Annotated in this window: 398 protein-coding genes, 1 tRNA gene and 3 riboswitches (2 of these 402 cut by a window edge); of the genes, 221 read left to right on the forward strand and 178 right to left on the reverse strand. The window is 71.8% G+C overall.

Going from position 1 to position 461,373, the window contains the following annotated elements; all coding sequences use genetic code 11:
• The 5 genes from F4556_RS27065 to F4556_RS27085 form a co-directional block, all read left to right on the forward strand.
• Nucleotides 1–35, forward strand: partial view of a cytochrome P450 gene (locus F4556_RS27065; protein WP_184920499.1) — the end only. The gene continues 1,183 nt to the left of window position 1, outside the view; 35 of the gene's 1,218 nt are visible here — the last part of the coding sequence; its start codon lies off the left edge, out of view; its stop codon occupies nt 33–35.
• 90 nt (nt 36–125) lie between these two features.
• Entirely contained in the window at nt 126–1,238 is a 1,113-nt protein-coding gene (locus F4556_RS27070; RefSeq protein ID WP_184920501.1) for a PP2C family protein-serine/threonine phosphatase, read from the forward strand.
• Between the two features lie 4 nt (nt 1,239–1,242).
• Nucleotides 1,243–1,428, forward strand: coding sequence for a DUF6011 domain-containing protein (locus F4556_RS27075; protein WP_184920503.1), 186 nt, complete (start codon nt 1,243–1,245; stop codon nt 1,426–1,428).
• 262 nt (nt 1,429–1,690) lie between these two features.
• On the forward strand, nt 1,691–1,921 hold the full coding sequence (locus tag F4556_RS27080) for a hypothetical protein (protein ID WP_184920505.1): 231 nt from the start codon (nt 1,691–1,693) through the stop codon (nt 1,919–1,921).
• Nucleotides 1,922–2,020: 99 nt separating this feature from the next.
• The gene (locus tag F4556_RS27085; protein WP_184920507.1) at nt 2,021–3,706 is read left to right on the forward strand and encodes a SpoIIE family protein phosphatase; all 1,686 of its coding nucleotides are present in this window, start codon (nt 2,021–2,023) and stop codon (nt 3,704–3,706) included.
• On the opposite strand, the gene F4556_RS27090 is transcribed toward F4556_RS27085, so the two are convergent.
• The 4 genes from F4556_RS27090 to F4556_RS27105 all read right to left on the reverse strand — a co-directional run bounded on the left by F4556_RS27090 (nt 3,703) and on the right by F4556_RS27105 (nt 8,922).
• Entirely contained in the window at nt 3,703–5,619 is a 1,917-nt protein-coding gene (locus tag F4556_RS27090) for a serine/threonine protein kinase (RefSeq protein WP_184920509.1), read from the reverse strand. The two genes, F4556_RS27085 and F4556_RS27090, sit on opposite strands and share 4 nt — an antisense overlap.
• A complete protein-coding gene (locus F4556_RS27095; RefSeq protein ID WP_184920511.1) occupies nt 5,616–6,308 on the reverse strand; it encodes a hypothetical protein in 693 nt (230 codons plus the stop codon). Before F4556_RS27095 ends, F4556_RS27090 begins: the two co-directional genes overlap by 4 nt.
• Before the next feature lie 105 nt (nt 6,309–6,413).
• Nucleotides 6,414–7,394 carry a cytochrome d ubiquinol oxidase subunit II gene (gene cydB / locus F4556_RS27100; protein ID WP_184920513.1) on the reverse strand — a complete coding sequence of 327 codons (981 nt, stop codon included), beginning with the start codon at nt 7,392–7,394 and terminating at the stop codon, nt 6,414–6,416.
• Nucleotides 7,395–7,416: 22 nt separating this feature from the next.
• Nucleotides 7,417–8,922, reverse strand: coding sequence for a cytochrome ubiquinol oxidase subunit I (locus F4556_RS27105; RefSeq protein WP_184920515.1), 1,506 nt, complete (start codon nt 8,920–8,922; stop codon nt 7,417–7,419).
• 96 nt (nt 8,923–9,018) lie between these two features.
• On the opposite strand from F4556_RS27105, the gene F4556_RS27110 reads away from it, so the two are divergent.
• The 3 genes from F4556_RS27110 to F4556_RS27120 all read left to right on the forward strand — a co-directional run bounded on the left by F4556_RS27110 (nt 9,019) and on the right by F4556_RS27120 (nt 10,852).
• Entirely contained in the window at nt 9,019–9,936 is a 918-nt protein-coding gene (locus tag F4556_RS27110) for a LysR family transcriptional regulator (RefSeq protein WP_184920516.1), read from the forward strand.
• Nucleotides 9,937–10,053: 117 nt separating this feature from the next.
• Nucleotides 10,054–10,212 (forward strand): DUF5993 family protein, encoded by a 159-nt coding sequence (locus F4556_RS27115; protein WP_184920518.1) that lies wholly within the window; start codon nt 10,054–10,056, stop codon nt 10,210–10,212.
• A gap of 13 nt (nt 10,213–10,225) precedes the next feature.
• On the forward strand, nt 10,226–10,852 hold the full coding sequence (locus F4556_RS27120) for a disulfide bond formation protein B (protein ID WP_184920520.1): 627 nt from the start codon (nt 10,226–10,228) through the stop codon (nt 10,850–10,852).
• A 43-nt stretch (nt 10,853–10,895) separates the two neighbouring features.
• On the opposite strand, the gene F4556_RS27125 is transcribed toward F4556_RS27120, so the two are convergent.
• Together F4556_RS27125 and F4556_RS27130 are read right to left on the reverse strand one after the other, a co-directional pair.
• The gene (locus F4556_RS27125) at nt 10,896–12,023 is read right to left on the reverse strand and encodes a TDT family transporter (protein WP_184920522.1); all 1,128 of its coding nucleotides are present in this window, start codon (nt 12,021–12,023) and stop codon (nt 10,896–10,898) included.
• Between the two features lie 54 nt (nt 12,024–12,077).
• Entirely contained in the window at nt 12,078–12,701 is a 624-nt protein-coding gene (locus tag F4556_RS27130) for a TetR/AcrR family transcriptional regulator (RefSeq protein WP_184920524.1), read from the reverse strand.
• Nucleotides 12,702–12,974: 273 nt separating this feature from the next.
• Here F4556_RS27130 and F4556_RS27135 point away from each other — a divergent pair, with 273 nt between their 5' ends.
• Both F4556_RS27135 and F4556_RS27140 read left to right on the forward strand, forming a co-directional pair.
• Complete coding sequence (locus tag F4556_RS27135) at nt 12,975–14,444, forward strand: hypothetical protein (RefSeq protein ID WP_184920526.1); 1,470 nt, start codon at nt 12,975–12,977, stop codon at nt 14,442–14,444.
• A gap of 36 nt (nt 14,445–14,480) precedes the next feature.
• A complete protein-coding gene (locus F4556_RS27140) occupies nt 14,481–15,089 on the forward strand; it encodes an HAD family acid phosphatase (protein ID WP_184920528.1) in 609 nt (202 codons plus the stop codon).
• Nucleotides 15,090–15,141: 52 nt separating this feature from the next.
• Here the strand turns inward: F4556_RS27140 and F4556_RS27145 are convergent, their stop codons facing one another.
• From F4556_RS27145 to zapE, 4 genes are all read right to left on the reverse strand, one after another.
• Nucleotides 15,142–16,941: a DUF2334 domain-containing protein gene (locus tag F4556_RS27145; RefSeq protein ID WP_313068680.1), complete on the reverse strand. Its 1,800-nt coding sequence runs from the start codon at nt 16,939–16,941 to the stop codon at nt 15,142–15,144.
• Nucleotides 16,942–17,334: 393 nt separating this feature from the next.
• Nucleotides 17,335–19,332, reverse strand: coding sequence for an RICIN domain-containing protein (locus F4556_RS27150; RefSeq protein ID WP_184920532.1), 1,998 nt, complete (start codon nt 19,330–19,332; stop codon nt 17,335–17,337).
• A 119-nt stretch (nt 19,333–19,451) separates the two neighbouring features.
• Nucleotides 19,452–20,873 carry a glycoside hydrolase family 10 protein gene (locus F4556_RS27155; RefSeq protein ID WP_184920533.1) on the reverse strand — a complete coding sequence of 474 codons (1,422 nt, stop codon included), beginning with the start codon at nt 20,871–20,873 and terminating at the stop codon, nt 19,452–19,454.
• A gap of 460 nt (nt 20,874–21,333) precedes the next feature.
• Nucleotides 21,334–22,413, reverse strand: coding sequence for a cell division protein ZapE (zapE, locus tag F4556_RS27160; RefSeq protein ID WP_313068682.1), 1,080 nt, complete (start codon nt 22,411–22,413; stop codon nt 21,334–21,336).
• Nucleotides 22,414–22,572: 159 nt separating this feature from the next.
• Here zapE and F4556_RS27165 point away from each other — a divergent pair, with 159 nt between their 5' ends.
• From F4556_RS27165 to F4556_RS27185, 5 genes are all read left to right on the forward strand, one after another.
• Nucleotides 22,573–23,220, forward strand: a complete 648-nt coding sequence (locus F4556_RS27165) for a hypothetical protein (RefSeq protein ID WP_184920535.1) — start codon at nt 22,573–22,575, stop codon at nt 23,218–23,220.
• Nucleotides 23,217–23,603 carry a winged helix-turn-helix domain-containing protein gene (locus tag F4556_RS27170; protein WP_184920537.1) on the forward strand — a complete coding sequence of 129 codons (387 nt, stop codon included), beginning with the start codon at nt 23,217–23,219 and terminating at the stop codon, nt 23,601–23,603. The genes F4556_RS27165 and F4556_RS27170 overlap by 4 nt, the downstream gene beginning before the upstream one ends.
• Before the next feature lie 120 nt (nt 23,604–23,723).
• Nucleotides 23,724–24,767 (forward strand): alpha/beta hydrolase, encoded by a 1,044-nt coding sequence (locus F4556_RS27175; protein ID WP_313068684.1) that lies wholly within the window; start codon nt 23,724–23,726, stop codon nt 24,765–24,767.
• Nucleotides 24,768–24,873: 106 nt separating this feature from the next.
• A complete protein-coding gene (locus tag F4556_RS27180; RefSeq protein WP_184920540.1) occupies nt 24,874–25,422 on the forward strand; it encodes a SigE family RNA polymerase sigma factor in 549 nt (182 codons plus the stop codon).
• A complete protein-coding gene (locus F4556_RS27185; protein WP_184920542.1) occupies nt 25,419–26,495 on the forward strand; it encodes an alpha/beta hydrolase in 1,077 nt (358 codons plus the stop codon). The genes F4556_RS27180 and F4556_RS27185 overlap by 4 nt, the downstream gene beginning before the upstream one ends.
• Before the next feature lie 435 nt (nt 26,496–26,930).
• Here the strand turns inward: F4556_RS27185 and F4556_RS27190 are convergent, their stop codons facing one another.
• A complete protein-coding gene (locus F4556_RS27190) occupies nt 26,931–27,443 on the reverse strand; it encodes a hypothetical protein (RefSeq protein WP_184920544.1) in 513 nt (170 codons plus the stop codon).
• On the opposite strand from F4556_RS27190, the gene F4556_RS38505 reads away from it, so the two are divergent.
• Nucleotides 27,436–28,284 carry a hypothetical protein gene (locus F4556_RS38505; protein ID WP_246511093.1) on the forward strand — a complete coding sequence of 283 codons (849 nt, stop codon included), beginning with the start codon at nt 27,436–27,438 and terminating at the stop codon, nt 28,282–28,284. The two genes, F4556_RS27190 and F4556_RS38505, sit on opposite strands and share 8 nt — an antisense overlap.
• A gap of 202 nt (nt 28,285–28,486) precedes the next feature.
• Here F4556_RS38505 and F4556_RS27200 read toward each other — a convergent pair whose 3' ends face one another.
• Nucleotides 28,487–29,536 carry a hypothetical protein gene (locus F4556_RS27200; RefSeq protein WP_184920546.1) on the reverse strand — a complete coding sequence of 350 codons (1,050 nt, stop codon included), beginning with the start codon at nt 29,534–29,536 and terminating at the stop codon, nt 28,487–28,489.
• Between the two features lie 339 nt (nt 29,537–29,875).
• On the opposite strand from F4556_RS27200, the gene F4556_RS27205 reads away from it, so the two are divergent.
• Nucleotides 29,876–30,406, forward strand: a complete 531-nt coding sequence (locus tag F4556_RS27205) for a hypothetical protein (protein ID WP_184920548.1) — start codon at nt 29,876–29,878, stop codon at nt 30,404–30,406.
• Between the two features lie 164 nt (nt 30,407–30,570).
• Here F4556_RS27205 and F4556_RS38510 read toward each other — a convergent pair whose 3' ends face one another.
• Nucleotides 30,571–31,779, reverse strand: coding sequence for a hypothetical protein (locus tag F4556_RS38510; RefSeq protein WP_246511094.1), 1,209 nt, complete (start codon nt 31,777–31,779; stop codon nt 30,571–30,573).
• Between the two features lie 231 nt (nt 31,780–32,010).
• Between F4556_RS38510 and F4556_RS27215 the strand changes: the two genes are divergently transcribed.
• The 3 genes from F4556_RS27215 to F4556_RS27225 all read left to right on the forward strand — a co-directional run bounded on the left by F4556_RS27215 (nt 32,011) and on the right by F4556_RS27225 (nt 38,518).
• Nucleotides 32,011–34,260, forward strand: a complete 2,250-nt coding sequence (locus tag F4556_RS27215; RefSeq protein ID WP_184920550.1) for a DUF11 domain-containing protein — start codon at nt 32,011–32,013, stop codon at nt 34,258–34,260.
• An 80-nt stretch (nt 34,261–34,340) separates the two neighbouring features.
• Nucleotides 34,341–36,404 carry a lectin-like domain-containing protein gene (locus F4556_RS27220; protein ID WP_246511095.1) on the forward strand — a complete coding sequence of 688 codons (2,064 nt, stop codon included), beginning with the start codon at nt 34,341–34,343 and terminating at the stop codon, nt 36,402–36,404.
• Between the two features lie 50 nt (nt 36,405–36,454).
• On the forward strand, nt 36,455–38,518 hold the full coding sequence (locus F4556_RS27225) for a DUF11 domain-containing protein (protein WP_184920553.1): 2,064 nt from the start codon (nt 36,455–36,457) through the stop codon (nt 38,516–38,518).
• Between the two features lie 318 nt (nt 38,519–38,836).
• Here the strand turns inward: F4556_RS27225 and glnA are convergent, their stop codons facing one another.
• Complete coding sequence (gene glnA, locus F4556_RS27230; protein ID WP_184920555.1) at nt 38,837–40,249, reverse strand: type I glutamate--ammonia ligase; 1,413 nt, start codon at nt 40,247–40,249, stop codon at nt 38,837–38,839.
• A gap of 258 nt (nt 40,250–40,507) precedes the next feature.
• On the opposite strand from glnA, the gene F4556_RS27235 reads away from it, so the two are divergent.
• Nucleotides 40,508–40,975, forward strand: a complete 468-nt coding sequence (locus F4556_RS27235) for an RDD family protein (RefSeq protein ID WP_184920557.1) — start codon at nt 40,508–40,510, stop codon at nt 40,973–40,975.
• A 76-nt stretch (nt 40,976–41,051) separates the two neighbouring features.
• Here F4556_RS27235 and F4556_RS27240 read toward each other — a convergent pair whose 3' ends face one another.
• From F4556_RS27240 to F4556_RS27270, 7 genes are all read right to left on the reverse strand, one after another.
• On the reverse strand, nt 41,052–41,741 hold the full coding sequence (locus tag F4556_RS27240) for a DUF4191 domain-containing protein (protein WP_184920559.1): 690 nt from the start codon (nt 41,739–41,741) through the stop codon (nt 41,052–41,054).
• Nucleotides 41,742–41,827: 86 nt separating this feature from the next.
• Entirely contained in the window at nt 41,828–42,007 is a 180-nt protein-coding gene (locus tag F4556_RS27245) for a hypothetical protein (protein WP_184920561.1), read from the reverse strand.
• 125 nt (nt 42,008–42,132) lie between these two features.
• Nucleotides 42,133–43,086: a lipoyl synthase gene (gene lipA, locus F4556_RS27250; protein ID WP_184920563.1), complete on the reverse strand. Its 954-nt coding sequence runs from the start codon at nt 43,084–43,086 to the stop codon at nt 42,133–42,135.
• Nucleotides 43,087–43,208: 122 nt separating this feature from the next.
• Nucleotides 43,209–43,979, reverse strand: coding sequence for a lipoyl(octanoyl) transferase LipB (lipB, locus tag F4556_RS27255; protein WP_184925235.1), 771 nt, complete (start codon nt 43,977–43,979; stop codon nt 43,209–43,211).
• Nucleotides 43,980–44,206: 227 nt separating this feature from the next.
• Nucleotides 44,207–46,120, reverse strand: coding sequence for a helix-turn-helix domain-containing protein (locus tag F4556_RS27260; RefSeq protein WP_376775749.1), 1,914 nt, complete (start codon nt 46,118–46,120; stop codon nt 44,207–44,209).
• A 76-nt stretch (nt 46,121–46,196) separates the two neighbouring features.
• Entirely contained in the window at nt 46,197–47,561 is a 1,365-nt protein-coding gene (locus F4556_RS27265; protein WP_184920565.1) for an MFS transporter, read from the reverse strand.
• A gap of 61 nt (nt 47,562–47,622) precedes the next feature.
• Nucleotides 47,623–48,384: a 3-hydroxybutyrate dehydrogenase gene (locus tag F4556_RS27270; protein WP_184920567.1), complete on the reverse strand. Its 762-nt coding sequence runs from the start codon at nt 48,382–48,384 to the stop codon at nt 47,623–47,625.
• Between the two features lie 298 nt (nt 48,385–48,682).
• Between F4556_RS27270 and F4556_RS27275 the strand changes: the two genes are divergently transcribed.
• Complete coding sequence (locus F4556_RS27275) at nt 48,683–50,413, forward strand: NsdA family TPR-like regulatory protein (RefSeq protein ID WP_246511096.1); 1,731 nt, start codon at nt 48,683–48,685, stop codon at nt 50,411–50,413.
• A 13-nt stretch (nt 50,414–50,426) separates the two neighbouring features.
• Here F4556_RS27275 and F4556_RS27280 read toward each other — a convergent pair whose 3' ends face one another.
• The 3 genes from F4556_RS27280 to F4556_RS27290 form a co-directional block, all read right to left on the reverse strand.
• Entirely contained in the window at nt 50,427–51,650 is a 1,224-nt protein-coding gene (locus F4556_RS27280) for a cation:proton antiporter (RefSeq protein WP_184920569.1), read from the reverse strand.
• A 213-nt stretch (nt 51,651–51,863) separates the two neighbouring features.
• Nucleotides 51,864–53,189, reverse strand: coding sequence for an NAD(P)/FAD-dependent oxidoreductase (locus F4556_RS27285; RefSeq protein WP_313068690.1), 1,326 nt, complete (start codon nt 53,187–53,189; stop codon nt 51,864–51,866).
• A 274-nt stretch (nt 53,190–53,463) separates the two neighbouring features.
• The gene (locus F4556_RS27290; protein WP_184920573.1) at nt 53,464–54,369 is read right to left on the reverse strand and encodes a TIGR01777 family oxidoreductase; all 906 of its coding nucleotides are present in this window, start codon (nt 54,367–54,369) and stop codon (nt 53,464–53,466) included.
• 107 nt (nt 54,370–54,476) lie between these two features.
• Between F4556_RS27290 and F4556_RS27295 the strand changes: the two genes are divergently transcribed.
• Both F4556_RS27295 and F4556_RS27300 read left to right on the forward strand, forming a co-directional pair.
• Nucleotides 54,477–54,977, forward strand: a complete 501-nt coding sequence (locus F4556_RS27295) for a GNAT family N-acetyltransferase (protein ID WP_246511097.1) — start codon at nt 54,477–54,479, stop codon at nt 54,975–54,977.
• 58 nt (nt 54,978–55,035) lie between these two features.
• Complete coding sequence (locus F4556_RS27300; protein ID WP_184920577.1) at nt 55,036–55,926, forward strand: DUF2510 domain-containing protein; 891 nt, start codon at nt 55,036–55,038, stop codon at nt 55,924–55,926.
• Here the strand turns inward: F4556_RS27300 and F4556_RS27305 are convergent.
• From F4556_RS27305 to cobU, 8 genes are all read right to left on the reverse strand, one after another.
• On the reverse strand, nt 55,923–56,525 hold the full coding sequence (locus F4556_RS27305) for a phosphoribosylanthranilate isomerase (RefSeq protein WP_184920579.1): 603 nt from the start codon (nt 56,523–56,525) through the stop codon (nt 55,923–55,925). The genes F4556_RS27300 and F4556_RS27305 overlap by 4 nt on opposite strands.
• Nucleotides 56,526–56,659: 134 nt before the next feature.
• Nucleotides 56,660–57,175, reverse strand: coding sequence for a DUF4240 domain-containing protein (locus tag F4556_RS27310; protein ID WP_184920581.1), 516 nt, complete (start codon nt 57,173–57,175; stop codon nt 56,660–56,662).
• Between the two features lie 113 nt (nt 57,176–57,288).
• Nucleotides 57,289–59,037 carry a 2-oxoglutarate dehydrogenase, E2 component, dihydrolipoamide succinyltransferase gene (gene sucB / locus F4556_RS27315; RefSeq protein ID WP_184920583.1) on the reverse strand — a complete coding sequence of 583 codons (1,749 nt, stop codon included), beginning with the start codon at nt 59,035–59,037 and terminating at the stop codon, nt 57,289–57,291.
• A 63-nt stretch (nt 59,038–59,100) separates the two neighbouring features.
• Nucleotides 59,101–60,489, reverse strand: coding sequence for a dihydrolipoyl dehydrogenase (gene lpdA / locus F4556_RS27320; RefSeq protein WP_184920585.1), 1,389 nt, complete (start codon nt 60,487–60,489; stop codon nt 59,101–59,103).
• Between the two features lie 398 nt (nt 60,490–60,887).
• Nucleotides 60,888–62,387, reverse strand: coding sequence for a leucyl aminopeptidase (locus tag F4556_RS27325; RefSeq protein ID WP_184920587.1), 1,500 nt, complete (start codon nt 62,385–62,387; stop codon nt 60,888–60,890).
• 221 nt (nt 62,388–62,608) lie between these two features.
• Entirely contained in the window at nt 62,609–63,367 is a 759-nt protein-coding gene (locus F4556_RS27330; protein ID WP_184925244.1) for an adenosylcobinamide-GDP ribazoletransferase, read from the reverse strand.
• 145 nt (nt 63,368–63,512) lie between these two features.
• Entirely contained in the window at nt 63,513–64,637 is a 1,125-nt protein-coding gene (locus F4556_RS27335) for a nicotinate-nucleotide--dimethylbenzimidazole phosphoribosyltransferase (RefSeq protein WP_184920589.1), read from the reverse strand.
• A gap of 11 nt (nt 64,638–64,648) precedes the next feature.
• Nucleotides 64,649–65,209 (reverse strand): bifunctional adenosylcobinamide kinase/adenosylcobinamide-phosphate guanylyltransferase, encoded by a 561-nt coding sequence (gene cobU / locus F4556_RS27340; RefSeq protein ID WP_184920591.1) that lies wholly within the window; start codon nt 65,207–65,209, stop codon nt 64,649–64,651.
• An 87-nt stretch (nt 65,210–65,296) separates the two neighbouring features.
• Here cobU and F4556_RS27345 point away from each other — a divergent pair, with 87 nt between their 5' ends.
• Nucleotides 65,297–65,497: a hypothetical protein gene (locus F4556_RS27345; protein WP_184920593.1), complete on the forward strand. Its 201-nt coding sequence runs from the start codon at nt 65,297–65,299 to the stop codon at nt 65,495–65,497.
• Between the two features lie 168 nt (nt 65,498–65,665).
• Here the strand turns inward: F4556_RS27345 and F4556_RS27350 are convergent, their stop codons facing one another.
• Nucleotides 65,666–66,454: a class I SAM-dependent methyltransferase gene (locus tag F4556_RS27350; RefSeq protein WP_184925247.1), complete on the reverse strand. Its 789-nt coding sequence runs from the start codon at nt 66,452–66,454 to the stop codon at nt 65,666–65,668.
• 92 nt (nt 66,455–66,546) lie between these two features.
• A complete protein-coding gene (locus tag F4556_RS27355) occupies nt 66,547–67,143 on the reverse strand; it encodes a DUF3043 domain-containing protein (RefSeq protein WP_184920596.1) in 597 nt (198 codons plus the stop codon).
• Nucleotides 67,144–67,417: 274 nt separating this feature from the next.
• On the opposite strand from F4556_RS27355, the gene F4556_RS27360 reads away from it, so the two are divergent.
• Complete coding sequence (locus F4556_RS27360) at nt 67,418–68,200, forward strand: PspA/IM30 family protein (protein WP_184920598.1); 783 nt, start codon at nt 67,418–67,420, stop codon at nt 68,198–68,200.
• A 25-nt stretch (nt 68,201–68,225) separates the two neighbouring features.
• Nucleotides 68,226–68,519, forward strand: coding sequence for a PspA-associated protein PspAA (gene pspAA, locus F4556_RS27365; RefSeq protein ID WP_184920600.1), 294 nt, complete (start codon nt 68,226–68,228; stop codon nt 68,517–68,519).
• 60 nt (nt 68,520–68,579) lie between these two features.
• Here the strand turns inward: pspAA and nadA are convergent, their stop codons facing one another.
• Nucleotides 68,580–69,761 carry a quinolinate synthase NadA gene (nadA, locus tag F4556_RS27370; RefSeq protein ID WP_184920602.1) on the reverse strand — a complete coding sequence of 394 codons (1,182 nt, stop codon included), beginning with the start codon at nt 69,759–69,761 and terminating at the stop codon, nt 68,580–68,582.
• 175 nt (nt 69,762–69,936) lie between these two features.
• Between nadA and F4556_RS27375 the strand changes: the two genes are divergently transcribed.
• From F4556_RS27375 to F4556_RS27385, 3 genes are all read left to right on the forward strand, one after another.
• Nucleotides 69,937–70,863 (forward strand): NADP-dependent oxidoreductase, encoded by a 927-nt coding sequence (locus F4556_RS27375; RefSeq protein ID WP_184920604.1) that lies wholly within the window; start codon nt 69,937–69,939, stop codon nt 70,861–70,863.
• A 103-nt stretch (nt 70,864–70,966) separates the two neighbouring features.
• Nucleotides 70,967–71,431, forward strand: a complete 465-nt coding sequence (locus tag F4556_RS27380) for an Lrp/AsnC family transcriptional regulator (protein ID WP_184920606.1) — start codon at nt 70,967–70,969, stop codon at nt 71,429–71,431.
• A gap of 188 nt (nt 71,432–71,619) precedes the next feature.
• Nucleotides 71,620–72,981 carry a pyridoxal phosphate-dependent decarboxylase family protein gene (locus tag F4556_RS27385; protein WP_184920614.1) on the forward strand — a complete coding sequence of 454 codons (1,362 nt, stop codon included), beginning with the start codon at nt 71,620–71,622 and terminating at the stop codon, nt 72,979–72,981.
• Here the strand turns inward: F4556_RS27385 and F4556_RS27390 are convergent.
• Together F4556_RS27390 and F4556_RS27395 are read right to left on the reverse strand one after the other, a co-directional pair.
• Complete coding sequence (locus tag F4556_RS27390) at nt 72,978–73,625, reverse strand: (2Fe-2S)-binding protein (RefSeq protein WP_184920616.1); 648 nt, start codon at nt 73,623–73,625, stop codon at nt 72,978–72,980. The two genes, F4556_RS27385 and F4556_RS27390, sit on opposite strands and share 4 nt — an antisense overlap.
• Nucleotides 73,622–74,494 (reverse strand): GNAT family N-acetyltransferase, encoded by an 873-nt coding sequence (locus F4556_RS27395; protein ID WP_184920618.1) that lies wholly within the window; start codon nt 74,492–74,494, stop codon nt 73,622–73,624. Before F4556_RS27395 ends, F4556_RS27390 begins: the two co-directional genes overlap by 4 nt.
• Before the next feature lie 212 nt (nt 74,495–74,706).
• Here F4556_RS27395 and erpA point away from each other — a divergent pair, with 212 nt between their 5' ends.
• Entirely contained in the window at nt 74,707–75,060 is a 354-nt protein-coding gene (erpA, locus tag F4556_RS27400; RefSeq protein ID WP_057232998.1) for an iron-sulfur cluster insertion protein ErpA, read from the forward strand.
• A gap of 53 nt (nt 75,061–75,113) precedes the next feature.
• Here erpA and F4556_RS27405 read toward each other — a convergent pair whose 3' ends face one another.
• Nucleotides 75,114–75,674 carry a hypothetical protein gene (locus tag F4556_RS27405; RefSeq protein WP_184920621.1) on the reverse strand — a complete coding sequence of 187 codons (561 nt, stop codon included), beginning with the start codon at nt 75,672–75,674 and terminating at the stop codon, nt 75,114–75,116.
• An 86-nt stretch (nt 75,675–75,760) separates the two neighbouring features.
• Nucleotides 75,761–75,979, reverse strand: coding sequence for a hypothetical protein (locus tag F4556_RS27410; protein ID WP_184920622.1), 219 nt, complete (start codon nt 75,977–75,979; stop codon nt 75,761–75,763).
• Nucleotides 75,980–76,221: 242 nt separating this feature from the next.
• Here F4556_RS27410 and F4556_RS27415 point away from each other — a divergent pair, with 242 nt between their 5' ends.
• The gene (locus F4556_RS27415; RefSeq protein ID WP_184920624.1) at nt 76,222–77,199 is read left to right on the forward strand and encodes a carbohydrate kinase family protein; all 978 of its coding nucleotides are present in this window, start codon (nt 76,222–76,224) and stop codon (nt 77,197–77,199) included.
• Between the two features lie 160 nt (nt 77,200–77,359).
• Here F4556_RS27415 and F4556_RS27420 read toward each other — a convergent pair whose 3' ends face one another.
• Nucleotides 77,360–78,745: a cysteine desulfurase/sulfurtransferase TusA family protein gene (locus F4556_RS27420; protein WP_184920626.1), complete on the reverse strand. Its 1,386-nt coding sequence runs from the start codon at nt 78,743–78,745 to the stop codon at nt 77,360–77,362.
• Nucleotides 78,746–79,087: 342 nt separating this feature from the next.
• On the opposite strand from F4556_RS27420, the gene ctaC reads away from it, so the two are divergent.
• The 4 genes from ctaC (at nt 79,088) to F4556_RS27440 (ending at nt 83,563) form a co-directional block, all read left to right on the forward strand.
• Nucleotides 79,088–79,939 (forward strand): aa3-type cytochrome oxidase subunit II, encoded by an 852-nt coding sequence (ctaC, locus tag F4556_RS27425; protein WP_184920628.1) that lies wholly within the window; start codon nt 79,088–79,090, stop codon nt 79,937–79,939.
• Entirely contained in the window at nt 79,936–81,717 is a 1,782-nt protein-coding gene (gene ctaD / locus F4556_RS27430) for an aa3-type cytochrome oxidase subunit I (protein WP_184920630.1), read from the forward strand. The genes ctaC and ctaD overlap by 4 nt, the downstream gene beginning before the upstream one ends.
• Nucleotides 81,717–82,133: a cytochrome c oxidase subunit 4 gene (locus F4556_RS27435; protein ID WP_184920632.1), complete on the forward strand. Its 417-nt coding sequence runs from the start codon at nt 81,717–81,719 to the stop codon at nt 82,131–82,133. Before ctaD ends, F4556_RS27435 begins: the two co-directional genes overlap by 1 nt.
• 182 nt (nt 82,134–82,315) lie before the next feature.
• Entirely contained in the window at nt 82,316–83,563 is a 1,248-nt protein-coding gene (locus tag F4556_RS27440; protein WP_313068699.1) for a L,D-transpeptidase, read from the forward strand.
• A gap of 7 nt (nt 83,564–83,570) precedes the next feature.
• On the opposite strand, the gene F4556_RS27445 is transcribed toward F4556_RS27440, so the two are convergent.
• The 5 genes from F4556_RS27445 to ctaE form a co-directional block, all read right to left on the reverse strand.
• Nucleotides 83,571–83,966 (reverse strand): GntR family transcriptional regulator, encoded by a 396-nt coding sequence (locus F4556_RS27445; RefSeq protein WP_184920634.1) that lies wholly within the window; start codon nt 83,964–83,966, stop codon nt 83,571–83,573.
• 71 nt (nt 83,967–84,037) lie between these two features.
• The gene (gene qcrB, locus F4556_RS27450) at nt 84,038–85,690 is read right to left on the reverse strand and encodes a cytochrome bc1 complex cytochrome b subunit (RefSeq protein WP_184920636.1); all 1,653 of its coding nucleotides are present in this window, start codon (nt 85,688–85,690) and stop codon (nt 84,038–84,040) included.
• Entirely contained in the window at nt 85,687–86,742 is a 1,056-nt protein-coding gene (qcrA, locus tag F4556_RS27455) for a cytochrome bc1 complex Rieske iron-sulfur subunit (RefSeq protein ID WP_376775804.1), read from the reverse strand. Before qcrA ends, qcrB begins: the two co-directional genes overlap by 4 nt.
• 11 nt (nt 86,743–86,753) lie before the next feature.
• Nucleotides 86,754–87,563, reverse strand: a complete 810-nt coding sequence (qcrC, locus tag F4556_RS27460) for a cytochrome bc1 complex diheme cytochrome c subunit (protein WP_184920645.1) — start codon at nt 87,561–87,563, stop codon at nt 86,754–86,756.
• Between the two features lie 139 nt (nt 87,564–87,702).
• A complete protein-coding gene (ctaE, locus tag F4556_RS27465; protein ID WP_184920647.1) occupies nt 87,703–88,323 on the reverse strand; it encodes an aa3-type cytochrome oxidase subunit III in 621 nt (206 codons plus the stop codon).
• Between the two features lie 411 nt (nt 88,324–88,734).
• Here ctaE and F4556_RS27470 point away from each other — a divergent pair, with 411 nt between their 5' ends.
• The 3 genes from F4556_RS27470 (at nt 88,735) to F4556_RS27480 (ending at nt 91,975) form a co-directional block, all read left to right on the forward strand.
• Nucleotides 88,735–89,160: a DNA-binding transcriptional response regulator gene (locus F4556_RS27470; RefSeq protein ID WP_184920649.1), complete on the forward strand. Its 426-nt coding sequence runs from the start codon at nt 88,735–88,737 to the stop codon at nt 89,158–89,160.
• Between the two features lie 104 nt (nt 89,161–89,264).
• Complete coding sequence (trpD, locus tag F4556_RS27475; protein ID WP_184920650.1) at nt 89,265–90,341, forward strand: anthranilate phosphoribosyltransferase; 1,077 nt, start codon at nt 89,265–89,267, stop codon at nt 90,339–90,341.
• Nucleotides 90,342–90,445: 104 nt separating this feature from the next.
• Nucleotides 90,446–90,563, forward strand: a riboswitch (SAM riboswitch).
• A 53-nt stretch (nt 90,564–90,616) separates the two neighbouring features.
• Complete coding sequence (locus F4556_RS27480; protein WP_184920652.1) at nt 90,617–91,975, forward strand: aminotransferase class V-fold PLP-dependent enzyme; 1,359 nt, start codon at nt 90,617–90,619, stop codon at nt 91,973–91,975.
• Between the two features lie 150 nt (nt 91,976–92,125).
• Here F4556_RS27480 and F4556_RS27485 read toward each other — a convergent pair whose 3' ends face one another.
• Both F4556_RS27485 and F4556_RS27490 read right to left on the reverse strand, forming a co-directional pair.
• Nucleotides 92,126–92,407 carry an Lrp/AsnC family transcriptional regulator gene (locus F4556_RS27485; RefSeq protein WP_184920654.1) on the reverse strand — a complete coding sequence of 94 codons (282 nt, stop codon included), beginning with the start codon at nt 92,405–92,407 and terminating at the stop codon, nt 92,126–92,128.
• Nucleotides 92,404–93,198, reverse strand: a complete 795-nt coding sequence (locus F4556_RS27490; protein WP_246511099.1) for a rhomboid family intramembrane serine protease — start codon at nt 93,196–93,198, stop codon at nt 92,404–92,406. Before F4556_RS27490 ends, F4556_RS27485 begins: the two co-directional genes overlap by 4 nt.
• 330 nt (nt 93,199–93,528) lie before the next feature.
• Here F4556_RS27490 and F4556_RS27495 point away from each other — a divergent pair, with 330 nt between their 5' ends.
• The 6 genes from F4556_RS27495 (at nt 93,529) to F4556_RS27520 (ending at nt 100,817) form a co-directional block, all read left to right on the forward strand.
• Nucleotides 93,529–93,792, forward strand: a complete 264-nt coding sequence (locus F4556_RS27495) for a hypothetical protein (RefSeq protein ID WP_184920658.1) — start codon at nt 93,529–93,531, stop codon at nt 93,790–93,792.
• A 267-nt stretch (nt 93,793–94,059) separates the two neighbouring features.
• Nucleotides 94,060–95,379, forward strand: a complete 1,320-nt coding sequence (locus tag F4556_RS27500) for an NYN domain-containing protein (RefSeq protein ID WP_313069266.1) — start codon at nt 94,060–94,062, stop codon at nt 95,377–95,379.
• Nucleotides 95,380–95,576: 197 nt separating this feature from the next.
• Complete coding sequence (locus F4556_RS27505) at nt 95,577–96,605, forward strand: C40 family peptidase (RefSeq protein WP_184920661.1); 1,029 nt, start codon at nt 95,577–95,579, stop codon at nt 96,603–96,605.
• A 366-nt stretch (nt 96,606–96,971) separates the two neighbouring features.
• Nucleotides 96,972–97,136, forward strand: a riboswitch (cyclic di-AMP (ydaO/yuaA leader).
• A gap of 10 nt (nt 97,137–97,146) precedes the next feature.
• A complete protein-coding gene (locus tag F4556_RS27510; protein WP_184920662.1) occupies nt 97,147–98,229 on the forward strand; it encodes a C40 family peptidase in 1,083 nt (360 codons plus the stop codon).
• A gap of 222 nt (nt 98,230–98,451) precedes the next feature.
• A complete protein-coding gene (locus F4556_RS27515) occupies nt 98,452–99,516 on the forward strand; it encodes a C40 family peptidase (RefSeq protein ID WP_184920663.1) in 1,065 nt (354 codons plus the stop codon).
• Between the two features lie 62 nt (nt 99,517–99,578).
• Nucleotides 99,579–100,817: a hypothetical protein gene (locus F4556_RS27520; protein WP_184920664.1), complete on the forward strand. Its 1,239-nt coding sequence runs from the start codon at nt 99,579–99,581 to the stop codon at nt 100,815–100,817.
• 9 nt (nt 100,818–100,826) lie between these two features.
• Here F4556_RS27520 and F4556_RS27525 read toward each other — a convergent pair whose 3' ends face one another.
• Nucleotides 100,827–102,269 carry a glycosyltransferase 87 family protein gene (locus tag F4556_RS27525; protein ID WP_313068702.1) on the reverse strand — a complete coding sequence of 481 codons (1,443 nt, stop codon included), beginning with the start codon at nt 102,267–102,269 and terminating at the stop codon, nt 100,827–100,829.
• A gap of 158 nt (nt 102,270–102,427) precedes the next feature.
• Between F4556_RS27525 and F4556_RS27530 the strand changes: the two genes are divergently transcribed.
• Nucleotides 102,428–103,567, forward strand: a complete 1,140-nt coding sequence (locus F4556_RS27530) for a glycosyltransferase family 4 protein (RefSeq protein WP_184920665.1) — start codon at nt 102,428–102,430, stop codon at nt 103,565–103,567.
• A gap of 172 nt (nt 103,568–103,739) precedes the next feature.
• Here F4556_RS27530 and F4556_RS27535 read toward each other — a convergent pair whose 3' ends face one another.
• Nucleotides 103,740–105,533, reverse strand: a complete 1,794-nt coding sequence (locus tag F4556_RS27535) for an AMP-dependent synthetase/ligase (protein ID WP_184920666.1) — start codon at nt 105,531–105,533, stop codon at nt 103,740–103,742.
• A 270-nt stretch (nt 105,534–105,803) separates the two neighbouring features.
• Here F4556_RS27535 and F4556_RS27540 point away from each other — a divergent pair, with 270 nt between their 5' ends.
• From F4556_RS27540 to pknB, 5 genes are all read left to right on the forward strand, one after another.
• Nucleotides 105,804–106,235: an SRPBCC family protein gene (locus F4556_RS27540; RefSeq protein WP_184920668.1), complete on the forward strand. Its 432-nt coding sequence runs from the start codon at nt 105,804–105,806 to the stop codon at nt 106,233–106,235.
• An 8-nt stretch (nt 106,236–106,243) separates the two neighbouring features.
• Nucleotides 106,244–107,419, forward strand: a complete 1,176-nt coding sequence (locus F4556_RS27545; RefSeq protein ID WP_184920670.1) for an ArsA family ATPase — start codon at nt 106,244–106,246, stop codon at nt 107,417–107,419.
• Nucleotides 107,420–107,455: 36 nt separating this feature from the next.
• Nucleotides 107,456–107,722: a DUF5304 family protein gene (locus F4556_RS38515; RefSeq protein WP_184920672.1), complete on the forward strand. Its 267-nt coding sequence runs from the start codon at nt 107,456–107,458 to the stop codon at nt 107,720–107,722.
• A gap of 196 nt (nt 107,723–107,918) precedes the next feature.
• On the forward strand, nt 107,919–108,860 hold the full coding sequence (locus tag F4556_RS27555; RefSeq protein WP_184920679.1) for an ROK family glucokinase: 942 nt from the start codon (nt 107,919–107,921) through the stop codon (nt 108,858–108,860).
• A gap of 76 nt (nt 108,861–108,936) precedes the next feature.
• Nucleotides 108,937–110,658, forward strand: a complete 1,722-nt coding sequence (gene pknB / locus F4556_RS27560; RefSeq protein WP_184920681.1) for a Stk1 family PASTA domain-containing Ser/Thr kinase — start codon at nt 108,937–108,939, stop codon at nt 110,656–110,658.
• A gap of 19 nt (nt 110,659–110,677) precedes the next feature.
• Here pknB and F4556_RS27565 read toward each other — a convergent pair whose 3' ends face one another.
• The gene (locus F4556_RS27565; protein WP_184920683.1) at nt 110,678–111,307 is read right to left on the reverse strand and encodes a sulfite oxidase-like oxidoreductase; all 630 of its coding nucleotides are present in this window, start codon (nt 111,305–111,307) and stop codon (nt 110,678–110,680) included.
• A gap of 197 nt (nt 111,308–111,504) precedes the next feature.
• Here F4556_RS27565 and bfr point away from each other — a divergent pair, with 197 nt between their 5' ends.
• Complete coding sequence (bfr, locus tag F4556_RS27570) at nt 111,505–111,984, forward strand: bacterioferritin (protein WP_057233031.1); 480 nt, start codon at nt 111,505–111,507, stop codon at nt 111,982–111,984.
• 15 nt (nt 111,985–111,999) lie between these two features.
• Here the strand turns inward: bfr and F4556_RS27575 are convergent, their stop codons facing one another.
• On the reverse strand, nt 112,000–112,239 hold the full coding sequence (locus F4556_RS27575) for a (2Fe-2S)-binding protein (RefSeq protein ID WP_184920685.1): 240 nt from the start codon (nt 112,237–112,239) through the stop codon (nt 112,000–112,002).
• Nucleotides 112,240–112,367: 128 nt separating this feature from the next.
• Nucleotides 112,368–113,702, reverse strand: coding sequence for a class II 3-deoxy-7-phosphoheptulonate synthase (locus tag F4556_RS27580; protein ID WP_184920687.1), 1,335 nt, complete (start codon nt 113,700–113,702; stop codon nt 112,368–112,370).
• 230 nt (nt 113,703–113,932) lie between these two features.
• Here F4556_RS27580 and F4556_RS27585 point away from each other — a divergent pair, with 230 nt between their 5' ends.
• Nucleotides 113,933–115,939: an anthranilate synthase family protein gene (locus F4556_RS27585; RefSeq protein ID WP_184920689.1), complete on the forward strand. Its 2,007-nt coding sequence runs from the start codon at nt 113,933–113,935 to the stop codon at nt 115,937–115,939.
• Nucleotides 115,940–116,001: 62 nt separating this feature from the next.
• Here the strand turns inward: F4556_RS27585 and F4556_RS27590 are convergent, their stop codons facing one another.
• Both F4556_RS27590 and F4556_RS39200 read right to left on the reverse strand, forming a co-directional pair.
• Complete coding sequence (locus F4556_RS27590) at nt 116,002–117,360, reverse strand: FG-GAP repeat domain-containing protein (RefSeq protein WP_184920690.1); 1,359 nt, start codon at nt 117,358–117,360, stop codon at nt 116,002–116,004.
• A 211-nt stretch (nt 117,361–117,571) separates the two neighbouring features.
• Nucleotides 117,572–118,567 carry a helix-turn-helix domain-containing protein gene (locus F4556_RS39200; protein WP_184920692.1) on the reverse strand — a complete coding sequence of 332 codons (996 nt, stop codon included), beginning with the start codon at nt 118,565–118,567 and terminating at the stop codon, nt 117,572–117,574.
• Nucleotides 118,568–118,716: 149 nt separating this feature from the next.
• Here F4556_RS39200 and F4556_RS27600 point away from each other — a divergent pair, with 149 nt between their 5' ends.
• The 4 genes from F4556_RS27600 (at nt 118,717) to F4556_RS39205 (ending at nt 121,827) form a co-directional block, all read left to right on the forward strand.
• Nucleotides 118,717–119,073 (forward strand): hypothetical protein, encoded by a 357-nt coding sequence (locus tag F4556_RS27600; RefSeq protein WP_184920694.1) that lies wholly within the window; start codon nt 118,717–118,719, stop codon nt 119,071–119,073.
• A 141-nt stretch (nt 119,074–119,214) separates the two neighbouring features.
• A complete protein-coding gene (locus F4556_RS27605) occupies nt 119,215–119,367 on the forward strand; it encodes a hypothetical protein (protein WP_184920696.1) in 153 nt (50 codons plus the stop codon).
• Between the two features lie 123 nt (nt 119,368–119,490).
• Complete coding sequence (locus F4556_RS38530) at nt 119,491–120,708, forward strand: NlpC/P60 family protein (RefSeq protein ID WP_246511100.1); 1,218 nt, start codon at nt 119,491–119,493, stop codon at nt 120,706–120,708.
• 78 nt (nt 120,709–120,786) lie between these two features.
• On the forward strand, nt 120,787–121,827 hold the full coding sequence (locus F4556_RS39205) for a transglycosylase family protein (protein WP_221503713.1): 1,041 nt from the start codon (nt 120,787–120,789) through the stop codon (nt 121,825–121,827).
• Between the two features lie 12 nt (nt 121,828–121,839).
• Here F4556_RS39205 and F4556_RS27620 read toward each other — a convergent pair whose 3' ends face one another.
• From F4556_RS27620 to F4556_RS27630, 3 genes are all read right to left on the reverse strand, one after another.
• The gene (locus F4556_RS27620; RefSeq protein WP_184920698.1) at nt 121,840–122,493 is read right to left on the reverse strand and encodes a response regulator; all 654 of its coding nucleotides are present in this window, start codon (nt 122,491–122,493) and stop codon (nt 121,840–121,842) included.
• A gap of 63 nt (nt 122,494–122,556) precedes the next feature.
• Entirely contained in the window at nt 122,557–123,714 is a 1,158-nt protein-coding gene (gene macS / locus F4556_RS27625; RefSeq protein ID WP_246511101.1) for a MacS family sensor histidine kinase, read from the reverse strand.
• Between the two features lie 17 nt (nt 123,715–123,731).
• On the reverse strand, nt 123,732–124,547 hold the full coding sequence (locus F4556_RS27630; RefSeq protein ID WP_376775750.1) for a lysophospholipid acyltransferase family protein: 816 nt from the start codon (nt 124,545–124,547) through the stop codon (nt 123,732–123,734).
• Between the two features lie 190 nt (nt 124,548–124,737).
• Between F4556_RS27630 and F4556_RS27635 the strand changes: the two genes are divergently transcribed.
• Complete coding sequence (locus F4556_RS27635) at nt 124,738–125,538, forward strand: alpha/beta hydrolase (RefSeq protein ID WP_184920700.1); 801 nt, start codon at nt 124,738–124,740, stop codon at nt 125,536–125,538.
• Between the two features lie 16 nt (nt 125,539–125,554).
• Complete coding sequence (locus F4556_RS27640) at nt 125,555–126,136, forward strand: hypothetical protein (protein WP_246511102.1); 582 nt, start codon at nt 125,555–125,557, stop codon at nt 126,134–126,136.
• Nucleotides 126,137–126,143: 7 nt separating this feature from the next.
• Here F4556_RS27640 and F4556_RS27645 read toward each other — a convergent pair whose 3' ends face one another.
• The 5 genes from F4556_RS27645 to thiO form a co-directional block, all read right to left on the reverse strand.
• Nucleotides 126,144–127,319 (reverse strand): low temperature requirement protein A, encoded by a 1,176-nt coding sequence (locus F4556_RS27645; RefSeq protein WP_184920703.1) that lies wholly within the window; start codon nt 127,317–127,319, stop codon nt 126,144–126,146.
• A 72-nt stretch (nt 127,320–127,391) separates the two neighbouring features.
• A complete protein-coding gene (locus F4556_RS27650) occupies nt 127,392–128,135 on the reverse strand; it encodes an endonuclease/exonuclease/phosphatase family protein (RefSeq protein ID WP_184925264.1) in 744 nt (247 codons plus the stop codon).
• Between the two features lie 28 nt (nt 128,136–128,163).
• Nucleotides 128,164–128,961 (reverse strand): thiazole synthase, encoded by a 798-nt coding sequence (locus tag F4556_RS27655; protein ID WP_184920705.1) that lies wholly within the window; start codon nt 128,959–128,961, stop codon nt 128,164–128,166.
• A 5-nt stretch (nt 128,962–128,966) separates the two neighbouring features.
• Nucleotides 128,967–129,185, reverse strand: a complete 219-nt coding sequence (thiS, locus tag F4556_RS27660; RefSeq protein WP_184920707.1) for a sulfur carrier protein ThiS — start codon at nt 129,183–129,185, stop codon at nt 128,967–128,969.
• The gene (gene thiO, locus F4556_RS27665) at nt 129,182–130,333 is read right to left on the reverse strand and encodes a glycine oxidase ThiO (protein ID WP_184920709.1); all 1,152 of its coding nucleotides are present in this window, start codon (nt 130,331–130,333) and stop codon (nt 129,182–129,184) included. Before thiO ends, thiS begins: the two co-directional genes overlap by 4 nt.
• A riboswitch (TPP riboswitch) is annotated at nt 130,330–130,441 on the reverse strand. (Overlaps the previous gene by 4 nt.)
• Nucleotides 130,442–130,542: 101 nt before the next feature.
• Between thiO and F4556_RS27670 the strand changes: the two genes are divergently transcribed.
• From F4556_RS27670 to F4556_RS27690, 5 genes are all read left to right on the forward strand, one after another.
• Nucleotides 130,543–131,706, forward strand: coding sequence for an NAD(P)/FAD-dependent oxidoreductase (locus F4556_RS27670; protein ID WP_184925266.1), 1,164 nt, complete (start codon nt 130,543–130,545; stop codon nt 131,704–131,706).
• A 21-nt stretch (nt 131,707–131,727) separates the two neighbouring features.
• A complete protein-coding gene (locus F4556_RS27675) occupies nt 131,728–132,087 on the forward strand; it encodes an Rv2175c family DNA-binding protein (RefSeq protein ID WP_184920711.1) in 360 nt (119 codons plus the stop codon).
• Nucleotides 132,087–132,728 (forward strand): thiamine phosphate synthase, encoded by a 642-nt coding sequence (thiE, locus tag F4556_RS27680; protein ID WP_184920713.1) that lies wholly within the window; start codon nt 132,087–132,089, stop codon nt 132,726–132,728. The genes F4556_RS27675 and thiE overlap by 1 nt, the downstream gene beginning before the upstream one ends.
• Nucleotides 132,729–132,832: 104 nt before the next feature.
• On the forward strand, nt 132,833–133,684 hold the full coding sequence (locus F4556_RS27685) for a DUF6454 family protein (protein ID WP_184920715.1): 852 nt from the start codon (nt 132,833–132,835) through the stop codon (nt 133,682–133,684).
• Nucleotides 133,681–134,445: a class I SAM-dependent methyltransferase gene (locus tag F4556_RS27690; RefSeq protein ID WP_184920717.1), complete on the forward strand. Its 765-nt coding sequence runs from the start codon at nt 133,681–133,683 to the stop codon at nt 134,443–134,445. Before F4556_RS27685 ends, F4556_RS27690 begins: the two co-directional genes overlap by 4 nt.
• On the opposite strand, the gene F4556_RS27695 is transcribed toward F4556_RS27690, so the two are convergent.
• Nucleotides 134,442–135,548 (reverse strand): polyprenyl synthetase family protein, encoded by a 1,107-nt coding sequence (locus F4556_RS27695; protein WP_313068707.1) that lies wholly within the window; start codon nt 135,546–135,548, stop codon nt 134,442–134,444. The two genes, F4556_RS27690 and F4556_RS27695, sit on opposite strands and share 4 nt — an antisense overlap.
• Nucleotides 135,549–135,699: 151 nt before the next feature.
• On the opposite strand from F4556_RS27695, the gene metF reads away from it, so the two are divergent.
• Entirely contained in the window at nt 135,700–136,614 is a 915-nt protein-coding gene (gene metF / locus F4556_RS27700) for a methylenetetrahydrofolate reductase [NAD(P)H] (protein ID WP_184920719.1), read from the forward strand.
• A gap of 87 nt (nt 136,615–136,701) precedes the next feature.
• Entirely contained in the window at nt 136,702–137,403 is a 702-nt protein-coding gene (locus tag F4556_RS27705; protein ID WP_184920721.1) for a hypothetical protein, read from the forward strand.
• Between the two features lie 7 nt (nt 137,404–137,410).
• On the opposite strand, the gene F4556_RS27710 is transcribed toward F4556_RS27705, so the two are convergent.
• A complete protein-coding gene (locus F4556_RS27710; protein WP_184920723.1) occupies nt 137,411–137,665 on the reverse strand; it encodes a DUF2630 family protein in 255 nt (84 codons plus the stop codon).
• 126 nt (nt 137,666–137,791) lie between these two features.
• On the opposite strand from F4556_RS27710, the gene F4556_RS27715 reads away from it, so the two are divergent.
• Nucleotides 137,792–138,148: a tetratricopeptide repeat protein gene (locus F4556_RS27715; RefSeq protein WP_184920725.1), complete on the forward strand. Its 357-nt coding sequence runs from the start codon at nt 137,792–137,794 to the stop codon at nt 138,146–138,148.
• Between the two features lie 7 nt (nt 138,149–138,155).
• On the opposite strand, the gene F4556_RS27720 is transcribed toward F4556_RS27715, so the two are convergent.
• Complete coding sequence (locus F4556_RS27720) at nt 138,156–139,541, reverse strand: phytoene desaturase family protein (protein WP_184920727.1); 1,386 nt, start codon at nt 139,539–139,541, stop codon at nt 138,156–138,158.
• A 143-nt stretch (nt 139,542–139,684) separates the two neighbouring features.
• Here F4556_RS27720 and sigJ point away from each other — a divergent pair, with 143 nt between their 5' ends.
• The gene (gene sigJ / locus F4556_RS27725) at nt 139,685–140,569 is read left to right on the forward strand and encodes an RNA polymerase sigma factor SigJ (protein WP_184920729.1); all 885 of its coding nucleotides are present in this window, start codon (nt 139,685–139,687) and stop codon (nt 140,567–140,569) included.
• Nucleotides 140,570–140,576: 7 nt separating this feature from the next.
• On the opposite strand, the gene F4556_RS27730 is transcribed toward sigJ, so the two are convergent.
• A complete protein-coding gene (locus F4556_RS27730; RefSeq protein ID WP_184920731.1) occupies nt 140,577–141,224 on the reverse strand; it encodes a DUF4126 domain-containing protein in 648 nt (215 codons plus the stop codon).
• Nucleotides 141,225–141,763: 539 nt separating this feature from the next.
• On the opposite strand from F4556_RS27730, the gene F4556_RS27735 reads away from it, so the two are divergent.
• From F4556_RS27735 to F4556_RS27745, 3 genes are all read left to right on the forward strand, one after another.
• Complete coding sequence (locus F4556_RS27735; RefSeq protein ID WP_184920733.1) at nt 141,764–142,267, forward strand: SAV_6107 family HEPN domain-containing protein; 504 nt, start codon at nt 141,764–141,766, stop codon at nt 142,265–142,267.
• 71 nt (nt 142,268–142,338) lie between these two features.
• A complete protein-coding gene (locus F4556_RS27740; protein WP_313068710.1) occupies nt 142,339–143,091 on the forward strand; it encodes a methyltransferase domain-containing protein in 753 nt (250 codons plus the stop codon).
• A gap of 272 nt (nt 143,092–143,363) precedes the next feature.
• A complete protein-coding gene (locus tag F4556_RS27745) occupies nt 143,364–143,747 on the forward strand; it encodes an SCO2097 family morphological protein (RefSeq protein WP_184920735.1) in 384 nt (127 codons plus the stop codon).
• A 77-nt stretch (nt 143,748–143,824) separates the two neighbouring features.
• Here F4556_RS27745 and F4556_RS27750 read toward each other — a convergent pair whose 3' ends face one another.
• The 4 genes from F4556_RS27750 to F4556_RS27765 all read right to left on the reverse strand — a co-directional run bounded on the left by F4556_RS27750 (nt 143,825) and on the right by F4556_RS27765 (nt 149,361).
• Nucleotides 143,825–146,233 carry a transglutaminase TgpA family protein gene (locus F4556_RS27750; protein ID WP_184920737.1) on the reverse strand — a complete coding sequence of 803 codons (2,409 nt, stop codon included), beginning with the start codon at nt 146,231–146,233 and terminating at the stop codon, nt 143,825–143,827.
• Nucleotides 146,234–146,270: 37 nt separating this feature from the next.
• Complete coding sequence (locus F4556_RS27755) at nt 146,271–147,593, reverse strand: DUF58 domain-containing protein (RefSeq protein WP_313068712.1); 1,323 nt, start codon at nt 147,591–147,593, stop codon at nt 146,271–146,273.
• Nucleotide 147,594: 1 nt separating this feature from the next.
• Nucleotides 147,595–148,587: an AAA family ATPase gene (locus tag F4556_RS27760; RefSeq protein ID WP_184920740.1), complete on the reverse strand. Its 993-nt coding sequence runs from the start codon at nt 148,585–148,587 to the stop codon at nt 147,595–147,597.
• 240 nt (nt 148,588–148,827) lie between these two features.
• Nucleotides 148,828–149,361: a beta-class carbonic anhydrase gene (locus F4556_RS27765; protein ID WP_184920742.1), complete on the reverse strand. Its 534-nt coding sequence runs from the start codon at nt 149,359–149,361 to the stop codon at nt 148,828–148,830.
• A gap of 461 nt (nt 149,362–149,822) precedes the next feature.
• On the opposite strand from F4556_RS27765, the gene rsmH reads away from it, so the two are divergent.
• The 15 genes from rsmH (at nt 149,823) to F4556_RS27840 (ending at nt 167,352) form a co-directional block, all read left to right on the forward strand.
• Nucleotides 149,823–150,794 (forward strand): 16S rRNA (cytosine(1402)-N(4))-methyltransferase RsmH, encoded by a 972-nt coding sequence (gene rsmH, locus F4556_RS27770; RefSeq protein ID WP_184920744.1) that lies wholly within the window; start codon nt 149,823–149,825, stop codon nt 150,792–150,794.
• Nucleotides 150,795–150,833: 39 nt separating this feature from the next.
• Nucleotides 150,834–151,409: a cell division protein FtsL gene (gene ftsL / locus F4556_RS27775; protein WP_313068714.1), complete on the forward strand. Its 576-nt coding sequence runs from the start codon at nt 150,834–150,836 to the stop codon at nt 151,407–151,409.
• Entirely contained in the window at nt 151,406–153,478 is a 2,073-nt protein-coding gene (locus tag F4556_RS27780) for a peptidoglycan D,D-transpeptidase FtsI family protein (RefSeq protein WP_184920746.1), read from the forward strand. Before ftsL ends, F4556_RS27780 begins: the two co-directional genes overlap by 4 nt.
• Nucleotides 153,479–153,621: 143 nt before the next feature.
• Entirely contained in the window at nt 153,622–155,178 is a 1,557-nt protein-coding gene (locus tag F4556_RS27785; protein ID WP_313068715.1) for a UDP-N-acetylmuramoyl-L-alanyl-D-glutamate--2,6-diaminopimelate ligase, read from the forward strand.
• The gene (locus F4556_RS27790) at nt 155,175–156,575 is read left to right on the forward strand and encodes a UDP-N-acetylmuramoyl-tripeptide--D-alanyl-D-alanine ligase (RefSeq protein WP_184920750.1); all 1,401 of its coding nucleotides are present in this window, start codon (nt 155,175–155,177) and stop codon (nt 156,573–156,575) included. Before F4556_RS27785 ends, F4556_RS27790 begins: the two co-directional genes overlap by 4 nt.
• Nucleotides 156,572–157,633 carry a phospho-N-acetylmuramoyl-pentapeptide-transferase gene (gene mraY / locus F4556_RS27795; RefSeq protein ID WP_184920752.1) on the forward strand — a complete coding sequence of 354 codons (1,062 nt, stop codon included), beginning with the start codon at nt 156,572–156,574 and terminating at the stop codon, nt 157,631–157,633. Before F4556_RS27790 ends, mraY begins: the two co-directional genes overlap by 4 nt.
• Nucleotides 157,630–159,057, forward strand: coding sequence for a UDP-N-acetylmuramoyl-L-alanine--D-glutamate ligase (gene murD / locus F4556_RS27800; protein WP_184920754.1), 1,428 nt, complete (start codon nt 157,630–157,632; stop codon nt 159,055–159,057). Before mraY ends, murD begins: the two co-directional genes overlap by 4 nt.
• 24 nt (nt 159,058–159,081) lie before the next feature.
• Nucleotides 159,082–160,437, forward strand: a complete 1,356-nt coding sequence (ftsW, locus tag F4556_RS27805) for a putative lipid II flippase FtsW (RefSeq protein ID WP_184920756.1) — start codon at nt 159,082–159,084, stop codon at nt 160,435–160,437.
• A 6-nt stretch (nt 160,438–160,443) separates the two neighbouring features.
• Nucleotides 160,444–161,550, forward strand: a complete 1,107-nt coding sequence (gene murG, locus F4556_RS27810; RefSeq protein WP_184920758.1) for an undecaprenyldiphospho-muramoylpentapeptide beta-N-acetylglucosaminyltransferase — start codon at nt 160,444–160,446, stop codon at nt 161,548–161,550.
• Nucleotides 161,543–162,325 carry a cell division protein FtsQ/DivIB gene (locus F4556_RS27815; RefSeq protein WP_184920760.1) on the forward strand — a complete coding sequence of 261 codons (783 nt, stop codon included), beginning with the start codon at nt 161,543–161,545 and terminating at the stop codon, nt 162,323–162,325. The genes murG and F4556_RS27815 overlap by 8 nt, the downstream gene beginning before the upstream one ends.
• A gap of 387 nt (nt 162,326–162,712) precedes the next feature.
• Nucleotides 162,713–163,903 carry a cell division protein FtsZ gene (gene ftsZ, locus F4556_RS27820; protein WP_184920762.1) on the forward strand — a complete coding sequence of 397 codons (1,191 nt, stop codon included), beginning with the start codon at nt 162,713–162,715 and terminating at the stop codon, nt 163,901–163,903.
• A gap of 169 nt (nt 163,904–164,072) precedes the next feature.
• Nucleotides 164,073–164,816, forward strand: a complete 744-nt coding sequence (locus F4556_RS27825; RefSeq protein ID WP_376775805.1) for a YggS family pyridoxal phosphate-dependent enzyme — start codon at nt 164,073–164,075, stop codon at nt 164,814–164,816.
• A gap of 195 nt (nt 164,817–165,011) precedes the next feature.
• Complete coding sequence (locus tag F4556_RS27830; RefSeq protein ID WP_057233070.1) at nt 165,012–165,620, forward strand: cell division protein SepF; 609 nt, start codon at nt 165,012–165,014, stop codon at nt 165,618–165,620.
• A gap of 87 nt (nt 165,621–165,707) precedes the next feature.
• Complete coding sequence (locus tag F4556_RS27835; protein ID WP_057233071.1) at nt 165,708–165,998, forward strand: YggT family protein; 291 nt, start codon at nt 165,708–165,710, stop codon at nt 165,996–165,998.
• A gap of 49 nt (nt 165,999–166,047) precedes the next feature.
• The gene (locus tag F4556_RS27840) at nt 166,048–167,352 is read left to right on the forward strand and encodes a DivIVA domain-containing protein (protein ID WP_184920764.1); all 1,305 of its coding nucleotides are present in this window, start codon (nt 166,048–166,050) and stop codon (nt 167,350–167,352) included.
• A gap of 258 nt (nt 167,353–167,610) precedes the next feature.
• Here F4556_RS27840 and ileS read toward each other — a convergent pair whose 3' ends face one another.
• Nucleotides 167,611–170,739, reverse strand: a complete 3,129-nt coding sequence (gene ileS / locus F4556_RS27845) for an isoleucine--tRNA ligase (protein WP_184920766.1) — start codon at nt 170,737–170,739, stop codon at nt 167,611–167,613.
• 579 nt (nt 170,740–171,318) lie between these two features.
• On the opposite strand from ileS, the gene F4556_RS27850 reads away from it, so the two are divergent.
• The 10 genes from F4556_RS27850 (at nt 171,319) to F4556_RS27895 (ending at nt 194,760) form a co-directional block, all read left to right on the forward strand.
• On the forward strand, nt 171,319–171,822 hold the full coding sequence (locus F4556_RS27850) for a TraR/DksA family transcriptional regulator (protein WP_313068718.1): 504 nt from the start codon (nt 171,319–171,321) through the stop codon (nt 171,820–171,822).
• A gap of 151 nt (nt 171,823–171,973) precedes the next feature.
• Nucleotides 171,974–172,579, forward strand: coding sequence for a signal peptidase II (gene lspA / locus F4556_RS27855; RefSeq protein WP_313068719.1), 606 nt, complete (start codon nt 171,974–171,976; stop codon nt 172,577–172,579).
• A 91-nt stretch (nt 172,580–172,670) separates the two neighbouring features.
• Nucleotides 172,671–173,609 (forward strand): RluA family pseudouridine synthase, encoded by a 939-nt coding sequence (locus tag F4556_RS27860; protein ID WP_184920770.1) that lies wholly within the window; start codon nt 172,671–172,673, stop codon nt 173,607–173,609.
• On the forward strand, nt 173,609–174,064 hold the full coding sequence (locus F4556_RS27865) for a GNAT family N-acetyltransferase (RefSeq protein ID WP_184920778.1): 456 nt from the start codon (nt 173,609–173,611) through the stop codon (nt 174,062–174,064). The genes F4556_RS27860 and F4556_RS27865 overlap by 1 nt, the downstream gene beginning before the upstream one ends.
• 252 nt (nt 174,065–174,316) lie before the next feature.
• A complete protein-coding gene (locus F4556_RS27870) occupies nt 174,317–174,835 on the forward strand; it encodes a GNAT family N-acetyltransferase (RefSeq protein WP_184920780.1) in 519 nt (172 codons plus the stop codon).
• Between the two features lie 66 nt (nt 174,836–174,901).
• Nucleotides 174,902–177,106, forward strand: coding sequence for a WD40 repeat domain-containing protein (locus tag F4556_RS39210; RefSeq protein WP_184920782.1), 2,205 nt, complete (start codon nt 174,902–174,904; stop codon nt 177,104–177,106).
• Nucleotides 177,107–177,169: 63 nt separating this feature from the next.
• Nucleotides 177,170–177,655, forward strand: a complete 486-nt coding sequence (locus F4556_RS27880) for a hypothetical protein (RefSeq protein WP_184920785.1) — start codon at nt 177,170–177,172, stop codon at nt 177,653–177,655.
• A gap of 64 nt (nt 177,656–177,719) precedes the next feature.
• A complete protein-coding gene (locus F4556_RS27885) occupies nt 177,720–179,528 on the forward strand; it encodes a WXG100-like domain-containing protein (protein ID WP_184920786.1) in 1,809 nt (602 codons plus the stop codon).
• Between the two features lie 106 nt (nt 179,529–179,634).
• A complete protein-coding gene (locus F4556_RS27890) occupies nt 179,635–180,666 on the forward strand; it encodes a hypothetical protein (RefSeq protein WP_184920788.1) in 1,032 nt (343 codons plus the stop codon).
• Between the two features lie 6 nt (nt 180,667–180,672).
• Nucleotides 180,673–194,760: a WXG100-like domain-containing protein gene (locus tag F4556_RS27895; RefSeq protein WP_184920795.1), complete on the forward strand. Its 14,088-nt coding sequence runs from the start codon at nt 180,673–180,675 to the stop codon at nt 194,758–194,760.
• 13 nt (nt 194,761–194,773) lie between these two features.
• On the opposite strand, the gene F4556_RS27900 is transcribed toward F4556_RS27895, so the two are convergent.
• Nucleotides 194,774–195,790, reverse strand: a complete 1,017-nt coding sequence (locus F4556_RS27900) for a mechanosensitive ion channel family protein (protein WP_313068721.1) — start codon at nt 195,788–195,790, stop codon at nt 194,774–194,776.
• 141 nt (nt 195,791–195,931) lie between these two features.
• Between F4556_RS27900 and F4556_RS27905 the strand changes: the two genes are divergently transcribed.
• Nucleotides 195,932–196,441 carry a GNAT family N-acetyltransferase gene (locus F4556_RS27905; protein WP_184920805.1) on the forward strand — a complete coding sequence of 170 codons (510 nt, stop codon included), beginning with the start codon at nt 195,932–195,934 and terminating at the stop codon, nt 196,439–196,441.
• Nucleotides 196,442–196,481: 40 nt separating this feature from the next.
• Here the strand turns inward: F4556_RS27905 and F4556_RS27910 are convergent, their stop codons facing one another.
• Nucleotides 196,482–197,726, reverse strand: a complete 1,245-nt coding sequence (locus F4556_RS27910) for an SUKH-4 family immunity protein (RefSeq protein ID WP_184920807.1) — start codon at nt 197,724–197,726, stop codon at nt 196,482–196,484.
• Nucleotides 197,727–197,973: 247 nt separating this feature from the next.
• Between F4556_RS27910 and F4556_RS27915 the strand changes: the two genes are divergently transcribed.
• The 5 genes from F4556_RS27915 to F4556_RS27935 all read left to right on the forward strand — a co-directional run bounded on the left by F4556_RS27915 (nt 197,974) and on the right by F4556_RS27935 (nt 204,588).
• Nucleotides 197,974–198,348 (forward strand): hypothetical protein, encoded by a 375-nt coding sequence (locus F4556_RS27915; RefSeq protein WP_184920809.1) that lies wholly within the window; start codon nt 197,974–197,976, stop codon nt 198,346–198,348.
• 113 nt (nt 198,349–198,461) lie between these two features.
• Complete coding sequence (locus F4556_RS27920; protein WP_246511840.1) at nt 198,462–202,742, forward strand: toxin glutamine deamidase domain-containing protein; 4,281 nt, start codon at nt 198,462–198,464, stop codon at nt 202,740–202,742.
• 25 nt (nt 202,743–202,767) lie between these two features.
• Nucleotides 202,768–203,577 (forward strand): immunity 49 family protein, encoded by an 810-nt coding sequence (locus F4556_RS27925; RefSeq protein WP_184920813.1) that lies wholly within the window; start codon nt 202,768–202,770, stop codon nt 203,575–203,577.
• Between the two features lie 36 nt (nt 203,578–203,613).
• The gene (locus F4556_RS27930; RefSeq protein WP_184920815.1) at nt 203,614–203,970 is read left to right on the forward strand and encodes a toxin-antitoxin system YwqK family antitoxin; all 357 of its coding nucleotides are present in this window, start codon (nt 203,614–203,616) and stop codon (nt 203,968–203,970) included.
• A 282-nt stretch (nt 203,971–204,252) separates the two neighbouring features.
• Nucleotides 204,253–204,588, forward strand: coding sequence for a nuclear transport factor 2 family protein (locus F4556_RS27935; RefSeq protein WP_184920818.1), 336 nt, complete (start codon nt 204,253–204,255; stop codon nt 204,586–204,588).
• A 60-nt stretch (nt 204,589–204,648) separates the two neighbouring features.
• On the opposite strand, the gene F4556_RS39215 is transcribed toward F4556_RS27935, so the two are convergent.
• On the reverse strand, nt 204,649–204,996 hold the full coding sequence (locus F4556_RS39215) for a winged helix-turn-helix domain-containing protein (protein WP_184920820.1): 348 nt from the start codon (nt 204,994–204,996) through the stop codon (nt 204,649–204,651).
• Nucleotides 204,993–205,676, reverse strand: coding sequence for a hypothetical protein (locus F4556_RS27945; RefSeq protein ID WP_184920822.1), 684 nt, complete (start codon nt 205,674–205,676; stop codon nt 204,993–204,995). Before F4556_RS27945 ends, F4556_RS39215 begins: the two co-directional genes overlap by 4 nt.
• Nucleotides 205,677–205,891: 215 nt before the next feature.
• On the opposite strand from F4556_RS27945, the gene F4556_RS27950 reads away from it, so the two are divergent.
• Together F4556_RS27950 and F4556_RS27955 are read left to right on the forward strand one after the other, a co-directional pair.
• Entirely contained in the window at nt 205,892–206,296 is a 405-nt protein-coding gene (locus F4556_RS27950; protein ID WP_184920831.1) for an SgcJ/EcaC family oxidoreductase, read from the forward strand.
• A gap of 251 nt (nt 206,297–206,547) precedes the next feature.
• Nucleotides 206,548–207,765 carry a glycoside hydrolase family 64 protein gene (locus F4556_RS27955; RefSeq protein WP_184920833.1) on the forward strand — a complete coding sequence of 406 codons (1,218 nt, stop codon included), beginning with the start codon at nt 206,548–206,550 and terminating at the stop codon, nt 207,763–207,765.
• A gap of 54 nt (nt 207,766–207,819) precedes the next feature.
• On the opposite strand, the gene F4556_RS27960 is transcribed toward F4556_RS27955, so the two are convergent.
• Both F4556_RS27960 and F4556_RS27965 read right to left on the reverse strand, forming a co-directional pair.
• Complete coding sequence (locus tag F4556_RS27960; RefSeq protein ID WP_184920835.1) at nt 207,820–208,176, reverse strand: DUF488 domain-containing protein; 357 nt, start codon at nt 208,174–208,176, stop codon at nt 207,820–207,822.
• 60 nt (nt 208,177–208,236) lie between these two features.
• Nucleotides 208,237–208,614 carry a VOC family protein gene (locus F4556_RS27965; protein WP_184920837.1) on the reverse strand — a complete coding sequence of 126 codons (378 nt, stop codon included), beginning with the start codon at nt 208,612–208,614 and terminating at the stop codon, nt 208,237–208,239.
• 120 nt (nt 208,615–208,734) lie between these two features.
• On the opposite strand from F4556_RS27965, the gene F4556_RS27970 reads away from it, so the two are divergent.
• Both F4556_RS27970 and F4556_RS27975 read left to right on the forward strand, forming a co-directional pair.
• Nucleotides 208,735–211,461 (forward strand): alpha/beta fold hydrolase, encoded by a 2,727-nt coding sequence (locus F4556_RS27970; RefSeq protein WP_184920839.1) that lies wholly within the window; start codon nt 208,735–208,737, stop codon nt 211,459–211,461.
• Nucleotides 211,458–212,312, forward strand: coding sequence for an ABC transporter permease (locus F4556_RS27975; protein WP_184920841.1), 855 nt, complete (start codon nt 211,458–211,460; stop codon nt 212,310–212,312). The genes F4556_RS27970 and F4556_RS27975 overlap by 4 nt, the downstream gene beginning before the upstream one ends.
• A 149-nt stretch (nt 212,313–212,461) precedes the next feature.
• On the opposite strand, the gene F4556_RS27980 is transcribed toward F4556_RS27975, so the two are convergent.
• Nucleotides 212,462–214,114 (reverse strand): alkaline phosphatase D family protein, encoded by a 1,653-nt coding sequence (locus F4556_RS27980; RefSeq protein ID WP_184920843.1) that lies wholly within the window; start codon nt 214,112–214,114, stop codon nt 212,462–212,464.
• Nucleotides 214,115–214,234: 120 nt separating this feature from the next.
• Between F4556_RS27980 and F4556_RS27985 the strand changes: the two genes are divergently transcribed.
• From F4556_RS27985 to F4556_RS28020, 8 genes are all read left to right on the forward strand, one after another.
• On the forward strand, nt 214,235–214,861 hold the full coding sequence (locus F4556_RS27985; RefSeq protein ID WP_184925287.1) for a dienelactone hydrolase family protein: 627 nt from the start codon (nt 214,235–214,237) through the stop codon (nt 214,859–214,861).
• 278 nt (nt 214,862–215,139) lie between these two features.
• On the forward strand, nt 215,140–216,051 hold the full coding sequence (locus F4556_RS27990) for an ABC transporter substrate-binding protein (RefSeq protein WP_184920845.1): 912 nt from the start codon (nt 215,140–215,142) through the stop codon (nt 216,049–216,051).
• A gap of 411 nt (nt 216,052–216,462) precedes the next feature.
• The gene (locus F4556_RS27995) at nt 216,463–217,365 is read left to right on the forward strand and encodes an esterase/lipase family protein (protein WP_246511104.1); all 903 of its coding nucleotides are present in this window, start codon (nt 216,463–216,465) and stop codon (nt 217,363–217,365) included.
• An 88-nt stretch (nt 217,366–217,453) separates the two neighbouring features.
• The gene (locus tag F4556_RS28000) at nt 217,454–218,257 is read left to right on the forward strand and encodes an ABC transporter ATP-binding protein (RefSeq protein WP_184920849.1); all 804 of its coding nucleotides are present in this window, start codon (nt 217,454–217,456) and stop codon (nt 218,255–218,257) included.
• Nucleotides 218,254–219,036, forward strand: coding sequence for an ABC transporter ATP-binding protein (locus tag F4556_RS28005; protein WP_184920851.1), 783 nt, complete (start codon nt 218,254–218,256; stop codon nt 219,034–219,036). The genes F4556_RS28000 and F4556_RS28005 overlap by 4 nt, the downstream gene beginning before the upstream one ends.
• Nucleotides 219,033–219,923: a branched-chain amino acid ABC transporter permease gene (locus tag F4556_RS28010; protein ID WP_184920852.1), complete on the forward strand. Its 891-nt coding sequence runs from the start codon at nt 219,033–219,035 to the stop codon at nt 219,921–219,923. Before F4556_RS28005 ends, F4556_RS28010 begins: the two co-directional genes overlap by 4 nt.
• A complete protein-coding gene (locus F4556_RS28015) occupies nt 219,916–220,992 on the forward strand; it encodes a branched-chain amino acid ABC transporter permease (RefSeq protein ID WP_313068726.1) in 1,077 nt (358 codons plus the stop codon). Before F4556_RS28010 ends, F4556_RS28015 begins: the two co-directional genes overlap by 8 nt.
• Nucleotides 220,989–222,209 (forward strand): ABC transporter substrate-binding protein, encoded by a 1,221-nt coding sequence (locus tag F4556_RS28020; protein WP_184920854.1) that lies wholly within the window; start codon nt 220,989–220,991, stop codon nt 222,207–222,209. Before F4556_RS28015 ends, F4556_RS28020 begins: the two co-directional genes overlap by 4 nt.
• A 142-nt stretch (nt 222,210–222,351) precedes the next feature.
• Here the strand turns inward: F4556_RS28020 and F4556_RS28025 are convergent, their stop codons facing one another.
• A complete protein-coding gene (locus F4556_RS28025; protein ID WP_184920856.1) occupies nt 222,352–223,689 on the reverse strand; it encodes a DUF2252 domain-containing protein in 1,338 nt (445 codons plus the stop codon).
• A gap of 79 nt (nt 223,690–223,768) precedes the next feature.
• Nucleotides 223,769–224,770, reverse strand: coding sequence for an asparaginase (locus tag F4556_RS28030; RefSeq protein ID WP_184920858.1), 1,002 nt, complete (start codon nt 224,768–224,770; stop codon nt 223,769–223,771).
• A gap of 171 nt (nt 224,771–224,941) precedes the next feature.
• Between F4556_RS28030 and F4556_RS28035 the strand changes: the two genes are divergently transcribed.
• Nucleotides 224,942–225,397, forward strand: a complete 456-nt coding sequence (locus tag F4556_RS28035; RefSeq protein WP_184920860.1) for an Lrp/AsnC family transcriptional regulator — start codon at nt 224,942–224,944, stop codon at nt 225,395–225,397.
• A 120-nt stretch (nt 225,398–225,517) separates the two neighbouring features.
• Here the strand turns inward: F4556_RS28035 and F4556_RS28040 are convergent, their stop codons facing one another.
• The 3 genes from F4556_RS28040 to F4556_RS28050 form a co-directional block, all read right to left on the reverse strand.
• Nucleotides 225,518–226,447 (reverse strand): phosphotriesterase family protein, encoded by a 930-nt coding sequence (locus F4556_RS28040; RefSeq protein ID WP_313068728.1) that lies wholly within the window; start codon nt 226,445–226,447, stop codon nt 225,518–225,520.
• Nucleotides 226,444–229,998, reverse strand: a complete 3,555-nt coding sequence (gene dnaE, locus F4556_RS28045) for a DNA polymerase III subunit alpha (protein WP_184920861.1) — start codon at nt 229,996–229,998, stop codon at nt 226,444–226,446. The genes F4556_RS28040 and dnaE overlap by 4 nt, the downstream gene beginning before the upstream one ends.
• 61 nt (nt 229,999–230,059) lie before the next feature.
• Nucleotides 230,060–230,938: a LysR family transcriptional regulator gene (locus tag F4556_RS28050; RefSeq protein WP_184920864.1), complete on the reverse strand. Its 879-nt coding sequence runs from the start codon at nt 230,936–230,938 to the stop codon at nt 230,060–230,062.
• A gap of 72 nt (nt 230,939–231,010) precedes the next feature.
• On the opposite strand from F4556_RS28050, the gene F4556_RS28055 reads away from it, so the two are divergent.
• The gene (locus F4556_RS28055; protein ID WP_184920866.1) at nt 231,011–231,874 is read left to right on the forward strand and encodes a dihydrodipicolinate synthase family protein; all 864 of its coding nucleotides are present in this window, start codon (nt 231,011–231,013) and stop codon (nt 231,872–231,874) included.
• 219 nt (nt 231,875–232,093) lie between these two features.
• On the forward strand, nt 232,094–233,128 hold the full coding sequence (locus tag F4556_RS28060; protein WP_184920873.1) for an aspartate-semialdehyde dehydrogenase: 1,035 nt from the start codon (nt 232,094–232,096) through the stop codon (nt 233,126–233,128).
• A 21-nt stretch (nt 233,129–233,149) separates the two neighbouring features.
• Here the strand turns inward: F4556_RS28060 and F4556_RS28065 are convergent, their stop codons facing one another.
• Nucleotides 233,150–233,911, reverse strand: a complete 762-nt coding sequence (locus tag F4556_RS28065) for a hypothetical protein (RefSeq protein ID WP_184920875.1) — start codon at nt 233,909–233,911, stop codon at nt 233,150–233,152.
• A 182-nt stretch (nt 233,912–234,093) separates the two neighbouring features.
• Between F4556_RS28065 and F4556_RS28070 the strand changes: the two genes are divergently transcribed.
• From F4556_RS28070 to F4556_RS28090, 5 genes are all read left to right on the forward strand, one after another.
• Complete coding sequence (locus tag F4556_RS28070; RefSeq protein ID WP_184920877.1) at nt 234,094–235,128, forward strand: NYN domain-containing protein; 1,035 nt, start codon at nt 234,094–234,096, stop codon at nt 235,126–235,128.
• Between the two features lie 201 nt (nt 235,129–235,329).
• Nucleotides 235,330–236,223, forward strand: coding sequence for an ABC transporter ATP-binding protein (locus F4556_RS28075; RefSeq protein WP_313069268.1), 894 nt, complete (start codon nt 235,330–235,332; stop codon nt 236,221–236,223).
• Nucleotides 236,220–237,062, forward strand: a complete 843-nt coding sequence (locus tag F4556_RS28080; RefSeq protein ID WP_184920881.1) for an ABC transporter permease — start codon at nt 236,220–236,222, stop codon at nt 237,060–237,062. The genes F4556_RS28075 and F4556_RS28080 overlap by 4 nt, the downstream gene beginning before the upstream one ends.
• A gap of 50 nt (nt 237,063–237,112) precedes the next feature.
• Nucleotides 237,113–237,775 (forward strand): DUF2567 domain-containing protein, encoded by a 663-nt coding sequence (locus F4556_RS28085; RefSeq protein WP_184920883.1) that lies wholly within the window; start codon nt 237,113–237,115, stop codon nt 237,773–237,775.
• A gap of 269 nt (nt 237,776–238,044) precedes the next feature.
• Nucleotides 238,045–238,836 (forward strand): VOC family protein, encoded by a 792-nt coding sequence (locus F4556_RS28090; protein ID WP_184920885.1) that lies wholly within the window; start codon nt 238,045–238,047, stop codon nt 238,834–238,836.
• Between the two features lie 3 nt (nt 238,837–238,839).
• Here the strand turns inward: F4556_RS28090 and ybaK are convergent, their stop codons facing one another.
• From ybaK to F4556_RS28105, 3 genes are all read right to left on the reverse strand, one after another.
• Nucleotides 238,840–239,331 (reverse strand): Cys-tRNA(Pro) deacylase, encoded by a 492-nt coding sequence (ybaK, locus tag F4556_RS28095; RefSeq protein ID WP_184920892.1) that lies wholly within the window; start codon nt 239,329–239,331, stop codon nt 238,840–238,842.
• A gap of 15 nt (nt 239,332–239,346) precedes the next feature.
• Nucleotides 239,347–240,075, reverse strand: a complete 729-nt coding sequence (locus F4556_RS28100; RefSeq protein ID WP_184920894.1) for an LON peptidase substrate-binding domain-containing protein — start codon at nt 240,073–240,075, stop codon at nt 239,347–239,349.
• A 73-nt stretch (nt 240,076–240,148) separates the two neighbouring features.
• Complete coding sequence (locus F4556_RS28105) at nt 240,149–241,726, reverse strand: oxidoreductase (RefSeq protein WP_184920896.1); 1,578 nt, start codon at nt 241,724–241,726, stop codon at nt 240,149–240,151.
• 95 nt (nt 241,727–241,821) lie between these two features.
• Here F4556_RS28105 and hisD point away from each other — a divergent pair, with 95 nt between their 5' ends.
• The 8 genes from hisD to hisF are packed head-to-tail and all read left to right on the forward strand — an operon-like array spanning nt 241,822 to nt 247,592.
• On the forward strand, nt 241,822–243,129 hold the full coding sequence (gene hisD, locus F4556_RS28110) for a histidinol dehydrogenase (protein ID WP_184920898.1): 1,308 nt from the start codon (nt 241,822–241,824) through the stop codon (nt 243,127–243,129).
• The gene (locus tag F4556_RS28115) at nt 243,126–244,223 is read left to right on the forward strand and encodes a histidinol-phosphate transaminase (protein ID WP_184920900.1); all 1,098 of its coding nucleotides are present in this window, start codon (nt 243,126–243,128) and stop codon (nt 244,221–244,223) included. The genes hisD and F4556_RS28115 overlap by 4 nt, the downstream gene beginning before the upstream one ends.
• Before the next feature lie 6 nt (nt 244,224–244,229).
• Nucleotides 244,230–244,823: an imidazoleglycerol-phosphate dehydratase HisB gene (gene hisB, locus F4556_RS28120; RefSeq protein ID WP_184920902.1), complete on the forward strand. Its 594-nt coding sequence runs from the start codon at nt 244,230–244,232 to the stop codon at nt 244,821–244,823.
• A complete protein-coding gene (locus F4556_RS28125; RefSeq protein WP_184920904.1) occupies nt 244,820–244,972 on the forward strand; it encodes a CG2302 family histidine operon protein in 153 nt (50 codons plus the stop codon). Before hisB ends, F4556_RS28125 begins: the two co-directional genes overlap by 4 nt.
• A 19-nt stretch (nt 244,973–244,991) precedes the next feature.
• Nucleotides 244,992–245,627, forward strand: coding sequence for an imidazole glycerol phosphate synthase subunit HisH (gene hisH, locus F4556_RS28130; protein WP_184920906.1), 636 nt, complete (start codon nt 244,992–244,994; stop codon nt 245,625–245,627).
• A gap of 47 nt (nt 245,628–245,674) precedes the next feature.
• On the forward strand, nt 245,675–246,397 hold the full coding sequence (gene priA / locus F4556_RS28135; protein ID WP_184920909.1) for a bifunctional 1-(5-phosphoribosyl)-5-((5-phosphoribosylamino)methylideneamino)imidazole-4-carboxamide isomerase/phosphoribosylanthranilate isomerase PriA: 723 nt from the start codon (nt 245,675–245,677) through the stop codon (nt 246,395–246,397).
• Nucleotides 246,394–246,825, forward strand: coding sequence for a RidA family protein (locus F4556_RS28140; protein ID WP_184920911.1), 432 nt, complete (start codon nt 246,394–246,396; stop codon nt 246,823–246,825). Before priA ends, F4556_RS28140 begins: the two co-directional genes overlap by 4 nt.
• Nucleotides 246,822–247,592, forward strand: coding sequence for an imidazole glycerol phosphate synthase subunit HisF (gene hisF, locus F4556_RS28145; RefSeq protein ID WP_184920913.1), 771 nt, complete (start codon nt 246,822–246,824; stop codon nt 247,590–247,592). The genes F4556_RS28140 and hisF overlap by 4 nt, the downstream gene beginning before the upstream one ends.
• A gap of 166 nt (nt 247,593–247,758) precedes the next feature.
• Here the strand turns inward: hisF and F4556_RS28150 are convergent, their stop codons facing one another.
• From F4556_RS28150 to F4556_RS28160, 3 genes are all read right to left on the reverse strand, one after another.
• Nucleotides 247,759–248,526 carry a VOC family protein gene (locus F4556_RS28150; protein ID WP_184920915.1) on the reverse strand — a complete coding sequence of 256 codons (768 nt, stop codon included), beginning with the start codon at nt 248,524–248,526 and terminating at the stop codon, nt 247,759–247,761.
• Between the two features lie 88 nt (nt 248,527–248,614).
• On the reverse strand, nt 248,615–249,253 hold the full coding sequence (locus F4556_RS28155) for a TIGR03085 family metal-binding protein (protein WP_184920917.1): 639 nt from the start codon (nt 249,251–249,253) through the stop codon (nt 248,615–248,617).
• Between the two features lie 33 nt (nt 249,254–249,286).
• Nucleotides 249,287–249,820: a hypothetical protein gene (locus F4556_RS28160; protein ID WP_184920919.1), complete on the reverse strand. Its 534-nt coding sequence runs from the start codon at nt 249,818–249,820 to the stop codon at nt 249,287–249,289.
• Nucleotides 249,821–249,956: 136 nt separating this feature from the next.
• Here F4556_RS28160 and F4556_RS28165 point away from each other — a divergent pair, with 136 nt between their 5' ends.
• The 27 genes from F4556_RS28165 (at nt 249,957) to F4556_RS28290 (ending at nt 290,926) form a co-directional block, all read left to right on the forward strand.
• A complete protein-coding gene (locus F4556_RS28165; RefSeq protein ID WP_184920921.1) occupies nt 249,957–250,427 on the forward strand; it encodes a hypothetical protein in 471 nt (156 codons plus the stop codon).
• Nucleotides 250,428–250,488: 61 nt separating this feature from the next.
• A complete protein-coding gene (gene hisI / locus F4556_RS28170; protein WP_184920924.1) occupies nt 250,489–250,863 on the forward strand; it encodes a phosphoribosyl-AMP cyclohydrolase in 375 nt (124 codons plus the stop codon).
• Between the two features lie 44 nt (nt 250,864–250,907).
• Entirely contained in the window at nt 250,908–252,419 is a 1,512-nt protein-coding gene (locus F4556_RS28175; RefSeq protein WP_184920926.1) for an anthranilate synthase component I, read from the forward strand.
• A gap of 43 nt (nt 252,420–252,462) precedes the next feature.
• Complete coding sequence (locus F4556_RS28180) at nt 252,463–253,071, forward strand: TIGR02234 family membrane protein (RefSeq protein WP_184920929.1); 609 nt, start codon at nt 252,463–252,465, stop codon at nt 253,069–253,071.
• 111 nt (nt 253,072–253,182) lie between these two features.
• A complete protein-coding gene (locus tag F4556_RS28185) occupies nt 253,183–253,437 on the forward strand; it encodes an HGxxPAAW family protein (protein ID WP_184920931.1) in 255 nt (84 codons plus the stop codon).
• A gap of 117 nt (nt 253,438–253,554) precedes the next feature.
• Nucleotides 253,555–254,004 (forward strand): DUF2752 domain-containing protein, encoded by a 450-nt coding sequence (locus F4556_RS28190; protein WP_313068732.1) that lies wholly within the window; start codon nt 253,555–253,557, stop codon nt 254,002–254,004.
• Nucleotides 254,005–254,202: 198 nt separating this feature from the next.
• Nucleotides 254,203–255,015 carry an indole-3-glycerol phosphate synthase TrpC gene (gene trpC / locus F4556_RS28195; RefSeq protein ID WP_184920933.1) on the forward strand — a complete coding sequence of 271 codons (813 nt, stop codon included), beginning with the start codon at nt 254,203–254,205 and terminating at the stop codon, nt 255,013–255,015.
• An 8-nt stretch (nt 255,016–255,023) separates the two neighbouring features.
• Nucleotides 255,024–255,167, forward strand: a complete 144-nt coding sequence (gene trpM, locus F4556_RS39780) for a tryptophan biosynthesis modulator TrpM (RefSeq protein WP_369824173.1) — start codon at nt 255,024–255,026, stop codon at nt 255,165–255,167.
• A gap of 55 nt (nt 255,168–255,222) precedes the next feature.
• Nucleotides 255,223–256,458, forward strand: coding sequence for a tryptophan synthase subunit beta (gene trpB, locus F4556_RS28200; RefSeq protein WP_184920935.1), 1,236 nt, complete (start codon nt 255,223–255,225; stop codon nt 256,456–256,458).
• A 2-nt stretch (nt 256,459–256,460) separates the two neighbouring features.
• Nucleotides 256,461–257,267, forward strand: coding sequence for a tryptophan synthase subunit alpha (trpA, locus tag F4556_RS28205; RefSeq protein ID WP_184920937.1), 807 nt, complete (start codon nt 256,461–256,463; stop codon nt 257,265–257,267).
• 346 nt (nt 257,268–257,613) lie between these two features.
• Complete coding sequence (locus tag F4556_RS28210) at nt 257,614–257,865, forward strand: hypothetical protein (RefSeq protein WP_184920939.1); 252 nt, start codon at nt 257,614–257,616, stop codon at nt 257,863–257,865.
• A 159-nt stretch (nt 257,866–258,024) separates the two neighbouring features.
• A complete protein-coding gene (locus F4556_RS28215) occupies nt 258,025–258,543 on the forward strand; it encodes a MauE/DoxX family redox-associated membrane protein (RefSeq protein WP_184920941.1) in 519 nt (172 codons plus the stop codon).
• Between the two features lie 54 nt (nt 258,544–258,597).
• Nucleotides 258,598–259,398 carry a DsbA family protein gene (locus F4556_RS28220; protein WP_184920943.1) on the forward strand — a complete coding sequence of 267 codons (801 nt, stop codon included), beginning with the start codon at nt 258,598–258,600 and terminating at the stop codon, nt 259,396–259,398.
• Between the two features lie 75 nt (nt 259,399–259,473).
• Nucleotides 259,474–260,403: a prolipoprotein diacylglyceryl transferase gene (gene lgt, locus F4556_RS28225; RefSeq protein ID WP_184920945.1), complete on the forward strand. Its 930-nt coding sequence runs from the start codon at nt 259,474–259,476 to the stop codon at nt 260,401–260,403.
• 201 nt (nt 260,404–260,604) lie between these two features.
• A complete protein-coding gene (locus F4556_RS28230) occupies nt 260,605–261,306 on the forward strand; it encodes a VIT1/CCC1 transporter family protein (RefSeq protein WP_184925299.1) in 702 nt (233 codons plus the stop codon).
• Between the two features lie 419 nt (nt 261,307–261,725).
• Nucleotides 261,726–266,309 carry a glutamate synthase large subunit gene (gene gltB, locus F4556_RS28235; RefSeq protein WP_376775806.1) on the forward strand — a complete coding sequence of 1,528 codons (4,584 nt, stop codon included), beginning with the start codon at nt 261,726–261,728 and terminating at the stop codon, nt 266,307–266,309.
• Nucleotides 266,302–267,762 carry a glutamate synthase subunit beta gene (locus F4556_RS28240; protein ID WP_184920947.1) on the forward strand — a complete coding sequence of 487 codons (1,461 nt, stop codon included), beginning with the start codon at nt 266,302–266,304 and terminating at the stop codon, nt 267,760–267,762. The genes gltB and F4556_RS28240 overlap by 8 nt, the downstream gene beginning before the upstream one ends.
• Nucleotides 267,763–268,289: 527 nt before the next feature.
• Entirely contained in the window at nt 268,290–268,544 is a 255-nt protein-coding gene (locus F4556_RS28245; protein WP_313068733.1) for an acyl carrier protein, read from the forward strand.
• Between the two features lie 64 nt (nt 268,545–268,608).
• Nucleotides 268,609–269,379 (forward strand): alpha/beta fold hydrolase, encoded by a 771-nt coding sequence (locus F4556_RS28250; protein ID WP_313068734.1) that lies wholly within the window; start codon nt 268,609–268,611, stop codon nt 269,377–269,379.
• 86 nt (nt 269,380–269,465) lie between these two features.
• Nucleotides 269,466–276,215 (forward strand): type I polyketide synthase, encoded by a 6,750-nt coding sequence (locus F4556_RS28255; RefSeq protein WP_184920960.1) that lies wholly within the window; start codon nt 269,466–269,468, stop codon nt 276,213–276,215.
• Nucleotides 276,216–276,306: 91 nt separating this feature from the next.
• Complete coding sequence (locus F4556_RS28260) at nt 276,307–283,497, forward strand: beta-ketoacyl synthase N-terminal-like domain-containing protein (protein ID WP_184920962.1); 7,191 nt, start codon at nt 276,307–276,309, stop codon at nt 283,495–283,497.
• A 35-nt stretch (nt 283,498–283,532) separates the two neighbouring features.
• Nucleotides 283,533–285,143 (forward strand): PfaD family polyunsaturated fatty acid/polyketide biosynthesis protein, encoded by a 1,611-nt coding sequence (locus F4556_RS28265; protein ID WP_184920964.1) that lies wholly within the window; start codon nt 283,533–283,535, stop codon nt 285,141–285,143.
• Nucleotides 285,140–286,780, forward strand: coding sequence for an acyl-CoA dehydrogenase family protein (locus F4556_RS28270; protein ID WP_184920966.1), 1,641 nt, complete (start codon nt 285,140–285,142; stop codon nt 286,778–286,780). Before F4556_RS28265 ends, F4556_RS28270 begins: the two co-directional genes overlap by 4 nt.
• Nucleotides 286,781–286,809: 29 nt before the next feature.
• On the forward strand, nt 286,810–288,597 hold the full coding sequence (locus tag F4556_RS28275; RefSeq protein WP_313068735.1) for an acyl-CoA dehydrogenase family protein: 1,788 nt from the start codon (nt 286,810–286,812) through the stop codon (nt 288,595–288,597).
• Nucleotides 288,584–288,835 (forward strand): hypothetical protein, encoded by a 252-nt coding sequence (locus F4556_RS28280; protein ID WP_184920967.1) that lies wholly within the window; start codon nt 288,584–288,586, stop codon nt 288,833–288,835. The genes F4556_RS28275 and F4556_RS28280 overlap by 14 nt, the downstream gene beginning before the upstream one ends.
• Entirely contained in the window at nt 288,832–289,545 is a 714-nt protein-coding gene (locus F4556_RS28285; protein ID WP_313068736.1) for a 4'-phosphopantetheinyl transferase family protein, read from the forward strand. The genes F4556_RS28280 and F4556_RS28285 overlap by 4 nt, the downstream gene beginning before the upstream one ends.
• 55 nt (nt 289,546–289,600) lie before the next feature.
• Nucleotides 289,601–290,926 carry an NAD(P)/FAD-dependent oxidoreductase gene (locus F4556_RS28290; RefSeq protein WP_184920969.1) on the forward strand — a complete coding sequence of 442 codons (1,326 nt, stop codon included), beginning with the start codon at nt 289,601–289,603 and terminating at the stop codon, nt 290,924–290,926.
• A gap of 7 nt (nt 290,927–290,933) precedes the next feature.
• Here the strand turns inward: F4556_RS28290 and F4556_RS28295 are convergent, their stop codons facing one another.
• The gene (locus F4556_RS28295) at nt 290,934–291,560 is read right to left on the reverse strand and encodes a MerR family transcriptional regulator (protein WP_184920971.1); all 627 of its coding nucleotides are present in this window, start codon (nt 291,558–291,560) and stop codon (nt 290,934–290,936) included.
• A gap of 123 nt (nt 291,561–291,683) precedes the next feature.
• Here F4556_RS28295 and F4556_RS28300 point away from each other — a divergent pair, with 123 nt between their 5' ends.
• Nucleotides 291,684–292,094: a DUF3291 domain-containing protein gene (locus F4556_RS28300; protein WP_184920973.1), complete on the forward strand. Its 411-nt coding sequence runs from the start codon at nt 291,684–291,686 to the stop codon at nt 292,092–292,094.
• 62 nt (nt 292,095–292,156) lie between these two features.
• Complete coding sequence (locus F4556_RS28305; protein ID WP_184920974.1) at nt 292,157–293,620, forward strand: MFS transporter; 1,464 nt, start codon at nt 292,157–292,159, stop codon at nt 293,618–293,620.
• Between the two features lie 7 nt (nt 293,621–293,627).
• On the opposite strand, the gene F4556_RS28310 is transcribed toward F4556_RS28305, so the two are convergent.
• The 3 genes from F4556_RS28310 to F4556_RS28320 form a co-directional block, all read right to left on the reverse strand.
• Complete coding sequence (locus F4556_RS28310; RefSeq protein WP_184920977.1) at nt 293,628–294,173, reverse strand: hypothetical protein; 546 nt, start codon at nt 294,171–294,173, stop codon at nt 293,628–293,630.
• A gap of 81 nt (nt 294,174–294,254) precedes the next feature.
• On the reverse strand, nt 294,255–296,069 hold the full coding sequence (locus tag F4556_RS28315; RefSeq protein WP_184920978.1) for a bifunctional metallophosphatase/5'-nucleotidase: 1,815 nt from the start codon (nt 296,067–296,069) through the stop codon (nt 294,255–294,257).
• Between the two features lie 151 nt (nt 296,070–296,220).
• Nucleotides 296,221–296,880, reverse strand: a complete 660-nt coding sequence (locus F4556_RS28320; protein ID WP_376775751.1) for a response regulator transcription factor — start codon at nt 296,878–296,880, stop codon at nt 296,221–296,223.
• Nucleotides 296,881–297,106: 226 nt separating this feature from the next.
• Between F4556_RS28320 and F4556_RS28325 the strand changes: the two genes are divergently transcribed.
• Nucleotides 297,107–299,875, forward strand: coding sequence for a LuxR C-terminal-related transcriptional regulator (locus F4556_RS28325; RefSeq protein WP_184920980.1), 2,769 nt, complete (start codon nt 297,107–297,109; stop codon nt 299,873–299,875).
• A 17-nt stretch (nt 299,876–299,892) separates the two neighbouring features.
• Here F4556_RS28325 and F4556_RS28330 read toward each other — a convergent pair whose 3' ends face one another.
• The 3 genes from F4556_RS28330 to F4556_RS28340 are packed head-to-tail and all read right to left on the reverse strand — an operon-like array spanning nt 299,893 to nt 303,017.
• Nucleotides 299,893–300,330, reverse strand: a complete 438-nt coding sequence (locus F4556_RS28330; protein ID WP_184920982.1) for a hypothetical protein — start codon at nt 300,328–300,330, stop codon at nt 299,893–299,895.
• Nucleotides 300,317–301,936: an extracellular solute-binding protein gene (locus F4556_RS28335; RefSeq protein WP_246511105.1), complete on the reverse strand. Its 1,620-nt coding sequence runs from the start codon at nt 301,934–301,936 to the stop codon at nt 300,317–300,319. The genes F4556_RS28330 and F4556_RS28335 overlap by 14 nt, the downstream gene beginning before the upstream one ends.
• Before the next feature lies 1 nt (nt 301,937).
• On the reverse strand, nt 301,938–303,017 hold the full coding sequence (locus F4556_RS28340) for a hypothetical protein (RefSeq protein WP_184920990.1): 1,080 nt from the start codon (nt 303,015–303,017) through the stop codon (nt 301,938–301,940).
• Between the two features lie 248 nt (nt 303,018–303,265).
• Here F4556_RS28340 and pyk point away from each other — a divergent pair, with 248 nt between their 5' ends.
• Nucleotides 303,266–304,696 carry a pyruvate kinase gene (gene pyk, locus F4556_RS28345; protein ID WP_184920992.1) on the forward strand — a complete coding sequence of 477 codons (1,431 nt, stop codon included), beginning with the start codon at nt 303,266–303,268 and terminating at the stop codon, nt 304,694–304,696.
• Nucleotides 304,697–304,796: 100 nt separating this feature from the next.
• Here pyk and F4556_RS28350 read toward each other — a convergent pair.
• Nucleotides 304,797–304,869, reverse strand: a tRNA-Leu gene (locus tag F4556_RS28350).
• A 98-nt stretch (nt 304,870–304,967) separates the two neighbouring features.
• On the opposite strand from F4556_RS28350, the gene F4556_RS28355 reads away from it, so the two are divergent.
• Nucleotides 304,968–305,621 carry an ANTAR domain-containing response regulator gene (locus F4556_RS28355; protein WP_184920994.1) on the forward strand — a complete coding sequence of 218 codons (654 nt, stop codon included), beginning with the start codon at nt 304,968–304,970 and terminating at the stop codon, nt 305,619–305,621.
• A gap of 56 nt (nt 305,622–305,677) precedes the next feature.
• Here the strand turns inward: F4556_RS28355 and F4556_RS28360 are convergent, their stop codons facing one another.
• From F4556_RS28360 to F4556_RS28390, 7 genes are all read right to left on the reverse strand, one after another.
• Nucleotides 305,678–306,394 (reverse strand): ABC transporter ATP-binding protein, encoded by a 717-nt coding sequence (locus F4556_RS28360; protein WP_184920996.1) that lies wholly within the window; start codon nt 306,392–306,394, stop codon nt 305,678–305,680.
• Entirely contained in the window at nt 306,391–307,227 is an 837-nt protein-coding gene (locus F4556_RS28365) for an ABC transporter ATP-binding protein (RefSeq protein WP_184920998.1), read from the reverse strand. Before F4556_RS28365 ends, F4556_RS28360 begins: the two co-directional genes overlap by 4 nt.
• An 8-nt stretch (nt 307,228–307,235) precedes the next feature.
• Nucleotides 307,236–308,987, reverse strand: a complete 1,752-nt coding sequence (locus F4556_RS28370) for a branched-chain amino acid ABC transporter permease (protein WP_184921000.1) — start codon at nt 308,985–308,987, stop codon at nt 307,236–307,238.
• A gap of 5 nt (nt 308,988–308,992) precedes the next feature.
• The gene (locus F4556_RS28375; RefSeq protein WP_184921002.1) at nt 308,993–309,922 is read right to left on the reverse strand and encodes a branched-chain amino acid ABC transporter permease; all 930 of its coding nucleotides are present in this window, start codon (nt 309,920–309,922) and stop codon (nt 308,993–308,995) included.
• Nucleotides 309,923–310,053: 131 nt separating this feature from the next.
• Nucleotides 310,054–311,283 (reverse strand): branched-chain amino acid ABC transporter substrate-binding protein, encoded by a 1,230-nt coding sequence (locus F4556_RS28380; protein ID WP_184921004.1) that lies wholly within the window; start codon nt 311,281–311,283, stop codon nt 310,054–310,056.
• A gap of 289 nt (nt 311,284–311,572) precedes the next feature.
• The gene (locus F4556_RS28385) at nt 311,573–312,226 is read right to left on the reverse strand and encodes a Tat pathway signal sequence domain protein (RefSeq protein ID WP_184921006.1); all 654 of its coding nucleotides are present in this window, start codon (nt 312,224–312,226) and stop codon (nt 311,573–311,575) included.
• A gap of 75 nt (nt 312,227–312,301) precedes the next feature.
• Complete coding sequence (locus F4556_RS28390; RefSeq protein WP_184921008.1) at nt 312,302–312,754, reverse strand: PaaI family thioesterase; 453 nt, start codon at nt 312,752–312,754, stop codon at nt 312,302–312,304.
• A 201-nt stretch (nt 312,755–312,955) separates the two neighbouring features.
• On the opposite strand from F4556_RS28390, the gene polA reads away from it, so the two are divergent.
• A complete protein-coding gene (gene polA / locus F4556_RS28395) occupies nt 312,956–315,646 on the forward strand; it encodes a DNA polymerase I (RefSeq protein WP_184925310.1) in 2,691 nt (896 codons plus the stop codon).
• A 165-nt stretch (nt 315,647–315,811) separates the two neighbouring features.
• Here polA and hrpB read toward each other — a convergent pair whose 3' ends face one another.
• Together hrpB and F4556_RS28405 are read right to left on the reverse strand one after the other, a co-directional pair.
• Complete coding sequence (hrpB, locus tag F4556_RS28400; protein WP_184921010.1) at nt 315,812–318,307, reverse strand: ATP-dependent helicase HrpB; 2,496 nt, start codon at nt 318,305–318,307, stop codon at nt 315,812–315,814.
• Between the two features lie 3 nt (nt 318,308–318,310).
• Complete coding sequence (locus tag F4556_RS28405) at nt 318,311–319,183, reverse strand: class I SAM-dependent methyltransferase (protein ID WP_184921012.1); 873 nt, start codon at nt 319,181–319,183, stop codon at nt 318,311–318,313.
• 415 nt (nt 319,184–319,598) lie between these two features.
• Between F4556_RS28405 and rpsA the strand changes: the two genes are divergently transcribed.
• Complete coding sequence (gene rpsA / locus F4556_RS28410; protein ID WP_184921014.1) at nt 319,599–321,089, forward strand: 30S ribosomal protein S1; 1,491 nt, start codon at nt 319,599–319,601, stop codon at nt 321,087–321,089.
• Between the two features lie 160 nt (nt 321,090–321,249).
• Nucleotides 321,250–323,481: an MMPL family transporter gene (locus F4556_RS28415; protein WP_184921016.1), complete on the forward strand. Its 2,232-nt coding sequence runs from the start codon at nt 321,250–321,252 to the stop codon at nt 323,479–323,481.
• On the opposite strand, the gene F4556_RS28420 is transcribed toward F4556_RS28415, so the two are convergent.
• On the reverse strand, nt 323,471–323,623 hold the full coding sequence (locus tag F4556_RS28420; RefSeq protein ID WP_184921018.1) for a hypothetical protein: 153 nt from the start codon (nt 323,621–323,623) through the stop codon (nt 323,471–323,473). The two genes, F4556_RS28415 and F4556_RS28420, sit on opposite strands and share 11 nt — an antisense overlap.
• Before the next feature lie 87 nt (nt 323,624–323,710).
• A complete protein-coding gene (locus F4556_RS28425; RefSeq protein WP_184921020.1) occupies nt 323,711–324,127 on the reverse strand; it encodes a MarR family winged helix-turn-helix transcriptional regulator in 417 nt (138 codons plus the stop codon).
• A gap of 62 nt (nt 324,128–324,189) precedes the next feature.
• Here F4556_RS28425 and F4556_RS28430 point away from each other — a divergent pair, with 62 nt between their 5' ends.
• Both F4556_RS28430 and coaE read left to right on the forward strand, forming a co-directional pair.
• Nucleotides 324,190–324,834: an MBL fold metallo-hydrolase gene (locus tag F4556_RS28430; RefSeq protein WP_184921022.1), complete on the forward strand. Its 645-nt coding sequence runs from the start codon at nt 324,190–324,192 to the stop codon at nt 324,832–324,834.
• 4 nt (nt 324,835–324,838) lie between these two features.
• Nucleotides 324,839–325,432: a dephospho-CoA kinase gene (gene coaE / locus F4556_RS28435; protein WP_184921024.1), complete on the forward strand. Its 594-nt coding sequence runs from the start codon at nt 324,839–324,841 to the stop codon at nt 325,430–325,432.
• Here coaE and F4556_RS28440 read toward each other — a convergent pair.
• The 4 genes from F4556_RS28440 to soxR form a co-directional block, all read right to left on the reverse strand.
• Complete coding sequence (locus tag F4556_RS28440) at nt 325,429–325,815, reverse strand: DUF5955 family protein (protein WP_184921026.1); 387 nt, start codon at nt 325,813–325,815, stop codon at nt 325,429–325,431. The genes coaE and F4556_RS28440 overlap by 4 nt on opposite strands.
• Before the next feature lie 14 nt (nt 325,816–325,829).
• Entirely contained in the window at nt 325,830–328,088 is a 2,259-nt protein-coding gene (locus F4556_RS28445) for an AbeC-like domain-containing protein (protein ID WP_184921028.1), read from the reverse strand.
• A gap of 100 nt (nt 328,089–328,188) precedes the next feature.
• On the reverse strand, nt 328,189–329,043 hold the full coding sequence (locus F4556_RS28450; RefSeq protein ID WP_184921030.1) for an SAM-dependent methyltransferase: 855 nt from the start codon (nt 329,041–329,043) through the stop codon (nt 328,189–328,191).
• 69 nt (nt 329,044–329,112) lie between these two features.
• On the reverse strand, nt 329,113–329,601 hold the full coding sequence (gene soxR, locus F4556_RS28455) for a redox-sensitive transcriptional activator SoxR (protein WP_313068740.1): 489 nt from the start codon (nt 329,599–329,601) through the stop codon (nt 329,113–329,115).
• A 58-nt stretch (nt 329,602–329,659) separates the two neighbouring features.
• On the opposite strand from soxR, the gene F4556_RS28460 reads away from it, so the two are divergent.
• Complete coding sequence (locus F4556_RS28460) at nt 329,660–330,364, forward strand: thiamine pyrophosphate-binding protein (protein WP_184921033.1); 705 nt, start codon at nt 329,660–329,662, stop codon at nt 330,362–330,364.
• 20 nt (nt 330,365–330,384) lie between these two features.
• Nucleotides 330,385–331,281: a transketolase family protein gene (locus F4556_RS28465; protein WP_184921035.1), complete on the forward strand. Its 897-nt coding sequence runs from the start codon at nt 330,385–330,387 to the stop codon at nt 331,279–331,281.
• Nucleotides 331,282–331,359: 78 nt separating this feature from the next.
• On the opposite strand, the gene F4556_RS28470 is transcribed toward F4556_RS28465, so the two are convergent.
• The 7 genes from F4556_RS28470 to glgX form a co-directional block, all read right to left on the reverse strand.
• Nucleotides 331,360–331,659, reverse strand: a complete 300-nt coding sequence (locus F4556_RS28470; protein WP_184921037.1) for a hypothetical protein — start codon at nt 331,657–331,659, stop codon at nt 331,360–331,362.
• Between the two features lie 3 nt (nt 331,660–331,662).
• Entirely contained in the window at nt 331,663–335,478 is a 3,816-nt protein-coding gene (locus F4556_RS28475; RefSeq protein ID WP_184921046.1) for a DUF6531 domain-containing protein, read from the reverse strand.
• The gene (locus F4556_RS28480) at nt 335,475–336,200 is read right to left on the reverse strand and encodes a WXG100-like domain-containing protein (RefSeq protein WP_184921053.1); all 726 of its coding nucleotides are present in this window, start codon (nt 336,198–336,200) and stop codon (nt 335,475–335,477) included. Before F4556_RS28480 ends, F4556_RS28475 begins: the two co-directional genes overlap by 4 nt.
• A 108-nt stretch (nt 336,201–336,308) precedes the next feature.
• The gene (locus tag F4556_RS28485; RefSeq protein ID WP_184921055.1) at nt 336,309–336,857 is read right to left on the reverse strand and encodes a DUF6939 family protein; all 549 of its coding nucleotides are present in this window, start codon (nt 336,855–336,857) and stop codon (nt 336,309–336,311) included.
• Nucleotides 336,858–336,929: 72 nt separating this feature from the next.
• Complete coding sequence (gene treZ, locus F4556_RS28490) at nt 336,930–338,651, reverse strand: malto-oligosyltrehalose trehalohydrolase (protein WP_184921057.1); 1,722 nt, start codon at nt 338,649–338,651, stop codon at nt 336,930–336,932.
• A gap of 16 nt (nt 338,652–338,667) precedes the next feature.
• Nucleotides 338,668–341,085 carry a malto-oligosyltrehalose synthase gene (gene treY, locus F4556_RS28495; protein ID WP_184921059.1) on the reverse strand — a complete coding sequence of 806 codons (2,418 nt, stop codon included), beginning with the start codon at nt 341,083–341,085 and terminating at the stop codon, nt 338,668–338,670.
• Between the two features lie 97 nt (nt 341,086–341,182).
• On the reverse strand, nt 341,183–343,300 hold the full coding sequence (gene glgX, locus F4556_RS28500; protein WP_184921062.1) for a glycogen debranching protein GlgX: 2,118 nt from the start codon (nt 343,298–343,300) through the stop codon (nt 341,183–341,185).
• Between the two features lie 386 nt (nt 343,301–343,686).
• Between glgX and F4556_RS28505 the strand changes: the two genes are divergently transcribed.
• From F4556_RS28505 to F4556_RS28515, 3 genes are all read left to right on the forward strand, one after another.
• Complete coding sequence (locus tag F4556_RS28505) at nt 343,687–344,934, forward strand: DUF5919 domain-containing protein (RefSeq protein ID WP_184921064.1); 1,248 nt, start codon at nt 343,687–343,689, stop codon at nt 344,932–344,934.
• Nucleotides 344,935–345,155: 221 nt separating this feature from the next.
• Nucleotides 345,156–346,388, forward strand: a complete 1,233-nt coding sequence (locus F4556_RS28510) for a Dyp-type peroxidase (protein WP_184921066.1) — start codon at nt 345,156–345,158, stop codon at nt 346,386–346,388.
• A 104-nt stretch (nt 346,389–346,492) separates the two neighbouring features.
• Complete coding sequence (locus F4556_RS28515; protein WP_184921068.1) at nt 346,493–347,194, forward strand: exonuclease domain-containing protein; 702 nt, start codon at nt 346,493–346,495, stop codon at nt 347,192–347,194.
• A 10-nt stretch (nt 347,195–347,204) separates the two neighbouring features.
• Here the strand turns inward: F4556_RS28515 and F4556_RS28520 are convergent, their stop codons facing one another.
• Together F4556_RS28520 and F4556_RS28525 are read right to left on the reverse strand one after the other, a co-directional pair.
• On the reverse strand, nt 347,205–348,083 hold the full coding sequence (locus tag F4556_RS28520; RefSeq protein ID WP_184921070.1) for a polysaccharide deacetylase family protein: 879 nt from the start codon (nt 348,081–348,083) through the stop codon (nt 347,205–347,207).
• A 107-nt stretch (nt 348,084–348,190) separates the two neighbouring features.
• Complete coding sequence (locus F4556_RS28525) at nt 348,191–349,072, reverse strand: aminoglycoside phosphotransferase family protein (protein WP_184921072.1); 882 nt, start codon at nt 349,070–349,072, stop codon at nt 348,191–348,193.
• Between the two features lie 318 nt (nt 349,073–349,390).
• On the opposite strand from F4556_RS28525, the gene F4556_RS28530 reads away from it, so the two are divergent.
• From F4556_RS28530 to F4556_RS28555, 6 genes are all read left to right on the forward strand, one after another.
• Nucleotides 349,391–351,550: an MMPL family transporter gene (locus F4556_RS28530; RefSeq protein WP_184921074.1), complete on the forward strand. Its 2,160-nt coding sequence runs from the start codon at nt 349,391–349,393 to the stop codon at nt 351,548–351,550.
• 301 nt (nt 351,551–351,851) lie between these two features.
• A complete protein-coding gene (locus tag F4556_RS28535) occupies nt 351,852–352,058 on the forward strand; it encodes a cold-shock protein (protein WP_184921076.1) in 207 nt (68 codons plus the stop codon).
• A gap of 186 nt (nt 352,059–352,244) precedes the next feature.
• A complete protein-coding gene (locus F4556_RS28540; protein WP_184921078.1) occupies nt 352,245–353,915 on the forward strand; it encodes a DEAD/DEAH box helicase in 1,671 nt (556 codons plus the stop codon).
• A gap of 185 nt (nt 353,916–354,100) precedes the next feature.
• Complete coding sequence (locus F4556_RS28545; protein WP_184921080.1) at nt 354,101–354,427, forward strand: hypothetical protein; 327 nt, start codon at nt 354,101–354,103, stop codon at nt 354,425–354,427.
• On the forward strand, nt 354,424–355,296 hold the full coding sequence (locus F4556_RS28550; RefSeq protein WP_184921088.1) for a WXG100 family type VII secretion target: 873 nt from the start codon (nt 354,424–354,426) through the stop codon (nt 355,294–355,296). The genes F4556_RS28545 and F4556_RS28550 overlap by 4 nt, the downstream gene beginning before the upstream one ends.
• Nucleotides 355,297–355,308: 12 nt before the next feature.
• The gene (locus F4556_RS28555) at nt 355,309–355,908 is read left to right on the forward strand and encodes a hypothetical protein (RefSeq protein ID WP_184921090.1); all 600 of its coding nucleotides are present in this window, start codon (nt 355,309–355,311) and stop codon (nt 355,906–355,908) included.
• On the opposite strand, the gene F4556_RS28560 is transcribed toward F4556_RS28555, so the two are convergent.
• Nucleotides 355,898–356,722 carry a helix-turn-helix transcriptional regulator gene (locus F4556_RS28560; protein WP_184921091.1) on the reverse strand — a complete coding sequence of 275 codons (825 nt, stop codon included), beginning with the start codon at nt 356,720–356,722 and terminating at the stop codon, nt 355,898–355,900. The genes F4556_RS28555 and F4556_RS28560 overlap by 11 nt on opposite strands.
• 164 nt (nt 356,723–356,886) lie before the next feature.
• On the opposite strand from F4556_RS28560, the gene F4556_RS28565 reads away from it, so the two are divergent.
• Nucleotides 356,887–357,876: a hypothetical protein gene (locus tag F4556_RS28565; protein ID WP_184921093.1), complete on the forward strand. Its 990-nt coding sequence runs from the start codon at nt 356,887–356,889 to the stop codon at nt 357,874–357,876.
• Nucleotides 357,877–357,879: 3 nt separating this feature from the next.
• Nucleotides 357,880–358,254 carry a hypothetical protein gene (locus F4556_RS28570; RefSeq protein ID WP_184921095.1) on the forward strand — a complete coding sequence of 125 codons (375 nt, stop codon included), beginning with the start codon at nt 357,880–357,882 and terminating at the stop codon, nt 358,252–358,254.
• A 7-nt stretch (nt 358,255–358,261) separates the two neighbouring features.
• Here F4556_RS28570 and F4556_RS28575 read toward each other — a convergent pair whose 3' ends face one another.
• The 11 genes from F4556_RS28575 to F4556_RS39545 form a co-directional block, all read right to left on the reverse strand.
• Entirely contained in the window at nt 358,262–359,023 is a 762-nt protein-coding gene (locus F4556_RS28575) for a sirohydrochlorin chelatase (protein WP_184921097.1), read from the reverse strand.
• A 10-nt stretch (nt 359,024–359,033) separates the two neighbouring features.
• A complete protein-coding gene (locus tag F4556_RS28580) occupies nt 359,034–359,924 on the reverse strand; it encodes an ABC transporter permease (protein ID WP_184921099.1) in 891 nt (296 codons plus the stop codon).
• Entirely contained in the window at nt 359,911–360,714 is an 804-nt protein-coding gene (locus F4556_RS28585) for an ABC transporter ATP-binding protein (protein ID WP_184921101.1), read from the reverse strand. Before F4556_RS28585 ends, F4556_RS28580 begins: the two co-directional genes overlap by 14 nt.
• Nucleotides 360,715–360,847: 133 nt before the next feature.
• Nucleotides 360,848–361,972: an aliphatic sulfonate ABC transporter substrate-binding protein gene (locus F4556_RS28590; RefSeq protein WP_184921103.1), complete on the reverse strand. Its 1,125-nt coding sequence runs from the start codon at nt 361,970–361,972 to the stop codon at nt 360,848–360,850.
• Between the two features lie 229 nt (nt 361,973–362,201).
• Nucleotides 362,202–363,530, reverse strand: coding sequence for a sulfate adenylyltransferase subunit 1 (locus F4556_RS28595; protein WP_184921110.1), 1,329 nt, complete (start codon nt 363,528–363,530; stop codon nt 362,202–362,204).
• A 2-nt stretch (nt 363,531–363,532) separates the two neighbouring features.
• Nucleotides 363,533–364,468: a sulfate adenylyltransferase subunit CysD gene (cysD, locus tag F4556_RS28600; RefSeq protein ID WP_184921112.1), complete on the reverse strand. Its 936-nt coding sequence runs from the start codon at nt 364,466–364,468 to the stop codon at nt 363,533–363,535.
• Complete coding sequence (cysC, locus tag F4556_RS28605) at nt 364,465–365,046, reverse strand: adenylyl-sulfate kinase (RefSeq protein ID WP_184925312.1); 582 nt, start codon at nt 365,044–365,046, stop codon at nt 364,465–364,467. The genes cysD and cysC overlap by 4 nt, the downstream gene beginning before the upstream one ends.
• A gap of 55 nt (nt 365,047–365,101) precedes the next feature.
• Complete coding sequence (locus F4556_RS28610; protein ID WP_184921114.1) at nt 365,102–365,800, reverse strand: phosphoadenylyl-sulfate reductase; 699 nt, start codon at nt 365,798–365,800, stop codon at nt 365,102–365,104.
• On the reverse strand, nt 365,784–365,960 hold the full coding sequence (locus F4556_RS28615; protein WP_184921116.1) for an IS1 family transposase: 177 nt from the start codon (nt 365,958–365,960) through the stop codon (nt 365,784–365,786). The genes F4556_RS28610 and F4556_RS28615 overlap by 17 nt, the downstream gene beginning before the upstream one ends.
• Entirely contained in the window at nt 365,957–367,681 is a 1,725-nt protein-coding gene (locus tag F4556_RS28620) for a nitrite/sulfite reductase (protein WP_184921118.1), read from the reverse strand. The genes F4556_RS28615 and F4556_RS28620 overlap by 4 nt, the downstream gene beginning before the upstream one ends.
• Nucleotides 367,682–367,864: 183 nt before the next feature.
• Nucleotides 367,865–367,948: a putative leader peptide gene (locus F4556_RS39545; RefSeq protein WP_310593185.1), complete on the reverse strand. Its 84-nt coding sequence runs from the start codon at nt 367,946–367,948 to the stop codon at nt 367,865–367,867.
• 168 nt (nt 367,949–368,116) lie between these two features.
• Between F4556_RS39545 and F4556_RS28625 the strand changes: the two genes are divergently transcribed.
• Both F4556_RS28625 and rsgA read left to right on the forward strand, forming a co-directional pair.
• A complete protein-coding gene (locus tag F4556_RS28625; RefSeq protein WP_184921119.1) occupies nt 368,117–369,367 on the forward strand; it encodes a YihY/virulence factor BrkB family protein in 1,251 nt (416 codons plus the stop codon).
• Nucleotides 369,368–369,673: 306 nt separating this feature from the next.
• Nucleotides 369,674–370,774, forward strand: coding sequence for a ribosome small subunit-dependent GTPase A (gene rsgA / locus F4556_RS28630; protein ID WP_246511106.1), 1,101 nt, complete (start codon nt 369,674–369,676; stop codon nt 370,772–370,774).
• Between the two features lie 76 nt (nt 370,775–370,850).
• On the opposite strand, the gene F4556_RS28635 is transcribed toward rsgA, so the two are convergent.
• The 4 genes from F4556_RS28635 to F4556_RS28650 all read right to left on the reverse strand — a co-directional run bounded on the left by F4556_RS28635 (nt 370,851) and on the right by F4556_RS28650 (nt 375,440).
• Nucleotides 370,851–372,287, reverse strand: coding sequence for a GH1 family beta-glucosidase (locus tag F4556_RS28635; protein ID WP_246511107.1), 1,437 nt, complete (start codon nt 372,285–372,287; stop codon nt 370,851–370,853).
• Between the two features lie 32 nt (nt 372,288–372,319).
• A complete protein-coding gene (locus tag F4556_RS28640; protein WP_313068751.1) occupies nt 372,320–373,150 on the reverse strand; it encodes a carbohydrate ABC transporter permease in 831 nt (276 codons plus the stop codon).
• 5 nt (nt 373,151–373,155) lie between these two features.
• Entirely contained in the window at nt 373,156–374,082 is a 927-nt protein-coding gene (locus F4556_RS28645) for a carbohydrate ABC transporter permease (protein ID WP_184921123.1), read from the reverse strand.
• A 62-nt stretch (nt 374,083–374,144) separates the two neighbouring features.
• Nucleotides 374,145–375,440, reverse strand: coding sequence for an ABC transporter substrate-binding protein (locus F4556_RS28650; protein WP_184921125.1), 1,296 nt, complete (start codon nt 375,438–375,440; stop codon nt 374,145–374,147).
• Between the two features lie 256 nt (nt 375,441–375,696).
• Here F4556_RS28650 and F4556_RS28655 point away from each other — a divergent pair, with 256 nt between their 5' ends.
• The 3 genes from F4556_RS28655 to F4556_RS28665 all read left to right on the forward strand — a co-directional run bounded on the left by F4556_RS28655 (nt 375,697) and on the right by F4556_RS28665 (nt 380,045).
• On the forward strand, nt 375,697–378,582 hold the full coding sequence (locus tag F4556_RS28655) for a glycosyl hydrolase (protein WP_184921127.1): 2,886 nt from the start codon (nt 375,697–375,699) through the stop codon (nt 378,580–378,582).
• Nucleotides 378,583–378,751: 169 nt separating this feature from the next.
• Nucleotides 378,752–379,321 carry an NADPH-dependent FMN reductase gene (locus tag F4556_RS28660; RefSeq protein ID WP_184921129.1) on the forward strand — a complete coding sequence of 190 codons (570 nt, stop codon included), beginning with the start codon at nt 378,752–378,754 and terminating at the stop codon, nt 379,319–379,321.
• Nucleotides 379,322–379,346: 25 nt separating this feature from the next.
• Nucleotides 379,347–380,045 (forward strand): RraA family protein, encoded by a 699-nt coding sequence (locus F4556_RS28665; protein WP_184921130.1) that lies wholly within the window; start codon nt 379,347–379,349, stop codon nt 380,043–380,045.
• Nucleotides 380,046–380,056: 11 nt separating this feature from the next.
• On the opposite strand, the gene F4556_RS28670 is transcribed toward F4556_RS28665, so the two are convergent.
• Entirely contained in the window at nt 380,057–381,112 is a 1,056-nt protein-coding gene (locus tag F4556_RS28670) for a LacI family DNA-binding transcriptional regulator (RefSeq protein WP_184921132.1), read from the reverse strand.
• A gap of 200 nt (nt 381,113–381,312) precedes the next feature.
• Between F4556_RS28670 and F4556_RS28675 the strand changes: the two genes are divergently transcribed.
• Nucleotides 381,313–382,857, forward strand: a complete 1,545-nt coding sequence (locus F4556_RS28675; protein WP_184921134.1) for a DNA-3-methyladenine glycosylase 2 family protein — start codon at nt 381,313–381,315, stop codon at nt 382,855–382,857.
• Nucleotides 382,854–383,357 carry a methylated-DNA--[protein]-cysteine S-methyltransferase gene (locus F4556_RS28680; RefSeq protein ID WP_184921136.1) on the forward strand — a complete coding sequence of 168 codons (504 nt, stop codon included), beginning with the start codon at nt 382,854–382,856 and terminating at the stop codon, nt 383,355–383,357. The genes F4556_RS28675 and F4556_RS28680 overlap by 4 nt, the downstream gene beginning before the upstream one ends.
• Here the strand turns inward: F4556_RS28680 and F4556_RS28685 are convergent.
• Nucleotides 383,354–384,325, reverse strand: a complete 972-nt coding sequence (locus tag F4556_RS28685; protein WP_184921138.1) for a helix-turn-helix transcriptional regulator — start codon at nt 384,323–384,325, stop codon at nt 383,354–383,356. The two genes, F4556_RS28680 and F4556_RS28685, sit on opposite strands and share 4 nt — an antisense overlap.
• A gap of 129 nt (nt 384,326–384,454) precedes the next feature.
• Between F4556_RS28685 and F4556_RS28690 the strand changes: the two genes are divergently transcribed.
• Nucleotides 384,455–385,291, forward strand: a complete 837-nt coding sequence (locus F4556_RS28690; RefSeq protein WP_184921140.1) for an NAD(P)H-binding protein — start codon at nt 384,455–384,457, stop codon at nt 385,289–385,291.
• A 7-nt stretch (nt 385,292–385,298) separates the two neighbouring features.
• On the opposite strand, the gene F4556_RS28695 is transcribed toward F4556_RS28690, so the two are convergent.
• Complete coding sequence (locus F4556_RS28695) at nt 385,299–385,859, reverse strand: MarR family winged helix-turn-helix transcriptional regulator (protein WP_184921142.1); 561 nt, start codon at nt 385,857–385,859, stop codon at nt 385,299–385,301.
• Between the two features lie 138 nt (nt 385,860–385,997).
• On the opposite strand from F4556_RS28695, the gene F4556_RS28700 reads away from it, so the two are divergent.
• On the forward strand, nt 385,998–387,431 hold the full coding sequence (locus F4556_RS28700; RefSeq protein ID WP_313068754.1) for an MFS transporter: 1,434 nt from the start codon (nt 385,998–386,000) through the stop codon (nt 387,429–387,431).
• A gap of 57 nt (nt 387,432–387,488) precedes the next feature.
• Here F4556_RS28700 and F4556_RS28705 read toward each other — a convergent pair whose 3' ends face one another.
• The 3 genes from F4556_RS28705 to F4556_RS28715 all read right to left on the reverse strand — a co-directional run bounded on the left by F4556_RS28705 (nt 387,489) and on the right by F4556_RS28715 (nt 389,488).
• A complete protein-coding gene (locus F4556_RS28705; protein ID WP_184925321.1) occupies nt 387,489–388,148 on the reverse strand; it encodes a DUF305 domain-containing protein in 660 nt (219 codons plus the stop codon).
• A gap of 32 nt (nt 388,149–388,180) precedes the next feature.
• Entirely contained in the window at nt 388,181–388,864 is a 684-nt protein-coding gene (locus tag F4556_RS28710; protein ID WP_184921146.1) for a thioredoxin-like domain-containing protein, read from the reverse strand.
• Nucleotides 388,865–388,996: 132 nt separating this feature from the next.
• Entirely contained in the window at nt 388,997–389,488 is a 492-nt protein-coding gene (locus F4556_RS28715; protein WP_184921148.1) for a hypothetical protein, read from the reverse strand.
• A 252-nt stretch (nt 389,489–389,740) separates the two neighbouring features.
• Here F4556_RS28715 and F4556_RS28720 point away from each other — a divergent pair, with 252 nt between their 5' ends.
• Together F4556_RS28720 and F4556_RS28725 are read left to right on the forward strand one after the other, a co-directional pair.
• Nucleotides 389,741–391,138, forward strand: a complete 1,398-nt coding sequence (locus F4556_RS28720; RefSeq protein WP_184921151.1) for a protein phosphatase 2C domain-containing protein — start codon at nt 389,741–389,743, stop codon at nt 391,136–391,138.
• A 48-nt stretch (nt 391,139–391,186) separates the two neighbouring features.
• The gene (locus F4556_RS28725; protein WP_184921153.1) at nt 391,187–391,516 is read left to right on the forward strand and encodes a deoxyxylulose-5-phosphate synthase; all 330 of its coding nucleotides are present in this window, start codon (nt 391,187–391,189) and stop codon (nt 391,514–391,516) included.
• Nucleotides 391,517–391,543: 27 nt separating this feature from the next.
• Here F4556_RS28725 and F4556_RS28730 read toward each other — a convergent pair whose 3' ends face one another.
• The 3 genes from F4556_RS28730 to F4556_RS28740 form a co-directional block, all read right to left on the reverse strand.
• Complete coding sequence (locus tag F4556_RS28730) at nt 391,544–392,605, reverse strand: CU044_5270 family protein (protein WP_184921155.1); 1,062 nt, start codon at nt 392,603–392,605, stop codon at nt 391,544–391,546.
• Entirely contained in the window at nt 392,602–393,231 is a 630-nt protein-coding gene (locus F4556_RS28735; RefSeq protein WP_184921157.1) for an RNA polymerase sigma factor, read from the reverse strand. The genes F4556_RS28730 and F4556_RS28735 overlap by 4 nt, the downstream gene beginning before the upstream one ends.
• A gap of 92 nt (nt 393,232–393,323) precedes the next feature.
• Nucleotides 393,324–393,923 carry a TetR family transcriptional regulator C-terminal domain-containing protein gene (locus F4556_RS28740; protein ID WP_184921159.1) on the reverse strand — a complete coding sequence of 200 codons (600 nt, stop codon included), beginning with the start codon at nt 393,921–393,923 and terminating at the stop codon, nt 393,324–393,326.
• Nucleotides 393,924–394,055: 132 nt separating this feature from the next.
• Between F4556_RS28740 and F4556_RS28745 the strand changes: the two genes are divergently transcribed.
• The gene (locus tag F4556_RS28745) at nt 394,056–394,502 is read left to right on the forward strand and encodes a DNA-binding protein (RefSeq protein ID WP_221503721.1); all 447 of its coding nucleotides are present in this window, start codon (nt 394,056–394,058) and stop codon (nt 394,500–394,502) included.
• 36 nt (nt 394,503–394,538) lie between these two features.
• On the opposite strand, the gene F4556_RS28750 is transcribed toward F4556_RS28745, so the two are convergent.
• The gene (locus tag F4556_RS28750) at nt 394,539–394,889 is read right to left on the reverse strand and encodes an HGxxPAAW family protein (RefSeq protein WP_184925326.1); all 351 of its coding nucleotides are present in this window, start codon (nt 394,887–394,889) and stop codon (nt 394,539–394,541) included.
• A gap of 100 nt (nt 394,890–394,989) precedes the next feature.
• On the opposite strand from F4556_RS28750, the gene F4556_RS28755 reads away from it, so the two are divergent.
• Nucleotides 394,990–395,475, forward strand: a complete 486-nt coding sequence (locus F4556_RS28755; protein WP_184921161.1) for a MarR family transcriptional regulator — start codon at nt 394,990–394,992, stop codon at nt 395,473–395,475.
• A gap of 34 nt (nt 395,476–395,509) precedes the next feature.
• Here the strand turns inward: F4556_RS28755 and F4556_RS28760 are convergent, their stop codons facing one another.
• Entirely contained in the window at nt 395,510–395,998 is a 489-nt protein-coding gene (locus tag F4556_RS28760) for a hypothetical protein (protein ID WP_184921163.1), read from the reverse strand.
• Nucleotides 395,999–396,091: 93 nt separating this feature from the next.
• Here F4556_RS28760 and F4556_RS28765 point away from each other — a divergent pair, with 93 nt between their 5' ends.
• On the forward strand, nt 396,092–396,991 hold the full coding sequence (locus F4556_RS28765; protein ID WP_184921165.1) for an aminoglycoside phosphotransferase family protein: 900 nt from the start codon (nt 396,092–396,094) through the stop codon (nt 396,989–396,991).
• A 115-nt stretch (nt 396,992–397,106) separates the two neighbouring features.
• A complete protein-coding gene (locus F4556_RS28770) occupies nt 397,107–397,991 on the forward strand; it encodes a spherulation-specific family 4 protein (RefSeq protein ID WP_184921167.1) in 885 nt (294 codons plus the stop codon).
• A 4-nt stretch (nt 397,992–397,995) separates the two neighbouring features.
• On the opposite strand, the gene F4556_RS28775 is transcribed toward F4556_RS28770, so the two are convergent.
• A complete protein-coding gene (locus F4556_RS28775; RefSeq protein ID WP_184921169.1) occupies nt 397,996–398,739 on the reverse strand; it encodes a hypothetical protein in 744 nt (247 codons plus the stop codon).
• A gap of 257 nt (nt 398,740–398,996) precedes the next feature.
• Nucleotides 398,997–399,974 carry a helix-turn-helix domain-containing protein gene (locus F4556_RS28780; RefSeq protein WP_184921171.1) on the reverse strand — a complete coding sequence of 326 codons (978 nt, stop codon included), beginning with the start codon at nt 399,972–399,974 and terminating at the stop codon, nt 398,997–398,999.
• Between the two features lie 82 nt (nt 399,975–400,056).
• Here F4556_RS28780 and F4556_RS28785 point away from each other — a divergent pair, with 82 nt between their 5' ends.
• Complete coding sequence (locus F4556_RS28785; RefSeq protein ID WP_184921173.1) at nt 400,057–400,263, forward strand: hypothetical protein; 207 nt, start codon at nt 400,057–400,059, stop codon at nt 400,261–400,263.
• A 514-nt stretch (nt 400,264–400,777) separates the two neighbouring features.
• Nucleotides 400,778–401,941: an ATP-binding protein gene (locus tag F4556_RS28790; RefSeq protein WP_184921174.1), complete on the forward strand. Its 1,164-nt coding sequence runs from the start codon at nt 400,778–400,780 to the stop codon at nt 401,939–401,941.
• A 96-nt stretch (nt 401,942–402,037) separates the two neighbouring features.
• On the opposite strand, the gene F4556_RS28795 is transcribed toward F4556_RS28790, so the two are convergent.
• The 3 genes from F4556_RS28795 to ureA form a co-directional block, all read right to left on the reverse strand.
• Nucleotides 402,038–403,078: an agmatine deiminase family protein gene (locus F4556_RS28795; RefSeq protein ID WP_184921176.1), complete on the reverse strand. Its 1,041-nt coding sequence runs from the start codon at nt 403,076–403,078 to the stop codon at nt 402,038–402,040.
• A gap of 50 nt (nt 403,079–403,128) precedes the next feature.
• Nucleotides 403,129–404,847, reverse strand: a complete 1,719-nt coding sequence (locus F4556_RS28800) for an urease subunit alpha (RefSeq protein WP_184921179.1) — start codon at nt 404,845–404,847, stop codon at nt 403,129–403,131.
• Between the two features lie 123 nt (nt 404,848–404,970).
• On the reverse strand, nt 404,971–405,681 hold the full coding sequence (gene ureA, locus F4556_RS28805; protein WP_184921181.1) for an urease subunit gamma: 711 nt from the start codon (nt 405,679–405,681) through the stop codon (nt 404,971–404,973).
• Between the two features lie 235 nt (nt 405,682–405,916).
• Between ureA and F4556_RS28810 the strand changes: the two genes are divergently transcribed.
• From F4556_RS28810 to F4556_RS28825, 4 genes are all read left to right on the forward strand, one after another.
• Nucleotides 405,917–406,882 (forward strand): quinone oxidoreductase family protein, encoded by a 966-nt coding sequence (locus F4556_RS28810; protein WP_184921182.1) that lies wholly within the window; start codon nt 405,917–405,919, stop codon nt 406,880–406,882.
• A gap of 47 nt (nt 406,883–406,929) precedes the next feature.
• On the forward strand, nt 406,930–407,397 hold the full coding sequence (locus F4556_RS28815; protein ID WP_184921185.1) for a MarR family winged helix-turn-helix transcriptional regulator: 468 nt from the start codon (nt 406,930–406,932) through the stop codon (nt 407,395–407,397).
• A 285-nt stretch (nt 407,398–407,682) separates the two neighbouring features.
• On the forward strand, nt 407,683–408,084 hold the full coding sequence (locus F4556_RS28820) for an ATP-binding protein (RefSeq protein ID WP_313068761.1): 402 nt from the start codon (nt 407,683–407,685) through the stop codon (nt 408,082–408,084).
• 292 nt (nt 408,085–408,376) lie between these two features.
• Nucleotides 408,377–410,599, forward strand: coding sequence for a SpoIIE family protein phosphatase (locus F4556_RS28825; RefSeq protein ID WP_184921189.1), 2,223 nt, complete (start codon nt 408,377–408,379; stop codon nt 410,597–410,599).
• Between the two features lie 8 nt (nt 410,600–410,607).
• On the opposite strand, the gene F4556_RS28830 is transcribed toward F4556_RS28825, so the two are convergent.
• From F4556_RS28830 to F4556_RS28850, 5 genes are all read right to left on the reverse strand, one after another.
• Nucleotides 410,608–411,633 (reverse strand): DUF2637 domain-containing protein, encoded by a 1,026-nt coding sequence (locus tag F4556_RS28830; RefSeq protein WP_184921191.1) that lies wholly within the window; start codon nt 411,631–411,633, stop codon nt 410,608–410,610.
• A gap of 171 nt (nt 411,634–411,804) precedes the next feature.
• Nucleotides 411,805–412,623 carry a (2Fe-2S)-binding protein gene (locus tag F4556_RS28835; RefSeq protein ID WP_184921193.1) on the reverse strand — a complete coding sequence of 273 codons (819 nt, stop codon included), beginning with the start codon at nt 412,621–412,623 and terminating at the stop codon, nt 411,805–411,807.
• 119 nt (nt 412,624–412,742) lie between these two features.
• Entirely contained in the window at nt 412,743–413,528 is a 786-nt protein-coding gene (locus tag F4556_RS28840) for a hypothetical protein (RefSeq protein WP_184921195.1), read from the reverse strand.
• Nucleotides 413,529–413,679: 151 nt separating this feature from the next.
• Entirely contained in the window at nt 413,680–414,540 is an 861-nt protein-coding gene (locus F4556_RS28845) for a hypothetical protein (protein WP_246511110.1), read from the reverse strand.
• An 89-nt stretch (nt 414,541–414,629) separates the two neighbouring features.
• Nucleotides 414,630–415,274: a nucleotidyltransferase family protein gene (locus tag F4556_RS28850; protein WP_184921197.1), complete on the reverse strand. Its 645-nt coding sequence runs from the start codon at nt 415,272–415,274 to the stop codon at nt 414,630–414,632.
• A 130-nt stretch (nt 415,275–415,404) separates the two neighbouring features.
• On the opposite strand from F4556_RS28850, the gene moaA reads away from it, so the two are divergent.
• Nucleotides 415,405–416,400, forward strand: coding sequence for a GTP 3',8-cyclase MoaA (gene moaA / locus F4556_RS28855; protein WP_184921200.1), 996 nt, complete (start codon nt 415,405–415,407; stop codon nt 416,398–416,400).
• On the opposite strand, the gene F4556_RS28860 is transcribed toward moaA, so the two are convergent.
• From F4556_RS28860 to F4556_RS28880, 5 genes are all read right to left on the reverse strand, one after another.
• Nucleotides 416,345–417,697: an MFS transporter gene (locus F4556_RS28860; protein WP_184921202.1), complete on the reverse strand. Its 1,353-nt coding sequence runs from the start codon at nt 417,695–417,697 to the stop codon at nt 416,345–416,347. The genes moaA and F4556_RS28860 overlap by 56 nt on opposite strands.
• The gene (locus F4556_RS28865) at nt 417,694–418,302 is read right to left on the reverse strand and encodes an ArsR/SmtB family transcription factor (protein ID WP_184921204.1); all 609 of its coding nucleotides are present in this window, start codon (nt 418,300–418,302) and stop codon (nt 417,694–417,696) included. Before F4556_RS28865 ends, F4556_RS28860 begins: the two co-directional genes overlap by 4 nt.
• 70 nt (nt 418,303–418,372) lie before the next feature.
• The gene (locus F4556_RS28870) at nt 418,373–419,119 is read right to left on the reverse strand and encodes an HNH endonuclease family protein (RefSeq protein WP_184921206.1); all 747 of its coding nucleotides are present in this window, start codon (nt 419,117–419,119) and stop codon (nt 418,373–418,375) included.
• Nucleotides 419,120–419,281: 162 nt separating this feature from the next.
• On the reverse strand, nt 419,282–421,573 hold the full coding sequence (locus tag F4556_RS28875) for an ArnT family glycosyltransferase (protein ID WP_184921208.1): 2,292 nt from the start codon (nt 421,571–421,573) through the stop codon (nt 419,282–419,284).
• Nucleotides 421,574–421,653: 80 nt separating this feature from the next.
• Nucleotides 421,654–422,772, reverse strand: a complete 1,119-nt coding sequence (locus tag F4556_RS28880) for an alpha/beta hydrolase (RefSeq protein WP_313068766.1) — start codon at nt 422,770–422,772, stop codon at nt 421,654–421,656.
• Nucleotides 422,773–422,908: 136 nt separating this feature from the next.
• Here F4556_RS28880 and F4556_RS28885 point away from each other — a divergent pair, with 136 nt between their 5' ends.
• The 3 genes from F4556_RS28885 to F4556_RS28895 are packed head-to-tail and all read left to right on the forward strand — an operon-like array spanning nt 422,909 to nt 426,219.
• Nucleotides 422,909–423,937, forward strand: coding sequence for a LacI family DNA-binding transcriptional regulator (locus F4556_RS28885; protein ID WP_184921212.1), 1,029 nt, complete (start codon nt 422,909–422,911; stop codon nt 423,935–423,937).
• 47 nt (nt 423,938–423,984) lie between these two features.
• Nucleotides 423,985–424,833 (forward strand): polysaccharide deacetylase family protein, encoded by an 849-nt coding sequence (locus tag F4556_RS28890; RefSeq protein ID WP_184921214.1) that lies wholly within the window; start codon nt 423,985–423,987, stop codon nt 424,831–424,833.
• Nucleotides 424,834–424,878: 45 nt separating this feature from the next.
• On the forward strand, nt 424,879–426,219 hold the full coding sequence (locus F4556_RS28895; protein WP_184921215.1) for an acyltransferase: 1,341 nt from the start codon (nt 424,879–424,881) through the stop codon (nt 426,217–426,219).
• 42 nt (nt 426,220–426,261) lie between these two features.
• Here F4556_RS28895 and F4556_RS28900 read toward each other — a convergent pair whose 3' ends face one another.
• Nucleotides 426,262–428,826 (reverse strand): pectate lyase-like domain-containing protein, encoded by a 2,565-nt coding sequence (locus F4556_RS28900; RefSeq protein ID WP_184921217.1) that lies wholly within the window; start codon nt 428,824–428,826, stop codon nt 426,262–426,264.
• A 312-nt stretch (nt 428,827–429,138) separates the two neighbouring features.
• Entirely contained in the window at nt 429,139–430,350 is a 1,212-nt protein-coding gene (locus tag F4556_RS28905; RefSeq protein ID WP_184921219.1) for an ROK family transcriptional regulator, read from the reverse strand.
• A 144-nt stretch (nt 430,351–430,494) separates the two neighbouring features.
• Here F4556_RS28905 and F4556_RS28910 point away from each other — a divergent pair, with 144 nt between their 5' ends.
• The 4 genes from F4556_RS28910 to F4556_RS28925 are packed head-to-tail and all read left to right on the forward strand — an operon-like array spanning nt 430,495 to nt 434,911.
• Entirely contained in the window at nt 430,495–431,808 is a 1,314-nt protein-coding gene (locus F4556_RS28910; protein ID WP_184921221.1) for an ABC transporter substrate-binding protein, read from the forward strand.
• A 1-nt stretch (nt 431,809) separates the two neighbouring features.
• Complete coding sequence (locus F4556_RS28915) at nt 431,810–432,718, forward strand: carbohydrate ABC transporter permease (protein WP_184921223.1); 909 nt, start codon at nt 431,810–431,812, stop codon at nt 432,716–432,718.
• Entirely contained in the window at nt 432,711–433,553 is an 843-nt protein-coding gene (locus F4556_RS28920; RefSeq protein ID WP_184921225.1) for a carbohydrate ABC transporter permease, read from the forward strand. Before F4556_RS28915 ends, F4556_RS28920 begins: the two co-directional genes overlap by 8 nt.
• A gap of 17 nt (nt 433,554–433,570) precedes the next feature.
• Nucleotides 433,571–434,911 carry a GH1 family beta-glucosidase gene (locus tag F4556_RS28925; protein WP_184921227.1) on the forward strand — a complete coding sequence of 447 codons (1,341 nt, stop codon included), beginning with the start codon at nt 433,571–433,573 and terminating at the stop codon, nt 434,909–434,911.
• A gap of 12 nt (nt 434,912–434,923) precedes the next feature.
• Here the strand turns inward: F4556_RS28925 and F4556_RS28930 are convergent, their stop codons facing one another.
• Nucleotides 434,924–435,910 carry a helix-turn-helix domain-containing protein gene (locus tag F4556_RS28930; protein WP_184921229.1) on the reverse strand — a complete coding sequence of 329 codons (987 nt, stop codon included), beginning with the start codon at nt 435,908–435,910 and terminating at the stop codon, nt 434,924–434,926.
• Nucleotides 435,911–436,106: 196 nt separating this feature from the next.
• On the opposite strand from F4556_RS28930, the gene F4556_RS28935 reads away from it, so the two are divergent.
• Together F4556_RS28935 and F4556_RS28940 are read left to right on the forward strand one after the other, a co-directional pair.
• Nucleotides 436,107–436,517 (forward strand): hypothetical protein, encoded by a 411-nt coding sequence (locus F4556_RS28935; protein WP_184921231.1) that lies wholly within the window; start codon nt 436,107–436,109, stop codon nt 436,515–436,517.
• A 99-nt stretch (nt 436,518–436,616) separates the two neighbouring features.
• Nucleotides 436,617–437,543, forward strand: a complete 927-nt coding sequence (locus F4556_RS28940) for a hypothetical protein (protein ID WP_184921233.1) — start codon at nt 436,617–436,619, stop codon at nt 437,541–437,543.
• Between the two features lie 66 nt (nt 437,544–437,609).
• On the opposite strand, the gene F4556_RS28945 is transcribed toward F4556_RS28940, so the two are convergent.
• The 5 genes from F4556_RS28945 to F4556_RS28965 all read right to left on the reverse strand — a co-directional run bounded on the left by F4556_RS28945 (nt 437,610) and on the right by F4556_RS28965 (nt 444,238).
• Nucleotides 437,610–438,209 (reverse strand): hypothetical protein, encoded by a 600-nt coding sequence (locus F4556_RS28945; protein ID WP_184921235.1) that lies wholly within the window; start codon nt 438,207–438,209, stop codon nt 437,610–437,612.
• A 129-nt stretch (nt 438,210–438,338) separates the two neighbouring features.
• Nucleotides 438,339–439,292 (reverse strand): hypothetical protein, encoded by a 954-nt coding sequence (locus F4556_RS28950; protein WP_246511111.1) that lies wholly within the window; start codon nt 439,290–439,292, stop codon nt 438,339–438,341.
• 247 nt (nt 439,293–439,539) lie between these two features.
• Nucleotides 439,540–440,589, reverse strand: coding sequence for a M4 family metallopeptidase (locus F4556_RS28955; protein ID WP_246511112.1), 1,050 nt, complete (start codon nt 440,587–440,589; stop codon nt 439,540–439,542).
• Nucleotides 440,590–440,707: 118 nt separating this feature from the next.
• A complete protein-coding gene (locus F4556_RS28960; protein WP_184921240.1) occupies nt 440,708–442,738 on the reverse strand; it encodes a CocE/NonD family hydrolase in 2,031 nt (676 codons plus the stop codon).
• 12 nt (nt 442,739–442,750) lie between these two features.
• Complete coding sequence (locus tag F4556_RS28965; RefSeq protein ID WP_184921243.1) at nt 442,751–444,238, reverse strand: peptide MFS transporter; 1,488 nt, start codon at nt 444,236–444,238, stop codon at nt 442,751–442,753.
• A gap of 227 nt (nt 444,239–444,465) precedes the next feature.
• Here F4556_RS28965 and nicT point away from each other — a divergent pair, with 227 nt between their 5' ends.
• Nucleotides 444,466–445,569: a Nickel transporter NicT gene (gene nicT / locus F4556_RS28970; RefSeq protein ID WP_184925332.1), complete on the forward strand. Its 1,104-nt coding sequence runs from the start codon at nt 444,466–444,468 to the stop codon at nt 445,567–445,569.
• A 283-nt stretch (nt 445,570–445,852) separates the two neighbouring features.
• Nucleotides 445,853–448,276 (forward strand): DUF8508 domain-containing protein, encoded by a 2,424-nt coding sequence (locus F4556_RS28975; RefSeq protein WP_313068771.1) that lies wholly within the window; start codon nt 445,853–445,855, stop codon nt 448,274–448,276.
• Nucleotides 448,277–448,372: 96 nt separating this feature from the next.
• On the opposite strand, the gene F4556_RS28980 is transcribed toward F4556_RS28975, so the two are convergent.
• Complete coding sequence (locus F4556_RS28980) at nt 448,373–449,293, reverse strand: SGNH/GDSL hydrolase family protein (RefSeq protein ID WP_184921245.1); 921 nt, start codon at nt 449,291–449,293, stop codon at nt 448,373–448,375.
• A gap of 331 nt (nt 449,294–449,624) precedes the next feature.
• Here F4556_RS28980 and F4556_RS28985 point away from each other — a divergent pair, with 331 nt between their 5' ends.
• Nucleotides 449,625–451,280, forward strand: a complete 1,656-nt coding sequence (locus F4556_RS28985; RefSeq protein WP_184921246.1) for an FAD-binding dehydrogenase — start codon at nt 449,625–449,627, stop codon at nt 451,278–451,280.
• Between the two features lie 116 nt (nt 451,281–451,396).
• On the opposite strand, the gene F4556_RS28990 is transcribed toward F4556_RS28985, so the two are convergent.
• A complete protein-coding gene (locus F4556_RS28990) occupies nt 451,397–451,831 on the reverse strand; it encodes a CBS domain-containing protein (protein WP_184921248.1) in 435 nt (144 codons plus the stop codon).
• A 162-nt stretch (nt 451,832–451,993) separates the two neighbouring features.
• Here F4556_RS28990 and F4556_RS28995 point away from each other — a divergent pair, with 162 nt between their 5' ends.
• Together F4556_RS28995 and F4556_RS29000 are read left to right on the forward strand one after the other, a co-directional pair.
• Nucleotides 451,994–452,392, forward strand: coding sequence for a (2Fe-2S) ferredoxin domain-containing protein (locus F4556_RS28995; protein ID WP_184921250.1), 399 nt, complete (start codon nt 451,994–451,996; stop codon nt 452,390–452,392).
• Between the two features lie 42 nt (nt 452,393–452,434).
• Entirely contained in the window at nt 452,435–453,211 is a 777-nt protein-coding gene (locus tag F4556_RS29000) for an aminotransferase class IV (protein ID WP_184921252.1), read from the forward strand.
• 2 nt (nt 453,212–453,213) lie between these two features.
• On the opposite strand, the gene F4556_RS29005 is transcribed toward F4556_RS29000, so the two are convergent.
• Nucleotides 453,214–453,933: an MAB_1171c family putative transporter gene (locus F4556_RS29005; RefSeq protein WP_313069271.1), complete on the reverse strand. Its 720-nt coding sequence runs from the start codon at nt 453,931–453,933 to the stop codon at nt 453,214–453,216.
• A gap of 354 nt (nt 453,934–454,287) precedes the next feature.
• Entirely contained in the window at nt 454,288–454,710 is a 423-nt protein-coding gene (locus F4556_RS29015; RefSeq protein ID WP_184921257.1) for a helix-turn-helix domain-containing protein, read from the reverse strand.
• Between the two features lie 263 nt (nt 454,711–454,973).
• Between F4556_RS29015 and F4556_RS29020 the strand changes: the two genes are divergently transcribed.
• The 4 genes from F4556_RS29020 to F4556_RS29035 all read left to right on the forward strand — a co-directional run bounded on the left by F4556_RS29020 (nt 454,974) and on the right by F4556_RS29035 (nt 459,197).
• On the forward strand, nt 454,974–455,486 hold the full coding sequence (locus F4556_RS29020; RefSeq protein WP_184921259.1) for a flavin reductase family protein: 513 nt from the start codon (nt 454,974–454,976) through the stop codon (nt 455,484–455,486).
• 20 nt (nt 455,487–455,506) lie between these two features.
• Complete coding sequence (locus F4556_RS29025; RefSeq protein WP_184921261.1) at nt 455,507–455,686, forward strand: hypothetical protein; 180 nt, start codon at nt 455,507–455,509, stop codon at nt 455,684–455,686.
• An 89-nt stretch (nt 455,687–455,775) separates the two neighbouring features.
• Nucleotides 455,776–456,996, forward strand: coding sequence for a hypothetical protein (locus F4556_RS29030; RefSeq protein WP_184921263.1), 1,221 nt, complete (start codon nt 455,776–455,778; stop codon nt 456,994–456,996).
• Nucleotides 456,997–457,013: 17 nt separating this feature from the next.
• Complete coding sequence (locus tag F4556_RS29035; protein WP_184921265.1) at nt 457,014–459,197, forward strand: tetratricopeptide repeat protein; 2,184 nt, start codon at nt 457,014–457,016, stop codon at nt 459,195–459,197.
• A 54-nt stretch (nt 459,198–459,251) separates the two neighbouring features.
• On the opposite strand, the gene F4556_RS29040 is transcribed toward F4556_RS29035, so the two are convergent.
• Both F4556_RS29040 and F4556_RS29045 read right to left on the reverse strand, forming a co-directional pair.
• Nucleotides 459,252–460,247, reverse strand: coding sequence for a lysozyme family protein (locus F4556_RS29040; protein WP_184921274.1), 996 nt, complete (start codon nt 460,245–460,247; stop codon nt 459,252–459,254).
• A 142-nt stretch (nt 460,248–460,389) separates the two neighbouring features.
• On the reverse strand, nt 460,390–460,863 hold the full coding sequence (locus F4556_RS29045) for a Dps family protein (RefSeq protein WP_184921276.1): 474 nt from the start codon (nt 460,861–460,863) through the stop codon (nt 460,390–460,392).
• 431 nt (nt 460,864–461,294) lie between these two features.
• Here F4556_RS29045 and F4556_RS29050 point away from each other — a divergent pair, with 431 nt between their 5' ends.
• Nucleotides 461,295–461,373 carry the beginning of a glycoside hydrolase family 95 protein gene (locus tag F4556_RS29050; RefSeq protein WP_184921278.1) on the forward strand. It continues 2,255 nt past the right edge of the window, so 79 of the gene's 2,334 nt are visible here — the first part of the coding sequence; it begins with the start codon at nt 461,295–461,297; its stop codon lies beyond the right edge, outside the window.

Consider the following 461,373-nt stretch of genomic DNA (forward strand, 5'->3'; position numbering starts at 1 on the left):
GCGGCTACCGGACCCTGCCGGTCACCCTCCGCTGAGCCCCGTTCTGACCCGGGTACGGGACTTTCGTCCGGTGCGCCGTGGCCCTCCGTCGGCAACCATGGAGCGGTATGCCCCCGGAGGTTCCCTTGTCCACGTCCCAGCAGCAGACCGGTGCGCTCAGCGGGGCCCGGACCCCGCAGTGGGTCCGGGCGCTGCCGATGCTGCTGGTGGTCGTCGACCTGACCGCCGAGTACGCCTTCTCCGCCCACATCGCGGCCGGTTTCCCGCTCGCCGTGCTCCCGGTCCTGGTCGCCTTCGGGTACGGCCCCGGCGCGGTCGCCCTGAGCACCGTCGGCGCCGTGGCCCTGCAGGGCCTGATGGCCGAACGGGTCGGCCACCTCACCGAGCAGCACCACCTGTGGATCTACCTCGCCACCGCGCTGGCCGGCGTCCTCGGCGCCGTGCTGGCCTGGCAGCGGATCAGACAGGCACACGACCTGGTCCAGGTCCGCTCAGTCGCCGAGGCCCTGCAGCGCACCGTGCTGCACCCCGTACCGCCCACCAGCGGCGGCCTGCGCACCGCCGGTCTCTACCGGGCGGCCCAGGCCGAGGTCCCGATCGGCGGCGACCTCTACTCGATCTGCGAGACCAGGTACGGCACCCGGGTGCTGCTCGGCGACGTCCGCGGCAAGGGGCTGGACGCCGTCCGCACCGTCGCCGACCTGCTCGGCGCCTTCCGGGCCGTCGCCGACGAGACCGCGCACCTCAACGACCTGGCCGACCTGCTGGACCGTCAGCTCCAACGGGTCGCGGGCGACCGCGACGACCAGGAGCTCTTCGCCACCGCCACCCTGCTCCAGCACGACCCCGCGACCGGGCACTGCCTGCTGGTCAACCGGGGCCACCACGCCCCACTGCTGCTCGGCCCCGCCGGGGTCCGGGCCGTGGACGCCCCCGAGCAGCTCCCGCTCGGCCTGGGCGGTCTCAGCGCCGCAGCTCCCGCCGCCCCGGCCGACTTCACCCTGGAGCCCGGCCACACCCTGCTGCTCTTCACCGATGGCCTCAGCGAGGCCCGCGACCCGTCCGGCGCCTTCTACCCCGTCGCCGAGCGCCTCGCCACCCTCCCCGGCACCGACCCGGACCGCCTGGTCGCCGCCCTCGACGAGGACGTCCGCACCCGCTGCGGCCTGCTCACCGACGACCTCGCCATCCTGGCCCTGACCCCCCTTGGCCCCGCCCCCGACGCTCCGTCAGACTGACCCGGTGCAACCCGAAGACCCCGCCCTGATCCCACCGATCCCCACGGACCGGCCGACCCTGCTGCGCTGCCGCCGCTGCGGTCGTCCGCTGCACGACCCGGAGTCCCGGATCCTCCGCCTCGGCCCCGGCTGCCGGGGCCCCGAGGACGCCACACACGTCCTCCCCGGCGAGCAGGACCCGCTGTTCTGAGACTCCACCCCCGGCCGTCACTCCCGGCTGTACGCGGCGGCAACCAGGCCGACCACTCCGACGGTGAGCACGGTGGCGATGAGGAACTTCCAAGTCTTCGTCATGCCCTACCCAACGCCCGCCCCCACCAGGGGAAACGTCCTTTCACTCGGGCGGCCGCTCGGTTCGTGTACCGCCTGGACCGAGGGCCACGCCGTCCCGGGAAGCCACGTGCGGGGGAGCGGTCGTACCGTGGACGGGGGCCCACCGAGAGGAGGCCGTGATGCCCGGTTCGATGGCGATCAGCCACACCGACGCGCTCGTGATGCTCAGCCACGCCGATGCCGAACAGCTGACGGCCGTGCTGCGGCAGATGTCCGCCCTGCTGGAGCAGCCGGGCGGGGACCGGCTGTCCGACGCGCAGGCCGAGGCGCTGTGCGAGGGGAAGCTCCGCCGGGACGAACTGGCCGAGTGGTCGCGGAAGCTCTCCGACTACCTCAAGGACCATCTCTGACGACGGCCCCCCGACACGCCGCTGCGGCTGCGGCCACGGCCGCGGCGCCGCATGATGGGCGGTGACCGCAGGCGGAGCGCGAGGAAATGAGGGCGCAGGGTGCTGGACGACGCCTCCTCGCGCCGGACCCAGGACCTGCTGCGGCAGCTGCTGGACGGCACCGAGGCGGGGGTGGTGGTCTTCGACCCCGAGCTCTGCTTCCGCTACGTGAACCCCACCCTGGCCCGGATGAACGGCCTGCCCGCCGCCGAGCACTTAGGACGCCCCGTCAGCGAGGTGCTGCCCGGGCTCGACGCGCGCGAGGACACGCTGCGGCAGATCCTGGCCGACGGCATCCCCCGCGAGATCACCTCCAGCGGCCACACCCTGGCCGGCTCCGACCGGCAGCGCCGGTACTGGCACGCCGCCTACCACCGGATCGAGGAGGAGGGCCGGGTGGTCGGCCTGGTGGGCATCCTGGTGGAGGTCACGGACGCCCACGAGCAACAGCGCAACCTGGAGCGCGCGCGGGCCCGGCTGGCCGTGCTCGACCAGGCGGCCACCGTCATCGGCACCACCCTCGACATGGACACCACCTGCCAGGAACTGGCGGCCTTCCTGGCGCCCGGCCTCGCGGACGCCGCGACCGTCGAGGTCATCCCGCACGAGGCCGACCCGGGTGCCCGCCCCGTACCGCCCGGCACCCTGCGGCTGCGGCGGGCCGGGATGGCCGCCACCCCCGGGCTGCTGGAGCGGGTGCGCGGGTTCGGCGAGCCAGGCGAGTACGTCGACTACCAGCCGGGGTCGTCGATCCAGCGGTGCCTGGAGTCGGGCCGCCCGATGGTCGACAACGTCTTCACGGACGCCGAACTCAGCCGGTCCGCCCCCAACCCGGACCGGGTCGCCGCCTACCGGGCCAGCGGCCTGCACTCCGCCCTGGTGGTGCCGCTGTCCTGCCGGGACGAGCCGGTCGGCACCGTCACCCTGCTGCGGGCCGACAGTTCGCCCGCCTTCGACGCCGAGGACGTCGCCACCGCCCAGGACCTGGCCCGCCGGGCCGCGATCGCGCTCGACAACGCCCGCCGCTACACCGCCGAACACCACATCGCCCTGGAGCTCCAGCAGGCGCTGCTCGCCGCGCCGGGACGGCCGCACCCCGGCCTGGAGATCGCCACCCGCTACCTGCCCTCGGGGGCCAGCGCGTTGGTCGGCGGGGACTGGTTCGACGCGATCGCGCTGCCGGAGGGCCGGACGCTGCTGGTGATCGGCGACGTCATGGGCCACGGTGTGCAGGCCGCCGTCGACATGAGCCACTACAGCTCGATGCTCAAGGTGATCGCCCGTCAGCAGCCGGCCCCGCACCTGATCCTGGACGCCCTCGACGCGCTGATGACCGAGGCCGCCGCCGAACGCCCGGCGACCTGTCTGCTGGTCCTCGCCGACCCCGTCCGCGGCGAGTGCACGTACGCCAGCGCCGGTCACCTGCCGCCCGTCGTGATCGAGGCCGACGGCAGCACCCGCCTGCTCATGCTGCCCACCGGGCCGCCGCTGGGTGTCGGTCTCGGCGGACACACCTCCCTCACGGTGCCCTGCGGGCCCGGCCGCACCCTGCTGCTGTACACCGACGGCCTGATCGAACGGCGGGTCGAGGACATCGACGTCTCCCTGCACCGCCTCACCACCCTCCGGCCGGTCCCGGGCATGCCGCTGACGGAGATCGTCGACCACGTCCTGCACAGCCTCGGCACCCCGGGCGCCGCCGAGGACGACATCGCCGTCCTCGCAGCCCGCTTCCGGCGGGACTAGCTCTGGCCGAGGGCGAGGGCCTCGAGTGCGGCCCGGACCTGCTGGTTGGCCGGCAGGCGGAGCTCCGGCCGGGCGAGGGCCACCGTGGCGCAGCGGCGGGCGTAGTCGAGGTCGCCACGCTGGTGGGCGGCTTCGGCCAGGTAGCGGAGCACCTGAACCGAGGCCGTGCTGCTCACCGTCCTGAAGTGCCCGCGCAGCGCGGGCCACGGGGGCTCGGCCCGGACCGGCCCGCGTCGGCCCGCAGCCACCAGGCGGACCAGTTCGACGACGTCGATGCCGGGCTGGATCCGGTCCAGCGCGGCGTCCAGCGCGTCGTACTCGGCGGCTTCCAGCAGGTCCACCACGGCGAGCAGCAGCCAGCGCAGCGCGAGCGGGCCGTCCGCCGTCCCGAGGGCCCGCATCGAGACCTTGGCCGCCATGGCGTGGTCGCCGGCGACGACGTAGTACAGCCGCAGCGCGGCGAGTGCCGACGGGGCGTCAGGGCCGGCCGCGTAGCCGCGCCGTACGTACGGCAGGGCGCGGTCGGTCGCGCCGAGGGTCAGCCAGGCCTGGGCGAGGAGGGCGGTGTCCGCCTCGGCCGCGAACTCCCCGATCGAGTCCCAGGCTTCGGCCACGGCCCGGAGTTGCTCGAGGTCGCTGTCGGCCCCGGTCGCTTCGACGAGTTCGACCAGGGCGGTGGTCAGGAGCCGTACGAAGGTCAGCGCGACCTGCCGGGGCAGCTGACCAACTCCCGCTCCGGACGGGCCCGTTGTGCCGTCCATGGTCACGGTGATGGCGCCGTCGCCGCTGATCGGGAACGCCGGGAGGGCGGGGCGGTGGTGGAACGCCCGCCAGACGGCGGCGGGATCGGCCGGATCGCCGAGGGCACGGGTGCCCAGCTCCGCCAGCCGGGTGAGGGCCGGGACGGTGTTGAGGCCGTACAGGCGCTCGCACTCCGGCAGCCAGGCGGCCCAGCCGAACGAGGCGCGGACCGAGTGGACCCGGCTGCCGGTGCTGGTCCACGGGTCGGCGAAGGGCGGCATCGAGGCGAGCGGGTACCAGGCGGTGGCGGTCGGAGCTCCCAGCAGAGGCCGCCGGTGGTCGCCGAACCCGATCTGCCGGGCATACGTGTCGATGAGCTGCACGGCGGTCGGACGGTCCGTCGGTTCGGCCGAGGTCGCCCGTTCGGCCAGCTCGGTCAGCCAGCGCCAATCGGCGGGCAGCGGGCCGGTGTTGGCGAGGCTGTCCCGGAGGGTGGTGCCCCAGGCCCAGATGTCCATCGCCGGGTCGGGCGGGGCTCCCGCCTGCTGCTCGGGTGCGGCGTACTCCGGGGTCATCCGCCAGTACGTCGGCCCGCCCACCCGGGCCGGTGACTCCAGATCCGACAGCCAGGTGTGCCACCTGGCCGGCTCTCCGGTCAGCCCGTCGTCGCCGTGGTGGAAGAGCAGGTTCTCCGGTTTGACGTCGCCGTGGATCAGGCCCTGCCGGTGCAGTCGTTGCAGCGAGGCGGCCAACGCCAGGCCGTGGTAGGCGAGTTCCGCCACGTCGAGCTGACCCGCCGTCAGTCGGTCCCGCAGGCTGCCGCCCTGGCAGTAGGGCATGCAGAGGTAGGTCACCGGCCCGCCCGAAATCAGGCTCAGCGTCTCCTCCAGCGGGACGACGCCGCCGAAGCCGAAGCGCATCATCCGCAGCGCCTCACTCTCCCGGGTCGCCAGCGACCCCGGGCTCACCGGCCGGTCCGGCGCGAAGCCTTTGAGCGCCAGGAGTTCACCGTCGGGCCGACGTCCCACCAGGACCGTCGCGTGCGGGCCGTCGAGCTGCCGGACGATCTCGTAGTGGGCGACGGTGCCGTGTGCCCTGGCCCGCTTCAACGCGGCTGCGGCGCGCAGCGCGTCCGCGAAGTACGGGTCGGCGTACGGGTCGGCGAGGCTCACCGGGCCGCACCGCCGTCGAGCTGCAGGACCGCGTAGGCCCGGCACACCTCGGACCAGCCGCGGCGGTGGAAATCCAGCGTCCCCTGCACCAATGTGCCCAGCTCCTGGCCGAGTTCACCGTCCAGCGCCCGGTAGAGCTGGTCGAGTACGGCCGTCCCCGAGGTGCGCCACCGGCCGGTCGCCTCGTCGTCCTGCAGCTCACCGGTCGGGAAGTACCCGAGCACCGCCTCGACGAACACCCGCTCCGGCGCCGCGACAGCCGCTCCCCGAAGCGCCTCCGCCGTCGCGTGCACCCGTACCCGTACCGGCTCGTACGCCAGCCGGAGCTGCCGCAACTGCCCGGCCACCGCCCGTACTTGATCGTCGAAGCCCGGCGACCCCTGCTCCCAGGAGGACGGTGTCCGCTCGAGAATGGACTCGAACATCACCAGGTAGTCGCCGTGCACCGCCTCCAGATCCGTCAGCAGCTGCTCCAGCATCCGCCGCCGGACCCCGTCCGCCGAGGAGGTGAGCGCACTGTGCAGCAGCGCTGCCACGTCCGCCGTCGACTGCGCCGCCGCGGTGGCGTTCAGATGGAGGTGCACATCGCCATGTACCTCACCGGCCTGGACGGTTGACCCCAGCACCACCGCACCGGAGAGCGAGTTCCGCACCTCCAGCCGTCCACCGGGCACATCCCCGATACCCATCCCGTCCCCACCTTCGCCGCGCCTGACGCCACGTCCGGTATCCGATGTTAGGTGACGGGTCAACTCCGGTGCGCCCGGCGGTGCTTGGCCTTGCGGACCGGTGGCTCAGCCGACCCGGCGGCGGAAGACCCAGTAGGTCCAGGTCTGGTAGCCCAGCACGACCGGGGTCATGAAGCCGGCCACCCAGGTCAGGATCGTCAGGGTGTAGGGCCCGGCGGCCGAGTCGGCGACGGTCAGGCTGAGGGCGGGGTCGGTGGAGGAGGGCATGACGTCGGGGAACAGGGCGAGGAAGAGCGTGGCCACCGTGGCGGCGACGGCCAGTGCGGACACGGCGAAGGCGCGACCGTCGCGGCGTGTGGTGCCCGGCGCCGCGGTCGCGGCCAGGGCCAGGACGGCGGTGGCGGACACCAGGCAGCCGCTCGCCGAACCGCCGTCGTGGAGTTGGGTCCAGAGCAGGAAGGCGCCGACGAGTGCGGTGGTGAGGGCGGCGAGCGGACGTACCCGGGCCCGGGCCCGGTCGCGGACGACTCCGGTCGTCTTCAGTGCGGCGAACAGCGCGCCGTGCAGGGTGAAGAGGCTCAGGGTGGCCAGAGCGCCGAGCAGGGCGTAGGGCTGGAGGAGGCCGAGGAGGCTGCCGGTGACGTTCTTGTCCGGGCCGATCGGTACGCCGTGGACCATGTCGGCGAAGATCAGGCCCCACAGGGCGGGGCAGCACAGCGACGTCCAGAAGACGCAGCGATCGCAGGTGCGCTTCCACCGTTCGTCCTCGCGCTTGTGCCGGTACTCGAGGGCGACGCCGCGGATGATGAGGCAGCAGAGGACGGCGAGGATCGGCAGGTAGAAGCCGCTGCAGAGGGTGGCGTACCAGTCTGGGAAGGCGGCGAAGGTCGCGCCGACGGCGGTCAGCATCCACACCTCGTTGCCGTCCCAGACCGGGCCGATGGTGGCGAGGAGTACGCCGCGCTCCCGGGTGTCGCGGGCGAGCAGTCCGGTGAGGACGCCGACGCCGAAGTCGAAGCCTTCGAGGAAGAAGTAGCCGGTCCACAGGAAGGCGATCAGCACGAACCAGAGGTCGGGGAGCTGCATGGTGGTTGTCCCGAGGTGGAGGTCAGTAGGTGAGGGCGGGTGGGCGCTCGGCGGAGGCTGGTGATGTCTCCTCGGTCGGTGGACCGGCCTTGGCGAACCGGGTCAGCAACCTGACCTCGACGACGGCGAGGGTGGCGTAGAGCAGGGTGAAGACGGTGAGGGAGACGGCGGCCGTGGTGGTGGAGACGCCGGGGGAGACCGCGTCCCTGGTCCGCAACAGACCGTAGACGGCCCAGGGTTGACGGCCCATCTCGGTGAAGATCCAGCCGAAGGAGTTGGCGACCAACGGGAAACCCATGGTCAGGATCGCGATCCGCCAGGACCAGGTGGTGAGCAGCGGCCCGAGTTCGCGGTTCCGGGTGAGCAGCAGGCGGGGGACTTCGTCCTCGCGGGTGCGCAGCTGTGGGGCGACCCAGCGCCTGCGCCGGGTGAGCCACAGGCCGGCCGCGCCGGCGGCGAAGGAGGTCATCCCGAAGCCGATCATGAGCCGGAAGCCCCAGAAGGTCATGAAGATGTTCGGGACGTAGTCCTCCGGCCGCCCGCCGTACGCGGCGGCTTCGGCGGCGGCGGTGTCGTTGATGCCGGGCACCGCGTCGGTGAGGTTGTGGTGCGCCAGGAAGGAGAGGACGCCGGGGACCTCGACCGCGACGGAGTTGCGGCCCTCGCCCACGTCGCCGACCGCGAACACGGAGAACGGCGCGGGTGCCTGGGTGTCCCAGAGCGCCTCGGCCGCGGCCATCTTCATCGGCTGCTGCTCGAACATGACCTGCCCGAGGCGGTCGCCGCTCACGGCGGTGGCCAGGCCCGCGGCCACCGCCAGGGAGAGGCCGAGACGGAGCGAGGTGCGCATCGTGGCGGTCTTCCGGGGGTTGGCTTCTTCGGCGCGCTTGCCCTTCCACAGGTGGAAGGCGGAGATGCCGACCATGAAGGCGGCCCCGGTCAGGAACGAGGCGGACAGCGTGTGCCCGGCCTGGACGAGGGTGGTGTGCTGGGTCAACACCTCGACGAAGTCGGTGAGTCGGGCCCGTCCGGTGGCCCGGTCGATCGAGTAGCCGACCGGGTGCTGCATCCAGGAGTTGGCGGCCAGGATGAAGTACGAGGACAGCACGGTGCCGATCGAGACCAGCCACATGCAGGCGCAGTGGACCTTCCTCGGCAGCCGGTCCCAGCCGAAGATCCACAGACCGATGAAGGTGGACTCCAGGAAGAAGGCGACCAGCGCCTCCATCGCCAGCGGCGCGCCGAAGACGTCGCCGACGAAGCGGGAGTAGTCGGACCAGTTCATCCCGAACTGGAACTCCTGCACGATGCCCGTGACGACACCGAGCGCGATGTTGATCAGGAAGAGCTTGCCCCAGAACTTGGTGGCATGCAGGTACTTCTCCTTGCCGGTCCGCACCCAGGCCGTCTCCAGGCCCGCCACCAGGGCCGCCAGACTGATCGTCAGCGGCACGAAGAGGAAGTGGTAGACGGTGGTGACGCCGAACTGCCAGCGCGCGATGGTCTCCGGTGCCAGTGCCAGGTTCACGACGCGGCCCTCGGTACGGTGTTCATGCCCTCACCCTCGGCCGCGTCAGCGCCCTGCGGTAGCGGCAACGGATCGATGCGTCCATAGACTGGTTCTATGCACCTCTCGCCGCGTGTCCCGGACCTTCCCGCCCTTGAGCTGCTGCTCAGCGTCATCGAACTGGGCAGTCTCGGGCGAGCGGCCGAGTCGCACGGCATCAGCCAGCCCTCGGCCAGCTCCCGGATCCGCTATCTGGAGAAGCTGGTCGGCGTGCCCGTACTGGAGCGGTCCACCCGGGGCTCCCGGGCCACCCCGGCCGGTGCGCTGATCGCAGAGTGGGCCCGGACGGTGCTCGACGCGGCGCACCAGCTGGACGCCGGCATCTCCGCCCTGCGCGAGGAGCGCAACTCCCACCTGCGGCTGGCGGCCAGTCAGACCGTCGCCGAGTACCTGGTCCCCAAGTGGCTGATCGGGCTGCGGACGCACAACCCGACCACCAGCGTCGCCCTCGAGTCCGGCAACTCGGCCGACGTCGCCAGGGCCGTCCTGGACGGCCGTGCCGAGATCGGTTTCATCGAGAGCCCGCGCGCGCCCAAGGGGCTGGAGAGCCGTCCGGTGGCCAGGGACCACCTGGTCGTGGTGGTGGCCCCCGACCACGCCTGGGCCCGGCGGAAGGCCATCACCCTCGACGAGCTCACCGCGACACCGCTGATCCAGCGGGAGACCGGCTCCGGCACCCGGACCGCCTTCGAACTCGCGGTGGCCGCGCACCTGCCGGACTGGCGCCCGTCCGCCCTGCTGGAACTCTCCTCCACCACCGCCATCAAGACCGCCGTGGCCGGCGGTGGCGGCCCCGCCGTGCTCAGCTCGCTCGCCGTCGCCGACGAACTGGCGGCCGGCACCCTGCGCTCACCCGCGGTGACCGACCTCGATCTCGGGCGCACCCTGCGCGCCGTCTGGCCCACCGGCCGGCGCCCGACCGGCCCGGCCCGCGACCTGTACGCCATCGCCCACCGGTCACTCACCGCCGCCTGACCCCGCTTCAGGGTCGTCATAGAACCGGGCTATGGACGCATTGATCCGTTGCCGCTACCGGGCCGAAAACCCCTGCCGGAGGATGAAGTCGCAACCTCCCGATGAAGCAGGGACACCATGTACACCCTCCTCTTTCTCCTGATCTCCCTCTGCGTGCTGGCCGTACTCCGCGGCCGGCCGCGCAGGTCGCAACTGCTGCTGTGGGCGGGAACGCTGAGCCTCACCGTGCTCGCGTTCCTCCCCCACCTCGACCGCGCCTTCCACCTGAGTTTCTGAGGAGAAGCAGGACATGCTCACCGTCGCCACCACCGCTCCCGCCACCGCCCGGCTCTCCCACCGCCTCGGCCTCTGGTTCGCCCACGCCTACGTCCTGGGCATGTGCGCCACCATCGGCGGCGCCTACATCTTCCAGTTCGGCCTGTGGGAGTACCCCTGCCCGATGTGCCTGCTGCAGCGGATGTTCATGCTGCTCAGCGCCGTCGGGCCGGCCATGATCATCGCCCGTTCGCGCAAGGGCGCCGTGACCACCGGGGAGTTCGCCACCGGCTGGGGCGTCGCGATCGTCTCCGCCCTGATCGGCGGCACCGTCTCCGGCGCTCAGGTGCTGATGCACATCGTGCCCCCGGACCCCGGGTACGCCGGTGCCCTGTTCGGCCTCCACCTGTACACCTGGGCCGCGATCACCTTCTTCCTGGCCGCCCTCGCCGGGGGCGTCAACCTGGTGCTGACCGACCAGGCCCGGCCACTGGACGCCGCCACCGGCTCGCCCGCCCTGCGCCGCGCCGCCGTCGTCACCCTGGCGGTGCTCGCCTTCTTTGCCGTCAGCAACCTGGTCGCCTGCTTCTTCCTCCAGGGCTTCCACTGGCAGATGCCCGGCGACCCCACCGGCTACCGGTTCTTCACCGATCTCTTCTGAGCCCCCGTCAAGTGCGTGCCCGGCCATGGCGCCGGGCCCGCACTCAACGGCGTGCGGCCCCAACCGGCAGCAGGGTCCCGGCGGCCAGCCCCCGCAGCGTGTGGAAGGCCACCACCAGCCAGGCCGCCACCAGGAACGCGTACAGCCCGACGGCCAGCCAGACGTAGGCGTCCAGGCCGGTGTGCCGCGCCAGCCCCTCCGCGCCGGTGACGCAGGTGCCGACCGGGAAGGTGAAGGCCCACCAGGTCATCGCGAAGCCCATACCCGCCCGCAGGGCCCGTACGATCACCGCGCCCGCGAGCACGAACCAGGCCAGCGCGAAGCCCGTCACCGGCACCCCGTACAGCACCGCGAGCATCCGGAAGCCCTCGGCGTACGGGGCCGGGATCACCGCCGGGGCGACGTCGGCGAAGTTGTTCGCCGCCGTGGTGGACTGCCCCAGCGGGCCGAGCACCAGGAACAGCGTCGGCAGCAGGGCAACCGGCAGCCGGGGACCGGCCAGCAGCCGGGCGAAGATGATCGGCAGCAGCGACAGGGTGGCCAGCAGACTCAGGCCGAACATCGTGTAGCAGCCGAGGAACAGCGCCTGCTGCCACTGACCGGTCGGCAGATGCGGGATCAGCAGCGGCCCGAGCGCGGCGGAGACCATCGGCGCGACCACCGGCAGCAGCCAGACGGGTGAGGCGCTGCCCGGTTTGAGCTGGTGCCGACTCGCCATCAGATACGGGATGAGGACGGCGGCCAGCAGCCCGACGGCGGTGCCGACGGTGAACAGCACCGCGTCCACGGCGACGGCCGCGTCCGGGCCGATCCAGTCCTTGCCGACCAGTACGGTGCCGCCGCCCACCGCCAGCAGGGCCATCGAGAGGCAGCCGTAGAACGGGGCCACCGTCGGGTCGAGCAGGTGGGCGCGGGCCTGGTCGCCGTGGCGGACCCAGTGGGCCGTCCGGGCGACGAGCAGGACCGCCAGCATCAGCGCGGACAGCGCCCAGACCAGGCGGCACGCGGTGTGCAGTCCCGGGACGTCCCGGGGGAGGGCGACGCCGGCGTTGGCCACGATGGCCGTCCCCATCACGGCGGCGTACCAGTTGGGGCCGAGCTGCCGCACCCACGAGTCCCGGGCGCCGACGGCGGGACGAACCGGAGTACGGGGCAGGGCGGGCGTCGTCATGTGTCCACCGTGACCCGGGGCGGCCACTCCCACCAGCGGACTCGCGCCCAGCGGTCAGTCGCTGCGCCGGGCCTGAAGGTCGTTCAGGGATTCCTGGAAGCTGCGGATCAGCGCGGCGAGGCCGGTCTCGAAGGCCCGCTCGCGGAAGTCGGGCGGGGCGTTCCGCAGCGGTTCGAGCCCGGCCGGGAGCGCCTCGTCCGTCCAGGCCGTTTCGTGCGGGCGGTTGAGGTGGAGCGCGGAGCCGATCAGCAGGTACTCGATCGACTGGACCACCGAGAGCACGTGCTCCTCCGGCCAGCCGGCCTGCCGCAGCATGGCGAACGCGCAGGCGTAGCCCTGGAGGGCCGCCAGGGACCGGGTCGGCCGGGAGGCGAGCAGCGGCACCATGTTCGGGTGGCGGGCGAGGGCGGCACGGTACGAGCGGGCCCAGGCGTCCAGGGCGGCGGTCCACGGCTGGACGGTCGGGTCGAGGTCCATCTCGGCGACGATCAGGTCGCTGATCCCGGTGATGATCTCGTCGCGGCTGGCGACGTAGTTGTAGAGCGAGGGCCCCTTGACGCCCAGTCGGGCCGCGATCCGGGTGGTCGAGAGCGCCTCGGTGCCCTCCTCGTCGACCAGGGCGAGGGCGGCCCGCATGATTCCGTCCCGGGTCAGCAGCGGCCGTGACGGCCTGCCCATCTGTCGGTCCTCTCGTCCACTGGTGGTTACCCCCGGGTATTGGCTCGCGCCGCGGACTAGTGTACGTTCTCGCCCAGGTAAAACTACAGGCTCTAGTTTTAGGGGCTTCCGTGGATGCGCCTGGCGTCCCTCCGGTGGCGCCGGGCCAAGGCTGCGAAGGGCAACTCGCCTTCGCGGCCCCGGCCGACGGCGGAATTCGGCCGCATCTCGCGCAGCCCCTTCGACGTGCCGTTCCTGCCATCCGCCCGCCTTACGCCGAAGGTGACCCTCCGCATGTCCAAGCGCACCCTCGCGCTGCCGGCGCTCGTCCTCTCCGTGCTGCTCTCCGTCAGCGCCTGCGATCCGACGAGCCCGACAGCCCGGCCCACCGACCACGGCGCCGCCGCCCAGGTCGTGGCTGTTCCGTCCGACGTTCCCTCCGACGGCAACCCGCCGGTGCTCCCGGCGCCCGGCGGCACCCCCTCGGTGACCCTGGTCTCCCCGGCCACCGACCGCGCGCCGTCCGCCAGGCCGGTGCCCGTCGCTCCGTCAGCTGTCACCCCGTCAGCTGCCGCCCCGTCCCCGTCCGGGACACCGGCCGTGGTGGCCGGGGCGGCCGACCTCCAGCTGACCTCGTACGACCAGCGGACCGGGACAGCCGTGCTCGCCGTCGCCAACGACCGCACGGGCGCGCCGAGTCCGTCCGCCTCGGCCGCCACCGGTGCCGTGCGGACCGGCCAGCTGATCGCCAGTCCGCCGTCGGCCGCCGTCCCGCAGGGCGCGCTGCTGGCGATCACGGCCGTCGAGCCGGCCGGGGCCGGGAAGGTGCGGGTCGAAACCCGGCCGGCCGCCATCTCCGAGCTGCTCGGCCAGACCCGGGCGGACATCAGGTCCGCGCTGGACCCGCACCGGATCCAGGTCACCCCCAAGGTCAAGGACCTCAAGGTCTCCTACGTCCCGAAGCCCGGTGGCGGCGACGGCGCGGCCTCGGCCGAGCTGCGGCTGGACGTGAACGACTCCGTCCCGCTGCCCGGCGGATCCAAGGCCGCGCTGACCGGCTCGCTCGCCCTCGACCCGAGCGTCGTCTTCTCCTACCAGGGTTCCCACGGCATCCTCGCTCCCGAGCAGGCCAAGGTCGGTTTCGACCTGGGCGCGCACGCCGACTGGCACCTCACCGCGAACCTCACCGGCTCCACCGGCCCGGTCCGGATCCCGGTCGCGACGCTCACCGCCACCCCCACCGTGATGGTCGGCGTGCTGCCGGTCGTGATCACCCTCAACCTGTCGGTCTACGCCGAGGTCAGCGCCGACGGCAGCGTCAGCGTCGACATCGGGCAGGCCGTCGACGGGAACTGGGCTATCCACGCCGAGTACACCAAGGCGGCCGGCTGGCACAGCGTCACCGACCCGGCCGACACCACCGTCACCCCGGTCAAGGCCACCTTCACCGGCGCCGCCACCGTGCGCAGCGCCTTGGTCGCGGAGGGGTCGGTCGCCCTGTACGGCGCGCTGGGCGTGAAGGCGACCGTCAAGCCGTACCTGCGGGCCCAGGTGCAGGGCACGGTCACGATCACCGTCGACGGCAGCGGCGTCAAGCCGGTCGTCGACGGCAGCGCCGGCCTCTACGGCGGGATCGACGTGGACGGGGCCGTGCTGGTGCGGATCGCCGTGCTCGGCACCCCGCTGTTCCAGAAGGACGTGCCGTTTCAGCTCTACCACCGCGAATGGCCGATCACGACCCTCAGCGCCACACCGACCAGCTGACTGACCATCCCTCAAGTCGAAAGCGGAGTCCCAGACATGACCATCAAGGCAAAGCTCGTCGCCACCGCGACCCTGACCGCCGCGATCACCGCCGGTCTCGCCACCACCCCCGCCGTCGCCGCAGCCCCCGCCGCCCCGGCGGCGAGCAGCGGCAGCACCGTGACCGAGCAGCAGTGGCTCGCCGACGTCACCGCCGCGATCGCGCCCGCCCGCGCCTACATCGAGCAGCGCACGGCCGAGCCGACGGACGAGACCCCCGCGATCGTCTTCGACATCGACAACACCACCCTCGCGACGCACTTCCACCCGTTCACCATGCCGGGCATCGCGCCGGTCGTGGAGCTGGCGCGGTACGCCCACTCGCGCGGGGTCGCGGTCATCTTCGTCACCGCGCGGGTGGACTTCATCGAACCGGTCACCCGGTACAGCCTGGAGAAGGCGGGCTACACCGTGGACCAGCTGCACGGGCGTGACCTGTGCGATCTCTTCAAGTCGGTGCAGCAGTACAAGACGGACGAGCGGATCGAGATCGAGAACGAGGGCTACACGATCATCGGCAGCGTCGGCAACAACTGGACGGACCTGAACGGCGGCCACGCCGAGCGGACCTTCAAGCTGCCGGACTACAACGGCCTGCTCTCCTGACGCGAAGGGCTGCTGCCGGACGTTCCGGCAGCAGCCTGTCCGCGTCGGTCGGTCAGGGAGCGAGCGCCGAGGCGGGGGAGACGAAGGTGTAGCCGAGGGCCTTGATGCCGTTGACGGTCTGCTGCAGTGCGCTCAGGCCGTACGAGGGGTGGTAGAAGAAGCTGGCGAAGCCGTCCCGGACCGCCAGGTTCAGCTGGGCCTCGTGGATCATGTCCGCGGGCAGTCGTGGCGGGTTGTTGTTGGACACCACCGGCTCGTAGTTGCCGAGGTTCTCCGGCAGCACGGTCATCCCGTAGACGTCACGCACGGGGTACGGGAAGAACTGACCGATCATCAGGCCGTAGTCGACCGGGCCGCCGGCGAGCTGTCCGCCGAAGTACAGCGAGCGCTCGTAGCGGGTGCCGAAGTTCTGGCCCACCACGGTGTAGTCGGTGGCCGAGCCCGCGTAGTGCGGGAACTCGAAGATCGACGGCGGGGTGAGACCGGCGGCCGTGAACTCGTTGAGACCGGCCGTGATCCGGCCCTGCGCCCAGGCAGCCGAGTCCTCCGCGACCGGCCCCTGGTGGATGACCCAGTCGGTGTTCTGGCAGGGAGCCTCGAACTGGTACGGCGGGGTCTGCGTGGTGGAGCACTGCGATCGGTAGAACTCGAAGTCGTCGCCGCTGACCCCGTCGTACGGGTTGGCGACGCCGGTGTACTGGTGCGTGTAGCCGTGCATGATCATCGTGCCGCCGTCGGCGATCAGCGACTTGAGCGCGTTGACCAGTTGGGGCGCCTGCGCGAGCGTGATCGTCTGCGGGGTGCCGCCGTTGTACGTGCCGTTGGGATCGGTGTACACGGGGATCACGCCGAAGCTGAACGGGACGTTCTGGCTCTTCAGCCAGTGGCCGATGTTGATCAGCTGGTTCGGGTTGTCGGCCGGGCTGACGTCCTCCAGGCGGACCATCGCGCGGTGCCGGTCCGGCGCCGCCGGGGCGAGGGCGTCGAAGAGCAGGTCGCTGAGGATCATCACCCGGTCGGTCTCGCTCACGTACGAGAACGGGATGTCGCCGATGTACGTCAGGTTGTTCGAACGGACCGCCCAGGGCACGGAGACCCCGGTGCTGTCGGTGGCCGAGGCGAGCACGGTGACCTTGGACGGGTCGGTGATGTAGTCGCCCAGCACCCCACCCCCGTTGAGGCTGTTGCGGGTCAGGTTCTGGCCCTTGTACGCGACCGAGGTGATGGAGTTGAAGTTGAACCAGGAGTTGGTCGGGTCCCAGCCGTAGGCGGCCGAGAACTGCGCCGGGCCGGTCTGGTTGGCGAGGTTCCAGATGTTGTCGTACAGCCAGATCACCGGATGCGTGGTGGTCGTCACGTCGCTGTAGAACGAGTTCGGGATCGCGTCGGGGATCGAGCCGCCGTAGTAGGTGGAACCGAAGTAGACGGTCGAGGTGAAGTCGTTGACCTGCCCGGCCTGGTACGAGGACACCGGCTGGGTCGTCACCTGGCCGAAGTGGCCGGCGAGGTTGGCGGTGACCATCGCGTACAGCTCGCCCAGATACCCGTACGGGCCGGCGTTGTCGTACAGCACCAGCGTGGTCGGGTCGGTCGCCGCTGACACCGCGTCAGGGACCGCGGTGGCGGACATCGACCGTACGGCCGTCGAGGCGGCCTTCGGCAGCTTCTTCTGCGGGTCCTTCTTGCGCTCCTTCTCGGCCGCCTTCTGCTTGGCGCCGAGCTTGGCGTCGATGTCGCCCGCGTGCCGCTGCTTGACGACCTCGCTGTGAGCGGTCTTGTCCGGGGGCGATTTCGCGGACGTGGCCGCGGGAGCGGACAGCCCCACGGCGAAGGCCAGGACGAGCGCTGCCACGGATCTCGACGGGCGGCCCCGCCGCCAGATTTTCGAAGGGAAAGGCATGACGGCCCCTCGTGCGAACAACGGATTCACGACACGGATGCAAGATGTGCGGGAGAAAGCGCCCGACAGCACGGTCCTTCAGGCGAATCCCCGCCCGTTATCCCCACCCCTGGTCCCTGCGCCCACCCGTGGACCGGGCCTCTGCGGTCTCCGAGGTCTCACACACTCGGGCGCAGCGTCAACGCTGCCATGTGACCGCACAACACAGGCCTATTTACGAAGGTCCCACCAAGCACGGCGGGATGTCAATCGCTGCCCCGCGCGCCGGGCGCGGGCAACCGGTGGTTCCGGCTGCCCGCGCCCGGGGTCGTGCTGTTCTCGGTGTCAACCCGACTGCAGAGGGCGTCAGTTGAGCGTCCACCGCTGGTTGTTCTGGCCGTTGCAGCTCCACAGGATCATCCTGGTGCCGTTGGCGACCGCACCGCCCTCGGCGTCGAGGCACAGGCCCGAGGCGTTGTTGGTGATGCTGCCGTTGGAGTTGACGGTCCACTTCTGGTTTGTGGCGTTGCCGCAGTCCCACAGGACGACCTTGGTGCCGTTCGCCGTGCCGCCTCCCGAGGCGTCCAGACACTTGGTGCCGTACACGACGAGCTCGTTGCGCGAGGTCTGGGTGAAGGTCTCGTTCCGGCCACCGGAGCAGTCCCACAGGACGGCCTGGCTGCCGTTGGCGACGGTGTTCATCGCGAAGTCGACGCAGCGGTTGGCAGTGGCGGTGACGAGGGCGACACCGTTGGTGCCGGGGATGCTCTGGACGCGGACGGCGTCGACGTCGGGCGCGGTGCTGCCCGGGACGGCGGCGAAGCGGACGGTGTTCGTGCCCTTGGCCAGGTGGGCCAGGATCGACACGGTCCGGTAGGTGGTGGCGGAGCCGGTGGGCGGGAAGGCCAGCTGGTACGCGTACTGGCCGTTGACCTGGACGGTGGCCTTGCGGACGGTGCTTCCGCCGTTGGCGTAGGTGACGTCCACCAGCTTGGTGCCCGCCGCACCCGCGGTGACGCCGGTGAAGGTGGGCGTGGCGGCGGCCGTGGTGTCCTCGTACGTGTCGCCGGCCGCCTCGGTGCCGGACACGGTCAGCAGCACCGCGTCGTTCGCCGGGACGGAGGTGGTGTAGCCGGTGCCGGACGATCCGACATCGGCCCGCGACCAGACGTTGCGCACCGAGGCGGAAGCGGTGGTCAGGCCGAGGTCGGCCCAGCGGACGGTCATCTGGGCGGCGGATCCCGTGCGGTTGAGCAGCAGGACGGCACGCTTGCCCGTACCGGCGAGCACCTTGGAGTACACCTGCAGGTTCCTGGTGTCCTCGGCGACCTTGACGCCCTGCAGCCCGCGCCGGTCCTGGTCGATGGCGAGGACCTCGGGCTGGGTGAGGATGTCGCGGGTGGTGCTGCTCATGGTGGCCAGGTTGTTGCCGGCCAGCAGCGGGGCCCCGGAGATCGCCCACAGGCTCATGTGCAGCCGGTTCTGGGCCGCGTTCAGGCCGTTCATCCCGACCATCAGCATGTCGAGGTCGTTGGTGTAGCCGGTGTGCTGCGCCGCCGGGTGGATGCCCTGGTCGAAGTTGGTGAGCATCTTCGTGGTGTCCGCGGTCTGGCCGTAGAAGATGATGTCGTTGCTGGTCCGCCACAGGTCACCGGTACCAGGTGCCCAGTTCCAGGTCAGGCCGGTTCCCCACTCGCAGACCGACAGGACGAGCCGGCGGCCGGTGACGGCGCTCGCGGCTTCGTGGGCGGCGGCGATCGCCTTGTACGTCGCCTCCTGGTTCAGCTTCTCCTCGCGACCGCCACAGAAGTCGATCTTGACGTAGTCGAAGCCCCAGCGCTGGAAGCTCTCCAGGTCCTGCTGATAGTGGCCCTCCATACCGGAGTTGGGGGTGGCGGGCCGGGTGGTCGGGTAGTAGAAGCCGCAGCCCTGCTTGCCCGCGTCGGTGTAGATACCGGCCTTGAGACCCCTGCCGTGCAGGTAGTCGGCGACGGCCTTCATGCCGCCCGGCCACAGGCTCTCGTTGACGGCGATGTTGCCGTTGGCGTCGCGCGCGCCCTGCCACCAGCCGTCGTCGAGGTTGATGTGGTCGTACCCGGCGGCGGCCATGCCGGAGGAGACCAGGGCGTCGGCCTGCTGCTTGATGACGTTGAAGTCGATGCTGCTGGCGAAGGTGTTCCAGGACGCCCAGCCGAGCGGTGGCGGAGTGACGCCGATCTGGGTGGTGCTGACGGCAGCCGGCTCGGCGTTCAGGGGTACCGTCGGCGGTCGGCCGCCGGTGGCGGCCAGCCCGGCCAGGGCGAGTACCAGGGTGAGGACCGGGGCGGCGATCAGATGGATCCAGCTCGGTCGGGTGTGCGGCATGCGACTCTCCGGGACGAATGAAACGCTTCTCAGCGAACGGAATCGCTGACTGTCAACGCGCACATGACGGGCGAGCGGGCGGGTCCGACGACCCGCCCGCTCGCCTGCGCCACGTACGGTCAGGTGCGGGTCCAGCGCTGGTTGGTGCCGCCGTTGCAGGTCCAGATCGCGAGCTTGGTGCCGTTCGCGGTCGCCTTGGCGGGCACGTCCAGGCACTTGCCCGCGCCGACCGCGGTGACGGTGCCGTCGGCGTTGAGCCGCCACTGCTGGTTGGGCTGTCCGCCGCAGTCCCAGACGGCCACGCTCGTGCCGTCCGCGGTGCCCCCGCCGCTCACGTCCAGGCACTTGTTCCCGTAGACCCGCAGCTCACCGGCGGAGGTCACCGTCCACTGCTGGTTGGGCTGGCCGTTGCAGTCCCAGATCTGCGCCTGCGCCCCGTTGCTCTGCGAGGCACCGGCGACGTCCAGGCACCTGCCCGAACCCACGCCCTTGAACGCACTCCCGCCGGTCGGGGCGGTGGCGTTCAGCGTGTCCAGGACGGCGTAGTAGGCGGCCTTCTTCCCGTAGTTGCCGTCGAGGAGCAGGGGCGTGTCGGAGGCGCGCCAGGAGTACTTGTCGGTCACGCCCCAGGTGGTGATGCCGGTGCAGCGGGCGACGGCCAGGCAGGCCCGGGTGACGCTGCGGTAGGCGTCGGCCTGGGCGGTGCCGGAGCCGGAGATGTCGAGTTCGGTGATCTGCACGTCCACGCCGAGCGCGGCGAACTGGGCGATGTTCTGCTGGTAGTTGCCCGGCACCTGGCCGAAGTGCGACTGGAGACCGACGCAGTCGATCGGGACGCCGCGGTTCTTGAAGTCGCGGACCATGTTGTAGACGCCCTGGGTCTTGGCCGCATTGGCGTCGTCGATGTTGTAGTCGTTGTAGCAGAGCTTGGCGCCGGGGTCGGCCACCCGGGCGGCGCGGAACGCCTCCTCGATGAAGCCGTTGCCGAGCTTCTGCTGGAAGACCGAGCTGCGCAGGGTGCCCACTGGGCCGCCGTCGGCGAACGCCTCGTTGACCACGTCCCAGGCGAAGACCTTGCCCTTGTAATGGCCCGCCACGTTGGCGATGTGGTTGTCCATCACGGACCGGACCTCGGTGGCGGATCCCAAGTTCTGTACCCAGCCGGGCAGTTGGGAGTGCCATACCAGGGTGTGGCCGCGCACCTTCATGCCCTTGGCCACGGCATGGTTGACGATCTGGTCGGCGCCGCCGTAGCTGAAGGCGTTGCGGGACGGCTCGGTGGCGTCCCACTTCATCTCGTTCTCCGGCGTCACGGCGCTGAACTCCTGGTCCAGAGCCGCGACATAGGCCGCCTCGCCGAGCCTGCCCGCCGCCACGGCGGCGCCGTAGTACCGGCCGCCCTGCGCGGCTGCGCCGCCCAGGTTGCCGACCGCCGCAGCGGCGACGGGCGCGGTGGTCGCGGTGACGGTGACTGCGAGGCCCAGGACGCCGGCGGCGAACAGGGCACCGATCCTGCGGGAGGGTACGGGTGGTACGCGCATGGCTGCGCCTCCGTTGTTCGGATCACGGGGTGGGGGACCACGAAAAAGGAACACTCGTGGATTCGAGATCACGATCCGCCGCCAGATCGCCGTGGGGCGCAGGGTGGCCTGCCGCCGTCACCACCGGGCCCGGCAGGGGCGCCTCCGGACCATAGAGTGGAGAGCAGTTGAGGGCACGTCAAGACGTTCCCGCCTGGCCACAAGCGGCCACCGCGCCGGTCGTTGAACTTTTTACCGAGGCTGCCCCAGGTCAGAGCCGCGCGGGTCCGGTGGGCGGGTTTTCCGACGGCGACGGCTCTCTTGACGGGGGTTCAGGCGCCGTGCTTTTCTCCGAAGCGTCACCACCGATCTCCCCGAGCCGCCGGGGAGTTGTTCGACTTGTATTGTTAGCGCTAACACTTCAGGTACTTGTTTCCGGACTTTGCTTTTGTGTCGTCAGTCCAGATTTGCCGTGCCGCCATCAACGGCCGGGGAGTGTGGCCGGAGGTCGGAGGAGGGCGAGACGGCTGGCGGTGCGATCGAGGTCGCGCATGAGGCCGGAGCCGGCGGGAAGGCCGGCGAGCGGGTCGGCGCCGATCAAGGTCAGCGGGACGTCGCGATCGCAGCAGACGTCGACCAGGTTGGCGAAGCGCCGACGGCCGTCGGGGGATGCCTCGGTGAGCGCCGGGACGCCGTCGAGAACGATGGCGGGGAAGCGTTCGGCGAGTGCGAGGTAGTCGGCGACGCTGGTGAGGCCCTCGCACAGCTCCGCGAAGCCGAACCAGACCAGGTCGTCGCGGACCGCCCGGGCCGGCAGGTCACGGTGGTGGGCGGTCACCAGGGTCGTTTCCTCGGGGCGAGGCGGAGTGAGGCCGGCCCCGGCCTCGTCGCCGGGATGGAGACGCGCTCCGAGACCGAACCCGTGAGCGCCGTCCGACCGGGGCTGCTGACGCCGGAAGTCCACCGGCCCCGAGACGTCGAGCACGTCCATCCGTTCCTCGATCAGCTTGATCGTCGGCTCGAACAGGTGATGGTAGAGCGGGTCGGGCATCAGCCCGGCGGGCGGGTAGTTGGACGTGGTGACGAGGGTGATCCGCCGGTCCAGCAGGGTGTGGAAGAGCCGGGCGACCAGCATCGCGTCACCCGCGTCGTGGGCGTGGAACTCGTCGAAGACGAGGATCCGGCAGTCGCCGAGCAACTCGTCCACGGCCCGGTCCACCGCCGAGCCGTCCGCGGTCCGGCTCCCGGCATGGTGGGCGACGCCGTCGTGCAGTCGGCGGAAGAAGCTGTGGAAGTGCAGCCGCCGCTTGCGCGGGGTCGGCAGACCGTCCAGGAAGGTGTCCACCAGCCAGCTCTTGCCGCGTCCGACCGGGCCCCAGAGGTAGAGATGGCGCGGCGGGCGGTGCAGCCGCCAGGCCGGGTGGGCCAGCTCGCCGGCCAGTCGGCTGAGCCGCTCGACCGGGGGCTGCTGCGCCGGGTCGAGCGTGAATCCGCGCTGCTCGGCGGCCCGGTGGAAGTGGTCACGCATCGCCTCGTACTGCTTCTGCACCCTGTCCGTCACGGCTTCGGACCCTAGCAGGGCGTCAGAACCGGGTGGATCACCGGGAGTTGACCGTGGCTCCTCCGTGGGGTCGTCCCTCGATCGTGTGCGGCCAGGGTTGGTTCGGCATCGCAAATGGATCTCTGGACACAATCGGTTTGTCATGCAAACCTTTCCCGCATGACGACTCAGCCTGTCCCGGCCCCGAACGACCCCCGCCACCTCCTGGCCATGAAGCGGGCCTTGGTCGACCAAGTCCGTCGCGAGCAGCGCGGTGCCTGGTTCCCGCTCCTGGTCTTCGCCGCCGTGCGGTTCGGTGCGGCGCCGGTGGTCCGCTACGGCCAAGGCGACCACGTCAGGCTGGCGTTCTGGTACTACCCGATGGCGCTGGTGCTCGCCTATGTGGCGATCACCTGGTTCTACCTGCGCCGTTCCAACCGGCTCGGCCTGGGGACCCGGGTCGGACCGTACGTGGCACTGGGTATCGCCCTCGCCCTGCCCATCTCCGCCAACGAGATGTGGAGGTCCATGGGCTCGGGGTTCTATCCCGACTTCCAGGAACCGACGCCCCTCTCCCTGTTCTTCGACCACGTGCTGAGCCCGGCCGGCACGATCGGCCTGGCGCTGCTGCTGCTCGCCCGGATCGAGCGCAGCTGGCCGCTCCTCGGCATCACCTGTGCCTACCTGGCCGTCATGCTCAGTCCCAGTGACCTTCCCCGTACGTCGGCGTGGGGCTTCCCGGGCATCCTGTTCGAAGGAGGCGTGCTGCTGCTCGGCGGCGTCGGCCTCGCCCTGCTGCAACGGGTCCAGGGACGGTCCGCCGCATGAACGAACACCCCACCAACAGCCTCGACGACATCGTGCACCAACGCGTCCGCCTGGGCATCCTCGCGGTGTCCAAGGAAGCCCGGCGGGTGGAGTTCACCTTCCTCCGCAGCACGCTCGGTCTCACCGCCGGCAATCTCTCCCAGCACCTCGGCGTCCTGGAGAAGGCGGGCCTGGTCACGATCGACAAGGGGTACGAGGGCAAACGCGCCCGCACCTGGATCCAGCTCACCAAGGCGGGCAAGGAGGCCCTGAACGACGAGATCGCGACGCTCAAGGCCCTGATCCACCAGCTCGAAGGCCCCGAAGGGCACGCAGGGCACGACGGCGAAGTCGACCTCGGTTCCGCGGCCGGGCAACCTCCGGCGGCTGAGGCAACGTCATAGATCGAGGACGACGCACCCGCTCCACCCGGGGTGGGTGCGTCGTCCTGAGGTCGGGCGAAGTGATCCCCGACAGCCCGGTTCCGTCCGGCCGGGCGAGACACCGATCGGAGCCCTTCCGCCGTGCAGCAGCCGCAGTCACAGCCCATCCGTACCCGTGCGGTCCTGGCCGGTATCACCGCGCTCGCACTGTCCACCGCCCTGACGGCCTGCGGCAGTGGCGGTACCCCGGCCGCCGACGCCAAGGCGGGCGGCAGCGCGGGCGCCAGTGCGGCAGCGGCCGCCCCGTCCGCCGCCGCGAGCAGTGCGCCGCCGAAGGAGACCAAGGTCGTGATGCCGACCGGGCCGGCCGCCGACCTGAAGAAGTCCCGTGACACCAAGGCCGGCCCGATCATGATGACCACCCTGGCGGGCCCGAAGTCCGGCGTCTCCGCCAATGTCTGGGTCTGGCTGCCGCCGCAGTACAACGACCCGAAGTACGCCAGGTTCGGCTTCCCGGTGCTCACCCTCTACGCGGGCGGTCAGAGCAACGGCTACAACACCTGGACGGACAACCAGTTGCCGATCCAGGAGATCGACGCCCAGCTGGTCCAGGAGCAGAAGGCCCACCCCTTCATCATGATCATGCCGGTGCAGAACCTGACGGCCGACGAGCACCGATCCCTGGACTGCTCCGACATCCCCGGCCAGCCCAAGATGGGTACCTGGCTGTCCCAGGACGTCCCGGACTTCGTCCGCGCCAACTTCCGCACCCTCAAGGGCCCTGCCAGCTGGGGCCTGATGGGCGCCTCCAGCGGAGCCGACTGCAGCGCCAAGCTGGCCATGCAGCACCCCGACCTCTACCGGGCCGCCGTGCCGATCGACGGTGGCTTCAAGGCGGACTCCCTCCTCTGGAAGGGCCACAAGGCCGAGCAGGACGCCAACAGCCCCGACAAGCTGATCTCCACCGGCAAGGCCGACGTCAGGATGCTCGCCACCGCCGGCGGCGCCAGCGCCTACGAGGTCAACCTGGTCAAGGAGTGGGTCGCGAAGGCCGTCCCGCCGACCACCGTCGAGTACTACGAGCAGCCCGGCGGCAAGCACAAGACCGTGGACTTCGACAAGTTGATCCCGATGAGCCTGCAGTGGCTCACCAAGAACCTCGCCGGACCGGAGAGCGACGGCTGACGACCCGTCCGACGGCTCCAGCTCCCCGAGCCCGAGGGCAACCTGCCCGGCCGGGCAACCTGATCCAGGGAGAACGTGGTCTGGACATATGAGGGGGGTGGTGCCGATGGGCAGCTACGACGACGAAGCGGAGTTCAGCAGCTTCGTACAGGGCAGGTGGAACGGGCTGGTCCGGACGGCGTACCTGCTGACCGGGAACCGGCACGACGCCGAGGACCTCGCCCAGACCACGCTGACCAAGGTGTACGCGTCCTGGCGACGGGTCCGCAGCAGCAACAGTCCGGACGCGTACGTGCGCCGCATCCTGGTGACGAGCAACATCGACCGCTTCCGCAAACGCCGCCTGGCGGAGTACCCGACGGACGAACTGCCGGAGCCGGGCGGCCCGCACGCACCGGACGCCAACGCGCAGACGGACCAGCGCCAGGTGCTCTTCGCGGCGCTCGCCACCCTGCCGGCCCGGCAACGGGCCGTGGTGGTGCTGCGCTACTGGGAGGACCTCTCCGAGGCCCAGGTCGCCGCAGCGCTCGACTGCTCCACCGGCACGGTCAAGAGCCAGGCCGCCAAGGGGCTGGCCAAGCTGCGCACCCACCTCGGACCCACCGGCCTCAGCACGCCGGCCACGACCGACTTCCGACCCGAGGTGCTCGCATGACCCGGCCCGACGAGAGCCACACCCCCGCCGACGAACCAGGGCTGCGCCACGCCCTCGCTCACGGCACCGCCGACCTCGCCATCTCCCCGGCGCCGTACGCCGCGATCGTCCGCGACGGCCGCGGGCTGCGGCGGCGCCGGACGGCGGTCCGGACCGCGCTCGCCGTGACGGCCGTCGTGGTGCCCGCCCTCACCCTCGCGCTGCTCCCGGGCCGCAACCCGGCGCCCCCACCGGGCCCGGCCACCGACCCGGTCGTGGTTACGGCAGTCCCGCAGGCCGAGTTCACCGCCTCCGCCGACGCGGCCGTCCCCAGGGACGTCAAGGTGACGCAGCTCAAAGGACGGCTCTCGGGCGTCGACGCCGAGGTGTTGGTCTGGCTCCCACCGCAGTACGACGACCCCGCGTACCGGCACCGCAGCTTCCCGGTCCTGGAGGTGCTCTCCAACTACCCGGGCTCCAGCAGCGCCTGGTTCAGCCTGCTGAAGGCGTCGGAGCAGCTCAAACCGATGATCGCGGACGGCACGGCCCTGCCGTTCATCCTGGTCTCGCCGCGAGCTTTCGGCCTCGCCGGCAGTTCGGACGCCGGCTGCGCGGACCTGCCCGGCCGGCCGCAGGCCGAGACCTGGATCACCGGCGACGTCCCTCAACTCGTCCTCGACAACTTCCGAGCCGAACGCGACCCCCGCAACTGGGCGTTGGCGGGCTACTCGGCCGGCGGCCACTGCGCGACCCGGCTGGCCCTCGCCCACCCCGACCGCTACAGCGCGGCGGTGAGCCTCAGCGGCTTCAACGACCCGGGCATGGAGCCGAGTTCACCCGAAGCACAGGACCCGGCGCTGCGCGAGAAGTACAACCCGCTGCACATGCTGCGCACGGCAGCCCCGCCACCGCGCGTCGACATCTACGCGAGCAGCACCGAGGAGGACACCCTCGCGGACGCCCAGGCCCTCGCCCAGGCGGCGAAAGCCCCGACCACCGTCACCGTCACCGAACTCAGCGGCCGACGCCTCACCCCGCTCTGGCGCGACGCCCTGCCGGACGTCTTCCGCTGGCTCTCCCAGCGACTGAAGTGAGCCGGCGGATCCGCAAGTGGACAACTCCCCGCAGAGAGTCGCCCGCCGCCCGCGCACGTCGCCAGCACCGAGGACGTCCGGCTGCGCCTCGCCTGCACCACACTGCTCGAAGCGGTCTCCCGTTGCTACCTTGGCGGTCCTCTGCCACCCGGTGACCATGCTGCGGCTCACTGGCCTGCGGCGGGGCTCAGCCGGTCAGGACGGACCGTGCGCCTTCGTGGCGGCGGCCGCGATCCCGGTCACTTCCCGTCTCCGCGCGCCAGCACCGGGCGAAGCGGGCCGGCGCCGCGTGCCGCCACCAGGCGCTCTGTGATGTCGGCTCCGCCCGCCGACGCACCCCCGCCCAACCCCGGCCACCATCCGACCCGCCGGCCCGCCGGCCCGTCTCCCCGAGGCTCGTACCCTCCCCGCTCGACAGGGCCAGGCATGCAGCGCCTACTGGCTGTGGGCGTCTGGGATGCGCCAGGTGATCAGGAAACGCTCCGATGGGGGCTGGCCGGGCCGCCCAACCGGGATCATGCTTTTCACGAGGTAGCCGAAGACCTGGTGCTGGGCCTCCTCGGAGATCTCGTCCCAGGTGTCCGGAGTCAGGGTCATCACCTCACGTACCAAGCTGTGGTCGGCCTCGGCGCGCAGCATCTCAATGCGGTCCTCGCGGTCCATCGTGTCGTCGGCGTGCATGGCCCGGATCGAGGCCGGGAGCAGGTTCGGCTCCGCGCGCAGACGCCGGACGATCTCCTGGCAGCCGTAGCGGAAGCCGAGATGCATCTCCAGCGCCTCGCAGTCCGGGTCCCGGTAGCCATAGGGCGAGCCGCTCTCGGCCCCTATGTAGTCGCCTTTTGAGCTGGAACGCCCTGACGACCTCCCGCCGCCGCGGCGCAGACCGCCGGTCGAGGAGGAGCCGCCACTCACCGGCTTCGACGGCGACCCGGACGGATTGGTGGACAAGTACGGACAGGTGCTGGCGTACTTCGGGCTCAACCACGAGAACACCGAGGTCCTCGTTGACGCAGCCGCGGTCGGACTGGTGGCCGACGTCTGGCGAGACGGCCCGTTGGACGCGATTCACGCGGCCGGTACGGGGCCGTCCAACGGCGAGATCTTCGCCCAGAGCGTTGACCTCTACCGGACGGCCCGCGCGGCTTTGCTCGCCGCCCGGGACGGCGGCCCGGAGGAGCTGTTCGTGTTCCAGACGATTGCGTCCGACGTGCGGCTGCGGTGGGCGGGCGGTTCCTCCTTCACCCTGATGGCCTGTGGAGAGCCCACCGAGGAGTTCTGCCAGTATGTCGACAGTGGGATCTGGTTCACCGGCAAGCAGATGAAGGAACTGGGCTGGCGGACCGCGTTGATGCACCGGGCGGTGTCGGCCGCGGTCAAGACCCCGGGCCACTTCGGCATGCCGGGCTGGCCCGCCGTCGCGGCCACCGCCCTGCGGAGATTCGGCGCGCTGGACCGGGCGGGCGCGCCCGGGACGCTGCACGACCTCCGCAGCCGTCGGAGCCGCGCTCCGAGAAGCACCGGACCGACTGGGTGCGGACGCGCTCGACTGGCTCTGCCGCCGGGGCGTGTTCGCCCCGGAAGCGGACGTGCCGCAGTGAACTGGGACGGCATCACCATCGGTGTCCTCGCGGCCTTCGGATGCGTCATGCTCGTGCTCACCCAGATCCGGGAGGTACTGGCCAAGCTGCCCGAACTCATCCGGGCCTGGCGCCGAGTGCGCCAGGAACTCGCGGCCCCGCTGCCGGACCCGGACGGGCACGACAGCGAGCCTGACACCGGCACCGGATGAGTTCGCCCGGTCGCACCTGGTGCTCGCGGCTCTCCACCGGATCCGTCGGGAACTCGGCGTATCGCTGCTGCGCGAGCGCTGGATCACCACCGACGTCCGAAGCGCGCCGATTGGGTGGTCGGAGGACCCTTACCGCCCGGCCATGGCGGAAGGTGACGTTCACCGGCGTCCGTTCCGCCCGGCTCCGGTGACCGCCCCACCACTACCGTTCCGGGCAGTCCAGTCCCTGAGGCACCTCCGAGAGGTCGACCCCATCAAGGAGCCCCGCTGCATAAGCCGCCCCGTTCTCCACGTCGTCCGGATGGATGAGGGAGTCGGGGATGTTCAACCCGCGCATGAGGGCCCGCACCGAAATGCTGTACGTCCGCCCCATGGTGGTCACGGGGCAGGGGAATGATCCGTCCCCGATCGCCCGCCGGGCAGCGGCCTCGGTGATCCCCATCGCTGCCGCAGCCTCTTGGACCCCGATGAACGCGGGCAGGAGGTCCGAAACCCGGTAACAGCGGTTCCGGTCCGAGGTGATCCCGCGGGCCGCCGCCTCTTCGCCCGGCGCCGAAAAGAGCCCTCCGGAGAAGTGACCGGACCGGACACTTTCGTGGAGGGCCATTGTGCGGTCCATGTAATTGTGCTCGTAGAACCAGGACCCGTACTGCTCACCCCGGATGACCGCCGCCATCTCAGGTGACTGTGCATCAGTAACCCTGATGAAAGGCACCCCGCCCCGCGCCGAGAGCTTGCTCGGAGCAGCCGGCAGGCGGAGTGATTCCATATCGAACCGGGAAGTCTCGCGCATAGTGACCTTCGCTCGGTCGTAGGCGGCGGAGAAGGCAGATTTCACCATGGCGCCCCTGACTGTTTTGGGGGGAAATCCTTGTGCGGTCTCTGTCCACGTGATGATCGCCGCTTCCGCCATGTCCGACTGGACTTCTTCTCGGTCGGTGTGGAAGTCCCGAGAGATCTTCCAGGATTTTGCCCGAAGAACGGGGGAGATGCAGTCCAGAACCACCATGCTCCACCTGTCGTCATTGTCCATGTCGCAGAGCCTTCCTAGTGCAACCATGGATTCCCAGAGATGGGATCGGGTTCCCGATGTCAATTTGATGCCGGATGGCACGGCAGATTTTCGGAATGTTCTGTAGTCCGGATGCTGCTTCACCGAGCAATCCTGAATATCCTGGGCATGGACGCAGACCGGCTCGTTCCCCAGAACCTTTTCGACGTAACGATGGATCCGGTCGAAGACGTCAGGCATTCACTGCACCCCATTTCGGAACCACTGTCCCGGGGAGAGCATGGCGGCTGGGGTCGGAGAACACTCGGCCCCTGCCTCCAGTTGGTCCGATCGAGTGAACGGTGTTTGCTGTGAATTTTCTGACGGACGAGATCACCGGGGCGTTCGCGGAGCCCGCGCTCGACTTTTTTGCTGAGACGTTTCTCCTGGAACATCGCCCCGGTCCGGAACGGCCTGTTGGGGAGATCGGCGAGCGTGGCGGGCGTATCGGTGCACGGGTGGGAGCCGTGCGGCTGCCTACTGTGGAGGGACGTTCGCACACCGATGAGGTGACGTCCCGTTCTGTGGGGAGTGGGTCCGATGGCTCGCAAGTTGGCGACGGTGGCAGCCGTCTGCTGTGTGCTGGTGGCGGTGGTCGCGGCGGCGCCGGCCGCCCCGGCGGCCGGCAGGCCGGGGGCCGGGGTCCGCCCGGGCCTGCACCTCCCGGCACCGCCGGTGGACCGGGCCAGGGCCGGTCAGTTGAAGGTTATGCCGCAGGACACCGACCCCGTGCCGGCGGGTGAGTTGGCGACCGTCCGCGCCCTGGTGGTCAACGACGGGTCCGACCGGAGCCAGGCCTTCACCGTGGTGGTGACCCTTCCTCAGGGCACCACGCCGGAGGAACCGTTCTTCCCCGAGAACTGCGCGGTCGACGGGCTCACGGTGACCTGCCACTACCGCAAGGGCTTGCCCGCCGGGAACAGCGCCATTGCGATCATCCCGGCCCGGCTCGCCGCCGACGCCACCGGCGTGCTCAACGGCGGCTCGGCCACGGTGAGCGAGGACACCGCTCCGGACGCGGCCGACACCGGCTATTACGACGTCCCGGTGGCCGACGCCGTGCTGAGCTGAGCTGGCCGGGCCGGGCCGTCGGTTAGGCCCGGTGGCACGCGCCGCCGGGGCGGCGGCACGGCAGTCGATGCCGCGTCACCGCGCCGTCGGCCTGGGCTCAGCGGTACACCCGGACGAAGTCCGAGGCGAAGCTGACCGTGCCGCCCTTCGGGGAGGGGTGGTAGTCACCGGAGCAGAGCGAGAGGTTGAGGATCAGGTAGGCGGACCAGTGTGCGCCGACGCCCTTCTTGTCCTCGAAGACCTTGACGTCGTTGACGTACCAGTCGACCGAGCCGGCGCGGTAGTGGGCGCCGATGGTGACCCACTCGCCGGGCTTCACGGCGGTGTCGTCGGTCCAGTACTTCTGAGCCGGAATGACGTGGTTGGTCAGTTCGAGCAGCGCCGGGTTGTCCGGGTGGTACTCGAAGGAGTCGATCTCGTTGCCGCCCTGGTGCCAGGTCCACAGCGCCGGCCAGGCCCCCCATCTCCTTGGGCGTCCGGATCCGGGTCTCGGCGTAGTCGCCGGTCTTCACCATGAACCGCTCGGAGATGTACTCGGTGGTGATCAGACCGGTGTCCCAGGCCTTGTGGCCGTTGGGAAGGGTGAAGTTGCTGGGGGTGGCGCTGAAGACCGCCGTGCCGTCGGTCACCGTGACTTTGTCGGGGTCGATCCGGTCGAGCTTGTCGTCATCCGGGTTGTAGTTGCCGTAGCGGTAGGCGCTGCTGGTCGCCTTGTTCCACTTGGCCGCGGAGATCGGGCCGTCGAACTCCTCCCGCCAGATCAGCTTCTTGCCGGCCACCGGCGCAGACGGGTCGGCGTTGGAGGAACCCGTGACGGTGAACACCTGCTCCGGGAGGTTGTACCAGGCGCCGGCCTGGTCCTGGTAGTACCCGAACATCCGGTACGTGCCCGCCGGGAACGACCGCGCGCCGGTCTTCACGGTCACGTCCTCGGTGCAGACCTGCTGGTTCGCCACCGCCCCGGGGAAGTCCAGGTTGTTGCCGGCGGCGTCCCGGACCCCGACGCCCACCACCGCCGCGGTGAAGCACTTCGACGCGTGCAGGGTCAGTTGACCCGTCACCGGGGTCTCGGCGGTCGCGTCGTCCGGGGCCACCCGGTCCGCGGTCACCACGAGAGGGGCCGGGGCGACGGTGAAGGTCTGCTCCGGCAGGTTCTTCCAGGCACCGCTCTGCTCCTGGTAGTACCCGAACATCCGGTACGTCCCCGCCGCGAACGACCGCGCCCCGGTCTTCACGGTCAGCCCCTTCGGGCAGATCTGCTGGTTCGTCAGACCGCCGGGAAAGTCCAGGTTGTTGCCCGTCGCGTCCCGGATGCCCACCCCCAGCGAGGCCACCGTGAAGCAGGCGGAGGACTTGACCTCCGGTCGGTACATGAATGCCGTTTGGGTGAGCAGCGCTCTGACTCTCCCTCAACAAGGTGATCTGGCGGAGCCGCCCGGCCTCGGCGGTCAGGCGGCGGTGTGCGGGGGCGGGCAACGGAGTGCAGGGACGCACCCAACCCGGTGACAGAGTGAGCATTAGTCATATTTCCATGCTGGCCGAGGGTATCGAGGGAGCGCCGGGTTCGGCCCTCTGGCTGGAGATGACGTGTGAAGGCAGCAAGCGTGCCGAGCTCCGCTCGGTGGTCCGCACTGGTGCGCCGGGTCCGTTGGTTGGCACCCACCGTGCTGGCCCTGACCGTGCTCTGCTTCGGCACGGGCGGGCCGGCCGCCGCCGGGAGCGCCGAGTGTGCCGAGGGCGGAGGCGGGCTGACCGGGCGTCAGAGCCGGGTGACGGAGGTTGACGGGCCGCTGCTGCTCTCGCTGGCGAACGGCAGTGCCGGCCCGCGCTCCGAGCTGTCGGTCGCGACCGGGCCGGGTGCCCCCGCCTGGCTGGGGGACCTCCCGGCAGGCCGGGAGGTGACGATCACCAGGGCCACCCCGGCCGGGGACGGCGTGGCGGAGCCCGAGCTGTTGGTCCGCACCCCCCGCTGTCCCGCTCCCTCGACCGTCCCCTTCGCCGACGACCCCGCCTCCGATGGTGCGCCGCACGCCCGGCTGCAGTCCTGGGGCCGGACCCCGGCCGCACGGGTGGCTCCGGGTGAGACCTTCCGCTACACCATCACGGTGGTCAACCACGGCCCCTCGGCGGCCCGGGACGTGGTGGTGACGGACAACCTCCCCCGCCCACTGCTCTTCGTCTCCTCCGAGGACGGCTGCACGGCCCGAGGGCAGAAGGTCACCTGCGGGCCGAGACCGCTGGTGGTCCCGGGCACCACCGCCTCCTGGGTGATCCTGGTCCGCCTGGACCCGGCGTACACCGGCACCGGCGACGAGATCGCCAACCAGGGCAGCGTCGCCTCCAGCACCCCCGACCCGCGCCCCGTGAACAACACCGGACCCCGCCCCGGCGCCGGGCTCCCCGGCGGATCGGTGACGGGGCCGACGGCGGACCTGGCGATCGCCAAGAGACCGTCAGGAACCGGTCCCGTCACACCCGGTGAGACCTTCGAGTACCTGCTCACGGTGGTCAACCACGGCCCCTCCGAGGCTGCGGCCGTGACCGTCACGGACCAACTGCCGTCCGCCCTCGCCTTCGTGTCCTCCGCCGACGGCTGCACCGGCCCGGCCGACACCTACGGCGCGATGCTGACCTGCCCCGTCCTGGACCGCCTCGCACCCGCCGCCACGAAGAGCCGCTCCGTCACCGTGCGGCTCGACCCGGCCTACGACGGCGACGGCTCGGACGTGCTGAACCGGGCCACGGTGAGCTCGACCACCCCGGACCCGGAGGTGGCGAACAACACCGTCGCGGTGACCGGCCTGCCGAATCCCGACAGCACCCTCCGGCCCGGCCCACCGGCCGCGGACCACACCGTCACCGTCGGTCCCGCCCCGGCCGTCCACTCCGGCCGGCAGAGCACCGCCCGGCTCACCGTCAGCAGCCTCGGCCCGTCCACGAGGCGGCAGCCCGGCGTCGTCACCGTGACGATGCCCGAGCGGACCACCGTGCCGAGCACGGGACTTCCGCCGGGCTGCACGGCGGAGGCGAGCGGCCGTCAGCTGCGCTGCACCGTCACCCCCGGCCGACGCCGATCCGCCGACATGCCGTTCGCGGTGGACTTCCCGGTCGACGTCGCGCCGTCCGCGCCTCCGAACACCACACTGACCGGCGGCACCGCCGTCGTCCAGAGTCCAGAAGACCGCAACTCCGCCAACGACAAGGCGAGTTGGACCGTTGCCACGTTGGGCGGGAGTGCCGACCTGGAGACCACCAAACGGGCCGTGCTCCCCGCCGGGCGGCAGGCGGTTTCTCCCGGGGACGTCTTCGCCTACCGGATCGCCGTGCGCAACCACGGCCCCTCCGACGCACGCGGCCTGACGGTCACGGACCCGCTGCCCGCTCCGCTCACCTTCGTCTCCGCACCGGACGGCTGCGCCGCGACCGGACAGACCGTCAGCTGCCGCTCCACCGGCCCGCTCCAGGCCGGGGAGACGGCCGTGTTCGACCTCACGGTGCGGCTGGCGGCCGGCTTCCGGGGCAGCGGCTCGGCCGTCGACAACATCGCCACCGCCACCTCGGACACCCCGGACCCGGACCGCGCCAACAACACCAACCGGGCGGGCACCACCGGCCCCGACGGCGGGCCGCTGCCCGTCACGATCCCGCCGACTCCCGGCCCGGAATCCACCCCCACTCCGAAGCCCGCTCCCACCCCCACCTTCGGCCCGAAGCCGCTCCCGGACACCGGCAGCCACCTGCCGGCCGCGCTGCCGGTGACCGCATCGGTCGCGCTCCTCGCCGGAGCGGGCCTGCTGGCACTCTCCCGCCGGTGGCGCCGCCTGGACGGGGCCCGGCGCTGGCCCCGGTCATGACCCGTCCCAACGAAAGGGCAGGATCCGTGCAGGCATCCCCGCACCCCCACCGGTGCCGATGGCCACGCCCGCTCCAGGCCTTGGCCGCCGCCGTCCTCGGCCTCGGCCTGATCGCCGCCGTGGCCGCCGGCACTCCCGGTCACGCCGATCCGCTGGGCCGGACGGCCCACCGCGCCACAGTGACGTTCCCCGTCCACGAGGCCTTCGACTCCGCCACCAACAGCGGGACCACCTCCGGCACGGTGACCTTCGACAACGGCTGGATGCGCCTCACCAGCGCCAGCGCCAGCCAGGCCGGCGCCTGGCAGACGAACGACTCCTTCCCGGCCGACCTGGGCATCATCGCCGAGTTCCAGTACGCCAGTTGGGGCGGCAGCACCTGGGACGGCAAGCGTGGCGACGGCATGGCCTTCTTCCTCGCCGACGGTGCGGCCACCCGTGGCACGGGCGCGCTCGGCGGAGCCCTGGGTTACGCGTGCGCCGGGACGACCAGCACGTGCAACACCAACGGCCTACCCGGGGCGTTCCTGGGCGTGGGCATCGACGAGTTCGGCAACTTCTCCTCCAACCTCATCGGCAACGGCGGACCGGGCGCGGCCACGAACAAGATCGTGGTGCGCGGCGGCGGCGACAAGAACACCGGCTACCGCTTCGGCACCAGCGCCAACGGTCCCGGCGGGTCGGTCGAGACCGGCAGCCGGGCCAAGCTGCGCACCATCCGGATCTCGCTGCTCCCCAAGGACAAGAAGCTGCTGCTGTCGCTCTGGTCCGACAGTGGACCGGGTACCACCCTGACGCAGCTGATCACCGACTTCGACATCAACACCATCACCGACCAGCCGAAGCTGCCCAGCACCCTGAGGGTGGGATTCTCGGCCAGCACCGGCGGGGCCACCAACAACCACGAGATCGCCGACCTCACCATCAACGCACCAGCCAACCTCTCGATCGCCAAGACCGGCACCCCGGCCTCCGCCAAGGCCGGGGCCGACAGGGTGACCTACACCGTCACCGTCTCCAACGACGCGACCAACGACGTCACCGGTGCCCGCGTCCAGGACACCGTGCCCGGTCTGACCTCGGTCTCCTGGACCTGCACCGCCTCCAGCGGCAGCACCTGCGGGCAGGCATCCGGCACCGGCAACACCATCGACACCACCGCCGACCTCAAACGCGGCGGCACCGCCACGTACACCGTGACCGGCACCGCCCCGACCTCGCCGACCACCCTGCGCAACACCGCCACCGTCACGGCGCCCAAGGACCGGACCGACCTCAACCCCGCCGACAACACCGCCACCGCCGTCACCGAGATCACGGCCGGCCCGGCCGACATCACCACCGGCAAGGAGGCCCTCGGCAAGGGCCCGGTCATCCCCGGGCAGACCTTCGACTACCGGATCACCACCACCAACCTCGGCCCGGCCGACACCACCAGGGCCGTCATGACGGACGTGCTGCCCAGCCCGCTGCTGTACGTCTCCGCCTCCCCGGGGTGCACCGCCGACGGGCGGAGGATCAGCTGCGGTCCGGTCGCCAACCTGGCGGCGGGGGCGGCGACCTCATGGACCGTCACCGTGCGGCTCGACCCGGCCTACGCGGGTGACGGCAGCGACGCCCGCAACACCGCGACCTCCGCCTCGGACGCCGTCGACCCGAAGGCCGACAACAACACGAGTGCCGCCACCGGGCCGCCGGGCGGCGTGGCGGCCGCCCAGGCGGACCTGGCGGCGGCCAAGAGCGCCGTCGGCACCACCCCAGTGGCCCCCGGCGAGACCTTCGACTACCGGGTGACGGTCACCAACACCGGCCCTTCCCAGGCAGTCGGCGTCCGGGCGCTCGACCCGCTCCCGGTCACGCTGGCGTTCGTCTCATCCACCGACAAGTGCGGCTCCACGGGGCAGTCGGTGACCTGCACGAGCACCGACCCGCTCGCCCCCGGCGCCTCCAGGTCCTGGACGTTCACCGTGCGCCTGGACCCCGGCTACAAGGGCGACGGCACGGACGTCCGCAACACCGCCACGGCCGCCGCGACCACCGCCGACCCGGTGGCCGCGAACAACACCAGCCCGTCCGCCGGGCCGCCCGGCGGGACCGTCCGTTCCCCGGAGGCGGACCTGGACTTCGGCAAGACCACTCCCTGACGACCCGTCACCGGCCGTCGGCCGCTGACCCACCCGTGGAACAGGAACCGATGCACACCACCACACCCACCTCACGCCGACGGTCGACCCGCCGGCTGACGGCCGGCGCGCTCACCGTGCTGCTGGCCCTGGGGCCGGCTGCCGCCGCGACCGCAGCACGGCCGGCCGTGGCGCCCGGCGAGACCTTCACCTACACCCTGAGCACCAAGAACAAGGGCCCCTCGGTGGCCAAGAACGTCACCGCCAAGGACACCCTGCCGGACGGCATCACCTTCGTCTCCTCCGACGACGGCTGCACGGCGGTGGGGCAGAAGGTCACCTGCGGGCCGGCGGCGGAGCTGGCGGTCGGCGCCACCAAGAGCTGGAGCATGGTGGTGCGGCTGAGCCCCTCGTACGAGGGCGACGGTTCGGACCTGGGCAACGTCGCCACCACCGCCTCGGACGCCCACGACCCGGCCACGGGGAACAACACCAACCCACCGGTGCGGCCCGACGGTCCGTTCGACCGCAAGTCCGACCTCTCCACCACCAAGGCCGGGGTGGGCGCCGGGCCGGTCGTCCCGGGCACCGAGTTCGAGTACCTGATCACCACCACCAACCACGGGCCCTCGGACGCCCCGAACGCGATGGTCACCGACAAGCTGCCCGCCGGACTCACCTTCGTCTCCTCCGCGGACGGCTGCACCGCAACCAGCCAGGACGTGACCTGCGGGCCCGTCACGAAGCTGGCCGCCGGCGCCTCCACGGCCTGGAAGATCAAGGTCCTGCTGGCCGCCTCCTACCGGGGCGACGGCACCGACCTGAAGAACACCGCCACCTCCAAGTCCGACGCGGCGGACCCCGTCCCCGGGAACAACACCAGCAAGCCCGCCGACCTGCCCGGCGGACTCGGCGGCGCCGAGGCGGACCTCTCGGCCGTCAAGAAGGCCGGCTCCGACACCCCGGTGGCCCCCGGCGAGACCTTCGACTACCGGATCACGGCCACCAACAAGGGCCCCTCCGACGCCACCGTGGTGACCTCGACCGACAAGCTCCCGGCCATGCTGAGTTTCGTCTCCTCACCGAACGGGTGCACCGCCAACGGACAGACCGTCAGCTGCGGCCCGCAGCCGACCCTGGTCGCGGGCGACTCGCTGACCTGGACCCTCAAGGTGCGGATCGACCCCGGCTACAAGGGGGACGGCTCCGACATCCTCAACACCGCCACGGTGGCCTCCGCCACCAAGGACCCCGTCCCGGCCAACAACACCAGCAACGCGGCCGGCCCGCCCGGCTCCAAGGTCAACCCCCCGACCGCGGACCTCGGCGTCACCAAGAAGGCGGTCGGCACCTCGGCGCCGACCCCCGGGGCGACCTTCGACTACCTGATCACCGTCGTCAACAACGGCCCCTCCGCCGACGCGTACGGCGTGACCCTCGCCGACAAGCTCCCCAAGGAGCTGATCTACGTCTCCTCCACCCCGGCCGGCTGCACCGAGACCGGCACGGTGGTGACCTGCAAGCGGCCCACCCCGCTGAAGGTCGGCGAGAGCGAGCAGTACGTGCTGACCGTCAAGCTCGACCCCGCCTACCGGGGCGACGGCAGCGCGATCAAGAACAGCGCCAAGGTCACCGCCGACAACATCGACCCCAAGACCGACAACGACAGCTCCACCACCGGCCTGCCCGACGGCAAGGCCGGCGACCCCCGGGCGGACGTCTCCACCGCGAAGGAGACCGTCACGACCACGCCGATCGCCCCCGGCGAGACGTTCCAGTACGCGGTGACCGCCACCGACAACGGCCCCTCCGACGCCCTCGGCGTGACGATCAGCGACACCCTCCCCGCCCAACTGCTCTTCGTCTCCTCGGCGGACGGCTGCACCGCCTCCGGACAGGTCGTCAGCTGCGGACCGGCCGCCATCGCCTCCGGCACCTCGCACCGCTGGGTGTTCACCGTCCGACTCGACCCGGCCTACAGCGGCAACGGCTCCGACATCCGCAACATCGCCAAGGCCACGGCCACCACCGAGGACCCCGTCCCCGACAACAACACCAGCAACGCGGCCGGCCCGCCCGGCAACCTCGTCAGGGGCCCGGAAGCCGACCTGGAGATCGACAAGGTGCCCTCCTGACGGCCCCGGCTCCCTGGGCCGACCTCGGCCCAGGGATAGCGCTGCGGCTTTGGGGGTACAGCTCGAACTCGGCGCGGCGCAACAAGATCCTCGGTACCGGCTTCCCTTCTGGCGAGGGTCACCTGTCGGCCAGGCACAAAAGAAGCTGATGGGCTCGGTCGCTCTGCGGGTCCGTTCTCCGTTTCACTCTCATTTCACATCGCGAGCCGTTGGACGGTCGACGGCGGGTTCGAAGACAGCGTTTCCGCAGGCCAGGAGGGTGCTGACCTGCGGAAACGATGAGAGATCAACCTGCATTTCCGCAGGTCAGAGGGGGTCCTACAGGTCGTAGTACAGCTCGAACTCGTGCGGGTGCGGCCGGAGCGCGATCGGGGCGATCTCGTTGGTGCGCTTGAAGTCGATCCAGGTCTCGATCAGGTCCGGGGTGAAGACGCCGCCCGCGAGGAGGTACTCGTGGTCGGCCTCCAGGGCTTCCAGGACGGCGCCGAGGGAGGCGGGGACCTGGGGGACGGAGGCGTGCTCGTCGGGGGCGAGCTCGTAGAGGTCCTTGTCGACCGGCTCGAGGGGCTCGATCTTGTTCTTGATGCCGTCGAGGCCGGCCATCAGCATGGCGGCGAAGGCGAGGTAGGGGTTGGAGGAGGGGTCGGGCGCGCGGAACTCGATGCGCTTGGCCTTGGCGTTGGAGCCGGTGATCGGGATCCGGATCGCGGCGGAGCGGTTGCGCTGGGAGTAGACCAGGTTGACCGGGGCCTCGAAGCCGGGGACCAGGCGGTGGTACGAGTTCACCGAGGGGTTGGTGAAGGCGAGCAGCGAGGGGGCGTGCTTGAGCAGGCCGCCGATGTAGTAGCGGGCGGTGTCGGAGAGGCCCGCGTAGCCCTGCTCGTCGTAGAAGAGCGGGGAGCCCTCGGTCCACAGCGACTGGTGGACGTGCATGCCCGAGCCGTTGTCGCCGAAGATCGGCTTCGGCATGAAGGTGGCGGTCTTGCCGTTCCGCCAGGCGACGTTCTTGATGATGTACTTGAACAGCATCAGGTCGTCGGCGGCGTGCAGCAGGGTGTTGAACTTGTAGTTGATCTCGGCCTGCCCGGCGGTGCCCACCTCGTGGTGCTGGCGCTCGACCTCGAGGCCGGCGGCGGAGAGCTCGAGGGACATCTCGGCGCGCAGGTCGGCGAAGTGGTCGACCGGCGGGATCGGGAAGTAGCCGCCCTTGTACTTGACCTTGTAGCCACGGGCGTCGCCCTCGGCGGAGCCGGAGTTCCAGGCGCCGGCCTCGGAGTCGATGTGGTAGTACGAGGCGTTCGCGCTGGTCTCGAAGCGGACCGAGTCGAAGACGTAGAACTCGGCCTCGGGCCCGAAGTAGGCGGTGTCGGCGATGCCGGAGGAGGCGAGGTAGGCCTCGGCCTTCTTGGCGACGTTGCGCGGGTCGCGGCTGTAGGCCTCGCCGGTGATCGGGTCCTGGATGAAGAAGTTGATGTTGAGGTGCTTCTCCTTCCGGAACGGGTCGAGCCTGGCGGTGGTCAGGTCCGGGACGAGCGCCATGTCGGACTCGTGGATGGCCTGGAAACCGCGGATCGACGAGCCGTCGAACATCAGGGTCTCGGACGGGTCGAAGGTCGCCGCAGGCACTGAGAAGTGCTGCATGACGCCCGGCAGGTCGCAGAACCTCACGTCGACGAACTTGATGTCGTTGTCCGCGATGTACTGCTTGACCTCGGCGGCGTTGTTGAACATCCATCCTCCTCAGCGGGCCGTGTGGTGGCTCACCCTAGGAATGTGCCGTTTCCGGTTGGTGACTCCACCGTTTCCTGAATGTTAACCACCCTGCTCCGGCGGGCGGCAAACGCATACGGTTCCGGGCAAAACGCCACCCCTGCGGAGGGGGTGTCCGAGAAGTGGTCTGGACCACTCCGGAAGCCCGCTCGGAGCGGAATCACCCGTACGGGGGGAGGGGCCCGAAGATCGTCCGCACTGCCCGGATAGTGTGGATTCGTGGACACCAGAGATGCGTTGGGATCGTGGATCGACGGCCCTAAGACCGCCGCCGAGCGGATGGGTGCCGACTTCGGCTACCGCGGCGAGCGCCTCGGCCTGCCCAAGGAGGGCCCCGGTGCGCTGGCCGGCCCCGGGCGGCGGATCGGTGCACTGTTCGTCGACGGCTGGCTGTGCAGCCTGGTGGCGTACGGGCTGGTGAGCCAGGGCGTCGCGGCGAGCGCCAACATGTGGTCCACGCCGCTGTTCTACGTCATCACGGTGCTGCTGCTGGCCACCACCGGCACCACGGTCGGCAAGCGGCTGTTCGGGCTGCGGGTGGTCCGGCTGGACGGCGGCCGGGCGTCCATCCCGCAGGTGCTGCTGCGCACCCTGCTGCTCTGCCTGGTGGTCCCGGCCGTGGTCTGGGACCGGGACACCCGGGGTCTGCACGACAAGGCGGTCGGCACCGTCGAGGTCCGGATCTAATCCTGGTGCCGGACAGTCGAACGGCCCCGCCGCGAGAGTCTCGCGGCGGGGCCGTGGTGTGTCGGTGGGGGAGCGGTCAGCGGACCTGGCCGCCCTTGGGCATCCGGGCGCCCTTGGGCATCGGGCCCTTGGGGATCGGCGCCTTGGAGAGCAGGTCGCCCAGGGCGCGCAGCCGGTCGTTGGTCTCGGTGACCTGGCCCGGGGTGATCGCGCGCGGCAGGCGCATCAGGTGCACCTGGAGCTTCTTCAGCGGCACCTCGCCCTCGCCGTTGCCCACCACGATGTCGTGCACCGGGATGTCGCCGACCACGCGGGCCATCTTCTTCTTTTCCGCCGCCAGCAGGCCGCGGACCCGGTTCGGGTTGCCCTCGCCGATCAGCGCGATGCCGGGACGGCCGATCGCACGGTAGACCGCGTCCTGGTTACGGGTGACCGCGACCGGGGTCGGGTTGGCGCTCCAGCCGCGGCGGATGTTGTTCAGCACGGCCGCGACGGCGCCCGGCTGACCCTCCATCTGACCGAAGGCCGCCTTCTCGGCGCGCCGCCCGAAGACGATCGCCATGGCCAGGAAGCCCACGATGAAGCCGAGAACACCCAGGTAGATCGGGTGGTCGATCACAAAGCCGATGGCGAGGAACACGCCGAAGGTGATGAGGCCGACGGCCGCGATGATCAGGCCGATCTTGGTGTCGACCTTCTTGGTCATTGTGTACGCCTGGCGGATCTGACTGAGCCGCCCAGGGGTATCCGATTTTTGCCTCGCCATAACGCTCATGGTACGTGGCGGGGGCACGGGATATCCAAGGGCGCCCCCAAACTGCAACCCGGACGCGCCCCGGGGCCGGCGGTAGCTCAGGCCCGGCGCAGCGCACCCGGCTGCTCGGCCGGGAAGAGCGCGGCGGCCTCGGACCGGTCGGCGGCGTGTCGGCGGTTCTCGCAGACGGCCGACCAGGCGTTCCGGCGGGCCCGCTGCTGACCACCCGCCAGGAGCAGCCGCTCGGTGCGCCGCAGGGCGTGGACCAGGATCGACATGTGCCCAGCCTCCCCCGGAGGTGTTACCGGGCGGTGACCTGCCGGTCAAAGCCGGATGAAAGGTAGCCGGATGACAGACCGGGGCCGGGACCTGAGATCCACGTCCCGGCCCCGGCTCAAGCAGGTCAGACGCCCGCGCGCTCGCGGTGCTCCAGCGCCTGGCGGTACAGCCGCCCGGCCCGGTACGAGGAGCGGACCAGCGGGCCCGACATGACGCCGGCGAAGCCCAGCTCCTCGGCCTCCTGCTGGAGCTCGACGAACTCGTGCGGCTTCACCCAGCGCTCGACGGGGTGGTGCCGCACCGACGGCCGCAGGTACTGGGTGATGGTGATCAGCTCGCAGCCCGCACCCACCAGGTCGGCCAGCGCCTGGCTGACCTCCTCGCGGGTCTCGCCCATACCCAGGATCAGGTTGGACTTGGTCACCAGACCGGCCGCGCGGGCCTGGGTGATGACGTCCAGCGAGCGCTCGTAGCGGAACGCCGGGCGGATCCGCTTGAAGATCCGCGGCACCGTCTCGACGTTGTGCGCCAGCACCTCGGGGCGGGACGAGAAGACCTCGGCCAGCTGCTCGGGCACCGCGTTGAAGTCCGGGATCAGCAGCTCGACGCCGGTACGGCCGGTCTCCCGGCCCGCCGTCAGCGCGTGCACCTGGCGGACCGTCTCGGCGTACAGCCAGGCCCCGCCGTCCGGCAGGTCGTCACGGGCGACACCGGTGATGGTGGCGTAGTTCAGGTCCATCGTGACGATCGACTCGGCGACCCGGCGCGGCTCGTCCCGGTCGAAGTCGGCGGGCTTGCCGGTGTCGATCTGGCAGAAGTCGCAGCGGCGGGTGCACTGGTCACCGCCGATCAGGAAGGTCGCCTCGCGGTCCTCCCAGCACTCGAAGATGTTGGGGCAGCCGGCCTCCTGACAGACCGTGTGCAGCCCCTCCTTCTTCACCAGGGCGTGAAGCGAGTTGTACTCGGGGCCCATCTTGGCCCGGGTCTTGATCCACTCGGGCTTCCGCTCGATGGGGGTCTCGCTGTTGCGGACCTCCAGGCGGAGGAGCTTCCTGCCGTCGGGCGCGACAGCGGACACGTGCGACTCCTAGAACTAGACGGGGTACCCCCAGGGTACGCCTGTGCTTATGGGGCTTGTACCGGGCCTGCACCCTGCATTCGCAGGGGGCACAGCGCCCCGGTGGCGCTGCACATTCCCGCTCAGCGGGTCAGTGCGGGCTCCGGCAGTTCGGCCAGCACCTCGCGGAGGTGACGTTCCACCACCGGCAGGGCCTCGCCGACCCCGAAATCACGGCCCAGCTCGGAGCTGACCGAGCCGACCCCGGCGTCCCGGATGCCACAGGGGACGATCCGGTCGAACCACGTCATGTCGGGGTCGCAGTTCAGCGCGAACCCGTGCATCGTCACACCACGGGCGACCCGCACGCCGATCGCCGCCAGTTTGCGGTCGTCGCCGCGCTGGCCCGCGTTGGACGCCGCGTACTCCGGACCGGCCAGCCGGGGGTCGATCCCCAGCGGCAACCCCATCCGAAGGGTGAGTTTGCCGATCTCGACCACCTGGGACGGGTCCACCACCGCGTCCGGGATCTCCGCACCGAGCACCCAGACCCCGCTTCGGCCCTCGATCCGGGTGGTGCCCACCCCGAACTCGCCGCAGGCCCGGATCAGCGCCTCCTCCAGCCGACGGACGTACGCGACCACGTCGATCGGGTCCGGCAGCTTCACGATCGGGTACCCGACCAGCTGGCCGGGGCCGTGCCAGGTGATCTCGCCGCCCCGGTTCACCTGCACGACGGGGGTGCCGTCGAGCGGGAAGTCCTCGGGGTTGGTCCGCTTGCCCGCCGTGTACACCGGCGGGTGCTCCAGCAGCAGCACGGTGTCCGGGATCTCGTCCGCGACCCGCAGCGCGTGCAGCCGCTGCTGCTCCGCCCAGGCCTCCTCGTACGGCACCGACCGCTCGCCTATGCCCATCCGTACGAAACGTACCTGCTCGCTCACCGCTGCTCCTTGCCATGGCGTTCGAGACCAACCCGGCAACTGTACGCCCCACGCTTCGCGCCCCCGCGAGGCCTGTCACTGCGCTCCGGGCATCAGCCACCAGGGGCTCGGGGAACTGCGACGCCGACCTCGTACAAGGTGATCCGTACGTAAATGGTCAGGCACTTTCGCAGTGTTGCCCGCCAGCCACGAACCGTCACCTACCCCTCGGCGAGAAGTTGCAGCCGCAGCGCCAACTGGAGTTCCAGCGACCGTTCCGGGTGGTTCCAGTCGTGGCCGAGCAGGATCTCGACCCGGTCGAGGCGCTGGACCACCGTGTTCACGTGGACGTGCAGCTCGTCCTTGGCCCGGGTCAGGCTGCCGCCGCAGTCGAAGTAGGCGCGCAGGGTGCGGACCAGTTCGGTGCCCCGGCGGGTGTCGTAGTCCAGCAGCGGGCCGAGGGTGGCGCCGACGAACGCGGCCACGTCGTGGCCGTCGCCGAGCAGCACGCCGAGGAAGCCGAGGTCGGCCGCCGACGCCCCGTCACCTTCGCGGCCGAGCACCCCCAACGCCCGTACGCAGCGCAGCCCTTCGGTGTACGCCGCGGCGAGCGCCACCGGCCCGGCGGCGACCCGGCCGGCGCCGACCGTGACCGGGAACCCGGCCAGCCGGGCCAGCCGGTCGGCGGCCAGTTCGGCCGCGTCGCCCGGGGTGCTGCCGCCGTCCTCGGGCAGCAGCAGGACGACGGCCTCGCCGTGCTCGGCGCTGATCCCGCGCGAGCCGAACAGGTAGCGGGAGGCCGCGCCCGCCAGCCGGGCCCGGTCGGCGGCGGGGACCATCGCGACCAGCACCAGGTGCGGGCGGCCCAGGTCGACGCCGAGCCGGCGGCCCCGGGCGGTCAGCCCGGCCGGGTCGCGGTCGGGGGAGCTGAGCAGGTCGGCCAGCAGCTCGCCGCGGACCCGGTTCTCGGTCTCGGCGACCGAGCGGCGGAGCAGCAGCAGGAGCGCGGTGACCACCCCGGCGCGCTCGAACAGGCGGCGGTCGGCGTCGTCCAGGTCGGGCCGGTCGTGCAGCACGATGCTGCCCAGCGGTTCCTGGCCGGCCAGCACCGCGCAGACCCAGCTGTCGCCGGCCCGGACGGCGCGGCCCTCGGCGCGCGAGGCCGCGACCGCGTCCGACAGTCCGTCAGCTCCCGGCGTGCGCCCGGCCAGTGCGAGCCCCTCGGCGTCGCGTACGCCCACCTCGCCGCCGAGCAGCGCGGCCACCGCGGCCGCCACGTCGGGGACTTCGGCACCGCGCAGCACCAGGTCGGTGAGCCGGTCGTGGGCCCGCTCGGCGCGCTGGACGGCGGCGGAGTGGGCCTGGATCACCGCGTTCGCGGTGTTCAGCTCGGCGAGTGCGGCCCGGGTGTCGGCCAGCGCCTTGGCGGTGTCCAGCGCGATCGCGGCGTGCGCGGCCAGCGTGCAGAGCAGCGCGACCTCGTCGGGGGAGAACGCCCGGGGCGAGCGGTCGGCGGCGAACAGCACGCCGATCACCTGGCCGCCGAGCAGCAGCGGGACGCCGATGATCGCCACCAGGCCCTCGTCCAGCACCCCGGCGTCGATCTTGCCGGTGTGGTGGAACCGCTCGTCGGTGCGGTAGTCCGGCGTCGCGTACGGCCGGGCGGTCTGCGCCACCAGGCCGCCGAGACCGTCGCCGAGGCTGAGCCGCAGGGTCTGGAACAGCACCGAGACCGAGCCGTCGGTGACTCGCATGTAGGTGTCCCCGGCGGCCTGGTCCGGCAGGGTCAGGTACGCGGTGTCGGTGCCGAGCAGCATCCGGGCCCGGCGGACGATCGCCTGCAGCACCGCGTCCAGGTCGCGGGAGGCGGCCAGGTCACCCGCGGTGTCGAAGAGCGCGGTCAGCTCGGCCTCCCGGCGCCGGTGCTGACGCATCGTCCGGTGCACCCGCAGGGCCAGCCAGGTGGCGTCGTCGATCTCGGCCAGCACGGCCGCGGGCGCGCCCTGGCGCCGGGCCTCGGCGAGCACCTCCGCGAAGTCCTCGGTGGCGGCGCCGGAGGCGAGCAGGTCGAGCAGCCGCCGTAGGGCGGGGGCGGCGCTGGAGTGGGGGTGCGGGTCGTCCATGGTGCGGGCCATCGTGCCAGTTCTGCGGGGGTGGAGGAACGTCCGGTACCGAACCGGTACCGGACGTTCCGGGGGGATCGACGGGGGATCAGACGCCGACGGGCTGCCCGGCCGGAGCCGGTGCGTCCTCGCCGACCTCGGCCAGGTCACGGCCCCGGGTCTCCCGGGCGCAGAGCACCGCGACCACCGTGATCACCGCGGCGATCGCCACGTAGACCGCGATCGGGGTCGAGCTGCCGTAGTCCTTGAGCAGCGCGGTGGCGATCAGCGGAGCCGGGGCGCCGGCCGCCACCGAGGCGAACTGGGAGCCGATCGAGGCGCCCGAGTACCGCATCCGGGTGGCGAACAGCTCGGAGAAGAAGGCCGCCTGCGGCGCGTACATCGCGCTGTGGAAGAACAGCCCGACGCTCACCGCGAGCAGCATCGAGCCGAAGCTCTTGGTGTCCACCAGACCGAAGAAGACGAACGCCCAGATCCCGACCCCGACCGCGCCGAACAGGTAGACCGGCTTGCGGCCGATCCGGTCCGAGAGCGCCCCGAACAGCGGGATCAGCGCGAACTGGATCGCCGAGGCGATCAGCACCGCGTTCAGCGCGGTCTGCTTCGGCAGGTGCACGTGACCGACCGCGTAGGCCAGCACGAAGGTGGTCATCACGTAGTACGAGATGTTCTCCGCCATCCGTGCGCCCATCGCCGTCAGCACCTCGCGCCAGTGGTGGCGCAGCACCGCGACCAGCGGCGGCTGCTCCGGCGCCTGCGCCTTGCGGGCCTCCGAGGCGGCGAGGGCCTGCTTGAACAGCGGCGACTCGTCCACCGCGAGCCGGATCCACAGACCGACCATCACCAGCAGCGCGGACAGCAGGAACGGCACCCGCCAGCCCCAGGCGATGAAGTCCGCGTCGGACTGAACGGCCGTCATCAGCGAGAGCACGCCCGCCGCCAGCAGGTTCCCGGCCGGCGCGCCGCCCTGCGGCCAGGAGGCCCAGAAGCCGCGCCGCTTGGCGTCCCCGTGCTCGGAGACCAGCAGCACCGCGCCGCCCCACTCGCCGCCGAGCGCGAAGCCCTGCACCAGCCGCAGCACGGTGAGCAACACCGGTGCCGCGATGCCGGCCTGATGGTACGTCGGCAGACAGCCGATCAGGGTGGTCGAACCGCCCATCAGCAGCAGGCTCAGCACCAGCAGCTTCTTGCGGCCTATCCGGTCGCCGAAGTGACCGAAGACCAGCGCGCCGAGCGGCCGGGCGGCGAAGCCGATCGCATAGGTGAGGAAGGAGAGCAGGGTGCCGGTCAGCGGGTCGGTGTTGGGGAAGAACACCTTGTTGAAGACCAGCGCGGCGGCGGTGCCGTAGAGGAAGTAGTCGTACCACTCGATGGTGGTGCCGATCAGGCTGGCGCCGACCACCTTGCGGAGCGAAGCGCCTTGGGTTCTCGCTGCGTCGGGAGAACTGGCCATGGGTCACCTGTCTGGGGTTGCGGGGGGACGGGGCGGGGGCGGGACGGGTGAGCGGGGGAGATCAGTGTGCGGTCCAGCCGCCGTCGACCGGCAGGCTGGCCCCCGTGATGTAGGAGGCGTGCGGGGAGCAGAGCCAGAGGGCGAGCTGGGCCACCTCGTCGGCCTCGATCAGCCGCTTGACGGCGGTCCGGTCGAGCATGATCTGCTCCACCACCTCGTCCTCCCGGATGCCGTGCGCCAGGGCCTGGGCGGCGATCTGCTTCTCCACCAGGGCGGTGCGCACGTAGGCCGGGTTGATGCAGTTGCTGGTGACGCCGTACGGGGCGCCCTCCAGCGCGACGGTCTTGCTCAGCCCCTCGAGACCGTGCTTGGCGGTCACGTACGCGGACTTGAAGGCGCTGGCCCGCAGCCCGTGCACGGACGAGATGTTGACGACCCGTCCCCAGTCCTGCTCGTACATGTGCGGCAGGGTGCGGCGCAGGATGCGGAACGGGGCCTCCACCATCACCCGCTGGATCAGCGCGAACCGGTCCGGCGGGAACTCGTGCACCGGCGCGACGTGCTGGAGGCCCGCGTTGTTGACGACGATGTCGGCGTCGTCCGGCAGCGCGTCCACGGCAGCCGGGTCGGAGAGGTCCGCGACGACCGCCTCACCGCCGATCCGGGCGGCGAGTTCCTTGGCCGGCTCGGCCGCGAGGTCGACGACGTAGACCCGGGCGCCGGCGGCGGCGAAGACCTCGGCGCAGGCCCGGCCGATCCCCGAGGCGGCGCCGGTGACCAGCGCCGTGCGGCCGGCCAGCGAGCGGGCTGAAGTGGTGTCCATGGCCGAGAACGGTAGAAACCGACGGCGCTCACTCCTATGTGCCGGGCAGCCACAGGTCCGGGCGGCTTCATGGCGACCGGCGCCATGCGGGCGATCGGGCAGCGGAGGGCCGTCCGGCCAAACACCCGCCGCGACACCTTCCCTACAACGGGCGCCATTGCGTCACCCGTTCGGAGGATTGCCCGCCCAGATCCACCCATAGCGGCGAAATGCTCGCTACATTCACGCCGATTCCCGACAGGGGGCGCCGCTCCATGCACCGGGGGGACTGGTGAGGCGCTCGAGAGGTGTGACTGATATGCCCCAACGGCCTGCAACCGACAGCCCGGCGTACGGACCGCTCGACCCGCTCGACCCGCACCTCGATCCGCGCGAGGGGCCGTCCGGGGCAACACCCGGCGGGTCGCCGCAGGCCGCCGAGCCGGCGGCCCCTGTCGGGCCTGCCGCTCCGTCAGGTCCGCCCGGCCCGTCCGGTCTGGACAAGACCCAGAACCCCCGGCTCGCCGCGCTGATCGAGGAGGCCGGCTTCTCGCACGCCGGGCTGGCCCGCCGGGTCGACCAACTCGGCCTGGAGCACGGCCTCGACCTCCGCTACGACAAGACCTCGGTGACCCGCTGGCTGCGCGGCCAGCAGCCCCGCGGCGCCACCCCCGCGCTGATCGCGGAGGTCTTCACCCGCCGGCTCGGGCGCCGGCTGACCGCGCTGGACATCGGCCTGGAGGCCTGCGCCCCGGTCTACGCGGGCCTGGAGTTCGCCGAGAGCCCGCAGGAGGCCGTCGACATCGTCGCCAGCATGTGGCACAAGGACACCGGCCAGCAGTCCGAGCTGCGCCGGATCGCCTTCACCCCGGCCGGCCTGGTGGTGCCCAGCCGGGACTGGCTGATCGGCCGCACCGACGAGCGGGTGGCCAGGGACGGTTCCGTCCCCGGCCTGCCCCCGGGGCTTCCTGACGCCTCGTCAGGCCGCCCGCAGCTGCCCGGCTCCCGTCCCGGCCTGCCCGCCGCCCGGAGCGCCGTACGGGCCCCTCAGCCGGCTCTGGGCCGGGTGCCGACCCAGAGTCGCGGTGCGCTGCCGCAGACCGCCCTGGAGGCCGCCGAGGCCCGGGAGCAGCGCCCGCCGCTCCGGGTCGGCCGGGGTGACATCGCCGCCATCCGGGCCGTCGGCGACCTGTTCCGCGCGCTGGACCACGCGTACGGCGGCGGCCACGCCCGCCAGGCGCTGGTCAGGTACCTGGAGAGCGAGGCCGAGCCGATGCTGCGCGGCCGGTACGGCGAGCAGATCGGCCGGGCGCTGTTCGGCGCGGTCGCCGACCTGACCCGGCTGGCGGGCTGGACGTCCTTCGACATCGCCGCACACGGCCTGGCCCAGCGGTACTTCGTCCAGGCGCTGCGGCTCTCCCAGGCCGCGGGGGACAGAGTGCTCGGCGGCTACGTGCTCACCACGATGAGCCAGCAGGCCGTCCACCTCGGCCACGGCCGGGAGGCGATCCAGCTGGCCCGGGTCGCCCAGCAGGGCGTCGGCGCGGCCGCCGCGCCCACCGTGCAGTCCCTGATGCACGCGGCCGAGGCCCGCGGCCACGCCCTGCTCGGCGACGTACGCTCCTGCACCACCGCTCTGGTCCGCTGCGAGCGAGCCCTCGGCATCGCCCGCCCCAACGACGAACTGCCCTCCTGGGCCCGCTACTTCGACGAGGCCCAGCTCGCCGACGAGTTCGCGCACTGCTACCGCGACCTCCAGCAGTGGCGCCCGGCCGCCCAGCACGCCGAGAAGTCGCTCCGGCTGCGGGCCCCGGCCTACGCCCGCAGCCGGATCCTCTGCCGCCTGGTGCTGGCCGGCTCCCGCCTCGGCCTCGGCGAGATCGACGACGCCTGCACCCTGGCCACCGAGGCCCTCCGGGCGGCCGGCGAGATGCGCTCCGCCCGCACGGTCGAGTACCTGCGGGACTTCCACCGCCGGCTGACCCCCTACCGCGCCAACCAGTCGGCCCGCGCCTTCGACGAGGCCGCCCGGCAGTCGGGGGTGATCTGAGGGTCAGGGGCTTTCACCAGCTCTCCGCGGTGACCCGGGGGCGGCCCTCCCGGGGTGGCGGCTGGGTCTGCCCGCGCAGGCGTTGGGCGAGCAGCGGGAAGAGCAGGACGGAGAGCATGCCCGCGCCGACCAGGGCCGCGGCGGTGGAGGACGGCAGGCGCTCGGCCTCCACCTCGATGGTGGTGATGACCACCACCAGCGGCAGCGCGGTGGCGCCGAACAGGCCGAGCGCCACCCGGTCCCGGCCGCCCAGTTCGGGCGGGGCCAGCAGGGCGGCCGGGACTCCGCGCAGTGCGGCCAGCAGCAGCAGGAAGACCGGGACGAGCAGCAGGGTGCCGGGGTCGGAGAGGAGCGCGTCGAGGTCGAAGTTCATCCCGCTGACCACGAAGAAGATCGGCACCAGGAAGCCGAAACCGATGCCTTCGAGCTTGGCCTCGATCACCTCCTCCTCCGCCTCGGGTACCCCGGACAGCAGCAGCCGGGAGACGATCCCGGCAGTGAAGGCGCCCAGCAGCATGTCCAGGCTGAGCCAGATCGCGGCGCCGACCATCACGGCCAGCACCAGGATCACGGTCCGGACGGCGAACTGCCCGGAGGTGCGCAGGGTGCGCCGGATCAGCCGGGTCACGAAGTCCGGCCGCGGGCGCCGGGCGTAGCTGACCGCGACGGCGGTGATCACCGCGAAGGCGCCCAGGATGACGGCCGACCTGACCGGGGTGTTGCCGCTCAGCAGCACGGCGATCGCGATGATCGGGCCGAACTCGCCGACCGCGCCGGTGGCCATCGTCATCGAGCCGAACGGCGTGGGCAGCGTGCCCGAGTCGCGCAGGATCGGCAGGATGGTGCCGAGCGCGGTGGTGGTCAGCGCCAGCCCCGCGAAGGCGCCGCTCAGCGCGTCCCGGTTGATCAGGGCACCCGCGCCGAGCGCGACCGTCAGGGTGACCAGCCAGGCGCCGACGGCCCGCTTGAGCGGACCGCCGCGCAGCCGGGCGAAGTCGATCTCGTAGCCCGCCAGGAACATCAGCATCGCCAGCCCGAACTGGGAGAGCGCGTCGACCAGATCGCCGACCTCCGCCCAGCCGAGCACGTCCGGTCCGATCAGCACCCCGAGCACGATCTCGAACACCACGGTCGGGACCGCCAGCCAGCGCTGCAGACGGTCGGCGAGCAACGGCGCGGCCACCGCACACGCCGGGATGAGGACGAGCGCGACCGCGTCCACGTCGTCCGCCGTCATCGGCAGAATGTCCGACTATGAGTCATATCGGCATACTGGCACGACGGCTTGGCCGGACCGCAGAGGCCCGCCGTGCACCGTCAGGGGCTCGGGGAACTGCGACGCCAGCCTCGAAAAAGGTGATCCGTCCGTAAATGGTCAGGCACTTTCGCAGTGATACCCACCAGCCACGAACCGTCGCCGTTCCCCGAGCCCCTGACGGGGCTCGTCTCGCTACGCCGCCTCGGCAGCCGGAGTCGCGACCGGCACCCGGAGGTCACGCAGCACCGCCTGCGCAGCCCGCCGCCCGGAGACCAGGGCCCCCTGGACGGTGCTGGTGTCCCGGTGGTCGCCGCAGACGTACAGGCCGGCCAGCAGTCGCACCGGCCGCCGGAAGTTGTGCGGCGGCGGCATCGCCGGCACCGCGTCCGGGACGTGCCGGACCGTCAGGAACTCCCACTGGGCCGCGGCGGAGCCGTACAGGTGCACCAGGCGCCGCCGCAGCAGCGGCTCGTACCCGGCCGGCCCGCCCTGGTCGAACCGGCGCCGGCCCAGCACGGTGGTGGCGATCAGCGCGCGCCCGGGCGGCGCGTACGAGGGGTGCAGGTCGCTGAGCACCAGCGAGTGCGAGAGCACCGGGCGGCCCTGCGGCCGGTCGGCGTCGAGCAGCAGCACCGGCTCGTCCAGCGGTGAGCGGTCGGCGGCGTGGAAGTACGTGGTGACGGGGTGGAAGTCCGGCACCCGCAGCCCGGGGAGCAGCTGTGCGGCCGACTGTGCGTCGGTGGCCAGCACGACGGCCCGGGCGGTGATCCGGCCGTGCGCGGCGGTGTGCACGCCGTCGGCGGCCACCGAGGTGACCCGGACCCCGAGCCGGAGCGTCCCGGCGGGCAGGCCCTCGGCCAACTGACTGGGTACGGCGGCCAGTCCGGCCGCCGGGAGACAGAGTCGCCCGCGGGCGTACGAGCGCAGCACCAGGTCGGCGACCCGGCTGCTGGTGCCGAGCGTCGGGTCGCTGAGCAGCGCGCCGAGCAGCGGGCGGAGCAGGCCGTCCACCGTCCGCGGCGGCAGGCCGCGGTCGGCCAGCGAGCGGGCGGCGGTGGTCTCCGGGCGGGTCAGCAGCCGGGGCACCGGGGTGGTGGCGAGCCGCCCGAAGGCCGAGGCGAGCCTGGCCCGGTCCAGCGGACTGCCCAGCGGGCCCCGGGCGGTGGCCTGCCGGGCCGGGGTCTGCTGCGGATCGCCGAACCGGTGGCGGCGCCCGGCACTGTGCACCAGGACGCCGGGGGCGAGCGGGCTGAGCTCCAGCGGGTCCAGGTCGAGCACCCGGCCGAGCTCGGGGAAGTCGGTGTTCAGCAGCTGGCCGCCGTGGTCGAGCCGGAAGCCGTCCAGCTCCCGTCCGGCCGCCCGGCCGCCGATCCGTTCCGTGGCCTCCAGGACCTGGACGGTGAGGCCACGGCCGGTCAGCGCGCGGGCGGTGGCCAGCCCGGCGAGGCCGGCGCCGACCACCACGACGTCCGGGTCGGACGGGCGGCGGGTGCGACGGGTGAAGTCATGTGCGGGCACGAGTGTGCTCCCTCCCTGGTCCCGGGGCTGCGGCCGGGCAGGCCGCAGGGTGCCGGGACACGGTCCTCGCATGTGATGCCCCGTCAATCGGCGAATCAGGCCGGGAGTTCCGTTCCAATCAGGGGGAGTGGCGACAGGAGGCGGGGCACGGTCACGGACTGTGCGCCGGAAGGGAGCGTTCGACCGTCAGGTGGGCGCGCACGGTCACCGGAGGCGCGCGGTGCGCCGGACACCTGCTGCCGTGCGCCCCCCTGCGCCGCCGCCTCCGAACGGGTCAGACCGCCGCCCGCACCGCCTCCGCGGCCGTCGGGTGCCGGAACCGGAACCCGGCCGCCAACAGCCGTGCGGGGATGGCCCGGTGACTGCCCACCACCTCCACCGCCATCTCGCCGAGCACCGCCTTGAGCGCGAACTCCGGCACCGCGAACAGCGTCGGCCGGCCGAGCGCGCGGCCGATCAGCTCGGTCAGCTCCCCGTTGGTCACCGGCTCCGGGCCCGCCAGGTTGAACGGCCCCGACAGCTCCGGCGTGTCGATCAGATACCGCAGCGCGGCCACCTCGTCGGCGAGCGAGATCACGCTCCAGTACTGCTTGCCGTCCCCCAGCCGCCCGCCGAGACCCAGCCGGAACAGCGGGAACAGCCGGGCGCCCGCGCCGCCGTCGGCCGAGAGCACCAGCCCGGTACGGGCGTGCGCCACCCGGACGCCCGCCTGCTCGGCCGGGCGGGTGGCGGCCTCCCACTCCACGCAGACCCGGGCCAGGAAGTCGTCGCCGGGCGGCGCCTCCTCGTCGATCACCCGGTCCCCGGTCTGGCCGTAGAAGCCCACCGCCGAACCGCTGACCAGCACCCGGGGCGGCTCCTTCAGGTCGGCCAGCGCGGCGGCCAGCGTCTCGGTGCCGAGCACCCGGCTGTCCCGGATCTCCTGCCGGTACGCCTCGGTCCAGCGCCGGTCACCGACCCCGGCACCCGCCAGGTGCACCACCGCCTCCACCCCGTGCAGCCCGGCCCGGTCGATCTGCATCAGCTGCGGGTGCCAGCCCACCCCGACGCTGCCGTCCGGCTGCACCCCGGTCCTGGACCGCTGCCGCACCAACCGCACTACCTCGTGCCCGTCCGCCAACAGCGAGCGGACAAGCGCCGAACCGATCAGACCCGTGGACCCAGTCACCGCGATACGCATGGCCCCATCCTGGCAGCCGGACCCGCCCGGAGGCCGGTCGGGCCCGCCGAAAGAACCCGCCGAAAAGGCCCGGCAGCGCCACCGGACGGTCGCCTACCATGGCGGCCATGGGAGCGAACGGCGCAGCTGACCTGACGATACGTACGGCACGGCAGCAGGACGGGCCGGAGCTCGCCCGCCTCGACCGGGTCTCCTGGTCCTGGCTCAGCGACGTGGTCCCGCAGCCGGGCCCGGACGCCGAACTCTTCGACGAGCGCCGCCCGCCCGAGCACTTCCTGGTGGCGGAGTCGGCGGGCCGGATCGTCGGCTACGTCCACCAGGGCCCCGCCACCCCGTTGGCCAGCAACCGCCACATCCGGCAGATCCAGGGCTTCGTGGTCGACCCCGAGGCCCGCGGCCGGGGCATCGGCAAGGCCCTGATCGAAGCCGCCTGCGACCGGGCCCGGGCCGACGGCATCCGCCGGATGACCCTCCGGGTGCTCGCCCACAACGCCCCCGCCCGGCGCCTGTACGAGCGCTGCGGCTTCGAGGTGGCCGGCGTGCTGCCGGAGGAGTTCTGGCTGGACGGCGCGTACGTGGACGACGTCTGGATGGGCCGCTGGCTCTGACGGACCGTCAAGTGCCAAGCGGCTGACGGGGCGAACGCCTGAACGGTACGGTACCGCCGTGACCTACTCGACGCCGCCCGGCTGGTATCCCGTGCTCGACCCGGGGCCGGACGGGGCTGCCCAGGAGCGCTGGTGGGACGGCGAGGCGTGGACCGCTGAGGTCCGCCCGGTGGGTGCCGAGCCGGTCGCCGCCGCGAAGCGCGGGGCCAGAACCTGGCTGGTGCTCGCGCTGGTACTGGTCGTGCTGGCCGCGGGAGCGGGCGGGCTGTTCTGGGCCACCCGGGCCGACGCTCCGGTGCACGAGCCGCTGGCCGCGCCGCCGGCGGTGACGGGCAGCCCGAGCCCCACCCGGACGCCCAGCCCGAGTGCGACCCCGACCCCGAGTCCGACCCCGACGCCCACCCCGGCGGCGCCCAGCCGCGCCCCGCTGCCGTCGACCCGCTCGGTGCAGGACCTGTCGCGCGGCTGGGAGGTGCCCGTCCCGGCCGGCTGGAAGATCGACGACCACGACGGCAAGGTGACCCTGCAGTTCTCCACCAAGCCGTACTCCTGCGACGTCGGCAGCGGCAACTGCGTACGGGCGAACTTCGCCGTGGTGGCCGAACGGTCCGAGGGCGCCTCCGCCCAGGCGGTGGCCCGGGCCGAGATGGCCACCTACGCGCCGATCCTGTACGGCGACCTCACCTCGACCAAAGTGGTGGTCTCGGCCCCGGTGACCGTGGCCGGCGTGACCGGGCACGCCGAGCGCTGGCGGGTGGACCCGGTGAAGGGCGTCCCCGGCCACGTCCTGGTGGTGGCGGTCCGGGCACCCGGCGGCGGCTTCACCGTGCTGGTCGGTTCGGCGGACGAACACCCGGACGCCCCCTCGCCCGAGCTGCTCGACCAACTGGTCGCCGCCATCCGCCCGCTCCCCGGCAGCCAGGGCGGCGGCACCGGAGTCTCGGTCTAGCCCGCAGCCTTCGCCCGCTGGACGAACTCCGTGATCAGCGCCGGGTCCTTGACCCCGCGCCGTACCTCGACCCCGCTGGAGACGTCCACGCCCCAAGGCCGGGCGGCCGCGATCGCCTCGGCCACGTTGGCCGGACTGAGGCCGCCGGCCAGCATCCACGACCCGCTCGGCGGGTTGGCGCCCAGCTCGGACCAGTCCCAGGGCTCGCCCGATCCGGGCACCGGCGAGTCCAGGATCAGCAGGTCCTCGCCGAAGTCGCCGCAGGCCGCCCCCGCCCCGGCCGCCGCCGAGGTGGCCCGGACCAGCCGCAGCCCGAGGTCCCGCAGCTCGGCGAAGGCGGCGGGCGGGTGGTCACCGTGCAGCTGGACGGCACCCACCCCGGCCGCCGTCGCGGCCCGCCGGACCTCCGCCGACGGCTCCCGGCCGAACACCGCCACCGTCAGCACCCCGGCCGGCACCTGCTCGGCCAGCCGCCGGGCGGCCGCCGGCTCGATCCGGCGGGGGCTCTCGGTGAGCACGAAGCCGATCGCGTCGGCCCCGGCCGCGATGGCGGCGGCGACGTCCTGTGCGGTGCTCAGACCGCAGATCTTGACGAACACTGTCCCGAAGTCTCCCGCTCCGCTGGGCCAGGGGCCGGGGCGCTCCCCGTGCCCCTCCGACCCGAGTACGGTACGCGCCCGGCGCCCCGCAGGCACCACCCACTACTCGGCCAACCCAGCCGCCTGAGCCGCCGTCAGCCGCCGTACAGCTCCCAGAGCCGGGGGAACCGCTTCGCCATCTGCTCGGCGTCCTCGAAGTCGAAGCTGTCACCCTCCGGCCGCCGGGGCTGCGAGGTCCCCAGGTCGGGCAGCGGCAGGCCGGTCAGCTGCTCGTGCGCCTCGTCGGCGGCGTAGCCGAGGTCCTCGGCATCGCCGTCCTCCTCCTCGTCGAAGTCCGGCAGCAGCTCCGCCAGGTCGTCCGGCTGGTGCAGCGCGCCCTCGAAGACCTCCCGGCCCTGGCCGATCAGCCAGCACCGGAAGAAGTCGAAGGTGTCCTCCGAAGCACCGTCCAGCATCAGGTACGCCGCCCCCCACAGGTCGTACCGGTAGGCGCGCTGGAACCGTGCCTCGAACAGCCGGGCGAAGTCCACCACGTCGTCCGGCGTCAGCTGGGCCAGCCGGTCCACCAGCGCCTCGGCCTGCTCGTCCGGATCGCCCTCGGCCGCGTCCCTGGTCTCGTCGATGAGTTGCCAGAAGTCCGTCTCGTACATCACCGCTCCAGCATCGCCGCTCGGCCGGTCTCCCGCACGCGAGGCGGCCCGCGAAACGCGGAACCCCGCGCCGTCCGGGTGGACGACGCGGGGTTCCGGCGGATCTGACGCCCTTACAGGCCGAGCTCGACCTCGAACTCGCCGGCCTCGAGGATCTCCTTGACCGCGACCAGGAAGCGGGCGGCGTCGGCGCCGTCCACCAGGCGGTGGTCGTAGGAGAGCGAGAGGTAGGTCATGTCACGGACGCCGATGACGGTGCTGCCGTCGACCTCGATGACGACCGGGCGCTTGACGGTGGCGCCGATGCCGAGGATCGCGGCCTGGTTCGGCGGCACGATCACGGTGTCGAACAGCGCACCGCGCGAGCCGGTGTTGCTGATGGTGAAGGTCGCGCCGGACAGCTCGTCCGGGCTGATCTTGTTGCCGCGGACCTTGCCGGCCAGCTCGGCGGTCTTCTTCGAGATACCGGCGATGTTGAGGTCGCCCGCACCCTTGATGACCGGGGTCATCAGACCCTTCTCCGAGTCCACCGCGATACCGATGTTCTCGGAGTCGAAGTAGGTGATGGTGCCCTCGTCGCCGTTGATCCGGGCGTTGATCACCGGGTGGCTCTTCAGCGCCTGGGCGGCGGCCTTGACGAAGAACGGCATCGGGGACAGCTTCACGCCCTCACGGGCGAGGAAGGAGTCCTTGGCCTTGCCGCGCAGCTTCATGATCTTGGTGATGTCCACCTCGACCACGCTGGTCAGCTGCGCCTGCTCGTGCAGGGCCTTCATCATGTTGTCGCCGATGACCTTGCGCATCCGGGTCATCTTGACGGTCTGACCGCGCAGCGGGGACGCCGCGGCGGCGGCCTTCGGCGCGGCGGCCGGGGCGGCCACCGGAGCCGGGACGGCCTTCGCGGCCTCGGCGGCGGCGATGACGTCCTGCTTGCGGATGCGCCCGCCGACACCGGTGCCGGTGACCGCGGAGAGCGCGATGCCCTGCTCGGCCGCGAGCTTGCGGACCAGCGGGGTGACGTAGGCGTCCGAGCCGTCGGCGGCCGGAGCCACCGGGGCGGCGGCGACCGGAGCCGGCGCGGCCACGGGGGCCGGGGCCGGAGCAGCGACCGGAGCGGGAGCGGCGACCGGGGCAGCGGCCACGGGGGCCGGCGCGGCCACGGGGGCCGGGGCCGGGGCGGCGACCGGAGCCGGAGCCTCGACAACCGGGGCAGGAGCCGGGGCGGCGGCGGCCGGAGCCGCACCCGCCGCACCGATCAGCGCGAGCTGGGCGCCGACCAGGGCGGTCTCGTCCTCGCCGACCAGGATCTTCACCAGCACACCGGCGACCGGCGACGGGATCTCGGTGTCGACCTTGTCCGTGGAGACCTCGAGCAGCGGCTCGTCGACCTCGACGGTGTCGCCCTCGGCCTTGAGCCAGCGGGTGATGGTGCCCTCGGCGACCGACTCGCCCAGAGCGGGGAGCAGCACCGGGGTGGCGTCGGCGGCGGGCGCGGCAGCGGCCGGGGCGGCAGCCGGAGCCTCGGCCACGGGGGCCGGAGCGGCGACGGGCGCCTCGACGACCGGGGCGGGGGCGGCCGGAGCAGCCTCCGCGACCGGGGCCGCGGCGGCGACCGGCGCACCGGAGCCGTCGTCGATGATGGCCAGCTCGGCGCCGACCTCGACCGTCTCGTCCTCGCCGACCTTGATCGAGGCCAGGATGCCGGAGGCGGGCGCCGGGATCTCGGTGTCGACCTTGTCGGTCGAGACCTCGAGCAGCGGCTCGTCGACCTCGACGCGGTCACCCTCGGCCTTCAGCCAACGGGTGACGGTGCCTTCGGAAACGCTCTCGCCCAGCGCGGGCAGTGTTACTGAGACCGCCATGGTTTCAGCGACTCCTATCAAGTCTTGCGTACAGGAATGGATGGACTGCCGGGACGAGCGCGATCAGTCGTGCGCGTGCAGAGCCTTGCCGGCCAGCGCCAGGTGCGCCTCGCCGAGCGCCTCGGACTGCGACGGGTGCGCGTGGATGAGCTGCGCGACCTCGGCGGGCAGCGCCTCCCAGTTGTAGATCAGCTGGGCTTCGCCGACCTGCTCACCCATGCGGGCGCCGACCATGTGGACACCCACCACGGCGCCGTCCTTGACCTGGACGAGCTTGATCTCGCCGGCGGTCTTGAGGATCTTGCTCTTGCCGTTGCCGGCCAGGTTGTACTTGAGCGTGACGACCTTGTCCTTGCCGTACAGCTCGACGGCCTTGGCCTCGGTGATGCCGACGGAGGCCACCTCCGGGTTGCAGTAGGTCACCCGCGGCACGCCGTCGTAGTCGATCGGCACGGCCTTGAGGCCGGCCAGCCGCTCGGCGACCAGGATGCCCTCGGCGAAGCCGACGTGGGCCAGCTGCAGGGTCGGGACCAGGTCACCGACGGCCGAGATGGTCGGCACGTTGGTGCGCATGTACTCGTCGACCAGGACGTAGCCGCGGTCCATCGCGACCCCGGCCTCCTCGTAGCCGAGACCGGCCGAGACCGGGCCGCGGCCGATGGCGACCAGCAGCAGGTCGGCGTCGATCTGCTTGCCGTTCTCGGTGGAGACCCGGACGCCGTCGGCGGTGTACTCGACACCGGAGAAGCGGGCCTTCAGCTCGAACTTGATGCCACGCTTGCGGAAGGCGCGCTCCAGCAGCTTGGAGGAGTTCTCGTCCTCCAGCGGGGCCAGGTGCGGCAGGGCCTCGACGATGGTGACGTCGACGCCGAAGGACTTCCAGACCGAGGCGAACTCGACACCGATCACGCCGCCGCCGAGGATGACGGCCGACTTCGGGATGCGGTCGAGCTTGAGCGCGTGGTCCGAGGAGATCACGCGGTCGCCGTCGATGTTCAGGCCGGGGATCGACTTCGGCACCGAGCCGGTCGCGAGGACGATGTGACGCCCCTCGACCCGCTGGCCGTTGACGTCCACCGAGGTCTGCGAGGAGAGCAGGCCCTCGCCCTGGATGAAGGTGACCTTGCGGGAGGCCACCAGGCCCTGCAGGCCCTTGTACAGGCCGGCGATCACGTCGTCCTTGTACTTGTGGACGCCGTTGATGTCGATGCCCTGGAACGTGGCCAGGACGCCGAACTCGGCGGCTTCCTTGGTCTCGTCGGCGATCTCGGCCGCGTGCAGCAGGGCCTTGGTCGGGATGCAGCCGCGGTGCAGGCAGGTGCCGCCCAGCTCACCCTTCTCGATCAGCGCAACGCTCAGACCCAGCTGCGCTGCACGGAGCGCCGCGGCGTAACCGCCGCTTCCGCCTCCGAGAATGACTACGTCGAAAACGGTGCTGGCGTCGTTCGCCACGTCACGTCCTCCATGCAAAGGGGTGCGGTTCGCCGGGCCGGTCGCGGTCCGGTGGGGCAGGGCGCCCTCGTAAGGCGCCCAGTCGTCCGGGAGTACATCCTCGCACTTGTTCGCGGCGGCTGGTGGCCGGGGCTGCCCCGGACAGCTCGGCCGGTTGCCAGGAGGGCTCTCGGATGTCCCGTACGTCAGGGTATATCCGCAGCTCACAGCCGTGTGACCACGCGGGAGAGGGTGGGCCGGCCGGGCCGGTGGGGTGGGCTGTTCCACCGTACGGAACAAAGTTTCGCCCGCGGCGAACACGCGTTGTCAGAAACGGTCGGATCCACTACCGGCCGGTAACCGAAAAAAGCGGGGCCCCGCGCCGAGTGGCGCCGGGCCCCGCCGGGGGCTCAGAGAGCTCAGGCCGCGCCGTTGGCGGCGGTCTCCTCGGCGAACCGGAGCAGCGTGCGGATCGCGCTGCCGGTGCCGCCGCGGGGGGTGTAGCCGAACGGGGCGCCCTCGTGGAAGGCAGGGCCCGCGATGTCTAGGTGCGCCCAGTCGATGCCCTCGGCGACGAACTCCTTCAGGAACAGACCGGCCACCAGGCCGCCACCCATCCGCTCACCCATGTTGGCGAGGTCGGCGATGGTGGTCTCGGTCATGCCCTTGCGCAGCTCGACCGGCAGCGGCATCGGCCAGGACTGCTCGCCGGCCGCCTCGGCGGTGGCGTGCAGGCGGTCGCGCAGCTCGTCGGAGTTGGCCATCACACCGAAGATCCGGTTGCCCAGGGCCAGCACCATCGCGCCGGTCAGGGTGGCGACGTCGACGATCACGTCGGGCTGCTCCTCGCCGGCCCGGACGATCGCGTCGGCCAGCACCAGGCGGCCCTCGGCGTCGGTGTTCAGCACCTCGACGGTCTTGCCGCCGTACATCCGCAGCACGTCACCGGGGCGGGTGGCGGTGCCGGACGGCATGTTCTCCGCCAGCGCCAGCCAGGCGGTGACGTTGACCTGCAGGCCGAGGCGCTTGGCCGCGACCACGGTGGCGAACACGGCGGCGGCGCCGGCCATGTCGCACTTCATGGTCTCGTTGTGCCCGGCCGGCTTCAGCGAGATGCCGCCGGAGTCGTAGGTGATGCCCTTGCCGACGAAGGCGAGGGTGGCCTTGGCCTTGGGGTGGGTGTACGCCACCTTCACCAGCCGGGGCGGGTTGGCCGAGCCGGTGCCGACGCCGAGCAGGCCGCCGAAGCCGCCCTTGGTCAGCGCCTTCTCGTCCAGCACCTCGAACTTGAGGCCGTGGTCCTTGGCGGCGGCCTGGGCGATCGCGGCGAAGGACTTCGGGTTGAGGTCGTTCGGCGCCGCGTTGATCAGGTCGCGGGCGCGGTTGATCTCCTCGCCGACGGCGGTGGCGCGCTCGATGGCGGCCTTGGCGTCCTTGCTGCCCTTGCGCTCGGTGAGCACGGTCAGCTCGCCGACCGGGGCCTTGCCGTCACCGTTGCGGTAGGTGCTGTAGGAGTACGCGCCTAGCAGCGCGCCGAGCGCGACCGCCTCGATCTCCTCGGCGGAGACGGCGGGCAGCGCCAGCGCGGCCTTCTTGGCGCCCGCGAGGGTACGGGCGGCGACGCCGGCCGCCTTGCGGAGGGTCTCCAGCGAGTGGCCCTGCTCGGCCTCGCCGAGGCCGACCGCGAGCACGAGCGGAGCCTTGACACCTGCGGGAGCGGGAAGCTTGACCGCCTCGCCCTCGGCACCCGTCGCGCCCAGGGTGGCGAGCAGCTCGGCCAGCTTGCCGTCGAACGCCTCGGCCACGGCCTCCGCGCCGGACGCGAGCAGCAGGCCCTTCGGGCCCTTGGCCACGCCGATCACCAGGGCGTCCGCGCGCAGCGAGGCGGCGGAGGAGGTGCTCACAGACAGTGCAGTCACTAAACGATCCTGTTCTTTCGCGGTCCAAGCCGGGTGCGGCGCCGGTGCCGCACCGGCAACGACCCCGGGCGTGCTCCGCTGGAACAGGGCGCAGGGGTCACGGTGCTCACCGCATGGTAGTCCGCATGCTGGGATGGTGCCGCCCCGGATACCCATCTGATTCGGTCACGATGCGTGAGTGGTGACCAGCGACCCTCGGGCGCACGGCGGTTGAGGGGGTGTCAGGAGAGGGCGAGCGCGAGCAGCGCCCCGGTCGCGGCCGTCTCCGCCGTCGCCCCCAGGACGTCGCCGGTGATCCCGCCGAACCGCCGGACGCAGCGGCGCAGCAGCAGCCACCCGCAGCCGAGCCCGACGGCCAGGGCGAGCGGGTGCCACGGCGAGATCCAGCCCAGCCCGAACGCCATCAGCGCCGAGACCCCCAGCGCGGCGGGCCAGCGCACCGTGGCGGCGACCATCGCGCCGAGCCCGCCCGGCCGGGCGGCCGGGACGGAGCGCAGGCAGCCCCAGGTCAGTGCGCACCGGGCGGCCAGCGCGGCGGTCAGTACGGCGAAGGCGCCGCGCCAGAGCGAGACCGCGAACTCCCCGGCCAGTGCGGCGATCTGAGCCAGCAGCACCAGCAGCAGCGTCAGTACGCCGAACGGGCCGATGTCCGACTGCTTCATGATCCGCAGCGCGTCCTCGGCCGGTTTCCCGCTGCCGAGCCCGTCCGCGACGTCCGCCAGGCCGTCCAGGTGCAGCCCGCGGGTCAGCCCGGCCAGGACGGCCACCGCCGCCACCGCCCCGAGCAGCGGCCCACCGCGCCAGGCGAGCAGCGCACCCGCGCCGGCCGCGACCGCCCCGAGCACCAGCCCGACCACCGGGGCGGCCAGCATCGCCCGCCCACCGGTCTCCCGGTCCCAGCGGTCGACCCGGACCCGCAGCACCGAGAGCGTGCCGAAGGCGAACCGCAGCCCGTCCAGCAAATCAGCCCCTCCGGCCATTGGTGGGCGGCGTCGCGTCGCCGGGGCACGCACCTCGCCGGCTTCTCGTCGGTCGCCGATGCTCCGCATGGACTTCCTCCTCGGCGCCGCCGAGGCACGCACCCCAACGCCGCTCCTTCATCCGCCCACCAATGGCCGGAGGGGCTCAGCCCCGGTTGAGCAGTTCGGCGGCGGTCGGCAGCCGGGGCGGCTCGACCGGGCCGCGCTCGGCCACGGTCATCGCCGGTACGTCCGAGGGCTCGGCCAGGGTGTCGGCGGCGGCCTGCAGCAGCGGCAGCGCGAGCAGGGCGCCGACGCCCTCGCCCATCGAGATGGCCAGGCCCTGAACGGGCGTCAGGGTCAGCCGGTCGTACGCCTTCGCCTGGGCGGGTTCGCCGGTGGACTGCCCGGCCCGCCACCACTCGGGGGCCCGGAAGGCGATCCGCTGGGCGACCAGCGCGCAGGCGGCCGAGACCACGCCGTCCAGCACCACCGGCAGCTTGCGGGCGGCGGACTGGAGCAGGAAGCCGGTGATGGCGGCGAAGTCCGCGCCGCCGACGGCGGCGAGCAGCGCGAGCTGGTCGCCGAGCACCGGGCGGGCCCGGCGCAGCGAGTCACGGACGGCCGCGCACTTGACCATCCAGGTGCGGTCGTCGATGCCCGAACCCCGGCCGGTGACGGCCGCGGCGTCGGTCCCGCAGAGCGCGCCGACCAGGACGGCGGCCACGGTAGTGGAGCCGACCCCGAGGTCGCCCAGCACCACCAGGTCGGTCCCGGCGTCGGCCTCCTCGTCGGCCACCGCCATCCCGGCCCGGAACGCCTTGATCGCCTCGGCCTCGGTGAGCGCGTCCGCCAGGTCGATCCGGCCGGAGCCGCGGCGCACCCGGAAGCGGCTGACCTCGGCCGGGAACTCGTGGGGGTCGGCGTCCACCCCGACGTCCACCACCCGCAGCCCGGCGCCGTACCGGCGGGCCAGCACGGCCACCGGGGCGGTGCCGTCCAGCACCGCGTGCACCCGGCGGGCGGTGCCGCCCTGGGCGGGCAGCTCGGAGACGCCGACCGCGGCGATCCCGTGGTCCGCCGCGAACAGCACCACCTTGGCGGCGGTCAGCGGCCGGACCGGCGAGCTGCCCTGCACCGAGGCGAGCCAGCTGCCCAGTTCCTCCAGCTGCCCGAGGCCGCCGCGCGGCTTGTCGAGCTGCTGCCAGCGCTCCTCGCCGGCCCGGCGAGCGCTCTCGTCAGGGCGCTCCACGAGCGAGGAGAAAGTGTCGAGATCCACGGTGGTGTCCATCGTCTGGAAGGCTACACGCCAGTGGGTTTGACGGTCAGCACCTGCCCCGCGACCACCAGCAGGACCTGCTCGGAGGCGTCCGCGACCGCCATGTTCAGCCGCCCCAGGGTGTCCCGGAACCGCCGTCCGGCGGCGGTGGCCGGGACCACGCCCATCCCCACCTCGTTGCTCACCGCGATCACCTGACGGCCGGTCACCCGCCAGGCCGCCGCCAGCGCGTCGCAGCGCTGCTGCACCGCCGTCTCCGCGCCCTCGTACCAGGCGGAGTCGTCCCAGGCCCCGCACTCGTCCAGCACGGCGGTCAGCCAGAGCGCCAGGCAGTCGATCAGCACCGGCGCCGGGTCGGTCCGGTCCGCCAGCACCGCCTCCAGGTCGCAGGTCTCCGCGGTGCGCCAGGTCACCGGCCGCCGCTCCCGGTGCAGTTCGACCCGCCGGGCCCAGTCCTGGTCGCCGTCCCGGGTGCCGCTGGTGGCCACGTACAGGACGTCCTCGTACGGGACGAGCAGCTGCTCGGCCCGGGTGGACTTGCCCGAGCGGGCGCCGCCGAGGATCAGGGTGCGGGGGAGTGCCATGCCGCCCATCCTCCCCCACGAGGCATGGGGCGCTCCGGGGCGGGCACGCTAACCTGCGCAGCAGAACCGAGAAGCGAGGAGCCGGGCATGGTCTGGACGTGGCGGTACGAGAAGGCGGACGGCACCCTCGTCCAGCAGCCGGGCGAGCAGGAGGAGTTCCCCGGGCAGGGGGACGCCGAGTCCTGGATCGGCGAGGAGTGGAAGGACCTGCTGGCCAAGGGCATCGAGCAGGTCGTCCTGCTGGACGACGGCAAGGTGATCTACACGATGAGCCTGCAGGAGGGCTGAGCTGGGCCCTCCGGGGGTTGGGGGGCGGCGTCGCGACGCTGGGGCACGCACCTCACCGGCTTCTCGTCGGTCGCCGATGCGCTGTATCAGGCTCCCTCCTCGGCACCGCCGAGGCACGCACCCCAACGCCGCTCCTTCTTCCACCCCCCAACCCCCGGAGGGCCCGCGTTACTTCGCGCCGACCAGGTGCAGCAGGGCCGCGACCTGACGGTACGGATCCTGCTGACCGGCGCGCTCCTCGGCGTCCAGCAGCTGGGCCAGCTGGCGGCCGTCCACCGGGGCCTCGTGGTCCGGGGTGGTGTCGGTGAAGACCCGCACCCCGTACCAGCAGCGCAGCGGGACGGCGATCTCGGCCAGCGTGGTGGTCAGGTCGGCCAGCCGGTCGGCGCGGGCGGTCAGGCCGAGCCGGTTGGTGTACCGGGTGGTGTCGAAGGCGTCCAGGGTGGTGCGCCAGTCGCCGTTCAGCCCGGGGCGCATGGCCAGCGCGTCGGCGTTGCGGACCACCAGCGAGAGCACGCCGCCCGGCGCCAGCAGGCGGGCCAGCGAGGCGAGCATCGGGTCCGGGTCGGAGAGGTACATCAGCACCCCGTGGCAGAGCACCACGTCGAAGCTGCGCGGGCCGAACCAGCGCCCGACCTGGTGGCAGTCGCCGCCCAGCAGCTGGACCCGCTCGCGGACCTGCTGCGGTTCGGCGGCCAGCGCGGCCTGCGCGGCGCCGAGCGTCACCGGGTCCGGGTCGAGGCCGGTGACCAGGTGGCCGGCCCGGGCCAGCCGGAGCGCCTGGGTGCCCTGGCCGCAGCCGACGTCCAGCACCCGCAGCCCGGTCAGCCCGGCGAGCTGCCCGGCGAGCTGACGGGCCACCAGCTCCTGCCGGACCAGCGTGCGGAGCCCGCCCTGCCGCTCCAGCCAGGTGGCCGCGGTGGGCAGTGAACCCCGGGTGGGCAGCCGGTCGTGCATCCCGGCGCCCTGTCCGGGCAGGCCGTGGCCCCCGGACCAGCCCTCAGCCGTCCAGGGCTGGGCCCAGGGCGGCTGCTGCACGGGCTCGGCGGTCAGGGCTTCTCGCCCCGCTTGACCTGGGGCTTCGGCAGCCGCAGGCGGCGCATCTGGAGCGTGCGCATCAGGCCGTACGGCACCGCGCCCTTGGCGTTCTGCCCCGGGAAGTTGGTCGCGAGCGCCTTGCGCAGGCCGAAGCCGAGGCGCAGGAAGTCGGCGATCACCAGCACGAAGAACAGCAGGAAGAGCAGCGTGGAGGCCAGCTTCAGCAGGTTCGACGGGACCACGCTGAGGACCAGCACGAGCACCGCGTACGGCAGGAAGAACTCGGCCAGCGACCAGCGGGAGTCCACGTAGTCACGGGCGAAGCGGCGCACCGGGCCCTTGTCACGGGCCGGGAGGTAGCGCTCGTCGCCCTCCAGCAGCGCGGTGCGCTGCTTCTCCCGCTCGGAGCGCATCCGCTCGCGGGACTGCTTGGCGGCCTCCTTGCGGTCCTTGGGGACCGTCACCCGGGTGCGGCGGTGGGCCTCGGCCTCGCTGCGCTTGGGGGTGGGCCGGCCCTTGGGGGCCTGCGGGTCACGGGGCAGGTTGTCGTCCTGCTCGGCCAGCGCGGTGGCGGAGGAGGAGGCATCGTCTGAGCGGCGTCGGAACACACCACCAGCGTACGTGGTCACTCCCGGCAAATCGGTGTGCCCTAGGACCCAAACACATATCGAATGCCCTCGGAGTGTCCCCTAGGCGTTCACCGGGGCTTCGGTGGATCATGGTCAGGGGTCGTCTCCACCCAGGGGATGAGGCCGGGGCGTTTCGGCTGTAGCAGGCTTGTTGCAGGCAGGAGCACTGCGGCGAGGACGCCGCCGCGCATAGACTCGATCCTGTCCAGTACGAGTCGGAACCGCAGGCCCGAGAAGGGGGCACCCGAGGCCCATGAGCGACGGAATCATGAAGCGTATGGGGCTGATTTTCCGCTCCAAGGCGAACAAGGCCCTGGACCGCGCGGAGGACCCCCGCGAGACGCTCGACTACTCCTACCAGAAGCAGCTCGAACTGCTGCAGAAGGTGCGCAGGGGCGTCGCCGACGTGGCCACCTCGCGCAAGCGGCTGGAGCTCCAGCTCACCCAGCTGCAGCAGCAGTCCGCCAAGTACGAGGACCAGGGCCGCAAGGCGCTCTCGCTCGGCCGCGAGGACCTGGCCCGGGAGGCGCTGACCCGCAAGGCCAACATGCAGTCCCAGATCACCGATCTGGAGGTGCAGTACCAGCAGCTCCAGGCCGAGGAGGAGAAGCTCACGCTCGCCTCCCAGCGGCTGCAGGCCAAGGTGGACGCCTTCCGCACCAAGAAGGAGACCATCAAGGCCACCTACACCGCGGCCCAGGCGCAGACCCGGATCGCGGAGTCCTTCTCGGGGATCTCCGAGGAGATGGGCGACGTCGGCCTGGCGATCCAGCGGGCCGAGGACAAGACCGCGCAGATGCAGGCCAGGGCCGGCGCGATCGACGAGCTGCTGGCCTCCGGCGCGCTCGACGACGCCAGCGGTCTCGGCCGCAAGGACGACATCGAGGCCGAGCTGGAGCGGGTGGCCGGCGGCAGCGACGTCGAGCTGGAGCTGGCCCGGATGAAGGCCGAGCTGACCGGCGGTTCGCCGGCGCCCCAGCAGGCGATCGAGCAGGGCAAGCAGGACACTCCTCCCACGATCAACTACAACAAGTAACCCCCGACGCAGGGAGACCACCGGCATGATCATGCGGGTCATGGGCGAGGGCCAGTTCCAGGTGGCCGAGAGCCACCTCAACCGGCTCAACCAGCTGGACGACGAACTCCTCGCCGCACTCGAGTCGGGGGACGAGCAGCACTTCCGGGCGGCGCTCGGCAGTCTGCTCGACGCGGTCAAGGAGTACGGCACACCACTGCCGGACGACTCCCTGGAGCCGTCCGACCTGATCCTGCCGGATCCGGAGGCGACGCTGGACGAGGTCCGGGCACTGCTGCGGGACGAGGGCGACGGGCTGATCCCCGGTCTGCCGGAGTGACTGACGACGAAGGGCGGGCCCCCACCAGGGGGCCCGCCCTTCGTCGTGTTCCGTGCGGGGTTACGGCAGGGCCAGCATTCGGTCCAGCGCGGCCTTGGAGTACTTGGCGACCTCCGGGTCCACGGTGATCACGTTCGGCACCCGGCCGTCGACCAGCGACTCCAGTGCCCAGACCAGGTGCGGCAGGTCGATCCGGTTCATGGTGGAGCAGAAGCAGACGGCCCGGTCCAGGAAGACGACCTCCTTGTCCGGGTGCGCCTTGGCCAGCCGGCGGACCAGGTTGAGCTCGGTGCCGATGGCCCACTTGGAGCCGGGCTCGGCCGCGTCCAGCGCCTTGATGATGTACTCGGTCGAGCCGACCAGGTCGGCCGCGTCGACCACCTCGTACTTGCACTCCGGGTGCACCAGCACGTTCACGCCGGGGATCCGGGCCCGGACGTCGTTCACCGAGTCGATGGTGAACCGGCCGTGCACCGAGCAGTGGCCGCGCCAGAGGATCATCTTGGCGTTCCGCAGCTGCTCGACGGTCAGGCCGCCGTTCGGCTTGTGCGGGTTGTAGAGCACGCAGTCGTCCAGCGAGAGGCCCAGGTCGCGGACGGCGGTGTTCCGGCCGAGGTGCTGGTCCGGCAGGAAGAGCACCTTCTCGCCCTGCTCGTACGCCCAGGTGAGCGCGCGCTCGGCGTTCGAGGAGGTGCAGATGGTGCCGCCGTGCTTGCCGGTGAAGGCCTTGATGTCGGCGGAGGAGTTCATGTACGAGACCGGGACGGTCACGTCGGCTATGCCGGCCTCGGTGAGCACGTCCCAGCACTCGGCGACCTGCTCGGCGGTGGCCATGTCGGCCATCGAACAGCCGGCCGCCAGGTCCGGCAGGATGACCTGCTGGGCGCTGCTGGTGAGGATGTCGGCCGACTCGGCCATGAAGTGCACGCCGCAGAAGACGATGTACTCGGCCTCGGGCTTGTTGGCGGCGTCGCGGGCCAGCTTGAACGAGTCGCCGGTCACGTCGGCGAACTCGATCACCTCGTCGCGCTGGTAGTGGTGACCGAGGATGAAGACCCGGTCTCCCAGGGCGGCCTTGGCCGCGCGGGCGCGCTCGACCAGGTCGGGGTCGGAGGCGGGCGGCAGGTCGCCGGGGCACTCGACGCCGCGCTCGCTGTTCGGGTCGGCCTCGCGGCCGAGCAGCAGCAGAGCGAGCGGCGTCGGGGTGGGGTCGACGCCGTAGGTCTCGGTGGTGGTGGTCACGGGCGGGTGCCCTCCTGTGCGGCGGAGCTCTGAGCTGGGGCCATGCCTTTTCGTCTATCTGACGCTATCTATGATAACCCGTTCGCGTCACTCTGACGATGGCCAACGTGTCGATGTGACGAGAACCGCGTGCCGCTGCGGTGTGTTCCCGGCCCCTTCGGGTTTGCTACCGGCCATGAAGGCAATCGCGATCAGGCAGTACGGCGGCCCCGAGGTCGTCGAGTACACCGAGCTCCCCGACCCCAAGGTGGGACCCGACTCCGTCCTGGTCCGGGTGAAGGCCGCCGGGGTCAACCCGGTCGACTGGAAGATCCGGCAGGGGTACCTGGACGGCATCATCGACGCGCACTTCCCGCTGATCATGGGCTGGGACATGGCCGGCGTGGTGCAGGCCGTCGGCGGCGGGGTGACCGAGTTCCGCCCCGGCGACGAGGTGATCGGCTACGTCCGCAAGGACGCCGTCGAACACGGCACGTACGCCGAACTGGTCGCCGCCCCGATCCGCACGCTGGCCCTAAAGCCCGCCGCCCTCGACTGGGCCCAGGCCGGCGGGCTGCCGCTGGCCGGACTGACGGCCTATCAGTCGCTGGTCAAGGCGCTCGCGGTGAAAGCCGGCGAGACCGTGCTGGTGCACGCCGCCGCCGGGGGAGTGGGGGTGCTCGCGGTCCAGCTCGCCCGCGCCCTCGGCGCCCGGGTGATCGGCACCGCGAGCGAACGCAACCACGCCTTCCTACGGTCCCTCGGCGCCGAACCGGTCGCGTACGGGGACGGGCTGGCCGACCGGGTCAGGGCGCTCGTCCCCGAAGGGGTGGACGCCGCACTCGACCTGGTCGGCGGCGACGCGGTCGAGGTCTCCGCCGGCCTGGTCAGGCACCCCGACCGGATCGCCTCCGTCGCCGACTACGGCGTCGTCGCCAGGGGCGGCCACTACGTCTGGGTCCGCCCCGACGCCGCCGACCTCACCGAACTGGCCCGCCTCGCCGACGCCGGTCTGCTGACCGTCCCGGTCGCCTCCACCTTCCCGCTCTCCCAGGCGGCCAGCGCCCAGGCGTTGAACGCGGAGGGGCGGACCAGGGGAAAGATCGTTCTACTGGTCGACTGACACCGCGTGAGCCCCTGGGCAGTGCAACCGCGGGATCTGCCCAGGGCCTCGGAGGGTGCAAAATGGTGCGGCGTTTCGTTTCTTCCAGTGGAGAGCCTCCCCCATGAGCACCAACAGACCGTCAGAACCGGGCGGGGCATCCCTGGACGAGACCGACCGCCTGCTGCTGGCCCACCTGAGCCGGGACGGGCGGGCCTCGTACGCCGAGATCGGGCTGCTCGCCAACCTCTCCGCGACCGCCGTCCGGCGCCGGATCGACCGGCTCCGGGCCCGGGGGGTGGTCCGGGGGTTCACCGTCGTGCTGGACCCCGACGTGCTGGGCTGGCAGACCGAGGCGTTCGTCGAGGTGTACTGCCGGGAGCGGACCGCGCCCGAGGAGATCCTGGCCAGCCTGCGGCAGTTCCCCGAGGTGGTGGCGGCCTGGACGGTGACCGGTGACCCGGACGCGCTGGTGCACCTGCGCGCCGTCGACACCCGGCACCTGGAGGCGGTCATCGAACGGATCCGCAAGGAGCCCGGCGTCCAGCGCAGCCGCAGCTCCGTGGTGCTCTCCCGGCTGATCGGCTGACCCGTCCGGAGCAGTCGGCCGGGTGACGCAGGAAAGCTGCGCCGACCCGCTCGAACACGCTCGAATCGGACCCGTACCGCCGCGTTCCGACGCGCGCGGGCGCGCTCCCGCTGCCTAGGCTGATCATGTCCGGCCGGCCCCACCAGCCCCGGGCCTCCCATGACACCCACTCAGTGAGAGGGACAGCCATGTCCGCAGCCCCCGACCGCATGCACCGGCCCGACAACGAGCTGGTCGACCTGGTGTTCAACTACATGCGGGAGCGGCTGCAGTACGACCCCGTGCCGCTGGACCACCCCGGGGACGGCGAGCACCTGAAGGCCCAGCTGGCCGGTCTGCTGAACGCGAACGGCAACGACCCGGCCGACGTGCTCAAGCTGTACGACCACGAGCTGTCCCGCGCGGTGATCTCCGCCGACAGCCCGCGCTACCTGTCCTTCATCCCGTGCGCCCCCACCAAGGCCGCGCTGCTCTTCGACATGGTGGTCTCCTGCGCCTCGCTGCAGGGCATCTCCTGGCTGGAGGCGGCCGGCGCGATCGCCGCCGAGAACCAGGTGCTGCGCCTGATAGCGGACCGGGCCGGCCTGCCCGAGACGGCGGGCGGCACCTTCGTCTCCGGTGGCTCGGCGGGCAACCTGTCCGCGCTGGTGGTCGCCCGGGACACCGCCCGGCGGCGGCTCGGCCCGGACGCCAAGCTGCGGATCGCGGTCTGCGACCAGGTGCACTCCTCGGTCAAGAACACCTTCAACATCATCGGCGTCGAGGCCTTCAAGGTCCCCGCGGTCGACCGCCGCTTCACCGGCGAGGCCCTGCGCGCGGCGCTGGCCGCCGACCCGAACCCCGAGACCGTGATCGCCGCCGTCGGCACCGCGGGCACCACCAACGAGGGCATCGTCGACGACCTGGCGGGCATCTCCGAGGTCACCCGCGAGCGCGGCATGTGGTTCCATGTGGACGGCGCGTACGGCGGGGCCGGGCTGTTCGCCCCGTCCGTCCGGGAGCGCTACAACGGCATCGAGCACGCCGACTCGTTCGTGGTGGACCCGCACAAGTGGCTGTTCGCGCCGTTCGACTGCGCCGCGCTGATCTACCGCAACCCGCAGCTGGCCCGCGCCGTGCACACCCAGGACGCCTCCTACCTGGACGTGCTGCACACCGAGGGCGACGAGTGGAACCCCACCGACTACGCCTACCACCTGACCCGCCGGGCCCGGGGCCTGCCGCTCTGGTTCTCGCTGGCCGTGCACGGCACCCAGGCGTACACCGACGCGATCGAGACCGGCCTGACGCTGGCCAGGGACACCGCCGCGCTGATCGAGCGCACCGAGCACCTGGAGCTCCTGATGGAGCCTCAGCTCTCCGCGGTCTGTTTCCGCCGCACCGGCTGGACCCAGCAGGACTACTACCGCTGGTCCCAGCAGCTGCTGGCCGACCAGATCGGCTTCGTCACCCCGACCGGCTGGGACGGGGAGACGGTGGCCCGGTTCGCCTTCCTGCACCCCGGCACGACGATGGAGATGGTCGAGGAGATCCTCGCCACGATGGCCTAGAGCCGCCGGGGCGGGCGGTCGAAGACGCAGTCTCCGCACAGGCCCGCCCCCGGCGCCCGGTAGTACAGACAGCAGCTGGTCCGGCGTCCCGTCGCGGTGAGCGCGCCCCGCAGCGGGGGCCGGTCCAGCAGCTCGGCGGCCAGCTCCCGCCCGGCGCCCAGCACCCGTACCGCGCCCGCCAGTGCCGAGGCCGCGTTGCCCCGGAGCAGGCCCTCGGCGACGGGCGTCACCGCGCGGATCCCCGCCGCCAGCGGCGTCAGCCGGCGCTCCACCACCGTCCGGTGCAGCGCCGCCGCCAACGGGCCGTCGGGAACCACCGCCCCCGGCACCCAGAGCTCCAGCGAACCGCCCTCCGGCAGCCGCCAGTACGAGCGGTCGAAGTCCGGTACCGCCCCGCCCAGGACGGCCGTACCCAGCGCCACCGACCAGAGCCGGGCGGCCACCCCGAGCTGCGCCACCGAGGCGGCCACCCGGGGCTCGGCCGTACCGAGGCGTTCGCCGACCTCGGCGATCCGGCGCCGCCAGAACTCCGGCGCGGACAGCTCGGCGATCGGCCGGAAGCCGTCCGGCAGCGGGCCCTCGACGGTGGCGAAGAACGGACCGACGGCGGCCGCCCGGCGCAGCGCCTCACCGCCGCCCGTCACAAGAACGCCGGGTTGGGGATGTACGGGGCGGGCGGCCGCATCCCGCGTACCGCGAGGTAGCCCTCGGTGGAGAGCGAGAGGCCGACCTCCAGGCCGACGTCCACCGCCCACTCCTGCTCGGCGGTCAGGCAGTCGATCACCACCTCCGCCCCGTCCGGTGTACGGGCCAGCGCCTCGCGCAGCAGCCGGGTGGCGATCCGCTTGGAGGTGGCGGCCAGCAGCTTCACCGCGCCGCCGGTGCGGTAGCAGTAGCCGCTGCCCGCCAGGGTGTCGGCGATCAGCAGTTCGTCGTAGTGGGCCAGCATGAAGTCATGGTCCACCCCGTGGGCCGAGCCCCGGACCCGGCGGTCGACCGAGTCCAGCAGATGACGGTGGGTCGGATTGCCCGGGTGCACCGGGATGTCACCCGGGTCGATCAGCCCCGCCCGGTCCACCGTCCCGGTCAGCCGGATGGTCGGGTGCAGGGTGAAACCGGCCCGCCGGTAGCGGCGGGCGGCGGCGGGGGACGGCGAGGCACAGAGCATCCCGCGCAGGCACCCCCGGCCGTACGTGCCGGCCTGCTCCAGCAGCAGCCGGCCGACGCCCTGGTTCTGGGCGCTCGGCAGCACGGCGAAAAGTGACAGCAGCCACAGCCCCTCCCGCCGCATCGAGAGGGCCACCCCGACCGCCTCGCCGTCCTGCTCGGCGATCCAGCAGCCCGGCTGGTCGTGTTGGATCGCGTGCACCGTCCTGGCCAGCTCCCGGACCAGCTGGGCGGGGGCGGGCGGCGGGCCGTCGCCCCCGTCGGCCGGATCGCGGAAGGCCGCCCGGCTGACCGATTCGACGGCCGCGGCGTCGGCAGGGGTGTCCTGGAGCTGACGAATGATCACCCCTTCATCCTGCCGTCGCGGCGGGTCCCGGACGGCCGGTTTGGCAGGATCGGACGATGACCACGCTCTCCCGGTGTGCGAGCATGGGTGCGTGGGGGAGTGGGTACCACGCCCCGCAGAGAACCTCAGAAGAACACCGCCCGGGAAATGAATCCGGGTGGCCGCTGGTTGGTACTGGCGGCAGATCGTCGTCACAGACCGGGAGTACACAGATGAGCGTCCAGGACGAGACCACCGTCGAGAGTGGTCTGCTCCTCTCCGATGCCGCCGCGGCCAAGGTCAAGGGGCTGCTGGACCAGGAAGGCCGCGACGACCTCGCGCTGCGCGTCGCCGTGCAGCCCGGTGGCTGCTCGGGCCTGCGCTACCAGCTCTTCTTCGACGAGCGTTCGCTCGACGGCGACGTCGTGAAGGACTTCAACGGCGTCAAGGTCGTGACCGACCGGATGAGCGCCCCCTACCTCGGCGGCGCGACCGTCGACTTCGTCGACACCATCGAGAAGCAGGGCTTCACGATCGACAACCCGAACGCCACCGGCTCCTGCGCCTGCGGCGACTCGTTCAGCTAAGCGGTACCGCGAAAGGCCCCCGCCACGGCGGGGGCCTTTCGCATGCCCGGTGCTCAGTGCTGGGGGCCGCCGACCGGGTCGGGGCCCTGGGAGCGGGGGATCTCCTGCTTGGTGTTCTGGTCGAAGACCGTCCGGCCGCCCAACTGGCTCTTCAGGTCGGCCGACACCTCCTGCTGCTTGGCCAGCGCGGCGCACTCCATGCCGGCCTTCTGCGGCTCGGTCACGACGACCTTGGCCAGCACGGTGCCGGGCTTGGACTCGTCCAGCTTGAGGCCGTACTTCTCGCAGATCCCGCCGTAGAAGGTCACGGACAGCCGCAGGCCGTCCACCCGGTACTGGCTGCCCGCCAGCCTGCCGGACGGGTCGGGCTCGCCGACCGCGATGCCCGGCCTGGTCTCGGCCGGGGTCGGTTCGGCGGACGGCTTCGGCGGGTCGGCCGGCAGGGGGGCCAGGTTGGACGGGCTCGCGGACGGGCTCGCGGCCGAGGCGCTCGGCGAGGCGGCGGCCGGGCCGGAGGTCGCGGACCCGCAGGCGGTGGCGGTGCCGAGGGCGAGCAGCAACACGGCGGCGCCGACGGCCCGCCGGAGTGGGGTGGCTGCGGTCTTCTGGTCCATGGTGCGTGTTCCTCCCGAGGGCTCAGCACTCCGCCACCGCAGCGGCGCTGTGCGGATCTGACGTGTCCGGGAGGAATCCGGTTCCGTCAGGCGCCGTACTCCGACATCCCGGCCACCAGGCGGCGCGTCCGGGAGGGCACCGAGACGCCGGCGGGGGCGGCGTGGGCCGGCTCGGCCGGGACGGCGTGGGTGGGCCAGAAGACCTCCATCCGCCGGGACGAACTCACCAGTGCGTCAAGGGAGTCGGCGTCCACTTCACCCTTGAGGGCGGCAGGGACGCGCAGGGTCGGCCGGTTCGGCATCATCGGTCTTCGCTCCGATCGGCGGGCCGTGACGACAACGTCACGGACCAGGACGGGGCGGCTGTTCCGGCCCCGGTATCCCCGACCCTAGATCGGGCCCCGGCCTCCGGCCAGAGCTACCGCGCGGTAGTACTCCGCGGGGTGAATCCGGAGGCACGGTGGGCGGGCCGCGGCCGGGCCGGTACCGTGGGAGCGTCAATTTCACCGTTGTTCCGGCCCCTCGCCCGGCCACCTGAGGAGACCCAGTGCGCATCGCCGTCGCCGGCTCGATCGCCACCGACCACCTGACGACCTTCCCGGGCCGTTTCGCCGACCAGTTGGTCGCCGAGCAGCTGCACACGGTCTCGCTCTCGTTCCTGGTGGACACCCTCGACATCCGCCGCGGCGGGGTCGCCCCGAACATCGCCTTCGGCATGGGCGTGCTCGGCCTGCGCCCGATCCTGGTCGGCGCGGCCGGCGCGGACTTCGAGGAGTACCGCAGTTGGCTGGAGCGCAACGGTGTCGACACCGGCTCCGTGCACATCTCGGAGACCGCGCACACCGCGCGCTTCATGTGCACCACGGACCTGGACCACAACCAGATCGCCTCGTTCTACACCGGTGCGATGTCCGAGGCCCGCAACATCGAGCTCAAGCCGATCCACGACCGGGTCGGCGGCCTCGACCTGGTGCTGATCGGTGCGGACGACCCGCAGGCGATGGTCCGGCACACCCAGGAGTGCCGCACCCGTGGCTACGCCTTCGCGGCCGACCCCTCGCAGCAGCTCGCCCGGCTCGAGGGCGAGGACATCCGGGAGATCGTGGACGGCGCCACGTACCTGTTCACCAACGAGTACGAGGCCGCACTGATCGAGAGCAAGACCGGCTGGAGCGGCGAGGAGATCCTCGGCCGGGTCGGCACCCGGGTCACCACCCTCGGCGCCAAGGGTGTCCGGATCCAGCGGGCCGGCGAGCCCGACGTCACGGTCGGCTGCCCGGTCGAGGAGCGCAAGGCCGACCCGACGGGCGTGGGCGACGGCTTCCGGGCCGGCTTCCTGGCGGGTATCTCGTGGGGGCTCGGGCTGGAGCGGTCGGCGCAGATCGGCTGCATGCTGGCCACGCTGGTGATCGAGACCGTCGGCACGCAGGAGTACGAGCTGCGGCACGGGGCGTTCCTGGAGCGGTTCGCGGTGGCGTACGGGGATGAAGCGGCGGCCGAGGTCCGCAGCAAGCTGACCGCGTAACCATTTACGGTCCAGGGGCTCGGGGCTCTGCTGATGTGCGGCTCCGCCGCGTGGGCGACGAGATCTGGCGTGCGGGTCACTGCGAAAGTGCCTGGCCCGCTACGCACGGATCACCTTTTACGAGGTCGGCGTCGCAGTTCCCCGAGCCCCTGGCGTGTGCCTATGCAGTGCGAGTGATCAAGTACGCCGTGCCGTGGGTGAAGCCGTAGTCGGTCGGGAGAGCTTCGCCGGCGTAGGTCTGCGACCGCATGTCGCACCAGGCGGGGATGTCGAGGCGGGCGGCTGCGTCGTCGGCGAGGACCACGACGGTGCCGCCGATCGGGACTTCGGTGATGCGCTTGGCGAGTTCGATGACCGGCAGGGGGCAGCGTTTGCCGAGCATGTCGAGGACCAGGGTGTCCGTGGTGCCGGCCGGGGCGGGGAGGTCGAGGCCGAGGGGGGCCCGGACGTCGGCGACCAGGCGGGGGAGCAGGTCGAGGAAGCGGGTGATGTCCGCTTCGGGGGTGCCGGGGGGCAGCGAGATCCGGATGTTTCCCTCGGTCAGTACGCCCATCGCGGCCAGCACGTGGCTGGGTGTCAGGGTGCTGGACGTGCAGGAGGAGCCGGAGGAGACCGCGAAGCCTTCCCGGTCGAGTTCGGTGAGCAGGACCTCGCCGTCGACGTAGAGGCAGGAGAAGGTGACCAGGTGGGGGAGCCGGTGGACGGGGTCGCCGACCACCTCCACCTCGGGGACCAGCTGCGGCACCTGACGGCGGATCCGGTCCACCAGGGCGTGCAGCCGGGCGTTCTCGGTCTCGGCCTCGGCCCGGACGGCGCGCAGTGAGGCGGCGGCCGCGACGATGGCGGGGACGTTGACGTAGCCCGGGACCCGGCCGCTCTCCCGTTCGTCGGCGGGCAGCGGCGAGGCGTACCGGACGCCCTTGCGGACGGCGAGGACGCCGACCCCGGCGGGGCCGCCCCACTTGTGGGCGCTGGCGGTGAGCAGGGACCAGCCGGCGGGGACCGGGAGCCGACCGGCCGACTGGGCGGCGTCCACCAGGAGCGGGACGTCGCCGAGCAGGGCGGCGGTCTCCTCGACCGGCTGGAGGGTGCCGACCTCGTGGTTGGCGGACTGCAGCACGGCCAGCGCGGTGTCGTCCCGGAGCAGGGCGGCGAACTCCGGGGCGGTGACCCGCCCCTGGCGGTCCACCGGGGCGACCGAGACGCTGCCGCCGTCCGCCGCCACCCGTTCGGCGGTGTGCAGCACGCTGGAGTGCTCGACGGCCGAATGGACCAGGTGACGGCCCGTCCGGCGGCGGCCGGTCAGTGCACCGAGCATCCCCAACTGGACGGCCTGGGTGCCGCTCGCGGTGAAGGAGACCTCGTCGGCGCGGCAGCCGAGCACCTCGGCGACGGTCTCCCGGGCGGCGTCGAGCAGCATCCGGGCCTGCCGCCCGGAGCGGTACAGCCGGGCGGGGTCGGCCCAGCCCTCGTCCAGGGCGGCGGTCAGCGCCTGCCGGGCGACGGGGTGCAGCGGTGCAGTGGAGGCCACGTCGAAGTAGGACACGAACCACAGCCTACTGACCGTCAGGCGGCACCCCTTTTGTGAGGGTTCGTGGGCACCCGGCCGGCTGCCCGACGGTCCGTCACCCGCGTGTCCAGGGGCCGTCGTCCGGGGGTTCGTGCGAACCTCGAACGGCTGCATTGACCTGCGACTCCACTCCTTCGGGGGCTGATCGGGTAGCCGGGCGGCGCGTTACCGGGGGCTGCTCGTGAGTGCCGCATAAGGATGCAGTAGCGTTTGGCCCGCATAAGCATTCAAACCGTGCCCGTGGCCGGGTCGCCGGGGAGGCGCACAGCGACTCCCGGGGGCGACGCGATCCCGGGCGAGACTTCGGGAAGGCGCTACGTGAGTCCCAACGGCTCCGACCGCTCGCCGCGGCGCACGATGCGGCGGAAGCTGCCTCAGGCGCTGGCACTGGGCCTCGTCATCGCGACCGCCACCGGCTGCTCGGCCAATAAGCTTCCCAGGCTTGGCCTCCCCAGCCCCGTCACCGCCGAGGGCCCGATGGTCCTCCGGATGTGGCAGGGCTCGTGGATCGCGGCTCTGGTGGTCGGCGCACTGATGTGGGGTCTGATCATCTGGAGTGTGATCTTCCACCGCCGCAGCCGCACCAAGGTGGAGGTCCCCCCGCAGACCCGGTACAACCTGCCGATCGAGGCGTTGTACACCGCGGTCCCCCTCGTCATCGTCTCGGTGCTCTTCTACTTCGTCGCACGTGACGAGGCCCGGTTGACCCAGACCTCCGCCAAGCCGGACCACATGATCAACGTGGTCGGCTTCCAGTGGAGCTGGGCGTTCAACTACGAGAACACCGAGAACCCGGACCCGGCCAACACCCAGGCCGCGTACGAGGTCGGCACCCCGGCCGAGCCGCCGACGCTCTACCTGCCGATCAACGAGACGGTGCAGTTCCGCCTCACCTCGCGGGACGTCATCCACGACTTCTGGCCGGTCAACTTCCTGATGAAGCAGGACGTCGTCCCGGGCGTGGTGAACAAGTTCGAGGTCACCCCGACCTCGTACGGCACCTTCCGCGGTAAGTGCGCGGAGCTCTGTGGTGTGGACCACTCGCGGATGCTGTTCAACGTCAAGGTCGTGGACCGGGCGGAGTACGACAAGCACCTGGCGGAGCTTCGGGCCAAGGGCCAGAAGGGCGCGGTGCCCTCGGGCATCACCACCATGGGAAGTGAGAAGTGACTATCCTCAACGAGCCCGCCGCCGCCGGCGGGGCTGCCGGGGCCACGGTCACGGCCGGTGCTGAGTCGACCCGGAAGCCCGGGTCCACCATCATCAAGTGGCTGACCACCACCGACCACAAGACGATCGGCACCCTGTACCTGGGGACGTCGTTCGCGTTCTTCCTGATCGGTGGTGTGCTCGCGCTGGTGATGCGCGCCGAGCTGGCTCGTCCGGGGACGCAGATCCTCTCGAACGAGCAGTTCAACCAGGCGTTCACCATGCACGGCACGATCATGCTGCTGATGTTCGCGACGCCGCTCTTCGCCGGTTTCGCGAACTGGATCATGCCGCTCCAGATCGGCGCACCCGACGTCGCCTTCCCGCGACTGAACATGTTCGCCTACTGGCTGTACCTGTTCGGCTCGATCATCGCGGTGGCCGGCTTCCTCACCCCGCAGGGTGCGGCCGACTTCGGCTGGTTCGCCTACTCCCCGCTGTCGGACGCGGTCCGTTCGCCGGGCATCGGCGCCGACATGTGGATCATGGGTCTGGCCTTCTCCGGCTTCGGCACGATCCTCGGTTCGGTCAACTTCATCACCACCATCATCTGCATGCGCGCCCCCGGCATGACGATGTTCCGGATGTCGATCTTCGTCTGGAACGTCCTGCTGACCGCCGTGCTGGTGCTGCTGGCCTTCCCGGTCCTCGCGGCCGCGCTGTTCGCCCTCGAGGCGGACCGGAAGTTCGGGGCGCACGTCTTCGACCCGGCCAACGGCGGGGCGCTGCTCTGGCAGCACCTGTTCTGGTTCTTCGGTCACCCCGAGGTGTACATCATCGCGCTGCCGTTCTTCGGCATCGTCTCGGAGATCATCCCGGTCTTCAGCCGCAAGCCGATGTTCGGCTACTCCGGCCTGATCGCGGCCACCATCGCGATCGCCGGTCTGTCGGTCACGGTGTGGGCGCACCACATGTACGTCACGGGACAGGTCCTGCTGCCGTTCTTCTCGTTCATGACCTTCCTGATCGCGGTCCCGACCGGGGTGAAGTTCTTCAACTGGGTCGGCACCATGTGGAAGGGCTCGCTGAGCTTCGAGACCCCGATGCTCTGGACGGTCGGCTTCCTGGTGACCTTCCTGTTCGGTGGTCTGACGGGTGTTCTGCTCGCCTCCCCGCCGATCGACTTCCACGTCTCGGACTCCTACTTCGTGGTGGCGCACTTCCACTACGTGGTGTTCGGCACCGTGGTGTTCGCGATGTTCGCCGGCTTCCACTTCTGGTGGCCGAAGATGACCGGCAAGATGCTCGACGAGCGCCTTGGCAAGATCACCTTCTGGACGCTGTTCATCGGCTTCCACGGCACCTTCCTGGTCCAGCACTGGCTCGGCGCGGAGGGCATGCCCCGCCGCTACGCCGACTACCTGGCCTCGGACGGCTTCACCACGCTGAACACCATCTCGACCATCGCGTCGTTCCTGCTCGGTCTGTCGATCCTGCCGTTCCTCTACAACGTCTGGAAGACCGCGAAGTACGGCGAGAAGATCGAGGTCGACGACCCGTGGGGCTACGGCCGTTCGCTGGAGTGGGCGACCGCCTGCCCGCCGCCGCGGCACAACTTCCTCACCCTGCCCCGGATCCGTTCGGAATCCCCGGCGTTCGACCTGCACCACCCGGACATCGCCGCGCTCGACTACCTCGAGTACCACGGTGAGCCGGCGAAGCACTTCGAGGGTGTCACCCCGGCGAAGTACGACGCTCCGCAGCTGGGCAAGGGCCCGAAGAAGGACGGGGACGCCTGATGAAGGAACAGGGCAAGATCTTCCTGGGCTTCGCCGTCTTCATCCTGGCGATGGCCATCACCTACGGGGTGTGGACCAACCACTCCGAGCACGGTGTGGAGGCCGCCGGCACCACGGCGCTCTTCCTCGCCTTCGGCCTGTGCGCGATGGTCGGTTACTACCTGGCCTACACCGCCAAGCGGGTCGACACCGGCGCGGGTGACAACCCCGAGGCCGAGGTCGCGGACGACGCCGGCGAGCTGGGCTTCTTCGCCCCGCACAGCTGGCAGCCGCTCTCGCTGGCGATCGGTGGCGCGCTCGCGTTCATGGGCGTCATCTTCGGCTGGTGGCTGCTGTACTGGTCGATCCCGATCATCCTGATCGGCCTGTTCGGCTGGGTCTTCGAGTTCTACCGCGGTGAGGACCAGAACCAGTAGGTTCCCCCGCACCCGCCGTACCGAGCGGCCGGGCATCCCTGACGGGGTGTCCGGCCGCTCGCGTTTTGCGGCCCTCCGGGTGGCCCGCTCACCCGCTCGGGTCAACCGGGACTGCGGGCGCGGGCCGCTCGGGGCTGACTGTTCTTACGATCTGATAGGTCGTCGGAACCAGGGAGGCAGCCGTGAGGACCAGGCACGGAGTCGCGCTGACGGCTGCACTGCTGCTGTTGGGGCCGGTGGTCGGCTGCTCCTCCGGGAGCGCCCCGGCCGCTGTGGAGACCGTCGAACCGGCGGACGTGAGCGGGCTGGTGCACACCTCGGCCAGTGGCGAGGTGGACCCGGCGAAGCCGCTCACCGTCACCGCCGACCAGGGCGGCCACCTCACCGACGTCACCGTCACCGGGGCGGACGGCCGGGTGGTGGCCGGGCAGCTGGCCGCGGACCTGAAGAGCTGGCGGAGCACGGGCCGGCTCAAGGCGGGCACCCGGTACGCGGTGCGGGTCGCCGCGGACGACGGCCGGGGCGGCCGGGGGGAGACCAGCAGCTCGTTCGGCACGGTGGCCGCCCAGCACCTGCTCACCGCCGAGCTCGGCCCCGACTCCTCCGGCAGCGGCGTCTACGGCGTGGGCCAGCCGCTCACCGTACAGCTCTCCGAGGCGGTCAAGGACCCTGCGGGGCGTCAGGAGGTCGAACGGGGCCTGACGGTGGCCTCCGAGCCCGCCGTGACCGGCGCCTGGTACTGGGTGGACGACAAGAACCTGCACTTCCGGCCGAAGGAGTACTGGCCGGCCAACGCGAAGATCCGGCTGGCCTACGACCTGCAGGGCGTACCGGTCGCCGACGGCCTGTACGGCGGCGAGGCGGTCAGCCGCTCACTGCGGACCGGCGACCGGGTCGAGGTGGTGGTGGACGCCGCCTCGCACCACCTGACGTACCGTCGCAACGGCGAGGAGGTCAGGTCCATCCCGGTCACCACCGGCAAGCCCGGCTTCGCCACCCGCAACGGCATCAAGGTGGTGCTGGGCCAGGAGTCCCAGGTCCGGATGAACGGCGAGTCGATCGGCATCCGGGAGGGCAGCACCGAGGCGTACGACCTCGAGGTGAAGTGGGCCACCCGGGTGACCTGGAGCGGCGAGTACGTGCACGCCGCCCCGTGGTCGGTCGGCTCCCAGGGCGTCGAGAACGTCAGCCACGGCTGCACCGGGATGAGCACCGAGAACGCCAAGTGGTTCTACGACCAGACCCGGATCGGCGACCTGGTCCAGGTGGTCAACAGCAAGGGCGCCGGCATGGAGCACTTCGGCAACGGCTTCGGCGACTGGAACATCCCCTGGGCCGAGTGGCTCCAGCACTCCGCGCTGGGCCAACCGGTCTCCACGGCGGGCGCCTTGGGGATGCAGGCGACCGGGAACGCTCCGCTGCTTGATTGACGAACCCTCAGCGGTACGCGACACCCAGGGCCGTGGTGACCGCGGCCAGGGCGTCGGCGTGGCTGAGGCCGAGGCGGGCGGCGCGTTCCGCGTAGTCGGTGGCGGCCGCGGCGGCGAGGCGGTGGGCGGTGTCGCCGGTGGCGGCGATCAGGGTGCCGCGGCGGCCGTGGGTCTCGACCACGCCGTCGGCCTCGAGTTCGCGGTAGGCGCGGGCCACCGTGTTGGCGGCCAGGCCGAGTTCCTCGGCGAGGGCCCGGACGGTGGGGAGCTTGAGTCCGGCGGGCAGTGCCCCGCTCCGCGCCTGGTCGGCGATCTGGGCCCGGACCTGCTCGTACGGGGGAGTGGCGGCGTCGTGGTCGACGGACAGCTGCACGGGATCTCCTGACGGTTCGTTACCCGTCATTCTGCCGCAGGAAGGCCGATGGCCCCCCACCGTGAACGGTGGGGGGCCATCGGCTGTGGCGGGTACGAGAATCAGTGGTGGCCGTGGCCGCTGGTGATCTCGTGGTGCTCCTCGGCGGTGGGCTTGGGGATCTGGTTCCCCTCGCCGTAGAAGCCCTGGGAGAGCTTCGCGCGGGTCTTGGCGAGGACGCCGACCTTGCGCTTGACGCCGTTCTCGTCGACCTCGTCCGGCAGCTCGATCGGCTTGGGCTGCTCGTGCGCGGTGATGGTGTGCAGCTTGCCCGCGGGCAGCTGGGCGTGCACCTCGACGAACTCACCGTGCGGCAGGCGCTTGATGACGCCGGTCTCGCGACCGTGCAGCACCTTGTCCTTGTCGCGGCGCTGGAGGCCGAGGCACCAGCGCTTGGTGACGAAGAAGGTGATCACCGGCACCACGAAGAACCCGACCCGCACGAAGTACGTGATGTCGTTCAGCGAGAGGTGCAGGTGGGTGGCGAACAGGTCGTTGCCACCGCCGACCAGCAGGACCAGGTAGAGGCTGATCCAGGCCGCGCCGAGACCGGTGCGGACCGGGGCGTTGCGCGGGCGGTCCAGGATGTGGTGCTCGCGCTTGTCGCCGGTCACCCAGCTCTCGATGAACGGGTAGACCGCGATGGCCACCAGCACCAGCGGGAAGATCATCAGCGGGATGAACACACCCAGGTTCAGGGTGTGGCCCCAGAGGCCGATCTCCCAGCCCGGCATGATGCGGATCAGACCCTCGGAGAAGCCCATGTACCAGTCGGGCTGCGCGTCGGTGGAGACCTGGTCGGGGCGGTACGGACCGTACGCCCAGATCGGGTTGATGGTCGCGATCGCCGAGACGGCCGAGATGATGCCGAAGACCAGGAAGAAGAAGCCACCGGCCTTGGCCATGTAGACCGGCATCAGCGGCATGCCGACGACGTTCTTCTCGGTCTTGCCCGGGCCCGCCCACTGGGTGTGCTTGTGGTAGAAGACCAGGATCAGGTGGGCCACCAGCAGGCCCAGCATGACGCCCGGGATCAGCAGCACGTGGATGGTGAAGAACCGCGGCACGATGTCGGTGCCGGGGAACTCCCCGCCGAACAGGAACATCTGCAGGTAGGTGCCGACCAGCGGCACGGCCAGGACCGCGCCCTCCATGAAGCGGATACCCGTACCGGAGAGCAGGTCGTCCGGGAGCGAGTAGCCCATGAAGCCGTCGAACATGCCCAGGAACAGCAGCAGGAAGCCGAACAGCCAGTTGACCTCGCGCGGCTTGCGGAACGCGCCGGTGAAGAACACGCGCATCATGTGCACGAGCATCGCGGCGACGAACACCAGCGCGGCCCAGTGGTGGATCTGACGGATCAGCAGACCGCCGCGGACCTCGAACGAGATGTCCAGCGTGGAGGCGTACGCCTCCGACATCCTGATGCCCTGGAGCGGGGCGTACGAGCCGTGGTACACGGTCTCGCCCATGCTCGGGGTGAAGAACAGCGTCAGGTAGACGCCGGTCAGGATGATGATGATGAAGGTGTAGAGGCAGATCTCACCGAGCATGAAGGACCAGTGGTCCGGGAAGATCTTCCGCAGGTTGGCCTTGGCCAGGGTGTAGAGGCCGAGACGGCCGTCCACCCAGTCCGCGGCCGACTCCGCCTTGTTGGCGGGCTTGGCACGGGTGCTGGCCGGCTTTGCGGCACCCTTGGTGCTGCTCGCGGTCATCGGCTGCGCTCCCAGTAACTCGGGCCAACGGGCTCGTCGAAGTCGCCGGTGGCGACCAGGTAGCCCTTTTCGTCAACAGTGATCTTCAGCTGCGGCAGCGGGTGACCGGCCGGGCCGAAGATGACGCGGGCGCCGTCCGCCAGGTCGAAGGTCGACTGGTGGCAGGGGCAGAGCGCGTGGTGGGTCTGCTGCTCGTAGAGGCTGATCGGGCAGCCGACGTGGGTGCAGATCTTCGAGTAGGCGAGGATGCCCTCGAAGCCCTTGTCCCGGGACTCCTTGTCCTTGATGTCCTCCGGAGCGATCCGGATCAGCATCAGGGCGTCCTTGGCGATCTGGACCTGGAACTCGTGCGAGTCCTCCTCCAGACCCTCGGGCTTCGCGAAGCTCAGCGAGCCGACCACGATGTCCTCGGGCTTCATCGGCTCGTTGGTGTTCATGTTGATCAGCTGGATCGGCTTGGCCTTGGTGGCCTCCTTCCAGCCGGTGTGCTCCAGCTTGTCCTCGGGCAGCGGCCCGAGGTCGCGGAGCAGCACCACACCGGAGAGCGGCACCAGGGCCATCGACCCGATCAGGGTGTTGCGGATCATCTTGCGGCGGCCGAAGCCGGACTCGGCGGCGCCGGTCTTGAACTGCTCGATGACGTCCGCGCGGACCTCGTCGTCGGCCTCGATCGCGTGGCGCTCGGCCGGCAGCTCGTGGTCCGACATCAGGGTGCGGGCCCAGTGGACCGCGCCCGCGCCGATGCAGAAGAGCGCCACCCCGAGGGTCAGGCCGAGCGAGAAGTTCAGCGCGCTGACGTGACCGATCGGGAAGATGTAGACGATCTTGTCGATCGGGAAGATCACGAAGGACGCGATGAACCCGACCGTCGACAGCATCGACAGGATGAAGAGCAGCGAGACCTGACGCTCGGCCCGCTTGGCGGCCCGCTCGTCGATGTCGGTGCGACGCGGCTCGTGGGCCGGCAGGCCCGGGTCGGCGAACGGGTCACCGTGTGCGGCGACCTCGGTGCCGTGGGAGTCGTGCGACTCCGGCAGGGTGTCCTTGGACATGTTGTCGTGGCTCATGACTTCTTGGCCTTGGTGGTGTGGGCGGCGACCCAGATCGCGATCGCGATCAGGCTGCCGAGTCCGAAGATCCAACCGAACAGACCCTCGGTCACCGGGCCGAGGCTGCCCAGGCTCAGACCGCCGGGGTTGGGCTCGTCATTGGTGGTGTGGCGGACGAAGGCCACGATCTGACGCTTCTGCTCCTCGGGCATGATGCCGTCGGGGAAGGAGGGCATGTTCTGCGGGCCGGTCTGCATGGCCTCGTAGATGTGCTTGGGGTCCACGCCGTCCAGCGCGGGAGCGTACTTGCCCTGCGACAGGGCACCGCCCTGGCCCGCGAAGTTGTGGCACTGGGAGCAGTTGGTGCGGAACAGCTCGCCGCCCTTGGCGACGTCGTCCGGGTTGGTCGAGGTGTACTGCTCCTTGGCCGGAGCGACCGGGCCGGGGCCGAGCGAGGCCACGAAGGCGGCCATCTGGTCGATCTCGGCCTGGGAGTAGATGTTCTTCTTCTTCGGCACCTGGGCGCCGGGCTGCTGAGCCGGCATCCGGCCGGTGGCAACCTGGAAGTCCACCGCTGCGGAACCGACGCCGACCAGGCTCGGACCGTCCGAGCTGCCCTGCCCGTTCAGACCGTGGCAGGAGGAGCAGCCCACGGCGAAGAGCTTCTTGCCCTCGTCGATCGCGAGCGACTGCACCGAGCTGTCGGCCTGCGCCTTCTCGGCGGGCAGGAACGCGGCGTACAGCCCCCCGGTGGCCGCCAGGGCGAAGAGTAGGACGACCAGCGCCGCCAGTGGATGGCGCCGTCGTGCGGAGAGCTTTTTCACGGATTAACCCCGGGGTCAGGATCTGGTCGGCTGGTGGGCGTGCCTCGCGGCCCGGTCTGCCCGGGCCGGCTGCGGGGACGCGCGCGGTCGGTCGGTGCGGGTACGGCTCCGGCCGTCGGCCAGCGACCTGATCAGCTGGTTACTTGATCAGGTAGATGGTCGCGAACAGGGCGATCCACACGACGTCGACGAAGTGCCAGTAGTACGACACCACGATCGCGGCGGTGGCCTGCTCGTGCGTGAACCGCTTGGCTGCGTACGTCCGTGCCAGGACCAGCAGGAACGCGATCAGACCACCCGTCACGTGCATGCCGTGGAAGCCGGTGGTCAGGTAGAACACCGTGCCGTACGGGTCCGAGGACAGCGAGAGGCCGTCCTTCTTGACCAGCTCGGTGTACTCGAAGATCTGGCCGCCGATGAAGATCGCGCCCATCACGAAGGTGATGATGAACCACGAGCGGAGCTTCTTCACGTCACCGCGCTCGGCGGCGAAGACGCCGAGCTGGCAGGTGAGGGAGGAGAGCACCAGGATCGTGGTGTTCACCGAGGAGAAGGGCACGTTGAGCGCGTGGGCCTTCTCAGACCAGAACTCCGCGCCCTTGACCGAGCGGAGCGTGAAGTACATCGCGAACAGGGCCGCGAAGAACATCAGCTCCGAGCTCAGCCAGACGATGGTTCCGACGCTGACCAGGTTCGGCCTGTTGACCGCTCCGTGCGCGTGTCCGGTTTCTGTTGCTGTTGCTGTCGCCACGACGGACATTATGTCGGTCCCTTATTCCGTCTTCACGCCGGGGGGTGTACCTCGGAGTGTCCGGTGCGTGCGGTATGCCCCGTTGGCAGCCGACGGGGCGTCGGACGAGGGCTCCGAGGAGGTGGCGTCCCATTTCTGACGGTTCATTGACGGCAGGAGTACCCGTTCGCCCCGCGTGTCCTTGCGGGGCGCGAGGGGGTCGGTCGGCTAGCGGGTCCGCCGTACGAGTGGAACAGCTCTTCTGGGGTGACGATCCGTCGCCCGTGTGCGCGACGGGCGTGGCGGCTCGTCCGAGGGAGATCGCGCCAGAGGGTCACCACGAGGGGTGTGCGGGAGTAGCATCCGGAAGTGAACGTGGTCCGGGTCACACCGGGCCGGAGCACAGCCATATAAGAGGACGAGTACCCGGGAGCAGGGCCCATGGCGCACACGACCGACGAGACGCTCACCGTCCTCGTCTACAGCGACGACCGGAACACCCGTGAGCAGGTCACCCTCGCGCTGGGCCGCCGCCCCGCCGCCGACCTCCCCGAGGTCGACGTGCTGGAGTGCGCCACGGTGCCCGCCGTGCTCCGCGCCCTGGAGAAGGGCGGGATCGACCTCTGCGTGCTGGACGGCGAGGCCGTCCCGGCCGGCGGCCTCGGGGTGGCCCGGCAGATCAAGGACGAGATCTACGGCTGCCCGCCGGTGCTGGTGCTGATCGGCCGGCCGCAGGACTCCTGGCTGGCCGCCTGGAGCCGGGCCGAGGCCGCGATCTCCCACCCGGTGGACCCGGTGGCGCTGGCGGAGGCCGCCGCCACCCTGCTCCGGGCCCGGGCGGCCAAGCGGACGCCCGCCCACCGCTGAGGCCCCGTCAGGCCGCGTCTCACCTGTAGAGAAGGACCCCGCGTCCGGGCACCCCGGATCGCTAGGCTGGCTCCAGCATCCCCGATCGAGAGCTGGAGTCAGCCATGGTGAACGCGCAACCTGCGAACGGCGGTAGCGACCCCGCGCAGGTGGTCCGCACCTGGCCGGACCTGCTGAGCACGCTGCTGGCCGGGCAGGACCTCGGTCAGGCCGACACCGCCTGGGCGATGGACCGGATCATGGGCGGCGAGGCCACCCCCGTCCAGGTGGCCGGCTTCGTGGTCGCGCTGCGGGCCAAGGGCGAGACCGTGGACGAGATCGCCGGCCTGGTCGACTCGATGTACGCGCACGCCCAGCAACTGCACATCCCGGGCCCGGCGGTGGACATCGTGGGCACCGGCGGCGACCGGGCCAAGACGGTGAACATCTCCACCATGTCGGCGATCGTCGCGGCGGCCGCCGGGGCCAAGGTGGTCAAGCACGGCAACCGGGCCGCCTCCTCCGCCAGCGGCGCCACCGACGTACTCGAGAAGCTCGGCATCAGCCCGGACGTGACGCCCGCCCGGGTGGCCGAGATCGCCGAGGAGGTCGGCCTGACCTTCTGTCCGGCGCCGATGTTCCACCCGGCGATGCGGCACGCCGCCCCGGCCCGCCGCGACCTCGGGGTGCCGACCGCCTTCAACATCCTCGGCCCGCTGACCAACCCGGCCCGGGTCACCGCGCACGCGATCGGCTGCTTCGACACCCGGCTGGCCGGGCTGATCGCCGGCGTGCTGGCCCGGCGCGGTGCCACCGCGCTGGTCTTCCGGGGCGACGACGGTCTGGACGAGCTGACCATCTCCACCACCTCGCACGTCTGGCTGGTGAAGGACGGTCAGGTCACCGAGACCACCTTCGACCCGCGTGACGTCGGCATCGAGCCGGTCGGCATCGAGGCGCTGCGCGGCGGCGACCCGCAGTTCAACGCCGACGTGGCCCGCCGGATGCTGGCGGGGGAGCGCGGCCCGGTCCGGGACGCCGTCCTGCTGAACAGCGCCGCCGCGCTGACCGCGCTGGAGCTGACCGACGCCCCGCTGGCCGAGCAGCTCGCGGCCGGCATGGCGCGGGCTGCCGCCGCCATCGACTCGGGCGCGGCGGAGGCCCTGCTGAAGGACTGGGCGGCGGCCACCACCCGTACCTGAACGGTGAGTTGAAGGCCCGGCAGGCTGCCTGCCGGGCCTTCGCGCTGTCCGGATGGCGGACGGGTGTTTGACCACTTTCGGAGGCTCGCCTAGAGTCCTCGGCAGGTCATGAGTGACAGCGACAAGCCCCAGCTTGCTGTCCGGCAACCCTCCGTCCGTGGCGGGGTGCCCTGGGTGAGGACCGGGCTCCGCGGCGAACCGTCCGCGTGGCAAGCGCGGACGTCGGCGGCACAGCTGCACCCCGAGGTCCCGGACCTTCCGAGGAGTGCACTCCCATGTCTGTTTCCACCGAAATCTGCGCCCCGCTCGCCGTCCTCGGCCACGACGTCCAGGTCCCGCTGGTCACCGGCGAGAAGGTCAGCTACGCCGCCCTGGACTACGCCGCCAGCTCCCCGGCGCTTCAGCGGGTCTGGGACGACGTCGCCGCCTACGCCCCGTACTACGGCAGCGTGCACCGCGGCGCCGGGTACCTCTCGCAGCTCTCCACCGACCTGTTCGAGCAGAGCCGCCGCACCGTCGAGGAGTTCCTCGACCTGCGCGAGGGCGACCAGGTGGTCTTCACCCGGGCCACCACCGACTCGCTCAACCTGCTGGCCGGCGTGCTGCCCGCCGGCACCCGGGTGTTCGCCTTCGAGACCGAGCACCACGCCTCGCTGCTGCCCTGGCGCCGGGACGGCCTGACCGTCAGTTACCTGCGCGCCCCGCGCTCGCACGCCGAGGCGGTCGCCGCCCTGGACGCCGCGCTGGCCGAGCAGCCCGCCGAGCACCGGCTGTTCTGCGTCACCGGCGCCTCCAACGTCACCGGCGAGCTCTGGCCGGTCGCCGAGCTCACCGAGGTCGCCCACCGGCACGGCGCCCGGGTGGTGCTGGACGCCGCCCAGCTGGCGCCCCACCACCGGGTCTCGGTGCGGGAGTTGGGCGTGGACTGGATCGCCTTCTCCGGCCACAAGCTGTACGCCCCGTTCGGCGCCGGGGTGCTGGCCGGGCGCAGCGACTGGCTGGACGCGGCCGAGCCGTACCTGGCCGGCGGCGGCGCCAGCCGGACCGTCGCCCGCGAGCTGGACGGCTCGGTCGCGGTCGAGTGGCAGACCGGCCCGGCCCGGCACGAGGCCGGCTCCCCGAACGTGATCGGCGCCTACGCGGTGGCCTCCGCCTGCCGGGCGCTCACCGAGGCCGGGTTCGACGCGCTGGAGGCGCGCGAGCAGCAGCTGATCGACCGGCTGCAGGCCGGGCTGGCCGAGATCCCGGAGGTCCGGGTGCTCAGCCTGTTCGGTACCGATGCCGCCCGGGTCGGGGTGCTGTCCTTCGTGGTGCAGGGCTGGAACAGCTCGCACTTCTCGGCGGCGCTGTCCGCCGAGTACGGGATCGGCGTGCGGGACGGGCTGTTCTGCGCCCACCCGCTGGTGCGGACCCTGCTCGGCGGCGAGGAGGCCGCACCGTCCGAGTGCGGCGCGCCGGAGCCGTCGCTGCCCGGCGAGCGCAGCCTGAACGCGATCCGGGTGAGCTTCGGGGCGGGGACGCCGGACGAGCACCTGGAGCGGTTCCTGGGGGCCGTCCGCGAGCTCGTCTCCGACGGGGCGGCTTGGAGCTACCGCAGCGAGGGCGGGCGCTGCGTGGCCGACACTCGGCGGTGAAAGGGCAACCACCAGGGGCTCGGGGAACTGCGACGCCGACCTCGGGAGCGTTCAACGTGCGTGGGTGGTCAGGCACTTTCGCAGTGATGCCCGCCAGCCACGAACCGTCGCCGTTCCCCGAGCCCCTGGGTGGTGCAACTTGCCGTCTGCTTATTCGTCCAGGCCCAGGGCGAAGGCTGCTTCGAGGTCGTGCTTGGAGTAGGTGCGGAAGGCGATCTGGGTCTCGGTGTGTTCGACGCCCGGGATCTTGTTGAGGCGGCCGGGGATCACGGTGGCGAGGTCGTCGTGGTGGCGGACCCGGACCATCGCGACCAGGTCGTAGCCACCCGTCACGGAGTAGACCTCGCTGACGCCCTCGATCGAGGCGATCGCCTCGGCGATCTCGGGAATCCGGTCGACGCTGGTCCTGATGAGCACGATCGCGGTGATCACTCTGTCGCTCCTGTCCGTGGGTTCCGGGTCAGCGTAACGGTGAGCCAGGTGGCCAGGTACCCGGCGGCGAAGCCGATGACGTGCACCGGGTACGCCACCCCGGGGCCGTCCTGGCGGACCGAGAGCCACTGCAGCAGGAACCACAGGCCGAGCACCAGCCAGGCCGGGAAGCGCAGCGGCAGGAAGAGCAGCAGCGGCACCAGCGTGGTCACCCGGGCCTGGGGGTACAGCCGGAGGTAGCACCCGAGCACCCCGGCGATCGCGCCGGAGGCGCCGACCAGCGCCCGGACCGACTCCGTCCCGTGCGCCTCGGTCACCGCCCAGCCGTAGGTGGCCAGGTAACCGACCGTCAGGTAGCCGAGCAGGAACCGTACCCGGCCGAACCGCTGCTCGACCCCGGGGCCGAAGACGAACAGGAACAGCATGTTCCCGAGCAGGTGCAGCCACCCCGCGTGCACGAACAGCGAGCTGAGCACCGAGAGCACCGGGATCTTCCGGGGCGTCACCCGGGGCGGGCAGTCCGCGGTGGCCGGGGGCAGCCGGTCCAGCTGAGCGGTCGTCAGCGGACGGTTCGACAGCAGCTCGGCGGGCACCGCGCCCCAGCGCTGCTCGTACCGCTGCTCGGCGCAGACCCGGCCCTGGCCGGTGCCGTAGCGGGGGTTGAGCCCGAAGCTCGGGCCGATCAGCAGGGTCAGCACGCTCAGCCCGATCAGCGTGAAGGTGACGATCGGGGGGCGCTCCGGTGTCCTGCCGCCCGGGGCGTCGAGGTGGTCCAGGACGGGGATGGCCATAGCGGAGAGCATTCCTCCGGACGGCTCCGGCGACACCGCCGGGTACTGCGGGTGGCCTAGGGGCTGTCTCCCGACTCGCGCCGGGCGGTCGCCGCCGGGGCACGCACCTCGCCGGCTTCTCGTCGGTCGCCGATGCGCTGCATCAGGCTCCCTCCTCGGCGCCGCCGAGGCACGCACCCCAACGCCGCCCACTATCCGACGCGAGTCGGGAGACAGCCCCTGCCCGCATCACGGACCAGGTGGACCCGGTCCTACCGGCAGGCAATAGGCTTGGCCCTCCGGACCCTGGGTGACCGCCGCGAGGCAGCACCAACGAGAGGACTTGGCAGAATGACGATCGCCGCCCCGACCGCTGAGACCCGCTGGCGCTGCACGCTCTGTGGCAACCTGACCCGCTTCGACGTGACCCGGTCCTCCCGGGTGGTGGAGTTCCTGCACTTCGACCTGGCCGGTGACTCCAAGGTGGAGGAGACCGAGGTGCTGACCGAGACGCTGGAGTCGGTCCGCTGCCGCTGGTGCAACGCGGTCGACCAGGTCGAGTTGGTGGCACGTCCGGACGCCGAGCAGGCGGCGGAGGAGCAGCAGCAGTCCTGACCCTGGGGACCGGCCCGGGCCCGCGCGGAGTGTGGCGCGGGTCGGGCCGGGGCAGGTAACCGCGACAATTGCAGAGAGCGGTGTGTTTGAGGGCAGCGGCAACCAGCCGTACGGACCCCGCGGAGCAGGATCGGAGCCGAGGACGTGGTGGACGCAGCAAGGGGGGCGGCCGAGTCGCAGGAGCAGCCTCCCGCGGCCACGACCCCGGCCGCTCCTGGGCCGGCCGATGCCCCGTCGCCCGCTCCCGCCGACGGCCCTGACCCCACCGTGGACAGCCCGGAGCAGCTCGGCCGGCCGCTCCCCGAGGGCGTCCGGCACCGGGTGGTGGGGATCGCCGCCGACGCGCTCGGCGGCCTGCCGGCGGCCGAACTGCCGGTCTCACTGCGCCAGTACGCGAAGTTCACCCCGGCCCGGCGGGCCAAGTACGCGGCCACCGCGCTGGCCGCCGCGCTGGAGGCGGACCCGGCCTTCCGGCTGCGGATAGCCGATCGGCTCCGGCTCGGGCAGCCGGATCTGGTGCAGGCGCTGGAGGCGGGCAGCGTGCCGGGCGCCGCCGACCCGATGGACGTGGCGGCGGCCGCCTACCTGCTCCGGCCGGCGGGCTGGGCCCGGCTGGTCAGCGAGGCGGGCGAGCAGGTCGAGCGGGCCGGCGCCGAGGGCGCGGCGGCCGAGGCGGCCCGGCTGGTCGAGAAGCTCCAGGAGGAGCTGGCCGAGCTGCGCGCCCAGTCCAGGGCCGACCTGGACCGGCAGCGGGCCGACTCCGAGGGCGTCCGACGCGAGGCCGAGTCGCTCCGGAAGAAGGTCCGCACGCTGGAGAGCGACACCCGGCGGGCGCAGGCCGAGGCTCGCAAGGCGCAGTCCGAGCTGGCCGAGGCGCGGGCCGCGGCGGCCACCGAGCACAGTGCGGCGGAGGCCGAGGCCCGTCGGCTCCGGCACCGGATCACCGAGTTGGAGACCGCGTTGGAGACCGGCCGCCGCTCGGCCCGGGAGGGCCGCAGCGTCGAGGACATGCGGCTGCGGCTGCTGCTGGACACCGTGCTGCAGTCCGCCCAGGGCCTCCAGCGGGAGCTGGCGCTGCCGGTGGCGCAGATCCACCCGGCCGATCTGGTGGACGCGGTGGCCCCGGCCTCGGCCTCGCCGCACGACGTGGCCCGGCGGGCGCTGGCCGAGGACGACCCGGCGCTGCTGGACCAGCTGCTGGCGATCCCTCAGGTCCACCTGGTGGTGGACGGCTACAACGTGACCAAGACCGGGTACCCGACGCTGCCGCTGGAGCAGCAGCGGATCCGGCTGCTCGGCGGTCTGGCGATGCTGGCCCAGCGCACCCAGGCCGAGGTGACCTGTGTCTTCGACGGCCAGGACCTGGACGTGCCGGTGATCCTGGCGCCGCCGCGCGGGGTCAGGGTCCGGTTCAGCCGGACCGGCGAGACCGCGGACGAGCTGATCCGGCGGCTGGTCAGGGCCGAGCCGCAGGGACGTCCGGTGGTGGTGGTCTCCACCGACAAGGAGGTCGCCGACGGCGTGAAGAAGGCCGGTGCGCGCCCGGTGGCCTCGCTGCTCCTGCTGAAGCGGCTGGCCAGGCCGTAAGCCTGACTGACGGCTGGTCAGGGCGGGTGACCGGGTTGTGTCGGTCCGGTGAATTCCGGTCTGTGGGCGGAAGTTCGTAGGGGTAGGGGAGTGGCGCACCCGTGACAACTTCACTAGGGTCGGGCGTCAAACCTATATTCTGGACAAGCACCCGAACGGGTGAGGTCGCGTCCAGGAGTGATGAAGGAGCTAGTCCTTTGGCTTCCCACCGCCGCCCCAAGCAGCCGAGCCGTGCACGGGTCTCCGTGCTGACCGCTGCCGCAGCGACCGCGGTCGCCCTGTCGGCCCAGGCGGGTGCCCACGCGGCGCCGGCCAAGCCGAGCAAGGACGAGGTGAAGGTCCAGGTCGACCAGCTCTTCACCGAGCAGGAGCAGGCCGCCGAGCGCTACAACGGCGCCAAGGAGCGGACCGACCAGCTGCGCAAGCAGGCCGACCAGCTCCAGGACCAGGTGGCCCGCGGCCAGGAGCAGATGACGCAGCTTCAGGGCGGCCTGGCGGCCGTGGCGGCGCAGGAGTACCGCGACGGCGGGGTGGACCCCTCGGTCGCGCTGATGCTCTCCTCCGACCCGGAGAACTACCTGAGCAAGGCGTCCAGCGTCGACCAGGTGAACCAGACCCAGTCGCAGACCCTGAAGTCGCTGCAGGACCAGCAGCGCCGGCTGGACCAGCAGAAGGTCGAGGCCGCGGAGACGCTGGCCGAGCTGGACCGCAACACCAAGGTGCTGAACGACGCCAAGGCCGAGGTGCAGAAGAAGCTGGCCGAGGCGCAGAAGCTGCTCAACCAGCTGAGCTCGGCCGACCGGAACGCCGTCCTGGGCGACCGCGCCTCGCGCGGCGGGGAGCGGATCGACGTCGGCTCGCTGCCGGCCGTCGGCGGCTACGCCGGTGTGGCGGTCAACGCCGCGATGGGCAAGCAGGGCAAGCCGTACGTCTGGGGTGCCACCGGACCGAACTCCTTCGACTGCTCCGGCCTGGTGGTCTGGGCGTACCAGCAGGCGGGCGTCTCGCTGCCGCGCACCTCGCAGGAGCAGGCCACCGTCGGCACCAACGTCGGCAAGGACTACGCCAACGCGCAGCCGGGCGACCTGGTGGTCTACCACTCGGACGCGCACCACATCGGGATCTACATCGGCAACGGCTACGTGGTGCACGCGCCGCACACCGGTGACGTCGTGAAGATCATGAAGGCCGACGCGATGCCGATCAAGACCATCCGCCGGGTCTGATCCACCGTCAGCCTGACACGGCATAACGGACATCTCCCCCTCAAGGCGCACAACTGACGCCCTGTGACACGCGCGGGCCCGCCAGAACCTCCCTGTGATCTGGGACACCTCTGGTGGGCCTCGCTGTGACCGCATCCTGAGAATCCATCGGCACAGCGTGCATTTCCGGTCACACTCAGTCGTATTCTCCAAAGAATCACGACTTCATTACGACTTTTTTCTTACAAGGATTTGAACCGATCACGGTTGGGTTACTAGGGTCCATCTCGAACCACCGCACTGTCGATCACCCAGCCTGGGTGGCGGCGGGGGTTACCGCCGAGTCCGAGACACAGCGAGGCAGTCCGACTGCCTTACGGGGAAGCCCGAGTGAGGGCGCTGTCGATCGGAGCCGGGGAACCATGTTCCTCGGGGTGAATCGGCGCCAGGTCGACGGACCGTCGTGAGACGGCTCGGCGGTGAGGCGTCGTAGGGCATCTCTTCCAGCCCGAACCCGTCAGCTCACCCGGTAGGCGGACGTAGGAAGAAGGAGCCCGCCTTCGTGGCGTCCCATCGTCGTCCCAAGCCTGCCAGCCGCACCCGCGTGTCGATCATCACGGCTGCCGCCGCCGCTGCGGTGGCACTGTCCGCCCAGACCGGTGCGCATGCCGACCCGACTCCCACCAAGGACGAGGTCAAGACCCAGGTCGACCAGCTGAACGAGCAGGCCGAGGTCGCGACCGAGAAGTTCAACGCGGCGACGGAGAAGCAGCAGACCCTGCAGAAGCAGGTCAGCGGCCTCCAGGACCAGGTGGCCCGGCAGCAGGCCGAGGTGACCACCCTTCAGAGCACCCTGGGTGAGATCGCCGCCGAGCAGTACCGGACCGGCGGGATATCGCCGACCGTCCAGCTGATGCTCTCCAGCAGCCCGGACGCCTTCCTAGGCCAGGCCGACTCGCTGAGCCAGCTCGGCACCTCCCAGGCGGACACCCTCAAGACGCTGAAGGGCGAGCAGAGCAAGCTCGACCAGCAGAAGTCCGAGGCGCAGAACAAGCTCGCCGACCTGGAGAAGACCACCCAGGAGCTCAAGACGGGCAAGGACGAGATCCAGGCCAAGCTGGCGAGCGCGCAGGCGCTGCTCGACACGCTCAGCCGCAAGGAGCAGGACGAGCTGCGGGCCGCCGAGGCCAAGGCCGCCGCCGAGTCGGCCACCAAGGCCGCCGCCGCCACCCCGAAGGCCGACGACCGCGCCTCGCGCTCGGAGACCCGGACCGACCTGAGCGGCCTGCCGGCCGGCTCGTACGCCGCCACCGTGATCGCCGCCGCCGAGGCGCAGATCGGCAAGCCGTACGGCTGGGGTGCCACCGGCCCGAACTCCTTCGACTGCTCCGGCCTGATGGTCTGGGCCTTCGACAAGGCCGGGATCTCGCTGCCGCGCACCTCGCAGTCGCAGATGGGGGCCGGCCAGAACATCGGCACCAACATCGCCGACGCCAAGCCCGGTGACCTGATCATCTACAGCGGGGGCGGCCACGTCGGCCTCTACGTGGGCAACGGCCAGATCGTGCACGCCCCGCACACCGGAGCCCTGGTCCGGCACGAGTCGGCCACGGTCATGTCGATCACCCGCATCGTCCGGGTCTGACCACCCGTCCGAAGCAACTCCCGCAGGCCCGGCCCCGTGCCGGGCCTGCGGCGTTTCCGGACGATCGGTCAGATGTCCGATTAATGGTCAAATATTCGGTGCTGTAGGGGTTTGGACTAGATCGCCGCGACTCGCTAACGTCTGCCCCCGGACCTTCGCTCGGAGGCCGCCCGACCCCGGGCGGCGGCGGTGGCCCGGCGCAGGAATGGAGCCGCCGCCGGTATGTCGACGTACAGTCGTTCTCCCCTGCCAGGCGCCCGCCGGTTCACCCGGGCGCTGGTGTTCACCGCCGCGGCCACCACGGTGCTCGGGATGGCCGCCACCGGCGCCGCCGGGGCCGCGCCCGGGGCCCCGGCCGAGCCGCCCACCCGCAAGGACGTCAAGGCCCAGGTCGATCAGCTCTACGAGGAAGCCGAGCAGGCCTCGGAGAAGTTCAACGCGGCGCTGGAGGAGCAGCGTCAGCTGCAGTCCGACACCGGCTCGCTGCAGAACCAGGTGGCGGTCGGCCAGGACGAGCTGAACCGGCTGCGCGCCGGGCTCGGCTCGGTGGCCGCCGCCCAGTACCGGGCGGGCGGCATCGACCCGGCGGTGCAGCTGATGCTGGACTCCGACCCGGCCGGCTACCTGTACCGGGCCCGCACCCTGGACCAGTCGGCGGAGCGGCAGAACGACACCCTGCGGCAGGTGATCGACAGTCAGCGCCGGCTCGACCAGCGGCGGGCCGAGACCACCGCCAAGCTGGCCGAGCTGGAGTCCGTCCGGCGCACCCTGAACGAGAGCAAGCAGGAGATCCGGCAGCGGCTGACCAAGGCTCAGCGGCTGCTGAACACGCTGGGCGCGGGGGAGCGGGCCAGGATGGCCGACGACGACGCCAGGGACGCCGCCAAGCGGGCCGCCCGGGGCGCCGAACGGCTCGACCTCGGCAACCTGCCCGCCGCCTCCAGTCAGGCCGCCGCCGCGCTGGCCGCCGCCAGCAGCAAGATCGGCTCCCCCTACGTCTACGGATCGACCGGGCCCCGTACGTTCGACTGTTCGGGTCTGATGTACTGGGCCTGGCGGCAGGCCGGAGTGACCCTGCCGCGCACCTCGCAGCAGCAGGCAAGCGCGGGGCAGCGGATCAGCCTCGCCGAGGCCCGGCCGGGAGACCTGGTGATCTTCTACAGGGACATGCACCACGTCGGGATGTACGCCGGCGGCGGTGTGGTCGTGCACGCGCCCTACCCCGGCGCCCGGGTCCGCTACGAGAGCGTCAGCGCGATGCCCGTCTCCGGGGTGGTGCGGGTCTGAGCGGTGCCCTGCCGTCGGCGGCCGGCCCGACCCCGGACGCCGGGGCGCGGGCCGGCGGCGCCGTGCTGTCCCGCCGGGCCGCGCTGCTGCTCGCGGCGGCCGGTCTGGTGCAGCTCTCGCCGCCGCCGGCCCGTCCGGTCCGGGTGCCGCCGGTGGCCCCGGCCACCCCGGCCGGGGCCGAGGCGGTCCCGGTCCGGCCCCGGATCGAGGCGCTGCTCGCCGACCGGGCCAGGGCGCTGCTCCGGTTGGACCGCACCGCGCTGGTGGCTGGGGTGGCCCCGGCCCACCGGGCCGCCGAGCTGACCGTACTGACCCGGCTGGCGCAGCTCCCGCTGGCCGAACTCTCCTACCGGATCACCGACTTCACCGAACCGGCCGGCGCCGCCCTGACCCTGACCGCCGAACTCGGCTGGCGGGTGGCCGACTTCGACGACCACCCGGCCGTCCTGACCCGGCGGATCGGCTGTGAGCTGGTGGACGGCGAGTGGCTGCTGACCACCGACCAGCCGGTCGGCGCCGCCGCGCTCTGGGACCTCGGCGAGGTCCGGGCGGTCCGCGGCGGGCACAGCATCGCGCTGGGCCAGGCCGAACCGGCCGTGCTGGCCGAGACGGTGGCCACCGCCGACCGGGCCGTACCGCTGGTGACCGAGGTCTGGGGCGGCGACTGGCCGGGCCGGCTGCTGCTCTGTCACCCGGCCACCGGCGAGCAGTTCGCCCAGCTGCTCGGGGTCTCCGCCGCCGGGTACCAGGGCATAGCCGCCGTCACCACGGCCGCCGCCGGGGCACCGCTGCACAGCCCGGCCGACCGGGTGCTGATCAACCCGCAGGCGTACGCCGGGCTCAGCGAGCTCGGCCGCCGGGTGGTCACCGTGCACGAGGCCACCCACGTGGCGACCCGGGCCGACACCCGGCCCTGGACGCCGCTCTGGCTCTCCGAGGGCGTCGCCGACTACACCGGCTACCGGGGCACCGGCCGCAGCCCGAAGCAGATCGCGCCGGAGCTGGCCAGGGCGGCCGCGGCCCAGGGCTTCACGGCGGCGCTGCCCGCCGACGCCGACTTCGCGGCCGGCTCGGCCGGCATCGGCCTGGCGTACGAACTCGCCTGGTCCGCCTGCGACCTGATCGCCCGCCGGTTCGGCGAGCAGCGCCTGGTCGGCTTCTACCGGGCCGTCGGGGCCACCGAGCCCGCCGGAGGCCGGGAGGAGTGGCTGGACGGGCTCTGCCGGGCCCGGCTGGGCCTCGGGCTGGCCGACCTCACCCGGCAGTGGGGCGAGGACCTGCACCAGCGCTACGCGCACTGAGCGCGGAGATCACTGCCGGACGGAGTTCGCGCTGTCGATGCCGTCCAACAGGTCCTGCTCGTAGGCGATCCCCGGCCGGACCGGGTACCCGGCCGGCACCGGCGCCTCCAGCGCGGGCGGCAGCACCAGCGTCCGGACCGGCTCGGGGGCCCGGGTGGAGCGCCAGAGCCGGACGCAGGACAGGATCGCGGCGGCCAGCAGCAGCAGGTTACGCACCGTCAGCACCGCCACGCCCCACGGCTGACTGTTCACCACCTGGTTGAACAGCACCGGGAACTCCAGCGTGGTGAACAGCGTCGCGGCCAGCACCAGCAGCGCCACCGGACGCTGGCTGGTGCCACGCACCGTCAGGCAGACCGCCGTCAGGCCGACCACCCAGATCAGGTACTGCGGGCTGATCACCCGGCTGGTCACCGTGAAGACCAGCAGTGCGGCCAGCGCCGCGTCGAAGGTGGTCGCGGTCTGCCAGCGCTTGGCCCGCAGCCGCCAGAGCAGCAGCCAGGCGAAGCCGGCCAGGCTGGCCCCGACCGAGACCTTGGAGATCACCGTGACCCAGGGCCCGAGCATCTCCACCGAGCCGTAGTTCATCTTCACCTCGCCGTGCCAGCCGCCGGCCAGCCGGGCGAAGTGGATCGGCAGCGCGCCGAGCGACTCCACCTCGGTGCCCCGGTCCCGCTGGAACTTGAGGAACTCGAAGGCGCCGTTCATCCCGGCCGCGAGCAGGAAGCCCAGCGCGCTGAACGAGGCCACCGCCGCCGTCCAGGACCGCCTGGTCCGCCGCCCCTTCGGGGTGCCGAGCAGGGCCAGCACCGGCCAGACCTTGACCAGCCCGCCGAGCCCGAGCAGCGCACCGCCGAGCGCGGGCCGCCGCAGCACCACCAGCAGCCCGGCGATCGCCAGCGCGGTCACCATGATGTCGTACCGGCAGTAGACCGTCGGCCCGAGCAGCGGCACTCCCGCCACCCAGAACCAGGCACCGGTGAAGCTCCGGCCGCGCCGCGTCCCGGCCCGCATCAGCAGGCCCATGGCGAACGCGTCCAGCAGGCCGCAGAAGACCCAGAACGAGACCAGGTACGACCAGGGCAGCAGCCCGGGCAGCAGGATCACCAGCGCGGCGCCCGGCGGGTACTGCCAGGTCACGTCGTCCAGCGGGAAGGTGCCGGTCTGCAGCACCTGGTACCAGCCGTGGTAGATCACCGAGACGTCGGCGGTCACGTCGGCGCCGGTGATCCGGACCAGGCCGAGCACCATCAGGACGATCAGCACCCGGGTGGCCAGCCAGCCGCCCGCCAGGCCCCAGAGCGCTCCGCCGGCCGGTGACGATGCCGCGGTACGGTCGGCACCGCCCGCGCTGATGCCGCTACTCCCGGCCGGGGCCAACTCCACCGCACTCCCTCGTTCGACTTGGTCCGCGCCGCGCAGATCCACCCCCGAGCCCCCGTCCGTTCTCACCGTGCCGTCTCCGCATGCGTCGACCGGCACGGGCTGCCCACTGTAATCACAAGCGTGCTCGCACCCGCCGGCCGCGTTCCCGGCACACCGGGGCGTTGACCTATGGTACGGATCAGCGACCGGTACACCGAGCACCCCCCGACCGAGCGAGCCGTGGCATGCACAAGACCCTGATCGTCACCAACGACTTCCCGCCCCGGCCCGGCGGTATCCAGGCCTTCGTCCACAACATGGCGGTGCGCCAGCCCGCCGGCAGCATCGTCGTCTACGCCTCGACCTGGCGGGACGGCAGCGAGGTGGCGAAGTTCGACGCCGAGCAGCCGTTCCCGGTGATCCGGGACCGGACCAAGATGATGGTGCCGACCCCCCGGGTCACCCGGCGGGCCGCCGAGATCCTCCGGGCCGAGGGCTGCGACTCGGTCTGGTTCGGCGCCGCCGCACCGCTCGGCCTGATGGCCCCCGCGCTGCGCCGGGCCGGCGCGGGCCGGCTGCTCGGCATGACGCACGGTCACGAGGCCGCCTGGGCCCAGCTGCCGGTCTCCCGGCAGCTGCTCCGCCGGATCGGCGCGGGCACCGACACCCTGACCTACCTCGGCGAGTACACCCGCTCCCGGATCGCCGCCGCGGTCGGCCCCGAGGCGGCCGCCCGGATGGTCCAGCTGCCGCCGGGCGTGGACGAGCAGACCTTCCGCCCCGACTCCGGCGGCGCCGAGATCCGGGCCCGGCTCGGCCTGACGGACCGTCCGGTGGTGGTCTGCGTCTCGCGGCTGGTGCCGCGCAAGGGCCAGGACACCCTGATCGCCGCGCTGCCGCAGATCCTCCGGGACGTGCCGGACGCGGTGCTGCTGATCGTCGGCGGCGGCCCCTACCAGGGCGAGCTCGAGAAGCTCGCCGAGGCCAACGGCGTCAGCGCCTCGGTCCGCTTCACCGGGGCGGTGCCCTGGTCGGAGCTGCCCGCCCACTACGGCGCGGGCGACGTCTTCGCGATGCCCTGCCGCACCCGCCGGGGCGGCCTGGACGTGGAGGGCCTGGGCATCGTCTACCTGGAGGCCAGCGCGACCGGGCTGCCGGTGATCGCCGGTGACTCCGGGGGCGCCCCCGACGCCGTCCTGGAGGGCGAGACCGGCTACGTCGTCCCCGGCGGCTCGCCGGAGGCGGTCGCCGAACGGATCGTCCGGCTGCTGCACGACCCCGAACTCCGCCGCACCATGGGCGAAGCCGGGCGCCGCTGGGTCGAACGCTCCTGGCGCTGGGACCTCCTGGCGGGGCGGCTGACCAGCCTTCTCGCTGCTGAGTGAGGCTCCGCCTTTTGCAGGGCGCTCGGTTGCACTATCCAGGGGCTCGGGGAACTGCGAGGAGATCTGGCGCCGGGGTCACATGCGAAAGTGCCTGACCACGCACGGACGGATCACCTTGTACGAGGTCGGCGTCGCAGTTCCCCGAGCCCCTGGTGGCTGAGGCCCGGAGGGACTAGCGGCGGTAGAGGCCCTCTACCTCGGCGGCGAAGTCCTTCATGACGACGTTGCGCTTGAGCTTGAGTGAGGGCGTCAGGTGGCCGCTCTCCTCGGAGAAGACGGTGTCGAGGATGTGGAACTTCTTCACCGCCTCGGCGTGCGAGACCGCCTGGTTGCCCTCGTCGATCGCGGCCTGAACGGCCGTCAGCAGGTCGGGGTCCTCGCGGAGTTCGGCGAGGGTGGCGTCGGCGGGCTTGCCGGTGAGCTCCTTCCACTTCGGGAAGAAGTCCTCGTCGATGGTGACCAGGCAGGCGATGAACGGCTTGCGGTCGCCGACCACCATCACCTCGCCGATCAGCGCGTGGGCCCGGATCCGGTCCTCGATCACGGCGGGGGCGACGTTCTTGCCGCCCGCGGTGACCAGGATCTCCTTCTTCCGGCCGGTGATGGTCAGGTAGCCGTCGGCGTCCAGGCTGCCCAGGTCGCCGGTGGCGAACCAGCCGTCGCGCAGGGCGTCCGCCGTGGCGGCCGGGTTGTTCCAGTAGCCGGTGAAGATCTGCGGGCCCTGGAGCAGCACCTCGCCGTCCTCGGCGATCCGTACGGCGGAGCCGGGGAGCGGCTGGCCGACGGTGCCGATCTTCGGCCGGTCGTGCGGGTTGAAGGCGGTGGCCGCGCAGGTCTCGGTCAGGCCGTAGCCCTCCAGGACGGTGAAGCCGATGCCCCGGTAGAAGTGGCCGAGCCGCTCGCCGAGCGGGGCGCCGCCGGAGATCGCGTGGGTGGCCCGGCCGCCGAGGGCGGCGCGCAGCTTGCTGTAGACCAGCTTGTCGAAGACCGCGTGCTTGATCCGCAGGCCCAGGCCGGGGCCGCCGTGGTCGAGGGCGCGGCTGTACGCGATGGCGGTGTCGGCCGCCTTGTCGAAGATCTTGCCCTTGCCGTCGGCCTGCGCCTTGGCCCGGGCGGTGTTGTAGACCTTCTCGAAGACCCGGGGCACGCCGAGGATCAGGGTGGGCCGGAACGAGGCCAGCTCGGCCGTGACGTCCTTGATCTCGGAGACGTGGCCGAGCTTGATCGGGGCGATCACGGCGGCGATCTCGGCGATCCGGCCGAGCACGTGGGCCAGCGGCAGGAAGAGCAGCACCGAGCTGTGGCCGGTGCGGAACAGCGGCTCCAGACGGGCCGTCACATTGCCCAGCTCGGCCAGGAAATTGCCGTGGGTGAGCTGACAGCCCTTCGGGCGTCCGGTGGTGCCCGAGGTGTAGACGATGGTGGCGATCGAGTCGGCGGTCGGCACCGAGCGGCGCTCGGTGACCGTGCTGTCGGTGACCTTGGCGCCGGCCGTGGCCAGTTCGGCCAGGGCGCCGCGCTCGATCTGCCAGGTGTGGGCCAGCTCCGGCAGCCGGTCGCGCAGCCCGGCCACCACGGCGGCGTGGGTGTCGGTCTCGGTGACCACCGCGACGGCGCCGGAGTCGCCGAGGATCCAGGCGACCTGCTCGGCGGAGGAGGTCTCGTACACCGGCACGGTGATCGCGCCCGCGCACCAGATGGCGAAGTCCAGCACGGTCCACTCGTACCGGGTACGGGACATCACGCCGACCCGGTCGCCGGGGGCCACGCCCGCCGCGATCAGGCCCTTGGCGGTGCCGCGCACCTCGGCGAGGAACTGGGACGCCGTCAGATCCACCCACTGTCCGTCCAGCTTGCGGCTGAGAACCGCCACGTCCGAGTGCTGCTCGGCGTTCTGGTGGACCAGGTCGGAGAGGTTACCGCCGCTCGGTACCTGGTAGCGGGCCGGAAGGCTGAACTCGAGCAAGACTGCTCCTCGTCTGCGACGCTGCGGGACGGCAGGACGTTACTGCCCGGTAGGTGGAATGGCCAGAGTTGTCCGGCCCGGTGTTCGAAGAGTCACACCGGCGACCTGGTCCGGTGCTCCCGACTGGCACCTTACGACAGCACCCGGGTGACCCGCCGGTAGCCCGGACGGCCGTGACCTGGACCGATGCCCCGGCGGGAAGGGGAGCGGCGGCAGCGCGATAGCCTTCCCTGGGCGCAACACCTGTAACAGGACAGCGGAGGCCGTGTCATGGCGGAACACACCAGGTCGAGCATCACCATCGACGCCACCCCGGCCGAAGTCATGGCGGTGATCGCGGACTTCGCCGCGTACCCGGCCTGGACCGGCGAGGTCAAGGAGATCGAGGTCCTGGAGACCGCCGAGAACGGCCGGGCCGCGCAGGTGCGCCTGCTGCTGGACGCCGGGGCGATCCGCGACGAGCACGTGCTCGCCTACACCTGGGACGGCGACCGCGAGGTCAGCTGGACCCTGGTGAAGAGTCAGATGCTGCGCTCGCTGGACGGCTCGTACGCGCTGGCCCCGGCCAAGAACGGCACCGAGGTCACCTACCAGCTGGCCGTGGACGTCAAGATCCCGATGCTCGGCATGATCAAGCGCAAGGCGGAGAAGGTCATCATCGACCGCGCGCTGGCCGGGCTGAAGAAGCGCGTCGAGAGCTGATACCCGCGATGCGGACCATCCTGGTCAGCGGCGACGGGGCCGAGGAGGTCGCCGCCGCCACCGCCCTGCACCACGCGCGGCAGGGGCTGACCACCCATCTGCTGGCCGCCGACGACCCGCACCGGGTGCTGGACGACGTGCTCGGCACCCGGCTGACCGACCAGGCCGTCCGGTACGCCGACGCCCTGACGGTGGCCAGGACCGACGGACCGTCAGCCTTCCGGGCGGCGATCGACGGACTCTCCGGTGTCCTGGGCCCCGCCTTCGACCTGCTCGGCGCCACCCCGCTGGACCCGGAGGAGCTCACCCCGCTGCCCGGCACCGGTCAGCTCGCCCTGCTCCGCTCGCTGCGCACCGTCCGGGACCAGGTGCTGGTGGTGGCCGCCCCGCGCCCCGCCGAGCTGATCGCCGCGCTCGCGCTGCCCGAGCAGCTCGACCGCTACCTGGCCCGGCTGCTGCCCGAGCAGCGGCAGGCCGCCCGGGCGCTCCGCCCGCTGCTGGCCGCCGTCGCCGGGGTGCCGATGCCCGCCGAGTGGCTGTTCGAGGCCCGGACCCGGGCCGCCGCCGCGCTGGCCGAGGCCCGGGCGGTGATCGAGGCGCCCGGCACCACCGTCCGCCTGGTGGTGCAGGCGGCCGCCCCCCGCGCGGCCGAGCTGCGCCGGATCCGGGCCGGTCTCGCCCTGCACCGCCTGCGGCTGGACGCGGTGGTCGCCCACCGGGCGCTGCCCGCCGCCGCGACCGGCTCCGCCGACCCCTGGCTGGCCGCACACGCCGTCCGCGAGCGGGACACCCTGGCCGAGCTGGCGGCCGAACTGGACGTCCCGCTGCTGACCAGCCGTCAGCCCGGGCCCGCCCTGGAGGCGGTGGCCGAGCAGCTGTACGGCGGCGCCGCCGCCCCGCAGGCGGCCGAGCACCCCTGGTGGGTGGAGGACCGGCTGGCCGAGGACGGTCTGCTGCTCTGGCACCTGGCGCTGCCGGGCGCCGACCGGGCCGAGCTGGAGCTGGTCCGGCGCGGCGACGAACTGGTGGTCGGCCTGGGCGGCTACCGCCGGCTGCTGCCGCTGCCCGCCGCGCTGCGCCGCTGCACGGTGAGCGGGGCCGCCCTCACGGACGGCACCCTGACCGTCCGCTTCACCCCCGACCGGGACCTCTGGCCCCGGGGCCTGACCGAGGGCATCGGGTAGCGTCGGCAACCGCACGCCGTACCGAGGGAGGGCCCGATGGCCGACGAACAGTCAGACCGCGCAGCCGGAGCCGACCTGGTGGAGGAGGTGCGCCGGTTCGCCGCGGTGGTGGGGGAGAAGGCCCAGGAGATCGGCGGCAAACTGCGCGAGCAGAACCCGGAGGTGTACGGCCATCTGGCCGCGGCCGGGGGCGAACTGCTGGCCGCCTACCGCGCGGCCGTGAGCGGCCACGAGCGGAGTTGGTCCGCGCCGGGACACGCCGACGCCGAGCACATCGACCTTGACGGAGCGTCGGACAAGTAGTGAAGTCGCTGGTCAGAGCTGGTGACCGGCCGCCCGTAGGGGGTCACCGAACGAGGCAAATCGTACGACTTCTGAATACGATTCGGCCGCTTCCATAAAATTGTCTTCGAATAATGTATGCAGCGGTGTGTACGGGAGACCCCTCGGACCGGTACCGTTTCCGCTCAGCGGGAACGAGTGAATAGCTGAGGGACACATGGCTCTGACCATCGGCGTCGATGTCGGCGGTACGAAGATCGCGGCCGGCGTGGTCGACGAGAACGGCGAGATCCTCGCCCGGACCCGGGTACCCACCCCGGCCGACCCCCAGTGGGCGGTCGACGCCATCGCGCAGGCCGTGCGCGAGCTCAAGGAGCAGCACCCGGAGGTCGCGGCCGTCGGCGTCGGGGCCCCCGGCTTCGTCGACCGGGACCGCTCCACGGTGATCTTCGCGCCGAACATCGCGTGGGAGAACGAGCCGCTCAAGGCCCGGATCGAGGAGCTCACCGGCCTCACCACCGTGGTCGAGAACGACGCCAACTGCGCGGCCTGGGCCGAGTTCAGGTTCGGCGCGGCGGCCGCCCACGAGGACGCCGTGCTGATCACCGTCGGCACCGGCATCGGTGGCGGCATCGTGCTGGACGGGCGGCTGCACCGCGGCCGGTTCGGCGTCGCGGGCGAGATCGGCCACCTCAACATGGTGCCGGACGGCCTGCTCTGCGGCTGCGGCGGCAAGGGCTGCTGGGAGCAGTACGGCTCCGGCCGCGCGCTGCGCCGCTACGGCCGGGAGAAGGCCGCCGCCGACCCGATCGCGGGCAAGCGGATGCTGGAGCTGAACGACGGCCTCGCCGACACCATCCGGGGCATCCACATCACCGAAGCCGCCGCCGAGGGCGACCCGCTCGCGCTGGAGTGCTACGCCGAGCTGGCCGACTGGCTCGGCCGCGGCATGGCCGACCTGGCCGCGCTCTTCGACCCGGCCGTCTTCGTGCTCGGCGGCGGCGTCTCCGACTCCGGTGACCTGCTGCTCGACCCGGTCGCGGCCGCCTTCGAGACGTACATCACCGGCGGTGCGCACCGCCCTCGCGCCGAGGTGGTGCTCGCCACCATGGGCTCCGCCGCCGGCATCGCGGGCGCGGCCGACCTGGCCCGGATCTGACCCACGGTCACCCCGGTGGGCACGGCGTGCCCGCCCACCGGGGTGTTCCGCACCGGGCGGCCCATAGACTCGTCGGATGGACACCACCCCCGACCCGCTGATCGGTACCCTGCTGGACGCCCGGTACCGGGTGGAGCAGCGGATCGCGGTCGGCGGGATGGCCACCGTCTACCGGGCCACCGACACCCGGCTCGACCGGGTGGTGGCGGTGAAGGTGATGCACCCTTCGCTGGCCCAGGACGCCGAGTTCACCGGCCGGTTCATCCGCGAGGCCAAGGCGGTGGCCCGGCTCGCCCACCCCAACGTGGTGAACGTCTTCGACCAGGGCGCGGACGGCCGCTCGGTCTTCCTGGCGATGGAGTACGTGCCCGGGCGCACCCTGCGGGACCTGCTCAGGGACCGCGGCGCGCTCAGCGTCCGGGGCGCGCTGGACGTGCTGGAGCCGGTGCTCGCCGCGCTCGGCGCCGCGCACCGCGCGGGCCTGGTGCACCGCGACGTGAAGCCTGAGAACGTGCTGATCACCGACGGCGGCCTGGTCAAGGTCGCCGACTTCGGCCTGGTCCGGCTGCTCAGCGGCGCGGACGGGGTCACCGAGACCACCTCGGCCGGCACCGTGCTCGGCACCGTCTCCTACCTCGCCCCGGAGCAGATCCAGCCCGGCCTGCCGACCGACCAGCGGGTGGACGTCTACGCGGCGGGCATCCTGCTGTACGAGATGCTCACCGGCTCCAAGCCCTACCAGGGCGAGAACCCGATGCAGGTGATCTACCGTCACCTGCACGAGGACGTCCCGCCGCCCTCCCTGGTCGCCCCCGGCGCCGGTGCCGAGCTGGACGCGATAGTCGCCGCCGCGACCTCCCGCGACCCCGCCGCCAGGCCGTACGACGCGGTGGAGCTGCTGGCCGCGCTGCAGCGGGTCCGGCGCCGCCTGACGCCGGCTCAGCTGGACGCCGAGCCGCCCGCCTCCGCGCGGCGCAGCCCGCTGCACCCGACCACCGAGGCCACCTCGGTGCTGAATCAGGTGGAGCGCACCAGCGTGCTGGACGTGCCCACCATGATGCTCACCCGGCCCCGCCCGTACGACGAGCCGGCCCCGGCCAGGCGGGCCAGGCCGCGCCGTTCGCGCAAGCCGCTGATCTGGGCGGCGGTGCTGACCGCCGTCCTGCTGCTGGTCGGCGGGACGACGTACACGCTGTCCGGCGCGCTGTACGCGGAGGTGCCCGCGATCGTCGCGCAGACCCAGGCGGAGGCGGTCCGGACGCTGGACGCGGCCGGGCTGCAGGGCAGCTTCACGCAGCAGTTCAGCGAGACCGTCCCGGCCGGCCAGGTGATGGCGACCGATCCCGGGGTGGGCGCGCGGGCGCGGAAGAGCGACCCCGTACGGGTGACGCTGTCGAAGGGCCCTGAGCGGGTGGCGGTGCCCGCGCTGGCGGGCAAGTCGCTGGAGGACGCCCGGAAGTCGCTGACCACCGCCCGGCTGACGCCGGGCACGGTCACCGAGGAGTACAGCGACACGGTGGCGCAGGGCGCGGTGATCGGCAGCGCCCCCGGGGCCGAAACCCAGCTGGCGGTGGACGCGCCGGTGGCGCTGACGGTCAGCAAGGGCATGCGCCCGGTGCCGAACGTGGTCGGGATGACCAAGGACGAGGCCGAGAAGGCGCTCAAGGACGCCGGGTTCAAGTCGCAGACCGCGGGGCTGAACCTGTTCGGCACCGGCAAGGTGACCAGCCAGACCCCGGTGGCCGGTCAGCCGGCCAAGCAGGGCTCGACGGTGACCGTCACCTTCCCGTTCATCTGACCGGGAGGCTGACCCAAGGTCAGCGCAGCGGGCCGTCGCCCGGCTCCTCCTGGTAGGAGTAGCGCTGCTCGGCCCACGGGTCGGCCAGGTTGTGGTAGCCGCGCTCCTCCCAGAAGCCCCGGCGGTCGGCCCGCATGTACTCGACCGCGCGGACCCACTTCGGGCCCTTCCAGGCGTACCGTCCGGGGACCACCAGCCGGACCGGGAAGCCGTGCTCCACGGTGAGCGGCCGGCCGTCGTGGTGGGTGGCGAAGACGGTCGAGGGGTCGGCGAACTCGGCCAGCGGGAGGTTGGCGCTGTAGCCGTACTCGGCCCAGATCATCACATGGGTGACGTGGTCGGCGGGCGGCACCTGCTCGAGCACGGTGGCGGCGGCGACCCCGCTCCACTCGTTGTCGAGCATCGAGAACCGGGTCACGCAGTGGAAGTCGGCGCGCACGGTGACCCGGGGGAGGGCGTGGAAGCCCTCGAAGTCCCAACTGTGCTTCTCCGCCGAGGCGGTGGCCCCGAACACCTGGAAGTCCCAGGTCAGTGGCTTGAAGCGGGGGACCGGGCCGTAGTGCAGCACCGGCCAGCCGCGCTGCAGGCGCTGGCCGGGAGGGAGTCTCGGGTCAGGCGGCTGGAGCTCTTCGCGTTCTGACTGACCCATGCCTCCATGGTGACAGACGGCGGACGCCCTGCCGCGCGCGCCCCTCGGCGCACTGTCACCCGAACGGGATAAATCGGATATTCCGACACATGTTCCAGTAAGTGTGAACTTACTGGAAATTACGCCCAGGGCAGTGCCACGATGCGGTCAGCCGTGGTTCCGCGTGTGTTGTAGACGAAGAGCAGGAGGGCACCGCCATGAAGGGCGACGCCGAGGTCATCGAATTCCTCAACGAGCAGCTCACCGCCGAGCTGACCGCCATCAACCAGTACTTCCTGCACGCCAAGATGCAGGAGAACTTCGGCTGGACCAAGCTCGCCAAGTACACCCGGCACGAGTCCATCGACGAGATGCGGCACGCCGAGACGCTGACCGACCGGATCCTCTTCCTGGACGGGCTGCCGAACTACCAGCGGCTGTTCCACGTCCGGGTCGGGCAGACCGTCAAGGAGATGTTCGAGGCGGACCGCCAGGTCGAGGTCGAGGCGATCGACCGGCTCAAGCGCGGCATCGTGGTGATGCGGGCCAAGAACGACGTGACCTCGGCCAATATCTTCGAGTCGATCCTGGCGGACGAGGAGCACCACATCGACTACCTGGACACCCAGCTCGAACTGCTGGAGAAGCTCGGCGAGGCGCTCTACCTGGCGCAGCTCATCGAGCAGCCGGAGAGCTGACCCGAGGGGCGGCGGTCAGGCGGCCTGGGCGGCCGGCTGCTCGGGCTCGGCCAGACCGAGCTTCGCGGCCAGCCTGGCTGTCGGGCACGGGCGGGCCCCGTGCTCCCCGAGCAGGGCCTGGATCCGGCGGACGCACGAGCCGCAGTCCGTACCGGCCTTGCAGCCCTTGGCTATCTCGCGCGGGGTCTGCGCGCCGTCGTCGATCTGCTGCTTGACCTGGGCCTCGGTGACCGCATGGCACATGCACACGTACATCGCGGTGACTCCCGGGGACTAGTGCGGCGCGTTGAGCTAAGGCTTACCTTACCCAATAATGCGGGCACGAAAAAGCCCCTCCGCGTTCCGTCATCCGGAAAGCGGAGGGGCCTTCGTCACATCGGGGGTCAGTGACCCCGGTACAGCTCGGCCACCTGGAAGGCCAGGTCCAGCGACTGGCTCCGGTTCAGCCGCGGGTCGCAGGCCGTCTCGTAGCGCTGGTGCAGGTCGTCGACCAGCACCTCGTCGCCGCCGCCGACGCACTCGGTGACGTCGTCACCGGTGAGCTCGACGTGGATGCCGCCCGGGTGGGTGCCGAGGCCGCGGTGCACCTCGAAGAAGCCCTGGACCTCGTCGAGCACGTCGTCGAAGCTGCGGGTCTTGTGACCGCTGGAGGCCTCGAAGGTGTTGCCGTGCATCGGGTCGCAGATCCACACCGGCTGGGCGCCGGAGGCGGTGACCTTCTCCACCAGGGTGGGCAGGTGCTCGCGGATCTTGCCCGCGCCCATCCGGGTGATGAAGGTGAGCCGGCCGGGCTCGCGCTCGGGGTCGAGCTTCTCGATCAGGGTGAGCGCCTCGTCGACCGAGGTGGTCGGGCCGAGCTTCACGCCGATCGGGTTGCGGATCTTCGAGGCGAACTCGATGTGCGCGTGGTCGAGCTGACGGGTGCGCTCACCGATCCAGACCATGTGGCCCGAGACGTCGTACAGGTCACCGGTGCGCGAGTCGACGCGGGTCAGCGCCGTCTCGTAGTCCAGCACCAGGGCCTCGTGCGAGGAGTAGAACTCGACCGTCCGGAACTCCTCCGGGGCGACCCCGCAGGCGTTCATGAAGGCGAGCGCGTTGTCGATCTCGCGCGCCAGCTGCTCGTAGCGCTGCCCGGCCGGGGAGTTGCGCACGAAGTCCTGGTTCCAGGCGTGTACCTGGCGCAGGTCGGCGTAACCACCGGTGGTGAAGGCCCGGACCAGGTTGAGCGTCGCCGCGGAGGCGTTGTACATCCGCTTGAGGCGCTCCGGGTCCGGGATCCGGGACTCGGGAGTGAAGTCGAAGCCGTTGACCGAGTCGCCCCGGTAGACCGGCAGGGTCACGCCATCCCGGGTCTCGGTCGACTTGGAACGCGGCTTGGAGTACTGGCCCGCGATCCGGCCGACCTTCACGACCGGCACCGAGGCCGCGTACGTGAGTACGGCGGCCATCTGGAGCAGGGTCTTCAACTTGTTGCGGATGTGGTCGGCGGAGACGCCGTCGAATGCCTCGGCGCAGTCGCCGCCCTGTAGCAGGAACGCCTCACCACGCGCGACGGCACCGAGCCGGGCGCGCAGCTGGTCGCACTCGCCGGCGAAGACGAGCGGCGGATACGAAGCGAGGTCCGCAAGAGCCTTGCGCAGCGCCTCTTGATCCGGCCATTCAGGCTGCTGCGCCGCGGGCAGGGACTGCCAGGAGTGCTGATTTGTCACGGTCACAGGGTCAAGGCTACGGGTTGCCACCGAAAAAAAGGGCGCACCGCCCGATGGGTGAGACACCTGATGGACAATCCGCCGGACAGCCTCACCTCCCCCTCCCATCCGCTAGGCTCAGGCCCATGAACGCACCGCACACCTTCTCGTGGTGGTGGACCAACCCCGTGGGTGGTCCACAAGTCGCGCGTTCCTAGACGCACACGACGGCCGCCCCTCGGGGCGGCCGTCGGCGTATGGACAGTCGGACGGCCCTCCCCGGAAGCGGAATCCCATCCCGCACGCCTCCCGGAAGGACCAGTCGAACCGTGACCAGCCTCACTTCGCTGCTGCACCGCCTCTCTGCCGCCGACGCACCGGCGTACGCCCTGCTGCACCGCCGCGCCCCCCGGCACGCGCCGGACACCGTGGAGATCCTGATCGGCACCGCGGGCGTCCACGAGGAGCTGGCCGACCTGCCGGTGCCGCTCGGTGTGCCGGACGGCGGCGGGCGGCACGACCTGCTCGCCCTGGTCCCGTACCGGCAGATCCGCGAGCGCGGCTTCGAGGCGCACGACGACGGCACCCCGTTGCAGGGGATCCGGGTCGAGGAGCAGTACGCCTTCCCGCTCGCCGAGGTGCTGGCCGCGTTGCCGCAGCTGCCGATCTCGCTCACCGGCGGCTCCTTCGACATCGACGACCGGGCCTATGCCGAGATCGTCCGGACCGTGATCGCGGACGAGATCGGCCGGGGCGAGGGCGCCAACTTCGTGATCCGGCGGGACTTCACCGCCCGGCTGGACGACTTCGGCCCGGCCACCCCGCTCAGCCTCTTCCACCGCCTGCTGGACCAGGAGCGCGGGGCGTACTGGACCTTCCTGGTGCACACCGGCGAGCGCTATCTGGTCGGTGCCTCGCCGGAGGTCCACGTCCGGCAGAGCGCCGGCACCGTGGTGATGAACCCGATCTCCGGGACGTACCGCTACCCGGCCACGGGCCCCGGCATCGACTCGCTGCTGGACTTCCTGAACGACCCCAAGGAGCTGGAGGAGCTCACCATGGTGGTCGACGAGGAACTCAAGATGATGTGCACCGTCGGCGACCTCGGCGGCCAGGTGCTCGGCCCCCGGCTCAAGGAGATGGCCCACCTCGCGCACACCGAGTACGAGCTGCGCGGCCGGACCTCACTGGACGTCAGGGAGGTGCTCAAGGAGACCATGTTCGCCGCCACCGTGACCGGCAGCCCGGTGCAGAACGCCACCCGGGTGATCAAGCGTTACGAGCGCACCGGCCGCGGCTACTACTCCGGCGCGCTGGCCCTGATCGGCCGCACCGCCAGCGGCGGGCAGCAGCTCGACTCGCCGATCTGCATCCGTACCGTCGACATCGACCTCACCGGCGGCCTGGTGGTCCGGGCCGGCGCGACGCTGGTCCGGCACTCCGACCCCGACTCCGAGGTGGCCGAGACGCACGCCAAGGCCGCCGGGGTGCTCACCGCGATCGGCGCCCGCCCGGCGCCCGCCCACCGCACCGCCCGTCGCGGTGGTCCGGTGCTGGCCGACGACCACCGGGTGCAGGCCGCGCTGGACTCCCGGCGTACCCGGCTCGCGCCGTTCTGGCTGCGGATGCAGCAGCCCGCCACCGTCACCGCCGAGCTGGAGACCCTGGTGGTGGACGGCGAGGACACCTTCACCTCGATGCTGTCCCACCTGCTCACCTCGCTCGGCCACCGGGTGCGGGTGCTGCGCTTCGACACCCCCGGCCTGCGCGAGCTGGTGGCGGCCCATCAGGGGCCGCTGGTGCTCGGCCCCGGCCCCGGCGACCCGGCCGACCCGGCGGACCCCAAGATGGCGATCCTGCGGCCGATCGTGGCCGAGGCACTGGCCGCCGCCCGCAGCGGCGCCCGGACCGCCCCGCTGCTCGCGGTCTGCCTCAGCCACCAGCTGGTCTCGGCCGAGCTCGGCCTGCCGCTGGCCCGCAAGGACGTCCCCTACCAGGGCGCCCAGGAGAACATCGACCTGTTCGGCACCCGCCGGACGGTCGGCTTCTACAACACCTTCACCTCCCGCTGCACCGACGCCGACGCCGCCCGGCTGGCCGTCGAGGGCATCGAGGTGGCCCGGGCCGACGACTCCACCGACGTGCACGCGCTGCGCGGGCCCGGCTTCGTCACGCTGCAGTTCCACCCCGAGTCGGTGCTGACCCGGGAGGGCGTGGTGCTGGTCGCCGAACTGCTGGAGGGCATGGGCGCCGTGACGGTGTGAAGGTATGACGCACTGCGGCGCCGGGCGGATTGTCCGCTCGGCGCCGCAGGGATGGGCATCGGTCAGAGCAGGCCGCTGACCGCGCCGAAGCTGCCGCTCGAGAGCATGGAGTAGCCGCTGCTGCTGACGGTGCCGTTGCCGTTGCCCGCCCACTGGAGCAGCTGACCGTCCGACAGCTTGCCGGCGATGTCCACCTTGCCGTCGTTGTTGAAGTCCCCGGCGACCAGGTCGCTGACCGCGCCGAAGCTGCCGCTCGTCAGCATGGAGTAGCCGCTGCTGCTGACGGTGCCGTTGCCGTTGCCCGCCCACTGGAGCAGCTGACCGTCCGACAGCTTGCCGGCGATGTCCACCTTGCCGTCGTTGTTGAAGTCTCCGGCCACCATGTCGCTGACCGAGCCGAAGTTGCCGCTGGAGACCATGGAGTTGCCGGCGGCACCGTTGATCGTGCCGTTGCCGTTGCCCGGCCACATCAGCAGCTGGCCGTCGGTGAGCTTGCCGGCGATGTCCACCTTGCCGTCACCGTTGAAGTCGGCCGCGAGCAGGCCGCTCACCGAGCCGAAGCTGCCGCTCGTCAGCATGGAGTAGCCGCTGGCGCTCACGGTGCCGTTGCCGTTGCCCGCCCACATCAGCAGCTGGCCGTCGGAGAGCTTGCCCGCCACGTCGGTCTTGCCGTCGTTGTTGAAGTCGGCGGCCACCAGGTCACTGACCGCGCCGAAGTTGCCGCTGGGGACCAGGGAGTAGCCGCTGCTGCTGATGGTGCCGTTGCCGTTGCCCGCCCACTGGAGCAGCTGGCCGTCGGTGAGCTTGCCGGCGATGTCGGTCTTGCCGTCACCGTTGAAGTCGACCCGGGAGGCGGTGGGGGCGACCACGTCGTCGATGACCTTGTTGTAGCGCAGGGCCTTGTAGTCGCTGTTCGGGTGCGAGTCGAACAAGGGGGCGTTGATGGAGATGCCGGTCTTGTGCTTCACCGGGTTGGAGCCGAAGGAGTAGTAGGAGAACGTGGTGTGCGCGGCGTCGTCCCACTTGTCGAAGAGGATGACGTGGTCGACGAGGCTGTTGAGGATGTCGCCGGGCTTGAGCTGGCTGCGGGGGATCTCGGTAGCAACGTTGGGCAGGCGGGTGGTGTCCAGGCTGTCGCTCAGGTGCCAGGCCATCGAGACGTAGCCGGAGCAGTCCTTGCGGTAGCCCCGACCCGAGGAGTCGGGGTAGGTCTCACCGGTCGTGGTGTAGGTGATGGGCGCCCCGATCTGGTACCAGTAGTCCGCCCGGGCGATGATCTCGCTGCGGGTGATCTGCCCGTCCACCGTGGAGGTCGCGGCCTGGGCGACGGTGGTGGTGAACGCGGTGGTGGCGATCGCGCCGGAGGCGGCGATCGAGGCGGCGAGGGCGATCCGGACGAGCTTGGAGACCTTCGAAGACATGGCGATACCCCTGAGTGGCGAAGACGGGTGAGTGAGGCCGACACGGCTGTCCTGCAGGAACAGCCGGGTCCGGCGGCCGCCGGGGGCTTTCGGCCGGTGTTCCCGGCCTGCCTCCCTGGCGGCGATCACCAGCTTCGTCGCAGCTCAACGGGGTTGGAAGAGCTTCCGGTTGGACGGAACGGGCCCTGGACCGTTCCGTCCACCAGGGCGGCTACCGAGTGCTCGGGAGCCAGCCGCTCTGCACGGCGCGGACGCCGGCCTCGAAGCGGCTGCGGGCGCCGAGGCGCTCCATCAGGTCGGTGGCCAGGCGGCGGGCGGTGCGGGGGGAGACGCCGAGGCGCTTGGCGATCGCGTCGTCGGTGTGGCCCTCGGCGAGCAGCCGGATGATGGCCGACTCCTGGGCGCTGAGCCCGAGTTCGCTGGGGGCCGAGCCCTCGCCGAGCGGCTGGGCCCCGGCCCAGACCGACTCGAACAGGGCGCACAGGACGGTGATGGTGCCCTGGCCGGTCAGCACCACGGCGCCCGCCGCGGTGTCGTCGCTGCTCACCGGGATGACCGCGGTGCTGCGGTCGGCGATGATCATCCGGGTCGGCAGGGTGGGTACCGTCCGGACCTGACCGCCGCGCTCGGTCAGCCAGTTGACGTACTCGACGGTGTGCGGGCTGTTGCGGACGCTGTCCAGGTAGATGGTGCGCATCCGGACCCCGCGGTCCAGCAGGTCCTGGTTGAGCGGGCGGGCGCTCTCGATGTGCTCGGGCTTCTGGGCACCCTCCGGGGCGAAGGTCATCACCTCCTCGCGCAGCTCACGGCCGATCCGGGCCAGCCGGTCACGGATCTGGTCGATCCCGACCAGCTGCTCCACACCAGGGTGGCTGGTGGCGGGCCGCAGATCGGCGTACTCGGCGATGAGCTGGGCGGCGGCGGCGCGGGACGCCTCGATGCGGAGCTGCTGGGCGGCCAGTTCGGCCTGCTGACGGGCCATCAGGATCTCCATCCCGATGTCCGGGGAGACCGCGCGCAGGGCGCCGGCCCGCTCGCCGGAGGGGCGCAGCAGGGCCAGTTCACTGAGGGTGTCCAGCGAGCGTCGGATCTCGTCCTCGGGCCGGCGCAGGCGCTCGGACAGCGCCGTCACGCCGTCCTGTGGGTGGGCGAGCATCGCCCGGTAGACCGCTTCGGACGTGCTGTCCAGGCCGAGTGTGGTGAGCACGTTTTCATCCCCCGGTAGTGAACCTGCGTTCGATGCGCACGCGATCATTACACAGGAGAGTGACGAACGGCTGGCCGTTTCGGGCCTGGGCCGGAACCGTCCAGGTTGATCCCCTTCACGACGTTTGCCCAGTTCGGGACCCTCGGTGCATGTATCTCGTGCACACCGCTCTCCTGCCCGCTCCCAGCGGCAGCCCGCTGCCGGACGGGGTCCGCGAGCTCTTCCAGGCCGCGCTCCGGCCCGAGGACCGCATCGAGCACCTCGTGTTCCACCCCCGCGCCGAGCCCGCCCCGGTGCTGGGGGTGTATCTGCTGGCCGACAGCCTGGCGGAGGCGGAGCGCAGGGTCGCCCTGTTCTGCCACCGCGCCCTGGGCGCCGTACCGCAGTTCGCCGGGTGGCGGGCGGAACCGTCCACGGCACCGATGGTGGTGCCCTTCTACGAGCAACTGCTGGCCTCTTCCGGCCTCGCTGGACGGAACGGTCCAAGGACGTTTCCGTCCACCTGAAAGCCCTTCCACCCAGGCTGAGCTGCGACGAAGCTGGTACTCGCCAGCAGGGAACACCACCCGGACGGCAACCGGACGAAGCGTCACCGCGGACCGCTGAGCCCGAATCCACCGACTCGCACGCACTCCTGAGGATTCATCATGCTTCGCACCGTCATCGCCAAGACCGCCGCGGTTGCCACCATCGCCCTCGCCGTCCTGCTGCCGCTCAACGCCGGGACCGCCACCGCCGCCACGACCGCCGCCCAGCCGGCCCCCGTCGTGGTCACGGCCAACGACCTCATCTGGGGCTGACCAAGCCGCCCCACCCGCTCCACCCGCTACGCCGCGCCGACCGCTGCTCCTGCAGGGCAGCCGTCCGACGCGCGGCCGGCCCACTCACTTGCCTGAACCTCGTACTCCAAGGGGAGTTCCGCCATGCCTTCTCGCGCGTCCAAGCTCGTCCGGATCGCTCTCGCCGCCTCCATCGCCGCCTCCGGCGCGATCGCCACCACCGCGTTCACCAGCAGCGTGGCCCAGGCCGCGACCTCCACGGTGGACGGTCAGATCACCCGTAGCGAGATCATCGCCCGGGCCCAGTACTGGCTGGGCAAGCCCATCACGTACGACCAGGGCGGCAGCTACCCCGACTCCTCGGGCCGCAACTACCGCACCGACTGCTCGGGTTACGTCTCGATGGCCTGGCACCTCGGCGCCAACCCCAACCCCAGCACCCGGGACCTGCCCGGCTACTCGCACGAGATCTCCCGTGCTGACCTGAAGCCCGGCGATATTCTCAACAGCTTCTACGACCACGTCATCCTGTTCGACCAGTGGGATGACGCCGCGCACACCAAGTTCTCCTACTACGCCTTCGGTTCCACTCCGGTGAAGCACGTCACCGGGATGTCCATCAACGCCGCCACCTTCGACTCGCACCCCAACGGCGACTACAAGGCCCTGCGCTACAACAAGGTCATCGAGGACACCGCGACCCGCACCGGTGTGTACCACCCGCAGACGCAGGTGTTCTACGAGGGCAACAACGCCGGTGGGACTGTTGGGTCGGCGATGTTCGGGAACCCTGGGTGGAAGCCGTTGACGGGCAACTGGGACGGTGTCGGCTCGGCGAGCATCGGGGCGTACGACGCGGCGACGGGGACGTTCTACCTCTCCAACGACAATGCGTCGGCGGCTGTTTCGGTGAAGTTCGGCAACCCCAACTGGGTGCCCATCGCCGGCGACTGGAACAAGGACGGCAAGGACACCATCGGGGCGTATGACCCGTCGACGTCGAAGTTCTACCTGTCCAACGACAACAGCACGCTGGCGACCAGCTTCGTCTACGGCAGCCCGAACGACGTTCCGGTGGCCGGTGACTGGAACGGCGACGGTGCCGACGAGGTCGGTGTCTACCACCCCGGCAACCAGACCTTCTACCTCGGTGACATCTCCGGCGGCACCTACGCCGTGACGGCCTTCGGCAACCCGGGCTGGCTGCCGATCACCGGCGACTGGGACGCCAACGGCACCTCCACCGTGGGTGCGTACGACCCGGCCACGTCGAAGTTCTACCTGTCCAACGACAACCTGAACGCCGCGACCAGCTTCGTCTACGGCAGCCCGGGCGACGTCCCGATCACCGGCGCCTGGTAGTCCGTTCCCCCTTCCTTCCCCGCTGCCGGGTGGCTGACGTGCCGCCACCCGGCAGCTCCTTGCGAGGAGTCAGTACCGATGTCCCGTACCGCCAATGCCGTCACCGCCCTGTCCCGTCCGCTCGCCGTCGCCGCGGTGGCGGGTCTGATGCTGGCGGCCCAGTCCCCGGCGCAGGCCGCCTCGGTCGCGACCTGGGACAAGGTGGCCCAGTGCGAGAGCGGTGGCGTCTGGAACATCAACACCAACAACACCTACTACGGCGGCTTGCAGATCAGTCTGCACAACTGGCAGTACTACGGGGGCACCAGCTACGCCGCCCGCCCCGACCTGGCGACCAAGCAGCAGCAGATCCTGATAGCCGAGAAGATCCTCGCCGACCAGGGCGCGGGTGCCTGGAGCTGCGCCCCGGGCACCGGACTGGCGACCGATCATGCCGACCCGTACCCCACCGCGGTGACCCGCGTCGGTGTGTACCACCCGCAGACGCAGGCGTTCTACCTGGGCAACAACGCCGGTGGGACGGTCGCTTCGGCGGTGTTCGGGAACCCGGGCTGGAAGCCGTTGACCGGTAACTGGGACGGTGTCAACGGGGCGAGCATCGGTGCGTACGACGCGGCGACGGGGACGTTCTACCTGTCGAACGACAATGCGTCGGCAGCCGTTTCGGTGAAGTTCGGCAACCCCAACTGGGTGCCCATTGCCGGGGACTGGAACGGTGACGGCAAGGACAGCATCGGTGCCTTCGACCCATCGACGTCCAAGTTCTACCTGACCAACGACAACAGCACGCTCGCCACCAGCTTCGTCTACGGCAGCCCGGGCGATCTCCCGGTCACCGGCGACTGGAACGGGGACAACAAGGACGAGGTCGGCGTCTACCACCCGGACAACCAGACCTTCTACCAGGGCGACCTCTCCGGCGGCACCTACAAGGTCTCGAAGTTCGGCAACCCGGGCTGGCTGCCGATCACCGGTGACTGGGACGCCAACGGCACCTCCACCGTGGGTGCTTACGACCCCGCCACGTCGAAGTTCTACCTGTCCAACGACAACGTCAACGCCGCGACCAGCTTCGTGTACGGCAGCCCGGGCGACGCCCCGATCACCGGCGCCTGGTGACCTGACCAGGGGTCAGAGCGTGTCGTCCAGGCCCTGTTCGATCGCGTAGCGGACCAGTTCGACGCGGTTGTGGAGCTGGAGTTTGCCGAGGGTGTTCTGTACGTGGTTCTGGACCGTGCGGTGGGAGAGCACCAGGCGGTCGGCGATCTGACGGTACGACAGTCCCTTGGCGACCAGGCGCAGGACCTCGGTCTCCCGGGTGGTGAGCTGGGGGGCCGAGGGGGCGGACGGGCCGGTGGCCAGACGGCGGAACTCGCCGAGCACCAGGCCGGCCAGGCCGGGGGTGAAGACCGCTTCGCCGAGGGCGGTGCGGCGGACGGCGTCGATCAGTTCGTCCCGGTGCGCGGATTTGAGCAGGTAGCCGGTGGCGCCGGACTTCACCGCCTCCAGGACGTCGGCGTGCTCGCCGCTGGCGGAGAGCACCAGGACCCGGACGGTCGGGTCCTGGGCGACGGCCTGGCGGCAGACCTCCACGCCGGGCAGGGTGGGCAGGTTGAGGTCGAGCACGATCACCTGGGGGGTGCTGGCCCGGGCCCGGCGGACCGCCTCCTCGCCGTCCCCGGCGGTGGCGACCACGTCGAAGCCGGCCTCGGCCAGGTCCCGGGAGACCGCCTCGCGCCACATCGGGTGGTCGTCGACCACCATGATCCGTACCTGACCGTCCATCAGGCCTCCCGGTCTCTCGAAGGTTGCCGCTCGGACCCTCCGGGGGAGGCGGCGGGCGCGAGCCTATCCGGCCAGGTGGGCGCGGGGTACCCGGAGTTCGATCTCGACGCCCTCGCCCGGGGCGGAGTAGAGCTCGGCGGTGCCGCCCAGGTCCAGCAGCCGGCCCCGGATGGACTGCGAGACGCCGAGCCGGCCGGCCCGCTCCGCCTCGGCCAGCCGTCCGGCCGGGTAGCCGGGGCCGTCGTCCCGGATGCTCACGGTGACCGCCTCCGGTTCGTCCTCGACCAGGATCCAGGCCCGGGCCGAACCGCCCGCGTGGCGGCGGACGTTGTCCACGGCGGCGCCGACGGCGGCGGAGAGTTCGGTGGCCGCCTGGCCCGGCAGCCGGACGGGGGTGGCCGGGGCGGAGAGGGTGATCCGGTCGTCGGTGTAGCGGCCGAGGAGGGGGAGCAGATCCTGTTCACCGTCCGGGGCGGCGGTGGCCGGCTGACCGCCCGTCATCAGGGTGCGCAGGGCGCGTTCCTGTTCGCCCGCCAGCCGGCCCAGCTCGCCGAGGTCGCCCTCCCGGCGCTGGACCAGCGCGAGCACCTGGAGCACCCCGTCGTGGATGTCCCGGGAGAGCCGCTCGCGCTCCCGGGTGGCGGCCTCGACCTGGAGCGCCCGGGTGAGTGCGGCCTCGCTGGCCCGGGCCAGTTCGATCACGTAGCCGATGGCGCAGCCCGCGAGCATCAGCAGCACGATGTTGTGCAGGTTGTCCGGGGTGATCCCGCCGTGCCCGGCGATGTTGGCCACCCCGACCACCGCCCCGGCGAAGGCCGCCCAGCGCCAGCCGCCCTTGCCGGCGAAGCCGAGGACGCTGCCCGCCGCCCAGATGGTCGGCAGGGTGGGGGCGCCGGCGTGGATCCGGGCGGCGGTGTCGATCAGGCCGCTCATCACGATGCCGGTCACCGCGAAGGCCAGGTCGGTGGCCAGCACGTACCAGGTGCAGCGCTGCGGACCGGCGAAGGACCGGGAACTGGCCAGCGTCCAGAGGGTCAGCGCGCCGAAGAAGATCCAGCCGGAGACCGGGTGCAGGAAGTCGTGGAACGAGCCGAAGTACCGGAGGATCGCGTACGCCAGGGCCATCACCCGGAAGAAGGAGATGGCCCGCCAGAGCGGCAGCTCGACCGACATGCCGCCGGCGGCCAGTGTGCCGCCGTACCCCGGCCGGTGATCGGCCATCGTTCCCCCAGTCACTGCTACTGCTCGGTCGAGGCGTCCTTCTCGGCCTGGGCGGCGGCCTCGGCCTCGGCGGCCTTCTTCTCGGCCTCCTGCTGCGCCTTGATCGCCTTCTGCTCGGCCTTGCGCTCGGCGTCGGTGCGCTTCTTGTCCTCGGCGATCTGCCGCTTGGCGGCGGTCGCGTAGATGTCGACGTACTCCTGGCCGGACAGCCGCATGATCTCGTACATCACCTCGTCCGTCACTGAACGGAGGATGAAGCGGTCGTTCTCCATGCCGTGGTAGCGGGAGAAGTCGAGCGGGCGGCCGATCCGGATGCCGGGGCGGACGCCGAAGTTCGGCACCACCTGGCCGGGCGGCTGGACCTTCTCGGTGTCGATCATCGCGACCGGGATCACCGGCGCGCCGGTGGCCAGCGCGACCCGGGCCAGGCCGCCGACCTTGCCCCGGTAGAGCTTGCCGTCGGGGGAGCGGGTGCCCTCGGGGTAGACCCCGAACAGCTCGCCCCGCTCGATCACGGCGACGGCGCTGCGGATCGCGGCCTCACCGGCGCCCCGGACGCCCGAACGGTCCACCGGAAGCTGCCCGACGCCCTTGAAGAAGGCGGCGGTCAGCTTGCCCTTGAGGCCCGGGGTGTTGAAGTACTCCGCCTTGGCGATGAAGGTCACCCGACGCTTCATCAGGGCAGGCAGGAAGAACGAGTCGGAGAACGACAGGTGGTTGCTCGCGATGATCGCGGGGCCGTCGTCGGGGATGTTGTCGGCACCCTCGATCCAAGGCCGGAAGAAGATCCGCAGCAGCGGTGCGACGATCATCTTCATCAGTCGGTAGAACAACCGGGGCCTCCTGTTGTGCGGACCGGTCGATCCTAATGCTTCCCGCCGGTCCCGTACGCACCGGCGGGGCTGTACGAGTCGCCGCCGACCATGGGACGATTCGCCTGCCAGTGCCAGAAGTCGCCGCTGGAGCCCGCCGCCGACGTCCCGTCAGGGTCCGGGCGGCTCCGCACCGCGAAGGAGTCCGCTGATGCCGTTGCTGCCCGGAGCCGAGCCGTTCCGCCACCAAGGGGGCCGGGTCGGCGTGCTGTTCGTGCACGGCTTCACCGGGTCGCCGCAGTCGCTCCGGCCCTGGGCCGACGAGTTCGTCGCGGCCGGGTACTCGGTCTCGGTGCCGCTGCTCCCGGGCCACGGCACCCGCTGGCAGGACATGCAGCTGACCCGCTGGGAGGACTGGTACGCCGAGGCCGAGCGAGCGTTCAAGGAGCTGGCCGCCGAGTGCGACCAGGTCTTCGTCTGCGCCCTCTCGATGGGTGGCGCGCTCGCCCTGCGGCTGACCGCCCGGCAGGGCGCGGCGGTGGCCGGACTGGTGCTCGTCAACCCGTCCGTGCGTTCCGACAACCCCGCAAGTGTGCTGTTGCCGGTGCTCCGGCACCTCGTCCCGAGCCTGCCCGGGGTGGCGAACGACATCGCCAAGCCCGGCTCGCACGAGCTCGGCTACGACCGGACGCCGCTGCATGCCGCCTGGTCACTGGCCCGACTGTGGAAGACGGTGCAGGCCGAGCTGCCCGATGTACGGCGGCCGGTCCTGCTGCTGCACAGCCCGCAGGACCATGTGGTGTCCCCGGCCAACTCCGAGTTGGTGCTGGCCCGGATATCCTCGACCGATGTGACCGAGCTGCTCTGCGAGCGCAGCTACCACGTGGCCACGCTGGACCACGACGCCGGACTGATCGTCGAGGCAAGCCTCGACTTCGTCCGGCGGCTGACCCCGGCCGTCCACGCGGAGGCGAGCGCCGCGGACGCGAGCGCCGAGGACCACCTGGGCTGAAGGGCCGGCAGTGCAGATGAACAACACCGCGGGCGACGACGAGGAACTGCCCCTGGACGGCCGGGCCAAGCCCGAGCCGACAGGGGAGTCCGACGCGCCCGCGCGCCGCCCGGTGGGGGGCAGCCAGGCCGAGCAGGACGCGATCTTCGCCGCCCTGGTGGCGCAGTTCGACGACCCGGTCGACCTCAACAACCCGGAGTGGCCGGAGATCGAGAACCTGCGGGCCAAGGAGGTCCGGCGCGCCCCGAAGGAGGAGCTGGACGACTTCGCCCCGCAGCCCCGCCCGCGCCCGGCCGCCGGTGCGGCCGCCGACCCGCGGAACTACGTGGCCGCCGAGGACCCGGACGAGGGCCACTTCATCCCGCCCGAGCCGCCGCCGCTGCCGCCGATGGACACCACCGCCAGGTTCGCCTGGCTCGCGGTGCTCGGCGGCCCGGCCCTGCTGTTGTTCGACGTGCTGGTCTGGCGCGAGGTCTCCGGCTGGCCGGCCTGGGTCGGCGTCAGCGCCTTCCTCGGCGGCTTCGTCACGCTGGTGGCCCGGATGAAGGATCGCGACGAGGACGAGCCGGAGGACCCGCACGGCGGTGCGGTGGTCTGACGGGTGGTCAGGCGATGGGGGTCCGGTCGTGGTCCCGGCCTCGGCTGAGCTTGGAGAGCTTGGCCAGCAGCAGGACCAGCCCCGCCGCACAGCCCACCGCGCCCCAGGCCGGCAGGCTCAGCGTGGCGGGCAGCAACAGCCCGGGCGTCAGCACCAGGCAGGGCACGTACCAGCGCAGCACGGTGCCCAGGTGGTCGCCGTAGCGCAGTGAGATGGCGGCGTTGGCGGTGTAGAAGGCCAGCACCCCGCCGCAGAGCGCCCAGCGGGCGCCCGGGGGCAGGTGGTGGTCCGGCTCGGCGACGGCGGTGCCGAGCGCGGCGGCGATCACCGTGATGCCGGAGACCAGCACGAACGGCAGGTACATCACGGTGTCCCGGATCGCCCGGGTGGCGTGGCCGCTCTTGGCCCGGGTCAGGCCCCGGGCGGCGTTGCCGGTGCCCCAGGTGAAGAAGATCAGGGCGAGCTCGGCGGCCACCAGGAAACCGAACAGAGCGGCCGCCGCCGAGGGCCCGGTGAAGTGCTCGGCGAGCGCGGACACCGTGGTGAAGACGCTCTCGCCGAGCACGATGACCACGAACAGGCCGATCCGCTCGACCAGGTGCTCGACCGTCATCCGGTCGTAGAAGCCCACGGTCATCCCGCTCTGCACCACCAGCAGGACGACCTCCATGGCCACCGCCACGCCCCAGAGCACGAACCGCCAGGGGTTGGGCACCGCCGCCGACACCGCCCAGAGCAGCGCGGGCACCAGGCAGTAGAGCACCGGCCGCCAGTACGGCAGCGAGCTGCCCGGCTCCCGGGCCCGGGCGAACCAGATCCCGAAGAACAGCAGCCGGATCCAGGCGGCGCCGAGCGCGTACGCCCAGGCCCGGTCGCCCAGGCCCTCGGGCGAGGCCGCCGCCATCAGGCCGAGGGCGGGCATCGCGGCCAGCAGGACGGTCCGGATCCGGCCGCTGCCGGAGCCGAAGACGTTCACGGTCACCATCAGGTTGGCCCAGGCCCACCAGGCGGGGAAGAACAGCACCAGGAAGGTCAGGAAGTCCTTCGCCGTCGGATCGCCGTGCAGGCCGTGCGCCAGCACACTGACCGTCACCACGAAGACCAGGTCGAAGAAGAGCTCGAACCAGCCGGCCCGGTGTTCGTCCTCGTCCGCTGCGTCCGAGGCTGCGGCTGCTTCGCTCATCCGCCCACTGTGCGGAGCACCGGCCCGGTCGGCCTGGCAGGCGCACGGGCGGCGCCGCCGGGATTGACCCGTCTAGCCGGGTGGCAGCCTGAGCACCGCGAGCAGCGGCAGGTGGTCGGTCGCCGTCAGCAGGTCGGCCGGGTCGACGTCCGGGAGTTCGTGCGGGACGCCGCAGGCCAGCACGGTGACCCCGGGGGAGGCGAAGACGGCGTCGATCCGCTGGTACGGGTTGGACGGTACCGAGGTGTTGGTGCCGCCCCAGGGGGCCACCACGTGGCCGTCCTGGTAGGCCGCCGCGAGGTGCTGCCAGCCGGGGCCGTCCGGGTGCTCGTTGAAGTCGCCCGCGACCACGGCGAGTTCGCCCTGCTCGGCCTGGCCGGGGAGCAGCGCGAACTGCCGCAGCCGCTCGTCCTGGTCCAGGCTCAGGTGACAGCTCGTCACCACGAACGGTGCCGAGTGCCCGATCCGGACCTTCGCGGTGGCGAAGCCGCGGGCGTGCAGGCCCCGGGTCTTCGGCAGCAGCCGGTCCCGCACCGCCAGGACGTCCACCGCCAGCCGCCCGAGCAGCAGCGGTCCGGCGGCGACCCGGCCGCCGCCGGACAGGATCACCGTGCCGGTCCGCCGGGCCAGCCAGGCGGCCTGGCCCTCGGGCCGCCAGTACCGGGGCGACTCCTGAACGCAGATCAGGTCGGGACGGCAGGCCCGGATCACCCGGACCAGCGCCTCGCGGTCGTCCCGCAGCGAACGGACGTTGTAACTGAGCAGCCGGACCACCTGCGCCCCGTCGGGCTCGGTTCCGGACGCGGGGAGCTGCATCACGTGATCGATGCTAGGTGACCAGGCGTCAGAAAGCGGGGCGTTCGCGGGTGTCGAGGTCGGCGCGGCCGGCCATCGCCGAGGAGGCCTCGGCGTGGAAGCGGCGCGGGATGCGGCCGGCCCGGAAGGCGAGTCGGCCGGCCTCGGTGGCGCGGCGCATCGCGTCGGCCATCAGGACCGGCTCCTGGGCCCGGGTCACGGCGGAGGCCAGCATCACCGCCGAACAGCCCAGCTCCATCGCCAGCGCCACGTCGGAGGCGGTGCCCGCGCCCGCGTCCAGGATCACCGGGACGCCCGCGCTCGCCACGATCAGCTGGAAGTTGTGCGGGTTGCGGATGCCCAGGCCGGAGCCGATCGGCGAACCGAGCGGCATGATCGCCGCGCAGCCGACGTCCTCCAGCTTGCGGGCCAGCACCGGGTCGTCGTTGGTGTACGGGAGCACCGTGAAGCCGTCGTCGACCAGGGTCTCGGCGGCGTCCAGCAGCTCGATCGGGTCGGGCAGCAGGGTCCGCTCGTCGGCGATCACCTCCAGCTTCACCCAGTCGGTGCCGAGTGCCTCGCGGGCCAGCCGGGCGGTCAGCACGGCCTCCCCGGCGGTGTAGCAGCCGGCCGTGTTGGGAAGCACCCGGATGTTGTTGCGGGTCAGCACGTCCAGCACCGAGCCCTGGGTGCCGGGGTCGACCCGGCGCATCGCGACGGTGGTGAGCTCGGTGCCGGAGACCCGGAGCGCCTGCTCCAGGACCTCCAGGCTGGGGGCACCGCCGGTGCCCATGATCAGCCGGGAGTGGAAGGTGACCCCGGCGATGGTGAGGGTGTCGTCGGCCATGGCGGTCAGCCTCCCTGGACTGCGGTGAGGATCTCGACCCGGTCGCCCGCGTCGAGTGCGGTGGTCCCCCAGGCGGAGCGCGGCACGACGGCCTCGTTCAGCGCGGCGGCCACCCCGGTCGGGGCGGTGCTCAGGGTGGCGACCAGCTCGGCCAGGGTGGTGCTCGGCGGCACCTGGCGGGGGGCGCCGTTGACGGTCAGCGTCAGCTCGGTCATGTCGTTCATGCGGCGGCCTTCGGGGCGAAGCGGCTGGGGGAGAAGGGGGCGGCCAGGGCCGGGACGGCGCCGGTGGCCAGGTGCTCGGCGATCAGGTCGGCGGTCACCGGGGTGAGCAGCACGCCGTTGCGGTAGTGACCGGTGGCGGCCACCAGCCCTGGCAGCGAGGTCGGGCCGAGCAGCGGGGCGTTGTCCGGCGATCCCGGCCGCAGGCCCGCGCCGGTCTCCACCAGCGGCAGTTCGGTCAGTCCGGGGACCAGCTCGTGCGCGTCCCGGAGCAGTTCGTAGACCCCGCCCGCCGTGACGGTGGTGTCGTAGCCCAGCTCCTCGCTGGTCGCGCCGATCACCAGCTCGCCGTCGGCCCGCGGCACCAGGTAGATGTGCTGCCCGCGCACCACGGCCCGGACGTTGCGGGACAGGAACGGCGCGTACCGCTCCGGGATCCGCAGCCGCAGCACCTGCCCCTTCACCGGCCGGACCGGCGGCAGCACCCCGGCGGGCAGGCCGGGCAGCAGGTGGCTCTGCGGACCCGCCGCCAGCACCAGCTGAGCGGCCGTCAGCCGCTCCCCGGAGCTCAGCCGGACGCCGGTGGCCCGGTCGCCGGTCAGCAGCAGCTCGGTGACGGAGGCCCGGTGCAGGGTGACGCCGGAGCGTTCGCAGGCCAGCACCAGGGCGGCGGCCAGCCGGCGGCCGTCCACCTGGTGGTCGCCGGTCACGTGCAGGCCGCCCCGGACGCCCGGGGCCAGCATCGGTTCGAGCTTGCGGCACTCGCGGCCGGTCAGCCAGTGCGACTCCAGGCCCAGCCGCTGCTGGAACCCGTGCAGCTCGCGCAGCTCGGCCCGGTCGTCGGAGTCCAGCGCGACGGCCAGCGTGCCGGTCTCGCGGTAGCCGGTGTCCAGCTCGGTCAGGTCGGCGAGCTCGGCGACGAAGTCGCGGTAGCGGTCGTTGGAGGCCATGCCCAGCCGGAGCAGCGGCTCCTCGCCGTACTGCAGCTCGGTGACCGGGGCCAGCATGCCGGCCGCGACCTGGGCCGCGCCCCGCCCGGGCTCCGGATCCACCACGGTGACCCGGAGGCCGCGCTGGGCGGTCCGCCAGGCGACCGCGAGGCCGATGATGCCGCCGCCGATGACCAGGACGTCGCTTTCGGTGCGTGTCAAAGTACTTCGCTCTCCCTTCGCCGGTATGACCCGGATCAGGTTCGGACGGTCGCAGGCTGTCTCGGCCCGCCTCTCAGCCCGGTGCACCGGGCTCCCGTGTAACGGCACCCACCATATCCCCGTGTTCAGGCAGCCCGGAGGTCGCTGTTCGAGGGCTGGACGACTCCGGTGGGTAGGGTGGCCGTGTGGCAGAGCTGACGGGGGACCAGATGATCGTGGTCGGCAGCGGCATGGCGGGCGCGCAGGCCGCGCTGGCCCTGCGGCAGGGGGGTTGGGCCGGGCCGATCAGGCTGCTCGGCGCGGAGCGGGAGCTGCCGTACGACCGGCCGCCGCTCTCCAAGGACGTGCTGCTCGGGCAGCGCGACAGCACCACGCTGGACATCGACTGGGCCGGTGTCGACCTGATGCCGGGCCGTCGGGCCACCGGCCTCGAGCCCGGCCTGCTGCACACCGACCGGGGCTCGCTGCCGTACGACGCGCTGGTGATCGCCACCGGCGCCAAGCCGGTCACCCTGCCCGGCGCCCGGACGCTGCGCACCCTCGACGACGCGCTGGCGCTGCGCGCGAGCCTGCGGCCCGGGCGGCACCTGGTGCTGGTCGGCGCGGGCTGGATCGGCGCCGAGACCGCGACGGTGGCCCGGCAGCTCGGCTGCCGGGTGACGGTGGTCGAGGCCGCCGCGACGCCGTTGGCCGGAGCGCTGCCCGCCGAGCTGGGCGGGCTGATGACGCAGTGGTACGCCGACGCCGGGGTGGAGCTGCGCTGCGGTGTCGGGGTGGCGGCGGTGGAGCCGGGTGCGGTGCTGCTGGCCGACGGCACCGAGCTGGCCGCCGACGAGGTGGTGGTCGGCATCGGTGCCCGCCCCGCGACCGGCTGGCTGGCCGGCTCCCCGGTGGAGCTGGACCGGGCCGGGGCGATCCTGACGGACGATCAGCTGCGGACCTCGCTGCCCGGGGTCTGGGCGGCGGGCGACTGCGTCTCGTACCCGTCGGCCCGGCTGGGCACCCGGGTGAACGTGCAGCACTGGGACCACGCGCTGCAGTCCGGCCGGGCGGTGGCCGCCTCGGTGCTCGGGGCGGGCACGCCGTACGACCCGGTGCCGTACTTCTGGTCGGAGCAGTTCGGGCGGATGGTGCAGTACGCCGGGCGGCACGCCGGGGGCGACCTGATGCTCTGGCGCGGCTCGGCCGAGGACCCGGCCTGGACGGTGCTCTGGCTCCGGGACGGGCGGCTGACCGGGCTGCTCTCGGTGGACCGGCCGCGCGACGTCAACCAGGCCAAGAAGCTGATCGAGCGCGGGGTGCCGCTGGACCCGGTGGCGGCCGCGGACCCGTCCGTGCAGCTGAAGGCGGCGATCGGCCCGAATCCGCTGTGAGATTCTGGTGCCGTGAGCGAGATGACGTCAGAGAAGATCGAAGCCCTGGTCCCCGCGTGGATGTACCTGCCCGACATCAGTGAGCAGTGGGGTGTCCCCGTCACCGAGGTCCGCGACATGGTGAAGTCCGGAAAGCTGATCGCGGTCCGCCGCGGCCCGAACAAGTCCCTCCAGGTGCCCGCCGCCTTCATCGACGGCCCGGGCCTGGTCAAGCACCTCTCCGGCACGCTGACCCTGCTGCGGGACGCCAAGTTCACCGACGCCGAGATCATCGACTGGCTGTTCACCGAGCAGCCCTCGCTGCCCGGCAGCCCGATCGAGGCCCTGGTCGAGAACCGCGGCACCGAGGTCAAGCGCCGTGCCCAGGCGGAGCTGATCTGATGACGGACGCCCGCACGCGGCTGGCCGACGCCCGGCTGTACCTGTGCACCGACGCCCGCCGCGAGCAGGGCGACCTGCCGGAGTTCCTCGACGCCGTGCTGGCCAACGGGGTGGACATCGTCCAGCTCCGGGACAAGGGCCTGGAGGCCAAGCAGGAGCTCGAGTACCTGGAGGTCTTCGCCGACGCCGCCCGCCGGCACGGCAAGCTCTTCTCGGTGAACGACCGGGCGGACGTCGCGCACGCGGCCCGCCCCGACGTCCTGCACCTCGGCCAGGACGACCTGCCGGTGCCCGCCGCGCGGGCGATCCTCGGCCCGGACGTGATCTTCGGCCGGTCCTGCCACGCCGAATCCGAGGTCGACGCGGCGATCGCCGAGCCGGGCGTCGACTACTTCTGCACCGGCCCGGTCTGGCCGACCCCGACGAAGCCGGGTCGGTACGCGCCCGGCCTCGGGCTGGTCTCGTACGCGGCCAAGGCCGTGACGGACCGTCCGTGGTTCGCGATCGGCGGCATCGACCTGGGCAACCTGGACGAGGTCCTGGCGGCCGGTGCCACCCGCGTCGTCGTGGTCCGCGCGATCACCGCCGCCGAGGACCCGGGCGCGGCCGCCGCGGAGCTGGCCCGCCGGATCCGGCGGTAGCACCCGGCTTCACCCGACCGGCCGCCGGTGGAGACGCTCCGCAGGCGGCCGATCACGCTCCGCTGTTAGCTTCCCGGGAGGGGGCTACCCGGAAGGTGAACTCCATGGCGCTCGGCGTGAACGCGGCGATCGGACGGCTGACCAGGGCGAACAGCTGGGACGTGGTGGCGAAGATCCCGATCGGCTTCACCTGCCACCACCCGCAGGGCCTGGACCGGGTCGGCGAGACCTTCTACCTGAGCGGCGTGCAGATCCTGGAGCCGACCACCCGGCTGGACCCGCCGGTCGACGGCCTGGACCGGACCGCCGGGAGGGGCCGGGGCTTCCTGTTCGAGCTGACGCCGGACGGGCAGCTGCTCCGCGAGTGGGAGCTCGGCGAGGGCGACATGTACCACGTCGGCGGGATCGCCTGGGACGGCGAGGCGCTCTGGGTGCCGGTTGCCGAGTACCGGCCCGGCTCGCACTCCGTCATGTACCGGGTGGACCCGGTGAGTTCGACCGTCACCGAGATGTTCCGCTACCCCGAGCACCTGGGCGGGGTCTCCCGCGATCCGGCCACCGGGCTGCTGCACGCGATCACCTGGGGCGGCCGCCGGGTGCTGGTCCTCACCGAACGGGGCGAGCTGGTCCGGGAGATGCCGATGCGCTCGCACTACGTGGACTTCCAGGACTGCGTGGAGGTCGAGGACGGCCTGGTCTCCTGGACCGGGGTGGCCGAGTACCCCGACGGCGCGGGCCGGGTGTTCGGCCTCGGCGGGATCGCGCTGCTGGACCTGGCCACCGGCGACGTCCGGCACGAGGTGCCGGTCACCACGCTCTCGCCGACCGGCCGGGTGGTCACCTACAACGCCACCCACCTGGAGATGGCCGGGGACCGGCTGCGGATGTACGCCGTCCCGGACGACTCCGACGAGCCGGGCGAGTCCACCCTGCTGGTGCTGGAGACGGTGCTGTGACGGTCGGCGCGGCCGAGCGGGAGGTGGCCGACCTGCTGCCGGTCGGGGCCGCGCCGGCCGAGTGCGAGCGGGTGCTGCGCGAAGTCCCGCTCTGGTTCCACACCTTCGCGCTGAACCGGGCGGCCGGGATCTACACGCCCGGGGTGGCCAGGGACCACCGGTACCGACTGCCGTACCTGCCCGCCGACTTCGGCGGTCTGCGGGTGCTGGACGTCGGCACCTGCGACGGGTTCTACGCCTTCCTGGCCGAACACCGGGGCGCCGCGCGGGTGCTGGCGGTCGACAACGAGCAGTTCGAGCAGCTGGCCCGGGAGCGCTTCGAGGTCGAGCTGACCGGGGGAGCGGCGTTCCGCGCGGTGCACGGACTGCTCGGCTCCAAGGTCGAGTACCGGCAGGCGGACGCGCTGGACCTGGCGGGCGAGCGGGAGCGCTTCGACTTCGTGTACTGCTGCGGGATGCTGCACCGGGTGGAGAACCCGCTCGGCGTGCTCCGGGTGCTCGGCGGGCTGCTCGCCCCGGGCGGGCGGCTGCTGGTGGAGACGTACGGGATGCCGGGGGCGACCTCCGAGGCGGCCGACGTCAGGGTGCTGGCCCCCGGCGAGGCGACCCAGGGCGACGACGTCCACCTCTGGGGGTTCAGCCCGGCGGGGCTCGGGCGGCTGGCCGGCTGGGCCGGGCTCCGGGAGAGCGGCGACACCGCGCAGTTGACGGTCGACGGCCACCCGCGGCTGATCGCCACCCTGCTCGGCGACGCTGCTTAGTACTTGCGGACCGTGGCCGCCTCGGCGAGGGCGAGCAGGGTGGCCCGGGCCGGGCCCGCTGCCAGCGGGGCCGCGTCGAGGGCGGCGAGGGACTGGGCCATCAGTTCGTCGATCCGGTGTTCGACGGTCTCGGCGGCCCCGCTCTTCTCCACCAGGCCCCGCAGCACCGGCACCTCCTCGGCCGTCAGGTCCGGCGCGCCGAGCCGCTCGTCCAGCTGGTGGGCGTCCGCCTTGGAGAGGCCGCGCATGGCGTGGGCGATCAGCAGGGTGCGCTTGCCCTCGCGGAGGTCGTCGCCGGCGGGCTTCCCGGTGACGGCGGGGTCGCCGAAGACGCCGAGCAGGTCGTCGCGGAGCTGGAACGCCTCGCCCAGCGGGAGGCCGAACGCCGAGTAGGCGGCGACCAGTTCGGGGCTCGCCCCGGCCAGCAGGGCGCCGACCTGGAGCGGGCGCTCGATGGTGTACTTCGCCGACTTGTAGTGCAGGACGGTCTGCGCCCGCTCCAGCGCACCCTCGTCCGCGGAGTCCCCGGCGACCGGCTCCAGCACGTCCAGGTACTGACCGACCATCACCTCGGTGCGCATCAGGTCGAAGGCGGGCTTGGCGGCCAGCACCCGCTCGGCGGGCAGGCCGGAGCGCAGGAAGAGTTCGTCGCACCAGATCAGCAGCAGGTCGCCGAGCAGCACCGCCGCCGAGGCGCCGTACTGCTCCCGGTCGCCGCGCCAGCCGCGCTCGCGGTGCAGGGCCTCGAACCTGCGGTGGATCGAGGGCAGTCCGCGCCGGGTGTCGCTGCGGTCCATCAGGTCGTCGTGCACCAAGGCGCTGGCCTGGAGCAGCTCCAGCGCGGCGGCGGCCCGGGGGATGCCCGCGGAGCCGGCGGCGCCGCCCGCCCCGCGCCAGCCCCAGTAGCAGAACGCGGGCCGCAGCCGCTTGCCGCCGTCCAGCAGGAACTCGCGCAGCGCGTCGGCGGCGGGCGTCAGCTGCGCGGAGACCGTGGCGAGCAGCTCGGTCTGCTCGGCCATGAAGACCGCCAGCGCCGCGTTGACGCGCTCGCGGACGTCCTCCACGTCGATGGGGCTGACCGGCCGGGCGGTGGGCGAGGACACGATGGACTCCGGGGTCGAGGAGGGGGTGACGGTCAGCCTAACCGGGCCGGGTCAACACCAGGTGTGTGCCCGTCCGCCGAACGGGGCAGCGGTGTCTCAACAAGTGGACCGCGATTGTCAGGCCCTTTGTGCACCCGGCTAGTCTGCCAACATGGCACTCGGTATCCCCTCCACCAGAACAGACCGGGCGGAGACCGTCCGCGACCTGCTGGCGGCAGGCGACCGCTCCTTCTCCTTCGAGTTCATGCCGCCGCGGACCGAGGCCGGTGAGGCGAAGCTCTGGGACGCCATCCGCCGCGTCGAGTCGCTGGACCCGAACTTCGTCTGCATGACGTACGGCGCGGGCGGCTCCTCGCGCGGACGGACCGTCAACCTGGTCGGCCGGATCGCCACCGAGACCACGCTGACGCCGGTCGCGCACCTGACCGCGGTCGACCACTCGATCGCCGAGCTGCGCAACATCATCGGCCAGTACGCGGACGAGGGCGTCCGCAACGTGCTGGCGGTCCGCGGCGACCCGCCCGGCGACCCCGAGGGCGAGTGGGTCCGGCACCCGCAGGGCGTGGAGTACGCGTACGAGCTGGTCGAGCTGATCAAGAGCATCGGCGACTTCTGCGTCGGGGTGGCGGCCTTCCCGTCGATGCACCCGCGCTCGGAGAGCTGGGACGACGACATCCGGCACTTCGTGGCCAAGTGCCGGGCCGGCGCCGACTACGCGATCACCCAGATGTTCTTCGAGGTCGAAGACTACCTGCGGCTGCGCGACCGGGTCGAGGCGGCGGGCTGCTCGACGCCGATCATCCCGGAGATCATGCCGGTCACCAACATCCGGCAGCTCACCCGCTTCCCGCAGCTCTCGGGTTCGGCCTTCCCGGTCGAGCTGCAGCGCCGGTTCGAGGCGGTCGCCGAGGACCCGGAGGCGGTCCGCGCGATCGGCATCGAGCACGCCACCGCGATGGCCGAGCGGCTGCTCGCCGAGGGCGCGCCCGGCCTGCACTTCATCACGCTCAACCACTCCACCGCGACCCTGGAGATCTACCAGAACCTCGGTCTGCACCAGCGCTGAGATCGGGCAGGGGATGTGGGCCCAGGACCGCCGAGCCTGTACAGTCGCCCGCAACGCGCGGGGATCGGTGACGTCGGAGGTCACGGTATGGGCATCGGGTTCCTGTTGCTGTACGCCGCGCTCGCGGTGGTCGCGCTCTGGCTGATCGCCGAGCTGCTGCTGCAGAGCCGCGCCCCGCTGCACTGGCGCGCGGTGGCCCTCGGCGGCTTCCTCGCCGTGGTCGCCGGGATGGCGCTCTCCTCGGTGCTGGTGATCGGCGCCGGGGCCGCCCTGTTCGCGGCCGGCCAGCTGCTGGTCACCCTCTCGGTCAAGCGCGGCTATGTCGACGGCTGGTCGCTGCGCCGCGCCGACGGTGAACTGCCGGGCCCGCTGGCCAAGGTGCCGCTGCTCAGCGCGGCCACCGGCGGCGAGCCCGAGGCGGCCGCCGAGGTGGTCCAGCAGGTCGGTGAGGTCGGCCCGATCGAGCCCGAACAGGCGCCGGTGGCGTACGAGTTCGAGCAGATGCAGGAACTGGCCGCCGAGCCCGTCGCGGATCCGGCCGCAGAGGAGAGCGTCTACGCCGCCGCGTACTACCAGCAGCCCTACTACGACCAGGGCTACCAGCAGCCGCAGTACGGCTACGAGCAGTACCAGGACCAGTACGCCCAGCCGCAGCAGCAACAGCCGTACTACGACCAGGGTTACCCCCAGCAGCAGGAGTGGCAGCAGCCGGCCGTCCCACAGCAGTACCAGCCCGAGCAGCAGCAGCCGGAGCAGCAGCAGAACTGGAACTACCAGCAGCAGATCTGACCGCCCGTCAGGACTCGTAGCCCTCGACCTCGGCGGCCGGGCGGACCCGTGCGGTGCCCGGGTCCTCGCCGAACTCGGTCCTGGCCCGGCGCTGGCGCAGCAGGTCCCAGCACTGGTCGAGCTTGATCTCCAGCGCCGCCAGGTCCTCCCGGGCGGACGCCTCGTCGGCGGTGCCGTCCGCGATGCGGGCGCGCAGCTGCTTCTCGGCGTCCACCAGCTTGCCGATCGAGCCGAGGATGTCGGCGTTCTCCTGGCCGGTCATGGGGGCCTCCTTGGGTACGGGCTGGACACCGCTCATCCTCGGTCCGCGCCCGGCCCCGCGCATGCCGGGAACACCCGGACGGCCGCTTCGGTTGACGTCGCCGGAAGCGGAAGGAGACCCACCCCCATGAGCTACCAGGAGTTCCAGCGGGCCACCCTGTTCTTCGACTCGAAGGACTACGCCGGGGCGGCCGAGATCCTCACCCCGATCGTCGAGGCCGACCCTTCGAGCCGGGCCGCGGCCGAGCTGCTCGCCCGGTCCTACTTCCACAGCGCCCAGCTCGGCCGGGCGGAGCAGGCGTTCCGGCGGCTGATCGAGCTGGACCCGGGCAACGGCTGGGCGTACGAGGTGCTCGCCCGCACCCTGGAGCGCCGGGGCGAGGCCGACCAGGCGGCCCGCTACCGCAAGCTGGCCCGGGCGATGGGCGAGGGCGGCGCCGAGGGCGCGGTGTACGTGGTGCAGGCCGCCAACCTGGCGGACTGAGGGTCCGTCAGGCCGGGCCGACCAGGCCCGCCACGATCGAGGCCGACATCCCGGCGCGGGCCAGCCCGCCGCCGGGGTGGGCGGCCGCGCCGATCCGGTACAGGCCGGTGAGCCCGGTCGCGTTCGGCGGGCTGAGGAAGCCGCCGCCGGCACCCGCCAGCGAGGGCAGCGGCTGAGGCCGTCCGGGGGCGAGCGGTTCGCTCCAGTGGACCCGGTCGCGCAGGTCGAGCCCGGCCGCCGCGAGGTGGTCGAGCAGGTGCTCGGGGTAGCCCTCGGGCGCCGCCCCCGGGGGGACGGTGACGGTCAGGGTGACCGCCTCGTGGCCCGCCGGGGCGAGCGCCGGGTCGTCCGGCCGGTGCACCTGGACGGTCGGGTTACGGGGGAACTCGGCGGCGTCGAAGAGCGAACGGAGCTCGGCGGCGCTGTCCCCGGCGTGCACCACGGTGCGGACGGCCGTGCCCGGCGGCCGCTCGCCGCGCAGCGCCAGCAGCACGGTCAGCCGGGCCGGGCCCGGCCGGGTGGCGGGGAGGTCCTCGGCGCGGGCGGACAGCACGGCGTCGGCCTCGAACCGGCGCTCCCCGGCGGCCACCCCGGTGACCCGGCCGTCGGCGTCGAGCACCTCGGTGACGGCGGTGCCGAAGTGGAACTCCACCCCGCGCTGCTCGCACCGGCGGAACACCGCGTCGGCCAGCGCGCGCATCCCGCCGCCGACGTACCAGACGCCGAAGGACTGCTCCATGTACGCCAGCACGGTCGCCCCGGCCGGGGCGGTGCGCGGGTCGAGGCCGAAGCGCAGCGCGTACTCGTACAGCAGCGCGGTCGGTCCTGCGCCGCCGAGCTCGGTGGCCGCCACCCCGGCCACCGTGTGCGGGGGTGTCCGGCGCAGCCGGGCCAGGCCGCGGCGGGGGGCGGTGGGGTAGGGGTCGGTGTGCAGCGGGGTGGGATCGGCCGGGAGGGGCTCCTCCAGCAGCGGGCGGCGGGTGGCCTCCCAGACCGTACGGGCCCGGTTCATCACCTCGCTCCAGCGCTCGCCGGAGCCGGGGCCGAAGGCGGTGTCCAGGGCCTGGGCCACGCCGCCCCGGGAGGCGTTCGGCAGCACCAGGTCGGTGCCGTCCGGGAACAGGTGGCGGCTCTCCGGCTCGACCGGGGTGAGCGCGACCAGCTGTTCGAGCGGCTCCTTGCCGGTCTTCAGCGCGAGGTCGCGGTAGACGGCGGGCAGCGCGAGCAGGGTGGGCCCGGTGTCGAACGCGTAGCCGTCCCGCTCGTACCGGCCGACCTCCCCGCCGTACGTCGGCCCGGCCTCACAGACCGTCACCCGGTGCCCCAGGGTGGCCAGCCGTGCGGCGGCGGCCAAACCGCTCATTCCAGCGCCGATGATGACGATCCGTGCCATGGTGCCCGATCCTATGCGGTCGGCGGCCTCGGTCGGGCGGGTGGTCCGGACTGTCGAAAACCACCCTGCTGCGCCTTTTGTTGTCATATCGTCAGTTCGGTCCGTACACAGCACCGACGGATCCCGACGAGCGGATGTGACCGATGAGCGACCTGGACCAGCTGGCCGAGCGGTTCGAGGCGGAGCGGGCCCAACTCAGGGCCGTGGCCTACCGGATGCTGGGCTCGCTGAACGAGGCCGAGGATGCCGTCCAGGAGGCCTGGTTCCGGCTGGAGCGGTCCGACGTGACCGAGGTGCGGAACCTCCCGGCCTGGCTGACCACCGTGGTCGGGCGGGTCTGCCTGGACCAGCTGCGGGCCCGCAAGTCCCGTCGGGAGGACGCTCTGGAGTGCCACGTGCCGGACCCGGTGGTCGGCGAGCTGGGTGTGGTGGACCCGGAGCAGCAGGCGCTGCTCGCCGACTCGGTCGGGCTGGCGATGCTGGTGGTGCTGGACACCCTGCCGCCCGCCGAGCGGGTGGCCTTCGTGCTGCACGACATGTTCGCGGTGCCGTTCGAGTCGATCGCCCCGATCGTCGACCGGGAGCCCGCCGCCACCCGGCAGCTGGCCAGCCGGGCCCGCCGCAAGGTGCAGGGCGCGGCCGTCCCGGAGACCGACCTCGGGCGGCAGCGGGTGGTGGTCGAGGCGTTCATGGCCGCCTCCAGGGCCGGGGACTTCGAGTCGCTGCTCGCGGTGCTCGACCCGGACGTGGTGCTCCGCGCCGACACCGGGGCGGGCGGCCTGGCGGGCGCGTCCAGGCTGATCCGCGGGGCGCAGGCGGTGGCGAGCCAGGCGCTGATGTTCTCCGCGATGGCCCCGTACTCCCGGCTGGCGCTGGTCAACGGCGCGGTCGGCCTGATCGGCCTGCCGGCGGACAAGGCGTACTCGGTGATGGGCGTGACCGTCCGGGACGGTCGGATCACCGAGATCAACCTGCTGGTCGATCCCGACCGGCTGGCCGGGATCGACGTGTCCTTCCTGACCGGCTGAGGCTCCGTCAGTACGGGACGCGGGTCGCTCCGCTGCCGTCGCCTGCCGCCGGGACCGGCTGGTGGGCGGCGGCGCGGTCGGCCTTGCGCTCGCGGCGGCGGACCAGGAAGCGGCGGATCCGGGAGACCGCGAACCAGACCAGCAGGGCGCCGACCAGTATCAGGACGGCGGCGGCCGAGGCGGCCAGCCAGGGGTGGAAGATCGCCAGGGTGACCAGCCCGGCCACCGAGAGGTCCTCGGTGATGCTGGCGATGATGTTGCTGGCCGGCTCGGGCGAGGTGTTGATCGCCATCCGGAGTGAGGCCTTGATGCCGTGGCTGATCAGCGCGGTGGTGCCGCCCATCGCGCCGGCCGCCACCTCGCCGAGCGAACCCGGGTCCTGGCCGGCCAGCAGCGCGCCGATGGTGGCACCGGCGATCGGCCGGATCACGGTGTGGATCACGTCCCAGACCGAGTCCACGTACGGGATCTTGTCGGCCACCGCCTCGCACAGGAAGAGCACGGCGGCGGCGATCAGCACGTCGGTGCGCTCCAGCGTCGGCGGCACCGAGTCCGCGCCGCCGAACCGGCCCAGCAGCCCGAGCAGCAGCACCACCGCGTACGCGTTGATCCCGCTCGCCCAGCCGCTGGTGAAGACCAACGGGACGACGCTCATCCGTTCCCCCTCCGTGGAGTCTGTCGATGTCCGGGGGTCACCGTATCCGGTAGCTCTCCCGGCGGGTCAGGACGTCGTGGGGGCGGGCGCGGTTCCGGGTCGCCGAAAGGTGAGTACGGATACTCAGATCATCACTTGAGTACTTCAGCGGATGGCCCCCGACCTGCGGAAACGGCAGAGTTGGGGGCACCCGGGACGACGGACCGTCAGCTCCGCTCCCGGCAGCGGCCCGACCCGCCCACGGACTGTGGGGGACCGGCGGGCACCTCGGGCCGCGACACCGAAGCCGGACACCGGCCACGGACCGCCGACACGGGGCGGCGGACCGGGGTCACGGGGGGAATGTCCGGCGGAGGGGTGGCACGGGGGAACACGGGGGTCACCACGGGGGAAACGGGGGGACCACGTGCGAGGCGCCTCCGCCCGGCCGGGCGGGGGCGCCTTTGCACGCTCGCGCCCGGATTGTCAGTGCCGCGGTTCACGATGGAGGGGCTCGGGTCAAGCCGGCCCGGGTCAACCGCCGTGGACCGGGGGATCGTATGACCATCAGTCAGCCCGAGACCGCCCCACTGCTGCCCGCGCCCGCCCGGCCGATCCGGGGCGCCGACATCCACCCCGTCCCGCGACGGGCCGCCGCACCGCCCGCCGCACTGGACCTGCTCCGGCACGCCGAACTGACCCTGATCCAGTCCCGCCACTACGAGGACCCGCTCCAGCGCTACGCCACCGCGCACCTGGCCGCGCTGCGCACCACCGCCGCCGTGCTGGCCGTCCGGGGGCGCCCGGAGAAGCGCACCCGGCGGCGGCAGGCGATCCGCAGCGCCTGGGAGGTGCTGCCCGAAGTCGCACCCGAACTGGCCGAGTGGGCCGCCTACTTCGCCGCCGGGGCCCGCCGCCGGGCGGCCGCCGAGGCGGGCATCCGGCACGCCGCCAGCGCCCGCGACGCGGACGACCTGATCCGGAACACGGCCCTCTACCTCCGCCTGGTCCAGCGCCTGCTCGACCTCCACCCCGACCAGCCGCTACCACTCGACGCGAGCTGAGCGGGGTACCCCGGGCGGAGGGCCTAAGGTGGTGGCGTTCAGTGACATCGCTGTGGTGAGGAGCCTCCACCGTGTACCCGACCCGTCCTCGCAGTGCCCTGCGTACCGCCGTGGTGTGGGAGGTGGTGCGAGCCGCCCTGGAGCAGCGGGCCGGGGATCTGGGCCGGCCCGTGCTCGAGGTGCTCGACACCGGCGGGGGCACGGGCAACTTCGCCGTGCCGGTCGCCCGGCTCGGTCACCGGGTGACGGTGGTCGACCCGAGTCCGGACGCGCTGTTCGCGCTGGAGCGCCGGGCCGCCGAGGCCGGGGTCACCGAGCTGGTCCGGGCCGTCCAGGGCGACACCCAGACCCTGCCGGAGCTGGTCGAGCCCGGCACGGTGGACGCGGTGCTCTGCCACGGCGTGCTGGAGATGGTGGACGACCCGGCCGAGGCGCTGGGCAGCCTGACCGGGACGCTGGCCAAGGGCGGCCTGGTCAGCCTGCTGGCCGCGAACCGGAACGGCGCCGTCCTGGCCCGCGCGCTGGCGGGTCACTTCAACGACGCCCGGGCCGTACTGGACGCCCCCGACGGCCGCTGGGGCCCGCAGGACCCGATGCCCCGCCGGTTCAGCGTCGAGGAGCTGGGCGAGCTGGCCGTCGCGGCCGGTCTCGCCGTCACCTCGGTGCACGGCGTCCGGGTTTTCGCGGACCTGGTCCCCGGTGTCCTGGTGGACACCGAGCCCGGCGCGATGGAGGCGCTGCTCAAGCTGGAGCAGGCCGCCGCCGAGCAGCCCGCGTTCCACGCCGTGGCCACTCAGCTGCACGTTCTGGCCGCGCTGGTCTGACCGGCCCCGCCCGGCTCACCCGCCCGGTTCAAGTCATTCCGACGATCCGGGCACTTGTCGGGGGGCTCCAGCGTTGGTCAGCTTCGAGTCGGGTGAACGAACGTGGCCGGAGCCACGGACGCGTGACCATCCCGATCCGGCCGCTCGGACCGTATGATCTGGGTAAAGCCGGAAAGCATGACAGCCAGGCGCATGGGGCATATGGACGACACAGGCCCAGCCAGGGGTGGCGGACCGGTCGCCCCGCGACCGACGAGTAGTAGGAGGACTCCGTGCCGCTCTCGGAGCACGAGCAGCGACTGCTCGAGCAGATGGAGCGAGCGCTGTACGCCGAAGATCCCAAGTTCGCGTCAGCGCTTGAGGGAACCGGGCTGCGCACCTACACCCGTCGGAGGGTCTACCAGGCCGCCGCAGGGTTCGTGGTGGGTATCGCTCTCCTGATGGGCGGCATGGTCGCCCAGCAAATCTGGGTGAGCGTCGTCGGGTTCCTGGTGATGCTGGGCTGCGCGGTCCTCGCCGTTACCGGCTGGAAGCGTGGTCCGGCCGGGCAGGGAGCGGGACCCAAGGCGTCCCCTGCTCCGCGCCGGAAGGCCGGTGTGATGGACCGGATGGAGCAGCGCTGGCAACGCCGTCGGGACGAACACGACGGAATGTGAGCCGGCCGGAAGTACGGAGCTGGAGAGGGCGGGCAGTCGATTCGACTGCCCGCCCTCGGCTTTGTCCGCAAGCCCGGTCAGGACCCGCCCCGCCGGCCTCGCCCGATCCGGCGCAGCCCGGGCAGCCGGCGGACGGCCGCGACGGCCCGTCCGGTCCGGTCCCGGACGGCGTCCTGGACGGACAGCAGCCGGTCGGAGATCCGCCAGCGCAGCCGCGCCGCGGAGGCGGGCAGCAGGACCGCCCTGGCCCGGCCGCGCCGCCCGGCGGCGGCCCGCAGGCCCTCGGTGGCGGTCCGGACGTCCGGACCGAGCGGCAGCTCCGGGGCGGCCGCGCGGGCGTACAGCACCCGCTCGGTGGCCAGCGCCACCCGGCCGGCCGCCGCGGTGGCCGGGGCGTCCAGCCCGCCGGCCTCGGCGATCCGGTGCGCGGTGCCGCGCGGGGTGCGCGAGTCGTCCGGTGGGATGCCCAGGTCCCAGGCGGTGTCGATCAGTTCCTCCCAGGCGGCCAGCACCTGGTGGTCCGTCAGCTCGGGGGCGCCGGCCAGATGGCGGCCGGCCCCCAGTCGGCGGCGGCGTTGGCCGATCCGCCAGAGCATCGGGGTGGCCAGCAGGGCCAGTACCACCAGGACGGCCAGCAGCCCGGTCAGCGCGGGCCAGGAGAGCCACCAGGGCAGCGGCTCCTCGGGCTTGTACGCGACCGCGTTCTCGTCCGCGCAGGCGTCCTGGCGCTGCTGCTGCCCGGTGCAGGTGCTGCTGGCACTGGGGGCGGCGGAGGCACCGGGGTCGGCCGTGACGCTGGGCTGGGCGCTCGGGGCGGCGGTCGGCTGGGTGACCTTCTCCGAGGTGTAGCCGGGGCTGCTGCCCCGGGTGGGGGTCGGCTCGAAGCGCAGCCAGCCGGAGCCAGGGAAGTACAGCTCGGGCCAGGCGTGGTAGTCCTGGCTGCGCACGATGAAGGTGCTCTGGCCCTGGTCGGAGCCGGGGGCGAAGCCGATCGCGACCCGGGCCGGGATGCCCAGGGTGCGGGCCATCGCCGCCATGCTGGCGGCGAAGTGCACGCAGAAGCCGGTCTTGTTCTGCAGGAACTTGGTGATCGCCTCGTTGCCGGTGCCCGCGTCCACCTTGAGGCTGTACGTGAACTCCTTGGAGGTGAACCAGTTCTGCAGGGCCACCGCCTGGTCGTACGGGTTGTTCTTGCCCGCGACCACCCGGCGGGCGGTCTCGGCGACCACCGGCGGCAGGGTGTCGGGCAGGGCGGTGTACCGCTTCGCCAGATCGGCCTGGGCGGGCCCGGCGGCGCGCAGCTGGGACGCGCCGGGCTCGACCGCCAGGCTGGTCACGTCGTAGTTGACGCCGCCGCTCTTCTGGCCCCGGTCACCGACCACCGAGCGGGTGCTCGGCTCGTACCGCCAGTCGCCCTTGAGGCTGACCGACTGGGCCGGGTACGGCATCGGCAGCCACTCGGTGCTGAGCTTGTCGGAGATCCGGATGTTGGTGTCGAAGGTGTCGGCCGCGGTGTCCTGGCCGAGGCCCTGGACGGGCGGCATCGGGTTCGGGATCGGCTGCAGGTGCTGCTCGGAGAACTTCCACTGGACACCGTCGAAGCTGTCCAGGGCGCCGATCCGCAGGTACAGCTGGCTGCCCAGCGGGGAGTCGGTGCGGTAGCGGAGCATCTCCACGTTGTCCTGGCGGTTCAGATTGGCCGTCAGGGCCACCACCGGGTTGAGCGAGGTGACCTGTCGGCCCGACCCGTTGCCGGGGCCGTCGCCGCCCCGGTCGATCAGGCCGAGGTCCGTGTAGGGCACCAGCAGCGGCAGTGCCACGGCCGTCGCCAGGGCCAGCAGACCGATCCGGTGGCCGCTCTGCGAGATGCCGCCGGAGCCGTCCTGCGAGCTGCCGTGGAAGACCCGGCCCCAGCGGGACAGCCGGTCCTGGCCCTCGGCGTTGAGCAGCAGCAGGTAGCCCAGCGCGGCCAGCAGGAACCAGAGCCAGGCGGCGTCCGTGGCGCCGATGCCGGTGCCGACCGAGTACAGCGTGAGCAGCGGCAGCCCGGCCAGCGCGGCCTTGCGGAAGGTTACCGCGAGGGTGTCCACCAGGACGGCGATCAGGGTGACCGAGCCGACCAGGATCAGCGTGATGCCGGCCGAGTCGGGGGCCGGGATGGTGTACTGCTGGACGTCCTTCATCCCGGTGGAGATCAGGGTGCCGAGGGCGTCCAGCGCGCGCGGCCCCGGCAGCACCGAGTAGTCCATCGCGGACTGCACGGTCAGCAGGAGCAGCACGTAGAGGCTGACCAGCAGCTGGAGCGAGGCCTGCAGGGCGCGGGCGACCGAGAGCCTGCGCAGGGCGGCGCCGGCCGCGCCGACGGCCGCGATCATGACGAAGGCCTCGCCGATCCAGCCGCTCGGCCGCACCAGCGGGAGCAGACAGAACGTCACCAGCGAGGTGGCCAGCGCCGAGTAGAGCGTCAACTTCGCCCGGGTGGTCACGTGCGGGGCTCCTCGGGGCGGGTGGTGCGGAGGCCGGTCATGAGCCGGCCCCGCTCTGGTACGGGGCGGGGCCCGCGGTGCGCTCGGCCAGCCGCCAGAGGGCGGGGACGGAGTCGCCGGCCCGGGCGGGCAGGACGGTCCAGCCGGCCTCGCGCAGCCGCAGGATCTGGTCGGTGGCGTCCTGGTCGGGCGCGTCCGGCAGGATGTGCCGCAGCCCGGCCCAGGTGGCGGTGTCCAGCAGGATGGCGACGGCGCCGCCCGCCCGGCGGCGGAGCCGGCCGAGCCGGGCCACCTGCTCGTCGTCCAGCGAGCCGAGGACCGCCACGATGACGCCCTCGCCGCCGAGCCTGAGCACCTCCTCGGCGCGGCCGAGACCGCCGCCGTCGGACTGCTCGACCACGGCCAGGGTGTCCAGCAGCAGCCCGGCGGCCTCGCCGACCGAGGCGATCACGCCGCTCTCCGGGCCCGGCACGGCCAGGCCGGTGTCGGTGAGCAGCCTGGTCCGGTAGCCGCGCTCCATCAGGTGCACGCCGACCGAGGCCGCGCAGCTGACGGCCCATTCGAAGGAGGAGGCGGGGCCGCTGCCCCGGTGCCCGATCTCCCGGGTGTCCAGCAGGACGGTGGCGCGGGCCTTGAGCGGCTGCTCCTCCCGACGGACCATCAGCTCGCCGTACCTGGCGGTGGACTTCCAGTGCACCCGGCGCAGGTCGTCCCCGTGCCGGTACTCGCGCGGGATCACGTCGTCGTCCCCGGCCAGCGCCAGGGTGCGGGTGTTCGAGTCGCCGTGCCCGGACGCCTCGCCGGCCAGCCGGACCGCGGGCAGGCTCTGCACCTGCGGCACCACGGTCAGCACGTCGGAGGCGGCGAACGACCTGGTCAGCTCGCACATCCCGAACGGGTCGGCGACCCGGAGCTGGAGCGGCCCGAGCGGGTAGCGCCCGCGCAGGTCGGAGCGGACCCGGTAGGAGACCTCGCGGAAGCCGCGCGGCTCGACCCGGTCCAGCACGAAGCGCGGGCGCGGCCCGAGCACGTACGGGACCTTGTCCTCCAGCAGCAGCAGGCCGGTGGGCACCCGGGAGACGTTGTCGAGGCGCAGGTGCACCCGGGCCTCCTGCCCGGCCGCCACCCGGTACGGGCTGAGCCGGCGGCCGCCCGCGACCCGGTAGCGGGTGCGGACCAGCAGCACGGCGGCGGCCAGCGGGAGGGCGGCGAGCAGCACGCCGATCTGGAGCAGCGCGTCCTGCCCGAAGACGTAGGCGCAGAGCACGGCGGTGAAACCGGCGGCCAGGAAGGAACGGCCCCGGGTGGTCAGCCCGCGCAGGCCGGTGCGCAGGCCGGACGGACTGTCGGGCTGGGGCACCTCAGACCCGGCCCTGCGGACGCGGGATCGGCAGCCGGGCCACCAGGTCGGCGACGATCTGCTCGGTGGAGCGGCGGCTCAGCTGGGTCTCGGCGGTCGGGATCAGACGGTGGGCCAGCACCGGGACGGCGAGCGCCTGGATGTCGTCGGGGAGCACGTACTCGCGGCCGTCCAGGGCGGCGGCGGCGCGGGCGGCCCTGATCAGGTGCAGGGTGGCGCGCGGCGAGGCGCCGAGGCGCAGCTCCTGGTGGTGGCGGGTGGCGCCGACCAGCTCGACCGCGTAGCGGCGGACGGTGTCCGCGACGTGCACGGTGCGGACCACGTCGACCAGCTTGAGGATGTCGTGGGCGTGCGCGACCGGCGTGATGTCGTCCAGCGGGTTGGCCCCGCCGTGCACGTCCAGCATCGCCAGCTCGGCCTCGGCGCTCGGGTAGCCGATCGAGATCCGGGCCATGAAGCGGTCGCGCTGGGCTTCGGGCAGCGGGTAGGTGCCCTCCATCTCGACCGGGTTCTGGGTGGCGATCACCATGAACGGCGAGGGCAGCTCGTAGCTGGTGCCGTCGATGGTGACCTGGCGCTCCTCCATCGACTCCAGCAGCGCGGACTGGGTCTTCGGCGAGGCCCGGTTGATCTCGTCGCCGACCACGATCTGGGCGAAGATCGCGCCCGGCCGGAACTCGAAGTCCCGGCGGTTCTGGTCGAAGACGTTGGTGCCGGTCACGTCGGAGGGCAGCAGGTCGGGGGTGAACTGGATCCGGCGGACGGTGCAGTCCACCGACTTGGCGAGGGTCTTGGCCAGCATGGTCTTGCCGACGCCGGGGACGTCCTCCAGCAGCAAGTGGCCCTCGGCCAGCAGGACGGTCAGCGCGATCCGGACGGCCTCGGGCTTGCCCTCGATGACACTCTCCACCGAGGCCCGGATCCGCTCGGCCACCGCGCCGAGCTCATGCAGGCTCGAACTGCCCGCGCCGGTCTGTCCGTTGTAGGTCGTCACCCGATTGCTCCCATGCCCCGAAAACACCTGGCCGCCACACTGCCGGGTCGGCCCGCAGGCGCATTCTTCCCTGTCAGGCGGCCAGTCGTCACCCGCCCGGGCGACACGCGGCACACTGTCCCGGTTCGTCCGGTGGACGCCGGGCGGGGCGTTTCGGTTCCCGTTCGGCATTCCGATGGTGTCCGAACAGCGGAACGGGCCCGGACGGCGCTGGCCGGGCCCGACGGGCGGAGCGTCGGATCAGTGGATCTCGCGGAGCAGACCGGTGTGCACGTCGAAGACGAATCCGCGCACGTCGTCGCGGTGCGGGATGAACGGGGAGGTGCGGACCCGCTGCATCGACTGCCGGACGTCGCCGTCCAGGTCCACGAAGGACTCCACCGCCCAGGTCGGCCGCTGGCCGACCTCCTGCTCGAGCTCCCGGCGGAAGTCCTCGGTCAGCCCGAGCAGGCCGCAGCCGGTGTGGTGGATCAGCGCGATCGAGCGGGTGCCCAGGGCGCGCTGGCTGATGGTCAGCGAGCGGATGGTGTCGTCGGTGACGACCCCGCCGGCGTTCCGGATCAGGTGGGCGTCGCCGAGCTCCAGGCCGAGCGCGGCGAACAGGTCGAGCCGGGCGTCCATACAGGCCACCACGGTGACCTTCTGGACCGGCCGGGCGTCCATCCCGCCGTCACGGAAGGTGACGGCGTAGGCGCGGTTGGCCTCGACGAAACGGTCGATGATGGCGGGTTCGGCAGCGGCGGTCGGCGTGGGCCGGTCGGGGGTCACTGTCATGCGGAAGACGGTAATGGGATTTCGGCTCCCGTGGTGGGGTGGAGGGCACTGGTTGTGGCCGGTGTGACGGAGCGCATAGCCACCGGCCGCCCCGCCCGTCTGGTTCGCCCCACTCTGTCCCGGCGCACGCGGAGCCCAGTGCGCGGTACCGCCGAGTGGGCGACGGGCCTGCCCGAACCGTCCCGACCTGCGGTGATTCATGACTCCAGCCGGGTGGTGCGCCGTCGCGGACGATTGACTGCGCGGACCCGGGCGGTAGAGTTCGGCGCAGTGGAGCACGGACCGTACGGTCCGTCAACTCCCCTGCCGGGCACGGCCGTACGCAGCCCGCGGCCTCCTCCCGCTCCGTGCCACCTGGCGCACCTTCCCCGGTGCCGGGCGGTCACTCCTTCCCCAGGCGAGCGGGCGGGGACCACGGGCGGCGTACGGCGGGAGCGGCCCGATGGACCAGAATGGTCCACATGAGCACCGACAGCCCGGCCCCCAAGCACGTCCCGGTGATGCTCCAGCGCTGTGTCGACGCGCTGGCCCCGGCGATCACCGCCCCTGGTTCGGTGGTGGTGGACGCCACGCTGGGCCTCGGCGGGCACAGTGAGGCGCTGCTCACCCAGTTCCCCGAGATCCGGCTGGTCGCGGTGGACCGCGACCCGGCCGCGCTGAAGCTCTCCGGCGAGCGGCTGGCCAGGTTCGGCGACCGGGCCACCCTGGTGCACGCGGTCTACGACGAGATCCCGCAGGTGCTGGCCGACCTCGGGATCCCGAAGGCGCAGGGCATCCTGTTCGACCTCGGGGTCTCCTCGATGCAGCTGGACGAGGCCGAGCGGGGCTTCGCGTACGCCCAGGACGCGCCGCTGGACATGCGGATGGACCAGACCCGGGGCCTGAGCGCGGCCGAGGTGCTGAACACCTACACGCACGGCCAGCTCGCCCGGATCCTCAAGGTCTACGGCGAGGAGCGGTTCGCCGGGAAGATCGCCTCGGTGATCCTGCGCGAGCGCGAGAAGGAACCGTTCAGCAACAGCGCGCGTCTGGTCGATTTGGTGCGCAACGCCATCCCGGCCGCCACCCGGCGCACCGGCGGCAACCCGGCCAAGCGGACCTTCCAGGCGCTCCGGATCGAGGTCAACGGCGAGCTGGAGGTGCTGGACCGGGCCATCCCCGGCGCGCTGGACTCGCTCGCGCTGGGCGGCCGGATCGTGGTGATGTCCTACCAGTCGCTGGAGGACCGCCTGGTGAAGCAGTACTTCGCCGCGGCGGCCACCAACACCGCACCGCCCGGCCTGCCGATCATCCCGGAGGAGCACCAGCCCTGGCTGAAGCTGCTCACCCGCGGTGCCGAGCTGGCCACCGAGCAGGAGATCGAGGAGAACCGGCGCGCCGCGCCCGTACGGCTGCGCGTGGCGGAGAGGATCAGGGAGCCCCGCGGTCAGTAGGACCGGCGGGGGAGCGAGGACGGGCGAGGGAGAGACGCGGTGCCGGTGGCCGGTGGTGGCCTGACGGGTCGGAGCCAGCGGGAGCGCGGCGCGCTCCCCGGCCAGGGCGGGAGGGCGAGGATCACGGTACGGCCGGGCCGCGGGTCCTCCCGGGGCCGGACGCCGTTCGCGGTCCTGGTGGTGGCGCTGCTCTCGGGCGGGCTGTTCGGGCTGCTGATGCTGAACACCGCGCTGAATGAGGGCTCCTTCGAGCTCAGCCGGCTGGAGCGGCAGTCCACCGAGCTGACCGACCTTCAGCAGACCCTGCAGGCCCAGATCGACCAGCAGTCCGGGCCGGACGCGCTGGAGCGCAGGCTCCGCGAGCTGGGCATGGTGCCCGGCGGCGACCCGGCCTTCCTGGAGGCCGCCGACGGTTCGGTCAAGGGCAAGCCCGCCGAGGCCAAGGACAGCCCGCCGGTCAAGCGCTCGGCCGAGGAGCTCTGGCCGCAGCCCAGCCCGAGCGCCCAGTCCGCGCCGCCCGCTCAGCCGGGCGGTGACCCCGGCGTCCAGATCAACCCGGCCCCGCCCGCCGCTCCGTCAGCTCCCGCCCCGTCCGCCGGAGGTACGCCGCGATGAGTACGCCCCGTCAGCCCCCGCGCGGCGGCCCAGGGCCGCGCCGTCCGGCCCGGCCGCAGAGCGGCCGACCGCAACCGGGGCGGCCGTCCCGCCCGGTCGACCGGCCGCGCGCCCCGCGCCAGCGCACCGGCGAGCCGGTCCGCCGACCCGCCCAGCGCCGCCCCCGTCCAGGACCGCCGCCGGTGCGCACCATCAAGCTCGGCGACCAGCGCCGCCGGCTGCGGCTGGTCACCGTCGCGCTGGCGCTGGTGTTCTCGGTCTTCGCGGGCCGGCTGATCCAGCTCCAGCTGCTCGACTCCGACGCGCTGGCCGCCTCCGCCGGGGCGAACAACTACCAGGAGGCCATCCTCTCCGCCGACCGGGGCTCGATAACGTCCTCCGACGGCGTCGCGCTGGCCACCACGGTGGACGCGTACGACATCACCGGCGACCCCTCGCTGTACCCGGCCGAGAAGTCCTTCGTGCCGGATGCGCCGGAGCAGGCGGCCGCGCTGCTGGCCCCGATCCTGAACCGGAGCAAGGAGCAGCTCACCGCCGCGCTGCGCACCCCGAAGACCAAGTGGGTGATGCTGGCGCCCCGGCAGAGCCCGGAGACCAAGAAGCAGATCACCGACCTGAAGGCGACGCTGGCCAAGCAGGCCGACACCGCCGCCTGCCGGGCCCAGCGCAAGCTGGTCGGCAAGCCCGCCGACCAGGGCGGCCGGCAGTACGTGGACAACGTCTGCGCCAACCCGCTGGTCGGGATCATCAACCAGGACAGCAAGCGCCGGGTCTACCCGGCGGGCGGCCTGGCGGCCAACCTGCTCGGCTACGTGAACGTGGACGGGATCGGCACCGGCGGCCTGGAGAAGCAGTTCCAGGAGGAGCTCGCGGGCAAGCCGGGCCGGAGCACGTACGCCCAGGTGAACGGCCGGATGGTGCCGACCGCGGGCGGCAGCCAGCAGTCCCCGGTGGAGGGCACCGACCTGCGGCTGACGATCAACCGGGACATCCAGTGGGCGGCCCAGCGGGCGATCACCGACCAGGTGGCCAACGCCGGGGCGGAGAAGGGCTACGTGATCGTCCAGGACGTGAAGACCGGTCAGATCCTGGCGATGGCCGCCTCCCCGGGCTTCAACCCGAACGACCTGAGCAAGGCCAAGCCCGAGCAGCTCGGCAACGCGGCGGTCGGCGACGCCTTCGAGCCAGGATCGACCGCGAAGCTGATGACCATGGCGGCGGTGCTGGACACCGGGACGGCCGCCTGGGACACCCACGTCACGGTGCCCAACACGCTGCAGCGCTCGGACCGGGTCTTCCACGACGACATCGACCACCCGACCTGGTACCTGACCCTGGCGGGCGTGCTGGCCAAGTCCTCCAACATCGGCACCATCCTGGCCGCCGAGCAGCTGGCGAAGAGTCAGCCCGAGGCCAACAAGGTGCTGTCCGACTACCTCGGCCGGTTCGGCATCGGCAAGCCCACCGGCCTCGGCTTCCCCGGCGAGACCAAGGGCATCCTGGCCAAGCCGGAGGACTGGAACGGCTCGCAGCAGTACACCATCCCGTTCGGCCAGGGCCTGTCGGTGAACGCGCTGCAGGCCGCCTCGGTGTTCTCCACCATCGCCAACGGGGGCGTCCGGGTGACGCCCAGCCTGCTGGCGGGCACCACCGGACCGGACGGCCGGTTCGTGCCGGCCGCGCCGGGCCAGGAGACCCGGGTGGTGAAGCCGGAGACCGCGAAGACCCTGACCGAGATGCTGGAGTCGGTGGTCTCGGACGAGCAGGGCACCGGAGCCAAGGCCAAGATCGAGGGCTACCGGGTGGCCGGGAAGACCGGCACGGCCAACCGGGTGGACCCGAAGACCGGCAAGTACAACGGCTACACCGCCTCCTTCATCGGCTTCGCCCCGGCCGAGCAGCCCCGGGTCACCGTCTCCTGCGTGATCCAGGACCCGAAGAACGGTCACTTCGGCGGCCAGCTCTGCGGGCCGGTGTTCAAGCAGGTGATGGAGTTCACCCTGAAGACCCTGCGCGTCGCCCCCAGCGGCAGCGAGGCGCCCAACCTCCCCGTCGACTGGAAGCCCTGATGAACAGCCAGCCCCCCGCTCAGCCCGTACCCGGTGCCAGTTCGCGTGGCGGTTCCGGGGAGATTCCGGACGGGTCCGGTGCAGATGCCGGGTCAGGGGCCGCGTTTGGCTCATCGGGGGGTGTGGCGGATAGCCTTCCGGCCGTGCCGAAACCCGATCAAATCTCCGCGAGCCCGCCCCGGCCCACCGGCGTGCGCCCCACCCCGCTGGCCGAGGTGGCCCGTCTGCTCGGCTTGCCGCCGGTCGAGGGGGCGCCGGTCAGCGGCGTCACCCACGACTCCCGGGCGGTCCGGCCCGGCGACGTGTACGTCGCGTTCCCCGGGGCCAACCACCACGGCGCCAAGTTCGCCGCGCAGGCGGTGCGGCAGGGCGCGGTCGCGGTGCTGACCGACCGGGACGGCGCCGCCCAGGCCGTCGACTGCGGCGCGCCGCTGCTGGTGGTGGCGAGCCCGCGGGCCCGGATGGGCGAGCTGGCCGCCGAGGTCTACGGCCGCCCCAGCGCGGGCCTGCGGATGATCGGTCTGACCGGCACCAACGGGAAGACCACCACCGCGTACCTGGTCGAGGGCGGCCTCAAGGGCGCGGGCCTCACCCCCGGCGTGATCGGCACCGTGGAGATGCGGGTCGGCACCGACCGGATCAAGAGCGAGCGGACCACCCCCGAGTCCACCGATCTGCACGCGATCCTCGCGGTGATGCGCGAGCGCGGGGCCGAGGCCGTGGTGATGGAGGTCTCCAGCCACGCGCTCAGCTACGGCCGGGTGGACGGCGTGGTCTACGACGTCGCGCTGTTCAACAACCTGACGCCGGAGCACCTGGACTTCCACCCGGACATGGAGGACTACTTCCGGGCCAAGGCCAGGCTGTTCCAGCCGGACAAGGCCAGGCTCGGGGTGGTCAACCTGGACGACGCGTACGGCCGCCGGCTGCTCGCCGAGGCGCCGATCCCGATGACCGGCTTCTCCGCCAAGGGCGACCCGGCCGCGCAGTGGCGGGCGCTGGACGTGCAGCTCGGGCCGCTCGGCTCGACCTTCACCGTGGTCGGACCTGACGGGCAGTCGGCCGAGGCGAGCGTGCCGCTGCCGGGTCCGTTCAACGTGGCCAACGCGCTCGGCGCGATCACCGCGCTGGTCACCGCCGGGGTCGAGCTGGAGCAGGCGGTGGCCGGGCTGGCCGCCGTCCCCGGCGTGCCGGGCCGGCTGGAGCGGGTGGACGCCGGGCAGCCGTACGTGGCCGTGGTCGACTACGCGCACAAGCCGGACGCCCTGCAGGCCGTCCTGGAGTCGCTGCGCGAGGTCACCAAGGGCCGGCTGCACGTGGTGGTCGGCTGCGGCGGTGACCGGGACCCGTACAAGCGCGGACCGATGGGCGCGATCGCCGCCCGGCTGGCCGACACCGCGGTGCTGACCAGCGACAACCCGCGCTCCGAGGACGCCCTGGCGATCCTCGCCACCATGCTGACCGGCGCCACCGAGGTGCCGGAGGCCGAGCGCGGCGAGGTGCTGGTGGTGCCGGACCGGGCCGAGGCGATCGCCGACGCCGTGAAGCACGCGCACGCCGGGGACACCGTGCTGGTCGCGGGCAAGGGCCATGAGTTGGGCCAGTACGTCCGGGGTGAGGTCCGCCCCTTCGACGACCGGCAGGTACTGCGCGAGGCCATCGAGCACCGTGTTGGCAGTCGAGGAGTGGAGCAGCCGTGATCGCACTGACCCTTGCCGAGGTGGCCGAGGCCGTCGGCGGCACCCTGCACAACGCCGACCCGGCGACCGTGGTCACCGGCTCGGTGGAGCACGACTCGCGGAAGGTGGCGGCGGGCGGCCTGTACGTGGCCATCGTCGGAGAGCGGGTGGACGGACACGACTTCGCCGGGCAGGCGCTGGCCGCCGGGGCGGTCGCCGTGCTGGCGACCCGTCAGCTGGACGTGCCCACCGTGCTGGTGGACGACGTGCAGACCGCGCTCGGGCAGCTGGCCCGGGCCGTGGTCCGGCGCTCCGACGCCGAGGTGGTGGCGCTCACCGGCTCGGCCGGCAAGACCAGCACCAAGGACCTGATCGCCCAACTGCTGGCCAGGCGTGGGGAGACGGTCTTCCCGCCCGGCTCGATGAACAACGAGATCGGCCACCCGATGACCGCGCTGCGGGTCGAGCCGAGCACGAAGCACCTGGTGATGGAGATGGGCGCCCGGCACAAGGGCGACATCGCGTACCTGGCCGAGATCACCCCGCCCACCGTCGGCGTGGTGCTCAACATCGGCACCGCGCACGTCGGCGAGTTCGGCTCCAAGGCCGGGATCGCCGAGGCCAAGGGCGAGTTGGTGGAGGCGCTGACCAGCGACGGGATCGCGATCCTGAACGCCGACGACCCGCTGGTGCGGGCGATGGCCTCGCGCACCAAGGCCCGGGTGCTGTACTTCGGCGAGAGCCCGGGCGCCGACGTCCGGGCCACCGGAGTTCGCCTGGACGACGCCGGACGGCCACAGTTCACACTCACCACCCCGGCCGGTTCCGCACCGGTACGGCTGCGCCTGTACGGTGAGCACCACGTTTCGAACGCCCTCGCCGCCGCCGCGGTGGCGGTGGCGCTCGGTATGTCCGTCGATGACACCGCCGCCGCGCTCGGCGAGGCGGAAGCGCTGTCCCGCTGGCGCATGGAGGTCGTCGAACGGGCCGACGGCGTCACCGTGGTCAACGACGCCTACAACGCGAACCCGGAGTCCATGCGGGCCGCGCTGCGGGCGCTGGTGTCGATGGGGGGCCGGGGCCCGGAGCGCCGTCGCACCTTCGCGGTGCTCGGTGAGATGCGGGAGCTCGGCGAGGACAGCCTCACCGAGCACGACGCCATCGGGCGGCTCGCGGTCCGACTGGACGTCACCAGGCTGGTGGCGGTCGGCGGACGCGACGCGGCCTGTATGGAACTGGGCGCGAGGAACGAAGGTTCGTGGGGTGAGGAGTCGGTGCTGGTGTCCGACGCGGACGCGGCGGTCGAGCTGCTGCGGGGTCAGCTGCGGCCAGGGGACGTGGTGTTGGTGAAGGCGTCCCGTTCGGTTGGTCTGGAGCGCGTGGCCGAGGCCCTGCTGGCTGATGGAGCCGCGAAGTGAAGCAGATTCTCTTCTCCGGGATGATCGGCCTGGTGCTATCGCTGCTCGGCACCCCGGCGCTGATCCGGCTGCTGGCCAAGCACGGCTACGGCCAGATGATCCGCGACGACGGCCCGAAGGCGCACGCCAGCAAGCGCGGTACGCCCACCATGGGTGGCATCGCCTTCATCCTGGCCACCCTGATCGCCTACGCCGCGACCAAGGTGATAACGGGCGAGAAGCCCACCGCCTCGGGTCTGTTGGTGCTCTTCCTGACCACCGGCCTGGGCCTGGTCGGCTTCCTGGACGACTACATCAAGGTGGTCAAGCAGCGCTCCCTCGGCCTGCGGGCCAAGGCCAAGCTGCTCGGCCAGTCGCTGGTCGGTCTGACCTTCGCGATCCTGTCGCTCCAGTTCAAGGACGAGGCCGGGCGCACCCCGGCCTCCACCAGCCTCTCCTTCGTCCAGGACTTCAGCTGGTCGATCGGGCCCGTGCTGTTCGTGATCTGGGCGTACTTCATGATCGCCGCGATGTCGAACGGCGTGAACCTCACCGACGGCCTGGACGGCCTGGCCACCGGCGCCTCGGTGATGGTCTTCGGCGCCTACGTCTTCATCGGCGTCTGGCAGTACGGCCAGACCTGCGCCGCGATGGTCACCGCCACCTCGACCTGTTACGACGTCAGGGACCCGCTGGACCTGGCGGTGGTCGCCTCGGCGCTGATGGGCTCCTGCTTCGGCTTCCTGTGGTGGAACACCTCGCCCGCCAAGATCTTCATGGGCGACACCGGCTCGCTCGCGCTGGGCGGCGCGCTGGCCGGTCTGGCGATCTGCTCGCAGACCGAGCTGCTGCTCGCGCTGCTCGGCGGCCTCTTCGTGATCATCACGCTGTCGGTGATCATCCAGGTCGGTTCGTTCCGGATGACCGGCAAGCGGGTCTTCAAGATGGCGCCGCTCCAGCACCACTTCGAGCTCAAGGGCTGGAGCGAAGTGCTGATCGTGGTCCGGTTCTGGATCATCCAGGGCCTGTGCGTCGCGGTCGGCCTCGGCCTGTTCTACGCGGGCTGGGTGACCGGATGACCGCCGTCGACTTCAAGGACCTGCCGGTCGTCGTCGCGGGCCTGGGCATCTCCGGCATCTCGGCCGCCCGGGTGCTCCGTGACCTCGGCGCGCGGGTCACCGTGGTGGACGGCGGCGACGGCGAGGGCCTGCGGGCCCGGGCCGCCTCGCTCGGCGCGGACCTCACCGTCCGGCTCGGCGACGGCGACACGCTGCCCGAGGGCACCCGACTGATCGTCACCTCGCCCGGCTGGCCGCCGAACAGCCCGCTGTTCCTGGCCGCCGAGCAGGCCGGGGTACCGGTCTGGGGCGACGTCGAACTCGCCTGGCAGCTCCGCAGGCCGCTGCCGGAGACCGGCGAGCCGGCCCCCTGGCTGGCCGTCACCGGCACCAACGGCAAGACCACCACCGTCCAGATGCTCGCCTCGATCCTGACCGCGGCCGGCAGGCGCACCGCCGCCGTCGGCAACGTCGGCGTCTCGGTGCTGGACGCGGTGCTCGCCGAGCAGCCGTACGAGGTGCTCGCGGTCGAGCTCTCCAGCTACCAGCTGCACTGGGCGCCCTCGCTGCGCCCGCACTCGGCCGCCGTGCTCAACCTGGCGCCGGACCACCTGGACTGGCACGGCTCGATGGCGGCGTACGCCGCCGACAAGGGCCGGATCTACCAGGGCAACCAGGTCGCCTGCGTGTACAACCTGGCCGACCCGGCCACCGAGGAGCTGGTCATCGAGGCCGACGTCGAGGAGGGCTGCCGGGCGATCGGCTTCGGCCTCGGCGCCCCCGGCCTGTCCCAGTTCGGCGTGGTGGACGGCCTGTTGGTGGACCGCGCGTTCGTCCCGGACCGGCAGAAGAACGCCGCCGAGATCGGCGCGGTCGAGGACGTCAACCCGCCGGCCCCGCACAACATCGCCAACGCCCTGGCGGCGGCGGCGCTGGCCCGGGCGTACGGGGTGGACACCAAGGCCGTCCGGGAGGGCCTGCGGGCCTTCCGCCCGGACGCGCACCGGATCGCCGAGGTCGCGGTGGTCGGCGAGGTCACGTACATCGACGACTCCAAGGCCACCAACACCCATGCCGCGGCGGCCTCGTTGGCCGCGTACGAGCCGGTGGTCTGGATCGCCGGCGGCCTGGCCAAGGGCGCGACCTTCGACGAGCTGGTGCGGGGCGCGGCGAAGCGGCTGCGGGCCGCCGTGCTGATCGGCGCCGACCGGGCGCTGATCAAGGAGGCGCTGGCGCGACACGCCCCGGATGTTCCGGTGATCGAGGCCGCCCAGGGTGAGACTGGCGCGGTGGCGATGACCGAGGTGGTCCGCGCGGCCGCCGGACTCGCCCGACCGGGCGACACCGTCCTGCTGGCCCCGGCCTGTGCCTCGATGGACATGTTCACCAACTACGGCCAGCGCGGCGACTTCTTCGCCGAGGCGGTCCGGGCGCTTCAGGACTGAGAAGGACGAGGGGGGAGCTGTGTGATGGCCGGTCAGGGAACGGCTGGGCCGGAGCGCAGCTCCTCCAAGTTCCAGGTGATCTCGGCGAGTACCGCCACCTTCAAGGCGGCCGATCCGGTCACCAGGCTGCGGGCGTTCCGGGGCCGGGTCCGGTATCTGCTGGACCGTCCGCTGACGCCCTATTACCTGATCCTCGGCGCCGTGCTGCTGCTGCTGGTGCTCGGCCTCGGGATGGTCTTCTCCTCCTCGCAGATCCTGGCCAAGCGCTGGGAACTGCCGATGACCTTCTTCTTCCGCAAGCAGTTGATCGCCGTGCTGCTCGGGCTCGGCCTGATGGTGCTGTTCGCCCGGACGCCGCTCCGGTTGATGCGGGCGATGGTCTACCCGGTGCTGTTCGGTGTGCTCGGCGCCCTGGTGCTGGTCGCCGTGCCGGGCATCGGCACCAACGTCGGCGGCAACCAGAACTGGCTGGATCTGGGCTCCTTCCAGATCCAGCCGTCCGAGTTCGCCAAGCTGGCGCTGGTGCTCTGGGCGGCCGACCTGCTGGCCCGCAAGCAGAAGACCAGGACCCTGGACCAGTGGAAGCACCTGCTGGTGCCGCTGGTGCCGGGCACCCTGCTGCTGGTGCTGCTGATCATGATCGGCGGCGACATGGGCACCACGATGATCCTGATCGCGATGCTGTTCGGCCTGCTCTGGCTGGTCGGCGCCCCGCTCCGGCTGTTCGCCGCGACCATGGGCATCGCGGTGGTGGCCTGTACGGCGCTGATCATCACGGTTCCGCACCGGCTGGACCGGCTGGCCTGCATCGGCGTCACCAAGCCGGACCCGAACGTCAACTGCTTCCAGGCCCTGCACGGCCTCTACGCCTTCGCGGCGGGCGGCCCGTTCGGCTCCGGCTTCGGCGCGGGCGTCGAGAAATGGGGCCAACTTCCGGAGGCGCACACCGACTTCATCTTCGCCGCACTGGGCGAGGAACTGGGTCTGGTGGGGACGCTGTCGGTGCTCGGCCTCTTCGCGGCACTAGGCTACGCGGGTATCCGCGTGGCCAGCAGTACGAAGGACCCCTTCGTCAGGTACGCCGCGGGAGCTGCCACCACCTGGATCATGGCGCAGGCCATGGTCAACCTGGGGTCGGCGCTGGGACTTCTGCCGATCGCGGGCGTCCCGCTCCCGCTGTTCTCCTACGGGGGGTCGGCGATGCTGTCGGCCATGTCCGCCGTCGGGGTGCTGCTGTGCTTCGCACGCAGCTCGCCGGGGGCGAAGGCGGCGCTTGCCGCACGGAGCTCCAACAGCCGGTTCAGATCTGTCCTGATCCGGGTGCTGCCACGACGAACCACAGCGCGCCAGGCTGCGAAGCCGAAGCGCAGGGAGCGGTGAATTTCGGTGCATGTCGTACTCGCAGGCGGCGGAACCGCCGGGCACATCGAGCCGGCCATGGCGCTCGCGGACGCGCTCCGCAGGCACGACCCGTCCATCGGGATCACCGCCCTCGGCACCGAGCGGGGTCTGGAGACCCGGCTGGTGCCCGAGCGCGGCTACCAGCTGGAGCTGATCCCGGCCGTGCCGCTGCCCCGTAAGCCCACCCCGGAACTGATCACGGTGCCGGGCCGGCTGCGCGGCACCGTCCGGGCCGCCCAGGAGATCATCGAGCGGGTCAAGGCGGACGCCGTGGTCGGCTTCGGCGGCTACGTCGCGATGCCGGCCTACCTGGCCGCCAAGCGCGCCGGGGTGCCGATCGTGGTGCACGAGGCGAACGCCCGTCCCGGCCTGGCCAACAAGATCGGCGCGCGCTACAGCGACTTCGTCGCGGTCTCCACGCCCGACTCCAAGCTGCGCGACTCCCGGTACATCGGCATCCCGCTGCGCCGGACCATCGCCACCCTGGACCGGAACGCGGTCCGCCCGGAGGCCCGGCACTACTTCGGGCTCGACCAGCGGCTGCCCACCCTGCTGGTCTCCGGCGGCTCGCAGGGCGCCCGGCGGCTGAACGAGGTCGTGCAGGCCATCGCGCCCCGGCTCCAGCAGTACGGCGTGCAGATCCTGCACGCGGTCGGGCCGAAGAACGAGCTGCCGGTGATCGACGACATCCCCGGGATGCCGCCGTACCGCGCGGTGCCGTACGTGGACCGGATGGACCTCGCGTACGCCGCCGCCGACCTGATGCTCTGCCGGGCCGGCGCGATGACGGTGGCCGAGCTGGCCGCGGTCGGCCTGCCCGCCGCCTTCGTGCCGCTGCCGATCGGCAACGGCGAGCAGCGGCTGAACGCCCAGCCGATGGTCAAGGCGGGCGGCGGCCTGCTGGTGGACGACGCCGAGCTGACCCCGGACTGGGTGCTGCAGAACGTGCTGCCGGTGCTCACCAGCCCGCAGAAGCTGTGGGACATGAGCCGGGCCGCGGCCGAGTTCGGCCGCCGGGACGCCGACGACCTGCTGGTCGGGATGGTGTACGAGGCGATCGAGGCGGCCAGAGGTGGTCGCCGCCGTGGCTGAGACGCCCGTCCTCACTGATCCCCTGGAGGACGAGGAGGAGGCCGAGGAGGAGTACGCTCCCCGGCTCCGGCTCTCCCGGCGGGGGATCGTGGTGCTGAGCGCGCTCGGGGCACTGCTCCTGGGCGCGCTCGGCTGGCTGGTGTTCTTCTCCTCGGTGCTGGACGTCCGGGTGGTCGCCGTCCAGGGGCTGACCGGTGACAAGTTGACGGCGCACCAGGTCCGCGAGGTGCTGGGCGGCGGGCAGCACGGCCCGCTGGCCCGGGTCGACCTGGCCGAGGCCGAGCGGCGGGTGGCCGAGCTGCCCCGGGTCGCCAAGGTCGAGGTCTGGCGCGGCTGGCCGCACACCCTGCGGATCAAGGTGGTCGAGCGGCGCCCGGTGGCGGCGGTGAGGACTGAGGACGGGAAGTTCACCCAGGTGGATTCGGCCGGCTTCGGGTTCGCCACCGAGGACGCGCCGCCGGCCGGGGTGCCGGTGGTGGAGCTGGCACTCAGTCAGCAGGCGAACGACGCCCTCGCGGTGTTCGGCAAGCCGGAGCTGGTGCGGGCCGCGGTGACGGTGGCGGCGGGGCTGCCGCCGGAGGTGGCCAAGCTGGCCGGGGCGGTCCGGGTGCACAGCTACGACGACATCCAACTGCAGCTCGCCGACGGGGCGGTGGTGCGCTGGGGGAGTGCGGAGCGCACCGCGCGCAAGGCCCAGGTACTGGCCGCGCTGCTGCCCCGGAAAGCGAAGATCTACGACGTGAGTGCGCCCGAGGCGCCCGGTATCGGGGGATGATGGCCCGGCGATTCCGGAAGATCCGGTAAGTTCTCTTCCCGAGGGCGGTGTTGACGGAGTAACGGCTCCGCCCCGAATCTAGGTGGTCACCCCGGTTTCACCGGGTGATGGATGATCACATAGGCTCAAAAGAAAAACGGGAAGCTCGGCGTGTTCGTTGAACACAGATGAGTTGCCACCTAGTGTCCTGTGTCACCAGGCTGTGTCCCACGGTGATGTGACGCAGGCACAGCCACAACCCTAAAGGTCAAGTTTAGGGTTCGGGTCGGTGGTCGGAATTTCGGACATACAGTCAGGAAATACCCGGGCTCCCCACCCATCGACATCCGTCGGCCCTCACAAACGGGGGGAAGCCGACCCGGAATCTCGAGGCGAGAGGCCTTCGACGTGGCAGCACCGCAGAACTACCTCGCAGTCATCAAGGTCGTCGGTATCGGCGGCGGTGGTGTCAACGCCATCAACCGGATGATCGAGGTCGGTCTCAAGGGCGTCGAGTTCATCGCGATCAACACCGATGCGCAGGCCCTCCTGATGAGCGACGCCGACGTCAAGCTCGACGTGGGCCGTGAACTCACCCGGGGCCTCGGCGCCGGGGCCAACCCCGAGGTCGGCCGGAAGGCCGCCGAGGACCACCGCGAGGAGATCGAGGAGGTCCTCAAGGGGGCCGACATGGTCTTCGTGACGGCCGGCGAGGGCGGCGGCACCGGCACCGGTGGCGCCCCCGTGGTGGCGAACATCGCCCGCTCGCTCGGCGCGCTCACCATCGGCGTGGTCACCCGGCCGTTCACCTTCGAGGGCCGCCGTCGGGCGAACCAGGCCGAGGACGGCATCGCCGGGCTGCGCGAGGAGGTCGACACCCTCATCGTGATCCCGAACGACCGGCTGCTCTCCATCTCCGACCGCCAGGTCAGCGTGCTGGACGCGTTCCGCTCCGCCGACCAGGTGCTGCTCTCGGGCGTGCAGGGCATCACCGACCTGATCACCACCCCCGGTCTGATCAACCTCGACTTCGCCGACGTCAAGTCGGTCATGTCGGACGCCGGTTCGGCCCTGATGGGGATCGGCTCGGCACGCGGCGAGGACCGGGCCAAGGCGGCCGCCATCATGGCGATCTCCTCCCCGCTGCTCGAGGCGTCCATCGACGGCGCCCGCGGCGTGCTGCTCTCCATCTCCGGCGGCTCCGACCTCGGTCTCTTCGAGATCAACGAGTCGGCCCAGCTGGTCAGCGAGGCGGCGCACCCCGAGGCGAACATCATCTTCGGCGCGGTGATCGACGACGCGCTCGGCGACGAGGTCCGGGTCACCGTGATCGCGGCCGGGTTCGACGGCGGCCAGCCGCCCGCCATCGTGCGCGACCCGGTGGTCAAGTCCACCCCGGCCGCCGGTGGTTCGACCCCGGAGCGCCCGGCGGGCCGCCCGTCCTACGGCAGCATCGGTTCGGTGACGGACCGTCCGAAGGACGCCGAGCAGGGCACCACCACCACGGCCCCGCCGGTCCCCCCGCAGGTGCAGCCGGTCCGGCAGCCACTGCTGGAGAGCCCGGCCGAGGAGCTCGACGTACCGGACTTCCTGAAGTAACCGACGGCACCGATGCCCACCGTGCCCCGTACCGATACGGGGAACACGGTGGGCATCGTGCGGTCCGGGGTGCGATCATCTGCTGTGTTTCAGGCCGGAGGGCTCAGGCGAGCTGTGTGGGGCGACTGTGACTGACTTGTACGGACCGGAGCCGGGTGGCCCGGAGTTCCTGGCGGGGCTGACCGAGGGTCAGCGGGCCAGGTACGAGGAGCTGGGCGCCAACCTCGAAGTGGTGGAGCGCCGGATCGCGGACGCCTGTGCGGCGGCCGGACGGGCCAGGGACGAGGTCAGGCTGGTGGTGGTCACCAAGACCTACCCGGCCGAGGACACCGCCCTGCTGGCCGCCCTGGGGGTCACCGACGTGGCGGAGAACCGCGACCAGGACGCGGCCCCCAAGGCCGAGCTCTGCCGCGAACTGCCGCTGGACTGGCACTTCGTGGGCCAGCTGCAGACCAACAAGGTCCGCTCGGTGGTCCGCTACGCCAACCACGTGCACTCGGTGGACCGGCTCCGGCTGGTCCAGTCGCTGGCCGCCGCGGTGGCCAACGCCGGGCGCCCGCCGCTGGGTTGCCTGGTCCAGGTGGCACTCGACAAGGAGGCCGGCGAGGGCGAGGGCCGGGCCGGAGCGGCCCCCGGCGAGGTCGCCGCACTGGCCGACGCGATCGCCGACACGCCCGGGCTGCGACTGTCCGGTGTGATGACCGTCGCTCCGCTGGCCGGCCCGCTGGCGGGCGATCCGGCGAAGGCCTTCGAGCGGCTGGCGGAAATCGCAACTGCCCTACGGTCGAGCCATCCTGCTGCCACGATGGTCTCGGCGGGTATGAGCGGGGACCTGGAGCAGGCGGTGGCCGCCGGAGCGACACATGTGCGCGTCGGTACGGCGGTGCTCGGAGTGCGGTCGACGCTCCGGTAACGTCACCGGGTAGTAGATCAGACTGCAGGACAAAACAGGACAGAACCTAGCAGCTGGCTACAGCGCTAGTGAACCGTGGATCGATCGCAAACCCGCAGCCACTCCCACTCTATGACGGAGCGTCGGGTGGTGTGCGGAATCCCGCAGGCGAAGGCCGCCGGTGACGATCCACCACAGAGCGGAGGAGACAGGAGCATGGCCGGCGCAATGCGCAAGATGGCGGTCTACCTCGGCCTCGTGGAGGACGAGACGTACGACGGCCAGGGTTACGACCCCGACGACGACTACGACACGGACCCCGAGCCGATCCGAACCGGACGGACCGAGGGCCTGGAGCGCCCCGCCGCGGCACCCGCCGCGCCGGCGCCGGTCGCCCACATCGCGCCTCAGCCCGTCCCGGCCGCCGTGCCGATCCGGCAGGAGCAGCCGCGGATGGCCCCAGTGTCGTCCATCACACCCGACCGCCGCCAAAACCTGGAGAAGAGCACCCCGGTGATCATGCCCAAGGTCGTCAACGAACGAGAGCCCTACCGCATCACCACGCTGCACCCGAGGACCTACAACGAGGCCCGTACGATCGGGGAACAGTTCCGTGGCGGCACCCCGGTGATCATGAATTTGACCGAGATGGACGACACGGATGCGAAGCGGCTCGTAGACTTCGCCGCTGGACTCGTCTTCGGTCTGCACGGCAGTATCGAGCGAGTGACACAGAAGGTGTTCCTGCTGTCGCCTGCTAACGTCGATGTAACGGCGGAGGACAAGGCTCGGATCGCCGAGGGTGGGTTCTTCAACCAGAGCTGACCCGACCACGACTTCTCGGTGGATCTCGTGGCAGTGGTACGTGACTGACGGATCGTCCGGTATGCCGGATTTGAACAGGGAGACGCGATGGGGATCGTGCGGGGAGTGCTCTTCTATGCGCTGAGCGCTTTCCTGTTGGTCCTGCTCTTCCGTCTGGTCATGGACTGGGTCTTCCAGTTCGCCCGCTCGTGGCGTCCCGGGAAGGCCATGGTCGTGGTGCTGGAGGCCACGTACACTGTCACCGATCCGCCGCTCAAGCTTCTTCGGCGATTCATCCCGCCGTTGCGTTTCGGGGGCGTGGCGCTCGACCTGTCCTTCTTCGTACTGATGATCATTGTGTTTGTCCTGAGATCGCTCGTGCTGACTCTGCCGTCTTGAGCGCTGCGACAGGATGCCGGTGTGCCGACGATCACGTTGAGGTGAAGAGATGTCACTGTCCCCCGAGGACGTTCGGAACAAGCAGTTCACGACCGTCCGGCTGCGTGAAGGCTATGACGAGGACGAGGTCGATGCCTTCCTCGACGAGGTCGAAGCTGAGCTGACCCGCCTGCTCCGCGAGAACGAGGACCTGCGGGCCAAGCTCGCCGCGGCCACTCGTGCCGCCGCGCAGAACCAGGCCAACATGCGCAAGGAGCAGCAGCCGCAGGACGCCCGCCAGGGCGGTCCCGTCCCCGCTGCCATATCCGGCCCGCCGGTGCCCGGCCAGGGTCAGATGCAGCAGGGCCCCAACCAGCAGCAGCAGATGCAGCAGATGGGCAACCAGCCGCTGGGCCTGCCGTCCGGTGCGCCGCAGCTCCCCTCCGGTCAGGGCGGCCCGATGGGCCAGCCCAACCAGCAGCAGCAGCTGCAGCCGATGGGCCAGCAGCAGATGCAGCAGCCGATGGGTCAGCAGCAGATGGGCCAGACCATGGGCGGCCAGCAGCAGCTGGTGCAGCCGATGGGTGGTCAGATGCTGCAGCCGATGGGTCAGCAGCAGATGGGCCAGACCATGGGCGGCCAGCAGCTGCAGCCGATGGGCGGCCCGATGGGCCAGCAGCTCGGCGGCCCGATGGGTGCCCCGATGCAGCAGCAGGCTCCCGGTGGCGACAGCGCCGCCCGGGTGCTCGCGCTCGCCCAGCAGACCGCCGACCAGGCGATCTCCGAGGCCCGTTCCGAGGCCAACAAGATCGTCGGCGAGGCGCGCAGCCGGGCCGAGGGCCTGGAGCGGGACGCCCGCGCCAAGGCCGACGCCCTGGAGCGGGACGCGCAGGAGAAGCACCGGGTCGCGATGGGCTCGCTGGAGTCCGCCCGCGCCACCCTGGAGCGCAAGGTCGAGGACCTGCGTGCCTTCGAGCGTGAGTACCGCACCCGCCTGAAGTCCTACCTGGAGACCCAGCTGCGCCAGCTGGAGTCGCAGGCGGACGACTCGCTCGCCCCGCCGCGGATCCCGGCCACCGCCTCGCTGCCGCCGGCCGGTGCCTCGGCCATGAGCAGCCAGCCGTCCTTCGGCGGCCAGTCCTCCTTCACCGGTGCGGGCCAGCCGTCCTTCGGCGGCCAGTCCTCCTTCGGTGGCGGCAACGGTCAGCCCTCCTTCGGCGGCCAGCCGAACGGTGCCCCCAGCGGCGCCGCACAGATGGCCCCCGCCGGGATGACCCAGCCGATGGCGGCCGTCCGGCCGCAGCCCCCGCAGCCGATGCAGCAGGCGCCCGCTCCGATGCGCGGCTTCCTGATCGACGAGGACGGCGACAACTAAAGCGGTAACCATCGAGGGCGCCCCCGCCGTGACGAATCGTCACCGTGGGGGCGCCCTCGTTTTTGCACGTGCGTCAGCATCTACGGTCAGGGGCTCGGGGCTCTGCTGATGTGCGGCTCCGCCGCGTGGGCGACGCCGACCTCGAAAGAGGTGATCCGTCCGTGGCTGGTCAGGCACCTTTGCAGTGATACCCGCCAGCCACGAACCGTCGCCCCGGTGGCGGAGCCGCCCGTCAGCAGAGCCCCGAGCCCCTGAGCGTTACGCCTTGCGCAGCTGGAAGCTCAGGCCGAGGCCCTCGTCCGTGAAGGTCTCCGAGGTCCACTCCGCCGCGCCCGCGAGGAAGTCGGTGGCGAGCACCTCGTCGGCGACCAGCTGGCCGTGTTCGGCGATCGCCTCGGCGGTCTCCTCGGTGGCGGCCCGCCAGCGCAGCACGATGCGGTCGGCGACGTCGAGGCCGGAGTTCTTCCGGGCCTCCTGGATCTGCCGGATGGCGTCCCGGGCGATGCCGAGCCGCTTGAGCTCCGGGGTGATGTGGAGGTCCAGCGCGACCGTGGCGCCGGACTCGTTGGCCACCGCCCAGCCCTCGCGCGGGGTCTCGGTGATGATCACCTCGTCCGGACCGAGCTCGACGGTCTCGCCGTTCAGCTCGACCGAGGCGGTGCCGGAGGAACGCAGCGAGGCGGCCAGCGCAGCGGCGTCCGCGGCGGCCACTACCTTGGCGACGTCCTGCACGCCCTTGCCGAAGCGCTTGCCCAGCGCCCGGAAGTTGGCCTTGGCCGAGGTGTCGACCAGCGAACCGCCGACCTCCGCGAGCGACTCCAGCACCGAGACGTTCAGCTCCTCGGCGATCTGCGCCCGCAGGTCACCGGGCAGCTCGTCCCAGCCCTGGGCCGCGATCAGCGCCCGGGACAGCGGCTGACGGGTCTTCACACCCGACTCGGCGCGGGTGGCCCGGCCGAGCTCGACCAGGCGTCGCACCAGTGCCATGTTCCGGGACAGCTCGGTGTCGATCAGCGCCTCGTCGGCGACCGGCCAGGACGACAGGTGCACCGAGGCCGGGGCGTCCGCGACCACCGGGACCACCAGGTCCTGCCAGACCCGCTCGCTGATGAACGGGGTCAGCGGGGCCATCAGCCGGGTCACGGTCTCCAGCGCCTCGTGCAGGGTGGCCAGCGCGGCCGCGTCACCCTGCCAGAACCGCCGACGCCCGCGCCGGACGTACCAGTTGGAGAGGTCGTCGACGAAGCCGGAGAGCAGCTTGCCGGCCCGGTGGGTGTCGTACGACTCCAGCGCCGCGTCCACGTCGCGGACCAGGGTGTTGAGCTCGGAGAGCACCCACTTGTCCAGCTGCGGCCGGTCGGCCGGCGCCGGGTCCGAGGCGGACGGGGCCCAGTCGGCGGTGCGGGCGTACAGGGCCTGGAAGGCCACGGTGTTCCAGTACGTCAGCAGCGTCTTGCGGACCACCTCCTGGATCGCCCCGTGCCCGACCCGGCGGGCCGACCACGGCGAGCCGCCGGCCGCCATGAACCAGCGCACCGCGTCGGCGCCGTGCTGGTCCATCAGCGGGATCGGGTCGAGGGTGTTGCCCAGGTGCTTGGACATCTTCCGGCCGTCCTCGGCCAGGATGTGGCCGAGGCAGACCACGTTCTCGTAGCTGTTCTTGTCGAACACCAGGGTGCCGACCGCCATCAGCGTGTAGAACCAGCCGCGGGTCTGGTCGATCGCCTCGGAGATGAACTGGGCCGGGTACCGGCGCTCGAACAGCTCCTTGTTCTGGTACGGGTAGCCGTACTGGGCGAACGGCATCGAGCCTGAGTCGTACCAGGCGTCGATCACCTCGGGCACCCGGGTCGCCGTCGCCGAGCAGGTCGGGCAGGCGAAGGTGACCTCGTCGATGAACGGGCGGTGCGGGTCCAGCGCGCTCTGGTCGGTGCCGGTCAGCTCGGAGAGCTGGGCCAGCGAGCCGACGCAGGTGAGGTGGTTGTCCTCGCAGCGCCAGATCGGCAGCGGGGTGCCCCAGTACCGGTTGCGGGAGAGCGCCCAGTCGATGTTGTTGTTCAGCCAGTCACCGAAGCGGCCGTGCTTGACGTTCTCGGGGAACCAGTTGGTGGCCTCGTTCTCCCGGATCAGCGCGTCCTTGACGGCGGTGGTGCGGATGTACCAGGACGGCTGCGCGTAGTAGAGCAGCGCGGTGTGGCAGCGCCAGCAGTGCGGGTAGCTGTGCTCGTACGGCAGGTGCCGGAACAGCAGGCCGCGGGCCTGCAGGTCGGCCACCAGGGCCTCGTCGGCCTTCTTGAAGAAGACGCCGCCGACCAGCGGGACGTCGGCCGCGAAGGTACCGTCCGCCTCGACCGGGTTGACCACCGGCAGGCCGTACTTGCGGCAGGTGGCGAGGTCGTCCGCGCCGAAGGCGGGGGACTGGTGGACGATGCCGGTGCCGTCCTCGGTGGTGACGTAGTCGGCGTTCAGGACGTAGTGCGCGTCCTCGATCTCGACCAGGTCGAACGGGCGCCGGTAGGCCCAGCGCTCCATCTCGGCGCCGGTGAAGGACTCGCCGGTGGCCTCCCAGCCCTCGCCCAGCGCCTTGGCCAGCAGCGGCTCGGCGACCACGAGCCGCTCGGTGCCGTCGGTGGCCACCACGTAGGTGACGTCCGGGTGCACGGCGGCGGCGGTGTTGGAGACCAGGGTCCACGGGGTGGTGGTCCACACCAGCAGCGCGGCGGTGCCGGCCAGCGGGCCCGAGGTGAGCGGGAAGCGGACGAAGACCGAGGGGTCGACCACGGTCTCGTAGCCCTGGGCCAGCTCGTGGTCGGAGAGGCCGGTGCCGCAGCGCGGGCACCAGGGGGCGACCCGGTGGTCCTGGACCAGCAGGCCCTTGTCGAAGATCTGCTGGAGCGACCACCAGACCGACTCGATGTAGGACGGGTCCATGGTGCGGTAGGCCTCGTCGAGGTCGACCCAGTAGCCCATGCGCGTGGTGAGCTCGGTGAAGGCGTCGGTGTGCCGGGTCACCGAGTCACGGCACTTGTCGTTGAACTCGGCGATGCCGTACTTCTCGATGTCCTGCTTGCCGGAGAAGCCGAGCTCCTTCTCGACGGCGAGCTCGACCGGCAGGCCGTGACAGTCCCAGCCGGCCTTGCGGGCGACGTGGTAGCCCTTCATGGTCCGGTAGCGCGGGAAGACGTCCTTGAAGACCCGGGCCTCGATGTGGTGCGCGCCCGGCATGCCGTTGGCGGTCGGCGGGCCCTCGTAGAACACCCACTCGGGGCGGCCCTCGGACTGCTCCAGGCTGCGCTGGAAGATCTTGTTGTCCTGCCAGAAGGACAGGATCTGGTGCTCCAGGACCGGCAGGTCCACCTGAGCGGGTACGGGGTTGTACGTGGTCATCGCGGGGTCTACCTCCGACGGATGCGTGGACAGCCTTCCGACGGAGGGACGAGACGGCAGGCCGTCCCGCGGTACCACCCTCCTTGGCCGCGATGGGGACTGCGGCCCTCTTGTTTGGGCTTGCTACCGGGTCTAATGGGCCGTCAGGCCGTTCTTCCGGCGGCTCCGGGGTGATCTTCCCGCCGCGCACACCCCCGGGCTCACACCATCCCCGGGTCGCTCCTGGCTGCGTACGTCGGTACTCGTCCCATCAGCGCCTTGCAGGCTCAGTGTATCGGGCCCGGCAACTCGTTATGCGCGCCCACGCGCGTGGTTAGCGGATGACGATCTGGGCACAACACGGACAGCACTCGGGCGGGCGGCTGCCCGGGTGGGAACCCAGGGCCTCATCGGTATGTCCCGTTGTGGGTGGATTCGATGGGGATTATCGTTCCGGCACCGGAGGCCGCCGGGAACCGGCGGTCCGTTTCGTTCGTAGATGAGGTCGAAGCCATGGCTGAGAAGGCAAGTGGTGCTACCGCCACTACCGTCACCAAGCGGACGCGCAAGGCCGTGGCAGGCGACTCAGGGGAGGGGACCGTGAGCACTACACGGCGGAAGACCAGCACCAGCACCGGACGGGTGGCCGCGACCAGCCGCAAGCACGCTCCGGCGGGGAGCGGGGCACGCGGGGCCGAGTCGGTGGACCCGGCGGAGCTGCCGGTCCGCCCCGGTGAGGACGCGTGGACCACGGCCGAGGTGGCCGAGCTGCACCAGGAACTGAACGAGGACGCCGACCGGCTGCGCACCGAGATCGCCGCCGCCGAGCTGGCGCTGAACGGTCTGATGCGGGACTCCAACGACGGCGCGGGCGACGACCAGGTCGACGCCGGCACCAAGAACATCAGCCGGGAGAGCGAGCTCGCGCTCGCCAACAACGCCCGGGACAGCCTGGCCCAGACCGAGCGGGCGCTGACCCGGCTCGAGGGCGTGGGCTTCGGGGTCTGCGAGTCCTGCGGGCAGGCGGTCGGCAAGGCGAGGCTGCAGGCCTTCCCGCGGGCGACGCTGTGCGTCACCTGCAAGGCCAAGCAGGAGCGCAGGTAACGAGTCGGCCACAGGGGTCGGGCGGTACCGTACGCTCGACCCCAGTACTCGTTCACTCTCGGCAGCGGAGCGGATCATCAGCACTCCAGGCTCTCCCCAGACCCAGGACGACTCCGTCCAGCCCGCATCCGTCGAGCTCGCGGAGGACGTGGTGAGCATCCCCGAGGAGTCGTCGGACGGCGTGGCCGAGCCGGCCGGATCGGCCGAGCCGGTCCGTACGCCGGAGGAGCTGGCCGCGCGGGAGGTGCTCCGCCGCCGCCGGGTCGTGCTGCTGCTCGGGGTGGCCCTGCTCGCCTACCTGATCGACCTGGGCAGCAAGCTGCTGGTGGTGGCCCGGCTGGAGGGGCACCAGCCGATCGACGTGATCGGCGACATCGTCACCTTCCAGGTGATCAGGAACGGCGGCGCCGCCTTCGGGATGGGCCAGGCGATGACGGTGGTCTTCACCGCGATCGCCACCTCGGTGATCGTGGTGATCTGGCGGATCGCCCGCAAGCTCTACAGCCTGCCGTGGGCGATCGCGCTCGGCCTGCTGCTCGGCGGCGCGCTGGGGAACCTGACCGACCGGCTGTTCCGCTCGCCCGAGGTGTTCCGCGGGCACGTGGTCGACTTCATCTCGGTCCAGCACTTCGCGGTCTTCAACCTGGCCGACTCGGCCATCGTCTGCGGCGGCATCCTGGTCGTCCTGCTCTCCTTCCGGGGCAGCAACCCGGACGGCACCGTGCACCAGGTGACCAAGGAAGACAAGAGCGCGTAGCGGCGGGATCGCGCCCGGCGTGGAGGCCGTACGGCCCGGCGCGGAGGCCGTGCGGTCCGCTGGTGGCGCCGGGTCCGGCATACTCGTACGGGTGAGTACCGCAGCGCAGACCCGCAGCCTCCCCGTTCCCGACGGCCTGGAGGGTGAGCGCCTCGACGCCGCCCTGGCCCGGATGTTCGGCTTCTCCCGGACCAAGGCCGCCGAGCTGGCCGCCGACGGGAAGGTCACCATCGACGGCGTGACCGCCGGCAAGTCGGACCGGGTGATGGCCGGTGCCTGGCTGGAGGTCGAGATCCCGGCCCCCGCCGCCCCGGTCCGGGTGATCGCCGAGCACGTCGAGGGCATGCGGATCGTCCACGACGACGCGGACATCGTGCTGGTCGACAAGCCGGTCGGCGTCGCCGCTCACCCCAGCCCCGGCTGGACCGGCCCGACCGTGATCGGCGGCCTGGCCGCGGCCGGCTACCGGATCTCCACCTCCGGCGCGGCCGAGCGCCAGGGCGTCGTGCACCGCCTGGACGTCGGCACCTCGGGCCTGATGGTGGTCGCCAAGTCCGAGCGCGCGTACACCGACCTCAAGCGCCAGTTCCACGACCGGATCGTGGAGAAGAAGTACAACACCCTGGTGCAGGGCCACCCGGACCCGATGAGCGGCACCGTGGACGCGCCGATCGGCCGCCACCCCAGCTCGGACTGGAAGTGGGCCGTCACCAAGGACGGCAAGCACTCGATCACCCACTACGACCTGATCGAGGCCTACCGGGCCGCCTCGCTGCTCGACATCAAGCTGGAGACCGGCCGCACCCACCAGATCCGGGTGCACATGTCGGCGCTGCGGCACCCCTGCGTCGGCGACATCACCTACGGCGCCGACCCGACGCTGGCCAAGCGGCTCGGCCTGACCCGGCAGTGGCTGCACGCGGTCTCGCTCGGCTTCGAGCACCCCGGCGACGGCGAGTGGGTGCAGTTCGACAGCGAGTACCCCGAGGACCTGCGCCGGGCGCTCGACATCATCTCCGCGGAGAGCTGATGGCGGCCGAGCTGCGGGTCGCCGCCGGGGAGGTCGACCTGGCGCTGGTCCGGCTGATCCGGCACGAGGTCTTCGTGGTCGAGCAGGGCGTCCCGGCGGAGCTGGAGTACGACGAGTACGACGCCACCTCGGTGCACGTGCTGGCCCTCGCCGACGGGATGGCGCTGGGCACCGGCCGGCTGATCCACGGCGCGGAGGCGCTCGGGAAGACCGGTGTCGAGGGCCGGGTGCTGCTCGGCCGGCTCGCGGTCCGCAAGGCCGCCCGGGGCACCGGGCTCGGCGCCGAGCTGGTCCGGGCACTGGAGCAGGCCGGGCGGGAGCGCGGCGGCACCGAGCTGGAGCTGCACGCGCAGGTGCAGGCCCTGGGCTTCTACGAGCGGCTCGGCTACGCCGCCGAGGGCCCGGTCTACGACGACGCCGGGATTCCGCACCGGACGATGACGCGGAAGCTCTGACGCACCGAGAGCTGTGAAACACCGGGATCCGGGTGGCCTGCGGGCTGCCCGGATCCCTTTTTCTGCCCTTCCTGCTCCCTGTCCGGTGTACGCGCGGGCAGTGTTTCCGCAGAACCCCCGGGGACGACCGTCGTGGCTTGAGAGTCGCAGGTTTGAAGTGCTTCGATGACGGCTCACACGCGCGATATGGCTGGGGGTCAGGTGCGCCGGTTGAGTTCGTCGGGCACCGTTCCGGCACTTCAGGACGGTCGGGTGGAGCTGCGCCGCCCGATTGAGGAGGACGCGGACACGCTGCTGGCCGGCTCGCGCGATCCGCTGGTCCGGGAGTTCATGCAGGGCGTGTTCGCGCACCGGGACCGGGCGTCGGCGGTGCGCTGGATCACCGAGGTCGCCCCCGGACTCTGGGACGCCGACCGGGCCGCGCACTTCGCCGTACTGGACGGCCCGGGGCCCGCCGTCGGCTGGGCCGAACTCACCGACCTGCGGGCGGACGAAGGCGCGGCCGAGGTCGCGGTCTGGCTACTGCCGGCCGCCCGCAGTCTGCGGGTGGCCGCCTCGGCGCTCCGGCTGGTCTGCCGATTCGGCTTCGAGCAGCTGGAGTTGCAGCGGATCGACGCCTACGCGGCGGCGGACAACATGCCCGTCCAGGTGGTCGGGGCCTTCATCGGCTTCCGCCGGGCGGGCTTCCGCCCACAGCTCTTCCGCAGCTCCAGCACCCACACGCTGCACGACGCCGTGTACGCCACCGTGGTGCCCGGCGAGCTCTGCTGACCTCCGGGGCCCCGGCTCGCGGGCTCCGCTGCTGATCCTTCTGACCCGTACGTTCTTGGGGGCATTGTGTCGGGCACCATTCGCTTCACCGCTGGATCGCGTCAACTGGCCGTCGGCCGGATGGAGTTGACGATCGACGAGGACGGCTCGCTGCAGGTCGAGCGGCAGCTGCCCGAGGGTGACACGGTGCGGTACGGCCGGCTGGACCAGGCGGTCCCGCAGCGGCTGCTGACCGCGCTGCGGGCCACCCCCGGAGCGTCGGCGGCAGACCCGGTCGCGGACCAGGCGGCCCGGCGGCTGACGGTCGGTGACACCGCCTGGGCGGACGCCACCGAGCACCCGGTGCCCCCGGTGGCCCGGCTGCTGGAGGCGCTCGCCGTCCAGCTGCTCCAGCCGCTGGAGTACGGCCAACTCCCGCTGGCCGTGGTCGAGTCGGCGGCTGCCGAGGCGGCCGTCGAGACGGTGCTGCCGGCCGCCGCGATCGGCACGGTGGACGGCAAGCCCGCCTACGCGCTGGCCGAGGGCGGTCAGGGCTTCGACCTCGGCCGGCTGCCCGACGGCGGCTCGCTGGGCGGCTCCGACGGCGAGGCGGGTCTGCTGCCGAGCGCCGTCGCGCTCGGCGTGGTGGACGACCGGGAGCTGTTCGCGGTCGGTGCGGCCGACGGCGCGGTGCAGGTCTGGGACGCCGCCAACGGTGCGCTGGTGCACGGCACTTCGGGCGGCGAGGGCGCGCAGGTGGTGGCCGCCGGGCTGGTGCAGGGCGTCCCGCTGGTGTTCTCCGGCGGCCGCCGCGGTGAGGTCCGGGCCTGGCGGGCCGAGGACGGCAAGGGGCTCGGCCTGCTGGACATCGGTGGCGAGGGTGCCCGGGCGCTGCTGCACGCCGAGTGCGCCGGGATCGGCCTGGTGGTGGCGGCCGCTCCGGACGGCACCGTCCGGGTCTGGGACGCCGGCATTGGTGCCCAACTCCACCTGCTGGTCGGCCACTCCGAGCCGGTCACCGCGCTCGCGGTGCTCCCGCTCGGCGAGCAGGCACTGCTCGCCACCGGCGGGCAGGACCGGGACATCCGGCTCTGGGACCTGGCCACCGGCCGCGAGGTCGCCCTCCTCACCGGCCACTCGGCCACCGTCACCGGTCTGACCTTCACCGAGCTGGACGGCCGCCCCGTGCTGGCCTCCTGCGCGCTCGACAACACGCTGCGCACCTGGGACGTGCACGCGGCCACCGCGCTCGGCGGCCGCCCGGCCGGCGGCAGCTGGCTGACCGCGCTGGTGACCGTCACGGTCGGCGGCCAGGAGCTGCTGGCCAGCGGTGACGAGCACGGCCGGATCCGCCTCTGGGAGACCAAGGGCGGTAAGCCGGTGGGCAGTTACGAGCCCGAGCGGGCGGACGGCACCGGCCCGGTGCCGGTCAACGCGCTCGCGGTCGGCGACCTGTACGGGCGCCCGGTGCTGGTGGCCGGCTACGGCGACGGCAAGGTCCGGCTCTGGGACGCGGCGGCCCGGACCGAGCTGTACGTCCTGGCGTCCGACGGCGGCCCGGTCGGCTCGGTGGCGGTGCTCCCGGTCGAGGGCGAACCGGTGCTGGTCTGCGGCACGGTGGCCGGCGCGGTGCGCTGCCACCGGCTGAGCGACGGCGTCGCGCTCTCGGTGCCGACGCCGCACACCGGACCGGTCACCGCGCTGGCCTTCGGCGAGCCGGTGCCCGGTACGGCGGCCGTGCTGGTCTCGGGCGGGGCGGACGGCACCGTACGGATCCGGAGCGCCCAGGACGGCGCCCCGCTCCGGCAGTTGACGGCGCATCAGGACGGCGTGACCGCGCTGGCGCTCGGCGAGGTGAGCGGGCGTCGGGTGCTGGCCACGGCGGGCCGGGACCGTACCGTCCGGCTCTGGGACGTCGACGGCGGCCAGGCCGGGCCGGTGCTGACGGGCCTTCGGGAGTCGGCCGAGAAGCTGACCGTCGGCGCCCTGGACGGCCGGGCCGTGGTGCTGGCCGGCTGCTCGGACGGCTCCGTGCTGGGCTGGGACGTGCTGGGCGGGCACACCATCGCCGACCTGCCCGGTGGCACCGCCGGGGTCCGCTCGCTGGTCTGCCAGGACCTGGACGGCGAGGTGCTGGTGGCGGCCGGTGACGCCGGTTCGACGCTGCGGCTCTGGCACCTGGCCAGCGGCCAGCTGCTCAACGAGGCGCCGCTGGACCGTACGCCGCTGGCGATCGCCTTCGGTGCGGCCGGTCTGTACGTGGTCGGTCCTGGTGGCGCGCTGACGCTCTGACGCTTTGAGCGTCGCCGTTCGTCTCTGTTCGTTCTTTCTGAAATCGCTTGGGGGTTGGGATACATGGCAGCGAATTCGTTCAGCATCGACGTGGAAGAGGTCGAGGCGGCCGCCACGATGATCCAGCGGATGCACGACGACCTGGAAGAGGCTTACATCAAGCTCTCCACGTACGTGAAGACGGTGAGCCCGGACATCTACGGCACCGATCTGGTGGGGAAGTCGCTGGGTGGGGCCACCGCGTCGGTGATCGGGCTGGGCAAGCAGCAGGAGAACACCCTCGCGGGGTTCAAGGCCTTCCTCGAGAACACGGCCAAGATCGCGGGCAACCTGAAGATGATGACCGGCGGTCACCGGGAGACCGACTCCGAGCACGCGGACAAGCTGAAGAAGATCGCGACGGACATCCCGCTGCCGCCCGCGCCTTCGGCCGGCACCGGGCCCGGCTACGTCTCGCCGACCAAGGGTCCTGACCTCAAGTACAACCACGCGGGCGACCGTCCCGAGCCCAAGCCCGCGCCCACCTACGGGCGCCCACAGGTGATGTGACGTCCCGTCAGTTCCAGCGCCACCTTCCCAGCAACAGCGTCGACCAGGAATCGAGTGACCAACGGTGAAGAAAGAGCTGCCTCCTGAGCTCGCGGACGTGCTCAAGACCTTGCAGGGCAACGAGCAGGGCAAGGACGTCCAATTCCCCGACGGCAACGAGGGACGGATCAACGATCTGGCGGCGGCCTGGAAAACGTTCAACGACGTCGCCGACATCGGGATCCGGACCATCTGGGCGCACGCCCAGCGGGCCTGTGAGCACATGTCCGGTGAGGCGTCGGACAGTTACGAGCGCTACCTGGAGAAGTACGGGGTCGGCGAGGGCTCGCACGCCGGGACGATCCTGACGGCCGGGAAGATGGTGGAGGCGCACCTGCGGGGGGCGGCCGCGGCGATCACCGACACCAAGACCACGATGATCAACCAGCTCGAGTACGCGAAGAAGTACATCGAGCAGAACCCGGCCGGCAAGAAGGACGACATCGCCAAGTCCGAGGGCATCAAGTCCGCGGTCGAGGCGTACCACACGTACGTGAAGGACGTCACCGGCAGCGTCGACACGATGCTGAAGGCCGGTGCCGACCACGGCGCGGCGACGGACGCGGCGACCGAGATCGCCAACCTCGCGGGCTCGAAGACGCCGCCGCCGGGTGGGCCCACGCCGCCGGGAACGAAGATCGACTCGGCGCCGCCGCCCGGCGCGGGCGGTGGCGGGTCCGGTGGGGGCTCAGGCGGTGGCTCCGGTGGTGGCGGTGCGGGCTCCGGCGGTGGCGGTGGCGGCGGGGGTGGTGGCGGCCCGAAGCCGTACACGCCGCCCAAGGTGCAGCCGTACAAGCCGCCGGCGACCAAGAACCCGTACCTCGGGGGCAACGGTCTCGGCCCGGATGGCAAGCCGCTGTTCAAGCCCGCGGTCCAGCCGCCCGGCCTGAACCTGGCCGGCCACGCGGGCTACAAGGGCGTCGGCGACGGTTCGACCCTCACGCCGTACTCGGGCTCCGGTGGCGGCGGTGCGGGTGGCGGTGTCGGTGGTGGCGCGGGCGGCGGCAGCGCCTTCGGCGGCGGCGTCCCGGGCGCCGGGGCGTACGGCCGCGGTGGCGGGCTGGCCGGCGCCGGTGGCGCGGGCGCCCGGGGTGCCGGTGGTGCGGCCGGTGGTGGCCGCGGTGGCATGGCGGGCGGCGCGGCCGGGGCCGCGTCGGGCCGTGGCACAGCCGGTGCGCCCGGTGCCGGTGCGATGGGCGGCGGCGCGGGTGGCGGCAAGGGTGGCGGTGCCGGTGGCGGCAACCGCTTCCTGCGGCCGACCCGGCTCGGCTCCGAGGAGGAGAAGAAGCGTCGGCGCGACCGGGGCATCGTCGGCGGCGAGCAGGTCGACCACGAGACGGGTGACCCGCACTTCGAGCGGATGCGGCGTCAGTGGCTGGACGAGGCCCGTGGGGGCTCGACCAGCGAGGCCGCCGACGCGGCCGCGGCCGCGGCAGCGGCCCAGCCCGCGGTGGGCGGGAGCGGCGACCTGATGGCGCAGTTGGCCGGTGCCCTGCTGGGCACCGAGCCGACTGTGGAGGCGGGCGAGGCTGTGACCACCGCCGACTCCTCGACCGAGTCGACCGGTACGGCGGTGGACCGGGAGGGGACCGCGGTCGCACCGGCGGTGCCCGCGCAGGACGAGGAGTACCTCGACCGGGCGCGCTCGGTGGCCGAACGGCGGGGACGTCCCGACGAGGAGGGCGCCGTCACCGAGGCCCCACCGGCCGTGGTGGAGCCGACGCCGATCCGGCAGGAGGGCGGGTACGACGTGCCCAGCCCGTTCCTGCGTGCAGCGCTGACCCGGATCGCCGCCGCCGGTGGCGCCGAGGGCGGCGGTACGCCCAGGCCGTGACCACGGCCGGGCTCCCCTGAGACCGGGCGGCGGAGGTCCCCCCAGCCCTCCGCCGCCCTTCCTTTTCCCCAGCACTCCCACCTTGCAGACTCGATGAGGGACCGTCATGGACGAACAGCCGAAGTTCCGACCGGCCGAACAGGTGGAGACACCTCTACGACGAGCCGTCATGGAGCCGCAGGCTGCGCCGCTCTGGGGTGGTGGCGATGACGTGATCCCGGTGGAGCACGCGTCGTTCGAGCGGGTGATGCCCAAGCAGGGTGGGGCTGAGCCGTTCTTCAGTCCGGTGGAGCAGGTGTCGGAGCGGGTGATGCCCAAGCAGGGTGGGGCTGAGCCGTTCTTCAGTCCGGTGGAGCAGGTGTCGGAGCGGGTGATGCCCAAGCAGGGTGGGGCTGAGCCGTTCTTCACTCCGGCCGAGCAGTCCTCCGAACGCCTGATGCCCAGGCAGATGCACACCATGGCGGGGGAGGACCCGTTCGGGACGGTCTCGAAGGCACAGCCGACTGTGGCCGGCGTACCTGCCGGGACCGTCGCTGCGATGCAGGCGGGTGTTCCTGCGGGTGAGGGGGTGACTGCCGCGCTGAAGACGAGCGGGGACGCTCCGGTCGGGACCATTCCGGCGATGCCGATGAGGGCTCCCGCGGGGGAGGGGGTTACTGCCGCGCTGAAGACCGGCGCGGACCCGGGGATGGTCTCCAAGCAGGCCCTGTCGGCCAGTTCGACGAGCGGCGCTGCGGGCGCCGGGTTCGTCGCGATCCCCGAGCAGTACCGAGCGGCTGCCGGGCCGGTGCTCGGCGTGGCCGACCAGCTCAAGGAGCTGTACACGGGCCTGAGCGGCTACATGCACGGCATGCACGGCAACTCGCCCTGGGGCAACGACAGTAGCGGCAAGGGATTCGCCAACGGCGAGGACGGCGAACCGGGTTACCTGGACAACGCGCTCGACATCCTGGAGGCCCTGAAGTCGCTGCCCGAGGTCGTCGAGCGGATCGGCAAGAACCTCAAGGGCATGGGCGACGGCTACGACAACGCCGAACAGGTCAGCCACTCCGGCATCCGTCAGTACGACCCGGCGCTTCCTCCGCCCGAGCTCAGGACCGTGACCGCCCCCAGCACCATTCGCCCCGGAAGGCACTGATCCACCATGGCTGTTGAGCTGCCCGAGCCCCTGCAGTGGGTCCTGATGCTGCTGGCCGGTTCCCGTTGGCCCGAGGGCGACGAGGACCTGATGCGCGACATGGCCCGCCGCTGGCGATCCAGTGCCGAGACGATCGAGGAGGCGGGCCGGGCAGCCGACTCGGCGGTCAAGCGCGCGTTGGACGGCCAACAGGGCTCCGCCGCCGAGAAGGTGGAGAAGGACTGGGGCAAGCTGATGCTGCCGGTCGAGGGCGACAACCCCGGTTTCTTCCCGGGCATGGTCAAGTCGTGCAACGCGATGGCCGACGCCCTGGAGGCGATGGCCAACTCCACCGAGACCGCGAAGATCTCCATCGTCGCCCAACTCGGCATCCTGGCCTTCGAGATCGCCACCGCCGAGGCGGCCGCTCCGGCGACGGGCGGCGCCTCGATGGCGGCGATCCCGATCGCGGTCGAGACGAGCAAGCAGACCGTCAGGCAGATCCTCACGCGCCTGGCGAAGGAAGCCGTCATGGTCGCGTTGAAGCAGGCCTTCCAGGGGCTCGCCATCAACCTGCTGGCGCAGACCATCCAGGTCGCCGCGGGCAACCGCAAGTCGCTGGACGGCAAGGAGCTCGGCATGAGCGCGGCCGGCGGCGCAGCCGGTGGCGTCGGCGGCCACCTGGTCGGCAAGGGCCTCGGCAAGGCCGGTACCAAGCTCATCGGCGAGCGCATGCAGAGCCTGCCCGCCCAGATGGTGCACGGCGCGGTCGTCGGCGTGGCCGGTGACGTGATCGGGCAGCTCGCCACCACCGGCAAGGTCGACGCAAGCAGCCTCGGCGGTTCCGCCCTCAACGGCGGCGCCAGCCCGGGCATCATGCGCGGCGCCTCCGCCTTCAAGGGGAAGTTCAACGCGGGAAACATCCCGCACGCCTCCGACTTCTCGGGTGGTTCGGACAGCCCGGGGTCGAGCGGCTCCGGCTCCTCCGGTTCCAGCAGCTCCAACAGCTCCTCCGGCTCCTCCAACTCCTCCGGCTCCAACAGTTCGAACGGGTCCGGCTCGGCTGCCTCCAGCGGTTCGAACGCCTCAAGCGGTGCCAACTCCTCGAACGACTCCGGAAGTTCGAGCAAGCCCGATTCCCACGGGGACTCCACGTCGGGTAACCACGGCAAGCCCGATTCCCACGAGGACACCACGTCGGGTAACCAGGGCAAGCCCGATTCCCACGAGGACACCACGTCGGGTAACCAGGGCAAGCTGTCCGACATCGGGAGCGACGGGCACCACATCCGGCAGAACTACCCCGAGGGCGCCAACCCCGACGCGCCCGTCAGGCATGACGAGGGCACCGTCCCGCGCAGCTCCACCCCGGATCACGGCAACGCCGACACTCCCCCCGCGCGCAACCACACCGACGACGCCCCGCGGCCCTTCTCCACCGGCCGCGACAGCGTCACGCCGACCCCCGACTCCAGTCCGTACCAGGGCCCGACCGCCAACCACGCCGACAGCTCCGCCCCGCGCAACACCATCGCCCCGTACGAGGCACCTGCTGCCCGGACGCCGGACGCCGCCCCCTCCCCGATCTGGGGCGACAACTCCAACTCCCGGTCCCCGGAGCCGACTCCGGCGCAGGACCGCAGCCGTGACACCACGTCACACAGCGAGACGCCCACCCCGCGTGCCGAGGTGCCGACGCCGCGCGCCGAGGCCCCGGCCCCGGCTCCGACGCCGCAGCACTCCGGTCCGGCCCCGGACACCCAGTCGGCCCCTCAGGAGGGCGTCCGGCTCGCCTCCGGCCCGGGCAACTTCCGTACGCCGACGGCGACTCAGACCTCAGCAGGCCCAGAGTCGGGCCCGACCCTGCCGCCCGTCACCCCCGACCCGGTGACACCGCCTCCGGCTGCCGCTCCGGTGACGCCCGCCCCGGTGACGCCCGGACCGGTGTCCAGCGGCCCGGCGTCGCGTGGCGGCGGATCGACTCCGCCTGCCGGGGGCGCACCGGCCCCGCAGCCTCGGATGGAGACCCGCACCGAGCAGGGCGGCGGCAGCCGCCCCCACACGCAGGAGCAGCGCCGGCGCGAGCAGGAGCGCGAGCAGCGCCGGCACGAGTTCAACACCCGGGAGCACACCACCCCCGAGGCCCCGGTCGAGCCGAAGCGCGATGTGCCGACGATGGGTCAGCAGGAGCGGCTGGACACCCTCGGCAACCTCAAGCCCGAGGAGCGACGGAGGCTGGCGCAGGACAAGGAGTTCGTCGCCGAGCTGCGCAAGTCCTCGACGCCGGACGAGTTCGCCGAGTCGGCCGCACACCTGCTGGTCGAGGTCGACCCCCGTACGGTGCAGGGCGGTGCGGCGCGGCACGAGGCCCAGCAGCAGCTGGCGCGCCTGCTGCGTAACCCCGATGTGGCCGAGCGGTTGCTCACCAACGGTGTCGAGGTGGTGGTCGTCCCGAGGGACGTCCGGCTGACCGACGTGCCGGCCTTCGAGCACCTCAGCGGTCAGGGCGCGAAGGGCGAGTCCGGTCAGGGCCGTGGCTGGGACGACATCCGCGGCGTGAGCGACCGGAAGAGGGTGGCCATCACCGAGGAGAACCTGCTCGGCGAGAAGACCACCATCGGCAGGACCTCCAACTACGCCGACGGGTACTCGAGTACGACGCACGAGCTGGCCCACGCCGTCCACAAGAACGGGCTCTCGCCCGCCGAGAAGCAGCTCATCACCAAGTCGTTCCAGGAGAAGCTGGCCGCCGACTCCGAACGCACCGCCCAGTGGCCCGACGGCCCGCGCCAGGACACCAAGGGTGGGAAGAAGGAGAACTACAGCTCGGTCGACGAGCGGGAGTACTTCGCCCAGGCCACCAACTCCTACCTGTCGACCAACCACGGCAGGGACCCGCTGACCGGCCAGGCCCGCAACAACGGCTCCCACTGGGCCGGGCAGCACGAGCAGACCCTCCACCCGCTGCTGGAGCAGCTGTACGGCAAGACCCCGCTCGCCGCCCACACCGGCGGCCGCGCCAACCCGGTCGACCACACCGACGCGGTCTCCGCCGTCGGTGACTTCTTCCGGATGGCCGAGGGCCGGCCCGAGACGCACGACACGCCGTCCCCGCACGAGGACCGCACGCCGCCGCAGCACGAGAACGAGTCGCACGAGAACCGGCCGCACGAGGACACGGACACCGTCGAGGAGCCGTCGCCCGCGCCGCCGGTGCGCAACTCCCGGCCGCCGCTCAGTGAGGTCCCGCCCGAGAAGCGCGCCCAGATGCTCGAGTGGGCCTTCAAGGAGCAGGCCAGGAAGGACGCTTGGGGGAACACCGAGGAGCTGGATTCGCCCACGGTGAAGATTCCGCTGGAGGGCGGCGGCCACCTGACCGTCGGGCCGCGTGACAGTGACGGGCGCTACCCGGTGACGGAGCACACGCCCAAGCTCGAACCGAAGCCGCTGACCAAGAGCGACGGTACGCCGCTGCTCGACAAGCAGAAAAAGCAGAAGTTCGGGGATCCCGAACCGGTTTTTGAGAACGGCAAACCGGTGTTCGTGGAGCGACCGCTGGAGGCCAAGACCCTCAACGAGCTGTTCGAAGGCAAGCAGCGGCCGGAGACCGCGAATCCGACCGACGTGAAGCTGCAGCGCCCCGACAACAAGCTGGTCAGTCAGATCGAGCACGGTGGCAAGAACGGTGTGCCTGCCAAGAAGCTCGACATGCACTTCGACCAGGACGAGCACTCCTTCGCCCACTACTCCTTCACCAAGGGGACGAAGCCGGGTGAGGAGATCGACCCCCACCTGACGGTGGACAACGCCATGGCCACCTTGTTCGCGAAGATGGCGCCGCCGGACGGGGTGCCGGGGCGTTCCCACGACAACGCGTCGCAGTTCCTCGACGCGCGGGCCAACTCGCAGAACACGACCGATCCGATGACGAAGCTTCAGTACAACCAGATACTGAAGAACGAGCACCAGCTGGCGGAAGTCGACAACCTGCACTTCAACTTGGCCGATCCCAAGGGCAAGAAGGTCGACCCCAACCCGCCCGTGAATCTCAAGGAGTTCACCGACTTCATCGACAGTTCCCTGGAGCACCTGGGCGCGGGCAAGGACCTCCGGGACGTCATCACCGGGTCGACCGAGCGGCTGGCCGAGGGCAAATCGGTCCAGGGCCCTGATCCCAAGAACCCTCCCCGGCCGTCGCACGTGAAGCGCGAGCTGACCTCGATGATCATGGACGAGGGCGCCAAGCCCGACTTCGCGAGGTTCGTCACCCTGGTGACCAACCGGAACGGCGTGCACGAGGTGCCGCCGCTGCTGGACAAGCTGATGCGGGACCACAACGACACCATCGGCCTCACCCGCGCGGAAATCGACCAGCTCAGGAACTCGGACAAGCTGTCCGCAGAGCTCGTGAACAGGATCGACGCGCACTTCCCGGCGGCCGACGAGCGGCTGAGGACCGCCCAGGCGGAGGTCGACGACATCAAGAAGCGGGGCAAGAGCGCCCTGGCGGCGGGCAACAAGACCTTGGCCAGGGAGATCCTCGCGGAGATGGGGCCGGCCCAGGAGAAGCTGGCCCGGGCCCAGGCCGACGCCAACGAGTACCGGTCGTCGCCAGGCGCCGGTGGCGCGGGCGCCATTCACGAGGCCATCGCCGACCACCACTGGAACACCATCAAGGAGTGGGTCCGCGACCCGCTGAGCGCCACGCCCGAACAGAGCTCCTCATCCTCGGCGCCGCCCGAGCAGAGCTCCTCGGCCTCACCCGCGCCGCCCGGCGATGCGGACCTGCCGTCCCCGGCTCCGCCCGCCGATGGGGACCTGCCGTCCCCGCGGGCCGCGAACGAGGGCGGCACCTCGCGGAGAGGCGAGCAGGACGCGCTGGAGGAGGCCGCCCTCGACCTGCGCGGGGATCCCCAGGCGGTGCTCGACCGGTTGGAGGCGAAGTTCGGCACGCCTGACGCCGGCTCCGCCGACCGGGTGCGCCAGGTGCTCGACAACGGTGGCAGCTTCGACCAGGTGCTCGGCGCGCACCTCGGGCACGCGCTGGACTCGGGCGGCTCCGGCAATCTGGTGTACGCGATGCAGAACGGTGCCTCGGCCGACACGGTCAAGTACCTGTTCGGCAGCGGTGAGCGCACACCCGACGTGGTCGGCCAGCTCGGCACGCACCCGGAGTGGGTGGACCCGAAGCAGATGGGCCGCTGGCTCATGGGCAGCACCATGCAGGGCCGCAACGAGCCGCTGGTCCGGCTGAACGAGGGCTTGGCGCAGAGCGGGCACGGCGGCGGTTCGCTGCTCTACCTCGGTGGTGACGCCGACATCGAGCACGCGCTCTTCACCACCGGCACCAAGGACCTGACCATCGTCTCGACCGACCCGAGTGTGGCGGACCGGACGCAGTTCCTGGCGACCAACAGCGACTCCATCAAGGCGAAGCTGGAGAAGTTCGGGCCGGACCACACCGTGACCGCCGTGCCGATCGGGACGCAGGGGACGCACTTCACCGTCACGGACGCCAGCGGCAACACCGTCGCCGATGTGCGCTACCACTCCATGACGTACGACGAGTTCCTGAAGGGTGACGGGCCGGGCGCCGGCCAGAAGTTCGACTTCGTGATGGAGAAGGACTCCTGGTTCAGCGACTGGAAGGACCAGTCGGGTGCCTCGTTGAACCACGCCGACATCGTCGGCCGGGTCGGTGACTCGCTGAACAACGGCGGACACTGGATCGGTGGTTTCGAGCCCGGCGTGAGCGCGGGTACGGACCAGCTCTTCCACGACCGGACGAGCGAACTCACCACACACGCGAACACCCACTGGGGCGGCCAGGAGCAGCTGCACGTCCGTCAGCGGCAGGACCAGGTCGAGCTGCCGCCGCAGCAGCATTCGCCGAGTGTCCTCAAAACCTTCGAGATCGCGGATTCCGTCCTGCAGGGGCACCCGGTCGTCGAGGGCATGAGCGTGGCCGACTTCCACGAGCACATCGTGACGTCGGTCGCCGAGTACGCCCTCGCCTACCGGGATGAGGGTGACCGGCACACCGGCCTGGTCTCGGAGCGCCTGGCCGACTGGTTCCGGGACGGTGGCAACGAGCGTCCCGACCCGGTCGCCATCCGCGCGACCCTCGACGAGGCTCTCGCCAGGGCCGATGCGGACGAACCCTCGCCCGCGCCGCCGGGGTCCCCCGAGGAGATCCACCTCGACGCCGCCCGCTCGGGCGGAGCCGACCTGCCCACGCCCGCGCCGCCGAGCCACCCGGGAGAGAGCCGTCCGGAGCAGAACCGCCCCCGGACGGAGGACCAGCCCGCGCCTCCGCCGCCGAGCCAGGAACTGCGGTTCGGCCCGGTGTCGCGTGGCGCCGGATCGACTCCGCCTGCTGCGGGTGCTCCGGCCCCACAGCCTCGGACGGATACCCGCACTGAGCCCAGTAGCCGCCCCCACACCCAGGAGCAGCGCCAGCGCGAGCAGGAGCGCGAGCAGCGCCGGCACGAGTTCGACACCCGCGAGCACACCACCCCGGAGACTCCGGTCGAGCCGAAGCGCGATGTGCCGACGATGGGTCAGCAGGAGCGGCTGCACACCCTCGACAACCTCAAGCCCGAGGAGCGACGGGCACTGGCCACGGACCAGAAGTTCGTCGCCGAGCTGCGCAAGTCCTCGACGCCGGACGAGTTCGCCGAGTCGGCCGCGCACCTGCTGGTCGAGGTCGACCCCCGTACGGTGCAGGGCGGCGCGGCGCGGCACGAGGCCCAGCAGCAGTTGGCCCGGATGCTGGGTAACCCCGATGTCGCCGAGCGGATGCTCACCAACGGTGTCGAGGTGGTGGTCGTCCCGAAGGACGTCCGGATGACCGACGTGCCGGCCTTCGCGGATCTCAACGGCCGGCGCCCGGAGGGCGAATCCGGCCAGGGCCGTGGCTGGGACGACGTCCGGGGCTCTGCCTTGAAGAAGGTGGCCATCACCGAGGAGAACCTGCTCGGCGAGAAGACCTCCATCGGTGACACCCCCCACTACGCGGACGGGTACTCGAGCACCACGCACGAATTCGCCCACGCCATCCACGAGTTCGGGCTCTCGAAGGACCAGAAGCTGGCTGTCACCGAGATCTTCGAACAGAAGAAGGCGAGCGACGGTACGTCCGACCGGCCGGTCCAGTGGCCAGACGGTCCGCGCCAGGACACGGACGGAAAGGCGATGGAGAACTACAGCTCCATCGACCAGCACGAGTACTTCGCCCAGGCCACCAACTCCTACCTGTCGACCAACCACGGCAAGGACCCGCTGACCGGCCAGGCCCGCAACAACGGCCCCCACTGGGCCGGCCGGCACGAACCGGCGCTGCACTCGATATTGGAAAACCTCTACGGCAAGGACCCGCTCGCCGCTCACCCGGGCGGCCGGGCCAACCCGGTCAACCACACCGAGGCCATGTCCGGCGTCGGCGACTTCTTCCGGATGGCCGAAGGACGGCCGGACGAGACCCCGGCTCCGCACGAGGAGCAGCCGCACCCGGCCGCGCCGCACGACCCGGCGTCCATGCGCCCTGACGCACCGTCCGACGACGACGGGTCGCGGCCCGCGCCTCCGGGCTCGACCGCGCCCCCGGCCTCCGGTGGGTACGAGCACAAGATCGACGGCAAGAAGGCCGTCGACGCGATCGAGAAGTTCCTCGGCGACTCGAAGGAGTTCGCGCAGGTCCGCCATAAGGTCGCGAAGTACGAGCGGGCGGATCTGGTGGACGCTGACACCACCGCGATGCTGGCCCAGTACCGGCAGCAGAAGCACCTGCACGTGGACATGCTCTCCCGCAACGCGGAGGAGCTCTCCCAGACGATCGCGCGGTTGGAGGGGCAGGTCGATAAGTCGGCCGCTGATCTCGGTGCGCTGAGCCGCGCCCGGGAGCAGCAGGACCGGATGGCGATCTTCGAGCACGAGCGGCTGAAGGATACGCTGAAGGATCCGCTGAACGCACCGGAGCTGGCAGCCCGGACGTGGGCGCGGCGGGACGCGGAGGCCCGCGTCCTGCCGGGCAGCATTGAGCGCATCAAGCTCGAGCAGGCCCGTAACAATGAGCTCCTGGCCACGGCTAAGGAGCACAAGAAGAACGCCAACAAGGACACCATCGGCGTCTACACCGACCGGGTCACGGACCTTGATCGTCGCCGCACCGAGCTGGAGGGGGACCTCAAGCAGCGCGAGAAGGATTTGGCCGACGCGAGGAAGGCGCCGCAGTCTCCCGCTCCCGCTCTGCCGCCGGGCTTCCCGCCGAAGGGCGGGGTGCCCGAACCGACGACGAAGCAGGACTGGCAGAAGCTGGACAACAGCTACCGCACGGCGTTCGGCTATTCCGACCACGGTGTGCTGGGGCAGGAACCGCACGCCGAGAAGGTCGTGGTCCGGAGCGGCAAGAGGACCGAACTGGCCCCGGCGAAGGTCAACCGCAACCATGTGATCGCCGACTACATGGTGCACAAGTACGTGGCGGCGGCCGTGTTCAAGGCACGCTCGCTCGACCCGGATTCCCACCGGGCGGCGTCGGAGGCGTTCGGCGACTTCGTCACCGACATGGCGCCCGACCGGCACCGGATCTACGACAAGTACGGCAACGACGCCGCAGGCCGCCTCGCCACGGGCGGTCTGGAGGAGGCGGTGCTGGTCCGCCGCGACCTCGAGGCCAATGAGCACACCGTGGACCTGGGAGCCACGTACGGCAGCGCCTTCGGCAAGGCGTTCGACCTGGCCGGTGTCGGTGACCACCAGAGTGCTCTCAAGGCCCGAGCGGAGCTGGAGCACAGGCTCGGCCGGTCGGGCCTGGACGTGGTGGCGCGGCCGGAGCTGGACTCGCTCGCCAAGGCGGTCGACGGTGTCCACCCCGGCCGGCCCACCCCGGAGCAGCTCAAGGCGGTACACGACGCCGTGGGGCAGGTGCAGCAGAAGGTCAAGCAGCAGGCGGTCGAGGACCTGGCCCTGATCAACGGCGTCACCGGCCCCCGATTGCTGGACGACACGGCGGCGGCGCTGCGTACCTCGGCCGGCAGCGGTCGCCCGCTCACGCCCGCGAGCCGGGAGCGGCTGGCCGGGCAGCTGGACGACCTGGCCGCCCGCTACACGAAGGCCGGCGGGAATCCGCAGGCGCTGAAGGACCTCGCCGGCGATCTGCGGACCGACCCTTCCAAGGCCGGCCCGGACCAGCTCAGGAAGCTCGCGGACCAACTGCCGAACGACCGTGCCGCGCTGCGGCAGGGAGAGGTCACGCAGCGGCTGGGCGAGCTGGACGACTCGCAGCAGTCCAAGCTGACGCTGGACGACGCCCGTAGCCAGCTCAAAGCTGCGGAGGAGGAGCGTGACAGTCGTCAGACGGCTCGGGACAAGGCCGACCAGCTGATGAAGGACGCCGAGGCAGCCGAGGCCAAAGCCAAGGGCGACGCCGCAGCGGAGAAGAAGGCGGCGAACGCGCTGAAGAAAGTCCAGAAGAAGCAGGAGGAAGCGCACGAGAAGCTGGCAGCCGCCGAACGGAACGTCACCACCGCCACCGCCGTGCGCGACTGGGTGCACGAGGTGTACTACAAGCAGGGCCTGGTGACCCCGAAGGAGCAGCAGGACGCTGCCCGGGTGGCATGGGCCGTTGCCGACCAGGAGCTGGTCGGTAAGCAGTACGGCGGCGCGTTCGCCCGCGCCGGGGCCGGCGAGAACCACCCGGCCGGGATGTTCGACCAGGCGCTGACCGCCAGGGTCGAGGACGTCCCGGGGCTGATCGAGGAGATCACCGCCGGGCTGTCCAACAGTGCCTCGAACCTGCGCTTCGGCGACGAGACGGTCAACAAGTGGATCCAGAACTTCCTGGACCCGCACGTCATCCGGGATCCCGACGTGCTGACCGCTGTCGCCCACGGGCAGTTGCCGGCCGAGTCGCTCTACTCGCCGCACACGGCAGACCTGCTCCAGGCCGTGTACAGCCTGGAGGCCAACGGCCTGGCGCCGAAGGAACTGCGCGCCCTCATGGCCCCCAAGACGCAGGCCGACATGGAGAACGTGCTCACCTCGGGGAAGAAGGTCCCGAGCCCCAGCGCCGTCAACATCGGTGACGATCTGCACATCCTGGACGACAAGGCCAAGCCGGTACCGGTCTCCTCCTCCGGTGACTTCGCCAACCGTCCCGGCCAGCGGCCGGGCCCGCTCCCGGCCGGGGCCGAGGCGCTGCCCAAGCCTCCCCGGGACACTCAGGGCGTCGCGGCCGGCGGGGCGGCGAAGCATGGCCGCGACAGCGACGCGGACCAGCTCGCGGACCACCTCGCGGAGCTGAAGGTGCAGCGGCGCAACTCGGACGGCGACACGGAGATGAGGTCGCCGGCGCCTCCGGGATCCGGCCGCCAGTCGCCGTCGCCGGCGCCTCCGGGCTCGGACCCCGCCGCAACGCCGCGCGGCTTCGGCTCTGTGCATCAGGAACACGAGCAGCAGACCGCACACGAGCAGCACGACGACCAGCAGACCCCGCACGAGCCGGAGCCCCAGCACCACGAGGAGCAGCAGGCCCCGCACGAGCAGCAGGACGACCAGCCGCCCGCCGCCGCCGACGACGACCAACCGGCCGCCGAGCCGCTGCTCCCGCCGGTGGGCACGGTGGAGCGGTGGATGGTCGAGGATCCGGCGAGCCTGTTTGATCGCGTCTCGGTCTCGGTGGACTTCCCCCAGGGCGTGATGCAGCGGATGCCGGGAGTGGACCCGCACCGGGCGAACGCCTTCATCGCCGCGGTGGAGAACAGTGGTCAGCACTGGTTCACCATGGTGCCGGACCGGAAGAACGTCGTCGCCGGCAAGAATGGCTTCGTGCTGACCCCGGCGTGGGAGAAGTACGCCGAGCACGACCCCACCTTCCCCAAGCCGCCGAAGGGCGTGGAGCTGCCCCCCGTAAAGCCCGACCACTACTACGTCTCGGGCTCGTACGTGCCGTACAAGACCGGTCACCCGGACCCGCGCGTCGAGGGCGCGATCGGCAGGACCGTCGTCCCGCTGCACCCCGACCCCTCGCGGCCCGGCGAAGGACTGGTGATGACCGGCGGCATGAACGGCTGTGCCTATGCCATCACCGACGTGAACCAGGACAGCTTCACGGTGTGGCACTTCCAGTCGTACTCGTCCAAGTCGTACCTCGGCCACACCGCCGAGTTCCGAGCGACGAAGCCCGTCAGCGACTGGTTCGGTCTGGACGAGTACATGACGCCCGGTCAGCCGCAGCCCTACCGGGTGACCAACATCCTCAAGCATGGCCCGGCCGGCTGGGAGGTGATCAGCCACGAGGTGGTCGAAGAGACGGGTAACCATCACCGAGGGCGGCAGAACCGCCGTCCGCTGAACCTGGAGGCGCCGACCGAGGCGGACCGGGTCAGGATGACGACCGGGACCTACCACGTCACCGCCCGCGAGCAGTTGGAGCATTTCGACCGGTCGGCCGAGATATTGACCCAGAAGCTGGACCGCAACAGCCCGACCTTCGCCATGCTGGACGGGGAGATCACCGGCCTGCGCGACAAGCTGGTCGGCCAGCTGGACACCGTCAGCCGACTCCAGCAGCCCGGGCACACTCTCCAGGAGGTCCACGACACCGCGAACGCGCTGGCTGAGGCCGCGCCTGGACACGCGAGGGCGGCGGAGGAGAGCAGGGTGCTCATGGAGGCCTTGCTGCGGATGCTGCAGAACGAGCCCGCAGGTCCGAACAACGGGTCGTTCACCGGGCAGTCGACGCTCGACAACCTGCTCGGCGGGTTCGACCCGCAGAAGGGCGGCCACTGGATCGACCGGATGCGCAGCGACAGCGAGCGGCAGCTCGGCGTCCTGAACGCCGGGCAGACGCAGCCGGCGGGGGAGGGAACGGGCTTCGGCTCGGCCCACCCGGCTCCGCCCACGCACGAGCAGCCGTCGCACGAGCGGCCGTCGCAGGACGGTCCCGAGCCGATGGACATCGACCACCCGTCCGAGCGGGCGATGGAGCCTCCGAAGGACTCCGACGGGGACATCGTGATGGGCGGGGAGCGGAGCGACCGCAAGCGCTCCCGTGACGAGGACGACGAGGAGGAGGTCGGCCGGCAGCCCGACGACAAGCGTCGTCGTACGCCGTCGTACGAGAACACCTCGGGGGTGATGAACGACCGCGGGTACGAGTCGTTCGGGCCGGAGCACCCGCTGACCCAGCAGGTGAACGACTATGTCGGGGGCCCGGGGAAGGTCCACCCGCCGATGAGCAACTCGCTGCTGCAGAAGGTGAACCCGCACTCCGCGCCGGTGCATCCGGCGGAGGGGTTCCGCCCGGGCGCGGACCTGAACGCGTGCCTGGAGAACGTGGAGGCGTACCGGGACACGCACTTCGGGCGTCCCCGGGTGTCGGGTCAGACGATGCACGGCACCGTGGAGCCGATCCCCGGTAACACGCTGTGGAAGCGGCACGACGGGCCCGCGCTGTTCGGCGACGGCCCGGACGGCGTGCAGAAGCTGATGGACAAGGTGAAGGCCGGCGGGCCGGGTACGTTCGCCACCGTGCTGGGCACGGGCAAGCACGGCGACGGCCACGCGGTCGCGCTGGTCCACGACCGCGACGGCACGCTGCGCTGGGCCGATCTGACGGACCGCAAGGTCACCACGGCCAACGGGGCGATGCCGGATAACTTCGGCAAGGACTGGACGGTCTGGGCCTCCGTCGCCGGCCCGGGGGAGAACAACATCTCCGGGCCGCACGACCCGGACTTCATGGCGAGGTACAGCACCTACACCGGGCCCCGGACCGACCACGGGTCCGAGCCGATGGACGTGGACGGTTTCGGCACCTCGCACACCAACCCGGACGGCCACTCCACCACCGGCACCTTCCCGCCGGTCACCGACCCGCCGAAGCCCGCCAAGTCATGGGCCGCGCACCTGCCGCTCACCTCGGCCGCGAAGGACCGGGACGACGAGAAGGGCGCCCGCCGGCAGGCCAACGCCGACCGGGACAAGGCCGCGAACGACCTGGCGAGGTGGATGAGTATCCACGCCGGGCAGAGGCTGGGCAGGCAGGACGCGGCGGGTGTCTGGCACCTGGGCAGCGACACCGCCAACCCCGAGGTCAGCTACGACCCGGCCACCGGCCGGTTCACCTCCAGGCTCGACCCGACAACTCTCAACGACCGCTACAGCGGGGTCGTCGGCGCGGCGCGGGACCTGATCCGGAACGGTCTGCGCCGCGACGGCAACACCGACATGGACGCGCACTCGACGCTCTCCGGCGGCGACTTCCTGGTGGAGTACGGGCGCCAGAACCCGGAGACCAAGGAGTACTGGGCGACGCAGGACACCCGGGTGAACGAGATCGACGCCTTCGCCGACACGCTGGCGGCCGAGCACCGGCCGCTGCTGGACGCGCAGCAGGTGAACGACCTGCTGCCGGAACACCAAGAGGCCCGTCAGCATGCCGCCAATCTGCTGGAGCAGCACGACGGCTTCGTCCTCGGCGAGAACCACCGCGACGCGTCGACCTGGTCGTTCCTCAAGGAGCAGATGCCCGCATTGAGCGCCTCCGGCGTGCGGACGGTGTATCTGGAGCACTTCCGGGACGACGCCTTGCAAGCCGAGGTGACCGCGTTCATGGGCGGCGGCGCCCCGTCCCTCGTGCTCGACAAGGGCATCACCCGGCACGAGCAGCACTACGCGCTCCCGGCGGGCTCGGTTCTGGGCACGCTCACCGCCGCTCGGGAGCACAACGTCGACGTCCAGCTGGTCGACGGCTACCCCGCCCGTCGGCCGCAGCCGCCCGTGGGCGGTTCTGCCACCGAGGCCGGCGCCGTGATCCCGGAGAACTACCAGCGCGCCAGGCGGATGAACGCCTACACGGTGGAGGCGATCCGGGAGCACCGGGCGACTCCCGGCGTCGACGGCAAGTACGTGGTGGTCCTGGGCGCCGCGCACGTCGGCCTGCACCAGGCGCCGCCGGGTCTGCCGGTCGCGCCCGGTGTCTCCGAGTCACTCGGCGTGCCGGGCGTCGCCTTCCGCCGTCCGGAGCAGGCCGCGGAGGGCGCGGGCACGTATGTTCCTGTGGCAGACCCGCTGAAGTTCCGTCAGATCCCGCAGCGTCCGGTGGTCGCGTAGCGGCGGTGTGCCGTCACTCGCCTTCCCCCGTGCGCACGCGGGGGAGGGCGGTCGGGTGGGTGTCGCGCAGGTAGGCGACCAGGTGTTCCCGGACGGCGAAGCGCAGCAGCGCGACGTCGTCCGGGGTGCGGGCGGTCATGGTGGCTCGGATGACGATGGTGCTCGGGGTGGTGTCGGTGACCTGGAGGGACCACTCGAGGGTGTCCCAGAGCGGGGTGGTGGGGAGGAAGTCGCCCAGGGCGGTGCGGAGTTCGCCGACCGGGGTGGTGTGGTCGAGGTGGAGCAGGACGGAACCGAGCAGGCCGGGGTCCTTGCGGGTCCAGTTCTCGAACGGCTTGCTGACGAAGTAGGAGGTCGGGACGATCAGGCGGCGGTAGTCCCAGAGGCGGATCACCAGGTAGGAGAGGGTGATCTCCTCGACGGTGCCCTGCTGGCCCTCGACGAAGACGGTGTCGCCGATCCGGACGGTGTCGCCGAAGGCGATCTGGAGCCCGGCGAAGAAGTTGCCCAGGGCGCTCTGGGCGGCGATGCCGGCCACGATGCCGATGATGCCCGCCGAGGCGAGCAGGCTGGCCCCGATGGTGCGCATGGCCTGGAAGGTCAGCAGCATCACGGCGACCGTGACGACGGCGATCAGGGCGCTGACGACCCGTCGGGTCAGCCCCAGCTGGGTCCGGACCCGCTGCACCCGGGCCGGGTCGGCGACCGCCTCGTACCGGGTGAAGAACGCCTCCAGCAGGGCGGCCACGATCCGGATGGCCAGCCAGCCGATACTGGCGAACAGCGCCAGCAGGAGCACGTGGTGGGTGTCGTCGCCCTCCAGGTCGAAGAGCCGTTCGATCGGCTGGGTGCCGATCAGCAGGCTGCTGCAGACCACCAGTTGGAGCGGGACGCGGCAGCGCCGCAGCAGCGCCCAGACCGGTGCCTCGGGGTGCCGGCCGGCCACCCGCTGGAGCACCTGGTCCGCCACCCAGCCGACCGCCAGCGTGACCAGGACGACGGCGAGCAGCGAGACGAGCGGCCAGAGCACGGGTACACCTCCACGAGGGCGGGGGCGATTTGCGCCCTGCTGTGACGGTATGTCGGCGGGCGTGCCGTGGCGCGGAGGCCCGGCGGCGGGGCCGGAAATCGGGATGCGCCCGGGGGTGCCGACGTGATGGGGTCGTCGGCCATGGACGATCTGATGACTGCCCGCTTGATGCTCCATCCGATGACCGTCGCCGAGGTCGAGCAGGTGCTGACCGGCGAGCGCGGGGAGGCCCGCTGGGCACCCGGATATCCCGGCGTGGGTGACGTCAACGCAGCCCGCCGTTTCCTCGACACCTGTGCGGAGAACGGCGATCCGCAGCCGCTCGGCTCGTACGAGATCCGGCGTCGCGAGGACGGCTGGGTGATCGGCGGCCTGGGTTTCCACGGCGTCCCGGACCGGACCGGCACGGTGACGATCGGCTACGGCCTGGTCCCGTCGGTGCGGGGGCAGGGGTACGCGTCCGAGGCGGTTCGCGCGCTGCTGGCCTTCGCGCGCTCGCGTGGCGTCGCCGCGGTGGAGGGGGACACCGACCTGGGGAACGTCGGGTCGCAGCGGGTCATGGTGGCGGCGGGCATGCGGCTGGTGAGGGAGGACGAGCAGCTGAAGTACTACCGGATCAGCTGGGACGGCCTCGACGGGCTGGGCGGCTGAGCCGGACGCCGTGGGGTCGGCGTCCGGCTCCCGGCTGGGGTCAGAGCAGGCCGTGCCACATCTGTTCGGTGACGACGGTCCACCAGGTGGTGTCCTTGCGGAAGGCATCGGGGTCGATCTCGGCGAGGCCGGTCTGCAGGGTGGCCAGGGCGGCTCCGGCGGCGTGCGGGTCGAGGCCGCTGAGCTGCGGGCGTTCGGTGGCGAGGAGGGCGAGGCTGCGGAGATAGGTGGAGACGGAGCTGTTGACGTAGCGTCCGCTGCCGGTGCGCGGGTGGACGGCCCAGACGGAGCCGGTCTCGTCGCCGGTGGTCTGGACGGCGATGGCGCACAGGCCGTCCGAGCCGATCCGGGTCCAGCCCGCGAGGATGTCGAGGGTCTGCGCCTCGACGGGGGAGCCGGCCGCGGTCAGGTGGGTGCTCAGGTCGGCGAAGAGGCCGCCGGGGGGTGGGGTGTCGGGGCGGTCGGCGGTGAAGAACAGCGGGAGTTCGGTGGGCAGTCCGGCCCAGGCGAGGGTGGAGCGGGTGGCCTCGGGCAGGGCGCTGGCGGCGAGGTCGTCGGCGTCGTAGCGGATCACCTGGCCGAAGGCGGCGGGGAGTTGGCGGCCCAGTGCCACGTCGCGGACCGGCTCGGCGGGGGTGACCTCGGTCGGCTGGGGCGCGGGCAGCGGGTTGGGCCTGGTGGCGGGCCGGGTGCTGCCGGTGAGCGCGGCGATGCCTTCGGCGCGTTCGGTGGCGGTGATGCCGTAGGGGTGGTCGAAGGTCACGGCGGCGGTGGGGAAGTGCCGCTCCAGCAGGGCGGCGCCGTAGCCGCCGGGCAGGGTGGCGGGGCGCAGCGCGGTGTGGATGGTGCGGACGGCGTCGGCAGGTACGCCACGGCGGGCCAGTTCGGCCACCAGTTGGTGTTCGACCGGGGGCCGTCCGGGGCCGGCGGTGAGTTCGAGGACGGTGTCCTCGCCGGTGGTGGGGTGCGGGTAGCCGGCGGTGAGGGTGTTGCCGGGGCCGGTGGCGGGGCGGCTGCGCTCGCGGTACGCCTCGATCACCTCATCGACGGGGACGGAGGACCACACGCTCAGCGCGCCGCTCTGACGGTCGATCACGCCGCACGCGTCACCGAGGTCGGCGGGCGGGCGCCGCTGCCCGGTGACCGGGTCACGCTCCAGCGGCGCCGGAGCCGCCCACACCACCCAGCCCAGGTCGAACTCCCGGAAGCGGACCTCACGCCGCGCGCTGCCGCTGCCGTTCAGCCAGGCGTCAGCCGTGCCGAGCGCAAGCTCCTGGGTGATCACGAAAACTCCTCGCTGTGCTGTGCTGTGTGAATGCTGTGCCGCCCGTACGGTTCTGCCGTTCGGCTGCTGGGCCGCTGTCATGCTGCCTTTGGCGCGCAGCGGGCCGGACTCGGTGAGGCTACCTGTTGCAAGGTCGAGACTGAACGAGGACAGCCCTAGCCGTAAACATTATGATCTTATGAGCAATGCTGTTCGCCGTGGGCCCAGTTGGTTCCACGGTGTGGGGAGCCGGGATCCAGGGGGAGAGATGGCTGCAGACCGGGAAGTTCCGGAGATCTCGGACGACGAACTGCTCGACGTGGCCGACAACCCGTCCCAGGCCAGGGAGCTGCGCCGCGCGCTGCGCACCCTCGCCGACTCGGACGCCGTCGGCGACCAGCTCCAGCGGATGGCCAGGGACGTGCTGGCCGGCCGGATCGGGATGCGCGAGGTCGTCCAGTCCGACACCTACCTCGGCGCGATCGGCGACCGGCTGGGCCAGATTCGTACGGCCGCCGAGAACCTGTCGCCGGCCGAGCAGGAGGCCTCCGAGGGCCGCGCCGAGAAGCTGCGCGAGGAGACCGAGGCCGAGTACGGGCCGGACGAGCCCGAGGAGTGGGAACTCGACCGGCACCGTCCCTGACGGTTTTTCCGGAGCGGGCGTCCCGTGGGTTCGTGAGGCGGACCGGCGGGGCGCCGTTCTTCGTGTTGTCGTGAAGTGCTCGTCATTACTGGGGGTTTGACGAAGTGTCGCTGATGTTGCCGGACAGTGTTGAGTGGGTCCTGGAGATGCTCGGCTTCGATTGGCCGAAGGCTGACGAGGACAAGCTCATGGAGTCCGCGCAGGTGTGGCGGGATTTCGCGGACACGGTCGATGAGTTGCACTATCGGGCGGCGGGTGCGGCGAACAATGTGCGTTCGGCGAACTCGGGTGATTCGATCGAGGCGTTCGGCAAGGCGTGGGAGAAGTTCTCGGCCGGGGGCAGTGACGGGTATCTGGCGGATGCGGCGACGGCGTCGCGGTTGATCGCGGCGGCGTTCGATGCGGCGGCGATGATCGTGATCGCGTGCAAGATCGCGGTGATTGCGCAGTTGGTGGTGCTGGCGGTGGAGATCATCGCTGCTCAGGCGGCTGCGCCGTTCACGCTGGGGTTGTCGGAGCTGGGTGCGGCTGGTGCGGTGCAGGCGACGAAGATGATTGTTCGTCGGTTGTTGAAGGAGCTTCGGGACGCTTTGGTGGAGGCGATCCTGGAGACGTTGAAGGAGCCGGTGGTTTCGGCGGTTCAGGCGATGATCAGTGATCTGATCGCGCAGACGGTGAATCAGGGTTTCGGTGCGCAGGACGGGTATGACCTGGGGCGGACGGGGAAGGCGGGCGCGGAGGAGTTCGTGACCGCGGTCAAGAACTCGGGTCAGACGTTCACGGAGGCGTTGCGGGACGGGGTGGGTTCGCGGGCTGGTGGTCATGCGCGTGGTGGGTTGGACAGTGCGGCGGGGCACGGCAACAACGCGGACTCGTCGGGGAGCAACCACGGCTCGGATGCGTCGAACAGCAACGACAGTTCGTCGCGGAGCAACGACAGTTCACCGTCGAGCAGTAGCAACCCCTCGTCGAGCAGCAGCCCTTCCGGTAACTCCCCCTCCTCGGCCAGCCCTTCGGGCAGCAGCCCCTCCTCCAGTTCCCCGTCCGGCAGCAGCCCGTCGTCGAGCAGCCCGTCGTCGAGCAGCACCACTCCGGACAGCACGCCGAGCCGGGACACCTCGCCGGGCAGTGACGGGCCGCGTTCGACGCAGCAGAGCCCGTCGCCGACCGCGAACGACCGCGGTTCCACGCCGCTGGACCCGTTCGGCACCCGGGTCGGCCCCGAGGCCAACACGCCGCAGGGGGACGCGGGTTCGACGCGGCCACCTGCCGGTGACAGCAGCACGCCGAGTCGCTCCGACGACAACGGCCGCACCAACACCCCGTCTCCGGAACCACGGTCAACCCCGGACAGCAACGGCCCGTCCCGTACGCCGGACGGTGACCCCGGCACGCGCCCGAACTCCGGCCCGTCCGAGGCCGGCCCCACTCGTACGCCCGACGGTGACTCCGGCACGCGTCCGAACTCGTCGTCTCCGGACGGGCCTTCGCGCACCCCTGACCACGAACCGGGCAGCCGTCCGGCCGCAACTGACGGTCCGTCGCGTACGCCGGACAGTGGTGACAGTCGTCCTCACCCGGGTCCGTCGGAGAGTGCGCACCCGACCCGTACGCCCGACCACGATCCCGGCAGCCGTCCCGCTCCCGCCGAGAGCACGTCGCCCGCGCGGGCTGACGACAGTCGTCCCAGCTACGGTCCGGTGCGTCCAGCCGAGCCGACCCCGAGCCACCAGCCCGCCCCGGCGGACATACCCGCGCCCCGGCACGAGAGCACTCCGGCCCAGACCCGCCCCGACGCTGCCCCACAGCCCGTCGCCACGACGCCGGACGCGCGAACCCCCGTGCACAGCACCACCCCTGACCACGCCACACCGGAGGCGCCTTCGTCCCGGGTCGACCCGCGGACCGCCTTCGCGGATCCGGCCGGTGCCACCACCTCGGACGGTTCCGGCACCTCGGCCCCGCGGCTGAACACCGCCGGCCTGGGCGCCACCGCCACCGCACCGCCGTCGGCGGGCCCGGACCACCGCCCCACCCCGCAGCCGACACCGGACACGCCCACCCCGGCCGCCACTCCCGGTGGTGTGCCCGGCGGTGTGCCGCACACGGCCAACCCGACGGCGTCGAACCCGACCACACCGGGGGCGAACCGGCCGACCGCGCCATCCACCCCGGCCACGGCACCCACCGTCCAGCCGCAGCGCCGCCCCGACCGCGACGGCCCCACCTTCACTCCGCGCCCGGCCGCCGACCGCGGCCCCGCGACGAACCGCCCCGACCCCCGCACCACGTACGCCAACCCCCGACCCGACATCCCGTCACGCCTGGACCCGACCGGTTCGAACAACAGCCGCCCCGACGCGACACGCCCCGATGGCACCCGGCCTGACCTCGGCTCTCGGCTGGACCCGACGGGTTCGAGCACCGCCCGTCCCGACGCGAAGCGCCCGGACAGCACCCGCCCTGACGTCGGTTCGCGTCTGGACCCCACCGGTTCCAACGCCACCCGTCCCGACAGCACTCGACCGGACGGCACCCGCCCGGACCTCGGGTCGCGTCTGGACCCGACCGGTTCGAACTCCACGCGCCCGGACACCACCCGTCCGGACGGCACTCGCCCTGACATCCCGTCACGCCTGGACCCCACCGGCTCGAACAACACCCGCCCCGACACGGCTCGTCCGGACAGCACCAGCCCTGACATCGGCTCACGCCTGGACCCCACCGGCCAGGACTCGGCGCGCCCCGACGACGCCACCGCCAAGGAGCCGCACCGTCCCGCCACCGCCGACCGTCCCGCCGGCAGTCCGGGCGGCATCCTCGACCCCACCGAGCGCGACCACCAGCGGGTCAACGACGCGACCCCGCACAACCCCGACGGCACCCCCGTCCGTCATCCCGACCCCAACGAGGGCAACTGGCCCGGCGCCATCAACGGCGACGACCCCAACGCCCCCGGCCGAAACAACAACTGCGTCGACACCGCCCTGGCCACCGTCGACACCTTCGACGGCAACCCCACCCCCGCCGGCGCACGCACCCCTGACCACGACGCCAACGGAAATCCCTCCGATCGCGGCGAGCGCAACGGCCGCGACCGCATCGAGAACGCCCTCGGCGCCAAGTTCAACGACATGGGCGACGGCCCCGCCGCCTACCGCCGCCTCGAAGACACGCTCCGTCAGAACGGCCACGGCTCCCAGGCCGTCATCATCACCACCGACGCGGACGGTCGCTCGCACGCCTGGAACGCCGTCAACCACAACGGCGCCATCACCTACATCGACTCCCAGACCGGCCAGCGCAGCGACAAGCCCCTGCACAACGGCGACAACGGCGTCTTCGCCATCCCCCTCGACCCCGACCGCAACCCCACCGAACCCACTCCCCACGCCGACCCCGATCACAATTCCGACAACGACCGCCGCGCCCCCGAAGAACCCGCCGGAAACGACGGCGACGGCAGGTACTCGGACGAGGCCGAGCGGCAGCGTGTCCGGAAGCAGGTGGAGAAGGCCAACAAAGAGCCTGAGTGGTTCAAGGAGCACTACAACCGGGAAGGCGACCGTCGCCGCATCGGTAAGAAGGATGAAAACGGGAACGAGATTCCTCAGCTGCGGCAGAACCCGGATTACCCGGCTGATTCGACCAGGTGGATCGCGGCTCAGGATGCGCCGCCGCCGGCAGCCGAGTCGTACAAGGACGGTGCCGAGGTCGAGCGTGCCTCCGCGGTTCCGGCAGATCGAGAGCGTTCCCAGAGGATCGAAGAGGCCGCCGAGAAGCGGGACGCCGCGCTGGCTAGGGACAAGGCCGCCGAGAAGGATCTGGAGGAAGCAAAGAACAAGCACGAACAAGACAAGACCGACGAGGCTGCCAAGGCCGAGTACGAGCGGCTCCGCCAGGACCACAAGGAACCGCACCATCTGATGGGCAAGGCCGGTGAAGAACTGGGCGACCGTGTGGCAGAGTTCCACGCCGTTCCGGAAAACTTCCCCGGAGCCGAGCGGATTGATGACCGGAAGGATGGCAACAACCGGTTCGACCAGATCTGGCAGCGCGAAGACGGCGGATTCGTCGTTGTCGAGGCCAAGGCTCCGTCAGCTGACCTGGGTGACCGAAAGGCGCTGAACGGGCGTCAGGTCATGCAGGGGCACCCGGATTATTTCGAAGCGATTCTCGCGCAGATGAAGGACCGCAAGGGCGACGACGGAACGGAAGCAGCCCTCGCGAGGAAGCTGCGAGCTGCCTGGAAGGCGGGAAAGCTGGACTACGTCATGGTCAAGGCCAAGGTCGATGGTCAGAATGGGTACGATGGCTATCTGATGAAGCAGTTCGATATCGGTACTCCAGGTGGGGAGGGCAACACCAGTGCTGGTGACAGTGGCACGCCATGAGCCGGATACGGACAAGGTCGCGCAGGTGATCGAGGTACTCGCCGGCATCCTGGCCGAGGAGTTGGCCGAGGAGCCGCTGACGGCCTGGGACCTGCACGGTGCGGTGGGCACGGCTCTGACGCTGGCTCGGAAGCGGGGGTTGCTCGACCCGGAGGCGGAAGAGATCGACACCTGGAACGCCTATGTCGGTGCGATGCAGGCGAGTTCGGCCGTCTTCGCGGCTGTCGTGGCCGAGGGACCGGTCGAGTGCCGGCTCGGTCGGCGCGGGGTCCGGGAGATTCCGGCGGTCGGGCCGCAGTACTTCACCGATGCCGGGTCGTGGGTCGATGCGTTCTGGCTGTCCGTCATCTGCCGGGAGCCGCAGCGGCTGGATCTGCTGAGCACGGTGCCGATCTCGGTGTTGCGTGACTCCGGGGCGCAGTTCGACGAGTACATCTATGCGTGGGCGGGGGCACTTCAGGCGTACCGGCGTAAGGCGCCGGAGCTGATGGAACTGCTGCTGGCGGCGATCGAGGGTACGGACCCCGACGTCGCGCGGGTGGCCGATCGTGAGGTGCTGCTCAAGCTGCTGTATCCGCCGATCGCCGCGCTCAACCAGCTGGTGCAGCGGGACGGGGAGAAGTTCAACGCGGCGCTGGCTCGTGGGCTGGAACTGCACCGGGAGTACTGGACGGCGGACGAGGACCGGGTGGAGGACTCCAACGGGTTCGTCTCGCTGCCCTTGTTGGCGATCGCCTGCCTGGCGCACGATTCCGGGCTGCCGGTCGAGGTGCAGTCTGACTACCTGCCGAAGCACCTGCTGCTGCGTAGTTGGGTCGGGGAGTATGACACCTGAGAGCTCTGCCGCCCGCGAGTCACGATGGTGAGTGCGGTGCGGCGCGTTGATGTCGATGATCCGATGGTCGGCATGGATACGGGGCTGCGGCTGACCTACGACGGCGAGCCGTTCACGGGTGAGGTGGTGGAAGGGGCGCTGGACGACCCGCTCTCACTGGAGACGTACCGGGATGGGTGGCTCAACGGCCCGTGGCGGCTGTGGTATCTGGACGGCAGTCCGAAGGCGCAGGGCGAGTTCGTGCAGGGTGGTCTCGTCGGTGAGGCTCTGGCCTGGCATCCCAACGGGCGGCTGGAGTCCCGGCGGCTGTTCACGGATACCAGCACGGAAGTGGCCGGCTACGCGTGGGACCAGGACGGTCGGGAGACCCGAAGCTGGCAGGCCGAGGTTTGAGCAGCGAACTCGGGCGCGCTGGAGCAAGCGCCGGCCGCTGATTGGCTCAAGGTTTTGGTGGACGCCGACACGGTGGTCGAGGGACTCGTCGGATCGGTGTTCGGGCTGGTGATGCTGTGTCAGGGGGCGGAGTCGGTGGAACTCGGTGGCGTCGATCCGGAGCGATGGATCACCGAGCGAGGAGGCGAGGTCCGGGTGCTTCAGCCCCGGCGAACGCGGCCGAGGGGCTGAGGCGGGGCGGAGCGCGATCGGCTCGCTCTGAGCTGGGACATAATCCGACGTATGACTGTCGTGATCGATCCCCAGAGCGTCGTGGAACGCCAGCTCGATGCCTACAACGCCCATGACCTCGATGCCTTCGTGGCCACCTACGCCCAGAACGTGGTGGTCCACCGCCGCGACGGCTCGCTGTGGGAGGGCTCGGAGGCGCTGCGTGATGCCTACCGTGACCAGTTCGCGGCGGGCCGGTGCCGGGCCGAGATCACCGGCCGCCGCGTCGAGGGTGGGTGGGTCGTCGATCACGAGACCGCGTACGGCATCACCGATGAGCCGATCCACCTGTTGGTGGCGTACCACGTACGTGACGGTCTGATCGACCAGGTCCGCTTCATGGCCTGAGCCGGCTCCTGGTTTTCCGCAGGATCTCCACTGACCTGACGAACCGTCGACCGGGCGCAGTCACGGCGAACCGCCCTGCTCGATCTGGTGGATGAGGCGCTTGAGGTGGCCGACCTCGTCCCGGAGGGCTTGTTCGCCGGCGGGAGTGAGGGTGATCCAGGTGCGGGGGCGGCGGCCTTCGTAGCCCTTCTCGATGTGGATCAGCCCGGCCTTCTCCAGGACGGTGAGGTGCTGGCCGAGGTTGCCGGCGGTGAGGTCGAGGGTGGTGCGCAGGAAGCCGAACTCGACGCGGCGGGCCGTGTGGGCGACGGTGAGGATGCCGAGGCGGACGCGCTGGTGGACGACGTCGTCGAGGCCGAGGGCGGGGTGCCGGTCGGGCCGGTCGGGCTGGTCGGGTTGATCGGTCACGACTCGCCGCGCCGGCGGGGCAGTTGGGCGAGGGCGAAGCCGAGGGCGCCGAGCAGCAGGAACACGCCGGAGACGAGCAGGCGGGGCAGGGCCGACCAGGGGGACAGGGGGCCGAGCCCCGCCCAGCTCGCGGTGACGGGCACCAGTTGGAGGGCGAGGTAGGCCAGGGCGAAGAGCAGCAGGGCGCGGCTGCGTTCCACCCAGGCGAGCACCAGCAACGGCAGCCCGACGGACGCGGCTGCTCCGGTGAACCGTCCGAGGAAGGTCGCCGCTCCCGAGCCGGGGTCGAGGTGCAGGCCCCAGAAGTCGACCGGCAGTCCCGGCGTCAGGTGCCGGAGGGTCCAGAACTCGGTGGCGGCCGCCAGTGCGACGAGGACGATCCCGGCGAGGACGTACGGCCGGACCGGGGTGCCGACCCCGCGGTTGCGCGAGCTGCGGATGTAGAAGAACGCCGTGGCGGCGTAGGCGAGGAGGAGCCCGAGCGTCCAGTAGAGCGGCGAGCCCTGCTTGGTGATGACGCAGCTCGCGATCGTGTCGGACGAGGAGTGGATCGGCGGGCAGGTGACGGTCCGGACGCTGAAGGTGAGGCGGCTGACCAGGATCCCGCCCAGTGTGAGCACGCCCAGCAGCAGGAGGGGGAGCCAGCTGCCGCGTTGGGTGGCGCGGACTCTGCGGGTCAAGTCGCCGAGGGTGGCGAGGAGTTCGTGAGGAGTGCCCGATGACGGGACGGATGCATCTGTCATGCAGTCAGCTTTCCATTACAGAGTAGTTGTGGCAAGAGACTGTTCCGAAGTTCCGGGAACGCATGGATCGAGTCAGGAAAGCGCCGGACTCTGGCCGGGTGATCGCCAACTTGGTTGACTTCAAGTGCACTTGAAGTGTGATGCTGATCCACATGACTACGGAATCCACCTCCCGAGCGGCGGACATCGAGGCGATCAACCGGCTCGTAGCCACCGTCGAGCACTCCCAGCAGCACAAGGACCCCGAGGAGTTCCTCGCGCTCTTCCATCCGGACGCGATCTGGACGACGGCCCACGGCAAGGTCCTCATCGGCCTCGACGCGATCGGCGAGTTCACCCGCAAGGTCCTCCCTGCGGCGAGCTGGGACGGCCAGGTCAGCTACCAGGTGGCCCACGTCCTGTTCATCCGCCCCGACGTTGCGGCGGTCAAGGTCCGTCAGCGCTACCTGTCCCCGGGGGAGGAGAGCGAAGGCGCTCCGCTGTACGTGGTCTCCAGGCAGGCTGACGGCCGCTGGCTGCTGACGGCCTGCCAGAACACGGGGGTCGTCGCCGACTGAGCACGGGTCCGGTCATGGCGCCTCCGCCGGGGGCGAAGGGCGGGGCTGGTCATCTGCGAGGGCGGCGAACTGATGCCCGACCGTGGCTGTTGTCTGGACCATTGACATGTCCGGCGGGCCGCAGCATTCTGAGAGCGCTCTCAGAGTGCGGCGTCACCAGCGCCGCCGGACTGTCGCCCCCTCCTTCCGGCCCCAGCGGCCGGTCGTCCCGGCAGTCCGGTGGTACCCCACCACCTGGAGGAACGACCCCCATGGGCACGAGACGAGCACCCGTACGACGTCGCGCGATCGGCGCGGTGGCAACGGCCGTAGCCGTGACGGCCGCCGCCGGGATCACCCTGGCGCTCCCCGCGGAGCGGGCCGACGCGGCGGTCCCGACCACCATCCCGCTCACGTTCACCAACAGCTCGGGCCGCACCGAGCCGGTGTACATCTACAACCTCGGCACCCTGCTGAGTACCGGTCAGCAGGGCTGGGCCGACGCCAACGGCACGTTCCACGCCTGGCCGGGTGGCGCCAACCCGCCGGTGCCCGCGCCGGACGCGTCGATCGCCGGTCCCGCCAACGGCGGGACGACCACCATCCGGATGCCGAAGTTCTCCGGGCGGATCTACTTCTCGTACGGGCAGAAGCTGGTCTTCAAGCTCACCACCGGCGGACTGGTCCAGCCCGCCGTGCAGAACCCGAGCGACCCGAACCGCAACATCCTCTTCAACTGGTCGGAGTACACGCTCAACGACTCCGGGCTGTGGATCAACAGCACCCAGGTCGACATGTTCTCCGTCCCGTACGCCGTCGGCGTGAAGGCCGCCAACGGCACCGTCACCAGCACCGGTCACCTCAAGCCCGGCGGCTACCAGGGCTTCTACAGCGCGCTCAAGGGCCAGCCGGGTGGCTGGGCGAACCTGATCCAGACCCGCTCCGACGGCACCGTCCTGCGGGCGCTCGCGCCGGGCCACGGGATCGAGTCCGGGGCGCTGCCGGCCTCTGCCATGAACGACTACGTGAACCGGGTGTGGAGCAAGTACGCCAGCTCCACGCTGACCGTCACGCCGTTCGCCGACCAGCCCGGCACCAAGTACTACGGGCGGGTCTCCGGCAGCACGATGAACTTCACCAACGGTGCGGGGGCCGTCGTGACGAGCTTCCAGAAGCCCGACTCCGACAGCATCTTCGGCTGCTACAAGTTGCTGGACGCCCCCAACGACCTGGTCCGGGGCCCGATTTCGCGCACCCTGTGCGCCGGGTACAACCGCTCCACCCTGCTCACCAACCCGAACCAGCCCGACACCGGCGCGGCCGGTTTCTACCAGGACGCCGTCACCAACCACTACGCGCGGAAGATCCACGCGCAGATGGCCGACGGCAACGCGTACGCCTTCGCCTTCGACGACGTCGGCCACCACGAGTCGCTCGTCCACGACGGCAGCCCGCAGCAGGCGTACATGACGCTCGACCCGTTGAGCTGACCCGTCGTCACCGGTCCCGTCCGCGTCCGCGTCTGCGGCGGGCGGGACCGCCGGCTACCGCGGCTCGGTCAGCAGCTCGCGCAGCACCGCCGCGTGGCTGTGGTCGAGGTCCTTGGAGGCGGTCAGCAGGATGATCGGGGAGGAGGTCAACTGCGCGCGCAGGGCGTCGAGTTCTGCTCGGGCATCGGCGGCCGACAGCTCGGCCAGGTAGCGCGAGCGGAAGGTGGGGTAGTCGCCGCCGTCGTGGTACCAGCGGCGCAGTTCGGTGGAGGGTGTGAGTGCCTTCGGCCAGCCGTCGAGGGCGGCGATTTCCTTGCTCAGGCCGCGGGGCCAGAGGCGGTCGACCAGGATGCGGGCGCCGTCCTCGGGGCGGTGCGGGTCGTAGACCCGGCCGAGGTGGATGGTGGGCATGAGGGGGAGCGTATGTGCCGGTGCGGTCGGAGCGGCGGTGCCGCTCCGACCAGCGGGGTGTCAGGCGGCGGCGCGCTCGGCGGCGCTGCGCTCGACGCAGAACTCGTTGCCCTCGATGTCGGCGAGGGTGACCCAGCCGCTGCCGTCGGGGCGGCGGCGGTCGGCGACCAGGGTGGCGCCGATGGCGAGCAGGCGCTCGACCTCCTCGTCGCGGGTGCGGTCGGTGGGCTGGATGTCGAAGTGGATGCGGTTCTTGGCCGCCTTGCCCTCGGGGACGGCGACGAACAGCAGGTCGAAGCGGTCGCCCACGATCAGGGCCTCGGGGTCGCCGGGCTTGTCGTCGTCGGCGAGCTTGCTGTCGAGGACCTCGGCCCAGAAGGAACCGAGCCGGTAGGTGTCGGCGCAGTCGATGGTCACGTGATGCACAAGAGAAGCCATGGCGGACACTATGACGCCTGGTCAGATGATCGTCCATGGGATAAAAGCGCTGGTGGTGGGGCGGGTCCGTGCGGGAGGCTTACAGGTTTCCTACCGCACGGGCGGCTAGGGTCGTTGACCATGGGATTCGGTGGGGTGTGGCGTCGGTGGCGGCCCGGGCGCAGACGGTTGCTCGCGGGTGCGGCGGCCGGTGCGGTGCTGCTGGTCGGCGGGGTGGCGGTGGCGGCCGGCGGCCAGGAGCAGGCGGCGGTACGGCAGGAGGAGCGCAGGCTGCCGATGCCGGAGACGCCCGGTTCGGCGGCGCAGGTCAGCATCGACACCTCCTTCTTCACCACCGGGAGCACCCCGCGCCCGGCGGTCCTGCTCGCGCACGGTTTCGGCGGCAGCAAGGACGGCGAACGGGCGCAGGCGGAGCGGCTGGCCCGGCAGGGGTACGCGGTGCTGACCTGGTCGGCCCGGGGGTTCGGGGCCTCGACCGGGAAGATCGGGCTGGACGCGCCGGACCGCGAGATCGCCGACGTGCGGCGGCTGGTGGACTGGCTGGCGCAGCGCCCCGAGGTGCAGCTGGACGCGCCGGGTGACCCGAGGGTGGGCATCACCGGCGCCTCGTACGGCGGCGGGGCCGCGCTGCTCGGGGCCGCGTACGACCCCCGGATCGACGCGGTGTCGAGCCAGATCACCTGGTGGAACCTGAACGAAGCCTTGTTCCCGCAGGGAAGCAGAGAGCAGAGCCCGCAGGCGGCGGGCGGCGCTGACGGGGTGTTCAAGAAGCTGTGGGCCGGGATCTTCTTCACCACCGGCTCGGCCGGCGGTCTGACGGGAGGTCAGCCGAAGCAGCAGGACGGCCCGGTCGGCTGCGGGCGGTTCTCGGACGAGCTGTGCGCGATGTACGACCGGGTGGCCACCACCGGCCGGGCGGACGCCGAGGCGGTCGCGCTGCTGGACCGGTCCAGCCCGTCCTCGGTGGCGGCCCGGATCAAGGTGCCGACGCTGGTGGTGCAGGGCCAGCAGGACTCGCTCTTCCCGCTCGACCAGGGGGACCGGATCGCCAAGGCGGTGGCCGCCAACGGGGCGCCGGTCACGGTGGACTGGTTCGCCGGCGGGCACGACGGCGGCACCGAGGGCAGCGAACGGCTGGAGGGCCGGATCACCGCCTGGTTCGACCACTACCTGAAGAAGCAGGACACCGACACCGGACCGGCCTTCCGGGTCACCCGGACCGGCGGCCTGGACTCGACCGGCTTCGAGGCGGTGCTGCGCGGCGCGAGCGCCGACAGCTACCCGGGCCTGGGCGGCACGGCGACCCGGACGGTCGAGCTGACCGGCCGGGAGCAGAGCATCGCCAACCCGCCCGGCGGCGCCCCGCCGAACATCTCCGCCGTGCCCGGCGTCGGGGCGCTGAGCCAGCTCTCCTCGGTGGGCGCGGGCCTGGCGATCGACTTCCCCGGCCAGTACGCGAGCTTCGACTCGGCGCCGCTCGACTCGGTCCTGCACCTGACCGGTGCGCCCACCGTCGCCGTCCGGGTGCGGGCGGACCGGCCGGACGCGGTGCTGTTCGCCAAGCTGTACGACCTCGGCCCGGACGGCAAGCAGACCCTGCCGCAGCAGCTGGCCGCTCCGCTGCGGGTGACGGGTGCGGCGGACGGGAAGACGGTCACCGTCCAACTGCCCGCCGTGGACCACGAGTTCACCGCCGGGCACCGGCTGCGGCTGGTGCTGGCCAGCAGCGACCTCGGGTACGCGTCGCCGGCCGAGCCGGCCACCTACCGGATCGCGCTCGCCGGGCCGCTGACCGTACCGACCGTGGACGGGCTGCGCACCGAGGCCGCTCCGCTGCCCGCCCGGGTGTGGGTGCTGCCGCTGCTGGCGCTGGCGGTGGCCGCCCTGCTGCTGGTCAGGTTCCGGCGCGCGAAGGTGGCCAAGTACGACCCGGCGCTGGCCGAAGTGCCGCTCCGGATCAGCGGGTTGAGCAAGCGGTACCACGGCTCCGCCGACCGGTACGCGGTCCGGGAGCTGGGCTTCCGGGTGGAGCGCGGCCAGGTGCTCGGCCTGCTCGGGCCGAACGGCGCGGGCAAGACCACCACGCTGCGGATGCTGATGGGGCTGATCCAGCCGGACGAGGGCGAGATCCGGCTGTTCGGCCACGCGGTCCGTCCGGGGGCGCCGGTGCTGTCCCGGGTCGGGGCCTTCGTGGAGGGCGCGGGCTTCCTGCCGCACCTGACCGGCCGGGCCAACCTGCGGCTGTACTGGCAGGCCACCGGCCGCCCGGTCGAGGACGCGCACTTCGATGAGGCGCTGGCCATCGCCGACCTGGGCGAGGCGCTGGACCGCGCGGTGCGCACCTACTCGCAGGGCATGCGGCAGCGGCTGGCGATCGCCCAGGCGATGCTGGGCATGCCGGAGCTGCTGATCCTGGACGAGCCGACCAACGGTCTCGACCCGCCGCAGATCCGGGAGATGCGCGAGGTGATGATCCGTTACGCCGCCGCCGGGCGCACCGTGATCGTCTCCAGTCACCTGCTCTCCGAGGTCGAGCAGAGCTGTACGCACCTGGTGGTGATGGACCGGGGCCGGCTGGTCAGCGCGGGCCCGGTGGCCGAGATCGTCGGCGGTGGCGAACTGCTGCTGGTCAGTACTCCGGCGGTCGAGGTCGCGGAGAAGGTGGCCGAACTGCCGGGCGTGGGCTCGGCGGAGGCGGTCGAGCAGGGCCTGCTGGTACGACTGGACGGGATGACGGCGAGTGAACTGGTGGCGGAGCTCGTGAGGTTGGGCGTACCGGTGGAGGGCGTCGGGCCGCACCGCCGCCTGGAGGACGCGTTCCTGTCGCTGATCGGGGGTACGGCATGACCACGGTGGTGGAACAGGCCCCGGGCTACCGGGCCCGCCGCACGCTCCCGCTGCGGGTGGAGGCGGTGCGCCAACTGCGCCGCCGCCGCACACTGGTGATGGGCGGAGTGCTGGCGGCGCTGCCCTTCATCGTGCTGGCGGCGTTCCAGCTCGGCGGCAACACCCCGGGCCGGGAAGGCCGGACCAGCTTCATCGAGCTGGCCACCTCCTCGGGGGTCAACTTCTCGGTCACCCTGCTGTTCATGGGCACCGGCTTCCTGCTGGTGATCCCGGTCGCGGTGTTCTGCGGTGACACCGTGGCCTCGGAGGCGGGCTGGTCCTCGCTGCGCTACCTGCTGGCCGCACCCGTGCCCCGATCCCGGCTGCTGGCCCGGAAGTTGACGGTCGGGCTGGCCTTCTCGGCCGGCGCGGTGGTGCTGCTGCCGCTGGTCGGCCTGCTGGTCGGCACGGCCGCGTACGGCTGGGGCGACCTGCGGCTGCCGACCGGGGTCACCCTCCCGGCCGCCGAAGCACTGCCCCGGCTGGGGATCGCGGTGGCGTACGTCTTCCTGGCCGAACTGGTCATCGCCGCCCTGGCGTTCTGGCTCTCCACGGTCACGGACGCACCGCTCGGCGCGGTCGGCGGGGCGGTCTTCCTGTCCATCATCACCGGCGTACTGGACGCGGTGACGGCGCTCGGCGGCCTGCGGGAGTGGCTGCCCGCACACTGGCAGTACGCCTGGGCGGACGCCCTGCAGCCCAAACTGGAGTGGGGCGGGATGCTGCAGGGCGTCACGCTGTCGTTCAGTTACGCGGTAGTGCTGGTGGCCCTGGCCTTCCGCGGCTTCGCCCGCAAGGACGTCGTCTCATAAGGCACGCCGCTGGTGGCACACGCCAGGGGCTCGGGGAACTGCGACGCCGACCTTTGTAAGGTGATCGTTGCGTAGGTGGTCAGGCACCTTCGCAGTGATACCCGCCAGCCACGAACCGTCGCCGTTCCCCGAGCCCCTGGATAGTGCAACTAGCGGGGCGACCAGACCCGTTCGATCCGCTGGGTGCCGGTGCGGGTGCGGTAGCCGCGGGCCCACTTGCTGGTGGCGTCGCGGCGGGTGCGGTCCGAGAGCACGTAGTAGTCCATCTGGACCTGCTCGGGCGTGACGTCCAGGACGCCGTAGCCGTGCGAGTCCAGGTCGACCCACTTGACGTGCCGGTTGGCGCCCTCGATGGCGGCGGCGGCCAGCAGGGAGACGGTCTGCGGGGCCACCTTGAGGATGTCGTCGATGTTGTCCGAGGTCACCGAGGTGACCACGAACTCCGTCGCGGCGCTGCCCGAAGCCGGGTAGGTGGCGGCCTCGTTGGGCACGTCGGCGGCCCAGGCGGAGTGGATGTCGCCGGTCAGGAAGACGGTGTTGCGGATGCCGTGCGAGCTCAGGTGGCCGAGCAGTTCGCGGCGGTCGTGGGTGTAGCCGTCCCACTGGTCCGGGTTCACGGCCAGGCCCTCGGACGGCAGGCCGAGCAGCTGGGCGAGCGGGCGGAGCAGGTAGCCGGGGAGCGAGAGGAAGGCCACCGGCGAGATCATCACCGAGTTGCCGACCAGCCGCCAGTTGGTGTCGGAGGCGGACAACCCGGCCTTCAGCCAGTCGAGTTGGGCCCGGCCGGTGATGGTGCGGTCGGCCGAGTCGACCTCGCCGGTGCCGGCCTTGGCCTGCGCGCTGCGGAACGAGCGCAGGTCGAGCAGCGAGAGGTCGGCCAACTTGCCGTAGCGCAGCCGCCGGTAGGTGGTCCCGGCGATCGAGGGCCGGACCGGCATCCACTCGAAGTAGGCCTGCTTGGCCGCTGCCACCCGGTCCGCCCAGGCGCCCTCGGTGCCCGGCGTGTGGTTCTCCGCGCCGCCCGACCAGGCGTCGTTGGCCACCTCGTGGTCGTCCCAGATCGCGATCGTCGGCACGATGGCGTGCAGCGCCTGGAGGTCCGGGTCGGTCTTGTAACGGCCGTGCCTGGTGCGGTAGTCGGCCAGGTTCAGGATTTCGTGCGCGGGTGCGTGCGGGCGCACCACGGTGCCCCGGGCGGCGAACTGCCCGGTGCCGTACTCGTAGATGTAGTCGCCGAGGAACAGGAACGCGTCCAGGTCGCCCCGGGCCGCCAGGTGCCGGTACGCGGAGAAGTAGCCCGCCTCCCAGTTGGCGCAGGACGCCACGCCCAGCCGCAGCCGGCCGAGCGCCGCGTCGGTGGCCGGGGTGGTGGCGGTGCGGCCGACGGGGGAGGCGGCGCCCTCGACGGTGAAGCGGTACCAGTACGTGGTGGCCGGGAGCAGGCCGCGGACGTCCACCTTGACGGTGTGGTCGGTGGCGGCGGTGGTGGTCACCGTGCCGGAGACCACGACGGCGGCGAAGTTCCGGTCGGTCGCCACCTGCCAGGTCACCTGGGCGTCGGGGCCGTTGCCGGAGCCGGGGGTGGCGTCCGGTGCCGGGGTGAGCCGGGTCCAGATCACCACCCCGTCGGGCAGCGGGTCGCCGGAGGCGACCCCGTGCAGGAACTCCGGTGCGGCAGCGGCGGTGGCCGGCGCCGCGGCGGCGAACGGGAGGGCGGCGGCACCGGCGGTGAGTGCGGCGGCCTGCAGGACCCGGCGGCGACGCGGCCGGGCGAGGGACAGGGCATCGGTGGGCTCAGTCACGTCCAGAAAGGCTACTGAACGGTAAGTAGTTGTCCAGAGTTCGGACTGACTGTTCGTCGGCTCTTCACCCCGGCGTCGCGGGCGCGGCCGGGCCGGGCGGAGCGTCCCGGGTGGGTGATGATGGTCCGGTACCTCGAACAGCTGACCCCGAAGGAACCAGACGTGGCCCAGATCGTCCTCTTCCACTCCGCGTACGGCCTGCGCCCGGCGGTGCACCAGGCCGCCGACCGGCTGCGCGCCGCCGGTCACCAGGTGCACACCCCCGACCTCTACGACGGCCGGGTCTTCGACGACGTCGAGGCCGGGATGGCCTACAAGGAGGAGATCGGCAACGACGAGCTGCTGCGCCGCGCGGTGACCGAGGTGGCCCCGCTGCTCACTCCCGGCACCCGGCTGGTCTACGCCGGGTTCTCGCTCGGCGGCGCACTCGCGCAGAACCTCGCGCTGGCCGACGAGAAGGCGCTCGGGCTGCTGCTCCTGCACGGCACCTCCGACATCCGCGAGGACGCCGCCACCGAGATCCCGGTCCAGCTGCACGTGGCCGACCCCGACCCGTTCGAGTCGGAGGACTGGCTGAACGCCTGGTACCTCAACCTCAGCAAGGCCGGTGCCGATGTCGAGGTCCACCGCTACCGGGGCGCGGGCCACCTGTACACCGACCCGGAGCTGCCCGACCACGACGCGGAGGCCGCCGAGCGGACCTGGGCGATCGCCTTGGAGTTCCTGGCCGAGATCTCCGAGGGCTGACATCAACCGAATTGGTGGCGCCCCGCCGCATGCTGGCGGGGCGTCAGTCTGATGTTGTACGTATGCACAAGCCCCCGGCACGAACTGGCGTGAGCATGGTGGCTTATAGTCTGACCGGCATTCCCGTTCCGGGACGTTGCCGGGCTCCGACCCGGCCGTTCCGGCATGCGGAAGGAGATCTCACCGGAGCGGGGCCGGCGGGGTCTCGCCGGTGTGGGCTGCCGTCGCCTGAACCCGAACCCGCCGCATGGTGTGTCCATCAGTCGGGAGAAGCGAACATGAGCCCCTTCACCAGTCGCAGTTGTCATGCCGTGGCCGTCGCGGTGGTGGGAGCGCTGCTGTTGAGCGCCTGCGGCTCGGACGGTACGACGGCCGACAAGGTCTCGCTGCACGACCGGCTGCCCGAGGCGGTCAAGACCGCCGGCGTGATCCGGGTGGGCGGGTCGTTCACCGCCGCGCCGGTGATCTTCAAGAACCCCCAGGGCCAGCCGGACGGCCTGGACGTCGATCTCGCCGCCGCGATGGAGAAGGTGCTCGGGGTCCGGTTCGAGTTCGAGGACGCCGGCCCGTTCGCCAACGTACTGCCGGGATTGTTCGAGAAGAAGTACGACATCGGGATGTCCGGGATCACCGACACCCGGGAGCGCCAGCTCGGCGTGGACAAGAACGACAAGCAGATCAACGACGGCGTGGATTTCGTCGACTACTTCATGGCCGGTATCGGCATGGTGGTCAGCGAGGGCAACCCCAAGGGGGTCGCCGCCATCGACGACCTGTGCGGCCGGTCCGTCGCGGTGAAGAAGGGCACCACCCACCACGACCTGGTGACCAGGCAGCAGAAGGCGTGCGAGCACACCGGCAAGCTGCTGAAGATCCTGGAGACGGCCGCCGACGCGGACGCGCTGGAGGCGGTCCGCACCGGGGCGGCCGAGGTCTACGTCACGGACTACCCGAAGGCCCAGCACAACGCCACCACGATCGGGGGCGGGAAGACGTTCGACCTGGCCGGCTCGCAGATCCAGTCCCGCCCGTTCGGCATAGCGGTCCGCAAGAGCGACCGCGAACTGCGTGACGTGCTGATGAAGGCGATGAACGCGCTGATCAGGAACGGCACGTACGACGAGCTGCTGGCGAAGCGTCAGCTGTCCGCCGGCGCGATCCAGAACTCGGTGGTGAACGGCAGTCAGTGAGTGCGATGGCCCCGGCCGAAGGCGGCGGCCGGGTCCTTGGTGGGTGTTCGGACAGGACAGCAGAGGACAGCAGAGGACAGCACAGGGCAGGACGAGGGCTGGGCGGCACGCCGGCCTCGTGAGTGGGTAGGGCACTCCTGATTGGGCGGAGTGCCAGGCCGGGGGCCGGTCAAGGGCGCTTTCCGGCGGGCCGATTGGGCAGCCGGACAGGTTCGCACGGATCGGCGGGGGAGGACAGCCTTCGCGCAGCGCCGGTGGGCGGACTGTGCGCGCTGCACAGTCCGGTCCGGGGCGGGTTGGTGGCGGGCAACGTATTACCGCCGGGTACTGGGCGGGTTCGGCGGGCCGGTGCTGTGATGTGCGCCGGTCCGGAGCCGCCGGGCCCAATCCCCCACCCCCATGGAGGACTTCATGTCCATCCGCTCCCTGCTGCGGCGCTCCGGACGCGTGGCCGCGGTCGTCGCGGCCGGGCTGCTGGTCGTCGCCGGAACCACCGTCCCCGCCGGTGCGACCGACCAGTCCGCGATCACCGCGGCCCAGCAGCTCGCCGCCACCGCCCTGCCCGGCGCCAACGACTTCTCCTGCAGGCCGAGTTCGGCCCACCCCCGGCCGATCGTGCTGGTGCACGGCACCTTCGTCACCGCCACCCTGAACTGGATCGAACTCGCCCCGCTGCTCAAGGCCGAGGGCTACTGCGTCTTCGCCCCCACCTACGGCCGGATGCCCAATGTGCCGCTGCTGGCCGCGATCGCCCCGGCCGCCGAGTCGGCCGAGCAGCTCCGGGTCTTCGTGGACGGCGTGCTCGCCGCCACCGGCGCGGCCGAGGTCGACATGGTCGGCCACTCCCAGGGCGGCCTGATGCCGCGGTACTACCTGAAGCACCTGGGCGGCGCCGCCAAGGTGGGCCGGTTCGTGGCGATCTCGCCGACCAGTCACGGCACCACGCTGTCCGGCCTGGCCACCCTGCTCCAGGACATCCCGGGCGCTCCCGAGGCGCTGCTGGAGAGCTGGTGCCCGGCCTGCCTGGACCAGACGGTCGGTTCGGCCTTCCTGGCCGCCACCAACGCCGGCGGGGACACCGTGCCCGGGGTCGAGTACACGGTGCTCGCGACCCGGTACGACTTCGTCGCCACCCCGGTCAACTCCCAGTTCCTGAGCGGTCCGAACGTACGCAACGTGCTGATCCAGGACCTCTGCTGGGCCGACCTGTCGCAGCACGCCACCATGCAGGTCAACCCGGAGACGCTGCACGAGGTGACCAACGTGCTCGACCCCGCGCACGCCACCCGCACCGGCTGCCGTCTGGTCCCCTGACCCACCCGCGCACGCACCACCCGCACGTCGACAGCACGGCCCGGCCGGTGCCTCGGCACCGGCCGGGCACGCACCGGAGGAGAACCGCTTGAGTCCCCCCACACCCCCGACCGGCACGCTCCGGATCGACCGCCTACAGGTCACCTACAGCCGCGCCGTCCAGGCACTGCGCGGCGTCTCGCTGGAGGTCAGGGCCGGTGAGATCACCGCCGTACTGGGCTCCAACGGCGCCGGGAAGAGCACCCTGCTGCGGGCCCTGTCCGGCACCCTGGCCCTGCACCGGGGCGTGGTGGACAGCGGCGGCGTCACCCTGGACGGCGCTCCGCTGACCGGTGACCCGGCGCGGGCGGTGGCCGCCGGAATGGTCCAAGTACCGGAAGGACGGCGGGTGTTCGCCGATCTGACGGTGGAGGAGAACCTGCGGGCCGGCGGACTGGCACTGGGCGGGCGCGCGCGGCGGGCCGCCCAGGAGCGGGTCTTCGAGCTGCTGCCGGTGCTGGCCGAACGCCGCCGCCAGGCCGCCGGGTTGATGTCCGGCGGCGAGCAGCAGATGCTCGCCCTCGGCCGGGCCCTGATGGCCGGGCCCAAGGTGCTGCTGCTGGACGAGCCCTCACTCGGCCTGGCCCCGATGATGGTGGAACGGATCGCCGGGATCGTGCAGCGGATCAACGCCGCCGGCACCACCGTCCTGCTGGTCGAGCAGAACGCGGCGGTCGCGCTGCGGATCTCCCACCGGGCCTCGGTGCTGGAGAACGGCCTGGTCCGACTGACCGGCAGCGCCGAGGAGTTGGCGGGCAACGACGAGGTCCGGCGCCTCTACCTGGGCGCGGGCGAGAGCGGCCCCGAGCCGGCCGCCGCACATCCGGCGAAGCTCGGCAGGTGGGCCGGATGACCGCCGCCGCAGCGGAGTTGAGGGTCGAGGGCGTCACCGTCCGGTTCGCCGGGCTGACCGCACTGGACGAGGTCTCCTTCACCGTCGCCCCGGGATCGATCCACGCCTTGATCGGCCCGAACGGGGCCGGCAAGTCCACCTGCTTCAACGTGCTCTCCGGGGTCTACCGGGCCACCGGAGGCTCGGTCCGCTACGACGGCCGGGAGTTGACCGGGTTGCCCCCGCACCGGATCGCCGGGCTGGGCATCGCCCGGACCTTCCAGAACATCGTGCTCACCGCGGGTACGGTCGCCGACAACCTGATGCTCGGCCGGCACGGCCTGACCACGGCCGGTTTCACCAGCACCGCGCTGCGGCTGCCGAAGGCCGTCCGGGAGCAGCGCCGACACCGCCAACGGGCGTACGAGATCGCCGACTTCCTCGGCATCGCGGCCCACTTCGACCAGCCGGTCGGGCCGCTGTCGTACGGCGACCGCAAGCGGGTGGAGATCGCCCGCGCGCTCTGCATGGAGCCCCGGCTGCTGTTGCTGGACGAGCCGGTGGCCGGGATGAACCCGACCGAGCGGCTGGCGATGGCCGCGACCGTCGCGGCCGTCCGGGCCGAGCTGGGCATCTCGATCCTGATCGTCGAGCACGACATGGGGATGGTGATGCGGCTCGCGGACGCGGTGACCGTCCTGGACTTCGGCCGCCGGATCGCCGACGGCACACCCGAGAGCGTGCAGCGCGACCCCGAGGTGATCGCGGCCTATCTGGGCCGGCAAGAGGAGAGCGCATGACCAAGTTCGCCGAAACGGTCCTCAACGGCCTGGCCCTCGGCTCCGTGTACGCGTTGATCGCGCTCGGCTTCGTGGTGATCTTCAAGGCCTCCGGGGTGATGAACTTCGCCCACGGCTCGATCCTGCTGCTCGGCGGCTGGACGGTCGCCGTCACCCATCAGGCGGTCGGCTTCCCGCTCGCCGTGCTGTGCGGCGCGCTGGCCGCCGGCGGGGCCGCCGGGCTGCTGCACACGCTGGCCGCGCGCGGTCTGCGCGGCGCCGAGGCGCACGCGCTGACCATCCTCACCATCGGCGTCGACCTGCTGCTGGTGACCGCGCTGAACGAGCGGATCGGGCCCGACTTCCTGAGCACCGGCGACCCCTGGGGCGATGCGGTGGCCGGGTTCGGGGGAGTGGCCGTCACCCAGTCCCGGCTGGCCGGGATCGTGGTCTCGGTGCTGCTGATCGGCGGCGTCTTCGCGCTGTTCCGCTGGTCCCGCTGGGGCCTGTCGATGCGGGCGGCCGCCGCCGACCAGGAGGCCGCCGCGTTGATGGGCATCCGGCTGAACCGGGTCAGGCTGGCCGCCTGGTGCCTGGCCGGGGCGCTGGCCGCCGTGGCGGCGGTCTTCCTGGCGGCCTTCCCAGCGCCGGGCCTGGACCGGACGACCGGTCAGATCGCGCTGGCCGCCTTCCCGGCCGCCATCCTCGGCGGCATGGACTCCGCCGTCGGCGCCCTCGCGGGCAGCCTGGTGATCGGCCTGAGCAGCGCGCTGGCGGCCGGCTACCAGGAGCAACTGAGCGGCCTGGGAACCGGGTTGGCGGATGTCGCGCCGTACCTGGTGATGGTGCTGGTGCTGCTGGTCCGGCCGAACGGGCTGTTCGGATCGAAGGAGCTGTCCCGTGTCTGAACTCCCCAAGCGCCTCACGGTCGGGCTGGGCGTGCTGGTGCTGCTGGCGCTGCCGTTCTACGCGACCGGGTTCTGGCTGCAGAGCGGACTGTTCGCGATGGCCGCCGTGATCGGCGCGATCGGGCTCAGTCTGCTCACCGGCACCACCGGCCAACTCTCGCTCGGCCACGCCTTCTTCCTGGCCGTCGGCGCGTACGGCTACGTCTGGCTCGCCGGTCCGGCCGGCGCCGCGGACGGGCTGACCGGCCTCGGGCTGCCGCCGCTGCTCGCCTTCGGGCTGGCCGTCGCGCTGACCGGTCTGGCGGGCGGGCTGCTCAGCCCGATCGCCGGGCGGCTGCGCGGCATGTACCTCGGGGTGGCGACCCTGGCGCTGGTCTTCATCGGCCAGCACGTGATGCTCAACGCCCATACCGTGACCGGTGGTTACAACGGCCGCTCGGTGCAGCCGATGGACCTGTTCGGCTTCGCGCTGACGGACGGCTCGCCGCGCGGGCTGCTGGTGCTCGGGGTGCCGTTCGGCGGCCTCGAACGGCTCTGGTACTTCGGCCTGGCCCTGGTGACGGTGGCTCTGCTGGCGGCCCGTAACCTGCTGCGCGGCCGTCCCGGCCGGGCCCTCGGCGCCGTCCGGGACAGCGAGGTCGCGGCGGCCGTGATGGGCGTACCGGTGGCCCGCTACCGCTCGGCCGCCTTCGTGGTCTCCTGCCTGTACGCCGGAGCGGGCGGGGCGCTGCTCGCGCTGGTGTTCCGGCGGGTGGTGCCGGAGACCTTCGGCCTGGTGCTCTCGATCGACTACCTGGCCATGATCGTGATCGGCGGACTGGGCTCGGTCGGCGGTGCGGCGGTCGCGGCCGTACTGGTCACCCTGCTGCCGCAGTTGCTCACCGGCTACGCCGACGACCTGCCGCTGCTCGCCCGGCCCGGCTCCGGATCGGCCGGCCCCACTCCCGGCGAGGCGGCCCGCTACCTGTACGGCGCCGCCATCGTGCTCGTCCTCACCCTCGCCCCGCAGGGGCTCGCCGGGCTGACCCGGCGCCGCCCCCGCAAGACCCCCCAGGAGCACACCCCATGAGAACCACCCGCCTCGCCGCCGCAGTCGCGGTGCTCGCCCTCACCGCCACCGCCTGCTCCACCAAGGGGAGTTCGGCCGACGGCACGCTCGGGAAGGACGGCGTGAAGACCGGCCCCGGCGTCACCGACTCCACCATCACGATGGCCGCCCTCACCGACCTGACCGGCCCGTACGCCTCGCTCGGCAAGAGCATCGTGAACGCCCAGCAGCTCTGGGTCGACCAGACCAACGCGAACGGCGGCATCTGCGGCCGCAAGCTCAGGATCGTGGTGAAGGACCACGGGTACGACGTGCAGAAGGCGGTCGCCGCCTTCACCGAGGTCGAGCCGGACACGGCGCTGCTCACCCAGGTGATCGGCTCCCCGGTGGTCGCGGCGATCAAGCAGGACCTGAACGGCAAGCACCTGCTGGCGCTGCCGATGGCCTGGGCCTCCACCATGCTCGGGCAGCCCTACATCCAGGTGGTCGGCTCCACCTACGACGTCGACATGATCACCGGGGTGGACTTCCTCACCCGCAAGGCCGGGCTGGTGGCGGGCGACCGGATCGGGCACGTGTACTTCGAGGGCGAGTACGGGGAGAACGCGCTGGCGGGCTCCAAGTACGCGGCCGAGAAAGGCAAGTTGACGCTGGTCGAGCAGAAGATCAAGCCCACCGACCAGGACCTGACGGCGCAGGTCTCGGCACTCCGGGAGGCCGGGGTCAAGGCGGTGCTGATCAGTGCCGGGCCCAAGCAGACGGCGGCGCTGGTCGGCGCGGCGGCCGGGCAGGGGCTGACCGTACCGGTGCTCAGCAGCGCGCCCGGCTTCGCCCCGCAGCTGCTCGACACGGCCGTCGGACCGGCGCTGGAGCGGCAGTTGTCCGTGGTCAGCGCGATCTCGCCGGTCAGCGCGGACGTCTCCGCGATGCGGGTGCTGGTGCAGGACTACCAGGCCAAGTACCCCGGTGCCCCGGTCGACAGCGGGGTGGCGAGCGGCTGGTCGGCGGCGCAGGTGGCGGCGGAGGCGCTCGGCGCCGCGTGCGCGGAGAAGGACCTGACCCGGGAGGGCATCGCGGCGGCGCACCGGAAGACCACGGCGCTCAACATCCTCGGCGTGCCGATGAACTTCTCCGACGTCACCAAGGCACCGACCCGTCAGGCGTACATCCTCAAGCCGGCCAAGGGCGTCACCGGTGGCCTCACCACGGTCGAGGGAGCCCACGAGGTCAAGCCCTGAGCCCTGCCAGGGGCTCGGGGAACTGCGAGGAGATCTGGCGTGCGGGTCACAATGCAAAGTGCCTGACCACCTACGCACGGATCACCTTTTCCGAGGTCGGCGTCGCAGTTCCCCGAGCCCCTACCTTCCGAAGGCCGGCGTTTCAGCCCAGGCCCGGGATGCGGCCGTTGCGGAAGAGGTCGACGAAGATCTGGTGGTCGCTGCGGGCGCGGTCGCCGTAGGTGTGGGCGAAGGAGACGAGCATGTCGGCGAAGCCGGCGGTGTCGTCGCCGATCGCCGCGTCGATCGCGTGCTCGGTGGAGAACGGCACCAGGCCGTGCCCGCTGGAGGACGCGTCGGCGGCGGCGTGCATGCCGGCGGTGGCCCGGCCGAGGTGGGTGACCACGTCGCGGAGGTCGGCCGGTTCGGTGAGGTCGGTCCAGTCCAGGTCGGCGGTGTAGGGGGAGACCTCGGCGACCAGCATGCCGTGGCCGCGCAGAGTGGCCCAGCCGAGCCAGGGGTCGCTGTGGTCCTGCAGGGCGCGCTGGGAGATCACCGTACGGTGGCCCTCGTGCTCGAAGTAGGCGCGGATCTCCGGGTCGGTGACGTGCCGGGACACCGCCGGGGTCTGACCCTGCTTCAGGTAGATCACCACGTCGTTCTCGAGCGCGTCGGTGTGGCCCTCCAGCAGCACGTTGTACGAGGGCAGCCCGGCGCTGCCGATGCCGATGCCGCGGCGGCCGACCACGTCCTTGACCCGCAGGGCGTCCGGCCGGGTGCGGGTGGCCGGCGGGAGGGTGGCGAGGTACTGCTCGAAGGCGGCCAGCACCTCGGCCCGGGTGGAGTCCTCCAGCGGGATCGCGCCGCCGCCGGAGCGGAACCGGCGCTCGTACCCCTCGACCACGGTCTCCCGCTCCAGCAGCGCCACCCGGGTCTGCAGCCGGGCCCGGCGGAGCGTCTCCAGCAGCGGGCCCTCGGCGGTGTCCAGGGTGTACGCCTCGGCCGGCGCGCCCGCCGCGAGGGCGGCGATCCGGGCCCGGTAGGCGGTGGCGAAGGCCCGGACCAGCTCGGCGATGGTGCCGTCGGAGAGCGCCTTGGCGTAGCCGAGCAGGGCCAGGCTGGCGGCGAGGCGCTGGACGTCCCAGGTGAAGGCGCCGACGTAGGCCTCGTCGAAGTCGTTGACGTTGAAGACCAGCCGGCCCTCGGCGTTCAGGTAGGTGCCGAAGTTCTCCGCGTGCAGGTCGCCGTGGATCCACACCCGGCTGGTCCGCTCGTCGAGGTACGGCGCGCCGAACGCCTCGAACGGAGGGGTCGTCAGGTCCGCGTAGTACAGCCCGGCGGTGCCCCGGTAGAAGGCGAACGCCGAGGCGGCCATCTTGCGGAACTTCACCTTGAACGCGGCCGGGTCCTCGGCCAGCAGGCGGCCGAAGGCCTGGTCGAAGACCCGCAGGATGGTCTCGGCCCGCTCGGGCTCGCGCTCGGCCGCGTTCTGCTGCTGCATGGGGATCGTCCTCTGTGCTGGGTCGTCGGTCCTGGAACGGATGACGACACAGTATTCGGACGGGTTCCCCGGCGGTGCCTCAGGCGTGGGTGAGTGCGGTGCTCCGGGCGGCCAGGGCGTGCCGGAGCAGCTCGGCGCGCTCGGCCGGGTCGGTGCTGCCGAGCAGCGCGGCCAGGACGGCGATCCGGGACTGCCCGGCCCGCAGCGTGCCGGTCGGTGCGGCGCCCGCGGCGACCAGGTCGACCGCGCCGCCGTGGGTGTAGATCTCGGTGACCGGACCGGACTGCACCCGGGTGGTCAGCGCGACCAGCACGCCCCGGGCGGTGGCGGCGGCGACCGCCTCGACGAACTCGGGGGTGGCGTTGCCCGCGCCGGTGGCGACCAGCACGATGCCCTGCGCACCGGCGGCCACGGCGGCCTCGAACAGCACCGGGTCGGCGTCCGAGTGGTGCATCACCATGTCCACCCGGGGCGGCGCGGTGTCGGCGGCGGGGAGCGCGAGCGGGGTCGGGCGCTCGGGCTGACGGATGATCAGGGCGCGGCCGAAGCCGACGTCGCCGAGCCGGTCGCCGGAGGGGTCGGCGAAGGCGTTCGGGGCCACGGTCTGGGTCTTCACGGTGCCCCGGGCGGCGTGCACCTCGCCGTCGAAGACGACCAGTACGCCCAGGCCGCGCGCGGTGGCGGCGGTCAGCAGGGCGTCGTGCAGGTTGCCGGGCCCGTCGCCGTCGGCGGCGTCCAGCGGGAGCTGCGCGCCGGTCAGCACCACCGGGCGCTGGTCGCGGTGGTGCAGGTCGAGCAGGAAGGCCGACTCCTCCAGGGTGTCGGTGCCGTGGGTCACCACGATGCCGTCCACCCCCGGGTCCTGGAACACCCGGTGCACGGTCTGCAGCAGTTCCAGCTGGTGACGGCTGGTCAGCCGGGGGCTGTTCACGCTGAACAGGTCGACCACCTCGACGGTGACGCCCTCGGGGACGGCGGCGGTCGCCATCACCTCGCTGCCGTCGGCGTCGGCGGCGAAGCCCGCGCCCTGCCAGCGGCTGGCTATGGTCCCGCCGGTGCTGATCACGACGATCCGTGCCATGGGTGCCTCCTGCAAGGGGAACAGCCCGGCACCGACTGTTTGCCGGGGCCGGGCTGTCTGTTGGTCTCCGCGGGTGGCGGAACGCTCACCAGCAAGAATAGGCGAGAAGGTGCGCAATGCGATCGCGAATTCTTGCCAGAGGTGACATGGAGTGGGCAATATGATCGCGTGATGGATCAGATCGACAGGGATATCTTGCGCGAGCTCCAGCGCGACGGGCGGCTGAGCAACCAGGAGCTGGCCCAGCGGGTCGGGCTGACGCCCTCGCCGTGCATGCGCCGGGTCCGCCAGCTGGAGCAGGACGGGGTGATCCAGGGCTACCGCGCGGTGATCGACCCAGCGGCGGTCGGCCGCAGCTTCGAGGTGCTGGTCTCGGTCGAGGTCCGCCGCGAGCGCGAGGCGGTCGAGGCCTTCGAGGCCGCGCTCCAGGAGATCCCCGACGTGATCGAGGCGTACCGGCTGTTCGGCAGCCCCGGCTGCCTGCTGCGGATCGCGGTCGAGGACCTGAAGGCGTACGAGCGGCTCTGGATCGAGCGGCTGACCACCCTGGCCGGGGTCACCGAGGTCAACTCGCAGATCATCATGAAGCGGGTGAAGGAGCCGAGCGGCCTACCGGTCGGCGGCTGACGGCCGGCGGCCGTCCACCTCGATCTCGATCCGGTTGCCAGAAGCGGTACCCGCGGTGCGGTTGGAGGTCCGCGAGCTGAGCACGGCGCCGCAGGTGGCCGCGTTGCAGCCGACCCGGTGTCAGGCCGGGCGGGTGATGGCGAAGGCGCGGGCGGGGTTGGTCTCGAAGCACGACTTGGCGGTGTCGGCGCCGAGTTCGCGCTCGATCCGGGGGCGGAGGACGCCCGGGAGGTAGGGCAGTCCGGGGCCCTCTCCGCTGGTGGCGCGGGCGGCGGCCGTGGTGGTGTCGCCGCCGATCAGCAGGCGGTCGGCGTGGCCGGCTTCGGCGAGGGCGGCCAGGCAGTCGAGCAGGCGCCAGTCGGTGGGGTGGTGGGCGCGGGAGGGGCCGTCGAAGGCGAGGTAGGCGCCGGCCTCGGCGGCCCGCAGGTGGGTGCGGGTGTCCGGTGCCCGGTTGAGGTGACCGAGGATCACCCGGTCGGCGGGGACGCCGAGTTCGGTGCAGAGCAGGTCGAGGGTCTCCGGCGCGCCGGTGCCCAGTTCCAGGTGGACGCCGATCGGGGCACCGGTGAGGTGGTGGGCCTCGGCGGCGGCCGTGAACACCTGTCGGGCGTGCGGGTCGAGGCGGTGGAAGCCGCCCGCCACCTTGATCATCCCGGCCCGGACCAGCCCGTTCGAACCGTGGATGCCCTCGGTCAGGTCGGCGATGAACCGCCGGGCCAGCCGGGGGAGCAGCCGGTCCAGGAACTCCGGTGCGTAGTGGGCGGCTTGGTGCAGCCCGGTGGCGGCTATCAGGTGCACCCCGGTGACCCGGGAGAGCATCGGCAGCAGGTCCGCCCGGCGGCCGAGGCCGACCGGGGTCCACTGCGCGAGCGCCCCGCCGCCCGCCGTGGCGAACGCGCGCAGTTCCGCCTCGGCGGCGCTGGCGCTGTCCATCTCCTGGCCGGGCAGCCGGGGCGTCCGCAGGAACAGGTGGTCGTGCGCGTCGACCACGCCGAGCGAGGCCGGGTCGACATCCCCGAGGACCGTACGGACTAAGGCCGGACCGCTCACGCGTTGCTCCAGGCGGACGGGCCCAGCAGAGTCTTGACCTCGGAGGCGAAGGCGCCGTTGTCGGGGTTGACCAGGAAGCCGAGCTCGTACAGGACGTTCTTGTCGCGGCCGGTGGTGAGCAGCCGGACCGGGACGTCGCCCGGGTGGGAGCGCAGGGTGGTCTTGAACTCGGCGATCATCTCCGGGTTCACCCGGCCGGTGGGGACGGTGATCAGGATCGGCGGCTTGCCGCCGTGCTCGGCGGAGGAGATGTCCAGGCTGGTGATCTCCTGGCCGAAGATGCTGAGCGAGCCGTCGCGTTCGTTCAGCCGGCCGCGCACCGCGATCACGTTGTCCTCGACCATCTGGTCGGACATCAGGTTGTAGGCGGCGGGGAAGAACAGCACCTCGACCGATCCGTCCCGGTCCGCCAGCGTGATGATCGCCCAGGCGTTGCCCGCCTTGTTGATCCGGCGGTCCACGGCGGTGACCAGTCCGGCGAGCCGGACCTCGCCCTCGGTGCGGCCGGAGCCGAGCAGTTCGGCGATCGAGACGTCGCGGTTGCGGGAGAGGATGTGCTCGGCGCCGTCCAGCGGGTGGCTGGAGACGTACAGGCCGAGCATCTCCCGCTCCAGGCTGAGGAGTTGCTTGCGCGGCCACTCCCGGTCGGAGAGCTCGAAGTCCAGGCCGATGGTCGGCACGTCCTCGCCGGTGTCCATCGCGCCGAACAGGTCGTCCTGGCCGATCGCCTGCTGCTTCTTCACGCCGGTGACCGCGTCGATCGCGTTCTCGTGCACGGTGGTCAGCGAGAGCCGGGTGTGGCCGAGCGAGTCGAAGGCGCCGGCCTTGATCAGCGAGTCGACGGTGCGCTTGTTGCAGACCACCAGCTCGACCTTGTCCAGGAAGTCGGCGAAGGAGGAGTACTTCCCCTTCTCCTTCCGGGTCCGCACCAGCGAGTCGATCACGTTGGTGCCGACGTTGCGGACGGCCTTGAGGCCGAACCGGACGTCGGTGCCGACGGCGGTGAAGTCCTCCACCGACTCGTTGACGTCGGGGGAGAGGATCTTGATGCCCATCGACCGGCACTCGGCCAGGTAGACGGCCATCTTGTCCTTGTCGTCCGCGACCGAGGTCAGCAGGGCGGCCATGTACTCGGCGGGGTAGTTCGCCTTCAGGTAGGCGGTCTGGTACGAGACCAGGCCGTACGCGGCCGAGTGCGATTTGTTGAACGCGTAGCCGGCGAACGGCACCAGCACGTCCCAGACGGCCTGGATCGCCTCGTCGGAGTACCCGCGCTCCTTGCAGCCCGCGTGGAAGGGGACGAACTCCTTCTCCAGGACCTCCTTCTTCTTCTTGCCCATCGCGCGGCGGAGCAGGTCGGCCTGTCCGAGGCTGTAGCCGGCCAGCACCTGGGCGGCTCGCTGCACCTGCTCCTGATAGACGATCAGACCGTAGGTGGGGCCGAGCACCTCGGCGAGCGGGGCCTCCAGCTCGGGGTGGATCGGGATGATCTCCTGCTGGGCGTTCTTGCGCAGCGCGTAGTTGGTGTGCGAGTTCATGCCCATCGGGCCCGGGCGGTACAGCGCCGAGACGGCGGAGATGTCGGCGAACTCGGTCGGCTTCATCAGCTTGAGCAGCGCCCGCATGGGCCCGCCGTCGAGCTGGAACACGCCCAGGGTGTCACCGCGGGCGAGGAGTTGATACGTGGTCGGGTCGTCCAGCGCGATCTTCTCGATGTCCACGTCGATGCCGCGGTTGGACTTCACGATCTTGATGCAGTGGTCGATGATGCCCAGGTTCCGCAGACCCAGGAAGTCCATCTTGATCAGACCCATGGCTTCGCACGACGGGTAGTCGAAGCCGGTGATGATCACGCCGTCCTTGTCCCGCTTGTGCAGCGGGATCAGTTCCAGCAGCGGGGTCGAGGAGAGGATCACGGCCGCCGCGTGCACACCGGTGCCGCGGATCAGGCCCTCGATGCCGAGGCCGGTGTCGATGATCTTCTTGACGTCCGGCTCGTTCGCGTAGAGCGAGCGGATCTCGGTGCCCTCGTTGTAGCGCGGGTGCTTCTCGTTGAACAGGTCGGCCAGCGGCACGCCCTTGCCCATCACGTCCGGCGGCATCGCCTTGGTGATCCGGTCGCCCATCGCGAACGGGTAGCCGAGGATGCGGTTGGCGTCCTTCACGGCCGCCTTGGCCTTGATGGTGCCGAAGGTGTTCACCTGGGCGGTGTACGCCTCGCCGTACTTGTCGGTGACGTAGCGCACCATCTGGTCGCGCTGGCGGTCGTCGAAGTCGATGTCGACGTCCGGGGGGTTGATGCGCTCGGGGTTCAGGAACCGCTCGAAGAGGAGATCGTGCTCCAGCGGGTCCAGCTCGGTGATCCGGGTCAGGTACGAGACCATCGAGCCGGCCGCCGAACCACGGCCCGGGCCGACCGGGATGCCGTTGTCGCGGGCGTACTGGCAGATGTCCGCGACCACGAGGAAGTACGCGTCGAAGCCCATCGGGGAGATGACGCCCATCTCCAGCTCGATCCGGTCCAGCACCTCCTGGCTCGGGTTGTCGCCGTAGCGGTGCTGCAGACCGGCCTTGATCTTCTGGCGCAGGAACGACGCCTGGGTCTCGCCCTCGGGCACGTCGAACTGCGGCATCCGGTCGACGTAGTTGAAGACCTCGTCGTAGGACTCGATCCGGTCGGCGATCTCCAGCGTGTTGCGGCACGCCTCCGGCAGCTCGGTGAAGAGCGCGCGCATCTCCTCCGGCGTCTTGATGTAGTAGCCGCTGCCGTTGAACTTGAAGCGGTTCGGGTCGTCCTTGTTCTTGCCCACGCCGACGCAGAGCAGGCTGTCGTGGGCGTCGGCCTGATCGGCCGTCACGTAGTGCGAGTCGTTGGTGGCCAGCAGCGGGATGTCCAGCTGCTTGGCCAGGCGCAGCAGTCCGTCCCGGACGTCCCGCTCGATGGACAGGTCGTGGTCCATCAGCTCCAGGAAGTAGTTCTCCCGGCCGAAGATCTGCTGGTAGGCGTCGGCGGCCTTGACCGCCTCCTCGTACTGGCCCAGCCGCAGCCGGGTCTGCACCTCGCCGGACGGGCAGCCGGTGGTGGCGATGATCCCCGTGGCGTTCGCGGCGATCAGCTCGCGGTCCATCCGGGGCTTCATGTAGTAGCCCTCCATCGACGCGAGCGAGGAGAGCTTGAAGAGGTTGCGCAGCCCGGTGGCGTTCTGCGCCCACATGGTCATGTGGGTGTACCGGCCACCACCCGAGACGTCCTTGCCGCCCTCGCCGTCCGCGCTCACCTGACGCTGGCCGCCGGGCGCCCAGAACACCGGCTTCTTCTCGAACCGCGAGCCCGGGGCGACGTACGCCTCGATGCCGATGATCGGCTTCACCGAGGTCTTCTTCGAGGTCTGGAAGAACTCGTACGCGCCGAACATGTTGCCGTGGTCGCTCATCGCGATCGCGGGCATGCCCTGCCGCTCCGCTTCCGCGAACAGCTTGCCGTTCTTCGCTGCTCCGTCCAGCATCGAGAACTCGGTGTGGACATGCAGGTGAACAAAGCTGTCGGCCACGGTGGGACGGCTCCTCAGGCTCGAAGGAAGGCTCCACCCTAGCCCCTGAACAGAGGTCCGTTCAGCACCGCAGGTCACTTGGGAGCGCCGTGTGCAGAGCTGCCACGAAGGCCGCCACGGCCGGGTGCCGGGCCGCTCCGGCGCGGTACGCGGTCCGGGTCCGGCGGGCCATCGGGAGCCTGCTGAGGGCCACGCCGAGGGGCGCGTCGGCCACTCCCAGCTGGGGGACCAGAGCCACTCCCTGGCCCGCCGCGACGAGCGCCAGAACCGTGCCGAAATCGTCGATCTGGTGTCGGATCCGGGGGGTGTAACCCGTCGCCTGGCAGGCCCGGACGGCCATCGAGTGGCAGAGCGTGCCGTGCGGCGCGACGATCCACGGCGAATCCCGGTGGTCGGCGATCGTCCCGGGCGCCGGGGCCGCCAGGTACATCGCCTCGGTGAACAGCGACTCGGTGGCCAGGCCGGGCGCCGGTTCGGCCGGCACGAAGTCGTACTCGTGCACCAGCGCGACGTCCAGCTCGCCGGAGCGGAGCAGCGCCGACACCTCCGCCGGGTCCACCTCGGTGACCATCGGCTCCAGGCCCGGGTGCTCCCGGCCGAGCGCGGCGAGGGCGGCCGGGATGATCGCCCGGGCCGCCGAGGGGTAGGTGCCGATCCGCAGCGGGCCGGCCAGCCCGCTTCTGGCGTCGGCCAGTTCGGCCCCGGCCTGCTCCAGCCGTTCCAGTACGGCCTCCGCGTGCCGGACCAGGTTCCGCCCGGCGGGGGTGAGCGCGACCCGGCGGCCGGTCCGCTCCAGCAGCGGGACCCCGGCCTCCCGTTCCAGCACCGAGAGCTGCTGCGAGACGGCGGACGGGCTGAAGGCGAGCGACTCGGCGACGGCGGCGATGGTGCCGCGGTGGGCGAGTTCACGGAGCAGCCGCAGGCGGCGGACGTCGAGCATAAGCAGAGCTTACGAGAACCGTCGGAGATCTGAACTGGACCTGCACAGCAGGCAGGCGGCAGGCTCGTCGGCATGGAACTGCACGGAATCCACGTACCGCTGATCACCCCGTTCGAGGCGGACGGCACCCTCGCCGTCGAGGCCCTGGCCGGGCTGGCCCGGCAGGCGCTGGCCGACGGCGCGGCCGGGCTGGTCGCCCTGGGCACCACCGCCGAGGTGGCCACCCTGGACGAGGCCGAGCGGCACACCGTGGTCGAGGTGTGCGCCAAGGCCGCCGCCGAGTACGGCGCGACCCTCACCGTCGGCACCGGCGGCAACGACACCCGGCGCACCGTCGAGGCGCTGGCCGGACTGGCCGGGGTCGCCGACGCCGCACTGGTCACCGTGCCCGCCTTCACCCGGCCCGGCGAGGCCGGGGCGCTGGCACACTTCGAGCAGCTGGCCGCCGGGAGCCCGGTGCCGCTGATCGTCTATCACATCCCGTACCGGACCGGTCAGGCGCTGAGCGCCGCCGCGCTGCGCCGGATCGGCGCCCTGCCGAACGTCGCCGGGGTCAAGTACGCGGCCGGCGGGATCGACCAGGAGACCGTCGCGCTGCTGGCCGACCTGCCGCCGGAGTTCGCGGTCATGGCCGGGGACGACCCCTTCCTCGCCCCGCTGCTCGCGCTCGGCGCGACCGGCGGCATCCTGGCCTCGGCCCACCTGGCCACCGCCCGGTTCGTCGAGTTCGCCGAGGGCCGGGGGTCGCGCGAGCTGGGCCACCGCCTGGCGCAGCTCTCGATCGCGGCCTTCGCCGAGCCCAACCCGACCGTGATCAAGGGCGTCCTGCACGCCCAGGGCCGCATCCCCACCCCGGACGTCCGCCTCCCGCTGCTGCCCGCAGGCCGGGAGTCGGTGGCCGCCGCGCTCACGGTGCTGGCGGAACTGACGGGCTGACAGCCGGGCCCGGGCGGATTCTTCCCTCCCGACCGGCCCGGCACCGGCGAATCGCGGGTGGCCGGTGGCGGCGGCCGCCGGATTTCCGTCCGGCGCCGCCGACGGCCGGTCCACCGCCCGTTCACCCACTGGAATGCCGTACCGCCCGCCCCACCCGACCAGGCATGATGGGCGGAGTGTGCGGATTCTGATCGAGCACAACACAGGAGGAGTAACCCGATGAAGATCGGCATCGTGGGCGCCACCGGCCAGGTCGGTGGAGTGGTGCGCAGCATTCTGGCGGAGCGTGAGTTCCCCGTGACGGAGCTGCGGCTGTTCGCCTCGGCCCGGTCGGCGGGCAAGACGCTGCCCTGGCAGGACGGCGAGGTCACCGTCGAGGACGCGGAGACCGCCGACTACTCCGGCCTGGACATCGTGATCTTCTCCGCCGGTGGTTCGACCTCCAAGGCGCTGGCCCCCAAGGTCGCCGCCGCCGGTGCGGTCGTGATCGACAACTCCTCGGCCTGGCGCCGCGACCCCGAGGTCCCGCTGGTGGTCTCCGAGGTCAACCCGGACGCCATCGCGAACCGCCCCAAGGGCATCATCGCCAACCCGAACTGCACCACGATGGCCGCCATGCCGGTGCTGCGCCCGCTGCACGACGAGGCCGGGCTGCTCGCGCTGGTCGCCACCACCTACCAGGCCGTCTCCGGCTCCGGCCTGGCCGGTGTCGCCGAGCTGCACCGGCAGGCCTGCGAGATCGCCGAGCAGGCCGACCAGCTGGCCTTCGACGGCGAGGCCGTCAAGGCCACCGACCCGGGCGTGTACCAGCGGCCGATCGCCTTCAACGTGGTCCCGCTCGCGGGCAACCTGGTGGACGACGGCTCGTTCGAGACCGACGAGGAGCAGAAGCTCCGCAACGAGTCCCGCAAGATCCTGGAGATCCCCGACCTCAAGGTCTCCGGCACCTGCGTGCGCGTCCCGGTCTTCTCCGGCCACTCGCTCCAGGTGAACGCCCGGTTCGCCAACCCGATCAGCGTCGAGCGCGCGTACGAGCTGCTCGCCAAGGCCCCGGGCGTCGAGCTGTCCGAGATCCCGACCCCGCTCCAGGCGGCCGGCAAGGACCCCTCGTACGTCGGCCGGATCCGGGTGGACGAGACGGTGGAGAACGGCCTCGCGCTGTTCCTCTCCAACGACAACCTGCGCAAGGGCGCCGCGCTGAACGCGGTGCAGATCGCCGAGCTGGTCGCGGCCGAGCTGGCCTCGAAGGCCTGACGCCCCGTCCGGCCCTGCCGGTCAGCCCACGACGCTGACCGGCAGGGCCGGCGAGACCGCGTCCCCGGTCCACTTGTCACCGGGGGCGTACCACTGGAAGTCGCCCGGCCCGGTGGCCGGCGCCTGGGCGGTGACCGCCCCGGAGGCGTCCGAGAACGAGGTCGCCACCGTGCTCCACAGCGTGCTGCCGCTCGGCCGGAACTGCAGGTGCGCCGTGCCGCTCTGGTAGCCGCAGTAGGTGTGGGTGTCCCAACACGACCTGGCCAGCGCGCCGGTGACCGTCAACTCCTGCCCCGGCTCCGCCTGTTGGGGCACGCCCGCACCGGTCATCCGGGCCGCGCGCTTGAGCGAGAAGCCCGCCGCGGTCTGGTTCGCGTACCCGTCCCCGTCGTTGGCCCGCACCTTGAGGTCGACGAACCAGGTGCCCGCCTCGTCGTTGAAGACCTGCTGCCGCTCGGGCTCGATGGTGACCGTGCCCCGGCACACCGAGCTCGGCCCGTCCGCCGTACAGCTCAGCGGGCTCACCTCGAGCACCCCGTAGTTCGGCCCCCACACCCCGATCGGGCCGATCCCGGCGATCCCCGAGTCGTCCCGCGCGGTCACCACCAGCGGCACCGTCACCGCCTGCACCGGGCCGAGCAGGATCGGCCGCCCGTCGTTCACGGTGACCGAGGTCACCGAGGTGTCGCCCCCGGAGCTGTCGGTCGTGATGGTCGGGGTCAGCAGCACGGCTCCCGCCGCCAGGACGGTGACGCCGCACAGCGCCGCAGTGATCTTCCGCATGATGCGTTCCAGTATCGCCGGGCCGGAGCGGGCCGGGTGGGACGGAACGGTTCACCCGCCGATCGGGGGGTAAAGAGTGCCCACCGGCGGTGCTCGCCCTGACCGCCGGGACGTCGGCGGCCGTGCGGGCCCCCACATCGTTTCCCCGCGCGGTGCGGCCCTCCGGAGGGAAGTGGTGTGGAGTGGACCGGTGCGTCGTCCTGGTGGACGCGGGATACCTGCTGGGTGCGGCGGCCAACCTGCTGGCGGGGGACCCCGTCCGGGCCCGGCTGACGGTGGATCACGCCGCGCTGGCCACCGCACTGGCCGAACGGGCCGAGGCGGAGACCGGGCTGCCGCTGCTGCGGATCTACTGGTTCGACGCCGCCCCCGACCGGCGCTCGCTGCCCGAACACCGTCGGCTGCGCACGCTGCCCCGGGTCACCGTCCGGCTCGGCGCGCTCACCCGGGCCGAGGGCCGCTGGGTGCAGAAGGGCGTGGACGCCGCGATGCACGCCGAGCTCACGGAGCTGGCCCACAACCGGGCCTGCGCCGACCTGGTGCTGCTCAGCGGCGACGGCGACCTGCTGCCCGGCATGGTCTGCGCCAAGGAACACGGCGTCGTGGTCCACCTCTGGGCGGTCCAGCCGGTGGACGGCGACTTCAACCAGTCCGAGGACCTGGTCGCCGAGGCGGACGAACGGCGGGTGCTGGACCGCGCCTTCGTCGAACGCTGGGCCCAGCTCCGGGAGACCGGCCCGGCCCCCGTACCGGCGGTGCGCACCCCCGAGCTCCGGGTCGTCCCCACCCCCAGGGACCTGGCCACCCGCCCCGCCCCCACCGTCCCGCCCGCCCTGGTGCTGCGCTGGTCCTCCCCCCGGCTCACCCCCGCCCCGCCCACCCTGGCCGAGATCACCAGCCCCGAACAGCGCTGGGCCGACCGGGAGGAGGACAGCGCCGCCGTCCCCGGCGACGCCCGGCAGGTCGGCGCGGTGTTCGCCCGCCGCTGGCTGTCCCGGCTGCACCGGGACACCGAACTGCTCCCGCTCTGGGCCGACCACCCGCGCATCCCGCACCGGCTGGACGCCGAACTGCTGCGCTACGCCGCCCGGTTCGGTCTGCTCGCGGCCAAGGACGACCAGATCGACGAGGAGGACAGATACGCCATCCGGGCGGGCTTCTGGCAGGCCTTCGCCGACCGGGTCCCCCGCCCTGACCTGGCGGTCGCCCAGGAGTGAGCAGGCTCGCCGGAGCCGAATCAACCCCCTTGTCCGGTTCCTCCGGGCCAGCGCGTAGAGTCTTCGACCGTGAGCGACACCGACCGGCGGGCACCACAGCCCAGGCCGCAAGGCGACCTCGGCGGTCCCGGCCACCACCCTGCCGGGCAGTGCTGCACCGTACGAGACCTTGCCAAGACCTACCGCAGCAAGGACGGCGAGATCCGGGCCAACGACGGCATCGTGCTGGACATCCGACGCGGCGAGGTCTTCGGCCTGCTCGGACCCAACGGCGCGGGCAAGTCCACCCTGGTCCGCCAGCTCACCGGGCTGCTCCGGCCGGACCGGGGCTCGATCGACATCCTCGGGCACGACATCGTCCGGCACCCCGAGCGGGCCGCCCGGCTGCTCGGCTACCTGGGCCAGGAGTCGACCGCGCTGGACGAACTCACCGTCGCGATGGCCGCCGAGACCACCGGACGGCTGCGCGGCCTGACCCGGGCCGAGGCCCGTCGGGCGAGCGCCGAGGTGCTCGACGAACTCGGGCTGACCGCGATCGCCGCCCGCCCGCTCGCCAAGCTCTCCGGCGGCCAGCGCCGACTGGCCTGCTTCGCCGCCGTGCTGGTGGGGGAGCGGCCGCTGCTGGTGCTGGACGAACCCACCAGCGGGATGGACCCGGTGGCCCGCCGGGCCGTCTGGTCCGCGCTCGACCGGCGCCGGGCCGAGCACGGCACCACCGTGCTGCTGGTCACCCACAACGTGATCGAGGCGGAGACCGTACTCGACCGGGTCGCGGTGGTGGACGAGGGCCGGATCATCGCCTGCGACACCCCCGGCGGCCTCAAGGCCCTGGTCGACGGCGACGTCCGGCTCGACCTGGTCTGGCGCACCGACGCCCCGCTGCACGTCCCGGCCGTCGCCCGGCTGGCCGAGCGGGCGGTCCGCTCGGGCCGCCGCTGGACCGTCCGGACCAGTCCCGACGAGGCCCGCGAACTGGTCGCCGCCGTCACCACGGGCCCCGCCTTCGCGGCGCTGGACGACTTCACCCTGGCCACCCCGAGCCTGGAGGACGCGTACCTCAAGCTCGGCGGCCGGCACGAGGGGCTGGCGAAGTGAGCCCCACTCAGATCCGGAAGGCCGACCCGGTGGTCCTGCTCGACCCGCCCCTGGCACCCGCCGCCCCGGCACCGGCCGCCGCGCCGCTCGCCCCGGCTGCCAGGCTGCTGCCCTCACTGGCCGCCGTCTACCGGGCCCAGCTGGCCCGGGCCCGGGTGGCCCGGATCCCGCTGCTGTTCGTGGCGACCTTCCAGTCGCTCGGCATCCTGCTGATGATGCGCGGCGTGGTCGACCCCGGGGACGTCCCGGCCGCCCGTTCGGTGGTGGCCGGCTCCAGCGTCCTGGTGGTCGCCTTCGTGGCGCTCAACCTGCTGGCCCAGTACTTCGGCCGGCTGCGCGCCACCGGCGGCCTGGACCACTACGCGACCCTGCCGGTCCGGCCGGCCGCCGTGGTGCTCGGTGCGGCCGCCGCGTACGCCTCCTTCACCGTGCCAGGCGCGCTGGTCACCGCCGGGGTCGGGGCCTGGATGTTCTCGCTCCCGTTCGGCCACCTCTGGGTGCTGCTCGCGGTCGTCCCGCTCGCGGGCGCGGCGCTGGCGGGCATCGGCGCGGCCTGCGGGCTGCTGGCGCCCCGTCAGGAGATCGCCACCCTGCTCGGCCAGCTCGGCATGTCGGCGGCGCTGCTGCTCGGCGTGCTGCCGGTGGGTCAGCTGCCCGGTTTCATCCGGCTGCTGCGTGACCTGCTGCCCTCCACGTACGGGGTGGAGGCCTTCGCGGAGAGCTTCGCCACCGCCCCGGACTGGGCCTCGGTGTTTGGCGACCTGACGGTCTGCGGCGCGGTCGGCCTGGTCTCACTGGCGATCGCCACCTGGGCCTACCGCCGGGCCGCCACCCGCTGAGACCCCCGGGTGTTCGACCCCCGAGCCGCCAGTCGTGAAACGATGGGCCGGTGACCGTACCGAACACTCCTGCGGATTCCGCCCCCGAGCCGCCCGAGGCCCCCGGCGCGGCGTACCCCGCGCAGCCGGACCCGTACCTGCCGCCGCCGATGCCCGCCCGCGAACGGCGTCCGCTCGGGCCCGAGCTGCGGATCGGCGCACTGACCACCCTGGCCGGGGTGGCGGCCGGGGCACTGGTCGGCCTGCTCTGGCTGTGGCTGGCACCGCGGGTCATGCTGGTGGCCGCCAGCGACGCGATCCGGTACGTCGACCCCGAGGGCGAGCAGCGGGCCGGCGCCGACGGCACCTTCGCCCTGCTGGCGCTGGCCGCCGGCGCGCTCTCGGCCCTGGTCGCCTTCCTGCTGACCCGCCGTCGCGGCGGCGGCATCGCCGTCGCGGGCGGCCTGACGGTCGGCGGCCTGGCCGGCTCCCTGCTGGCCTGGCAGCTCGGCACCCGGCTGGGCCCCGGCACCGACGTGATCGCCAACGCCAAGAAGGCCGGCCAGGGCGTCGAGTTCAGCGCGGCCCTCGAACTGGGCGCCCACGGCGCCCTGCTGGTCTGGCCGATGACCGCGATGGTCGTCCTGCTCGCCCTCTCGGCCGCCTTCGGCAAACGCGAACAGGACCCCCCGCCGTACTGGGCCGGCCCCCAATGGCAGCAGCCGCAGGGCTAGAGGCACCACCAGGGGCTCGGGGAACTGCGACGCCGACCTCGAAAAAGGTGATCCGTGCGTAATTGGTCAGGCACTTTTGCAGTGATGCCCGCCAGCCACGAACCGTCGCCGTTCCCCGAGCCCCTGGACCGTAACCCGGAGCGCCCCGCAAAAGGCACAGGTCCGCCCGGGTGAACCCCGTGGCCGGTCGGTCGGGTGTGAGTGGACGGTCCGGGGCGGGGTGGGCAGGGTGGGCTCCAGCCCCGTCGACCACTGACCTGGAGGACCCCATGCTCGGCACCGACTTCCGTACCGGGTCGCCCAACTGGCTGGACCTCGGAAGCCCCGACGTCGATGCCGCCGCCGCGTTCTACGGTGCGGCCTTCGGCTGGCAGTTCGTCTCCGCCGGTCCGGACACCGGCGGCTACGGGTTCTTCCAGCTCGGTGGGAAGACCGTCGCCGCGCTCGGGCCGCTCACCGAGCAGGGGGCGAGCTCCGCCTGGATGGTGCACTTCAGCACCGAGGACGTCCGAGCCACCGTGGCGGCCGTCACGGCGGGCGGCGGAACGGTCCGGATGGAGCCCATGGACGTGATGGGCGAAGGCTGGCTGGCGCAGGTGACCGACCCGCAGGGGGCCGAGTTCGCGCTCTGGCAGCCGGGCCGGACCGCGGGTCTCGGGCTGACCTCCGCGCCGAACTCGCTGCTCTGGGTCGAGCTGCACGTACCGGACCCGGTCGCCGACATCGGCTTCTACCAGGGACTCTTCGGCTGGCGCAGCCAGGACATGGCGGCGCCCGGGATGACCTACCGGGTGCTGAGCGTGCGGGACGGCGACCAGCAGGACGCCTCCTTCGGCGGTGCGGCCCCGCTGGGCGGCGGCGCGGGCGGCGGGAACGAGCGGCCCCGCTGGGTGCCGTACTTCCACGCGGAGGACGTCGAGGCCATCGTCACGGCGGCCACGGCGAACGGTGGATCGGTGCTGATGCCGGCGGTGGACGTGCCGGAGGTCGGCCGGATCGCTTGGCTCACCGACCCCTTCGGGGCGGTGTTCGCGCTGCTCAAGCCCAATCCGCAGATGTGACGGTCAGCGGCCGATCGGGGCGACCGTGGCCGTGGTCAGGGTGACGAGGTCGGCGGGGGAGAGCTCGACCTCCAGGCCCCGGCGACCGGCCGAGACGTAGACCGTCGGGTGCTCCAGCGCGCTCGCGTCGACGACGGTCCGGAGCGGGCGCCGCTGGCCGAGCGGTGAGATGCCGCCCAGCACGTAGCCGCTGCTGCGTTCGGCCGCCGCCGGGTCGGCCATCGCCGCCCGCTTGCCGCCGACCGCCTGGGCCAGGGCCTTGAGGTCGAGCTGCCCGGAGACCGGCACCACCCCGACCGTCAGCTTGCCGTCGACCTCGGCGACCAGGGTCTTGAACACCCGCTCGCCCGCGATGCCGAGCAGCTCCGCCGCCTCCCCACCGTACGAGGCGGCGGCCGGGTCGTGCTGGTACGCGTGCACGGTGAACGCCACCCCGGCCGTCTCCAGGGCGACCGTCGCGGGCGTACCGCCACCACCACGTTGCTTCTTCGCCATCGCGCTGAGCCTCCGTCAGTTCGGGCTGAACGACTGCCGGGTCAGGTCCACCCCGGGCAGCGAGGGCAGCCAGGCCAGCACCGCGCTCTCCCGCCGCAGCAGCTCCAGCTCGGTGGTCAGCCGCTGCGCGGTGTCGGGGCAGGCCAGCAACGCCTGCTTCACCGGCGTGGGCAGCACCGCGGCGGCCGCCACCAGGTAGGACAGCACCTGCGGGTCGTTCGGCAGCTCGTGCTGCCCGGTGAGACTGACCTCGCGGGCGCCGGCCAGCCGCTTCTGGTACGCCCGGAAGGCCCGTTCGACCCCGGCGGCCAGTGCGCCCGCGCCCTCGCCGGTCCGCTCCTCGATCGGCTCGGTCTCGCCGACCAGGTAGGGCCCCGTCACGTCGACCGAGCGGAGCCAGAACCGGGTGGTCCCGGTCACCAGCAGCTCGTACTGCCCATCCGGCTGCTCCTGGACCGAGGCCACGTCCGCGACGCACCCGATGTGGTGCAGCGCCTCCAGCGGATCGCCGGTCACCGTCCCGAGCCCGTCCAGCGGCCCGGCCGGACCGTCGTGCTCCCGGACCGGTGCGACCTCCCGGCCGTCCTTGATCGCCAGCACCCCGAACCGCCGGGGCTGGTCCTCCGGCTGGGCCAGCAGGTCGCCCACCAGCCGCCGGTACCTCTCCTCGAAGACGTGCAGTGGCAGCACCAGGCCCGGATACAGGACCGTGTTGAGGGGGAAGATCGGCAGCCGTTCAGTCACGGCGCACAGCGTAGTTCAGCAACGGCCGCCGCTGTCCCGAATACCCGTCAGGCGGTCGGTGGGCACCCGCCGCTCAGCCGCGCTGGAGCATCCGGGTGGCGCCGGCCACCACGGTGGTGGCGAGCACCCAGCCGGAGAGCACCAGGCCCGCCACCACGAACTGGCCGGTCCGGTCAGGGTTCCAGCCGTCGGGGCCGAGGTTCACCACCGGGAGGACCTTGCTGAGGGCATACAGCGGCGCGTTCCAGGTGGGCTTCTCGTCGGCCTTCAGCGGGGCCGGCTCGTGCCCGGAGAAGTACAGCGCTCCGAAGGCCCAGGCCAGCACCAGCCAGAGCGCGGCCCGCCCGGGGCGGTAGCCGTACCCGACGGCGGCGTCCTGGATCAGGCCCCAGAGCCGGCCGGGCGGCGGCAGGGTGGAGCGCCGCCGCCGGTGCTTGGCGTACAGCACCTCGCGGGCGTCCTCGTCCCGGCCGTCCCGGCGCAGCGCGGCGGCCAGCTGCTCGTACGGCTCCGGCTGGTACTCGCCGAGGGCGCTCTCCAGCCAGGCGATCCGCTGCCGGACGCTGAACGGCCGGTCGGGCCGGAGCGACTCGTAGGTGAAGCCGGTCAGCCGGACGTGGCCGTCCTTCGGCCAGCTGTCCGGGTTGTCGACCAGGTTGCCGATCCTGGCTCGGGAGAGCGAGACCTTGCCGGTGGGCGGTTTGTGGCAGGTGAAGCGCAGCTCGGGTGTCTGGATCCGGCGCAGCGAGAGTTCCTGACTCCCCGACAGGTGGAACTCGGCGTGGGTGATCAGCAGCGCGTTCTCGAACCGTCCGTCCACCAGCCGGACCCCGCCGTACGCCCGCAGCGGCGTGCTGGGGGAGTCGTGCGGGATCGGGGCGCCGTAGCCGTCGCCGTAGATGGTGTGCGAGTCGGCCCAGCCGCCGTCCAGCGAGCCGCCCAGGTACATGGTGTTGCCGACCGAGATGTGCGCCAGGTTGAGGCAGTAGCGGTCTGGGGCGGCGGCCTTCAGCTGGGCGCCGCGGAGCGAGAAGCGGCCGCCGATCCGGCCGGTGCGCAGGCTCAGCTCGCCGTGCACGTCGACCCGCTCGGCCTCGAAGTCCTGTTGCACCGTCAGCCCGTCGGCGGCCAGCGCCCGGCCGTACCGGTCGCCGCCGATGACGGCCTGGTTGAGCAGCAGGTCGGTGCCGATCTTGGCGTCGGTGAGCCGCATGCCGAACGGCAGCACGCAGCGGGCCAGGTGCAGGTCACCCTCGGTGGCCAGCCGGGACGCCTCCAGCCGGGGTATCCAGCAGCGGATCAGCCGCAGCGTGCCGGCCTGGGCCTCGGAGATCAGGATCTTCTTCTCGAACCGGCAGTCGTGCAGCTCGACGTAGTGCTCGATCCGGGCCCCGGCCAGCCGGAGCGGGCCGGTCACGTAGGCGCCGCTGAGCTTGAGCGAGGCCACCTTGCCGGGTGCCGGGTCGGGGCCGTTGAGCAGCAGGGTGGCCAGCACCTCGGCCCGGACGAACCGCTCGGCCGGCCACTCGGCCGGGCCGCTCACCAGGTCCACCGCGTCGTCCCAGCTGCGCAGGTCGTAGAGCGCGCCCTGCCGGAACGCCTCCCAGAGCCCTTGCTCGACCGGCGTCCAGTCGTCCGGCGGCTGCTGCACCGCTGCCTCCCCCAAGATCTTGAACTGTCTCGCCTTTCGTATCACGGACTGAAATGCGGGACCTCGGGTTCCGGCCACTCCCTACACTGGGCGATGTGATCTCTCGAATCGACCTGCGCGGCTCTACCTCCGACCTGCGCGACGTGCTGCCCCGTGCCGAGTTCGACGTGGAAGCCGCCCTGGAGAAGGTGCGGCCGATCTGCGAGGACGTACGCCATCGTGGGGTCGCGGCGCTGATCGAGATCACCGAGCGGTTCGACGGCGTGACGCTGGAGAGCACCCGGGTGCCCGAGCAGGCGATCACCGCCGCGCTGGAGGCCCTGGACCCGAAGGTGCGCGCCGCGCTGGAGGAGTCGATCCGCCGCGCCCGGCTGGTCCACCGCGAGCAGCGCCGTACCGACCACACCACCCAGGTGGTGCCGGGCGGCACGGTCGCCGAGCGCTGGGTGCCGGTCGACCGGGTCGGCCTGTACGTGCCGGGCGGCCGCGCCGTCTACCCGTCCTCCGTGGTGATGAACGTGGTGCCCGCGCAGGAGGCGGGTGTCCTCGGCATGGCCGTCACCTCGCCGCCGCAGAAGGAGTTCGGCGGCTCGGTGCACCCGACCATCCTGGCGGCCTGCGCGCTGCTCGGGGTGACCGAGGTCTACGCGGTCGGCGGCGCCCAGGCGGTCGCGATGTTCGCGTACGGCACCGAGGAGTGCGCCCCGGTCAACCTGGTGACCGGCCCGGGCAACATCTACGTGGCCGCCGCCAAGCGGCTGCTCAAGGGCCGGATCGGCATCGACGCCGAGGCCGGTCCGACCGAGATCGCGGTGCTCGCCGACGACACCGCCTCCGCCCGTGACGTGGCCGCCGACCTGATCAGCCAGGCCGAGCACGACCCGATGGCCGCCTCCGTGCTGGTCACCGACTCGGTCGCGCTGGCCGAGGCGGTCGAGGCCGAGCTGGTCGAGCAGGTCGCCCGCACCAAGCACCGCGAGCGGGTCACCGAGGCGCTGACCGGCAAGCAGTCCGGCATCGTGCTGGTGGACGACATCGAGCAGGGCCTCGCCGTGGTGAACGCCTACGCCGCCGAGCACCTGGAGATCCAGACCAGGGACGCCCGCGCGGTCGCCGCCAAGGTCCGCAACGCGGGCGCGATCTTCGTCGGCGCGTACGCCCCGGTCTCGCTCGGGGACTACGCGGCCGGCTCCAACCACGTGCTGCCGACCGGCGGTTGTGCCTGCCACTCGTCCGGCCTGTCGGTGCAGTCCTTCCTGCGCGGCATCCACGTGGTGGACTACACCCGCGAGGCGCTGGCCGATGTCGCCGCGCACGTGGTCAACCTGGCGAACGCCGAGGACCTGCCCGGTCACGGTGACGCGATCAAGGCTCGGTTCGAGTGGACGGTTCCTGGCGAATGAACATCGACGATCTGCCGATCCGGGACGAGCTGCGCGGCCAGTCCCCGTACGGCGCACCGCAGCTGGACGTGCCCGTCCAGCTGAACACGAACGAGAACCCGTACTCGCTGCCCGAGCCGCTGGTGGCCCGGATCGCCGAGCGGGTGGCCGAGGCGGCCCGCAACCTCAACCGCTACCCCGACCGGGACGCGGTCGAGCTGCGCACCGGTCTGGCCGGGTACCTGACCGGGACCACCGGTCACGCCGTGACGAAGGATCAGGTCTGGGCCGCCAACGGCTCCAACGAGATCCTCCAGCAGCTGCTGCAGACCTTCGGCGGCCCGGGCCGCAGCGCGCTCGGCTTCGAGCCCTCGTACTCGATGCACGCGCTCATCTCCCGTGGCACCGGCACGAATTGGATCTCCGGCCCGCGCAACGAGGACTTCACCATCGACCTGGCGGCGGCCACCGCGGCGATCGCCGAGCAGAAGCCGAACGTGGTCTTCATCTGCTCGCCGAACAACCCGACCGGTACCGCCGTCGAGGCCGACGTGGTGCTCGCGCTGTACGAGGCCGCCCAGGCCGCCCGGCCCAGCCTGGTGATCGTGGACGAGGCGTACGTCGAGTTCTCGCACCGCGCCTCGCTGCTGCCGATGATCGAGGGCCGCCCCAACCTGGTGGTCACCCGCACCATGTCCAAGGCCTTCGGCGCCGCCGGGCTGCGGCTCGGCTACCTGGCCGCGGACCCGGCCGTGGTGGACGCCGTGCAGCTGGTCCGGCTGCCGTACCACCTGTCGGCCGTCACCCAGGCGACCGCGCTGGCCTGTCTGGAGTACACCGACACCCTGCTCGGCTACGTCGAGCGGCTCAAGTCGGAGCGCGACCGGCTGGTCGACGCGCTGCTCGGACTCGGGCTCGAGGTCACCGCCTCCGACTCCAACTTCATCCAGTTCGGCCGCTTCGCCGACACCCACGCGGTGTGGCAGGCCATCCTCGACCAGGGCGTCCTGGTCCGCGACAACGGTGTCCCCGGCTGGTTGCGCGTCACGGCGGGCACGCCCGCCGAGAACGACGCCTTCCTCGACGCCGTCCGTACAGTCAGCAAGGAGCTTTGAACCCTCATGTCCCGCATCGGCCGCGTTGAGCGCACCACCAAGGAGACCTCGGTCCTGGTCGAGATCGACCTCGACGGCACCGGGAAGACCGACATCTCCACGGGCGTCGGGTTCTACGACCACATGCTCGACCAGCTGGGCCGCCACGGTCTCTTCGACCTCACCGTCAAGACCGAGGGCGACCTGCACATCGACACCCACCACACCATCGAGGACACCGCCCTCGCGCTCGGCGCCGCCTTCCGGCAGGCGCTCGGCGACAAGGTCGGCATCTACCGCTTCGGCAACTGCACGGTGCCGCTGGACGAGTCGCTCGCCCAGGTCACCGTCGACCTCTCCGGCCGCCCGTACCTGGTGCACACCGAGCCCGAGAACATGGCGCCGATGATCGGCAGCTACGACACCACGATGACCCGGCACATCCTGGAGTCCTTCGTGGCCCAGGCCGCCGTCGCCCTGCACGTGCACGTACCGTACGGTCGAAACGCCCACCACATCGTGGAGTGCCAGTTCAAGGCGCTGGCCCGGGCACTCCGTTATGCCGCCGAGCGCGACCCGCGCGCGGCCGGCATCCTTCCCTCGACCAAGGGTGCGCTGTGAGCAAGACCGCCACGCTGTTGATCATCGCCGGGCTGTTCCTGTCCGGCGGCGTGTTCTCGTTCTGGAAGCAGAAGCAGTCCAAGGGTGTGATCGCGGTGCTCGCGTTCGGCGCCGTGATGTGCCTCGCTTCCGGGCTGATGCGCCTCTAGCAGAGACGGAACTCCCCTGATGGCCAAGAACGTTGTCGTCCTCGACTACGGATCGGGCAACCTCCGCTCGGCCCAGCGCGCGGTCGAGCGCACCGGCGCGAACGTCACCGTGACCTCCGACTTCCAGACCGCGATGGACGCCGACGGCCTGCTGGTGCCCGGCGTCGGCGCCTTCGAGGCCTGTATGCGCGGCCTCAAGGCGGTGCGCGGCGAGCAGATCATCGGCCGCCGGCTGGCCGGCGGCCGCCCGGTGCTGGGCATCTGCGTCGGTATGCAGATCCTGTTCGAGAAGGGCGTCGAGCACGGCGTCGAGAGCGCCGGCTGCGACGAGTGGCCCGGCACGGTCGAGCCGCTGGACGCCCCGATCGTCCCGCACATGGGCTGGAACACCGTCGACGTGCCCGAGGGCAGCCGGCTGTTCGCCGGTCTCGACCCGGAGACCCGGTTCTACTTCGTGCACTCCTACGGCGTGAAGCGCTGGGAGCTCGAGGTCACCAACCAGAACATCCGGTCCCCCCTGGTCAGTTGGGCCACCCACGGGCAGCCGTTCGTCGCCGCGGTGGAGAACGGCCCGCTCTGGGCCACCCAGTTCCACCCGGAGAAGTCCGGCGACGCGGGTGCCGCGCTGCTGACCAACTGGGTCAACACCCTCTGACAACTCCCGTCCACCGCAGGTCCCTTCCGACTCAGGAAAGTTGCACCATGAGCCGCCTCGAACTGCTGCCCGCCGTCGACATCCGCAACGGCCAGGCCGTCCGCCTGGTCAAGGGCGCCTCCGGCACCGAGACCTCCTTCGGCACGCCGCTGGCGGCCGCGCTGGCCTGGCAGAACGCGGGCGCCGAGTGGCTGCATCTGGTGGACCTGGACGCCGCGTTCGGCACCGGCGACAACCGCGAGATCATCCGTGAGCTGAGCGAGCAGATGAACATCAAGGTCGAGCTCTCCGGCGGCATCCGGGACGACGCCTCGCTGGCCGCCGCACTGGCCACCGGCTGCCGCCGGGTCAACCTGGGCACCGCCGCGCTGGAGCAGCCGGAGTGGGTCGCCAAGGTGATCGCCGAGCACGGCGACAAGATCGCGGTCGGCCTGGACGTGGTCGGCACCACCCTGCGCGGCCGCGGCTGGACCAGCGAGGGCGGCGACCTCTACGAGGTGCTGGCCCGCCTCGACTCCGAGGGCTGCGCCCGCTACGTGGTCACCGACGTCAACCGCGACGGCACCCTGACCGGCCCCAACCTGGAGCTGCTGCGCAACGTCTGCGCCGCCACCGACAAGCCGGTGGTCGCCTCCGGCGGCGTCTCCTCGCTGGACGACCTGCGGGCGATCGCCACCCTGACCGGCGAGGGTGTCGAGGGGGCGATCGTGGGCAAGGCACTCTACGAGAGCAAGTTCACCCTCGAAGAGGCCCTGGAGGCCGTTTCATGACGGACCGTCAGATCGTACGCGGCAGGATCGCCGGATTCTCCCCCTGGGAGGACGAGTTCGGCTACTCGCGCGCCGTGGCGGCCGGGGACCACGTCCACGTGGCCGGCACCACCGCGTGGGTGGACGGGAAGATCGAGCACGAGGGCGACCCGTACCACCAGACCCTCGCCGCCTTCGGCGTCGGTCTCCAGGCCCTCGCCGCGTACGGTCTGACGGCGGACGACGTGTTCCGCACCAGGATGTACATCACCCACGTCCGGGACGCCGACGAGGTCGGCCGGGCCCACCGGACCCTGTTCGCCGCCTCCCGGCCCGCCGCCACCATGGTCGTGGTGGAGGGCCTGATCGACTCCCGGATGATGGTCGAGATCGAGCTCGACGCCTACCGCGCCGGGCTCGCCAGCACCTTGGAAGGTAAGACGCCATGACCCTCGCCGTACGAGTCATCCCCTGCCTGGACGTGGACAACGGCCGGGTGGTCAAGGGCGTCAACTTCCAGAACCTGCGGGACGCCGGCGACCCGGTCGAGATGGCCAAGCTCTACGACGCCGAGGGCGCCGACGAGTTGACCTTCCTCGACATCACCGCCTCCTCCGGCGACCGGGAGACCACCTACGACGTGGTCCGCCGCACCGCCGAGCAGGTCTTCATCCCGCTCACCGTCGGCGGCGGCATCCGCGCCGTCGAGGACGTCGACAAGCTGCTCCGGGCCGGCGCCGACAAGGTCGGCGTGAACACCGCCGCGATCGCCCGGCCCGAGCTGATCCGCGAGATCGCCCAGCGCTTCGGCCGCCAGGTGCTGGTCCTCTCGGTCGACGCCCGCCGCTGCCCTCCTGGTACGGAGACCGCTTCCGGCTTCGAGGTCACCACCCACGGCGGCCGCCGCGGCACCGGCCTGGACGCGGTCGAATGGGCGGGCCGGGCCGCCGAGTTGGGCGCGGGCGAGATCCTGCTCAACTCGATGGACGCGGACGGCACCAAGGACGGCTACGACCTCGACATGATCCGCGCCGTCCGCAAGGCCGTCGCCGTCCCGGTCATCGCCTCCGGCGGCGCGGGCAAGCTCTCCGACTTCGCCCCCGCGGTCGACGCCGGCGCCGACGCCGTCCTGGCCGCCAGCGTCTTCCACTTCGGCGACCTCCGCATCGGCCAGGTCAAGGAAGCCCTCCGCAGCACGGGCCACCCCGTCCGCTGACGCAAGGTCGCACCCGCCAGGGGCTCGGGGAACTGCGACGCCGACCTCGAAAAAGGTGATCGCTGCGTAGCGGGTCAGGCACTTTCGCAGTGACCCGAACGCCAGATCTCCTCGCAGTTCCCCGAGCCCCTGGATAGTGCAACCGAGCGCCCTGCAGAAGGCCTGCCTAGGCTTCGCTGCGAATGACCGCGAACCTCGCCCCGAAGGGGTCGTGCAGCCACGCCATCCGCCCGATCCCCGGTGCGTCCATGCCGGGCAGCAGCACCTCCCCGCCTCCCGCCACCGCCCGCTCGATCACCGCGTCCGGGTCCGCGACCTCGAAGTACGGCAGCCAGCCGGCCTCGCTGTGCTCGCTCGGGGCGATCCCGCCGAACGAGGCGTCCTGCTGGTCGCCCTCGGCCACCGACACCACGGTGTAGGTCATCCCGGGGACCTCGACCTGCTCGGTGCGCCAGCCGAACAGTGCCCGGTAGAAGGCCACCGCCACCGCCGAGTCGGGCGTGTGCAGCTCGGCCCAGCAGAACGAGCCCGGTGCGCCCGCCAGGTCGAGCCCGGCCGTCCGCCCGGCCTGCCAGACGGCGAACCGTCCGCCCTGCGGGTCGGTCAGGGCGGCCATCCGTCCGGCGTCGAAGACGTCGCCCGGCTCGACCCTGACCGTGCCGCCGGCCTGCTCGGCGGTCTTCGCGGTGGCGTCCACGTCCGGGGTGGCGAAGTAGAGCGTCCAGGCCGACTGCGCGCCCTCCTCGGTCAGCGGGCCGAGCGCGGCGACCGTGCGCCCGTCCAGCTGGAAGAAGCCGTAGCCGCCCGCCTCGGGGCCGGCCGACCGGAAGGTCCAGCCGAGGACCGCGCCGTAGAAGGCGGCGGCCGCGGCGGTGTCCGGGCTGCCCAGGTCGAGCCAGTTCGGCGAGCCGGTCCGATAGTCGGTGGTGAGCATGCGGAGACCGCTCCTTCGGGAGGCATGGTGTCGTCCGGTCCACCCTGCCACCCGCCACTGACAGCCGCGCGCGCCGACTGACGGACTGTCACTCGAACGGCAGTACCACCCGCAGTGCCTCGACCGCGTCCTGCGGTCCGCTCATCTCGACCCGCGCCCGCGCGCCGCGGCCGAACGCGAACAGCACCAACTCGCCCGGCTCGCCGGTCACCTCGACGGTCGGCCCGGTCCGCCGGGTGACGGTCACCGCCCGGCCGTCCGGCCGCCGCAGCACCAGCGGGACCGGGCTCTTCCGGCCGGCCTCCATGCGGGCCAGCATCGGCAGCCGCCGCCAGAGCGCCTCGGTCAGCCCGGGCCCGAGCGGCTCCGGCTGCCAGTCGTCCCCGGCCCGGCGGACGTCCTCCGCATGCACGAAGTACTCGAGGACGTTGGCCGCCTCGTCCGCGCCGGGCAGCGAGAACGGCGAGAAAGCCGACGGCCCGGTCCGGAACAGCCGCAGCAACTCCTCGTACGGGCGCGCCCGGTAGCGCTCCTGGACCCGGGCCGTCCAGCCGGCCAGCGGGGTCAGTCTGATTCCGGCCGCCGCGTCCATCCGCTGCTCGCGCAGCACCAGGTGGGCGGCCAGATCGCGGGTGGTCCAGCCCGCGCAGAGGGTCGGCGCGTCCGGCCCGGCCGCGCGCAGAAGCCCGGTCAACCGCTGGCGTTCCATCCGAGCGAAGTTCGACATGCGGCCCACCCTACGTGGCCCGCCGCGCCCGAACTAGCTCGGCCCGAGCCCCTTCAGATGCCCCGTCAGCCGCCGTCCGTCCGGCTGGTCGGTGCCGGACATGATGCAGGTCGCGTCCCGGAACCCGGCCTGATAGTGCACCAGGCGCGGCCCGAGGTAGCGCCCGAAGTAGGGGCCGCCGCCGCCCTGCTTGCCGTCCCACTCCGTCAGGTGCGGTTTGCAGGCCGCCGTCATCGCCTGCTGGACCGCCGTCTCGCCGGTCAGCCCGTCAGGCAGCACGATGTTCGCGATCACCTCGCCGTCGTGCTTCCCCTCGCAGGGCCGGGCCTCGGCCGGTGCCGCGGTCCGGCTCAGCGGCTGGTAGTCCAGGCACGTCCCGGGCGGGAAGAACAGGTACGGCAGCACCTTGCTCGGCGTGGGCGAAGGCGAGGGTGACGGCGTGGTCGTACCGGGTGGCGGCGGTGACGGCGCAGCCCGCCGCTCGGGCTCCGGCCAGAGGAGCAGCACCGCGCCCGCCGCCAACAGAAGCAGGACCACCGCCGTGGCCACCACCCGCCGCCGTCTCATCCCCGACCCCCCTCGTTCCGACCGGGCCCATTCTGACCGCCTGGGACCGTCCCGTCAGCTACTCCGCGAAGCCGGACCCGGGCCAGGTATACGCTGACGGTGGCACGGCCCTGAGCGGGTACTGGGGTCTTTGGTTATGCGAGTTGGGATCGTCGGGCACGAGGGGCTCTCGGATCTGAGCGAGATGCTGGTCCGGGGCGAGCTGTGGCGACTGGTCACCACGTTCGGCAGCTACGACCTGGTCGGGGTGACCTGCCTGGCGGCGGGGCCCGAGACCTGGTTCGCCCAGTCGGTGCTGGAGCACGGCGGCAAGGTCGAGGTGATCGTGTCGGCGACGGCCGGCAAGGCCGGGGCGTTCGCGGGCGCGGGCCGGCAGACCAGGCAGCGGCTGATGAACGAGGCGAACGCGGTGCACCGGCTGGCACCGGTCGAGGTGGGCGGACTCGGCGACGACACCTGCCGGGCCCTGGTCGGGATGGTGGACGAGCTGATCGCGGTCTGGGACGGCCGCCCCGAGGGCCACACCGCCGAGGTGGTCGAGGCGGCGGAGCGGGCCGGGCTGTACGTACAGGTGGTCTGGCCGCAGGGGTGCGAGAGCCCGGCGTGACCCCGGCAGCCTGACCCGGCGGGTACCGGGGGAGCCGGGGTGAGCTGCCACAATGGACGCCATGTCGACCACTCCCGCCGCCCCCGGCAGCACCGCCCTCGCCCCTGACATCGCCGCCCGGCTCAAGCGCACCGAGGACGGCCTGCTGCCGGCGATCGCCCAGCAGTACGACACCGGCGAGGTGCTGATGCTCGGTTGGATGGACGACGAGGCGCTGCACCGCACCCTCACCACCGGCCGCTGCACCTACTGGAGCCGCAGCCGCAGCGAGTACTGGGTCAAGGGCGACACCTCCGGCCACTTCCAGCACGTCAAGGAGGTGGCGCTGGACTGCGACGGCGACACCCTGCTGGTCAAGGTCGACCAGGTCGGCGCGGCCTGCCACACCGGCGACCGGACCTGCTTCGACGCCGACGTCCTGCCGATCGCTCGTTAGTCTCTTCCCAGCCCCATCCCCACGGACGAACGGTGCCATCTCCCATGGACCTTGAGGACTTCCGCAAGCTCGCCGTAGACACCCGGGTCATCCCGGTCACCCGCCGGCTCCTCGCGGACGGCCTCACGCCCATCGGGCTGTACCGCAGCCTGGCCGACGAGCGCCCCGGCACCTTCCTGCTGGAGTCGGCCGAGCAGGGCAACTGGTCCCGGTACTCCTTCGTCGGCGTGCACAGCGCCGCCACCCTGACCGCCGACCCGGACGGCAAGGCCCGCTGGCACGGCAGCCCGCCGGTCGGCATCCCCACCACCGGTGACCCGCTGGAGGTGCTGCGCGCCGCGCTGGAGACCCTGCACACGCCCCGGCACACCGACGACGGCCTGCCGCCGCTCACCGGCGGCCTGGTCGGCTACCTCGGGTACGACGTGGTCCGGCGGCTGGAGAAGCTGCCGAACCTCACCCCGGACGACCTGAAGCTGCCCGAGCTGACCATGCTGCTGGCCACCGACCTCGCGGTGCTCGACCACGCCGACGGCACGGTGGTGCTGATCGCCAACGCGGTCAACCACAACGACCTGGCCAGCGGCGTGGACGAGGCGTACACCGACGCCGTCGCCCGGCTGGACCGGATGCAGGCCGACCTGGCCCGGCCGGTCGACCCGGGCCTGGCGACCTTCACCCCCACGGCGGTTGACGCCCACTCACCCTTCGGCGGCGCCCCGTACCGGGCGGCGGTCGAGGAGGTGAAGGAGCGGATCCGGGCCGGCGAGGCGTTCCAGGTGGTGCCCTCGCAGCGGTTCGAGGCGCCCTGCCCGGCCAGCGCGCTGGACGTCTACCGGGTGCTGCGCACGACCAACCCCAGCCCGTACATGTACCTGTTCCGCTTCCCCGGTCCGGACGGCTCCGCCGAGGGCGGCTTCGACGTGGTCGGCTCCAGCCCGGAGGCGCTGGTCAAGGTGACGGACGGTCAGGCGATGCTGCACCCGATCGCCGGCACCCGGCACCGTGGCAGCACCCCGCACGAGGACGCCGAACTGGCAGCCGAGCTGCTCGCCGACCCCAAGGAGCGGGCCGAGCACCTGATGCTGGTGGACCTCGGCCGCAACGACCTCGGCCGGGTCTGCGAGCCCGGCAGCGTCGAGGTGGTCGACTTCATGTCGGTCGAGCGCTACAGCCACGTGATGCACATCGTCTCCACCGTCACCGGCCAGGTCGCGGCAGGCCGTTCGGCCTTCGACGTGCTGACCGCCTGCTTCCCGGCCGGCACCCTCTCCGGCGCCCCCAAGCCCCGCGCGATGCGGATCATCGAGGAGCTCGAACCCACCCGCCGCGGCCTCTACGGCGGCTGCGTCGGCTACCTCGACTTCGCCGGCGACTCCGACACCGCGATCGCCATCCGCACCGCCCTGCTCCGCGACGGCACCGCCTACGTCCAGGCCGGCGCGGGCGTGGTCGCCGACTCCGACCCGCACTCCGAGGACACCGAGTGCCGCAACAAGGCCGCCGCCGTCCTCCGCGCCGTCGCCACCGCCAACACCCTGCGCAGCTCCCGGTAGACCCCGGCGCGGCCCCGGCCGTGCGGTCAGGGATAGTGGACGGGTGACCACGATTCCCGCACCCCGTACCGCTGAGCCCGCACCGGGGCAGAAGAACAGCCGCCGGAGCCTCGGGGTGATGCTGTTGCTGACGGTGGCCGGGGCGGTGCTGGTGCTGACCGCGGTGAGCCGGGTGTGGGCCTCGGGGAAGGCCGGGGGGCTGGCGGTCGAGGTGACCGGGAGTGCGGTGTCGGGGCTGCCGGGCGGGCTGGCACTGGTCGGGCTGGCGTCGGCGGTCGCGGTCTTCGCGGTGCGCGGCGTGGGCAAGGCGGTGGTGGGCGCCCTGGTGGCGCTGGCCGGGCTCGGTGCCGCCGTGGCGGCGGCGCTCGGTGCGGCCGACGCCGGTGCGCTGAACGGCGAGGCGGCCAAGAAGCTCGCGCTGGTGAGCGCCCAGGCCGAGCAGGTCGGCCACACGGCCTGGCCGTGGGCGGCCGCGCTGGGCGGACTGCTGCTGGCCGTCGCCGGGGCACTGACGGTCCGGTACGGCCGGGACTGGCCCGCGATGGGCAGCCGCTACGACGCGCCGGCCCGCAAGACCCCGCCGAAGGCGAAGACCACCGGAACCCCCGCCGAACTGTGGCAGGCGCTGGACCGTGGCGAGGATCCCACCTGAAACCGAGGCCCCCGCTTGGGGGCGGGCTGTGTGGCCCGGCACAATGGGACAGTAAACCCGCCGAGCTCCCGCAGTTCGGCCGGTCCCCGGAGAACCAAGGAGCACCATCAGATGTCGGCAGCAGCGCACGGCAACACCCCCGCCGCCTGGACCGGCTCGACCATTGCCTTCATCGGCTTCACGGTCAGCGGCGTCGCCATGATCATCCCCGCGATTTGGCTCTTCTTCGTGGGCCTGGGCGTCGTGGTTGTCGGCGGCATCGTCGGCAAGGCGATGGCCATGGCGGGCATGGGCAAGCAGCCCAGCCCGCACTTCTACACCCCCGAGGAGACGGCCGCCCGCCAGGCGGTCACGGCCGGGGTCTGAGACTTCGTCGGAACGTCGGGGAGCGGCAGGCGCGCGGAGCGCCCGCCGCTCCCTCTGCGTAGGACACGCCCGCCCGCCTGAGGGATGCGCCCCGGCGGCGGGGGCAGAATCGGCGGTGTGAACGCCGCCCCGCAGCCCAGTCCGTTGCCTGTGCCGCCCTCCCCGCTGCGCCGGCTGGCCCGTCCGCTGGCCGCCCTCGCGGCGGTCGGCCTGCCGACCCTGTACGTGGCGGGGGTCGACCCGAACACGCCCGGCCACTACCCGACCTGCCCGGTGCTCTCGGCCACCGGTTGGTGGTGCCCCGGCTGCGGCGGACTGCGGGCCGTGCACGCGCTGACCCACGGCGAGCTGACCGCGGCCGTGCACGACAACCTGCTGGTGGTGGTGCTGGCGGTGGTCGCCGCAGTGCTCTGGGTGGGCTGGCTGTGGGCCGCGCTGACCGGCGGGAAGGCGCCCCGGATCAACGTCGGTGCGGCACGTACGGTCCTGCTGGTGCTGGTCCTCGGGCTGTTCATGGTGCTGCGGAACCTTCCCGCCGGAGCCGCCCTGGCGCCGCCGGTCGGGTAGCCCTCCGGCGTGTGCGCCGGTCCGCTCCGCGAGACGCGCGCCGGGCGGATGCGGTTCGCGCCCCCTGCGCCCGATACCATCGAGAGGCCGACGGGGGCAGATCAGCACCGGACCTGCACAGGTCCGGTCCGGTTCGTACCCGCGGTGTTTCACCCGACTAGCTGGGCGAACGCCCAGCAGAACGATGGGGGCGCCCGCGTGAGTGTGCTCGACGAGATCATCGACGGGGTCCGCGAGGACCTCGCCGAGCGACAGGCCCGGGTCTCCCTGGACCAGCTCAAGGAGCTGGCCGCCAAGGCTCCCGACGCCAAGGACGGCGTTGCCGCGCTGCGTGGCGACGGCATCCGGGTGATCTGCGAGGTCAAGCGCTCCAGCCCGTCCAAGGGAGCCCTGGCGGCCATCGCCGACCCGGCCGCCCTGGCCCGCGACTACGCGGCCGGCGGTGCCGCCGCGATCAGCGTGCTGACCGAGCAGCGCCGCTTCGGCGGTTCGCTGGCCGACCTGGACGCCGTCCGGGCCGCGGTCGAGACCCCGGTCCTGCGCAAGGACTTCATCGTCACCGCGTACCAGCTCTGGGAGGCCCGCGCCCATGGCGCCGACCTCGCGCTGCTGATCGTGGCGGCCCTGGACCAGCCCGCACTCGTCTCGCTCATCGAGCGCGCCGAGTCGATCGGGCTCACGCCCCTGGTCGAGGTCCACGACGAGGAGGAGATCGCCCGCGCGGTGGACGCCGGAGCGAAGATCATCGGCGTCAACGCCCGCAACCTCAAGACCCTCGAGGTCGACCGGAACACCTTCGGCAACGTGGTGGACGCCATCCCGGCGCACATCGTCCGCGTCGCCGAGTCCGGGGTGCGCGGCCCGCACGACCTGATCGCGTACGCCAACCTGGGTGCGGACGCCGTCCTGGTGGGCGAGTCCCTGGTGACCGGCAAGGACCCGAAGGCGGCCGTGGCCGACCTGGTGGCCGCCGGTGCCCACCCGGCGCTGCGCAACAACGGACGGGGCTGACCCGAGAGATGAGCGCCCGCCTCGCCCCTGGTTGCCGCCCGCGCGGCTGCCGCGCGCCCGCGCGCCGGGTGTTGGGGCGGCGGGTGCGGTACGTGATCGGCTGCGAGCCCGGGCAGGTGCCCGGTCGCCGATGGCGCAGGACGAACGGCTGAGCACAGCCATGCCACGTTCCTGACAGTCATTCACCGAATCACGAGGACTACAGCCATGTCCGAAAAGGACTACCTGCCAGGCGCTCAGGTCCCCGACGCCCGGGGCTACTTCGGCGCGTACGGCGGCCGCTTCATCCCGGAGGCGCTGGTCGCCGCCGTCGAGCAGGTCGCCGAGGAGTACGAGAAGGCCAAGGCCGACCCGGCCTTCGCGGCCGAGCTCGACGCGCTGCTCAAGGACTACACCGGGCGGCCGAGCCCGCTCACCGACGTGCACCGGTTCTCCGCCGAGGCGGGCGGGGCGCGGATCCTGCTCAAGCGCGAGGACCTGAACCACACCGGCTCCCACAAGATCAACAACGTGCTTGGCCAGGCGCTGCTGACCCGCCGGATGGGCAAGACCCGGATCATCGCCGAGACCGGAGCCGGCCAGCACGGCGTGGCCACCGCCACCGCCTGCGCGCTGTTCGGCTTCGACTGCACCATCTACATGGGCGAGGTCGACACCGAGCGCCAGGCGCTCAACGTGGCCCGGATGCGGATGCTGGGCGCCGAGGTCATCCCGGTGACCTCCGGCAGCCGCACCCTCAAGGACGCCATCAACGAGGCGTTCCGGGACTGGGTCGCCAACGTCGACTCCACCCACTACCTGTTCGGCACGGTGGCCGGCCCGCACCCGTTCCCGGCGATGGTCCGCGACTTCCACAAGGTGATCGGCATCGAGGCCCGCGAGCAGGTGCTGGAGCGCACCGGAAAGCTCCCGGACGCCGTGGTCGCCTGCGTCGGCGGCGGCTCCAACGCGATGGGCATCTTCCACGAGTTCATCCCGGACGCGGGCGTCCGGCTGATCGGCTGCGAGGCGGCCGGCGAGGGCGTGGACACCCCGAGGCACGCGGCCACCCTGACCAAGGGCGACCCCGGCGTGCTGCACGGCTCGCGCACGTACGTGCTGCAGGACGAGGACGGCCAGACCATCGAGTCGCACTCGATCTCGGCCGGCCTGGACTACCCCGGCGTCGGCCCCGAGCACGCCTGGCTGAAGGACACCGGCCGGGCCGAGTACCGCCCGGTGACGGACGATCAGGCGATGCAGGCGCTGCGACTGCTGTCCCGTACCGAGGGCATCATCCCGGCGATCGAGAGCGCGCACGCGCTCGCGGGCGCGCTGGTGCTCGGCCGCGAGCTGGGCCCGGAGGCCACCATCCTGGTGTCGCTCTCCGGCCGTGGTGACAAGGACATGCACACCGCCGCCCAGTACTTCGGCCTGTACGACCAGAACAACGGGGGTAAGTGACCATGGCTTCGAAGCTGAGCGCGGTCCTGGCCGCCGCGAAGAACGAGAACCGGGCAGCCCTGATCGGCTACCTGCCGGCCGGCTTCCCGACCGTCGACGGCGGCATCGCCGCGGTCAAGGCCCTGATCGAGGGCGGCTGCGACGTGGTCGAGGTCGGCCTGCCGCACTCCGACCCGGTCCTGGACGGTCCGACCATCCAGACCGCCGACGACATTGCGCTGCGCGGCGGCGTCCGGATCAAGGACGTGCTGCGGACGGTCGCCGAGGCGGCCGCCGCCCACCCCGGCACCGCGGTGCTGGTGATGACGTACTGGAACCCGGTCGAGCGCTACGGCGTGGCCCGGTTCGCGGCGGACCTGGCCGCCGCCGGGGGAGCGGGCGTGATCCTGCCCGACCTGCCGGTCGAGGAGTCCGACGAGTGGCGCAAGGCGGCGGGCGAGCACGGGCTCGACACCGTCTTCGTGGTCGCCCCCAGCAGCAAGGACCCGCGGCTGGCCGAGGTCACCGCGGCGGGCTCCGGCTTCGTCTACGCGGCCGCCGTGATGGGCGTGACCGGCACCCGGGCCGCCGTCGGCAACCTGGCCGAGGACCTGGTCGCCCGCACCCGGGCCACCACCGACCTGCCGGTCTGCGTCGGGCTCGGCGTCTCCAACGCCGACCAGGCGGCGCAGGTCGCGGCGTTCGCGGACGGGGTGATCGTGGGCTCCGCGTTCGTCCAGCGGATCCTGGACGCGGCGGACGAAGCCGCCGGGCTGGCGGCGGTCCGCGGCCTCGCCGCCGAACTGGCGGAGGGTGTTCGCCGCCGCTAGGCACCTGCTCGGCCATTTACGGTCCAGGGGCTCGGGGAACTGCGAGGAGGTCTGGCGTGCGGGTCACACCGCAAAGTGCCTGACCACCTACGTACGCGTGACCTTTTCTGAGGTCGGCGTCGCAGTTCCCCGAGCCCCTGACCGTAGAACCGAAGCACTTGCCAAAAGGTCGGCGTCGCCCACGCGGCGGAGCCGCACATCAGCAGAGCCCCGAGCCCCTGCTGTGCTCCCGCCGTCTGGGTGAAGTGTTGCGGGTTGACGCATCGGGGGCGGTTGGGTGGCGTTGAGTGGAGGGACGAGTTCGTGTGCTGTACGACTCGTTCCGCCGACTGAAGGAGTCCGCCAAGTGCCCAGTGTCCAGCGTGCGGTCCTGCTGCGGGCGGCCGCCGCCGCCCTGGTGCTCGGTGCGACGTTCGGTGCGGAGGCGGCGGTGAGTCCGGTGCTGGCCCAGCGGGGGGTGGAGCGGGCGGAGCGGGACGCGTACGTGTGCAGTCAGGCGGCGCGGGTGGATTCGGTGGTGCGGGCGGGGCGTTCGCAGCACGACGGGCGGCCGCCGCTCAGCCGGCTGGCGGGTGCGGCGCGCTGCGTACAGCGCTGACGGTTGCTCAGATCGGGGGATCGAGTCGGACATCTGTCCCCATTTCATCACTCATTCGGCTTAACGCGCGAATGTGGAGTAACCGCCATTCATCCCCTACGGTTCATCAGGAAGCGTGAGTGGCACCACGCGCAGGGACGTACCGAGGGGGAGGACCCGATGGCCAGTCAGCAGACCGCCGCCGCACCGGACCGCGGCTCGGCACTGCGCCGCGCGGTCGACGGCGCGGCGGGGGAGTGGTTCGGGCTGGTGGCCCGGATCGGTCTGGCCGTGGTCTGGGCCTGGGCCGGGCTGGCCAAGGTGGCCGATCCGGCAGAAGCGGCGCAGGCCGTGCGGGCGTACGAGATCCTGCCCGAGTCGCTGGTCAAGCCGGTCGGCTACGGGCTGCCGTTCCTCGAACTGGCCCTCGCCCTGCTGCTGTTGATCGGCCTCGGGACGCGGATCGTCGCGGTGATCTCGGCCCTGCTGCTGCTCACCTTCATCGGCGGCATCGGCTCCGCCTGGGCCCGTGGCATCTCGATCGACTGCGGCTGCTTCGGCGGCGGTGGCGCGGTCGACTCCTCGCAGACCGAGTACCTGCAGGAGATCCTGCGCGACAGCGGCTTCCTGCTGCTGGCCGCGTGGCTGGTGTACCGGCCCCGGACCAAGCTCTCGGCCGACGGCTGGCTGAGCGCTTGACGGACCGACAGCCGCCATCGAACCCACCGGCCCCCACCTTGGACGTACCGAGCTATGAGTGAGAAGAACCGAGAAGGCAAGCGCACCGCCCGCGAGCGGATGCTGGAGGAGCGGGCCGCCGACGAGGCCCGTTCGAAGCGGAAGAAGAAGCTGGTCATCGGCGGGGTGGTGCTCGCGGTGATCGCGGCCGGTGTGATCACCGGCGTGGTGGTGCAGAACCAGCGCTCCAAGCCGGACACCCCGGTCGCGCACCCGGCCGGCACCATCGGCGACAAGAACCTGGTGATCCCGGACGGCCCGGCCAACGCCCCGTCGGTGCTGACCGTGTACGAGGACCCGCGCTGCCCGGCCTGTGGCACCTTTGAGCGTGAATTCGCCACCACGGTCAACCAGTTGGAGAACCAGGGCAAGCTGTACGGGAACTACCACATCGTCTCGTTCATCGACCGCTCGCTCGGCGGCAAGGGCTCCAAGTACGGTTCCAACGCACTGGCCTGCGCGCAGGACGCGGGCAAGTTCCGTGAGTACCACGACGTGCTGTACAAGAACCAGCCGGAGGAGACCAGCGACACCTTCGGCAACAAGAGCACGCTGATCGACCTGGCCAAGCAGGTCCCCGGGCTGGACAGCCCGACCTTCGAGAGCTGCGTCAACGACAACAAGTACTCGGGCTGGGTGTCCGCGGTGCAGCAGGACTTCGACAAGTCCAGCTACAAGTCGACGCCGACCGTGCTGCTCAACGGCACGCCGATCTACCCGAAGAACGGCGAGGAGCAGATCAGCCCGGCGAACCTGGTGAAGTGGGTGGACGCCGCCAACGCGGGCAAGCCGCTCGGCACCGTCACGGCCGGCTGAGCGCCGAACGTTCGGAAGCTGTGACCCCGTGCGGTGCCTGAGTGTCGGGCGGGGTCCGGTAGCGTCGACCCTGCCATGGATCTCGCATACATTCCGAGCCCGTCGCGGGGGGTCCTCTATCTGGGGCCCATCCCGCTTCGCGCCTACGCCTTCTGCATCATCATCGGTGTCGTCGTGGCCGTCTGGCTCGGCAGCAGGCGATGGGTCGCCCGGGGCGGTGCCAAGCACACCGTCGGCGACATCGCCGTCTGGGCGGTGCCGTTCGGCCTGGTCGGCGGCCGCCTCTACCACGTGATCACCGATCACCAGCTGTACTTCGGCGACGGCAAGAACCCCTGGAACGCCTTCAAGATCTGGGAGGGCGGCCTCGGCATCTGGGGCGCGATCGCGCTCGGTGCGGTCGGTGCCTGGATCGGCGCCCGCCGCCGGGGTGTCCCGCTGCCGGCCTACGCCGACGCGATCGCCCCCGGCATCGCGCTGGCCCAGGCTTGCGGCCGCTGGGGCAACTGGTTCAACCAGGAGCTGTACGGCCGGACCACCGACCTGCCCTGGGGCCTGGAGATCCACAAGGTCGAGTCGGACGGCTCGGTGGTGGACGGGGTTTTCCACCCGACCTTCCTGTACGAGTCGCTCTGGTGCGTCGGTGTCGCGCTGCTGGTGATCTGGGTGGACAAGCGGTTCACCCTCGGTCACGGCCGGGCCTTCGCGGTGTACGTCGCCGCCTACAGCGTGGGCCGGTTCTGGATCGAGGACCTGCGGATCGACGAGGCGCACCACGTGCTCGGGCTGCGGCTGAACGAGTGGACCGCGGTGGTCTGCTTCCTCGGTGCCATCGCCTATCTGGTGATCGTCGGGAAGAAGCGCCCCGGCCGGGAGGACCCGGACTCGATCGACCCGGCCGCGCACGTCGGTGAACTGACGTTGTCCGAGCCGGAGTCCGCCGCCACCGGTGCGGACCAGGACCCCGCAGCCCCGACCGACCAGGAGCCGGGGAAACCCGCCTGACCTGCTGACTTCCAACTCCTCGGCCGCCCTGCACCGTTTCGGTGCGGGCGGCCGAAGTGCTGTTCGGACAGCCTTACTTTGCTGGAAACGATCGTTTCATCGGACTACCTTTCAAGGCGTCAGGAGTTTTCGCAGCACGCCGTACTGGGGGCCCACGCAGTGACCGTGACCATCGCCGAGCCGCTCGCCGAGGAGAACCCGATGCCGCGCATCCCGGCCGAGGGGCACCACCGGGACGTCAACGGTGGCTGGCTCCGCCCGGCGGTGTTCGGGGCGATGGACGGGCTGGTCTCCAACTTCGCGCTGATGACCGGCGTGGTCGGCGGCGCGGTCTCCACCAGTACGGTGATCATCACCGGCCTGGCCGGGCTGGCCGCCGGTGCCTGCTCGATGGCGGCCGGCGAGTACACCTCGGTGGCCTCCCAGCGCGAGCTGGTCGAGGCCGAGATCGAGGTGGAGCGGCTGGAGCTGCGCCGCAACCCGCAGGGCGAGCTGGCCGAGCTGGCCGAGCTCTACATCTCCCGGGGGGTCGAACCCGAGCTGGCCCACGAGGTGGCCAGGCAGCTCACCACCGACCCGGAGCTGGCCCTCGAGGTGCACGCCCGCGAGGAGCTCGGGGTCGACCCGCACGACCTGCCGTCGCCGATGGTGGCCGCGGTCTCCTCGTTCGGCTGCTTCGCGCTCGGCGCGCTGCTCCCGCTGCTGCCGTACCTGCTCGGCGCCACCTCGCTGCTGCCCGCGCTGGTGATCGCGCTGATCGGGCTGTTCCTGTGCGGCGCGGTGGTGGCCAGGGTGACCGCGCGCAGCTGGTGGTACAGCGGGCTGCGGCAGCTGCTGCTGGGTTCGGCGGCGGCCGGGGTGACCTACCTGCTCGGTGCGCTGATCGGTGGACGGGTCGGCTGACCCGACACTGTATGAATATGACCTTCCCCACATGGATCACCGGGTAGACCCGCACTGATCCCGTCGAAGCCGGGGCCGGGCCGCAGAATCTCATGTCCGGCTCGGTGATCGGAGAAGGATTCGCAGGACCCCCCTTCTCAGGATGTGGACGGGGCATTACGTCCCTGTTTCGCTCCCGGCGACAGGGGGCACACTGGTGGGAGCACGCGGACGAGCGTTCGCCTCCCGCCAGCTCTGTTACTAGCCGGTAATAGCCCGTGACCAGGGCACCTTGTCCGCCATCTGGACGTGACATTCCACTTCTCGGGATGTCCGGCATCATGTAACCTGCACGAAATCGCAAGAGGGCCAACGTCGTCCCTACTGCAACAAGCACCTTGCCAGAGACGACGACGGGAGAGCCGATGCTGTCTGCATCCATGCACTCCGCCAACGAGCCCCAGCAGGCCGCAGCCCGGCCCTACGCGCTCGTTCCGGATGCGCGACCCACTGCTCAGGGCCTGTACGACCCGCGTAACGAGCACGATGCCTGTGGCGTCGGTTTCGTCGCCACGCTGACCGGCATCGCCGACCACACCATCGTTGACCAGGCCCTCACGGTGCTGCGCAACCTGGAGCACCGGGGCGCCACCGGCGCCGAGCCGGACTCCGGTGACGGCGCGGGCATCCTGACCCAGGTCCCGGACGCCTTCCTGCGCTCGAAGGTCTCCTTCGAGCTCCCGGCGGCCGGCTCCTACGCCGTCGGCATCGCCTTCCTGCCGGACGAGGACGCGGCCGACGCCGCCGCCGTCGCGCAGATCGAGGCGATCGCTGCCGAGGAGAACCTCACCGTCCTGGGCTGGCGCGACGTGCCGGTCACCCCGGACCTGCTCGGTGCCACCGCCCGTTCGGTGATGCCGCGCTTCCGCCAGATCTTCGTGGCCGGCGGCGAGCTGTCCGGCATCGCGCTGGACCGGGTCGCCTTCGTCCTGCGCAAGCGTGCCGAGCGTGAGGCCGGGGTGTACTTCCCCTCGCTCTCCGCCCGCACCATCGTCTACAAGGGCATGCTGACCACCGGTCAGCTGGAGCCGTTCTTCCCCGACCTCTCGGACCGGCTGTACGCCTCCGCGATCGGTCTGGTGCACTCGCGGTTCTCCACCAACACCTTCCCGAGCTGGCCGCTCGCCCACCCGTACCGCTTCGTCGCGCACAACGGCGAGATCAACACGGTCAAGGGCAACCGGAACTGGATGACGGCGCGTGAGTCCCAGCTCGCCACCGACCTGATCCCTGGCGACCTCAGCCGGATCTTCCCGATCTGCACCCCGGACCACTCCGACTCCGCCTCGTTCGACGAGGTGCTGGAGCTGCTCCACCTGGGTGGCCGTTCGCTGCCGCACTCGGTGCTGATGATGATCCCGGAGGCGTGGGAGAACCACGCCACCATGGACCCGGCCCGCCGCGCGTTCTACCAGTACCACTCCAACCTGATGGAGCCCTGGGACGGCCCGGCCTGCGTGACCTTCACCGACGGCAACCAGATCGGCGCGGTGCTCGACCGCAACGGCCTGCGCCCGGCCCGGTACTGGGTCACCGAGGACGGCCTCGTGGTGCTCTCCTCCGAGGTCGGCGTGCTCGACATCGACCAGGAGAAGGTGGTCAAGAAGGGCCGCCTGCAGCCCGGCAAGGTCTTCCTGATCGACACCGCCGAGGGGCGGATCGTCGAGGACGAGGAGCTCAAGGCCCAGCTGGCCGGCGAGCACCCGTACGAGGAGTGGGTCGCGGCCGGTCAGATCGAGCTCGGCAAGCTGCCGGAGCGCGAGCACATCCACCACACCCACGCCTCGGTGACGCGTCGTCAGCAGACCTTCGGCTACACCGAGGAGGAGCTGCGGGTCATCCTGGCCCCGATGGCGAAGTCCGGTGGTGAGGCGCTCGGTTCGATGGGCACCGACAGCCCGATCGCCGCGCTCTCCGAGAAGCCCCGGCTGCTCTTCGACTACTTCATCCAGCTGTTCGCGCAGGTCACCAACCCGCCGCTGGACGCCATCCGCGAGGAGCTGGTCACCTCGCTGCTCAGCAACCTCGGTCCGGAGGGCAACCTGCTCGCCGCCGAGGCGGCGCACTGCCGTTCGGTCGGCCTGAGCTTCCCGGTGATCGACAACGACGAGCTCGCCAAGCTGATCCACATCAACGCGGACGGCGACCAGCAGGGCCTGAAGGCCGTCACGCTGTCGGGCCTGTACAAGGTCTCCGGCGGCGGCGAGGCGCTGGCCGCCCGGCTGGCGGCGATCGCGGCCGAGGCCGACGCGGCGATCGCCGACGGCGCCCGGATCATCGTGCTGTCGGACCGTCACTCGGACGCCGAGCACGCGCCGATCCCGTCGCTGCTGCTCACCTCCGCCGTGCACCACCACCTGATCCGGACCAAGCAGCGCACCCAGATGTCGCTGATCGTCGAGGCCGGTGACGTCCGCGAGGTGCACCACGTCGCGCTGCTGATCGGCTACGGCGCGGGCGCGGTCAACCCGTACCTGGCGATGGAGTCGGTCGAGGACCTGGTCGAGCAGGGCACCTTCCTGACCGGGATCGAGGCCGAGAAGGCCATCAAGAACCTGATCAAGGCGCTCGGCAAGGGCGTGCTCAAGGTGATGTCCAAGATGGGCATCTCCACTGTGGCCTCGTACCGCGGTGCCCAGGTCTTCGAGTCGATCGGCCTCTCCCAGGAGCTGGTGGACAGCTACTTCGCCGGTACCACCACCAAGCTCGGCGGCATCGGCCTGGCGGAGATCGCCAAGGAGGTGGCCGCGCGCCACGCCAAGGCGTACCCGGCCTCCGGCATCTCCGCCGCGCACCGCGCGCTGGACATCGGTGGCGAGTACCAGTGGCGCCGCGAGGGCGAGCCGCACCTGTTCGACCCGGACACGGTGTTCCGCCTGCAGCACTCCACCCGGTCGCGCCGCTACGACATCTTCAAGCAGTACACCGAGCGGGTGAACGAGCAGTCCGAGCGGCTGATGACGCTCCGTGGCCTGTTCAAGTTCGACGGCAAGGGCCGCGCCCCGATCTCGATCGACGAGGTCGAGTCGGTCTCCGAGATCGTCAAGCGGTTCTCCACCGGCGCCATGTCGTACGGCTCCATCTCGATGGAGGCGCACGAGACGCTGGCCATCGCGATGAACCAGCTCGGCGGCAAGTCCAACACCGGTGAGGGCGGTGAGGACCCGGAGCGCCTGTACGACCCGGCCCGCCGCTCGGCGATCAAGCAGGTCGCCTCCGGCCGGTTCGGCGTCACCTCCGAGTACCTGGTGAACGCGGACGACATCCAGATCAAGATGGCCCAGGGCGCCAAGCCCGGTGAGGGCGGTCAGCTGCCCGGCCACAAGGTCTACCCGTGGGTTGCGAAGACCCGGCACTCCACCCCGGGTGTCGGCCTGATCTCGCCGCCGCCGCACCACGACATCTACTCGATCGAGGACCTGGCTCAGCTGATCCACGACCTCAAGAACGCCAACCCGGCGGCCCGCATCCACGTGAAGCTGGTCTCCGAGGTCGGCGTCGGTACGGTCGCGGCCGGTGTCTCCAAGGCGCACGCGGACGTGGTGCTGGTCTCCGGCCACGACGGCGGTACCGGTGCCTCCCCGCTCACCTCGCTCAAGCACGCGGGCGGTCCCTGGGAGCTCGGCCTCGCCGAGACCCAGCAGACCCTGCTGCTGAACGGTCTGCGGGACCGGATCGTGGTCCAGACGGACGGTCAGCTCAAGACCGGCCGCGACGTGGTCATCGCCGCCCTGCTGGGCGCCGAGGAGTTCGGTTTCGCGACCGCGCCGCTGGTGGTCTCCGGCTGCATCATGATGCGGGTCTGCCACCTGGACACCTGCCCGGTCGGCGTCGCCACCCAGAACCCGGTGCTGCGCGAGCGCTTCTCCGGCAAGCCCGAGTTCGTGGTGAACTTCTTCGAGTTCATCGCGGAGGAGGTCCGGGAGATCCTGGCCGAGCTGGGCTTCCGCACCATCGAGGAGGCCGTCGGCCACGCCGAGCTGATCGACGCCGCCGACGCGATCACGCACTGGAAGGCGGCCGGTCTCGACCTGGCCCCGCTGTTCCACGTGCCGGAGCTGCCCGAGGGCGCCGCGCTGCACAACACCACCACGCAGGACCACGCGCTGGACAAGGCGCTCGACAACCAGCTGATCGAGCTGGCCGAGGACGCCCTGGAGCGCGGCGACGCGGTCCGGATCCAGCTCCCGATCCGCAACGTCAACCGGACGGTCGGCACCATGCTCGGCCACGAGGTGACGAAGCGTTACCGGAGCGAGGGCCTGCCCGAGGGCACCATCGACGTCACCTTCACGGGTAGCGCCGGCCAGTCCTTCGGCGCCTTCGTGCCCAAGGGCATCACGCTCCGGCTGGAGGGCGATGCCAACGACTACGTCGGCAAGGGCCTCTCCGGCGGTGTGCTGATCGTCCGCCCGGCGCGCGACGCGGCCGCCATCGGCGCCGACGCGCAGAACCACGTGATCGCGGGCAACACCATCGGGTACGGCGCCACCTCGGGCCGGATCCACCTGCGGGGCAAGGCCGGTGAGCGTTTCGCCGTCCGTAACTCCGGTGCCACCCTGGTGGTCGAGGGCGTGGGCGACCACGGCCTGGAGTACATGACCGGTGGACGGGTCGTCGTTCTGGGTGAGACCGGACGTAACCTGGCAGCGGGCATGTCCGGCGGTATCGCGTACGTGCTGGACCTGCGTCCGGCCAACGTGAACGACGGCATGGTGGGCATCGAGGCCCCGACCAACGCCGACCGGGACTGGCTGCGCGAGACCGTGCAGCAGCACTACGAGGAGACCGGCTCCACCGTGGCCGCCGAGCTCCTGGCTGACTGGGCCGGCGGGGTCTCCCGCTTCTCCAAGATCATGCCGACCGACTACAAGGCTGTGCTCGCCGCCAAGGACGCCGCTGAGCGCGATGGCCTCTCCGAGGCCGAGACCACTCGCAAGATGATGGAGGCGGCAAATGGCTGACCCCAAGGGCTTCCTGACCACGCCCAAGCAGCTGGCCGAGCGCCGTCCGGTGGACGTTCGTCTGCGGGACTGGAACGAGGTCTACGTCGAGCGCAGCCTCCTTCCGATCATCACCAAGCAGGCCGGCCGCTGCATGGACTGCGGCATCCCGTTCTGCCACAACGGCTGCCCGCTCGGGAACCTGATCCCCGAGTGGAACGACCTCGCCTTCCGGGACGACTGGACCGGCGCGATCGAGCGGCTGCACGCGACCAACAACTTCCCGGAGTTCACCGGGCGGCTGTGCCCGGCTCCCTGCGAGTCGGCGTGTGTCCTCGGCATCAACCAGGACGCGGTGACCATCAAGAACGTCGAGGTCACCATCATCGACAAGGCGTGGGACAACGGCGGGGTCACCCCGCAGATCCCCGAGCGCCTGTCCGGCAAGACCGTCGCGGTCGTGGGCTCAGGACCGGCCGGTCTCGCGGTGGCCCAGCAGCTCACCCGGGCCGGGCACACCGTGGTGGTGTACGAGCGCGCGGACCGGATCGGTGGTCTGCTCCGTTACGGCATCCCCGAGTTCAAGATGGAGAAGCGCCACATCAACCGCCGCATCGAGCAGATGCGCGCGGAGGGCACCCGCTTCCGTACCGGGGTCAGCGTCGGCGAGGACATCACCGGGCAGCAGCTGCGCGAGCGTTTCGACGCCGTCGTGGTCGCCGCCGGTGCCACCACCGCGCGTGATCTCCCGGTCCCCGGGCGGGAGTTCAAGGGCATCCACCAGGCGATGGAGTACCTGCCGCTGGCCAACAAGGTGCAGGAGGGTGACTTCGTCGAGCCGCCCATCAGCGCCAAGGGCAAGCACGTGGTGGTGATCGGCGGCGGTGACACCGGCGCCGACTGCCTGGGCACCGCGCTCCGGCAGGGGGCCGCCTCGGTCACCCAGCTGGAGATCATGCCGCGCCCGAGCGACGAGCGCCCCGGCAACCAGCCCTGGCCGACCATGCCGATGACCTACAAGGTCACCTCCGCGCACGAGGAGGGTGGCGAGCGCGTCTACGCGGTCAACACCACCCACTTCACCGGCGACGAGGACGGCAACGTGGCCGAACTCCACCTCGTGGAGGTCGAGTTCAAGAACGGCAAGTTCGAGCCGGTGCCCGGCACCGAGCGGGCCATCCCGGCCCAGCTGGTCACCCTGGCGATGGGCTTCACCGGCACGGACGTGAAGAACGGCCTGGTCGAGCAGCTCGGCGTCGAGCTGGACGCCCGCGGCAACGTGAACCGGGACGGCCAGTTCGCCACCAACGTGGACGGCGTGTACGTCTGCGGCGACGCCGGCCGTGGCCAGTCGCTGATCGTCTGGGCCATCGCGGAGGGCCGTTCGGCCGCCGCCGCGGTGGACAAGTACCTGGGCGGCAAGACCGCGCTGCCCGCCCCGATCCGCCCGACCGACCGCCCCCTGGTGGTCTGACCGACCCTCACCTGAAACCGCCGGGCGCTCGTTGTCCGGCCGCACCAACCGCTTGCCCGTCAGAGCCGCCGGGCTCATGCGGTACCTACGGCGCCTGCCCCCTCCCCGACCAAGTTGGGGGCAGGTGCCGTTCCGCGTTTTCCGGGCCAGGGGCGAGGGTTTGCGGACCCTGGGTGTTTGCTGAGCGTGTGCGCCGACCTGACAGCAAATGCCGTACTGTTCCCGGGTTTTGGTACGACTTGCCGCACCTCGCCGGATATAGGCTCCGATCCGGCCCGGTCAAGTTTGTTGACGGTTGAATAGCAGGTCACCTAGGGCCACAGTGGAGCCAGTGGCGACCGGGTCCGGGCTCGAAGTCGACGGCCCCCGGTGCCACTTCTCATCGGTGCTCCAACGCCCGTTTCCCGCTCTCTCTTCGTACTGCTCACGGACCATCCCGTCAAGGGCCGGTCCGGCGTACCCGAAAACGACGATGCGGTGCCGGTCGGGCTCGGCCGGCATCAGAGGAAGGACCAACCGTGGCTCAAGTGACGGCAGTCGAGGCCCAGCAGTGGCTGATCGAGAAGATCGCCCATCGGCTCGGGGTGGCGCCCGGGGAGGTCTCGCCCGAGCAGTACTTCGACGAGCTGGACCTGGACTCCACCGAGGCGCTGATCCTGGCCGGCGAGATGGAGAACTGGCTCGGCTTCGAACTCGGCACCACCACGCTCTGGTACCACCCCACCATCAAGGACCTGGCCGCCCACATCGCGGAGGAGTGCGGTCAGCGTGCCTCCGCGTAGGCCGGGGCCGGTCGCGGTCCTCCCGTTACGCCGGGCATCGCGAGGCGGCCACACCGTCCATCTGGTGCACCCCGGGGCGCTCGCCGCCCAGGTGTACCGCACCCTCGCCGATGCCCTCCCGGAGGGCGTCGGACTGACCGTGCTCGACCTCTCGGCCTCCCCCGAGTACGGGGAGGCCGCCCTCACCGGAGGTCGGGCCGACACCACCGTCGAGGCCCTCGCCGACTGGCTGGCCGCAGAACTGACGGACCGTCAACTCTCCTTGGTGGGTTGGTCGTTCGGCGGAGTCGTGGCCCAGTCGATGGTCGAGCGACTGCCCGCCGACCGGCGCCCGGAGCGGCTGGTGCTGCTGGACAGCATCGCGCCGACCGAGGAGTACCAGCAGCCCGACGAAGCCCTCGAACCCCCGTTGCTGCTGGGCTGGTTCGCGATGTACCTGGGCGCCAAACGCGGTCGCCCGGTACCGCTCGACCCGGCGGCGCTCGCCGGCTGCGGCGTCGACGACGGGCTCCCGCTCGTCCTGGACGCCGCCACCGCGAGCGGTGCACTGCTCCCGGACACCCCGCTGCCCGGCCTCCGCAAGCTCTACGACACCTATGTCGACGGGCTGTTGCGCAACAACCGACTCACCGCGCCGTACCGGCCGAAGCCGTCGAGCGTCCCGCTGGTCCTGGTGAAGGCCGAACACAGCCTGATCCCCGGGGACCCCACGCTCGGCTGGCAGCCGCTCGCCCCGCACGGGCTCAGCCTGGCGGTGGCTCCCGGCGACCACTACACCATGCTCACCCGACCTGACGCCGCCCAGGCCATCGCCCGCCTGGTCCTCCCCGCCTAGGTCCGCGCGAACCATCCGGGCCGGCCCGTGCCCTCGCCGAGCCATGCCCGGATGGCCTCCGGCCACCGAGACCAAGAGAGCCCGCCGTGAACTCTTCGCAGCCAGCGCACTCCTCGAACCATTCGACCGTTCCGCCTCACGACAACGCCACCAGACCGAGCGAACGCGAGCTGGACCGTCGCCTCGCCCGCGACCCGATCGCCATCGTCGGCCTCTCCGCCCTGTACCCCAAGTCCCGTGACCTGCGGGAGTTCTGGGGAAACGTGGTGGAGGCGGCGGACTGCATCGAGGACGTCCCGTCGACCCACTGGGACCTCGACGAGCACTACGACCCGGACCCGAGCGCCCCGGACAAGACCTACTCCCGGCACGGCGGGTTCATCCCCACCGTGGACTTCAACCCGATGGAGTTCGGCCTGCCGCCGACCACCCTGGAGGTCACCGACGTCCTCCAGCTGCTCAGTCTGGTGGTCGCCCGCGACCTGCTCAAGCACGCCGGGGCCGAACAGCCCTGGTACGACGCCTCGCGCACCGGTGTGGTGCTCGGCATCACCGGTGCCAACCAGCTCACCCAGCCGCTCTCGGCCCGGCTGCAGACCCCGGTGCTCAAGGAGGTGGCGCGCAGCGTCGGCCTCTCCGAGCGGGACGCCGAGGAGATCGCCGAGAAGTTCAAGCTGGCCTTCGCGCCGTGGGAGGAGAACTCCTTCCCCGGCATGCTGGGCAACGTGGTGGCCGGGCGGATCGCCAACCGGCTCGACCTCGGTGGCACCAACATGACCATCGACGCCGCCTGCGCCAGCTCGCTCGCCGCTGTGAAGACCGCCGTCAGTGAATTGCTGGAGGGGCGCGCGGACACCATGCTGGCGGGCGGCTGCGACGCCGAGAACACCATCTTCATGTACCTGTGCTTCGCCAAGACCCCGGCGTTCTCCAAGGCCGGCCGGATCCGGCCGTTCGACAAGGAGGCCGACGGCACGCTGATCGGCGAGGGCATCGGCATGCTGGCGCTGCGCCGGCTGTCCGACGCCGAGCGGGACGGCAACGAGATCTACGCCGTCATCCGCGGCATCGGCTCGTCCAGCGACGGCCGGTTCAAGTCGATCTACGCCCCCCGCAAGGAGGGTCAGATCGTCGCCCTGGAGCGGGCCTACGAGGACGCCGACTGCTCACCGGAGAGCGTCGAGCTGTTCGAGGCGCACGGCACCGGTACGGCGGTCGGCGACGCGACCGAACTGTCCGCGCTGGCCGCGGTGGTGTCGGGGGCGACCGAAGCGAAGCAGTACGCGGCGGTCGGCAGCGTGAAGTCGCAGATCGGGCACACCAAGGCGGCGGCCGGCGCGGCCGGGCTGATCAAGCTCTCGATGGCGCTGCACCACAAACTGCTGCCGCCGACCATCAACGTGGACGAGCCGAACCCGGCGATCGACTTCGCCAACAGCCCGTTCTACGTCAACACCGAGAGCCGGCCGTGGATTCGCGACCCCGAGCGTGAGCACCGCCGGGCGGCGATCTCCTCGTTCGGCTTCGGGGGGACCAACTTCCACTTCGTGCTGGAGGAGTACGGCGACGGCGACGACCTCAAGGTGGTCTTCCCGGTCGCCCGGGTGCACCGGTGGCACGCGCCGACCGTGGCGGCGCTGACCGGTGCGCTGGCCGGTCCGGCCTCGCTCGAACCGGCCCCGGCCGACCACCCCCGGGTGGCGCTGGTGGCCAGGAACGACGCCGAACTGGCCGAGCTCACCGCGCTGGCCGTCGCCGAACTGACCGCCAAGCCGGACGCCTCGGACTGGGCACACCCCAAGGGTGTGTACTTCCGCCGCCGGGCCGGTGAGACCGGCAAGATCGGCGCACTGTTCGCCGGTCAGGGCAGCCAGTACGTCAACCCGGGCCACCGGGCCGTGCTCGCCGTCCCGCCGCTGCGGGCCGCCTTCGACGCCGCCAACCGGCACTTCGCGGGGGCCGAACCGCTCTCCCGGGTGGCCTTCCCGGCGCCCGCCTTCGACCCGGCGGCCAAGGCCGGGCAGGAGGACGCGCTCCGCCGTACCGAGTACGCGCAGCCCGCGATCGGCGCGCTGGCGGCCGGTCAGTTCCGCTACCTGAGCGAGCTGGGCTTCGCGGCCGACGGCCACCTCGGCCACAGCTTCGGCGAGTTGACCGCGCTCTGGGCCTCCGGCGCGCTGGACGACGACGCCTTCTTCGAGCTGGCCCGGGCCCGGGGAGCGGCGATGGCGCCGCCCGCCGAGGCCGGGTTCGACCCGGGCGCGATGGCCGCGCTCAGCGCGACCGACCGGCAGATCGCCGAACTGCTGGGTCAGTTCGGCGGGTTGACGGTCTGCAACCGGAACGCGGCCGACCAGATCGTGGTCGGCGGCGGCACCGACGAGGTCGAGCGGCTGGTCGCGGCCGCGAAGGCGGCCAGGGTTCGAGCGAGCCGGCTGCCGGTCTCGGCGGCCTTCCACACGCCGTACGTGGCGCACGCGGTGGAGGCGTTCCGGGCGAGCGTCGCGCGGGTCGAGATCCGTGAGCCGCACGGGCCGGTGTACGCCAACACGCCGGGCGCGGCGTACGGCGCCGACCAGGCCGCCAACCGGCGGGTGCTGGCCGAGCAGTTGGTGAACCCGGTGCACTTCGCCGACCGGGTGGAGGAGATGTACGCGGGCGGGTTCCGCACCTTCGTGGAGTTCGGGCCCAAGGGCGTGCTGACCCAGCTGGTCCGCCGCATCCTGGGCGACCGGCCGCACGTCGTGGTCCAGCTCGACCCCGGCCCCGGTGCGGACGCCGACCTCGCGCTGAAGCGCGCGGTGGCCCAACTGGTGGTGCTGGGCCTGCCGTTGTCGGTGGACGACCCGTACGTCCTGGTGCCGGAGCCGGTCGCGCCGGTGAAGGGCATGACCGTCCCGCTGAACGGCATCAACCATGTCCCCGAGCACCGGCGGGCCGCGTACCGGGAGGCGATCGACAACGGCTACCGGGTCACCCTGCCGACCGTCGAGGTCCACGTGCCGGTGCCCGTCCCGGTTGAGATGCCGCCGGTCGAGGTGCCGGTCGAGGTAGCCGCTTCCGTTCCCGTACCGGCCCCCGTGGCCGCCGTTGTCCAGGAGACCGAACACGTGGACCACGATCGTCAGCCCGACCGGCTGTCCGAGCTGATCACCGATCACCTCGCCCTGCACGACGACTACCTGAACGGGCAGCTGCAGAGCGCCGAACGACTGGCCGGACTGCTGGAGAACGCCGCCGACCAGGGCCGCCTGCCCGAGATCCTCGGCGGCGTGACGGCGGTCAAGGAGCACGGCCTCGCCATCGGCCGGACCCACCTGCGGGCCAACGAGATCCTCCGCGACCTGGCCGCGCTCGAACTGGGCGGTGTGCAGGCTTCTGCCGCGGCTGTCGCCCCAGCAGCCCCGGCAGTGGCCCCCGCGCCGGCTCCCGTGCTGGCCCCGGCGCCGGCCCAGGCTGCGCTGCCGCCGGCTCCCGTGGCCGTCGCCCCGCTGCCGGTGGCCGCCGCACCCGCCCCGGTGGTGGCACGGCCCGCAGCGCCTGTCCCGGCCCCGGCCCCCGTGGTTGCCGCCGGTCCGTCGGCGGACGAGGTGGCCGCTGCGCTGTTGGCGGTGGTGTCGGCGAAGACCGGCTACCCGGCGGAGATGCTGGACCTCGACATGGACGTCGAGGCGGATCTGGGGATCGACTCGATCAAGCGGGTCGAGATTCTGGGTGTGCTGTCGGAGCAGTTCCCGAGTGATGTGCACGTCGGCCCCGAGCAGCTGGGTGAGCTGCGCACGCTGGGTCAGATCGTCGAGTTCATGTCGGCGAGTGCGGCTCCGGTTCCGGTGATTGCCGCCGGTCCGTCGGCGGACGAGGTGGCTGCCGCGCTGTTGGCGGTGGTGTCGGCGAAGACGGGTTACCCGGCGGAGATGCTGGACCTCGAGATGGATGTCGAGGCGGACTTGGGGATCGACTCGATCAAGCGGGTCGAGATTCTGGGTGTGCTGTCGGAGCAGTTCCCGAGTGATGTGCACGTCGGTCCGGAGCAGTTGGGTGAGCTGCGGACGCTCGGTCAGATCGTCGAGTTCATGGCCGGTGCCACGGCTTCCGCGGCCCCGGCCGCCCCAGCTGCGCAAGCCGGTCCCTCCGCGGCTGACGTCGCGTCGGCGCTGCTCGCCGTGGTCGCCGCCAAGACGGGTTACCCGGCGGAGATGCTGGACCTCGAGATGGATGTCGAGGCGGACTTGGGGATCGACTCGATCAAGCGGGTCGAGATTCTGGGTGTGCTGTCGGAGCAGTTCCCGAGTGATGTGCACGTCGGCCCCGAGCAGCTCGGTGAGCTGCGCACACTGGGCCAGATAGTCGAGTTCATGTCCGGCACCGCCGCTCCGGCGGCTCCCGCGCCGCAGCCCGAGCCGGTGGCGGCCCCCGATCCCGCCCCCGTTCCGGTGGCCCCCGGTCGGCTCGGCCGGGCGCAGGCCACGCTGGTCGAACTCCCGCTGCCGGACCGGCTGGTGGGCGCGTACCCGGCGGGCTCCGCCGCCCTGCTGGTGGACGACGGCGGTGAGCTCACCCCCGGGCTGGCCGCGCGGCTGACCGCCACCGGCTGGCAGGTCCAGCTGCTCCGCCTGCCCGGGGTCACCCGGCAGCTGCCGGAGGTCCGCGACTTCGCCCTCTCCGGCTGGGGCGTCACCGAACTGGCCGAGAAGATCGAGCAGTTGACCCCGGTCAGCCTGGCCGTCACCTTCTCCACCCGGCCGGACAGCGACTGGGCGGACGGCGTCCGCCGGCTGTCCCACGCGCTGCTCACCGCCAAGCACCTGGTCGAGCCGCTGACCCGGGCCGCAGGCACCGGCCGCGCGGGCTTCGTGACCGTGACCCGGCTGGACGGTGGCTTCGGTCTGCACGGGGTCGAGGAGGCGCTCACGCCCTCGGGCGGCTTCGGCGGCCTGGTGAAGACCCTCGCGGTCGAGGCGCCCGAACTGTTCTGCCGCGCGGTCGACCTGGCGCCCGGGCTGCCCGCCGCCAGCGCCGTCTCGCTGGTGCTGGACGAGCTCTGGGACGCCGCCAGCGAGCCGGTCCAGGTCGGTCACGACGGCACCCGCCGGGTCGCCCTCGGCCTGACCGAGCAGTCCGCCGCGCCGCTCTCCGGCGAGGTCGCCCCGCTGACCGCCGAGGACCTGATCGTGGTCACCGGCGGGGCCCGGGGCATCACCGCCCGCTGCGTGGTCGACCTGGCCACCGCCCACCGTCCCGGCTTCCTGCTGCTGGGCCGCACCGAGCTCGGCGACGAGCCCGCCTGGGCCCACGGGGTCACCGGTACGGCCGAGTTGAAGGCCGCCGCGGTCGACCAGCTGAAGACGGTGGGGGAGAAGCCGACCCCGAAGCGGGTCGAGCAGCTCTTCCGGTCCGTGGTCGGCGAGCGGGAGATCCGCCGCACGCTGGCCGAGGTCGCGGCCGCCGGCAGTCGGGTCGAGTACCTGGCGGTGGACATCACCGACGCCGCCGCGACGGCCGCCGCGCTCGCCCCGTACGCGGGGCAGGTCACCGGTGTGGTGCACGGCGCCGGGGTGCTGGCCGACCAGCTGATCGGCGCCAAGAGGCTGTCCGAGATCGAGCGGGTCTTCGCGCCCAAGCTGACCGGGCTGCGCTCGGTGCTGGACGCGCTGCCCGCCGACGGACTGCGGCACGTGCTGCTGTTCACCTCGGTGGCCGGGTTCTTCGGCAACCGGGGCCAGTCCGACTACGCGATGGCCAACGAGGTGCTGAACGCCTGGGCGGCCGGCTGGAAGCGCAAGCACCCGCAGGCCCGGGTCACCGCCCTGAACTGGGGCGCCTGGGACAGCGGGATGGTCTCCCCGCAGATCAAGGCGGTGTTCCAGGAGCGCGGCATCACGCTGATCCCGGAGTCCGTCGGAACCGCCCTGTTCACCGGGCAGTTCTCGCCGGAGCACGGCAACGACGTGGTGACGGTGCTCGGCCCGACCACCCCGCTCTCGGTGCGGGAGACCGCGGTTCCGGCCGCGACCGTGCTGGAGCGCAGGCTCGACGTACTGGCCGCCGAGCCGATCGTCGCCGACCACGTGATCGGCGGGGTGCCGGTGCTGCCGGCCGCGCTGGCCCTGGGCTGGGCGATCGGCGCGGTCGAGCGGCTCAGCGGGGGGACGGTCCGTCAGGTCCGCGACTTCGCGGTGCACAAGGGGGTGCTGTTCGACGGCACCGAGCAGGGCAGCTTCCAGCTCGGCGCGGCCCCGGCCGGGGACGGCGCCACCACGGAGGTGACGATCCGTTCGGTCGCCGCCGACGGTACCGTCCGCCCGCACTACGCGGCCGGGGTGGTGCTCGGCGCCGACCCGGCGACCGAGACCAGCCGGCCGAGCGTGGCCGGACTCCCGGCGCTCGGCCAGGGCCGGGACGCGAGCGGGTTCTACACCGACGGGACGCTGTTCCACGGCGAGTCGCTGCGCGGTCTGCGGCGGGTGCTCGCGGAGCAGGAGTCGCGGCTGGTGCTGGAGGCCGCACTGCCCGAACACCGGCCCGGCAACGGGGCGTTCGGCGGCCAGCTGTACGGCCCCGGCACGGCGGACCTGCTGCTCCAGGCCGGTCTGGTCTGGATGAAGCTGTACCGCGCCACGGCCAGCCTGCCGCTCTCGGTGGCCCGCGCCGAGTTCCACCAGGAACTGCCCGACGGCGAGCCGTTCCTGATCGTGGTCGAGCCGGTCTCCAGCAACGGCAGCACGGCCAGCCTGACCGTGACCGCCTGCGCCCCCGGCGGTCGGGTGCTGGCCCGGCTGGGCGGGGTGAGCCTGGTCTCCACCCCGCAGCTGGCCGCCAAGTTCGTCACCAACTAGGCGTACTCGCCCCTCGGCCCGGTTCCCGGCCGGCCACCTCCCCTGTGGTGGCCGGCCGGGCCCGGCCGACAAGCTCCGGAAGGACCACAACGTGAGCAAGTACGCCATCGTCGGCCTGTCCTGCCTCTTCCCCGGGGCCGGGACGCCCGAGGAGTTCTGGCAGAACCTGAGCGGCGGCGTCGACAGCCGTCGGGAGGGCGGGCCCGAGGTCTTCGGCCCGGCCGCCGACCCGCGCGACGAGGACCCGGCACACCGGATCTACTGCAGCAAGGGCGGTTTCGTCACCGGCTTCGAGTTCGACCCCAGCGGTTACCTGCTGGACGCCGACCGGCTGGCCCGGCTGGACCGGGTCTTCCACTGGTCGCTGCACGTGGCCCGGGAGGCCCTGCGCGACAGCGGCTACGCCGACCGCGCCGAGGTACTGGCCCGGACCGGCCTGATCCTCGGCAACTACTCCTTCCCGACCCCGAGTTCGGCCCGGCTCAGCCTGCCACTGGTGGACCAGGCGGTCCTGGCGGGCCTGCGGCTCGCGGGTCTGGACGGCCTGGCGGCCCCGGTCGCCCCGGCTGCCGAACCGGAGGACGCCCGGGTCAGCGGCGCCCCGGCCCGGGTGGCCGGAGCCGCGCTCGGCCTCGGCGGTCCGCGGTTCGCCCTGGACGCCGCCTGCTCCTCCGCGCTCTACGCCCTCAAGCTGGCCTGTGACCAACTCGCCGCCGGCCAGGCCGACCTGGTGCTGGCGGGCGGGGTCTGCGCACCCGACCCGACCCTGATCCACCTCTCCTTCTCCGACCTGCACGCCTACCCCGAGAACGGCTTCAGCCAGCCCTTCGACGCCGCCTCGGCCGGCATCCTGACCGGCCAGGGCGCCGGCATGGTGGCCGTCAAGCGGCTCGCCGACGCCCAGCGCGACGGCGACCGGATCCACGCCGTGATCGACGGCATCGGCCTCTCCAACGACGGCGCGGGCCGTCATCTGCTGGTCCCCAACGCCGCCGGACAGCACCGCAGTTACCAGCTCGCCTACGCCGAGGCCGGGGTGGCCCCGGGCGACATCGACTACCTGGAGTGCCACGCCACCGGCACCCCGATCGGGGACAGCACCGAGGCCGACTCGGTGGTCCGCTGGTTCGGCGAGCAGGGCTCGGTGCCGCTGCTCGGCTCGGTCAAGGGCAACATCGGCCACCTGCTGACGGTGGCCGGGCTGAGCAGTCTGCTGAAGGTCGTGCTGGCCATGCAGCACGGCGAACTCCCGCCCACCATCGGCGTGTCCGCGCCGGTCAACGAGGCGATCGGCGGTGCGCTGGTGCGCGCGCGGACCGGCTGGCCCGCGCACGAGGGCCCGCGCCGCGCCGCGGTCTCCGCCTTCGGCTTCGGCGGCACCAACGCCCACGTGGTGCTGTCCGGCGCGGCCGAGCCCGCGCAGGCCGAACTCGCGCTCACCGCACCGGCACTGGACATCGTCGGCCTGGGCGCGCACTTCGGCTCGCTGGAGTCGGTGGACGCCTTCGAGCGGGCCCTGCACGACGGCGGCGACGCCTTCCGCCCGCTGCCCGAACTCCGCTGGCGCGGACTGGAGTCCACCACCGGCGGCGCGCTGGAACAGGCCGGTCTGGACGCCGGGACGCTGCCCGAGGGCGGCTTCGTCGACCAGGTCGCGATCGACCCGGCCGACTACCGGATCCCGCCCGCCGACCTGCGCAACTACAACCTCCAGCACGCCCTGATGGCCAAGGTCGCCGACGAGGCGCTGACCGACGCCGGGTTCGACCGCACCGCCCCGGCCGGGCAGTCCGGTCCCGACCCCCGGCGGGTCGCGGTGCTGGTCGCGATGGAGATCGAGCCCAGCGCCCACCTGCACCTGGCCAGGTACGGCCTGGCCGGCCGGCTGCGCGAGGCGTACCGGGTGGCCGGCCTCGAACTGACGGACAGTCAGGTCGAGGAGCTCGCCCAGGCCGCCCGGGACGGCGTGCACCAGCCGATCGTGGCCAACGAGGTGCTGAGCTACATCGGCAACATCATGGCCAGCCGGATCTCCTCGCTGTGGAACCTGACCGGCCCGTCCTTCACCATCTCCTCCGACGGCGCGGGCACCGCAGAGGCGCTCGACATCGCCCGGCTGCTGCTGCTCGACCCGGAGATCGAGGCCGTGCTGGTCGGCGCGGTGGACCTGGCCGGTTCGCCGGATGGGCTGCTGCTCCGCCCCACCCCGCCGGTGGCGGGCGCCGGGCTGAGCTTCGGCGCGGGCAGCCAGGGCTGGCGGATCGGCGAGGGCGCGGGCGCGGTGGTGGTCACCCGTCCCGGTGGCGACCGACCGGTCTACGCCCGGCTGGACGCCTCGGTGGTCCGGCACGCCGTGCCGGTCGACGGCGTGCTGCCGGAGGCGGACGCGGAGCTGCTGGCCGACGCGGCCCGGCAGGCGCTGGAGCTGGCCGGCATCGGCGCCGACCAGGTCGGCTACCTGGAGGCGCACGCGGGCGGCACGCCCGTCCTGGACGCGGCCGAACTGACCGCGCTGGCCGCCGTCTACCCGGCCGGGCGGACCGAGCTCGCGCTCGGCAGCGCCAAGGCCCAGCTCGGCGACACCCAGGGCGCCGCCACCATGGCGGGCCTGCTGCGCGCGGTGCTCGCCCTGCACCACGGCTACCTGCCCGGGGTCCCCGGCTGGCAGCGGCCGGCCGAGGAGCACACCGAGCGGTTCGCGGCCGGCGGCTTCTACGTGCCGGAAACCTCCCGCCCCTGGCTGCGGACCGACCGCGCGACCCGGCGGTACGCCGGGGTCAGCTTCCTCGGCGCCGGTGGCGCGCACGGTCACCTGGTGCTCTCCGCCGGGCAGACCCGGGGCTCCGTCGTCGAGCGGGACTGGCGACGGGCCGCCGGCCCGGTGCTGCTCGCGCTCGGTGCCGAGGACCACCCGGGGCTGCTCACCGAACTCGACCGGCAGCTCGGACTGTTGGCGGACGGCGCCGACCCGTACGCGCTCGCGGTGGCCGCCGCCGAGCGGCTGACGGAGCGGCAGACCGCCCGGGTGGTCCTGGTGGCCACCGACGCGGCCGGACTGCGCGGGCAGCTGGAGGCCGCCGTCCGCGACCTGCCGGGTGTGCTGGAGCGCGGCGAGGAGTGGGCCACCCCGGCCGGCAGCTTCGCCACCGCCCGGCCGATCGGCCCGGACGGCAAGGTCGCGCTGGTCTACCCGGGCGCCTTCAACTCCTACCCCGGTCTGGGCCGGGACCTGTTCCGGGCCTTCCCTGGACTGCTCACCCGCTTCGAGGCCGAGGCGGAGCAGCCGGACCGGGCGTTCCGCTCGGCCATGCTCCACCCGCGCGGTCAGCAGGCGTTCGGCAAGCGGGAGTTGATGGCGCTGGAGGAGAAGCTCGGCGGCGACCTGCCGTTCATGCTGGCCACCGGCACCAGCTTCGCGATCCTCTACACCGACCTGGTGCGCGAGCTGCTCGGGGTCCGGGCGCACGGCGCCTTCGGCTACAGCCTGGGGGAGAGCAGCATGCTGTTCGCCACCGGCGGCTGGCAGCGCGAGGCCCGCCGGGACGACCGGATCAGCGCCACCCCGCTGTTCAAGGACCGGCTCACCGGCGCCCGCCGGACCGTCCGCGAGCTCTGGCAACTGCCGGACGACACCCCGGACCCGGCGGTCTGGGCCAGCTTCGTGCTGCTCACCGACGCGGACCGGGTGCGGGAGGCACTGGCCCGGTACGACCGGCTCTTCCTGACCCATGTGAACACCCCGACCGAGGTGGTGATCGCCGGGGCACCGGACCAGTGCCGGGCCCTGATCGCCGAGTTGGGCTGCCCCTCGGCCCGCTCCCCGGTCAACTCGGTGATGCACTGCCCGGTGGTGGACGGCGAACTGGCCGGCCTGGCCGAGCTGAACGACCACCCGGTCGGCTCGCCGGGCGACCTGCAGCTGTTCAGCGCGTACGACTACGACACGGTGGCCGGGCTGTCCCGGGAGACCGTGGCGGAGCGGATCGCGCACACGCTGCGCAGCACCATCGACTTCCCCCGGCTCACCCGCACCGCGTACGAGCAGGGCTTCCGGTACTTCATCGAGGTCGGCCCGAGCTCCACCTGCACCCGCTGGGTGCGCGAGTCGCTCGGCCAGGACGCCCATGTGGCGGTCTCGGTCGACCGGCGCGGGGTGCCGGCCGCGAAGTCGGTGGCCCAGCTGGCCGCCCGGCTGCTGGCGCACGGCGTGCCGCTGGACCTGTCCGCCCTGCTGGGTGTGCTGCCCGCGCCGGCCCGCAAGCGGCTGCGCTTCCCGGTCGGCGGTGGCCCGGCCATCCCGGCCGCCGTCGCCGCGGCCGCCGCTCCGGTGCTCAGCCGGGTCCGGGTGCCCGCGATGGCCGGTGCCGTCGGGTCCCCTCCGGTACCCGCCGCACCGACTCCCGCTGCCGCCCCGGTGCCCCCGGTGCCCGCCGCTGCCGCCCCGGTGTCCTCGTCTTCTCCGTCCGGACCAGTCGGTCCCGTCCCGCTGGAGGGCCACGCCCCGATGCCTGTCGACCCGTCAGTCGCCGATCCCGAGGTCATCGCCTTCGACGGCGAGCCGATCTCCTTCCTGCCCTGGGCCGAGCCCGAGCCGGTCGCCGACCCCCGTCCGGCGGTGGCCGCCGCGGAGCGTCCGGCCCCGGTCGGCGGGTCCGCCGCCACCGAGCTGGTGCGTGAACTGCGCGAGCAACTGCTCGCCACGCACTCGGTGGTGATGGAGACCCAGCGCGTCCTGCAGGAGTCCACCCTCGCCCGGGCGGAGGCGATGCTCACCGAGGCGCCCGTCGACGCCGGGCTGCCAGTCCTCCCGGCGCCCGAGCCGATCAGCTTCTCCGTCCAGACCGCCCTGCCCGCACCGCCGGCCGCCACCCACGACATCTGGGAGTCCCGGCCGGACGGCGTGATCTGGGACCAGGTCGATCTGCTGGAGTTCGCCACCGGCAGCCTGGCCAACGTCTTCGGCGCCCAGTTCGCCGAGATCGACGGCTACGCCAAGCGGGTCCGGCTGCCCGCCCCGCCGTACCACTTCGTCACCCGGGTCACCGACCTGAAGGCGGAGACCGGTGTCTACCAGCCGTCGTTCATCCGCACCGAGTACGACGTGCCCGAGGACGCCTGGTACACCGTCGACGGTGGCGTGCCGCCGGCTGTGGCGATCGAGGCCGGGCAGTGCGACCTGCTGCTGATCAGCTACCTGGGCATCGACTTCCGGAACAAGGGACAGCGGGTCTACCGCCTGCTGGACTCCACCCTGGTCTTCCACGGCGACCTGCCGAAGGCCGGCCAGACGCTGCGCTACGACATCTCGATCAACCGCTTCGTCACCCAGGGCGAGACCACGCTCTTCTTCTTCTCCTATCTCTGCTACGCCGACGGGGAGTTGATCCTCGAACTCAAGGACGCCTCGGCCGGCTTCTTCAGCCAGGCCGAGCTGGACACCCCGCTCGGGGTGGTGACCACCGAGAAGCAGAAGGCCGCCAGGGCGGCGCTCACCAAGGGCTGGTTCAAGCCGCTCGCCGACACCGACCGGAACCACCTGACCGCCGAGCACCTGGAGCTGCTCGCCCAGGGCCGCCCCGGCGAGGTGTTCGGCCCGCACCACGCCCAGGACGCCGGGCTGAACCCGGCGCTGCGCCTGCCGGTGGCCAAGCTGCGGATGATCGACGAGCTGACCATCGACCGCACCGGTGGCCCGCGCGGCCTCGGTCTGCTCAGTGCCCGCAAGCAACTGGAGCCGAACGCCTGGTACTTCGAGTGCCACTTCCCCGACGATCCGGTGCTGGCCGGCTCGATGGTGGCCGAGGGCGCGGTGCAGGCCCTGCAGTCCTACCTGCTGCACCAGGGCATGCACCTGGTGCTGCCGGACGCGCGCTTCCAGACCATCATCGGCCTGCAGACCGAGGTGCAGGTGCGCGGCCAGATCACGCCGCAGCACAGCGAGATCCGGTACGAGATCGAGGTGATGGAGCTGACCCTGCTCCCGCGCCCTTCGGTGATCGCCGACGTCCTGGTCTACCTGAGTGACAAGCCGGTGATCCGGATGCACAACTTCGGCATCCAGATCCGGGAGAAGGAAGGCACCCCGTACCGTCCGGGCGAGGGCGGCGTGCCGGTCTTCCTGGGCCGCCGGAACCGCTCCGGCGAGCCCGCGATGATCAACGAACTGCACCTGGCGCACGCCGCCAAGGGCGACCTGGGCACGGCGATGGGCCCCGAGTTCGACGTCTACGCGAACAGCCGGGCACCCTACATCCCCAACGGGGACTTCCAGTTCGTCGACCGGATCATGTCGCTCAAGGGCACCCGGGGCGACCTGAACCCGGGGTCCGAGATGATCACCGAGTACGACTCCCCGGCCGACGCCTGGTACTACACCCAGAACTCGCACCCGCACATGCCCAACGCGGTGTACATGGAGAGCTCGTTGCAGGCCGCCATCCTGCTCGGCTACTACCTCGGCGCCACCCTCAAGCGGCCCGAGGAGCAGTACGCGATCCGCAACCTGGACGGCCGGGCCACCCTGGTCAAGGACCTCGACCTGCGGGGCAAGACCATCCGGCACCACTCCAAGCTGCTGATGACCAGTGCGATGTCCGGCGCAGTGCTGCAGAACTTCAGCTACGAACTCTCCGCCGACGGCGAGGTGTTCTACACCGGCGAGTCGCTGTTCGGCTACTTCAGCGACGCCGCGCTGGCCAACCAGGCCGGGCTGGACGCCGGGAAGTTCGTCGCCCCCTGGATCGAGCAGGAGCGACCCGCCGCCGAGCGGGTCCGACGGATCGAACTCCCGGCCGACGCACCGGCGTTCACCGACCCCAGCGGCGGCCGGCTGCACCTGCCGGGCGAGCACTACGCGCTGGTGGACCGGGTGGACCTGGTCGCCGACGGCGGCCGGCACGGCGCGGGCTACCTGCACGGCTACCGCGAAGTGCGGCCCGACGAGTGGTACTTCGACTGCCACTTCCACCGCGATCCGGTGATGCCCGGCTCGCTCGGAGTGGAGGCGGTGCTCCAGGCGCTGCGGCTGTTCGTGCTGGAGCAGGGTCTGGCCGAGGGTGTCGAGCGGCCGAGGTTCGGGCTGGCCACCGAGGTCGAGACCTCCTGGAAGTACCGGGGTCAGATCCTGCGCCATGACCGGGAGTTGAGCTTCGACGTGCACGTGAAGGAGATCCGCCGCGAGCCCGGACGGGTGGTGGTGATCGCCGACGCGGACCTGTGGAAGCCGGGGCTGCGCATCTACGAACTGACCGACGTGGCCATCGAGGTCCGTACCGAAGCCTGACCGCCCTCCCACGCGCTAGGAGAGACACCCCACCCATGGACACCTTGGAATCCACCCCACTGCGCTGGTACGGGGAGAGCTACCCCGCCACCGACGCGCCGGGCATCTACCAGGCGCTCGCCGAACTCGACCGCCCCTGCTTCATCGTCCGCACCCCCGAGGGCATCGGCGCCGTCGCCGAGGGCCGGGCCGCCGCGAGCGGTACCCGCCGTGGCGGGGCGGCCGGACTGCCGCTGCTGGCCGCCGTCGCCGCCCTGCCCGCGCACCGGCTCGGCTCGCCCGAGTTCCGGTCCGCGCACGGGGTCCAACACCCCTACCTGGCCGGCGCGATGGCGGGCGGCATCGCCTCCGCCGACCTGGTGATCGCGCTCGCCAGGGAGGGCTTCCTGGCCTCCTTCGGCGCGGCCGGGCTGCTGCCCGAGACGATCGAGGCCGCGCTCACCCGGTTCGCCACCGAGATCCCCGGCCTGCCGTACGCCGTCAACCTGATCCACAGCCCGAGCGAGGAGCGGCTGGAGCGCGAGGCGGTCGAGCTGTTCCTCCGCTACGGGGTGCGCTGCGTGGAGGCGTCCGCCTTCATGGCGCTCACCCCGCACGTGGTCCGCTGGCGGCTGGCCGGGCTGCGGACCGGACCGGACGGGCGGGTGCTCGCCGAGCACCGGCTGATCGCCAAGATCTCCCGGACCGAGACCGCCGAGCGGTTCATGCGCCCGGCCCCCGCGGCGATGGTCAGCGCGCTGCTGACCCAGCGTCTGATCACCCCCGAGCAGGCCGAGCTGGCCAAGTACGTGCCGATGGCCGACGACATCACCGTGGAGGCCGACTCGGGCGGTCACACCGACCGCCGGCCGTTGCCCGCGCTGCTGCCCAGCATCCTGCGGCTGCGCGACACCGTGCAGCGCGAGCACCGCTACCCGGCCCAGATCCGGGTCGGCGCGGCGGGCGGGCTCGGCACCCCGGTCGCGGTGGCGGCGGCCTTCGCGATGGGCGCGGCCTATGTGGTGACCGGCTCGGTCAACCAGTCCTGTGTCGAGTCGGGCGCCTCGAAGGCGGCCAAGGCCCTGCTCGCCGAGGCGGGCATCGCCGACTGCGAAATGGCCCCGGCCGCCGACATGTTCGAGATGGGCGTCGAGCTCCAGGTGCTCAAGAAGGGCACGCTGTTCCCGATGCGGGCCAAACGGCTGTACGAGCTCTACCAGGCGTACGACGGCCTGGAGGCGCTGCCGACCGAGGAGCGGGTCCGGCTGGAGACGCAGATCTTCCGCCGTCCGCTGGACGAGGTCTGGCAGGACTGCGTCGGCTACTTCTCCCGCCGCGACCCCGAGCAGCTGACCCGGGCCGAGGGCAACCCCAAACGGCGGATGGCGCTGGTCTTCCGCTGGTACCTCGGGATGTCCTCGCGCTGGTCCACCGTCGGCGACCCGGACCGCACCCTGGACTACCAGATCTGGTGCGGCCCGGCGATGGGCAGCTTCAACGACTGGGTGACGGCCAGTTACCTGAAGACCCCCGGCAACCGCCGGGTGGCCGACGTCGCCCAGCACCTGATGCGCGGCGCCGCCTTCCACACCCGGGTGGCCCAGCTGCGCACCTCGGGCGTACGGATCCCCGCCGCGGCGGCCGACTACCGGCCGGTGCCGCTGTGACCGCCACGGCTGCCACCGCCGCAGAAGAGCTCGACCGCGAGCTGGGCGACCCGGCCGACGCCGCCAACCCGTTCGGGTACGCGGCGGCCGTCGGCCGGGACGAACGCGACGAGTTCCCCGAGGAGTTGTGCGCCGTCCTGCGCAAGCGGGACTTCCACCTCAACTACCTGCCGGCCGAACTCGGCGGCAGCTTCCGGTCCTTCGACCACAGCCTCACCCTGGTGCGGACCGCCGCCCGCCGGGACCTGAACGTGATGCCCGGCACGATGTTCAGCATCACCGCCGCGACCTGCGTCCTGCTGCACGGCTCGACCGCGCAGCAGGAGCGGGTGGCCGCGATCCTGCGCCGGGGCGGCTCGGTGGCCTTCGCGATGTCGGAGGCCGAGCACGGCAGCGACCTGCTGGCCAACACCGCCCGGCTCACCCCGGCCGGCGACGGCCGGGAGCTCAGCGGCACCAAGTGGATGGTCGGTCTCGGCCACCGGAGCGAGGCCGCCTACCTGGTGGCCCGGACGGGGGAGCGCGGCCCCGCCGCCTTCTCCGCGATCCTGCTCGACCTGGACGACCGGGTCGGGCGGGGTGCCCGGGTGCCGACCGGCGGGATGCGCGGGATCGACTTCGCGCACCTGACGTTCGACCGGCACCCCGTCCCGGCCGACGCCCTGGTCGGCCGGGACGGCGAAGCGCTGGAGACGGCGGTCAAGGCCCAGCAGGTGGTCCGCCTGATGAGCACCGCGGGCAGCCTCGGCTGCGCCGACACCGCACTCCGGCTGACCCTCGACTTCGCCGCCGGGCGGCGGATCGGGCGCACCGAACTGCTCGACTCGCCCTACCCGCAGCGGGAGTTGGCGATCGCCTCGGCGGCCCTGCTGGCGGCCGACGCGGTCGCCCTGGCAGCCGCCCGGGGCATCCACGTCGCCCCGGAGTCGTTCAGCGTCTGGGGCTGCGCCGCCAAGCACGTGGTGGCGGAGGCGGTGGAGGACCTGATGCTGCGCTGCGGCACGGTGCTGGCCACCCGCTCGGTGCTGCGGACCGAGGGCCCGGGCGGCGGCCTGTTCCAGAAGCTCCAGCGGGACGCCGCGCTGGTCCGGGTGGTGGACACCAGCACGGTGGCCAACCTGCGCTCGTTCGCCGGTCAACTCCCGGCGCTGCTGGGGCAGTCGGCCGAGCCGGACCCGACGGCGGTACGGGCGGTCTTCGACCTGGCCGCCGAACTGCCGCCGTACGAACCGGCCCGGCTGGACCTGAACGCCCGGGGCCGCGACCTGGTCACCGGCGGCCCGCTGCCGGAGGCCGAGGGCTCCGGCCAGGCCACCCGGCTCCGGACGGCGCTGGCCGGGCTGCCGGCCGAGCTGGCCTGGGCCGACCCGAAGGACAACGGCCTGGTCGACCTGGCCGAACGGTTCGCCTGGCTGCACGCCGCCACCGCCTGCCTGCACCTGCACGCGGCCAACCGGGACGACGAACTGCTCGGCCGCACCGACTGGTTGGACGCGGTGCTCGGCTACCTGCTGGCCCGGGCCGACGGCACCTCGCCGCGCCGGTCGGCCGGGCCGCTGCTGCCCGCGCTGGCGGTCACCCGCGAACTGCACGCGGCCAACCGCCTGTTCTCCGCCGTCCCGGTCCAGCTGGCCTGACCACCAAGCCCACAGGAGAGAGAACCCCCGTGCCGAAGGCAGACCTGACCGAGCTCGCCGCGCGGCTCGAAGCGCATCTCGGCGACCCGCACGACCCCACCAGCCCGATGCCGTTCGACCAGATCCTCGACCACGACGAACGGGAGGAGTTCCCCTACGCCTTCGTCAACCTGCTCCAGCGCTGGGGCGTGCACGAGTACGTGATCCCGAAGGCCCAGGGCGGCAAGGCGGGTGACGTCGAGGTCGGCTTCAACCTGCTCCGCCTGATCGCCCGCCGCGACCCGACCTCGGCCACCGCACTGATGCTCACCAGCCTCAGCTTCATGCCCGCCTGGATCGCCGGGACGGACGAGCAGAAGCAGTACGTGGTGGACCTGATGAAGCAGGGCAACAAGCTGGCCTGGGGCCTGTCGGAGCGTCACCACGGCAGCGACGTGCTCGGCAACGAGATGCGCGCCGAGAAGGTGGACGGCGGCTACCTGCTGACCGGCGAGAAGTGGCTGATCGGCAACGCCACGGTGGCCGACGGCGTGAGCGTCTTCGCCCGGACCGACCCCAAGGGCGGCCCGGCCGGCTACTCCATCTTCCTGGTGGAGAAGCGCAACACCCCGGCCGGCGCCGTCGAGGAACTGCCCAACGAGCGGCTGCACGGCCTGCGCGCGCTCGACATGAGCGGCATCCGGCTGGACGGCGTCTTCGTCCCGGACGAGGCCAGGCTCGGCCACCAGGGGCAGGGCCTGGAGATCGCGCTGAAGAGCGCCCAGGTGGCCCGCACCACGATCGGCTCGATGGCCCTCGCCGCGGTCGACACCGCGCTGCGGGTGACCCTGGACTTCACCGAACAGCGCGAGATCTTCGGCAAGAAGGTCAGTGACATCCCGTACTCCCGGCGGCAGTTGACCGAGGTGTTCGCCGACCTGATGATCGCCGACGCGGTCAGTCTGGGCGCGGTGCGCAGCCTCCAGGTGGTGCCCGAGCAGACCAGCGTGTGGTCCTCGGTGGCCAAGTACTTCGTGCCGACCCTGCTGGAGCGCTCGATGGCCCAGCTGAACATCGTGCTGGGGGCCCGGCTCTACCTGCGGGCCCACCCGCACTACGGCATCTACCAGAAGATGCTGCGCGACCTGCTGGTGGCGATCTTCGCCGACGGCAACACCGTGGTGAACCTGAAGAACATCGCCCTCCAGCTGGACGGCCTGCTCGGCACCGCCGCGCAGGACACCGTCGCCCGGGCCGCCGCCGACCAGCGGGTCCCGCAGCTGTACGGCATCGACCGGGAGCTGCCGCTCTACCGCCCGTGGGACCAGGAGCTGTTCAGCCGGGGCAAGGACGACGCGGTGCTGGCCGCGCCGGGATCGCTGGACCGGCTGCGCGAACTGGCCGCCGAGGCCAAGGGCGAGGAGCAGGTCTGGCTGCTCAGGGCGGTCGAGGTGGCGGCCGGGCTGCTCGGCCGGGCCGAGGCGATCCACCGGCGGGCCGGTGAACTGCGGGCCGGGCTCGGCCGGGAGTACGGCCAGTCGGCCGAACTCTTCGACCTGGCCAAGCAGTACAGCGCGCTGCACGCCACCGCCGCCTGCCTGCACACCTTCGTGCACTCGCACGCCGCACTGGACGATCCGCTGCCCAGCGGCGCCCTGCTGCTGCTCCAACTGGAGCGGCTGCACCGGCTGTTCAGCCCGCACGAGTCGGTCACCGACTCGGCGGTGGTGGACGAGGTGATGCGGGTGCTGCGACACCTGCACCGGGAGAACCGGCTGTTCTCGTACTGGCAGTTCCCGCTCGCGACCCGGACCGGAGTACGCCATGCCCAGAGCTGAGACCCCCGACCAGGCCCACCGCACCCACGCCCGTACCGAGGCCCGTACCGCGATCTGCAACGGCTGCCAACACCGGTTCGACAGAGAGCAGTTGGACCACACGCTGAAGGTCTGCCCGGCCTGCCGGAGCGGCTTCCGGCAGTCGATGGACGAGTGGCTCAAGCACCTGCTCGGCCTGGGCGCACTGGCGCAGCCGCCGGAGCAGCGTCCGGCCACCCCCTACCGGGTGCGCCCGTGAACGGCCAGGCACCCGTGGGGATCGACGGCCATCTGTACCTGCTGGCCGAGGCGGCCGTGGACCGGTTCGCCGAGCGGCACGGCGGCGACGCGCTGCTGACCCGGGAGGAGCGGCTGCGGATGGCCCGGCAGCGCACCGAGGCGGCCCGCCGCCGGTTCCTCGGGGCCCGGCTGCTCTCCCGGCACGCGCTGAGCGACCGGGACGGCCGGCCGATGGGGGAGTGGCGGTTCCGGACCAGCGCGGCCGGCCGACCCGAGCCCGAACCGGACGGCCATGCGCTGCGGTTCAACCTCTCGCACACCGACGGCCTGGTGGCCTGCCTGGTCACCGAGGGCGGGTCCTGCGGGGTGGACGTCGAGCGCACCCCGGCCCGGCCGGACGCGGTGACCCACCTGCCGCGCTGGTTCGCCCCGGCCGAGCGTGGCGAACTCGACCTGCTGAGCGCCGGGTTGGCGACCGGAGTGGCCGCCTACTGGGTGCTCAAGGAGGCCTACCTGAAGGCCATCGGCACCGGCCTGCGCCGGGAGCTGGACGGCTTCGCGTTCTCCGCCCCTTGGCGGGCGCCGATCCGGCTGACCGATCCGACCCTGCCGCCCGGCGACGCGTCCCGCTGGCGCTTCGAACTGGTCAACCCCGCACCGGGGTTCGTGCTCGCCGCCGTGGTCGAGAACGGTGCCGCCGGGCGCCTGCACCGCACCTGGGTCAGCTGACCCCTTCTCCGACACCCCGCTCTCCGACACCCCCGCTCACAGTGAGGAAGCCTCCATGTCCAGCAGCACTCCCCCCGCCCGTCCGCTCGGCCGCAAGCCCCGGGTCGCCGTGGTCGGCGCGGGTGTGGCCGGCCTCTCCGCCGCCTACCGGCTGCGGGAGCACGCCGAGATCACCCTGTTCGAGCAGGACGACCGGCCGGGCGGCCACGCCAACACCATCGAGGTGGAGGAGAACGGCCGCACCCTCGGCATCGACACCGCCTTCGTGGTCTTCAACCAGCCCAGCTACCCGAACCTGACCAAGTTCTTCACCGAGCTCGGGGTGGAGACCAAGCAGCACCTCGGCGGCTTCAACTTCTTCGACCTGGACAGCGGCCTGCAGTACGGCACCGCCGAGATGGCGCTGCCGGAGGAGGAGGTGAACAGCCGCTACTCGGAGGAGTTCCGGACCATCTGGCGCGAGGCCCGCCGGTTCCACGCGGAGGGCCGCAAGGACTTCTTCCGCAAGCGCACCGACCTGCCGCTGGGCGAGTACCTGGACCGGGGCGGCTACAGCCAGGAGTTCCGGTACGGCTACGTGATCCTGCTCTGCACCGCCGTCTGGTCGGTGCCCGCCGAGCTGATCTGGGAGATGCCCGCCACCACCGTGATCGCCTTCTTCATGGCGCACGACGAGGGCGGCCTGGGCGGGCGCGGGGTGGAGTGGCGGACCGTCAGCGGCGGTTCGATCAACTACGTCCGCAAGGCGATCGCGGCGATCGACCCCAAGCTCCGGCTGGCCGAGCCGGTCACCGGCGTGCGCCAGGAGCCGGACGGCGTCACCGTGGCCACCGTGAACGGCGCCGAGCGCTTCGACTACGCGATCGTGGCCACCCACGGCGACCAGGCCAGGGAGTTGCTCACCAACCCCGACGACGTGCAGCGGCGCACGCTGGAGAAGATCCGCTACAACTCCTCGACCGCGATCCTGCACACCGACCCGACTGCGATGCCGGGCGACCGGGAGCGCTGGGACAACTGGAACTACGGCAAGGTGACGGTGGGCGGCGCCGTCCGCCCGTACGTGGCGTACTACATGAACCGGCTGCACGGCTTCGAGGCCGAGCAGGACTACTTCGTCACCCTGGACTACCCGCGGGCGCTGCGCGAGGAGTCGGTGATCCGGGAGCTGAGCTACTCGCACCCGGTGATCGACATCGACCTGCGCCGCCTGCAGCAGACCATCTACCAGGTGAACGAGGGCACCCGGGTCAAGCTGGCGGGCTCGTACTTCCACTCGAAGCAGCTCTACCACGACCAGATCGGCTCGCACGAGGCCGCCTTCTCCTCGGGCGCCGAGGCGGCCGCCCAGCTCCTCCGGGAGCTGGACGACCAGCGCTGAGCCGCCGTCAGGGCCGGGGGTGCCGCTTGGCGGACTCGTTCTCCTGGGCCATCCGGCGCAGCGCCAGCAGCACCGGCTCCATCAGGATGGTGAGCAGGACGGCGCGTTCGACCCGCTCCAACGGGTCGTCCGCGTCCTCCAGTTGGGCCAGGTCGAGGTCGGCGGTCTGTTCCGCCAGCCGGGCGTACGGGACCAGGGTCTGCCAGTCGGCCGGCAGGCCCAGCTCCCGGAGGGTGCCGAGGGTGTCGGTGATGGTGGCGCGGGTAGGAGCCTTCTCGCTGATCTCCCAACCAAGAGCGGAGATCAACTCGTCCGCGGGGGTGGGCTCTTGCGGCTGGTCCGATGGGGAGTCCGGCTCCTCCGTGGAGACGGCCCCCAGGGCCAGGCCGAACAGCAGGTGGAGATCGGTGGAGTGTTCGTCCAGCGCCCGGAGCACCTCACGGGTGGTGGACACCGACAGTCCGCGTACGGCGATCAGGGCCCTGGCCAGCCGTAGCCGGCGCAGGTGGTGGTCGTCGTACTCGGCCTGGGTGGCCGAGGTGGCCACACCGGCGGGCACCAACTCCTCCCGTAGGTAGTACTTGATCGTCGCCACGGGGACGCCACTGCGCCGGCTCAACTCCGAGATCCGCATCCTTCTCCGCTCTCCACTGGAAATTGGGTAGCTCTACTGTCTAATATAGATAGTGCCACACTCCAACAGTGTGCAGCACCCCTGCGCGGACGCCCGTACCGGTACCACCGAAAGGCCGTGACCATGCCCACGCTCCCCTGGACCACCCCGAACGCTCCCCGGCCCGACGCCCAGGTCCTGGTGATGGCCTCGCGCCTGGAGGTCGGCTCGCTCAGGCACTCCCCGCGCTTCTTCCTCAAGTCGCTGTCCGCCTGGCGTCAGGTGCGCAGCGCGCCCGGCGCCGTGGGCGCGTCGCTGATCGCCCAGCCGCTCAAGGGCGTGTTCTGGACGCTGTCCGCCTGGGAGGACCGCAAGGCCCTCTACACCTACGCCAAGACCGAACCGCACTACTCGATCATGACCTCGCTCCGTGCGGTGACCAAGACGTCCACGTTCGTCTTCTGGGAGGTCGGGGCCGATCAGTTGCCGATCGACTGGGCCGACGCCAAGAACCGGATCGCCGAGCAGCAGCGCCTCGACGCCGCCGACAAGTAGCACCCAGCACGCAGTTCCGTCTCAAATCTCGAGTCCCACGTCTCAAGAGGGAGAGCTCTGCCATGTCCGTCTCCGCAAGCCGTCCGGCCCCGGCGGGCACAGCCGCCGGGCGCAAGTTCCCGCTCTGGCTGGTGATCGTCGCGTGCAGCCTGCCGATGTTCATGGTCGCGCTGGACAACCTGGTGGTCTCCACCGCATTGCACACCCTCGCGGTCGACCTCAAGGCGAGCACCCAGGACCTGCAGTGGTTCGTCAACGCGTACGTGCTGAGCTTCGCCTGCCTGCTGCTGACCGGTGCCGCGCTCGGTGACCGGTTCGGGCACCGCAAGGTCTTCACGCTCGGCATCGCGCTGTTCACGCTGTCCTCGATCGGGTGTGGACTCGCCGACACCAGCAGCCAGTTGATCGCCGCCCGGGCGATCCAGGGCTTCGGCGCGGCGGCCGTCATGCCGCTCTCGCTGACCCTGCTGTCCAACGCGGTGCCGGAGAAGATGCGCAGCCTGGCACTCGGCCTCTGGTCGGCCGTCAGCGGACTGGCGATCGCGCTCGGCCCGGTGGTCGGCGGCGCGGTGGTCGAAGGGCTCGACTGGGAGTGGATCTTCTGGATCAACATCCCGGTCGGCATCGTGGCCGTCCCGCTGGTGCTCGCGGTGGTGAAGGAGAGCCGCGGCGAGCGGGCCCGGCTCGACCTGCTCGGCATGGTGCTGGCCACCGCCGGTCTGCTGGCGCTGGTCTGGGGCATCGTCAACGGCAGCGAGGACGGCTGGACCGACGGCCGGATCGTGGGCGCGTTCGTCGCGGCCGCCGTGCTGCTGGCCGCCTTCGTGGCCTGGGAGCGCCGGGTCGAGCACCCGCTGCTGCCGCTGCGGTTCTACCGGATCAGGGCGTTCACGCTCACCAACATCGTCTCCGCCTCGATGTACTTCGGGGTCTTCGGCTCGATCTTCTTCCTGGCCCAGTACCTGCAGATCGCCCCGCCCCGCACCCCGCTGCACGCCGGCGTGCTCACCCTGTCCTGGACCCTGATGCCGATGGTGATCGCCCCGATCGCCGGTGCGATCACCGACCGGGTGGGCGGTGGGCGGCTGATGGCCCTCGGCCTGTTCCTGCAGGCGGTCGGCCTGTCCTGGATCAACCTGGTCGCCTCCGCCGACACCCCGTACTCGCAGCTGGTCGGCGGGATGCTGGTGGCCGGCGCCGGTATGGGCTTCGCGATCGCCCCGACCGCGGCCGTGGTCCTCGGCGCGGTCGGCCCCGAGCACCGGGGCAAGGCCTCCGGCGCCAACACCACGGTCCGGGAGATCGGCGGCGCACTCGGCATCGCGGTGCTCAGCAGCGTCTTCACCGCCCACGGCAGCATGGCCACACCGGCCGCCTTCGCGGACGGCCTGCACCCGGCGGTCTGGGTCGGGGTGGCGGTGGTGGTGCTCGGCGGCCTGTGCGCGCTGGCCATCCCGCGCAACCCGCGGCCGGCCGCCGAGCCCGTAGCGGAGGTGGCTGACCTCCCTGCTCCGGTTGCGGTCTGACGGATCGTCAGCGAATCGGCCGCTTGGGCTGACCGGTACTCAGATCGAGTACCGCCCGGTCGCCGAGCGGCCGGTTCAGCTTGACGGTCACGTGGTCGATGACGAGGCTCGTCACGCAGACGTCACGGGTCCGCACCACGTGCCCGATCAGCACCACCACCTGGTCCGTCTCATACGCTTCCGTACTGATCACCTGGTCGCAGGCGCCGCGTCCCAGGCTGCCGGTGACGGTCAGTCCGTCGGCCGAGACCGATGTCAGGTCGATCGCCTCCGGGTGCAGGTCCTCCCGGCCGGGTAGGACGGCCGGCTCGAAGGCGGCCTGCCCGGAGCGCCAGGCCTGCTCGGCCGGTGAGCCCGGCCAGGCGGTCGCGAGCTCGACCGCGCGCTGCCCGGCGGCGCCGGCCGGGACGATGGCGGGCGGCGTGGCACTGGCCGGCGGCGTGGCGCTGGCTGTCAACCGCGGGGGCGTGGTGTGGACGGTGGTCGGTTCCGTGGTGCAGGCCGCGAGCAGCAGGGCCGAGGCGCCGAGCAGGATGGTCTTCTTCACTGTCATCCCCCGTATGGAAAAGCCGAATTGGCGGCACTGGGACGTCCAGTGCCGCCAACCGGTTCCACAGGTCTGGAACAGCGGGTCCTAGAACAGCGGGACCCCGGCCCGGACCAGGCGCCAGGTGCCGCCGCCGAACTCGGCCGGGTCGAGGACGCCCTTGGCCTTCACCCAGGTGATCATCGTGTTCCGGATCTCCTCCGAGTTCGACCAGGCCACCGGGGCCTTGGCCACGTGCGGGAAGTTGCCGCCGCCGTTGGCCCGGTAGTTGTTCACCGCCAGCACGAACTGCGCCGCCGGGTCGACCGGTGCGCCCTGGAGGGTCAGGTTGGTGATCCGGGAGCCGACCGGCTGGGTCAGGTCGATGTCGTAGGAGAGACCGTAGATCGAGTCGAAGTTGTAGTCCGGCGTGTTCGCCTGGTTGGTCAGGGTGTCCAGGTTGACCGCGTCGCCGGGGGCGAGCTGGGCGAAGTACTTCGCCGAGAACTCCAGGTAGTCCTTGATCTGAGCCCCGGTCAGCACCCGGGCCTCCAGGGTGTTCTCGTAGATGTACAGCCCGGCGGCGTCGCGCAGCTTGACGGTGCCGGCCGGGATCACGGCGGTGCGGTTGAACGGTGCAGCCTGGGCCAGCACCGGCAGGTTGGCGTACGAGGTGGAGGCCAGCGCCGCCTTCACGGTGTCCGCCTGCACCCGGCCGATCAGGTCGATGATCGGCACGTCCTTGAACCGGGCCTCGGCGATCGAGAGCGCGGTCTTGCAGGTGCCGATCGCCTGGTTGACGTACTCGACGACCTTCTTGTGCTGGGCGCTGAGCAGCTGGACGATCGCCGGGTCCTCCGGCACCGTGTTCGAGTTCAGCACCGTCGAGGTCACCGAGGTCACGTGCCACTGGCCGCGGGCGAACTCCACCTCGAAGTCGAAGCGGGACAGCCGCTGCGCCCAGCAGAGCGGCTCGGAGAGCACGACCGTCTTCCCGGTCTTCTTGTTGACGATCAGACGCTGCGGCACCTCCTTGTGGGTGTGGCCCACCAGCACCGCGTCGATGTCGGGCACCGTCTCCGCCATCTCGCCCGAGGCGTCCTCGGGCCAGGGCAGCTGGTCGCCGTAGGTGGTCGGCTCGTCGATGCCGGAGTGCGCCGAGACCACGATGACGTCCGCGCCCGCCGCCTTCATCCGGGGCACGTACTTCTTGGCCATCTCGACGATGCCGGGGAAGACCATCTTGCCCGCCACGTTGGCCTTGTCCCAGATCGCGATGCCCGGGTTGGTCAGGCCCAGGATGCCGACCCGGAGCGGACGGCCGTGGCCGAGGTGCAGCTCCTTGATCACGTACGGCGGGAAGGCCGGCTTCTCGTCCTTGGCGAACAGCGCGTTGGCGCCCAGCAGCGGGAAGTTCAGCTGCTCCTCGAAGGCGCGGACGGTCGGGATGCCGTAGTTGAACTCGTGGTTGCCGAGGGCGGCGGCGTCGTAGCCGATGGCGTTCATCGCCTCGGCCATCGGGTGCTTGGGCGGACGCTTGCCGGTGATCGGCTCGACCCGGGCGTAGTAGTAGGTGAGCTGGGTGCCCTGGATGATGTCGCCGGCGTCGATCAGCAGGGTGCGGTGGCAGCCCTTCTCCTCGCGGACCTGCTTCACCAGAGTGGAGATCTTGGCCAGGCCGACGTCGTTGTGCGCCTTGTCGTCGTACTCGGCGTCGGTGAAGTAGTCCCAGTTGAGCACCCGGCCGTGCAGGTCGGTGGTGCCCAGCACGGTGAACGTCTGCTTCTTCTGAGCCTTGCCGGGCTGCTCGGCGGGCGCGGCGGCGGCCGGGCTCGCGGTCGCCAGCGGCAGCCCGCCGGCCAGGGCGGCGCCGGCGGCGGTGGCCGCCGAGCGGGCGACGAAGTCACGACGGTTCAGGGGCATGGACGACTCCAACGTGGGGCGGACGGTCCGTCAGCAGAGGTGTGACGCGCGTAGAAGTCTGCCTGCAAAAACCGCCCGCGAACAGCCCCCGGCACGTTTCCAGCAGGTGAGAAGTAGGAGACCCGCACGTGACGCCCGCCCGCAGCCAAGTTTAGATGTAGCCCTCACGCAGGGCGTGGGCCACCGCGTGCGCGCGGTTGCGCAGGTTCAGACGGCTCGTCAGGCCGTGCAGCACGTTCTTGACGGTGCGCTCCGAGTACGAGAGCTTGCACGCGATCTCCCCGGTGTCCCAGCCCTCGGCGACCAGGCGCAGGATGTCGGACTCGCGCTCCGAGATGCCCGGCGGCGTGAAGCCCGGCAGGCCCTGGACGCTCCGCTGGAGCCGTCCCATCTGGGTGATCAGTCGCCCGAGCAGGTCACCCGGCAGGTCGCCCTCGCCGCGCGCGGCCGCCAGCACGGCCTGCTCCAGCCGCTCCGCCGTCGCCTCCCGCCGCCGCAGGATCGCCGACACCCCGCACTCGACGGCCTCCAGCAGATCGGCCTCCCGGATCTGATCCACCACCAGCACCACCCGGTGCTCCTCCAGGTGCACCAGCCGCCGCAGCGTCCCGGTCACCGCCCGGTCCACCGTCTCGGCCACCAGCACCGCGACCGACCCCGGGCCGGTCTCGCCGTTCTCCGCGAGCTCCAGGCCCGCGCACCGCCGGAGCTGGCTGACCGCCCCGGCGTGCGAGATCGGATCGGTCGCCTGGATCAGCACCCGGACCAGGGAGGGCGCTCGAAGTGCCTCGGCGACGTACTCGATGGTCACGGATTTTCCCCCTGCGTGTCAGTGCTCGGACAAGTGGGAGAACGGTCGTACGCGGCCCCACCCCGGCCCCATGCTCACCGCGAGAAGCCCGGGCCTACCATCGTGGTTGACCACGAGATCGGCCCGTGAGAGCAAGGTCACAGCGCTCCGCCGACGGTCCGGGCGACCGTTCCGACCGGTCGGCCCGTGGTACTCGACGAGACACGACGGGGAGGGACGAGCACAGATGATCAGCAGCGCCGCCGGGGCGTGTGCCGGCCCGGACGGGTTCGGTCCCGAACTGCTCGAACGCCGCAGCGTGCTCGACGAGGCGGCCCGGCTGGCCGACCACGCCCGGCACGGCCGGGGCAGCCTGCTGCTGCTCACCGGCCCGACCGGCGTCGGCCGCAGCGCCCTGCTGGACGCCCTGGCCCGCTCCGAGGCCGCCCAGCTGATGACCGTCCTGCGCGCCAACTGCGCGGCCGACGAAGCCGGCCACCCCTACGCCGCCGCCCGCCAACTGGCCGGGCCGGGCATCGAGTTCGGCCCCGGACCGGACGGCGCCGCACCCTGGGAGGTGCTCCGCGAACACGCCATCCGCCGCCCGCTGCTGCTGCTCGTCGACGACGTCCAGGACGCGGACACCCCGTCGCGCTGCTGGCTGAGCCAGCTCGGCCGACGCCTCGAACGCCTGCCAGTACTCGCCGTGGTGACCGAACGCCGCCAGCCAGGCCGGGCCGGCCGCGCCCCGCGCTTCGGCCAGGACCTCCCGGCCGGCACCGTCCACCCGCACCGGATCGGCCCGCTCACCCGCGGCGGAGTCGCCGAACTCCTCAGCACCCGGCTCGGCGGCCCGGCCCCCGACGACCTGGTCGACGACTGCCTGCGCGCCACCGGCGGCACCCCACTGCTGCTGCACGCCCTGCTGCACGCCCTGCTCACCGAACTCGGCGGCCCCGGACACCCGCTCGGCGACACCCCCGGCGGAGCCTTCCAGGACGCGGTCGGCCACTGGCTCCGGGCCGCCGGCGAACCCGTCACCGCCGCCGCCCGGATCCTCGCCCAGCTCTCCGGCCACCCCACCGGCGGCGCCGACCTGCCCACCCTGGCCGCCGACGGCACCGGCCGGGTCACCGAATGGCTGCACGGCCTGCGCGCCCACGGCATGCTCCAGGACGGCAGCGCCGGACGGCTCGACGAGTTCGCCCACCCCTGGCTGCGCACCGCCGTCCTGGCCGACTGGAGCCAGCAACGCCGGGCCGACGTGCACCACCGGCTCGCCACCCTGCTCTACGACCGGGGCGAGTCGGAGGACCTGATCGCCGACCACCTGCTGCACACCGAGGTCTGCGGCGCCGAGTGGGCCGCCGACGTCCTGATCGGCGCGGCCCGCACCGCCCAGCGCGCCGGGCGGACCACCCGCGCCGTCCAGCTGTTCCGCCGAGCCCTGCGCGAACCTCTCACCGGCCACCGGCGCGGCACCGTCCTGCTCGAACTCGGCTGCCAGGAAGTCACCCTGGGCCCACCCGAATCGGTCACCGGCACCCGGCACCTGGCCCAGGCGGTCCGCCTGCACCAGTCCGACGAGGCGGTCTTCGAGGCGGCCAACGCCCTCGGCTCGGCCCTGGCGGGCCGGGGCGAGACCGCCGCCGCGCTGGAAGTCATGGAGGACCTGGCCGAACGGTTCGCCGACCACCCCGAACTCGCCCGCGCCGTCCACGCCGCCGCCGCCCTGATCGCCTCGCACGACGGCGCCAGCTGGCTCCAGGTGGTCGAAGGGCTGCGCCGGATCGAGGCCCGCACCCCCGACGGTCTCGCCCCGGGCGCCCTCGGCATGCTGACCGAGTACGACGCCACCAGCGGCGCGCTGTCCGCCGCCGAAACCGCGGACCGGATCGAGCAGTTGACCACCCGGACGCCGGACACCTTCTCCCGCAGCTACGTCAACGCCACCGCCGCCACCCTCGCCCAGTGGGCCGACCTGCTCCCGCTCGCCGACGGGCTGGTCGCCGACGGACTGGCCGCGCACCGCGGCACCCCCCTGCACCCCGCCTACCAGTGCCTGCTCAGCGTCCGCGCCGAGAGCCGGATGATGCGCGGTCAGTACGCCCTGCTGCTGGCCGAGTTGAACAGCGCCGAGAACCACCTGGGCGTACTCGCCCTGAACAACTCCCACCTCACCTCCCAGGCAGTCCTCGCCCTGCTGGAGACAGGCCGCTTCGCCGAGGCCCGCCAACTCGCCACCGCCGCCGTGGCCGAGACCCCCGGAGTCAGCGAGGGCTCCTGGGAGTGGAACGAACTGCTCTACGCCCGCGGCCTGCTGGAACTCGCCACCGGCCGCCCCGCCGAAGCCCTCGCCGACCTGCAGGAGTGCGGCCGACGACAGGCCGAACGCCACGTGGTCAGCCCGATCGTCACCCCCTGGCGCTCCGCCGCCGCCGACTGCCACCTGCTGCTCGGCCAGCCCGGCGCGGCCGCCGAACTCGCCACCGAGGAACTCCGGTTGGCCCGGATCTGGGGCACCCCGCGCACCGTCGGCCGAGCCCTGCGCGCACTCGGCGCCGCCACCGGCGGCCGACAGGGGCTGACCACGGCGGGCGAGGCGGTCGAGCTGCTGCGCGCCGACGGCCTCGAAGCCGAACTGATCCCCGCCCTGCTCGGCCTCGGCCGCCTGCAGCTCGGCGGCGGCCGCCGGGCCGCCGCCCGGGACACCCTGCGTGAGGCGGTCACCGTGGCCGAGCGGACCGGCGCCCTACGGCTGGTGGCCGTCGGCACCGAACTGCTGCTGGAGTCCGGCGCCCGCCCGGTCAAGCAGCGGCACACCGGCGCGCAGGCCCTCACCGACAGCGAGCAGCGGGTCTGCCGACTGGCCGCCGAGGGGAACTCCAACCCCGAGATCGCCGAGCTGCTGCACCTGGCGCTGCGCACCGTGGAGACCCATCTCACCAACAGCTTCCGCAAGTTGGGCATCCGCCGCCGGGCCGAGATCGCCGCCCGGCTGGCCGACGGCACCTGACCGGACAGCCGCTCGGCTCAGAGCAGACCCGACAGCCGGTCCAGCTCCGCCTTCAACGCCGCCGTCGGATCCACCCCGCCCGGCGCCAGCGCCTCCCAGCAGCGGGCCCGGACGTAGCCGTCCAGCGCCACCGGCAGCTCCCACTCCACGATCCGCCGCACCCGGTCCCGGTCGGCCGCCCCGAGCGCCGCCAGCAGCTGCTCCGCGCCGACCGAGGAGGGCAGCCCGATCGCCGCCACCCGCTCCGCCAGGGCGGCCAGCTCCGACGTCGCCCCGTCGCCCTTCGGCTTCCACGGCACCAGCAGGGCCCCCGCCGCGTACATCGCCGCCACCACGGCGGGCCCCCAGCCGCCGGTCAGCCCGGCGAAGTACAGCCCGAGGCCACCGGCCCCCGCCGCGCAACCGACCAGGTTGCGCGGCGACTCCAGGTACTCCAGCGCCCTACTGGTAGCCACGGATCTCCTCGAACGCCCCGTCCAGGGAGCCCGTGCCGTCGAACAGCTTCCCGCCGGTCAGCTCCGCGATGCCCTGCAACTGCGTCTTCGCCGCCTCGCCGAACTGGATCGGGAAGACCGGCACCGCCCGCTGACGCTCCGTCAGCCCACCGAACCAGCTGCGGAACTCCGCCTCCTTCATCCCCTCGTTGCTCTCCCCGTCGGTCATCAGCACGATCGAGGTGAACCGGTCGTCACCGGCCGCCGCCTGCTGACGGGTCAGCAGCTCGTACGCCTCGCGCAGCGAGCTGTACACCGCCGTCCCCTCGTTCGCCTGCATGGCCCGGACGTCGTTCTCGATCCGGGCCAGCTCCGCCGCCGGGGTGTTCTTCGGCACCGTGTACGTCCGCTCCGACTTCACCTTCGAGGCGAACTCGATCAGGGTCACCTCCTCCCGCTCCCGGAACCGCCGCACCCCGCGCGGATCCTGCAGACCGGTCAGCCGCGCCATCGCCGCCTTCAGCGCCTCCAGCCGGGGCCCCTTCATCGACCCCGAGGTGTCCAGCACGTACACCGTCCTGGACGGCCGGCGCAGATCGTTCTGGTACGCCGACAGCAGCCCGTCGGCCACCGCCCGGCTGCCCGGGAACGGCAGTTCGCGGCGCAGGTCGGTCGGCACCCCGGGCGCCGGGGTGACGTTCGGCGTCACCGGGCGGCGCAGCGTCGTGGTCGAGATCTTCTGCTGGGCCTCGGCCGTGGTCAGGTACTTGGCCAGCCGCTGGAACGCGTCCTGCGCGGGCTGCCCGGCCGAGGCCAGCAGCGAGAGCGGGTAGTCCGCCGAGACCACCCCGTCCACCGGCCGGATCACGGTCAGCCTGTCGGCCTCGGGCAGCGTCCGGTTCATCGAGAGCAGCACCGACTCGTAGTTCACCAGCGCCCCGACCTTGTTCTGGCCGGCCTTCTGGTACGCCTCGGCCAGCCAGCCGGAGGAACCCGAGGTGAGCCGCTGCCCGGTGAAGAACCGCTGGAGCGAGGGCGCCGCCTTGGTGACGTCCGCGTCCGAGAGGGCCGCGCCCGCGCCGGAGAACGCCGAGGCCAGCGCGACCAGGGCGGAGAAGCCGGAGTTGGAGCGGGACGGGTCGGCCATCCCGTAGGACAGCTTCCCGGCCACCGCCGCGTCCCCGAGCTGACCCCAGGTCACCTGCGAACCGTCGCCCCAGCCCAGCTCGCTGAGCATGCCCGAGCGGACCCCGACCGCGACCGGGGTGGTCATCACCGGCGTCTCGGAGAGCAACTTGCCCTTGGCCGCGCCGTCCAGCCGCAGGTAGCGGTTGGACGGGAACCAGACCGCGTCGTACTTGCCGTCCGCCTGCCCGGCCGCGACGGTGTCCGCACCGTCCAGCGAACCGGTCCAGGTGAACTCCACGCCGACCCCGGTGGCCTTCTTGGCCTCGGCCAGCACCGGTGCCATGTCCTGGAGTTCACTGCCCGCCAGCACCCGCAGCACGCCGTCCTTGGACGGGTTCGGGGTGGGCGGCGACGGCTCGCTGGTGCAGGCCGCCGCGGTCAGGGCCAGGGCCAGGGTCAGCGCGGCCGGAACGATCCGTCGGAACATCGCTCTGCTCATCTCACTTGCCCTTCGCCGCTTCGACCAGCTTGGCGAGCATCGGGACGGCCGCCACCTGGGCCTGCTTGATGCCGGCGGCGGTCAGGTCCGCCGCGAAATCCGCCCCCTGGTGCCCCTCCAGGGCCTTGCCGAGCGCCCCGGGGTCGGCCGTCGGACGGAAGCCGTGCCGGGCCTCCAGGGCCCGCAGCTTCGGGCTGTCCCGGAGTAGTTCGGCCACCTTCCGGCCCTTCGGGGTCAAGCCGACGGCCGTGTGGTCACTCCAAACGGTGGTGTCCGGGTAGAGCACCACCAGGTCGCCCGTCGAAATCCCGTGCGCCCGCAGTGAGGCCACCTGGGACTCGTAGACCAGCACCAGCGGGTTGCCGACGCCGGACCGGAAGTCGCTGAACGGGCCGTCCGTGCTGGTCTTCTGGTCACCCTGCTTGTCCGTCAGCTTCTTCAGCAGCGGCGCGACCTTGTTGACGCCCGCCTCGTCCGCCACCACCCGGTCGTCGTTCGCCAGGTACGAGACGGCGGCCAGGTGCAGCGCCCCCGAGGAGGAGGTGCGCGGGTCGGTGGTGGTCAGGTAGATGTCACCGGACAACTCGGCCTTCCCGGCGGCCCCTTTGAGCTCCGACCACTTGGTGTCCTTGCCGACCGCCGCCAGGTAGTTCGCCATCCGCAGCTTCCACGGGCTCTCGCCCGACTGCTCGGCCAGCTGGTTGTTCTTGAGGACGTCGGCCGCCGGCTTGTGCGCGATCACCACCAGCGGCGAGTAGAACGGCCGCACCGGCTCGGTGGTGATGCCCTTGTTCTTCGCGATCTCCTCGGCCGGCCCCCGGCTGGACGGGAAGGCCAGGTCGACGTCCTTCAGGTCCGCGGTGGCCATCGACCAGGAGCCGATGGTCTGCTGCCGGAGGTCGAGCCCGTTGGCCTTGAACTCGGCTGCCACCTCAGGGTCGTTGAAGAACTCGGCCTTCTCCGAACCGATCAGCACCCGGACCTGGTCCAGGTCCCCCGGCCGGTCGCCGTTCAGATAGACCGCGTAACCCACCCCGCACAGCAGTACCACGGCCACCAGCACGCTGATGACTCTTCTCATCGCCAACCCTTCCCCCACGAGCGGCACTTCAGGACCTTGAGGGTCCCGCCCGGCCGGGAGCGCGGTGCGAAGCGCGGATGAACCAGGGGTGAACAGGCCTTCACGGAACCGCATCGGATCCCCAATCACGGTCCGGCCCAAGGGAAGTCACGACGTGTCACGTCGTTCACCCAATCGTTCAACAACCGCCATGGTGAAGTCGGCCGGAACGTCGATGTTACGTACCGGTAATGCCTAGGCTCGGAGCCATGCGCCGAGCAAAAATCGTCTGTACTCTCGGGCCCGCCGCCGACTCGTACGACCAGATCAAGGCACTGGTCGAGGCCGGCATGGACGTCGCCCGCTTCAATCTCAGCCACGGCTCCCAGTCCGAACACGAGGAGCGTTACCGCCGGGTCCGCAAGGCCTCCGACGAGACCGGCCGCAGCGTCGGTGTCCTGGTCGACCTCCAAGGTCCGAAGATCCGACTCGACACCTTCGCCGAGGGGCCCGTACTCCTTGAACGCGGCGACGAGTTCACCATCTCGGTGGAGGACGGGGTGATCGGCGACCGCGACAAGTGCGGCACCACCTACCGCGGCCTGGCCAACGACGTCTCCCGCGGCGAACGCATCCTGGTCGACGACGGCCGGGTCTGCCTGGAGGTCACCCACGTCGACGGCCCCCGGGTGCACTGCATCGTCATCGAGGGCGGTCTGATCTCCGACCACAAGGGCCTCAACCTGCCCGGCGTCGCCGTCTCGGTGCCCGCGCTCAGCGACAAGGACGTCGCCGATCTGCGCTGGGCCCTGCGGACCGGCGCCGACATCATCGCGCTCTCCTTCGTCCGCAGCGGCAAGGACATCGAGGACGTCCACCGGATCATGGCCGAGGAGGGCCGGTCCGTTCCGGTCATCGCCAAGATCGAGAAGCCGCAGGCGGTCGACAACCTGGAGTCCATCGTCGACGCCTTCGACGGCATCATGGTCGCCCGCGGCGACCTGGGCGTCGAAATGCCGCTGGAGCAGGTCCCGTTGGTGCAGAAGCGGGCCATCAAGCTGGCCAAGCGGAACGCCAAGCCGGTGATCGTCGCCACCCAGATGCTGGACTCGATGATCAACGCCTCCCGCCCCACCAGGGCCGAGGCCTCCGACGTCGCCAACGCGGTGCTGGACGGCACCGACGCGGTGATGCTCTCCGGCGAGACCTCGGTCGGCAAGTACCCCGTCGAGACCGTCCGGACCATGTCCCGGATCATCACCGCGGTCGAGGAGGACACCCTCGCGGCCGGCCTCCCCCCGCTCACCGAGCGGAACAAGCCCCGCACCCAGGGCGGCGCGGTGGCCCGCGCGGCCGCCGAGATCGGCGACTTCCTGAACGCCAAGTACCTGATCGCCTTCACCCAGTCCGGCGACACCGCCCGCCGCCTGTCCCGCTACCGCTCACCCATCCCCGTGCTCGCCTTCACCTACGAGCCCGCCGTCCGCAGCCAGCTCGCGGTCACCTGGGGCGCCGAAACCTTCCTCGGCCCCTTCGCCCCCACCACCGACGAGATGGTCGCCCAGGTAGACGCCCAGCTCCTCTCCCTCGGCCGCTGCCAAAAGGGCGACATCGTCGTCATCACCGCCGGCTCACCCCCCGGCCTGGCCGGCTCCACCAACCTGGTCCGCGTCCACCACGTCGGCGAACTCGACAACTGACGTCACAACGGCCAACGGTGCGGCACCCCGACAGGGGTGTCGCACCGTTCAGAAGAGTGAAGATCGCGAACACGTCAGCGACCTTGGAAATGAAGGAAAGTGCCCCGGGTGGGATTCGAACCCACGCTGGATGGTGTTTGAGACCACGGCCTCTACCGCTGGGCTACCGGGGCGCCCACAGAATCAAAGGCGACCCCCGACCCTGTGCGACCAAACATACCGTGTCTAGGTAGGCTCGTGCATGCAGCACCCCGCCGGAACGAGGAGCCCCGTGAGCACCGCCGACGAGCAGGCCCAGCCGCTTGACACCGACTTGCCCCAGATCACCCGAATTGTCATCGCCGAGGACGAGACCCTGATCCGTCTCGACCTCAAGGAGATGCTCGAGGAGGAGGGGTACACCGTCGTCGGCGAGGCCGGTGACGGCGAGACGGCGGTGAAGCTGGTCGAGGAGCTCAGGCCCGACCTGGCGATCCTGGACGTGAAGATGCCGATCCTGGACGGGTTGTCGGCCGCCGAGCGGATCCACGAGGCGCACCTCGCACCCGTCCTGATGCTGACCGCGTTCTCGCAGCGCGAACTGGTGGACCGGGCCCGGGACGCCGGGGCGATGGCGTACATCGTGAAGCCGTTCAGCAAGAGCGACCTGGTGCCCGCGATCGAGATGGCCGTCTCGCGGTACACCGAGATGCGGACGCTGGAGGAGGAGATCGCCGACCTCACCCAGCGCCTGGAGACCCGCAAGCTGGTCGACCGCGCGAAGAGCGTGCTGCAGACCAAGTTCGGGCTGACCGAGCCCGCCGCCTTCCGCTGGATCCAGAAGACCTCGATGGACCGCCGGATGACCATGGCCGCCGTCGCGGAGGCCGTGATCGAGGAGGGCGTCGCCCAGGACAAGAAGAAGGCCGAGCCCACCGAGGCCTGACCGGACAGCACGAAGGGCCCGGCCGAGACGGCCGGGCCCTTCGCGTTGACGGCGGGTCAGTCCTCGCCGAGGTAGGCCTTGCGGACCGAGTCGTTGCCGAGCAGGTCGCGGCCGGTGCCGGTGAGCACGATCCGGCCGGTCTCCATCACGTAGCCCTGGTCGGAGAGCGAGAGCGCCGCCTGGGCGTTCTGCTCGACCAGCAGGATGGTGGTGCCGGACGCCTTGAGCTCGACGATGGTCGCCATGATCTTCTGCATCATCAGCGGGGACAGGCCCATCGAGGGCTCGTCCAGCATCAGCAGCTTCGGACGGGACATCAGGGCCCGTCCCATGGCGAGCATCTGCTGCTCGCCGCCGGAGAGGGTGCCGGCCGCCTGCTTCCGGCGCTCGCCGAGGATCGGGAAGAGCGTGTAGGCCCGCTCCACGTCCTCGGTGATGCCGGCGGCGTCCTTCCGGAGGAAGGCGCCGAGCAGGAGGTTCTCCTCGATCGTCATCCGGGGGAAGATGTGCCGGCCCTCGGGGGAGTGCGCCAGACCGAGCGAGACGATCTTGTGGGCGGGCACCGTGCCGAGCGGCTGCCCGTCGAAGGTCACCGTGCCACCGGTCGGCTTGAGCAGACCGGAGAGGGTGCGCAGGGTGGTGGTCTTGCCGGCCCCGTTGGTGCCGATCAGGGTGGTGACCTCACCCTGGTTGACGGTGAAGCTGATGCCCTTGACGGCCTCGATCTTGCCGTAGGCGACGCGGAGGTCCTTGACCTCAAGCAGCGCGGTCATGTGGCGTCCTCCGCCTGCTCGTCGGTGCTGGTCGCGGTCTCCAGCGGCGCACCGAGGTACGCCGTGATGACCCGCTCGTCGTTCTGGACGGTCTCCTTGTCGCCCTCGACGATCTTCTGCCCCTGGACCAGGACGGCCGTCCGGTCGCAGAGGTTGAAGATGAACTTCATGTCGTGCTCGATCACCAGGATCGCGATGCCCAGGTCGCGGATCGCGAACACCAACTCCTCGGCGGCGTTGGTCTCCTGGGGGTTCATCCCGGCGGTCGGCTCGTCCAGCAGCAGCAGACCGGGGTCGCTGGCCAGCGCCCGGGCGATCTCCAGCTTGCGCTGCTCGCCGTACGGGAGGTTGCGGGCCAGGTGCTCGGCCTTGGCCGCCAGGCCGGTGAACTCCAGGAGTTCCATGGCCCGTTGGCGGCTGGCCGCCTCGGCCCGGTGGTAGCCGGGGCCGCGCAGGATGGCCGAGAACAGGCCCTCCTTGGTGCGGGTGTGCCGGCCGACCAGGACGTTCTCCAGCACGGTCATGTTGCCGAACAGCCGGATGTTCTGGAAGGTCCGGGCGACGCCGGCCTGGGTGACCAGGTGCGGCTTGGGCGGCAGGACCTTGCCCTGGTAGCTGACGCTGCCCTCGGTCGGGACGTACAGCCCGGTCAGGCAGTTGAAGAAGGTGGTCTTGCCGGCCCCGTTGGGGCCGATCAGGCCGACGATCTCGCCCTGGTTGACGGTCATCGAGACGTCGTTGACGGCGGTGAGGCCGCCGAACCGCATGGTGACGCCGCGGACGTCGAGCAGGGGGGCGCCGACGGCGGTGGCCGGGGCCGTGGTGGTGGTCATCTGGGTGTTCACGCCCCCGTCTTGGTGAGTACGGTCTCGCTGGGCGGCGAGGCCTGGGCGGGGATGTCCGCCTCGTGGTATTCGAGCTTGGCGCGCCGGTTGGCGATCATGCCCTCGGGACGGACCCGCATCAGGATGATGAGCGTGATGCCGAACGCCAACAGCTGGAAGTTCGAGAGGAATTCGAGCTTCTTCGGGACCAGGAAGAGCAGCGTCGCGCCGACCAGCGGCCCGCTGATGGTGCCCATGCCGCCGAGGATGACGGCGGCCAGCAGGAAGGCCGAGTTCGGCGGGAGCGCCTCGGCGAAGGTGTACTGGTCGGGGGTGACGGTGTAGCTGACGTGGGCCTGGACGGTACCGGCCAGACCCGCCAGGCAGGCGCCGAGGGCGAAGGCGAGCAGCTTGAGGCGGAAGCCGTTGATGCCCATCGCCTCGGCCGCGGTCTCGTCCTCGCGGATGGCGACCCAGGCGCGGCCGATCCGGGAGTTGCCGACCCGGGCGAAGACCAGGACGACGAACGCGGTGATGACCAGCATCAGCAGGTAGTAGTTGGAGAAGCGGCCGAGTTCGACGCCGGCGATGGTGTGCTTCTGGCCGAGGTTGAAGCCGAGGATCTCCAGGTCCGGGATGCGCGGGATGCCGTTGGAGCCGTTGGTGATCTTCGGCCCGGTGGTCCCGTTCAGGTTGTTCATGGTGATGCGGAAGATCTCGCCGAAGCCCAGGGTGACGATGGCGAGGTAGTCGCCGCGCAGCCGCAGGGTGGGGGCGCCGATCAGTACGCCGAAGACCATGGAGGCCGCCGCGCCGGTCAGCATCGCTGCCCAGAACGGGAACTGGACGTGGATCGGGGAGGCGGGGGAGCCGGAGACCAGGGCGGCGGCGTACGCGCCGACGCCGAGGAAGGCGACGTACCCGAGGTCGAGCAGACCGGCCAGGCCGACCACGATGTTCAGGCCCAGGGCGACGGTGGCGAAGATCAGGATGTTCGCCGCGACCGAGGTGTACTGGTCGCTGGTCTGGGTGAACGGGAAGCCGGCGGCGGCGGCGAAGGCCGCGCCGGTGGCGACCGGGCGGTGCTTGATCGTCAGGGCCCGCAGTCGGGGCAGCAGCCCGGACTTGGAGAGGGCGGCGATGACGAAAGCGGCCAGGATCAGGTACCCGGCGAACAGCTCGCCGTACTCGGTGTCGATGCCGAAGGTGATCGCGAACAGGCCGATCGCGAAGGCCACCACGATCAGCAGGACCTCGACGGTGGAGGGGAGCTGACGGGCCGTCGGAAGCGGCTGGTCGCTCTTGGCGAGGCGCAGGCCCCAGCTGGTGCCCTTGGGGTGACGGTCGACCGGCAGGCCGAGCGCGCCGACCAGGGCGACCAGGGAGGCGAGGCCGGCGACCCAGCCACCGGGTTCGAGGTTGGCCAGGCCGTTGAGGTCGACGGCGATGGCGATCAGGGTGAACCAGGTGACGGCGGCGCCGCCGAGCGCGGCGTACAGCAGGCCGTTGTTGTGGCCGCTCGGGTTGGTCCAGCGCAGGCCCGGGACGCCGTAGGAGGCGAGGGCGAGGACCAGGGTGAGCAGGCCGGCGGTGAGGGTCAGCCACTGCAGGCCGCCCGGGTAGCCGGTGACGGTGAGGTCGCCGGGGAAGTCGGCGGTCCAGGTCCAGGCCAGGAAGGCGGAGGCGGTGGTGGCGAGGGCGCCGGCGGCGGTGACCGCGCGGGCGGCGGCGAGCGGGAGGGGGATGACCGGGGTGGTCTCAGTGCTCATGGTGGTCACGCCCTGTCCGCGACGCGCTCGCCGAGCAGGCCTTGTGGCCGGACGAGCAGTACGACGATGAGGAGTACGAAGGCCCAGACGTCCTTCCAGGCGGCGCCGCCGAAGAGGTCCATGCCGGGGACGTGCTGGATGTAGGCGGTGGCGAGTCCTTCGGTGAGGCCGAGGGCGAGGCCGCCGAGCATGGCACCGTAGATGTTGCCGATGCCGCCGAGGACGGCGGCGGTGAACGCCTTGAGGCCGAGCAGGATGCCCATCCGGGAGTCGACCTGGCCGGTGCGCAGGCCGTAGGCGACCGCGGCGACGGCGGCGAACGCGGCACCGATGGCGAAGGCCATCACGATGATGCGGTCGGTGTCGATGCCCATCAGCTTGGCGGTGTCCGGGTCCTGGCTGGTGGCCTGCATGGCCCGGCCGGAGCGGGTCTTGGCGACGAACCAGCCGAGGACGATCATGCAGAGCGGGGCCGCGACGAGCAGGAAGATGTCGCTGCGCTGGATGGTCACGCTCGCGAACTCGATGGGGTCACCGGGGATCTTCGGGAAGACCCGGGCCTTCTTGGCGTCCGGGTAGAACGAGAAGACCAGCTGCTGCAGCACGATCGAGAGGCCGATGGCGGTGATCAGCGGGGCGAGCCGGGGGGCGCCCCGCAGGGGCCGGTAGGCGAACCGCTCGGCGCCGACGGCGACCAGGGTGGAGACCAGGATGCCGGCCAGCAGCATGAGGGGGATGGCGATCCAGAGGCTGGTGCCGCCGGGCAGGGCGAGGAAGGCGGTGAGGGCTCCGAAGCCGCCGACCATGAAGATCTCGCCGTGGGCGAAGTTGATGAGCTGGACGATGCCGTAGACCATCGTGTAGCCGATCGCGACGAGCCCGTAGAGGGCTCCCAGGATCAGGCCGTTGGCCAGCTGCTGCGGTAGTTCGTGCACCGCTCGGCCTCCGTAGTGCGCGCGTGGTACGCGTGGGGGGTGGATGTGGGTGCGCGGGGGCGCTCGTGGCGCCCCCGCGCGGGTTGTTCAGGAGTTGACGACCGGTCGGCCGGTTGCCCGGCCGATCAGGTTCAGCCGGCCAGGGTGCCGGACTTCTCCACGGCCCACTTGCCGTCCTTGACGGCGTAGACGGTGAGCTGCTTGTTGGTGGTGTCGCCGTACTCGTCGAAGGAGACCTTGCCGGTCACACCCTCGAAGGAGATGGCCTGGACGGCGGCGACGACCTTGGCGCGGGCGTCCGCGGGGAGCTTGCCGTTGTTGGCGGCGACGACGGTCTTGACGCCCTGGATGATGGCCCAGGCGCTGTCGTAGGAGTAGCCGCCGTAGGTCTCGTAGGCGTCCTTGTACGCGGCGGCCTTGTAGTCCGCGATGAACTTCGCGGCGGAGGGCAGCTGCTCGACCGGGAGGCCGACCGCGGTGGCGAGGTCGCCCTGGCTCTTCGGGTTGAGCTTGATGAAGTCACCGCTCTGGATGCCGTCGCCACCCATCAGCGGGATGTTGACGCCACCCTCCTTGAGCTGCAGGGAGAGCGGGCCGGCGGCCGGGTACTCGCCGCCGTAGTAGATCGCCTCGGCGCCGGAGGACTTGACCTTGGTGACGATCGCGTTGAAGTCGCGGTCGTCCGGGTTCACGTGCTCCTCGCCGACGATGGTGCCGCCGAGCTTGGTGAACTCGCCCTTGAAGGTACCGGCGAGGCCGGCGCCGTAGGTCTTCTGGTCGTCGATCAGGAAGACCTTCTTCTTCTTCGCCTCGTTCACCAGGTACTGGGCCGCGAACGGGCCCTGCACGGCGTCGGTGGTGGCGGTGCGGAAGTAGGACTTGAACGGGCGGGCCTTCTTGCCGGTGGCCCACGCCTCGCCCTGGCTGAGCGCCACACCGGTGTTGGCCGGGGAGATCTGCACCAGGTTGGCGTCGTTGAAGATCTGCTGCATCGACTGGGCGACGCTGGAGTTGAGCGGGCCGACCACGCCGATGACGGTCTTGTCGGCGACCAGGTTGGTGGCGTTCTGCTGGCCGGGGGCCGGCTTGGCGGTGTCGTCCAGCGCCTTGATCTCGAACTTGACGCCCGGGACCTCGTTCTTGGCGTTGGCCTGCTTGACGGCCAGGTCCACCGAGTTCTTGATGCCGAGGCCGAGGGCGGAGAGGTCACCGGTGAGCGGGGCGTCGACGCCGATGGTCACGGTGGTGGTGGAACCGGCCGCGCCGTCTTCCGCCTTCTTCTCGCCGCGCGAGCCGCAGGCGGAGAGGGAGAGCGCGCCGGCGACTGCGATGCTCACGACAATCAGTGAACGATTACGCACGAGGGTTCCCTTTCTGAGGAAAAGCACCGGGCCGGAAGTGCCTTGGTGCTCGGTCGCGCGCTGGGGCCAGGCCCGATTGTGTGGCGCGGTGACTGGCCGTGACTCTAGAACGCATTCGGCCACTCGGGCAGGGGTGCGGGCATGCTGTGATTCTCTTGTTATGAGGACATGCCGATGTAATCTCACAATGTGGTCGTTCGGGCCGGATCTGACGGGGTGTGACAGGAGCTTTCCGGGGTCGTGGACCTGAACAAGCCCGAGAAATGCAGGTGGTCGGCGATCCGTCCGACTATCGGACGTCAGTGTCCGGAGGGGTGTCATCGGCCGGAGGCGTCCGGATACCGGATTCTGGACAGGCAATGTGCAGCTGCCGGGAAAGTGCTAGCGCATATCCGTCCCCCAGGATCTGGCTCAGGGTCTGGATTCCGCGAACGTTACTCAGTGTTACATCGAGGTAAGGCAGGCCGGCGTCCAGCGGGAGGCCGACGCAGTCCGCCACCCGGTAGTCCAGGGTCAGGGGCGCGCTCTGACCAGCCATCACCTCGTACGGGAGGCCGCGGTGCGCCGACACTCGTAACCCCGGGTAGGGCTGGGCGAGCGCGGTCAGCTGCACCGGGTGCTCGCCGGTCACCTCGATGTCCACCAGGACGCTGAAGCGGCCCGGCGCCTCGCCCGTGACCGAACGGTAGGTCACCTTGGTCACCTGGGAGGGCAGCGGCGGCACGTCGGCCTGGGGCCGGGGCTCGGGCCGGTCCAGCGCGCGGAGTCCGAGCAGGGTGATCGCGGCGACCGACAGGGCGGCCAGCACGAAGCGCTGACGGTTCGTCAGGTATCTCGGCGGCCGGTGCGCGGGCGGGCCCGACGGGGCCGAGAAGGTGCCCTCCCCCGCCTCGATCGGACCGAGATCCCCGGCCCCGGTGCCGCCCCGCCGCTCGCCGGACATGCCGCCGCCCCCTTGTCTGGCCAGCTACCTGCCCGGCGCGGGCGGGGGCCAAACAAGGGGGCGGCGGGTGCGGAGCTACAGGTCGCGCAGCATGCAGGTCAGGCGGCAGCTGGTGATCCGCTTGCCGGTGTCGTCGGTGATGGCGATCTCGTAGGTCGCGGCCGTCCGGCCCTTGAACACCGCGGTGGCCACGCCGGTCACCAACCCCGAGGTGGCGGACCGGTGGTGGGTCGCGTTCAGGTCCACGCCGACCGCGTACCGGCCGGGGCCGGCGTGCAGCATCGCGCCGATCGAGCCCAGCGTCTCCGCCAGCGCGGCCGAGGCCCCGCCGTGCAGCAGCCCGTACGGCTGCTGGTTGCCCTCCACCGGCATGGTGCCGACCACCCGGTCCGCGCTGGCCTCCACCACCTTGATGCCGAGCCGGTCACCGAGGTGTCCGCCGGAGAAGGTGGCGGGGTCGACGCCCAGCTTGGCGAAGTGATCGAGGACGTCCTGCGGGACGTTCAGGATCGGGGCCGCGTCGGTCATGGTGCTCCTGCCGTTCGAGGGTGCGGTCGTGGTGCTCCCGTGATGGTACGACCGCCCTCGCGGCGGCGGCAGGTTGTCGGCGGCGGGCCATAGGATCGGTCCTTGGCAGAGCAATCGGCAGGAACGGACGTTGACGTGGCTACGCAGAGTGCAGACAAGAGCGCGCCGGGTGGCGCCGGTTCGGGCGGCCGGCCCCGGCTGATGCTGCTCGACGGGCATTCGATGGCCTACCGGGCCTGGTTCGCGCTGCCCGCGGAGAACTTCTCCACCGTCACCGGCCAGACCACCAACGCGATCTACGGCTTCGCCTCGATGCTCGCCAACACGGTGCGAGATGAGCAGCCCACCCACCTCGCGGTCGCCTTCGACCTCTCCCGGAAGACCTTCCGCTCGGAGGAGTTCCCCGACTACAAGGCGAACCGGGCCAAGACGCCGGACGAGTTCAAGAGCCAGATCGGCCTGATCCACGAGCTGCTCGACGCGATGCACATCTCCCGGATGTCCGTCGAGGGCTTCGAGGCCGACGACATCATCGCCACCCTGGCCACCGCCGCCGCGGCCGAGGGCTTCGAGGTGCTGATCGTCACCGGCGACCGGGACGCGCTCCAGCTGGTCACCGAGCACGTCACGGTGCTCTACCCGACCAAGGGCGTCTCCGAGCTGACCCGGTACACCCCGGAGAAGGTCGCCGAGAAGTACGGCGTGACGCCCAGTCAGTACCCGGACCTGGCCGCCCTGCGCGGTGACCCGTCGGACAACCTGCCCGGCATCCCCGGCGTCGGCGAGAAGACCGCCGCCAAGTGGGTCAACCAGTTCGGCTCCTTCGACGAGCTGGTCTCCCGGGCCGACGAGGTCAAGGGCAAGATCGGCGAGAAGCTCCGCGAGCACCTCGACTCGGTCAAGCGCAACCGGGTGCTCACCGAGCTGGTCCGCACCGTCGAACTCCCGCTCGGTGTCACCGAGTTGGCCCGCGCCCCGTTCGACCGCGAGGCGGTCGGCCAGCTGCTGGAGTCGCTGGAGTTCCGCAACCCCAACTTCCGCGAGCGGGTCTACGGCGTCGACCCGGCCGGCGCCGAGCTGGCCGAGGAGGTCGCCGCCGCCCCCGGCATCGCGGTCGAGGGCACTCTGCTCACCGAGCCCGGCGCGCTGGCCGGCTGGCTGGCCGAGGCGGGTAACACCATTGGCACCGGCCTGATCGCGGTCGCCGCCGTCCACCAGTGGTCGCTCGGCACCGGCGAGGTCGGCGAGATCGCGCTGGCCGCCGGCGAGACGGCCGCCTGGTTCGACCCGACCCAGCTCACCGAGCAGGACGAGCGCGCCTTCGCCGACTGGCTCGCCGACGCCGACCGGCCCAAGGCGCTGCACATCGCCAAGCAGGTCATCCGGGCCTTCGCCGAGCGCAGCTGGACGATCCGCGGCATCGTCGCCGACACCGCGCTGGCCGCCTACCTGGACAAGCCGGGCCGCCGCACCTTCACCCTGGACGTGCTGGCCGAGGAGTACCTGGCCCGCTCGCTCGCCCCCGCCGAGGTGGCCGAGAGCGGCCAGCTCTCCTTCGACGCCCCCGAGCACGACCCGACGGCGGGCGCCCAGGCGCTGATGGCCCAGGCCCGCGCGGTCCTCGACCTGGCCGCCTTCTTCGAGACCCGGCTCGCCGAGGTCGGCGCGACCGGCCTGCTGCAGGAGATGGAGCTGCCGATCGCCGAGCTGCTGGCCCGGATGGAGCGCACCGGCATCGCCGCCGACCGCGAGTGGCTCACCACCATCGAGTCGCAGTTCGCCGCCGAGATCCAGCGGGTGGTCGGCGAGGCGCACGCCGCCGCCGGGCACGAGTTCAACCTCGGCTCGCCCAAGCAGCTCCAGGAGATCCTGTTCGGCGAGCTGGCCCTGCCCAAGACCAAGAAGATCAAGACCGGCTACACGACGGACGCCGACGCACTGACCTGGCTGGCCACCCAGACCACCAACGAGCTGCCGGTCATCCTGCTCCGCCACCGCGACCAGGCCAAGCTGCGCACCACGGTCGAGGGCCTGCTCAAGACCGTCTCGCCGAAGGGCCGGATCCACACCACCTTCAACCAGATGGTCGCCGCCACCGGCCGCCTCTCCTCCCAGGACCCGAACCTGCAGAACATCCCGGTCCGCACCGAGGAGGGCCGGCAGATCCGCCGCGCCTTCGTGGTCGGCGAGGGCTACGAGGCGCTGCTCACCGCCGACTACTCGCAGATCGAGCTCCGGATCATGGCCCACCTCTCCGAGGACGCCGCCCTGATCGAGGCCTTCGAGTCCGGCGAGGACCTGCACACCACGGTCGCCTCCCAGGTCTTCGACGTCGAGCCCGAGGCGGTCGACGCGGAGATGCGGCGCAAGATCAAGGCGATGTCGTACGGGCTGGCGTACGGCCTGTCCGCGTACGGGCTCTCGCAGCAGCTCGGCATCAAGCCCGGCGAGGCACAGGGCCTGATGGACACCTACTTCGAGCGCTTCGGCGGGGTCCGCGACTACCTGCACCGGGTGGTCGAGGAGGCCCGGGCGATCGGGTACACCGAGACCCTGCTCGGCCGCCGGCGCTACCTGCCGGACCTCACCAGCGACAACCGGCAGCGGCGGGAGATGGCGGAGCGGATGGCGCTCAACGCGCCGATCCAGGGCTCCGCGGCGGACATCGTGAAGATCGCGATGCTGAACGTCGACAAGGCGCTGGTGGGGGCCGGGCTCAAGACCCGGATGCTGCTCCAGGTCCACGACGAAATCGTGCTCGAACTCGCACCGGGCGAGCGCACGGACGTCGAGGCCTTGGTCCGCGAGCAGATGGCCGGCGCCTACCCGCTCCGCGCCCCGCTCGACGTCTCGGTCGGCGTCGGCCCCAACTGGGAGGAAGCAGCCCACTGACAGCAGGTGGCACACGCCAGGGGCTCGGGGAACTGCGACGGTTCGTGGCTGGTGGGTATCACTGCGAAAGTGCCTGACCAGCTACGCACGGGTGACCTTTTCCGAGGTCGGCGTCGCAGTTCCCCGAGCCCCTGGCGTGTGCCACCTGGGCGCCCTGCAAAAGCTTCACCGCCGAGGGTTGGTGCGGCGGGTCGCCTCTGCCGTGGTCGGGTCCTCGGGCCAGGGGTGGCGGGGGTAGCGGCCGCGGAGGTCGGCCCGGACGGCCTTGTAGCCCTCGCGCCAGAAGGTGGCCAGGTCGCCGGTGACGGCGGCCGGGCGCCCGGCGGGGGAGAGCAGATGGACCGTCAGCGGCACCCGCCCGCCCGCCAGGGCCGGTGCGGCCTGCCAGCCGAAGAGCTCCTGGAGCTTCACCGCGAGCACCGGCCGGTCCCCGGAGTAGTCGACCCGGATTTTCGAGCCGGTCGGCACCGTGATCCGCTCCGGCGCCAGCTCCTCCAGCCGCCCGGCCTCGCCGGTCGCCCAGGGCAGCAGTCGCTGCAACGCCCCGGCCACGTCGATCCGTTCGAGGTCGGCCTGGCGCCGGGCCCGGGACAGCTCCGGCTCCAGCCAGTCGCCGGAGGCCAGTGCGGCATCGCCGACGTCCGGCCAGGACCCGCCCAACTCCCGGTGCAGAAAGGCCAGTCGGGCCCGCAGCGAGACCGCGTCCGGCGTCCACCGGAGCAGCGCGCCCACACCCTCCCGGGCCAGCCCGTCCAACAGTGCGGCCCGCACCAGTGCGCGGTCGGGCTTGCTCAACGGCACCGCGGCCAGTTCGATGGCGCCCAGCGAGGAGACCCGACGGGCCGTCAACTCGCTCTGCCGGGGCGACCATTCGACCTCCTCGCGTTCCGTCAGCAGGGCGGCCCCGGCCTGCCGGGCGGTCGCCTCGTCCAGCGCCACCGCCAGCCGGATCCGCGCCGACGGCGAACCCGCGGGGCGGTCCGCAACGGCCACCGCGATCCATTCCGTCCCGGCCAGCCGGGAGCCGGTGCCGAGCTCGGCGGCGGTCCCGGCGGCCATCAGGTAGGGCCCGTCCACGGCACGCGCCCTGGCCACCCGCTCGGGGTAGGCCAGGGCCACCACCAGACCGGCGGCCCGGGCGTCCGGCGGGCCGGTGTCGGGGGCGTCCACCAAGCGCCGCAGCCGCCGGGTCTCGTCCTTCCAGCGCCGCGCGTACGGGTCCTCGGAGGTTGACCTGACCCGGCGCCAGACCTCCGACAGGTCGTCACCGAAGGCCCGGGGCGGCTCCTCCGAGAGCAGCGCGACCACCTCGGCGGCCCGGCGCGCGCCGACCAGTCGGGCGCCGTCCAGCAGGGCGCGCGCCAGCCTGGGGTGCAGCCCGCTCCGGACGATCCGCCCGCCGCGCTCGGTGGCCCGGCCGTCCGCGTCCACCGCGCCGAGCCCGGTCAGCACCCGCCGGGCAGCGGCCATCGCCCCGCCCGGCGGCCGGTCCGGCAGCGCCAGCCCGGTCGCGTCCGGGTCGCCCCAGCAGGCGGCCTGGAGCGCGAAGGAGGTCAGCTCGGCCTGGGCGATCTCCGGGGTCGGGAAGGGCGCGGCGAGGGCGTCCTCCGCCTCCGCCCAGCACCGGTAGACCGCCCCGGGCGCCTCCCGCCCGGCCCGGCCGGCCCGCTGCCGCCCGGCGGCCAGCGAGGCCCGTACGGTGACCAGCCCGGCCAGGCCGCGCGCGTGGTCGGTGCGCGGCTCGCGGGTCAGCCCGGAGTCCACCACCACCCGGACGCCCGGCACGGTCAGCGAGGACTCCGCGACCGAGGTGGCCAGGATCACCCGCCGTCCGGTGCCGGCCGAGAGCGCGGCGTCCTGCACCGCCTGCGGGGCCTGTCCGTGCAGTTGCAGCACCTCCATCGAGGTGCCCAACTGACCGGCCACCCGGGCGATTTCACCCACCCCGGGCAGGAAGCAGAGCACGTCCCCGGTCCGCTCGGCCAAGGCGCGCCGGACCGTCCCGGCCACGTGCTCGAGCAGCAGCGGGTCGGTCCTGGTGCCCTGCGGCGGCTTCACCCCGCGCGGCGGCGGGGCCCAGACCACCTCGACCGGATGGGCGACGCCGTGCGCCTCCACCACCGGTGCGCCGCCGAGCAGTTCGGCCCAGGCGGCGGTGTCGGAGGTGGCCGAGGCGCAGACGATTTGGAGCTCGGGTCGCAGGGTGGCCCGGACGTCCAGCAGGAAGGCGAGCGCGGTGTCGGCGTCCAGGTGGCGTTCGTGGCACTCGTCCAGCACCACCACGTCCACCCCGGTCAACTCCTGGTCGCGCTGCAGGCGTTGCAGCAGCACGCCGGTGGTGACCACCTCGACCACGGTCCCGGGCCCGGCCCGCCGCTCCCCACGCACCGTCAGCCCGACCTGCTCACCGACCGCCGTGCCGAGCAGCCAGGCCATCCGCCGCGCGGCGGCCCGCACCGCGAGCCGCCGGGGCTCGGCCACCAGCACCCGCCGGGCCGGTCCAGGCAGGGCGTCCACCAGACCGGCCAGGGCGAGCGGCACCAGGGTGGTCTTGCCCGTCCCCGGCGGCGCCGCGAGAACGGCGACGCCCACGTCGGCCAGCGCCCGCTGCAGGGCGGGCACGGCGGTACGGACCGGCAGTTCGAGCCCGACGGAGCGCATCGGTCAGCCCCGCTCCGCCACGAAGATCGCGGTCCCGGGGAACAGCTCGCCGCGCAGCGGGCTCCAGCCGCCCCAGGTCTGCTCCAGCTCCTCCGGCCACTCCGGCTCGACCAGGTCCAGCAGCCGGAACCCGGCCCCGACCAGCTCGCGCACCCGGTCCCCGAGCGTGCGGTGGTGCTCGACGTAGGTGGCCCGTCCCTCGGCGTCCTGCTCGACGTACGGGGTGCGGTCGAAGTACGAGGAGGACGCGGTCAGCCCCTCCTCACCGGGCTCGTCCGGGAAGGCCCAGCGGATCGGGTGGGTGACCGAGAAGACCCAGCGGCCCCCCGGGCGCAGCACCCGGTGCACCTCGCGCATCAGCTCGGCGGTGTCCGCGCTGAACGGCACCGCCCCGTACGCCGAGCAGGCCAGGTCGAAGGAGCCGTCCGCGAACGGCAGCACCGACCCGTCGGCCTGCACCACCGCGATCGGCTCGGCGCCCCGGCCGAGGTCGATCCGGCGGGAGTGCTGGAGCTGGCGGTAGGAGATGTCCAGCGCGACCGGCCGGGCGCCCTGGGCGGCCAGCCAGCGGGAGCACTGGGCGGCGCCGGAGCCGATCTCCAGCACCTGGGCGCCGCGCAGCGCCTCGGCCGGGCCGAGCAGCCGGACCTCGGCCTCGTCCACGCCCTCGGGGCACCAGGTGAAGCGGTCGTCGCCGAGGAACTCGCCGTGCTCGTCCTGGTACTCATCGGCGTTCCGGTCCCACCAGAGCCGGCTGGCCCGGCTGGACTCGCCGGCCTCGGCGTCCCGGCGGAGGGCGTCGTCCTCTTCCTCCTCGGGAAGGTCGGCGGGGACAAGATCGTCCGGGTCGAAGGCGGGGGTGGTGGCCAAGGTCATAGAGCCCGTCGCGTAGGGTATGGACTGCGGAAGCGCTGCTGTCACGAAACCGGAGCCGCAAGGTACCGGGTCGTGACCGTGACATCCGGGGAGAGGCCCCTGCGGCTGCCATCGTGAGATGCGCAATCGGAGGATATGGCCTGATCCATCCCGACCTCCACCGTCTCGCCCTCTTCGGCGTTGACCGTGCCGGGCTGGACCCGTATGCTACAAGTTGCGCTGCGGGCCTGCGCGCCTCGGACGGAGCAGGTCGCGCTCGCATCTGTCGAAGACCCCACGGTCGCAAGACGGACACCTTCTGGGTAACCGGAATGGTGGGCCGTGTTCTTGGCTGTCCGGCTTTCGGTGGGAGCGATACGGGCCCTCCGCGTGGCATTACCTACGACTTCTTGTCCGTACCGGAGCCCTTTTCCTAATGACGAGCCCCACCGACACCTCTGTCAGCACCACCCCGCAGGTCGCGATCAACGACATCGGCGACGCGGAAGCGTTCCTCGCGGCGATCGACGAGACCATCAAGTACTTCAACGATGGCGACATCGTCGAGGGCATCATCGTGAAGGTCGACCGTGACGAGGTTCTCCTCGACATCGGTTACAAGACCGAGGGTGTCATCCCCTCCCGTGAGCTTTCGATCAAGCACGACGTTGACCCGCACGAGGTCGTCAAGGTCGGCGACGAGATCGAGGCCCTGGTTCTCCAGAAGGAGGACAAGGAGGGTCGTCTGATCCTGTCCAAGAAGCGGGCTCAGTACGAGCGCGCCTGGGGCACGATCGAGAAGATCAAGGAAGAGGACGGGATCGTCACCGGTACCGTCATCGAGGTCGTCAAGGGTGGTCTCATCCTCGACATCGGCCTCCGTGGCTTCCTGCCGGCTTCGCTCGTCGAGATGCGCCGCGTCCGCGACCTCCAGCCCTACGTGGGCAAGGAGCTCGAGGCCAAGATCATCGAGCTGGACAAGAACCGCAACAACGTGGTCCTGTCCCGCCGTGCCTGGCTGGAGCAGACCCAGAGCGAGGTCCGCCAGACCTTCCTCACCACCCTCCAGAAGGGTCAGGTGCGCTCCGGCGTCGTCTCCTCGATCGTCAACTTCGGTGCCTTCGTGGACCTGGGTGGCGTCGACGGCCTGGTGCACGTCTCCGAGCTGTCCTGGAAGCACATCGACCACCCGTCCGAGGTTGTCGAGGTCGGCCAGGAGGTCACCGTCGAGGTTCTCGACGTTGACATGGACCGCGAGCGCGTCTCCCTGTCGCTGAAGGCGACCCAGGAGGACCCGTGGCAGCAGTTCGCCCGGACGCACCAGATCGGTCAGGTCGTCCCCGGTAAGGTCACCAAGCTCGTTCCGTTCGGTGCGTTCGTGCGCGTCGACGAGGGCATCGAGGGCCTGGTCCACATCTCCGAGCTGGCCGAGCGCCACGTGGAGATCCCGGAGCAGGTCGTCCAGGTCGGCGACGAGATCTTCGTCAAGGTCATCGACATCGACCTCGAGCGCCGCCGCATCAGCCTCTCGCTGAAGCAGGCCAACGAGTCGCTCGGTGCCGACCCGGCCACGGTCGAGTTCGACCCGACCCTGTACGGCATGGCTGCCTCGTACGACGACGCCGGCAACTACATCTACCCGGAGGGCTTCGACCCCGAGGCGAACGACTGGCTGCCCGGCTTCGAGAAGCAGCGTGAGGAGTGGGAGCGCCAGTACGCCGAGGCGCAGACCCGCTTCGAGCAGCACCAGGCCCAGGTCATCAAGAGCCGTGAGGCCGATGCCGAGGCCGCTGCCGAGAGTGGCGAGGCCGTTGTCGCCGCCGCCGGTGGCTCGTACTCCTCCAGCAGCGACGAGGGCTCCGGCGCTCTCGCTTCGGACGAGGCGCTCGCCGCGCTGCGCGAGAAGCTGGCCGGTGGCCAGAGCTGATCTCATCCTCATCACTGAGGGTTAGTCACTGACGAACCCCCCGTCCCGGTTCCCGGGACGGGGGGTTCGTTCGTGTGAGATGGAACTCCGGCCCGAGGTATAGGGCATTGGTGCGTTTACGCCTAGCTTTGAGGGGAACTGCCCGAAAGGCCACGCACATATGCGCACCTCCCTTACTGCGGCACCCCCCACCTCGCAGCCCGCCGGACCTCAGGTCGGCGGGCGGCTCGCGGCCCTCGGCCGGTTCTGCCATCGCCACCGGCGCTGGGTGCTCGGCCTGTGGGCCGTGGTGCTGCTGCTGGGTGTGCTGATCGGCGGGCGGGTGTTCGACAGCAGTGTCTCGACCACCTCGGCGGGCGGCTCGGAATCGGCCGCCGGCACCGCCGCGGTGGCCGCCGCCGACCCGGCCAGGGGCACCGTGACCGCGGTGGTGGACGGTGCGCCGGTGAGCGATCCGGCGGTCAAGGCCGCCGTGACGGCCGCCACCGCCGAGATCGGCGCGCTGCCCGGGGTGACCTCGGTCTCCGACCCGTACGGCACCGGTGGCGCGCTCACCTCCACTGACGGGAACGCCGGTCTGGTCTCGGTGCGGATGGCGGACGGCAGCACCGACGCGCAGCTGAAGGCCGTGACGGCCGAGCTGGCCGCGATCGGCGCCCCCGGCACCCACGTGACCGTCGGCGGGGACCTGGTGATCCAGCAGGAGGTCAAGGACCAGACCGAGCGGGACACCCGCTTCGGTGAGATCGTCACGCTGCCGCTGACCCTGCTGGTGATGGTGCTGGTCTTCGGTGGCTTCGCCGCCGCGAGCCTGCCGGTGATCGGGGCGGTCGCCTCGGTCGGCGGGGCCCTGCTGGCGATGTTCGGCTTCAGCCGGCTGATGGACATCGACACCAGCGTGCTGCCGATCGCCACCGTGCTCGGCCTCGGACTCTCCATCGACTACGCGCTGCTGATGGTCAACCGGTTCCGCGAGGAACGCGGGCACGGGGCCGCGATCGCGGCCGCCGTGGAGCGGACCGCCGCCACGGCGGGCCGGACGGTCGCCTTCTCCGGACTGACCGTCGCCGTCGCGCTCTCCGGACTCTTCGTCTTCACCAGCCCGGTCTTCCGGGCGGTCGCGGTGGCCGGCGTGAGCGTGGTGGTGATCGCCGTCGCGGCGGCGCTCACCCTGATCCCCGCGCTGCTCGGCTTCGTCGGACACCGGGTCAGGACACCCAGCGGACCGGTCTCGGACGAGGGCTTCTTCGCCCGGACGGTACGCCGGGTGCAGCGCCGCGCGGTGCCGGTGGTGCTGATCTGCGTCGCGCTGCTGATGGCGGCCGGCGCCCCGTTCCTCAGCTCGGACTGGCGCAGCTCCGGCGCCGGCGTGCTGCCCACCTCCTCGGCGGGCCGTCAGGTGGCCGAGACCATCGAACAGCGGTTCCCGCAGCTGGCCCCCGCCCCGGTCACCGTGGTGGTCGAGGGCGGCCAGGCGGCCGCGCAGCAGTACGCCGATCAGGTGGTTTCGAAGCTGCCCGGCGTGACCGGCGTACGGGCCGTCACGCCGGTCTCCCCGGAGCTGAGCACGGTCGAGGTGCTGGTCGCCGGTGACCCGCAGGGCAGCGGGGCCAAGGCCGTGGTCGGCGAGCTCCGCGACCAGCGGGGCGGGCTGACCACGTACGTGACGGGGGACGCCGCCTCGGTGGTCGACTTCCAGCACGAGATCGCCACCCGGGGGCCCTGGGCGCTGGGGCTGGTCGCGGTCGGCACGCTGGTGCTGCTGTTCCTGATGACCGGCTCGGTGGTGATGCCGGTCAAGGCGCTGCTGATGAACGTGCTCTCGCTGGGGGCCTCGCTCGGCGCGCTGACCCTGGTGTTCCAGCACGGGTACTTCAGCGGGCTGCTGGGGTTCACCCCGAACGGCGGTCTTGAGACCTTCATACCCGTGCTGGTCTTCGCCTTCGCCTTCGGCCTCTCGATGGACTACGAGGTCTTCCTGCTGGCCCGGATCAAGGAACTCCGGGACGAGGGGTACAGCTGTGCCCGCTCGGTGGAGCTCGGGCTGCAGCGGAGCGGACGGATCATCACCTCGGCCGGGCTGCTGATGGTGATCGTCTTCGCCGGGTTCGCGGCCGGGCAGATGCTGATGGTCAAGGAGATGGGCGTGGCGCTGGCGGTGGCCGTCGCGGTGGACGCGACGCTGGTGCGCTGTCTGCTGGTGCCGGCCGCGATGACGCTGTTCGGCGAGTTCAACTGGTGGGCGCCCGCGCCACTGCGGCGGCTGCACCGGCGGATCGGGCTGACCGAGCACGTCGCGCTGCCGCCGATCCCGGCGGCGGTGCTGCCGGTGCAGCGCCCTTCGGTGGAGCTGGAGCCGGTGGAGCGGGAACCCGCGGGGGTCAGCGGCTGAGGCAGCTGTTGCCGAAGTCGCCGCTGAGCGCGGACAGCCCGCCGAGCGCGTCGCAGGCGGCGGCCGGACCTGCGCCGGCCAGCAGCAGACCGCCGGCGGCGGTGATCAGCAGGACGGCGAGCCTGGTCTTGGTGAGCTTCATGACGGGCATCCCTTCGCGGCGGTACGGAGCGACCTGCTCAACGCGTCCGGCGGGGGGAAGGCATGGCCGGGTCATCCGAACGGCGGATCAGCCGAGCTTGGCGAGCAGCGCGATGCCGTCCCGCAGCCGGTGCTGCTCGGCCGGGGTGAGCCGGTCCGCGATGGCGGCCGCCAGGTCCCCTTCGCGGCGGCTGCGCTGGGCGTGCAGGGCGGCGGTGCCCTCGGCGGTGGCGGCGTGCAGCACCTTGCGGCCGTCGGTGGCGTGCCGCTGCGGCTCGACCAGCCCGGCCCCGGTGAGCAGGGCGACGGTGCGGGCCATCGACTGGTGCCGGACGCGCTGACGATCCGCCAGCTCGGCGGTGGTGTGCGGGCCCTCGCGGACCAGCCAGCCGAGGACGGCGGCCTGGTTCTGCGGCAGCTCGTCGCCGACCCGCAGATGGCGGACCAGGGTGCCGATGGTGGTGCGCAGCTCGGCGGCGAGCTCCAGGGGGTCGAGGTTCTCCATGGGAGCAGTCTATCCGGATTCTGTACAGCAGAACTGTACAGTCCTGCTGTAGTGTTTCCGGTATGCGACTCACCAAGTTCGGACATGCCTGCGTACGCGTCGAGACCGAGCGGGCCACCGTGGTCATCGACCCCGGAGCGTTCACCGAGGAGGACGCCCTGCGGGGTGCCGACGCGGTGCTGATCACCCATGAGCACTTCGACCACTTCGTGGAGGACCGCCTGCGCGCGGCCGCCGAGGCCGACCCCGGGCTGCGGATCTGGACCAACGGCTCGGTCGCCCGGCAGCTGACCGGGCTGGGCAGCCGGGTCAAGGTGGTGGGGGAGGGCGATGCTTTCGAGGTCAACGGTCTGGACGTCAGCGTGCACGGCGAGTGGCACGCCGTCATCCACCCGGACATCCCCCGGGTGGGCAACATCGGCTTCCTGCTGGACGGCCGGCTGTTCCACCCCGGCGACGCGCTGACCCTGCCGCCGCAGCCGGTGGAGACGCTGCTGCTCCCGCTGGCCGCACCCTGGGCGCGGGTCGCCGACCTGATCGACTACGTCCGCGAGGCCGCGCCCCGGCGGGCGCTCGCCGTGCACGAGGCGGTGCTCAGCGAGGCCGGGCAGGCCGTGCACGGGCGGCTGATCGGCGGGACGTCCGGGGTGGAGTTCGGGCAGCCGAAGCCCGGCGAGCAGCTCGATCTCGACGGGGCGGTAGCCTGACGCCATGCTGAGGATCGGACTTACGGGCGGGATCGGCGCGGGCAAGAGCGAGGTCTCCGGGCAACTGGCCGCGCTGGGCGCGCTGATCGTGGACTCCGACCTGATCGCCCGTGAGGTGGTCGCGCCGGGGACGGACGGACTGCGCGCCGTGGTGGCCGAGTTCGGCCCCTCGGTGCTGCGGGCCGACGGTTCGCTGGACCGGCCCGCGCTCGGTGCGCTGGTCTTCGCCGACCCGGAGCGGCTGGCGGCGCTGAACGCGATCGTGCACCCGCTGGTCCGGGCCCGCTCCGCCGAACTGGAGGCCGCGGCGGGCGAGCGGGACGTGGTGGTGCACGACGTCCCGCTGCTCGCCGAGAACGGGCTCGCGCCGCTCTACGACCAGGTGGTCGTGGTGGACGCGAGCGACGAGGTCCGGATCGACCGGCTGGTCCGGCTGCGCGGCATGACCGAGGCCGAGGCCCGGGCCCGGATGGCCGCCCAGGCCGACCGGCAGACCCGGCTGGCGATCGCCGACCTGGTGATCGACAACAGCGGCACGCTGGCCGAACTGGCGCCCCGGGTGCAGGAGTTGTGGGAGACCTTGCAGAAGCGGGTCTAGTTTCCGAGGATGCCCTGGACGGCGCCGGTCAGTTCGGCGACCGCGACGGCCAGCGGGGCGATCGGGGCGGCGATCGCGGTCAGCCGGTCCAGGGCGCGGCGCAGCACACCGGGCTCGGGGCGCTGCTCGGCCAACTCCTCGCGCAGGCGGCGTACTTCGAGCTGCGGGGTGTCGCCGTCGGGGAGCTCGGACCGGTGCTCGGCGAGCAACCGCTCAACGGTGGCGAGCAGTTCGACGGCCAGCGCCCGATGGTCGACCGCCAGGTTCTGGAAGCCGACCGGGCCGCTGACCGCGCGGGCGTGCTGGCCGATCGCCTGGTTGCCGACCTGGCTGTGGCCGCCGAACTGCTGGACGCCGTGGTTGGTCACCGGTTCGTTCGACATCAACGGTCCTTCCGTCACAGGGTCTTGGCAGGCGCCGGGGTGGGTGCGGACGCACCGCTCTGCTGGGGGACGCCGGGTGTGCCGGTCGCGGTGGCGTACTGGCCGACCGCCTGGTTGCCGACCACGCTGATGCCGCCCTGCTGGATGACGCCGTGGTTGAGGATGGACTGCTGCTGCTTGCGGAGGTCGGCGGTGTCCACACCGTGGGCCTCCAGGAACTCCCGGATCGCGGCCAGCGTGTGCTCGGTGAGGGTGGCGAACGCCCGGTCGGAATCGACCCGTTGGAAGTAGTTCTGGTAGTGGCCGTCGCTGGCGTGCTCGCGGATGCTCAGCTGGGCCCCGTAGTCGAAGGTCGGGTCCTCCTCGATCGCCACCAGTTCGCGCAGCTGCCGACGGCGGCGTCGGCGTCCGAAGGCCGCGTGGTCCAGGGATTCCCTGGGGGCCCGGAAGAGTGCCCGGCCGGTCTGCTCCAGCGCGGCGAGGCGAAGGACCCCGAGCCGGCCGGTGGTGAGGGTGCCGGGCAGCTGGTCGATCGCGTGGTAGTCGGCCTGCACCGGCGCGAGGATGCGCAGTTCGGCCTGGATGTGCAGGGTCTTCCCGTTGGTGGACATGTGCAGGAACATGCTCGGCACCACGTCGTCGCCCCAGAGCGGAAGATGGGCGCCCAGATAGTGCCGGACCACACCGTCGGGGTTGAGCGCGATCCGCCGGACCTGCTCCGGCGTCAGTTCCACGGCCGGGGAGAGCCGGTCCTCGGCGAGGATGTCGCTGTCCCCCACGAGGGCCGCGCCGTTGGCGAAGACCCGGTCCTTCAGGATCAGGTCGGAGAGGTCGGCGTCGTGGCCCGCCGGTCGGTCGGTGCTGTGCCGGGCGGAGGTGTCGCGCAGGCGCCGTCGGACTTCGGTCAGCACGTCCCAGACGTCGAATTCGGACACCGGGCCCGCACTGTGGCCCAGGACGACCGGTGGCAACAGCGGCACCGCGAGCTTCCAGTCCTTGTGGGAACCGGCGAAACCGATGAACGGGTTGAAGCCGCTGTACACGGTGAGGTTGCCCCGCTGTGCCTGGGCGATGGTGCGAAGCCGCTCCGGCACCCAGTTCGGGCCGGCCGGTGAGACCGGGGCGTCGGAGCGGAACACCTCGCGGCGGAGCTGTCCGCGTAGCCGGGCGTCGACCTCCAGAGCGTGACGAACCGTCAGCAGGTAGGCCGCCACCAGCGCGAGCAGGGTGAGCGCGACGGCCGGGACGGCGTACAGGTAACTGCCGAGCAGCCAGGACCAGAGGCCCGGGGGAGAGAGCGCGGTCAGGCCGACGGCCAGCGCGAACCACAGGCCGACGAGCGTCGTCGCGGCGCCGATCAGCCGGCCCGGCACGCCTGGTGCGGTGGCCTGGCTGCGGCCGCGGGCCGCCTGGTCGCCGCGGCCGTCGCGGGCAGCCAGGGCGAGCAGTCGGAGCCCGATCCAGGCGGGCAGCAGCCAGAGCGGCGCGGCCAGCAGCAGTACGCCGAACACGGCGGCGAGTGCCAGGTCGCGGCGCCGGCGCAGGGCGCGGGCCGCCAGGCTGTGCCGGGCCACCGGGACCAGGTCGAGGCCCGGTGAGGTGGCGACGGCACCGAACTCGTCGGCGACCAGGTGCTCGACCACCAGACGGGCGAACGCCGGATCGGTGTAGGCAGCCGCACTGAGGTACCTGGTCACATCGCCCGGCACGCTGCCCAGCGGGGTGGAGTTCGGTCGCTGGTACTCGGCCATGACGGTGCTCCGATCACGCTTGCGGGCGGGGCGCCGGGGGGCCGTCGGGGCGCCCTCCGGCCGGGTTGCCAGGGAGAGCAGGGCGAGGGCGAGCAGCAGGCCGACGAACTGGCCGAAGACCATGCCGGCGGTCACCGGATCCCCGAACATCCCGCCGATCACGAGACTGCTCCACCGGTCGCTCAGCCAGAGCATGACGAGGATCGGAAGGGCGGACAGGAAGCCCGCCAGGCCGCCGCTGCCGACGCACCCGACCAGGAGGGCGGGGACCCCTTGGCGCAGCGGTACGAACCGGGGAACCGTCAGGAGCAGGGTGGCCAGCAGGACCAGGGTGCTGGTCAGTTGGCTCCACGCCCAGGCCATGTCGCCGGTCGAGGTCCACCAGTTCGCCGCCTGGAGCTGACTCCACAGCAGGTCGAGCGCGAAGTTCTGCGACAAGTCCCGACGGAGCAACTCCTGGACCCACGGGCTGCCCAGCACGACCAGTGCCAGGCAGACCGCCAGCAGTCGACGTCGGGCCAACTGCGTTACGCTGCGCCCCAGTTCCATCGCACCCCCCAGCGCGTCCGGTGCCGAGCACCCTACGCCGCCAGGGGGTCGCTGTCAGGCATATGACGGAGGATCAGGGCTTGCGGGCGACCCCGGCCCAGATGCCGGTGGTGGCGTCGGTGTCGGCCGGCGGCTGGTCCGGGTGCCAGGTGGGGGCGGTGACCAGGCCGGGTTCGAGCAGCTCGAGACCGTCGAAGAAGCGCAGCACCTCGGCCTTGGGGCGCATGCTGAGCTGGGCGGTCGCGCTCTTGTAGATGGCGGGGCCCTTGGCGGCCGCCTCGGGGGTGGAGAAGTCGCCGGTGCCGTGCGAGATGGCCAGGAAGCTGCCGGAGGGGAGCGCGTCGACCAGGGTGCGGACGATGCCCCACGGGTCGTCGGCGTCGTCGATGAAGTGCAGCACGGCGAAGAGCAGCAGCGCGACCGGCTCGCCGAGGTCGATCACCTTGCGGACCTCGGGGTTGTCCAGGATCGCCTTCGGGTCGCGCAGGTCGGCCTGGACCACCGAGGCGTTGCCGACACCGGCACCGGCCAGCAGCGCGCGGCTGTGCACCAGCACGATCGGGTCGTTGTCGAGGTAGGCGACCTTGGCGTCGGGTATCACCTGCTGCGCGATCTCGTGGGTGTTGCCCGCGGTCGGGATGCCGGTGCCGATGTCCAGGAACTGCCGGATGCCGTACTCGGCGGCCAGTCTGCGGACGGCGCGCTGCAGGAAGGAGCGGTTGGCGAGCGCGCTGATCCGGACCAGCGGGCTGAGCGAGAGCACCTTCTCGGCGGCCTCCCGGTCGGCCGGGAAGTTGTCCTTGCCGCCCAGGTAGTAGTCGTACATCCGAGCGGGGTGCGGCACCTCAGGGCGCAGGTCGGTGGGCGGGCGGAGTTCGTCCTGGTCACCCGACATCCAGTCCAGCGAGACGTCCTGATGCTCGGTCATGTCTGTTCTCCCCCGTGGCTGTTCGAGTCGGCCGGGTGCCGTGGTGTGTTCGAAGGCAGCATAGATGGATCAGAGGTCGGTGGTGTGCGGCTCCGGACCTCCGGCCGGATCGCGGGTGAGCAGATAGCGGGCGCCGGGTCCGGTGGCCCCGGCGCGGTCGTCCGCGTTGTAGAGCGCGCAGCGCGCGAGGGACAGGCAGCCGCAGCCGATGCAGCCGGTGAGCTTGCGTTTGAGCTGCTCCAGCTCGGCGATCTGCTGGTCGATCCTGGACTGCCAGGACTCGGCCACCGCGCTCCACTCCTGGCTGCTCGGCGCGCGGTCGCCGGGCAGGCGGTCGAGTGCGGTCCCGGCCTCGTCGAGGGAGAGGCCGACCCGCTGCGCGGCCCGGATGAAGGCGACCCGGCGCAGCGTGGCGCGGGAGTACCGGCGTTGGCCGCCGGCCGTCCGCTCGGACCGCAGCAGCCCGAGCTTCTCGTAGTAGCGCAGCGCGGAGGTGGCCATCCCGCTGCGCTCGGCGAGCTGGCCGATGGTGAGCAGGTCGTGTCGGGAGAGAGTCACGGGCAGGAACGATACCGGGCTTGACTTGAAGTCGACTTCAAGTTGCACGATCTCATCCATGACCACCGCAGCGACCATCCCGCAGCAGTACGGCTTCGACGACCTGGCCTCCCTGATGGCCCTGATGACCGGCGACGAGAAGCACGGCCCCGCCGCCACCTCCACCCTGGACGCGCTCTGGGTGCTCTACGACCGGGTGCTCCGGGTCGGGCCGGAGAGCTTCACGGCCGCCGACCGGGACCGCTTCCTGCTCTCCAAGGGCCATGGCCCGATGGCGTACTACGCGGTGCTGGCGGCCAAGGGCTTCCTCGACCCGGCGGTGCTGCCGAGCTTCGGCGGGTACGACTCGCCGCTCGGCCACCACCCGGACCGGCTGCTGGTGCCCGGGGCCGAGATCGGCTCGGGTTCGCTCGGCCACGGCCTCCCGCTGGCGGTCGGCACCGCGCTCGGACTGCGCGCCCAGGGCCTGCTGGACCCGGCGGTCTGGGTGCTGATCGGGGACGCCGAGTTCGACGAGGGCAGCAACCACGAGGCGGTCGCCTTCGCCGGGGCCTACGGTCTCGACCGGCTGCACACCGTGGTGATCGACAACTCCTCGGCCAGCCTGGGCTGGCAGGGCGGGATCGCGGCCCGGTTCGAGGGCGCGGGCTGGTCGGCCGTCACGGTGGACGGCCGGGACCACGAGGCGCTGTACCGGGCGTTCACCACGCCGCACGAGGGCCGGCCGCACGTCGTGGTCGCCCAGGTCGAGTCCAAGTACTGAAGAGGGGGAGTCACCACATCATGGACACCATGCGTGAGCGTTTCGCGACCGTCAGCACCGAACTGCTGGACCAGGACCCGAGGTTGGCCGTCGTGCTGGCCGACATCGGGACCGACGCCTTCCGGGCCGCCCGGACCGAGCACCCCGACCGGGTGATCAACGTCGGGATCCGCGAGCAGCTGCTGATCGGCGTGGCCGGCGGCCTGGCGCTGGCCGGGCTGCGGCCGATCGCCCACACCTTCGCCAGCTTCCTGGTGGAACGCCCCTTCGAGCAGGTCAAGTTGGACCTCGGCCACCAGGGCGTCGGCGCGGTGCTGGTCAGCGCGGCCGGTTCGTACGACTGGCCGGCCGGTGGCCGTACCCACATGGCGCCCGGGGACGTGGCGCTGCTGGACACCCTGCCCGGCTGGACGGTGCACGTGCCCGGGCACCCGGACGAGGCCGAGCGGCTGCTGCGGCACGCGGTCGCGGACGGCGACGAGAAGGCGTACGTCCGGCTGTCGGCGCATCAGAACGCGAACGCTCAGCCGGTCGCGCCGGGAAGGTTCCTGACGATCCGTCAGGGTGGGCGCGGCGTGGTGCTCGCGGTCGGCCCGATGCTCGACGCCGTGCTGGCGGCCACCGAGGGGCTGGACGTGACGGTGCAGTACGCGGCCACGGTCCGCCCGTTCGACCGCGACGGTCTGCGGGTGGCCGTCGGGGACGGCCCGGCGAGCGTGGTGCTGGTCGAGCCCTACCTCGCGGGCACCTCGGTCGGCGAGGTCAACGAGGCGCTGAACGACCTGCCGCACCGGGTGCTCGGCCTCGGCGTCCCGAAGGAGGAGCACCGGCAGTACGGCTCCATCGCCGAGCACCTGACCGCCTACGGCCTGGACGCGGCCGGGCTGCGGGAGCGGATCGCCTCGTACCTGTGGTGAGGCCCGGGCGGGGGCCGGCGGGACCGGTGGGCCTCCACGCGGAGGGTGCCACCGGGCCCAGGGGGCAGCCGAGAAGGCTTACGGCACTCCGAGGATGCCCTCGATCGCTTCCTGCACCTGGGTGGCGATCCGGGTGAGCTGCCGGGACTCTTCCTCGCTCTCGGCGGCCCTTTCCGTCTGCCACTCCATGAACAGCGGGGCGAACCAGATGAGCTGCACAAGTCGGGAGTCGATCATCTCCCCGGGCTCCGGAATTCGCGAGAGCAGCGACACGTAGGCCTCGCCCGCAGCCGGATCGAATTGGCCGGATCGGAGTTTCCCGAGAAAACCCGTCTCGTCGTCCCAAGCTGCGTCCAACAGCTCCAACAGTTCTTCCATCAGTCAAGCTCCCGGCCAGTGTCCGACAATTGCATCCGCTGGAATGTGCTGCCAGGCTAGCACTTCGGAGTCCTTGCGGGCGTAGGCGCTGTGTCGCCTGCTGGATGGGAAGGGGCCATCAGAAATGTCCACATATCGATAGGGCATCCGGCGCAGGTCGATGGCGACCACCCCGTGGCCTTGGTCGTACTTGTCGAAGGCTATGTCGGGATTCTTGGTCATGGATATCCAGGGCGACCGTTTCTTTCCGGCGACATGCGATAGTGGCCTCACTCCCGCATTGTTGGGGTCGCGGGCTGTCAATCCGTTCGCGGGGTTGTCATGAGGGGAAAGTGCCCGGTAGACGATATGTCCGTGGGGATCGGGCCCAGTGGGACGACCGGGGTGCGGGGAGAGCCCTAGGGGGTCGGTCCAGGTATGCGGGTTGTGGATGTACGTGTCGGGATTGGGGTCAGGGGTGAGCCCGAGGGGATCCGGGGTGGTGTAGCGGCCGGTCTCGGGGTCGTAGTAGCGATTGACGTTGTAGTGCAGGCGGGTTTCCGGGTCGAAGTACTGGCCGGGAAAGCGCAGAGGTGTATAGGTGCTGCTGTCGCTGGGCCAGGTGGTGTGCCCCCACAGGGTGGGTGTGGACCGCCAGGCGATGGTTCCGGTGGCCGGATCGACGAGTTCGGTCGGTGTGCCGACCAGGTCGGTGACGATGGCGAAGAAGCGTCGGTCGACCTGCTCCTGCGAGCCACTGTCGGACGCCGCGGTGGTGATGGTCTCGGTCTGGGTGAGCGGGTGGAGCTCGTGGTAGTCCCAGGTCAGTGTGTGTGGTCCCGGCAGATAGGGGGCCCTGGTGGTCTGCTCGACGAGGGCGGGGCCATCCCAGGTGAACTCGGTCTGCTCCTCGACCGTGCTGCCGTCGACGGCCAGGCGCTGCTTGGCGATTCGCCGACCGAAGGGGTCGTAGCGGTAACGCCAACGGGTGCCGTCGGGGGTGCTGACCTCGGTGAGATGGTCCTCGGCGTCCCAGCTGTAGCGCCAGGTATCGGGCTTCTTGGACAGCCGGGTGACCTGGCGCAGGGTGGTCCGGCCTGCGGCGTCGTACTCGTAGCGAACCCGGCCCGCTGTGCTCAGCTGACTGCCGACGTACTGGCGGGCGCCGAGTGCCGCCTTGGTGGCGCCGGTGGCAGGCCAGTCGGCGCTGGTGATATTTCCGGCCAGGTCGTAGGCGTAACTCTCGGACCAGGTGGTGGCATGAACGGCCGTGACCTGTCCTGAGCTGTCGAGGTCGAAGGTCCGGCGGCCGCTGAGCTGGTCGTCGACCGTCGTGAGGCTCCCGTCGGCTGCATAGGCGAACGCGCGGCGCTGCAGCACCTCCTGACGGTGGGTCTCCAGCGCTTGCCCGGTTAGCTGGTGACGGCTGTCCCAGGAGTTGTTGAGGGTGAGGCGGCCGGCGATGGTCCGCCGGTGCTCGCGTCCCGCTGCGTCAAAGGCGAAGTCGAGGGTCCCCCCGGGAGTTGCGAGGGTGATCGGGTGCCCGGCCGCGTCATATGTCCGGGCACTGGTGTGGCCGGCCGGGGTGGTGCGCAGGGTCCGGCGGCCGAGCGCGTCGCGGGAGTGGGCGATGGTGCGACCGTTGACGCTCTCGGTGAGCAGGTTGCCGAGCGGGTCGAAGGTGCGGATGACATCGGCATCGGGGTTTGAGGCCCGGACGAGTCGGTCGGCGTCGTCATAGGCGAAGGTGGTCACAAGTCCGGCCGCATCCTTGACGACGGTGCGGCCCATGAGGTCGTGACGGTAGTTGGTTCGTTGCCCGAGCGGGTCGATGTGCGACACGAGTTGCCCGGCGGCGTCGAGCTCGTAGGTGAGAGTGCGGCCGTGGAAGTCGGTCTCTGTGACGACGCGTCCGGCGGCGTCATAGGTGTAGGTCCACTGTTGGCCGAGGGCATTGGTGACCATGGTCAGCCGCATGTCGGCGTCGTGGCTGAAGGCGAGCCGGGCACCGTCCGGACCGGTGCGGCCGGCCAGGGTCTCGAAGTGCGTGTACTCGTACGAACTGACCCGGCCGAGCTGGTCGGTGTGGGTCAGCGCGTTGCCCTCACCGTCGTACGTCCACGACTCGCTGGTCCCGTCGGGAGCAGTGCGTCCGGCAGGGCGGCCCTCGATTGTCCAGGTCATCCCCGTCACCGCGCCGAGTGGATCGGTCACGGCCGCGCAGCGTCCGAAGGCGTCGCGCTGGTAGCGAGTGGTCGCCCCGTTCGGGTCGGTCATCTCCAGCGCGAGCCCGGCCGGGTCGCAGCGCACCAGGGTGGTGTTCCCCAACGGATCGGTGGCTGCGGCCAAGTGGCCGTTGTCGTCGTAGCCGAAGATGGTCACAGCACCGGTGGGATCGGTGATGGAGGTCCGGAGCCCGTCCTCGTTGTAGGTCTGCTGCCAGGTGAGGCCGCCTGGTTCGGTGATGAGTGTGGGGAGCGAGAGTTCGCCGAGGTAGCCGATCGTGGTCTGCAGGCCGTCCGGCCGGGTGACGGTGACGAGGTCGCCTGCGCCGTCGTACTCGTAGGTGGTGGTGCGGCCGAGGGGGTCGGTCTGGGTGAGGAGGCGGTCGTAGTCGTCGCGTTCGAAGTGGGTGGTGTTGCCCAGTGGGTCGGTCTGGGTGGTGATCTGGGCGTGTTCGTTGACGTGGTACGTGGTGGTGTGGCCAAGGGCGTTGGTCTCGGTGTGGACCTTGAGGCCGGTGGTGGGGTCGGGGTCGCCGTAGGTGAAGCGGAAGCGCAGGGTGCCGTCGGCGCCGCCCTCGTCGATGACGCGGTCGTGGGCGTCGTAGGTGTAGAGGTACTGGGAGTTGTTGCGGTCGGTCCAGGAGGTGAGGCGGCCGGTGGTGTCGTTGGTGAAGCGCATCGGCTTGCCGGACGAGTTGTAGACCGAGGTGAGGTGGCCGTCGGTGTAGCCGTAGCGCATCAGCAGGGCGTCGTGGCCGTCCTGGCCGGCGCCGGCCAGGCGCAGGGCGGTGATGCGGTCGGCGTCGACGGTGACCAGGAGGCGGTAGCCGCCGGAGTGGGTGATGGAGAGTGGGGCGCCGTGCTCGTCGTAGGCGAGGTCGTAGTGTCGGCCGTGCCGGTCGCGGACCCGGGTCAGCAGAGCTACCTCGCGGTCCGGCTGGAGGGTGAACTCCCGTATGAGGCCGGTGGACCGTTCGGTGAGGGTGTAGTCGCCGGTCTCGGGGTCGACGTCGAGCTCGCGGCGGCTGCCGGCGCCGGAGAAGGAGGGGTCGCCCGGCTCGGGGTGCGGGTAGGCCTGGGAGATGCGGTCTGCGCGCAGGTGGACGACGCCTTCGACGTCGACCTCCAGGCGCTCGTCGAAGGTGCAGACCCAGCGTTCGCCCATCCAGCGTCCGGCGGTGTAGCCGGAGTCGAAGCTGCGGGTGAACAGCAGCGGGAGCGAGCCGGGCAGTTGGGCGTCGACCTGGTCGATGTACATCCGTCCGGTGGCCATGTCGACCGGCTCGCCGCCGCCGCAGCGGGTGTCCAGCGGGCGGCCCTCGGTGCGGGGGCTCTTGACCTGCTCGCGGCCGCGGCCCTTGGGGTGGGAGTTGCCCGGTCGGCCCCGGCCACCGGGACCCCGGGGGTGCGGGACGCCCTTGTGGTCGCCGCCCAGCATCTTCTTCAGGTCGGCCGCGTGTTTGGCGTCGGTCTCGCGGGTGTTGTGGGCGACCTTCTTCAGGTTGTCGCCGGCCTTGCGGTAGAAGTTCTTGAGCGCCTTGCCGGCGTCCTCGGCGAGGGTCTTGCCGAGCTTCTGGGCGCTGTGCTCCAGGGCTTTGACGATCTGGTTGCTCATTCGAAGCTCACCCCCGCGATCTTGGACTGGAAGTTCTGGGCGTGGCCGACCACGGTCTCGGCGTGGTCGTGCATGGTGCGGGCGTGCGCCTCCAGCGCGTCCGGGTCGATCCGGAACCCGGCGCCGGCGGCCGTGCCGCTGTCCACCCCAAGGGCGCTCGCGGTGGCTTCGAAGACCAGGCCGCTCACCGCCCCCGCCACCGTGTCGATCAACGGCTCGATCGCGGCCTCGAGGACCTGCGCGATGATGTACTGCTCAAGCTGCTGCTCAAGGAAGTTGATCAGCCGCTTCGCGGTCTCCTCGATCAGGATCACCGCCGCCTCCGCGATCCCGAAGGTCGCCACCGCCGCCGCCTGGTCCGCGATGAACGCGGCCGCCAGCACCACCAGTTCGGCGATCGTCTCGACCTTCATCGCCACGATCACGTCCGCCGCCACGTCCAACGCGGTGGCCACCATGTGGCAGGCCTGCACCAGATCGTTCAGATGACTGTCCGACAGCGCCGCCCACTTGGCCAGCAGCGCCTCGTACGAGGCGCCCTCGTACGCCTCGCCCAGACCGTGGATCGTCGCGGTCGAGTCCCGATGGGACTCCTCCACGTTTTCAGCGAACTCTCGTACGTGGGACGCGAATTCCCTGACCTTGTCCTCGTTCACCGTGGGCCAGTTGATCCCGATGAACGAGAGGAACGTGACCACCTCGTCGGGCAGCTCTATAGCCATGCGAAACCTCCCCCGTCGAACGCATGCGCAGGCGAACGTAGCCCGTAAGTGCGTTGGAGGAAGCGGACATTGCCCGAACTTGACCGACCCTGACCAAGGACCGGCCGGTCAGTTCTCTTCGGGCCACCGGCCTTCGAGGTACAGCTGGATGAGCGCCGCGTGGGAGAGCGGACTACGGGGATCGGTCACGTCGCCGTTGGTGGTGTAGTCGAGGAGGACCACGTCCGGGATGCCGCGAAGGCGTTCGACCAGGTCTGAGGCCCGGTGCTCCAGCATCCAGCGGTAGGTCGGCAGGTAGATGCGGCGCCGGGCGGTCTCGTACGGCAGCAGCTGCTCACTCTGCGGGCCGGCCCGGTGGCCCTGGACAGGGCCGTACCGGCGTACCGTCCGCTTCAGCCCCTTCATCGTGGTGACCTCCAGCTTTCCGAGATCGATGTCGGCGTGTTCGAAGACCTTGAGGGTCTGCCAGACGCCTTCCACCGACTGGCTGGTGACGCCGTCGAAGTACGGCACCGGCAGGCCACCGTGCGGATAGAACGGGCTCAGCCGCACCCACGGGTCAGGGGCTTTGGATGTCACATCGATGATCTCCGCGCCGGGGAACGCGGTGGTCAGTGAGGTCAAGCTACGGCGGCGGCTGGCAACACGAATCGTCATCGGACAGCTCTCTTCCTCGGTGGCACAAGATGCCAAGTCTGCCTCGTGCGACAGACATTCTCCGGCTTCCGATCAACTTCGGAAGAGGGCGGTGGAGTCGGAGCCGAGCAGGAGGCCGTCGTCGGTCGCTTCGGCCCGGCCGAAGGTGGCGAGGAGGCTGGTGCAGGTGGTGGGGACGAGCTGTTCGGCGGGGCCGAGGTTGACGGCCAGTCGGTAGGGGCCGCGGTGGACGATGAGCCAGCGGGCGGCCTCGTCGTGGTCGACCCGGACCTCGGCGAGGTCGGGGTCGGTGAGGGCGGGGTGGTCGCGGCGCAGGCGGATCAACCGGCGGTACCAGGCGAGCAGTTCGGCGTGCGGGGCGGCGGTGGGTTCGGTCCAGTCCAGGGTGGAGGCGAGCACGGTGGCCGGTGCCTGCGGGTCGGGGATGGCGTCGGCGGACCAGCCGTGGGCGGTGAACTCCCGGCGGCGGCCCTGCCGGACGGCCTCGGCCAGGGCGGGGTCGGGGTGGCTGGTGAAGTACTGCCAGGGCGTCCCGGCGCCCCACTCCTCGCCCATGAAGAGCATCGGGGTGAACGGCGAGGTGAGCACCAGGGCGGCCCCGGCGGCGAGCCGGCCGGGGGAGAGGGTGGCGGCGAGCCGGTCACCGGTGGCGCGGTTGCCGATCTGGTCGTGGGTCTGGGTGTAGCCGAGCAGCCGGTGGCCGAACCGGGTGGGGAACGGGCGGCCGTGACCGCGGCCCCGGAACGAGGACCAGGTGCCGTCGTGGAAGAAGCCCTTGGTGAGGGTCTTGGCCAGCCCGGCCAGCGGCTCCCGGGCGAAGTCGGCGTAGTAGCCCTGGGATTCGCCGGTCAGCGTGACGTGCAGGGCGTGGTGGAAGTCGTCGCTCCACTGTGCGGTCAGCCCGAGGCCGCCCGCCTGACGCGGGTTGGTGGTGCGCGGGTCGTTCAGGTCGGACTCGCCGATCAGGAACAGCGGCCGTCCGGTGGCGGCCGCCAAGTGGTCCACCGAGGTGGAGAGTTCCTCCAGGAAGTGCAGCGCGCGGTCGTCCGCCAGCGCGTGCACGGCGTCCAGCCGGAGCCCGTCGATCCGGTAGTCGCGCAGCCAGCCGAGCGCGCTGCCGATCAGGTACGCCCTGACCTGGTCGGAGCCGGGGGCGTCCAGGTTGACCGCCGAACCCCAGGGGGTCTGGTGCCGGTCGGTGAAGTACGGGCCGTACGCGGGCAGGTAGTTGCCGGACGGGCCGAGGTGGTTGTGCACCACGTCCAGGATCACGCCGAGGCCCTTGCGGTGGGCGGCGTCGACGAACCGCTTGAGACCGTCCGGGCCGCCGTACGGCTCGTGCACGGCCCAGAGCGAGACGCCGTCGTAGCCCCAGCCGTGCCGGCCGGGGAACGGGCAGACGGGCAGCAACTCCACGAAGTCCACGCCCAGTTCGACCAGGTGGTCGAGCCGGGCGATGGCCGCCTCGAAGGTGCCGCCCGGGGTGAAGGTGCCGATGTGCAGCTCGTACACCACCGCGCCGGGCAGCGGGCGGCCCTGCCACGGGGTGTCGGACCAGCGGAAGGCGGCGTGGTCGACGGGCCGGCTCAGCCCGTCCGGGCCGTACGGCTGACGGGGGGAGCGCGGGTCGGGCAGCGGCGGGCCGCCGTCCAGCCGGAAGCCGTAGTCGCCGCTCGGGCCGACCGCGGTCCACCAGCCGTCCCGGTCGGGCAGCCGGGTCATCGGGTGCGCCGAGCCGTCCACCTCCACCTCGACCCGGGACGCCTCGGGGGCCCAGACCTGGTACTCCGTCACACTGCCTCCACGCTGCTCAGGATTCGGAGTCTCGCACCAGCAGGGCGACCGGATGGTCCTTCAGCAGCTCGGCCGCCGACACTTCGCCAGCTCCGACCGGATGCCCGGTCAGCTGGTCCGTCCAGGGCCCGGACGGGAGTTCGAGCGCGGTGTCGCGCCAGCCGCCGCCGTGCTGCAGGCCGTACGGCAGCCTGGTGACCACGCTGACCGTCCGCTCGCCGCGGGCGAAGGCCAGCAGGTGGTGGGCGGCCGGGCCGGTGGCAGCCAGCGGCCGGTACGGGCCCAGCTCGCCGGCCCGGCGCAGCCGCAGCGCGGTCGCGGTCAGGTGCAGCTTCTCCCGGGCCAGGTCGCCGGGGCGGTCGGTGGGGGAGTCGGTCAGCCGGACGGCGAGCGAGCCGAGGTCGACCGGGGCCCGGTTGTCCGGGTCGACCAGGGTGTAGAGCGGCTCCTCGCTGCCCTGGAAGAGGTCGGGCACGCCCGGCCCGGTCAGGTGCAGCAGGGCGGCCGCGAGCGAGTTGCTCCGGGCGTGCGGGGCGATCGACCGGACGAAGCCGTCGATCCGGGGGCAGAGACCGGGGTTGGCGAGCGCCGCGCGGGCGTACTCGATCAGGCGGCGTTCGTACTGCTCGTCCGGGGTGGTCCAGGAGGTGGCGCGCTTGGCCTCGCGGACCGACTTGAGCAGTATCCCGACCAGCCGGTCGGGCTCGACCGGCCAGGCGGCGATCAGGGTCTGCCAGAGCAGCCAGGCGGTCGGGCGGTCCGGGCAGGGCCCGGCGGCGGTGGTCCAGGCGGCGCACTCGGCGGCCCAGCGCTCCGGGAGCTCGGCCAGCACGGTCAGCCGGGCCCGGGCGTCGGCGCTGCGCTTGGTGTCGTGGGTGGAGAGCGCCGTCATGGTGTGCGGCCAGTGCTCGGCGAGGTAGCCGCACCAGTCGTGGAACTCGGCCGGGCGCAGGCCGGGGTGAGCCGGGAAGCCGCCCACCTCGTTCAGGCTGAGCAGGGCGTTGAACCGGTAGAACGCGGTGTCCTCGACCCCCTTGGCCGCCACCGCGGAGGCGGTCTGGCCGAGCCGGGCGCAGAACTCGTCCTTGGCCGGGCTCCGGCCGAGCCGACCGAGTGTCAGGTCGCGGATCAGCTCGGCGGTGGCGCCGAGCTCCGGTGGTACGGCTGCCAGCGCGGCAGTCACGTCGGCGACCGCCTCGGGCGGGGCGGGCTCGCCGGGCACCACGTACGGGCGGTAGACCGGATACGCCGTCAGCAGCTCGGCCAGCACGGCCCGGACGGCCGGGGCCGGATGGTCGGCGAGCGCGGGCTCGGCAGCGCAGATCCGCTCCACCAGCCGGACCAGCCTGGCCACCTCGGCGGCCAGCTCGCCGTCCGGCGCGGTCAGTTCGGCCCGGCCCCGGCGGCCCTCCTCGGCGGGGTCGGCGTGGGTGCCGCAGTCCAGCCGGTAGGCGTGCACCAGCCGCTCGGCCCCGGCATGGTCGGTGAGCACGCCGTCGATCCGGCGCAGCGCGTCGTAGCCGGTGGTGCCCGCGCAGGGCCAGTCGCCGGGCAGCCGCTCCGGGCCGGTGAGGATCTTCTCGACCACGGTGTACGCCCCGCCGGTGGCCTCGGCCAGCCTGCGCAGGTAGCCGCGCGGGTCGGCCAGGCCGTCGGGGTGGTCGATCCGGAAGCCGTCCAGCACGCCGTCGGCGTGCAGCCGCAGCAGGGTGCGGTGGGTCGCCTCGAAGACCTCGGGCACCTCGACCCGGACCGCGATGAGTTGGTTCACGGTGAAGAACCGACGGTAGTTCAGCTCGCCGTCGGCCAGCCGCCACCAGGCCGGCCGGTACCACTGACGGCTCAGCAGCTCGGCGATCGGCAGCCCGGCGGTGCCGGGCCGGAGCGGGAAGGCGTGCTCGAAGTACCGCAGGGTGTCGCCCTCCACGGTGAACTGGTCGAGCACCGCGCCGAGCCGGTCGCCGAGCAGCGGCAGCAGCAGCCGACCGCGCTCCGGCGCGTCGGCCGGGCCGGGCTGGGCCGTCCAGTCGATGTCGAACCAGTGCGCGTACCGGGAGTCGGGGCCGTCCCTGAGCACCTCCCAGAGCGGCTGGTTGAGCTGCTCGGGCACCGGCAAGGCCATGTGGTTGGGGACCACGTCGGCGATCAGCCGCAGCCGGTGGCGGTGTGCCTCGGCGGCGAGCTCGCGCAGCGCGGGCTCGCCGCCGAGCTGCTCGCTGATCCGGCCGTGGTCGACGGTGTCGTAGCCGTGGGTGGAGCCGGGGGTGGCCTCCAGGAGCGGGGAGAGGTGCAGGTGCGAGACGCCCAGCGCGGCCAGGTACGGGACGGCGCGCCGGGCGTCGTGCAGGGTGAAGGCGGGCTGGAGCTGGAGCCGGTAGCTGGAGGTGGGCGGACCGACGGCGCCCGCCGCCGGGCGTGGCTGCTCGGAGGTCATGGCTGATGACTACCCGGGCGGCCGGTGCGCCAACGCGGTGTTGGTGCGAACGGCGTAATCGGGCGGTCCGGCGCGCGCCGGGGCGGCCGGGGAGAGGTCAGGCCGGGCGCTGAAGGACCATCAGCGAGCGGTCGGTGAGCCAGAGCGTGTCACCCGCCTTCACCCGGGTGCCGGTGCCCGGGGCGGGCAGCACCGCCAGGGTGGTGTCCACCACGGTCTGCCACTCCTGGCCGTGGTCGGCCGGGACGGTGAACTCCAGCGGCTCGGAGTGGGCGTTGAAGAGCAGCAGGAAGGAGTCGTCGACGATCTTGCCGCCGCGCCGGTCGGGCTCGGAGATCGCGTTGCCGTTCAGGAAGACGGTGAGCGACTTGGCGTAGCTGGTGGACCAGTCCCGTTTGGTCATCTCCACGCCGGCCGGGGTGAACCAGCCGATGTCGGTCAGGTCGTCGTGGGTGCCGGAGACCGGGCGGCCGTGGAAGAACCGGCGGCGCCGGAAGACCGGGTGGTCCCGGCGGAGCCAGATCATGCCCTGGGTGAACTCCAGCAGCTCGGACTCGGGGGTGCCGCTCTTCGGCCAGTGCACCCAGGAGAGCTCGTTGTCCTGGCAGTAGGCGTTGTTGTTGCCGTACTGGGTGCGGCCCAGCTCGTCGCCGTGCGAGAGCATCGGCACGCCCTGGGAGAGCAGCAGGGTGGCGATGAAGTTCCGCTGCTGACGGGCTCTCAGGGCGGAGATGTCGGGATCGTCGGTCTCGCCCTCGGCCCCGCAGTTCCACGAGCGGTTGAAGGATTCGCCGTCCCGGCTGTCCTCGGCGTTGGCCTGGTTGTGCTTCTCGTTGTAGGAGACCAGGTCGCGCAGGGTGAAGCCGTCGTGGCAGGTGACGAAGTTGATCGAGGCGATCGGGCGGCGCCCGTCGTCCTGGTAGAGGTCGGAGGAGCCGGTCAGCCGGGAGCCGAACTCGGCCAGCGTGGCGGCCTCGCCGCGCCAGAGGTCGCGGACGGTGTCCCGGTACATGCCGTTCCACTCCGTCCAGAGCGGGGGGAAGTTGCCGACCTGGTAGCCGCCCTCGCCCAAGTCCCAGGGCTCGGCGATCAGTTTGGCCTGGGAGACCACCGGGTCCTGCTGGCAGAGGTCGAAGAACGAGGAGAGCCGGTCCACCTCGTGGAACTGCCGGGCCAGGGTGGCGGCCAGGTCGAAGCGGAAGCCGTCCACGTGCATCTCGGTGACCCAGTAGCGCAGCGAATCCATGATCATCTGGAGCACGTGCGGGCTGCGCATCAGCAGGCTGTTGCCGGTGCCCGTGGTGTCCTCGTAGAACCGCTGGTCCTTGGCGAGGCGGTAGTAGGAGGCGTTGTCCAGGCCGCGGAAGGAGAGCGTCGGGCCGAGGTGGTTGCCCTCCGCGGTGTGGTTGTAGACCACGTCGAGGATCACCTCGATGCCGGCCGCGTGCAGCGCCTTGACCATCGACTTGAACTCCTGCACCTGCTGCCCGCGGTCCCCGCCGGAGGAGTAGGAGGAGTGCGGGGCGAAGAAGCCGATGGTGTTGTAGCCCCAGTAGTTGGAAAGACCGAGGTCGCGCAGCCGGTGGTCCCGGACGAACTGGTGCACCGGCATCAGCTCGATCGCGGTCACGCCGAGCTTGGCCAGGTGCTCGATGACGGCCGGATGGCCGATTCCGGCGTAGGTGCCCCGGATCTCGTCGGGGATGCCGGGGTGCAGCTTGGTCAGGCCCTTCACGTGGGCCTCGTAGAGCACGGTGCGGTGGTAGTCCGTCCGGGGCGGGCGGTCGTTGCCCCAGTCGAAGTACGGGTTGATCACCACCGAGTGCATGGTGTGCGGCGCCGAGTCCAGGTCGTTGCGCCGCTCGGGCGCGCCGAAGTGGTAGCCGTACACCGACTCGTCCCAGTCGATGTGGCCGCTCATCGCCTTGGCGTACGGATCGAGCAGCAGCTTGGCGCTGTTGTGCCGCTGGCCGAGCCCGGGGTTGTGCGGGCCGTGCACCCGGAAGCCGTACCGCTGCCCGGGCTGGATACCGGGCAGGTAGGCGTGCCGGACGAAGGCGTCCGTCTCCCGGAGCTCGACCGAGGTCTCGGAACCGTCCTCGCCGAGCAGGCAGAGCTCGATCCGATCGGCGCTCTCGGAGAACACCGCAAAGTTGGTGCCGGCCCCGTCGTAGGTGGCACCGAGGGGGTACGGTTGCCCTGGCCAGACCTGCATATCGCCTCAACTTCCCTGGTGCCAACCGGAATTGGCGCTGTACAGGAACTGCCCAGCTGGCTGCCGGACCATGTACGGACCACGCGTACCGTGATGCACGGCATACCGAATCCTCCCCAATCGGGTGCCGTCAGGGCGAGCAATTGGCTGCGACTTCGCCCGAACGAGTGTCCGCCCAGTGGCTAATCCACCTTCTCCGAACGGATGGTTGTGCGGGCAAGGGGCTGCGCCCCCGCCGACCCGGCAGTACCCTTGATCGTCCGGCACGCGCTCCGGGCACCGTGCGGACAGAGGGCCTGACCCCGCCGCCATGGTTGAGACAGGGTCAGCGGACGGTCCGTCATCTCGCCGGTCCGCCGGGGGTGGGCCGAGAGGTGAGGTAGCGCATGGTGGTCCCCGCCGACGGCCGGGACGGCCCGGAGAACCCCGGGCGGAGCGAGGCGCCGACGGTGGTGATGCGCGGGCGGCCGCCGAAACGTGTCACCGTCCCGGCCCAGGGCGGACCGGCCGAGGTCGCGCCGCTGGCCTGGTCCGCCGACCAGTGGGGGCTGGCCGACCACCGGGTCCGGCTGGCCGGCCGGGCGTACGTCTGGCTCAACCTGGTCGAACAGCGGCTGCGCGCCCTGGTGGACGAGGTGCTCCGGCCGGTCTACGCGCCCGCGCACGGCGAGGACTGGGTGACCGCCGCCGCGGGCCCGGCCGGCGAGGAGTGGGTGCACCGGGCCGGAGCGGTCCGCGAGGTCAGCCGCCGCAAGGGCTACCTGCTCGACCCGGCCGACGACGACCCGCTGGTCTTCCTCACCCTGCCGCAGCTGCGCGAGCTGATGGTGCAGCACTGGCCGTGCTTCGAGCCCTATCTGATCGACCGTCGGGAGATCGAGCTCGCGCTGGACGAGCTGGAGGTCGCCCGGCACGTGGTCTCGCGCAACCGCAGCCTCTCCGGGACGGTGCTGGCGCAGACCGAGCGGGCCGCCGCCCGGCTGCTCACCCTGCTGGACGGCGGCTCCGGCGGGGTGCCCGCCGACGTGGTCGAGGAACTGGTCGGCGGGCGGTTCGCGGACGTGGTCTCGGTGCACGCCGACCGGGTCAGGCTGCAGCGCGAACTGCCGGTGGAGGACCTGCTGGAGGGCGCCAGGCGACTGGACGCGCTCGGCATCGGGCTCGGCATGCTCTGCCAGAACTACACCGGCAAGCGGCTGGTCCGGCTGGCCTCCGAGGGCTGCCGGGTCCGACTGCTGTTCCTCAACCCGGCCAGCAGCGCGGTCCGCCGCCGGGAGCGGGAGCTCGGGCTCGGACGGGGCGAGCTGGCCCGCTCGATCGAGATGAACATCATGCACGTCCGCCGGGTCCGGGCCAGGCTGCGCGACCAGGGCGGCTTCGAGATCCGGGTGTTCGACGAGATGCCGCGGTTCACCGCCTACCTGGTGGAGGGCGCCCGGCCGCCCGGCCGACGGCGTTCGGGCGACCTGGGCGTGGTGCAGCCGTACCTGCGGCGGGCGCGCGGGATCGAGTCCCCGGCGCTGGTGCTGCGCGGCGGCGCCGGGCAGGAGCCGGGCGGGCAGGAGCCCGGGCTGCTGGAGGTCTACCGCGAGGAGTTCGAGGGGGTCTGGGCGGACTCCCGGGCGGTGTCCTGAACGGGGGGCCTGAACGGGGGCCTGAGCTGCGGACTTACGTTCGTACCGGAACGGGGGGCGGCTGACCGAGTGTCAGCGGGCCTCGCCGGGCGGGCCGGTGGGCGGGCCCGGTGTCAGGATGCTGATCATCGGCGACCGGTGGCGGGGGCACGACGTGCCCCGGAATCCGCCCGGGGCCGATGACCGCACCCCGCCCCCCCCGAGCCCAGGAAGTCCGCGTGATGACCGATCAGACCTGCCCGGCCGGATTCGGCCGCCGCAGCTTCGTCAAGGCCACCGCCCTCGCCTCCGGGGCGCTCGCCCTGCGGGCCGGGACCACGCCCGCCGCCGCCCGGACCGGGCGGCCCCGGGCGGTGATCCCGTTCCACGGCCCGCACCAGGCCGGGATCGTCACCCCCGCCCAGGGCTACGCCAGCTTCGTCTCGCTCGCGGTCACCGTGCCCGACCGGGCCGAACTGGCGAAGCTGCTGCGCGAGCTGACGGCCCGGATCCGCTTCCTCACCGCGGGCGGCACCCCGCCGGCCGACGTGCCCGGCAGCCCGCCCAACGACAGCGGCACGCTCGGCCCGGTGGTCCCGGCCGACGGCCTCACCGTCACGGTCGGCGCCGGTGCCACGCTGTTCGACCGCCGCTACGGCCTGGCCGGGGTGCAGCCCGTCCGGCTCAGCCAGATGCGGGCGTTCCGCGGCGACCGGCTACGCGCCGGGGAGCTGCACGGCGACCTCTCGCTCCAGCTCTGCGCCGACAGCCGGGACGTGGTCAGCCACGCGCTGCGCGACCTCGGCCGCCGCACCCGGGGCCGGCTGCAGCCGGTCTGGCGGATCGACGGCCAGCTCAACCCGGCCCGGCCGGACGGCGCCCAGCGCAACGTGATGGGCTTCAAGGACGGCATCGCCAACCCCGACCCGACCTCGGCCCGCGAGCTGGACCGGCTGGTCTGGGTGCAGCCGGGCGGCGGCGAACCGGCCTGGGCCGAGGGCGGCAGCTACCAGGTGCTGCGCACCGTCCGGGTGCTCTGCGAAGCCTGGGAGGACGTTCCGCTGGACCGTCAGGAACGGCTGATCGGCCGCCGCCGCGACTCCGGCGCCCCACTGGACGGGACCACCGAGACCGATCTGCCGGACTACGCCAAGGACCCGACCGGCGCCGTCACCCCGCTCGACTCGCACATCCGGCTGGCCAACCCGCGCACCCCCGAGACCGACGACTCCCGGGTGCTGCGCCGGGGCTACAGCTACGACCGGGGCCTGGACGGGGACGGGCGGCTGGACGCCGGGCTGGCCTTCTGCTGCTACCAGCAGGACCTGGTCCGGCAGTTCGAGGCGGTCCAGCGGCGGCTGGAGGGCGAGCCGCTGGGCGACTTCCTGGTCTGCACCGGCGGCGGCTACTTCTTCGCGCTGCCGGGGGTCAAGGACGAGGAGGACTGGCTCGGCCGGGGGATGCTGAGCGGGTGAGCCACCGGATCCGGCGGCTCCTTTCCCGTACCCGGCGGTTCCTGCTGTCACTGGTGCACGCGATGATGGGCACCTCACGACGGACCGATGGAAGGACAACTGGGATGAGCTGGTGGAAGGAGCCTCTGGTCGGCTTCGACCTGGAGACCACGGGCACCGACCCGGCGACCTCCCGGATCGTCACCGCGGCGCTGGTGGACACCTTCGGGCCCCGGCCCGAGCGGGTGCTGAACTGGCTGCTCGACCCGGGCGTGCCGGTGCCCGCCGAGGCGACGGCGATCCACGGCATCAGCGACGAGCAGGCCCGCCGGGACGGCCGCCCCGCCGCGCTGGCGGTGGAGGAGATAGCCGGCGCGCTGTGCGAGCGGCTGCTGGCGGGCCGCCCGGTGGTGGCCTTCAACGCCCCGTTCGACCTCTCCCTGCTGGACGCCGAGCTCGCCAGGTACGGCCTGCCCTCGCTGGCCGACCGGCTCGGCGGCAGCGTCGCCCCGGTGGTCGACGCCCTGGTGATCGACCGCGCGGTGGACAAGTACCGGCGCGGCTCGCGCACCCTCCAGCACGTCTGCGCCGTCTACGGGGTCGAGCTGACCGACGCCCACGAGGCGGGCAGCGACGCGCTGGCCGCCGTCCGGGTCGCCGTCGCCCTGGGCGAGCGCTACCCCGCCGAGGTCGGCGGTCTGACGCCCGAGCAGCTGCACACCCGTCAGATCACCTGGTACCGCAGCTGGGCCGAGGACCTGCAGTCCTGGCTCCGCCGGGAGAAGGACCCGGCCGCCGAGGTCGACACCACCTGGCCGCTCCGCTAACCGCACTCGGTCAGACCGCCGGGAAGTCGAAGGTGTACCCCTGGGCGGCGAGCCAGGGCAGCAGCTGGCGCAGGGCGGTGACGGTCTGTGAGCGGTCGCCGCCCGCGTCGTGCAGCAGGACCACCCCGCCGGGGCGCAGGTCGCGCTGGACGGTGCCGACGATGGCGGCGACGCCGGGGCGGCTCCAGTCCCGGGGGTCGACCGACCAGCCGAGCGGGCGCAGGCCGTTGGCGGCCGCGATCCCCTGGTTGTCGGCGGTGAAGCCACCGCCCGGGGCCCGGAACCAGAGGACCTTGGTGCCCGCGCCGCCCGCCTTGACGATCATCTCCTCGGCGGCGGCGATCTCGTACTCCGCCTGGTGGTGCGAGAGCGCCGCGAAGGGCTGCGGGTGGCTCACGCTGTGGTCGCAGAGTCGGTGCCCCTCGGCCCGGATCCGCTGCACGACGGCCGGGTAGGCCGCGGCGTTCCGGCCGGTCAGGCAGAAGGTGGCCCGGGCGCCGTACCGGGCGAGCAGGTCGAGCACCTGGCCGGTGGCGGCGCCGGGGCCGTCGTCGAAGGTGAGTGCCACGGTCCGCCCGCCGGAGGCGGTGCTGCGCACTATCGAACTCCCGGGCGCGGGTTGGGGTTTGGGCGTGCTCGAAGCGGGCGGCGCGGGCTTCGGAGTGCTGGGCCGGTTGGTCGGCGGCGCCGGGGGCGGTGGCTCGCTGCTCGCCGACGGGCTGGGAGCGGGCTGGGGCGGCAGGGACGGCGACGGGTACGGTGACGGACTCGGGCTCGGCGTGGGGGAGTTGCTGACCGGGGGCGAACTCGGCTTCGGATCGGGCGAGTTGGTGCAGGAGGTCAGTAGTGCGGTGGCGAGCAGTGCGGTGAGGGCGAAGCGGGTCCGCATGGCGACGACTCCTGACGTCGTACCGGCCGCCCGGGCAGGGCGTCTGCTCGATGGGACGTCAGGAGCGTACGGGCCGGTTCCGAAGATGTATGCGAACGAGCGGGATCCTAGAACGGGTACCAGCGTGCGGCCGTGCCGTCCCGGAGCGACCCGACCCGGCGGGTGAACTCGGCCTGCGCGGCCGGGTTTCCGGGTGCCTGCTGGGCGACCCAGGAGGCGCTCGCGGTCTCCCTGGCCCCGCGCAGCACCGCGAAGCCGGGCCAGTCCCGGACGTCCCAGCCGTACGCCTCGGTGAACGCGCGGTAGTCCTCGGCGGGGACGCCGTACCGGTCGTGGCTGAGCGCGAGCACCACCAGGTCGTGCTCGCGCAGGTCGCCGGAGACGGTCTCCAGGTCGAGCAGGACGGGGCCGTCCGGGCCGACGTGCACATTGCGCGGCAGGGCGTCGCCGTGGATCACCCCGGGGGTCAACTCCGGTACCAGCTCGGCGATCGCGGCCCGGTACTCGGCCCGCCGGGCCCGCAGGAAGGCGACGTCCGCCGGGTCCACGTGCCCGTCCGCGCTCGCCAGCCAGCGGTCCACCGGGGCGAGCAGCTCGCGCGGGGCGAGCGCGAACGGTGGGGCCGGCAGCGCGTGCAGCGCGCGCAGCAGCGGTGCCAGGTCGGCCGTCCCGGCCGGGCGGACGGCGGGGGCCAGCCGGTGCCAGAAGGTGACGGGGTGTCCGTCCACCAGGACGGGCTCCGGCAGGTACGGGCGGACCACCGGGATGCCCTGCCCGGCGAGCCAGCCGGAGACGGCCAGTTCGCGCCCGGCCCGCTCGGCCACCGCCGGGCCGCGGCCGACCTTGGCCACCACCGCCGGATCGCCGAGGTCGAAGGCGGCGTTCTCGCCGAACGCCAGCAGGTCCGCCGCCGCCGGCTCGGGGAGCCCGCGGTCCGCGCAGGCGCGGGTCAGCAGGGCACGGGCGGTGGCGGCGTCGAAGGTGCTCATCCGAGCATCATCGCGCAGGCCGCCGGTCTCCTCCTCTGAGGCAACGCCACTCCACCCTGAGGGGGAGGCGTCTCCGTCTGGAGCAGGAGGTGAGGGGGGTCCGGCCCGGGTCAGGATGGGGGTAGGGGCCGTTCACGGCCTCGGGGGGTGCACCGACCGGAGCCCGCCCGCCCGGTCGAGGGGCGGCTCGCGTACGATGCTCACACTTACTTACCTGCCGACCGGCTAGGGACCTCAGGGCCCGGCCGTTCACAGCCGTCGCCCAGTGTCCCGTCCCCCAAGGGCTGCGGTGAACCATGCCCAGGAGGCACAGCGAGCATGTTCCACCGGATCGGACAATTCGTCGTCAAGCGCGCCTGGTGGGTGATCCTCGCCTGGATCGTCGCCGCGGTCGCCATCGTCGCGACGGCACCCAAGCTGACCGCCCAGAGCGACGCGAGCGACTTCCTGCCGCGCCACTACGAGTCCATCCGGGCCGCGGAGGTGCAGCAGCAGGCGTTCCCCGCCAACTTCACCCCGTCGGCCACGGTGTTCTTCGAGCGTACGGACGGCGCCCCGCTGGACGAGGCGGACAAGGCGACCATGGCCAAGGTCGTCAAGGGACTGACCGACAAGAAGGTCAAGTTCGTCGAGCAGCTCACCCCGGTCACCGCGGAGACCACCTCGAAGGACGGCAAGTACGCCTTCTCGATGGTCGGCATGGAGAAGGGCGCGGCCTACAAGCCCGAGGCCGGCGACTCCGCCAAGGAGCTGCGCGAGGAAGCCAAGAAGCTGGCCGAGGGTAGTGCCCTCAAGGTCCAACTCGGTGGCAAGGCGGCGGAGAACCTGGACCAGAAGGACTCGGGCGAGCTGGCCAACCTGCTGATCGGCGTCGGCACGATCGTGATCATCATGCTCACGCTCGGCATCATCTTCCGCAGCCCGATCATCGCGCTGCTGCCGGTCATCTCGGTCTTCGTCTACTCGATGGTGGCCAACGGCTTGATCGGGTACGCGGTGAAGGCCTTCGGCCTGAAGGCCGACAACTCGGTCTCGGCGATCCTGATCATCGTGCTGTTCGGGGTCGGCACCGACTACTTCCTGTTCCTGATGTTCCGTTACCGCGAGCGGTTGCGGGCCGGGGACAACCGGAAGGACGCGGTGGCCAACGCGGTCGGCCGGGTCGGTGAGGCGATCACCTCCGCCGCCGGTGCCGTGATCGTGGCGTTCAGCGTGCTGCTGCTCTCCAGCCTCGGCATGTTCAAGGCGATGGGCCCCTCGCTGGCCATCGCGGTCGCCGTCACCGCGATCGCCTCGGTCACCCTGGTGCCCGCGATCCTGTCGCTGATCCCGGAGAAGGTGCTGTTCTGGCCCTCGAAGGCGTGGCAGAACGAGCCCAAGAACGCCCGCTTCGCCGTCCTCGGCGAGACCGTCAAGCGCCGTCCGCTCATGGTCGCGCTGGTCTCCGGCGGTCTGCTGCTGGCCTTCTCGGCGGCGGCGTTCGGATACAAGGGCACCTTCGACCTGGCGGCCGGCTCGATGCCGAAGACCAAGGAGTCGATGGTCGTCCAGGACACCTGGATGAAGGCGTTCTCGGCCGGCGCAGCCGACCCGAGCCACGTCTACCTGACCGCTAAGGACGGCGCCAAGCTCGACCTGGCCTCGTTGGAGAGCTACGCCGCCGCGCTCGGCCACGTCGGCGGGGTGGACCACGTCGGCGCGAAGCCCAAGCTGAGCCAGGACGGCGCCACCGCCGACTTCACCGTCATGCTCAAGGACGGCCCGAGCACCAACAAGGCGATCGACACCGTCACCGACCTGCGCGAGGTGGCACACGCCTCCGCCCCGGCCGGGACCGAGGCGCTCGTCGGCGGTCAGACCTCCGTCTGCAAGGACATCAACACCGCGATGGCCCGCGACTACTCGCTGGTCTTCCCGATCGCGGCGCTGCTGATCATGGTGATCCTCGGCCTGCTGCTGCGCAGCGCGGTCGCGCCCTGGTACCTGATGGTGGCCGTCGGCCTCGGCTTCACCGCCACCATCGGCGCCACCAGCCTGATGTTCCAGCACGTCCAGGGCGAGAGCGGCCTGATGTTCATGCTGCCGATGCTGATCTACCTGTTCGTGGTGGCGATCGGCACCGACTACAACATCCTGATGATCGCCCGCCTCCGCGAGGAGGCGGCCGAGGGCCACAGCCCGCGCGAGGCCGCCGCACTGGCGGTCAAGCACGGCGGCCCGACCGTCGCGGCGGCCGGCTTCATCCTGGCCGGCACCTTCGGCACGATGCTGCTCGCGGGCAACATCTTCTTCAGTGAGATCGGCTTCTCGGTGGCCTTCGGCATCATCGTGTCGGCCTTCGTGATGTCGATGTTCTTCACCCCGGCGCTCACCGCGCTGCTCGGCAAGCGGGCCTGGTGGCCCGGCCACGCGGCGCTGCCCGGGCACGAGGCGGAGCTCTCGCTCGACAAGCAGCCGGAGCCGGCCGGCCGGCACTGACCCCGGTGTCCGGAGCGGCGGGCGGCGATCATGCCGCCCGCCGCTCCGGCGCAGGTGAACGGTGCAGATGAACGGCGTGTGTCAGGGGGCCGTTCGGGGGAAATTCTCCGATCATCTCGGGAGCTCCCGTGCTACAGTCGAAGCAGTTGCAGTTTTGGTTCCCATGAACGTACGTGTGCGCCTGCTGGTACCAACCAACAGGCGCATTTGTTTTGTCCGGTGTTTCAACCTCCGGATGGGGATCGCGGCTACTTGGGGCCTACGAGGTGTGGGTCCCTTGCCCCAGCAGAAGGAGACGGTTATGGCTACCGGCACCGTGAAGTGGTTCAACAGCGAAAAGGGCTTCGGCTTCATCGAGCAGGAGGGTGGCGGCCCGGACGTGTTCGCCCACTACTCCAACATCCAGGCCAATGGCTTCCGTGAGCTCGTTGAGGGCCAGCACGTCGAGTTCGACGTCACGCAGGGCCAGAAGGGCCCGCAGGCCGAGAACATCCGCATCGCCGGCTGAACCTGAGCGACGCGTAGCGAGGGCCCGCACCGCACGGTGCGGGCCCTCGTTCATGCCGCCGAACGGCCGGGGCGGCGCACGACTCCTGACGGCCGACCTCCCCCAGCTCCATGCCGGGGGTGCCACTTTCTGGTCCTTCGCCACGCGTACAACCGTGGCCATCGGCCGCCCAGGACGGAGAACACTTTGACCACGCCTGCCCGCCCGCCGCGCAACCGTCGCAGCCCGCAGCAGTCCACCGGCCGCCCGCAGCAGCGCACCGGCACCAGCAGTGGCGGCCTCAGCCGCACCGGTGGCGGTAACCGCCGCCCGCAGCGTGCCGCCGCTCAGCAGCAGCCGCCCGCCGACTTCGCCGTCGTCGAGGGCACCCCGGCCCGCCCGCCGGCCGCCACCTTCGCCGAGCTGGAGATGCCCAAGGGCCTGCTCTCGGCGCTCGGCAAGCAGGGTGTCACCGAGCCCTTCCCGATCCAGTCCGCCACCCTGCCGGACGCGCTGGCCGGCCGTGACGTGCTCGGCCGCGGCCGTACCGGCTCCGGCAAGACCCTCGCCTTCGGCCTCTCGCTGCTGGCCCGTACCGCCGGGAAGCGGGCCGACGCCCGTGCTCCGCTGGCCCTGGTGCTGGTGCCGACCCGCGAGCTGGCCCAGCAGGTCACCGACGCGCTCACCCCGTACGCCACCGCGGTCAACCTGCGGATCGCCACCGTGGTCGGCGGTATGTCGATCACCCGGCAGGCGAACGCGGTCCGCCGTGGCGCCGAGGTCCTGGTCGCCACCCCCGGCCGCCTGGACGACCTGATCAACCGTCAGGACGTCCGGCTGGACGACGTGCAGATCACCGTGCTGGACGAGGCCGACCAGATGGCCGACATGGGCTTCCTGCCCCAGGTCACCAAGCTGCTGGAGCAGGTCGCCGAGGGCGGCCAGACCATGCTCTTCTCGGCCACCCTGGACCGGAACGTGGACCGCCTGGTGCGCCGCTTCCTGACCGACCCGGTGACCCACTCGGTCGACCCGTCGGCCGGCGCGGTCACCACCATGGACCACCACGTGCTCCAGCTGGAGGCCGCCGACAAGGTCTCGGCCACCGCGCACATCGCCTCCCGCGAGGGCCGGCTGATCATGTTCGTGCACACCAAGCACGGTGCCGACCGGCTGGCCAAGCAGCTGCTCGCCGCGGGCGTCAAGGCGGCCGCGCTGCACGGCGGCAAGTCGCAGCCGCAGCGCAACCGGGTGCTTGACCAGTTCCGGGACGGCCAGATCACCGCGCTGATCGCCACCAACGTGGCGGCCCGCGGTATCCACATCGACGGTCTCGACATGGTCGTCAACGTGGACCCGCCGGTGGACCACAAGGACTACCTGCACCGTGGCGGCCGGACCGCCCGGGCCGGCGAGTCCGGCACCGTGGTGACCCTGGTGCTGCCCGAGCAGCGCCGCGAGGTGAGCCGTCTGATGACCACCGCGGGCATCCGGCCGACCACCACCAAGATCCGTCCGGGCGACGCCGAGCTGGCCCGGATCACCGGTGCCCGGACGCCGAGCAACGTCCCGGTGACGCTGGCCCCGGTGGTCGCCCCCGGTGCGGAGCCGGCCGCCCCGGCCCAGCCGCGTCGGCGCGCCCCCAAGCGTTCCGGGTTGCCCGCGGACGTGGACATGAACGGCAACGCCCGTCGTCCGCGGCCCAAGCAGCGGATGGGCGCGGGTGCCGCCACCGGTGGCGGCTCCGGCCGGGCCGGTGCGGGCAACGGTCGGACGGCGGCCGGTTTCATCGGCAAGTCGGCCGGGACGAAGCCGGGTTCGGGCACCAAGAGCGGCTCCAACTACGGCACCGGCCGGCAGCGGCGTAAGTCGGACTGATCCGGCGCGGTTCTCCGCACAGGGGCGACGGGCGAACAGCCTGTCGCCCCTGTGGCGTTCTCGGCCCCCTTTTCGCCCCCTGTTCGGCCAGCGGGACGTCCTGCCAAGGGAATTGGGGCGTGTGCTAGCTTCTTCCCGGCCTCATCATGTCGATGGACGACGGGCCACGGGGGAAGGAAGCCTGCGTGTCGGGTGAATACCAGGTAAGGCCGGAGGCGATCCGGCGTTTCGCCGCCACCGCCGAACAGCGGGCGGACCGACTGCGGGAGATCCGCGGCCAGTTGGGGGCGCACCAGCTGTCCCAGGGGTCCTTCGGCAGGCTGCCGGAGTCGGACGAGCTGTACGCCGAGTACCAGGAGCGGGCCGAGGTCGGGGTGTCGAACCTCGGCACCGCCGCGGAGTCGATGGCCAGGCTGGCCGAGCACGTCGAGGGCGTGGCCCGGAACTACGAGGGCGTCGAAGAGGGCCTGAGCGGCAACCTGCAGGGCATGACGCAGGGGCTGGGCGGATGACCGGCCCGGCCTCGCAGGCGGCCAACGCCTATGAGAAGGTGAGCAATTGGCTCAGCCCGGCGAGCTCGGTGATCGACGAGATCCTGCGCCCGCTGGTGGAGCCGATGGCCGAGTGGCTGGAGTGCGTCACCGGTGACCCGGAGGGTCTGCTGGAGGCCGCCAAGGTCTGGAAGGACCAGGCGGGCGGGGTCCGTGAGGTGATCGCCGACCAACGGCGGGACCGGGCCGCGCTGCAGCACGACTGGCAGGGCGAGGCGTCCGACCGGCTCCAGGCCGAACTCGAGGAGTTCGAGAAGGCGTTGGAGGAGGAGGCGGATGCGATGGAGCAGACCGCCTTCGAGCTCGAGGAAGCCTCCGAGCAGTGCCGGGTGGCCCAGGAGCTGGTCGAGACGGTGATCCGCGAGCTGATCGAGATGCTGCTGATCAGCCTGGCGGCCTCGCTCGCGATGAGCGTGCTGACGGCGGGGATCTCGATGGCCGCCGAGGCCGCGGTGGCCGCCGGCGAGGCGGGCATCGCGAGCGCCCGGATCGCCAGCCTGGTCGCCAGGCTGGCCACCGCGCTGAAGCGGCTCGAGGTCCTGATGAAGGCGAAGAAGGCGAGCATCTTCAAGCCCTCGACCTTCAAGGACCCGGAGATGGCCCAGGCCTTCGTGGTGCAGAAGATCGCGAAGAAGACCATCAAGGCGGGCCTGCACGGCATCGGCCTCACCGGTGACCCGATCGGCCAGACCGCGCAGACCGCCGTGCAGGAGGGGTTGAAGTACGCCGCGGACGAGGTGGACAAGAAGATCCACCCCCAAGGGCTGCCCCCGACCGTAGAGTTGACCCCGGAGGAGCGCAGGCAGCGCTTCGACCAGGCGTTCGGCTGACCGGAGGGGCCCGTGTTCGAATCGGTGCGGATTGCGGTCGAGCCGTTGCTGGACCAGGGGGAGCGGCTGCTCGAAGGGGCGGCCGTCAGCCTGGTCCCTGGCGTGCCGCAGCCCCCGCACGAGCTGCGGGCCCCTCGTCGGCCGTCCGAGCCGGCCCGGAAGCTCGGCGGCCCGATCGGCTTCCTGGCCAGGGCCGCCGCCGTGGTCAACCCGCTCACGGCGGCGGCCGAAGGGGTCGAGGACCGGGTCACCGGCGCGCTGAACGGCAGCCTGCTGCACGGCGAGGGCCTGTCCGGCAGCTGGCAGAGCGCGGCCGGGCGGTTGGTGATCCGGCTGTACGACGACTCCGGCACCGCGAGCGGTCTGCTCGCGCTGACGGACCGTCGGCTGCTGATGGTGGTCGACCAGGCCCCGATCTGGCAGCTGTTCGCCAGCAAGCACGTGGTGCAGTGGTCGGCCGCCAGGACCGAGCTGGTGGAGTTCCGCCGCAACGCGAAGGGCACCCGCCAGCGCGGCCGGGTCGACCTGGTCTTCCGGGACGGCTCCTGGGTGGGGATCACCGCCGCCAACCCGGCCAACGCCGACCTGCTGGTGGCCGCGTTCAGCGGCTGACCGACAGCCGTCCGAGCCGCTCGGCGGTCTCCTGATCCCGCGGCAGGAAGACCACCAGTTGGAGGTCCTCCTCGGCCCGCAGCACCAACTGGTCGACCCGCAGCAGGCCGGCCGTCTCGTGCTCGATGTCCTTGTCGGTGCCGGCCCGCTGCTGCACCTGGTGCTCGTCCAACCAGCTTGCGGCGTCCGGGTGTTCGGCCCGCAGCCGGGCGATCAGCGCGGTCAGCCGGTCGGTCCGGCGCTCGCCGTAGGTGGTGCGCAGCTGGGCCAGGGTGCGCCGGGCGTGCCGCTCCCAGTCGACGGTGCGCCGACGGTTGGCCTGGTTGGCGAACACCTGCCAGGCGAGATTGCGGTCCTCGGCGGCGCAACCGGAGAAGTCGAACAGGGCGTCGGCCGAGGCGTTCCAGGCCAGGATGTCCCAGTCCGGGTCCAGCAGGAAGGCCGGGGCCGGACTCTGAGTCTCCATCAGACGCCGTAGCGGGTACGGGACTTCGGTGGGCGGCTCGACCGGCGGAGCGGCCGGGTCGGCGGCGCCCACCAGGTGGAACAGGTAGGCGGTCTCGGCCCGGTCCAGCCGCAGGGTGCGGGCCAGGCTGCCGAGCACCTCGGGGGAGGGGTTGATCCGGCGCCCCTGCTCCAGCCAGGTGTACCAGGTGACCCCGACCCCGGCCAGCAGCGCCAGCTCCTCCCGGCGCAGTCCGGGGGTACGGCGGCGTACGCCGGGGGCCAGCCCGACCTGTTCGGGCGTCAGCCGGGCCCGGCGGGTGCGCAGGAAGCTGGACAGCGCCTTGCGCTGCAGCTCGGTGGTGGTCATCTTCGTTCTCCCCCGGGCCGGACGGGCCCGACCTGCCGTGATCCTGGTGGTCCGACTACCAGTATCACCACGCACTGCCGGGTCCCGGCACCGGACGGGAGGCTGGAGCACGTCCACCGGAGAACGTTCCACCGAAGGACGTTCCACCCCGAGGAGAGCCCGACATGACGATCCGTCCGATCCGCGCCGCCGCTGTCACCACCGCTGCCGCCGCCCTGCTGGGAGCCGGCGCGCTGCCGGCCGCCGCCCACCCGTACCGGCCCGCGGCGGTGGTGGCCGGGCACGCGGACAGCCTGCACCCCGAGGACGGGGTCTGGGACGCCGAGCACCACCGCTTCCTGGTCGGCTCGCTGCGGCACGGGACCGTCTCGGCCGTCCGCCCGGACGGCTCGGTGCGCACCCTGGTGGACGACCCGGAGCACCTGGTCTCGGTGATCGGCATCCAGCTGGACCGGGCCAGGGGCCGGGTGCTGGTGGCCAACGCCGATCCGGGGGTGGGCCTGCGGCACGACCCGGCGAAGGTGGTCGCGGGCATCGGCGCGTACGACCTGGAGACCGGGCAGCGGCTGTTCTACACCGATCTGGCCGCGGTGGCGGCGGACGGCGGGCGGCACTTCGCCAACGACATCGCGCTGGGTCCGGGCGGCGAGGCGTACGTGACCGACTCGTTCTCCCCGCTGGTCTACCGGGTGCGGCCGGACGGCCGGGCCTCGGTGCTGGTGCGGGACGACCGACTGGCCACCCCGGCGGGCGCGTTCGGGCTGAACGGGATCGTCCGGATCGGCAGCACGCTGCTGATCGGCAAGTACGACGACGGCACGCTGTGGCGGCTGGCGCTGGACCGCCCGGCGGAGCTGCGCCCGGTCGCGGTGGCCGGTCCGCGCCCGATCGGTCTGGACGGTCTGCTGTCCACCGGCGGGAGCACGCTGCGCGGGGTCACCAACACGCTGGGCGGCTCCGGCGCGGACAGCCTGGTGGACCTGCGCTCGCCGGACGGCTGGCGCACCGCGGTGCTGACGGTGCGGGCGGCGGCCGACCCGGCGCCGACCGCGCTGGTGGCCGGGCCCGGTGGATCGGTGTACGAGCTTTCCGGCCGGATGGACCTGCTGTTCCAGGGGGTGCCGGACGACCGGTTCACGCTGCGTAGGGTGTGAACCATGGAACTCGACGCGGCGGCCCTCGGTGAGCAGGAGGCCCGGCTGGACGAACTGCTCGCGCTGCTCGGCCTGGTCTGGGACCAGCCGGCCGACCGTCGGGTCGAGGTGCTCGCGGCGCGTCAGCCGCTCTACCCGCAGTTCCACCGGATCGGCCACAAGCGGCAGTTGGTGATCCGCGCGCTGGAGGACGACCGGCGGTCGGTGGTCGAGCACTACCCGGTCGTGCTCCGCGCGGTGGTGGCCGACCGGGACACCAACTCGCCGCGCTGGCTGGTCGCCGTCCTGGCGGGCGCGGTGGGTCGGCGCCGAGCCGAGCGGGATCTGCTGGCGGCGGGTGCCTCGGCGGACGCGCTGCGCTGGGTGCGGCTGTTGTAGCCGGGACTCAGGCGGCGACGGCCGCTGTGGCGCGGGCCTGGTCGTAACGCCGGAGCAGCAGTTGGGCGATCTCCGGGGCGGCGCCGAGCACCGGCGCGATCAGCTCGACCCCGGCGTCGGTGGCGGCGGCCGTGATCCGGTCCGGCAGCAGGCCGGGCGCCAGCAGGTAGGGGGCGACCGCGAGTTGACGCAGCCCCCGGGCGCGCAGCGCGGCGAACGCGTCGGCCGGCTGGGGTGGTGCGGCGGAGGCGTGGGCCACCTCGACGGCGGCGAAGCCGCGGGTGCGCCGGTACTCGGCGGCCACCGCGCGGGTGGCCGCGTTGGCGGCCCGGTCGGAGGAGCCGGCGGCGGCCAGCACCAGGCCGGTGCGGTGGGCCTCGGCCGGGTCGAACCCGGCCTCGGCCAGCCGCCGGTCCAGCGCGGCCAGCAGCAGCGGGGACGGGCCGAGCACGTCGGCGAGCGGCAGGTCCGCACCGGCCTCGCGGAGCGCGGCCGGGATGTCGGTACGGGCGTGGAAGGCCCGGTTGAGCAGCAGCGGGACGGCCACGGCGTCCCGGTACCGGTCGGCCACCTGGGCCAGCCGGGGAGCGGAGTGCTCCAGGTAGGCGGCGCCGACCCGGAGTCCGGGCCGGGTCGAGCCGATCAGCCGGACCAGCTCGTCGACGGTCGCGGCGTGCCGGGGGTCGCGGCTGCCGTGGGCGATCAGCAGCAGGGCGGGGCCGCCCGCACCGGTGGTGCGGGAGGGGGCGGGCAGCCGGCCGAGGCGCATGGTCGCGGTCCTATCGGTTGCTGCCCAGCAGGCCGCGGTTGCGCAGCACGCGGCGCTCCAGCGGGCTGAAGAACAGCAGGTCGATGGCGACGCCGACGAGCAGGATCAGGATGATGCCGAGCAGCACGCCGGACATGTCGTTGAACTCGCGCTGGTTCTCCAGGAACCGGCCGAGGCCGACACCGAGGTCGGGGGAGGCGGCGATGAGTTCGGCGGCCATCAGCGAGCGCCAGGAGAAGGCCCAGCCCTGCTTGAGTCCGGCCAGGTAGCCGGGCAGCGCGCCGGGGAGCAGCACGTGCCGGGCCCGGGACAGGCCGGTGGCGCCCATGGTGCGGCCGGCCCGCAGCAGCAGCGGCGGGACCTGGTCGATGCCGGCCACCAGGCCGTTGGCGACCGAGGGGACGGCGCCGAGCAGGATGACCGCGTACATGGTCGAGGGGTTGACGCCGAGCCAGATCACCGCGGCGGGGACCCAGGCGACCGAGGGCAGCGACTGGAGGCCGGAGAGGATCGGGCCGATGGCGGCCCGGACCGGCTTGACCTGGGCGACCAGCAGGCCGATCGGGGTGCCGATGACCACGGCGGCGACGAAGCCGGACAGGCCGCGCCAGAGGCTGGTCCAGACGATGCTGAACAGCGTGCCCTGGGACCACAGGTCGGCCAGCGCGGCCCAGACCATGCCGGGGCTGGGCAGCTTGTACTCGTCGGTCAGCTCCAGGTTGAAGGCGAGCTGCCAGACGCCGAGCACCAGCGCGACCGCGACCAGCGGCGGCAGCGCCTTCTGCCGGAGCACGGTGAGCAGCGGGGTCCGCTGGGTGACCACGGCGTCCAGGGCGTCCAGGCCGGCGCCGACGTCGGCGGCGGTGTTTTTCTCCAGGACGGGAGCGTCAGTGCTGGCCATGGCGGCGGATCTCCCCACGCAGTTCGTCAGTGATCTCGATGGACAGGTCGGCCACGCCGGCGGACTCGATCCGGCGGGGCTGCGGCAGGTCGATCCGCCACTCCTTGGCGACCCGGCCGGGGCGCGAGGAGAGCAGGACGACCCGCTGGGCGAGGCGGACGGCCTCGCGGACGTTGTGGGTGACGAACAGGACGGTGAGCTTGCGCTCGGCCCAGATCCGGGTGAGCTCGTCGTGCAGCACGTCCCGGGTGATGGCGTCCAGGGCGGCGAACGGCTCGTCCATCAGCAGCACGTCGCTGCCCTGGGCGAGCGAGCGGGCCAGCGCGACGCGCTGGCGCATGCCGCCGGAGAGCTCGTGGACGCGCTTGGTGTGCGCGCCGGTGAGCCGGACCAGTTCCAGCAGGCGCTCCGCCTCGGCGCGCCGCTCGTTCTTCGGGGTGCCGCCGAGCCGCAGGGCCAGCTCGATGTTCTTGCCGGCCGTCAGCCAGGGGAAGAGCGCGTGCTCCTGGAACATCAACGCGGGCCGGTGGCCCGGGAGTTCGATGGTTCCGGCGGAGGGCTTGTCGAGGCCGGCCACCAGGTTGAGCAGGGTCGACTTGCCGCAGCCGGAGGCCCCCAGCAGGGTGACGAACTCGCCCGGCGCGACATCGAGGGTGATGTCGTCCAGCACGTGGGTGGCGGCGCCGGGACGGCCGAAGGACTTGTGGACGTGCGAGATCCGGACGGCGGGGGCGCCGTCGAGGACCCCGGCGCTCGGGGCGCTCTCCGCGGTGGTCAGTGCCGTGGTCATCCGGGCACCTCCTGGGTGACTGGTCTGGCGGAAGGTTCGGGAAGTTCGGAGCCGGGGTCCGGCCCCGCCCGGCCCGGTGACGGGCATCGACTGGGCTGGGCGGGGGCACGGACCACGGAGCTTGGGGGGACTGCTACTTGGTGCCGAGCCCGGCATCCGCCACGGCGGCCTGGCTCTTCGCCTTGAGCACCTTGTTGAGCAGGGTGAGGTCGTAGATCCCGTTCAGGCTCGGCTTCTTGAGCAGACCGGCGGTCACCGCGTTGTCCGCCTCCTTCTGGAGGGTGGCGGCCAGCGGGTCGTCGATGAAGTCGATGTCGGCCCAGGCCGGGTCGAGGACGGCGGGCTCCAGGGCGTTGCCCGCGGCCTCCTTGATCGCGGCGTTGGCGGCTTCCTTCGCCTTGGCCGGGTTGGCCTTGATGAAGGCGTTGGTGTTCACCGAGCCGCGCAGCACGGCCTCCACCACGTCCGGGTGCTCCTTGAGGAACTTCTGCGAGACGATGATGTTGGTGATCACGAACTTGTTGTCCGGCCAGAGCGACTTCTCGTTCAGCAGTTCCTTCGCTCCCAGCGTGACCAGCTTGGAGGCGGTCGGCTCCGGCACCCAGGCACCGTCGATGGAGCCCGACTTGTAGGCGTCCGGGGTGACCTTGTTGTCCGAGCGGACCACCGAGACGTCACCGGCGCCGGAGTTGGCGTCGACCTTCCAGCCCTTGCCGGCCAGGAAGCTGAGCAGCGCCACGTCCTGGGTGTTGCCGATCTGCGGGGTGGCGATCTTCTTGCCCTTGAGGTCGTCCACCGACTTGATCTTGTCGGGGTTGACGACCAGTCGGACGCCGCCGGAAGCCGAGCCGCCGATGATCTTCAGTGCCTCGCCGTTGGACTTGGTGAAGCCGTTGATCGCGGGGGAGGGGCCGATCCAGCCGATGTCGATCGAGCCGGCGTTCAGCGCCTCGATCTCGGCCGGTCCGGCGTTGAAGATCTGGGTCTTGATCTGGGTGGCGCCCAGCTCCTTCTGGATCAGGCCCTCCTTGAGGCCGACCAGCGGGGTGCCGTGGGTCAGGTTGGCGAAGTAGCCGATCTTCACCGTGTCGGCGGAGAGCTTGGCGCCCCCGGCCGAGGAGGCGGCGGCCGGGGCCTTGTCCTCGCTCTTGGCGGAGCCGTAGCCGCAGGCGGTCAGCAGGCCGAGGGCGGTGAGGGTGGCCACCGCGGCGACGGCGGTCCGTCTGGCACGACCGGGGAGGAACTGGTGCGAAGTCATGGAAGTCGTCCTCTTCATGCAGGAAAGAAAGAAAGTCGGATGACGGCACGGAACGGTGCCGGACAAGCCGGGGGCGGCTTCTGCTGTGGGAAGCGGCCGCCCCCGGTGACAGGGGGTCAGTGCCCCTGTCCGCCTGCACATCGCGTCAGTCCGCCCTGGCCACTGCCGAGGACGCCGCTGCCGATGCGGCCGCCTTCCTTGTCCATCCCCGAGAACGCTTCGCTGGGCATCAGACCCAGTCCTCCCCGTCAGCGTCGGTACGTACGGTGTCGAACGCCTCGCCCGCCATGCCGGCGGTGAGGGTGGTGCCGTCGGCCGGGTCGATCAGCAGGAACGAGCCGGTCCGGCGGTTGTCGGTGTAGCTGTCCAGGGCGAGCGGCTCGGCGGTGCGCAGCACCACGTGGCCGATCTCGTTGACCGCCAACCCCTCGGGGGCGGAGCGCTGTTCGAGAGTGTCGATGTCGATCCGGTACGAGATCTCCTTGACCAGCGCGCGCACGGTCCGGGTGGTGTGCTTGAGCAGCACCTTCGCCCCGACGTGCAGCGGACGGTCGCTCAGGTGGCAGACGGTGGCCTCGACGTCCTTGGTGGGGACGGGAGTTGCGCCGGCCGAGATCAGGTCGCCGCGCGAGATGTCGATGTCCTCGGCCAGTCGCACCGTCACCGACTGGGGGGCCCAGGCGATGTCGGTCTCGACGCCGAGCGCGTCGATGCCCGCGACGGTCGTGGTGTGACCGCTCGGCAGCACCGTGACGGCGTCGCCGACCCGCAGCACGCCGGAGGCCAACTGCCCCGCGTAGCCCCGGTAGTCGCGCCACTTTTCCATGTCGGGGCCGCCGGACTGCGGGCGGATCACGTACTGGACCGGGAAGCGGGCGGGCTGCTCGCTCGGGTCGCTGCCCACCGGCACCGTCTCCAGGTGCTCCAGCAGGGTCGGGCCGCCGTACCAGTCCATGTGCGCGGACGGCTCGACCACGTTGTCCCCGGCCAGCGCCGAGATCGGCACCGCCACCACGTCGGTGACGCCCAGTGAGGCGGCGTAGGCGGTGAACTCCTTGGCGATGGCGGCGAAGACGGGCTCGGCGTACTCGACCAGGTCCATCTTGTTGACCGCCAGCACCACGTGCGGCACCCGCAGCAGGGCGGCCACCGCGGCGTGCCGGCGGGTCTGCTCGACCACGCCGTTGCGGGCGTCCACCAGCACCACGGCCAGCTCGGCGGTGGAGGCGCCGGTCACCATGTTCCGGGTGTACTGCACGTGCCCGGGGGTGTCGGCCAGGATGAACCGCCGCCGGGCGGTGGCGAAGTAGCGGTAGGCCACGTCGATGGTGATGCCCTGCTCGCGCTCGGCCCGCAGGCCGTCGGTGAGCAGCGCCAGGTCGGGGGTCTCCTGACCGCGCTTGCGGGAGGCGTGCTCGACGGCCTCCAGCTGGTCGGTCAGCACCGACTTGGAGTCGTGCAGCAGCCGGCCGACCAGGGTCGACTTGCCGTCGTCCACGGATCCGGCGGTGGCGAAGCGGAGCAGCGAGGTGGCGCTGGTCTCGATGGTGACGCTCATGTCTAGAAGTACCCCTCGCGCTTGCGGTCTTCCATGGCGGCCTCGGACATCTTGTCGTCCGCCCGGGTGGCGCCACGTTCGGTGAGACGGCTGGCGGCGATCTCGGTGATCACGTCGGCGATGGTCGCCGCGTCCGAGTCGACCGCACCGGTGCAGGACATGTCGCCCACGGTGCGGTAGCGGATCAGCCGGTTCTCGACCGTCTCGGTCTCCTTCGGGCCGCCCCACTCGCCGGCGGTCAGCCACATCCCGTCCCGCTTGAACACGTCGCGGTGGTGGGCGTAGTAGATCTCCGGGAGCTCGATGCCCTCCCGCTCGATGTACTGCCAGACGTCCAGCTCGGTCCAGTTGGAGAGCGGGAAGACCCGGACGTGCTCGCCGACCGCGTGCTTGCCGTTGTACAGCGACCACAGCTCGGGGCGCTGCCGGCGCGGGTCCCAGGCACCGAACTCGTCGCGGAGCGAGAACACCCGCTCCTTGGCCCGGGCCTTCTCCTCGTCCCGGCGGCCGCCGCCGAAGACCGCGTCGAATTTGTTCGACTCGATCGCGTCCAGCAGCGGGACGGTCTGCAGCGGGTTGCGGGTGCCGTCCGGGCGCTCGCGCAGCCGGCCGTCGTCGATGAAGTCCTGGACGTGCGCGACGTGCAGGCGCAGGTTGTGCTGGGCGACCGTGCGGTCCCGGTACTCGATGACCTCGGGGAAGTTGTGGCCGGTGTCCACGTGCAGCAGGGTGAACGGCACCGGCGCGGGCCAGAACGCCTTGAGCGCCAGGTGCAGCATGACGATCGAGTCCTTGCCGCCGGAGAACAGGATCACCGGCCGCTCGAACTCACCCGCCACCTCGCGGAAGATGTGCACCGACTCCGCTTCGAGGGCGTCCAGGTGCGACAGCGTGAAGGGGTTGTCGGTCACCGGCAGACTGTCCGTGGCGGTGGTCATGCGAGGCCCCTCTCGGTCAGGAAGGCGTACAGCTCGGCGGCCGACTCGGCCACCTCGCGGCCCTGGGTCTGCAGGCGCAACTCCGGCTGCTCCGGCGCTTCGTACGGGTCGTCGACCCCGGTGAGACCGGAGATCTCACCGGCGGCCTGCTTGGCGTACAGGCCCTTGACGTCGCGCTCCGAGCAGAGTTCCACCGGGGTGGCGACGTGGATCTCGAGGAACTCGGTGCCGAGCGCCGCGTGCCGCTCGCGGACCGCGGCCCGGGAGTCGGCGTAGGGCGCGATCACCGGGGCGAGCACCTTCACGCCGTTGGCGGCCAGCTTCTCGGCGACGAAGCCGATCCGGGCCACGTTGGTGTGCCGGTCCTCCTTGCTGAACCCCAGCCCCTTGGACAGGAATTCACGGATCTCGTCACCGTCCAGCACCTCCACCTTGTGGCCCTCGGCGCGCAGCCGGTCGGCCAGCGCGAAGGCCAGCGTGGTCTTGCCCGCGCTGGGGAGCCCGGTCAGCCACACGGTGGCGCCAAGCTCGCAGGCGGCGGCCTTCGGGGCCGCCTCTGCGGCTCCGTCGGCGGCCAGTGTGTCTGTGCTCACGGGGTTCTCTCCTGAAGGTTCTTGACGATGGATCAGAGGTCTAGAGGTGGATGCCGCACTCGGTCTTGCCCGAGCCGGCCCAGCGGCCGGCCCGGCCCTGCTCGCCCTCGCCCGGCTTGGCGGTGCAGGACAGTGGCGAGCAGCCGATCGAGGTGTAGCCCTCCCACAGCAGCGGGTTGAGCAGCACTCCGTTGGCGGCCACGTACGCGTCCACGTCCGCCTGCGTCCAGCGGGCGATCGGGGCCAGCTTGACCTTGCGGCGCTTGGCGTCCCAGGCCACCACGGGGGTGTTGGCCCGGGACGGCGACTCGTCCCGGCGCAGCCCGGTGGCCCAGGCGTCGTAGGCGCCGAGCCCCCGGTTGAGCGGCTCGACCTTGCGCAGCGAGCAGCACAGGTCGGGGTCGCGGTCGTGCAGGTTCGGGCCGTGCTCGGCGTCCTGCTCGGCCACGGTCTTCAGCGGCTTGAGGGTGATGACGTTCACCGGCATCACCGCGGCCACCGCGTCCCGGGTGCCGATGGTCTCGGCGAAGTGGTAGCCGGTGTCCAGGAACACCACGTCCACGCCCGGGAAGACCGAGGAGGCCAGGTGGGCCACCACCGCGTCCTCCATCGAGGAGGTGACGCAGAACCGCTTGCCGAAGTGCTCGGCGGCCCAGCGCAGGATCTCCTGCGCGGGGGCCTCCTCCAGCTCGACGGCGGCGGCGTTCGCCAGCGCCTCGTAGTCAGTCGCGAGACTCATGTGCCGTACCCCCGTTGGTGGTTGACAGCAGGCCGAGGAACTTCAGCTGGAACGCCCGGCGGCAGCCGTGGCACTCCCAGGACCCGTGGCCGGCCTCGGACGGACGCAGGTCCTCGTCCCCGCAGTACGGGCAGTGGAAGGGTGCGGCGCGTTCGCTCACGACAGCTGCTCCTCACTGGCCCGGGCGGTCCACTGGGCGAACCGCTCGCCTTCGTTCTTCTCCGCCTGGTAGCGGGTGAGCACGCGCTCGACGTACTCGGGCAGGCCGTCCTTGGTGACCTTGAGGCCGCGGACCTTGCGGCCGAAACCGGCCTCCAGGCCCAACGCGCCACCCAGGTGCACCTGGTAGCCCTCGACCTGCTCGCCGTTCTCGTCCGTCACCAGCTGGCCCTTGAGGCCGATGTCCGCGACCTGGATCCGGGCGCAGGCGTTCGGGCAGCCGTTGATGTTGATGGTGAGCGGCTCGGCGAAGTCCGGCAGGCGGGTCTCCAGCTCGTCGATGAGCGTGCGGCCGCGCTCCTTGGTCTCGACGATGGCGAGCTTGCAGTACTCGATGCCGGTGCAGGCCATCGTGCCGCGGCGGAACGGCGAGGGGTTGACCCGCAGGTCGAGCGCCTCCAGGCCGGCCACCAGTGAGTCGACCCGGTCCTCGGGGACGTCCAGCACGATCATCTTCTGCTCGGCGGTGGTGCGCAGCCGGTCCGAGCCGTGCTCGGCGGCCAGGTCGGCGACCTGGCCGAGCAGCTTGCCGTTGACCCGGCCGACCCGCGGCGCGAAGCCGACGTAGAAGCGGCCGTCCTTCTGGCGGTGCACGCCGACGTGGTCGCGCCAGGTGCCGCTGGGCTCCTTCGGCGCGGGGCCGTCGATCAGCTGGTACTTGAGGTAGTCGTCCTCGAGCACCTGGCGGAACTTCGCCACGCCCCAGTCGGCGACCAGGAACTTCAGCCGGGCCCGGTTGCGCAGGCGGCGGTAGCCGAAGTCGCGGAAGATCCCGATCACGCCGCCGTACACGTCGGCGACCTCGTCCAGCGGGACCCAGGCGCCGAGCCGGACGCCCAGCTTGGGGTTGGTGGAGAGCCCGCCGCCGACCCAGAGGTCGAAGCCCGGGCCGTGCTCGGGGTGCTCGACGCCGACGAAGGCGATGTCGTTGATCTCGTGCGCCACGTCCAGCAGCGGCGAACCGGAGATCGCCGACTTGAACTTGCGCGGCAGGTTGGAGAACTCCTTGTTGCCGATGAACCGGCGCATGATCTCGTCGATGGCGGGCGTGCCGTCGATGATCTCGTCCTCGGCGATCCCGGCGACCGGGGAGCCCAGGATGACGCGCGGGGTGTCACCGCAGGCCTCGGTGGTGGAGAGGCCGACCGCTTCCAGCTTCTGCCAGATCGCGGGCATGTCCTCGATCCGGATCCAGTGGTACTGGACGTTCTGGCGGTCGGTCAGGTCGGCGGTGCCCCGGCCGTACTGCTCGGAGACCTCGGCGATCGCCTTCAGCTGGGCCACCGTCAGGCGGCCGCCGTCGATCCGGACCCGGAGCATGAAGAACTCGGCGTCCAGCTCGTGCGGCTCCAGGATCGCGGTCTTGCCGCCGTCGATCCCCTCCTTGCGCTGGGTGTACAGACCCCACCAGCGCATCCGGCCGCGCAGGTCGGCCGGGTCGATCGAGGCGAAACCGTTCTGGGCGTAGATCGTCTCAATGCGTGTCCGCACGTTGAGACCGTCGTCGTCCTTCTTGAACTGCTCGTTGGGGTTGAGCGGGGTGCGGTGCCCCATGCCCCACTGGCCCTCGCCACGGTGGCGGGTCACCTTGCGGGCGGCGGCGGGCCGGCGCGCCGGGGCGGCGTCGACCGGGGGCTCGACCGGTTCGGGAGTGGGGGCCATGGTGAAGTCCTTACGGCAGTGGCTCTGGTGGCGGCTGTGAGCATCCAGGCGTGGCCCTGCCGTGACCTGCGGTGTTCCGCGAGGACTAGGGAAGCAGTGACCTTGCCGGGGCTCGCACATCCGCTGCGGCGGGGACGGCGAGGTGGTACGCGCCGGGGTGCGGTGGTGGCGGCGGGGTGGGGCTCAGGTCACCGGACAGATGGCGCTGGACACGCGAAGGAGATCGACGTGAAGTCGACCTACTAGGGTGGTTCCGGCGCTCGGCATGGCAAGAGATTCGCACGGCGCACAGTCCCCGGTCCACTATCGTCCGCATAGTGGACGGAATGGTTTCACAGGGTGAGACCCTGGTGCTGCGTGGCACGCCGGAGGCCCTGTTGAGGGAGCATCAGGCGCCTCGTCGGCGCACCGCTTCCCGACCGATACCGTAGGGGCGTGCAGCCAGCAGGGGAAACCACCAGAACGACAGCCGAGCGGCCCTCGCGACGACGGGGCAAGGGCGGGCGGCGAGCCCGTCGGTCGACGTGGCGTCAGACGCTCTGGAGCCTGCTCAAGGACACCACCAACACCTGCGTCGAGTACCGGGTCACCGGGCTCGCGGCCGAGGCGGCGTTCTTCACCCTGCTCTCCATCCCTCCGCTGCTGCTCTGCCTGGCGGGCACCCTCGGCTACCTCGACGACATCCTCGGGGCCGGCACCATCGAGCGGCTGGAGGAGGACATCATCACCGCCGCCGGGACGGCGCTCTCGCCCAGCTCGGTGAACCAGACCGTCCGGCCGCTGCTGGACAGCGTCTTCGCCGACGGCGGCCGGCCCGACCTGATCTCGATCGGCTTCCTGCTCTCGCTCTGGTCCGGATCCCGGGCGCTGTACATCTTCATCGACACCATCACCGTGATGTACGGCCTGGACGGCAAGCGCGGCCTGGTCAAGACCCGGCTGATGTCGCTCGGCCTCTACCTCGGCGCGCTGGTGATCGGTTCGCTGGTGCTGCCGCTGCTGCTGACCGGCCCAGGGCTGGTGCTCAACGCGCTGCCGGACTGGGCCGGGCTGATCGACGCGCTGTACTGGCCGGTCGCGATCACCCTGCTGATCGTCTTCCTCACCACGCTCTACCACGTGGCCGTCCCGGTCTCGACGCCCTGGCGGGAGGACATCCCCGGCGCACTGGTCGCCCTGGTGGTGTTGGTGGTCTGCTCGGTCCTGCTGCGGCTCTACCTGGTCAGCTCGGTCGAGGGCCACTCCGTCTACGGTTCGCTGGCGGCGCCCGTCGCGGTGCTGCTGTGGATCGGCGTGGTGGCGCTCGCGGTGCTGATCGGCGCCGCGATGAACGCCGCCATCGACCGCCGCTGGCCGACCGTGCTGACCGCCGACGCCCGGGCCGAGAACGAGCGGGCCAGCGAAGAGGCGGCCGCCGCAGTGGTCCGCGAGGTCACCGCCCGGCACGCCATCGAGCGGGCCAGGCGGGCCCGCGAGCTCGGCCTGGCCGAGGGCGTGGAGGAGGACCTGGACGAGGACGACGACGACCACCCGCCGTCCGAGTACCCCGAGCGCTGGGCCGACTTCCTGCCGCCCGGCAACCTGCGCGGCCGCCTCGCGGCCGGCGGCCCCCATCACCGCCGCCGCCCGCCGCCGCCCCCGGACACCGACCGGCCGGCCCCGCGCGGGCCGTGGGACGGGATCTGACGCGTTCATCCCAGCATCCGAGACGGCGGTCTTACCGTCTGCGGTCGCCGGAGAACCGCAGGTCAAAAATGGGATGCGGGCCATCGCGCCGATCCGCTAGCGTGATCATCTGTTGGCGCCCGTGGAAGAAGCGGGCCGAGTACGGAAACAGGAGGTGAGCCTCGTGGCTGTCACCCAGGTCACGGCTGCCCAGGGCAGCTCGCGCACACACCTCCCCGTCCCGGCCGTCGGCTGACGCCGTAACAGAACTCCACGCAGCAGCCGCCGCCCACCGGGACAGCATTCCTCCCGAAGGGCCCCACCGCGTTGCTTCACGCATCCAGCACCACCGGTAACACCTCCGTCTTCGCCGACTACGGCTGGACTCCCGAGCTCGACGAGCTCTTCGCCCCCCTCGCCGAGGGCGGGCTCACCCCTGCGCGGATCACCCGGGTCGACCGGGGGATGTGCGACGTGCTGTTCGCCGACCCCGAGTCGGGCGAGCTGCGCACCGTCCGCGCCGACATCCGGCCGGTCCGCGACCCGGACCCGGCCAACTGGGCCTGCACCGGCGACTGGGCGGGCATCGACCTGACGGCCCGTCCGATGCCGACCGTCTCGGCCCTGCTGCCGCGCTCCACCGCGGTGATCCGCAAGACCGCGGGCAGCCGGTCCGAAGGACAGGTGCTGGCGGCCAACGTCGACACCGTCCTGATCGCCTCCTCGCTCGCCGCCGAGCCCGACCTCGGCCGGATCGAACGCTTCCTGGCCCTGGCCTGGGAGTCCGGCGCCATGCCGCTGGTCGCGCTGACCAAGGCCGACCTGGTGGACGACGCCGAGTTCGTCAAGGCCGACGTCGAGCAGATCGCCCCCGGCGTGTCCGTGGTGGTGGTCAGCGCCGAGACCGGCGAGGGCATCGACGTGCTGCGCGCCTGCATGGGCAGCTCCACGGCGCTGCTCGGCCAGTCCGGCGCGGGCAAGTCGACCCTCACCAACGCGCTGATCGGCACCGAGGTGATGGCCGTCCAGCAGACCCGCTCGGTGGACGAGAAGGGCCGGCACACCACCACGACCCGCGAGCTGATCCCGCTGCCCGGCGGGGGCGTGGTGATCGACACCCCCGGGCTGCGTGGCGTCGGCCTGTTCGGCGGCGAGGGTCTCGCGCAGGCCTTCGCGGAGATCGAGGAGCTGGCGCAGGACTGCCGGTTCCACGACTGCGGCCACCAGAGCGAGCCGGGCTGCGCCGTCCGGGCCGCCGTCGCCGACGGCGTGATCGCCGAGCGGCGCTGGGAGAGCTACGAGAAGCTCCAGCGCGAGAACGAGTGGATCGCCTCGCGCACCGACGCCCGGCTGGCGGCCGAGCGGCTGAAGAAGTGGAAGACCATCACCAAGACGCACCGCGCCATGGGCGGGTCGCCGAAGAAGTGAGCACGGCGGTGGGCCGCCGCACCGGAGCCGGGTTCCGGAGCGGCGGCCCACGTTCGCGTGCGCCCTGGGCCCGCGCTCAGCGCGGCAGCCGGCCGGTGCGGATCACCTCGGCGTACCAGCGGGCGCTGTCCTTCGGCGTCCGGCGCTGGCTGGCGAAGTCGACGTGCACCATGCCGAAACGCTTGCTGTAGCCGTAGGCCCACTCGAAGTTGTCCAGCAGCGACCAGAGGAAGTAGCCGCGCACCGGCACCCCGTCCGCCGCCGCCCGGCGGACCGCGTCCAGGTGCCCGTGCAGGTAAGCCACCCGCTCCGGGTCGTGCACCGCGCCGGACGGGTCGCTGTAGTCGTCGTACGCGGCGCCGTTCTCGGTGACCAGCAGCGGCAGGCCGGGCAGGTCGTCGCGCAGCCGGGTGAGCAGCTCGTACAGGCCGTCCGCGTCCACCGGCCAGCCCATCGCCGTCCGGCTGCCCTCGGCGGGCAGGAAGCGGACGCCGGTGTCGGCGGGCCAGGGGGAGAGCTCGCCGGCGTGGCCGTCCTGGCGGGGTGCGGGATGCTCCGGGTCGTCGGCGGCCACGACAGTCGGCGTGTAGTAGTTGATGCCGAGCGAGTCGATCGGCCGGGAGATCTCGGCCAGGTCGCCGTCGTGCACGAAGGCCCAGTCGGTCACCTCCGCCGTGTCGGCCAGTACGTCGGCGGGGTAGCTGCCGCGGAACACCGGGTCGAGGAAGATCCGGTTGGCCAGCCCGTCGATCCGGCGGGCCGCGTCCAGGTCGGCCGGCTCCGTGCTGAGCGGACGGACGGCGGCCAGGTTGAGGGTGAGCGAGACCTGCGCGGTGGCGGGCAGCTCGGCTCGCAGGGCGCCGACGCCCAACCCGTGGGCGAGCAACAGGTGGTGATGGGCCGTCAGGGCCTCGGCCGGGCTGGTCCGGCCGGGGGCGTGGACGCCGGAGCCGTAGCCCAGGAAGGCGCTGCACCAGGGTTCGTTCAGGGTGGTCCAGGTGGGGATCCGGTCGCCCAGCCGACGGGCGGCGATCGTCGCGTACTCGGCGAACCGGTACGCCGTGTCGCGGTTGAGCCAGCCGCCCGCGTCCTCGAGGGTCTGCGGCAGGTCCCAGTGGTAGAGGGTGGCGACCGGGGTGATGCCCTTGGCCAGCAGCTCGTCCACCAGCCGGTCGTAGAAGTCCAGCCCGGCCTCGTTGGCCGGTCCGCTCCCGGCGGGCTGGATGCGCGGCCAGGCCAGCGAGAACCGGTAGGCGCCCAGGCCGAGTTCGGCCATCAGCGCGACGTCCTCGCGGTAGCGGTGGTAGTGGTCCGCGGCGATGTCGCCGGTGTCGCCGTTGCGGACCTTGCCGGGGGTCCGGCTGAAGGTGTCCCAGATGGACGGGGTGCGGCCGCCCTCGGCGGCGGCACCCTCGATCTGGTACGCGGCGGTGGCCGCACCCCAGACGAAGCCGACGGGGAAGTCGGTGGGGACGTCGGTGCGGACGGGGGCCGGTAGGGCTTCTACGGACATGTCGCCTTCCATGGGTATCGAGAGTAGATGGGTCAGCCCTTGACGGCGCCCTGCATGATGCCGCCGACGATCTGACGGCCCAACAGGGCGAAGACCAGCAGCACGGGGAGGGTGCCGATCAGGGTGCCGGCCATGATGATCGACTGGTCCGGGACGTAGCCCTGGCCGAGCGACTTGAGCGCGACCTGCACGGTCGGATTCTGCGAACTCAGCGCCACGATGGGCCAGAAGAAGTCGTTCCAGGTGGCCATGAAGGTGAGCATGCCGAGCACCGCCATGCCGGGGCGGGCCACCGGCAGCACGATCGACCAGAAGATCCGCAGGCTCGAAGCGCCGTCCATCCGGCCCGCCTCGATCAGCTCGTCCGGCAGTGCCTGGACCAGGAACTGCCGCATGAAGAAGACCCCGAAGGCGGAGACCAGCGCGGGCAGGATCACCGAGGGCAGCTTGTTCTGCAGGTCCAGCTTCACGATCACCATGAAGAGCGGGATCACCCCGAGCTGCGGCGGGATCATCATCGTGCCGACCGTGATCGCCAGCAGCAACCCCCGCCCGCGGAACCGGAGTTTGGCGAAGGCGAAGCCGGCCAGCGTGGAGGAGAGCACCACCCCGGCGGTGACGACCGCCGAGACGATCAGCGAGTTCACCAACGCAGTCGCGATGTCCGCCTGTTGCAGCGCCTCGCCGATGTTGTGGAACAGGTTCGGGCCCGGGGTGAGCGCCGGAGTGGCCGAGCTGAGCTCGGAGTTGGAGCGGCTCGCGGCCACCAGCGTCCAGTAGAACGGGAAGACGAAGGCCAGGGTGGCGGCGATCAGCACGCCGTAGGCGAGCGGGCCGCCTTGCAGGGGGGAGCGTCTCTTCACGAAGGTCACCGGTCCGTACGGTTGCGCCGGGCCGCGATGGCCGCGTTGACCAGGGCCAGTACGACGATCAGCAGGAACATCACCCAGGCCACGGCGGCGGCCCGGCCCAGGTGGAAGAAGGTCCAGCCTTGCTCGTACAGGTAGAGCCCGAGGGTCTGGTACTGGTGCGAGATGCCGCCGCCCGAGTTGCCCTCGTACAGCAGCGGTTCGCCGAACAGCTGGGTGGCGCCGATGGTGGAGACCACCACGGTGAAGACGATGGTCGGCCGCAGGCCCGGCAGCGTGATGTGGCGGAACTGCTGCCAGCGGGAGGCGCCGTCCACCGCCGCCGACTCGTAGAGCTCCTGCGGGATGGACTGCATGCCGGCCAGGTAGATCAGCGCGTTGTAGCCGGTCCACCGCCAGGTGACGATCAGTGAGACGCCGAACTGCGAGGCCCAGGTGTTCGCCTGCCAGTCGACGGGGCTCAACCCCACGGTGTTCAGCGCCCAGTTGATCAGGCCGTAGTCCCGGCCGAACAGCTGGGCGAAGACCAGGGTGGCCGCCGCGACCGAGGTGGCGTACGGCATCAGCATCGCGACCCGGAAGAAAGTCCGGCCGCGCAGGCGGTAGTTGAGCAGGTGGGCCAGGCCGAGCGCGAGCAGCAGCTGCGGGACGGTGGAGAGCAGCCCGATGGTGAAGGTGTTGCGCAGCGCGTTCCAGAAGAACGGGTCCTCGAACAGCCGGGTGTAGTTCTGCAGGCCCAGCCAGTCCATCCGGTCCGCCGTCTGCAACTCCACCCGGTGCAGCGAGACATAGGCGGTGTACAGCAGCGGGAAGAGGCCGAAGGCCGCGAACAGGACGAAGAACGGGGCGAGGAAACCGTACGGGGCGAGCCGGGCGCCCCGGCGCGGGCGGGCGGCGGCGCGCAGGGGAGTGGCGAGAGTGGCCATGGTGGTCCTTCGGTGGTCACCCCGGCCCGGGGCGGTGTGCCCCGGGCCGGAGTCATCGGGCGTCAGTTACCGCTGGCCTTCTTGACGTTGTCCAGGGCGTGCTGCCAGGCGGTGGCCGGGGCGGTGTTGGTGCGCTCCACCTCGCCGAGCGCGTCGGTGAACGCCTTGCCGACCACGCCGTCCTCGGTGCCGAGCACCTGGGCGGGCATGTTGGCGGCGGCCTCGCTGAAGATCTCGCCGATCGGCGCGTTGTTGAAGTAGGCGTCCTTGACCGACTTGATCTCGCCCTGCGCGCCGGTGCTGGACGGGAAGGAGCCCTGCTTGGTGAAGAGCTTGACCTGCTGCTCCTTGCCGTTCAGCCACTTGATCAGCTCGGCGGCCTGCTTCGGGTGCTTGGCGGTCCTCGGGACGGCCAGGTAGGCGCCGCCCCAGTTGCCGGTCTTGCCCGGGCCCGCCGCGATGTCCCACTTGCCCGCGAAGGCGTCGCCCGCCTGGCCCTTGATGTAGCCGATCATCCAGGCCGGGCAGCTCAGGGTGGCGAACTTGCCGGTGCTGAACGCCTTGTTCCACTCCGGGGTCCACTGCGGCAGCTTGGCCGAGAGGCCGTCGGCGACCAGCCGGGTGGCGTCCGCCCAGGCGGTCTTCACCGCCGGGCTGCTGTCGTGCACGGCCTTGCCGCTCTCGTCGGCGTAGCGCACCTTCTGCTGGCCGACCTCGGCGGTGAACATGCCCGCCGCGCTGTCGGTCCAGGCGTTGCCGGGCTTGGCCTTGGCGACGTACTCCTTGCCGAGCGCCAGGTAGCCGTCCCAGGTCGCCCACTTGGCGGCCAGCTCGGCGCGGTCGGTCGGCAGCCCGGCCTCCTTGAAGAGGTCGGTGCGGAAACAGACCGCCTCCGGGCCGATGTCGGTGCCCGCGCCCAGCACCTTGCCGTCGGCGGTCTTCACCGCGGCGGCCTTCCACGGCACCAGACCGTCGTTGACGTCCCCGGCGCCGAGCGTCTTCAGGTCGGTGAACTTGTCCGCCTGCTTCTGCATCACGCTGGCGATCCGGCCGACCTCCAGGCCCTGCACGTCGGCCAGACCACCGCCGCCGGCCAGCTTGGTCTGCAGCGCCTGCCAGTACTGGCCCTCGTCCTGGGTGTCGCTCTGCTTGATGGTGATGTTCGGGTGCAGCTTCATGTACTCGTCGTAGAGGCCGGCCTCCTTGAACCCGAAGGTGCCGAACAGGTCGACGGTCAGCGTCACCTTCTCGTTCGCGTCCTGCGCACCGGTGGTGGTGCCGGAGCTGCAGGCGGAGAGGAGCAGGGCGGCGGCGAGGGCGGCGCTGCCGACGGTCACGGCGGCTCTGGACGGGCGCATGGGGGTGCCTCCTGGTCGAATTCTGAGAGCGCTCTCAAGCGCTGGGAGGAGCGTGCCGGTTGAGTTCATCGCCCGTCAAGTGGTCGAAACCCGAACGTAACCTTGGGAGTTGCTCGGCTCCTGGTTTCAGGTCCTGAAGTCAGGAAGGTTTCGCCGAGCCCGTTGACAGTGCTCCACGGACGCCCCTACGGTCCGGGATCGAGGCCGCTGTGAGAGCGCTCTCTTTTCCCCCATACTCCCACCCGAGGTGTCAGACATGAAGCTGCCACGCGCTCGGTCCCCGAGAGGTCTGGTCCGCCCGGCCGCGGCTCTCTCGGCGATCGCGCTGACCGCCGCCGCGCTCACCACCACGGTCGGTGCCTCCACCGCCTCCGCCGCCACGATCAAGGTGGGTCTCGGCGGGTACACCGACACCCGCCCGGCCGGCACCGTCGGCCCGAGCAACTCCGACGGCGCCCCGCTCACGCCCAAGGTGACCGCGCGGATGGCCGGCCAGGCCGTCCCCACCAACGACTGGTGGTCCTCGCTGGTCTTCCAGCGGTACGCGGGAAACCCGTACTCGGAGAACCTGTACGCCCACCCCTTCACCTTCAAGGCGGCCGCCGGCGGCCTCGAGGTCGGCTACCCCACGAACCCGACCATCACCCCCGACGGGCGCCAGTACGACTTCACCCACACCAAGGACCTCACCGTCGGGGTGGCCGGGCTGAACGCCCCCGACACCAAGGTCGACGGCTGGACCGACTGGACCGTCACCCCGCAGTGGACCGACGGCGCGCACACCTTCTCGGCGACCGTCGGCCACGGCCTGCCGTACGTCTACGCGCACGCCACCGGCGGCGCCGCGCAGATCACCGCGGCCGGCACCCCGACCGTCTTCGCCAACCAGGGCAACGTGCTCGGCATCACCGTCGGCGGCCACCACTACGGCCTGTTCGCGCCGACCGGCACCAGCTGGAACGTGAACGGCACCGTGCTGAGCGCCGCGCTCGGCGCCAAGGACTACTACTCCGTCGCCGTGCTGCCCTCAGCGGGCGACCTGGCGCTGTACCGCACCTACGCGTACAGCTTCGTCACCGACACCAAGGTCGCCTGGAGCTACGACGCGGGCTCGGTGACGACCAGTTACACCGCCACCACGACCGCCCAGGAGGGCAGCCAGACCGGCACCCTGCTGGCGCTCTACCCGCACCAGTGGAAGGCCAGCACCGACCCGCTGACCGCGCTCACGTACACCTCGCCGCGCGGGCAGATGAAGGTCCGTCAGGGCAGCGGTTTCAGCACCACCATGAAGGCCGACGCCATCCTGCCCTCGCTGCCGGACGTCGGCGGCCAGGACCGGGCCGCGCTCGGCGCGATGGTCCGCGAGGTGGCCAACGCGGCCGACCCGTTCATGGGCGCGAGCGACACCTACTGGACCGGCAAGGCACTCGCTAGGCTCGGGCAACTGGTGCCGATCGCCGACCAGTTGGGCGACACCGCGACCCGGGACAAGCTGCTCGGCCTGATGAAGGGTCGGCTGCAGACCTGGTTCGCGGGCACCGGCTCCACGGTCTTCGCGTACGACAACGTCTGGAAGACGCTGATCGGCTACCCCGCCTCGTACGGCAGCGACGGCGAGCTGAACGACCACCACTTCCACTACGGCTACTACATCCAGGCCGCCGCCACGGTGGCCCGCTACGACGCCGCCTGGGCCGCCGACTCCGCCTGGGGCGGGATGGTCAAGCTGCTCGCCAAGGACGCCGCCAACGCCGACCGCGCCGACACCCGGTTCCCCTGGCTGCGCAGCTTCGACCCGTACGCCGGGCACGGCTGGGCCGCGGGCCACGCCGCCTTCGCCGCCGGGAACAACGAGGAGTCCTCCTCCGAGTCGCTCAACTTCAGTGCGGGGCTGATCCTCTACGGCTCGGCGACCGGTGACACCGCGCTGCGGGACCTCGGTACCTACCTCTACACCACCGAGTCGCGAGCGGTGGAGCAGTACTGGTTCAACGCCGACCAGTCCGCCTTCCCGGCCGGCTTCGGGCACCAGACGGCGGGCATGGTCTGGGGCAGCGGCGCCGCGTACTCCACCTGGTGGACGGCCAGCCCCGGCATGATCCACGGCATCAACTACCTGCCGATCACCGGTGGTTCGCTCTACCTGGCGCGCCGACAGGACGACATCAAGGCCAACCTGGCCGAGCTCAAGGCCAACAACGGCGGGGTGTTCACCGACTGGCGCGACCTGGCCTGGGAGTTCCAGGCACTGGCCGACCCGGCCGCCGCCAAGGCCAACTGGGATGCGGGCAAGGACGGTTACACCCCCGAGGAGGGCGAGTCCAAGGCGCACACCTACCACTGGATCTACAACCTCGCCGCCCTCGGCACGCTCGACCCGGCCACCACCTCCGACCAGCCGACCTCGGCGGTCTTCGTCAACGGCGGCACCCGTACGCACGTCGCGCACAACTACTCGACGACCGCGCGGGCGGTGCACTTCTCGGACGGCTACACGCTCACCGTCCCGGGCCGGTCCACCGCGAGCGAGCGGGGGAGCTTCCAGGACGGGGGGTCGGGTGGGGTTCCTTCGCCCTCTCCCTCGCCCTCGCCGTCGCCTTCCTCTTCCCCCTCGCCCTCGCCGTCCCCGTCGGTGCCGCCTACCAGTGGCAGCACCTTCTACCTCCAGCCCGGCGGCGGGCTGACCACCGCGTACGGCACCGGCGCCACCAGCAGCACCATCGCCTCGGCCGGTGGCACCAACCACGACGGGACCCCGTACCAGCCGACCGTGTACGAGCTGCGCAACGTCAACGGGACGCTGCGGGCGGGCGCCGCAACGGAGTTCGACCTCTACCTGGACGCGGGCAGCGCCGTCGGCCTCGGCCAGCAGGTCCGGATCTCCTACGACCTGACCGGCAACGGCAGCTTCGACCGGGTCGAGACCTACCGCTACTTCGCCACCGACCCGGTGACGGGTTGGGAGCGCTACTCGGCCACGGCCGGTCTCGCCTCGGCCACCGGCAGCCTCGGCAACCTGGCCAACGGGACGGTCAGGGTGGAGGTCTGGTCCGCGATCGGCAGCGCCCCGGCCCAGCTCCGCACCGGCGCGACCCAGGCGCAGGGCAGTGCCTCGGTGCTGCGGATCCCGTTCAGCTGATCCGTGCCCTTCCGCGACCGGCCCCCGGCAGCTCCTGCCGGGGGCCGGTGTGCTGACGGGGCGTGAGGCCGGGAGGCTGACGGTCACTCGGCCGGGTGGGTGAGCCGGGTCGCCGGGGGCGTCGATGCTGGGGCACGATGCTCCGGGGGCCTTGCAGAGAGGGACTCGTGTGACCACGTATCAGGTCGGGTATTTCATCGGCAGCCTGTCCGAGAAGTCGATCAACCGGGTGCTGTCCCGGGCGCTGATCCGGCTGGCACCGGCGGAGTTGGAGTTCCGGGAGATCCCGATCAAGGACCTGCCGCTCTACAACCACGACTTCGACGCCGACTACCCGCCGGAGGGCCGGGCGCTCAAGGAGGCGATCGCCGCCTCGCAGGCGCTGCTGTTCGTCACGCCCGAGTACAACCGGGGGATCCCCGGCGCGCTGAAGAACGCGATCGACTGGGCCAGCCGCCCGTGGGGCACCAACTCCTTCACCCACAAGCCCTCGGCGGTGATCGGCACCTCGCCCGGCAAGATCGGCACCGCCGTGGCGCAGCAGAGCCTGCGGTCGGCGCTGAGCTTCTGCAACTCCCCGCAGATGTCCGCCCCGGAGGCGTACATCCAGTTCACCCCGGGCCTGTTCGGGGAGGACGGGGAGGTGACCGACCCGGCCACGCAGCAGTTCCTCAGTGACTTCATGGCCGACTACAAGGCTTTTGTCGAACGGGTGTTGACGGTACTTCCGCCCCGCTAGCCGTGCTGCGTGGCAGAGTTCGGGTATGACGCACCGTGAGCTGTTCACCTCACTGTCCACGCCCCTGGTCGCCGACGCCTGCGTCCGGCTGGGTGTCCCGCTGCGGGTGGCGCCGCCCGGCATCGTCGCGGTGGTGCCGGGCCAGCGGGTGGCGGGGCGGGTGCTGCCGGTCCGGCACTACGGCAGTGTCGACGTCTTTCTGGAGGCGTTCGGCGAGGCCGGTCCCGGCGACGTGCTGGTGATCGACAACGGTGGCCGGACGGACGAGGCGTGCGTCGGCGACCTGGCGGTCCTGGAGGCCGGGGTGGCCGGGCTGTCCGGCGTGGTGATCTGGGGGCAGCACCGGGACACCCCCGAACTGATCGAGATCGGCCTGCCGGTGTTCAGCTACGGCGCCTGCCCGCTCGGCCCGCTCCGGCTGGACGAGCGGGAGCCCGAGGCACTGGCCGGCGCGCGCTTCGGCCCGCACACGGTGACCGCCGAGGACGTGGCCTTCGGCGACCAGGACGGCGTGCTGTTCGTGCCCGCCGCCCGTGCCACCGAGGTGCTGGACACGGCCGCCGGGATCCACGCCACCGAACGGGCACAGGCCGACAAGATCAGGGCGGGCGAGACGCTGCGCCGGCAGACCGCCTTCGACGACTACCTGACCCGCCGCGCGGCCGACCCGACGTACACCTTCCGCCGCCACCTGCAGCAGATCGGCGGCGCGATCGAGGTCTAGGTCAGGTCAGCTCAGGCCGACTCGCGACGCACCAGCCGGGTCGGAGTGATCACCGACGTGGGGGCGAGCGGCTGGGCCGGGCTGGCCAGGCGGCGGAGGAGGAGGCGGGCCATCAGGCGGCCCATCTCCTCGATGTCCTGGCGGACGGTGGTGAGTGGGGGCTCGGTCCAGGCGGCGATGGACTCGACGTCGTCGAAGCCGACGATCGCGACGTCCTCGGGGACCCGGCGGCCGTGCGTGCGCAGGACCCGCAGCGCGCCGGAGGCCATCGCGTCGGAAGCGGCGAATACGGCGTCCAGGTCGGGCCGCCGGGCCAGGAGTTCGGCCATCGCGCGGCCGCCGCCGTCAGGGGTGAAGTCGCCCTCGGCGATCAGGGCCGGGTCGCCGTCGGGGATCAGGTCGCGGTAGCCGTCGAGGCGGTCGGTGGAGGAGGTCTGGTCGAGCGGGCCCGTGATGGTGGCGATCCGGGTGCGGCCGAGCGAGCGCAGGTGCTGGACGGCCATCCGGGCGCCGCCCCGGTTGTCGCTGTCCACGTAGACCAGCTCGCGGTCGGACTCGGCGCCGGGCCAGCCGGGGCGGCCGCCGATCACGGTGGGCAGGCCGACCCGGCGGGCCATCTCGGGCAGTGGGTCGCTCCGGTGCAGCGAGAACAGCAGCGCGCCGTCCACGTGGCCGCCGGCCAGGTAGCGGCCGACCCGCTCGTAGTCCTGCTGGGCCTCGATCAGCAGCAGCACCATCTGGTTGTCGGCGGCGGAGAGTTCGCGGCTGATGCCGCGCAGGTGCTGGGCGAAGAACGGGTCCGAGAACAGCCGGCTCTCGGGTTCGGCGACCACCACGGCGATGGCATGGTTCCGCCGGGTGACCAGGGTGCGGGCGGCGAGGTTCGGGGCGTAGCCGAGCTCGTCGACCGCGCGCTGCACCTTCTCCCGCAGGGCCTCGCGGACCCCGGTGCCGCCGTTCACGACCCGGGACGCGGTGGCCCGGGAGACCCCGGCGCGTTCGGCGACGGACTCCAGGGTCGGGCGGGGGAGGGCGCCGGCCTGCTGGGCCTCGGGCTGCTGGGCCACTGCGGACTCCTCGGGGCTACGGGGGGCGGGACGGCTCGGATGCGCCTGTGCAGAGCTTATCCGGTGCGGATGATCCTTGAGAGCGCTCCCAGGTTTCGTCCTCCGGGGGCTGGCGGAGTCGGCGGCCAAGATCGTCAGGTCCGATCTGGGTGTCGGATTTCCGCCAGTCGCCGGGTCGGGAGTGCCGCAGACTGGAGGACGTGACCGAGACTCCGACCGACGACGACACCCGGTACCGGGCGGTGGACAGCCGCGACTCCCGCTTCGACGGGGTGTTCTTCACGGCTGTCAGCAGCACCGGCATCTACTGCCGGCCGAGCTGCCCCGCCGTGACCCCCAAGCGGGTCAACTGCACCTTCTACCCGACCGCCGCCGCCGCCCAGGGCGCGGGCTACCGGGCCTGCCGCCGGTGCCGCCCCGACTCGGTGCCGGGATCGCCGGAGTGGAACCACCGGGCCGACCTGGTCGGCCGGGCGATGCGGCTGATCGGGGACGGCGTGGTGGACCGCGAGGGCGTGGCCGGCCTGGCCGAGCGGCTCGGGTACAGCTCGCGCCAGCTGCAGCGGCAGCTCACCGCGGAGCTCGGCGCCGGACCGATCGCGCTGGCCCGGGCGCAGCGCGCACAGACCGCCCGGTTGCTCCTGCAGACCACCGAACTCCCGGTCACCGAGATCGCGTTCGCGGCCGGCTTCTCCTCGGTGCGGCAGTTCAACGACACCGTTCGGGAGATCTACGACCGCACCCCGAGCGGCCTGCGGGCCGAGCGCAACGGCCACCGCAGCGGTACCGCGACACCCGGGTCGATCGGCCTCCGGCTGGCGTACCGGGGCGCGCTCGACAGCGACCACCTGCTGGACTTCCTGGCGCTGCGCGCCGTCCCCGGCGTGGAGGAGGTGGTGACCGGCGCGGCGCCCGGCGTCCGCACCTACCGGCGGACCCTGGCGCTCCCGTACGGTCACGCGATCGCCGAGGTGGACGGCCTGGGCGTCGGCGACCCGGCGAACCGGGGCTGGCTGGACTGCCGGCTCCAGCTCACCGACCTGCGCGACCTCACCACCGCCGTGCACCGGCTCCGCGCGCTCTTCGACCTGGACGCCGACCCCGACGCGGTGGACGGCCAGCTCGGCGCCGACCCGGTGCTCGGCGAGCTGGTCCGGGCCCGCCCCGGCGTGCGCTCCCCGGGGCACGTCGACCCGCACGAGCTCGCGGTCCGCGCCGTCCTCGGCCAGCAGATCACCGTGGCGGCCGCCCGGACGCTGGCCGCCCGGCTGAGCGAGCGGTACGGCGTCGCGCTGCCCGAGGCCAGCGGTGGCCTGCGGCTGCTGTTCCCGACCGCCGGGGCGCTGGCCGAGGCCGACTCCGCCGACCTGGCCATGCCGGACGCCCGCCGCCGCGCCCTGCGCGGTCTCTGCGCGGCGCTGGCCGACGGCACCGTCCGGCTGGACGGCGGTGCGGACCGCGAGGCCGCCGCCGCCGACCTGCTCGCACTGCCGGGCATCGGGCCGTGGACGGTGGGCTACCTGCGGATGCGCGCGCTCGCCGACCCGGACGTCTTCCTGCCGAGCGACGTCGGCGTCCGGCACGGCCTGCAACGGCTCGGCCACCCGGGCGACCCCAAGGCGGCGGCGCTGGCGGGAGCGGCCTGGGCGCCGTGGCGCTCGTACGCGGTGCACCGGCTGTGGGCCTCGCTGACTCCGGCGGTAGGAACCAAGATTGACGTTCCGTCAGAAGGAGTGCGGGCATGACCACGGTGTTCACCACGATGGAGAGCCCGCTGGGCCGCCTGCTGCTCAGCGGGACCCTGGAGCCGGACGGTTCGCTCGCCCTGCAGGCGGTCACCGCGCCCGGCCAGAAGGGCGCCCGGGACGAACCGGCCGACGGCTGGTTGCACGACCCGGAGGCGTTCGCGGCCGTGATCACCCAGCTCGACGCCTACTTCGCCGGGGAGTCGACCACCTTCGACCTGCCGTTGGCGCCGGAGGGCACCGAGTTCCGGCGCCGGATCTGGGCCGCCCTCGCCGAGATCCCGTACGGCGAGACCGTCACCTACGGCGAACTGGGCGCGCTGGCGGGCCAACCGCCCACGGCCGTACGGGCGGTGGGCGGCGCGGTCGGCGCCAACCCGCTGCTGGTCATCCTGCCCTGCCACCGGGTGCTCGGCGCGAACGGCGCGATGACCGGCTTCGCGGCGGGCATCGACCGCAAGCTGCACCTGCTGGCGCTGGAGCGGGGCTCGCTGTTCTAGCCCTCGGCCGCCCCCAACCCCGGGCCGGCCGCTCGTGCGCGGGAGGCGATCTTGTGCAGTTCGGCCAGGAGTTCGGGCGGCCCGTCGACCTCGAAGTCGGCGTCCAGCATGAGGATGTGCAGGGCGAGCCGGTGCACCGTGTCGGCTCCCGCGTGCACGACGCAGCTCGCGTCGTCGACCGGTTCGACCAGGATCGCGGCGGGCACCCTGGCCCGGATGGCGGCCGCCGGGGCGCGGACCGTCACGCGCGCGCGATGCTGCGCCAGCGCGGTGTCGACGCCGCGCGGCACCAGGTCGGCGGGCGGCTCCTCGCGGGCGGTGAAGCGAGCGCCGTGCGGCGTACGCGGGCTGAGCCGGTCGACGCGGAAGGTCCGCCAGTCCTCGCGCGCGACGTCCCAGGCGACCAGGTACCAGCGGTGACCGCTGTGCACCAGGCGGTACGGCTCGACCTCGCGCACCGCCTCGGCGCCGTCGTGCCTGCGGTAGTCGAACCGCAGGCGGCGCTGGTCGCGGCAGGCGGCCGCGAGGGTCGCGAGGACGTCGGCTGACACGGCCGACCCCGTGCCGCCCACCGGCGGCAGGGCGACGGTGAACCCGTGCAGCGCGGCGACGCGGCGGCTCAGACGGTGTGGCAGGACCTGTTCGAGTTTGGCGAGCGCGCGGACCGAGGTCTCCTCGATACCGGCCACCGAGCCGCCGGCCGCGGTGCGCAGGCTGACCGCGACGGCGACGGCCTCCTCGTCGTCGAGCAGCAGCGGCGGCAACGCGGCACCGGCGCCGAGGCGGTAGCCGCCCGCGACGCCCGTGGTCGCGTGCACCGGGTAGCCGAGGTCGCGGAGCTTGTCGACGTCGTACCGGATCGTGCGCGGGCTGACGCCGAGGCGCTCGGCGAGCTCGGCGCCGGTCCAGTCGGAGCGGCCTTGCAACAGGGAGAGCAGACGCAGCAGGCGCGCCGAGGTAGCCAACATGCCGTCAATCCTGCTGCACATTGCGGCAAGTAACTTGCCGTAATGCCTGAGATCGTCTTCTCAGTGCTCAAGGGGCGGCGAGAGCGGGCCCCGTGAGCGGCGAGAACGCACATCACCCGAGGAGAGTTCATGATCCTGGTCACCGGTGCCACCGGAAACGTCGGCCGCCACGTCGTCCGTCTGCTCGCCGAACAGGGCATAGCCACCCGGGTGTTGGCCCGCGACCCGGAGAAGGCGGCGGGGCTCGGCGCGGCCGAGGTGGTCCTCGGCGACCTGGCGGAGCCGGGCACGCTCGGCCCGGCGCTGGAGGGCGTCGACGCGGTCTACCTGTTCCCGGTGCCGGGCAGCGGGCCCGCGTTCGTCGCGGCCGCCGAGGCGGCGGGTGTCGCGCGCGTGGTGATGCTGTCCTCGGACGCGGTGGCCGACGACGTCGCGGAGCAGGCCAACCCGATCGCGGGGTACCACGCGGAGATCGAGGCCGCGGTCCGCGGCTCCGCGCTGGAGTGGACCCTGCTGCGCTCGGGGCACATGGCGACCAACGCGCTGCCGTGGGCGGGCCAGACCAAGGCGGGCGGCGTGGTGCGCGGACCGTACGCCGAGGCCACCAGCGCGCCGGTGCACGAGGCCGACGTCGCGGAGGTCGCGGTGGTGGCGCTGACCGACGAGGGCCACGCGGGGCGGGTCTACCGGCTGACCGGGCCGGAGTCGCTGACCGCCGCCGAGCAGGTCGAGCTGATCGGCAAGGCGGTGGGCCGGCCGCTGGCGTACGAGGAGCTGCCGGCCGATGTCGCGCGCGAGCAGATGAGCCGGTTCATCCCGCCGTTCATCATCGGCACGCTGTTCGAGGGCTGGGCCAGGTCGGTGGGCGTGCCGGCCCTGGTCTCCTCGGACGTCGAGACGGTCACGGGCCGCCCGGCGCGGGCCTTCGACGAGTGGGCCCGCGACCGCGCGGCGGATTTCGCCTGAGGCGGCGTCAGCGGTCCTCGGACGGCGAGCCGGCGCCGGACAGGGCCTTGGCGAGGAGCTCGAGAGCCGGGAGTGCGTGCATGACGGCCTCCCGGTCGGCGGGCGGGAGGCTCTCGAGGGCGCTGGCGAGGCGGCGTTCGTGGGCGTGCTGCCAGTCGCGGAGCTGCTGGTGGCCGGCCTCGGTGAGCGCGATGCGGGCGGTGCGGCGGTCGCCGGGGTCGGGCTGGCGGTCGACGAAGCCCGCTTCGAGGAGCTTGCCGATCAGGCCGCTGACGGTGTTCGGGGCGAGGCGCTGACGGGCCGCCAGTTCGCCGACCCGGAGCGGGGCGGCGGCCAGCGTCTGAAGCAGCTCGACCTGGGCCATCGGCAGCGACTCCCAGGGGTAGTCGGTGCGGATGCTGCTGCGCAGGGCGCGGCGGAGCCGGGTGATCACGTCGGTCAGCCGCTGGGCCCGCGCGACGGCTGCGGCCTCCTCCAGAACGGACCCGCCATCCTCCGGAACGGACCCGCCGTCCGCCGGAGCGGGGGAGTGACCGGCGGAAGGATCGGAGGTGGGCTGCGACGACATGGGCGACAGCGTAGCGCGCGAGGTCCGGACACCTGTCGGTAGGTGACCAGCTCTGCCCGCGAGCACATCGTGTAACGATCCGATCGCCAGCCGATCAGTTCGGCCATGGAACAGCTCTGGAGCAGATATATTTCTCGAGTGAGCACCGTGAAGCCGAACTTCGCCCAGCGCCTGCTGGTCGAGCGCCCCCGCCCACGCGCGGTGGCCGGGTGGCGGCACGCGCACTGGCTGGCCGTCGGCACGGTCTGCCTGGGGGCGTTCCTCGGCCAGCTCACCGCGAGCATCACCGCGCTGGTCTTCCCGGAGCTGGAGCGGTCCTTCGACGCCAACTTCGCGGCCGTCGAGTGGGTCGCACTCGCGTACCTGCTGGTGCTGGTCGCGTTGCTGGCCCCGATCGGGCGGCTCTCCGACCTGGTCGGCCGGAAGACCGTCTACCTGGGCGGCTTCGGGGTCTTCGCGCTGGCCTCGCTCGGTGCCGGGCTGGCCGACGGCCTCGGCACGCTGGTCGCCTGCCGGGCGGTCCAGGCGGTCGGCGGCGCGATGATGCAGGCGAACAGCGTCGCCCTGGTGGCCCGGGGCGTCCCCGAGTGCGCGATGCGCACCGCGCTCGGCATCCAGGCCGCCGCCCAGGCCCTCGGCCTCGCGCTCGGGCCGACCCTCGGCGGGCTGCTGGTGCAGCACGTCTCCTGGCGCTGGGTGTTCTGGATCAACGTCCCGATCGGCCTGCTCGGCATCGTCGCGGGCTGGTTCCTGCTGCCCCGCACCCACCCGGACGGGCGGCCGCGGCAGCCCCGCCGCGACGGGCGGTTCGACCTGGCGGGGCTCCTGCTGCTGGCCGGCTGCTCGACCACCTTCCTGCTGGCGCTCTCCACCGCCTCCGGACTGCCGCTCCCCGCCTGGGCGGTGGCCGTCCTGCTGCTCGCTGCCGTCGCGCTGGCCCTGGCGCTGGCCCGGCAGGAGCAGCGCGCCGACCGCCCGCTGATCCCGCCGGGGCTGATCAACACCCCCGGCATCCGGACCGGGCTGCTGATCGCCCTGGTCGGCTACCTGCTGCTGTTCTGCCCGCTGGTGCTCGGCCCGGTGATGCTGGTCGGCGCGGGCGCGCCGGTGGCCACCGCAGGGCTCGTGATCACCGCACTGCCCGCCGCCTTCGCGGTGGCGGCCACCGTCGGGGCCGGTCTGCTGCCCGACTCCTGGTCGGACGCGGTCCGTTGCCGCTGCGGCGCGCTGGTGGCCGCACTCGGCCTCGGGCTGCTCGCGGCGGTCCCCGCCACCCCGGCGGCCACCGTCCTCCCGCTGGTGGTCGCGGGCTACGGCCTCGGCCTACTGCTGCCCGCGAACAACGCGCTGGTGATGCGCGCGATCCCGCCCGCCAGCTCGGCCGTCGGCGGCGGGCTGGTCAACATGGTGCGCGGCCTCGGCACCGCCCTGGGCACCGCCCTGCCGGTCCTCGCCGTCCACCTGGCGGGCCATCAGACCGGCGGCCGTTCGGTCCTCGCGCTGCTCACCCTGGTCGCGGCCGCAGCCGCCACCCTGGCCGCCCGGGTCAGGACCAGCGCCCCGCGCTCCTGAGGAACGCCGAAGGGTGCGGCGGACGCTGACGTCCGGCCGCACCCTTCGGGAGTACTGCTACGAGAGCGGCTTGGCGCCGCGCTTGTCCAACAGCATGGTGATCAGGTCGATCTCCCCGCGCTGGCCGTTCACCATGGTCTGGGCGAGCCGCTTCTCGACCGGGTTCGTGCCGAGGTCGACGTAGCCCTGGGCCATCTCGACGCCGCCCTTGTGGTGCTCGATCATCAGCTGGAGGTAGTAGACCTCGGCCTCCTGGCCGCTGAGCGAACGCAGCTTGGCGAGCTCGGTGTTGGTCGCCATCCCGGGCATCAGCGAGCCGTCGTGCGGCTCGTACTGATGGTCCATCTTCATCCAGGCCATCGGCTTGGTGCCCGAGTGCTGGGTCAGACCCCACTGGTCGAGCCAGCCCATCATCATGCCCCGCTGGTTGGCCTGGGTGTTGATGATGTCGAAGGCCAGGTTGCGGACCTCGGTGTCCTGAGTCCGGTCCCGGACGATGAACGAGAGGTCGATGGCCTGCTGGTGATGGGTCGCCATGTCCCGGGCGAACCCGGCCTCCGACGACTCCTGCGCGGGCGCGGAGGCCACCGAACCGCTGGCCTCCGGGCCGCCGGCCACCAGCGCGGGCACGCCGAGGCCGAGCGCCACGGCGGCCGCCAGCGCGGCGGGCCACCAGAGCCGACGCCGACCGGTCCCGGCGTGCTGCTCCTCGACCATGCCGACGTCGGCCATGCCCGCCTCGGTGGTGACTACTGGGCGGTGCTGCACGACGCCCCCGGCTCCTGGGTCTGCGGGCCCTGCACGTACTTGGTGAAGAAGCTCGCCACCCGGGGGTCGGCCGCGCTGTCCACCGTCAGCTGGGTGCCCCACGCGGTCAGCGTGATGGCGCCCGCCTCGTCCGGGTAGGGGCTCATGAAGGAGTACGGGGTGGTCTTCACCTTGGTGGAGAGGGTGGTGATGTCGTCGGCCGACGCCTTGGCGTTGTACGTCACCCAGACCGCGCCGTGCTCCATCGCGTGCACGGCGTTCTCGTTCTCGACCGGCTTGTCGTAGACGGTGCCCATGCAGTTCAGCCAGACCTGGCTGTGGTCGCCGCCGACCGGCGGGGTCTGCGGGTACGTCACCTTGGTCGCGACGTGGTTGCGGGTGAGGTTGTCGAAGGTCTGGACACCGGCGATCGGCGCCTTGGCGGCCGCGGCCTCCTTGTCCTTCTTGTCCTTCGCGTCGAGCGCGATCCACGCGCCGCCGCCCACCATGCCGGCGAGCAGCACGGCGGCCGCACCGATCGCGATGAACTTGTTGCGGCGGTCGCGGCGCTGCTCCTCGGCACGCAGCTCGGCGATCCGGGCGCGGCGGTCGGCGGTGCTCTGGTTGACGTTCGACTTGCCCTTGCCGGGCGGCTTGGTCGGCTGCTGCTTGGCGGCGGAACCCATGAAAGTTGTCCTTGTCCCCGTCGGGCGGTGCCCGCTCGGCGGTCTACGGATTGGCAGGGGAAGCGGAGCCGTCCGAGGCTCGGTCGGCCGCGACCGTCGGTCGTCGGCCGGTGCTCGGACGGTGGGTTCCGCTCAGCTCAGCAGGACCTGGAGCGCGTGTAGGTCGGGCGCCAGGTCCGGGCCGCTCAGCGGTGCGAGCACCGGCGGAGCGGGCAGTGCCTGCGGCGGGATCAGCCGGGCGGGCACCGCGGGTACGGGCTGCGGCGGTGCGTTCGGCAGCTGCGACTCCTGGCCGCAGTACGGGTGGCTGGAGCAGCCGCTGCCGGGGTCGGGCCGTTCGCCGTCCACCGTGCACCAGATCAGCGGCAGCCGTTCGGCGCCCTGACCCTGTTGCGAGCGGTGGTGCACGAGCCCGTGCGCCGCGGCGGTTCCCACGGCGGCGGGCTGGGCCGTCACCGTGGTCAGCGGGGCCGGGACGGCCGTCCTGGCGACGGCGTGCGCGCGGCCCGCACACGGCAGTACCGCGAGCAGACCCGCCAGCAGCAGGACGAACAGCGCGGCGACGGGGCGGCCGGTGATGCTGGCCCTCCCCGGCTGCGGTGTGTAAGCCCCTGGCGCGGTCATGCGCACATATTAATCAGCCGAACGGGTGAGGGTAGAGCCCCTCGGGGGGTCTCGTTCCCAGCCGTTCACGTCACGTACGTGCAGTTCGGCACGGTTTCGGCCGGTCCCGACCGGCCTTCGCGGCACTGCGCTCACGGGGTGACCGGTTGTCGTCGATTCCCGGACACCGTCGTTCTCCTATGGGGACAATGACGTCGAGCCCGGGGCCCAGGCCCGCTCGGCAGTCGGCAGACACGGACGAGGAGCAGCCGGATGAGCAACCAGGGCGCACCACCGCAACGCGGCGACGGCTGGTGGCACGAGGTCTACACGGGCCCGGCCGCCACCCTGCCGGACGCACCGGACACCCCGGACGACGACGCGACGGTGGACGACTGGTTCGACTCGGCGGCCGGGATGATCGGCGCGCAGCGTACGGCGGAGGCGGTGCCGGAGGCCGTCGAGGAGGCCGAGGTGGTGCCGGAGCCTGAGGCCCTGTCGGTGGACGACTGGTTCGACTCGGCGCTCGGGATGATCGGGGCGCAGCGCAGCACCGAGGCCGCCGTGGCCGCGCGGCCGGACGAGGCTTTGCCGAGCGAGGGTGGCCCGGGTGACGAGCCGTCCGCTGACGAACCGGTACCTGACGAGCCGTCCGCTGAGCAGCCGTCCGTTGCGGAACCGGCGGCCCAGGTGGTCGACGCCCTGACGTCCGTCGCGCCGCTGCCGCCCGCCGCCCGCCGCGCGTACGACCAGCAGCCCGTCCCGCACGTCGGCGACCGTCCGCCGACCTACGGCCCCGAGCCGACGGCCGTCGCCGTGGCGGACCCGGACGGACTCGCCGTCCTCACGCCGGACACCGTGCTGGAGGGCGCCCAGTACGGGAGCACCACGCTGCGCGCGGTCTCGGTCCGCGGCGACTCCGCGCGCTACCGGGGCGAACTGCGCCGGGACGCACTGCTGATCACCCGGTTCGGCGAGGGCGAGGAGGGCCTGCTGCTCGCGGTGGTCGCCACCACCTCCGCCTCGGCCGAGCCTTCGCCGCTCGCCGCCGAGGCCTGCCGTCAGCTGGCCGCCGCGATCGGCCGCAGCCGTACGGAACTCTCCGCAGACCTGCGCGACGGCGCGCGGGACCGGCTGCGCTACGGGCTTCAGCGCCTCACCACCAGCGCGTTCGCACCGCTGCGCGCCCCGGGTGCGACCCCGGACGCCGCCTCGGATGCCGCGTCCGGCCAGCACCCTGACGGCGAGTCCGAAGGGCCGTCCGCCGCGGCGCTGCACTGCCTGCTGCTCTCGCTCGACCCGGCGGCCACCCACCGGGCCGCTTTCGGGCTCGGCCCGAGCGGGCTGTACCTGCTCCGCTCCGGACACTGGATCGACGCCTACGCCGCCCGGCTGCTACACCACCCGGACGGCCAACTGCCCTCCTCCACCGGCCCGTTGCCCCGGCCGTTCCGGTTCCGGCTGGTGCCGGCCACGCCCGGTGACATCCTGCTGCTCTGCACCCCGGGCCTGGCCGACCCGCTCGCCGACGAACCGGCCGTCGCCCACTTCCTGGCCAACCACTGGGCCCACCCGCACCCGCCGGGCACGGTCGACTTCCTCCGCCAGATCCAGGTCCGCGCCAAGGGCTACTCCGCCGACCGGACCGCCGCCGCGCTCTGGACCGAGTGATCCGAAAACCGCTCGATCCGGTTGCGCGGTCCGGTCTAGGCTGCGGGCATGTCCGCCACCAGGACGTCCTACGTCTGCCTGCCCTGCCGGGCCTCGTACAAGCAGTCGCCCGCCGGGGACCACGCACGGCACTGCCCGCGCTGCGCCCGGCCGTTGCTCCGCGCGGGCTCGGCGTTCGCCGCACCGCGCCGCCGCGACACCGCCGCCTGGCGGACCCTGTCGGTGCTGCTGAACGCGGGCATCGACTTCCACAAGAGCTGCTGCGGAGGCCCGGGCTACCGCCCGCGCACCTTGTTCGAGGTGCGCGAGCGGATGGCGTACGCCCGCCGGACGGGTGAGCCGATCGCCGACGCGCTGGTCCGGCCCGAGCTCCCCTGACGGCGGGTCAGCCGCCAGGGGGCGCGGTCAGGCCTGCGCGTTCCCGGGGCGTACTCCCGGGGCGTCGGCGGCGGCGCGCTTGAGGACGGCGGTGTTCGCGGTGACGGTGCCGGGCTTGACCCCGGAGACCTCGGTGATCTGGACGCTGCGCTCGCCCAGGAAGGCGTACGAGGTGCGGTCGAAGATGATCTCGTCGCGGGAGCCGCTGGCGGGGTTGGTGCGGGCGATGGCGATGCCGGTGCGTCCGGCGGCGTCGGTGGCACTGTCCACCAGGACGACGCCGGGGATGCGGGCCGCGGCCTGGTAGAGCGCGGCGGCGAGCTTGCCGGGCACGGCCTGTTCGCGGATCAGGTCGGCGATGGTGACGAACGCCTCCTGGTCCGGCCCGCTGCCGGCTCCCTTCGTCTCGGCGTAGATCTTCTGCAGCAGCGCCTCCGGGTCGGTGGTCAGGGTGCGCAGGTAGTCGTAGGAGGGGCTGTTGAGGTAGGCGCCGGTGCGCGAGTTGAGCGCCCGGCCGCCTTCCGGGGCCCGGCCCTCCTCGGTGAGCCAGCCCGTGTGGCCGTCGGCCGAGAGCCACACCTGCCGCTGGTGCGGCTTGTCGACCCACACCGTCGATGCGCCGCTCTCGGCGTCGACGGTGCCCGAGAGGTAGGAAACGGTGCTCTCGATGTAGACGTACTGGCCCGGGCGCAGGACGAGATCGGACGAGGCCTGGGCGGCCAGCGAGACCCGCTCCACCGCGCCGGCCAGGCCCACGGTGCTGCCGACCTCGACCTGGACGACGGGGGCCGCGACGCGGATGTGCCGCGCGGGGGCCGCACCCTGGTCGCCGGGCGTGCTGACCGCCACGGTGACGGCCAGGGCGAGCGTCGCCAGCGTGGCGGGTACGGCGATCAGCAGCCGACGGCGGCTCCGGGCCGCCGGCCGGACCGGCACTGCGGTTTCGGGTGTGCGGGTGATCTCGCTCATCAGGAACTCCTCGATCTGGCGCTGCCGGCCGAGCGGGACGGCAGGTGCTCCGGCCGCGGGCAGCAGGTGCCTCAGCTCCGTTTCGTCGAGCGGCTGTTGCCGCTCCGGGATGCTGGTCATCTGGTCCACTCCTTGTCCGACCGGGCCGGAACCATCCGGCCACCCTGTACTTGTCCGACTGCCCGCAGGGGTTCCGGACGATTTCTCGAAGCCTGCCGGAGCTCCTTGTCGGCCAGGGCCCGCAGCCGGGTGCGGGCTCGGGACAGCCTGGAGCGCACGGTGCCGACCGGGATGCCGAGCGCCTCCGCGGCCTCCGGATAGCTGAGGCCCGCCCACACACAGAGCGAGAACACCTCGCGCTCCCCACGGCGGAGCTTCGCCAACGCCGCCTTGGCAGCCAGGAGTTGCTCGTGGTCGGCGAGGCGCCCGACCAGCTCGTCGGCGAAGTCCGGGGTGGGGTCGGGGAGCGGCATCCGGGCGAGCGCGGCCGCATGCCGACGGGCGGCCCGGGCCCGGTTGCGCAGCACGTTGACGGTGATGCCCATCAGCCAGGGCCGGGGCGTGGTCCCTTCGTCGCGGAGCTTCTCCCGCAGCCGCCATGCCTCCAGGAAGACCACCGCCATGACATCCTCGGCACCGGCCCGGTCACCGCTCACCCGCACCGCGTGCTGGAGGACCGCCTGCGAGTGCTCCTGGAACAACTGCCGGAAGGCGCCGGGATCCCCGGCTCTGATCCGTTCGTGCATCGAAAAGTCCACGCCTCTGGTTGTCCGGCCACCACGGGGCAGTTCCAGTGACCCGCGTCACATCCGCGCCCCGCAGTCGTACCGGAGCGGGGTCAGCCGCCCAGCAGGGCCCGGGCCACCGACGCGACCTGGGCGGCCGCCTCCGCCCGGCTCGCACCGGGCAGGCCGATCGCGACCGGTACGGCCAGGCCGTCCAGCAGCGCGCGGAGCTGGACGGCCCGGTCGGCCGCACCGTCCGCCGTGAACTCGCCGCCCGCCACGCCCTCTTCGATCAGCGCGACCAGGTCGGCCTGCCAGGGGGCCTCGATCTCCAGCTGGCCCTGCCGGATCTCCGCGCTGGCGGGGGAGCGGCCCCAGACTTCCAGCCAGAGGATCCAGCGCGGATCGCCGGGGCCCTCGGGAAGGTACAACTCCGCGTACGCGGCCAGTCGCTGACGGACCGTCAGCGTTTGGTCGACCAGTGCGGCCCGGCGTCGCTCGCCGAGCTGCTCCTCGCTCCAGCGCAGGGTCTCCAGCAGTAGCTGGTCCTTGCTGCCGAAGTAGTAGAGCAGGTGTCCGGCGCTCATCTGGAGCTGTTTGCCCAGCCCGGCCATGGTCAGCTTGGCCAGCCCGTGCTCGGCGATCGCCGCCCGGGCCGTGGCGAAGACCTCCTCGCGCGGCCGCGCGGGGCGCCGCGTCCGTGGCTCCGCCATCTGCCGTTCCTCCTGCTCAGGGGTGGGTCCCGTCAGCTTCTCACGGTCGGGTGGACTGGGTGATGGCGGATTGAACGAAACGTTTGCAATGAATTGTTGTCAACGGATGCTGTGTTCGCCTACCGTGGGGTCATGACCGAGGACAGCAAGGTGCAGCTCTCCGCCCCGTTCGACGTGCCGGACGTGGCCGAGGCGCACGAGAAGCGGCAGTACCCGGCCCTGCTCCGGATCACCGAGCGCCACGCCCACGGCGAGGCCCGTACCCGCTGGGAGGAGCGGCGGATGCCGCTCGGTCCGGTGGACGCCTGGCGACGGGTGGTGATGCTGGCCGGTGGCAGCGAGTTCCCCGAGGAGGGTGAGGCGCCGGTCGACGCGGACGACCTGGCGGCCGCGCTGGCCCTGGTGCAGTGGGCCCGGGCGGAGGTGGACGAGTGGGAGCTCGGCTTGCTGGAGATGGCGCGCGGCCGGGGGCTGACCTGGCAGCAGATCGCCGTCAACCTGGGCCTCGGCTCGGCCCAGGCGGCGCGGCAGCGGCACCTGCGGCTGACGGAGCGGTCGCCGGGGCAGTCCGCGGGTTGAGTGGCTGTCAGTTCCGCGCGTGGGCCAAGTCGGTCGTCAGCTCCGTGCGCCGGCCGGGTCGGTCGTCAGTTCGCGACGGCGGCCCGGTCGGTCGAGGCTCTGCGGGCGGGCCGCGAGGTGGCAGCCCAGGCAGTCGGGGTGGCGGGAGGTGTCCCTGACCCGCCAGTCCCACTGGTCGGCCGGCCGCGGTCCGCTCGGCTTGCCCCAGCCCGCCAGGTGCAGCAGCCAGGTGGTGAGCGCGCCGCCGAGGACCACGGCGGCGCCGAGCCAGAGGCCGGGCGCCCAGGCCGCGCACATCGAGACGCCTGCCGTGGTGAAGCCCGCGAAGACCAGGGCGGAGCCGGTCCAGCCGGCGACGGTGTGGCCCATGTCGTGGTGGCCGTGCATACCGCTCACGGGTGCGCTCCTTTGTCATGCTGGGGCAGGCGGAATGAAACCCGCCACTTATCTCACGTGCTAAGTATCTTAGACTCTAAGGAGATTCCAGGTGGAGGGCAAGCCCCGTCCGGCCGCATCCCCCGCGCAGGCCCTGGCGGCCATGGACCAGCTGATCGCGCTCAGCCTGGTCAGCCAGCAGGACATCGCGCAGCGCCTCGGCCTCGGGGTCACCGACCTCACCTGCCTCGGCCACATCCTCGGCGCGGGCGAGCAGCCCATCACCGCCGGAGAACTCGCCGAACGCGCCGACCTGACCACCGGCGCCGTCACCGGCGTGCTCAACCGCCTCGAACGCGCCGGATACGCCCGCCGGGCCGCCGACCCGGCCGACCGACGCCGCGTCAGAATCGTCGCCGACGAGTCGGCCGCCGCCCGGCTGTACGCGGTCTACGAGCCGTTCTACCTCCGCATGAACGAACTCTTCGCCGACTACACCCCCGACGAAGTAGCCGTCCTGGCCGACTGGTTCACCCGCGCCACCGCCCTGATGGGCACCCGCCTCGACGAGATCCGCGCGGCCAACGAAGCGAACTGACCCCGGCCCTCCCGGCCCTCCAGGCGTTCGGGCGTCAACCCCGCTTCCGCTGCTTGCGATTGGGGCGCCGGGTGCGGACCAGGGTGTCGAGCGCGCCCAGGGCAGCCCGGATGTGCGCCGGGCCGCGCCGCAACCGCTCCCCGGCGCACCACCAGGAGAGTTGTCCGTCCGCATCGCGCGGATGCATGCCCAGGTCGTGCTCGGCGCACAGCGGCCACGCCTGCCGCAGTCGCTCGGTGACGGTCTCCTGCGCGGCATCGGCGATGATCGCCAGCGCGTGGGCCGGGTCATCGGCCGACTCCGGATACAGGTCGTTGCTGTGCCACTCGCCGTTGGCCAGAGCGACGTGGACGCTGGCCGGTTCGTCGGGACCGGAGGGCGGGAGAGCCAGCAACTGCAAGGGCCCCTGCGCGGGCAGCGTCACCGCCAGATCCCGGTTGAGGAGGGCGAGGGCTTCGTCCCAGAGGGGGTACTCGCCCGGCAGGACGCGACGAGGCTCGGGACGGTCGAAGTGGGCCGGCATGGGGCCATCTTCCCTGGCGGAGTGGGCAGCCCTGAAGGGGCTGGTCGGTAAGGCGTTTGACGGTCATCGGCGGCCGGTGGTCGGATGGCGGCCATGAGTGCAGGGCAGATGCATCCCGATATGCACCCCATCGACGACGGCCTGGTGCGGCGGTTGGTCGCGGGGCAGTTCCCGCAGTGGGCGGGGCTTGCCGTGGAGCGGTGGCCGTCCGGCGGCACGGTCAACGCCATGTACCGGCTGGGCGAGGAGCTGGTGGTCAGGCTGCCGTTGGTGCGGGGCGGGGCCGGGGACGTGTCGATGGAGCAGGCGTGGCTGCCCCGGCTCGGGGCCCAACTGCCCACCGGTATCCCCGAGGTGCTCGGGGTCGGGGTGCCGGCCGAGCGGTATCCGTGGCCGTGGTCGGTGTACCGATGGCTGACGGGGGAGCACCCCGAAGCGGGTGCGCTGAGCCAACCCGTGCTACTGGCCGAGGACTTGGCCGCATTCGTGGCGGCGATGCGGAGCATCACGCTGCCGGGCGCGCCGAAGGCGCACCGGGGCGGGCCGCTCGCCTCGCTCGATGCGGAGACCCGGGCGGCGATCGACGAGTTGCGGGGGATTCCGGAGGAGGACGTCGACTGCGATGCCGTGGCCGCCGTGTGGGAGGAGGCGCTGTCGGCTCCTGGCTGGGGCGGGCCGCCGGTCTGGCTGCACGCCGATCTGATGCCGGGCAACCTGCTGGTCGACGGTGGCAGGCTGGCCTCGGTGATCGACTTCGGGTGCGCGGGAGTGGGGGACCCGGCCTGCGACCTCTTCCCGGCGTGGAACCTGCTGCCGCCCGATGCGTGCGAGGTCTTCCGCGAGGCCCTCGGCGTGGACGACGCGACCTGGATCCGTGGTCGGGGCCGGACCCTCTCACAGGCGGTGATCGCGTTGCCGTACTACCGGACGACGAACCCCGCGATGGCGCGCAACGCCCGGCACGTGATCCGGGCGGTGCTGGACGAAGGCTGATGCGCGGCTCCCTGTGGATCCTGGCGGGTCGTCAGATGTTTCCGCTCCGGTCGGGAAGGACGGATACCATCCGGTCCGAGCGATGATGATCATCGCTGACCAGTGGGGGGATTTCATGCGTACGTACACCAAAGGTCTGCTGGCCCTGGCGTTCAGCTCGGTGCTCACCCTGACGTCCGGGGCCTCGGGCGCCGCAGCCGACAGCAGGGGGCTGGAGATCGCCGTTCCGGCCTATGTGTGGCCCGGGGACCCGATGCTCACGGGGCTTCAGACGGCCTCGCCCGCAGCATCCGTGGTGGTGCTCAACCCGGGGAACGGGGACACCCCGTTCAACGCCGCCTGGCAGGCACAGGCCGACACCCTGCGCGGCGGGACCACCGCCACCGGGGCGAAGACCAAGGTGCTCGGCTACGTCCACACCGACAACGCCGCCCGTCCGCTCGCCGGCGTGAAGGCGTCCGTCGACAACTACCTGAGGACCGTCGACGGCAAGCTGCACGTCGACGGCATCTTCTTCGACGTGGTCAGCCGCGACTGCGGCCCCGGGAACAGCTCCCGCGACTACTACCTGGCGCTGCGTCAGTACGTGCAGAGCACCGTAGACGCCCTCGACCCGGCCGTCCAGGAACTGGTGGTCGACAACCCGGGCACCGCGATCGCCGACTGCTACCTGGAGCCCGGCCACCGTACCGCCGACACCTTCGTGACCTACGAGGGCAACTACGCCAACTACATCGGCGCGGGCTGGCTCGGCGGCAACGTCTTCAACCTCACCGCCGGCTACTACTCGGGCGCCACCTTCGACCCCAGCGGCACCGCGTTCTGGCACCTCGTCTACGGCGTGCCCGGCGCACCCCAGATGCGGACCACGCTCGACACCGCCTTCACCCGCGGCGCGGGCTACGCCTACGCCACCGACGACATCCTCGCCAACCCGTGGGACGCGGCGCCGAGTTGGGGCTTCGCCGCCCAGACCTCGTACGCGGCCACGATCGGCTGACGACCTAACGGAGGCGGGGCGCTTCGAGGCGCTGCCTGACCCAGCGTTCCGCGGCGCTCGCGAGGCCGGGCAGATGGGGCGCCGGGTGGGTTGCGCAGCGGAGCGCTCGTACGCCGGCGACCGCGACCGCGAATGCGGTGACCGCGTCCGGTGTGGCCTTGGACCAGACCGGCACCGACGCTGCCCAGTACTCGGCATCGGCTGGATGGTGTCCGGCTCCGATGAGTCGAAGGGCCGTGAAAGCGGTGTCGACCCACGGAGCCGCGGATGCGGGCCAGGCCCAGTCGAGCACGAGGATTCGGCCGTCGGCGGTGAGGTGGAAGTTGCTGCTCGACAGGTCGGTGTGAGCCAGGGTGTCACCGCTGACCAGTCCAGGGGCACGATGCTCCCAGGCGAGCAGTGTGGGCAGGTTCGCCGCTGCCCATCGACTGAGCTTGGGGCGATGCACGTCGGTGAGGGCCGCCCAGCCCGGTGCGGCGCTCCATCGCTCGGCCAACGGGAGTGTCCGCGCGACCGGGGCCGGGGTCAGCTGCTCGTACAGGATTGTCAGAGTGTCGGCGACCCGTTCGAGGTCGGTGGAGCCGACACCGAGATCGGTGGGGCGCCCCTTGACGTACTCGAACACGAGGAAGTGCCAGTCCGCGGTGTGGATTTGTCGGAGCAGTCTCGGCGCGATGTCGGTCAGATGAGGGTTGAGGGCGGCCTCGGTCCGCTGCATCCGCAGCAGCGGGCCCCGGTCCGTGCGCACCCCCTTGCAGAACACCGTTTCACCGCTTGCAAGTTGGAGGGCGCTGGCGAGATCACAGGACACCCCGTCGGTGGAATCCGCTGCGCTGCGGATCGGACCGCAGGCATCCTCGACGGCTGACCGGGTCTCCTGCGAGAGGTCGGCCCATACTGTCCGCGGCACTTCGGGCCCCTCGGAGCTTGCTTGGGTGAATCGGTGGGCTTGGAGGCGCCCCTGCTGTGGCCTTCCGCGTCGACTCGCTGGCTGGTGTCGGCGAGTCAACTGGGAGAGTCGTGCTGGTACCGCCAGACCCTGACCCCCTTGGACCGCCACGGCTCCGGGATCACGTCGGCCTCGCCGAGGCGGGCCACCCAGTCGAGTTGGCCGGCGAAGTACTCGTGGTACTCGGTCCCGCTGGTCCAGGTCAGGATCGGGCCGTCGGTGCCGCGCTTACCGTGTCCGTAGAGCATCACGCGGATCGTGTCGTCGAAGCGCTCCATCGCGAAGCTGCACGGGAAGTTGTACAGGTAGATCCGTAGGTCGACCTTGGCAGCCGTTGCCGCCTCGGCCAGCGGACGGAGCACCTCCCGCTCGTACCGGGTCGGCTCTTCCATCGCTGCCTCGGTCGGCTCCAGACGGTACCGGTCCCGGCGGGAATCGCAGTGCGGATCCATGATGTAGATCCGCACGGGGATCTCGCGGGCCTTGGCGATGAACAGTGGCAGCATCTCGTCGCTGCCGTAGAAGTTCCTCGTCAGACCGAACATGTCGATCCTTGACCTGGCGCCCCGTATCCGCGAGATCAGGTCAGCCTTCGACTCGACGTTGGTGAGCGGGAAGAGGTCGGCGAGCCCGGCCTGTTCCAGGTGTCCCAGCATGGCGCCACTGTAGTCCCGGCCGTAGCCGAGCCGGTCGGGCCGCGTCTCGTACACGCGGCACAGGTAGTCGATGCGCTCCTCGGACGGCCGACGCTGGCCGTGCTCCCAGCGGCAGATCTCGGTGTCCGACAAGGCCGGAGGGTGCAGGCCGTCGGTGACGTACTCCAGGTCGATGCGGGTCGACAGTTCGGCGCGGTCCCAGCCGTGTGACCACCGGTGGGCTTCGAGGGGGTGTACCTCGGGGAGCGCGACGAGGATCCGGTCCACTACCTCGGCACGGGGCGAGCCTTCGCGGATGCCTCGGAGCCTGATCTCCCTGGCGGTGCGCTCGGATCGGCGGCGGGTGGTGCGGTCCACGCGGGCGATTGACGTAGTCACGGGCCCATATTGACGCGGGACGTCTATCGTCACGACGGGTTCGCGCATATTGCACTCGACAGATCAGGCCGATGCTGTAGTCATGGCAGAGATCACGCGAACCCCTGGCCTCGGTCGCCCCGCCGCTGAACTGATGGAGGATCAGCTTGCCGGTCGGGCCTGCCATCGCTGCGGATCCGCCGAGGCGCCGTTGCACCCGGACGAGCCGATCGAGGTGCGTGTCTCCCGGGGCGTCGTCCGGGACGTCGTCACTGTGCTCTGCACTCCCTGCCTGGTGGCCCGCCGGTGAGCGTCGTCCGAGTCGGGTCCGCCTTCACCGAGGGGGTGGCTGTCACGTTCGACCTTCGTCGGAACGGGATCTACACCTCGGCGGAGTGCCAGCTCGGCGCGCACCACGGCTGCCCCGGCGGGCTGCGCGAGACAGGCGGAGCGCAGGCGCTCGTCTGCGACTGTCCGGCCATCAGTTGTGACTGCTGTCGACCGCTCAGCTGCGGGCCGGCTGACAGGTGATCAGTTCGGGGGCGGACCAGTTTGGCGGTGGGGTGGGCGGATTCGGCCGATTGGGGGCGTGCGGCGCAGAAAGTTCAATCAGAGGCTCCGGGACCGTCGGGAAAGGCGTCGTACGCGGCTTCGGCGGGCCCGCAGTCGAACTCCGAGGGTGGTCCGTGACCCCTGGGGGCGACCGTCCCGGGGGAGGTGCTCACGGCGGCGTGCGCGCCCTTGCTGCATGGGGCCTGACCTGGTGTTTTCTTGGGATTCGCCTAGCCTGGGGAGCTCTGCTGGACTGCTTCGGAGGGGGCATCGTGAGTGACGGAACCAACGTGTACGACGCCAGTCGGATCCAGGTGTTGGAGGGGCTGGACGCCGTTCGGAAGCGGCCCGGAATGTACATCGGCTCGACCGGTGAACGCGGCTTGCACGAGCTGGTGTTCGGACTCGTCAACCTGGCGGTGAACGAGGTTCTGGCCGGTCATGGCAGCCGCGTCGGCATCACCCTCACGCGGGACGGTGGCGTGTGTGTCGCCGACGACGGGCGAGGCATCCCGGTCGAGGACGCCGGGGCAGGTGGTGGGTCCACCCTTGAAGCCAGGTTGACCCGGCTGTCGGCTGGAACGCGGTTCGGCGGCCGCCGCGACGTGGTGCTCTGCCTGTCTTACGGGGAGCCGTGCGTCGCCAACGCCTTGTCGCGCAGGATGACGGCGGAAGTGCACCGTGGGGGAGTGCGCTGGGTTCAGGAGTACGAACGTGGCGTGGCCGTCACCCCGCTCGTCAATGCGGGCGCCGCGACCGGTAGCGGGACGGCCCTCACCTTCTGGCCCGATGCCGACATCTTCGAAACCGTGGAGCCCTCGTTCGAGAAGCTTGCCGAGCGTTTCAGGGAACTGGCCCTGCTGAATCGGGAGTTGGAGATCTCCGTGACCGATCAGCGCAGCCTGGGGAAGGCCAGGGCGGAGCGGTTTCAATACCCGGGCGGAGTACGGGACTTCGTCGCTCACCTCGATGCGGAGGAGGCGCCCGGGGCGCCGCAGCACGTCATCACCATCGAGCAGGAGGACCCGCGGATGGCGGGGGCGATGGAGGTGGCGTTCCGCTGGCGTGACTCCGGTGAGGAGCGGGTCCGGAGCTACGCCAACAGCTGGCTCACCCATGGGGGAAGTCACGAACTCGGCTTCTGTGATGGGGTGGTGGCCGCAGTCACCGCGTACGCCCGGGGGCGGCAGCTGCTGACGGCGACGGATCCGGACCTGGGCACCGAACGGATCGGAGAGGGCCTGACGGCAGTCGTGTCGGTGAAGCTGGACGATCCCGCGTTCGAGGGCTCCACGCGCGATGTGCTGGGCAACAGTGCAGCGCGCACGTGCGTCGGTGAGGCGGTCCGGGAGCACTTCGGCCGGTGGCTGGCAGAGCACCCGGAGCAGGCCGCGGTCGTCGTCGGCCGGATCATCGCGAGCAGCCGCCGCGGCTGATCGGCTGACGGACCGTCGGGAGCCAAGCCGGCCCCGCCCGATCGAGTCGGGCGGGGCCGGTCCGGCGTCAGAAAGAACGCGTGAGCGGACTAAGCGTCAGGCCTTCGGCTGCTGCTGGGTGATGCAGTGGATGCCGCCGCCGTTGGCGAAGATCTCGCGGGCGTCGACGAGTTCGATCTTGCGGCCGGGGTAGGCCTCGGCGAGGAGGTCGGCGGCGGTCTGGTCGCGGGGGTCGTCGAAGGCGCAGAGGATGACGGCGCCGTTGGCGACGTAGTGGTTGATGTAGGAGTAGTCGACCGGCTCGCCGTCCTCGTCGGTGAGGACGGTGGGGGCGGGGAGTTCGATGACCTCGAGCGGGCGGCCCTGGGCGTCGGTGGCGGCGCGGAGGATGGCGACCAGTTCCTGGCAGACCTCGTGGTCGGGGTGTGCGGGGTCGGGCTGGACGTGGGCGACCACGACGCCGGGGCGGACGAAGGAGGCGACGATGTCGATGTGGCCCCGGGTGCCGAACTCGTCGTAGTCGCGGGTGAGTCCGCGCGGCAGCCAGATGGCCTTGGTGGTGCCGAGCTTGGCGTGCAGCTCGGCCTCGACGGCTTCCTTGGTCCAGTCGAAGTTGCGGCCCTCGCCGAGCTGGACGGTCTCGGTGACCAGGACGGTGCCCTCGCCGTCGACGTGGATGCCGCCGCCCTCGTTGATCAGCTCGGAGGCGAAGCGCCGCACGCCGGTCAGGCCGGTGATCTCCTCGGCGATGTGCTGGTCATGCTCCCAGCGGGCCCAGGACTGAGCGCCCCAGCCGTTGAACACCCAGTCGGTGGCGGCGAGTTCACCGGAGCCGTTGATCAGGAAGGTCGGGCCGATGTCCCGCATCCAGGCGTCGTCCAGCGGACGTTCGACCAGCTCGACCTCGGCGGAGACGTAGCGCCGGGCGGCGTCCAGTTCGCCGGTGTTGACGATCATCGTGACCGGCTCGTACCGGACGATGGTGTTGGCCACCCGGGCCCAGGCCTCCCGCGCGGCGTGCAGGTGGTCGGGGGTGTCGAAGGTCGGGTTGTCGGTGGGGAACGCCATCCAGGTGCGCTCGTGCGGGTGCCATTCGGCGGGCATCCGGAAGCCGAGCGAGGCAGGGGAGTTGGTCATGAGGGTGCAGTCCTAAGCGGGTGAGGGCCTGGGCGGGAGGGCCTGCGCGGTCAGAGGAAGTACAGGCGGCTGAGGGAGACCGAGTCGGCGGGTTCGGAGCGGATCGGCGAGCCGTCCAGCGAGACCAGCCCGGTGTCGGACTCGACCTGGACGTTGCCGATCCGGGCGTTGCGCACCATGTCGCGCGGCCCGATGCCGCGGGTGTTGCGTACGCCCACCCGACGCCTGCGGGTGGGGAGTTGGTCGGCCATCCGGTCCAGGTACGCGCCGTCGGCGGCTGCTTGGGCGACGAAGGCGACGGAGATGTCGGCGGCGGTGGCGCCGTGGGCGCCGAACTGGGGGCCGAGGACGAGGGGTTCGCAGCGGTCGGTGGAGGCGTTGGGGTCGCCGACCACGCCGTAGGCGGGGAAGCCGGCTTTGAGGATGAGCTGGGGTTTGGCGCCGAAGTGGTCGGGGCGCCACAGGACGATGTCGGCGAGTTTGCCGACTTCGATGGAGCCGACTTCGTGGGCGAGGCCGTGGGCGATGGCGGGGTTGATGGTGAGTTTGGCGATGTAGCGCAGGACGCGTTCGTTGTCGTCGCCGCTCTCGGCGGTGCCGAATCCGCCGTTGAGGGGGCCGAGTTCGTGTTTCATTTTGCCGGCCATGGCGAAGGTGCGTCGGACGGTTTCGCCGGCGCGGCCCATGCCCTGGGCGTCGGAGGAGGTGATGCCGATGACGCCGAGGTCGTGCAGGACGTCTTCGGCGCCCATGGTGCCGGCGCGGATGCGGTCGCGGGCCATGGCGGCGTCGCCGGGGAGGTCGACCTTGAGGTCGTGGGCGGAGACGATCATGCCGAAGTGTTCGCCGAGGGCGTCGCGGCCGAAGGGGAGGGTGGGGTTGGTGGAGGAGCCGATGACGTTCTCGACGCCGGCCATCTTCAGCACGTTGGGGACGTGTCCGCCGCCGCAGCCCTCGATGTGGAAGGCGTGGATGGTGCGGCCTTCCAGGACGCGCAGGGTGTCTTCGACGGAGAGGCATTCGTTGAGGCCGTCGGTGTGCAGGGCGACCTGGACGTCGTATTCCTCGGCGACGCGCAGGGCGGTGTCGAGGGCGCGGGTGTGGGCGCCCATGTCCTCGTGGACCTTGAAGCCGGAGGCGCCGCCTTCGGTGAGGGCTTCGATCAGCGGGGCCGGGTCGGAGGACGAACCCCGGCCCAGGAAGCCGATGTTGACCGGCCAGGCGTCGAAGGAGTTGAACGCGTGCCGGAGCGCCCACGGCGAGTTGACGCCGACGCCCCAGACGGGGCCGAACTCCTGGCCGATGATCGTGGTGACGCCGGAGGCGAGCGAGGCTTCCATGATGCGGGGGGAGAGCAGGTGCACGTGGGTGTCGATGGCGCCCGCGGTGGCGATCAGGCCCTCGCCGGAGACGATCGTGGTGCCGGTGCCGACTACGACGTCCACGCCGTGCAGGGTGTCGGGGTTGCCGGCCCGTCCGATCGAGGCGATCCGGCCGTCGATCAGGCCGATCGAGGTCTTCCGGATGCCCAGCACCGCGTCGATCACCAGCACGTTGCTGATCACCACGTCGCAGGTGTCCCGGACGGCGGCGGCCTTGAGGTGCAGGCCGTCCCGGGCGGTCTTGCCGAAGCCGGCCAGGAACTCCTCGCCGGGCTCCTGGGAGTCGGACTCGACCCGGATGATCAGGCCGCTGTCGCCGAGGCGGATCCGGTCACCGGCCCGGGGGCCGTGGACGGAGACGTAGTCATGGGGGGTGATGGCGCTCATGCTCCGGCCTCGCAGGACACATGGGGGTGGGCGGCTGGGGGTACGGGGGTCGTCCCCCGGGAGGGAGCGGCGTGGGGGGTGATGGCGCTCATGCTGCGACCTCGGGGAAGGGGCGGGCGGTGTTCACGTTTCGAGCTCCGCGTCGTCGAAGCTGGTCAGGTAGCCGGTGGCGCGGGCCTTGGTCAGGGCGGCCTCGCGCGCGCCGGGCGCGTCCAGCGGGCCGTCCACCAGGCCGGCGAAGCCGATCGCGACCCGGGCCCCGCCGATCGGCACCAGGCCGACCTCGACGGTGGCGCCCGGGTCGAAGCGGACCGAGGAGCCGGCCGGGACGGCCAGGTGGGTCCCGTACGCCGCGGAACGGTCGAAGGCCAGCCGGGGGTTGGCCTCGAAGAAGTGGAAGTGCGAGGTGACCGAGATCGGCACCGCCGAGGTGTTGTGCACCGGGAGCAGCAGGGTCTCCTCGACCGGGTCGTAGCCCGCGCCGCTACCCAGAAGGGCACCGCCGGGGGCGTCGTCACCGAGTGAACCGGCGCCCCGGAACGGGTCGTTGATCACGGCGAGCCGGGTGCCGTCGTCGAAGACGGCCTCCACCTGGACCACCGTGACCACGTCCGGTACGCCGGGCAGGACGTCGGCGGCGGTGAGCACGCTGCGGCCGGCCTCGATCGCCTCGGCCAGCCGTCGGCCGTCCCGGGCCGCCTCGCAGACGGTGTCCGCGATCAGCGCGGTGGCTTCCGGGACGTTGAGGCGTACGCCCCGCGCACGCCGGGCGCGGGCCAGTTCGGCCGCTGTGAAGATCAGCAGCCGATCCCGCTCGGTGGGGGTCAGTCGCACGGTGCCTCGCTCGCTCGTGCCGGTGGGTCAGTACAGGGGTGGAGCTCAGTGCAGAAGTTAGAACGTCGTTCAAACATCTCCGGCCATTGAACCCGGGCCGGGCCGCCATGTCCAGCCTTGTCCGTCCCGGACCGTTCGGCGCGCCGGATGTCGCAACCGTGTATTCGGTGACGATCAGATGGCAGGGTCCTGATATAAATGCGGTGACGTACACACCGAGAGAGGGGCGCACCCCATGCGCGCAGTCCGCTTCACCCGTACCGGCGGCCCCGAAGTCCTGGAGCTCGCCGACCTGCCCGCCCCGCAGCCCGGGCCCGGCGAGGTCGCCATCGACGTCAGCCATGCCGGGGTGCACTTCGCGGACGTGATGTTCCGGCGCGGACAGTTCCCGGTCGGGCTGCCCGCCGTCCCCGGACTGGAGGTGGCGGGCACCGTCGCCGCCCTCGGCGCCGGGGTGACGGGGCTTCAGGTCGGTGAGGCCGTGGTCGCCGTGCCGACCGGGCTCGGCGGCAACGCCGAACGGGTGGTCGCCCCCGCCGTCACCACGCTGCCGCTGGACGGGCTCGACCCGCTGCTGGCCGCCGCCACCGCCTGCAACGCCGCCACCGCCGTGGGCACCCTGCGCGGCGCCGCCCGGCTCGTGGCGGGTGACCGGGTGCTGGTGCTCGGCGCCTCCGGTGCTCTCGGCAGCCTGCTCGGACGGCTCGCCACGGTCTACGGTGCCGCCCTGGTAGTCGGCGCCGCGAGCACCCCCGAACGCGCGGCCCGGGCTACCGCCCACGGGTACCAGCACGCGTTCGAGTACGCCGAACTGGCCGACCGCACCCCGGAGCTGACGGACGGCCACGGCTTCGACGTGATCATCGACTCGGTCGGCGGTGCACCGCGCGAGCAGGCCCGCTCCCTGCTCGCCGTGCTCGGCCGCCACGTGGTGATCGGCAACGCCGCCGACCAGGACATCAGCCTGGACGCCAACCAGGTCTGGTACGACAGCTTCACCCTGGCCGGCTACAACCTCGGCGGCCTGCTGGCCCGCCGCCCCGACCTGCTCCGCGCCCACCTCGCCGAGGGCCTGCGGCTGGTCGCCGACGGCACCCTCACCATCGACGTCGAGGAGATCGGCTGGGACGGCGTCGCCGAGGCACACGCCCGCTTGGAGGGGCGCACCGCCGAGGCGAAGTACGTGCTGCGCACCGCCTGACCCATACTGGACCGGTCCCGCGCACCGCCGACGAGAGGCCCCGGCCGATGAGCAGCAGCACCGACCCCGCCGAGCTGCTGGCCGGACCCCGAGGAGCTCAGCTCCGTCTCGGGCTGGCGATCAAGCAGGCCGAGCAGGCCATGATGGCGGCCAAGGCGGAGGCGCTGCGCGGGTTGGAGCTGACGGTGCCCCAGTACGCGGTGCTGCTCCAGCTCGCCGACCGTCCCGACCGCTCGGGCGCCCAGCTGGCCCGGGGGGCCGCCGTCACGCCGCAGACGATGGCCGGGGTGCTGGCGAACCTGGAGGCCAAGGGCCTGATCGAGCGTCAGCAGTCCGAGGTGCACGGCAAGGTGATGCTGTCCCGGCTCAGCGAGACCGGCCGGGCGCTGGTGGACGAGGCGGACACCCGGGCGGTCGGGGTGGAGTCCGCGCTCTGGTCCGCCTTCGACCCGGCCGAGCGGGAGCAGTTCCGCTCGATGCTGCTCCGCGCTGTAGCCGCTCTCCAAGGCCCGTAGCCGAACCAAACCTCCGGAGGGGCCCGAAAAGGATCACTTCTGACCCCTTGAGCTCCACTTCACCCCAGGTGATCGGGTACCTACTGTTGCGTAGCCCGACCGCTGGGCATGAGGATGGTCGTCAGTATCGGGACAGGCCGCCAGCGGGGGACGTGGCGCGGCCGGCTGTCCGAACGAGGGGTGGGGACGTACGTGATGGACGGTCAGGCGAGATTTCCGCGGCAGCGGACGGCTTCGAGCAGCGACCAGGTTCGGCCCAGGGGGTTCGGGGAGGGGACGCCTCCGGTGCACGAGCCCGGCTGTGCGCTGCACCGCAGGTTGCACGCGGCGCTGGCCCCCGCCGACCTGATCGCGGTGGGCGCCGTCCGCCGCCGGCTGCGTGCGGCGCTCAACCACTGGGGTGTGCCCGAACTCGCGGACACCGCCGAGCTGCTGGCCTCCGAGCTGGTCACCAACGCACTGCTGCACACCGAACGCGGCGCGGTGCTGGACGCGGTGCTCACCCCCGAGCAGCGGCTGCGGATCGAGGTGCAGGACACCACCAGCAGACTGCCCGGCCGCCGGACGCCGAGCGAGACCGCCACCTCCGGCCGGGGGCTGCTGCTGGTGGAGGCGCTGGCCGACGACTGGGGCGTCCAGCTGCGCGGCGACGGCAAGGTCACCTGGTTCGAGCTCGGCGCGGCCTGATCACCGGGCCGGGCTCCCGGTGTCACGAAAGCAGCCGTGACCATTGCCCACGAAGCGCCGGTGTGCTGACACTGGCAGTGTCCTGCCCGGCCGATGCCGAATCCTCGCCCTATCCGCGCTGGTGAGGCGGTACTAGTAATCTTTCGGCAGGATAGTGAGAATGTGTGCCCGGGAAGTCGGCGGGGAGAACCGAGCCTCGACCGACCACCACCGCCCGACGCACCGCCCACCACTCAGCACAGGGCCATCGCAGTCCGCCCGGACGGCGTGGCACGGCAGCGGCAGGAGAAGCATGGCGACAGAGCCCGAGCCGCAGGGGCCCGCACGCCGTACCCCACCGGCCCAGTCCTCCCGCAGTGCGTCGGCCGCCGGTTCGCTCCGGTCCGCCTCCGGCCTGGCGGGCGGGCGGATCGTCCCCGCCGTCTCCCGGGGCCTGCCCACCCGTACCGGCGACTCCACCCCCGACTGGCTCGAGCCGGCGATGGCCGCCAACGGCATCGGCTCCTTCGACTGGGACATCCGCCGGGACCGGCTGGAGGGCGACCAGCGGGCCTGCGCCATCCTCGGCCTGGAGCCGGCCAGGTTCGACCGCAGCTCCGGCGCCTTCCTGGCGATGCTGCACCCCGAGGACGCGCCGGTGGTCCGCCGCCGGGTCGAGCGGGCGGTCGCCGAGCTGGGCCAGTGCGGCGCCTACTACCGGACGGTCTTCCCCGGCGGTGACATGCACGCGGTGCGGTTCCGCGGCCGGGTGCTGGCGGACGCCTTCGGGCGGCCGTCCCGGATGGTCGGCTTCGTCTGGGACGCGACCGTCGAGCTGCACAAGCGCGAGCGGGCCGGGGCGATGGCCCAGCTGCGCGAGGAGCGCTCACGGTTCATCAAGGAGGCGGCCCGAGCGCTCTCCGAGGCCGTCACGGTCCGGGACGTGGCCCGGGTCTTCACCGAGCTGCCGCTGCCCGGTCTGCCGCCGGACGGCCTGGTGCTCTCCTCGCTGGAGGCCGGCCGGCTGCAGATCCTCGGCGCCAGCGGCTACCGCTCGGGCGACCTCCAGCAGTACGACCGCACGCCGATCTCGCCCACCCACCCCGCCTCCGAGGCGATCCGCAACCGGGTGCCGATCTTCATCTCCAGCCGCGAGGAGTACCGCGAGCGCTACCCCGAGGCCTACCCGCAGCTGGCCGAGACGGGGGTGCGCAGCGCCTGGGCCTTCCTCCCGCTGGTCGCCAGCGGCCGCCCGATCGGCGTCTGCCTGGTCAGCTTCGACGACGACCGCGAGCTGGACGCGGACGAGCGCACCCTGCTCTCCACCCTCGGCGGGCTGGTCGCCCAGTCACTGGCCAGGGCCCGGCTGCACGACGCCGAGCACGAGCTGGCGGCCGGTCTGCAGCGGGTGATGCTGCCCCGCACGGTGCCCTCGGTGCCGGGCGTGACCACCGCAGTGCGCTACCTGGCGGCCGGCTCGGGCCTGCAGATCGGCGGCGACTGGTACGACGTGGTGCCGCTGCCCGGCGGGCACGTCGGCCTGGTGATCGGTGACGTGCAGGGCCACGACGTGCACGCGGCGGGCATCATGGGCCAGCTCCGGATCGCGCTGCGCGCGTACGCCGCCGAGGGGCACCCGCCCGCGGCGGTGATGGCCCGGGCCTCCCGCTTCCTGGCCGATCTGGACACCGACCACTTCGCCACCTGCACCTACGCCGAGGTGAACGTCGACTACGGCGTGGTCTACGCCGTCCGGGCCGGGCACCTCGACCCGGTGGTGCGGCGCGGCGACGGCACGGCCACCATCGTGCCGGTGGCCGGCGGCCTGCCGCTCGGGGTCGCGCCGGACGAGGAGTACCGGGTCACCCGGTTCAGCCTGGACCCGGGCGAGACGGTGGTGCTCTGCACCGACGGCCTGGTCGAGTCCCGCGAGATGGACCTGGACACGGGCTTCGCCCGGCTCTGCGCCGCGGTCTCCCAGGAGCTGCCGGGGCGGGACGAGGGCCCGCGCGACCAGCTGGAGGAGCTGGCCGACCGGATCGCCTCGCAGGCCGCCGACTCCACCGAGCGCGAGGACGACATAGCGCTGCTGCTGCTCCGCTGGGACGGCCCGGCGGGCGGGCGGGCCGCCCAGCAGCTGCGCCGCCGGATCGGCCAGGCCGACCTGGCCCGGATCTCCGAGTTGCGCGGTGAGCTGCGGGACGCGCTGCGCCGTTGGGGCGTCGGCGACTTGGTGGACACCGCCGAGCTGCTCGCCTCCGAGCTGGTCACCAACGCGATCCGGCACACCGACCGGGACGCGATGTTCACCGCGCGGCTGTACCGGGAGACGGTCGGCGGCGAGACCAAGGTCCGGCTGCGGGTCGAGGTGGAGGACGAGTCCGACCTCTGGCCGACCCGCCGGACGCCGGGCGAGCAGGCCTCCTCCGGGCGCGGGCTGATGCTGGTCGAGGCGCTGGCCGACGGCTGGGGTGTCGAGCCGCGCGGCACCGGCAAGCGGATGTGGTTCGAACTCGTCCCGGAGCAGGCCGAGTAGCAGCCAGGTCAGCCGAACTGCTGCTCGAGGTCCTTCAGCTTCTGCTCCAGCGAGTCCAGCCGGGGCAGGGTCATGGTGTCCTCCTCGGGGGTCAGGTCGACGCTGCGGCGGGCCGGCAGCCCCGGCTGGGCGGCCTTGCCCTCGACCGCCTTCTCTGCGGGCGCCGCCTCGCCCGCTATCGCGGGCTCCGAAGTGCCCGCCTCCAACTGCGCGGCGGCCAGCTGCCGTTCGGCCGAGCGCGGCCGCCAGTGCCCGCCGGGCTGCCGCCCGATCGCCCGGATCTCGGCCCGCTCGCGGCGGCTGGCCAGCCGCTGCCGCTCGCGGTCCAGCGCGGCCTGCCGCTTGTCGTCCCGGACCTCCTCGACCGCCTCGTCCAGGCTGCGGACGCCCTCCAGCAGCATCAACGACCAGGCGGCGTACGTCTCCAGAGGCGCCCTCAGCCAGCGGACGATCCGGATCTGCGGCAGCGGGCGGGGCACCAGGCCCTGTTCGCGGAGCGCGGCCCGGCGGGTCTGCTTGAGCGCCCGGTCGAACAGGATCGCCGCCGAGAGCGACATCCCGGCGAAGAACTGCGGGGCACCGGCGTGGCCCAACCCGCGGGGGGCGTGCACCCAGTTGAACCAGGCGGAGGCGCCGGCGAAGAACCAGACCAGCAGTCGGGAGCCGAGCGCGGCGTCACCGTGGCTGGCCTCCCGGACGGCGAGCACCGAGCAGAACATCGCGGCGCCGTCCAGGCCGAACGGGACCAGGTACTCCCAGCCGCCGGAGAGCCCGAGGTTCTGCACCCCGAAGCCGACCAGACCGTGGAAGGAGAGCGCGGCCGCGACCCCGGCGCAGCAGAACAGCAGGGTGTACGAGGCGCCCCCGTACAGCGACTCCTTGCGGCGACGGCGCTCCTCGCCGCGCTCCCAGGAGTCGGCCGAACCGGCCGCTGCGGCGGCCCTGGTCCGCAGGAAGGTCACCAGGACGGCGACCACCACCAGACCGGTCACGCCCGTGACGGCCCAGCCCAGTGGAATATCGGACAGTTTCATGGCCGGAACCAGCCTCGCTTTCCTGCCTTGTGATGGCGAGCCACCACTATGGCGGATGCGTGCCGTCCATTTGGCTGATTCGCCGTCAATGCACCGAGGAGAGGGAATTCCGACCTGGTTCTATCCGTACGGTCGGATGAAATGACCGAACTGATTCGAACTTTTTCCCGCCTATTCCGAGCAGACGCGCGGACAGGTCGGACAGACCTCTTCCGGCCGTACGGTGTAGAAGAGGCAGCAACTCACCCTGGTCCTGGTCCGGGTGGCTTCGGCCGAATCCGCCGGCTCCACCGGGCGGAAGTCCGCCCCGCCGACGAACGGTGCGTCACTCGGCCCTGGCAGCAGTTCGGACACCTCGGCGGCGGCCCGCTCCTCCTCGTCGAGCAGGCTGCCGAGGAACCAGAGGCCCTCGATCACGTCGTCGGTGACGATGCCCCAGAGCGTGCGCGGGCCGCGTCGCACCAGCGGGCGGAAGGCGGCCAGCACCGGGGTGAGGTGTTCGGTCAGGGCGGCCCGCAGCTCGGCCCGCAGGGCCGGTGCGTCCGGGACCACCCGGGCGCCGGGGGCGCCGGCCGCCGGGTCGTCCGGCAGGCAGCTGAACCCGGCCGGGCGGACGGCGAGTTCACCGGCGGAGCGGTTGATCGATACCCGGTCCACCGGCAGCCGGGGCACCCGGCGCTCCAGGAACCAGGGCAGCGTGAAAGCCAGCGCGACCGGCCAGGTGTACCGGTGCAGCGCGAAGCCGGCCGCCACGTCCGGGCGGAGCGGCTCCCCGTACTCGGCCAGGCCGAGCGCGGCATCGAAGGCGACCATCTCCCGGAGCACCGCCCCGTCCCCGGCCAGCGCCGCCGCGCCGACCCAGCCCGGGCCGGTGCGCAGCGGCCCGGTATGGATCCGCAGACTCGGGAACACCGCGTGCTGGCGGCCGTAACTGCTGTGCAGCGGAGGGGAGCTGACGGACCGGCGGGATGCGGTGCTGCTCACGGTCATGCTGGCCCGATCGGGACGACCGGAGCTCCACGGAGCCCGGGGACGGCAAGGTGAACCGGCCCGGAGTGCTCCCCAGGCAGGTTAGGCTCACCTTAGCTGACGCCGTCCCCGGCTACCTGTCAGGCGGGGCCGTCCAGGGGAGGAGTGGGCGCGGGCACCGGGTTCAGACGGCGCGCGAGCCAGACCGGTACGCCGCCGAGCGCCTGCACCAGCCGGGCCGCCTCGGCCCGCAGCCGGACCGCCTCGGCCGGCTCCGACACCTCCGCCAACGCGGCCAGCGCCGGGGCCACCCCCACCGTGAAGCCGAGCTCCTCACGGATCGTCAGGGAGGCCCGGAAGCCCTCCCTGGCCCGCTCCAGCTCGCCCGCCGCCAGCGAGAGCGAGGCCAGGTGGCGCCAGGTGTACGAGCGCAGCAGCTCGTCCCCGACCCGGTCGGCGCCCTCGTGCGCCCGGCGGTAGGCGATCCAGGCCGCCGTGCGGTCGTGCAGCAGGTTCTCCGCGACCAGGCCGCGGCGGAAGTCGAGCAGTGGTCGCCCCGGCGCGTCCGGCGGCAGCAGGGCCGAGGTGCGGCCGAGTGCGGCCTGGGCCTCGTCCAGCCGGTCGCGCGGGCCGAGCACGCTGGCGATGTACGCCAGGAAGCCGCGGGCGCAGGCCGCGCCCGCCCGCTGGTCCGCCGTGGTCGCGCCGGCCTCGGCGAGGCGCAGGGCTCCCTCGGCCTGCTCCCAGTGCGCGGCGGTGAACATGCACTGTTCGATGAGGAGTTCGGCTCGGCCGAGTGCGGCCGACGGATCGGCTGTGGCAGCCGGGCGGAGCAGTTCTGCGGCCTCCTGCCAACATCCACGGGAACGCAGTCGCCACACCGCGTCCGTCTTGCTGCCCCCCAGGGCCGTACCGTGCTCCGACAACGCCACCTCCTTGTGTGCGGTGTCCAGCGAGCGGGCTGCTGTGGCGGCAATTCAACACGGGGGTGAGCTTGTGCACCAGATCACGAGCGGGAGATGATCCGGAACCACCCGCTCCTGATCGAGTGGTCCAGACCGGTCGGGGCGGCTCGGATCAGAACGTCCAGCCGGTCTCCATCAGGGCCTCGGCGGCGCCGTTGGCGGGCTGCGGTATGCCGGCCGGATCCAACCGGAAGAGCGCGACCAGCAGTTGTTCGCCCCGGACGACGGCCTGCTGGGTGAAGCCGGAGAGGGTGAACAGGGCGGCGGCGATCTCCTCGGTGTGCAGGGTCTGCAGCCAGAGGCACTCCACCGTCTTGAGATCGGCGGGAGTGCCGGTGGCGTCCACCTGGGCCACCATCCGGGTGCCCAACAGCGTGACGGCCGAGCTCTCCTGATCCTCCGTCAGCTCCAGGTCGTCGAAGCCGAGCCACTGGAGGTAGCGGGCCGCCGTCAGCACCGCGTCCTCCTGGGTGCGCACCGGGTGCGGCCGGAACGGCGGCCGCTGCTGCCAGGCGGCGGGCTGCCACTGGGTGCTCTGCGGCGGCACGGTCGGCCCGCCGTCGGCCGCGATGCCGGTGAACGGGCGGGCGGTGTACGGCCGTTGCTCCTGCGGGCGGCGGGACTGGCCGGGGCCGAGCGGTCCGGTGCTCTGCAGCCGGGGCGCGCGGTCCACCGGGAGCCGTACGGTGGCCCCGCAGTTGCAGGTGAACTCCGGCTGCGGCCACTGGTCGTTGCGCCCGCAGTGCGGACAGCGCATGCTCAGCCAGGAGTCCTCCCAGGACCGGAACCTGACCTGGACCGGCACGCCGCCGCGCAGCAGCGGGACGCGCAACTGGGCGCCGCAGGGGCAGGGCAGGCTGGGCGGCTCGTACAGGTGCTCGCGGCGGCAGGCCGGGCAGCGGATCTCGGTCGCGCCGTAAGGCCGCTCGGCCCCTTGCTCGTTGAAGTCGTCGGGCAGCGGCACTCCGGGCATTGCTCGCACCGTCCGTTCTGGTCGCCTGGCCTGGGTCGTTACCCATCGTCGCTGATCCGCCGGGCCGTCGCCGTGCTTTGCGGCAATCCTCAGGGAGAGACCAGGGGCACATCAGGGGCGCACGACCGACTGTTCTGACGGTCCGTCCAGCGGGCCAGGTCCGCCGGAGTGTCCAGGTCGTCCGGGACGGCGACGTCGCCGCACTCGACCAGGCGCACGTCAGGGGCGTGCGCGGCGAGCAGCGCGCGGGCCCCGGCGTCGCCGGTTGCCCCGGCGGCCGCTTCGGCGAAGTGCCGGGCGCCGATCAGTACGGGGTGCCCGCGGCGGCCGTCGTACGCCGCGGCGGCCAGCTCGGCGCCGGCCCGGTGGGCGGCCAGCAGCCGGGCGACGGCGGCGGGGGTGACGCCGGGGGTGTCCACCAGCATCACCAGGACGGCGTCGGCCCCGGCGGGCAGTGCGGCGAGCCCGGCCCGGAGCGAGGATCCCATACCGCTCGCCCAGTCGGGATTGTCGACAAGGAGACAGTTTCCGGTGTCGGCGGTGGCCCGTACCTGCTCGGCGGCGGCGCCCAGCACCGCGAGCGTCCGCTCGCAGCCGCCGGCCCGGACCACGGCCAGCGCGTGCTCCAGCAGCGGCCGGTCCCGGTAGCGGATCAGCGCCTTCGGCCGCCCGCCGAGCCGCCGCCCGCCGCCTGCGGCGAGCACCAGGGCTGGAACGTAAGGGAGAGCGGCCATGGGACCAGTCTGCCGTCCGGCGCGGGCGCGGGGGAGTTGTGTGATCGCACAACGGTGGCCCCCGCGACCGGGCCGCCCGCCGGGTCTTCCACCCCTGGAACTTCCCCCGCCGGGGACCTGTACTGGGCAGATGTACACCGCACCTCCCCCGCTGGTGGACCGGTACGGCCGGGTCCACACCGATCTGCGGGTCTCCCTCACCGACCGCTGCAACCTGCGCTGCACGTACTGCATGCCGGCCGAGGGGCTGAACTGGCTGCCCAAGGCCGAGGTGCTCACCGACGACGAGATCGTCCGGCTGGTGCGGATCGCGGTCACCCGACTGGGCATCAGGTCGATCCGGCTGACCGGCGGCGAACCGCTGCTCCGGCGCGGCCTGCCCGGCCTGGTCGCCCGGCTGACCGAGCTCGGCCCCGAGGTCTCGCTCACCACCAACGGCATCGGCCTGGCCAGGACGGCCGCCGAGCTGAAGAACGCCGGACTGCACCGGGTGAACGTCAGCCTGGACACCCTGCGGCCCGAGCGCTACGCCGAGATCACCCGCCGGGACCGGATCGCCGACGTGTTCGCCGGGCTGGCCGCCGCGCAGGCCGCCGGGCTGGCACCGGTGAAGATCAACGCGGTGCCGGTGCGCGGGGTGAACGAGGACGAGATCCTCGACCTGGTCGAGTTCGCCGCCGAGCACGGGTACCTGATGCGGTTCATCGAGTCCATGCCGCTGGACGCCCAGGGGGCCTGGGAGCGGGACAAGATGATCACCGCGGACGAGCTGCTGGCGGTCCTGACGGAGCGTTGGGAGCTGATCCCGGTCGGGCGGCACGGGAACGCCCCGGCCGAGGAGTGGCGGATCGCCGGGACGGACACCGTGGTCGGCGTGATCGCCTCGGTCACCCGGCCGTTCTGCGGTGGCTGCGATCGGGTCCGGCTGACGGCCGACGGGCAGTTGCGGAACTGCCTGTTCGCCACCCAGGAGTCCGATCTGCGCGCCCTGCTGCGCGGCGATGCCGACGACGCCGCGATCGAGCGGGCCTGGCGCAACACGATCGCCCGCAAGGGGCCGGGACACGACATCAACTCGGCCGACTTCGTCCAGCCGGACCGGCCGATGTCCGCGATCGGCGGCTGAGCTGGGCGGTCGGCACGGTGGTCGGGGCCGGCTTGCGTCGGCCCGACCAGAGCAGGGCCCCGGCCAGCAGAGCCGCGCCCCCGAGCAGCCAGGGCAGCGGCCCGGCCGGCAGCGCGCCCGCGGTCAATCCGGCGGCGGCGCCGGTGAGTTGCAGGGCCAGGGACTGGACGGAGAGGGCGGTGGCGCGTCCCGCCTCGGTGACCCGGCGGTGCAGCAGGTCGCTCTCGTTCGGCCCGGCCGCGCCGAGTCCGAGGTAGAGCAGGCCGTAGCCGGTGGCGGCGAGCAGCAGGGCGGCCGGGCCGGCGTACGGCACGGTGATCGCGAGCAGCAGCAGGCCGACCGCGCCGGTGCCCAGGCTCGCCAGCACCGCCCGCTCGCCGCTGCCCGCGAGCCGGGCGACCGTGGGGGCGAGCTGGCTGCCGACGCCCGAGCAGACGAAGCCCGCGCAGGCGAGCCCGGCCAGCAGGACCGCTCCCGACTCGGGTCGGCCGGTCAGGGCGGCGGACCGGCCGGGGGCGAGCAGTTCGACGGCGGCCAGGGCGGCTCCGGCCGCTCCGGCGCTCAGCAGCACCCGGCGGAGCAGGACGTCGCGGCCGCCCAGCCGCAGCCCGTCGAGCACGGTGGCCGGGACGCCCCGGAGCACGTCGCGCACGGTGACGGGCGGTCGGGCGGGCTCGGGCAGGGCGGTCAGCACGTAGCCGACCACGGCGATCTCGACGGCCGCGCCCAGCAGGAGCGGGACGGAGAGCGGGAGTACGAGCCCGGCGGTGGCGGCGCCCAGGTCGAGGCCGAACCGGCTGCCGAGCAGCCAGGGCAGGACGCCGCCGAGCAGCGTGCCGAGGGCGAGCGCGGCGGAGGCCGCCGAGCTGCCCCGGGCCAGGCCGGTGCGCAGCTCCGCGTCGGGCCCCGAGATCGCCTGGACGGTGTCGACGTACCAGGACTCGGCCGGGCCGCTGAACAGGGCGCGGGCCGCGCCCTTGAGCACCGCCCCGAGGGCGAGTAGCCAGACTGCGGTGCCGAGGGCCTGGAGGGTGAGCGCGACCAGGCTCAGCAGGCCGGCGGCCGCGAGCACGGGGCGGCGGCCGAGGACGTCGGAGAGCCCGCCGGTGGGCAGTTCGAGCGCGGCGGCGGTGAGGGAGTAGGCGGCGACCAGGCCCGCGACGCCGGCCAGGGTGATGCCCCGTTCGCCGAGCAGCAGGACCAGCGGAGCGATGGTCAGGCCCACCGGCAGCCAGCAGAGGAAACTGACCGTCAGATAGCGGCGGCGGGCGGTACGGAGGGCCGTCGGCGCGCTCACTCCGTGTCCGCGGCGGGCTCGGGCGAGGCCAGCGGCAGTCCGGCGGCGAGGACCATCACCTGGGCGGCGCGCGGGTCGTGCTCGTCGCGGGCGGTCAGTTCGGTGAGCTTCCGCTCGAAGGTCTGCCACAGCTCGGCCAGCGACTCGGGCGTCAGACGGGGCATCAGGTCGCTGATCCCGGACGGCTCCAGCCAGTCGGGGCCGAGCCGTCCGGTGGCGACGTCCTGTTCGTGCTGGGCCAGCGAGGTCTCCAGGTGCTCGACCTGGCGGCGCCGGAGCAGGCTGAGCGAGGCCCGGCCGTCCGGGGTGGCCGCCATCGCCTCGTTGCTCCAGGAGGTCACCGCGTGCACGGCCTGCCAGCGGCGCTCCCGCCCGTCGCGGTGGGTGGCCTCGGCGACGAACGCGTACTTGGCCAGCACCCGCAGGTGGTAGCTGGTGGAGGCGGAGGACTCCCCGGTCCTGGCGGCGAGTTCGCTCGCGGTGGCGGGGCCGTCCTGGCGCAGCAGGCCGAGCAGGCGGATCCGCAGGGGGTGGGTGAGCGCTTTCAGCGCCGCCGCGTCCTGGGCGGGGTCGAGCAGGCGGTGCCGGTCGTCGTCGGAGGTCATGGTGGCAGCGTAGGGCGGCCCGGGAGTTTGCAAAAGTAGTTTTGCAAAACTTCTTTGGGAGAAATTCAGGTCAGCCGGCGCACTGGGTGAGCATGACCTTCTTGTCGGCCGGGGTGACCGGGAGCTGGTACTTGAGCGAGACCTGGGCGAACCGGACCGCGTAGGAGCAGCGCACCGCTTCGTTCGCGGGCAGCCACTCGGCCGGGCCCGAGTCGCCCTTGGCGGCGTTCTGCGAGCCGTCGGCGGGGATCAGGTTGAGCGGGTCGTTGGCGATCTGGACCCGCTTGGCCTTGTCCCACTTGGCGGCGCCCATCTGCCAGTCGTAGGACAGCGCCATCACGTGGTCGATCTGGATCTTGCCGGCCTGCTGCTTGTTCCACTGGACGGTCTTGCCGGTGTACGGGTCGTAGATGGTCATCCCGGTCACCACGCACTTCGAACCGTCCTTGTGCTCAAGGGACTTGCCGTCCCGGGCGAGCAGGTCGTCACGGGTGCCGCAGTCGTTGTGGCCGAGCGGGACGCCGTCCACGTTGTCCGTCCACGGCGGGCCGAACTGGTCGCGGTCGTACCCCGCCTTGCCGCCGCTCTCGGCGGTGGCCACCTTGGCGATCAGGTCGCGGGCGGTCTTGCGGTCCTCGGGGGAGGTGATCGGGCCGAGGCCGGGCTTGGTGCCGTCCGGGTTCTGCAGCGGGTTGGTGCCGAGGGCGGCGGGGCCGGCCTGGTCCTGGGAGCTGGCGCCGCTGCTGCAGGCGGCCAGTGCGGGTGTGATCAGGAGGAGGAGGGCGGTCGCGGACAGGGCGGTACGGCGGGCGCGCACGGAGTTCTCCCCCGGGAGTGGTGGTGTGGGCTGCTGACGGCTCACCAGCAGACCAGCCGCCTCACGGGGGGTCAAGTCGGCGCGACGGCGCACCACGCGGGTGCGTCGAGGCAGCCGACTGCCCCCGCCGGAGCGAGGCTCCGCCGGGGGCAGCCGGGACGGTCAGTTGCCGGTGGTCAGGTCGTAGACCGTGGTGCCGCCGACCGTCTGGGCCGTGAAGGTGGCCGCGACCCAGGCGGCGATCTCGGCGGACTGGCTGGAGCCGCCCATGCTGCCGCCGCCCGTCCGGCCTTCCGCGCCGGCCATGCCGCCGCCCGCGCCGCCGATGAAGTAGTGCACCTTGCCCTCCTGGACGTACTGCTTGAACGCGTCCAGGGTGAGCGAGGGGTCGGAGCCGTTGAAGCCGCCGAGGGCCATCACCGGTGCGCCGGTGGCGAGTTGGTAGCTCGCCTGGTTCTGCGAGCCGACCGCCGCGGCGATCCAGGTGTACTGGTCGGCGTCCTGCTTCAGGAGCGCGGCCAGCTCGGCGCTGACCTGGGCGCCGTTGATCAGGCCGCCCATGCCGCCGCCCATCGCGCCGCGACCACCGGTCTCGCCGGTGCCGCCCTGCGGGAACTGCCCGGTGGGCATCCCTCCGGCCTGGCCACCGGTCTGGCCGCCAGGCTGGCCGCCGCCCTGCGGGAATGCGCCGCCGCCCTGCGGGAACGCCCCGCCGCCGGGCGGGAGTTGGCCGCCGGCCGGGAAGGACATCCGGCCGTCGTCCGCGCCGCCGCGGGTGCGCATCCCGCCCGGGCCGCCCATGCCCATCGCGCCCTGGACCCGGGGCCCGGCGGTCGGGATCGAGCCGGTGTGCGCGGTCGAGACGGTGTCCGCCGCGTACGCGGCCGGTCCGCCGAGCGCGGCGGCCAGTGCGATCAGCCCGGCGGCCGCACCGACCCGCCCGGCGAGGCGGGCGGGCAGCCGGGTGCCCGCGAGCAGGGCGACCGCGGCCAGCAGGCCACCGACCAGCACCGCCCAGCGCAGCCAAGGCAGGAAGTCGGTGGCGCGCCCGAGCAGGACGTACCCCCAGACCGCGGTGCCGCCGACGGCCAGGCCCAGCAGGGCCGCGTACGGAAGCTGCCTGCGGGCCCGCCAGAGGCCGTCCACGCCCATGCCGACCAGCGCGGCCACCGCCGGGGCCAGCGCCACCGTGTAGTACTGGTGGAAGATGCCGGACATGTAACTGAAGGTCAGCGCGGTGCAGAGCAGCCAGCCGCCCCAGACCAGGAAGGCGGTCCTGGCGCTGTCGGTGCGCGGGGCCCGGCGGGTGGCCCAGAGGCCGACCAGCAGCAGGAGCAGTGCGGCGGGCAGCAGCCAGGCGATCTGGCCGCCGATGTCGCCGTCGAACAGCCGGGTGATGCCGGTCTCGCCCCAGCCGCCGCCCTGGCCGCCGCGACCGCCACCGCCGCCGACGCTGCCGGTCTCCTCGCCGGTCAGCCGGCCGAAGCCGTTGTAGCCGAAGGTGACGGAGAGGAAGCTGTTGTCCTGCGAGCCGCCGATGTAGGGCCGGTCGGCGGCGGGGGTGAGCTCGACGATCGCCACCCACCAGCCCGCCGAGGCGATCATCGCCCCGGCGCCGTACAGGAGTTGGAGCACCCGACGGCCGAGCCCGGTCGGCGCGACCAGCAGGTACACCAGGGCGAAGGCGGGCAGCACCAGGAAGGCCTGCAGTGTCTTGGTGAGGAAGCCGAAGCCGAGCATCACACCGACGAAGAGCATCCACCGGGTGCTCGCTGTCTCGGTGGCCCGGACCAGGCCGTACGCGGCGAGCGTGAGCAGCAGCACCAGCAGCGCGTCCGGGTTGTTGAACCGGAACATCAGCGCGGCGACCGGCGTGAGGGCCAGCACCGCACCGGCCACCAGGCCGCCGAGCGGGGAGAACCGGCGGCGCACCGTGGCGTACACCGTGCCGACGGTGGCCACGCCCATCAGGACCTGCGGGGCCAGCAGGGCGAAGGAGTTCAGCCCGAAGATCCGGACCGAGAGGGCCATCGGCCAGAGCGACATCGGCGCCTTGTCGACGGTGATGAAGTTGGCCGCGTCCGAGGAGCCGTAGAAGAACGCCTTCCAGCTCTGCGAACCGGCCTGGACGGCGGCCGAGTAGAAGGAGTTGGCCCAGCCGGAGGCGCTCAGGTTCCAGAAGTACAGCAGCGCGGTGGCGGCCAGCAGGCCGAGCAGCGCGGGGCGGGCCCAGGCCGGGTCGTCCGGGCGGCCGCGCCAGGCGCGGGTGGGCAGCGTACGCAGCCGGCCGGCCCAGGAGGTCGGACCCTTGGGGTCGGCCGCCGGGAGCCCGACGGGCGGGAACAGTGGTTCGACCGTGGCCCGTGCCGGGGGCTCGGGGGTCTCCGGCGGCGGGTAGTTCGCAGCCTCGGGCCACGGTTCACTGGTGGGAGGAGGGGAACTGGTCGTGGTCATGGGGGCTACGCTCGGCCGCCCCGCTGAGATTTTCGTGAAGCACAGCTGTGAGACCGGTCAGGAATTGACCGGAGCGTCCGTCAGACCGGCTGAACGGGCGTCAGCTGCTTGCCGAGCCACTCCAGCGCGGGCGGGATCTCCCGGGTCCAGGTGTGGAAGTTGTGGCCGCCGCTGTCGAGGGTGATGGTGGCCAGCTTGGTCGGCGCCTTGAAGGCGGCCACCATCTGCTGGGTGGCCGGGTAGTTCTGCTCGTTGTAGCTGGTGGCCAGCAGCAGCGCGACGGGCGACGGGGGAGTGTTCCGCAGCCGCCAGAGCACGTCGTTCTCCCGCTCCAGCTGCTCGTTGCCGCCGAACAGGTCACCGGTGGTGACATCGGTCGGCGCGGCGTAGTAGCCGGAGAGCGAGATCGCCGTGCGGTACGAATCCGGCCTGCGCAGCGCGAACTTGAGCGCGCAGTAGCCACCGGTGGAGTTGCCGATCACCGCTCGCTGGCCCGGCTGCTCGGAGACCCGGTAGGAGGCCGTCACCGCCTTCGGCAGGTCCTCGGCGAAGTAGGTCTCCACCTGCGGCCCGTTCGGGATGTCGACGCACTCGGTGTCCCGGTTGCCGACCACGGTCGGACGCATCATCACCAGGACGGTCGGCGGCAGCTTCCCGGCCTCGATCGCGGTCAGCGCGGAAGCCGGGTACTCCATCAGCGAGATCAGCTTCTCCGCCGACCCGGGATACCCGGCCAGCACCAGCGCCATCGGGAACTTGCGGTCGGCGTAACCCGGTTGGAAGTACTGCGGCGGCAGGTAGACGTACGCGTCGCTGCTGATCCCGGTGGATGCGCCCTTGATCTCGACCTGCTGGATCACGCCCGCGCGCTCGCGGGCCGAGCCCTGCGAGGAGTACACCTTCTGCTCGCCCCGGACCGCCACCGGCTTGCCGGGCTGCTGCTCGACCACCGTGCCGGGCGCGCCGTCGGTGCCGAGCAGGTCGCTCCAGGTGGTGTAGAAGCCGAAGTAGGAGTTGGCCACCAGGCCCATCGCCACCAGCACGGTGACCTGGGTCACCAGGAAGGCACCGAGCCGGCCGGTCCAGGACTTCCAGCCGCGGCCGGCCAGTTTCGGCCAGAGCGACAGGGTGGCGACGAAGGCGGCCACCGCGAGCAGGATGGCGATGATCTGGATCAGGTTTCCGGTCAGGCTGGGCACCAGCTGATGGTAGATGAGAGGTTTCTGAGAGTGCGTCCGACCCCACCCGGTTCGGCCGGACGGGGCCGGCGGGGCGGCGTGCCAGTGGACGGAAAGGGCCCGGGCGGCGCTTCGGGCCCGTGCTATAAACGGCCACATGAGCGAAGCCCTGGCCCGGCGGGCCGCCACGCTTGAGGATGTGGCCCGAGCCGCGGGCGTGTCCCGGTCCACGGTGTCCCGGGTCATCAACAACATCCGCAACGTCGACCCGGAGTTGCAGCAGACCGTCCGCGACGCGGTGGCCGCCACCGGGTACGTCCCGAACGCCGCCGCGCGCGCCCTGGTGACCCGGCGGGCGGGTGCGGTGGCGCTGGTGATGTCCAGCTCCGCCGGGCAGTCCGCCGGGCAGGAGGGCATCTTCACCGACCCGTTCTTCGGCCGGGTGGTGAGCGGGATGATCGGCGCGCTGCGCCCGCTCGGCGTGCACCCGGTGCTGATGCTGGCCGACGACCCGGCCGCCCGCGAGCAGGTGCTCTCCTACCTGCGGCAGGGCAACGCGGACGGCGCGATGCTGGTCTCCACCCGGGCCGACGACCCGCTGCCCGGGCGGCTGCTCGACGCCGGGCTGCCCACCGTGCTGTTCGGCCGGCCGGGCGAGCCGCTGCCCGGACAGGTGAGCTGGGTGGACCTGCGCAACGTCGAGGGAGGCAGGCTGGCGGCCGAGCACCTGCGGGCCCGGGGCTGCCGACGGATCGTCACCATCGCGGGTCCGGCCGCGATCTCCGCCGGGGCGGACCGGCTGGCCGGCACCCGGGCGGTGCTCGGCGACCTCCCGGCGGTGGAGGGCGACTTCGGCCAGGCCAGCGGGGCCCGGGCGATGGAGCGGCTGCTCGACGAACACCCGGACCTGGACGGGGTGTTCGCCGCCAACGACCTGATGGCGCGCGGCGCGGTCGCGGTGCTCATCGAGCGCGGCCGCCGGGTGCCGGAGGACGTCGCGGTGATCGGCTTCGACGACAGCAGCGCCGCCACGGTCGGGCTGCCGCCGCTCAGCACCGTGCGGCAGCCGGTGGAGGAGATGGCGGCCGAGATGACCCGGCTCCTGCTGGACCGGATCGCCGATCCGCTGGCCGGTCCCGGTTCGGTGCTGTTCGACCCGGAGCTGGTGATCCGCGAGTCCGCCTGACCGTGTGTCGCGCGGGGAGGCGGTGTGACGGATCGTAGGCTGACGGGATGTCACTGACCCGGCGGACGGTGCTGGCCGGGCTGGCGGCCGGGGTCCTGAGCTCCTGTGCCGCCGACCCCGGCCCGAGCGAGGCTCCGGTGGCGTCTCCGTCCGTGTCTTCGTCCGCGTCTTCGGTGCGTCCCCGGTCGGTGGGCTCGCGCGGCAGGGACGAGGTGGTGGCCGAGTACGGCGCCGCGGTGCCCACCGAGTGGGGCCTCGACGTGACCGGGGTGGTCCGCAGCCTGCCCGGCGGTCAGGGTGTCGCGCTCACCTTCGACGCCTGCGGCGGCCCCGGCGGCAGCGGGTACGACCGGGAGCTGGTGGACGCCCTCCGGCGGCACGCCGTACCGGCCACGCTGTTCGTCAACTCCCGCTGGATCGAGGCCAATCCGGCCGTGCTGCGGGAGCTCGCCGCCGACCCGCTGTTCGAGCTGGGCAACCACGGCACCGCACACCGCCCGCTCTCGGTCACCGGCCGTTCCGCGTACGGCATCGACGGCACCCGGGACGCCGGCGGGGTGTACGACGAGGTGATGGTCAATCACACCGCGCTGGCGGCGCTGCTCGGACAGCCGCCCCGGTTCTTCCGCTCCGGCACCGCGCACTACGACGAGGTGGCCACCCGGATCGTGGCCGAACTGGGCGAGCGGGTGGCCGGGTTCACCGTGAACGCGGACGGTGGCGCGACCTTCACCGCTGCCCAGGTCCGCCGGGCGCTCGGGGAGGTGCAGCCCGGCGATGTGGTGATCGCGCACTTCAACCAGCCCGGCCACGGTACGGCGGCGGGCTTCGCAGCCGCGCTGCCCGGACTGCTCGACCAGGGCCGGAAGTTCGTGCACCTGCCGAAGAGTGGGTGACACCGGTCTAGTCCACTATCGTTCCGGTAGCCACCGGGAGGGCCGATGATCCGCTCTGCGCAGAGCCGCACCATCCATGCCGGACACGTGTCGGGGGCGGTGGTCCGCTGCGGGGTGTCCGACGCGATGCTGGCCGAACTCCCGGTCTCCGTCGTGTTCTTCTACGACAAGGAGCTGGACCTGGACCGGCTGGCGGCCGGACTGGCCGAGGCGCTCGGCCGGGTGCCGCTGTTCGGCGGGCGGCTGCGGGTGGGCGAGGACGGGCTGGAGATCGTCTGCTCGGACGCCGGGGTGCCACTGGTCGTCTCCGAGGCGGCCGAGACGCTGCCCGAGGCGATGAGCCGGATGACGCTCGGCTCCTCCGGGTACGTCGACCACGTCGAGGCCAACCGGGCGCACTCCGGCGAGGCGCCGCTGTTCACCGTCAGGGTCAGCCGACTGGCCGACGGCGGCACGGCGTTGGGTTGCTCCTGGCACCACGTGATCGGGGACGTCCAGAGCTTCATGACCCTGATGCGGGCCTGGTCGGCGGCGGTCGAGGGCACCGAGCCGCCCGAGGTCGGCATCGCCGGGGACCGCGAGAGCTTCCTGGACGCGGTGCTCCCGGCCGAGGACTCGGGGCGGCTCGGGTTCCGGATCCCCACGGCGACGGAGGCGGAGCTGCTGGCGCACGAGTTCCGCACCGCTCCGCGCGCCAACCGGACCGTCCAGGTCTACTTCACCGACGCCGAAGTGGCGGCGATGAAGGCCGCGTTCGGTGCCGCCACCGGGCGGCGGCTGTCGGCCAACGACGTGCTGACGGCCCACGTGGTGACCACCGTACGGCAGCTGGACGAGGACGCCGAGGCCCGTGACCTGCTGCTGCCGGTGAACGTCCGGCGCCACCTGGGCATCCCGGCCGGGCAGCTCGGCAACCTGCTCGGCGAGGTGGTGCTGCGCTGCGCCCCGGCGGGGGAGGCGGCCGCGCTGGCCGGGGAGATCCGGTCGGCGGTGGACGAGTTCGCCACCGCGCACCTGAGCCTGCGGACCAACCGGGACTTCCTCGCCTCGGTCAGCCGGGAGCGGCTGCGGGACTGCGTACCGCTCGGCTTCGACCCGGCCAACAGGACCTTCACGCTCTCCAGCTGGAGCCGGGCCGGGGTCTACGAGGTGGCCTTCGAGGGGCACCGCCCGCTCGCCTTCAGCCCGGGGGCCAGCGTCCAACTGCCCTGGGTGGCCTGGCTGGTGGAGGGCTTCGCCGGTGCCGGGCAGCTGCTCACCGTGGTGCTGCCGGCCCGCCTCGCCGCCCGCCTGCGCGGGGAGGAGGGGCGGGCCGCCCTGCACCGGTACCGCGATCCGGCCGAGCGGCTGCCCGAACTCGCGGTGCAGATGAAGAAGTTGGCTTGAGCCGAGCCGGTGGCCCCGGGGGGCGGGGCCACCGCCGGTGCGTCAAGGGTAGGAGACGACCACCGAGGGGACGGTGGAGGTGCCCGAGGTGGGCGCGCCGATGTCGTTGATCACGTGGTTGTACTGGCCGTTGCCGCCCAGCGAGACCACCAGCAGGTCGTGGAACTTCACGCCCGGCTTGACCGGTGCCTCGAAGCCGTGGTCCTGACGGATGGTCGGGTCCACGTTGTAGTAGCAGTAGCTGCCCAGGCCCCAGCCCTCGTGGGTGGTGACGTTGTCGCCGACCTTGTAGGCCGCGTACCCCTGGACCGAACCGTTCTGCACGGCGGCCTGGTTGGGCGCATCGTAGGACTTCTCGTTCTGGAAGAAGACGGTCTTGCCGTTGTTGCCGTACCACTGCACGTCGTACTTGTTGAAGTGCTCGACGAACAGGCCGGTGGCCAGCACGTCGTCGCCGTTCACGACCAGGCCGTAGTCCGAGCGGTTGGTCTCCCAGCCCCAGCCTTCACCGTGGTCGGCGCGCCACAGCCAGGTGTGGTCGATGATCGCGTCGTCGCTGTTCACCACCACGGCGGTGGTCGCCTTGCCGGCGCCCGCGCCGCCGACCCGGACGAAGACGTCCTGGACGGTGGTGGGGTTGGCACCGTGGTCGGCCGAGGAGTTGGCCGGGCCGACCTCCAGCAGGGTGGCCGAGTTGACCGGACCGGCGTCGATCAGGAAGCCCGCGAGTTTGACCCCGTCCACGTCGGCGACCTTCATCGCGGTCACCCCGTTGTCCGGGACGACGGTGGCCAGGCCGAGGCCGAGCACCACGGTGTCCGCGCGGGTCACGTTGATGGTCTGGTCGACGTGGTAGACGCCGGGCGTGAACAGCAGGTTGAGCCCCTGGGCCAGCGCCGCGTTGATGGTCGCGGCGGTCGCGCCGGGCTTCACCACGTAGAACTGGCTCAGCGGGATCGAGCTGCCCTGCGGGGTGCCGTTGCCCCAGGAGACGCCGCGCGCGTCGGTCCGCTTGGCCGGGACGAAGACCTTGTAGTCGGCGCCGTCCAGGTAGAGGAAGGGCTTCTCCCGGGAGACCGGGGTGTTCTCCAGGGTGGTGTACGGCGGGTTCGGGAAGGCGCCGCCGGCCGGGGCGCCCTGGACGCCGGAGAAGACCTGGTTCCAGACGCCGTTGCTGAAGCCGCCGATCGAGCTGTCCCGGGTGTACCACTGCTGCTGCGAGTAGTTGCCGATCTGGCCGTCGACCTTGCTGTCCGCGATGTAGCCGCCGCTGGCCCAACCGTAGCCGTTGGGCGCCAGGTTGAGGCCGCCCTTGACGTGCATCCGGCGGAACGGCGCGGCCTGCGAGACCGCCCAGCGGTCGGTGCCGCTGACCGGGTTGAGCGCGAGGTTCTCGGCCGAGCGCCAGAAGTTCTGGGTGGCGTTGCCGTTGAACCAGCCCGCGTCGACCGTGACGTCACCGTTGATGGTGGTGTCGTCGGGGGACAGGCCGAGGCCGGAGATCGAGGTGTAGAAGCCGATCTGCGCGTTCAGGTTGTTGTAGGTCCCCGGCTTGAACAGGAACTGGTAACGCCCGGTGCCGAATTGGGCCGACTCCTGCTGGGCGAAGACCTCGTCCAGCTTGGCCTGGATGTTGGGGGTGGCGGGGTCGAAGACGATCACGTTGGGGCCGAGGTCACCGCCGCCCGGGATCGGCGGCACGCTGCCGCCACCGGTGTTCACCTGGAACTCCCAGAGCGAGTAGCCCCAACTGGTGCCCCGGGCCTGGCCGTTCATCCGGACGTACCGGCCCGAGCCGCTGACGTCCAGGCTCTCGGTGCCGCCCGTGCCGTTGGTGGTGGTGCGGACGGTGGTCCAGCTGGTGCCGTCGTTCGAGGTCTGCAGCTGGTACGACTTCCCGTACGCGGCCTCCCAGTTGAGCACCACGCGGCAGATCTGCTGGACCGAGCCCAGGTCGACCTGGAGCCACTGCGGGTCGCTCGCGGCGGAGGACCAGCGGGTGCCGTTGTTGCCGTCGGTGGCCAGGGCCGCGCCGGTCCCGCCGTTCTCGGTGGAGGAAGCGGTGGTCGGCCTGCCCTGGGCGGCGTTGGCGGTGCCACAGGTCGGGGGTGTGGCGCCGGTGCTGCCGAAGACCTGGAACTCCCAGAGCGAGTAGCCGTAGCCGGTGCCCCGGGTGATGCCGTTCATCCTGACGTACCGTCCGGAACCGGTGACGTCGATCGTCTCCAGGCCGCCGGTGCCGTTGCTGGTGCTGTGGATCGTGGTCCAGTTGGTGCCGTCGGCCGAGGTCTGGAGCTGGTACGACTTCCCGTACGCGGCCTCCCAGTTGAGCACGACCCTGCTGATGGTGGCGGTGGCGCCCAGGTCGACCTGGAGCCACTGCTGGTCGCTCGCGGCGGACGACCAGCGGGTGCCGTTGTTGCCGTCGACGGCCAGGGCGGCGCCGGTACCGCCGTTCTCGGTGGAGGAGGCGGTGACCGTCTTCCCCTGCGAGATCAGCGAGTCGGCGGCGTTGGCGGTGCCGCCGGGTAGGGCCAGCACTGCTCCGGAGAGCAGGGCCAGCGTGGTGGTGGTCGCGGCAATACCGCGTGCCGAAGTGAGCCTCACGGGCTTCTCCTGCGCTGGGTGGGGTGGGGGTGGGGGAGGCGCAGCGGCGGACAGACGCGCCGTCAGATCTTTGGAGAGCGCTCCCCGAGGGGAGTGTGGAGGGCTCAACTTCCTTGTGTCAAGGAGACGGTGAGATTTCGGCACACGATCGAGTTGCACTATCCAGGGGCTCGGGGAACTGCGAGGAGATCTGGCGTGTGGGTCACTGTGAAAGTGCCTGACCACTCTCGGACCTGCAACGTTTCCGAGGTTGGCGTCGCCCACGCGGCGGAGCCGCACATCAGCAGAGTCCCGAGCCCCTGGTGGTGCGCGTCAGCGCATGGATCCGCCGGAGTCGAGGAAGCGGGAGAGCGGGAGGGTGGCCGCGCCGACGGTGACGGCGTCGGGGCCGAGGCGGCCGAGCTCGATGGAGGTCTGGGCGCGGGGGAAGCGCAGCGCGTACGAGGTGGCCGCGTCCTTGATGGCGGGGAGCAGGCGGGGGCCGAGCAGCAGGCCGGCCCAGCCGCCGATGATGATCCGCTCGGGGTTGAACAGGTTGATCAGGTCGGCGATCGCCGCGCCGAGGTACTCGGCGGACTCGGCGAGCAGCGAGACGGCTGACGGTTCGTCCCGTTCGGCGGCGGCGAGCAGGGCGGCCAGGCCCTCCTTCTCCGAGCTGCCGGGCGGGGCCTCGCCCCAGCGTTCGACCAGCGCTTCGGCGCCGACGTACGCCTCCAGGCAGCCCCGGGAGCCGCAGCGGCAGAGCCGTCCGCCGACGTGCACCTTGGTGTGGCCCCACTCGCCCGCGCTGCTGGTGGCGCCCCGGAACCGGGCGCCGTCGGCGATCACGCAGGCGCCGACCCCGGAGCCGAACAGGGCGACCACCGCGTGCCGTGCGCCCTGGCCCGCGCCGAACCACATCTCGGCCTGGCCGAGCGTCTTGGCGCCGTTGTCGACGTGGAGCGGCAGGTCGGTGCCGGCCCGCAGCAGGCGGCCGAGCGGGACGGCGTCCCAGTCCACGGTCTGGCTGTGCACCACGATGCCGAGGCCGTTCCGGCCCGGATCGCCCTGCTCGACGATGCCGGGCACGCCGACGCCGACGCCGAGCACCTGGGACTCCTGGATGCCGGTCCGCTTGAGCACCTCGCCGATGCCGGTGAGCATCAACTCGACCACGTGGTCGACGTCGTGGCCGTGGTCGGAGAGCGGGTGGTCGCTCGCGGCGAGTTCGGTCAGGGCCAGGTCGAACAGCGCGACCCGGACCTGGGTCTCGCCGACGTCCACCCCGATCAGGTGGGCCCGGTCCGGGGTGACCTGGAGCAGGATGCGCGGGCGGCCGCCGTCCGACTCGACCGATCCGCACTCCTCGACCAGCCCGTCCGCGATCAGTTCGCCCACCACGTTGCTGACCGATCCGGCGCTGAGGCCGGTGATCTGCCCCAACTCCTGTCTGCTCAGCGGACCTTCGAAGTACAGCCGGTGCAACAGGGTGGATCGACTGCCCCGTCGCAGGTCACGGACGGTCTGCTTGCCTCGCTCTGCCATCTGGTCTCCCTCCTGATCTGAATCTATCGCTGCACGGACTCTTGACGCCAGCTTTTCTCACACGTTAAATCACGGTCCGAAGTAAGCATCAGAGCCGGCGACTTCACCCCCATCCCCACCCACTCGTCCGAGAGGGACACGGTCATGCGCATCAACCGTCTTGCCGCGGCCACCGCCCTGGTTTCCGTCCTCACCCTGACCGCCACCGCCTGCGGCGGCGGTTCCACCTCCGGAGGCGGCGACAACAGCAGCCCCAAGACTCTCACCTACTGGGCGAGCAACCAGGGCACCAGCCTGGAGCACGACAAGCAGGTCCTGGAACCCGAGCTGAGAAAGTTCGAAGCGCAGACCGGCATCAAGGTGAAGCTGGAGGTGGTGCCCTGGTCCGACCTGCTGAACCGGATCCTCGCCGCCACCGCTTCCGGCCAGGGCCCCGACGTGCTGAACATCGGCAACACCTGGTCCGCCTCACTGCAGGCCACCGGGGCGCTGCTGCCGTTCGACGACGCCACCTTCGGCAAGATCGGCGGCAAGGACCGGTTCGTCCCCTCGACCATCGCCTCGGCCGGCGCGGCGGGCAAGGCCCCCGCCGCGGTGCCGCTGTACTCGATGGCGTACGGCCTCTACTACAACAAGAAGCTGTTCGAGGCGGCCGGTATCAGCAAGCCCCCGGCCACCTGGGACGAGCTGGTGACGGACGGTCAGAAGCTGACCAAGGACGGCAAGTACGGCCTGGCGATCGAGGGCGGCAACGTCTCGGAGAACGTCCACCACGCCTTCGCCTTCGGCAAGCAGCACGGCGCCGACTGGTTCGACGCCGCGGGCAAGCCCGCGTTCGCCACCCCCGAGGCGGTCGCGGCGATCAAGCAGTACGTCGACTTCATCGCCAAGGACAAGATCGCCGCTCCCGGCAACGCCGAGTACGCGGCCAACCAGTCGGTCACCGACTTCGCGAGCGGCAAGGCCGCGATGCTGATGTGGCAGGCCGCCGGGGCCTCGCTCAAGTCGCACGGGATGAACCCGGACGACTACGCGGTCGCGCCGATCCCGCTGCCCGCCGGCGCGAGCGGCGGCAAGGCGACCAGTTCGATGGTCGCGGGCATCAACCTGGCGGTCTTCAAGAACAGCAAGAACACTGAGGGCGCGCTGCAGTTCGTGAAGTTCATGACCGGCAACGAGGAGCAGATCCAGCTCAACAAGACCTACGGCTCGATCCCGCCGGTCAAGGACGCGCAGGCCGACCCCGCCTTCGCCACCCCCGAGCTGAAGACCCTGTCGAACGTGCTCGCCACCAGCGCGGCCCCGCTGCCGCAGGTCGCCAACGAGAGCCAGTTCGAGACCCTGGTCGGCACGGCGGTGAAGAACCTGCTGGCCGCGGCCGCCGCCGGCAAGCCGGTCACCGAGGACAGCGTCAAGGCCGAGCTGACCAAGGCCCAGCAGCAGATGCCGGCCGGCTGACATGACCAGACGGCGACTCGGCCTGCCCTACCTGCTCCTGCTCCCGGCGCTCGCCCTGGAGTTGCTGATCCACCTGGTCCCGATGGTGGTCGGCATGGTGATGAGCTTCAAGCGGCTCACCCAGTTCTACATCCGGGACTGGTCGACCGCTCCCTGGTCCGGCCTCGACAACTACCGCGTGTCGGTGGACTTCTCCGCCCCGATCGGCCGGTCGCTGCTGAACTCGTTCTGGGTCACCTGCCTGTTCACCGCCCTGGCAGTCGGGTTCTCCTGGCTGCTGGGGACGGCGGCGGCGGTCTTCCTGCAGGAGTCGTTCCGGGGCCGCGGGCTGCTCCGGACGCTCTTCCTGGTCCCGTACGCCCTGCCGGTGTACGCGGCGGTGATCACCTGGTCGTTCATGTTCCAACGGGACACCGGGCTGGTCAACCACCTGCTGGTGGACCAACTGCACCTGTTCGACGAGAAGCCGTTCTGGCTGATCGGCGACAACAGCTTCACCGCGCTGGTGGTGGTGGCGGTCTGGAAGACCTGGCCGTTCGCCTTCCTGACCCTGATGGCGGGCCTGCAGAACATCCCGCGCGAGCTGTACGAGGCGGCGGCGATGGACGGCGCCGGGGTCTGGCAGCAGCTGCGGAAGATCACCCTGCCCTCGCTCCGGCCGGTCAACCAGGTGCTGGTGCTGGTGCTCTTCCTGTGGACCTTCAACGACTTCAACACGCCCTACGTGCTGTTCGGGAAGTCCGCGCCGGAGCAGGCCGACCTGATCTCCATCCACATCTACCAGTCGTCGTTCGTCACCTGGAACTTCGGCGCGGGATCGGCGATGTCCGTGCTGCTGCTGCTCTTCCTGTTGCTGGTGACGGCGGTCTACCTGTTCCTCACCTCACGCCGGAGGGGCGCCGATGCTTAGGCCACCGCCTTCCTTTCGCTGGGCCCGCCGGGTCTTCCTGACCCTGCTCACCGGCTTCGTGCTCACCCCCGTGCTGGTGATGGTCAGTTCCTCGCTCAAGCCGCTGCGGGACGTGCAGGGCCCGTTCCGGTGGATCCCCAGCGAGCTGACGTTCCGTCCGTACCTGGACATCTGGAGCACCGTCCCGCTGGCCGACTACTTCGTCAACTCGCTGATCGTGTCGGTCAGTGCGACCGTGCTGTCGGTGCTGATCGCGATCTTCTCGGCGTACGCGGTCAGCCGGTACCGGTTCCGCGGGCGGAAGCTGTTCACCGTCACGGTGCTCTCCACCCAGATGTTCCCCGGCATCCTGTTCCTGCTGCCGCTCTTCCTGATCTTCGTCAACATCGGGAACGCCACCGGGGTCGCGCTGTACGGCAGCCGGGGCGGGCTGATCCTGACCTATCTGACCTTCTCGCTGCCGTTCTCGATCTGGATGCTGGTCGGCTACTTCGACTCCATCCCACGGGACTTGGACGAGGCGGCGGCGGTGGACGGGTGCGGTCCGCTGCGCACCCTGGTGCGGATCGTGGTGCCGGCCGCGACCCCCGGGATCGTCGCGGTCAGCGTGTACGCCTTCATGACCGCCTGGGGCGAGGTGCTGTTCGCCTCGGTGATGACCAACGACACCACCCGCACCCTCTCGGTCGGCCTCCAGGGCTACGCCACCCAGAACGACGTGTACTGGAACCAGGTGATGGCCGCGTCCCTGGTGGTCAGCGTGCCGGTGGTCGCCGGGTTCCTCCTGCTGCAGCGCTACCTGGTCGCCGGGCTCACCGCCGGGGCCGTCAAGTGACCCTCTCCGAAAGGCAGATGATGGATCTCAGTGCTCTCCCCGACGACTTCCTCTGGGGCGCGGCCACCGCCGCCTACCAGATCGAGGGCGCGGTGAACGAGGACGGCCGGGCGCCCTCGATCTGGGACACCTTCTCCCACACCCCCGGCAAGGTCGACAACGGTGACACCGGTGACGTGGCGTGCGACCACTACCGCCGGTGGCCGGAGGATCTCGCCCTGGCCGGTCAACTCGGCCTGGACGCCTACCGGTTCTCGATCGCCTGGCCCCGGGTGGTGCCGCTCGCCGACGGCGTGGTCAACCGGGCCGGGCTGGACTTCTACGACCGCCTCACCGACGCCCTGCTCGCCGCCGGGATCACTCCCTTCCCCACCCTGTACCACTGGGACCTCCCGCAGGCCCAGCAGGACCGGGGCGGCTGGGCGGTCCGGGACACCGCACTGCGGTTCGCCGACTACGCCGACGTGGTGGCCTCCCGGCTGGGCGACCGGATCACCCACTGGGCCACCCTCAACGAGCCGCTCTGCTCGGCCTGGATCGGCCACCTGGACGGCACGATGGCCCCCGGCCTCACCGACCTGACCACCGCCGTCCGGGCCTCGTACCACCTGCACCTGGGCCACGGGCTGGCCGTGCAGGCGCTGCGGGCCGCGGTGCCCGGTGCGCAGATCGGTATCGTCAACAACCTCAGCCCGATCGAGCCGGCGTCCTCCTCCGCCGCCGATCGCGCCGCCGCGGTCCGTGCCGACGGCCACATCAACCGCTGGTGGCTGGACCCGGTGTTCGGCCGGGGCTACCCCGAGGACATGGTCAAGCTCTACGGGGTCGAACTTCCGGTCGAGGAGGGCGACTTGGAGCTGATCGGTGCTCCGCTGGACTGGATCGGACTCAACTACTACTTCCGCCAGTTCGTCGCCGACGACCCGACCGCACCGGCCCCCGGCTTCCGCCAGGTCCGCGGTCCGAACGCCGAGCACACCGCGATGGACTGGGAGGTGCACGGCCCCGGCCTGGAGCAGCTCATCCTCCGCCTGGGCAAGGAGTACGGCGCTCGGAAGATCTACGTCACCGAGAACGGCTCCGCCTACCAGGACACCGTCACCGCCGACGGCACCGTCCACGACCCGGAACGCACCGTCTACTTCGAACAGCACCTCGCCGCCTGCGCCCGCGCGGTCGCCCAAGGCGCCCCGCTGGCAGGCTACTTCGCCTGGTCCCTGCTGGACAACTTCGAGTGGGCGTACGGCTACGACAAGCGCTTCGGCCTGATCCACGTCGACTACGAGACCCAGCGACGCACCGTCAAGACGAGCGGGCACCGCTATGCGGAACTGATCCGCAACCACCGTGCGCGGTAAAGCTGTTCAGGCTCAGAGCACTTCGAGGGCCCGGGTGGACTGCCGGTAGAGCACCCGGTGGTCGGCCCGGGTTCTGGTGAGCATGCCGGAACGGAACAGTACGCCGAGGTGGTAGGAGACGGTGCTGGAGGCGAGCCGGTGGCGTTCGGCCAGTTCGGTGGTGGTCCGCGCGGTGGCGAGGTCGGCCAGCAGCAGGGCTCGGGTCTCGCCGATCAGGTCGCCCACCGGGGGACTGGGTGGCCGGTCGGAGCCAGGCAGCGGAAGGGCGGGGTAGGCCAGGATCGGGGTGCGGCGGTCCTCGCGCTCGTCGAGCGGGTCGATCATCGAGTGCAGCACCCTGCTGAACACCGCGGGCATCAGGGTCAGCGTCGGCGGATCCGCGACCGTGCCGTGGAAGTCGGCGGCGATCCGGAGGTGGTCGTCGTGCCAGCTGATGCACGGATCCAGCGCCTCCAGCCCGTTCCCCAGGCCGTACCGGCCGACCGTCTGGATCCGGTGCGCGATGTCGTTCTCGGCCCGGGCCCGTAGCGACGACCACTGCGGAGAGACCACCGCCTCCCACAGTTGGTGGAGCTCGGCGGCCGCCTGCCCGGCGAACGCCTGCTCGCCGCACTCCATCGCCTCCAGCAGGGGCCGCTGGGCCGATCCCCCCGCGAGCCGCAACTTGGCACTGCCGGCGAGCATCAGCGTCAACTCTGCCGCGATCCGCCCGGGATCGGTGGTGGCCACGCCATGCAACTCCCGCTCCATCGACTCCTCGTGGCTCTGCGGCTGGGGTTGCAGGAAGTCCGGCAGATACCGCCAGGACCCGGAGAACAGCGAGTGCAGCAGGGTCAGCCGGTGCTCGCGGAGCGCGTCGCGGACCATCGGACCCCAGCCACGCCCGGAGAGGCGGGCCGGCGGTCGGGTCAGCCACAGGGCGTCGGCGGTGATGTGCAGCGGCGAGATGACGAACCTGGTGTTCGCCAACGCCCGGGGGGTCATGTCGATCCGGAGCACAATCCGTTGTCCTCTCACGGGTGTTGAGGAGCAAGCGCACTCGACGTTCGAACCTCATCGAATCATTGGCCGCCGCGGTCCTCCGGGGACTTTGCTGTCTCTGTACCGAGCACCGCGGGCCCGGTCCGCTTCGTGGATCGGCCGTACGGGGGCCGGTCCCACTCGACATGGAAAGCGAGCACCCACCATGCGCGTCATGAAGAAGGCGGCCGTTCTGGCCGCCACCGCCGGCCTCCTCGGCACCGGTCTGATGACGGCCGCGCCGGCCAACGCCCAGCCCTGGGCGAACCTCATCGTCGAGGCCTGCGACACCAGCCACAGCGGCGCCGGCGACCTGTGCCTCTTCTACAACTCCGGCTACCAGGGCTCGAACATCGGCTTCTGGGGCGGAGACGTACCGAACCTGGGCGCCTACCGATTCATCACCTCCGGCAACGGTCAGGGCCAGGGCGTGTGGCACAACGGCGGCTCCGACGCCAACTACAACACCATCCACGGCGCGTGGATCATCGGCGCGGGCGGCAACAACACCTGGGTTGCGCCGAACACCTCGAACAACCTGGGCGGCAACAGCAAGAACCTCCAGGAGCAGGTCGTCTGGGGCTGACCCAGGCACCTCACCGGCCACCACCGGGCCCGGTCGGATCGCCGAACATGCGGTCCGGCCGGGCCGTCCCGCCTCACTCCGGAAGGGATGTGACGAGCCGTGCGAAAACCGGCCGCCCTCCTCGCGCTGGCCGCTGCCTGCCTCCTGGCGGCGTGCGGCCCGCCCGCCCGCAGTCCGGTCGCCGCCGACCGGGCGCCGTCCGTCGGCCCCGCCACCGGGACCCTCGCCGCCGGGGAAACCCTGCCGATCGCGGCGTACGAGTTCACTCCCGGCCAGCTGAAGGCCGAGGCGGTGGCCTACGTGCTGCTCTACAACCGCTGCATGGCCGCCCACGGCTTCAGTGGCCTGGCCGAACCCTCGACCGACCGCCGCGACTTCGACCCGATGGTCGGGCGGTACGGTGCCGATGCGGACGGCTACGCCACCAGCGGATACCACTACAAGGCGTTCTACATCAGCGGCCGGGCCACCACCGAACCGCCCGCCTGGGCCGTCGAGGCCAAGGCCAAGGGCAGACCGACCCGCTCCGCCGAGGAGCAGCACGTCGCCGACGGCTCGGTGCGAAGCTACGGCGGCGCCGATGTCCCCGCAGGCGGCTGCGAAGGCGACGCCAAACGGCAACTCGTCAACGGCGGTGGCTACTACGGCCCACCGGAACTGCCCGGCCGGATCGACGCGGACAGTTTCGACCAGTCGCTCACCGACCCCCAGGTCCAGGCCGGCTTCGCGGCCTGGTCCGGCTGCATGGCCGAGGGCGGCCGAAGCTACCCCGATCCGCTGTCCGCCGCGGGCGACAAGCGCTGGAACACGCCCGTGCCGACGGCCGACGAGCTCGCCACCGCGCGCGCCGACCTGGCGTGCAAGCGCCGCACCGGCCTGGTGCCGACCTGGCTGCACGTCGAACAGCGGCTGCAGCAGACCGCCATCGCCCAGCACGGCACCGAACTCGCCGCCGTCAAGGCCGGCGAACAGGCTTCCGTCCGCACCGCCACCGCGATCGCCGGAGTCGGCCCCACCGCACCGTGATCCCGCTCCGACCGCTCACCCGGAAGCAAGACACCATGCGTACGATCCGCAATGCCGCCGCGCCGGCTACGTGGTGGGCGCGGTCTGGTGCTGGAGCACCAGCTTCAACAGCTCGGCGTCGTGAGGGCGCAGCCAGTAGGAGTCCGGGCCGAGCTGTACCGAGACCGTGTAGTCCATCCGGGCCTGCACCGCGTTCTGCTGCTGCTGCCCCGACAGGATGGTCATCTCGGCCGGGGTGATCGGCTGGACCGCCTGGCCCTTGCCGCGGCCGCGCCAGGCGATCACGGCCTTGCCCTCCGGCGACCGCTGGAGCAGGAGGTAGCCCAGGATCTGACTGCCATTGCGCAGCCCGAATGTCGTTGTGCACAGGCGGACGCCCGCCGCCAGCCGGGCAGCGTCGGCCTCCGGGGTGCGCGCCTTGGCCAGGCCCATGCCCCCGACCAGCTTCGCAGCCCAGCCGCGATACGCCGCAGAGGTCAGCTGTGCACCCTCGACCCCGGGAAGGAAGGAGGCCGGAAGCAGGGCCTTGAACAGCGCCTCGATCAGGAACCACAGCCCGAACGCCAGCAGCGCCACCAGCGGTCCGCCCAGCGCGAGGCCGGTGAACACCATCGCCAGCGCGACCACGATCGACAACAACAGGTGCACTGCCAGACGAATGTTCACTTCGCTCCCTCATATTCTTCACCGAGCCCCGGCCGGTGCACCTTACCCGGTAGGCGAGGGCGCCGCCCCGGAGGGGGCGTGCCGGTGGTCGTGCCGTCAGGACGCGGTGCGCGGGATGCGGCGCTCCGGTCAACCGAGCGGCGGGGGTTGGAACATCCAATTGGTCATACGGTCGTAGATCGCGCGCAGCCATGGTTCCCGGACGGCCGGCAGGCGGCAGAGAGTATGGATACACGCCCCCCGATCGACCTCGAGCCACCGCTTGGAGTACTGGGGCAGCGGATCGTCCCGGAGGACCCCCGCAGGCAGTCGGCCCGTCGCTGGGGAACGCAACCACGTTCCCTGGGAGGAGAGTTGGAGCCAGAGCTCGGCGGCCAGCGGTACCAGATCGCGGGCGCCGGGCGGCTGCCAGGGTTCCCCGGTCTCAGGGTGACGTGGCACCAGACTGATGTCGGGAGCAGCGTCGAAGGGCCGCAGTCCCGGCCCGGTCAGGGCCACCGTCTTCGGTGCCGGCCCCGGCGGGAGCAGGGCGTCGAGAGCGCTGCCGAACATGTCCGCAGCGGGCCCGGGCCAGAAGCGGAGCGGTGCTCCTCCTGAGGCCGCCAGCAGGTGGGCCATCGCCACACCGGTCGCCACGTACGACTCGGGGCTCCACCACTCCGTCAGGTCCGCCGACGGCATGAGCAGACGCGTCTCGGTGAGCACCGTCTCCCAGTCCGTCGGGGTGGAGGCAGGGCCGTCCAGCTCGACCCGGCGTACGGCCTGCGGATCGAGCCGCACCTCCTGCCAGTACGAGCAGACGTCGATGCGGGTGGCGGCCGCTTGCCCGCACTGTGCGCAGGCCAGGTTGGGGCCGTCCCCGTTGTCCATCCCGCAGCAGCCGTCGTTGCATCGCTCCAGGATGAAGCGGAGCGCTCGGATGTCACCCGGGGCGAGGATCACCGATCCCGGCGGCCGACCGGAGACCGAGTGCACGGGCGTGAACACCCCACGGGCGGCCGCCTCGTCCGCCCCGATCTCGTCCCACCACCGCCACGGCAGCCCTATCGGCCAGGGATCGACGGCGTACGTCCCCGCAGTCATCAAGGCCGGGAGCCGAACCCCGTTCCCGTAGCCCTGGCTTGCATGAACGGGCAGCGCCACCCGTTCCACCGGGTCGGTGAGCACCGTGCCACACCCCGAACACGCGAAAACGTCGGCCAAACTGCGCTCCCCTGATCAGAAGAGCCGATTGTCGCCTTCCGGCGATGGAGCGCCAACACATTTTCCTCGGAGGAACGGGCTCGCCCCCGCCGACGAGAGGTCAGCGGGGGCAAGCCCCCGAGGGGAGCTACAGGCCCGGGATGCCGCGGGCGGCGAAGGACTGACGGACCGTCTGGGCGGCCTGGTCGCCGTACATCGTGCGGGCGGTGGCGACGGTGGCCAGGGCGGCGGCGGAGAAGGTGGTGTCCGGGGTGAAGGAGAACTGGGCGTTGACGATGATCCGGTCGGCGGTGCGGGGGCCGAGGGCCTTGCGGATGTCGTAGAGGGCCTGCGACCAGATCTCGCCGTCGGCGTGGACCTCGCCGATCTTGTCGGCGTAGACCTTGCCGGTGTCCAGGCGGCGGAGGCAGTGTGGGGTCGTGGTGGTGTAGGCGGTGGAGTCCCAGTCGCCGACGCAGGGCTCCTCGGTCCGGGCGGTCCAGCCGTAGCGGAGTTCGGCGGCTTTGCCGACGGTCAGGGCGAGGTAGTCGCCGAAGGCCTCGCCGATCGCGCCGGCCTCGGGGGAACTGCCGAAGCCGGGGACCTGGGCCTCGTGGACCGCGTGGCCGTACTCGTGCACGATCACCTCGGCGTCCTCGGCGTCGTCCACGCCGCCCTTGCCGAGGCGGATCTCCTGCTTCTTGTCGGTGAAGAAGGAGTTGTCCGCTCCCCACTGGTTGAGCCGGACCTGCTGGGCCTTGTCGTTGGCCCCGCGCAGCTCGCTGCCGAAGCCGAGGCCCTGGAGGTATTCCTGCGCCTCGTTGACCCAGAAGTACGCCATCACCTGCTCGAACTGGTCGGCGTTGCGGGTGTACCGGAAGTCTCCGGCGGCGGACCGGGCGGGGGTGCCGGTCTCCGAGCGGACGACCGCCCAGCGGCCGGCCAGGCCGCCGCTCGCGTCGAGGTTCCGCAGGGCGACGGTGGCGTAGGCGGAGGCCGGGACGGCCGAGTCGGCGTCCTTGCCGTCGGTCAGGCTCTGGTCGCCGGTGGCCTGGACGGGGTTGACCTTGAACACCTGGCCGACGGGGGTCTGCGGGGCGGCAGGGGCAGCGAGCGCGGGAGTGACCGGCACGGAGACGAGGGCTAGCGCGGCGGCGGTGGCCAGGGCGAGGCGCGGGGCACGGGTGGTGCGGGACAAGGCTCCTCCAGGGCGGGCTGGGGTGGCCGACCGATCGGTCGGGCCGACGGCGGGGATCATGCCGCATCGCCGGAGGAATTGACAGACCTTGGACCGTAGCTCGCGATACGGGCGGGCCTCAGCTCGCGGTGCGCGGGATGCGGCGCTCCCAGTCGCGTTCGAAGATCACGTCGCCCGCCTCCAGCGCGGTGAGGTGGCTGTGGGTGGTGAAGTGCGTGGCATCGCAGGTGATTTCGGAGCGGGTGTGGACGGTGACGTCCCAGCCGAGGTCGGGGCGTTGGAGGCGGACGGTCCAGTCGGAGCGGGTGGTGGCGGAGAGCGGGTCGTCGGTGAGGATGCGGTAGGACTCGACGGCTTGTTCGTCGAAGACCAGGCCGTCGGGGTAGCGGCGGGAGCCGCCGTAGTTGGGATCGACCTCGAGGCGCCATTCGCCGGTGGCGACGTCGTGGAGGACGAGGCGTTCGGGGCGGGCGGTGAGTGGTTCGGTGTGGTGGACGTCCAGGCCGGTGGACTGCTCGGGGGGTTCGAAGGTGATCGGCGGGGAGCCCGCGTCGGCGGCCAGGTGGCGCACGGGGAGGGCGAGCACGCTGTGGCCGGGGTCGATCTCGAAGCCGGTGGCCTCGGCCTGCGGCCAGATCCAGGGCCAGTAGGCGGAGGAGAGGGCGAGCCGGATCCGGTGGCCGGGCGGGAAGGCGTGGGCGATGGAGACCAGCGAGAAGTCGACGTCCTCGACGGCGCCCGGGGTCCATTCGACGACCCGGTCCCGGCCCTGACGGGCGGTCAGGTTGAGCACGCCCCGGGTGACCAGGGTGGAGGCGCCGTCGGGGGCGACGTCGCAGATCCGGGCGATCACCTGGCCGCGCCGGCTGTCGCAGCGGACCCGGAGGCGGACGGAGGTGTTGCCGAGGATCTCCACCGTCTCGGGCAGCGGGGTGGAGTCGAAGCAGACCGAGCGGCCGTCCTCCTCGCGCTGGTCCGGCGGCAGGTCGGAGGCGTTGCCGAACGGGAAGAACCGCCCGGCGTCGACGCCGGTGTGCTGGGGCGACCGGACCCGTACGAACCGGTCGAGCGCGGAGGTTCCGGCGGTGCGCAGCACGTCGTCCAGGCCGTAGTGGATCTCCCGGACGTCCGGCGAGGGCCAGGCTTCGTCGCCGACCCACCGGCCGGGCCGGTTGGCGTACGACGTCGCGGGCGGGACGGAGGAGTTCATCCAGCTGCGCAGCGCGGGCTCCGCCATGACGCCCGTGTCGACGTCCTTGAGCCAGTGGTCCCACCAGCGCAGGGTCTCCTGCAGGAAGCCGATCGCCGGGCCCGGCGGCAGGCCGCGGTCTGGGTACTGGTGCGACCAGGGCCCGATGATGCCGCGTACGGGTGCGTCGAGGTTCTCGACCAGCCGCAGCACGGTGTCCCGGTACGGGTCGGCCCAGCCGCCGACGGCGAGTACGGCGGCCTTGATCGCGCCGTAGTCCTCGCAGACGCTGCCGTGCCGCCAGTAGTCGTCCCTGGTCTGGTGCGAGAGCCACGGGTGGATGAACGGGTCGACGGCCTCGAGGCGGGAGCGCCAGATCCGCCGCCAGTCCTCGCCGACGTACTTCGGGTCCGGCGGGCGGCCGACGAAGGCGAGCATGGTGGCGGACCAGGCGTGCATGTCGACCGCGAGCAGTGAACCGCCCATGTAGTGCACGTCGTTGTCGTAGCGGTCGTCGGTCGAGCAGACCGTGACCACCGCCCGCAGCGCCGGCGGCGCGAGGGCCGCGATCTGGAGCGAGTTGAAGCCGCCCCAGGAGATGCCGAACATGCCGACCCGCCCGCTGCACCAGGGCTGGGCGGCCAGCCACTCGACCACCGCGACGCCGTCCGCGAGCTCCTGCGCGGAGTACTCGTCGCCGGGCAGCCCGCCGGAGTTGCCGTGGCCGCGGATGTCGACCCGGACCGAGGCGTAGCCGTGGCCCGCGTACCAGGGGTGGCGCTGGGCGTCGCGCGGCGCCGTCCAGTCGGTGAGCCGGTACGGCAGGTACTCCAGCAGGGCGGGCACCGGTTGGTCGGTGACGGGGCGCCAGATCCGGGCGTACAGCTCGGTGCCGTCGGCCAGCGGGATGCGCAGGTCCTCCCGGGTGGTCCCGTACGGGTAGCTATCGGGGTGCTGCATCGGAGGGACCTCCTAGTGGACGGGGTGCATGGTCCGGCGCATCCAGGGGAGCGCGAGGTACAGCGCGATCCCGGCGGCGACGGCGAACAGGCCGAGCGCGCCGTAGTAGGCGGAGTCGGCGATCTCGCCGTAGAGCTTGGTCAGCTGGGCGGCGATGCCCTGCGAGAGGGCGAGCGAGAGGAACCAGACCGCCATGGTCTGGCTGGCGAAGTGACGGGGCGCCAGTTTGCTGGTGGCGGACATCCCGGTGGTCTCCAGCAGGATGTCGCCGCCGCCCATGAAGAGGTAGCAGCCGAGCAGCCAGAGGCCGGCGATCCGGTAGTCGCCGCTCTTGCCGAGGGTGGCCGGGACCAGGATCAGGAAGGAGACGCCGGCCGCGAACAGCGAGTAGGCGATCTTCCGGGAGGCGTGCGGCTGACGGTTACCCAGGCGGACCCAGAGCGCGGCGATCACCGGGGCGAGCAGCACCTCGATCGCGCCCAGGATGGAGGTCCACCAACTGGACGGGAAGTGCCAGCCGAAGATGCTGTTGTCCACGTGGTCCACCGCGAGCAGGGCGAGGGTGGTGTAGGAGGAGAACAGCACCAGGTTGAAGACCACCGAGGCGAGGAAGAGGACCACGTACGGCCGCAGCCGGCCGCGCTCCTCGCGGCTCACCTCGGGGCTGCGGAACATCACCGCGAAGTAGGCGATCGGGGCCAGCACCGAGACCAGGGTGATCAGGTCGACGGCGCGGTCCATGGTGAGCCAGCCGAGGAGCTGCAGCAGCACCCCGACGGCGGTCACCAGCAGCACCGCCGCCACCGCGCGGCCGGCCCAGCGGGTGCGTTCGGCGTCGGTGAGCGGGTGCACCGGGCCGCGGTCGCGGTGCAGGGTGGAGCGGCCCAGCACGTACTGGATCACGCCGAAGGTCATCCCGACCGCGGCGGCCGAGAAGCCCCAGTGCCAGCCCTTGTTCTGGCCGAGCCAGCCGCTGACCAGCGGTCCGGCGAAGGCGCCGATGTTGATCGCCATGTAGTAGAGGGCGAAGCCCGCGTCCCGGCGGTCGTCGTCGGTGGCGTAGAGCCCGCCGACCAGGGTGGCCGCGTTCGGCTTCAGGAAGCCGGTGCCGATCACGATCAGGCCGAGGCCGACCCAGGTCATGGTGGCGGTGGGCACCGACATCGCGTAGTGCCCGCAGGCGATCAGCACGCCGCCGTAGAGCACGGCCCGGTACGAGCCGAGCATCCGGTCGGCCACCCAGCCGCCGACCACCGAGGTCAGGTAGACCAGCGTGCCGTAGGCCGAGACCACCGACGCGGCGGTCCCTTGGGCCATGCCGAGGCCGCCGTTCGCGACCGAGTCGGCGAAGTAGAGCACCAGGATGGCCTGCATGCCGAGGAACGAGAACCGCTCCCAGACCTCCAGGCCGGAGAGGGTGAGCAGGCCGCGTGGGTGACCGAAGAAGGAGTGGTCGAGCCGGGCGGAGTCCTGGCTGTCGATGTCGGTGCTGTTCAGCAAGGAGGCTGCCTCCGGTCGGTCCTGATGATCACCGAATCAGACAATAGAGGACTTTTACTCCTATTTCCTGACGGAATGTGAGCTGTGGCGCCGTCAGGGCGGCCCGAGTGCTCCCGCGCGCCGGGGTGGCGCAGTTGCGCATGGCTTGCAACTGCGACCTGGTCCGGGGAAAGATGGCCCAGCTCAGCGCACTGGGCATCTCGTACGACTGCATGGAGGACTGCCGCATGGCTGCGACCGGCCGACTGCGCGACCGGCTCACCCGACCGGAGTGGGTGCGACTCGCCGGGATGGGAGGTTTCATCCTGGCCCTGCACGTGATCGGGTGGTTCACCCTGATCGCGCTGGTCGCCCCCGAGCAGTACGACGTCGGCGGCCAGGTCTTCGGGGTCGGGATGGGTCTGACCGCCTACACGCTCGGGATGCGGCACGCCTTCGACGCGGACCACATCGCGGCGATCGACAACACCACTCGCAAGCTGATGGGCCAGGGGCAGCGTCCGCTCTCGGTCGGCTTCTGGTTCTCGCTCGGCCACTCCTCGGTGGTCTTCGGCCTGTGCGCGCTGCTCGCCTTCGGCATCCAGTCGCTGGCCGGTCAGGTGGAGTCGGACGACTCCACGCTGCACGACCTGACCGGCCTGATCGGGGTCAGCGTCTCGGGCGTGTTCCTGGTGCTGATCGGCCTGATCAACCTGGGTGCCTTCAACGGCATCCTCAAGGTGTTCCGGAAGATGCGGCAGGGCGTGTTCGACGAGGCCGAGCTGGAGCGCCAGCTCGACAAGCGCGGCTTCCTGAACCGGATCCTCGGCCGGGTCACCAGGGCCGTCACCAAGCCCTGGCACATGTACCCGGTCGGCCTGCTGTTCGGCCTCGGTTTCGACACCGCCACCGAGGTCTCGCTGCTGGTGCTGGCCGGCGGCGCCGCCGCCTTCCAGCTGCCCTGGTACGCGCTGCTGGTGCTGCCGGTGCTGTTCGCGGCGGGCATGAGCCTGCTGGACACGATCGACGGCTCGTTCATGAACTTCGCCTACGAGTGGGCCTTCTCCAAGCCGGTCCGCAAGATCTACTACAACCTCACCGTCACCGGCCTCTCGGTGCTGGTCGCCCTGGTGATCGGCACCATCGAGCTGGTCGGCCTGCTCGGCGAGAAGCTCGAGATCACCTCGGGCCCGGTGGCCTGGATCGGCTCGATCGAGCTCGACATGGTCGGGTACGCGATCGTCGGCCTGTTCGTGCTCACCTGGGCCGGCGCGGTCGGGTACTGGAAGCTCGGCAAGGTCGAGGAGCGCTGGTCGGCCGGCCTGGAGAAGGCCGCCGCCGCCCGGGACTGACGACCGGTCACCCTTCTCCGACGGCCCGGGCCGGGAGCACTGCCATCCGCAGGCTCCCGGCCCGGGCCGTCGTCGCAGCGAGTGGTCAGCCGTCGTCCGGCGGTATCCAACTGTTAACGGGCAACCCCTTGTCGGGTCATTTTCTACGCGCGTATCTTGGGGGCCGCCGGATCTGACCGGCACGTGATCTACGCGGGTAGTGCGCCGTCGTGCGCTGCCTGACCCACCCTCAGCTGCCGACGGCCCCACGAACGTCGGAGCATTGACCGAGGAGTTCTGCCCGGTGACCAAGTCCACCGCTCCCCGCCGTACCCGCCGCAGCCTGCTGCGCGCGGCCGTCCTGCCCGTCGCCGTGGCGGGCTCGCTCGTGCTCGTCCCGCTCCCGAGCGCCTTCGCCGCGCCGTCGGCCGACGTGGTGATCTCCGAGGTGTACGGCGGCGGTGGCAACTCCGGTGCCACGCTGAAGAACGACTTCATCGAGCTGGCCAACAAGGGTGGCGCCGCCTTCGGTCTGGCCGGGTACAGCGTCCAGTACCTGCCGGGCGCCCCGAGCGCCGGCTCGAAGTGGGGCGTCACCGCGCTGACCGGCTCGGTCGCCCCCGGCGGCCGCTACCTGATCGCCGAGGCCGCGGGCACCGGCGGCACCGTGGTGCTGCCCACCCCGGACGCCACCGGCACCCTGGCGCTCTCCGGCGCCAGCGGCACGGTCGCGCTGGTCCAGGGCACCGACCCGCTGAGCTGCAAGACCGCCGCCGACTGCGCCGCCGACCCGCGGATCAAGGATCTGGTCGGCTTCGGCACCGCCGTGGTCCGGGAGGGCTCGGGCCCGGTCACCGGGGCGAGCGCGACCGCCTCGGTCGCGCGGACCGCCGGTCTGCCGGACACCGACGACAACGCCGCCGACCTCAAGGCCGGTGCGCCGACCCCGGTCAACGCCGCCGGTGAGGCCCCCGAGGGTGGCGACACCCCGACCGGGCCGACCGAGCCGGGCAGCGTCCGGATCCACGACATCCAGGGCAACACCCGGCTGTCCCCGAAGACCGGCAAGAACATCGCCGGCGTCCCCGGCATCGTCACCGGTGTGCGCACCTACGGCTCCAAGGGCTTCTGGATCCAGGACCCGAACCCGGACGCCGACCCGGCCACCAGCGAGGGCCTGTTCGTCTACACCGGCAGCACCCCGACCGTGGCGGTCGGCGACTCGGTGCTGGTGACCGGCAAGGTCGCCGAGTACTACCCGGCGCTCAGCGCGGGCGGTCAGTCGATCACCCAGCTGACCGCGCCCGCCGTCACGGTGCTCTCGGCCGGCAACGCGGTGCCCGCGCCGTTCGTGCTGAACGGTGACAGCATCCCGTCGGCGTACGCGCCGGACGCGGCCGGCGGCAGCATCGAGGGGCTCACGCTGGCGCCCGCGAGCTACGCGCTCGACCGGTACGAGTCGCTGGAGGGCATGAACGTCCGGGTCGAGAACACCCGGGTCGTCCAGGCCACCGACCAGTACAGCGAGCTCTGGGTGCAGGCCCGCAAGCAGGACCTCGCCAGCAGCCGCGGCGGGGCGATGTACCTCGGCTACGACAAGCCCAACTCCGGCCGGGTGATGGTCCAGTCGCTGATCCCGACGGCCGACCGCCCGTTCCCGACCGCCAACGTCGGCGACGAGCTGACCGGGGTCACCGACGGCCCGCTGGACTACAACCGCTTCGGCGGCTACACGCTGGCCGCGACCACGTTGGGCGCGCTGAAGGACAACGGCCTGCAGCGCGAGGTGACCGACCGGGCGCTGCCCAGCGAGGTCGCGATCGCCACCTACAACGTCGAGAACCTGGACCCGAGCGACCCGGACGAGAAGTTCTCCGAGCTCGCCAAGGGCGTGGTGACCAACCTGCGTTCGCCTGACATCGTCGTCCTGGAGGAGATCCAGGACAACAACGGTGCCGTCAACGACGGTACGGTGGACGCGAGTTCGACGATCGCCAAGTTCACCGCCGCGATCGCCGCGGCGGGTGGCCCGGCCTACGACTGGCGCTCGATCGACCCGGAGAACAACAAGGACGGCGGGGAGCCCGGCGGCAACATCCGCACCGTCTTCCTGTTCAACCCGGCCCGGGTCTCCTTCACCGACACCCCGGGCGGCAGTGCCACCAGTGCGGTGGACGTCACCGGCACCGGCAAGTGGGCTTCGCTGACCGCCTCCCCGGGCTGGATCGACCCCGGCAACGAGGCGTGGAGCTCCAGCCGCAAGCCGATGGTGGGCGAGTTCAAGTTCCACAACAAGAAGATCTTCGTGATCGCCAACCACTTCAACAGCAAGGGCGGCGACCAGGGTCTGGACAGCCGCTTCCAGGCGCCGGCCCGCAGCTCCGAGGTGCAGCGGACCAAGCAGGCGGCCGTCGAGCAGGCCTTCGTCGCCAAGCTGCTGGCCGCGGACCCGAACGCCCGGGTGGTCTCGGTCGGTGACTTCAACGACTACCAGTTCTCCCCGGCGCTGGCGACGCTGACCAAGGACGGCGTGCTCCGGGACCTGGTCAACTGCCTTCCGGCGAACGAGCGTTACTCGTACGTCTTCCAGGGCAACTCGCAGGTGCTCGACCACAGCCTGGTCAGCCCGGCGCTGAAGCACGTCGAGTACGACGTGGTGCACATCAACAGCGAGTTCGCCTCGCAGGCGAGCGACCACGACCCGCAGATCGTGCGGATCAAGCCGTAACGGCGTAACGGAAGGGCCCCGGACCGCGGTTGCGGTCCGGGGCCCTTCCGTGTGCTCGGGCTGCGGAGGCGTCAGCGCGCTCGGGGCGCGGAGGCGTCAGTGGCCGAGGGTGCGCAGCACCGTGTCGGCCATCACCCGCTCGCCGGCCGCGTTCGGGTGGAACGGGGCGGCGGGGGACTGCGGCAGCAGGCCCTCGATCCACGGGGTGTCCGAGCAGGCGTCGTGCCCCTTGGTCGGGGTCGCCGTGTCCACGTAGGTGGCGCCGTTCGCGGCGGCGGTCCGGGCCAGCATGGCGTTCAGGTCGCTCAGCACGCCGTGCAGGTACTCCACGTCGCCGGGGGTGACGGGCTGGCGGCCGATGCAGTTGGCTCCGTTCGAGGGTACGACGGAGGGGTAACCCACCAGCAGCACCTTGGCGTTGGGGGACTTGGCGTGGATCCTGCGCAGGCCGTCCGCGACCTGGGGCGCGGCGGCGGCGATCCGGCTGCGCAGCTTGTCCTCGCCGTAGACCCACTGGAACTGCCAGTCCCGCCAGGCCCAGTGCCCGTCGGCGTACACGTCCTTGCACGGGGTGCCGAACGGGTTGACCACGGCTCCGCCGACGCAGGTGGCGATCAGCTCGGCGACGCCGAGGTCGCTGACCCCGAGGTCGTTGCCGCCGATGCCCAGGGTGACCAGTGCGGTGTCCGGCTTCAGGGCGTTCAACTGGGGTTCGTAGACGCCGTACTGAGCCTCCGTCAGGTGCTTCACCTTGGCGGCGGAGCAGGTGACGTCGGTGTACGAGGTGCTGTTCAGCGCGGCGGCCACCAGGTGGCCGTAGTTCTGGTCCGAGCGAAGGCAGAGCCCGCCGGACTGGTTCGGCACCAGGGCGCCGGCCGCGAACGAGTCGCCGAGTGCGACGTACGGGCCCGCGCCGGTCCCGGCGTGGGCGGCCGGGGCGGTCAGCGCGGCGAGTGCGGCGGTGGCCAGCAGGCCGCCGAGCAGGGCGGGGAGACGCTTTCGGGCATGGCTGAACACGGTGCCTCCTGAGGGGTGGAGAGACGCGCTGGTGGGTGGGGGCGGAACAGCCGGCTGCTACTGGCAAGTAAGTTACTGGCAGGTTAATCGGGCTGTCCAGAGCGTTCGCCGGAATTACCGAATATCCGTCAAAAGGCCGGTGAATTACGCTCCATGGCGGATCGTTTGACCACGTATTCCGCTACCGGGTGGAGCGAAAAAGGCTATTCGGGGAATCCGTCGACGGCCTCCGGAAGGCAGCCCGGCTCCCGGGTCGGGTTACCGGTCGGTTGACCTGCCGGTCCGCAGGCCGCAGAATCCGGACACGCCTGCTCACCCTGGAGGATCGCCCGTGGCACTGGACGCCGACGTCATCGTGATCGGAGCCGGGCTGGCGGGCCTGGTCGCCACCGCAGAACTCGCGGACGCCGGACGGAAGGTGATCCTGCTCGACCAGGAGCCGGCCGCCTCGCTCGGCGGTCAGGCGCACTGGTCCTTCGGCGGGCTGTTCCTGGTCGACTCACCCGAGCAGCGCAGGATGCGGATCCGCGACTCGCACGAGCTGGCCTGGCAGGACTGGCTCGGCACGGCCGGCTTCGACCGCCCCGAGGACGCCTGGCCGCGCCGCTGGGCCGAGGCGTACGTCGACTTCGCGGCGGGCGAGAAGCGCTCCTGGCTGCACGGACAGGGCGTCAGGTTCTTCCCCGTGGTCGGCTGGGCCGAGCGCGGCGGGCTGCTGGCCAGTGGTCCGGGCAACTCGGTGCCGCGCTTCCACATCACCTGGGGCACCGGGCCCGGCCTGGTCGAGCCGTTCGCCCGCCGGGTGCGGGCCGCCGCGGCGCGCGGGCTGGTCGAGTTCAGGTTCCGGCACCGGGTGACCGGACTGTCGGCCTCGGCCGGATCGGTGGACACCGTCGCGGGCGAGGTGCTGGTGCCCAGCACGGTGGCCCGGGGCGAGGCCAGTTCGCGGGAGGTGGCGGGGTCGTTCGAGCTGCGGGCGCAGGCGGTGATCGTCACCTCCGGCGGCATCGGCGGCAACCACGAACTGGTCCGGAAGGCCTGGCCCGCCAGGCTCGGCACGCCCCCGCAGAAGCTGCTCTCGGGGGTGCCCGCGCACGTGGACGGCCTGATGCTGGGCATCACGGGCGCGGCGGGCGGCCACCTGATCAACGGTGACCGGATGTGGCACTACACCGAGGGCATCGAGAACTGGGACCCGATCTGGCCGCAGCACGGCATCCGGATCCTGCCCGGCCCCTCCTCGCTCTGGCTGGACGCGCGCGGCCGGCGGCTGCCGGTGCCGCTGTTCCCCGGGTTCGACACCCTGGGCACGCTGGAGCACATCATGACGACCGGTCACGACCACACCTGGTTCGTGCTCACCCAGAAGATCATCGAGAAGGAGTTCGCGCTCTCCGGCTCCGAGCAGAACCCGGACCTGACCGGGAAGTCGGTCCGGGAGGTGCTGCGCCGCGCGCTGCCCGGCGCCACCGCGCCGGTCGAGGCGTTCAAGAAGCACGGCGTGGACTTCGTGGTCGCCGACTCGCTGGAGGAGCTGGTGCGCGGGATGAACGCGAAGACTCCCGAGGCGCTGATCGACGAGGCCGAGCTGCGCCGCGAGATCGAGGCCCGGGACCGCGAGATGGCCAACCCGTTCAGCAAGGACCTCCAGGTGACGGCCATTCACGGCGCCCGCCGCTACCTGGGCGACAAGCTGATCCGGACCGCCTCCCCGCACCGCCTGCTCGACCCGAAGGCCGGTCCGCTGATCGCCGTGCGGCTGAACATCCTCACCCGCAAGTCGCTCGGCGGCCTGGAGACCGACCTCGACTCACGCGTGCTGCGGGCCGACGGCTCGGTGCTCGACGGCGTCTACGCGGCGGGCGAGGCAGCCGGCTTCGGCGGCGGCGGCGTGCACGGCTACCGCTCCCTGGAGGGCACCTTCCTCGGCGGCTGCCTGTTCTCCGGCCGGGCAGCGGGCCGCGCGGCGGCGAAGGCCACCGGGTGAGGCCCTGCTGTACCGGTGCGGACTGACGGACGCGGACTTCGCCGCGCTCGACGGGTGGCTGCGCGGGCGCGCGGGCGGGCCACCGGTGGGGTGACCGGTGGCCCGGGGGAGGGGGGTCAGCGCTTGAGGTAGACGCTGTCCATGAAGTCGACGATCTGCTGGTCCGTCAGGCGGCCGCCGTTCCGGTGACCCATCGCCAGGTCGGCTTCGCTGATCATGCCGACCAGCCGGTCGTTGTCGATCACCGGGATCCGGCGGATCTGGTGCTGCTCCATCTTCTTGAGCACCTCGTCCATGCTGTCGTCCGCCCGGACGCAGTGCAGGTGCCCGCTCAGCTCCATCGCCTTCATCATGGCCGGGTCCTTGCCCTCCGCGATACATCGGGTGACGATGTCGCGGTCGGTGATGATCCCCTTGAGCATCTGGTCCTCGCCGCAGATCGGCAGGGCGCCGACGCCCATGTCCCGCATCATCATGGCGGCGTCGAGCAGGGTCTGATCGGCCCGGACGCACTGGGCACCCGCGTGCATGATGTCGCTTGCCTTGATCATGAGTTGACCTCCGAGTCGCCCCCGGGAGGTCCGGGGTGCGACTTCGGTCACCATAAGCAGCTGTGCGAGGGCCCGCACGGCGAGCGACCGGCGCCGGATACCCTCGGCCGTCGGGGTGCGTCACGGCCCTGAACAGTACGACTGCCCGTTGGAGGGGAACTGATGGCTCGTAAGCCGGTCAAGAAGACTGCTGCCGCACCGGTGACGGTGACGGTGTGCCGGGGGTGCTGCTGCGGGACGGAGCGGCGGCACCCGGAGGTCGACCACGCGGCGCAGCTGGTCCGGCTGAAGGAGGGCGTCGGTGCGGCGGGGCGGGTGCGGGCGGTGCCGTGCCTGGACGCCTGCGACCACTCGAACGTGGTCGTGGTGAGCCCGTCGGCGGAAGGGCGGGCGGCCGGCGGGCGGCCGGTCTGGCTCGGCTGGGTGCTCGCGGACGACATGCTGGACGAGATCACCGACTGGGTGAAGGCCGGCGGCCCGGGCATCGCGGAGTCGCCCGGCACGCTCGACCTGCAGGAGGCCGCGGTCTCCCGGCGGGTGCGCGAGGGCCTGCCCGGCTGAGACCGACCGGCAATCGGTGGGCGGCCTGGCATGCTTTCGGGCATGGCGGAACTGAACGGCAGACCGGTACGCCCGGCGGAGCTCCAAGCCCTGGCGCTCACCAACTACGGGCACTTCACCACCATGCGGGTGACCGACGGCCGGGTGCGCGGACTGGCGCTCCATCTGGAACGGCTGCGGCGGGACTGCCGGGCACTGTTCGGCACCGAGCTGGACCTCGACCTGGTCCGCTCGTACGCTCGCCGGGCGGTGCCGGGCAGCGGCAGCACGATGCTGCGGCTGACGGTCTTCGACCCCGCGCTCGACCTCGGCAGTCTGGGCGGCCGGGCCGATCCGGCCGTCCTGGTGACGACCCGCCCGGCGGGCGACGGCGCGATGCCGCCGCCGCTGCGGGTGCGTTCGGTGGGCTATGTCAGGGATCAGCCCGAGGTGAAGAGCGTCGGGCTGTTCGGTGCGCTGCGGCACCGACGGGCGGCGCAGCTGGCCGGGTACGACGACGCGCTGTTCGTGGACGGCACCGGGGCGGTCAGCGAGGGCGGCACCTGGAACCTCGGCCTGATCCGGGACGGCGAGCCGGTCTGGCCGGAGGCCGCGTACCTGCCCGGCACCACGCTGGAGCTGCTGCGCGGGCTGCGCCCGGGCCGCAGCGAACGGGTCCCGCTGACCGGGCTGAGTGGGTTCCAGGCCGCGTTCGCCGGCAACGCCGCGATCGGCGTCCGCCCGATCGCCGCCGTGGACGGGGTCGAACTCGATCCCGGGCACCCGCTGATCGCCGAACTCGCCGCCGCCTACCGGGATTTGCCGGGCACTTCGGTCTAGCGTCAGCAGTGCCGGATCACCTGGTGCCAGGGCGCGGCGTGCCGTACGCCGGGGCGGTGGGACCCGATCCCGGTCGCGCGGGTGGAGCGGGTGAAGGCCTCGGTCACGTCGATCAGCCAGGCGGTCTCGGCCTCGATGCTGGCCTGCAGCTCGTGCGCGGCGTACGGGACGGGCGGCCCCGCCCGGTACGGCAGCCCGGCCTCGGCGGCGGCCAGCGCGGCCGCGATGCACGCGGCCTCAGCCCGGGCCGCCGCGTTGCCGCCCGAGCCCTGCCGGCCGGCGGTCGCCACCGCCCAGGTGTGCACCCCGGGGTGGACGTAGGGGCGCAGTGCGAGCCGGCCGTCGTGGATCTCGATGATGCGGCGGTACAGCGCGAACTCCGCGCCGCGCGGAAAGGCCGGGCGGAGCCGGGTGGTGGGCGTGGAGAGCGCGATCTCGGGCACCGCGCGGTGCAGGGCGGTCCAGAGCGGGCCGATCCGCCAGTACGCCGTCCAGGCCCGCACCCAGCGGACCGGTGCCGCGGTCATACCCGGCTGCCGCGTCTGGGGCGGTGCAGGGCCAGCGAGGCGAACAACTCGGCTTCCTGCTCCTGCAGTTCGGTGTAGACCGTGCGCCCGAGGACCCGTTGGACCAGCTCCTCGGAGAGGTTGGGCAGCAGCGCCTGCACGGTTCCGGCGCTGATCCCTCCGGTTCCGGCGTGGCCGGACAGCAGATGGCCTAATTCATGCAGCAGGATGTGCTGTTGGTGTAATGCCGTGGTGGCGCTCGGGTAACCGATGTAGTCGGCCCGGTCGGTGGTGACCAGCAGGCCGCAGGGGGTGCGGGACCGGACCGGCAGCTGGATCAGCTCGATCGGTCGCCCGCGCCGCTCGGCCAGCGCAGCCACCAGCTCCTCCGGGTCGAACGGTGCCGACAGCGGGAGGGACTCCACCATCCGGCGACATCGGCGCCAGAGCATCCGCCCCCGTCGGTCCGTGAAAAACCGCACAGTCCCACCCCCTGGCCCGGTCCGATCACGGTCAGCGATGTCCGACCCGCTGAGAGCGATCCTAGGCGTGTGAAGGTCTGATGGACAGTCATTCCGGACGGTGTGATCCGGCCTCTCTCCGAGCGATGATCTCGATCATGTCGCTGATCGTGCCGAGCCCCTCGGGCGACAGTGAGACGGCCCGCAGTGCGACGTCCCGGACGCCCGCATCCCGCAGTGCGCCCAGGAGTTGGAGCTCCTCGGTGATCCGGCCGCTCTGTTCGTCGTCGAAGAAGTAGGCCGGCGGCACCTGGAAGAACCGCGCCAGCGCTTCGAGATGACGCTTGGTCGGATTGTCCCGGCGGCCCGTTCTGAGCTGCCAGAGGTAGGTCGCGGAGAAGGTCTCACCGGTGGCCTCGCGGCAGGCCCGCGCGACCTCCTCGTTGCTGTACGGCTCGCGGTCGGGACCTCGGACCACCTCGAAGAGCCGGTCGATCCGGTCGGCGAGCGAGGCGGCTCCGGATCGGGGCACCGCGCACCTCCCTTGCTCGTTCACCGCTGCGACCGAGCCCGGCGGCCCCGTCGGCCCCATCCTAGATGGCCGCGCGCCGGAACCGCCCCCGTCGGCCGTGCGCTGTCCCGGTCGACCGGCGGCTACCGGCCTTGCCGGTCACACCTGTTGACGCCTTGGCGGTGAGCTGTCAGTCTGCGATGGCTCCGTCTGAGATGAATGAACACACCAAGTCCCATTCATCTGGGACTGGTTGGAGACTCCACCAGGGAGGGGCGTGCCGGATGGCCCTCGACAAGGCGGTCGAGGCGGGCCGCCCACTCCGTGCCGTGCTGGGGCGGTACGCGACCGGCGTTGCGGTGGTCACCACCCGCTACCGGGGGCATCCCGCGGGTGTGACCGTGAACTCCTTCACCTCGGTCTCGCTGGAGCCGCCGCTCGTGCTCTGGTGCCTGCAGCAGTCCTCCACGAGCCGGGCCGCGTTCACCGGCGGCGCCCACTTCGCGGTCAACCTGCTGGCCGCCGACCAGCGCGATCTCGCCGTCCGCTTCGCCGGGCCCGGCGACCGCTTCGCCGGGCTGAACAGCGACGAGGGACGGTACGGGATACCGCTGCTGGACGGCGCTGTCGCGACCCTGGTCTGCCGCCGCGAACAGGTCCTCCCGGTCGGCGACCACCTGGTGCTGATCGGCCGCGTCCTGGAGCACTGGACCACTTCCGGAGCACCGCTGCTCTTCGTCGACGGCGGCTTCCACGCCGGACCTGACGGATCGTCAAATTCTGTTACCCGCTGTTGACATGAGCGGGACCCGGTTCCATGCTGATGGGCGTCGCGACAGCTGAGATGAATTTTCGAAGCCATGCGATTCACATCCGCTCGTTCTCTGTCAGCTCGAGGGAAGGACACACCATGAAGAAGATCGTCATCCGCAAGGCCGGCCCGGTCCGTCTGACCAGCTCCGCCCAGACCATGTACGGCTGCGGCTGCGACGCCTGAGGCCCCAGCACCATCTGACGGGGTCGGCCGCTCCGGCGGCCGGCCCCGTCAGCCACTCCGCCGAGCAGGGAACTTCTCCGGGAGGACCGATGAGCCCCTCGACCGACCACGCGGCCGCCGGCCCGGACCTCGACCGTCCGGTCGCGCTGCACCCGCTGGTCTACCTGGACGAGGGCGAGGAGGTCACCGTCGGCCGGGTCGACACCGACTCCTACGCGGTGCTCCCCGCCGACGGCGCGGAGCTGGTCCGGCTGCTGGCGGACGGTCTGACACCCCGGCAGGCCGCCCGGGCCTACGAGCGGGTGCACGGCGAGAGCGTCGACATCGCGGACCTGCTGGCCGGGCTGGACGAACTCGGCTTCGTCCGCACCGGGGACGAACCACCGCCGCCGCCGGTGCGCTGGCAGCGCCTCGGCCGAGCCGCGTTCAGCCTGCCGGCCTGGGCCTGTTACCTGCTGGTGGTCGCCGCGTCGGTCGCCGCGATGATCCGGACGCCCGAGCTCGCGCCGCACCCGGCGAACCTGTTCTTCAGCCCCTACTTCACCGTGATCTCGGTGGTCCTGTTCGTCGGTCAGTTCCCGCTGATCCTGGTCCACGAGGCCTTCCACGCCCTGGCCGGCCGACGGCTCGGCCTGCCTAGCAGGCTCTCGTTCGGCCACCGCCTGATCTACATCGTGCTGGAGACCTCGCTCGACGGGCTGGTCACCGTACCCAGGCGCAAGCGCTACCTGCCGATCCTGGCCGGAGTGCTCGCCGACACCGTGCTGACCGCCGCCCTCACCCTGACCGCCGACGCCACCCGCCTGCCCGGCGGCGCGCTCAGCGGGGTCGGCCGGCTCTGCCTCGCGCTGGCCTACGCCACCGTGCTGCGGATCGCCTGGCAGGCGTTCTTCTATCTGCGGACCGACCTCTACGTGCTGCTCAGCACCGTGCTCGGCTGCCGTGACCTGCACACCACCGCCACGGGCGTGCTGACCAACGCCGTCCGCCGCCGCCGGGGACGCCCGCTGCTGGACGAGTCGGGCTGGCACGCCGTCGACCGCCGGGCGGCGCGCTGGTACTCCTGGCTGATCGTGGTCGGCTACGCCTTCTCGCTGACGGTCTTCGTGATCGGCGTCGTCCCCGCCGGGGCCCGCTTCGTCACGGGCGCGCTGGACCGGTTCGGCGGGCACGCGCCGCTCGGCCCGTTCATCGACTCCACGGTGTTCTTCGCCCTGGCCGTCCTCCAGCTCGGCGCCGTCGCCGTGATGGTCCGCCGGGACCGCCGCCGCCGGAAGTCCGCTCCCGAAGCCCCCGCACCCGCTCTCTGACGAAAGGCACCACCGCCATGGCCGAGCCCCGCCACCACTGGGTCCGGGCGCCGCACCGCGCCGCCCGGGCCGCCGCCCACGAGCAACTGGCGCTGCCGCCGGTCCTGGTGACGGTCAGTGCGCACCGTCGGCTGCGCGGCCCGTACACCGCCGTCGGCTCCCTGCTGCGGGCCCTGGTCCCCGATGCCCTGACGCGCTGCCCCGAGGCGGTCCGGCGGCACGACGTCGAGATCCTCAGCACCGCGCCCGAACTGCGCGGCGTGGTCCCCGCCTCCCGGGAGACCCTCACCTCGCTGGCCGTGCCCAAGGAGCGCACCCGCTACTACTCCCGGCTGCGCACCCTGCGGATCGCGCACGGCCTGGTCGAGTTCCTCACCGAGTACGCGCAGGCGCTGGGCGACGGGCCGCACACCCTGGTGGTCGAGGACCTGCACCGGGCCGACCCGACGGACCAGGAGTTCCTCGCCGTGCTGCTCCGCCGGATGGACCCGGCGCTGCTCACGGTGGTCGCGCACACCGGGACGGAGCCGCTCGACGCGCCCCTCGGCGAGGTGGCCGCCCCGCTGGAGCCCGCGCTCACCGCGCACTGCCTGACCGTCCACGGCACGGCCCCGGCCGACCTGCTCCCGGCGGGGCCGGCCGAGCGCGCCGCGCTGTACGTCGCGGGCGACGGCACGGCCGAGGACCCGCGGGCGGCCGAGGCGTACGAGCTGCTGCCGCCCGCCGGGCGGGCCGCGCTGCACGACGCCCGACGGCTCGAACTGGAGGCGCTGGACGAGCGTTCGCTGAGCCTGGGCGCCCTGCTCTGGCACGCCGAGCACGGTTCCGACCCGTCCGGCGCGGGCGCCGAGCTGCTCCGCGAGGCGAGCAACTACTGCACCGACATGGGCTTCTACCACGCCGTCCTGGACTACGGTGAGCGCGGCAGCGCCCTGGTCACCCACGAGTCCCACCCCCGCCACTGGTGGACCTTCCTCGCCAAGCCGGCCAACGCCTACGCCGGGCTCGGCCTGACGGACCGGATCCTCCCGCTCTGGGAGCGGGCCCGCGCGCTCAGCACCGATCCGGAGATCCACCTGCAGTGCGCGTACGGCACGGCGATGCTCTACACCCGCTTCCTGGACGACGACCAGCGGGACCACCAGGTGGCCCGTGGCTGGATCAACACCGCGATCGCCTTCGCCACCCGGACGCCGGATCCGAAGGAGCGGGCCTTCCGGACCGCCTTCAACCGCAACGGGCTGGCCCTGATCGAGGTCCGCGAGGGCCGGCCGGAGGCGGCGCTCGCGCTGCTGGACGAGTGCGTCGCCCGCCTGGACGAGATCCTCGACCCGGGCGAGCACGCCCTGCACCGCTCGGTGCTGGTCTACAACCGGGCCCAGGTGCACGGCGGGCTGGGCCGCCACGAGGACGCGGTGGCCGACTACACCTCGGTGATCACCGTCGACCCCAACTACGCCGAGTACTACTTCGACCGGGGCATCGTGCTCCGGCGCACCGGCCGCTCGGTCGAGGCGCTGGCCGACTTCGACGAGGCGATCCGCCTCTCACCCCCCTTCCCCGAGGCGTACTACAACCGCGCCGACGTCCGGGCCGAACTCGGCGACGTGAAGGGCGCGGTGCAGGACTTCGGTTACGTCATCGAGCTCGACCCGGCCTTCGTCGACGCCTACCTCAACCGGGCCGGGCTGCTCACCGACCTCGGCGACCTGCCGGGCGCCCGCCGGGACGTCGCGGCCGGGCTCGCGCTCGACCCGGCCAATGCCCAACTGCTCGCCGTCCAGGGGCAGTTGCACGTGGCCGAGGGTGAGCTCGCGGAGGCGCGCGAGGCGTACTCGGCGGCCCTCGCGGCGGACCCGGAGTTCGCCCAGGCCTGGGCACTGCGCGGTGAACTGGCCTACGAGGAGGGCGACCTGGCGGCGGCCGCCGCCGACCTGCAGCGGGCCGTCCAGCTGAGCGAGGACCCGGGGCTGCGGTTCAACCTGGCGGTCGCCTACCAGGACGCGGACCGCCACGGCGAGGCCCTCGGCCTGCTGGACACCGTCGTCGCGGAGACCGACGACCCGTCGGCCCGGCTGCAACGCGCCCGCTCCCTGCAGGCGTTGGGCCGCCGCCCCGAGGCGGTGGCCGACGTCCGGGCCGCGGTGGAGGCGGACCCTGAGCTCGCCCTCCCGGACGAGGCCCGGGACCTGCTCGGTTAGCGGAACGGCCGGCCGCCGGGGGTACGAGTACCCCCGGCTGCCGGTGCGTGCGGGTCAGTAACCCCGGGCGCTCTTGCCCGGGTTGGCCTGCTGGACCTTGCTGGCCAGGTCGTGGCCGTCCTTGGAGACGTGGTAACGGTCCATCATGTAGTTCATCGAGGCCGCGCAGCTGGCGACCGGGTCGTAGATGTTGGTCGAGGTGCCCGCCTGGTGGTAGGCGGCGAAGGTGCTCGGGATGCACTGCCAGGGGCCGCGCGAGGAGTTCGCCGGGAAGCCGTCGGACTGCTTCGGGCCAGTGGCGTTGCTGTCCCAGCCGTTGGCCAGCGGGAGCGAGTTGAAGGAGGACTCGCGGCCGGCCATGGTGAGCAGGCCCTTGGTCCACTGCTCGCGGGCCTGCGGGTCGGTGATGCCCATCAGGTCCAGGGTCTGGCTGATGTAGTCCCGGACCGCGGCCTCGCCGCTCTTCCAGGAGCCGCGGCCGCCGTACTCGACGTCCTTGACCGCGATCTTGCCCTCGTGCGAGGGCTTCGAGTCCGGGTCGTCGCCCTTGTCCCCGTCGCCGCCGTTGTCGTGGCTGCCCTGGTCACCGCCGTTGCCGTTGCCGTGACCGCTGCCCTTCCCGTTGCCGTGACCGCCGCCGTCACCGTTGCCGGTGGGCTTGGGCTTGTCCGGCTGCTGGCGGTCCTTGTCCTGGTTGCGGTGGTCCTCCTCGATCTGGCGGTCCGTCTCCTGGTACGCCTTGATCACCGCCTGGAGCTTCCGGACGTCCTCGCCGATCGCCTGGGTGAGCTTCTCCTTGGTCTGCTGGAGCTTCTCGGCCCGCTCGTTGATGTCCGCGACCTCGCCGGCCACCTGGCCGGCCACCGCGGCGAAGCCGACGATCCCGGCGAACGGCGCGGCCATCAGGTCGGTGGCGACCGCCTTGGCCACCGTGCTCTTGATCTGGCCGAGCTTGGCGCTCATCTCGGCCATCCGCTCGCTCATCTGCTGCCAGTCCCGCTGGATCTCGGCCAGCTCGGTCAACGAGACCCCGAACTTGTCCCCGCTCATACGCCCCTGCCCCCTGCTCCCGGTCCGCCCGCGAACCTTCGCCCGCACCCCGTGTGTTGACGTTCGGTCATTCATCCTGCCATGACGCGGCCGCCCACCGAAGAGCACGGTGGGCGGCCGGGGGTCGCGGTGTCCGGACAGGTCAGACGTTGTTCTCCGCCTGGGCCATCCAGGAGTACTTCTCCAGGTCAGCGGTCAGGCCGATCAGGATGTCCTGGCTGACCGGGTCGGCCTCGGCGGTGGCGTCGATCCGGCCGCGCATCCGGGTGATGACGGCGGCGAGCGCGTCGACCAGGGTGCCGACGGCGGTCGAGTCGATCACCTGGCCCTCGGGGGAGGTGGAGATCCCGCTGGTGTCGGCGACCGTCTTGGCCCGGCCGTCCGGCGAGACGCCGATCGCGGCCGCCCGCTCGGCCACGGTGTCGGCGTGCAGGCGGGCCAGCGCCACCACCTCGTCCAGCTGGAGGTGGACCGAGCGGAACCGCGCGCCGACCACGTTCCAGTGCAACTGCTTGGCCACCAGCGAGAGATCGACCAGATCGACCAGCGCCCCCTGCAGCGCCTCACCGACGACCTTGCGGTCGGTGTCCGGCAGCGGGCTCTTGATTCCGTACATCGGGATGCCTCCTGGGCTGGGCTCGACTCCGCGGTCAGCATGCCACAGGAAACGGACAAGTCGGTCATTTCTCCGCCGCCGGGCGAGCCCCGACAAGGGGATGCGGCCTTGGTGTGGGCGAGTTCGTTCGGAGTCTGTCGGTCGAAGCGCTTCGAAGTCTGCCGAGATGCCTGGAATGTCAAGGTGGCGACCTCCGGCCCGTCGGTCGGAGTCCTGCCGTTCTGGCTGCTCCGGACTGCTGCTGGGGGAGCGGTCTCCGAAGTCCCGGACCGGTCGGCCGATCTGTGTCGTCGTCAAGTCTTGAAACGTTAAGTGCGTGCAAACCCTTGTGCGCCGCCGCTCGCTGTCCTAGCCTCGGCGCGAAGTTGAAGCGCTTCGACAGTGCGTTCTGACCCTCCGTCGGTCTGACCCCCAGGAAGGGTTCTCCCCTCATGTCCCGTCATGGCATCCACGACACCGCCCCCGCCACCCGCTGGGAGGACGCCTACCTCGGCGGCAACGGTCGGCACG

It is taken from the genome of Kitasatospora gansuensis (assembly GCF_014203705.1).
Classification (GTDB): domain Bacteria; phylum Actinomycetota; class Actinomycetes; order Streptomycetales; family Streptomycetaceae; genus Kitasatospora; species Kitasatospora gansuensis.

Coding starts and splice junctions, on each gene's coding strand:
- F4556_RS27080 (WP_184920505.1), top strand. CDS start 1,691: ATGCCCGGTTCGATGGCGATCAGCCACACCGACGCGCTCGTGATGCTC.
- F4556_RS27095 (WP_184920511.1), bottom strand. CDS start 6,308: ATGGGTATCGGGGATGTGCCCGGTGGACGGCTGGAGGTGCGGAACTCG.
- cydB (WP_184920513.1), bottom strand. CDS start 7,394: ATGCAGCTCCCCGACCTCTGGTTCGTGCTGATCGCCTTCCTGTGGACC.
- F4556_RS27110 (WP_184920516.1), top strand. CDS start 9,019: ATGCACCTCTCGCCGCGTGTCCCGGACCTTCCCGCCCTTGAGCTGCTG.
- F4556_RS27115 (WP_184920518.1), top strand. CDS start 10,054: ATGTACACCCTCCTCTTTCTCCTGATCTCCCTCTGCGTGCTGGCCGTA.
- F4556_RS27120 (WP_184920520.1), top strand. CDS start 10,226: ATGCTCACCGTCGCCACCACCGCTCCCGCCACCGCCCGGCTCTCCCAC.
- F4556_RS27125 (WP_184920522.1), bottom strand. CDS start 12,023: ATGACGACGCCCGCCCTGCCCCGTACTCCGGTTCGTCCCGCCGTCGGC.
- F4556_RS27130 (WP_184920524.1), bottom strand. CDS start 12,701: ATGGGCAGGCCGTCACGGCCGCTGCTGACCCGGGACGGAATCATGCGG.
- F4556_RS27135 (WP_184920526.1), top strand. CDS start 12,975: ATGTCCAAGCGCACCCTCGCGCTGCCGGCGCTCGTCCTCTCCGTGCTG.
- F4556_RS27140 (WP_184920528.1), top strand. CDS start 14,481: ATGACCATCAAGGCAAAGCTCGTCGCCACCGCGACCCTGACCGCCGCG.
- F4556_RS27150 (WP_184920532.1), bottom strand. CDS start 19,332: ATGCCGCACACCCGACCGAGCTGGATCCATCTGATCGCCGCCCCGGTC.
- F4556_RS27155 (WP_184920533.1), bottom strand. CDS start 20,873: ATGCGCGTACCACCCGTACCCTCCCGCAGGATCGGTGCCCTGTTCGCC.
- F4556_RS27165 (WP_184920535.1), top strand. CDS start 22,573: ATGACGACTCAGCCTGTCCCGGCCCCGAACGACCCCCGCCACCTCCTG.
- F4556_RS27170 (WP_184920537.1), top strand. CDS start 23,217: ATGAACGAACACCCCACCAACAGCCTCGACGACATCGTGCACCAACGC.
- F4556_RS27180 (WP_184920540.1), top strand. CDS start 24,874: ATGGGCAGCTACGACGACGAAGCGGAGTTCAGCAGCTTCGTACAGGGC.
- F4556_RS27185 (WP_184920542.1), top strand. CDS start 25,419: ATGACCCGGCCCGACGAGAGCCACACCCCCGCCGACGAACCAGGGCTG.
- F4556_RS27200 (WP_184920546.1), bottom strand. CDS start 29,536: ATGCCTGACGTCTTCGACCGGATCCATCGTTACGTCGAAAAGGTTCTG.
- F4556_RS27205 (WP_184920548.1), top strand. CDS start 29,876: ATGGCTCGCAAGTTGGCGACGGTGGCAGCCGTCTGCTGTGTGCTGGTG.
- F4556_RS38510 (WP_246511094.1), bottom strand. CDS start 31,779: ATGTACCGACCGGAGGTCAAGTCCTCCGCCTGCTTCACGGTGGCCTCG.
- F4556_RS27225 (WP_184920553.1), top strand. CDS start 36,455: ATGCACACCACCACACCCACCTCACGCCGACGGTCGACCCGCCGGCTG.
- glnA (WP_184920555.1), bottom strand. CDS start 40,249: ATGTTCAACAACGCCGCCGAGGTCAAGCAGTACATCGCGGACAACGAC.
- F4556_RS27240 (WP_184920559.1), bottom strand. CDS start 41,741: ATGGCGAGGCAAAAATCGGATACCCCTGGGCGGCTCAGTCAGATCCGC.
- F4556_RS27245 (WP_184920561.1), bottom strand. CDS start 42,007: ATGTCGATCCTGGTCCACGCCCTGCGGCGCACCGAGCGGCTGCTCCTG.
- lipB (WP_184925235.1), bottom strand. CDS start 43,979: ATGGGCATAGGCGAGCGGTCGGTGCCGTACGAGGAGGCCTGGGCGGAG.
- F4556_RS27260 (WP_376775749.1), bottom strand. CDS start 46,120: ATGGCCCGCACCATGGACGACCCGCACCCCCACTCCAGCGCCGCCCCC.
- F4556_RS27265 (WP_184920565.1), bottom strand. CDS start 47,561: ATGGCCAGTTCTCCCGACGCAGCGAGAACCCAAGGCGCTTCGCTCCGC.
- F4556_RS27270 (WP_184920567.1), bottom strand. CDS start 48,384: ATGGACACCACTTCAGCCCGCTCGCTGGCCGGCCGCACGGCGCTGGTC.
- F4556_RS27275 (WP_246511096.1), top strand. CDS start 48,683: ATGCCCCAACGGCCTGCAACCGACAGCCCGGCGTACGGACCGCTCGAC.
- F4556_RS27280 (WP_184920569.1), bottom strand. CDS start 51,650: ATGACGGCGGACGACGTGGACGCGGTCGCGCTCGTCCTCATCCCGGCG.
- F4556_RS27290 (WP_184920573.1), bottom strand. CDS start 54,369: ATGCGTATCGCGGTGACTGGGTCCACGGGTCTGATCGGTTCGGCGCTT.
- F4556_RS27295 (WP_246511097.1), top strand. CDS start 54,477: ATGGGAGCGAACGGCGCAGCTGACCTGACGATACGTACGGCACGGCAG.
- F4556_RS27310 (WP_184920581.1), bottom strand. CDS start 57,175: ATGTACGAGACGGACTTCTGGCAACTCATCGACGAGACCAGGGACGCG.
- sucB (WP_184920583.1), bottom strand. CDS start 59,037: ATGGCGGTCTCAGTAACACTGCCCGCGCTGGGCGAGAGCGTTTCCGAA.
- F4556_RS27330 (WP_184925244.1), bottom strand. CDS start 63,367: ATGGCCGGAGGGGCTGATTTGCTGGACGGGCTGCGGTTCGCCTTCGGC.
- F4556_RS27335 (WP_184920589.1), bottom strand. CDS start 64,637: ATGGACACCACCGTGGATCTCGACACTTTCTCCTCGCTCGTGGAGCGC.
- cobU (WP_184920591.1), bottom strand. CDS start 65,209: ATGGCACTCCCCCGCACCCTGATCCTCGGCGGCGCCCGCTCGGGCAAG.
- F4556_RS27345 (WP_184920593.1), top strand. CDS start 65,297: ATGGTCTGGACGTGGCGGTACGAGAAGGCGGACGGCACCCTCGTCCAG.
- F4556_RS27350 (WP_184925247.1), bottom strand. CDS start 66,454: ATGCACGACCGGCTGCCCACCCGGGGTTCACTGCCCACCGCGGCCACC.
- F4556_RS27360 (WP_184920598.1), top strand. CDS start 67,418: ATGAGCGACGGAATCATGAAGCGTATGGGGCTGATTTTCCGCTCCAAG.
- pspAA (WP_184920600.1), top strand. CDS start 68,226: ATGATCATGCGGGTCATGGGCGAGGGCCAGTTCCAGGTGGCCGAGAGC.
- F4556_RS27375 (WP_184920604.1), top strand. CDS start 69,937: ATGAAGGCAATCGCGATCAGGCAGTACGGCGGCCCCGAGGTCGTCGAG.
- F4556_RS27380 (WP_184920606.1), top strand. CDS start 70,967: ATGAGCACCAACAGACCGTCAGAACCGGGCGGGGCATCCCTGGACGAG.
- F4556_RS27385 (WP_184920614.1), top strand. CDS start 71,620: ATGTCCGCAGCCCCCGACCGCATGCACCGGCCCGACAACGAGCTGGTC.
- erpA (WP_057232998.1), top strand. CDS start 74,707: ATGAGCGTCCAGGACGAGACCACCGTCGAGAGTGGTCTGCTCCTCTCC.
- F4556_RS27405 (WP_184920621.1), bottom strand. CDS start 75,674: ATGGACCAGAAGACCGCAGCCACCCCACTCCGGCGGGCCGTCGGCGCC.
- F4556_RS27410 (WP_184920622.1), bottom strand. CDS start 75,979: ATGATGCCGAACCGGCCGACCCTGCGCGTCCCTGCCGCCCTCAAGGGT.
- F4556_RS27435 (WP_184920632.1), top strand. CDS start 81,717: ATGAAGGAACAGGGCAAGATCTTCCTGGGCTTCGCCGTCTTCATCCTG.
- F4556_RS27445 (WP_184920634.1), bottom strand. CDS start 83,966: ATGACGGGTAACGAACCGTCAGGAGATCCCGTGCAGCTGTCCGTCGAC.
- qcrB (WP_184920636.1), bottom strand. CDS start 85,690: ATGACCGCGAGCAGCACCAAGGGTGCCGCAAAGCCGGCCAGCACCCGT.
- qcrA (WP_376775804.1), bottom strand. CDS start 86,742: ATGTCCAAGGACACCCTGCCGGAGTCGCACGACTCCCACGGCACCGAG.
- ctaE (WP_184920647.1), bottom strand. CDS start 88,323: ATGTCCGTCGTGGCGACAGCAACAGCAACAGAAACCGGACACGCGCAC.
- F4556_RS27470 (WP_184920649.1), top strand. CDS start 88,735: ATGGCGCACACGACCGACGAGACGCTCACCGTCCTCGTCTACAGCGAC.
- trpD (WP_184920650.1), top strand. CDS start 89,265: ATGGTGAACGCGCAACCTGCGAACGGCGGTAGCGACCCCGCGCAGGTG.
- F4556_RS27480 (WP_184920652.1), top strand. CDS start 90,617: ATGTCTGTTTCCACCGAAATCTGCGCCCCGCTCGCCGTCCTCGGCCAC.
- F4556_RS27490 (WP_246511099.1), bottom strand. CDS start 93,198: ATGGCCATCCCCGTCCTGGACCACCTCGACGCCCCGGGCGGCAGGACA.
- F4556_RS27495 (WP_184920658.1), top strand. CDS start 93,529: ATGACGATCGCCGCCCCGACCGCTGAGACCCGCTGGCGCTGCACGCTC.
- F4556_RS27515 (WP_184920663.1), top strand. CDS start 98,452: ATGTCGACGTACAGTCGTTCTCCCCTGCCAGGCGCCCGCCGGTTCACC.
- F4556_RS27530 (WP_184920665.1), top strand. CDS start 102,428: ATGCACAAGACCCTGATCGTCACCAACGACTTCCCGCCCCGGCCCGGC.
- F4556_RS27540 (WP_184920668.1), top strand. CDS start 105,804: ATGGCGGAACACACCAGGTCGAGCATCACCATCGACGCCACCCCGGCC.
- F4556_RS27545 (WP_184920670.1), top strand. CDS start 106,244: ATGCGGACCATCCTGGTCAGCGGCGACGGGGCCGAGGAGGTCGCCGCC.
- F4556_RS38515 (WP_184920672.1), top strand. CDS start 107,456: ATGGCCGACGAACAGTCAGACCGCGCAGCCGGAGCCGACCTGGTGGAG.
- F4556_RS27555 (WP_184920679.1), top strand. CDS start 107,919: ATGGCTCTGACCATCGGCGTCGATGTCGGCGGTACGAAGATCGCGGCC.
- pknB (WP_184920681.1), top strand. CDS start 108,937: ATGGACACCACCCCCGACCCGCTGATCGGTACCCTGCTGGACGCCCGG.
- F4556_RS27565 (WP_184920683.1), bottom strand. CDS start 111,307: ATGGGTCAGTCAGAACGCGAAGAGCTCCAGCCGCCTGACCCGAGACTC.
- bfr (WP_057233031.1), top strand. CDS start 111,505: ATGAAGGGCGACGCCGAGGTCATCGAATTCCTCAACGAGCAGCTCACC.
- F4556_RS27575 (WP_184920685.1), bottom strand. CDS start 112,239: ATGTACGTGTGCATGTGCCATGCGGTCACCGAGGCCCAGGTCAAGCAG.
- F4556_RS27585 (WP_184920689.1), top strand. CDS start 113,933: ATGGACAGTCGGACGGCCCTCCCCGGAAGCGGAATCCCATCCCGCACG.
- F4556_RS27590 (WP_184920690.1), bottom strand. CDS start 117,360: ATGTCTTCGAAGGTCTCCAAGCTCGTCCGGATCGCCCTCGCCGCCTCG.
- F4556_RS27600 (WP_184920694.1), top strand. CDS start 118,717: ATGTATCTCGTGCACACCGCTCTCCTGCCCGCTCCCAGCGGCAGCCCG.
- F4556_RS27605 (WP_184920696.1), top strand. CDS start 119,215: ATGCTTCGCACCGTCATCGCCAAGACCGCCGCGGTTGCCACCATCGCC.
- F4556_RS38530 (WP_246511100.1), top strand. CDS start 119,491: ATGCCTTCTCGCGCGTCCAAGCTCGTCCGGATCGCTCTCGCCGCCTCC.
- F4556_RS39205 (WP_221503713.1), top strand. CDS start 120,787: ATGTCCCGTACCGCCAATGCCGTCACCGCCCTGTCCCGTCCGCTCGCC.
- F4556_RS27620 (WP_184920698.1), bottom strand. CDS start 122,493: ATGGACGGTCAGGTACGGATCATGGTGGTCGACGACCACCCGATGTGG.
- macS (WP_246511101.1), bottom strand. CDS start 123,714: ATGGCCGATCACCGGCCGGGGTACGGCGGCACACTGGCCGCCGGCGGC.
- F4556_RS27635 (WP_184920700.1), top strand. CDS start 124,738: ATGCCGTTGCTGCCCGGAGCCGAGCCGTTCCGCCACCAAGGGGGCCGG.
- F4556_RS27640 (WP_246511102.1), top strand. CDS start 125,555: ATGAACAACACCGCGGGCGACGACGAGGAACTGCCCCTGGACGGCCGG.
- F4556_RS27645 (WP_184920703.1), bottom strand. CDS start 127,319: ATGAGCGAAGCAGCCGCAGCCTCGGACGCAGCGGACGAGGACGAACAC.
- F4556_RS27650 (WP_184925264.1), bottom strand. CDS start 128,135: ATGCAGCTCCCCGCGTCCGGAACCGAGCCCGACGGGGCGCAGGTGGTC.
- F4556_RS27655 (WP_184920705.1), bottom strand. CDS start 128,961: ATGGCCGACGACACCCTCACCATCGCCGGGGTCACCTTCCACTCCCGG.
- thiS (WP_184920707.1), bottom strand. CDS start 129,185: ATGAACGACATGACCGAGCTGACGCTGACCGTCAACGGCGCCCCCCGC.
- F4556_RS27670 (WP_184925266.1), top strand. CDS start 130,543: ATGATCGTGGTCGGCAGCGGCATGGCGGGCGCGCAGGCCGCGCTGGCC.
- F4556_RS27675 (WP_184920711.1), top strand. CDS start 131,728: ATGACGTCAGAGAAGATCGAAGCCCTGGTCCCCGCGTGGATGTACCTG.
- thiE (WP_184920713.1), top strand. CDS start 132,087: ATGACGGACGCCCGCACGCGGCTGGCCGACGCCCGGCTGTACCTGTGC.
- F4556_RS27685 (WP_184920715.1), top strand. CDS start 132,833: ATGGCGCTCGGCGTGAACGCGGCGATCGGACGGCTGACCAGGGCGAAC.
- metF (WP_184920719.1), top strand. CDS start 135,700: ATGGCACTCGGTATCCCCTCCACCAGAACAGACCGGGCGGAGACCGTC.
- F4556_RS27705 (WP_184920721.1), top strand. CDS start 136,702: ATGGGCATCGGGTTCCTGTTGCTGTACGCCGCGCTCGCGGTGGTCGCG.
- F4556_RS27710 (WP_184920723.1), bottom strand. CDS start 137,665: ATGACCGGCCAGGAGAACGCCGACATCCTCGGCTCGATCGGCAAGCTG.
- F4556_RS27715 (WP_184920725.1), top strand. CDS start 137,792: ATGAGCTACCAGGAGTTCCAGCGGGCCACCCTGTTCTTCGACTCGAAG.
- F4556_RS27720 (WP_184920727.1), bottom strand. CDS start 139,541: ATGGCACGGATCGTCATCATCGGCGCTGGAATGAGCGGTTTGGCCGCC.
- sigJ (WP_184920729.1), top strand. CDS start 139,685: ATGAGCGACCTGGACCAGCTGGCCGAGCGGTTCGAGGCGGAGCGGGCC.
- F4556_RS27730 (WP_184920731.1), bottom strand. CDS start 141,224: ATGAGCGTCGTCCCGTTGGTCTTCACCAGCGGCTGGGCGAGCGGGATC.
- F4556_RS27735 (WP_184920733.1), top strand. CDS start 141,764: ATGACCATCAGTCAGCCCGAGACCGCCCCACTGCTGCCCGCGCCCGCC.
- F4556_RS27765 (WP_184920742.1), bottom strand. CDS start 149,361: ATGACAGTGACCCCCGACCGGCCCACGCCGACCGCCGCTGCCGAACCC.
- rsmH (WP_184920744.1), top strand. CDS start 149,823: ATGAGCACCGACAGCCCGGCCCCCAAGCACGTCCCGGTGATGCTCCAG.
- F4556_RS27780 (WP_184920746.1), top strand. CDS start 151,406: ATGAGTACGCCCCGTCAGCCCCCGCGCGGCGGCCCAGGGCCGCGCCGT.
- murD (WP_184920754.1), top strand. CDS start 157,630: ATGACCGCCGTCGACTTCAAGGACCTGCCGGTCGTCGTCGCGGGCCTG.
- ftsW (WP_184920756.1), top strand. CDS start 159,082: ATGGCCGGTCAGGGAACGGCTGGGCCGGAGCGCAGCTCCTCCAAGTTC.
- F4556_RS27830 (WP_057233070.1), top strand. CDS start 165,012: ATGGCCGGCGCAATGCGCAAGATGGCGGTCTACCTCGGCCTCGTGGAG.
- F4556_RS27835 (WP_057233071.1), top strand. CDS start 165,708: ATGGGGATCGTGCGGGGAGTGCTCTTCTATGCGCTGAGCGCTTTCCTG.
- F4556_RS27840 (WP_184920764.1), top strand. CDS start 166,048: ATGTCACTGTCCCCCGAGGACGTTCGGAACAAGCAGTTCACGACCGTC.
- ileS (WP_184920766.1), bottom strand. CDS start 170,739: ATGACCACGTACAACCCCGTACCCGCTCAGGTGGACCTGCCGGTCCTG.
- F4556_RS27865 (WP_184920778.1), top strand. CDS start 173,609: ATGGCGGCCGAGCTGCGGGTCGCCGCCGGGGAGGTCGACCTGGCGCTG.
- F4556_RS27880 (WP_184920785.1), top strand. CDS start 177,170: ATGGCAGCGAATTCGTTCAGCATCGACGTGGAAGAGGTCGAGGCGGCC.
- F4556_RS27890 (WP_184920788.1), top strand. CDS start 179,635: ATGGACGAACAGCCGAAGTTCCGACCGGCCGAACAGGTGGAGACACCT.
- F4556_RS27895 (WP_184920795.1), top strand. CDS start 180,673: ATGGCTGTTGAGCTGCCCGAGCCCCTGCAGTGGGTCCTGATGCTGCTG.
- F4556_RS27905 (WP_184920805.1), top strand. CDS start 195,932: ATGGACGATCTGATGACTGCCCGCTTGATGCTCCATCCGATGACCGTC.
- F4556_RS27915 (WP_184920809.1), top strand. CDS start 197,974: ATGGCTGCAGACCGGGAAGTTCCGGAGATCTCGGACGACGAACTGCTC.
- F4556_RS27920 (WP_246511840.1), top strand. CDS start 198,462: ATGTTGCCGGACAGTGTTGAGTGGGTCCTGGAGATGCTCGGCTTCGAT.
- F4556_RS27935 (WP_184920818.1), top strand. CDS start 204,253: ATGACTGTCGTGATCGATCCCCAGAGCGTCGTGGAACGCCAGCTCGAT.
- F4556_RS27950 (WP_184920831.1), top strand. CDS start 205,892: ATGACTACGGAATCCACCTCCCGAGCGGCGGACATCGAGGCGATCAAC.
- F4556_RS27955 (WP_184920833.1), top strand. CDS start 206,548: ATGGGCACGAGACGAGCACCCGTACGACGTCGCGCGATCGGCGCGGTG.
- F4556_RS27960 (WP_184920835.1), bottom strand. CDS start 208,176: ATGCCCACCATCCACCTCGGCCGGGTCTACGACCCGCACCGCCCCGAG.
- F4556_RS27965 (WP_184920837.1), bottom strand. CDS start 208,614: ATGGCTTCTCTTGTGCATCACGTGACCATCGACTGCGCCGACACCTAC.
- F4556_RS27970 (WP_184920839.1), top strand. CDS start 208,735: ATGGGATTCGGTGGGGTGTGGCGTCGGTGGCGGCCCGGGCGCAGACGG.
- F4556_RS27975 (WP_184920841.1), top strand. CDS start 211,458: ATGACCACGGTGGTGGAACAGGCCCCGGGCTACCGGGCCCGCCGCACG.
- F4556_RS27985 (WP_184925287.1), top strand. CDS start 214,235: ATGGTCCGGTACCTCGAACAGCTGACCCCGAAGGAACCAGACGTGGCC.
- F4556_RS27990 (WP_184920845.1), top strand. CDS start 215,140: ATGAGCCCCTTCACCAGTCGCAGTTGTCATGCCGTGGCCGTCGCGGTG.
- F4556_RS27995 (WP_246511104.1), top strand. CDS start 216,463: ATGTCCATCCGCTCCCTGCTGCGGCGCTCCGGACGCGTGGCCGCGGTC.
- F4556_RS28005 (WP_184920851.1), top strand. CDS start 218,254: ATGACCGCCGCCGCAGCGGAGTTGAGGGTCGAGGGCGTCACCGTCCGG.
- F4556_RS28010 (WP_184920852.1), top strand. CDS start 219,033: ATGACCAAGTTCGCCGAAACGGTCCTCAACGGCCTGGCCCTCGGCTCC.
- F4556_RS28020 (WP_184920854.1), top strand. CDS start 220,989: ATGAGAACCACCCGCCTCGCCGCCGCAGTCGCGGTGCTCGCCCTCACC.
- F4556_RS28025 (WP_184920856.1), bottom strand. CDS start 223,689: ATGCAGCAGCAGAACGCGGCCGAGCGCGAGCCCGAGCGGGCCGAGACC.
- F4556_RS28030 (WP_184920858.1), bottom strand. CDS start 224,770: ATGGCACGGATCGTCGTGATCAGCACCGGCGGGACCATAGCCAGCCGC.
- F4556_RS28035 (WP_184920860.1), top strand. CDS start 224,942: ATGGATCAGATCGACAGGGATATCTTGCGCGAGCTCCAGCGCGACGGG.
- F4556_RS28050 (WP_184920864.1), bottom strand. CDS start 230,938: ATGCTCGACGTCCGCCGCCTGCGGCTGCTCCGTGAACTCGCCCACCGC.
- F4556_RS28055 (WP_184920866.1), top strand. CDS start 231,011: ATGGAACTGCACGGAATCCACGTACCGCTGATCACCCCGTTCGAGGCG.
- F4556_RS28060 (WP_184920873.1), top strand. CDS start 232,094: ATGAAGATCGGCATCGTGGGCGCCACCGGCCAGGTCGGTGGAGTGGTG.
- F4556_RS28065 (WP_184920875.1), bottom strand. CDS start 233,911: ATGCGGAAGATCACTGCGGCGCTGTGCGGCGTCACCGTCCTGGCGGCG.
- F4556_RS28090 (WP_184920885.1), top strand. CDS start 238,045: ATGCTCGGCACCGACTTCCGTACCGGGTCGCCCAACTGGCTGGACCTC.
- ybaK (WP_184920892.1), bottom strand. CDS start 239,331: ATGGCGAAGAAGCAACGTGGTGGTGGCGGTACGCCCGCGACGGTCGCC.
- F4556_RS28115 (WP_184920900.1), top strand. CDS start 243,126: ATGAACATCGACGATCTGCCGATCCGGGACGAGCTGCGCGGCCAGTCC.
- hisB (WP_184920902.1), top strand. CDS start 244,230: ATGTCCCGCATCGGCCGCGTTGAGCGCACCACCAAGGAGACCTCGGTC.
- hisH (WP_184920906.1), top strand. CDS start 244,992: ATGGCCAAGAACGTTGTCGTCCTCGACTACGGATCGGGCAACCTCCGC.
- priA (WP_184920909.1), top strand. CDS start 245,675: ATGAGCCGCCTCGAACTGCTGCCCGCCGTCGACATCCGCAACGGCCAG.
- F4556_RS28140 (WP_184920911.1), top strand. CDS start 246,394: ATGACGGACCGTCAGATCGTACGCGGCAGGATCGCCGGATTCTCCCCC.
- hisF (WP_184920913.1), top strand. CDS start 246,822: ATGACCCTCGCCGTACGAGTCATCCCCTGCCTGGACGTGGACAACGGC.
- F4556_RS28150 (WP_184920915.1), bottom strand. CDS start 248,526: ATGCTCACCACCGACTATCGGACCGGCTCGCCGAACTGGCTCGACCTG.
- F4556_RS28155 (WP_184920917.1), bottom strand. CDS start 249,253: ATGTCGAACTTCGCTCGGATGGAACGCCAGCGGTTGACCGGGCTTCTG.
- F4556_RS28160 (WP_184920919.1), bottom strand. CDS start 249,820: ATGAGACGGCGGCGGGTGGTGGCCACGGCGGTGGTCCTGCTTCTGTTG.
- F4556_RS28165 (WP_184920921.1), top strand. CDS start 249,957: ATGCGAGTTGGGATCGTCGGGCACGAGGGGCTCTCGGATCTGAGCGAG.
- hisI (WP_184920924.1), top strand. CDS start 250,489: ATGTCGACCACTCCCGCCGCCCCCGGCAGCACCGCCCTCGCCCCTGAC.
- F4556_RS28175 (WP_184920926.1), top strand. CDS start 250,908: ATGGACCTTGAGGACTTCCGCAAGCTCGCCGTAGACACCCGGGTCATC.
- F4556_RS28185 (WP_184920931.1), top strand. CDS start 253,183: ATGTCGGCAGCAGCGCACGGCAACACCCCCGCCGCCTGGACCGGCTCG.
- trpM (WP_369824173.1), top strand. CDS start 255,024: ATGAGCGCCCGCCTCGCCCCTGGTTGCCGCCCGCGCGGCTGCCGCGCG.
- trpB (WP_184920935.1), top strand. CDS start 255,223: ATGTCCGAAAAGGACTACCTGCCAGGCGCTCAGGTCCCCGACGCCCGG.
- trpA (WP_184920937.1), top strand. CDS start 256,461: ATGGCTTCGAAGCTGAGCGCGGTCCTGGCCGCCGCGAAGAACGAGAAC.
- F4556_RS28215 (WP_184920941.1), top strand. CDS start 258,025: ATGGCCAGTCAGCAGACCGCCGCCGCACCGGACCGCGGCTCGGCACTG.
- F4556_RS28220 (WP_184920943.1), top strand. CDS start 258,598: ATGAGTGAGAAGAACCGAGAAGGCAAGCGCACCGCCCGCGAGCGGATG.
- lgt (WP_184920945.1), top strand. CDS start 259,474: ATGGATCTCGCATACATTCCGAGCCCGTCGCGGGGGGTCCTCTATCTG.
- F4556_RS28230 (WP_184925299.1), top strand. CDS start 260,605: ATGCCGCGCATCCCGGCCGAGGGGCACCACCGGGACGTCAACGGTGGC.
- gltB (WP_376775806.1), top strand. CDS start 261,726: ATGCACTCCGCCAACGAGCCCCAGCAGGCCGCAGCCCGGCCCTACGCG.
- F4556_RS28240 (WP_184920947.1), top strand. CDS start 266,302: ATGGCTGACCCCAAGGGCTTCCTGACCACGCCCAAGCAGCTGGCCGAG.
- F4556_RS28265 (WP_184920964.1), top strand. CDS start 283,533: ATGGACACCTTGGAATCCACCCCACTGCGCTGGTACGGGGAGAGCTAC.
- F4556_RS28280 (WP_184920967.1), top strand. CDS start 288,584: ATGCCCAGAGCTGAGACCCCCGACCAGGCCCACCGCACCCACGCCCGT.
- F4556_RS28290 (WP_184920969.1), top strand. CDS start 289,601: ATGTCCAGCAGCACTCCCCCCGCCCGTCCGCTCGGCCGCAAGCCCCGG.
- F4556_RS28295 (WP_184920971.1), bottom strand. CDS start 291,560: ATGCGGATCTCGGAGTTGAGCCGGCGCAGTGGCGTCCCCGTGGCGACG.
- F4556_RS28300 (WP_184920973.1), top strand. CDS start 291,684: ATGCCCACGCTCCCCTGGACCACCCCGAACGCTCCCCGGCCCGACGCC.
- F4556_RS28305 (WP_184920974.1), top strand. CDS start 292,157: ATGTCCGTCTCCGCAAGCCGTCCGGCCCCGGCGGGCACAGCCGCCGGG.
- F4556_RS28310 (WP_184920977.1), bottom strand. CDS start 294,173: ATGACAGTGAAGAAGACCATCCTGCTCGGCGCCTCGGCCCTGCTGCTC.
- F4556_RS28315 (WP_184920978.1), bottom strand. CDS start 296,069: ATGCCCCTGAACCGTCGTGACTTCGTCGCCCGCTCGGCGGCCACCGCC.
- F4556_RS28325 (WP_184920980.1), top strand. CDS start 297,107: ATGATCAGCAGCGCCGCCGGGGCGTGTGCCGGCCCGGACGGGTTCGGT.
- F4556_RS28335 (WP_246511105.1), bottom strand. CDS start 301,936: ATGAGCAGAGCGATGTTCCGACGGATCGTTCCGGCCGCGCTGACCCTG.
- F4556_RS28340 (WP_184920990.1), bottom strand. CDS start 303,017: ATGAGAAGAGTCATCAGCGTGCTGGTGGCCGTGGTACTGCTGTGCGGG.
- pyk (WP_184920992.1), top strand. CDS start 303,266: ATGCGCCGAGCAAAAATCGTCTGTACTCTCGGGCCCGCCGCCGACTCG.
- F4556_RS28360 (WP_184920996.1), bottom strand. CDS start 306,394: ATGACCGCGCTGCTTGAGGTCAAGGACCTCCGCGTCGCCTACGGCAAG.
- F4556_RS28365 (WP_184920998.1), bottom strand. CDS start 307,227: ATGACCACCACCACGGCCCCGGCCACCGCCGTCGGCGCCCCCCTGCTC.
- F4556_RS28370 (WP_184921000.1), bottom strand. CDS start 308,987: ATGAGCACTGAGACCACCCCGGTCATCCCCCTCCCGCTCGCCGCCGCC.
- F4556_RS28385 (WP_184921006.1), bottom strand. CDS start 312,226: ATGTCCGGCGAGCGGCGGGGCGGCACCGGGGCCGGGGATCTCGGTCCG.
- F4556_RS28390 (WP_184921008.1), bottom strand. CDS start 312,754: ATGACCGACGCGGCCCCGATCCTGAACGTCCCGCAGGACGTCCTCGAT.
- polA (WP_184925310.1), top strand. CDS start 312,956: ATGCTGCTCGACGGGCATTCGATGGCCTACCGGGCCTGGTTCGCGCTG.
- hrpB (WP_184921010.1), bottom strand. CDS start 318,307: ATGCGCTCCGTCGGGCTCGAACTGCCGGTCCGTACCGCCGTGCCCGCC.
- F4556_RS28405 (WP_184921012.1), bottom strand. CDS start 319,183: ATGACCTTGGCCACCACCCCCGCCTTCGACCCGGACGATCTTGTCCCC.
- rpsA (WP_184921014.1), top strand. CDS start 319,599: ATGACGAGCCCCACCGACACCTCTGTCAGCACCACCCCGCAGGTCGCG.
- F4556_RS28415 (WP_184921016.1), top strand. CDS start 321,250: ATGCGCACCTCCCTTACTGCGGCACCCCCCACCTCGCAGCCCGCCGGA.
- F4556_RS28420 (WP_184921018.1), bottom strand. CDS start 323,623: ATGAAGCTCACCAAGACCAGGCTCGCCGTCCTGCTGATCACCGCCGCC.
- F4556_RS28425 (WP_184921020.1), bottom strand. CDS start 324,127: ATGGAGAACCTCGACCCCCTGGAGCTCGCCGCCGAGCTGCGCACCACC.
- F4556_RS28430 (WP_184921022.1), top strand. CDS start 324,190: ATGCGACTCACCAAGTTCGGACATGCCTGCGTACGCGTCGAGACCGAG.
- coaE (WP_184921024.1), top strand. CDS start 324,839: ATGCTGAGGATCGGACTTACGGGCGGGATCGGCGCGGGCAAGAGCGAG.
- F4556_RS28440 (WP_184921026.1), bottom strand. CDS start 325,815: ATGTCGAACGAACCGGTGACCAACCACGGCGTCCAGCAGTTCGGCGGC.
- F4556_RS28450 (WP_184921030.1), bottom strand. CDS start 329,043: ATGACCGAGCATCAGGACGTCTCGCTGGACTGGATGTCGGGTGACCAG.
- F4556_RS28460 (WP_184921033.1), top strand. CDS start 329,660: ATGACCACCGCAGCGACCATCCCGCAGCAGTACGGCTTCGACGACCTG.
- F4556_RS28465 (WP_184921035.1), top strand. CDS start 330,385: ATGGACACCATGCGTGAGCGTTTCGCGACCGTCAGCACCGAACTGCTG.
- F4556_RS28470 (WP_184921037.1), bottom strand. CDS start 331,659: ATGGAAGAACTGTTGGAGCTGTTGGACGCAGCTTGGGACGACGAGACG.
- F4556_RS28475 (WP_184921046.1), bottom strand. CDS start 335,478: ATGAGCAACCAGATCGTCAAAGCCCTGGAGCACAGCGCCCAGAAGCTC.
- F4556_RS28480 (WP_184921053.1), bottom strand. CDS start 336,200: ATGGCTATAGAGCTGCCCGACGAGGTGGTCACGTTCCTCTCGTTCATC.
- F4556_RS28485 (WP_184921055.1), bottom strand. CDS start 336,857: ATGACGATTCGTGTTGCCAGCCGCCGCCGTAGCTTGACCTCACTGACC.
- treY (WP_184921059.1), bottom strand. CDS start 341,085: ATGACCTCCGAGCAGCCACGCCCGGCGGCGGGCGCCGTCGGTCCGCCC.
- glgX (WP_184921062.1), bottom strand. CDS start 343,300: ATGCAGGTCTGGCCAGGGCAACCGTACCCCCTCGGTGCCACCTACGAC.
- F4556_RS28505 (WP_184921064.1), top strand. CDS start 343,687: ATGGTGGTCCCCGCCGACGGCCGGGACGGCCCGGAGAACCCCGGGCGG.
- F4556_RS28510 (WP_184921066.1), top strand. CDS start 345,156: ATGACCGATCAGACCTGCCCGGCCGGATTCGGCCGCCGCAGCTTCGTC.
- F4556_RS28515 (WP_184921068.1), top strand. CDS start 346,493: ATGAGCTGGTGGAAGGAGCCTCTGGTCGGCTTCGACCTGGAGACCACG.
- F4556_RS28520 (WP_184921070.1), bottom strand. CDS start 348,083: ATGCGGACCCGCTTCGCCCTCACCGCACTGCTCGCCACCGCACTACTG.
- F4556_RS28525 (WP_184921072.1), bottom strand. CDS start 349,072: ATGAGCACCTTCGACGCCGCCACCGCCCGTGCCCTGCTGACCCGCGCC.
- F4556_RS28530 (WP_184921074.1), top strand. CDS start 349,391: ATGTTCCACCGGATCGGACAATTCGTCGTCAAGCGCGCCTGGTGGGTG.
- F4556_RS28535 (WP_184921076.1), top strand. CDS start 351,852: ATGGCTACCGGCACCGTGAAGTGGTTCAACAGCGAAAAGGGCTTCGGC.
- F4556_RS28550 (WP_184921088.1), top strand. CDS start 354,424: ATGACCGGCCCGGCCTCGCAGGCGGCCAACGCCTATGAGAAGGTGAGC.
- F4556_RS28560 (WP_184921091.1), bottom strand. CDS start 356,722: ATGACCACCACCGAGCTGCAGCGCAAGGCGCTGTCCAGCTTCCTGCGC.
- F4556_RS28565 (WP_184921093.1), top strand. CDS start 356,887: ATGACGATCCGTCCGATCCGCGCCGCCGCTGTCACCACCGCTGCCGCC.
- F4556_RS28570 (WP_184921095.1), top strand. CDS start 357,880: ATGGAACTCGACGCGGCGGCCCTCGGTGAGCAGGAGGCCCGGCTGGAC.
- F4556_RS28575 (WP_184921097.1), bottom strand. CDS start 359,023: ATGCGCCTCGGCCGGCTGCCCGCCCCCTCCCGCACCACCGGTGCGGGC.
- F4556_RS28580 (WP_184921099.1), bottom strand. CDS start 359,924: ATGGCCAGCACTGACGCTCCCGTCCTGGAGAAAAACACCGCCGCCGAC.
- F4556_RS28585 (WP_184921101.1), bottom strand. CDS start 360,714: ATGACCACGGCACTGACCACCGCGGAGAGCGCCCCGAGCGCCGGGGTC.
- F4556_RS28590 (WP_184921103.1), bottom strand. CDS start 361,972: ATGACTTCGCACCAGTTCCTCCCCGGTCGTGCCAGACGGACCGCCGTC.
- F4556_RS28595 (WP_184921110.1), bottom strand. CDS start 363,530: ATGAGCGTCACCATCGAGACCAGCGCCACCTCGCTGCTCCGCTTCGCC.
- cysD (WP_184921112.1), bottom strand. CDS start 364,468: ATGACCACCGCCACGGACAGTCTGCCGGTGACCGACAACCCCTTCACG.
- F4556_RS28610 (WP_184921114.1), bottom strand. CDS start 365,800: ATGAGTCTCGCGACTGACTACGAGGCGCTGGCGAACGCCGCCGCCGTC.
- F4556_RS28620 (WP_184921118.1), bottom strand. CDS start 367,681: ATGGCCCCCACTCCCGAACCGGTCGAGCCCCCGGTCGACGCCGCCCCG.
- F4556_RS39545 (WP_310593185.1), bottom strand. CDS start 367,948: ATGCCGAGCGCCGGAACCACCCTAGTAGGTCGACTTCACGTCGATCTC.
- F4556_RS28635 (WP_246511107.1), bottom strand. CDS start 372,287: ATGTCCGTAGAAGCCCTACCGGCCCCCGTCCGCACCGACGTCCCCACC.
- F4556_RS28645 (WP_184921123.1), bottom strand. CDS start 374,082: ATGGCCACTCTCGCCACTCCCCTGCGCGCCGCCGCCCGCCCGCGCCGG.
- F4556_RS28650 (WP_184921125.1), bottom strand. CDS start 375,440: ATGCGCCCGTCCAGAGCCGCCGTGACCGTCGGCAGCGCCGCCCTCGCC.
- F4556_RS28655 (WP_184921127.1), top strand. CDS start 375,697: ATGAAGCTGCCACGCGCTCGGTCCCCGAGAGGTCTGGTCCGCCCGGCC.
- F4556_RS28665 (WP_184921130.1), top strand. CDS start 379,347: ATGACGCACCGTGAGCTGTTCACCTCACTGTCCACGCCCCTGGTCGCC.
- F4556_RS28680 (WP_184921136.1), top strand. CDS start 382,854: ATGACCACGGTGTTCACCACGATGGAGAGCCCGCTGGGCCGCCTGCTG.
- F4556_RS28685 (WP_184921138.1), bottom strand. CDS start 384,325: ATGTTGGCTACCTCGGCGCGCCTGCTGCGTCTGCTCTCCCTGTTGCAA.
- F4556_RS28690 (WP_184921140.1), top strand. CDS start 384,455: ATGATCCTGGTCACCGGTGCCACCGGAAACGTCGGCCGCCACGTCGTC.
- F4556_RS28695 (WP_184921142.1), bottom strand. CDS start 385,859: ATGTCGTCGCAGCCCACCTCCGATCCTTCCGCCGGTCACTCCCCCGCT.
- F4556_RS28705 (WP_184925321.1), bottom strand. CDS start 388,148: ATGGTCGAGGAGCAGCACGCCGGGACCGGTCGGCGTCGGCTCTGGTGG.
- F4556_RS28710 (WP_184921146.1), bottom strand. CDS start 388,864: ATGGGTTCCGCCGCCAAGCAGCAGCCGACCAAGCCGCCCGGCAAGGGC.
- F4556_RS28715 (WP_184921148.1), bottom strand. CDS start 389,488: ATGACCGCGCCAGGGGCTTACACACCGCAGCCGGGGAGGGCCAGCATC.
- F4556_RS28720 (WP_184921151.1), top strand. CDS start 389,741: ATGAGCAACCAGGGCGCACCACCGCAACGCGGCGACGGCTGGTGGCAC.
- F4556_RS28725 (WP_184921153.1), top strand. CDS start 391,187: ATGTCCGCCACCAGGACGTCCTACGTCTGCCTGCCCTGCCGGGCCTCG.
- F4556_RS28730 (WP_184921155.1), bottom strand. CDS start 392,605: ATGACCAGCATCCCGGAGCGGCAACAGCCGCTCGACGAAACGGAGCTG.
- F4556_RS28735 (WP_184921157.1), bottom strand. CDS start 393,231: ATGCACGAACGGATCAGAGCCGGGGATCCCGGCGCCTTCCGGCAGTTG.
- F4556_RS28740 (WP_184921159.1), bottom strand. CDS start 393,923: ATGGCGGAGCCACGGACGCGGCGCCCCGCGCGGCCGCGCGAGGAGGTC.
- F4556_RS28745 (WP_221503721.1), top strand. CDS start 394,056: ATGACCGAGGACAGCAAGGTGCAGCTCTCCGCCCCGTTCGACGTGCCG.
- F4556_RS28750 (WP_184925326.1), bottom strand. CDS start 394,889: ATGCACGGCCACCACGACATGGGCCACACCGTCGCCGGCTGGACCGGC.
- F4556_RS28760 (WP_184921163.1), bottom strand. CDS start 395,998: ATGCCGGCCCACTTCGACCGTCCCGAGCCTCGTCGCGTCCTGCCGGGC.
- F4556_RS28765 (WP_184921165.1), top strand. CDS start 396,092: ATGAGTGCAGGGCAGATGCATCCCGATATGCACCCCATCGACGACGGC.
- F4556_RS28770 (WP_184921167.1), top strand. CDS start 397,107: ATGCGTACGTACACCAAAGGTCTGCTGGCCCTGGCGTTCAGCTCGGTG.
- F4556_RS28785 (WP_184921173.1), top strand. CDS start 400,057: ATGGCAGAGATCACGCGAACCCCTGGCCTCGGTCGCCCCGCCGCTGAA.
- F4556_RS28795 (WP_184921176.1), bottom strand. CDS start 403,078: ATGACCAACTCCCCTGCCTCGCTCGGCTTCCGGATGCCCGCCGAATGG.
- F4556_RS28800 (WP_184921179.1), bottom strand. CDS start 404,847: ATGAGCGCCATCACCCCCCATGACTACGTCTCCGTCCACGGCCCCCGG.
- F4556_RS28810 (WP_184921182.1), top strand. CDS start 405,917: ATGCGCGCAGTCCGCTTCACCCGTACCGGCGGCCCCGAAGTCCTGGAG.
- F4556_RS28815 (WP_184921185.1), top strand. CDS start 406,930: ATGAGCAGCAGCACCGACCCCGCCGAGCTGCTGGCCGGACCCCGAGGA.
- F4556_RS28825 (WP_184921189.1), top strand. CDS start 408,377: ATGGCGACAGAGCCCGAGCCGCAGGGGCCCGCACGCCGTACCCCACCG.
- F4556_RS28830 (WP_184921191.1), bottom strand. CDS start 411,633: ATGAAACTGTCCGATATTCCACTGGGCTGGGCCGTCACGGGCGTGACC.
- F4556_RS28835 (WP_184921193.1), bottom strand. CDS start 412,623: ATGACCGTGAGCAGCACCGCATCCCGCCGGTCCGTCAGCTCCCCTCCG.
- F4556_RS28845 (WP_246511110.1), bottom strand. CDS start 414,540: ATGCCCGGAGTGCCGCTGCCCGACGACTTCAACGAGCAAGGGGCCGAG.
- F4556_RS28850 (WP_184921197.1), bottom strand. CDS start 415,274: ATGGCCGCTCTCCCTTACGTTCCAGCCCTGGTGCTCGCCGCAGGCGGC.
- moaA (WP_184921200.1), top strand. CDS start 415,405: ATGTACACCGCACCTCCCCCGCTGGTGGACCGGTACGGCCGGGTCCAC.
- F4556_RS28865 (WP_184921204.1), bottom strand. CDS start 418,302: ATGACCTCCGACGACGACCGGCACCGCCTGCTCGACCCCGCCCAGGAC.
- F4556_RS28875 (WP_184921208.1), bottom strand. CDS start 421,573: ATGACCACGACCAGTTCCCCTCCTCCCACCAGTGAACCGTGGCCCGAG.
- F4556_RS28885 (WP_184921212.1), top strand. CDS start 422,909: ATGAGCGAAGCCCTGGCCCGGCGGGCCGCCACGCTTGAGGATGTGGCC.
- F4556_RS28890 (WP_184921214.1), top strand. CDS start 423,985: ATGTCACTGACCCGGCGGACGGTGCTGGCCGGGCTGGCGGCCGGGGTC.
- F4556_RS28895 (WP_184921215.1), top strand. CDS start 424,879: ATGATCCGCTCTGCGCAGAGCCGCACCATCCATGCCGGACACGTGTCG.
- F4556_RS28905 (WP_184921219.1), bottom strand. CDS start 430,350: ATGGCAGAGCGAGGCAAGCAGACCGTCCGTGACCTGCGACGGGGCAGT.
- F4556_RS28910 (WP_184921221.1), top strand. CDS start 430,495: ATGCGCATCAACCGTCTTGCCGCGGCCACCGCCCTGGTTTCCGTCCTC.
- F4556_RS28915 (WP_184921223.1), top strand. CDS start 431,810: ATGACCAGACGGCGACTCGGCCTGCCCTACCTGCTCCTGCTCCCGGCG.
- F4556_RS28920 (WP_184921225.1), top strand. CDS start 432,711: ATGCTTAGGCCACCGCCTTCCTTTCGCTGGGCCCGCCGGGTCTTCCTG.
- F4556_RS28925 (WP_184921227.1), top strand. CDS start 433,571: ATGATGGATCTCAGTGCTCTCCCCGACGACTTCCTCTGGGGCGCGGCC.
- F4556_RS28935 (WP_184921231.1), top strand. CDS start 436,107: ATGAAGAAGGCGGCCGTTCTGGCCGCCACCGCCGGCCTCCTCGGCACC.
- F4556_RS28950 (WP_246511111.1), bottom strand. CDS start 439,292: ATGACTGCGGGGACGTACGCCGTCGATCCCTGGCCGATAGGGCTGCCG.
- F4556_RS28960 (WP_184921240.1), bottom strand. CDS start 442,738: ATGCAGCACCCCGATAGCTACCCGTACGGGACCACCCGGGAGGACCTG.
- nicT (WP_184925332.1), top strand. CDS start 444,466: ATGGCTGCGACCGGCCGACTGCGCGACCGGCTCACCCGACCGGAGTGG.
- F4556_RS28990 (WP_184921248.1), bottom strand. CDS start 451,831: ATGATCAAGGCAAGCGACATCATGCACGCGGGTGCCCAGTGCGTCCGG.
- F4556_RS28995 (WP_184921250.1), top strand. CDS start 451,994: ATGGCTCGTAAGCCGGTCAAGAAGACTGCTGCCGCACCGGTGACGGTG.
- F4556_RS29000 (WP_184921252.1), top strand. CDS start 452,435: ATGGCGGAACTGAACGGCAGACCGGTACGCCCGGCGGAGCTCCAAGCC.
- F4556_RS29020 (WP_184921259.1), top strand. CDS start 454,974: ATGGCCCTCGACAAGGCGGTCGAGGCGGGCCGCCCACTCCGTGCCGTG.
- F4556_RS29025 (WP_184921261.1), top strand. CDS start 455,507: ATGCTGATGGGCGTCGCGACAGCTGAGATGAATTTTCGAAGCCATGCG.
- F4556_RS29030 (WP_184921263.1), top strand. CDS start 455,776: ATGAGCCCCTCGACCGACCACGCGGCCGCCGGCCCGGACCTCGACCGT.
- F4556_RS29035 (WP_184921265.1), top strand. CDS start 457,014: ATGGCCGAGCCCCGCCACCACTGGGTCCGGGCGCCGCACCGCGCCGCC.
- F4556_RS29040 (WP_184921274.1), bottom strand. CDS start 460,247: ATGAGCGGGGACAAGTTCGGGGTCTCGTTGACCGAGCTGGCCGAGATC.
- F4556_RS29045 (WP_184921276.1), bottom strand. CDS start 460,863: ATGTACGGAATCAAGAGCCCGCTGCCGGACACCGACCGCAAGGTCGTC.